The following is a 455,368-nucleotide window of genomic DNA, read 5'->3' as shown; positions in this document are numbered from 1 at the left end:
AGTGCGCGGCGGACGGGCCCGCATTGAGCGCGTCGTAATCGAAATAGTTTTCCGGATCGTAAGGCGCGATATACGGCGCGACGATCGCGATCACGACCAGCAGCAACACGAAGCCCGCTGCGACCATCGCGACATGCTGCCGTTTGAACTTGCGCCAGAACTCGCTCCACGGCGTGCGGATTTCGTGGGCGGCGGCGACCGGCGTTTGCGCTGTTACGCTCATCGCGTCCTCACTTGAAACGAATGGTCGGATTGATGATCGCGTACAGCACGTCCACGACCAGATTGATTACGATGAATTCCAGCGAAAACAGCAGCACTTCCGCCTGAATCACCGGATAGTCGCGCATCTCGACGGCATCGACGAGCAGGCGTCCGAGGCCCGGCCAGTTGAACACCTTCTCCACGACGATCGAGCCGCCGAGCAGAAAGCCGAACTGCAGGCCCATCATCGTGACGACGGGAATCATCGCGTTGCGCAGACAATGCTTCACGATGACCATGGGCTCGTGCACGCCCTTCGCGCGCGCGGTGCGCACGAAATCTTCGCCGAGCACTTCGACGAACGACGCACGCGTGAAGCGCGCCATCACCGCCGCGACCGCCGCGCCCAATGTGAGCGACGGCAGCACATAGCTTTGCCACGAGCCATCGCCGACGATCGGCAGCCAGCCGAGCTTCACCGAGAAGATTTCCATCAGCAGCATGCCGAGCGCGAAGGCGGGAAACGAGATGCCCGACACCGCGAGCGTCATGCCCAGCCGGTCCGGCCAGCGATTGCGCCACACAGCCGACACGATGCCGATCGCCATGCCGAAGATCACCGCCCACACCATGCTCGCGACCGTGAGCCACAACGTAGGCATGAAGCGTTCGGCGATCTCCGTCGATACCGGCCGCTTGCTGCGCGTGGACATGCCGAAGTCGAAATGCACGATCTTGCCGAAGAAGTTCACCAGTTGCTGCGGCAACGGCTTGTCGAGACCCAGATCGGCGCGCACGAGCGCGACCGTGGCTTCGTCGGCTTCCGCGCCCGCGGCGAGACGCGCCGGATCGCCCGGCAACATGTGCACGAAAAAGAACACCAGTACCGCGACGATGAAGAGCGTCGGCAGCAAGCCTAACAATCGTTTGGCGATGAAATTGAGCATCGTTTTTCTTCAGATGAGGCCGGGCAGCGCGTGCCCGGCCCAGGCGCCTTACTTGATCGCGATCTCGTCGAAGCTGAACGAGCCGTCGGGCATCACGTACGCGCCGGACAGACGCTTGCTGCGCGCGTACACGACCTTTTCCGTGACGAGGAAGATCCACGGCGCATCGGCCCAGATGCGTTTTTGCGCATCGGTGTAGAGCTTCGCTTTTTCGCCGCGATCGGTGGTCGCGAGCGCCTTCTGCAAGTCTTCGTCAACCTGATCGTTCTTGTAGTACGCCGTGTTGAAGAGCTTCGGCGGGAAGGAACCGCCGCTCAGGAGCGGCGAGATCGCCCAGTCCGCTTCGCCCGTCGACGACGACCAGCCGATGTAGAGCATGCGCACGGGCGCGGTCTTGGGATCCGGCGCGCTTTCGATGCGCTGCACGCGCTGCCCCGCTTCGAGCGCCTCGACCGACGTCTTCACGCCCACTTGCGAAAGCTGCTGCTGCACGAACTGGATGATCTTCTGCGCGGTCGTGTGGTTATAGCCGGACCACAACACGGTTTCGAAGCCGTTCGGATAGCCCGCTTCCTTCAGCAGTTCGCGCGCTTTCGCCGGATCGTATTTCCAGGGACCGAGCTTCGGCGTCGCGTAATCGACGCCCGGCGGCACGACGCCTTCGGCCGGCACGGCATAACCCGCGAACGCGACCTTGACGAGCGCTTCCTTGTTGATCGCGTAGTTCATCGCCTCGCGCACCTTCGGGTTATCGAAGGGCTTTTGCAGCGTGTTCATGCTGACATAGCGCTGAATGATCGACGGCGCCGCGATCAGATCGACCTTCGGGCTCGACTTGAGCGAATCGGCCTGCTCGAACGGCACCGAGAACGCGAAGTCCGCCTCGCCCGTTTTCATGAGCGCGGCGCGCGTGTTGTTATCGACGACCGGCTTCCAGTCGATCATGTCGATCTTCGGCAGGCCCTTTTTCCAGTAGCCCGCGAACTTCTTCACCTTCAGGTCGTCGGTCTGCTTCCATTCGACGAACTCGAACGGCCCCGTGCCGACGGGATGAAACGCGATCTCCTTGCCGTACTTCTGCAGCGCGGCCGGCGAGATCATGACCGCCGAAGGATGCGCAAGCACGTTGATGAACGCCGAGAACGGAATCTTCAGCGTGATCTTCACCGTGTACGGATCGATCACTTCCGTCTTCTCGATCTTGTTGAAGAGGTTGTAGCGCTTCAACTTGTTGTCCGGATTCGTCACGCGGTCGAATACGGCCTTCACGGCGTCGGCGTTGAAGTCGGTGCCGTCGTGAAACTTCACGCCCTGGCGCAGCTTGATCGTATAGACCTTCGCATCCGGGCTCGCCTCGTAGCTCGTGGCGAGCACGTTCTGGATCTTCATGTCCTTGTCGAAACCGAACAGGCCCTGATAGAACGACTTCGCCACCGCCTGCGAGAGCGTGTCGTTGGCGTCGTACGGGTCCATCGTCGTGAAGGTCGAGGCGACGGCCATCACGGCGGTGCTTTGCGCATGCGCTGCAACGGGTGCGAGGGCGGTCAGTGTGACGAACGCGCTTGCTGCGAGCGTCGCGCGCAATTGGAAACTCGGCATCGTTGGACTCCTTGTTGAAGTGCTTCTAGTAAGCGCCGCCGACGTGATGCTCGGCAACGTAATGATCCGGTCCGACGGCAACCAGTTTTGCGACGACGGGCTCATCGCCGAGCTTGCGGATCGGGCTCGGAATCTCGTCAGCGGCGAGCATGCGTTTGGCGTGCCGCCGCGACGGATCGGCAACCGGCACCGCGCTCATGAGCTTCCTCGTGTACGGGTGGCGCGGCGCTTCGAACACGGCCGCGCGCGGCCCGATCTCGACGATCTGCCCGAGATACATCACCGCCACGCGATGACTCACGCGCTCCACGACCGCCATGTCGTGCGAGATGAAGAGATACGCCACGCCGAGTTCGCGCTGCAGGTCGAGCATCAGATTGACGATCTGCGCGCGCACCGAAACATCGAGCGCGGAGACGGATTCGTCGGCGATCACGACTTTCGGGTTCAGCGCGAGCGCTCTTGCAATCGCGATGCGCTGCCGCTGACCGCCCGAGAATTCATGCGGATAACGCTGCGCGGCCTCGGGCGGCAAGCCGACTTTTTCGAGCAGCCAGTCGACGCGCGCCTGCGCTTCCTTCCCGCTCGCGACGCCATGCACGAGCAGCGGCTCCATCACCGAAAAGCCGACTGTCAGACGCGGATTGAGCGACGCGAACGGGTCCTGAAAGATGAACTGGATATTGCGCCGCAGTGTTTGCAGCGCGTGGCCTTCGAGCTTGCTGATATCGCGTCCGTCGAATTCGATCGAACCGCTCTGGCTCTCGACGAGACGCAACAGCGACCGGCCCGTGGTCGATTTGCCGCAGCCCGATTCGCCGACGAGCGCGAGCGTTTCGCCCGGACGCAGTTCGAAGCTCACGCGCTCGACCGCATGCACAGCCGCGGTCGTGCGTCCGAACAGGCCGCTTTTCACCGGAAAGCGCGTGACGAGATCGCGCACGCGCAAAATGGGCTGCACGGTTTCGTCGACGGCGGGCTGCTGTTCCTTCTCGACCGCCGCAGACGGACGCAGCGCGCTCGCGTCGTCCGGGGCGCTATCCACGGGCTCGACTTCGAGGATAGGGAATTTCGCGGGGCGGTCGGTGCCGCGCATCGCGCCGAGCGTGGGCACCGCGGCGAGCAGCGCCTTCGTGTACGCATGCTTCGGCGCGTGGAACAGCGCGTCCGATGGCGCTTCCTCGACCTTCTCGCCGCGATACATCACGAGCACGCGATCCGCCACTTCGGCGACCACGCCCATGTCGTGCGTGATGAAGATCACGCCCATGTTCATCTCGTCCTGCAGGCCGCGCACGAGTTGCAGAATCTGCGCCTGAATGGTGACATCGAGCGCGGTGGTCGGCTCGTCGGCGATCAGGATCGCGGGCTTGCACGAGAGCGCCATCGCGATCATCACGCGCTGGCGCATGCCGCCCGACAACTGATGCGGATAGCGCGCGAATACACGCTTCGATTCGGGAATGCGCACGAGATCGAGCAGATGCAATGCTTCGGCGCGCGCTTGTGCATGGCTCTTGCCCTGATGCAGCGCAATGGCTTCCGCGATCTGATCGCCGACCGTGAACACCGGATTGAGCGATGTCATCGGTTCCTGAAAGATCATCGCGATATCGGCGCCGCGCACGCCGCGCATCGTCGCGGACGAGGCTTTCGCGAGATCGAGCGTGATGCCGTTGCGTCGGCGAAACGCGATGCTGCCCGAGACGATCTGGCCGCCGCCGTGCTCGACGAGACGCATCAGCGCGAGCGACGTGACCGACTTGCCCGAGCCCGACTCGCCGACGATCGCGAGCGTCTCGCCGCGATCCACGGCAAACGAGATATTGCGCACGGCTTCGATGGTGCGCGAGCGCGAGCGAAACGCGACCGACAGATCGCGCACGTCGATCACGCGGGCATCGGGCAGGGTCGGTATCGTCATCGATAGATCGCCGTAACGGGCGTTTCGCCCACGCGCGCGAAACCGCGATACATGCCTTCCGTGTTGAACGGCAGCACGACGTTGCCCTTCGCGTCGACGGCGACGAGACCGCCGCGTCCTTCGATGCGCAGCAGACGGTTCATCACGACATCGTGCGATGCGTCTTCCAGCGACGCGCCGCGATACTCCATCTGCGCCGAGACGTCGTAGGCCGCGAGCATGCGCATGAACATTTCGCCCGTGCCGGTGGTGGACACGGCGCAGGTGGCGTCGTTCGCATAGCAGCCCGCGCCGATCAGCGGCGCATCGCCGACGCGGCCCGCCTGTTTGTTGGTGATGCCACCCGTCGACGTGGCCGCCGCCAGATGACCCTGCGCATCGAGCGCGACCGCGCCGACGGTGCCGAACTTCTTGTCGGGGTCGATGGGATCGTTCTCGAAAGCAAACTTTGTCGTCGCGTCGTGATCGAGCATCGTGCCCGAGCTACCGCGCGCCTTCATCCATTGTTGATGGCGCGCCTCCGTATAGAAGTACGACGGATCGACGAATTCGAGCCCCTGCGCCTGTGCGAATGCTTCCGCGCCCGCGGCGGTGAACATGACGTGTTCGCTCACGTCGAGCACGCGGCGCGCGGCGAGCACCGGGTTTTTCACGCGCGTCACGCAACTGACGGCGCCGGCTTCGAGCGTCGCGCCGTCCATCACGGAGGCGTCGAGTTCGTGCGTGCCGGCCGCCGTGAACACCGCGCCGTGGCCCGCGTTGAAGAGCGGACAATCTTCGAGCAGGCGCACGGCTTCGGTGACGGCGTCGAGTGCGCTGCCGCCATCGGCGAGCACACGCTGCCCGGCGAGCAGGATGCCTTCAAGCGCCGTGTGATAGCGCGCCTCGGTTTCGGTGTTCATCGCGCTGCGCAGGATCGTGCCCGCGCCGCCGTGAATCGCAATGACTGGTGTGGCCTTCATGATTCGCGCGGTTCCGTGTGAATGGTTCTTTTCGCGTGCGTGCGGCGCTTTGCGTGCTCGGCGTGTTCCGTGTGCTCTCGTGTGAGCGACGGCGCGACGAGCCACGGCAGCACGAATTCGGTCAATCCCGACGCCGCCTCGACCGACCGCTTCGCGCGATGCGCGACCGCATCGCACAGCGCTTCGATGACCGCGAGCACCGCCGTGTCGCAGTTCGCCGCCAGCCTGCGTTCGGCGCGGATCGCGAGCACGAGGTCCGCCACTTGCGCGAGCGGCGACGCCGTGCTGTCGGTCATCGCGATGACGCGCAAGCCGTGATCGCGCGCGAGCCGTGCGAGCGCGATGGTGTCGTCGACATAGCGCGGAAACGCGATCGCGATGAGCACGTCGCCGCGCGTCGCCGTGAAGAGCCGCCGCGCCGCGTGCGACGGCCCGCCCATCAGCGCGAGCGACTGCACGTTCGAGCAATACGGCGTGAGCCCGTGCTCCATCAGACCGGCGAGAAACGCGCTCGCGCCATAGCCGATCACGAAGACGCGCGGCGCGGCGAGAATCATCTCGACGATGACCTCGGCTCTCGCGCCATCGACGGACGTCTGGGCGAGACGCAGATTCGCGGCCGCCTGCGCGAGCGATGCATCGAAAACTTCCGCGCCGCTCGCGGGCGATTCCAGCGCGGTCCGCAAACGTTCGACCGGCGCGATGGTCGCCTCGAAGCCGCGCACTAGCGCCTCGCGAAACGCCGGATAGCCGGAAAAGCCGAGCGCGCGCGCAAAGCGGTTCGCCGTCGCGACCGACGCGCCCACCGCGCCCGCCAGCTCGTCGATACGCATGGTCGCCGAGCGGAACAGGTTGGCCAGCACGAATGCGCCCATGCGCCGATGGATCGGCGTGAGCGTCGGCATGGCCGCGGCGATGCGCGCGGAGATCAGATCGTCTGCGCTCGCCGGCGTGCGAACCGCATGAGGCGCATGGGCCGATAGGGAACGGGACATGAAACGCTCTGCTGACCTTGCCAGAGTGACGATGAAAGTATATTTACTCGAAAACCTCGCGAAAAAAAATTCATTTTCATCGACTTCGGGTTTTCGATAAGGCGTGTTCCGATGAGGCGTTTTCCGATTAGGCACGCACGTCCGCGGTGTTCGATGCGCGTTCATGCACAATACCGGGCGCACTTCCCTGTTCCTACCCATAAGTATGAATTTCGATTTCCTTCCCGATCCTTTGCCGCAGCAACTCGCCGCTCATCCGTGGGCGCAGCTCGTCGCGGGTCTCGTCATGCTCGCGCTGATCGCGCTGTTCGTTCAATGGGTCGTCGCGCGCATCGTGCTCGGTATCGCGCATCGCCTGCTCGTGCTCGCGGGGCACGAGAAGTGGGATCGCGCGTTCATCAGGCATCGCGCCTATCACCGGCTCTGGTACGCGGTGCCGTTCGCGACGGTGGCGCTCGGCATCGACGAAGTGCCGCGCATCGGTCACTGGGCCGTGGTCATCGGCCGCGTCGCGCATGGCTGCGCGTGGATCTGCGTGTTTCTCGCCGCGGGCAGCGCGCTCTCGGCGTGGCAGGACGTCTATGCGGAAAGCAAGGAAGCGCAGACGCGCTCGATCAAGGGCTATATCCAGATCGGCAAGCTCGCGCTTGCGCTCGTGTGCGGCGTGCTGGTGCTGTCGATTCTCATCGACCGCTCACCGCTCTGGATGCTCTCCGGTCTCGGCGCGCTCTCCGCGGTGCTGCTGCTCGTGTTCAAGGACACGTTGCTGTCGCTGGTTGCGAGCACGCAACTGACGTCGAACGACATGCTGCGCATCGGCGACTGGATCGAAATGCCGCAAGCCGCCGCCGATGGCTTCGTGAAGGACATCGCGCTGCATACGGTCAAGGTGCAGAACTGGGACAACACCGTGACGACCGTGCCGACGTATAAGCTCTTTTCGGAGAGCTATCGCAACTATCGGCATATGTTCGAATCGGGCGGACGGCGCATCAAGCGCACCTTGCGTATCGATGCGCAATGCGTGCGATTTCTCACCGACGAAGAGACCGCGCGGCTGAAACGCTTTCGCCTGCTGCACGATTATCTGGAACAGAAGCAGACCGAAGTCGAGCAGGCGAACCGCAATCTCGGCGAGCTCGCCAACGAGCCGGCCAACCGCCGGCGGCTCACGAATATCGGCACGTTTCGCGCGTATGGGCTGGCGTATCTGCAGCGGCACCCGGAAATCCGTCAGGACATGGCCATGATGGTGCGTATGCTGGAGCCCGAATCGCAGGGCATTCCGATCGAGGTCTACTGCTTCACCGCGACGACCGCGTGGACGCAATACGAGCGCATTCAGGGCGACGTGTTCGATCATCTGCTCTCCATCCTTCCGGAGATGGGTCTGCGGCTCTACCAATCGCCTTCGGGCGCGGACATGACCGGTTTCGCGGGCCGGCTGCGCGGCGAGATGCCGATGCTCTGATGCTCGCCGTCGCGAAGGATCAGGCAAGAATCCGCCATTTTTGTGTATTCACGTTGACGCTTCCCGTCCGTACGATCTAACCATCGCCGATGCGCCTTTTTTCCGCAGCCTCACAGCCGCGGTGGAGTCGCTTTTACTCGCGCATCGCCATTCAATCGTCATAAAAGGAAAACTCAACGTGATCGATCGCGTCCATGCCATGCGTGTCTTTACGCGTGTCGTCGATACGAACAGTTTCACGCGCGCCGCCGAATCACTCGGCATGCCGCGCGCGAGTGTTTCGACGACCGTGCAACAACTCGAAGCGCTCGTCGGCGTGCAACTGCTTGCACGCACGACGCGGCGCCTGAATCTCACCGTCGATGGCGCCGCTTATTACGAACGCTGCGCGCAAATCCTCGCCGATATCGACGAGCTCGAATCCGGTTTCGGCGCGGGCGAAGAGCGCCTGCGCGGACGGCTGCGCGTCGAGATGCCCGATACCGTCGCGACCTCGATCGTCGTGCCCGCGCTGCCGGAATTTCACGCGCGCTATCCGCAGATCGAGCTGTCGATCGGCATCGGCAATCGCAATGTGGATCTCGTCGGCGAAGGGGTCGATTGCAGCGTGCAACTCGGCGAATTACCGGATTCGGGTCTGATCGCGCGCCGGCTCGGCATGCTCGAACAGGTGACGTGCGCAAGCCCCGCGTATCTGGAAAAGCACGGCACGCCGCAAACGCTCGACGAACTCGCGCAGCATGTCGCTGTGAACTGTCTGTCGGAAAAAAGCGGCCGCCCCGCCGACTTCGATTTCGATGTCGATGGCAAGCCCGTCACGATGAAGATGCGCGGCTTCGTGCAGGTCGCCGACGAACACGCGTATCTCGCGTGCGGCGTCGAGGGGCTCGGGCTGATCCAGCCGTTGCGCATCGCGGCGCAGTCTTACCTGCGTTCGGGACAATTGCGCGAAGTGCTGCCGCAGTGGAAGTCGCCGCCGATGAAGGTATCGGTCGCGTTCCTGAAGAGCCGTCAGGCGACCCCGCGCGTCTCGGTGTTCGTCGACTGGCTCGCGGCGCTCTTCGAACGCTCGCAGCAGATCGACGATACGCTCACGAGCCTGTATCGCTCGGCGCAGCGCCGGGTTCCCACGCGCCGCGATCGTCCCGAGGAAGAAACGGCCGACGCGTGACTGTCTCGTCGGCGTTATCGCACGGGCGTGGCCGCGCTCGCGCCGACGACCGTGTTCCACTTGCGCACTTCCCAGCGCTCGACCAGGCCGTTTTTCACATACGGATCGTTTTTCGCGAAGTCTTCCGCCGGCGCGGGTGAATCGCTGTGAAATAGCAGCATTGCGCGATCGGTGGGCGTGTCGAGCGCGCCGGCGAGCACGATCTCGCCCCGTTCGACGGCGGCCCACGCGAGGGCGAGATGCGCGTCGCGGAATTGCGCGCGGCGCTCCAGATAATCCGAACAAAGTTCGTAAATCAGCAGGTAGTGCATCGCCTTCTCCTTTTCAGTGCTTCAGCGCAACAGTGTCTGGCTCGCCCGGCTAGTTTGTCCTATTTCCGAGATCGAAACCAAGAGTTCAATCGGAAGCTTCTGATCGTCAGGCGAAAGCTTATCGAAGATCATGTGCAGGTATTCGAAAAGGACTCCGCCATGAATCGCGATCAACCTCCCTGCAATACGTGCGCGAAACACGATTGCCGCACGTGTGCGTGGACGTCGCCGCTCGACGCATCGTACCGCACGCTCATTCGGTCTCACTCCATGCTGTCCCTCCTTGCGCTTCAGGTGAACAGCGACGAACCCGCGCCCGCCGAACCGTCATGGCTCGGCATCACCGGAAAGCGCATTCTCAGGTTCTTCACTGGCATGAGCCCGCGCGCACGCTGAAGCGTCGCACAGTCGCATCGGCGCGCCATTTTCGTAAAGAAGTTTGCCTAAATCTTTTTAGGATAACTGCGCATATAGAATGCGCTGCACCATTGCGCCTGCGTTGCGCGCCCATGTAGAAAGGAAAGACAGTCGATGAGCATCAATCTCGTCCAGGCGGTCAATTCCGCGATCTCGGACCACATCGCGGAACAGCTGTCGCAACAGTTCGGCATACCCGGGCCCATCGTCCGGCAAGTCGCGGCACGCATCGCGCCCGGACTCGTGGCATCGCTGATGGACCGGGCGACGCTCGTACCCGGCGCGCAGTCGGTGTACGCCGTCATCATGCAGCCGGAGACGAACGCTTATATCGTCGATCAGTTTTCCAAGCTCATCGCGACCACCGGCGGGCTCAAGCAACTCGAAGCCAACGGCCATTCGCTGGCCGCGCTCGCAACCGGCCAGCGCGTCGATGCGCTGACCGACGCCGTATCCGCCGAGACCGGCGTTCCCACGCAAGCTACTTCGGCGCTCGCGGGCATCGTCGCCGCGGTGCTGTTCGGCACCCTGAAGCGGCATTTCCTGCTCGCGCAGTGGGGCCTGACGCAAGTGCCGAAACTCCTGCGCGAGCAGATCGGCGAAATCAATACGTCGATGTCGAACGCGGTCGCGGCGGCCATCGGCGTCGGCAACACCGAAGGCTTCACCAGTTGCATCGCGCCCCGTCTCGCTACAGTCGCATCGAGCCTGGACCAGCGCATCGACAACGACGTGCCCTTTGCGGTTGCGCCGGAGCCCGCCGCAGCCGCCGCCGTGCTGAGCGCGCCTGTCGCGAAGTCCGCGCCGCGCCCGGCAGCCGCGCCTTCGTCTCCGTCTCAGCCTACGTTGCGCAAGCCGGTCATCAAGCCCGCGACGAAGCGTTCGAACAAGTGGGTCTGGGTGCTGTTCGCCGTGTTGGCACTGATTCTCGTGCTGGTCTACTATCGCGGCTTCACGACACGCGACAGCATCGATCTGAGCACGGCTCCGGCAGCGCCGCATGTGGCGGACGTGTCGGCGCCGGCCACGCAGCCCGTGGACGAAGCCCCGATCGCCGCATCGGCCATCGCCGACACGCCGATCACCACGGCGGCATCGGCCGTCGCCGCGCCTGCACCGACGACCGCACCCGCCTCGTGGAAAGACGCGCAATTGCTGTTCAACGTCAACGCGGCAGGCACGCCCGCGATCGAGGCCACGGTCGGCACGGAAGCCGAGAAGAAGCATCTGCTCGACACGCTGACGGCTCGTTTCGGCAAAGCCTTCACCGCGAACGTCGCCGTCGTGCCTGAAACGCGCCCCGCGACCTGGCTTTCGCGCCTGAACGATTTCTTCCCGCTGATGGCCCTGCCCGGCGCCGAAGCCAAGGTGAGCGGCTCGAAGGTCGAACTGAGCGGCACGGCCGCGAACGCCAAGCTCGGCTGGGCGGACCGTCTGAAGGGCACGCTCGGCGGCATGTTCCAGGTCGCCGCGTTCGACGTGGATGGCGCGGTCGCCACGGCGACGCAATCCTTTCGCAGCGCGATGAAGAGCCTGCTCGCAACCGACACGCCTTGCTCCGGCAGCAAGCTGACCAAGGTGCTCGACCTTCAGGTCGTCAATTTCGCGCGTTCGAGCGCGCAGTTGCCGGAAAGCGCGTACGCCACGCTCGGCGAGACGGCGCAGTTGCTCAAGAACTGCGCAGCCAAGGGCTCGATGGTGAATCTCGAAATCGCGGGCTATGCGGATACGCTGGGCGCGGCAGCGGCCAAGCTCGAAGTATCGAAGGAACGGGCTCAGGCAGTCCGCGGCTTCCTGGTGAAGAATGGCGTGCCGCCGCAATCGCTCACGGCGGCGGGTTACGGCGACGCCAATCCGGTTGCGGACAACGAAACCGCGAGCGGACGTTTCGCGAATCGAAGGATCGAATTCGTCGTGAAGAATCACTGAGCGCCAGAGCGCCGCTCGTCATCCCTTTGAAACGCCGTCGCGGCATAACGCGACGGCGTTTTCGTCTATGCGCTCAATCGCGTCTAACCACCCGAGCCCGGCTTGGCGAAATCGTTCTCGGCCCAGCGTTCCGCGCTGGCCTTGTTGAGCTTGAATGCCGGCGACACGCGCACATGCGCGAGTTGCGTGCCGTAGGCATCGAAGGCCTTGAGATTGGCGTACGGATCGTCCTCGTCGGGAACGATCTCCAGCGTGACCGTCAATTCCTCGCCGCGGACGTCGATGACGACGTTCTTGTGCAGCATCGCATGGCGCTGCTGTTCATGGCGGCGCAATACTTCCGACGCTGTCTTGACGAGCGTTCGAAACGCATTGGCGTCGAGCGGCTTCGGGTTTTTCTTGTCGCGGCCCATCGTCCACGGGCCGACAAGCGCGGGCTCGGCCTCGCCCGACTGGATCATTTCGACGGCCCAGCCGTCGTCGTCCTCGTTCTTGATCACGCGGGCGGTCCAGCCGTCGTCGCGCCAGAGGCGGTCCTCATGAATCGCGTCGTCAGTGGAAGGAAATTCGGAATCGGTCATATCGTTGCGGTGCGAACAGGCATTCAGATAATGCAACGAATTCTACCTTGGTCACGCACGCGGCACCGTTCATGCTTATGGCATAGGCCGTGTGGCCAGTGTCATACCCAAATGCATGGCGCCGTGCTAATTTGAATGTACCGGGCCCATCCGGAATCCATCTGCAACGCAGTCAAGAAGCCGTCAAACTCAGTCAAGGAGCAACCGCATGCTTGCATTCATCGGTACTTTGATCGTCGGACTCGTCGTCGGTCTCATCGCGCGGGCCATCAAGCCGGGCGACGACAACATGGGCTGGATCATGACCATCGTGCTCGGTATCGCGGGCTCGCTGATCGCGGGCTACGTCGGCCGCGCGCTGGGCTGGTATCAGCCGGGGCAACCGGCCGGGTGGATCGCCTCGGTCATCGGCGCGATCATCCTGCTCGTGGTCTGGGGCATGATCCGCAAGCGCAGTTCGTAACGCCGCGCCCGGACGTTTCTCGTTTCGGGTTCGAGCAAGACGCCTCGCCGATTCGGACGAGGCGTCTTTTTATGCGGCGATGCGCGCAAAGTCGATTTCCGCGCCCGCGCGCACGACGCGATTTTCCAGTGCGCCGCCGAGCCAATAGGAAAGCTCAGCAGGCCTGCCGATCTTCCACGCGACGAAATCCGCGGCCTTACCCGCTTCCAGCGAACCGTGCGTCGCCTGCAGTCCGAGCGCCTTCGCCGCGTGAATCGTCACGCCCGCGAGCGCCTCCTCCGGCGTCAGGCGGAACAGCGTGCAGCCCATGTTGAGCATCATGCGCAAGGAAAGCGCCGGCGACGTGCCGGGATTCAGATCGCTCGCCAGCGCGATCGGCACGCGGTGCCGCCGCAGCGCATCGACCGGGGGCAACTGCGTTTCGCGCAACATATAGAACGCGCCCGGAAGCAGCACGGCGACGGTGCCGGCTTGCGCCATCGCCACGGCATCGTCTTCGGTCATGTATTCGAGATGATCCGCCGACAGCGCCCGATAGCGCGCCGCAAGCGACGCGCCGTGCAATGACGACAACTGCTCCGCGTGCAGCTTCACGGGTACGCCGAGATCGCGCGCGCATTGGAAAACGCGCTCGACTTGCTGCGGCGAAAACGCGATGTGCTCGCAAAACGCATCGACCGCATCGACGAGTCCTTCTGCGACGAGCGCGGGCAGCATGTCGTCGCAGACGTACGCGATGTAGTCATCCGCGCGATTCGCGTATTCGGGCGGCAACGCATGCGCCGCAAGGCAGGTGGCGCGCACGGTCAGCGGCAGCGCGTGCCCGAGCCGCCGCGCGACGGCCAGCATCTTGCGCTCGTTCGCGAGATCGAGCCCGTAGCCGGATTTCACTTCGAGCGTGGTCACACCTTCGCGCACGAGGCCGAGCGCGCGCGCCTTCGCGGCTTCGAACAACGCGTCCTCGCTGGCTTCGCGCGTCGCGCGCACCGTGCTCGCAATGCCGCCGCCGCGCGCCGCGATCTCGGCGTAGCTCACGCCTTCGAGCCGCTCTTCGAACTCGCCGCTGCGATCGCCGCCGAACACGAGGTGCGTATGACAGTCGATCAGGCCCGGCGTCACCCATGCACCGTCGAGATCGACGCGCTCACCGGCGCCGATATCCGGCGCCGACGCGCGCGGCCCGATCCATTCGATGCGCGCGCCGTCGGTGAGAATCGCGGCGTCTTCGACGACCGAATACTTGCCGCCCGCCATCGTCGCGGCGTGGCAGCCGTGCCAGAGCGTTTTCATCGCGCGATCATCGGCAGGTCGAGGCCCTGCTCGCGGGCACACTGAACGGCGATGTCGTAGCCGGCGTCGGCGTGGCGCATGACGCCCGTCGCCGGATCGTTGTGCAGCACGCGCGCGATACGCGCGTCGGCTTCACGGCTGCCGTCGCATACGATCACGACGCCCGCGTGCTGCGAGAAGCCCATGCCGACGCCGCCGCCGTGATGGATCGACACCCACGTCGCGCCGCTCGCCGTGTTCAGGAGCGCGTTGAGCAGGGGCCAATCGGAAACGGCGTCGGAACCGTCCTGCATGGCTTCGGTTTCGCGATTCGGGCTCGCGACCGAGCCGGAATCGAGATGATCGCGGCCGATCACGACCGGCGCCGACAGCTCGCCGTTGCGCACCATCTCGTTGAACGCGAGGCCGAGCTTCGCGCGCTGCCCGAGGCCGACCCAGCAGATGCGCGCGGGCAGGCCCTGAAAGCTGATGCGCTCGCGCGCCATGTCGAGCCAGCGATGCAGATGCGCGTCGTCGGCGATGAGTTCCTTCACTTTCGCGTCGGTCTTGTAGATATCCTCCGGATCGCCCGACAGCGCCGCCCAGCGGAACGGCCCGACGCCGCGGCAAAAGAGCGGCCGGATATACGCCGGCACGAAGCCGGGAAAGTCGAAGGCATTGTCGACGCCCTCTTCCTTCGCCATCTGACGAATATTGTTGCCGTAGTCGAAGGTCGGCACGCCTTGTTCGCGGAACGCGAGCATCGCGCGCACGTGCTCGGCCATCGATTGCTTCGCGGCCTTCACGGTTCCCGCCGGATCGCTCAGCGCGCGGTCGCGATACTGCGCCCACGTCCACCCCTGCGGCAGATAGCCGTTGAGCGGATCGTGCGCGCTCGTCTGATCCGTGACCATGTCCGGGCGCACGCCGCGCCGCACGAGTTCGGGCAGCACGTCGGCGGCGTTGGCGCACAGGGCGATGGACATCGCGCGGCCTTCGGACGTGTAGCGCCGGATGCGCGCGAGGGCGTCGTCGAGATCGGTCGCCTGTTCGTCGACGTAACGCGTCTTCAGACGGAAATCGATGCGGCTCTGCTGGCATTCGATATTCAGCGAACACGCGCCCGCGAGGGTCGCCGCGAGCGGCTGCGCGCCGCCCATGCCACCGAGCCCCGCGGTCAGCACCCAGCGGCCTTTCAGGTCGCCGCCGTAGTGCTGCCGCCCCGCCTCGACGAAGGTCTCGTACGTGCCCTGCACGATGCCCTGGCTGCCGATGTAGATCCAGCTTCCGGCGGTCATCTGCCCGTACATGGCGAGGCCTTTCGCATCGAGTTCGTTGAAATGCTCCCAGTTCGCCCAGTGCGGCACGAGATTCGAATTCGCGATCAGCACGCGCGGCGCGTTCTCGTGCGTCCGGAACACACCGACCGGCTTGCCCGACTGCACCAGCAGCGTCTCGTCCGCTTCGAGGCGCTTCAGCGTCTCGACGATCTTGTCGTAGCACGCCCAGTCGCGCGCCGCCCGGCCGATGCCGCCATAGACGACCAGCTCGTTCGGATTCTCGGCCACGTCGGGATCGAGATTGTTCATCAGCATGCGCAGCGGCGCTTCGGTGAGCCAGCTCTTGGCGTTGAGCTGCGTGCCGCGCGGTGCGCGAATCTCGGTGTCGCGAAAACGGGAGGATGAAGTCACGGAGTGCTCCTGCGCATCAAGAAAGTGAGTCGGCGAGCGCGGGTGGAAACCCGCGGCGAGTGGGTCTCATGTTCTTGTATATACAACTTGCGGTGTATTAGGGGAATCCCGAGGCTTTCGTCCGGTCCTTGTATAGACAAGACTTACGGCAAGGGCAGGCCGCCGTCGCGCTTGACTTCGCGCAGGGAAAGCATCGATTCGACGGCCGTGACGCCCGGCAGCGTCCGCAGCACATCGCGCATGAAGACGCCGTATTCGTCGAGATCGCGCGCGACGATCTGCAACAGATAATCCGCCGTGCCCGAAATGTTGTGGCACGACACGATGCGCGCGATGCCGTGAATCTCGCGCTCGAAGCGATCCGACAGCGCGCGGTCATGCACGCTGAAGCGCACCTGCGCGAACGCGACGACGCCGAGTTCAAGCGCCTTGCGCGACAACATCGCGCGATAGCCGTCGATATAGCCCTCGCTTTCGAGACGCTTCAGCCGGCGCGCGCACGGCGTTTCGCTCAGTCCGACGCGTTCGGCGAGTTTTGCGACCGGCATGCGGCCGTCCTGCTGGAGCGCCGCGAGCATGGCGCGGTCGATTCGGTCGAGTTCGGTCATAGCGCTTTCCTCTCTTGATTTCGTAGATTCTAGCGGATCGCGCCAATCCTATTCCGAATGCCGACGCAAAATACCAGAAACCACCGCGTCCGAAGTGGCACGATGAAGCCTTCGAAACAGGAGAATTCATCATGGTCTCGGCACACTTGCTGTGGGTATTCGTCGGCGCGCTCGCAGTCGTCTACGCGCTGCCGGGGCCGGACATGGCGCTCATGCTTCAGACGAGCGGCACGCGCGGTCTGCGGCATGGCCTCGCGGTCGCCGCCGGGCTCGCCACGGCGCGCGCGACCCACGTGACGCTCTCGGCGCTCGGCGTCGCCGCGCTCTTGCGCAGTGCGCCGTGGCTCTATGACGGCGTGCGCATCGCGGGCGGCCTGTATCTGTCGTACGTCGCGATTCAGATTTTTCGCTCGCCCGCGTTCGGACTCGACGCCGCGCCCGGCCAGGCCGCCGCGTCCACGCTGCGTTCCGCGTATATGAAAGGCATCTTGAGCAGCATCCTCAATCCGAAGGCGCTGCTGTTCTGTTCCGTGCTGCTGCCGCAATTCGTGCGGCCGGAGACGGGTCCGGTCTGGTCGCAAGTGCTGGAACTGGGCGTGGTGCTGGTCGCGGTCGGCGTCATGTTCGACCTCGCGCTCGCGGCGGGCGCGGTGCGCATTTCCGGCTGGCTGCGCCGTCATCCGAAAGCGCAGACCGTGCAGCGCTGGACCTTCTCCGCCGCGCTGCTCGCATTCGCCGCGCGGCTGTCGCTCGACTGAAATCAGCTTTCCAGCGGTTTGAGAAAGAGCTCGTGCTTCGGCGCGAAGTGCGCATAGAGCGGCAGGATCGCGCCGCCCATCGCGCGTGCGTCGGGGCCGATCTGCCCTTCGACCAGACGCGGGCGCGTCATGCCTTGCCAGTCGAAACCGGCGAGTTCGTCGTCGGTGCGGCGGATGACTTCGCGCACCAAGGTGCGATCGATTTCGCCGTCGATGACCACGGCTTCGAGATCGAGCAGCGCCGCCGCCGACGCGATGCCCGTCGCGATCGCGGGACACGTCTCGCCCATCCACGTTTCCGCTAGCGCGCGCAATGGCGGCGACACGGCCCGCTCGTCGTGCGCGGCCGCGGCCGGCGCACCCGCGGCGGCGAACGCCTTTTCGAGCACGTACACCGATGCCGTGTTGAGCAGTTGCCCAGCGCGCCGCGCGCGGCCGTGAAACAGCGGAAACGAGCCGATGGCGCCCGCATTGCCGCTCGGCCCGGCGTGCAGTCTGCCGTCGATGACGAGCCCGCCGCCGATGAACGTCCCGATGAACACGTAGAGGAAATTACGCAGCCCGCGGCCCTGGCCCATCACCAGCTCGGCGGCGCACGCGGCCGTCGTGTCCTTGGCGAATTCGACGGGCAGCGCGGTCATCGACTGAATGCGTTCGCGAATGTCGATGTCATTCCACGCCGCGAGCGCGTCGGGCGGGGTGTCGAAGAAATCGCGCCAGCCGCCGAGCCACAGCGGCGCGGCCACGCCGATGCCCGCGATCTTTTGCGCGCCGTCGCCGAGCGCGGCGACCACGCGCGCGAGCCGGGCCTCAAGCGCAGGGAAAAGCGTCTGCGGATCGGGATAGGCGTATTCCAGTGTTTCGCGCGTGCGCACGCTGCCGGCGAAGTCCATAGAGAGCACGTCGAGACTGCGCCGCCCCACTTTCACGCCGATGGAAAACGCCCCGTCCGCGCGCAGCGATATCGGCACGGAAGGCTGGCCAATGCGCCCTTTCACGCGCGTGCGCGCATCTTTTTGCAGCAATCCGTCGTCGATGAGGTGATCGACGATCAGCGAAACCGTCTGCATGGAAAGGCGCGTGAGGCGCGCGACATCGGCCTTGGGCAGCGCGCCGTGCAGCCGGATCGCCTGCAGGACGATGCGCTCGTTGAACTGGCGCATGCCGAGCTGGTTGGAGCCGACCGAATGCATCGAGGCTTTGCGCGCGGGCCGCTCAGACATCGGCGCGTGCCTCGCGGCGCTCGCATGCGCGCCGGACATGGTTCATGTTATGGGTCCCCGTTCGCTTGAATCCGTTACGCCGATTCTAACAAGCGGGTCCTCATGTGATTCGATGCAGGCGGTTCAGTGCGTGCCGGATGCGCGCGCGTGCCACTCGTAGTCGAACACGGCAGCCTGCGCCGGTTCCGACAGGCACTCGACGAAGCTCACCACTTCCGGGTCCTTCACGAAGCTCGCGGCCGAGCTCGCCGCGAGAATCGCCGCGCTGTCCTGCGGCCGCGCGACGAGGAAGCCCTGCACGTAATCGACGCCGATTTCCTGCAACGCGCGCAAGGTGTCGATGTCCTCGACCCACTCCGCCACGCTGCGCATGCCGAGATTGCGCGCAAGCGCGACGATCGCCTCGACGATCGCGATATCCGCCGGATGCGCGCACATCGAGCGCACGAATTCGCCATCGATCTTGAGGGCGTCGGCGGACAGCGCCTTCAGATATTTGAACGACGTGTAGCCGGCGCCGAAATCGTCGAGCGCAATCTTGCCGCCCATGTCGTGCACGCGCGAAATGAAGCGCTGCGTGTTCTCCAGATCGTGCAGGGCGACGCTCTCCGTGATTTCGAGACACAGGTAATGCACGATCGATTGATAGCGCGCGAAGAGCGCGAAGATGTCCTCCATGAACTGCTCGTCGTTGAGCGAGCCGCCGGAGAGATTCACGCAGACGAACTGCGTGTTGCCGAGCTGATGCTGATGCGTCTCGATCCATTCGAGCAGCGTCGAGATGACCCAGCGGTCGATGGCCGCGATATTGCCCGATTCCTCCGCCGCGACGATCACCTTGCCGGCGGGCAGCGTCGCGCCGTCGGGCGAGCGCATGCGCAGCAGCACTTCGAAATTGAGCGATTCGGTCGGCGCCGAGAGCGACATGATCGGCTGCATCACGAGAAACAGGCCCGGCGGCAGGCGGTTGCGCCCGAGCGTCTCGACGAGCCGCAACTCCTCCGCGCGCTCCTCGAACGCGGCCGCACCCTTGCGATACGTGACGAGATGCGTGTGCGCGACTTTCTTCGCCTCGCGGCACGCGCGGTCCGCATGCGAGAGCGCGTCCTGCACGCGCACGCCCTGCGAGCATTCGACGAGACCGATCGACGCTTTCACCTGAAACGCGCGATTGCCGACCTGATACGGCGCATCCGACAGAATGGCGATGAGCTCGCGGCATTGCGCGATGGCGTCTTCGATCGACGTATCGTGCATCACGCAGACGAACTCGTCGCCGCCGATGCGCCCGACCCGATAGCTGCGCCCGAAGTGCGCGCGCGTGCGCGCCGCGACCTGGCGCAGCACTTCGTCGCCGCTGCGATGGCCGAACAGATCGTTGACGAGCTTGAAGCGGTCGAGATCGACATAGGCCAGCGCCCACGGCAGCGTTTCTTCGCTTTGCGCGGAGATCGCCTTCTCGATGCCGCGGCGGTTCAGCGAGCCGGTGAGCGGATCGTGCTCGGCGAGAAAGCGCAGGCGCTCGACGGCTTTCGAACGCTCCGTCGTGTCCTGCAGCGAGCCTTCGATCCAGCCATTCGAGCGGATGGCCTTCAGCAGATAGCGCCGCTCGCCGGTGCCGCGCTCGGACGAGCCGCCCATTTCGAGCTCGCCATCGCTGCCCTTCGACGCCAGCGCCTGCAACGCGCCCCACGCGCCGGCCTCGAAGTAGTCGTTCCAGTGCCGCACCTTGTAGTCGGCCTTTTGCAGATCGAGCATGGCGCGCAACGCGGGATTCGCGCGCACGAAGTGGCCGTCGGTATCGAGCGTGAAGAGGCCGATCGGCGTGACTTCATAGGTGTTGCGCAATTCCATCTGCGCCTGGCGGCGGAAATCGCGTTCGGCGCGCATCTGCTCGGCGATCGCGAAGGCCGCCATCATGCTCGACGAGAGCGCGGCCATCACCGTGTTCACGCCGCCCACGAGCACCTTCAGCCCGAAGGCCGCGCCGAGCACTTCCGAGAACGTGGAGAACAGCACGACGCCGAGCGACGCGACATACCAGAGCACGGTGCGCGAGCGCGCCATCCACACGAGCCGCGCGAGGAAGAACAGCAGCACGCAGATGCCGAAGCCGGCGATGACCCACAGCACTGGGATGAAGTACTCGTACGGCAGCGCGAGCGCCGCGGCGAGCAGCACGATGCCGACATACTGGATCACGCGCAGCAGCCACCTGTAGCCGACCACGCGCAACTCGCGCCGGAAGAGCTGCTGAAAGAGCGCCGCCGTCAGCAGGTAATAGGCGGCGAAGGTGAACTGCCGCAACGGCTGCATGAAATCCGACGGCAGCACGCGGCCCACCCACTGCATGTCCCAGCCCATCGCGTTCGCGCACAGGCGCAGATTGCCGACGAGCCACACCGCGAAAATCACATAGGTCCACTCGTGATTGATGAGCGCCGTGACGAACACGAATACCGCGAGGGTGAGCAGGCCGCCCGCGATGAGACCCGAGCTTTCCTGAAAATCGAGCGACGAATTGCGCAGGCCCTGCCATTCCCACGCGTAGGCGTTGATTTGTGCCGGGCCCGAAAACGTGCCGCGGCAAATAATGTTTTCGGCGTGTTTCAGCCGGCCGACCTGAATCGAGAAGCCCGCCTTCACCGCGCGCATTTCGCCGCTCACGACATCGCGGTCGGCCTTGCCGAGAAGATCAAGCGTATCTGCGTTCCAGCAGGCAAGCGTTTGCGCATGACGCGACGGCAATTCGACGACCGTCGACGAGTCGGCGCTCATGCTGGGCGTCGTAAAGCCGAACCACACCGGTTTTTCGGAAAGACGCGTGCTGTAACGGGAAACGGGCGCGGCGCCTTGCAGCGCTTCGCGCGCATCGGCCGGACCCATTAGACCGCTCTGATCGGAGAAAACACGTAATTCGAGAGGAACGGCGCCACGCGTTTCATATTGGCGCGGCAGGAAATAGAGCGTCGCGATCGTACCGAGCAAAATCAGAACGGGCACGGCGTAAACGGCGACCGCGTACAGCGCGTCGTCGATCCACGAGCCCGTGCGTCTGAATCTCGATAAGGAAGCTGGAATAACCGACGCCATACCTGGAAAAACCCCCGTTTGCGCCCGGCGCGAAATGCGCGGCGCAGGCAGCGGCCGAGTCCGAAAACCCCGCACGCCGCCGCTTTTGGCCAACCGGACCGCTCCGGGGTCCGGTTATTCGCTATTGCCTTTCTAAATACGATCGTGCTTTTTATCTGCCGTAAGCCATCAGCGGAGCCTCAGGGCATCGTACCGGTTCCCAGTCAAAAGATAAATCTACAGAATGCAAATCGATATCCGGGTGATGCGTATGCACCATGTAATTGAAGAGCGGATGACGGGCTTCTTCCCAGCGCTGGCGCGCCGCGGCGACATCCTTCGCCAATACGCGATGCGGCAATCCGCCGACATGCGTCATCGGCAGGAATTCATTGACGCCGAAAACATCCTTGAAGAGCATCGCCTCATACTCCCGATCAAGCGGCGTACGCGCCGTGATCACCATGTAATCGATCCCGTGCAATTCGCAGAACATCCAGAGCGCCTTGCACAACGCCACCTTCACCACCCGTCCCACCATGCCGCCCGAAACGCCGAGACGCGTCGCTTCCGCGAGGCGGCTCGTCGCCAGATGATCCGGCAGACGCACCGATTGCTCGACCGCGAGCCGCCCGTACGCATTGGTCTGAATGCGCATGGTCCCAAGCGGCGCGCCGTCGAGCTTGGACTCCGCCAGCAGGACGGCCGTGCCGCGATCGCGATCCGAAGGCTCGATCGTCATCGATTCGGCGAATTCGGGCAGATGCCGCCCATACGCCGAACGCCGGATGCTCACGGCTTTCTGCAGCCCGGCATCGTCCCGGACGATACGAATAGTAAACGGCATGCGCTCGGATTTCTGAAGCGCGGGCACGATCGTGAGAGTTGGGCGAACCGCCGGTTCGGTGTGGTTGGCGGCGGCGTTGTTGGCAAGGTTGAGACGTTCCATTTGTAAACCCCATTTTTTCTTGGCGATTGGAAATTGCCGCGTGCCGAGGACATTTATTTAAGTAGGTCCCGTACACGGGCGAAACGAGCCTCTCACGAAGTCAAAAAACGGGGTGCGCGCTTGCCGCTGTTTCTGAGCAAATTTCAGGCTAAAGCGATGGAAGAAAGCTTCTAATCGACGAGCCAATCGCCGGGTAGCCGCTGCAAACCAATATATGCATATGTCGTACAGGAATATGCGAGCCCGAACCGGGTGAAGAAACGAGGGCGAGCAGCCACCTATTGACGCGAGAGGCAATTGGGAGAATAGCGTTCGCCGAACCGTCGCGGAGCATCGCGTAAACGCTCGAAAACACTAAAAAAACGGGGCGCGGTAACGTTTGCTTACAAGTTTGTTTCGCACAATCTGCGAAACACGGAAAGTGCAGAGTTTGGGATTTTCAGACGTGGAGAACGGGCAAAAGAAAAAGCGGGCGTTCCTCGAAAGAAACGCCCGCCTTATCACGACATAATCATGTCGGTCGTGTGAAAACCGCTAAAACGAATCAGAAAAAATCAGTCGTCTTCGTCGAGCCAGGGGATATCGACGTCGGTAATGAAAGCGACCATCGCGAGCGGACGGCCTTCCTGCCGGCCGATGTTCCCGTCCGCGCGCTGCCATTCGCAGCGGAATATCGTGGCGGGCGTGTCGGCGAGCAGCGTGATCGTGCGGATCTCGTCCGGATCGTTCTCCTCGACGGGACCGTCGAGCGAGACCAGCAACTGCTGCGGCCAGACGCCGTCGGCGGGATCGTAGATCTTGTCGCCATCGTGAATGACGACATGCGCTTCGACGCCGATCGTCGCGGAGGCCTCGACGATCATCTTGCCGAGCGCGCGCAGCACCGCGGTGGCGCGGCCCGAGTTCGCCTGACGGATCGCGAGATCGCCGCGCGTCAGCGCCTGTTCGAGTTTGGGATTGGTTTTCTGTTGCGCCATCTATCTCTCTCGGATTGGTTCGTGGCAACTTTCGACGGGGGCGGCCCGGCCTAAGTTGCACACGGATCGTAGCATCGCATCAACAAAGATAGGTCGTACGGGCGCGCGCGGCAAACCGGCGGGCGTTGCGCTCAAGTTTGCGCACGAACGGCCGATATTGCGCTCATCCCCATCGAAACGCGTGACCACCGTGCTGTTCATCGACCTGTGTGCCCGCCCGTGCGTGCGTTTGCCGGTGCGCGCTGTCCCCATGCCGTTCGCGCGCGCCGCGCGGCCCGCGCCCGCCATCGTCGTGTGAACGTGGCAAGCGGACACGACGAGATCGTCGACGGCATCGCGCTGCGCACGCATCTGCAACCGATCTACAGCCTTCCGCATCAGCGCGAGGTGGGCTACGAGGCGTTGCTGCGCGGCGACGCGGGCGGCGGCGCGCTGATCGACCCGTTCGATCTGTTCGGCCGGGCGATCGTCGCGGGCACGCTCACGGAGCTCGACCGCATGAGCCACCGCACGCACCTGCGCAACGCGGCGGCGCTCTTGCCCGCCGCGCACTGGCTCTTCATCAATATCAATCCCGCCACCTTCACCGATCCCGGCTATGCCGTGCGGCTCGCGGCAGCGACACGCGCGGCCGGCCTCGCGCCGGAGCACCTCGTGATCGAAGTGCTCGAATCCGGCGGCACGGACGTCGAGGAACTCTCGCGCGCGACGCAGGCGTTTCGCGGGCAAGGCTTTCTCGTCGCCGTCGACGACTTCGGCGCGGGACATTCGAATATCGACCGGCTGCTGACGCTCAGGCCCGACATCGTGAAGCTCGACCGCAGTCTCGTGCGCACGAAGAGCGCTCACATGCGCGACGCGCTGATGCCGAAGCTCGTCGACCTGCTGCACGAGTCGGGCATGTTCGTGGTCGCGGAAGGCATCGAGACGGGCGACGATCTGATGCTCGCCGCGCGCTCGAACGTCGATTTCGTGCAGGGTTATCTGTTCGGCATGCCGTCGCCGACGCTGGCCGAGCGCGGCGTCGCGACGCCGCTCTTCGAAGACGTGTTCGATGCGCTCGCCCAGATGCGCCGCGCCGAGCGGCTCGCGGGCGACCTGCTCGTGCTGCCCTATCGCTCCGGCATCAAGCAGGCGGCGCGGCGCTTCGCTTCGGGGACGACGACCGAAGCCGCATGCGCCGACGTGCTCGCGCTGCCCGCGACGCTCAGCTGCTTCTTTCTCGACCAGGGCGGCCGCGAGTTCATGCCGGGCCTGGCCGGGGCCGCCGCGAAAGCGCCGAGCGCGCGTTTCGCGCCGATCGCGGACCCGTCCACGGGGCGCTGGGACAATCGCTCGTATTTCGTCGATGCGCTCGCGAAGCCGCAGCAAGTGATCACGACCGCGCCCTATCTTTCCGTGACCGGCACGTCGCTTTGCATGACGCTCACGATCGCGACGCAGCGCGCCGAGAAGCCGGTGGTGATCGGCGTCGATCTCGACTGGGGCAAACTCACCGAAGCGGCGCCGGCGATGTTCTGAGGCGCGTCTACCTCGCCTCGCCGATCACACTAGCAAGCGCCGCCGCGCCCGCGCGCAACGCCGCGAGATTGCCCGGCTCGAAGGTCCAGTGCCCCGCCGCGTTCACGACCGCCAGTTGCGCTCCCGGCCAGCGCGCGGCGAGCGCCAGCGCCTGATCGGCGGGACATACCATGTCGAAGCGGCCATGCACGATCCGGCAAGGCAGATGCGCGATGCGCGCAATGAGCGGCAACAGCGGCATCGGCGGCAGCTCGTTCGCCATGTAATGACGTTCGAGCAGCGCCATCGAGATCGCGGCGGCGTTCGCTTCCGCGCTCGGGCGCTTCTCTTCGTCGGCGGGTTCCTTCTCCGGCTTGTTGACGACCGACAGCGTCGTCTCGTATTGCGTCCACGCGCGCGCGAGCCGCGTGCCGGCTTCGTCGAAGCGTGCGAGCGGCGCCTCCGTCATCCGCAGGATGTCCTGCGCGTTCGATGGACGCTTGCCGCACGCCGCCTCGATCGCATCGAGAAACGCGCGATGCGCCTCCGGAAACACGCGCCGCACGTCCCACAGGAACCAGTCGATGTCCTCGCGCCGCGCGAGAAACACGCCGCGCAGCAGGAAGCCCAGGCACCGTTCCGGATGCGCGACGCCATACGCGAGGCCGAGCGTGGTGCCCCACGAACCGCCGAAAATCGCCCACCGCTCGATCTTCAACGCGGCGCGCAGCGTCTCCATGTCGCCGACGAGCGCATCGATGCCGTTGTGCTCCAGCTTGCCGAACGGCGTGGACTTGCCGCAGCCGCGCTGATCGAAGAACACGACGCGCCACTTCCCTTCTTCCAGCACCTCGGCCCATTTCACGTTCATCGCGCCGCCGGGGCCGCCGTGCACGACGAGCATCACGGGCGCGTCGCGCGGGCCCTGCGCGCGCCAGTAGATCGAATGGCCGTCGCCCACGTCGAGCATGCCTTCGTCGAACTGCACCGGCGTTTCGGTTTCCATTGCGCTTCATCCTCGGGTGTTGAGATCGGGTTGGCATCCATTGTTGCATCCGATCGGTGACATCGCATGACGTGCGCCGTGCGCTATGCTTCCCGCTTCCCTTCATCCAGCGAATTTCGATGCGCCGTACTCTCGTCAAGTGGCTCTTTGCAACGTATCTGCTAGGCAGCGGCATCGTCTGGTCGATCCTGATCCTGCCGCTCTTTCCGTTCGTCGGCCGCAATGGGCGCTACCGGCTCGCGACGCTCTGGTGCCGCGCCGTCGTCGTGATGATGCGCGTCATCACCGGCGTCACGTGTTCCGTCGAAGGGCTGGAGCATTTGCCGGCCGGGCCGTGCATCATCCTGTCGCGGCACGAATCGACGTGGGAAACGCTCACGTTCATGGCGCTTTTTCCGCGCCGCATCAGCTTCGTGTTCAAGCACGAGCTCATGAACATTCCGTTCTTCGGCTGGGTGCTGCGCGGGCTCGACATGGTGAGCCTCGACCGCGGCTCGATCCGTCAGGCGCATACGGCGGTGACGCGCGAGTGCGCGGCGCGGCTCAAGAAAGGCGATTCGGTGGTGATCTTTCCCGAAGGCACGCGCGTCGCGCACGATGCGCCGCTCAAGCTGGCCTCGGGCGGCGTGCGCCTCGCCTGCGCGACGAAGGTGCCGGTCGTGCCCGTGGTGCACGACGCGGGCAAGGTCTGGCCGGCGAAGGGCTGGCCGGATCGGGGCGGACATATTCGCGTGATCGTCACGCCTTGCCTGCCGCTCGATTGCGAGATTCCGCAGGAGCTGAACCGCATGGCGCAGACGCAGATGGACGAGGCGCTGGCCGAACTGCGCTAGCCGCCCCTCAGTACAGCGGCCGCTTCTTCGCGGCGCACAGCCGGTTCACGGCGGCGATCAGCGTGCCCATATCCACGGGCTTGCGCAAATAGCCGTCGTAGCTGACGAACGCGGGCGGATTCGGATGCCCCGAAATCATCAGGAAAGGAATGTGCGCGAGCGCCGCGTCGTTCTTCATCGTCTGGCAGAGCAGCGCGCCGCCGAGCCCCGGCATCATCCAGTCGGAGACGACGATGTCCACCCTTTGCTCGCCGAGTATCGTCAGCGCTCCGTTGCCATCGAACGCGCACAGGACGTTGCAGTCCTCGCCCTGCATGCAGACGGTCCAGGCTTCGATGGTGGCGGGGTCGTCGTCGACGAGCAATACGGTCTTCATCTTGCGGGCAAGTTCGGTGCGTGCGGCGCGTGCTGCGGAAGGTCTGCCGGAATCTGCGAAGACCGCGGCGGACAGCGTTTTATGTGACCACTGCTGAACCGGTTTGTTGCATTTACTTCGTTCTCACTGTCTTTCGTCATAGTATTTCTTTCGCGCCAACTCTGCGCGGTAAATGCTGCTTCAGCAACTTGCGCGCCGCCCGGCGACGCCGGTCATTTGCTCCGTGCGCGCGAGCGGCCCGCTTCACGCAGCGCGTCGACGAGCGCCTCCTCCACCGGCGTGCGCGCCGCGTCGTTGCGGCGGATCAGGCCGATCGGCTCATCGGTGCCCGCGAAAGGCATCGGCAACGAGGCGAGCAGCCCGAGCGCGATGTCCTGCTCGACCGCGCCGGCGGGCACGAACCACACGGCATCGTTGTTCATCGCGAGCGAGCGCCCGAGCGACACCGACAAGGTCTCGACGAGCGCCGTCAGCGCATGCGCGCCGAACGCGGTGAGCACGCTTTCAGCCGACTGACGGATCAGCGTGCCGAACGGCGGCACCACGATCGCAAAGCGCGCGAGCAGCGCGGGCGTGAGCGGCGTCTCCAGCGTCAGCGGATGCTCGCGGCGCACGACCACCGCCAGCGGCTCGCGATAGATCTGCTCGAACGACAAGCCGTGCATCGCCTCCGGCTCCGACAGCCGCCCGACGACAAGATCGACATCGCCCGCCTTCAGTTTTTCCAGCAGAAGCGCGTTCGAATCCGTCCATACCGAGAGCGACACCGCCGGCCATTGCTGCCGGAACGACGTGAGCGCGGGCGAGAGCAGCACGGGCGCGACCGTCGGCAGGATGCCGATTGCGATGGTGCCCGGCACGTCGCCGCGCTCGCGCAGCAGCATGTCGACGCCCTCGCGCAAGGACGCGACGCAGGCGCTCGCGTGCGGCGCGAAGAGCCGCCCTTCGCGCGTCGGCACCGCGCCGCGCCGCCCGCGCTCGAACAAACGCACGCCTAGAATGGATTCGAGCTCGCTGATCGTCTTCGAGACTGCGGGCTGCGTGATCGACAGGCTGTCGGCGGCGCGCTGCACGCTGCCGAGCTGCGTGACGGCCAGAAAACACTGCAAATGCCGGAACTTGACGCGGGTGTTGGTGAAGTCGGTATCCATGACGTTCCGTTATGCAAGAAGGCACAAAACATCATTTTCCATAACTTGCGGCGTTATATAAAGTAGTCGTCAGAAACATCCTATTCAATCCCACAATGACAGGAGACAGTCGACATGACTTCACCGATCCTCACACCGCGCGACTGGGAATCGCATCCGGCGTATCTGTCGCCGGGTTACAAGTCGTCGATTCTGCGCAGCCCGGGCCTGCCGCTCGTTCCGCTGAAGGAAAACCTGCGCAACCGGCGCGTGCCGGTCTATGGCGCGGATGATCTGGGCGTGCTCGACAACGATCTCACCCGCAACGCCGCCAAGAATGGCGATCCGCTCGGCGAGCGCATCATCGTGACGGGCCGCGTGCTCGACGAAGGCGGCCGGCCGGTGCGCAACACGCTCGTGGAAGTGTGGCAGGCGAACGCCGCGGGCCGTTACGTGCACAAGGCGGACCAGCACGACGCCCCGCTCGACCCGAACTTCCTCGGCGCGGGCCGCTGCCTGACCGACGACGAAGGCCGCTATCGCTTCATGACGATCAAGCCGGGCGCGTATCCGTGGGGCAATCACCCGAACGCGTGGCGTCCGCAGCACATCCACTTCTCGCTCTTCGGCGAGTACTTCGGCTCGCGCCTCGTCACGCAGATGTACTTCCCCGGCGATCCGCTGCTCGATCTCGATCCGATCTATCAAGGCATTCCCGAGCACGCCCGCGAGCGTCTCGTGTCGTCCTTCTCGATCGACACGACGCAGGAAAACTACGCGCTCGGCTACGAATTCAACATCGTGCTGCGCGGCCCGGACCAAACGCCGACGGAGTAAAACGAACATGACCACGCTGAAACAGACCCCTTCGCAGACCGTCGGTCCGTACTTCGCTTACGGCCTCGTGCCCGAGCAATACAACTTCGATCTGAAGAGCCTCTTTACCGCGTCGGCTGCGGACCGTGAAGTGCCGGGCGAGCATATCGCCGTCGTCGGCAACGTGTTCGACGCGGAAGGCAAGCCCGTCAACGACGCGCTGATCGAACTCGCCCAGGCCGATGCGAACGGCCGCTACGTGCAGAGCGTGCAGGAAGCGCGCGAATCGGGCTTTCGCGGCTTCGCCCGCTGCGGTACGGGCACGGATCCGAAACTGCGCTTCATCTTCGATACCGTGAAGCCGGGCGCGACCGCCGACGATTCCGCGCCGCATCTCGATGTCATCGTGCTGATGCGCGGCATGCTGCTGCACACCTACACGCGCATCTATTTCGAGGATGAAAGCGACGCCAACGCAAAGGACACGGTGTTGCAGAGCGTGCCGGCCGAGCGCCGTCATACGCTGATCGCGAAGCGCGAGGCGGGTGCGTCGGTCAAGGCGGATTCGTCGGGCAGCATCTATCGCTTCGACATTCATCTGCGCGGCCCGAACGAGACGGTCTTCTTCGACCTGTAACGCTTCTCGCAGCAGTTGTTTGAAACGAAGGCGTCCGGCACTGCGCTATAGTGTCGGACGCCTTTCGTTTTCTTCTGCGCTTTTCTCATGTCCGACGCTTCCACGCCCAGCCTGCTCTACGCCAAGCTCCTCGCTGAAACCGCCCAGATCGGCTGGTCCGAACTGGAACGCTTCTTCGCGCAAGGCAAGCTCATCTGGGTGAAGGGCGACCTCGATCTGGTGAGCGTCGCGGAAGCCGTCGCCAACGACGACACGCAGCAGGTCTCGCAATGGCTTTCCGCCGGACTGATCGAGCGCATGCAGGCCGAAACCGCCACCGATCTCGCCGCGCGCGATCCGGAACTGTGGGCCGTCGTCACGTCGCCGTGGGTGTGCGTGCAGGAACGCGGCTGAGTCAGCCCGTACCGCTCAGCTTGCGCCACAGTGTCGTCTTGCTGATGCCGAGCGCGGCGCACGCTTTCTCTCTGTCCCCGTCGAACGCGTCGAGCACGGCGCGCACTTCATCGGCCTGCGTGCGTTTCACGCGCGCCCTGAGCGTGAGATCCGGCTGATCGCCGTTCATGATTTCAGGCGCGATGTCCGCGAGCAGCGTGGGCGTCACCGGCCGCTCCGGCTCGTCCTCCATCTCCACCGCGACGCGCTCCATCACGTTTTGCAGCTCGCGCACGTTGCCCGGCCAGCGATACGCCATCAGGATCGCGAGGGCGTCGTCGTCGATCGATAGGCGCGTTCTGGCCAGCAAATGCGCGGCGAGCATCGGGATATCGGCGGCGCGCTCGCGCAAAGGCGGCAGCGCCAGATTCAGAATATTCAGCCGATAGAACAGGTCCGCGCGAAACTCGCCTTTTTCGACGTGCTCCGTCAGCGCACGATGCGTCGCCGCGATGATGCGCACATCGACCTGTAGCGGCTCCGTGGAGCCGAGACGCGCCACTTCGCGCTCCTGCAGCACGCGCAACAGGCGGCTTTGCAGCGGCAGCGGCATTTCGCCGATTTCATCGAGAAAGAGCGTGCCGCGATGCGCCGTTTCGATCAGGCCCGGCTTGCCGCCGCGCCGCGCGCCGGTGAACGCGCCTTCCTCGTAGCCGAACAATTCGCTTTCGAGCAGCGTCTCCGGAAACGCGCCGCAATTGAGCGCGACGAACGCGAACTCGCGCCGCGCGCTCGCGTTGTGGATGCCCTGCGCCGCGAGCTCCTTGCCGGTGCCGCTTTCGCCGCGAATCAGCACGGTCGCGTCCGAGCGCGCGTAGCGGCGCATGCGCGCTCGGGCCGCTTCGATGGCCGCGCTTTCGCCGAGCAGATCGCCGATCACGTAGCGCGCCGTCAGTTGCGGCGCGCGTTGACGCGTGCGCACCGAGCGGTCCATCCGTTGCAGCGCGACCGATTCCTGAAACGTGACGATTGCGCCGCCCGTTTCGTTCGATCCCTCGCCCCACGCGCTGCGATGCACGACATAGCTCGCGCCGCGCACCGTTTCCAGCGATTCGCCCGGCGCCGCCGGCACGGCCGCCGCCACATCCGGCGCCAGCTCCGCGAGCCGCCGCCCGACCGACTGCGACGGGTTCAGCCGCAGAAGCTGCGCCATCTTGCCGGAAAGCGCCTCGATGCGGCCTTGCGCGTCGAGCGCGATCACGCCGTCGCGCAGATTTTGCAGCACCTGATCGAGGCGGCGGCGTCGCATCGACTCGGCGAGCGTCGCGTTCGCGACTTCGAGCGCCGTGTCGATGGCCGCCTGCACGGACGGGCGCGAGTACAGAAACACCGACCTGAGCCCGGCCTTTTCCGCGAGTTCCGTGACGAGCCCCGGACCGACGATCGCCTTCACGCCGCGATCGCGCAGATCGAGCACGCAGGCTTCGGCGTCTTCGGCGGCTAGATAGGACGCGCTTTCGACCTCGACGCCAAACGCCGCGAAGAAGCGCTTCAGCTCGGGCGGCGTCTCGCCGTGCGTGACGAGCGCGACGCGATCCGCTTCGCGCTTGGCGCGCGCGAGCGCGTGCATCACGTCGAAGCCCGTCGGCGCGACGAGCACGACCGGCACGCCGGTACGCGCTTTCAGATAGCTGCCGTTCGATCCCGCCGCGACGATCACATCGGGACGATCGACGCCCGCGTGCTCGATGTCGTTGACGGCATCTTCGTAGCCGCGCGCGACGATGCGCAGATCGGCGACGCCGTCGTAAGCCGACGCGACATCGCGATACAGGTCGCGCAGCTTGCTGATGCCGATGGCCCAGATGCGCGGAGTGTGGGAAGGATCCATGTCGAAGCGTCGAAAGATAGGCGGCGACTCATGATACCGCCGCAATTTCGTGCCTGAAACAGCGATTTCAATTTTGAAATAACACGCTCGTTCGGTCGAATCACCATCTCATAAAAATCAATGACTTAACGCATGGCCCGCAACTTGCCTTTTGAGATGCACCTTTTCGGAGACGAAGAAACATGAGCCAGTTGTCCACTAACACGCCCGGCGCGCGCTTTCGCGCAGCCGTCGCCGGGGAAGCGCCGTTGCAGATCGTCGGCGCGATCACCGCTTACGCCGCGAAGATGGCCGAAGCCGTCGGTTTCAAGGCGCTCTATCTGTCGGGCGGCGGCGTCGCCGCGAATTCACTCGGCATGCCCGACCTCGGCATCAGCACGATGGAAGACGTGCTGATCGACGCGCGCCGCATCACCGACGCGTCGTCGCTGCCGCTGATGGTCGATATCGACACCGGCTGGGGCGGCGCTTTCAACATCGCGCGCACGATCCGTTCGTTCATCAAGGCGGGTGTCGCCGCCGTGCATATCGAGGATCAGGTCGGGCAGAAGCGCTGCGGGCACCGGCCGGGCAAGGAAGTCGTGCCGACTGGCGAAATGGTCGATCGCGTGAAGGCCGCCGTCGATGCGCGTACGGACGATTCCTTCGTCATCATGGCGCGCACCGATGCCGCCGCCGCCGAAGGCATCGACGCCGCGATCGAACGCGCTGTTGCGTATGTGGAAGCGGGCGCGGACATGATCTTCCCCGAAGCGATGAAGACGCTCGACGACTATCGCCGCTTCAAGGCCGCCGTGCGCGTGCCGATTCTCGCGAATCTCACCGAATTCGGTTCGACGCCCTTTTTCACCGTCGACGAGTTGAAGAGCGCGAACGTCGATATCGCGTTGTACTGCTGCGGCGCGTATCGTGCGATGAACGCGGCGGCGTTGAACTTCTATGAAACCGTGAAGCGCGACGGCACGCAAAAGGCGGCCGTCGAGACGATGCAGTCGCGTGCCGATCTGTACCAGTATCTTGGCTATCACGCCTACGAAGACAAGCTGGATCAGCTTTTCGCGGCACAGAAATGACCCTTGTTTCAGGAGACAAATCGATGAGCGAAGCAGACAACAGCACCGCAAGCGGCGCATTCAAGCCGAAGAAATCCGTCGCGCTGTCGGGCGTGACGGCGGGCAATACTGCGCTGTGCACGGTGGGCAAGACCGGCAACGACTTGCACTATCGCGGCTATGACATTCTCGATATCGCGACGACTTCCGAGTTCGAAGAGATCGCTTATCTGCTCGTGCACGGCAAGCTGCCGAATGCCGCCGAGCTGAAGGCGTACAAGACCAAGCTGAAGGCATTGCGCGGCCTGCCCGCGAATCTCAAGGCCGCACTGGAATGGATTCCGGCCTCCGCGCATCCGATGGACGTCATGCGCACCGGCGTCTCCGTGCTCGGCACGCTCCTGCCCGAGAAGGACGATCACAACGTGCCGGGCGCGAAGGATATCGCCGATCGCCTGATGGCTTCGCTCGGCTCGATGCTGCTCTACTGGTATCACTATTCGCACAACGGCAAGCGCATCGAAGTGGAAACCGACGACGATTCCATCGGCGGGCACTTCCTGCATTTGCTGCACGGCAAGGAGCCGTCGAAATCGTGGGTCGAGGCGATGCACGTCTCGCTCAATCTCTACGCCGAGCATGAATTCAACGCCTCGACGTTCACCGCCCGCGTGATCGCCGGCACGGGTTCCGACATGTATTCGGCAATCACCGGCGCGATCGGCGCGCTGCGCGGCCCGAAACACGGCGGCGCGAACGAAGTGGCCTACGAAATCCAGTCGCGCTATCAGTCGCCGGATGAAGCGGAAAGCGACATCAAGCGCCGCGTCGAAAACAAGGAAGTGGTGATCGGCTTCGGCCATCCGGTGTACACGATCTCCGATCCGCGCAACAAGGTCATCAAGGAAGTCGCGAAGACGCTCTCGAAGGAAGCGGGCGACACCAAGCTCTTCGACATCGCCGAGCGCCTCGAATCGGTGATGTGGGACGCGAAGAAGATGTTCCCGAATCTCGACTGGTTCAGCGCGGTGTCATATCACATGATGGGCGTGCCGACCGCCATGTTCACGCCGCTGTTCGTGATCTCGCGCACCTCGGGCTGGGCGGCGCACATCATCGAGCAACGCATCGACAACAAGATCATCCGGCCGAGTGCGAATTACACCGGACCCGAAAACCTGACATTCACGCCGCTCGCCAAGCGCGTTTAACTTTCATCGAAATACACATGAGCAGCCATATTTCCAACGTCCGCCCTGATCCGGACAAGGTACTCGTCGACATAGTCGATTACGTTCTCAACTACAAGGTCGACAGCACGCTTGCGCTCGAAACGGCGCGCAACTGCCTCATCGACACGCTCGGTTGCGGACTCGAAGCCCTCTCCTATCCCGCCTGCACCAAGCTGATGGGACCCATCGTGCCCGGCACGATCGTCCCCAACGGGGCGAAGGTGCCCGGCACCCAGTTTCAGCTCGACCCGGTTCAGGCCGCCTTCAATATCGGCGCGATGATCCGCTGGCTCGACTTCAACGACACATGGCTCGCCGCCGAATGGGGCCATCCGTCGGACAATCTGGGCGGCATTCTCGCCACCGCCGACTGGCTTTCGCGCAACGCGATCGCGTCGGGCAAGAAGCCGCTCGCCATGAAAGACGTCCTGATCGCGATGGTCAAGGCGCACGAAATTCAAGGCTGCATCGCGCTGGAGAATTCGTTCAACAAGGTCGGCCTCGATCACGTTCTGCTCGTGAAGCTCGCCTCGACGGCGGTCGTCGGGCAGATGATCGGCCTGACGCGCGATGAACTCATCAACGCGGTATCGCTCGCCTTCGTCGACGGTCATTCGCTGCGCACCTATCGGCATGCGCCGAACACGGGCTCGCGCAAGTCGTGGGCCGCCGGCGACGCGACCTCGCGCGCCGTGCGCCTCGCGCTGATCGCGAAGACCGGCGAGATGGGCTATCCGTCGGTTCTGACCGCTAAAACATGGGGCTTTTACGATGTGCTCTTCAAGGGCAATGCGTTCGAGTTCCAGCGTCCGTACGGCTCGTATGTGATGGAGAACGTGCTCTTCAAGATCTCGTTCCCCGCCGAGTTCCATTCGCAAACCGCGGTCGAAGCGGCGATGACGCTGCACGGCAAGCTCAAGGATGCCGGCAAGCGCGTCGAGGACATCAAGAAGATCACGATCCGCACGCACGAAGCGGCGATTCGCATCATCGACAAGAAGGGGCCGCTGAACAACCCGGCCGACCGCGATCACTGCATTCAGTACATGATCGCCGTGCCGCTGATTCATGGTCGTCTCACCGCGGCGGATTACGAAGATTCGATCGCGCAGGATCCGCGCATCGATACGCTGCGCGCGAAGATGGAATGCGTGGAAGACCCGCAATACACGAAGGATTATCACGACCCGGACAAGCGTTCGATCGCCAACGCGCTCACCGTCGAGTTCAATGACGGCACGAAGCTCGATGAAATCGCGGTCGAGTATCCGATCGGTCACAAGCGCCGGCGCGCTGACGGCATCCCGCTGCTCGTCGAGAAGTTCAAGACGAACCTCGCACGGCGCTTCCCCCAGAAGCAACAGCAGGCGATCCTCTCGGTCTCGCTCGATCAGGCAAAGCTCGAAGCGATGCCGGTCAATGAATATGTCGATCTGTATGTGATCTGACGCGCCGCACCCGGAGCCGGCGCGCCGCCGTCAGCTCCGGTCCACCACGTAATCCGTCCACAGCACGACGAGAATCGTCATCAGCGCCGGGCCGATGAAGAGGCCGATGAGCCCGAAGGTCTCCGCGCCGCCCAGAATGCCGAACAGCACGAGCAGGAACGGCAGGCGCGCCGATCCGCCGATCAGCACTGGCCTGACGAAGTGCTCGGCCACGAACACGACGATCAGCCCGAATGCGGCGACGCACGCCGCCGCGATCATCGAGCCTTGCGCGAAGAGCCACAGCGCCGCGCCGAGGAACACGAGCGGCGCGCAGAACGGCAGCATCGCCGCGACCGCCGTCAGCATGCCGAGCAAGGTCGCGTGCGGCACGCCCGTGATCGCGTAGGCGATGCCGAGCAGCGCGCCTTCGCCCAGTCCCACGACCACGAGACCGACCACCGTGCTGCGCACCGACTCGGACATGCGTCGCACGAGCGCGGCGCCGTCCGCGCCGAATGCGCGGCGCGAGCCCGCGAGCAATTGATCGCCGAGACGCGAGCCCGCCAGAAAGACGAAGAAGAGCGTCATCAACATAAAGCCGAAAATCACGAGCGCATGCGCGACGCGTCCGCCGAAATGCCGCGTCATCGCGACGACCGTGGCGCTATGCAGATTCTTCACCGCGGGCGACGATTCGAGCGGCGTCGCGAGATTTTCCTGCCACCAGCGCGCGACCTGTTGCGAGCCCATCGGCAAATGATCGATGAGCGCGGGCATCGGAATGCCGCTGCGCAGCACTTCGTGGAACCAGTGAAGCATGTCGTGCGCTTCCTGCACCGCCTGCGCCGCGACGATGAAAAACGGCACGACGAAGAGCAGGCCGATCGCCACCGTCAGCAAGACCGCGAGCACGCTGTGATGGCGTTTGAACACGGGCCGCCGTTCGAGCCAGCCGAAAGCCGGCCATAGCGCGATTGCGATCACGCCCGCCCACACGACCGCCGGAATGAACGCGCGCGCCGTGTAGAGCGCGACGAGCACGAGCACCCCGTAAAGCGCGGCGGACGCCGTGCGCTGCATCTTGCGCGTGCGGTCGGATGAGTCGGGGGCGGTGTCGTTGCGCGGCTGGATCTGCATGAAGGCGTGAGTCCGAGTTCGTGACGGTCGATGACCGGAGGACGGAGAGACGTCCGCCAGCATTGTAATCACGCACGAATCATTCCACTCGATGCGCGCAGTCAAGAAACCATTATTACAAAACGACTCGTTTCGCGCTCCCTATAATCGAGAATCGTATCGACGCAGGAATATGCAATGAGGGAAGAAGCTTCACGGGCGGCGGCCGGAACCTGCCTGATGGTCCTGCTGCTCGCGGGATGTTCGGCGGGTCTGAACCGCGCGAAGGAAGATCAGTTGAACGCGCAACACGGCATCACGATGCTGCCGGTCAAGGGCGGCGTGGAAATGCGTCTGCCCGAAGCGCCGCTTTTCGACATCGACGAATCGACGCTGCGCGCTGGCAACTCGCCCATGCTCGATCGCGCCGCCGAAGTATTGAAGCGCAGCATGCGGCCCATTCTGATCGAAGGCCACACCGACGACCAGGGCTCGCTCGCCTATAACCGCGCGCTGTCCGCGGCGCGCGCGGACGCCGTCGCGAAAGCGCTGATCGCGCGCGGCGTGCCGGCCGCGCGCATCACGACGCAGGGCATGGCGTATCAGCGGCCTATCGCCAGCAACAGCACGCGCGCCGGCCGCGCAGCGAACCGGCGCGTAGAAATCCTGGTGCGCGCCGAGAGCGAAACCACGCTGCTCGGCGCGCCTGCCAAGGGCGGGCGCTAGGCCGCCTGCCCGGCCTCCAGCACCAGCAATTGCGAGCCGTCGGCGACCTGATCGCCGACTTCGAACAGAATCTCGCCGATTCTGCCCGCGGACGGAGCCAGGATCGTGTGCTCCATCTTCATCGCTTCCATCACCATCAGCGGCGCGCCCTTTTCGACCGACGCGCCCGTCTCGACGAGCACCGCGATCACCTTGCCGGGCATCGGCGCGGTGAGACGTCCTTCGTGCTCGGCGTCGCCCGCGTGCGCCATCAGGTTCTGCCACTCGAACTGGAACGCCGCGCCTTCGTGGAAGACATGGAACACGTCGCCATCGGTGAAGACGTGGCCTTTGATCAGCGCGTCGTCGAGCTGAACGGCGAACGATGTCGCGCCGCTGTGCGACCAGTCGAAGCGTGCGCTCGCGTCGTTCAGCGTGAGGCGTTTCTCGCCGTTCTTCGTGAACACGACCTTCAGCGTCTCGTCCGTGTCGAGCGCGCGCCAGTTCAGGTCCTGGCTGTAGCCGCCCGACATGCGCCAGTGGCTCAGCGCGTCCCACGGCGAATGCCCATGCGCTTCGCCGCCCTCGCGCGTCAGCAACGCGGCGCACGCGAGCGCGAGCGCGCTCTTGCGCGAAACCGTCGACGGCGCGAAAAGCGCATCGTGATGACGCTCGATCAGGCCCGTGTCGAGATCGCCCGATGAAAACGGCTCGCTCTTCACGATGCGCTGGAGAAACTCCACGTTCGTCGACAAGCCGACGATCTCGCATTCCGCCAGCGCGCGCGCCATGCGCGACAACGCATCGCGACGGTCGCGGCCATGCACGATCAGCTTCGCGATCATCGGATCGTAGAACGGCGTAATGGAATCGCCCTGACGCACACCGCTGTCGACGCGCACGTCGCCGTCGATCGAAAACTCCACCGCCTGCGGCACACGCAGATGCTTGAGCGTGCCCGTCGATGGCAGAAAGCCGCGCGACGGATTCTCGGCGTAGATGCGCGCTTCGATCGCGTGGCCGTGCACCTTCAACTGATCCTGATTCAAAGGCAAAGGCTCGCCCGCCGCCACGCGCAGTTGCCATTCGACGAGATCGAGGCCCGTGACCATCTCCGTGACCGGATGCTCGACCTGCAGGCGCGTGTTCATCTCCATGAAGTAGAACTGGCCGTCCTGCGTCATGATGAACTCGACCGTGCCCGCGCCCACGTAGTTCACCGCGCGCGCCGCCGCGACCGCGGCTTCGCCCATCGCGCGGCGGGTTTCATCGGCGAGACCCGGCGCGGGTGCTTCTTCCAGCACCTTCTGATGGCGGCGCTGCACGGAACAATCGCGGTCGAAGAGATACACCGCGTTGCCGTGCTTGTCGGCGAACACCTGCACTTCGACGTGACGCGGACGCAGCAGATACTTTTCGATCAGCACGCGATCGTTGCCGAAGCTCGACGCCGCCTCGCGCTTGCACGACGCGAGCGCCGCCGCGAAATCCTCGCTCTTCTCGACCACGCGCATACCCTTGCCGCCGCCGCCCGCGCTCGCCTTCAAGAGCACGGGATAGCCGATGCGGTCCGCTTCGCGCTGAAGCAGCGAAGCGTCCTGATCGTCGCCGTGATAGCCCGGCACGAGCGGCACGGACGCCGATTGCATGAGCGCCTTCGCGGCGGCTTTCGAGCCCATCGCGCTGATCGCTTCGACCGGCGGCCCGATGAACGTGATGCCCGCTTTCCCGCACGCGTTGGCGAAATCCTCGTTCTCCGACAAAAAGCCGTAGCCCGGATGGATCGCCTGCGCGCCGGTGCGTTTCGCCGCCTCGACGATGCGCTCGATACGCAGATAACTTTCCGACGCCGCCGAGCCGCCGACATGCACCGCTTCGTCGCAGACATCGACGTGCTTGGCCTTGGCATCCGCATCCGAATAGATGGCGACGCTGCCGACGTTCAGGCGCTTCGCCGTCGCCGCCACGCGGCAGGCGATTTCGCCGCGGTTCGCTATGAGTATTTTGTTGAACATGATGGCGTTACATCCTGAACACGCCGAAGCGCGTTTCTTCAATCGGGGCGTTCATCGTCGCGGCCAAACCAAGGCCCAAAACGTCGCGCGTCTGGGCGGGATCGATCACACCGTCGTCCCACAGGCGCGCGCTCGCGTAATAAGGATGGCCCTGCGCTTCGTACTGGTCGCGAATCGGCGCCTTGAACGCTTCCTCTTCTTCCGCGCTCCACGCGCCGCCCTTTTTCTCGATGCCGTCGCGCCGCACCGTGGCAAGCACGGACGCGGCCTGCTCGCCGCCCATCACCGAGATGCGCGCGTTCGGCCACATCCACAGGAAGCGCGGCGAATACGCGCGGCCGCACATGCCGTAGTTGCCCGCGCCGAACGACCCGCCGATGATCACCGTGAACTTCGGCACCTTCGCCGTGGCCACCGCCGTCACCATCTTCGCGCCGTTGCGCGCGATGCCTTCGTTCTCGTACTTGCGCCCGACCATGAAGCCCGTGATGTTCTGCAGGAACACGAGCGGAATCTTGCGCTGCGCGCACAGCTCGATGAAGTGCGCGCCCTTCAACGCCGACTCGGAAAACAGAATGCCGTTGTTCGCGACGATGCCGACCGGATGCCCCCAGATATGCGCGAAGCCGCAGACGAGCGTCGTGCCGTAGCGCGCCTTGAATTCGTCGAACGCGGAATCGTCGACGATGCGTGCGATCACTTCGCGCACGTCGAAGGGCTTGCGCGTATCGACGGGAATCACGCCGTAGACGCTTTGCGGATCGTGACGCGGCGGCAGCGGCTCTTTGAGCGCGAGCGAAGGCGTTTTCACGCGGTTCAGATTGCCGACGATGCTGCGCGCAATGCCGAGCGCATGGGCATCGTTCTGCGCCAGATGATCCGCGACGCCGGAAAGACGCGTATGCACGTCGCCGCCGCCCAAGTCTTCGGCGCTGACTTCCTCGCCCGTCGCGGCTTTCACCAGCGGCGGGCCGCCGAGGAAAATCGTGCCTTGATTCTTCACGATGATCGATTCATCGCTCATCGCGGGCACATAGGCGCCGCCCGCGGTGCACGAACCCATCACCACGGCGATCTGCGCGATGCCCTGCGCCGACATGTTCGCCTGGTTGTAGAAGATGCGGCCGAAGTGATCGCGGTCGGGAAAGACATCGTCCTGATTCGGCAGGTTCGCGCCACCCGAATCGACGAGATACACACACGGCAGGCGGTTCTGCTCGGCGATTTCCTGCGCGCGCAAGTGCTTCTTCACCGTGACGGGATAGTACGTGCCGCCCTTCACGGTCGCGTCGTTGCACACGACCACGCATTCCTGCCCCGCGATGCGCCCGATGCCGGTGATGATGCCCGCGCCCGGCGCGTCGTCGTTGTACATGCCGTACGCCGCAAGTTGCGACAGCTCGAGAAACGGCGTGCCCGGATCGAGCAGTTGCGCGATGCGGTCGCGCGGCAGCAGCTTGTTACGCGAGACGTGCTTGTCGCGCGCGGCCTGTCCGCCGCCTTCCGCGATCTTCGCGACCTTCTCTTTCAAGTCTGCGACGAGCGCTTCGAGCGCCTGCGCGTTGGTGCAGAATTCTTCGCCGCGCGGATTCAGTTTCGATTCGATGATCGCCATGACGCGCGCCCTCAAGCCGTTTCGGCGAAGAGTTCGCGGCCGATCAGCATGCGGCGGATTTCGCTCGTGCCCGCGCCGATCTCGTAGAGCTTCGCATCGCGCCACAGGCGGCCAACCGGATACTCGTTGATGTAGCCGTTGCCGCCGAGAATCTGAATCGCTTCGCCGGCCATCCACGTGGCTTTTTCGGCCGTGTAGAGAATGACGCCCGCGCAGTCCTTGCGCACTTGCCGCACATGGCCGGCGCCGAGCGTATCGAGCTGACGGCCCACCGCGTAGAGATACGCGCGGCACGCCTGCAGCGTCGAATACATGTCGGCGACCTTGCCCTGAATGAGCTGGAATTCGCCGATCGCCTGACCGAACTGCTTGCGATCGTGGATATACGGCACCACCGAATCCATGCACGCGAGCATGATGCCGGTCGGGCCGCCCGCGAGCACGGCGCGCTCGTAGTCGAGCCCGCTCATCAGCACTTTCGTGCCGCCATTCAACTGGCCGAGAATATTTTCCTTCGGCACTTCGACGTTCTCGAACACGAGCTCGCCGGTATGCGAGCCGCGCATGCCGAGCTTGTCGAGCTTCTGCGCGACGCTAAAGCCCTTCATGCCCTTCTCGACGATGAACGCGGTGATGCCGCGCGGACCGGCTTCGATATCCGTTTTCGCGTACACGACGAGCGTGTCGCAGTCCGGGCCGTTGGTGATCCACATCTTCGTGCCGTTGAGCACGTAGTGATCGCCCTTTTCGTCGGCGCGCAGCTTCATGCTGACGACGTCCGACCCGGCGTTCGGCTCGCTCATCGCGAGCGCGCCGATATGTTCGCCGGACACGAGCTTCGGCAGATACTTCTGCTTCTGCTGCTCCGTGCCGTTGCGATGGATCTGGTTCACGCACAGATTCGAATGCGCGCCATACGACAAACCCACCGAAGCCGATGCGCGCGAAATCTCTTCCATCGCGACCATGTGCGCGGTGTAGCCCATGTTCGCGCCGCCGTATTCCTCGGAGACGGTCATGCCGAGCACGCCCAGGTCGCCGAGCTTCTTCCACAGGTCCATCGGGAACTGGTCGGTGTGATCGATTTCGCCGGCGCGCGGCGCGATTTCCTTCGACGCGAAGTTGGCGAGCGAATCGCGCAGCATGTCGATGTCTTCGCCCAACGCGAAATTCAGGCCGGGTACGGTGCTCATGGGGTCGTCTCCTCCAGATACGATGTTTTTCGGCAAGCCCTGCAAACTGAGCGTTACTCACACAGGGCAGCAAACCACGGAATGGGGCAATTTCACGCTCAAATCGGCTAGCCGTCAATAGGTTTTTGAGCTACGCTCACATTTATTTCCCGCGCCTTCCATCATGTCCACGCAGACCGCCACCAGCCGCCGCACGCCCACCGGGGTCAAATCGCAGCAGCGCGTGAAAGATATCCTGCAGGCCGGCCGCGACGTTTTCGCCGAAAAAGGCTACGACGCCGCGACGAGCGCCGAGATCGCGCAGCGCGCGGGCATTTCGGAAGCCACGGTGTTCAGCTATTTCAGCGGCAAGCGCGAGTTGTGCGCCCGCGTGATCGCCGACTGGTATGACGAAATCATCGATGCCTTCGAGACCGGCCTGCCGCGCGACGGCTCGGCGCGCCAGCAGTTCGCGTTCATCGTCAGAACGCACATGCGGCTCATGCTGATGAACGGCACGGGACTGTGCGCGCTGGTGTTGTCGGAAGGCCGCACGAAGCAGCACGATCTTTCCGACACGCTCACGGAATATCAACGCCGCTATACCGCGCCGCTCATGGACGTGCTCGCGCGCGGCCAGACGCTCGGCCACGTGCGCACCGATATGCCGCTGCGATTGCTGCGCTCGCTCGTCTTCGGTCCGATGGAGCACGTGCTGTGGGACGCGACGCTCGCGAAGCGCCGGCTGAGTCAGGCTCAGATCGAGACGACGGCGAACGAGCTGGTGGAAGTGTTGTGGGCGGCGTTGCAGCCGCCCGATGCGAAACTGGCCGCGCTCGCGCAATTCCGGCAAGACGTCGAAGAAGCGTCGCGCCGCTACGAAGCGCGCGAGAAACCTACTTCTTGATGAAGCGCAGCGCGAGCCGCGCGAGCTTCGGCACGGTGACGGGACGGAGCAGACGCGCGTCGTAGCCGCTCATGCGGCGGTCGTTTTCGGTGAGACAGAGTTGGATCAAGGCGCGCACCGAGACATCGCCCGCGACGGAATCGCCCACGTTCGCGGGGAAATTCGCGTCCTGCGCCGCGCCGCTCTTGTCGAAGCCGCGCGCGAGCGAAATGCGGTCGCGGATCAGCGAGATCCAGACGCTCGCCGTTTTCGCGAGGAACCAGGGCTTGCGATACCACGGCAGACTGTGCCGGTACCACGCGACCCAGTTCGCGAAAAAGAGAATGTGCCGCGCTTCTTCCTGAATGACCGGCTCGAAGGTTTCGACCAGTTCCTCGGGAAAATAGCCGGATTGCCGCGCCGCCTCAAACAGCCCGAAGGCGAAGAAACTGTCGATGCACTCGCTGTAGCCCGTCAGCATCCACGCGCGCAGCGGATCGGCCGGCGCGGGATACGGCGGTTCCGGCGCGAGCTCGATGCCGTACGCCTCGACGAGCTTCGACAGCACCAGCTTGTGGCGCGCCTCTTCGCCGCCATTCATGCGCAGCGCTTCGCGCAAATGCGGATCGGGCACGCTCGCGGCGTAGGTCGCGACGCGAATCGACGCGCGCCCTTCCGTCTGCACGGCGATATCCCAGATCGGCAGCGACGTCACACGCTTCAACGCGCCCGGTTCGAGCCTCGGCCAGTCGATGACGGCGGGCTTGTACGGATTGTGCGTCGTCAGCAGCATCTCGCAGAACATGCGCTTGTGGAGGTCCGAACCGATCGGAATCGTCCCCGTCGACCGGTACGTCCAGTTGCGCATCGCATGATCTGCTTCTACCGTGTTGAGCGTATCGGACATATTCGAATATCGGCCGCCGATTGGGTACGTTCTGCGGATTCTGGCATACAGAACGCCGACTCGCAGCAGCGCGCGCCGTTTTTCGCGTGACGAGCGCCATCACGGATACGCCTGCGGAAAAAAAGCCCCGGTCGAAGCCGGGGCTGCCGCGTCAGACCGCCATCACGGTGACGGACTTCGTCACGAGATACGGTTCGAGTGCTTCCGGTCCGCCTTCCGAACCGTAACCCGAATCCTTCACGCCGTCGAACGGCATTTCGGGCCAGGGCGTGGCCGGCTGGTTGATCCACAGCATGCCCACTTCCATCTGATTCGTGAGCAGATGCACGTTCTTGAACGAACGCGTGAAGGCGTAGCCCGCGAGACCGTACGGCAGACGGTTCGCTTCGGCGATCGCGTCTTCGAGCGAATCGAAGCCGCGCACCGCGGCGACCGGTCCGAACGGCTCCGCGTTGAACACGTCGGCTTCGAGCGAGACATCGGTGATGACCGTCGGCGCGAAGAAGTTGCCCGCCGTGCCGATGCGCTCGCCGCCCGTCGCGATGGTCGCGCCCGTCTTGCGCGCGTTCTCGACGACGCTGTTCATCGCCGTGATGCGGCGCGCGTTGGCGAGCGGCCCGAGCGTGGTGCCGTCCGCGAGGCCGTCGCCGACTTTCAGGCTTTCGGCGTGCTTCACGAGCGCCGCGATGAAGTCCTGCTTCACGCTGTTATGCACCAGAAAGCGCGTCGGCGAGATGCAGACCTGGCCGGCGTTGCGGAACTTGGCCGCACCCGACGCCTTCACCGCCAGTTCCACGTCCGCGTCTTCCGCGACGATCACGGGCGCGTGACCACCGAGTTCCATCGTCGCGCGCTTCATGTGCTGGCCGGCGAGCGCCGCGAGTTGCTTGCCGACCGGCGTCGAGCCGGTGAACGTCACCTTGCGGATATCCGGATGCGCGATCAGGAATTGCGAGATCTGCGGCGGATCGCCATACACGAGCTGAACGACGCCCTTCGGCACGCCCGCGTCGGCGAACGCGCGAATGAGTTCGGCGGGCGAAGCCGGCGTTTCTTCCGGCGCCTTCACGATGAACGAACACCCCGTCGCCAGCGACGCGCACAGCTTGCGCACCACCTGATTCACCGGGAAATTCCACGGCGTGAAGGCGGCGACCGGTCCGACCGGCTCCTTGACGACCGTCTGCTGCGCGTTGATGTTGCGCGGCGGCACGATGCGGCCATACACGCGCCGCGCTTCGTCCGCGAACCATTCGATGATGTCCGCGGCCGAATTGACCTCGATGCGCGCCTCGGCGAGCGGCTTGCCCTGCTCCTGCGTCATGAGCCGCGCGATGGCGTCCGCGCGCTCGCGGATCAGCCCGGCAGCCTTGCGCATCAGATTGGCGCGCTCGAGCGCGGTCATTCTGCGCCACGTCGCGAAGCCGCGCCGCGATGCCGCGACCGCGCGCTCCAGGTCGGTCGTGCCCGCCTTGGCGACCGTGCCGATGACATCGCCCGTCGCGGGGCTCACCACGTTGATCGTTTCGCCGGACGAGGCGTCGCACCATTCGCCATCGATGAAAAGACGTGTGTCCGAGTATCCTGCACTTGCCATGTACGACCTCCGAGAAAAATCGATTGCGTGATCGGGGCGCCGGCGCCGCGTGCTGCCGGCGCCGCCGGAACCCGTCATCTTGCCTGTTATCGCCCCGTCCCGCTTGAAACCGATGAGCGCATCCGCCGCCTTCAATACGGCCGGATGCCGTTCATCAGCAGCGCGACGACGTGGCGGGCGTGCTGCTCCATGCTCGCCGACCGGTCGCCTTCGCCGCGCCAGCGTGGCGTCGCGAGCGGAAACACGGTCAGTCCGAACAGCGACGCGAACACGAGCGACGGCTCCAGCGCCGGATTCAGCTTGCCCGCCTTCTGCCAGCCGGCAATGCGCTCGATCGCGCGGTCCTTGTGCTCGTCGCCGAAACGCTCGGCCATGCGCTGCCGCAAGAGGCCGCCCTCGCTGATCATCTCGCGCACCCACAAGGCCGCGAACCACGGGCATTTCTCGACCGTCGCGACCAGCGTTTCGACGAACGCGCGCAAGGTATCGACAGGCTCGGCGTGCGGATCGTTGAACACGCGCGCAAGCTCGATGCGCAGCGGCACGAGCCGTTCATCGATCAGCATGTCGAGCAGCTGATCGCGCGTCTTGAAGTAGTAGTGAACCATCGCCGGGGTGACGCCCGCCTCGCGCGCGATCGCGCCGAGCGTCGTTTCGCCGATGCCCTGCCGCGCGAACAAGTCGAGCGCGATATCCAGCAAGTGCGCCCGCGCCTGCTCGCCGTGCGCCCCGCTCGGCCTGCCGGGCCGGCGGCCTGCCTTGTTGCCTGGCACGGCAGCCCCGCCGCCGTCCACAGAATGGTTAGTCATAGTTCGATTTGACGAAATTTCCCTCGCCCGCTATATTAACTTTCACGTTAATTAATTACAATCCGCCGCACTCATCGGGCATCCGCCCGTCGTGGATTTGTAAGCCAGCCAACATGACATCTTTGCATCAAACCGCCGTCGCGGGCGCGGAGCCGTCCGACGCCACAGGCATCGAATCGAAACCGCCGGTCAGACTGCTGTTCACGGCGCTCCTGCTCGTGATGCTGCTCGGCGCGCTCGATCAGACCATCGTATCGACCGCGCTGCCGACCATCGTCGGCGATCTGGGCGGGCTCGAAAACCTCTCGTGGGTCGTCACGTCCTACCTGCTCAGCTCGACCATCGTCGTTCCGCTTTATGGCAAGTTCGGCGATCAGTTCGGCCGCAAGGTCGTGCTTCAGGCGTCGATCCTGATCTTTCTCGCCGGGTCGATTCTTTGCGGCGTCGCGCAGAACATGACGCAGTTGATTCTCCTGCGCGCGCTGCAGGGCCTCGGCGGCGGCGGGCTGATGGTCATCACGATGGCCGCCATCGCCGACGTCATCCCGCCCGCCGAACGCGGCCGCTTCCAGGGGCTCTTCGGCGGCGTGTACGGCCTCGCGACCGTGGTCGGGCCGCTCGCCGGCGGCTTTCTCGTCGAGCATCTTTCATGGCGCTGGATCTTCTATATCAATCTGCCGCTCGGCCTGATCGCGCTCGCCGTGATCCAGCTCGTCTTCAAGCCGCATACCGCGCACGTCGATCATCGCGTCGACTATATGGGCGCGGGCTTTCTCGCGGCCGCGCTGACGTGCATCATCCTCTTCACCAGCGAAGGCGGCACGCTGCTGCCGTGGACCTCGCCGCAGCTCTGGTGCACGCTGCTGCTCGGCCTCGTGTGCGTCGGCGGTTTCGTCTACGAGGAACGCCTCGCCGCCGAGCCGATCATGCCGCTGTCGCTCTTCAAGGAACGCACCTTCGTGCTCGCCGGGCTGATTGGCTTTATCGTCGGGTGCGCGCTGTTCGGCGCGGTCACGTTCCTGCCGCTCTATCTCCAGGTCGTGAAAGGGTCGACGCCTTCCGCGGCCGGCCTGCAGATCACGCCGATGATGGGCGGCGTGCTGCTTTCGTCGATCGTGAGCGGGCGCGTCATCAGCAAGGTCGGCAAGTATCGCTTCTTCCCGATCGCGGGCACGGCGCTCGTCGCCGTCGCGATGCTGCTGCTCTCGACCCTGACGCTCGACACCCCGCTTGCCACGATGAACATTTATATGGCGCTGCTCGGCCTCGGGCTCGGCATGGTGATGCAGGTGCTCGTGCTGGCGGTGCAGAACGTCGTCGAATTCCGGATGATGGGCGTGGCGACCTCCAGCGCGACGCTGTTCCGCTCGATCGGCGGCTCGGTCGGCGTGGCGGCCTTCGGCGCGATCTTTTCGAATAGCTTGCATGCGCGCCTCGAAGCGCTCGTGCCGCCGGGCACGGACATGCCGCGCTCGCTCGGGCCGCAGGCGGTCGCGCAACTGCCGCCCGCGCTGCACGACGACTATCTGCACGCATTCGCGGGCTCGATGCACACCGTCTATCTCGTCGCGGCCTGCGTCGCGTTCATCGCGTTCGGGCTGTCGTGGTTTCTGAAGGATCATCCGTTGAAGAAGCGCTGAAACCGGCGGCGGAAGCGAGGAAAACTTCTAATGGCCCTGCTATCGGGGCTTTTACTAGCTCCCGAAACATTTTGGCTTGATAACCTTCTGCCGATTCCGCGCGGACACGATCCGCCGAATATCATGCTCCGGCGCCCAACGACGCGCCGGACGCCCGGCACGAGACCTTCCGGGCTGAACCGACCACCCTTTGGAGTTAAAACAGTGAAGAAACTGCTCGCGGCACTGACGATGTCCCTTCTCGCCGCCACGTCGCTCACGGCCGTCACGGCTGCGCAGGCGAAGGACTATTCGACGATCCGCTTCGGCGTCGATGCAAGCTATCCGCCGTTCGAATCGAAAGGTTCCGACGGCAAGCTGGTCGGCTTCGACATCGATCTCGGCAACGAAATCTGCGCGCGCCTGAAAGCCAAGTGCGTGTGGGTGGAAAACGACTTCGACGGCATGATCCCCGCGCTCAAGGCGAAGAAGTTCGACGGCGTGCTCTCGTCGATGTCCATGACACCGCAACGCGCCGAGCAGATCGCCTTCTCGAGCAAGCTGTTCAACACGCCGACGCGCCTCGTCGCGAAGAAAGGCAGCAACATTCTGCCGACGGCTGACAGCCTGAAGGGCAAGAACGTGGGCGTCGAACAAGGCACGATCCAGGAAACCTACGCGAAGACCTACTGGGCGGCGAAGGGCGTGACGGTCACGCCGTATCAGAACCAGGACCAGGTCTACGCCGACCTGATCTCGGGCCGTCTCGACGCGACGCTGCAAGACGCGGTGCAGGCCGAACTCGGCTTCCTGAAGACGCCGCGCGGCGCGGGCTTCGATTTCGCCGGCCAGAACCTCGACGATCCGAAGACGCTCGGCAACGGCGCGGGCATCGGTCTGCGCAAGGAAGACACCGATCTGAAGGCGAAGATCGACAAGGCGATCGCCGACATCATCAAGGACGGCACCTACAAGAAGATCGAGAAGAAGTACTTCGACTTCGACGTGTACGGCGGTTAAGCCACACGGTTTGTCCCGAAACGGGCTCCGCGCTTTTACGGCGCGGAGCCCGTTTCCTTTTCGGACAGCGGTTTCGACGGCCGATTTCCGCTAAGATCGAACGTCCGAGACGGCGCCGACGGAAGGAGACACCGCGGCGCGGATCATTTTTTCGAGGCAAGACCCGCGCACTCGCCTGCGCGCGACCACTATGCAAACCAGAACTCATCCCCTGATCTCGCCGACGCTCGGCACTTCCCGCAACATCACCAGCTTTCACTACGGCCCCGGCGGCGGCCAGAAAATCTATATCCAGTCCTCGCTGCACGCGGACGAACTGCCCGGCATGCTCGTCGCGTGGCGTCTCAAGCGTCAGCTCGCCGAATTCGAGGCGGCGGGCAAGCTGCGCGGCGAAGTGGTGATCGTGCCGGTGCCCAATCCGATCGGCCTGTCGCAGCATCTGCACGGCACGCTCATGGGCCGCTTCGAGACCAACAGCGGCCACAATTTCAACCGCAATTTCTACGATCTCGCCGCGCTGATCGCGCCGCGCATCGAAGCGCGCCTCGGCAAGGACTCGGAAGCCAACACGCTCGCCGTGCGCGCCGCGATGAAGGAAGCGCTCGACGAGCAGACGCCGCGCACGGAGCTCGAATCGCAACGCCTCGCGCTGCAGAAACTCTCCTTTGACGCCGATGTCGTGCTCGACCTGCACTGCGATCTCGACGCCGCGCTGCATCTCTACACGAATCCGGATATCTGGGACGAAGTGGAGCCGCTCGCGCGCTATCTCGACGCGAAGGCCTCGCTGCTCGCGCTCAATTCGGTGGGCAATCCGTTCGACGAAATTCACAGCTTCTGCTGGTCAGACCTGCGCCAGCGTTACGGCGAACGCTTCCCGATCCGGAACGGCGGCATCTCGGTCACGGTCGAGTTGCGCAGCCAGCACGACGTGTCCTACGAACTCGCGGACAAGGACGCGCAGGCGATCGTCAACTATCTGATCCACCGTGGCGTGATCGACGCGCCCGTGCCCGAGCAGCCGCCGCTCGCGCATCCCGCGACGCCGCTCGCGGGCGCCGAGCCGATCGTCGCTCCGGCCTCCGGCGTGCTGGTGTTTCGCGCGGACGTGGGCGCGTATATCGAAGCGGGCACGCCGATCGCCGATATCGTCGATCCGCTCACCGACGTCGTCACCACGCTCAAATGCACGACCTCGGGCGTGATGTACGCGCGGCACATCACGCGCTTCGCGACCGCCGGTCTCGAAGTGGCGCGCATCGCGGGTGCGACGGCGTACCGCACGGGGTCGTTGCTCTCGGCGTGAGCATGTTCCGCTAGAAAGGCGCGAGGCCGCACTGCGCGGCCACGACGCGCCACTTGCCGCCCGTGTCGCCCCAGGTTCGCGTATAGCGCAGGCTGCCCGCGAACGGGGCGCCCGCGAATGTCCCCGAAAGCGCCACGCGCGTGACCGTCACGGCGAAAGCGCCATACACGCGCACGCTCTGCTCTTCCACGTCCAGCTTCTCGATGCGCTGCATGCCGTAGCGATGGCCGTTCAGATCGTCGGTTTTCGTCCAGACCTTGCCCGTTGCATCCACGAAGCTCAGGTCGTCGGCCAGTAACGCATCGAGCGCGTCGACGTCGGATGTCAGCATCGCCTTCTTCAGGCGTTCCTCCAGTTCGCGGATTCCCTGTTCGTCCATGATCTCGCTCGCGTGTCGTCGAACCGCAAGCATACCGTGCGCGCTGCATGCCGCGCAGCCATGCACAGATACCGTGGTCGAGCCAGCGCTGTTGTTGGCGCGATACAGCGCAAGCCAGTCGAAAGTACTGTCACATTTCTTTCTTCGGCAATCGCTACATTTGCGCCCGTCGCACCACGCGCCGTCAGAGCGCGAAGACGCAGACACCGTCAACACCACACCGCGAACCAACTCACGGAGCTTGTTTTGAAGAAGAATCTCTTGGCGACCGCAGCACTCGCCGCATTCGCCGCTCTCGCAGCCACTTCCGCCCACGCGCAAAGCAGCGTCACGCTGTACGGCATCATCGATGCCGGTATCAGCTACGTGAACAACAGTTCCACGAGCCCGACGCGCGCGGGCGACTCGCTCGTCAAGTACGACGACGGCGTCGCGCAAGGCAGCCGCTGGGGCATCAAAGGCGTCGAAGACCTCGGCGGCGGCCTGAAGGCGATCTTCACGTTGGAAAACGGCTTCAACAGCGGCACGGGCGCGCTCGGCCAGGGCGGCGCTGAATTCGGCCGTCAGGCGTATGTCGGCCTCACGCAGAACAACGTCGGCTCGCTGACGCTCGGCCGCCAGTACAGCTTCAACACCGACTTCCTCGGCTCGTACTACTCGATCGGCGGACAAACGGTCGCGGGCAACTACGCGTATCACATGAACGACTTCGACCAGTTGACGTCGAGCCGTATCAACAACGCGGTGAAGTTCACGAGCGCGAACTTCTACGGCCTCACGTTCGGTGCGATGTACGGCTTCTCGAACACGGCTGGCGGCTTCGCGGGCACGCCGAACACGACGGTCGGCACCACGACGACGCAAGGTTCGTCGCGCGCCTATAGCTTCGGCCTGAACTACAAGGCCGGCCCGCTCGGCATCGGCGCCGCGTACACGGACATCCGCTTCCCGACGGCCGCCACGCCCGCGTTCAGCTCGTCGGTCGCCAACCTCAACCTGACCGGCACGACCAACAACGCGAAGGATCTGCGCAGCTTCGGCATCGGCGCGAACTACACGATCGGCGCGGCGACGATCTTCGGTCTGTGGACGAACACGCGCTTCGAGCCGATCGTCGGCGCGAGCTCGCGCATCAACGCGTTCGATATCGGCGGCAAGTACGCGATCACGAGCGCGATGACGGCAGGCCTCGGCTACACGTACATGGACCTGTACGACAACTTCACGGGCCACTGGCACCAGATCGACGCGAGCTTCGACTACGCGTTGAGCAAGCGCACGGACGTGTACGCGCTGGCGGTGTATCAGAAGGCGTCGGGCTCGAACAACGGCGTGCAGAATCAGGCGTCGATCGGTTCGTCGTCGTCGAGCTACTTCGGCACCTCGGGCCTGGGCGAGAACAACCAGCTCGCGTTCCGCGTGGGCATCCGCCACAAGTTCTAAGTCTCGCGTTTCACCCGGCAGTCGCACATCGGGCCGCATATGCGGCCCGATTGTCTTACTTCGCCGCGTTCATTTCGCCTTTCCGGATTTCTTCCCGGTGGCATGCTCGAAACGCTCGATGTATTCGTCCATCAGATTGCGGATCGCGCGGCCGATCTGCACGTAGTCGCTCTCGTTCAGATTGGCGAGCGACACACGCCCCGACGGATGCTGCGTGCCAAAACCACGCCCCGGCAACAGTACGACGCGCGCGTCCTTCGCGAGCCTGAACAGAAGCTCGGACGGCTCGGTGTTCTGGATGATCCAGTCCACCAGCTCGCGGCCGTACCTGCGCTCGCCAAGATATTCCATGTCGAGGACCGTGTAATAGTCGACCTCGTTTTCATCTGCGTCTTCAGGCTCGATGCCGATCTCGCGATAGAGCGCCTGCTTGCGGCTGCGGATCAGGCGCTTCAACGCGTTCTTGTACACGTCGGGCGTGTCCATCAGCGCGAAAAGCGAAAACAGCACCATTTGCACTTGCTGCGGTGTCGACAGGCCCGCCGTGTGATTCAACGCGACCGTGCGGCTGTCCGCCACGAGGCGATCGATGAATTTGAGTTTGGCCGGCTCCGTCGTGATGGACTCGTAACGGGCGTGAAGCAGTGCCTTCTGGTCCTTCGAAAGCGCGGCGAGTTGCTTGTCGAGCACGTTTTCCCGATGTGTCGCGATCGTGCCGAGACGCCAGCCCGTCGAACCGAAATACTTCGAATACGAATAGACGAGAATCGTGTTCCTTGGGCACAGCGCGAAAAGCGACACGAAGTCGTCAGCGAAGGTGCCGTAGACGTCATCGGTCAGGATGATCAGATCGGGCCGCTCCTTCACGATGTCCGCGATGTACGCGAGGCTTTCCGCATTCATCTTCACCGATGGCGGATTGCTCGGATTCACGAGGAAGAACGCCTTCACCTTCGGATCGCGCAGCTTGTCGAGTTCCTGCTTCGAGTATTGCCAGCCGTTGGCGACATCCGCTTCGACATTGACGACATTCAGCCGGTAGTCGTTCAGGCGGGGAATCTCGATGTACGGCGTGAAGATCGGCGTGCCGAGCGCAATGGTGTCGCCCGGGCCGATCAGGAAGTTCTCGCGCAGCGTGTTGAAGATGTAGGTCATCGCCGCCGTGCCGCCTTCGACCGCGAAGACATCGAAATCACCGACGAACGGATGCTCGCCGATCATCTCGCGCCGCAGATATCGTGCGACGATCTGCTCCGAGAGCTTCAGCATGCGGTCAGGCACGGGATAGTTCGACCCGAGAATGCCTTCGCACATTTCGTAGAGAAAGTCGCCGGCGTTCAGGCCGAGCTGGTCGCGCACAGAGGACACAGCGCCCACGAGGAACGAAATGCCCGGCACGCCCTTGTTCTCGCGGGCGAAGATCTCGAAGCGCTCTTCCAGCCCTTCGCGCTTCGGAAAACCGCCAATGCCTTCCGGCATGTACGCGAACGAGCGCTCCGACTCGCGCATGGCGAACAGGCCGAATTGCCAGAAACCATGCCGCGGGATCGTGGCGAGGAAGTTCGGATTGCCGCGCCCCGCGTTGAGCATCGAAAGGTTCGCCGGACGCTCGATTGCACCGCCGCCCGCCGCCTTGATGAGTTCGTCCTTGAGTTCGAACGGACTGAGCGACGCCATGCCGGCGCGATCGTCAGAACCTGATTGAGTCGACTTTACCATCCACCATCTCCAGAAAAAACCAAACCAGACACGCCAAAGGAACCACGCGTCATGTGAGCAACATGACCATGACCATTCCCCAGATCGTCAACAGCGTGTTCCCGACTGCATAAGTGACCGTGTAGCCGAGGCCCGGCACCTGGCTCTTCGCGGCGTCGCAGATCATGCCGAGTGCGGCGGTCGTCGTGCGCGCGCCCGCGCAGATACCGAGCAGGATCGCCGGATGAAACCTGAACACGTATTTCGCGATATACATGCCGACAATGAGCGGCGCCGCGGACGCGAAAATGCCCCACAGAAAGAGGCTCGCGCCGAGGTGCTGCAATCCGGCGACGAAGCCGGGCCCCGCCGATTTCCCCACCACGGCGATGAATACGTTCAGGCCAACGGAGTTCATGAACCAGAGAGTCGGCGACGGAATGCGACCGAAGGTCGGATGAATCGCGCGGAGCCAGCCGAATACGATGCCTGCGATCAGCGCCCCGCCCGCCGTGGACAACGTAAGCGGAATCGCGCCGACGTGCAGCACGAACGCACCGATCAGCGCGCCTAGCGTGATCGCCAGACCGACGAACGCCATGTCGGCGGCGTCGGCCGGACGATCGAGCACGCCGAGGGCCTTCGCCGCCGCCGCCGTGTCCTGCGTGCGGCCGACGAGCGTGAGCGTGTCGCCGCGATACAGCTTCGTGCTCGGCAAGATGGGAATCTGCGTCTCGGTCGCGCCGCGCTTGATCTTGCGAAGAAACACGCCACGCGCCGCGGGCCCGTGCGCGAGTTCCTGCAGCGTCTTGCCGTGAACGTTCTTGCTGGTCACGTAGACATCCACGCCTTCGACCGGCACCGCGAGCAACTCCGCATCCTCGACTTCGGCCGCGACACCGCCCAGGAGATCGACGAGCAGTTCGCGCCGCCCCGACACTGCGATGATGTCCCCAGGCTGAAGCACGTCGTCGATCTTTGCTTCCTGGATGATGTTTGCGCGCCGGATGCGTTCGATGAACAACCGCGCGCCGGCCGGTTCGAGCGCCTCGACCTGCACCACCGACATGCCAGCCGCTCGCCCGTGCTCCGCCACACGATACGCGCGCCATTCGAACTGATGCCACGCACGGTTTCCGCCAGCGGGTTCATCGCCGCCAAGCGTCGCCTCATACTCTTTGCAGGCCGCAACGAGATCGATCCCGAGCAGCCGCGGACCAAGCATCGCGAGGATCAGCGCGGAACCGATCGTGCCGAAGATGTACGTGACGGCATAGGCGGTCGGCATCGCGTCGAGCAGCGCCTTGCCCTGCCCGGTCGGCAGCCCGAGACGGTTGATGGCGTCGGTCGCGAGCCCCATCGATGCCGAGATGGTCTGCGAGCCCGCGAACAAACCCGCCGCCGAGCCGACGTCGAAGCCCGCGATCTTCGCGACGGCATAGGGCGCCGCGAGACATAAAAGGCACTGGACGACTGCAAAGAGGGCCTGCGGCAACCCGTCCTTTGCGATGCCGCGCACGAACTGCGGGCCGACGCCGTACCCTACGGCGAACAGGAACATCAGAAAGAAGACCGATTTGACGTTCGCCGAAATGGTGATGTCCAACTGGCCGATCGCGATGGCCGCGAGCAAGGTCGCCGTCACCGCGCCAAGGCTGAAACCTCGGAAGGTCTTTGCCCCGACCCAGTAACCGATCCCTAGCGAAAGGAAGATGGCAATTTCAGGATAACTACGTAATGTTGATGCGATCCATGACATAGGCGCTCCGATGACGGCTAAACGGGATTCCCTGCCGCGCAGTTCATGATGCTGAACAAGCGCGATTGCGCTGGGCACGAAGGCGGGACTGATTAGAAGCGGTCGGCGCGTTCCGTGGCGCCGAGGCCGCAGTAATCGAACACGAAGCATCCTTCGTTATTCAATTACTTTCGTCTGAGTATATCGTTGCCTTACGCAGAGTCTTTGCGCCGCAATCAAAAAGCACAAAAAAAACAGCGGCTAAAAAGCCGCTGTTTTCACCTCGGAACGCAAACCGCAGAACTGCGGAACGCCTTACTCCGCCGTTTCGAGCAGCGGATAATCCGTGTAGCCCTTCGCGCCCGGCGCATAGAACGTCGACGTGTCCCAGTCGTTGAGCGATGCATCGCGTTCGAAGCGGCGCACCAGGTCCGCATTCGCGATGAACGGCTTGCCCCATGCGACCGCGTCGGCATCGCCGCGCGCGATGATCGCTTCGGCGCTTTCCTTCGAGAACCCTTCGTTGGCGATATACACGCCGCCGAAAGCCTTCTTCAGTTGCGGCCCGAGGCTGTCAGCGTCTTCACGCTCGCGCGCTGCGATGAACGCGATCTTGCGGCGGCCGAGTTCACGCGCGACATAGCCGAAGGTCGCGGCGCGATCGCTGTCGCCCATCGTGTGGGAATCAGCGCGCGGCGCGAGATGCACGCCGACACGATCCGCGCCCCATACGTCGATGACCTCGTCGACGATGTCGAGCAGCAGGCGCGCACGGTTTTCGATCGGGCCACCGTAAGCGTCCGCGCGCTTGTTGGTGCTGTCCTGCAGGAACTGGTCGAGCAGATAGCCGTTCGCGCCATGCACTTCGACGCCGTCGAAGCCCGCGCGCTTCGCGTTCTCCGCGCCCTTGCGGAATGCGGCGACGACGCCGGCGATTTCATCGAGTTCGAGCGCGCGCGGCGTCACGAAAGGACGCTGCGGACGCACGAGGCTCACGTGCCCGCCCGCCGCGATGGCGCTCGGCGCAACCGGCAGTTCGCCGTTCAGGAACACCGGATCGGACACGCGGCCCACGTGCCACAGTTGCAGAAAAATCTTGCCGCCCGCCTCGTGCACGGCCTTCGTGACGAGCTTCCAGCCTTCCACTTGCTCGTCGGACCAGATGCCCGGCGTATCCGCGTAGCCGACGCCTTGCGGCGTCACCGACGTCGCCTCGCTGAGAATGAGACCCGCCGCAGCGCGATCCGCGTAGTACTGCGCCATGAGCGCGTTGGGCACGCGCTCGACGCCCGCGCGCTGACGCGTGAGCGGCGCCATGATGATGCGATTCTTGAGCGTGAGTGCACCAACCTTGAGCGGATTGAAAAGTGTCGACATGAAAAGGAATCCTAATGAAGTTGTAAGCGGTTCATCACCTTGCGGAAAGCCCTTCGCTCAGAGATTCCCGATGGAATCGCGGAACGCCTGAATAACCGCTTCGTCGCGCTTGAAGAACACCCATTGTCCAACGCGCTTCGTGGTGACGAGCCCCGCCTTGTGCAAGGTCGCGAGATGCGCGGAAACGGTCGACTGCGACATGCCGCAGCGCCCATCGATCTGGCCCGCGCAAACGCCGTGCTGCAACGGCAATTCCTGATTGGGGAAATGCAGTTCCGGCTCCTTCAGCCACTCGAGAATTTCGCGGCGAAGGGGGTTGGCGAGGGCTTTATGAATCGCGTCGATGTCCATTTCGTTGCTCATGCGTCTGACGGGCGGAAAGCGAAACCTTTCCGGATCGTCTTGGAACGAAGTATATATCGTAAATTTACGATATGCAACAGGTGGCGCGCGGGGTGGCTCGGGGTGGTGCTAGCGGAGCGAGCGGCCAATAGACGGTTTCAAAGTCATCACACTCGCACTTTGTCTTGGCTGGTAGTTCTAGCGTGCTCGGCGCTGCCTTTCGGCCTCGCGTATCCACTCGATTGTCCACAGCGTTCTCAACAGAAAATGTGGATAACTCCACATCAGGGTGCTGTCGTCAGCACGATCGAACAGCCCTGTTCGATGTCCTCTAAGCTGACCGTCATGCCGTGCATGCGCGCGACCGCCAGAACGAGGCTCAGCCCCAGCCCACTCCCCGGCGTATGTCGGCTGGACTCACCGCGATAGAAGCGCGTGAACACCGCATCGCGTTCGTCGGCCGGAATGCCAGGGCCGTCATCGCGCACCCTGATGCTTATCGCCTCCTGGTTTCTGAACAACTCGATGCACACATGACCGCCTGGCGGCGCAAACTTGATTGCGTTCTCCGCGAGATTGGCGATCGCCTCGAACAATAAGCTCGAATCGCCGAGCATGCCGTAAGGCGCAGTGTCGTCCCGATGCAGCGCGAGCGTAATCGCGCGGTCTTCGGCGGCGGGTTCGTATAATTCGAAGACATCGGCAGCGACGGCGCCAAGATCGACCTGCGAGAAATGCTCACGGCGCGCGCCGCTCTCGATCTCCGAGATACGCAACAAAGCATTGAACGTGCGCAAAATGCCGACTGCTTCCTCGATAACCTCATCGAGTGTGGCGTGATAGCTCGCCTCGTTCATTGCGCGGCGCTGCGCCCGTTCGAGGCTCGCGATAAGGCGAGTAAGCGGTGTACGCAAGTCGTGAGCGATGTTGTCGCACACGCCCTTCACTTCGTGCATCAGGCGTTCGATTTCGTCGAGCATGTCGTTCACCACTCGCACGAGGCGATCCAGATCGTCCTCTTTCGCATGCAAGGGCAATCGACGGCTCAGATTTCCCGCGACGATTTCCTCGATCGACGCCGTGACCGCATCGAGCCGGCGCATCGAACTCACGCCGACGAGCACCGCGCCGATCAGCGCCACTGACAAGGTGAGCACGCCAGCCGTCAGCAACGCGCGCAACAACTCTTCGTCGAAGTGATCGAGGTCGCGGATGTTCTGGCATTGCAATGCCACGCGCGCGTCCGGCAGTCGCATGGCGATGCATCGCGCGGGCGGATGATGCTCGAGTCCGGTCAGGCGCAGCGCGAACGGCGTATCGAACGCCGGAATCTCCGGGCGATCGCCTGGATAGCCACCCGCGATATGCCGCCCCTGAGCGTCGAATAACCCGAACGGACGTTGATGACGGGTGTCGTAGAGGTTCTGCTGTTCGAAGCGTGCCGCGAGATCAGCGGTCTGTTCGCGCCGAAGTTCGGCGTGCTCGCGCACGAGCCAGTCGTCGACGCGTTCATTCTCGAAACCCGTGATCTCCACATAGAGATACGTGAAGAGAACGAGCGTCGCCACGCCGAACAGCGCGAGGAACGAAGTCGCGAGCCGGAAGCTCGATGTGCGATGGAGTTCAGTCAGGCGCACGCAACAGGTATCCTGATCCGCGCACCGTCTCGATCATCGGCGCATGACCGGTTTCATCGAGCTTCTTGCGCAGGCGGCTGATATGCACATCGATCACGTTGGTGCGCTCTTCGAGCCGATAGTCCCACACGGCTTCGAAGAGCATGGTGCGGCTGACGACTTGCCCTTCGTGTCGCATCAGATATTCGAGCAGGCGATACTCGCGCGGCAGCAAGGCGACCGGCCGACCCGCGCACGTCACCTCGCGCGTGAGCAGATCGAGTCGCAGCGGTCCGATCTGATAGGCCTGCGCATTCGGCGTGCTGTCGCGGCGACGCATGATGGCATCGAGCCGCGCCGTCAGTTCGATGAAGTCGAACGGCTTGGTCAGATAATCGTCGCCGCCTGCGCGCAGGCCGCGCACCCGTTCATCCACCGCGGACAGCGCGCTCAGGATCAGCACCGGCGTCTGCACGCCCGCCTGGCGCAATGCGGCCAACATGCCGAGGCCTTCGAGACCGCCCGGCAGCATACGGTCGAGTACGATCGCGTCGTACTCGTTCGCAATGGCCAGTACGAGGCCGTCGCGTCCCGTCTGCGCGGTCTCGACCGCGCAGCCGTGATCGGTGAGCGCCTCCACGATCTCATCGAGTGTTTGCGCGTCGTCTTCGACGACCAGTACTTTTGCCATTTTGTCCGTGCTATGAACGCGTCACGCGCTTTGCGCTACTCTGAGCCTGCGTTGAATGCAGTATGCCATCGCGCACCATTCACGCATTTCGCCCCAACATGAAAAAAATTTAATCTTCCGCATGCGCATTCTGCTTATCGAAGACGACGCGCGCACGCGCCAGTTTTTGCTGCGCGGCCTGACCGAAAGCGGGCATATCGTCGATGCGCTCGAAAACGGCGCAACTGGGCTCGCCTATGCCCGCGAGCCGATCTACGACGTGATCGTGAGCGACCGGACATTGCCTTCCCTCGACGGCATGGCACTGGTGCGCCAACTGCGTACGGAAGGCATCGACACGCCCTTGCTCATGATATCCGCGGCGGGCGGGTTGCATGAACGCGTGGAAGGCATTCGCGCCGGTTGCGACGACTATCTGGCGAAACCCTACGCTTTCGCGGAACTGCTTGCCCGTGTCGAAGGCCTCGCACGCCGCGCGAATCGCGCGCGCATGAGCGGTGCGCTGGCATGCGCCGATCTCGTGCTCGACACGCCATCGCGCAGCGCGACGCGCACAGGACGCGCGTTGCATTTGCAGCATCGCGAATTCCTCCTGCTCGAATGCCTGATGCGTCACGAAGGCCAGGTCGTCACGCGCGCCATGTTGCTGGAAGCCGCGTGGAACTACGATTTCGAGCCGCGCGGCAATATCGTCGATATGCACATGCATCGATTGCGCAGCAAAGTGGATCGCGACTTCGACGAGCCGCTGATTCACACCGTCGTCGGCGCGGGATACATGCTGAGCGCCCGGGCGCCTTGAGCGCGTACAGGGTTATACGCTATTGCATTAAAGAAATTTCATCTTCGCGCGAAGGCGCCGACAGGGGCCGTTCGATACGCTGTGCAGCATTCCTGTTGCGAGAGAGCGTGTCATGGTTCGTCGGATTGCCGTCTGCGTCGTAGCTGCCTTGCTGGCCGGCTGCTCGATGACGCCGGCTTATCATCGCCCATCGTTACCCATGCCGAACGCCTTCGACGGCGCGATCGATACGGCCTCGCTCGGCACCACCGTTCCGGTGCGAAGCGGCTGGTGGCGCGCGTATCACGATCCCGCGCTCGATGCACTCATCGACGCGAGTCTCGCGCATAACTATTCGCTGGCCTCGGCCATCGCAGCGGTCGAACAGGCGCGCGGAACGGCCGAGAAAGCAGGCGCGGCGCAGTATCCGTCGCTCGGTGTCGGGGCGACGTTCGATCGTGCTCATCAGGGCGGTCACGGCGGTTCGAACACGCGGAGCCAGAGCCTGTTTGCGGAAGCGAGCTACGAAATTGACTTCTGGGGCCTCAATGCCGCGACCGCGAATTCTTCGACGATGCTCGCGCGCGCATCGGCGTTCGATCGCGATACGGTCGCGCTCACGCTGACGGCATCTGTCGTCGATACGTACTTCGAGGTGCAAAGCCTGCAGCGACGACTCGCGATCGCGCGCAGCATCGCGCATGACGCCGAACGCGTTCTTGAGCTTCTGCTCGCGCAGCAGAGCGCAGGCGTTGCGACGGAACTTCAGGTGCAACAGCAGCGCAATGCACTGGCGACATTCCAGGCGGCCGTGCCTTCGCTCCAGCAGCAGCTCGAAATCGCGCAACATGCGCTGGCCGTGCTCGCCGGAAGCGCACCCGAGCAATTCGCCGTGCAGGAAGTCGACCTGAACGGCATCCCGATTCCTCAAGCACGCGCCGATCTGCCTTCCAGCCTGCTCGACGCACGGCCCGACATCCGCGCGAAGGAAGCGCAAATGCAATCCGCCAACTTCGATGTCGGCGCGGCGCACGCGGCGTTCATGCCGAACATCGTCCTCACTGCGGACGGCGGCTGGAAAAGCAAGTCGCTGTCGAATTTCCTCGCAAGCCCGTTCGCGAGTCTTGCCGCGTCGCTCGCGGCACCGGTCTTCGATGGCGGCGCATTGCGCGGTCAGCTTCACGCGGCCCAGGGCGCGGCGGCCAAGAGCGTGGCGGACTATCGGCAGACGGTGATCAGCGCGCTGCAAGACGTCGAGGACTCGCTGACCGTCGCCCGGCAGCAAGCGCTGGCGGAAGCAGCCGACCGCGCCGCCGCCGATGCCGCCGCGAAAGCCGCCATGCTCGCCGAGGCGCAATACCGCTCGGGCACGGTCGACTTCCTCACGGTGCTGGATGCGCAGCGCACGCGCTCCCAGGCGGAGGACACGCTGATTCAGGCTCGCCTCGCGCGGCTGCAGGCGTCCGTGAGCCTCTTTCGCGCATTCGGCGGTGGAATCGAACTCACTGCCTCGCCCAACTCATCAAGCTGAACGACTCGCCCATGAAAATCGACGACATCCCGCGCGAGTACGCGCCGCGTCCGAAGCGCTCCCGCTTCGCGATGATTGCCGCAATCGCCTCGGTGACCGCCGTAGCCGCGCTCGCAGCCTGGTGGCTGTGGCCGAAACATACGACCCAGCCCGCCGCCGCGCCCGTGCCCGTGAACGCGGGGCATCCCTTGCGCCAGGACTTCCCCATCTCGGTGACCGCGACGGGCTCGGTTCAAGCGCTGAACGCGGTCGACGTGAAGGTGCGCGTCGACGGGCAACTACAGCGCGTCGCCTTCACCGAAGGACAGGAAGTCAAGGCCGGACAGGTGCTCGCGCAACTCGATCAGGGTCCGCTGAAGGCGCAATTGCAGCAAGCCGAAGCCGCGCAACGCAAGGACCAGGCGAGTCTCGACAATGCGCGTCTCGATCTCGAGCGCTATTCGAAGCTCGTCGGGATCGGCGCGGCGACGTCACAGAGCGTCGATACCGCGAAAGCGCAGGTCGCCTCCTATTCGGCGATGGTCGCCGCGGACGCCGCATCGGTTCAGAACGATAGGCTGCAGCTCGGCTTCACGACGCTCTATGCGCCCTTCGCCGGCCGCGTCGGCATGCGCGAGGCGGATACCGGCGCGATCGTCCATCCGTCGGATGCGACGGGCATCGTCACCGTCACGCAAATGGAGCCGATTACCGTGGTCTTTTCCGTGCCGCAGGACGTGCTATCCGAATTGCTCGCGAATCAGGCAAAAGCGCCGCTGCCGGTACACGTCACCACCCGCGCAGGCAGCGCGGCGCTCGCCGACGGAAAGCTCGAATTCATCGACAGCACCGTTGATCCGGCTACGGGACAAATCAGGCTCAAAGCATCGTTCGCGAACAAGGACCGCAGCTTGTGGCCGGGCGAGCTCGTCAATGCGCGCCTCCTGCTGCGCACCGACAGCGGCCGCATCGCGGTGCCGAGCCGGGCGATCGTGAACACGCAGAACGGCCCGCAGGTTTTCGTGGTGTCCGCCGACGGGCGCGTGCAACTGCGCCCGGTCGAAACCACCGCCAGCGTCGACGGCATGACCGAAGTGACGAACGGCATCCGGCCGGAAGACCTCGTCGTGTTCGACGGACAAAGCCGCCTCAATCCAGGCGCGCATGTCGCGGCGAACATCGTGCCGCCCACGTCGAAGGCACCGGGAAGCGCGTCATGAGCCTCATTGAACGTTTCATCGAAAGGCGCATCGCGACGACCTTTCTAGCCATCGCCGTGCTGCTCGCGGGCGCGGTCGCGTACTTTCTGTTGCCCGTCGCGCCGCTGCCGCAGGTGGATTTTCCGACCATCCAGATCGTCGCCAAGCTGCCCGGCGCGAGTGCGGAAACGATGGCGACTTCTGTCGCGACGCCATTGGAACGCCAGCTGACGAACATCGCGGGCATCACGCAGATGACCTCGTCGAGCTCACTGGGGACGACGAACATCGCGGTGCAGTTCGACCTGTCGCGCGACATCAACGGCGCGGCACAGGATGTTCAGACGGCCATCAACGCGGCAGGCGGCCAGTTGCCGAAGAATCTGCCGAACCCGCCGACCTACCAGAAGGTGAATCCCGCCGACTTCACGGTTCTGTCGCTGGCACTCACCTCTTCTTCACTTACGCTGACGCAACTCGACGACTACGCCGAGAACTACATCGCGCAGCAGATCTCGCAGATGCCGGGCGTCGGCCTCGTCGATTTCCACGGGCAGCAACGGCCCGCCGTGCGCATTCGTCTCGATCCGGACAAGCTCACGGCACGCGGTCTCACGCTGGAAGACGTGCGCTCGATCGTCGGCGTGCAGACGGTCAACGCGCCCAAAGGCAGCCTGAACGGACCGGATCGCTCGGTCGTTTTCAATGCGACCGATCAAATCACGAACGCGGACGATTACCGCAATCTCGTCGTCGCCTACAAGAACGGCGCGCCGGTGCGCGTGCAGGATCTCGGCGCCGTCGTCGATGCGCCGGAAGACACCCAGCAGGCCGCATGGTTGCAGCACGATCGCGCGATCATTCTCGATATCCACAAGCAGCCCGGTTACAACGTCGTGCAGACCATCGCCAGCATCAAGGCGAAGCTGCCTTCGCTGCAGGCGTCGTTGCCCGCTGCCGCGGTGCTGCATGTGGTCGGCGACCGCACGCAGACCATCGACGCCTCCGTGCGCGACGTCCAGTTCACGTTGATGCTGACCATCGCGCTCGTGGTGATGGTGATCTTCTCGTTCCTGCGCAACGTGTGGGCGACGGTGATCCCGAGCCTCACCATTCCGCTGTCGCTCGTCGCGACGTTCGGCGTGATGTACGTGCTCGGCTACAGCCTGGACAACCTGTCGCTGATGGGCTTGACCATCGCGGTCGGCTTCGTGGTGGACGATGCTATCGTGGTGATCGAGAACGTCATGCGCCACATCGAGGAAGGCGTGCCGAAGATGCGCGCCGCGCTGCTCGGCGCGCGTGAGGTGCGCTTCACCATCATCTCGATGACGATCTCGCTGATCGCCGTGTTTATTCCCATTCTGCTGATGGGCGGCATCGTCGGGCGGCTGTTCCGCGAGTTCGCGGTGACCGTGAGCGCGGCCATCGTGATGTCCGCGCTCGTTTCTCTGACTGTCACGCCGATGCTGTGCGGCTGGCTCATCAAAGCGCCCGGCAGCGACCGCGGACGTCTCGCGGTGTTCGAACGCTGGCTGGAGCGCGGTTTCGTCGCGATGGAGCGCGCCTACGAACGCGGCCTCGACCGCGTGTTGCGGCATCAGAAGGTGATGCTCGGCGTGACGGTCGCGACGATCGTCGCCACAGGCGCGCTGTTCGTCGCCATTCCCAAGGGGTTCTTTCCGCAAGAGGATTCGGGGCTCATCATGGGCATCGCGCAGGCCGCGCCCGATATCTCACCGCTTTCGATGGCCGCGAAAATGCAGCAACTCGGCCACATCATCGAGGCGGATCCCGCCGTCGACAACGTCTATTACTGGATCGGCCCGAATCCGACCGTAAGCCAGGGTCGCGTGATGATCAACCTCAAGCCATTCGGCGCGCGCATCGCGAGCGCGGAACAAGTGCTCGCGCGCCTGAAGCCGCAACTCGCGAAAGTGATGGGCATCTCATTGTCGATGCAGGTTCGCCAGGACATTCAGGTCGGCGGCCGGGTCAGCGCGGCGCAGTATCAGTACACGCTGCAAAGCCCCGACATCGCGCAGTTGAATCACTGGGCGCAGGTGCTGACGAAGCAGCTTGGCACGCTGCCCGAACTGGCCGACGTGACCTCCGACCAGCAGGCTTCGGCGACCAGCGCGACACTCGTGATCGATCGAAGCACCGCATCGCGGTTCGGCATTACGGCTCAGGCCATCGACGACACGCTTTACGACGCCTTCGGTCAGCGCCAGGTCGCGACGATGTTCACGCAACTGAACCAGTATCACGTGATCGAGGAAGTCGATCCGCGCTATCAGCTGACCACCGACGCGCTCACGCACCTCTATGTGCGTTCGCCGCTCACGAATCAACTGGTGCCGCTCAGCACGCTCGCCAGAGTGGACAATGCGGTATCGCCGATTTCCATCAACCATCAAGGGCTCTTCCCTTCGGTGACGATCTCCTTCAACCTCGCCGCTGGCCAATCGCTCGGCAATGCGGTGACGGCGATTCATCGCGCCGAAGCCGCGGCGGGCAAGCCGGATGCGATCTCGACCAGCTTTCAGGGCACGGCACAGGCGTTTCAGGCCTCGCTCAAGACGGAGCCGTTCCTGATCGGCGCCGCGCTCATTGCTGTCTATCTCGTGCTTGGCATTCTTTACGAAAGCGCGATTCACCCGCTCACCATCATCTCGACGCTGCCGTCCGCGGGCGTCGGCGCGCTGCTCGCGCTGATGCTCTGCGGGCAAGACCTGTCGATCATGGGGATGATCGGCGTGATTCTGCTGATCGGCATCGTGAAGAAAAACGCGATCATGATGATCGATTTCGCGCTGGTCGCGGAACGTGAACACGGCCTTTCGACGGTTGAAGCCATCCGTCAGGCGTGCGTGTTGCGTTTCAGGCCGATCATGATGACCACGCTCGCCGCGTTGTTCGGCGCCTTGCCGCTTGCGCTCGGCCACGGTGCGGGCGCGGAGTTGCGCGTCCCGCTCGGCATTGCGATCGTCGGCGGGCTGATCGTCTCGCAGATGCTGACACTGTTCACGACTCCAGTCGTCCACCTGTGGTTCAACCGGCTCTCGCACTGGCTAGGCGCGAGGTCCGGAAATCGACTCGCATCCGCCGACGCGGCTCGTTGATACCTTTCATCCGTCACGAACGAACGTCCGAGCGACATCGCAAAATCTCGATGTCGACTCGGAACGATACAGTGTGGACGCCCTGAGGCCTTACTGATAGAAGTTGAGCGTCAGCATCGCCGACCGGCCTGGTGCCCATGTGGCATAGATCGGATAGGCTTGTGAATAGTACTCTCGGTCGAAGATGTTATTCACGTTCAACTGCAAGTCCACTTTCTTCGCCACGTGATACGTCGCCACTGCATCGATGCGCGCATAGCCCGGGGTCCACTTGCGCACCGTCGGCGACACGGACGCGTACGTCTTGCTCGCGATCGTCGCGCCTGCGCCCACCTTCAGCTTCGGCATGACGTCATAGAACGACCAGAGCGCAACATTGTGCTTGGGCACCATGACCATCGGCAGGCCTGACGATGCAGCGTTAGCCGAACCCGCATCGACGGTGATCGCATCCAGATACGAATAGCCGCCGAAGATGCTCCACTTGCCGGTGATGTTTCCCGCCGTGCCCACTTCGACTCCGCGCACGCGTTGATGTCCCGCGTTGATTGTGCCGCCGAGGCCATCGCTCACGCGTGCGTTGGTCTTGTCGGTCTGAAACAGCGCCAGGTTCAACGAGAGTCGATCGAGCACATCCCACTTCGCGCCCACTTCGATATTGCGGCTTCGTTCCGGCGACAAGTCCTGATTCGTCGCGGTGATCTGGTCCGTGCCGCCGCCGAGGCCCGAGTTCGCGCCCGGCGGATTCGCAGAGGTGCCATACGACGCGTACAGGCTCACTGAAGGCAGAGGCTTGTACACGAGACCGAGCTGATAGCTGAAGAGGTTCGCGTTGTTCGTCAGATCGTTTGCGCCTTGCTGGGTCGCCGTAACGTCGAAGCGGTCGAAGCGCACGCCCGCGTTGAAGAGCCACTGATCGGTGATCTTCACGCTGTCGAACAGATACGCGGAGGCGACATTCGTCTGAGTATGCGTCGCCGCTCCGGGAAAGCCTTTGTCACCGTTGAGCAGGACACTGCCGAGCCACGGATTGTCATAGTTCCACGCGTTGATCGGCGTGCAGTTGTACGCCACCGAGCAAGGCCCCCCGGTTCGGATATTGTTACCCGCGCTGTCGGAGACGAGATAGCCTTCGTACAGGCTGTGTTCGTGACTGAACTCGATGCCGCCCGTCATCGTGTGCTGCATGCCTAGCAGCGTCGCTTTGCCCGTCAGTTCGGTCTGGTTGGTGATGCTGTTGGTCGCGTACTTGCCGCTCTTCGCCTGAAGGCTGAGGATGTTCGACGTCGCGCTCGTCAACTGCGGGTTCGTCGCGATGTAGTCCAGGGTCGAACGACCAAACATCGTCGTGTTCTTCAGCTTCAGGTTGTCGTTGAAGCGATGCTCCACGCGCACTTCGCCCGTGTCTGTCTGACCGTAGCGATAGTCGCGATTGTTGAAGCCGTAGAACTGGCCGCGATCGCTCGCGATCGGGGTGCCGCCCGTCGAGCGGAACGGCACGCTGAAGTCGGGCATGTCATACGAGTTCAGATGGTAGTAGCTGAGCGTGACCGTCGTCGGGCTGTTCAGGCCGAAAGCCACCGAAGGCGCCACGCCCCAGCGCTTGCTGTAGACGTTGTTGCGTCCGGGCTGGTTCGCGTCGAAACCCATCGCGTTGAAGCGCCACGCGTTGCCGTCGCCGAACTTCTGGTTCGCATCGATGGTGAGACGCTTGTACGCATCGGTGCCGATGCCCACGCTGCCATTGATGAAGTCCTCGTACTTCGGCATCTTCGTCTCAATGTCGATGCTGCCGCCCACCGCGCCCCGCCCCGCATAGACAGAGTCCGGACCCTTGATCACGGTGATGCTCTCAATGTCAAACGTCTCGCGGTTCTGCACGCCCGAGTCACGGATGCCGTCGACGAAAATTGAATTGCGCGACTCGAATCCGCGAATGACCGGACGGTCCGCTGACGGATTCGCCGCCGCGTCGCCACCGAGGAATGTGATACCCGGCACGGTTTTCAGCGCTTCGGCGAAGGTCGTCGCGTTGATTTCCTTGATCAGTTCTTCGGGGATGACGGTGATCGAACGCGGCGTGTCCAGCAGCGGCGCGGTGAATTTGTACGACGGCAACGCCTTTGTCTGCAGATCCGATTGAACGCCGGTCGCATTCACTTGAACTGCAGGAAGGGACTGAGCGGACGTGTCGGCGGAGTTCTGGGCGGGCGCCGTCTGGGCAACGACCTGAGACGGAGCAAGGAAACTTGCGCAATAAAGGGCACCGACGGACGCGAGCAAACGCGTCCGCGTCTTCAACAGAGCGGGCATGGTGAAAGTGTTGGAGATGAATGACGCCCCACGTTGCATGGAGCACAAGAACGCGGCATTCGCCGCATAAGATAACGCTAATGAGAATCATGCTCATTAGCGATCGAGGCGAAGTGTAATAGTTATTTACAAATATGTAAACGTTTTGGCCGCGAATTCGTCGTCCTGGCGTCTCAGTGGGCTCAAGCCAACGGCGGAAGCTTTCATCCAGCGCGCCGAAGAATAAATATGCAATAATAGGAATGATTCTTATTATTGATTGGACGTACTGGAGCGCCGCCATGTTGTCCGAGGACACCGCTCTGCCTCGCGAAGTCGAAACGCTCTACTCTGCCCACCACACCTGGCTGCGAACATGGCTCAAACGCAAGCTAGGCTGTGCGCATCGAGCCGCGGATCTCGCGCATGACACGTTTTTGCGCCTGCTCGCACGCGACGAGCCAATCGATGCACGAGAACCGCGCGCATTCCTCACGACCGTCGCGCAGCGCGTGCTCTACAACCATTGGCGGCGTGAGCAGATTGAATCCGCGTGGATCGAAGCGACAGCGCACCTGCCGGAGGCGTTCGTTCCCTCACCCGAAGAACGCGCGCTGATTCTCGAGACGCTGTACGAAATCGACGCGCGGCTCGATGGCTTGCCCGCGCCCGTGAAGCGCGCGTTTCTCCTCGCGCAGCTCGACGGCGCAAGTCATGCGCAAATCGCCCACGAACTGCGCATCTCGTTGGCGACCGTGAAGCGCTACCTCGTGCGCGCGGGTGAGCAATGTTTTTTCGCCATATCGGGTAACGGACTCGCATGAACACGCCCTCCTGCCCGAACGTTACGCCGGAGATCGCACGGCGTGCCGTGCGTTGGTGGGTCGAACTGAGTGCTGGCGATGCAGAAGAGTCCGACCGGCGCGCGTTCGAATGCTGGCTCGCGGCACATCCGGATCACGGACGCGCGTGGCGGCATATTGAGTCCGTGAGCGGACGCATCAACGGCCTCGCGGGACACGCGAACGCCGCGCGCGCCGCACTCGCTCAAGGGCCGAAGCGCCAACGGCGTCGCGTCATTCAGACACTCGTGCTGATGCTGTTCGCCGGCACAGGTGCGCTCGTCGTCGAGAAACGCGTCCCGTGGCGAGCGTGGAACGCCGATCTTCGCACTGCCGTCGGCGAGTGCCGCACGGTGACGCTCGCTGATGCCACGGTCATCACGCTCAACACGGACAGCGCCGTTGACATCGCCTATACCGGCACCGAACGACGCTTACGCCTCGTACGGGGCGAGATCATGGTGACGACCGGACACGCCGATGCATCCGCTCGCCGCTTTTTCGTCGACACGGTTCAAGGCAGTCTCGAAGCGCTCGGGATCAAGTAGTTCGACCAAGATCTCCCTCGACACGAAATCCCGGACTTGATTCATTGGCCAAGTAGACCATGGGAGTTGGCGGGGGTAATCCCCCGCCGAAGCTCGAGCGTGCCTCCGTCTGTCCAACGCTCAGCAACATGCAGCCTCTAGCAGGCAGTGCGCTGAAACATCAGACTTAAAAATTGCTTTCAAAAATTTTTGAAAAACAAATAAAAATCATTACTATGCTTAGTCATGCTTATGTTCATGCAGGTCTGCTTCTTGGACAACCGGGAGAACAACATGCCCTACCAGCGCCGCGATGTCGCAATCCGAGTCACATGCGCTATGTCACTTGCATTCGTGACTTGTCAGTCCCGCGCACAGAGTTCGGTCACCCTATACGGCGAGATCGACGGCGGCGTAGCGTACGTCAACAATGTCGGTGATCATTCTCAGTACAAAGTGACGTCTGGTGTCATCGACGGAAGCTATTGGGGCCTCCAAGGAGTCGAGGACCTTGGTGGCGGTGCAAAGGCAATCTTCAGGCTGGAACGCGGCTTCTCGGTCGCGACAGGAGAAGGATTCAATGATCACCCGTTCTACGTGGGTCTCGGTACCGAGATGCTCGGGACGGTCACATTCGGTCACCAATACGACTCGATCCACGATTATTTCGCGCCCTTCACTCTGACGGGCGGCACGGGCGGAACCGCCTTCGCACATGTACTCGACAACGACAATGCGAACAACTCCTTCCTCGCTGCGAACTCGGTCAAGTACACAAGCGCCAACTATGGGGGGTTCTCCTTCGGAGGCATGTACGCGTTTTCCAACCTCGCTGGGCAGTTTGCGAACAATCGGGCGTACAGCGTAGGGGCGAATTACTCGATGGGCCCATTCAACGTGGGCGCCGCATGGTTGCACAACAACGGCCGGGGAAATACGGACAACGGCGCCTACGAGCCGCTCGCGCTGCCCGGGTCTGACGGCACGGTGTTCGACGCCATCGTCGCTCGTCAAAACACGTTTGGCGTCGGCGCCAGCTATGCATTCGGCGATTTCACGCTAGCTGCCGCATTCTCCCGCTCGATCAACTCGGGGGTGGCCAATGCGGAAACGGGTGAGCCGGCCGCGTCCCTTGCGCTCAACAACTACGAGATCAATGGCGTCTATCAACTGACGCCAGCATTTGCGCTGGCTGGCATGTATGTCTATACGAACGGCGGCGGCGCGCATTGGCACCAGGGTGCGTTGCAGGCTGACTATCTGCTCTCGAAGCGTACCGATGTCTACATCGAATCCATCTACCAGCGTGCCTCGTCGAATGCGCCGGCCGTGATCAACGCCAATGATCCAGCAAGCGGCCGCAATCAGTTGATGGTCGCCGCGGGAATCCGACATCGTTTCTGATGTGCCCTGCTCGGCCTTTCGAGCCACGACACATCCCGTTCGATGGACGCGATGTGCGGCAATAGCTTTCCGGACATCGCGCCGCGTATAGGCGAACGTGAATGCGATCCACCCGCTCCTTCATGTCCTTGCTTGGGCGTTGCTCACTGGGCGAGTTGAACGCCTTCGGCAGGATCGCGACGTTCAGTAGCCGCCCTTCTTGCCGATGCCCGCGAACGGGAAGTCGTATTCGATCGTGAACGGCTTGAACCACGGGCCGACGCCGGTTTCCTTGTCGACGTGACGGCCGAACGCCATATGGCCTTCCTGCGTCGGCGGCGAGATATGCAGCTTCAGGTGATACTTGCCCGGGCCGAACAGCTTCACGTTGTCGCCGTAGTGCGGGCCGTCGCTCGCGACCATCGCCATCAGGTCGCCCTTAACCGTCTGCGTCGTGCCGACCTTCGTGAGTTCATACGTCACGTTCAGATACGGCATCCAGTCGCCTTCCGCGAAACCGGTCGGGTTGTTCTTGACCGCGTGGATGTCCGCTTCCAGGTGAATGTCGGAATCCGACGCCTTGCGCATCATGCCTTCCGGCGCCATCGTGATCGGCTGGAGGTACACGGCGCCGGTTTCCATGCCGCCCTCGATATGCTGCTTGCCGATCGGATACTCCGCAGCAGAGGCTGCCATCACTACTGCCAGGCCACTGGCAGCGACGACGCTTCGTAGCATCACTGATTTCATACGGTTGTCCACTGTAGTGAATTTGCGCTCTGAAAGCGGATCGAGCTCCGCGAGGCTGAACCCGCGAGGAAAGTCCCGGCTTCAGCGAGTGCGTAAACACTAATACGACACATTCTCATTTTCAAGAGCTATTCGAGCCTATGTGCCCATGCAGTTGTGCGCTGGAAACCATTCGCTCGCAACCGCAAGCCAATGCCATAAGGGTTTGGCACGCTTGACATCACATTACAAATGCGAATAATTATCATTTCCTGGTACGATCAGTAGATCGCGCCGCGTTCCCAAGATCCCGATCCCGACCACCGTGCAATCGTCGACGCAAACCCTGATCGCCAACTACACAGAAATTGTCGATTTCCTGTCGAGACGTACCGGATCGAGGGACACCGCCCAGGATTGCGCCCAAGAGACGTATCTGAAGCTTGCGAGCGCGCAGATGCCTGCCGCTTTTAGCTGCATCAAAGCTTACGTTTTCAAGGTGGCCTCGAATGTGGCGATGGACTGGCATCGGCGCGCTTCGCGAGAAACCGCGATGGAGAGCGAATATGCCGTCCTGGCGAACGGCGATGCTCACCCGGATGCCTGTGACACGGTGAGTGCCAGTCAGACCATCAAGCGGCTCGAGGAGGCGATTCTGGCGCTGCCTCTGCGTGCGCAGCAGATATTTCTGCTTCACAAGCTCGAAGGCCATACTCACGTCGAGACCGCAAAATTGCTGTCGATCTCGGTGAAGGCCGTCGAGAAGCATATGGCGCGAGTGCTGCTCGCCTGTCGCGCCGCGCTGAAGGCCTGAGACCTTGAGTATCCGCGAACGCGCCTCTGCGTCTATGGATGGCGACGAGACGGCCGAGGCTATCGACGAAGCCGCCTCGCGCTGGGTCGTCATCAATACCGGTCGCGAGCCGGATGCCGGCGAGCGACGCGCATTCGCCGCATGGTACGCCGCCGACCCGCGCCACGCCCTCGTCTACGAAGAACTCATGCAGGTCTGGCACAAGCTGTCCGCGATCGACTCCACGGTCATTCGCACGGCTCAACATCGGCGTACGACACGCAAGAGGATGATGCTAGCCGTCGGGATTCTCGTGATCGGGGCAGCGCTCTTTCAACACGACGAGATCCGCGTCCGCACGCTCGCGGATGAGTCCACGGCCGTCGGCGAAGTCCGCGCCGTACGTCTCGTCGACGGATCGGAAGTGACGCTCGACGCCGACTCGGCGATTGCTGTCGAGATGTCATCGAATCAGAGGCAGATCCGACTGTTGCGGGGGCGCGCGATGTTCGATGTCGCGCATGATGCGACGCGTCCGTTCGTTGTTGCAACGAACAACGTTCAGGCTACGGCCCTCGGTACACGCTTCGTGGTCGCCACCTACTCGGACCATTCGACCGTCACCGTACTCCAGAGTCGGGTCGCGCTGCGCTGCACGACTTGTTCTGGCGCCGTGCCGGACCGCGTGCTGAAGCCGCGAAACGAGGCGGATGTGTCTGCAACCGAGGTCGCAATCGACGATGTGGATATTTCCGAGGCTGCCGTTCGCAATGAAGGCATGCTGATCCTGGAGGCGATGCCGCTGTCCGACGCCCTAGCCCGCCTCCAGGGCTATACCCGTCGACCGATCTGGCTGCTCGACAACGCGAGCGCAAAGCGCCGAATTTCTGCCGTCATCGATCCACGGCAACCGGACGCGGCTGCGCGAACCGTCGCGGCCGCAGCCGGCCTGCAGGTCAGCTCGGTCGCTGGCGCTCTTTTCGTTGGTTCGCCAAAGAATATTTTCGACGGGAGGTAGGGGGACCGGCTTCGAGGAACGTCTTACGGGAGAGACCAATGAACAGGATTTCCCAATGCAGTTCTTCAGCGCCCCCCGCTTCAAGCATCGTCCCCGCAGCTCAGCCGCGATCGTCCTCGCGTGCGCACTGTCGTGTGCGCCGCTCTCGTCGATAGCACAAACCGGCGGCCCAGTTGCCGTTCCCATTGATTTGCCGGCACAGTCGCTGGACAAGGCACTCATCGCGCTTGGCCGGCAGACAAGCATGCAGATCTCGTTCGCTCCGGAAACAGTCGCAGGCAAGATCGCACCAGAGCTGAAAGGCACCATGACGCCACAGGACGCGGTGCATGCACTCCTCGCGGGCTCCGGACTGACGGTACGAAAAACGGGCGAGAACGCGGTCACCGTCGAGGGAGGCAGCGCCATTGTCACCTCCGCCGCTCCCGCGGGTGGCACGCTCAACACGGTCGTCGTTCAGGGCATTCGCCCGTCGCTCTATTCAGTACCGGATGTCAACGTCGGTGCGCTCGGCTCCAAAGATCCCATGGATCTTCCGATGTCGATCTCCTCGTACACGAGCGAATTGATCACGGCGCAGGCCTCGCGCACGCTCATGGACGTGCTGAAGAACGATCCGTCGGTTCAGAACACAGCGGTAGGCGGAGCGATGGACAACATCAGCATTCGCGGCTTTCCGATCGACTGGACCAACACGATGCGCCGCGACGGCATGCCGGTAGCCCCCTATTACGACATCCCCCTCGAGAACACCGAGCGCATTGATGTGCTGAAGGGGCCGTCCGGCTTTCTCTACGGAGTGAATTCGCCAGGCGGCACCGTCAACTACGTGATGAAGCGACCGACGCAGGATCGCTTCACGAGCGCGACCGCCGAATTGCGCAGCTACGACGGATACTACGGCGCGATCGACACAGGCGGCCCGATCGCCGACGGCCGCTTGGGCTACCGCTTCAATGTCGCGGGCGAGAGGGTTGGTAACTTCAATCACGCAGGCGACCGTACGCGCACGTTCGTCAGCGGCGCGCTCGATTGGGAGATCACACCACGCGCGCTGCTTCGATTCGATTTCGATTATCAGGACAAGAAGCTCGCGGCTCAGCCCGTGATCGGATTGCAGCCGGACGGTTCGCTACCTCCGCAGTTCGATCCACGCACGCTACTGGGTCAGCCATGGCTCCAATACCGGACGAGCACCTTCAACGTCGGCGGGCGCTTCGACTTCAAACTGACGGACAATTGGAATTTCACCACGCAGATCGCGCAGTCGTATAACAATCGGGACGCCGCGTTTCCGGATATCTATTCGGTGGCCGCCAACGGAGATATCCTGAGCGGAGACATTTACCTCTCCCCGGATCAGAGCTTCCGTGTGCTATCGACGAACACGTTCGTCTCCGGGAGGTTCAATACAGGTCCACTTGCGCATCAGTTGGTCACGGGTATATCCACGCGCAACTACGACTCGCACGAAGGCGGCTTCGCGGCGATCCCTCTGACGGTCGGGAACATCTTCAATCCTGTCTACTCGCCCGAACCGGCTACGGTTTTCCCGCAGAAGAACGCAACGAAGAACTTTCAGCCAAGCGTCTTCATCAGCGACCTGATCGATATCGGTTCGCAATGGAGTGTGATGCTCGGCGTGCGTCACGTGAAATATCGCAACGATTCTTATCCGGCCTCCGGCACGGAGTCGCACTATGAAACCAGCGTGAACGTGCCGTCAGCGGGATTGATCTTCAAACCCCGTCCGGATATTTCTACGTATGTCAGCTATTCCGAGGGCTTCGAGCAAGGCGGCGTCGCACCCTACAACACCTTGAACGCCGGGCAATATCTCTCTCCAGTCAAGAGCAAACAGTACGAAGTGGGCGCAAAGAGTGACATCGGTGGCCGCCTTACAATCAACGCAGCGGTCTTTCGAATCGAGAAGACGCTTCAGTACGTGAACAGCGCGAACTACTACGTGCAAGGGGGCACCCAAAGGCATACGGGCGTTGAGCTCACGGCGAACGGGCGCATCACCCGCGATCTCTCCGTCGTGGCTGGCGCAGCCTACCTCGACACCGTGCAGAACGATACCGGCGACCCCCAGACCAACGGCAAGCGGGCCGCCAACGTGCCCCGCTTCCAGGCGAATGCATTTCTCGACTACCGGATTCCTGCAGTCGCCGGGCTGAGCGTGGACACGGGCGTGTACTACGTTGGGAGCCGCCCGCTCGATGCTCAAAACACCGTGTCACTTCCTGGCTACGTGCGCTTCGACGCCGGTGCGCGCTATCTAACGAAGATTGGCGGTCTCGCAACCGTCCTTCGCGCCGGCGTACAGAACCTTACCGACAAGCGCTATTGGGCCGCAGCAAACTATAGCTCGGTGTGGCCAGGAATTCCGCGCACATTCTTCGTCTCCGCTCAGATTGACATGTGAGCGTTAGCGGGCGTCTCCGGCGGGACGCCGCGCGTTCCCAAGCGCCCTCCAACGAACGTTCGCTGATGAGCTGACAGATGAAGAAGAATCCATCTATGAGAAAGATGAACTCCTCGCGCGACCATTCAATCTATCGGACACCGCAACTGGAATTCATCCCACTGCCTCCTCCGACCTTACTTTCATCGTCGTTCACACCGCCTGATCAAGGGGAACTCATTCTTTGGCGCTTCAGAGCCGATCCACACGTACGAAAACGCCGCGAGACACGCGAGACGCTGAATTCCTTGAATCATGCATGTTGCAGACGCTTCCCCAACGCGGCACAGAACAAGCTCTATGTCGCCAGTCGTTTGGCACTGGTCCAAATCCTCGCCAATATGCTCGAATGCTCGCCCGATCAACTCATGTTGCAGGAAGACTCGGAGCATCAACCGAAATTAAATAGCCCCGCCGCAGGCAAGATGCTGAGCATCCGCATTGCTTTTGCGGGGATTTGGATTGTGATAGCAATCAGCCGTTCTGAATTGGGGATTGCAGCTGGATTACCGATTGGCGATAGCGTGAACGGCGCCCGCAGCGCGGAATTGGATGTCGGGACGCCGCCGCCGTCTGCCGTTCCCCACCATGCATTTCGAGACAGCGCTGCGAGTATGAAGGTCCCTGAGAGCGCCGATACCCTTGAAATCTGCTTTCAGAGTGGCGCTCTATCAGTGGCCAAGCGAGAAGATGGAGCCTATGTTTATTTCATCGAGTTGCCCATGCCCGGCGACATTTACGCGCTCCTCGCTGCAGCAGAGCCGATCAGGAGGATCAGAGCTTTCGGATGGTCGAAATATTAGGCCGACCCTAAGCTCCGCGCACGGCACGGCGCGGCTCATCTAAGGATGTGTCGTCGGCTCGGGTCGCTGATCCAGTCGGGACACGAACCACACCGCTACCACCATGAATGCGAGCAGGACCAACGACGCATTCAATCGACTGAACGCGAATCCACCCTGGGCAATCGGCTTGTCGAAGAGGTCCCCGAGCGTCGCGCCAAGCGGTCGGGTCAATACGAATGCAAGCCAGAACAGCAGCGTGCGCGAGATGCTGGTCCACCAGTACAGCGCACAGACGACGACCAGTATGCCGCCAAAGATCAACGCGCCACCTTCGTAACCGAAGCCCAGTCCGCCGAGATCTGCATCGGCTACCCAATCGCCGAGTGCCGTGCCGAGCGTCTGCGAGAACAGGATAGTGATCCAGTAGAACCATTCGACGCGCCGCGTACTGACGGTCAACACGGAAACAGTACCTTCAACGCGATACCAGACGAACAGGCTGAGCATCAGTCCCAACACGATGATCGCAACGCCGCCACCGTAACCCAGTCCGACCGAGCGATCCGCGAAATCGGCGAGCGTGGTGCCGACCGTGGTGGTCGCGATGATCGTCGCCCAATAAAGTAGCGGGTGAAAACGGTCGAACCTGATTTGCGCGGTCACGAAACCGATGAACAGCAATGCAAAGATTGCTGTGCCTATCAGATAGCCCAGGTTGAGGGACATCGTTACCCAATCCCCTCCGGTTTCCCCGAGGGTGGTTGCGGCAATCTTGACAATCCAAAACCCGAGCGTGACCGCCGGAACCTTCAACGCATTGGCGTGCTGTTTCCTCGTCGAGACCTCGATCATTCTTAACCCCTGGCGCATCGCGCGATTATGCGCACCGGAAGACCGCTCCCGGTGCGACTGCGAAGAGGTTCAGGATGACAGTATTTGCTTAAGAAGCACTTAGCGAGATAAACGCACTGTCAATCGTCCTCGCGTTCGTGACGATCCCGCTCGTATTTGTCTTCGGCAACGGAAACCACATTGCCTTGATCTGCATCCACCGTGACATCGAAGACCTTTGTACCGTTGACGACTTCGACTTCGAACGCATTGTGTTGCCTTTTCTGCTCGAACTCCGCGCGGGTTGCTTTTCCGTGCACGTGCTGCTCTGCTGCCGCGATTGCCTGTGAAATTGAGATCTTGGCTTCGCTAATCGCGAGCGCGTCATTTTCACTCGTTGCGGCCGCATAAGTCGAAATTGCGATTGCGCCCGTAGCAACCAGAGCCGCAGACAATACGAGTTTCCAGTGAAGACGTTTCATTGCTCTCTCCGTGGTTTCGCGTGGAATCGAAGGTTCCACGTCGCCAACGGTATGGACGCAAACTTAGCCAATACTGAGCAGCGCCGTTCCGCGCAACGAATAGTCAACTAGCACAACATTGCTTAAGGAAGCCTTATGATCTGCTCAGCAATAAGCCTCTTCACATCAAATAAATCTTCGAAAAGACAGCCAAACGAAAGTCCTCGTTCATGGATTCGCCTCACTGCGATTGCACATTGATGAACGCCACATGCAGCGTTCAACCATCAACTGATCAGGGTGAGACAATGAAGAGAACAAGCAAACGAGTGCTCCTTGGCCGCAGCGCCATCGCCGCTGCCATCACGATTGCCCTTCTTCACACTTCGAGCGCCGCGGCGCGAAATGAAGACGATCATGACTCGCGCGATCGCGAGCACCGCGCCGCAGTTCAGCACGTTCTATTGATCAGTTTCGACGGCCTGCACGAGCAGGACGTCGCGCGATGCATCGCATCCAACTCGTGCCCCAACCTCGCGATACTTGCTAAATCCGGCGTCACCTATTCGAACGCGCATACCCCGGGACTTTCCGACTCGTTTCCCGGTCTCGCCGCGTTGGTGACCGGCGGCTCACCGAAATCCACAGGCTTGTTCTACGACGTGTCTTATGACCGCACACTTTACGCGCCGTCGGACACGGGCTGCAGCGGCACGCAAGGATGGAACGTGGTGTTCGACGAAACCACTGGCATTGACGCGCAAAACGGTGGTCCTCTTATCCATCTCGACGGAGGCGGGGCGTTCAATCCGCAGGCCATTCCGAACGCGAAAGTGGACGGCGTGTGCAAACCTGTGTACCCGCACAATTACGTGAAGACGAATACGGTGTTCGAGGTCATCAAGCAGCGCATACCGAATTCGCGCACCGCATGGTCGGACAAGCACGCCTGGGGCTACGACTGGTTGAATGGTCCTTCAGGCACAGGCGTGGACGATCTCGCCCGCACCGAGATCAACTCGATCGATCCGAATTCGAGCCCGAAAACCGACTACACCGACGTCTACACGCACACCGAGAAGTTCGATGATCTGCACGTGCAGGCGCTCATCAATCAGATCAACGGCAAGAATTCGAGCGGCGATGCCTCGCCCGGCGTGCCGACGATTTTCGGGGCGAACTTCCAGACGCTGAGCGTGGCTCAGAAGGCCGTCTTCAGTTCAGGCGGAGGTTATCTCGACGGAAGCTTCACACCCGGCCCGCAAGTGAGCAATGCCATCGGCTACATCGACGCTTCGCTCGGGCGCATCGTGGCCGAGTTAAAGCAGCGGAATCTTTACCGCTCGACGGCGATCATCGTGACGTCGAAGCATGGACAGTCGCCGGCCAATCATTCAAAGCTCGTCAAGAACGGCAATACACTCGGCAAACTTTTGCAGGCAAACTCGTACCTCGATCCGGACGGCAAGTACGGCCAGAATGCGACGAAGAGCGGCAATTTGAACGACGGCACGGGTCTAGCCGGCACCGGATTCGTTCAAACCGACGATACCGGACTTATCTGGCTGCGCGATCAACGTCAGCTTGCGCAGGTCATCACCACGCTGAAGGATAATCTGAGTTGCAATGCGCCCGGCATCTGCGCGGACAGTCCACGAGCCTACGTGCTTTATGGGCCGCGGCTTGCGGCATCGTTTGGAGATCCTCGCGAAGGTCGCACGCCGGATATCATCGTGCAGCCCAATCCTGGCGTGATCTATACGTCGAGCACGGCGAAAGATGAAGAACACGGCGGAAACGCGCCCGACGATAATCATCTGGGCCTTGTCATGTACGTGCCTGGCGCACAAAACGGTGGTCAGACGGTGAGCGACCGGGTTCTCACCACGCAGGTCGCACCAACCATTCTGAAGCTGCTCGGGGTCGACGCGCGAAACCTGAACTCGGTCAGGCTCGAAGGCACGCAAATGCTGCCTGGATTCGACTCGAAATAAGTTCTGACAGGCAGGGCTCGAGGACTTGCCCGGACCCGGACCCATGGAATGCGGAACGGCCCGGGCACGTTCAGCGAGACATCGTAACGGTCACCACCAGCCCATGAGGTGCGGCCTGCGCGAGTTCCACATGCGCCCCGATGCGCTGGGCGATGGTCGCGACAATCGACAGTCCGAGTCCTGATCCGTCCGCGTCTGTACCGAGCACGCGATAGAACGGATCGAATACCCGCGCACGCTCAGCCGGCTCGATGCCGGGACCCGTGTCCTCGATCCGGATCCATTGCTTTCCTTCCGTTTGCCCTGTGGAGAGATCGACGCGCCCGCCTTTGGGCGCGTAACGGATGGCGTTGTCGACCAAATTCTTGATCATGATGCTCAGGTCCGACTGAGGTGCATCGACGTCGACTTCGTCGGTGCTCGACACGCCGATGTCGAGGCACTTTGCTTCCGCGAGCGGCATCAGATCTTCGAGTACGTTGCGGAAAATCTCCTGCACGCGCACGCTCGTATTCTGCGTCGCCCGGTTGTTCTGCGCGCGCGCGAGCGTCAGCAGTTGCGTCAGCAACGACCGCGAGCGCGCCAGGCCGCTACGCACCGCAGCGAGACGTCCGCGCGCCGCGTCGGACAGCTCGCAATCGCTCAGCCGTTCGACCTGCAATGACAGCGCGGTCAACGGTGAGCGCAACTCATGCGCGGCGTCCGCGACGAATCGTCGTTGCACCGCGATCGAAGCTTCGACCCGCGATAGAAGCCGGTTGATTGCCGTGACGAACGGCGCAATCTCATTCGGCACCTCGGTGCTCGAAACCGGCGAGAGATCGTGCTCAGCGCGCCTGTCGAGATCGGTGGCCAATTTCAAGAGCGGTCTGAACATGTGGCGCAAGATAAGGTGCAGCGCGCCCACCAATATCAGTGCGAGCGCTGCGAACGGCATGACCGTGCTCAGAGCACTGTTCCGTGCGATTTCGTCGCGCCCCGCCGTCTTCTGACCGACTACGACCCGGCTTCCGTTCTCGAGCGTCTTGATGGCAAAACGCCACGACGTGCCGTCTACCATTGCGCTTTGCAGTCCGTCGGGCAGCGACGGCGGAATGAGCAGTGGCGTCGTCTCCTCGACCGTCTGGATGATCAACTTGGAATCGTGATCCGCTCCGGCTACGTGCGCGAGTGCCTCGCGTTCCATGATTTCCAGGGTGCGCGGCGTCACGAGAGCGGAGATTTGTAGAAGCTGACCGTCCTGCAATTCGTTCGCTTCATGGAAGGCAGTCTTGAAAGCGATGACGCCACCGACAGTCGCTATCGCGACTACCAGGATTGACAGACATACCGAGAGCCGAAATTGCAACGAGCCCGTCATGTTGCTTTCGACACCATCCAGCCGACGCCGCGCACATTGCGAATCGCAGAGGCACCCAGCTTTTTACGTAGCGAGTGAATGATGAACTCTACGGCGTTGCTTTCCACTTCCTCGTTCCAGCCGTAAATGCGGTCTTCGAGATCCGCGCGCGAGAGGATCGCGCCCGGCCGTATCATCAAAGCTTGCATGAGTGCGAATTCGCGGCTGGAAAGTCGAACGACGGCACCGTCGGAGCTTGCTTCACGGGTCGCCGGATCGAGACTGAGAACTCCGTTGGTCAGTACCGGTGCCGCCTGACCTCCGCGGCGACGCATGATCGCACGCATGCGCGCAAGCAGTTCCGCGAGATCGAACGGTTTGATGAGGTAGTCGTCGGCGCCTTCGTCGAGGCCTCGAATGCGATCCTCGATTGAATCGCGCGCGGTGATGATGATGATCGGCACCGGATTCTCGATGCGTCGAATGGCGCGCAAGACGTCGATTCCGTCCGTACCGGGCAACCCGAGATCGAGCAGGATGGCGTCGTAGATATGGGTGGCAATGCTCGTAAGCGCGAGCTTGCCTTCGCACACCCAATCGACCGCGTAGCTGCGCTCTCTTAGCGTGTCGCGCACCGATTCACCGATCATGCGGTCGTCTTCGACAAGCAGAACTCTCATGGCTATCCTCCAGCCATCCAATCGAGTCGAAGCTTAGAGGATCGATACTTAGGAAACACTTAGGAAGCGACGACAGCGGGAGCAATTTCCGTTGATTGCGACATTTTCGGCTCTTTCAATCACCTGCGAGCCGGTCCGCCGGTTTGAAGCGTTTTCTGTCGATTGCTCGCAAACCTTGAAAGCCCGACGATGACGCAGCAAGTAAGAAAATACGCGACGATTTGGGAGCCTGCAGGACGAGCGGTATAACCGACAAGCGCGTGCAACATCTTGCCGACGATCGAAGTCTCTTCGAGAAGCCAGGAACTGTCCCACACAACATCGCCCCAGGTCGGCGCGGCGCCCGCCGAAATCAGAAAGCCCACGCACTGACTCGCCATGCCCGCTGCAAGCAACACGATCAGCGCGTTGGTCACGGCAAACAGCTTCTTGATCGGAATTTGCAGCAATCCCGCGTACATGCCGATTCCGAGACTCACGCCGCCGACGAGACCAAGCGCGCCACCGATGACCATTTGCAGTGTCTCGCCGGGCGAACTCACGAGCACGCCATAAAGAAAAAGCACGGCTTCGGCGCCCTCGCGCAGAACCGCCGCGCCGACGACGATCGACAAACCGATCAGGGGCTTGCTCCCGCTCGCCACCGCCTTCCCGACCGCAGAGATTTGCCGGGCCATTTCGCGGCTATGGCTGCTCATCCAGATGCTGTGCCATGCGAGCATGACCACCGCGACGATCATGATCGCCGCATTGAAGAACTCTTGCCCGAGCCCGGACGCCAGATTCGAAAGCGCGTCCGCGAAAACCGCCAGCAGGCCGGCCCCGACGATGCCGCCCAGAAGTCCGCCCGCCACCCACCATCCCCGCCCTGGCACGCCTTTGCTCGCAGCAAGGACGATCGAAACGATGAGGGATGCCTCCAGCACTTCACGAAACACGATAAGGGCTGTGGATAGCATGAGCAGATTCCGTCCGTAACAAAGACCAGAAAGGTAACGGAAATCGGCGAGTAAATGCTTAGCATTTGCTTACGCGCGTACGAGCGTTATTCGCGATTACACTCTGTCATGTTCCATCCGCATGTCGGCCGGCCAGACTGGTTCCTTGCCTCGCAAATTTGAGCAAAAGCAGCGCGATGCCACCCCAGATAAACTCGCGGATGCGCCGAAGCATCGCGAGCGACACCGCGCTTTCCCTGTCGATGCCGAACGCCGTCGCAACCGCGACGATCGCCGCTTCCTGAACGCCGAGTCCTGCCGGCACGACAAACGCAGCATTGCGAACGGTTTGCGCGAGCGCCTCGATCGCTACCGCGCCCATGACCGATACAGAATGCCCGAGCATGTCAAGCGCCGCATAGATTTCGAGCGCACCGACGAGGTATCCGGCGAGTTGCCAGATGAACGCCCTCGCGATCAGCCACGCGCGGGCGAGCAGCGACCGTATATCGCCGTCGAGACGCGCGCCGTCGAGTCTCGCGACCAGCCCGTGAGCGGGATCGAGCCAGCGGCGCGCGAGCACTTCGAGCCGACGGAACGGCGCGCCCTTATGAGCCACGACGAACGCCGCGATACCGATCGGCAGCGATATGACCAGGCCGATGCCGATCGCGTCGACGATGGCGCCGCCGGAAGCGTCGGCATGAAAGTGCAGCAGCGCGAGGCCGAGCATCGCGAGCGCGTACTGCACGGCGATCGTCACCAGCATTTCCACGATGACCGACGCGCTGACGCGGCTCAAATCCGGCAAGTATTTGCTTGCGAGACGAATGCCCGCGACTTCGCCGCCGATGCCGAGCACCGGCAGCAGACGCCCGACCGCTTCCCGCACGGCCGCGATCCACCAGAGGATCGGCAGGGGAATGCGCGCGTCGAGCAAAAGATGCCACGCTCGCGCGTCGAGCAACAAAGGCAACGCGTGGAGCGGCACGAGCCAGAGAAGCACGGGACCTGTGCGCGCGATCGACGCCACCGAGTCGGCCACGCCCTCGTGAATCGCGAGGACGGCGAGCAGCCCAATGGCGGCGGGCCAGCGCAAGTGGCCGAGCCATTTGCGCGATATCATCCGACAGACCTCTGCGCGCGATGTCCGAAGGCGTCGGAAAAGCCTCCATGCATCGAGCCGGACGCCTTGATGGCTCGCGCAACGCGAGCCGAACAAAGGCCGGCGAGTTCCTCCGAGTGGCGATAATCCTGCATCGCGGACGTGATCGCATCATCTCCTTCGACCGCAGGATGGCTGTAAATCTCGAACACGCCCGCCGGCGCATCGGCGAGAAGCGCGAGCAAGGCGGCTTCATCCATGCATCCCGTCGATGAAATGCCCGCGACCCAGTCGTTGTACGCGATGCCGGCGCGATCGAGACGCGTCTTGACGAACGCGACCCAAGGCGCGAGCAGCAGCGATCCGCGCTTTTCGCGTGGCAAGCGCATCGCGCGCATGCCGAATTTCTGCCCGATCTCCAGAATCAGCGAGAGCACCGTCGGATGCAAATGGAAATGCTTGTGCGTATTCACGTGATCGAGTTCGAGGCCCGTCGCGGCGAAGGCCTCGAACTGCGCTTGAATTTCTCGCGCCAGTTGCCGTCGCACATTCCGATTCAAAAAACGCACCGCGTTCGCGAACATCGAACCTTCGAAATGTCCTCCCGTATCGACCAGGCTCGGGATTTGCCACGGTGGCGACGTACTCGGACCGTCGGTCAGGGTGATGTGAAGGCCGACGCGCAAGCGCGGCATGTCGCGCGCGCGTTCGACCGCGTCGTATGCGGCGGGCCCGCCGACCATCAGGCTCGCGCATGTGAGCACGCCTTCGCGATACGCGCGGGCGACTGCTTCATTGATGCGCTCATGCAAGCCGAAGTCATCGGCCGTGACGATCAGCGCGCGCATCGCATTACACCTCATGCGCGCGCAGGAAGCGGAAGAACTCGACGCCTTCGCGTAAGCGCCGCGTCGTCATCTCCCAGCTCGTCAGCATCTCGCGCACGATCTCCCAGATCTTTCCCGGGCGAAAATAGAAGCGCTTGTAAAAGCGTTCGAGGTCGTGATAAATCTCATCGCGCGATAAATGCGGATAGCCGATCGCGGCCAGCTGCACGCCCTCGCTGCTTACGAGATTGATCGTCCTGTTCTCTTCCATCCAGCCGTTTTCCACTGCCTGCTTGTAGAGCGCAGTGCCGGGATAAGGCGCGGCGAGCGACACCTGTATCGTATGCGGGTTCAGTTCCTTCGCGTATCGAATCGTCTTCTCGATGGTTTCTTTTGTCTCGCCGGGAAGCCCGAGGATGAACGTGCCATGCACCTTGATGCCGAGCTTGTGGCAGTCGTCGGCGAATCGGCGCGCAATGTCCGTACGCAGCCCCTTTTTGATGTTGAGCAGGATCTGGTCGTCGCCCGATTCATAACCCACGAGCAACAGCCGCAGCCCGTTCTCCTTCATGATCTTGAGCGTCGCATAAGGCACGTTCGCCTTCGCGTTGCACGACCACATGACGCCGAGCTTGCCCAGACCGCGCGCGATTTCCTCGACACGCGGCTTGAAGTCGGTGAAGGTGTCGTCATCGAACATGATCTCTTTGACTTCGGGCATGTTGTCGCGAATCCACTTCACTTCTTCGAGCACGTTCTCGACCGAGCGCACGCGATAACGATGTCCGCCGACAGTCTGCGGCCACAGGCAAAACGTGCAGCGCGAGCGGCAGCCGCGTCCCGTGTAGATCGAGACGTAGGGATAGTGCAGATAGCCGATAAAGTAATTCCTGATATTCAGGTTCCGTTTGTAGACCGGCGCCACGAACGGCAATTCGTCCATGTTCTCGAGAATCGGCCGCGCTTCGTTGTGTTCGATGGAGCCGTCCGGGCCGCGATAACTCAGTCCCTTGATGCTCGAAAACGGTTGGCCTTCCGCGATTTCCTTGCACGTGAAATCAAACTCTTCGCGACAGACAAAATCGACTGCGTCGCTTGCCACAAGCGAGTTATGCGGATCGACAGCAACCTTCGCGCCGACCATGCCGATGCAGACCGACGGCACGCGCGCTTTCAGATGCTCCGCAAACAGCGCATCGGTCGGAAACGAAGGCGTGCTCGTATGAATGATGACGAGTTCATATTGCGAGGCGAGGTTCAGTGCCGCATCGACAGACAGTCCATCGGCGGGTGCATCGACAACACAGCTTCCGGGAATGAGCGCCGCCGGCTGAGCCAGCCATGTCGGATACCAGAACGAGCGGATCTCGCGCTTGGCCTGATAGCGCGAGCCCGCACCGCCGTCGAAACCGTCGAATGAAGGCGCCTGGAGAAAGAGTGTGCGTTTCATGGTGCAAGTTCCGGGTGGTTGCGTTACTGACTATCCGAAGCGTTGGTGTCGTACGGATTGCGCGCATCGTCGAGCGGCACGCGCACGCCGCGCCAGACAACGCTGGATCCGAACAGCGCGGCAAGCCATTGTAGACAGAGCATCCCGTCGCGCAATGGAATCAACGGCAAGTCGCGCCAGAACGCGCGCCAAGAGTTCGCGCAGCGCCAATGCAACAATAGTCGTGCGCTTATCCCCAGAGAGGTGCTCAGATCCACGACGGTATCCGCGGTCGACTGCGCGAGCGTCGCTCCGCTCTCAAGACAGAGTCCGAGCAGTGCGCCCGTCAGGAGCCAGGGTGTCGTGAAGGTAAGGCACAAGAACACAAAGGCAAGCGGATTGATCGAACGGATCGTCCGCAGCCAGCGGGTCTCGCGCTCCCACAGCGCCGCAACGCGATGCTCGGTAACATCCGTTGCGACGACGACATCGGAAAGCACAGTGCGCAAGCCGATCATGCGCGCGCGTTCGGCAAGCCAGTAGTCGTCGGCGAGGCAGTCGCGTATCGCTTCAAAGCCCCCTATTTTGACGAGCGTTTCACGCGTGAGCGCGATCGTCGCGCCGAATCCGAATCGTCCGTAACCGCCCGCATTCGCCATATGAACCGATGGCGCGAACCATTCGTCGATAAAGAGCGCACCGACTGCCGGCCAGAAACCGTCCACGCGCCGGCCGCGATAGAGACACGTCACCACGCCGACGCCTTCATCCGCGAGCGGCGCGATCACACGCGCGAGATAGTCCGGCCCGACGGCGATGTCGCTGTCCGCGATTACGATGACATCGTGCTTTGCGCAGGACGCCAGGTTGATAAGATTGCTGACCTTCCGATTGCTCCCGTGCACGGTGCTGTCGATCACGAGTTGCATGTCGCACTCGGGATAGGCCCGCGCGAGCTGCCGAACGATGCGCACGGCGGGGTCGGCGGCACTCGCCACGCCGAAGACGAGTTGAAAGGACGGATGTGTCTGCGTGCAGAACGTCTCGAGATTCGCGTAAAGCTGCGGCTCCGCACCGCACAGCGGTTTGAGAACACTCACTGCTTCCAATGCTCCGGTGCGAGTTTCGGAGTCGGGTCTTCGTATCGTGGCGCCGGCTGATCCCGGATGCACGAGCGCCACGATCGCCGCATGACACGTAGCCGCGCAACAGAGCACGATGACCAGCCACAGGAAGACCAAGTCCGAACTCCCCATCGTGAGCGCCGCCAGCACCCACGCACACGCACGCCGTCGCGCGAAATGACTCGCAATCGACAAGGATGCGATGCAGGAGTGGACGCGGCGCAAAGTGGAACTGCGCGAAGATCACAAGTGAATCGAAGCCTGGGGCCTCGATGCTTAAGAGATGCTTAACGATGAAACCCGGCCCGGCATTGCTGACAACCATGAATATCGGCTGACTGAAACGTAAGCATCCGCTACGCCGATCGATGCCTGAGCATGTGTCAGCCGGTATGGCATGGAAGGAGCGCCCGCGTCATCACTTCTCGCGTCGCGGCGGGATGCAGTTCGACGTGTAGCTGCACGAGCCAGTCATCATTTCGGGGCACCGCAAACACCAGTCCCTTCATGGTTCCATCCGTCCAATAGATGCGATGCGAATCGCGCGCCGATTCGAACGCCCGTTTCGCCATGCGCCGCACGCACAATACGATGACCGCCGCGCTCGCTAGCGTCGTCATTCGCACGGCGGTCGATTCGAACGCGGGCAGACGCCCTGAACATACGCACATCGCAAGGCACGCCGCATCCGACACCGCGATGCAAAGCGCGATCAACACCGCATTGGCGCGCACTGATATGACAGTCGACGCTTGCATGGAATTATTTCCTGATACGGCCAAGGAGTGAATCTTTGTCTGCATAGTGCAGCGTCGAACCTTAACTAAGCCTTAGCGCTTTTTGCGTGTGAATGCCGGTTTCACGATGTAAGGATTTCTTAAGCAATAAGAGATGAAAATTTAATGTGACACCAGTACGTAGGAGACTTTAGATGCGGCTGCTTTTGGTGGAAAACGATGAGATGATCGCCGAGACCTTGCTTGCTGCGCTTCGCCGCATGAGCTACACGGCGGACTGGGCGAAGCGCGCCTGCGAGAAGGAGATTGCGCGGTATCGCAGCGTCTATGACCTCATCATATTCGACCTCGATACGCAGCGGTCCAATGGAATCACGGCGCAGGATTGGTGTGACGATCAATCAGACGGTGCGCCAGTGATCTTCCTAACCGCACTCGAGACAGCGGACGATTCCGCCGACGAGGGATGTCCGCACAGCAACAATCAACTAGTCGGGTCGTTTGATTTGGAAAAGCTTGCCACGCGAGTTCGAACGCTCCTCCGGCATCGCGCGGGAACGGATCCATCGATATGGGTGCATGGTGAGTTGAAACTCGATCCGGTCGCTCGGGTAGTGACCCAATCCGGAGTTGCGCTGAGTTTGACTCCGTTTGAATTTGCGATACTCCAGGCACTGATGGAGGATCCAGAACATGTGTTCCGATCTTCTGAGCTCGAAAAAAGGAGCAACTGCATTGAAGGGCGCACGGAGATCCACGCGGTTGAAACCAGCCTCGACGGTCTGCGCCGCAAGATCGGAGCCTCCGAGATTGTGGCTGTCCGCGGGGTCGGTTATCGATTGCGACGCCTGGCATAGCACCTCAGTCTTTCGGCCGAAACGGCGAGCGTGTCATGGCCCCGTCTATGCACTCCACTGGTCCATGGGTCTGAATACCTCGACCAACACGACGCTCAGAATCAACCCGTAGTTCGAAGACGTAAGCGCTTAACGACCGAGCGCCAAGTCCAACTCAGGGTCCAGTCAGCGGACTTGCGACGAGCAGCGCCAGAAGCATCGGATCAGGTGTAATGTCTGTTGAAGTCACCGAGCCGAGTCTGCTGAGATGCTCAATCGAATTCGCAACGCACAGGTTTCCAGCGTCGCAGCCAGATCTTTCAAGAGATCGAAACTGGCGCCGGAAAGCAACAAGCAGTCGTCTACAAGCGCCTGTAAAGAAACCACCTGCTGATCGACCGCATAACGCGTTCCGTCCTCGCGATCGTTCCATAGCTGATGCTGTGGATGCGGATTGGGATTTTCCACGTACAGCGCTATCGACGCAGGCTCGTCTCCCATCGGCACGAGCAACTCGAGTTCCAACGGAGGAAGCCGCCCACCGTTGAGGGTAGCAATGACTGTCATTTCGCTGTCGTCCGGATGAATGTCGGCTGAGTGTCGGGTTCGAAACTTAGGCTAGCCTTAGAAAGATCCAGAACCGCCCTAAGGTCGCGTTAAGGTTCGTTAATGAAGCCCGACATGTACGCCAGGATCTCGTCTCGGCATGTCATTGCGCTGGACGCATACCACAACTTCGTGCAGAGGTCTTAGATGCGCATTTCGCGTCGCCCGCTAAGGGATGGCTAAGTCTGTCTGATCAGAGTCTCACCCAGGAAAGCGCCACATTACTTGAAGCCTCCTTTTCATGTGGCGCCAAACTTCGGAGCCTGTTTATGGCGAATACACGAATTTCCAATGTGATGTGGGCAGACAACAAAGTGCCAGAGGTCACGATCACCTTCTGGTTGATCAAGATTCTTTCCACCACGGTCGGCGAAACAGGTGCCGACTACCTTGCAGTGAATGTGGGGCTCGGAACTTTGATCACCGATGCAATCACCGCCATAGCCCTAGCGGTAGCGCTCGGCTTCCAGTTCTACTTTCGAAAACTCGTTCCGTGGGCGTACTGGCTAAGCGTCGTGTTGGTAAGCGTTGTCGGCACTCAGGTGACGGACGCGCTCACCGACGGAGCCGGCGTGAGCTTGTACGTCAGCACAGCATGCTTCACCGTGCTGCTCGCGATCGTTCTTGCATCATGGTACCGATCCGAAAGAACGCTATCAATTCGACATATCGATACTCGGCGCAGAGAGATTTTCTACTGGGTAACCATTCTCTGCACGTTCGCTTTGGGCACTGCGGCGGGTGATCTTGCGACAGAAGCACTCGGACTCGGCTTCTCGTGGGGCGTGGTCGTCTTTGGCGCCCTGATTGCGGCTACTGCTGCCGGCGCATCCATCGGCATGAACCGTGTGCTGGCGTTCTGGATCGCTTACATCCTCACTCGTCCGTTCGGCGCCTCTTTAGGCGACCTGCTCTCGCAATCGCGGACGTATGGTGGAGTTGGGCTCGGCACGGTCTACACGAGTGCGGGCTTTCTCGCTGTGATCGTCGCGCTGGTGATCTTTGTGAGCGTCAGGAAGCCCGTGCATAAAGAATCCGCGGTTCAGAGTTAAATTCAAGGAGAACAGATCATGCGAGCAAACAAGCTGTTGGTTGTCGGCGCTACAGTGGCCTTGGGCAGCGCGGTGTTTCTCACCTCGCTCTCGCCCTTCGGATTCGAATTGGTCGATTCCGTTCAAGCGGCCTCCAAACTTGGTGACCTGTCGCCGTTCCGCGCCATTGTGGTCGACACGGCGACCAAGGTCGACAAAGGGGACCTTGCCGGTGCGAAGACGCGCATAAAGGATCTTGAAACGTCGTGGGACGACGCGGAAGCCGGTCTGAAGCCACGCGCAGCGGCCGATTGGCATCTGGTCGACAAAGCCATCGACCGCGCGCTCGACGCGTTACGGGCGAAAGCGCCCGATCAGTCCAGCTGCAAAAAGGCCCTCCTCGACCTGCTTGCGACCATGGACAAGGTGAGCGGATAAGGCGGTGCTACGGAGAAGGTTCAGTCCTGGCCGGCGGATGGCCGCTATTTGCTCTAGTCGCGCAGCGGCGGCAAGCCGAGACGCATCTGCTCTTCACGATAGGCAGCCGAAAATTTTGCATTCCCTGAACGGACTTCGCTCAGCCATCGAGCGAGGTCCGCCGCGCATCCCTCGGAATCAATGTCGCTGAAGCATTCGGAGTCTTGCGGCATCTGCTCCGCGGCCCAGTGGAACGCAAAAAACGTCTGCCGGTCCGCAAGCCCGAGTCGCAATGAATCAGTTTTGCCGCTAGCGAACCAAGTTCTGATCGCGTGAGCATGTTTCGCCCTCGACGTAATTGAATACGGGTGTACCCCCATTCCTCCCGCTAAGTAGGTCGGCCGTCACTGCGGAGACTACGAAATCCGTCGCACGTGAAGCTGAATCGCAGCTCGCAATGGCAGCCGCCGAGCTACGCCTCGTGGCCAGTATTGTCAGCGGAGCAGACGTTCGAAGACACGATGTACGGATGCTTCAGACGAGATTCGTCCGCGGCAAACTCGGTTAGCCAGCAGCGCATCGCGTGCGATCACCAAACTTCGGGGGCCGGCCCGCGGCGATTCGCGTCGCACGTGAGCGCTTTTCGGCAAATTTCGGCCCCGCTTGCTCGATCCCCCTAGTCGAATCCACGCGGCTGTGGCAAGCACGAACGAAAGTTTCCTTTAACTGGACGACGCGCATTCAGCTCGGCCAACTCGATTGAAACGTTGCAGAGAACACGCCAAACAACGGCAACGCTTCCCCCAAGTCGAAGTTATTTTCACCAAGACACGCGCGCTGGTTGCGGCCGACAGGGCTTTCGCATAGACAGTAGTAATGTTGTCCGCTGCTAGCATGAGCACAACGCATTCCGCCCGCCGCGTTGGCTTCATTCTCTAAATCGCGCGAGAAAGGCTTGGGGAGATTGCTGGTCTTCGTTAAGCGCGCTTCATTCCATTCTCTCGTTCGAATCGTTGATATGACCTACGTGCGTAGTCCGCTAGGTCATCCCTCGATCAGCAGCCAAGCCAGCGGCAACAAAGGCGCTGGCGTCCCGCCGCTAACCTGCCTACTAGAAACAAACAATTTGACTGCGGTCAATATTTTCGAGTTTCTTCTCCTGTCGAATCGTTTCGCTCAACCGAAATATAGTTCGAGACTGTGCGGATCGGTATCCACAGCGCTCTATGCCCGTCTCCGCGGGCTCACGACTAAATCACCATCGCGAAGCCGTTCTGTAAGCCGGCGATGTGTTTATCTATCGAAGGATTTCCGATGTCGCAGTTCTTCTCTTCCATAAAATCCAGAATCATTCTGGTCCTCACAGCCAGCATGCTCATCACGATTCTCGTGGGTGGAGCAGGGCTGTATGGCATGTCGAGTCTGAGTGGCTCCATGCAGGAAACGTATCGCGGCAATATCGTTCCGATCACGCGCGTGGCAAAGGTACGCGCTGCGATGATGAATATGCGCCTCGCGCTGTGGAGAATGCAGGCTCAGCAGATCAAGGATCTGGTCCCGAAGGTTCGGGAATTCCAGTCGCAGATGGACAGTGACTGGAAGAGCTATTACACGGGCGGTGACATCACCAGTCCGTCCGAGCAGGCGATCGCCGACAAGATCAACGCACTGATTCCGCGATTCGAAGCCGCTGTGGCGCAGGAACTTCCGTTCATCGAGGCCGGAGATTTTGCAGCGGCAGGCAGACTTCAAACGGAAACCGTGTTCCCGATGGGCAACGAACTCTCGGATCTGATCGGCGACGACTTCGAGAATAATGCCGATCAGGCGCGGGACGCATCGGCGGCAGGCGAAGCACAAGCGGCACGCCTTACGTGGATCAACCTGACCTTGATCCTGATCGGCGCGACGTTTCTGACGGCATCGACGGTCTATCTCGTCCGAGTCATTACGGTTCCGCTGAACAACACGGTCAGAATCGCCAGCGATATTTCGGAAGGCCGTCTCGATAGCCGGATCGTAGCGAAGGCACAAGGCGAATTTGGCCGCTTGCTGGACGCCATGAAAACCATGAGCGAGAACCTCGCCGGCACGGTGCGAGGCATTCGCGATTCGAGCGAGTCCGTCAATGTGGCTGCGGCGCAGATCGCGGCGGGCAATCAAGACCTGTCGGCGCGTACCGAAGAGCAGGCTTCATCGCTGGAACAAACCGCCGCGAGCATGACGCAGCTCACCGAAACCGTTCGTCAAAACGCCGACAACGCGCGCCAGGCGAACTCGCTCGCCAACAATGCGCGCGAAATGACGGACGCGGGCAGCGCGGCAGTCGAATCCATGGTTGCCACGATCAAGGACATCAGCGCGGACTCCAGCCAGATTGCGGAAATCACCGGCATGATCGAAGGCATCGCCTTTCAGACCAATATTCTCGCGCTGAACGCGGCCGTGGAAGCGGCGCGCGCCGGAGAGCAGGGCCGCGGGTTCGCGGTCGTGGCGGGTGAAGTGCGCACACTGGCGCAACGCGCGTCGGTGGCGGCCAAGGAGATAAAGGAACTGATCGAAGCTTCGGCCAAGAAAGTGCACCGGGGCGCGGAACAAGCCGGTGTCGTCAGCGCCAACATGGATCAGGTCAGTCATGCGATTGGCCGGGTATCCGACATCGTCGGCGAGATCACGGCTGCATCGGACGAGCAAAGCAAGGGCATCGAACAGGTCCACGCAGCGATCACGCAAATCGACGAGGTCACGCAGCAAAACGCCGCCCTGGTCGAAGAAGCCGCTGCCGCTGCGCAATCGCTGCAGGAACAGGCCGACCGGATGAAATCGGATATGGGCTTCTTCCGACTCGATGGCGACGTATCCGCGATCACGCGAAAAGCGCCTGTCCCCTCGCCCGTCAGGAAACTGCCAACCGCATCATCGATCGTGAAGCCCCGAAAGGCGATGTCGTCCGCCAGCACAAAGGCAATCGATCCTTCCGCATCGGCACCGGCACCGGCCGACGAATCCGAATGGCAAACCTTCTGACGCCAAGGAGCAAGGCATGAATACATCTTTGCAAGTCAACCGTCACCTTCAGGCCGAGCTTCCGCGCGCAACCGAAGACATGGATTCACTGACGACGTGCGAATCGGCTGGCCCCGTTCTTCGCGCTGACATGAAACCCGAAGATCTGGTGGTATCGCTTGGCAACGGCTACATCCAGTCGACAGCCCGGCTTGTCGTCACGCAGGAAATCGCTCAGGTGTTGATCTCGTTGACGCAGCAGGAACAGCGAATCGAAGCGGAGGCGCTGTTCAAGAAACGCATGGACAGGATTCTCGCGCTCGGCGACGACAATCCCATGCCGCAGGCGTTTCAGGACGAACTGCTGATCGAAGTGCGCAAGTGCTTGAACGCACTTCGATGAACCGGTCCATTGCGGTGAAACAGCATGGCAATCTATCAGGAAAGCAAGTACGTAACCGTCTTCAAACACATTGCGTTCGATGCGCTTCACGCGGCAGGATCGCGCGCACCACATTCAGGCGTCTATCGCTGCGAAGGATGCGGCGTCAATGAAGTAGCGATCTCGGGACACCCGCTGCCGGCGCAAAGTCATCATCGACATAGCGGCTTACAGGAAGGTTCGATCAGATGGCGGTTGATCGTGGCGACTAGTTAGCGTCGCGAAGAAACGCAAGCATGCATCATGCAAAAGAAAAGCCGCCCTCGGGCGGCTTTCTATCGACTGCGAAAAAGAGGCTCAAGGCAGCATGAAAGCCGCCTTCTCCGGCGACACGCTTCCCGCCGAAAAGCACACCTGATTCTTGCCGTGTTGCTTTGCTTCGTACATGGCGCGATCCGCTGCGCTCAGCAGCGTGTCGGGCGTTGCGGGCCCGTCCATGAAAAAACTCACGCCGATGCTGCACGATGCAGTCAGTTCGATGCGGTCGAGCAGAATCGGACGCGAACACGCCGAAAGCAGCCGCTCGACGATGCTTCGACAATGTTCCGCAAATCGCACGCCCGGCAAAATCGCGACAAACTCGTCGCCGCCGATTCGCGCAATGAAGTCTCCCTCGCGAAGCGCCTGGCTCAAGCGCTCGCCAATGGCCGCGAGAAAGCGGTCGCCTGTTTTGTGCCCTTGTGAATCGTTGATCAGTTTGAATCCGTCGAGATCGATGAAAGCGAGCGCAAAGGTTTCGTTTACCCGAACGCATCGCTCGATGAATGCATCGAGCTTCGTCACGAGCGAGCGGCGATTCGGCAGCCCCGTCAGCGCATCGCGATAAGCGGCCGCTTCGAGTTGCTTCTGCTTTTCTCTCAGCTCGGTCACGTCCGCAATCAGAAAGATGAAGTTCTCGACCGCGGTCTCGCTCGCCTTGACAGCGGTCACCGTTACTTGTGCGACGAACGAGCCGCCATGCTTCTTTCGCCCCGTACTTTCGATGCGCAAATGTTCGGTCGTGCCGGAGAGCAGCATGGCCGAAAACTCCGCGATGCCATCCTCGCTCTTCAGAAACGATTCGATGGAAAAGCCCATCGCTTCGTTTTGAGCAAAACCCGTCGTCGCGCAGAACGCGTGGTTGACCTCGACGATCCGCCCTTGATGATCGGTAATGGCAATCGCCTCGCTGGAATAGGTGAAGACATTGGACGCTTTGAGCAGGCGCTTGTTCGCCAGCTTCTGAAAGGTGATGTTTCGCGCGATTTTCGAAGCGCCAATGATTGCACCCTTGCCGTTCCGGACGGGCGAGACTGTCACGGAAACATCGACTTTGCCGCCGTCTTTCCGGATACGCGTCGTATCGAAGTGATCGACCCGCTCTCCTCTTATCACGCGCGCCAGAATCATGTGTTCTTCTTCGAGGCGTTCGGGAGGGATGAGCACCAATACGGGCCGGCCGACAATCTCGTTCTGCTCGTAGCCGAAGATGGCGCGCGCACCGTTGTTCCATGTGCGGATGATGCCGTCGAGCGTCTTGGCAACGATGGCATCGTCGGAAGAATCGATGATGGCTTCCGCAAGATGAAGCGAGGTCGTCTGATCGAAGCTGTCGGTGAAATTTCCGGCAGCGAGTGTGGAATGACCTTTAGCCTCGGACTTTCTCATCTGCTTTCCTGTTGCGCGGTTTTCGACGCCTATTCTGAAACTCGCTGTCGCTCGATCAATTCGGGGCGGAACTCAGGCTCGTTGCGATGTCGAAGATATAGTTTTGCAGGCTCGCTCTCTCCTGGTCGGAAAGACCTTGCAGTTCGACGCCGAAGACCTTGTGATGCGCGCCTCTGACCGACGCGTTTCTGACGATGCCTGTCAGCATGAGCGACGATCCAAAGCCGTCGCCGGCCGGCAATCGCAGCGAGATTCGAAAATGCTCGCCAACCATCAGATCCGCTTCCGGTACGGAAATGCCCATTCCGCCGATGCTCAGATTGACGATGGTCGCATCGAATCCGCTTGTCGTCATGTCGTTGCGGATGACGCGCGCATCGAGATCGACATCGACGCGAAGATGGCGCCGGAAAATCTGACGCGTCGCCTGCACTGGAAGATCGATGTGGAGGATATCGAAAGGTTCGAATACGCGAGCCTGCACGCGACTATGAAACATGTAGATATAGCGGCCGACGACGATCTTTCCCTTGACTTCGACACCCGGCTGAAATGCGTCCGCGCACTGTGGCACCGTGACCAGCAGGCTTTGCCCTTTCAGCGTTCCCACGAAGTTCGCGCTGAACGACACGTCTTCTTGCCTGCTCAAGCTCAGAAGAAAGAATTCCGGACCGCGCGTGAAAGCCGGGAACGACGTGACGACCGGACCCTGCGAGCGAATCTCGCGAGACTGCGTACGCGTGTTGGTGTTCAGAATGCCGAATACCCGTCCATTCTGGATTCCGCGATAGTCTCCGCGCATCTCATGCCTGAACGCCTTCATTTCGATCAGGCGATCGATCTGATCCTGTTTCTGGATCACATAACCTCGTCCTAGCAGAAGATCTCCGGCGACGGAATAGACCGGAAACTGCAAAGGAACGCCGACGCTCAGATCGGCATGGGAGACTCTAACTCGGGCCATGTTCTAATCACTGATTTTCGTAAGGCACGACACTAAACCTGAGCGATACCGACTCAGGCTGGAATCGCCTCGAACTCGCTGATGCGATCGGGACGTCCCTTTCCCGCGCGCGCCGGAGGACGGCAAATGCCGCAAATAAAGTTTGGCTTCAGCTCGAACTTATGGCCAATGAACTGCCCCTGGCAACATGTGCAACGGCACGATTCGAGTACGTCGCACTCGATGAACCGCAGCAACGTCCAGGCGCGCGTCAAGCTCAGAAGAGGTTCGCGATCCGTGCTTGACGTGTGTTCCAGGTAAAGTCGATAAGCGCTCAACAACGCCTCGATGCGCTCCACTTTCGCAGTGTCGAGCAGGAAGCGATAGAAGGAATAAAACAGCGATGCATGAATGTTCGGCCGCCACGTCAGGAACCAGTCTTCCGAAAAGGGCAACATGCCCTTGGAAGGCGACACGCCTTTCAGCTCCTTGTAAAGTCGGATCAGACGATCGCGAGACAAGGTCGTCTCCGCTTCGAGCACTTGAACGCGCGCGCCCAAATTGATCAAACCGATGGCGAGCTGGGTTTGATGCGCCTCATTCAGCAAACTCTTCTGTGCGAGCTCCGACGTGTCCTTCGTCTTTTTCAGACACGGATGAATCCGGCTCATTGAATCGACTCGACGGGTTGCTGAACGAGCAAGAGCGTTGCCTGCATGCGGCTCATATCGATGTGTTTGGCGTGATGCGTGAGAGTCGAAAGAATCGCGTGATCGTCGAAGCGGAACCGGCACAGCATGATGTTGGAATCGGCAAGCTTCATCAGTTGTGCAGGCGTGATCATCGCGAGCACTTCCGCTACGTCTTTCCCGATGCCGAGACGCAGCATCGCTTCGGCCAGATCGTCACGAATCATATTTTGCGCGAGCAGGAGGTAAGACAAGTTGACTTCCCGCAGCGCGTCGAGACGTTCGATGCTTTTCAAAATAACCTCGTAATAATTCGCTCAATCAGCCTGATTCCGCGTCACCCAACGGATTGACCACATGATATTGAGATAAGGCAACGGAGATATTGAGCGCAATCAAAAATGAACTATCGTTCACCCTGTTCCGAATAGTCGCCGATCCGCTTTAAAGTCAGATTTCCGAAACAAGGCTGCGTCTCGCCGATTGATAGCTTTCGCTGCCGACACCGTGTTGCGCAAACGCTTCGAGCAACGCGTCTTTCGCGGGCGATCGCGAGACCGAGGGGAGAATGCAATCGAGCGCGACGGCGGAATCCGGGAACAAGCACACCGACATCGCGCTGCGAACTTCAGAATGCAGATGCAGTGTTTCTTCCCAGATCAAAAGACGCGCGAGTTTGCCCAGCCGGCTGACAGGCTGTCCGGTCTGCAACATCGCGGCGTTCGTGTTCATCCACAGGGCAATCTGCGCGGCCGGCATCGGACGCGCGATTCCATAACCCTGAACGAAATCCGCGCCGAGAATGACGAGTGCATCGACGAGGCCTTTATCTTCGACGCCTTCCACGACAACCGTCTTTCCGAGCGAATGCGCGAGCCGCGTCAACTGATAAATGAAACGCAGCATGTCGGAATTGTCGTTGCCATCCAGACGCACGATCTCCTTGTCGATCTTGATGCAATCGAACGGCAGCACTCTCAGCCGGTTCAGGCTGCTGTGTCCCGCGCCCAGATCGTCCTGCGCAAGAATGACGCCGAGCCCCTTGTATTTGAGGATACCTTGAAGAGAGCGCTCGCGCTGCAACTCTTCCGTCTCGAGCACTTCGAGCGTGAGCGCGGATGGATCGCATGCGTGTCTTGACAGCACGTTCCGTGTCGCGTCGAAGTAGCGCGGGTCATTGAGTCCGCTTGGCGGGAGATTGACGGACATATCCAGGTCGATGCCTTCCCGAAGCCAGCTATTCCGTTGCGCCAGTGCTTGCTCCAGCCCCCGCACGAAGAGCTCGTACATATCGTCGCGCGAGAAGGTCGGAAGGAACTGGCCGGGCGCGAGCAGGCGATGCCCGTCGTGCAAGCGTGCCAGCGCCTCCACCTTGGCAACTTCGCGCGTCCTCAGATTCAGGATCGGCTGGTAGTGCATCTGCAAGCCGTCCGCGCGCAACAGTTCGCTCCACTGCTGCCTGACCGAAAAGGGCACGGTGTGCGTGCCGCCCTCGACGTGTTCGATGCGGGTTATCGCGAGGCCGAGCAAGGTCTGCACGAGCGCGATGAAGTCATGTTGATCGCCGCCCGCAAATCCGCCGGGCAACGCACTATAAAGGCACAGCACGGCTCGCGGGGCTTCGCCTATCGGGCTGAGTGGAATCGCGGCGAGAGAGCGAAAGCCATGTTCGCCGAGAAGCTTTCGCCAAGGCGCGACGTGCCGGTCGGTGACGGTGTTGATCACGCGCGCCGTTGCGCCCGTCCGGAAGGCGACGCCTATCGGGCCTTGGCCCAACCGGTCGTTCTCGTGCTTCAGTACGCCCAAGCCTTCGGCCTCGATGGCCTGCAGATAGTCCGGCAGACGCGCGCCGCCGACAGCCTCCCAGCGAAAGCGCCCATCCGCGTCGGGACGCCCGACCGCACAGCCCGCTATTTCCTCAAGCTGGGCGATGGCCTGCACGATGCCATCGACCAGACTTGCATAGCTGTCCACTTCGGAGGTAATACGGATGATGGACAGCAACAGTTCGGAACGCGCGCTTTGCAGCTCCTTGTAGACCTCGGCTTGAATGGCGAGATCGCGTGCAAAACGCAGCGTCAGTATCGTCAGTGCCTCGCCGTGGCTATCCGGATCGATCTCGCTGCAGATCGCACTCTCAAAGATCGCACGGCTGTGAACGAGATTCTCATGATCGAGTCCGAGCGTCGCATGGATGCGGCCGATTCGCAGCGCCATTGTGCGATGCTCGGCCGCCGTGAGGTCGGGATTTGCGAGCCTGAGCACGTTTCGGATTTGCTGCGCTTCGAGGTGCGCGAGCTCGGAATCCGAAAGCCGCTCCAGAATGCGCCTCGACTCGGGCAGGCCGGCGAGCATCGAATAGAAGCGATTGACCACCCGCGAAGCGCTGTCGGACAACGCGGACGTCAGCGATGCCAGCGCGCGTCGATGCGCCTCTCCGTAGATCGAAAATTCTTCATCTGCCGGGTGAGCCCCGTCGGTCTGCGAGGCAAGGCGGTTTAGCATGGCGTGCTTTCCTCTTTATATTTTTGGCGCTACAGATTCAGCTTGCGGTTGAATCGCCTCTCGAGACAAAGGGCGCGGAATCGCTCGGCGTTACGTCGCCGCTTTCTTGCCGAGGGTGCCGAGAAAATAGTTGATCTCACTCAGGAACGCGGTCTGTGCGCCTGCCGGAAATACGTTGTCGTCCGTCATTTCAAGCACGCGCTCGATCCGCGTTCTGAAACTGCGCTCGATGTCCGCGCGCGAACTGACGGGGAAGTGTGTCAGCAGCGCCTGACAGAGTTCGCGTATCACGATCATGCGCACGCCGTAGTCGAGTAACGCGTTGCCCTGAACGGTCGTGAGCTGCGTATGCGCTTCGTTTGTCGCTGCTTCCAAGGCGGAGGTCTGCATGGCTTGACTCATAAGGAAGATGTTTCGAGACGCGCTTTCGCTTCGTCAAACCGTTGTGACGGCAGCGGAAGACGTCGCTGCGGAATGCGGCCTGCTCCGTCGCGCTGGCTGATCCGACGCGCTCGATAGCTCAAACACGGAAACCGCATTCGTCATTTGCACCGCCGACTGCTCCAGCGACTGCGCAGCCGCGGCGGATTGCTCCACGAGCGCCGCATTCTGCTGCGTGACCGAATCGATCTGGCTGATCGCCTGGTGGACCTGCTCGATCCCCTGACTCTGTTCTTCCGACGCTTCCGCAATCTCGCCCACGATATCCGAGACTTGCTGGATGCCGCGGATCACCTGCGTCATCGAGACGCCTACGACTTCCGCCTGTTCCACACCGTTGCGTACAAGCGTGGCCGACGACTCGATCAAATCCTTGATCTCCTTTGCCGCCGTCGACGAGCGTTGCGCGAGCGCGCGCACCTCGCTTGCCACGACGGCAAAGCCTCGTCCCTGTTCGCCCGCGCGCGCGGCCTCGACCGCGGCGTTGAGCGCAAGAATGTTCGTCTGAAACGCGATGCTCTCGATCATCGTCGTGATCTCGGATATGCGCGTGGAACTGTCACGGATATTGCCGATGATCTCGACCATCGTCTGCACCGCCGAGTTGCTGGAATTCGCTGTCTCGCGTGTGCCCATGGCGAGCGTGTTGGCATGGCGGGCGTTGTCGGCGTTCTGCCGCACCGTTTGCGCCAGCTCCGTCATGCTGGCCGCGGTCTCTTCGAGCGACGAGGCCTGCTGTTCGGTACGCGCCGACAGATCGATGTTGCCGCTCGCGATCTCACGCGCCGAGATCGACACCGCCTCGCTCGACGACAGAATGCCGCGCACCGTCGTCGTGAGCTGATCGCTCATTCGCTTCATCGCGTCGAGCAGCGGGCGAAACTCGTTTTTTGAATCGAACGCGATCGGGCTGCGCAGATCGCCCGCCGCGATAACATTCGCAACTTGCACGGACTGTCCCAACGGCGTGGAAATCGCCTTCGACAGATACATCGAGGCACCGATCGCAATGACGACGCCGACGATGACGATCAGCCCGAGGACCCACATCAGTTGGCCGTTTCTCACCGCGCTATCCGCAGCGAAGTTCTTTGCTTGCTCGACATTGAGCTGGACATCCCGACTGATCAGGTCGGTCAGGCGATCGCCGAGCGGCGAGAGCGTATTTTGTTGGAACCCCGCGCTGGACTGAAAATCACCCTTTTCGATCAACGCCAGCTCTTCCTGCACGGCGGCGCGGAACTGCGTCAGTTGCGTTTCGATGTTCTCCGCAATAGCCCGCTCCCCACCGCTCGACACACCGTTCGGGTAATAACTCGACCAGGCCTTTTCGATCGCGGTCACCGCATCCCGGACCTTCGAGGTTTCGTGCGTTTCCTGTGTGGCCTGAATCATCCACAGCACGCGGCGCGTATTGAGCACATTGGCGCGAACGCCGGCGAGCTGACTGATCGGCAATGTATTGCCGGAATAGGACGTCTGCATGTTGTCGCTCAGTTTCGACATGCCGTAAAGGCTGAAGAGACCGAGCGAAAGCATGAGTGCAACGGCAATGCCGAACGCAAGCATGATCCGGAAGCGGATCGTGTGGAGAAAATGGTTCATCGTATTTCGTTCAAGCTTCAGACGACACTCGGCAGCCACTCCGCATGAAGGATCCGGCGAGTGGCGTGAAGACTTCGGATAAAAGGTATGCTCTTCGATAGCGACGAATGCTAACCGTGCCTCGCCGGATGAACGTTGACCGCGATCAATTTTGAGATAACCACGAAGTTCATCGTTTCAGCATGTCATCCAGTTTGGTGTACGCGTCGCATTGCTCAGTGAAACGCGGTCGGATCATTCCTCTTCGTCGAATAGCTTTTGATTCACCGCATAGCGCACGAGTGCCGCTTCATGCGGCATCTGCATCTTCTCGAGAATGCGCGCCTTATAGGTGCTCACGGTTTTCGCGCTCAGACAGAGATCCTTGGCAATCTCCGTGATGGTGCCACCCGACGCTATCCGGCGGAAAACGTCGAACTCGCGGTCGGACAAGCGCTGATGAGGAAGGGCGCTGGCGGGCTCGTACAGGCGCTGCGCGTATTGCTCCGCCATCGAAATGCTGACATAGACGCCGCCCGACGCAACCTTGGAGACGGCCGCCAGCAGTTCGGACGCCGCGCAGGCCTTCGTCAGGTAGCCCGCCGCACCCGCCTTGAATGCGCGTACCGCGTACTGCTGTTCGGCTTGCATCGTCAGGACGAGAATACGCAGATCAGGCTGCTCTTTTCTTATTTGCCTCAGCAGATCGAGGCCGTTGCGGCCCGGCAAAGACAGATCCAACACGAGTACGTGCGCGGGCGTCGAGCGCACCAGTGCCAGCGTGCCCGGCCCGTCGCCCGCTTCGCCCACCACGTCGAAACGTCGGGAATTCAGGAGAATGCGATGGAGACCTTCGCGAACCAGTTCGTGATCGTCGGCGATCAGAACGTTCGTCATGGGTTGCTCGGGCGTTGCGTCCTGATGGACAGCAACGGCTGTCGCGGCACAGTGGTCACGCACACCTCCGTGGGTGGCATATCGGCGTTCAATATGCCACCACTTTGGCATGGCGCGCAACACGGAGGCCAAATCGCAGACGACTCTTTGCTGCGATGCAGCGTAATAGACTGTTTTAGACTTTCTCAAGTCCCTCGCAGTCGACGATTCGAACCTTTTTCGCGCGCGCCTGAATCAGCCCATCGCGCGCGAACTTCGACAGCATCCGGCTGACCGTCTCGAGCTTGAGTCCGAGATAGCTGCCGATTTCTTCACGTGTCATGCGAAGTTCAAGTTCTTCTCTCGGATAGCCGCGACCACCTACGCGATCCGAAAGATTCAGCAGAAAGGCGGCGACACGCTGCTCGGCCGACATCGTGCCGAGCAGCATGACGAGCGCGCTTTCCCTGACGATCTCCCCGCTCATGGCCCGATGCAGATGTCGCTGCATCGCGCGGATGCTAAGGCACATCCTCTCCAGTTCCGCGAACGGAATCACGCAGACGGAGCTGTCTTCGAGCGCGATCGCATCGCATGCATGGCGATCGACACTCAAGCCGTCGAGGCCGAGCGTTTCGCCGGCAACGAAAAAGCTGTTGATCTGTTCCACGCCGTCACGGTGCACGAGCACGGTCTTGAGCGAACCCGTGCGAACCTTATATACGTTCTCGAAGCGGTCGTTCGCGCTGAAAAGCCGCCCTCCACGCCGAATCGCACGCGTCGCGCCGACGATGTCATCGACTTGCGCGAACTCCCGCGCGGAGAGTTCTGTCGGCATGCACAGGAAGCGCCGCGAACAGGTCGAGCAGCGCGGCGCGGTACGCCGCGTCGCAACGGGCGACTGCGGCCGGCGTTCGTTTGATGAGTACATCCCTTTCTCTCCCAGATCGGGCGCGTGTTCGGCAAACGTGCCGCTGGGCGCCGTGAGCAAGGCAAGATATCGATGCCCACCATCGAAGTCTGGGGTATTCGGATTTCGCGCAAAATCAGTCGCCGCCGCGGATCGATGTAAGGCGGCGAGCACCTCTGTAGGGAAACGCCTACACGTGCCTCGCCGAGTAATCGCGGCGCGGGCGAATTCAAACTCGTCGAAGATTGGATTAGATCAAAAACCGGAGCCTTCACTTTCTCCCAAAGTACTCGGTCAGGCGAATAATTCGCATGCACGGTCGGATCCCCGTCCGCGCCGTGTACTGGACAGCTCTCGTCCATTACTGCGCGTCACCGCCCCGGTGACGCGCTTTTTTTTTCGCAGTAACCGATTCAGCTTGCACAATCGCCGGCGGACGGTACGCCCGGTGCGCGGCCGTCCCACTGCTCGCTCAGATGCGTACGCGCCTTGAGTTCCGCCACGTTCAACAGTTTTACGTGACGATGACGGACCTGAATCAGCCCGCGATCCATCATCTTCGACAATAGCCGGCTGACGGTTTCCAGCTTGATACCCAGATGATTGCCGATGTCCTCGCGTGTCATGCGCAAATAGAACTCGCTGCTCGAGTAGCCACGCGCGGCAAATCGCTCCGACAAGTTGACCAGGAACGTAGCGACTCTTTCCTCTGCGCTCATCGAACCGAGCGAAAGCAGCATCGCGTGATCCTTTCTGACTTCACGGCTCGTCATGCGAAGCAACTGCTGTTGAAGGAACGGCGCGCGGATCGCGAGCATGGCGAGGTTCTCAACGTGAATCACACACACATCGGAGTCCTCGAGCGCGATGGCATCCGACGCATATCGGACTTCGTCGAAGCTATCCAGCCCGACCAGATCGCCCTGAATATTAAAGCCCGTGATATGCACCCTGCCATCCTCGGAGCTCGTCAGCGTTTTCAGCATTCCCGAGCGAATCGCATATACCGAAGTCAACGGATCGCCTTGACGATACAGCGTCTGCCCCTTTCGAATGCGGAGACGTTCGTGGATCTCGATATCGAGGATCGAAATTTCTTCCCGACTCATCCCCTCGGGTACGCAGAAGCGGTCCAGCGAACAACGTGAACAACAAGGCATGACTATCTTTCCGGGTTCTTGACGGAGGCAGCGTGCAGCGTCGCGCACGACGAACCATCGACGTCGTTGCGAGTGCGAATAAGCGGCATGTGGATTTTGAATCGGCCTACGGCGATCCTCTCACCGGGCGGTGTTCCGGGGTCTGGGCGAATAGCCGACCGCGCGGCGCAGCCCGGAGCGGCGCACCAGGCAACGCAAACCGAAAGGTCCGAACAGCTTGCAAGGGTAAGGCGCGGACCTCGAAAAATTCTTGATTGCCGTCAATTTTGAGATAGATCAGGGAAGACGTTCGCCGGAGCGCAAATCGTGCGCGCCACAACATGGGACTGCCGCCCAGACGACGAATCGAATGCGTTTTTAAGCAAAGTCAATATCCCGCAGACAGCTAAACATTACGCTCTGAAGATTTCCTGGATCCCCTCAACACAGGCTGGCCGGATCGGCATCGCAATGAAACTACTTACGCGCATTTACCGAGGGAAGATAGTAGGCGTGGTGTCGGCGGGTGGCATTGCGTTGATCGCGCTCATAGCGTTCGGGCTGCTGGAAACGTCGAAACTCGAGTCGAATGTAGCGGTGTTGTATGCGGGCAATATCGCGCCGGTCAGCGAACTCGACGCCATACGCATTGCGGAAATGGACATGCGCAGGCAGTTCTGGAGAGCGCTCGCGTTACGCAATCCTGACGTCACGACGGGAACGATTCAATCGATACGCGGATCAATGGAAAAGCTCGACAGGGCGTGGTCGCGCTATTTCCCGGTAGGCATCAGCAGTGCAGAGGAACGCGCACTGGCGAATGTGCTCATACACGATTTGCCTAGATTCAAAGACATCGTAAGAGAGGGCGTGGCCTTGCTGGCAGACGCACGCTACGACGCAGCGTCGAAATGGTTAGACAGCAACATCGATTTCATGGACCGTCTGGACACCAGGCTCGGCCAGGACATTGCTGTCAATACGCGGCAGGCTGAACGATTCGCTCAGGAATGCGCGTCGATCGTCAATACGACCTTCATGGTCGGATCGGGATTTGTCGGTGCGGTCTTATTGCTGGTTGCGGGCCTGTTCTTCTATCTGTTGCGTGAGCGTAACGACGTCAAGAGAGAGACGCGATATCACCTGTGGATGGCCAACCGCGTCTTCGAGCATGCTTCGAACGGCGTCATGGTCATCAACAAGAACGGACTGATCGAGCGGATCAATCCCGGTTTCACGATCCTGACCGGCTACACGCAGGACGAAGTAATTGGCCGCTCTCCGTGCCTGCTCAATTCCGGACGCCAGAACCGGACCTTTTATGAAGATCTCTGGCGTCGCCTGAACGAAACCGGCCATTGGAAAGGCGAGGTCTGGAACCGCGGAAAGGATGGCCGTATCTATCTCGAATCCATGTCGATGTCGGGCATCCGCGACCGAGACGGACACTATTCGCACTTCGTTGCATTCAGTTCCGATGTGACGCAACGTCAACTCGAAGAAGAGCGCCTGAGTTATCTGGCGACGCACGACGCATTGACCGGATTGCTGAATCGCGCGCAGTTCGGCGAGCATCTGCGTCAGGCGATCTTGCGCGCGAAGCGCAAGCTGACGCGCGTTGCGTTGTTGTTCATCGATCTCGACGGCTTCAAGCAGATTAATGACACGCTCGGTCACGGCGTGGGCGATTTAGTGCTGAAGACCGTCGCATCGAGGATCAGACAATCGCTCCGCGAAAGCGACGTGATCGCGCGCTTTGGCGGCGACGAGTTCACCGTCATTCTCGAAGACATAATCGATCCTCAAGATGTGGCACGCATTGCGCACAATCTGGTGGCATCGATAGGACGTCCGATGGATATCGACTCGACGCAGGCGCGCGTGACCACCAGCGTTGGCATCAGCCTATTTCCCGACCACGGCGCGGGGCCGAATGAACTGCTCAAGCGCGCAGATATGGCGATGTACGAAGCGAAGGATTCCGGCAAGAACGACTTTCAGTTTTGTGCGCTGACGGAAGACGCCACGGCGATGCACAGCGCCGAAGATGCCCAGGCAGACCAGGCGGAGTGACCTGTCAGAGCAGTCCCAGCGAGGCATCGTAGGCGTCGGCGGTCATCACGGGTGTCAGCGTGAAGTTGAAGAGATCGTTCCATTGGATGATCCATGCAGCGAGTTTCGACGCATCGTCCGCTTCGATGACTGCGTATCCGCCCGGCTCCGCGATGGCATGCCAGCGGGCGATAACGGTGATCTCTTTCGACCTCGAACTATCGTTTCGCATGCTCTTGTAGCGTTCGACTGCGGCCTTTCTTGCAGTCGCGGGACCAGACCAGTGGACGACAAATAGCATGGAAGACCTCTTTTCTCACAGGCGGCGTGGACAGATGATGCGCTTGACGCCGTCGGGATGTCGAGCATGCGCGGATTGATATGCACACAACGGGAATCGTCACTGTCGTGCAAAATCCGGCGGTTTCACCCCGATCCGTTATTTCTCAGTCTCTCGTGGCAAGATTGACAATGATCGTCAGTTGAAACGGCGTCCGCGGGAAAATTGTATCGCGTCGCGCCGGGGAGTTAGGGCATGCCGGGCCTGGAACTTCGCTGTGCGGGGAGGATCGCCTGGCCACCCGGTTGACGGACCTTAATATCGAATGCTACTTCGCGCTCGCCGAAAGCGGAGTCGCCGCGATCAATGCGGTTTCGACGCGACCGGCTCCCGCCGCCCATTCATTTGATTTTCCCTACCTGCCCCGATGTTCTTGACACAGAACAGGAACTGCATGGTGATGCGACTAGCGACACGGCCGCGCTATGTCGACCGGCCGATAGGCGGCAGATCGCACGACTGGCCCTCCTGCCCTCTTTAACGACCTTCGCGCTGCAACGCACCTGTGTCGCACGGGGAATCGCCTTCCGTCCCGACGATCAAGCACCCTATGGCATCCTGAACAGCGACAATGCCCGCTTTCCGCCGGGCAGCGGCCATCTCAATGCTTCGCGAAGAACTGCTCGTTGGTGATCGGTCGAAGCATCGCCGTCGCGCCACAATCTCGGGCCTCGCTCGAATAGAACACCTTGTAGTCGTCGCTGGGAATGTACTTTGCCATGCCGCGAAAGCTCTCGTCCTTTTCCAGCGCCATATCGACCGTGGCGATGACGAACTCGTTCGGTTTCGCGGACTCGAAACTCAAACACATTTGAATTTTCGCGGGCGCTGCCCCCTTCAGCGGTAGTTGTCCGCCGAGCCGGCCGGATGGATTGACCGACTGCTCTCGCGTTTCCAGATACGGCGTGCTGCTGGCCCCGGAGGTGCGATCGAAGACGAGAATTTGCGCATGGTCGATCCTGCGCGCGGAGTGGTTATGAGCGGTGACGACCAGCGTCCTCGACTGAAGCACGGTGGGCGGGGATTGACCAAATTGCAATCCGTTCTTCTTGTGAAACTCGCTGTCGAGCACGCCTATCTGATTGTTCGACCCCTGAACGAACGTGCTGTTGTTTCCTTGCGCGGCGAAAGCTCCGCTACCGACCGCGACCGGAGCAGCATTGCCGGTCACCTGAGTGCCAGCGCCATTGTTGACCGCGTTATTCGAGCCACTACCCTGATTGATCTGATCGCGGCCAGCCTGCGCAGGCCGTGAACTGCCGAAGTGAACACCGATGAAGCCGATGAGTGCCGCGATGATCGTCGCGGCAGCGCCCCACTTGGCCACCTTGATCGATGCATTCGCTGTCTCGGAACGCGTGTCGCGATCTGACATGGCAAAGCTCCGAACGAAATCTGGGCAAGCGCGCACGGCGACCGTCGGGCCGCGTGTCCGACCCTATAGCCCGATAGAATAGGTGATTGACCACGAACTTTCAAATGCAACGATGAGTATTCCGCATGAAATCGAACCGATGGCCATTTGCTTTTTCGGGTACCGGCAAAGTCCGCATGAAAGCCAACGAGCGCTCAGAAGCGGGCGGAAAAAACTTCCGCCGGTATCGTCTCCTGGGCAGCCTTCCGATCGCAATCGGCGTGACGGCTCGAGTAAAACGCCTGAAGCGGGTCGTTCTCCACATATTCGCGTGCGGCTTTTCGAGTGTGCGTGCTGGCCACCAGCGTCCGGTTCGAGATAACGGTGATGAACCGTCCCGGCTGGTCTGATTCGTACGTCAGGCAGAGTCGGATGCTGGAGGGCGCGGGGCCTTCGATATGCATCATTCCGCCGAGTCGCACCTGTTGTCCGACGGTCTGTTCATCGGTCTTCGCGAGTTCGCGCAAAGTCGATTGCGGCGTGCGTTCAAGCACCAGAATCTGAGCGCGCGAAATGCGCCGAACCGAATCGTTGAATGCCGAGACGAACAGCACTCCGGATTTCGACAAGTTGATCGCTTGCGATTCGAGCACCAGTCCATTCCTGTCGAGAAACCCGCTGTCCAGAACACCGATCTGATTATTCGATCCTTGCACGAACGTGCTGTCATTTCCCTGCGCCTGGAATGCGGGGGCGGACGCAGATCCGGTGTGTCGACCGCTTGCTGTATCTTTATTCTGGCTACCGGTTGCGAGCACTTTTTCATCGACCGAAGCACGCTGCGAGCCGCGCGTCAACCAAGCGGATGCAGCGGCAACGAAGACCACGACCACGACTACAAGCGGCGCGGCTACGTAGAGGGCTCTCGAAGTCCGCAGGCGCATCGCAACACTCCAAACGGCTTCAACCGTTCACAAAGGGCATGCAGCAGCACACGCCAGCCTGGTCTTATTCTAGGTTCAAAGGCATCGCCCGCCCAACACCATTGGACACGATTGGGTTGACGAGGCCGGCGGCGCACGAAGGCGCAACGAGGGCGCTGTGTTGAACGCCGCCCATCGATTCAACGGCTGCGCATCGACGAGGACGCGAGACGCGAGCCCGCCTTCCGGACATTTTTACATCTGTAGCGGCCTAGCAAGATTTTGTTACGAGAACCACGCGTACGAGATCCCCCTTTGTTCAATTTTCGGGTTTTCTACTTCGAACCGATCGTTGGTGCGTTGCCGGGTCTGCCTTATATCGATTTCCCGTCGTGGTCAGTCAGTTTGCTCCCGGGGTAGCGATCTCGATGGTCTGCTGCCCCAGCTAGAGGTGCTCTGGGAATCGCCGCTGGCTCCTCTCCGACGGATTTGCTTTCCGCCGACGCTACAGGGGTCTGCTGGCGTAATTCGAATGGCCGATTGGTTGGACGGAAGCGGCCGTTAGATTCGCCAATCGAGAGCGCTGACGAATATCGCCTTCTGGCCGAACCCAGAACGTTTTACAGCCGGACATGCTCTTCCAGAGAGCTGACTGCCCTTCGAGAACTTCCCTTGCCGCTGATTGCAGTGTCGTAACAACAGCTCGCTGGCAATGACGCAAGCGTGCTATTACGCAGATGTCTCAAAGCGCGGATCACGTTGAGGCGCACAGGTCGGGCTTGCGGTCGTCAACCGACGCATCGCGACTGCGGCGCCGTTCACGATGGGCGCGCGCTGCATGGATCGGCCGGCAAGCTCTACCTGCCCAATGCCTTGCCGGAGGCCGCCACAACGCTCCCCGATGCCTCATTGATGCAGAATCGGCGCAAAGGCCACAACGGCAGGTCCTGAATACGATGGACGACCCAGAATCGCTTTCCCTGACACTGCCCGACGGCACTAAGGTCTCTGCGCTCCTCCAAGTGCCGGAGGACGCGCAAGCCTTGTATGTCTTCGCGCACGGTGCCGGCGCGGGCATGCAGCACGCTGGCATGTCGTCATTGGCCGACGCGCTTGCGGCGGCCAATGTCGCCACATTGCGCTACCAGTTTCCGTACATGGAGCGGGACTCCAAGCGGGTCGACTCGCCGGCCGTGGCACATGCTGCCGTGCTGGCAGCCGTCGCAGAGGCCCGCCGGCGGCTGCCTAGCCCTGCCGCTGTTCTCGCTCTCAACTTCTTTGTTACGCGACAGGCGGCTACTTATAGGCAAGAAGACGGCCGAGACTGGCGGCCACCGGCCACAGCATCAGCGAGAGGAAGGCCTGAACGCGCCCGGAGAGCGGCGGATGCCGGTCCCAGTCGGCGAGGCGGCGCGCCCAGATGCGGCGAAACGCCAGCGCGTTTGCGAGCCCGAGCAGAATGCAGGCGAGCTTCACCTGCAAGAGCGGATTGCGATGCAGCGGCGACGCGTCCGCGCTGAAGAGCAGCACGCCGCTCGCGATCAGCAGCACGAGGCCGGCGACGGCCCAAGGCGTCAGGGCGTCGGAGACATCGGCGAGCGCGAAACGGCGGCCTAAGCCGAGCAGACGCAAATCGAGCAGGCCGATGGGCCCGATCAGCAGCGTCAGCCCGAGGAGGTGAACCAGATTGACGAGCGGATAGGCCCAGGCCGACGCGCGCACCCACGTCGCGAGCGACGACCCCTCGATCGACGCCGCGAGCGCCGCCGCGAAGCTCGCGAAACCCGCGAGATCCATCGCCGGCTAGCGCAATTCGACGGTCTTGCCGTCGACCGTGATGCGTTCGGCGCGCAGTTCGTGCACGCCGTCCGTGCGCGGATAGCCCTCGATCGTGACGACCTTGCCCGCGGGCAGCGCGCTTGCCGGCAGCCCGCGCGACTCCATCCGGCTGATCGGCGCGAGGATGACGTTCCAGCGCGCGCCCTGATAGTCCACGCCGACTTCCGCGTGCGGATTTCGATAGCGCACGTCCGCGAGCGGCGCCTCGATCTTCACTATCTTGCCGGCATCGTACGAACTCCAGCCGTGATGCGCCCACGCGCCAACGGCGACGAAACTCACGCTGATGCCCAAGAGCCATGATCGGATGCGCATGCCTTCCCCTGTGGTCTGCGGCACGACGCTTCGTCCACATGCGAAAGCCGGCCGCATCGGCTTCACTATAGAAAGCCGCGGCGCGACAACGCAAGCATAATGAAAGAAAATCGGTCAGATACGGCGATCAGCGACAATGCGCCCGCCCCCGAACCTGCCCCTCTTTCGCGCGGTCTGGTACGCTCCCCGGTTTCACCGGCCGTCACGAAGACTCATGGACACACCTTTCAACGAACGCGGCGTCACGTTGTCGCGCGCGGGCCTGTCGGCATCGGGCCAGATGATTCCGCTGCGCGATCTGCGCGCCGCGCGCGTCGTAATGATTCCCCGGCAGAAGCCGCTGCCGGTCATCATTGCGCTGATCGGGCTCGCGGCGCTCGGCGCGGGCATCGTCACGGGTTCGGGCCCGGCGCTGGTCATCGGCGTAATGATCGTCGTCGTCGGTTATCTGACGTGGATCACGCAGGACGTGATCTATCAACTGATGGTCGAAACGCCCGACGGCGAGCGCGAAGTGCTCATCACGAAAGATCAGGAATTCGCCGACAAAGTCGCCGCGCTCGTCGGCGATGCCGTGGCGAAACACGCGGCGAGCGCGGCGCCCAAACCGCAGGCGTGATTTTTACGGCACGTTGATACCGCCGCGCGCGACTTTATCGCGGTGTTTAGGCGGGCGGCGCTAGAGTGGATGCCTCACCACTTCGAGCCGCCGCCGGCGGCTGTCATCGATGGTTCGCACATCCGGTCTGCCCGTTATTCCTCATGCCTTCAGCGGCGGCTCGCCGCGCCGCCGCGAAGCGCGTCGCTGTCTCGCCTTCGATCTAACCGTTCCCGGCCTGAACTCCGCCCCTGCGCGCGAGTTGCTCGCGCACGCGTTCGGCGCGGACGTACGCGCGCATGTCGTCGCGACGAACCGCCGTCACGACTGCACGACGCTCTATGTGGAAACGGACGACGTAGACGCGAACGCCGTGATCGGCAAGGTCACGGCGTGGTTTCCCAACGCAACGCTCGGCCGCGTGATTCGCATCACGCGGCGCTGAGGACGTCAGCTCACTTGCAAGGTCTCGACGTGCCAGATATCGCGCGCATACTCCGCGATCGTGCGATCCGACGAGAAGATGCCCATGCCCGCGACATTCTCGATCGCGCTTCGCGTCCACGCCTCCTTGTCGCGGAACTTGAGATCGACTTCGGTTTGCGTCTTGTCGAAGCTGTCGAAGTCGGCGAGCACCATGTAGTGATCGCCCCAGTCCACGAGCGTGTGGAAGATGTCGTAGAAGCGATGCGGCTCTTCCGGCGAGAAATGTCCGAGGCGAATCTGATCGAGCGCGAGCTTGAGTTCCGCGTTCTCCTCGTAGATCTGCCGCGGCCGATACCCCGCCGCGCGCAGCGACTCGATCTCGTCCGTCGTGTTGCCGAAGATGAAGATGTTCTCGCGCCCCACGGCATCGCAGATTTCGATGTTCGCGCCATCGAGCGTGCCGATGGTCAGCGCGCCGTTCAGCGCGAGCTTCATGTTGCCGGTGCCTGACGCCTCGGTGCCGGCCATCGAAATCTGCTCCGAGAGATCCGCCGCCGGAATGATGAGCTCGGCCACGCTCACGCCGTAGTTCGGAATGAAGCCGACCTTCAGACGGTCGCCCACGAGCGGGTCGGAGTTGATCTTCTTCGATACGTCGTTGATGAGCTTGATGATGTTCTTCGCCATCTTGTACGCCGACGCCGCCTTGCCCGCGAACATCACCACGCGCGGCGTCCAGTCCTGCTCCGGATTCTCGCGGATGCGGTTGTAGCGCACGATCACATACAGGATGTTGAGCAGTTGCCGCTTGTATTCGTGGATGCGCTTCACCTGAAGATCGAACAGCGCTTCGGGATTGATGATCGCATTGGCGTCGCGTTTCGCGCGCTCCACGAGCCGCAGCTTGTTGGCGAACTTGGCGTCGTGAAACGCCTTGCGGAACTCGGGATCGTCGCGCCATTCACGCAGACGGCCGAGTTCGAACAGGTCGGTGCGCCAGCGCGGCCCGAGCCGTTTGTCGATCAGCGATGACAGCGACGGACTCGCCTGCGCGAGCCAGCGGCGCGGCGTGATGCCGTTCGTCACGTTGGTGAAGCGCTCGGGATACATGCGCGCGAAATCGGAGAAGATGTTCTGCACCATCAGTTGCGAGTGCAGCTTCGACACGCCGTTGACCTTGTGGCTCGCGACGATCGCGAGGTGCGCCATGCGCACGCGCCGCTGGCCGTATTCGTCGACGAGCGAGATGCGGCGGATCAGATCGACATCGCGCCCGAACTTCTCCGTCACCTGCTTGAGGAACTGCGCGTTGATCTCGAAGATGATCTCCAGATGACGCGGCAGCAGGCGCGCGAGCATCTCGACGTCCCACGTTTCGAGCGCTTCGGGCATCAGCGTGTGGTTCGTGTAGGAGAACATCTGCTGCACGAGCTTCCACGCCTTGTCCCACGGCAGATGATGCCGGTCGACAAGCAGGCGCATCAGTTCGGGAATCGCGAGCACGGGGTGCGTGTCGTTCAGATGCACCGCGACCTTTTCCGCGAGCCGCCCGAAGTGCGTATGCGTGCGCTGATAGCGGCGGATCAGATCCTGCATCGTCGCGGAGACGAAGAAGTATTCCTGACGCAGACGCAGTTCGCGCCCGGCTTGCGTCGAGTCGTCGGGGTACAGGAGGCGCGACACGTGCTCGGACGTGTTCTTCGCCTCGACCGCGCGGCGATAGTCGCCCTGATTGAACGCGGACAGATCGAACTCGTCGGTCGCGCGCGCGGACCAGAGGCGCAGCGTGTTGGTCGCGGTCGTCGCGAAGCCGGGGATGACCGTGTCGTAGGCCATCGCGTTGACGTGCTCGGTGTCGATCCAGTCCGTGCGGTCTTCATGCTGCACGGTGCGGCCACCGAAATGCACGGTGTACACGACCTCGGGACGCGGAAATTCCCACGGATTGCCCGCGCGCAGCCAGTAATCGGGCATTTCGACCTGATTGCCGTCGACGATCGTCTGCCGGAACATGCCGTATTCGTAGCGAATGCCGTAGCCGAAGCCGGGCACGCCGACCGTCGCCATCGAATCGAGGAAGCAGGCTGCTAGACGCCCGAGGCCGCCATTGCCGAGCGCGGCGTCCGGTTCGAGGTCTTCCAGCGTCGCGAGATCGACACCGAGACCCGCGAGCGCGTCACGCACTTCGTCGTAGATGCCGAGCGCGAGCAGCGCGTTGGTAAACGTCCTGCCGATCAAAAACTCCATCGACAGGTAGTAGACGCGTTTCACGTCCTGTTCGTATTGCAGCCGCGTGGTGCGCATCCAGCGCGCGACGAGACGATCACGCACCGCCAGCTCGACGGCATGCAGCCAGTCGCGCGGCTGCGCGGTGACCGAATCCTTGCCGACGCCGTACATCAGGCGGTTCGAGATGGAGCGCCTGAGCGCATCGACGGTGCTATTGAGCTGGTCGAACTCCAGGTCGACGGATGTCATCGGAACCTCCGGTTTTTGCGACATATGCAACGACCGCGAAAGCATGACGGAAGTTCACGCCGGACGCCCCATATTGGCGCGCCCGCCCCTCCGGTCGCGCGGGTGCGGCCGTGCCTGAAAGTGCAGGTTACGCCAGTTTTATTTTTTTTGGTATGACAAGGCCGAAATGGATGAGGCCCGCGAATTGCTCAATCCGCACAGCCGGATCTTCGTGTTTAGTTCGTTATCCCGATGTTTCGCGTACGATTCAGCGCCGCGGCGCGCGTGCGGCAATCAGTAAAAGCGCCGCGAGCGAAACCCCGAGCAGGATGAGCGACAGCGCCGACGCGGGCAGATAGTAACCGCGATTGACCTGCCCCACGACGACGATCGGCACCGTCGCGAAGCCGGGCGGATACACTGTCAGGGTCGCGCCGAGTTCGCCGAGCGAGAGCGCGAAACCGAGCGCGAGGCTTGCGCGTATCGCCGGCACGAGTTGCGGCAGCACCACGCGCACGAGCACCATGCGCGGCGGCGCGCCGAGACTCGCAGCGGCTTCGCGCAGCGTCGCGACTTCGGGGCGCAGCGCCGCGGCCGCGCAGCGATAGCAAAACGGCAGCACGAGCGCGAGTTGCACGAGCACCACGATCGCGGCGGAACCGGACAAATCGAGCGGACGTTTGTGATACGCGATCAGCACCGCGAGCCCGAGCACGACGCTCGGCACGCCGCTGCCCATCATCGCGACGGCATCGACGAGCGCGCCGAGACCGCGCCGGTCGCGTCCTTCCAGCGCGAGCGCGAGCCACAGTCCGAGCGCGGTGCCGAGAAACGCCACGCCCAGGCCCACTTCGAGACTCGTCGCGACGGCATCGAGGTCGCTGGAGGACAGGCGTGCGAACCAGCGCGTGCTGAAGCCATCGGGGAAGATCGTGCCCGACCAGTGCGAGGCCACGCTCGACAACGCCACGACGGCCACCGGCAACACGAACAGCCAGACGCAGATCAGCGCGACGAAGGCGGCGAGCGCATGGCGCAGCAACGTCTGCGGCCTGAGCGCGGCAGCGATGAGTTGCATGTCAGCGCCCTCCCGAACGTCGATCGACACGCCGGTACAGCGCGTAGAGCGACAGCGACATCAGCAGCATCACGACCGATCCCGCGGCGGCGGTGGGCAGATCGAGATCGACGGTCGCGGCGCTATAGATCGCGATGGGCAACGTGACGAGATGCGCGCTGCCGAGCACGAGCAGAATGCCGAACTCGTTGAGCGTGAGCAGAAAACACAGAAGCGTGCCCGCCGCGATGCCCGGCCAAGCGAGCGGCAACACGAGCTTCGTCGCGACCATCCAGCCGTTCGCGCCGAGGCTTTGCGCGGCTTCGACGAGACGCATGTCGAGCGTCGCATACGAAGCGAGCGTCGGACGCACGACGAACGGCGCATAGAACACGACTTCCGCGAGAATCACGCCGCCGATGCCGAACAGGAAATCGAGCGGCGGCGCGTCGAGCGACAGGAGCCGCTGCAATCCGATGCTCACCGAGCCTTGCGAGCCATACAGAAAGATGAGCGTGAAGGCGACCAGAAACGAAGGAAACGCGACGAACAACTCCAGAAACCGCGTGAGCAGGCGCGCGCCCGCGAACGGCCGGAAGAACAGCATCGACGCGAGCGCGACGCCGACGAGCGAAGCGATGCTCGCGCTCGCGAACAGAATGCCGAGCGTCGTGCCGATCATGCCGCGCGTTTCGGGATTGCCGAAGAACGCGGTGTAGGCGTGCAGCGTGAAGCCTTGCGGCCCCGTCAGGCTGAGCATCACGAGCCGCGCGAGCGGATAGACGACGAGCGGCCCGAGCACGACGACGAGAATGAAGAGCAGATGCCACTGCTGCTTGCGCTCGCGGCGCCGCGCCTCTGCGGCATGCGCGGCGAATTGCGCGGCGAGATCGGCGTCGCCGATGCCGGCTTCGGTGCGTGCGACGCTATCAGGGACGAACAAGGACGACATCGTCAGCCTCGAAGCGAAGTGAAACGCGCGTGCCCTTTTCCGGCATGCGTGCGTGGCCGCGCTGCGCGCTCACGAGCACGGGCTCGTCCGGCATGGCGTCGAGCGCGACGGAAATGGACAGCACCGCGCCGTACCACTCGACGGATGCGATCGTGCCATGCAAGGGGCCATCGCCCAGCGGCCGGATCGTGAAGCGCTCCGGACGAATGCAGGCGAGACGCTCGCGCTCGTCGTGCCGCGCATCGCCGACGGGATACACCACGCGCGGCGGCAGCAGGTTCGCCGCGCCGAGATAGCGCGCGACGAAGGCATCGCTGGGCGCGTCGTAGAGCTCGCGCGGCGCGCCCAGTTGCGCGATACGGCCATCGCGCATCAGGAGTGTGCGATCGGACAGCACGAGCGCGTCGTCCTGATCGTGCGTCACGCACACGATCGTCAGATTCGGCAAGCGCTCATGCAGGGCCTTCAATTCGCTGCGCACCGACGCGCGCAGGTTCGCATCGAGCGCGGAAAGCGGTTCGTCGAGCAGCAGCACGTCCGGCTCGATGACGAGCGCGCGCGCCAGCGCGACGCGCTGCTGCATGCCGCCGGAAAGCTGCGCGGGCATGACGTGACCGGCATCGGAGAGCTGCACGAGCTTGAGGGCATCGGCGACGCGGCGCGCGACTTCGCTCGACTTCAGCTTGCGCGCGCGCAGCCCGAACGCGACGTTGTCGAACACCGACAGATGCGGAAAGAGCGCATAGCTTTGAAACAGCAAGCCGAGATTGCGCTGATGCGGCGGAACGTGCGTGAGATCGCGGCCGGCGATCGTCAGCTTGCCCGCGAGCGCATCGGCTTTCACGAAGCCCGCGATGAAGCGCAGCAGCGTGGTCTTGCCGCAGCCGCTTCGCCCGAGCACGGTCAGGAATTCGCCACGTTCGATATGAAGCGAGAGATCGTCGAGCACGGCGCGCGCGCCGAAGCGCACCGTGAGACGATCGATATGCACGCCCGGCGCCGCATCGACGCCGTGCGCTTCTTTGGGAAGCGCGCTCACGTTACGACTTCGGCTTGACGATGTCAGTCTGCTTGCCGGAGTTGCCGATGACTTCCGTCTTCCAGCGCTCGGTCCAGCCGGCTTTCTTCTGCATGACTTCGTTCCAGTCGACCGGAATCAGCTTCACGCCGGAAATCGCCTGCTTGACGGCTTCGCCGTTTTTCCCCGCGAGCGGCACATCGGTGCGGCCGGGAATGCCGTAGATGTCGGGCACCTTCGCCTGCACCTCCGAGGACATCAGATAATCGATCAGCTTCTTGCCCGCCGCCTGATTCGGGCCGCTCTTGATGAGGCCGATCGCATACGGCAACTGGAACGTCGTCGGCGGCTGGCCGTTCTTGTGCGAGAGAAAGAGCGGCTTGATCGACAGTCCGCCGTTCGCGGCGTCGTCGAGGTCCATTTGCAGATCGCCGTTTGCGAATGCGATTTCGTTACGCGAGAGCAGCACGTCGAGATAGCCGGTGCCTTTCGTGTGGAACTTGGCGTGCTGTTCGAGATTCTTCAGGTAGTCGAAGGCCTGGTCTTCGCCCATCAGCGCGGAAGTGAGGATGATGACGGCCATGCCGTCGCCCGCCGTGGCCGGATTCGAATACGCGATCTTGCCCGAGTAGTTCGGATGCAGGAGATCGGCGAAGGTCTTCGGCGCGTTCTTTGTGACTTCGGGATTGATCGCGAACGAGAAGTAGTTGTTCACGAAGGTGGCCCATGCGCCGTCTTTTTCCTTCGCGATGGCGGGCACGTTCTTGTAGTTCACGCTCTGGTACGGCTGCAGCAGGCCGCCTTGCTGAGCCTGCTGAATGAACGGCGGCAGCGTGACGAGCACATCGGCCTTGGGCGAATCTTTCTCGACGGTCGCGCGGTTCACCACTTCGCCGCTGCCCGCCGTGACGATATTGACCTTCACGCCTTCTTTCTTTTCGAATGCGGGAAGCACGTCCTTGTACAGATTCTCGAGGCCATCGGCGGTGTACAGAACGACGGCGTCGGCGGCGTGCACGGGCATCGCGGCAAGCAGCGTGAATGCGGCGGCGAAGGCCGGCAGCACGGTGCGCGCGAAGCGAAAATCGCGGGTCATGGTGGTTTCTCGTTGAGGGGGTGTTGAAAGGTCGGTTGCGACCTTCGACCCGCAAGGATTGCAGGGATCTGTGACATGGGCGTGAAGGTGGTTTGGTTTCTGTTTTGGTTTGCTCGTGGCTTCGTGGAATCCTGTTTTCGCGTCGGTCTATTGGCTCTGCCCCTCCCCGGGGCGGGGGTAACTTTCTTTGCTGCTGCAAAGAAAGTCACCAAAGAAAGCAGCTTTCTCACCGCCCGCGGTCACACGCACGTTGGCCATTCTTCTCCTCGGGGAACGGCCCTCGCCTAAAGAGTGCCCCCAAAGAAACAACCGGGCTTGGATCGCGCACGATCCGACAAGCCAGTGCGCGAAGCGCGTTGGTTCAGCACGAAATAGCTTCGGCACAGCGCTACGCGCTGCCGCCGGGTATGCAAGGGAAACCAACGGAAGACGAACGCGCACGCAAACCCAATTCACCCATCGGCCGCGAAGCGGGCTGGAACTTGAAATGGCTGTACCAGTTTGTTGTGTGGTGCGATATGACGGACCGTGCGCGATCCAAGCCCGATTGGTCCTGTGAGGGCACTCTTTAGGCGAGGGCCGTTCCCGGAGGAGAAAAATGGCCAAACTGCGTGTGACCGCGGGCGGTGACAAAGCTGCTTTCTTTGGTGACTTTCTTTGCAGCAGCAAAGAAAGTTACCCCCGCCCCGGGGAGGGGCAGTGCTAATAGACCGACAACAATTCAGGATTCCATAGCAGAAGCAAAAAATCAAACAACCGCCATCTGTCGATCACCGTCAAGCCGCAACACGCAATACAATCTTTCCGCTGAATAAGCAATCAAACCACGCGCCTCGGCTAGACTCTGTCCCTTCGCACGAAGCACTGAAACGAGGCAATCCGATGTACAAAAAAGGCGTGATCATGGAAATTCAGTTTCCACCAGGACGTCTGAACGACGCAGCGGGCGATCCCTACTGGATCGATCTCACCCTCGACGAAGCCAAGCGCCTGCACGCGCAACTTTCCCGGCGCCTCGCAGACGGCGCGCGCGCGAATCAGCCGCTCGATACCTTCGCGATCGAATGAAGATCGAATAACGCACTCGCACTGAGTCAGTCGACCGTATCCGCACCCGCGGGAATGTGCTGACGCACCGCCTTCCCCGGCCCCGGCGCCCACACAGGCCGCACCTTCCTGCCGCTATCCACGACGACAAGATAGTGACCCGCCCACGGCGTCGTCTGGCGCGTAGCCTTCAGCACCCACATCGACTGACCTTCGGCCGCGCGCGCTTCGTATTGCGCATCGAGCACGCCGTGGTGATCGAAGAAGGTGTTCAGCGTCGACGGAATGCGCACGCAGCCCTTCGAATGCCGCATGCCGAGCAGCGGCTCCAGCTTCTCGGGATCGGTGGCGTGCATCTGAAACCGCATCGGCGACTTGCCACCCTTGGCCCAGCCGCGCTCGCCGTCCGCCCAGCCGAAATCGTAGATGCGCATGTCGCGCGCACCGTAGCCGCGGATGTCGAACTCGTTCAGCGTGCCCTCGGCGCGGAAGTCCATGTTGCCCGGCACATGCTGGAACACGCCGACCGGCGTGACGAAATGGTCGTAGCTGCCCGGACGGCCCGTCGATACCGGCGACGCGCCGATCATCGACCAGGCGTCGCCCGGCTTCGCGCGGAAGTAGACGAAGATCGCCTGCACGTTCGCGCTGCGATCGACCATCACGACGAATTCGTTGGCAAGATCGCCATGGCCGTCTTCGTCGAGCGCATGTTGCAGCAGACGGCCGTAAGCCTGCTGATCCGCGGCGGGAACGGTAAGCCGCCGGTTGACCTCTTTCGCAAAAACCTGCCGCATCGCGTAAGCCGCCGCGGGCGGCATGTCCGTGCGCTGAGCGAGATTGGGCTCGGGCGCTTCCGGCGGCAAAGGCACTTCGGGCACCAGTGCTTCGGAAGCCGCGCTCGCGGCACTGGCGGCGCTGGCAGCACTCGCCGCGCTTGCCGCGGACGCAGACGCTGCTTCGCTCGCCGCCGACGCACCGGAAGCACCCGACGCAGGCAACGCGGGCATCGGCACGGGCATGCCCGGCAGCGCGCGTCCGGGCGCGCTCGCGCCGTGCGCGATGCCGGGGTCTTGCGGCATCGGCGGAACGGGCATGGCAGGCACCGCGGGCGCAACTGGCGTCGCGGTGACGCGTTCCTGCGCGTGAGCCGCCGCCGCGATCGAAAGGAGCGCGCCCGCTGCCACGCTCAAGAGGAACATTGCGCCCAACGGCGTCTTCTTGGTTTCGTAGTTTCCTGCCTGCTGCATCGATATGAATGATCCGCTTTGCTTTCTGTCAGCGGACGATCCGCCGGATCGCCCAGTTCGATCGACGCGTGCGCGCGCCTCGTCATGAAGCGCGCACCGATAAAAAAGCCGGTGCGCACGAGGCACCGGCTGCGCCGTCACGTAACGTTCGTCAGAAGTGCGATAGCAAGGTTCGTTCCGGGCGTCGTGCCCGCAGCATCAATGCAGGCGGATGGAGGCGTCGCCGGAAGCGGACGCGCGAGCGCGCAAAGGCTCGTCGAGAAAGCGCTGATGACACAGCTTCTGCGCAATCGCCTCGCCGATGTAAGGCACATCGGTCGCGAGCGTGGCGGTGGCATACGCCTGAGCGGTGCCCGCGCCGTGGATTTCGATATTGCGCGCATAGTGCCCGAGCTCGTGCTCGAGAAAGCGCCGCACGTCGCGCGCGGCACAGCGATGAGGAAGATTCCAGACGAGCAGGTTCATCGCCGTCACCTTTTCACGCGCACGCGCACCGGTTGGGGCTGCGGTTTCAAGAGTCTTTGCGCCGCGAGCGCGCCGAGCGTACCGAGAACGAAAAGGGACACATAAGCGAGCATCATGAGGTCTCCACGGCTAATTTCGAGATAGCTCCATACTAATCTGGTAGACCGCGGACGTGCTGCGACATTCCGCCTTTTTCAATAGATGTTCTAAATCGGACGGATGCATTGCGCCAATCTCACAACCCGCTGCATGACATGCTGGACAGATTCGGATAACGATTGGACCAGTCGCCCGCCATCGCCGTCTGCGCAGCCTTGAGCGTGATGTCGCCCGTGCAGACGCAGCGCTTCAGATACACCGCGAGCCGTTCCTTGCGGCGCTGTCCGGCGCGGCCTTCCCAGCGGCGCAGATCGAGATTGGCGGCGGAATTGGGCGAGCCGCCGAGCAGAATCGGCATGCGGTGATCGAGCGCATATTCCGACGCGAACGACGCATCGATGCTGCGCTGCTTGAGCAGCCGCTCCTTCTGGCGCATCTGCACTTCGAAAGAAGGCAGCACGCGATCGACGTAACCCGGCACGCAGATCGTATCGACGATGGTCGTCTGCGTGACGCGGGCATCGAGCCATTCGGCGCGTTGCGCCCGCGACGCGCCTGGCATGAACGCGAGCATCGCAAAGCAACACGCCAGCACCACGCGCGCGGGCTGGCCGGCGCGTTGCGCGCCTGGCTTGGGTTCCTCGGTGAACCGTCTGTTCCGTCGAATCATGCCTCTCTTCGCCATCCATTGCGGTCGTCGATCGCCGCTTGTTTTCAAGATGATCGGAGGTTCAATTAAAACACACGAAACGCGCGATATACGGGAATCGCGAAACGCTTCATGCACAAGGCGGCGGCCGATCGGGAGGAAAACTATGCGACGCGGCTCGCGAGCGCCGCGTCGAGCGCGGCTTCGAGCGCACGCGCCGCCGCGACGAACGACGCGAACGACGCCGCGATGCGCGCGTCGTCCTCGCCGTTGCGATCCTCGTCGACGGCGCGCTCGCAGTCCGCCTGCAACGCGACGCACGCGCGCACGAACGGCGCGGCGCCGATCACCGCCGCCGCGCCTTTCATGCGATGCCCGATGTCGCGCAGCCGCGCGTGGTCGCAGTCGTCGAATGCGGCGTGGGCGTCGGCGAGGTCTTGCGCGTTGGCGGCCCTGAGCGTATCCACGAGCGCGCCGGCCTGGCCGCCGAAAGCGCCGAGCAATGCGCTGTCGAATGCCGGCTCGCCCGCGTCGCATGCGTCCGCGTCCGGCTTACGCGCAGCGCTCGACAGGCGGCCGCCGCGCGTCGCCGCGACGAGCGCGTCGCGCAAGGCGTCGAGGCCGAGCGGCTTCACGAGACACGCCGTCATGCCCGATGCGACCGCGCGCAGCGCCGCGTCGGGCTGCGCGTTCGCCGTCAGGCCGACGATCGGCACGGCGCGCCGCGTCGGGTCTGTCGCCGCAAGGGTCGCCTCGTCGCCGCGGATCGCGTGCGTCAGTTCCTCGCCGCTCATCTCGGGCATGGAGCAATCGGTCAGGATCACGTCGAACGCGCGCGGCTCGGCACGCCAGCGGGCCAGCGCGCTTTCGCCGTCAACGGCCAGTTGCACGTGCCCGCCGAGCAGCCTGATCTGTCCGTCGAGCACGATGCGGTTGGCCGGATGATCGTCGACGACGAGCACGGCGAGACCCGCGAGCGATCCGGCGGGCGCGTCAGCCGGGACCGGGGTCGCATCGATGTCGGCTTCGGCGCCTACCTCGACGCTCGTTTCGGCTTGCGCCTCGGCAAACTCGATGCGCACCGTAAAACGCGTGCCGCGCCCCGGCTCGCTCGACAACTCGATCACGCCGCCCATCATCGTGACGAGGCGCTTGCTGATGGTGAGCCCGAGACCCGTGCCGCCGACGCTGCGCGCGCGCCCGTCGTGCGCCTGCACGAACGGCGTGAACAGCAGCGCCTGTTTGTCGGGCGAAATGCCGATGCCCGTATCCGAGACCGTGAGCGTCACCGCGCGCTTGCCGTCGCGCGGCGGCGCGACGCCGTATTCGAGCGTGACCGCGCCGCGATCGGTGAACTTGATCGCGTTCGAGAGCAGATTGCCGACGATCTGCCGCAGCCGCTGGCCATCGGCGAGAATCCAGGCGTGGTCGCCATCGCCGACGCGCTTCACGACGAGCATGACGCCCTTCGCGCGCGCGGCGGGCTCGTAGATCGCCGCGACGCCCGCGACCCACGGTTCGATGTCGAGCGGCGCGGGCGTGAGCACGAGCCGCTCGGCCTCGATTTTCGCGACATCGAGCAGGTCGTCGATCATGCCGAGCAGATCGCGCGCGGCGCGGTGCGCGGTCGACAGCGCGCGCTCGGTCGCGGCGCGCTCGCCGGGCGCGCGCAACTCCATTTCGATGAGGCCGAGCACGGCGTTCATCGGCGTGCGGATTTCGTGGCTCATCGTCGCGAGAAAGGTCGATTTGGCGCGGTTCGCCGTTTCGGCTTCCTCCTTGGCGGCGCGCATCGCGTTTTCGGCGGCGATCCGGCGCGCGATCTGCGCGCGCAGCGTCAGCCCCCAACCCGCCAGCGCGAGCATAAGTGCGACGCCGAGCAGCGCGCCGATCTCGACCTGCGGACGGCGGCGCTCCCACAGCATTTCGGGATGCTCCGAGAGCTTCCAGCGCGAGCGGATCGTCTCCCGTTCGGCAGGCCCCAGACGCCTGATCGCGCGATTCATGATGCCGAGGAGAACCGGCTCACTCGACGTGACGAGCATGCCGTGCGGAACCGGCTGCGTCGACACCACGCCGCTCACGACGAGCACGTCGCGATAGGGATTGCCCGCGGCGTAATTCGCGAACGCCATATCGACGACGGTCGCATCGGCCTCGCCGTTCGCGACGGCGCTGAACTGGCCGTCGAAGGGACGCGTTCCGACGAAACGCACGGCCGCCGCATTCCCGACGCCCTCGCGCACGACATCGCGCAGCGGCGACCCTTCCGGCAGCGCGACGCGCTTTCCCGCCAGCGCGGCGGTGTCGCGCAGGCGCGGATGGCCCGCGGCCGTCACGATCGCGAGGATGCCTTCGCCCACCGACACGGTCGCCTCGGCGCCGGGCACGGGCGACAGGCCGCCGAAGCTGTACGGCACGATCGACGACGCGCCGCTTTTCAAATCGCCGTACATCCGCGCCTCCGACGTATGCACGCGCGCCTCGAAACGCAGGCCGGTTATACGCGCGATCGCGCCGAGAATATCGACGCCGATGCCCGCCGGCTGCCCGCGCGAATCGCGGAACATCACGGGCGCGGCTTGCGCGAGCATCGAGTAATGCACGACGGGGTGCGCGCGCACCCATGCGGCTTCCTCGGGCGTGAGCGGCAGCGGCGCCGTCCGCGTGGCCGCACTCACGCCGGGATGCCAGCGCGCGTGCTCGACAAGCGGGAAAGACGGCGGCAGCGCGGCAAGAGCCTCGTTCACGCGCTCGCGCAACGCATCGGCGCGCGGGTTGGCCGCGGCGAAGGCGAAGCTGTAGCCGCCTTCATCGACGGGGGCAAGCGCCGTGGCGGTCAGGTTCGGCAGATCGAAATGCGAGAGCGCGTAACCCGCGGTGACCATGTCGCCGACGAACGCGTCGGCATCGCCGAGCGACACGGCGAGCAGCGCCCCGATCACATTCGGATACGCCACCGGCGTCAGCGCGGGATATGCGGCACTTAGCCGCGCCGGCGAGTTCTGCGCGTCGACGTACGCCAGCCGATGCGTGGGCGCCTGCTTCGCGATCGCCTCGACGTAGACCGCTTTCGCCGGCAGGTAGGGACGGCTCAAGGCCAGCGCGGGGTGCGGGTCCGCGCCGGTCGCCCCCGTCGCCATGTCGATCTCGCCGTGCGCGAGGGCATCGATCATCGCGGCGCGGTTCGGAAAGAAGCGCCACTGCGGATCGATGTCGAGCCGCGCGGCGATCGCATCGACGAAATCGACGGAGATGCCACGCGGCAGGCCCTGCCCGGCCGCGCCGCGGTTCACGCTGTCGGTCATGTCGAGCGGCGGCGTCATGCCCGGCACCGCGCCGATCACGACGCGTTGTGCACCAAGCGCGTCCGATGCCGCGAGGCACACGACCAGGACAAGGCCACACGCCCCGCCGATGCGGCGTCGTGCATGATCCAGCAGGAAACTAAGCGAGTGAATGAGCAAAGCCGCACCTTCTCCGAACGGTGCGGCCAGTGTCTCAAAAACATTCCGGCACGGGAATCCGCGGCGCGTGAAACGTTACCGCGCCGCGTTGCATGCCGCGAAACGCGGCGCAGGCGGCGTCAGTCAGGCCGGAACCGACTCCGCCTTTTGCGCGCGCGACCAGACGCGATGCTGGCTCATCGCTTCGATGAAGCTCTTTATCACCTTCGCCGCGTCGCCGCCGACCGCGACGCCCTCTTCGCTGCTCGGCAGATGCGCGGCCGCGAGCACGTCTTCACCGTCGCCGATCGCGCCGATCGCTTTCAGATGCTTGAACGCTTCCAGCACGAAGTGCCGCGCGTCGCCGGATTGCGCGAGCGCCTTCGCGCTCTCCTTCCCGCCCGCGACGATCACGCCGTCGAACATGATCGACGGCATGCCGAGAATCGTCGCATCGGCCTCGACGCCTTGCGCGGGCGAGCCGAGCGTCGGCGAGATGACCTTGGCGTGCGCGCCCTCGGCAGCGAGCGCGTCCTTGACGGCCTTGATGCTCGCGGCATCCGCGCCCTTCGCGGCGAGAATCGCGACCTTGCGCGTCTTTACCGAAGGCTTCGCCTTCGCGACGATCGACAACGCGGGCGAGTCCTTCACGGACGACTTGCCGAGTTCTTCCGCGCCCGCATTCTTCTTCGGCGCGGGCAGCCCGAGATTCTCGGCGACGCGCGCGGCGAGCGTTTCGTCGATATTGGCGAGAATGCCGAGCTGGCGCTCGCGGATGTTCTTGCGCTCGACCTTGGAGAGCTCGAACGAATACGCCCCGACGATGTGCTCCTTTTCCGGCTCGGTCATGCTGTTCCAGAAGAGCGTCGCCTGCGAGTAGTGATCGGCGAAGGACGGGCTGCGCACGCGGATCTTCGAGCCTTCGACGCGCTCCGTGTAGCTCTCGAAGCCGCCGCCTGCCGCGGCCGGATCGGTTTCCTTGGGCCAGCCGCCGTCGATCGAATTCGGCTCGTAGGACGCCTGACCCTTGTCGATCGTCTGCCGATGCATCGCGTCACGCTGGCCGTTATGCAGCGGCGCGATCGGGCGGTTGATCGGAATCTCGTGGAAGTTCGGGCCGCCGAGACGGCTGATCTGCGTATCCGTATAGGAGAAAAGCCGGCCTTGCAGCAGCGGATCGTTCGTGAAGTCGATGCCCGGCACGATATGCCCCGGACAGAACGCGACCTGTTCGGTTTCGGCGAAGAAGTTGTCGGGATTGCGATTCAACGTGAGCTTGCCGATCATCTTGAGCGGCACGAGTTCCTCGGGGATGATCTTGGTCGGATCAAGCAGATCGAAGTCGAACTTGTGTTCATCCTGTTCTTCGACGATCTGCACGCCGAGTTCCCATTCGGGATAGTCGCCGTTGTCGATGGCTTCCCACAGATCGCGCCGATGGTAGTCCGAATCCTTGCCCGCGAGCTTTTGCGCCTCGTCCCACAAGAGCGACGCGGAGCCGATCGTCGGCCGCCAGTGGAACTTCACGAAGCGTCCTTTGCCTTGTGCGTTGATGAAGCGGAAGGTGTGGATGCCGAAGCCTTCCATCGTGCGCAGGCTTTTGGGGATGGCGCGATCGGACATGGTCCAGAGCACCATATGCGCGGATTCGGGCACGAGCGAGACGAAGTCCCAGAAGGTGTCGTGCGCGGACGCCCCTTGCGGCATTTCGTTATGCGGCTCGGGTTTCACGGCGTGGACGAAGTCGGGAAACTTGATCGCGTCCTGGATGAAGAACACCGGCATGTTGTTGCCGACGAGATCGAAGTTGCCTTCGTCCGTGTAGAACTTGACCGCGAAGCCGCGCACGTCGCGCACGGTGTCGGCGGAGCCGCGCGAGCCTTGCACGGTCGAGAAGCGCACATAGACGGGCGTTTCCTTCGACGGGTCTTGCAGGAACCCGGCCTTGGTCAGTTCGGCCTGCGATTCGTACACCTTGAAGACGCCGTGAGCGGCGGAGCCTCGCGCGTGCACGATGCGTTCCGGGATGCGCTCGTGATCGAAGTGCGTGATTTTCTCACGCATGATGAAGTCTTCGAGCAGCGACGGGCCGCGGTCGCCGGCGCGCAGGGTGTTCTGGTTATCGGCGATCTTGACGCCCTGGTTCGTCGTCAGGGCTTGATTGGTCGCGTCGGAGCGGTAGGTTTCGAGGGATTCGGTTTTTTTGTTGTTGTTGCGGGCGACGCCGCTCGGCGGGGGTTGCTTCTTTGTTGCCATTGTGGGGGCTCCGGTTTGTTTCAGTGACTTTGCTCGTCACGTCGCAAGCGGTGTTCCTGGTTCTTTTTTTCGCCGGATCCCGGTTTCATGTCGGTTTATTAGCACTGCCCCTCCCCGGGGCGGGGGTAACTTTCTTTGCTGCTGCAAAGAAAGTCACCAAAGAAAGCAGCTTTCTCACCGCCCGCGGTCACACGCACGTTGGCCATTTTTCTCCTCGGGGAACGGCCCTCGCCTAAAGAGTGCCCTCACAAGCCCAACCGGGCTTGGATCGCGCACGGTCTGACAAGCCAGTGCGCAAAGCGCGCGGGTTCAGCACAAAATAGCTTCGGCACAGCGCTATGCGCTGCCGTTGGGCATGCCGGGGAAACCCACGCATACCCGATTAACCCGTCGGCCGCGAAGCGGGCTGGAACTTGAAATGGCTGTACCAGTTGTTTAAGCGACGCGATGTGACGGACCGTGCGCGATCCAAGCCCGGTGGGTCCTTCGAGGGCGACACTTAGGCGAGTGCCGCCGTGGGCTGGCAAGCATGGCCAAACTGCGTGTGACCGCGGGCGGTGACAAAGCTGCTTTCTTTGGTGACTTTCTTTGCAGCAGCAAAGAAAGTTACCCCCGCCCCGGGGAGGGGCAGTGCTAATAAACCAATAAGAAAACAGGATTCCACGGAGGCACGAGCAACCCAAACCCAAACCCAAAACCACCCGCACCCCCGCAGGCCCTCACTGCGGCGATAAGGCCCCCAACTTATCCGCCGTAACCTTCTGCAGAGCAATAATCCGCCCCATCGCCGCATGATTCGACGTCGCCGCGTCGTACATCCTCGCGAGATCCGCCTTGAGCTGCGTCCTCGATGCGCCATCAAGATAAACCATATGCCCCGACGGATAAAACGTAGCGGAAAGATTCAGCCGCACGGTCTTGTCGATCAACGGCATCTGCTGCAAATCGATGATCGTCTGATAAAACGGCGTCACGAAGTCATACATCCCGTTCGCGGACAACACTTTCAGATCGATATTCAACGCCATCACCGCAGCGAGATCGCCCGCCGTGTACAGGATGATGTTGCCCTTCGAATCGATGCCCTTCTGCTCGCCCGTCGGATCGGTATGCTTGAAGTCCCAGTTCAGGAACGCCTGATCGTTCAGATCCGTGAACGAGGACGTCGAAGTGAACTTCAACTGCTCGTTCAGATAACTGTTCCACATCGTCGTATAGACGCCGCTCACCGCTGTCATCGTCGGATCGTTGCCGCCCGAGTTCGGGTCGATCTTGCCCGCGATGCCCGTCGATATCGCCGTCACGCGGCCATCGTAAGCGCCAAGCGATTCGCCCTTCGATTTCAGAAGCGTCGTCAGAAAGAGCGAATTGCCGCGGCTGTCGTAGGCGGCGATGTCGAGACTCCACGCAAGCAGCGTCGCCTTGTCGATGCCCGTATAGTCCGAGAGCTTCTCGACCACTTCGTCGTCGGTCTGCGGGAACTTGCGCAGCGCGTTCAGATAGTCCGTGCGCGCGAACTCGGCCACCTCCTCCGCGAACGTCACGAGACTCGTCGGCGTCGGATGCACGCCGAGCTTCTTGTGATACCACGCGTCGGCCGCGGCAGTCGGCAACGCGCCGACCGGATTGCCCGCCTGCGCGTAATCGAGAATCGACGATTGCAGCGTGACGCCGTTCAGATCGATGCCGTCCTCATGCAGCTTGTACGCCAGCACGCAACTGCGCGCCGTGCCGTACGACTCGCCGAACAGGAACTTCGGCGAATTCCAGCGATTGTTCTTCGTCAGATAGCGCTTGATGAACTGCGCGATCGAGCCCGCATCCTGATCGACGCCCCAGAAATCGCGGTTCTTGTTCGGTGCGATCGCGGCCGAGTAACCCGTGCCGACCGGATTGATGAAGATCAGATCGCTGCGGTCGAGCAAGCTGTCCGGGTTGTCTTCCATCTCGTACGGCGCGGGCGGCGTGAAGCCCGGCATCGCCGTCTTGATGCGCCGGGGAGCAAAGGAGCCGAGCAGCACGAACACCGACGACGACCCCGGCCCGCCGTTATAGAAGAACGTGAGCGGGCGCGCCTCCTCCTTCGCGCCGTCCTTGGTGAACGCGACATAGAACATCTTCGCGTCCGGCTTCGAACTGCTCGGATCGACGGTCACGAGATGCCCCACCGTCGCGGTATAGGCGATCTTCGCGCCGCCGACCGTCACGCTGTGATGCGTGACCGCCGCGTTTTCATCGGCCTCGGTGGCCGCGACGGAATCGTCGGGGCCATTGCCGTAGGCGACCGGATCGAAGTACGGCTGGTCCTTCTTCGTCGTGGTCTTCTTTGGCGTCTTTTTAGGCGTTTTCTTCGCGGCGGCCGCCATTGCCGGTTCTCCCGCGCCCGAAGGGTTGTCGCTCGCTGCCAGTGGATCGGAGTTCATCGTCGTCGCTCCAGAATCGTCGTCGTGGTTGTTGTTCACTGTTGCCCTGCGCTTTGGCTCTGCTTCGCGGGCTTGAGCGCCGCCGCGATCTTCCCGCCATCGGGGCTGCCCATGCCGGTACACGCGTCCCAGCCGGCCGCCGCCGAAAAGCTGCCGTTGTTGCCTTCCGTAATGTCGCGAAACGCCGTCTTCGCCTTGTAGAGCTTCGGATTGACGAAGCCCGCCGGCGACGCGTCGATCGCGTTGATGCGGGCGATCAGCGCGGCCCACAGCGGCGCCACCGCGCTCGTGCCGCCGACCACGGTGTCCTCGCCGTCGATCAGCACTTCGTAGCCGGTTTGCGGCGAGGCGTCGCCGGCGACATCGGGCACGCCGCGCTTCGCGAGCGCGATGTGCTTGCCGTTTCGCGTCACCGACAGCCCCTTTTGCCAGACCGGCAGCGCGAAGGTACCGGACACGCCGCCGCCCGCGCCGCCCTGGTCGCCGTCGTTCCAGACGACTTCCTTCGCGATGCCCGCACCCGAGGCCGCGAGGCTCGTGCCGCCGCAGCCGAGCACATACGGGCTCGACGCGGGAAAGTCGACGTGATCCGCGCCGTCGCCGACGCCATCGGCCGAGCCGCCGTCGCCGGACGCCGCGCACACCGTCACGCCGAGCGCGGCCGCGCTTTGCAGCACGTCGTTGAAGGCGCTCATCGACTGCGGCGACCAGTTCGACTCCGGCCCGCCCCAGCTGATCGATATCACCGAGGGCTTGTTGGCGGCATCGTGCAGCGCGCGATTCACGGCATCGACGAAACCGGCGTCGCTGTTCGGCGCGAAATACACGGCGATGCGCGCGCCCGGCGCGATCGCGCCCGCGATCTCGATGTCGAGCGTCACTTCGCCGTCCGGCCCGTTCGGGTTGCCGGTGGGCGCGTTCTTGCCGCCATCGACGCCAACCGGGACGACCACCGGCGCCTTCACGCCGAGCTTGGAGAAATACGCGGAGAGATCGCTGTCGCGGTAGCCGCCGCCCAGTTCGATGATCGCGATGCACTGGCCGGCGCCGTCGCCATCGGGAAAGTCATAGAGCTTCGCGAGATCGACCGGCGAGAACGACGCGGGCGCCGCCCCGCGCAGCGGCTTGAACGGCGGACGAAAGCGGAAATGCGGACGCGCCTGCGGCTTGCTGTCGAGGCCGAGCACGGCGGTGACGGCGTCGTGCATCTCGTCGGGCACGTTGACAGGCCCCGTGCGGCCTCGGTATTCGCCGATGTTGTGATGTTGAAAGCGTTCCAGCTTGACGTCGAAAGCCTTCTGGAACTGTTCGATGGTGCCTTTCAAAACGACGCTGCGCGTTTCCGTCTCGGCGCGCTCGACCGACAGGCCGTACTGTTTGGCGAAGGCCTTGACCTTGTCGATGTCTTCGTCGGATGCGGTGAAGCGCCTGTCGAATTCCTCGCGCGAGACCGCCTGGCCGGGCGCCTCGCCGGCGTCGATGCGCGACATCATCTGCCTGAAGCCCGCTTCGTCCTTGCGCCGCAGCATCACGATGACTTCGATCTGCTCGGAAGGATCGCAGTCGCCGATGCATTTCGCGCCGTCGGGATGAATCTTGTCGCTGCTGCCGCTGACCGGTTGCTTCGTCATGGTATCGATGCTCCTCGTTGGCCTTGAAGTTCAAAGGTTCTCGATCCTGCCGCTTTTCGCGCATCCGGCGCGCATGATTCCTTCACGCAGTGCACACGCCGCTTATCGTCTTATTTTCCGGGCGCGAATGCAATTGCTCGGACCGTTGACAAGAGCATGCGGTTCCGGCGGGACAAAAGCTGTCCCGGTCTTCACGAGGATGTCTCTTTTGCTTTCGGGTAGACGAAGGCGGCAGCGCGCGATGCCTAGTGCGCGCGTTCTTCGTCGTACTCCGGGCGCGCGCCGCGCGGCAGCCACGGCTCGCGATGCTTGCACCACAGTTCGTATTCCGGCTCGAAGAGGCCGGTTTCGTCGAATGCGCCGATGGGCAGATCGACTTCGTCGCGCGTGGTGAATTCCATGTACGCCACCGAGCCGCACACCGGACAGAAGTGCCGCCGCCCGTCGTCGGAACTGCGCCAGGTCGAAAGGCTGCCGCTCATCATCACGTCGCCGCGCGTGTAAATCGCATAAGCTCCAAAGGCGGAGCCGTGCACCTTCCGGCACGTCGTGCAATGGCACACGCAGGCGCGTATCGGCTTGCCCGTCGCGCGAAAGCGGAACGCGCCGCACGCGCAGCCACCTTCATGAACCGTAGTCAGTTGCTCATCGCCCTTTTGAACGTTCATCGATCTCTCCCGTAAATACGACGGTTTGTTACGATAACCCTTCACGATCGGAGATGGCACTCATGAGCACATCGAGCACGACCGGCAACGAGAATACTCAAAACACCCCAAGCAACCTGTCGCTCCTGAAGCTGCTGCCCGGCGCCGGATCGGAGTTCGGTCCCGCCGCGTCCGATCTCGTCGCCCACGTGTTGTCGCACGACCGCTTCGACGCGGCGGCGAACGCCAATCTGCCGCGCGAAACCTTTCGCGGCGCGACCGTGGACGACGTCATGTCCGACGAGTTCACCTTTCCGCTCGGGCGCACCGGCCAGTCGATCGTGCTGACGGGCTACCGGATCGCGGCGGGCTTCATCGCCGAACGCGCCGCCGACGAATGGCTCGAACTCGCGCACAGGGAGCGTGTCGCAAAAGGCTTGCCCGCCGCGCCGCAGGGCGGCGAGCCGCACCTCGCGCCCGATCCCGCCGAAGCCGATCAGCTGCTCGAGGGCGCCTACGAATGCGCCCAGCGCATTCTCGATCCGGTCGCGGGCGAGCAAGTGCTGTCGCTCTTCGAGACGCACTATCGCGGCGGGCGCGAGTTTCTGCGCCTCACATGGGAAGGCTTGCCGGAAGACCTCGTGCCCGAATCGCGCCGGCCGCTCGCGGCGCTCGCCGCCGCCGCGACGAATGGCGAACGGCGCGAAAAACGCGACTACGATCCTTACGGTCTCGACGGCGTCGACGATTACGACGTCGACCGGCCGCTTGCCTATCGCGAGAAGATCGGGCCGTTTCTCTTCACGATGACCTACCGCCACGAGTATCCGCAGGTCGACGACGAGCGTCTCGGCACCGCGTTCGCCGTGTTCCACGAAGCGGGCAGCGATATCGTCGCGGCGGCGGTGCGGCTGCAGCTCGTCAAGGTGCCGCCGCTCACGAGCAGCGCCGATCTCATCTATACGCTCGACACCTATTCGGGCGAAATGCTTTCCCTCGCGCTCGCCGCGACCGAGGCGCTCGGGCCTGAAAAGCTGTGCGAGGTGTTCAACGCGCATCGCGTGATCTATATCAGCTTGTGGGAAGTGCGCAAGCCGTGGCGCGGCCAGGGCCTAGGCGTCGCGCTGCTGCATCAGGCGCTGGAGCGCCTTCCCGTCGATGTCGATGGCCGGCCGAATGCGCTGTGCGTCGCGCCCGAGCCGTATCAGACGGACATGCGCCACTTCGACCAGCTTCCCGGCGCGCTGCGCGAAGAGCTGAGAACGCCGGCGCGGCGTCTTTCCGCACATCTCGCGAGCTGGCTCGAACGCTCGAAGCTGCCGATCGCGACGCACTTCTTCGTCCCGATGGCGAGGCACGCGGGCATCGGCTCGGCGGGAGAAAACGCGCGGCTCATCGACCAGATCATGGAAAGCGAGGCCTGAGGCCGTGCTCGTCGTCATCGACATGCAGGGGCGCCTGCTCGCGCATCTCGACGGCGGCGAACGGCTCGCCGATCGCGTCGGCACGCTGCTGCGCGCGGCGAGCCTGCTCGACGTGCCGGTCGTCGTCACGGAGCAGAATCCGGACGGGCTCGGCGGCACCGCCGATGGGCTCGCCGCGCACGCCCGAAGCGCGCGCACGATCCAGAAGCACACCTTCGATGCCACGCTCGAACCGACGTTCGTCGAGGCGCTGCCGCCCGCGCCCGCCACGCTCTGGGTCGCCGGCGCGGAAGCGCACGTGTGCGTGCTCCTGACCGTGCTCGGATTGCTGCGGCTCGGCTATCGCGTGGAATGGGTCGCGGATGCGGTCGCCTCGCGCCGCGCCGCCGATCGCGACGTCGCGCTGGAACGCGCGCGACAGGACGGCGCGAAGCTCACGACCGTGGAGACGGCGATTTTCGGCTGGCTCGGCAGCTACCGGCATCCGCGCTTTCGGGAAGCGCTCGCGCTCGTGAAGTGACCGGTGTCTGACCGGCCGCGCGCCCTGCCGATCACCGGCGGCCACGCCCCCGCCCCGGTCTGAAACATTCGCGTGAAGCGGCATGTCACACATTGCGCCGCCCCGCGCGCGCCGGACGAAACAATCCGGCCGCCGCCGAACTTACCCGTGGATGCAGCATTTACTTGCACGGCGCACCGCATGTGCGGGACAGCGCCCGGGCCGCGAGCGCGCGCGTTCCTGGCATCCGATTTGCTGTACCTCAACTTCGCGATCGGTCGAACGTTCGGTCAGCTTACGGTTTGCCGTCTGCGCCCTTTCGCGTCTCATGCGCCTTTCATGCATCGCGCAAGAGGACCCGAGCATCGGTGCCCGCATCCACCGAAGTCGCAGTCGGTGCGCGAGCGAAACGCCCCACGAAGATTCGAGCCTCTTTGCCGCGCCCTTCCAACGAGCGAGGAGCAACCGATCGTCATGTCCCCAGTCGATACCCACCCTGCCGACGCCGGCACCAGCGACGCGGCGCAAAAGCCGTCGCGCCGGCGTTTCCTTCAGTCGGCCGCGGCGGCCGCCGCCGTTTCGGCCGCGCCGCTTGCGCATGCGCAGCAGCAGGCCGCCGCGACACCCGCGATAGCGCCGCCGCCCGCCGCCGTGCCGATGCTGCCCGTCAGGCTCAACATCAACGGCCATCCGTACGAATTGCAGGTCGAGGCGCGCACGACGCTGCTCGATGCCTTGCGCGAATACGCGGGCCTCACCGGCACGAAGAAAGGCTGCGACCGCGGCCAGTGCGGCGCGTGCACGGTGATCGTGTCGGGACGGCGCATCAACGCGTGCCTCACGCTCGCGGTGATGCACGAAGGCGAGTCCGTCACCACCGTCGAAGGCCTCGCGCCCAACGGCGACGCGCTCGCGCCGATTCAGCAAGCGTTCATCGAAAAGGACGCCTTTCAGTGCGGCTACTGTACGCCGGGGCAGTTGTGCTCGGCCACCGCGCTCATCGCCGAATACCGCGCGGGTGACGCGAGCGCGGTCACGGCCGACGTGCGCTTTCGCCCGGCGCAACTGTCCGACGATGAAATCCGCGAGCGCATGAGCGGCAACATCTGCCGCTGCGGCGCGTATCCGAATATCGTCGCGGCGGTGAAAGCCGTCGCGTCGGGCAACGCCTGAGGACACGCACATGGACGCGATCTCCTATCAGCGCGCGCCGGACGTCGGCGCGGCGCTTGCGGCGGCGAGCCAGCCGGGCGCGATGTTCATCGGCGGCGGCACGAACCTGCTCGACCTGATGAAAGGCGGCGTGATGCGGCCGATGAAACTCGTCGACATCACGCACATCGATGCGCTGAACGGCATCACCGCCCTGCCCGACGGCGGCCTACGCCTGGGCGCGCTCGTGCGCAACAGCGACGCGGCGAATCACGCGTGGGTGCGCGAGCGCTATCCGCTGCTTTCGCAGGCGCTGCTCGCGGGCGCATCGGCGCAATTGCGCAACATGGCGACCGTCGGCGGCAATCTGATGCAGCGCACGCGTTGCCCGTACTTCTACGACACCGGCTTTCCCCAATGCAACAAGCGCGCGCCGGGCAGCGGCTGCGCGGCCATCGGCGGGAATAACCGCATGCACGCGATTCTCGGCGCGAGCCCGCAATGCATCGCGACGAACCCGTCCGACATGAGCGTCGCGCTCGCGGCGCTCGACGCCGTCGTGCGCGTCACCGGTCCGAACGGCGAGCGCGCGATTGCCTTCGCGGAGTTTCATCGGCTGCCGGGAGACCGGCCCGATCTCGATACGACCTTGCAGCCGGGCGAGCTGATCACATCGGTCGATCTGCCGCCGCCGCTCTTTGCCGAGCATTCGAAGTATCTGAAGGTGCGCGACCGCGCGAGCTACGCGTTCGCGCTCGTCTCCGTCGCGGCCGCGCTGCAGATGGACGGCAACACGGTGAAAAGCGCGCGCATCGCGCTTGGCGGCGTCGCGCACAAGCCGTGGCGCGCGAGCGCGACCGAACGCGCACTCGTCGGCGCACCGCTCGACAAGCTCGCGCTGCAAACCGCCGCCGCGCTCGCCGTGCAGGGCGCACAGGCGCAGCGCGACAACGCGTTCAAGGTGGCGCTCGCCCAGCGCGCGATCGTGCGCGCGGTTCAACAGGCCGGAGGTGTCGCATGAGTGTCATCGGAAAACCGCTCGATCGCACCGACGGCGTGCTCAAAGTCACGGGCCAGGCGCGCTATTCGGCCGACAACACCGACGCCAAGCTCGCGCACGCGGTGCTCGTCACGAGCACGGTCGCGAAAGGCCGCATCGCGTCTATCGACACGCGCCGCGCAGAAGCGCTGCCCGGCGTGCTGCTCGTGATGACGCACCAGAACGCGATGCGCCTGCCGAACGGCGGCATCCCCGACGCGCAGCCGCCCGCCGTGCGCAAGCTCACGCTGTTGCAGACCAACGAGGTGCGTTACAGCAACGAGCCGGTCGCGGTGGTCGTCGCCGACTCGCTGGAACATGCGCAGGACGCGGCGCGCCATGTCGACGTGCGCTACGAAGCTGCAATGCCGAATACCGATTTCGCGCGCGCGAAGAGTTCGGCGTATCAGCCGGAAAGGATGATGGGCCGCGCGATCACGACGAAGCGCGGCGACGTCGATGCCGGCTTGCGGCAAGGCCCGACGCGGCTGAACGCGGTGTATACGACGCCCTACGAGCATCACAATCCGATGGAGCCGCACGCGACGCTCGCCCGCTGGGACGGCCCGACGCTCACGCTCTACGACGCGACGCAGGGCGTCTCCGGCGCGAAGAGCGCGGTCGCGAAGTTCTTCGGCATGTCCGAGAGCGACGTGCGCGTGATCTGCCCGTTCGTCGGCGGCGGCTTCGGCTGCAAGGGCTCGGTGTGGTCGCACGTCGTGCTGGCGGCGATGGCGTCGAAGCAGACCGGACGGCCCGTGAAGCTCGTGCTCGAACGTCCGCAGATGTTCGGCATGATCGGCAACCGGCCGTACACGGAGCAGCGCATCCAGGTCAGCGCACGCGACGACGGCATCATGACCGGCATGCGTCACGACGTCATCTCGACAACCTCGACGTTCGAGGACTGGACCGAAAGCTCGGCGATCGTCACGCGCATGATGTACGCGGTGCCGAATCAGTCGACATCGCACAAGCTGGTTGCGCTCGACATCGGCACGCCGACCTTCATGCGCGCGCCCGGCGAAACGAGCGGCTCGTTCGCGCTCGAAACCGCGATGGACGAAATGGCGTATCAGTTGAAGATGGACCCGCTCGCGTTTCGCATCCGGAATCACGCGAACATGGAGCCGCAGGACAAGAAGCCGTGGTCGGAGAAGGCGCTGCTCGAATGCTACAAGCGCGGCGCGGAAACGTTCGGCTGGTCGAAGCGCCCCGCCGCGCCGCGCTCGATGCGCGAAGGCAATACGTTCATCGGCTGGGGCGTGGGCACGGCGACGTATCCGGCGAACCGCAGCGAGGCGTCGGCGCTCGCGCGCATCCTGCCCGACGGCACCGCGATGGTCGCCTCCGGCACGCAGGATCTCGGCACGGGCACCTACACGATCATGACGCAGGTCGCCGCCGACGCGCTCGGCTTTCCGCTCGATTACGTGCGCTTCGCGCTCGGCGATTCGTCGCTGCCCAAGGCGCCAGTGTCGGGCGGCTCGCAATCGGCGGCAAGCGTGTCGCCGGCGGTGCGCGCGTGCTGCATGCAGGCGCGCGACCAGTTGATATCGATGGCGCTCGCGGATCGCGGATCGCCGCTTTTCGGCGTGCCCGGCGACGATGTCATCGTGAGCAACGGCTGGGTCGTGAGCGTGTCGAATCCGGACAAGCGCGATCCGGCCGCGGCGATCATCGCGCGCAACGGCGGCCGCGCCATCGAAACGATCGCGACGGCGAAACCCGGCGACGAGAAAAAGCAGTACGCGTTCCACTCGTTCGGCGCGGTGTTCGCGGAAGTGCATGTCGATGCCGATCTCGGCGTGATTCGCGTGCCGCGCATCGTCGGCGTGTACGACGTCGGCACGCTGCTCAACGCCAAGACCGCGCATAGCCAGTTGATGGGCGGCATCGTCTGGGGCGTCGGCTCGGCGCTCTTCGAGAAGAGCGAGATGGACGCGCGCTACGGCCGCTACACCAACGCGAACCTCGCGGAGTATCACGTGCCGGTCAACGCGGATATCGGCACGCTCGATATCGCTTTCGTCGAAGCGCCCGATCCGCTCATCAATCCGCTCGGGGCGCGCGGGATCGGCGAGATCGGGATTACCGGCGTGGCGGGCGCGCTTGGCAACGCGGTGTATCACGCGACGGGCGTGCGCGTGCGCGACCTGCCGATCACACTCGACAAGGTCTTGCCGCCAACCATGACGTGACGCGCGTCTTATTGTGCTTGCGGCGTGCTTCGATGCGCCGCACAATCGCGATTCGATCACGACAGGAAACGCCGCGATGAGCTATGCGTCGAACGCTACCGGCATCCTGCTGGCGGCGGGTCTGGGCACCCGCTTCGATCCGTCCGGGCACAGCAACAAACTGCTCGCCACGTTGCCCGACGGCACGCCCGTCGTGTTCCAGTCGGCGCGCAGGCTGCTCGCGGTGTCCGCGGAGGTGATCGCGGTCGTGCGTCCCGGCGCCGAAAAGCTCGCGGACGTGCTCAACGAAGCCGGCTGCAAGGTCATCTTCAGCGTCGATGGGGAGCGCGGCATGGGCGCAACGCTCGCCGCCGCCGTGCGCGCCACCGCCGAAGCCGATGGCTGGCTCGTCGCGCTGGGCGACATGCCGTGGATCGGGCACGCGACGTATGAGGCCGTGGCGCGCGCGCTCGATGGCGGCGAATCGCTCGTCGCGCCGTTTTATCGCGGCAAGCGGGGGCATCCGGCGGGCTTCGGCATCGCGCATCGCGAGGCGCTCGCCGCGCTCGACGGCGATGCGGGCGCGCGCGGCATCTTCTCGACGCACGCACCGTTCATCGTCGAAGTGGACGATGCGAACGTGCTGCGCGATATCGATTTGCCGAGCGATCTCGCGCAGGGTTGACAACCGCTTGGCTTGTATTCGGTTGGAAAGTCTGAAAAGCGTGCCTGGCCGTTCGGACGAGTTGCTTCGGACGTGTAAGTGAATGGTAGGATGAATTTCATCTGCCCAACCTTTCAGCCGGAGCATCACATGAAGACAATCCTGAGCGAAATGCGGCGCGTTGCGAACGCGCTGGCATCCGTGTTTTCGATCCGTCCGCCTACGGATTACCGGTCGGCGTATCCGCGCAGGTCGGCCGAAGAAATGATGGACCGCGCGTGGGCGCGAACCATGTCCGACCTGAACGGCGCGATCGAAGGCTATGGACAGCGCAAGCGAAGCCGTTAAGGACAGCACGGTCCGATACCTCGCCGAATCCAGTCGGGCCGAGGTCACGGAGCAGACCAAGGCCGTGGCGTCCGGCAAGGCATCGATTACCGTGGCGGTGCAGGCGCATTCGTTTCGCGGCCCCATGCCGCTGCCCGACCATCTCGCGCAATACGACAGGATCGTACCGGGCGCGGGACGGCTGATCGTCGAGGAGTTTCAGATGAACAGCCAGCACGCGCGGCAGATCGAATCCATGAGCGTGCGCGGGTCCATTCGCAAAGACCTGCGCGCGCAGATCATCGCCGGCTCGCTCGTGCTGATCGGCTTCGGGCTCGTCTTCCGGCTCGCCGAAAACGGTCACGACGGCGTCGCCATTGCGGTTGCCGTTACATTGCTCGTCAGCGTCCTGACCGCATTTCTCACCGGCACCGTCATCCGCGGAAAAGACGACGCAATCAAGGAAACCCTCGCAAGCTGATCAAGCCGCGATCGCCACCGCACCGTCGGAATCGGGGGCGTCCGCGCCAATCGGCAGATAGCGCTTGCTGACTTCCAGCAGCGTCGCGCCGAATCCCTTCTTGGCGCGGAAATCCGTCCGTGCGCTCGTCACCACACGCGGCGACGCACTCCACGCGATGCGCGCGCCGCTCGCGACCAGCGCCTCGACGAGCGCCACATCCTCGCTCGACTCCAGCGGCGGAAATCCGCCCGCCCGCGCATACGCTGCCGCGGACACGCCCAGATTCGCGCCATGAATATGCCGATGCCCGTCCGCATCGGTGTAGGTCTGCCCGAAATGCTCGCGCACCGCGCCGATATGTGGCGACCAGTCGTGCACGCCGATCACGCCGCACACCGCGTCCGCGCAACAGTCGAGCTGGCGCACGAGCCAGTCTTCGGCGACGCTCGTGTCGGCGTCGGTGAACGCGAGCCAGCGTGCGCCCAGCGCCAGTGCTCGCTCCGCCCCATGCGCCCGCGCCATGCCGACATTGCGCGCGTCGACGCACGTCACATCCGCGCCCAGCGATCGCGCGATCGCACCGGTTTCGTCGGTGCAACTGTCGAGCACGACGATCACGCGCGCCGCTTCCCCCAGCAGTTGATGATGATCCGCGGCGCGGCGCGCAGCCGCCACGCACGCGCCGATCTGCGCGGCTTCGTTGTGGGCAGGGATGACGATGGCAAGCATGTCTGCTCCGTTTCGATGGTGTTCGGCCGCCTTGGCAAAGCAATCGCCGGCGGCGATGGATCGATTTCAGCAATGACCGTTCCCATCTCTCGCCACATCGAAACGCCGCATATAGGGGCACGACCGTCTTTAAATAATTGCCACAAAGCAGCGGACGTCGCTAGAATTACTGTATGGATATACAGTACTTTTCTGATTCCCCTTGCCGATGAAAAGCGTCATCCTCGATCCGTCGTTTGCTGCCTGGCGTACCGAAGCGCGCAACCTGCTCATGGAAGGCGTGCGGCCGGAAGACGTGTTTTGGCGAGAAACCGACGCATCGGCAACGGTGTTCGGCTCCATCGATCCGCCCGCGCCCGGCTCGGTGGACCCGAACGCGAAGAAGCCGGTCAAGATCGCGCGCGAATTCCTCGCCATGCTCGAAACGGCGGCGTGCTATCGCGCGCCGGACCGCTGGCCGTTTCTCTACAGGGCGCTGTGGCGCTGGACGCAGGGCGACCGCGCGATCGCGTCGCCGCAAGACGCGGAAGGCCTGCGGCTGCATCGCATGATCGAATCGGTCGAGGCGGAGGAGCGCGAAATGCGCAAGGTGCTGCGCTTTCGTCATCGCGACGCGTCGCTCGGGCCGCCCGAGTTCATCAGCTGGTTCGAGCCGGTGCACGACCTGCTGGAGCATGCCGCGATGCACTTCGCCACGCGCATGGGCAACGCCACCTGGATGATCGCCACGCCGCACGGCGCGGCCTTCTGGGACGGCGCGCTCCTGCGCGTGGACCGCACGAGCGAGCCGGAGGAAAAGCCGATGGACTTCGGCGACACCGCAATGAGCGGCGAGGCGGTGAGCGGCGACGCCATCGAGGCGCTCTGGCTCGCTTACTACGAAAGCACCTTCGCGCCCGCGCAGGAAAACGCCGCCGAAATGGCGTCGCACATGCCGGTGCGCTACTGGAAAAGCCCGGAGAACGCGCGCACCGATCCCGCGCTGATTTCCCGCGCCGATCCGTATTCGCGGCGCGACCGCCATCCGCGCAACGTGCCGTCCGAGATGGAAGTGGCCATCAACACGGATCTGGAGCCGATCAAGGGCACGCTGCTCACGGAGCCGCCGTCGCTCGACGCGTGCAAGCGCTGCGCGCTCTGGCGCAACGCGACGCAGGCCGTGCCGGGCGTCGGCCCCGCCGATGCGCGCGTGATGCTGGTCGGCGAGCAGCCGGGCGATCAGGAAGACCGCGAGGGCAAGCCGTTCGTCGGCGCGGCGGGCAAGCTGCTCGACGAGGCGCTCGCCGAGGCCGCGCTGCCCCGCGCATCGCTTTATCTGACCAACGCGGTGAAGCACTTCAAATGGGAAGCGCACGGCGAGGAGCGCGCGCATCTCGCGCCCGCGCAGCGCGAGCGCGAGGCCTGCCGCTTCTGGCTCGAGGAAGAACTGAAGCGTATCGCGCCGAAGGTCGTCGTCGCGCTCGGCGCAACGGCGTTGAAGGCGCTCACGGGGCATCGCACGGCGCTGTCCGAGTATCTAGGCAAGACCATCGAGCACAAGGGGCACATCATCGTGCCGACCTATCACCCGTCGTATCTGATGCGCCTCACCGACGACAAAGTGCGCACGGAAGTTTTCGGGACGATCGTCGAGGCGCTCGTGTTCGCGCAGCAGATCGCGGACGGCATCGCGACCATCCGCACGCCGGTTGCGGACCGTACGCGCTAAAGCGAGCGCGTCGAAAAGCGCCCAAATGAAACAGGAAGCAACAGGACGAAACAAGTCGAAAGCGCCGTCAACGTTCCTGTAAGCCGCGCGTTATACCGGTGTCGCGCCGCCCTGGCGCTTACCGATGGTCCCGACTACACCCATATGGCCGCTCTCCCGCTCGAAGAACTCCGTCGTCAACAATCGCTTATCGCGCTCGTGCCGAAATCGGCGGGACAATTGAAGACCGAACGCGAGCGCATCGTCGCGCGCCTGCAACTGCTGCTCAAAGCGACGATCGCCCTGGCGCTCGCCGGCGCGGCGCTGATCGCGTGGCTGCCGTTCTCGCCGGTGCCGCACGAATTCCGCTTCGGCGTGCAGGAAGTGCTCGGCGTCGCGGTGTTCGCGTCGTGCCTGTTCATCCTGCACGAGCGCGCCGAACTCGAACTTGGCCTTTACGACTACGAGCCGGTCGAGCAGACCACGCAGGGCGAATTGCGCGCGCTGCTACACCGCGTGCCGGAAGGCGTGTCGTATCAGGAAGCGCTCGCCGCCGACCGGCGCACCTTCGTGACCGGCGAAGTCGACGGCATCCGCCGCCGCGCCGAAGCGTTCACGCCGAAGACGCTGCCCGCCGACGACGGCAACGCGGAAACCTGAAACGCCGCGCTGCCCGCAGGCCGCGCAACGAGCCGCCGCCCCGCATCGCGAGGCGGCGGCTTTTTACATCGGCGCGGAAAATCGCCGCGCCTTGACGAGCGCCGCCGCGGCTCCTTCAATACGTGACAGATGCTGTCATCGACGCTCAAACTGTCACGGTCCGGGATGCATTCTGTCTCCGTGGGCGCGCGCCGCCCCATGCGGACGGGCCGTGAACCATGCGGGCACGGCGGGTGCTTGCCAAGCGCCTGGCCCTTCGCGAATCCGCGGACATCGAAACGAGGCCACGCCACTTGCAGGAGCCAGGATGCGAGCCACTCCCCTTTCCAGCTTGAGCGACGAATTCGCGCCCGCGCTCGTCCCGGACGAGCCGAGCGCCATGCCGTGCGCGAACGCCGGCGCGCCGTCCGATGCCGATTACGACGCGCTCGCCGCGTTCCACGGTATCGAGCGCGAACGCCTGGTGCTGATCCATCCGGGCAGCCATCGCGATGCGCCCGCGTGGCCCGCCGAGCGTTACGCCGATGTCGCCGACCAGCTCGCCGCGGACGGCTGGCAGATCGCGATCGTCGGCGACGCGCCCGATCCCGAGCGCACCGCCGGCGTCCTCGGCGCGATGCAGACGGCCGCGCTCTTTCTCGCGGGCGCGGTCGCGCCGCGCACCTTGCCGCGCCTCATCGCCAACGCGCGCCTGCTGGTCTCCGACGACGCCGCCGCGTCCTCGCCCATCGGCGCGGCCCGCGCGCTCGGCACACCGCATATCGCGCTCGACGAGCTTCCGCGCGACACCGGCAGCGACGCGATCGCCGCCCGCGCGCGCGCCGCGCTCTCGAACACCGGCGACGCGCATCCGGGCGAGCCGTTCACGCTGCACATGCCCGCGGCGCACGAGTCCGCATAGCGCCGAATCACCTTTCGGGGGACATCATGAACTTCGACATGCAGACCACGCCCATTCCGGATCCCATCGCGGACCCGAACCGCGACCCGGAATCCGATCCGTTCAGGCCGCCGTCGCCGGGGCATCGGCCGGACGAGCCGCAGCATCCCGACGCGCCGCCGGACAAGGACCCGATCCGGCGCCTTTGATCTGAAGAAACGCCCGCCCGGTCATCCGGGAATTCCCGCCCTACAACCCGCCGCGCCGCCTGCCGTAAAGCGGACATGCGGCGGCATGCGCCGTCGCACAAGGTATAGACAACGCAAAAGGCGACGGGCGCACTATGAACAGAATGACGTTGAACAAAAAGCTCGGCTCGCTGATCGCCGTGCTGTGGATCGGCTTGATCGCGATCGGGATCATCGGGGCGTGGCAGAACCGGACGTCGATGATCGACGACCGCAAGGAGCAGTTGAAGACCCTCGTCAACGAGGCGCACGCGATCACGGCGCATTACGCGGCGCTCGCGGCGAACAAGACGATCACCGAAGAAGAAGCGAAAAAGCGCGCGCTCGAAGTGGTCGGCGCGATCCGCTACGGCACGGACGGCTATCTCTCCATCAACGATTCGCGTCCGAAGATGGTGATGCATCCGATCAAGCCCGGCATGGTCGGGCAGGATCTGTCGACGTACACGGACCCGGCGGGCAATCGCCTGTTCGTCGATATCGTGAAGGCGGGCGATCAGCCCGGCGGCGGCTTCGTCAGCTATCTGTGGCCCAAGCCGGGCAGCGACAAGCCGGTCGGCAAGCTCTCGTATTCCCAGCGCTTCGCGCAGTGGGACTGGTATCTCGTCACCGGCATGTACATGGACGACGTGCAGAGCGCGTTCTACGCGAGCGCGCTGCGCTGGCTCGCGATCACGGCGCTGCTCGGCGGCATCGCGACGGCGGCGATGCTGATCGTCCTGCGCAGCATCAAGCGCAATCTCGGCGGCGAGCTGGAGCTCGCGGTCGGCGCGGCGCATCGCATCGCGCAGGGCGACCTGACCGCCGCCGTCGACGTGCAGCCGAACGACACGACCAGCCTGTTGCACGCGCTCAGCGTGATGCAGCGCGGGCTCGTGGAAACGGTCGGGCGCGTGCGCAACGGCACGGAAAACATCAACGTGGGCGCGTCGGAAATCGCCGCGGGCAATACCGACCTGTCGCAGCGCACCGAGGAGCAGGCGGCGGCGCTCGTGCAGACCGCGTCGAGCATGGACCAGATGACCGCCAACGTGAAGAACAACGCCGAAAGCGCGGCGCAGGCGGCGCGTCTCGCGGAACAGGCGGCGGACGTGGCGACGCGCGGCAGCGGCGTCGTCGATGACGTGATCGACACGATGACGCGCATCACGGCGAGTTCGCAGCAGATCGGCGACATCATCGGCGTGATCGACGGCATCGCCTTCCAGACGAACATTCTTGCTTTGAACGCAGCGGTCGAGGCGGCGCGCGCGGGCGAACAGGGACGCGGCTTCGCGGTCGTCGCGGCGGAAGTGCGCAGCCTCGCGCAGCGCTCGGCGACGGCGGCGAAGGAAATCAAGGCGCTCATCGAGACTTCGACGCAGACGGTGGAGCAAGGCGCATCGCTCGTGTCGAACGCCGGCGCGACGATGACCGAGATCGTGCAGTCGGTGCGCCGCGTCAACGAGATTCTCGACGAGATCAGCCACGCATCGCGCGAGCAAAGCGCGGGCATCGAACAGGTGAACCGCGCGGTCGTGGAGATGGATCAAGTGACGCAGCAGAACGCCGCGCTCGTCGAGGAGGCCGCCGCCGCCGCGCATTCGCTGAAGGATCAGGTGGACGTGCTGCGCGAGGCGATCGGGAGTTTCAGGTTGCCGGCGTGAGGGCTTCGATCACGCGAGGAACCGCTCCACCAGCCGCGCCCAATAAGCCGCCCCCACCGGCAGATTCTTGTCGTTGAAATCGTAATGCGGGTTGTGGACCATGCAGCCGTCCTCACCCGCGCCGTTGCCGATGCGCAGGAACGAGCCCGGCCGTTCCTGCAGCATGAACGCGAAATCCTCGCTGCCCATCAGCAGATCCGCGTGCGCGACGACATTCTCCTCGCCCACCAGCTCGCGCGCCACCTGAATCGCGAACTCCGTTTCGGCGTCGGAATTCACGACGACCGGATAGCCTTCCAGATACGTGACCGTGGCCTTCGCGCCGTAGCTCGCGGCCTGCGCTTCGACCAGTTCCTTGATGCGGCGCTTGAGCAGTTCACGCGTTTGCGGGCTGAACGAACGCACCGAGAGTTCGAGCGTCGCGCGGTTCGGAATGACGTTGTTGACCGTGCCCGCGTGCATCGAGCCGACGGTGACGACCGCCGGCTGCGCCGGATCGACATTGCGCGCGACGATCGTCTGCAGCGCCATCACGATGCTCGCCGTCACGACCACCGGATCGACGCACAGATGCGGACGCGCCGCGTGCCCGCCGACGCCCTCGATCGCGATCGACACCTGATCTCCCGCCGCCATGAACGGCCCCTTGCGAAACAGGAACGTGCCCGGCTGCGCGCCCGGATGGTTGTGCACGCCGAACACGGCGTCGCAATGAAAACGCTCGAAGAGCCCTTCCTTGATCATCTGCTGCGCGCCGCTCGGCACGCCGTGCTCTTCCGCCGGCTGAAAGTACAGATGCACCGTGCCGTTGAAGCGCCGCGTGCGCGCGAGATGGCGCGCGGCGCCAAGCAGCATCGTCGTGTGGCCGTCGTGGCCGCATGCGTGCATCTTGCCGTGCGTCTCGCTCGCCCAGGGCTTGCCGCTCTGCTCGATGATCGGCAACGCGTCCATGTCCGCGCGTAGGCCGATACTTTTCGCACCGCCGCCCGCTTTCAGCGTGCCGACGACGCCCGTGCCGCCGACGCCGCGCGTCACCGCCCAGCCCCAGTCTTCGAGCCGCTCGGCGACGAGCGCCGCGGTGCGCGTCTCTTCGTACGAGAGTTCCGGATGGCGGTGGATGTCGTGGCGAATCTCGCGCAACGCGGGCGCGTCGTCGGACAGATCGGCAATGACGGTGAAGGGTCGGTCGGATGAAGCGGTCGTCATGAAAAAGCCCTCGATGCGGTACAGGGAAAACGGCGCACATGATCCTCCACATGCGCGCGCGTTTCCAGTGTTCGCGCGAAATTTCGGTCGAATTGGCAAAATCAGCGCAAAAAGCGGTCGATGACGCCGGCGAGTTTCTCGAAAGCCGGCGCGATATCCTCGTCCGGCACGCAGGCATAGCCGATCAGCAAGCCCGATTCCGCGTCCAGCCGATGCGCGTAATACCCCGACAGCGGCCGCACCACAATGTTCTCTTCGAGCGCGGCGGCGGCGAGCGCGCGATCGTCGACGTGTCGCGGCAGCTTCAGCACGAGATGTAGCCCGGCATCCCCGCCCGCGATGGCGAGCGTGTCGCCGTAGCGCTGCGCGATCGTCGCGAGCATCGTGTCACGCCGCTGGCTGTAGAGCGCGCGCATGCGCCGGATATGCGACGTGAAATGCCCTTCTCCGATGAATTCCGCGAGCACCGCCTGCTGCAGCAGCTGCCCTTCGCGATAGAGCTCGGCGCTCGCCGTGGCGAAGCTCTCCGCGAGCGCCTCCGGCACGACCACATAGCCGATGCGCAGCCCTGGAAACAGCGTCTTGCCGAAGCTACCGACATAGATCACCTGGCCGGCCGTGTCCATGCCCTGCAGCGACGCGAGCGGGCGGCTGCCGTAGCGGAACTCGCTGTCGTAGTCGTCCTCGACGATCCAGCAGCGATGCTGGCGCGCATATTCGAGCAGCATGCGGCGGCGCGCGAGGCTCATCACCATGCCCAGCGGATACTGATGCGACGGCGTGACGAGCATCAGCCGGGGCGGCGCGGCCAGATCGGCGGGGGCGGGCGCGATGCCTTCGGCGTCGACGGGAATCGCCTTGAGATCGAGCCCCGACACCTGCAGCACGCTGCGCACGCCCCAGTAGCACGGATCTTCGGTCCAGATCGTGTCGCCGGCATCCGCGAGGAGGCGCGCGGCGAGATCGATCGACTGATGGATGCCGGTCGTCACGACGATCTGTTCCGGCGTGCAGCGCACCGAGCGCGACGTGCGCAGATAGTCCGCGAGCGCGTGGCGCAGGCCCGCGTGGCCGCCGCCGGGCGCGTAGGTCAGAAGCTCCGGGACCGGCTTGCGCCAGTATTTCGCGTGCAGCCGGTTCCACACGCGCGACGGAAACCGCGACACGTCGGGCACGCCCGGCATGAACGCGCCGCCCTGGCGCCTGGACACGCCCGCGCCCGCGATCAGCCGCGACCCGCGCGCGGAGAGCGTCGATTGCGCCGCGGCGCGCGTGCTTTCGGCCGTGGGCGCGTCGTCGAAGAGGATGTCGTCGGGCGCGCTGTCCGCGACGAACGTGCCGCGCCCCGTCGCCGACGACACGTAGCCTTCGAGCGCCAGTTGCTCGTACACCTGCGTGACCGTGTTGCGCCCGACACCGAGTTCCGTCGCAAGGAGCCTCGACGACGGCACTTTTGCGCCCGCCGCCAGCTCCCGCGTGAGGATCGCCTGCTGCAAAAGCCGATGCAGTTGCCGGTAGATCGGCTGGCCGTTCGTGCGGTCGATGCGCTGCGCGAGCCAGTCCGAAAGCACACTTGCGCGCGTGGACATCGATTGGCTCCTATAGATTTATTGAAATGGCTCTGAACTTAAGGGCCAAATCTTACTATAGTCGTCACTGTGTTCGATTCGGCCTCGCCGACCCATCCGCTACCGCTTCAAGGAGAATCCCGCCGTGACCAGCAATCTGAAGAACGCCGCCCTGCAAGCCCGCAAAAATGCCGCGACCCCGCGCGGCGTCGGCGTGATGTGCGATTTCTACGCGGCGCGGGCCGAGAACGCGGAACTGTGGGACGTCGAGGGCCGGCGCTTCATCGATTTCGCGGCGGGCATCGCGGTGTGCAACACGGGGCATCGTCATCCGAAGATCGTCGAGGCGATCCGCGCGCAGCTCGACTGTTTCACGCACACCGCGTATCAGATCGTGCCGTACGAATCGTATGTGTCGCTCGCGGAAAAGATTTCCGCGCGCGCGCCGTCCACGTATCCGAACAAGACCGCGTTTTTCACGACCGGCGCGGAAGCCGTCGAGAACGCGGTGAAGATCGCGCGAGTCGCAACGGGCCGTCCGGGCGTGATTGCCTTCACGGGCGGCTTTCACGGCCGCACGCTGATGGGCATGGCGCTGACCGGCAAGGTCATGCCGTACAAGATCGGCTTCGGGCCATTCCCGTCGGACGTGTTTCACGCGCCGTTTCCCAATGCGCTGCACGGCGTGTCGGTGGACGATTCGCTGCGTGCGCTCGAGCATCTGTTCAAGGCCGATATCGACCCAACGCGCGTCGCGGCGATCATCTTCGAACCCGTGCAGGGCGAAGGCGGCTTTAATCCGGCGCCGGTCGAATTCGTGCGCGGCCTGCGCAGGATTTGCGACGAGCTTGGCATTCTGCTCATCGCCGATGAAGTGCAGACCGGCTTCGCGCGTACCGGCAAGCTTTTCGCGATGGAGCACTACGATGTCGTCCCCGATCTGATGACGATTGCGAAGTCGCTGGCGGGCGGCATGCCGCTGTCGGGCGTCGTCGGGCGCGCGGACATCATGGACGCGGCGGCCCCCGGCGGTCTCGGCGGCACGTATGCGGGCAATCCGCTGGCGGTGGCGGCGGCGCACGCGGTGCTCGACATCATCGACGAGGAAGCACTGTGCGAACGCGCTGTCGTGCTGGGCGACAAGCTCAAGGCGAAACTCGAATCGCTCAGGCGCGATGTGCCGCAGATCGCGGATGTGCGCGGGCCTGGCGCGATGATCGCGGTCGAGTTCTGCACGCCGGGTTCCAATGATGCGGATGCTGCCTTTGCCAAGTACGTGCAGACGCGCGCGCTGGAGCGCGGGTTGTTGCTGCTCGTGTGTGGGGTGTATTCGAACGTCGTTCGGTTCTTGTTTCCGCTCACGATTCAGGATCAGGTTTTCGATGAGGCTTTGGGGATTCTTGAAGAGGTTTTGATGGAGAGTGTTGGCGTGGCGGTTTGATTTTTTTTCGCCGGATCCCGTTTTCGCCGGATCCCGTTTTCGCGTTGGTTTATTAGCACTGCCCCTGTGCGGGGCGGCACCTACTTTCTTTGCTGCTGCAAAGAAAGTAGGCAAAGAAAGCAGCTTCTCACCGCCCGCGGTCACACGCACGTTGGGCATTCTTCTCCTCGGGGAACGGCCCTCGCCTAACGAGTGCCCCCATAGGCCCAATCGGGCTTGGATCGCGCACGGTCTGACAACCCATAACTCTAAGCGCGCTGGTGCAGCACGAAATAGCTTCGGCACAGCGCTGCGCGCTGCCGTGGGGTATGCAGGGGAAAACATCGTTACGCACGCGCGCGCGATTGACCCATCGGCCGCGAAGCGGGCTGGAGCTTGAAATGGCTGTACCAATGAATTAAGTGGCGCGATGTGACGGACCGTGCGCGATCCAAGCCCGATGGGGCCTTCGAGGGCGACACTTAGGCGAGGGCCGTTCCCCGAGGAGAAAAGTGGCCAAACTGCGTGTGACCGCGGGCGGTGAGAGAGCTGCTTTCTTTGGTGACTTTCTTTGCAGCAGCAAAGAAAGTTACCCCCGCCCCGGGGAGGGGCAGTGCTAATAAACCAACACGAATACGGGATCCGGCAACAAAGCAAACGCAAACGCAAACGCAAACCCCACCCCCACCGCCCAAAAGGCAAAAAAATGCACCTCCAAGACCCAACCCTCCTGCGCCACGAAGCCTACATCGCCGGCGAATGGCAACAATCCAGCGACGGAAAAACCTTCGCCATCACGAACCCGGCCACCGGCGAATCGCTAGGCACCGTCCCCCTCATGGGCGCAAGCGAAACAAAACGCGCGATCGAAGCCGCCAACACCGCCTGGCCCGCCTGGCGCAAGAAAACGGCAAAGGAACGCGCCATCATCCTGCGCCGCTGGTTCGACCTGATGACGGAAAACGCCGACGATCTCGCGCTCATCCTCACCACCGAACAAGGCAAGCCGCTCGCCGAAGCAAAGGGCGAAATCGCCTACGCGGCATCGTTCATCGAATGGTTCGCGGAGGAAGGCAAGCGCGTCGCCGGCGATACCCTCGCCTCGCCCGCCGCCGACAAGCGCATCGTCGTGACGAAGGAGCCGATCGGCGTCTGTGCCGCCATCACGCCGTGGAACTTCCCCGCCGCGATGATCACGCGCAAGGTGGGACCCGCGCTCGCGGCGGGTTGCCCGATCGTCGTGAAGCCCGCCGAAGCCACGCCCTTTTCCGCGCTCGCGCTCGCCGTGCTAGCCGAACGCGCCGGCATTCCGAAGGGCGTGCTCAGCATCGTGACCGGCGACCCGAAAGCGATCGGCGGCGAAATGACGAGCAATCCGATCGTGCGCAAGCTGTCGTTCACCGGCTCGACCGCGGTCGGCCGCCTGCTGATGGCGCAAAGCGCGCCGACGGTCAAGAAGGTGACGCTGGAACTCGGCGGCAACGCACCGTTCATCGTGTTCGACGACGCCGATCTCGACGCCGCCGTGGAAGGCGCGGTCGCGTCGAAATATCGCAACAGCGGCCAGACCTGCGTCTGCACGAACCGCTTCTTCGTGCACGAGCGCGTCTACGATGCTTTCGCGCACAAGATGGCGGCGGCGGTCAAAGGGCTCAAGGTCGGGCGCGGCACGGAAAGCGGCGTGCTGCTCGGCCCGCTCATCAACGAAGCGGCCGTGCAGAAGGTCGAGTCGCATATCGAGGACGCGCTCGCAAAAGGCGCGTCGCTCGCGTCGGGCGGCAAGCGTCACGCGCTGGGTCACGGCTTCTTCGAGCCGACCGTGCTGACAGGCGTCACACCCGAAATGAAAGTGGCGAAGGAAGAAACCTTCGGTCCGCTCGCACCGATCTTCAAGTTCTCGTCCGACGATGAAGTCGTGCGCCTCGCCAACGACACCGAGTTCGGCCTCGCCGCGTACTTCTATAGCCGCGACATCGGCCGCATCTGGCGCGTGGCCGAAGCGCTCGAATACGGCATGGTCGGCATCAACACGGGACTGATCTCCAACGAAGTGGCGCCGTTCGGCGGCGTGAAGCAATCGGGCCTCGGCCGTGAAGGCTCGCACTACGGCATCGACGATTACGTCGTCATCAAGTATCTGTGCATGGCTGTTTGATCGCCCAAAGAAAAGGCCTCGGCATTCGACATGCCGAGGCCATTCTGCCTAAGACAGCGCGCGCGTCTTAATTCGAAGCAGTCGCCGCGGGCGGCGTCACCTTGACCGCCATCGCTGCCACGTACACCGCGTGAACCTTGTCGCCGTTCTTCAGCTTGCTCACGTCGACGTCTTTCGCGATATCGAGACTCATGATGTGCAGCGGGCCGCGCAGCGTGATCGTGCGCTTCGCCGCATCGACCTTCACGACCGTCGCGAGCACTTCGACCTGGCGCACCGCATCGAAACCGGCGACGACGTTCGCCCCCGAAGCGGGCGCAACCACGGTCGTGTCGACGCGAGCGCGGTCGCTCTTATCGGCCGCCGTCGATTTGCTGATGTCCATCAGCAGCGCATTCTTGTAATACACGTCCACGATGTCGCCGACCTTCAGCTTGTCGAAATTCGTGGCTTGCTTACCCACCGGCAACATGACGTCGCCGTTCTGGTCCTGCAGCATCAGCACACGGTTGGCCGTGTCGATGCCTTTGATGACCGACTGGAGATGAACCGGATTCTCCGACATCGCGACTTGTTCGGCCGTCTTCGCGAGCGCATCGCTCTGTGCGAACGCGGAACCGGTCGATGCTGCCATCGCGGTTATTGCCAGGATGGACATTGCGCGCAGTTTCATGTTCATGCTTTCCCTCTATTTAGATTTGCATTGCTAATTTTTGAGATTGACAATGCGATTACAGAAACAAAAACGGAGGATTTATACCGCCCTACACATGTAAAAGTCCAAATACCGGTCAATTTGTTGCAATCCAGCCGATGCGCCGCATCGGTGCACCGGCGGCGCGGACTTTTCCTACCGGGTAGAATCGGCTCTGACTCTGGCGCAGCCGTCCTTGATGCGCCTTCTTGCCGCTTCTTCGATCCTCTCTGGGGCGCTATGCGACGCTCGGCTTTCTTTCTCCGCTTCATCGGCATCGGCATTCTTTTTCATCTCTACGTCGGCGTGCGGCTCATTCCGGACGCGCCCGTCGGCGTGCCGCTCAAGGCGCTGGCGGCGGTGCTGCTCGCGGCGTCGGTCATTCTCATTCCGCTCGGCATGGCGGCGCGTCAGATCGAACCGCCGTCGCTCGCCGATCGCCTCGCCTGGTTCGGGCTCACCGCGCTCGGCTTTTTCTCCTCGCTGCTTCTTCTGACCTTCGCGCGCGACGTGATGCTCTTCTTCGTGCATCTTCTCGACTGGCTGCGTGGCGTGCCCGTCGGTTCGCCGCGGCTCGTGGCGTACAGCGCGCTCGCCGTGCCCATGCTCGCCGTGCTGTTCTCCGCGATCGGCTTCTATAATGCGCGCCGGCGCGCGCCGGTCGTCAGCGTGGATGTGCCCATCGACGACCTGCCGGCCGCGCTCGATGGCTTCACCATCGTGCAGATCAGCGATATTCACGTCGGGCCGACGATCAAGCGTCACTACGTGGAGCGCATCGTCGCGGCGGTGAACGGGCTCGAACCGGATCTGATCGCCGTGACGGGCGATGTCGTCGATGGCACCGTGCCCAATCTCGCCGACCACACGCGCCCGCTCGCGGGTCTCTCCGCGCGGCACGGCGCGTTTCTCGTCACCGGGAATCACGAGTACTACTCGGGCGCGGACAAGTGGATTGCCGAATTTCGCCGCCTGGGGCTGAACGTGCTGCTCAATCAGCATGTGGTGCTGAACCACGACGGCGCGCAAGCCGTGGTGGCGGGCGTCACCGATTACAGCGCGGGCAGCTTCGATCCCGCACATCGCAGCGATCCGGCGAAGGCGATCAGCGGCGCGCCGGCCTCCGCTGCCGTGCGCGTGCTGCTCGCGCATCAGCCGCGCAGCGCCGCCGCGGCGGCCGAAGCGGGTTTCACCTTGCAGCTTTCGGGACACACGCACGGCGGCCAGTTTCTGCCGTGGAATTTCTTCGTGCGCCTGCAGCAACCGTTCGTCGCGGGGCTCGAAAAGGTGGGTGGACTGTGGGTCTACACGAGCCGCGGCACCGGCTATTGGGGACCGCCGAAGCGTCTGGGCGCGCCGTCCGAAATCACGCGGGTCCGGCTGGTTCCGTCGACGCCGGCATGACGCGGGCGACGGCATAAAAAAAGGACGCGCGCCGCGATTGCGACGCACGTCCTGTGCGCTCGGGGGAAAGCGCTGCGTCCGGACAAGGGGATGAACGGACGCGCTCGACATGACGGGCGGGGCCCCGCCAGTGAGTGATACAAAATTAATTGAGCCGAAAAAGCGGGACCATCAGAATTGTCCTAAAGAGCCACGCCGATTATGGCTACTTTTGTGATGGCGTCGGGCGGTTGTTCAAGGTATCGACCCGGACCGTCGCGCCGCTTGCAAGCGTGCCCGCCTGACGCGCATCGCGCGCGCGTACCTCGATCGGCACATTGTCGGCGTCCTTCAGCATGACGACGCCCGTGGCGGCGTCGACGCTCGTCACTTGCGCAACGAAACGCTTGTCGCCGGGGATGGCCTGCTGGAGCGGCGCATGCCCGACGGGTGTCAGCGTCACGGGTTGAAGCGCCGAACTCTTGATGCGCGTGCCGAGCGGCAGCTTGTCGAGGTCTTGCATGGCCGGGCTCACATTCAATTGCGTCGAGACGCCTTGTGCGTTCACGACCGTGACACGATGCGCGCTCGCATCGACCGCCTTCACCTCGCCGATGACCTGCACGACCATCTGCCCTTCGATGGACGATGCGGCGCGGTCCGCCATCGCGTGGGTGCCGTATAGCGCGATCAGTGAAGCCGCAAGCATGCGTCCCAGTGTCTTCGTGTTCATGATTTTTCCTTCGTGCCGTTTGTCATGCAAATCGAAGGATAGGATTGTGCCGACGAATCCGCCATTCGTATGACGCAAGCGCGCGAAATTTTGTGGCAGACGCGTTGGTGCTTGCCTACTGACAAGGTGACGCTAGCGCTTCGGCGACACCGCCGCGGGCGTCGTCGCGTAGACGCTCTTGTGCGGAGCGGTGCCTTCTCTCGGCCAGTCCGAGCGCGCGTCGAAAAACCATTCCGCGCGCTCGCGGCCCTTGCGGATCAGCGCATGCAGCAGCGCGGGATTGCGATCGAGCTTCGACGCATAGTCGAGCGGCCCGGGATAATCCTTCGCGTCGAGATGCATCTGCACGACGCGAACCTTGATCGGCTTGTAACGTTGTGCGAGCGATGCATCGGTCTTGAGCCATTCATTGACGCGCGTCGTGAAGTACAACTCCTGACCGAGCGCGAGATTGCCCGCGAGCTCGTTGCGCCGGTCGATGATCTCGTTCATCGACTCGGGCAATTCCCGGCGATGCTGCGGATTGATCTGCACTACCCATATTTCGTCGGGTCGCATGTCCTTCGCGAAATCGGTGAACTCGCGCACGGGCGGGTTGCTGCTGAAGAGGCCGTCCCAGCACATGCGCCCGTCCGCCGCGACCGCGCGATACAGCGGCGGCACCGCGGCCGATGCCACCAGTTGGTCCTGATCGAGCCTGTCGCCGGGAAAGATCACGCGGTCGCCCGTGCGCACGTCGGTCGCGCCGACCAGCAGTGTGGGTTTCGCGCGCTGCTCCGGCGCCGCAGGCAAAGACGCGAACGGCAGATGCCGGTCGAGCAGCTCGCGCAGGCGCTCCTCGGCGACGGGCGGATACAGATAAGGGCTAATTTCGGCATTGACGGGCAGCCGCGCGTACCAGGTGCCGAGCGCGTTGGCGACGATATCCGGCCCTTCGCGCGCCTCCAGATCCTTCCAGAAGGCGGCGAGGCGCCGTCTGGCGTCGGCGGGGCCGCCCAGCAGCAAGCCCGCCCACGCAAGCGCGCTGCACATCGCGCCGCCCGAGGTTCCCGACAGCGCGACGAGCTCGAAGCGGCCGAAGCATTCGCCGCTCAAGAGCCGGTCCAGCACGCCCGCGGCGAACGCCGCATGGCTGCCGCCGCCCTGACACGCGATCGCTACTTTGGGAATCGCCGCCATCGCCGCACCTCCCGCGTCCGTCGATATGAGACGTACGCTACAGCATAGGCGACGCGCGCCGCTATGCCAGCGCCGCCAGCACCTGCTGCGTCGAACGGATCCGGCCGATGCGCGGAAAAATGGCGCGGAGCGTGGATTCGTGCGTGTCGGCGCGCAGGTCGCTCATCGCGTCTTCGACGAAGATCTGCTCGTAGCCGCGCTCATGCGCGCCGCGCGCGGTCGTATCGACGCCGATCGCCGTCGCGATGCCGCCCAGCACGATCGTATCGATGCCGCGCCGGCGCAGATGCGAATCGAGGTCCGTGCCGTAAAACGCGCCCCACTGCCGCTTGGTGACGACGATATCCGACGCCTCTGCGCCGAGTTCCGCGCATAGCTCGCTCCAGCCCGCGGGCTCCGGCGTTTCCTGCGCCTGCCCCGCGTCGGTGATCGGGCGCAGGCCGCCCGGCGCGTTCGGAAACGCCACTTTCACGAGCACGACCGGCGCGCCGAGCTCGCGGAAACGGTCGGCGAGCGCGCGCGCGTTGGCAAGCACGCTCGCGGCGTCGTGAGGCTGCACGGGCAAGGCGGCGATGCCCTTCTGCAAATCGATCAGCACGAGCGCCGTCTTCGCGGCATCGAGCTTGAGTTCGGGTGCGTTCATAGGAAAGCCGGAAGAGGAATGGATTATTGCGGGCTGTCGGGCCGGAATTCGAGCGCCGCGCCGTTCATGCAGTAGCGCAGGCCCGTGGGCTTCGGGCCGTCGTCGAAGACATGGCCGAGATGACCGCCGCACCGCCGGCAATGCACCTCGTTGCGCATGTGGCCGGTCGCCTCCGCGTGCATCGCGACGGCGCCGTCGAGCGGTTTCCAGAAACTCGGCCAGCCGGTGCCGCTCTCGAATTTCGTCGCCGATGAGAACATCGCCAGGCCGCATCCGGCGCACGCGTAGACACCGTCGCGGCCTTCCTTGAGCAGCGGGCTCGCGAACGGCGGCTCGGTACCGCCGCGCCTGAGCACGCGATATTGCTCGGAGGACAGGCGTCGCCGCCAGCCGGCGCTGCCGTGATCGATTTCGTACGGCCGGGCAGGCGCCGCATGGGCCGGACCGCCGGCGAACGCGGCCGCCATCGCATCGAGGAAATTGCGCTTCGTGCGTTTCATGATTTTCATCCGATGAACGCCCTCATGCCCGGCCGCCGCGCGAGGCGCGCCGCCTTATGATTTGAGCCGGTATCCGGTCCGGAAAATCCACGCGACGATCGCGATGAATACGGCCAGAAACACCAGCGTCATGCCGAAACTCACGCCGACTTCGACATCGGCGAGCCCGTAAAAGCTCCAGCGAAAGCCGCTGATCAGATACACGACCGGGTTGAACAGCGCCACGGTCTTCCAGAACGGCGGCAGGATGTTGATCGAATAGAAGCTGCCGCCGAGAAACGTGAGCGGCGTGACGATCAGAAGCGGAATGATCTGCAGCTTCTCGAAACCGTCCGCCCAGATGCCGATGATGAACCCTAGCAGGCTGAACGTCACGGAGGTGAGCAGCAGAAACACGATCATCCAGACGGGATGGTCGATTCTGAGCGGCACGAAGAGTCCTGCCGTCAGAAGAATGATCAGCCCGAGAATGACGGATTTGGTCGCGGCCGCGCCCACGTAGCTCACGACCAGCTCGAAGTACGACACCGGCGCGGACAGCAGCTCGTAGATCGTGCCGGTGAACTTCGGAAAATAGATGCCGAAGGACGCATTCGCGATGCTTTGCGTGAGCAGCGACAGCATGACGAGGCCGGGCACGATGAACGCGCCGTAGCTGATGCCGTCCACTTCCGGAATGCGCGAGCCGATGGCCGCGCCGAACACGACGAAATAAAGCGACGTGGAAATGACCGGCGACACGATGCTCTGCATCAGCGTGCGCCCGGCGCGCGCCATCTCGAAACGGTAGATCGCGCGAACGGCGTATAGATTCATTTGGCTTCCCTGACGAGGCTCACGAAGATGTCTTCGAGCGAGCTTTGCGTCGTTTGCAGATCCTTGAAACGCACGCCGGCTTCGTCCACGTGCCGCAACAGCGCGATGATGCGGCCAGGTTCGTCGTGCGCGTCATACGTATAGGTGAGCTCGTTGCCGTCCGCGGAGCGCGCGAGCCCGTAAGGCGCGAGCGGCGCGGGAATGTCGGCGAGCGGATTCTCGAGCTGCAGAGTGAGCTTTTTCTGCCCGAGCTTGCGCATGAGCTCGCGCTTTTCCTCGACGAGCACGATCTCGCCGCGATTGATCACGCCGATGCGGTCCGCCATCTCCTCCGCTTCCTCGATGTAATGCGTCGTCAGGATGATGGTCACGCCGTTGCTCTGCAGTTCGCGCACGAGGCCCCACATGTCGCGGCGCAATTCGACATCGACGCCCGCGGTGGGCTCGTCGAGAAAGAGAATCTCCGGCTCGTGCGCGAGCGCCTTCGCGATCAGCACGCGCCGCTTCATGCCGCCCGAAAGCGTCATGATCTTGTTATCCTTCTTCGCCCACAGCGACAGCGACTTCAGCACTTTCTCGATGTACGCCGGGTTCTTCGGCCGCCCGAACAGCCCGCGGCTAAACGACACGGTCGCCCAGACGGTCTCGAAGGCGTCGGTAGTCAGTTCCTGCGGCACGAGGCCGATCATCTCGCGCGCGGCGCGATAATCCTTGACGATATCGTGCCCGGCGACGGTGACGGCGCCCTCGCTCGGATTCACGATGCCGCAGACGGTGCTGATGAGCGTGGTCTTGCCCGCCCCGTTCGGGCCGAGCAGCGCGAAAATTTCGCCGCGCCGGATCTCCAGATTCACGTCCCGAAGCGCGCGGAAGCCCGACCCGTAGGTCTTGGACAGGTTGGAAACGGTGATGATGGTTGGCATGGCGTGGACGATAGCAGATACCGCGCGATCCGGCTTGGTCGGCAGGGCTCGTCCCGGGTTGTCCATTCAGCCGATGTTCGACATGCGCCGCGCTGCCTACAATGCACTGCTGAATGCAAGGAGCCGACATCATGCTGTTCGAACAGATCCACACCACCTGCCTCAACGACGCCGACCTGCCGTGGGTGCCGTTCACGCCATACAGCGAGCGCGTGCTCGTCAAGTATTTCAAGCTCGATCCCATCCGCGGCGAAGTCGTCGCGCTGATCAAGGCGCCGGCCAAAGGCCAGATGCCGCGGCATCGGCATACGGGCACGGTGATCGTCTACACGGTCGCGGGAAGCTGGAAGTATCGCGAGCACGATTGGATCGCGAGGCCGGGCAGCGTCGTGTACGAAACGGCGGGATCGAGCCACACGCCGGAGGCCTTACCACCGGATTCGGGTGGCGCGGATATCGTCACGCTCAATATCATTCAGGGCGAACTGCTTTTCGTGGACGACAGCGACCGGGTGCTCGCCGCCGAGAACTGGAAGAGCGGCTGGGACCGTTACGCTGCCTTTTGTCATGCAAACGGCATCGCGCCCAAGGATTTGACGGCTTTCGGGTAACGTCGCGGCCCCCGTCGCTGGGTAGAATCGTTCTTTCGGAATCGCGGCTACGCGCATTCGACCATTTCCGGTTTGCCGGCCGCTCGCGCCGGCGCAGATTGAGGAGGAGCACAGCATGAAGATTCAGACCGTCGGCATCGTCGGTGCGGGAACCATGGGCAACGGCATCGCGCAGGTCGCGGCCGTCGCGGGCTTCAGGGTCGTGCTGATCGACGTCACCGACGCCGCGCTCGCGAAGGGCGTCAAAACGCTGACGGGCAGCCTGGAGCGGCTCGTGTCGAAGGACAAGCTGGAGGCCGCCGCGCGCGACGCCGCATTGAAGCGCATCGAGACCTCGACCGACTACGCGCGCCTCGCGGAGGCCGACATCGTCATCGAAGCCGCGACCGAGAACGCGGAACTCAAGAACCGCATCCTGAAGCAGATCGAAGAAGCCGCGCGGTCCGATGCGATCATCGCGTCGAACACGTCGTCGATCTCGATCACCGCGCTCGCGGCGACGCTCGCCACGCCGGAGCGCTTCATCGGCATGCACTTCTTCAATCCGGTGCCGCTCCTGCCGCTCGTCGAAGTCATCCGCGGCGTGCAGACGAGCGACGAAACCGCCGCCGCCGTGCGCGAGCTCACCGAAAAGGTCGGTAAATCGCCGATCGGCGTGCGCAACTCGCCAGGCTTCGTCGTCAACCGCATTCTCGTGCCGATGATCAACGAGGCGTTCTACGTGCTCTATGAAGGCGTTGCGAGCGCGGAGGAAATCGACGCGGGCATGAAGCTCGGCGCGAATCATCCGATCGGCCCGCTCGCGCTCGCGGACCTGATCGGCCTCGACGTGTGCCTTTCCGTGATGGACGTGTTCCTCAAGGACTTCGGCGATTCCAAGTACCGCGCGTGCCCGCTGTTGCGCGAGCTGGTCGCGGCGGGACGCCTCGGGCGCAAGACGAAGCGCGGCGTGTATCAGTACGACTAGGCGGCAAAATCGAGCACCGGTCCGGCGGGCACGATGCCCGTCGGATTGATCGTGCGGTGGCTCTGGTAGTAATGCCCCTTGATGTGCTCGAAATTCACCGTCGCGGCGATGCCCGGCATGCGGTAGATCTCGAGCAGGTATCTCGACAGATTCGGATAGTCCGCAATGCGCCGCAGATTGCACTTGAAGTGGCCGACATACACGGCGTCGAAGCGCACGAGCGTCGTGAAGAGCCGGATGTCCGCTTCCGTGAAGCGCTCGCCCGTGAGGTAGCGGCGCGTCTCCAGCCGTTCTTCGAGCATGTCGAGCGTGTCGAAAAGCGGCATGACCGCTTCTACGTAGGCAGCTTGCGTCGTCGCGAAGCCCGCCTTGTAGACGCCGTTGTTGACCGTGTCGTAGATGCGCGCGTTGAGCGCGTCGATTTCTTCACGCAGGTCGGGCGGATAGTAATCGCCCGGTTTCGCGCCAATGCCGTCGAACGCCGAATTCAGCATCCGAATGATTTCCGACGACTCGTTGTTGACGATCGTCCCGCGCATCTTGTCCCACAGGATCGGCACGGTGACGCGCCCGCTGTAGCGCGCGTCGGCGGCGGTGTAGACCTCGTGCAGATAGCGCGCGCCGTTGATCGTATCGGGCGCGACACCCGGGCCGTCGTCGAAAGTCCAGCCGTTTTCCAGCATCAGCCAGTTGACGACCGATACGTCGATCATCGCGTCCAGCCCCTTCAGCGCGCGCATGATGAGCGTGCGATGCGCCCACGGGCACGCGAGGCTCACGTACAGGTGATAACGCCCCGCCTCCGCCCTGAAGCCGCTTTCGCCGTCCGCCGTGACCTGGTTGCGAAACGCGGCGTCCTTGCGCACGAAGCGCCCGCCCGTGGACGACGTGTCGTACCACTTGTCCTGCCATGTCCCATCGACGAGAAGTCCCATCTTTCTGCTCCCTTGAGTCGCCTTCGCGCGCGCAATCCGCGCGCCCAAGCGAATGATGGACCATCACATGCCGCTTGCCGTACGATCGTCCCGATGAAATCGTTCGATGGAGCCGAACATGTTGTCGGAGGAAGAACTCTCGCTGCTCGACGCGATCCGCGAAACCGGCAGCCTGTCGCGCGCGGCGGCGCGGCTCGGCAAGGCGCCCTCGACGGTTTCCCATGCCGCGCGGCAGCTCGAAACGCGCTTCGATGCGCTGCTGTTCGACCGGCGGCGCTATCGCCTGCAACTGACGCCCGCCGGCCATCTGCTCGCCGACGAAGCCGCGCGCCTCATGCTCGACGTATCGCGGCTTGCGCAACGCGTGAAGCAGATCGCGAGCGGCTGGGAAGACCGGCTATGGATCGTCTGCGATGAAATCCTCGAATTCGAGACGCTGCTGCCGGTCGTGCAGGCGTTCGATGGGCTCGATTCCGGCGTGGCGCTGCGCCTCACGCACGAAGTGCTCTCCGGCACCTGGGAAGCCTTGCGCGACGGCCGCGCGGACCTGATCGTCGGCGCGACCAACGAGCCGCCGGCGATTCCCGGCCTGCGCTGGTTCGAGCTCGGCGTGATGCAATGGACGTTCGCGGTCTCGCCGCGCCATCCGCTCGCGAAGTTGAACGAGCCGCTCAGGCGCGAGCAGATCGCGGCGCATCGGGCGGTGGTCGTCGCGGATTCGTCGCGTTCGGCGGGACGCGCTTACGGCGTGCTCGGCGGACAGGCCGCGCTCGCGGTGCCGACGATGCGCGCGAAAATCCTCGCGCAGCGGCAAGGGCTCGGCACGGGCTGGGTGCCGCGGCATCGCGTGCAAACCCTGCTCGCGCGTGGCGAACTCGTCGAAAAGGAAACCGCCGATCCGCGCGAGCCGAACGTGCTGTACGTCGCGTGGCGCGGCGACCACGAAGGCCGCGCGCTGCAATGGTGGATCGAGCAGTTGCGCCAGCCGCGTCTCGCGCAGCGTCTCGTCGAGGGCATCGACGCCTTTGCCCAGGCCTAGCCGCTCGACAGCAACGCCGCGACATGCGTCGAGCCGGTCTGCTCGGCGATGTCCTTCGCCGTCATGCCGCGGTCGTCGCGCAGATCGCGTCGCGCGCCGCGGGCGAGCAGCATCGACGCCGTTTCCTCGCGATCGTAGCCCGCCGCCCACATCAGCGCCGTGAGGTGATTGCGATACGCCGCGTTCACGTCGACGCCCGCATCGAGCAGACGCTGCACGACGGCCGTGTGCCCGCGCCCGGCCGCATACTCGATCGCCGTCTTGCCGACGCGGTCGGTCGCCATCACATCGGCGCGATGCGCGATCAGAAGCGCGGCGATTTCGTCGTTGCCGTCGAACGCGGCGGCCATCAGCGGCGTGATGCCTTGCACGTCCGCCTGGCTCACGTTCGCGCCGCGCTCGATCAGCATGCGCGCCATCGGCGTCGAGCCCTTCTTGCACGCGCTGATGAGCGGCGTGTCGCCGATGCGGTTGCGTGAATCGATGGCCGCGCCTTCGTCGAGCAGACGCGTGACGGCCGCCTGATCGCCTTCCCTCGTGGCGGCGAGCAAGCGTTCGTTGAGCGCGTAGGCGTCCTGCTCGGCGTGGGCGAGCGCGCAAACCAGCATCATCGAGAAAACGAGCGCCCTCATTGCAGATTCGCGATGTAGTTCGCGAGATTCTGGATATCCGCGTCGGTCAGGTTCTTCGATACGCTCGTCATGTTGCCCGCGTCGTTCGTGCGCTTCCTGTCGCGGAAGTCCTGCAACTGCTTGACGATATACGGATACTGCTGCCCCGCGACGCGCGGAATCTCGTTCTGCCCGGTGAAGCCGCCGAGATGGCACATCGTGCAGAGAATCTCCTCCGACTTCTTTCGGCCCGCTTCGACCTTGACCGGGTCCGCCTTGAAATCGGTGGCGATGGGTTTCTGCGCGGCGAAGTAATCCGCGAGCGCGTGCATGTCGTCGGGCGTGAGGTTTTCGACCATCGGCGACATGCGCGGATCGCTGCGGCGGCCCGCCTTGAAGTCGCGCAGTTGCAGATAGAGATAGCGCGAAGTCTGCCCCGCGAGCGACGGATAGTCGCCCGTCGTCGAGTTGCCGCCGAGCCCGTGACACGTCGTGCAGATGGCGGCCTTCGCCGCGACGTCGCCCGCCGCGCGCGAGAACGACGGCAGCGACAGCAGCAGGCACGCGGCGAGCCACAGCGCGTACACCAGCCAGACACGCTTACGTTTCGAACGCGTCATCATCAAGGCAGCGCGAACACGAGCACACTGTTGCCGCGCTTGAAGTCGAGCTGCGTGTTGCCGCCCGCGGCGACCGCGATGTACTGCTTGCCGTTCACGGTGTACGACACCGCCGGCGCATTCACCCCCGCGCCGCACTGGAACTCCCAGAGCTTGCGGCCCGTCGCCGCGTCGAAGGCGCGAAAGAGCCCGTTGCCCTCGCCGTTGAACACGAGCCCGCCCGCGGTCGCGAGCACGCCGCCGATGAGCGGCTGCTCCGTCTTGAAGCCCCACGCGATCTTGCCCGTATCGACATTCACCGCGACGAGCCGGCCCCACTGCTGCTCCGAGGGAATCACCTTGAAGGCGCCGCCGAGCCAGATCTTGCCGCCGGGATACGCCGCTTCCTCGACCTGATACGTCATCGGCTGATGCAGGTTCGCCGCGTAAGCGAGGCGCGTCTTCGGGCTGAAGGCCATCGGCGACCATTCGACGCCGCCGTTCGCGCCCGGCAGCATGCGCGCGCCGTTGGGCGTCGGCAAGGTCCATACGCCTTCCTGCGGAATCATCGCTTCGGAGACGCGGATCAGTTTGCCGTCGCGGCGATCGTGCACGTAGACGAAGCCCGTCTTCCCGCCGTGGATGATGCCGGGAATCATCTGCCCGTTCCGGTCTTTCACGTCGATGAGAATCGGCGGGCTGGCCGCGTCGAGATCCCACACGTCGTGCGCGATGTACTGATAGTGCCACTTGTACTTGCCGCTATCGAGATCGACCGCGACGAGCGAATCGGTGTAGAGATTGTCGCCGGGGCGAATCGCGCCATACAGATCGGGCGACGGATTGCCCACCACGAAATACACCGTGCGCGTCTGACGATCGATCGCGGGTGCCATCCACACGCCGCCGCCGAGCGTCTTCGTGAACTCCGTGCCCTTGTCCGCGAGCGTCTTTTTCTCCGCGGCGATGTCGCGCTTCATGTTGCGGCCCACGGCGTCGTTCTCGGCCCACACGCCTTCGCTGCCCGTGTCGGGGATCGTGTAGAAAGTCCACAGCAACTGGCCGGAGTTCGCATCGAACGCCTTCACGAAGCCGCGTATGCCGTACTCGCCGCCGTTCGTGCCGATAAGCACCTTGTCTTCGACGACGACCGGCGCCATCGTCTCCGAATAGCCGAGCTCGGGATCGGCGATCTGCGTCGACCAGAGCTCGCCGCCGGTCTTCGCATCGAGCGCGACGAGCTTCGAATCGAGCGTGCCCATGAAGAGCCGGTTGCCCGCAATCGCGACGCCGCGGTTGTTCGGTCCGCAGCAGAAGGTCGTAACCGGCCCCATCTTGTGCTTGTAATGCCAGAACTCCTTGCCCGTGACCGCGTCGATCGCATAGACGTGGTTGTACGACGTGGTGAGGAACATGACGCCGTTCGAGATAATCGGCGCGGTTTCCATCGACTCCATCACCGCCGTCTGGAAGATGAACGCCGGTTTGAGCTTCGCCACGTTCGACGTGTTGATCTGCGTCGCGGGCGCGAAGCGCGTCTCGGCATACGAGCCGTTCGAATGCAGCCACGAAGCGCTGTCGCCCGCGGCGCCGTCGAGTTGCTGCTGCGAGACCGGCCGCAACGCCGATGGAACCGGCGAGGCTTGAGTCGTGTTGGCGTTCTGGATTTCGTCGGCGGCCAGGACTCCGGGCGATGTCACGATCCCGAAAGCACCGATGGCGACAATGAAAGGAACGAGCGAAGTGCGGGAAAAACCGGCCATGACAGTCTCCCAAATCGTTCTTGTATCGTCCTCGGGACGCGCGGCGGAACATGCCTGCTCTCTTCTGCGCCCAAAAAAGAATAGGCAATTTAATAACGTATTTCCAGCAGACATCGAAGGCTCGGGTTCGATGCACCACGCGATTTTTAGTAGTATGGATTGGATGCCGTTATGATTGCGCCCTTGCCGGATCGCGGCCTTTCGCTTATCCCTTGTCCATCGCCCGATGCGCGCCATCGCTTTGCGTTTTTTCTTCGCGCGGCATCGGCTCTCACTTTCATCCGGACGCATCATGCCAATTCCACCCATCGGGCAGCCGAATCCTAATCCCCCGAGTCCCCGCCAGCCGGTGGATATCGCCCGCATTCTGCTCGTCATCACGATCCTGACCGCGCTCACGGTCGGCAGCCTCTATGTGCTGCGCCCGTTCCTGCCCGGTCTCATCTGGGCGACGACGATCGTCGTGGCGACCTGGCCGCTCATGCTCGCCGTGCAGCGCCGCTGCGGCAACCGCCGCTGGATCGCGACGACCGTGATGCTGCTCGTGCTTCTGGTCGTCATCGTGCTGCCGCTCTATTCGGCGATCTCGACGCTCGCGGAACATGGCGGTGAAATCATGGCCGCCGTGAAAAGCCTGCCGAGCTACGCGCTGCCGCCGCCGCCGGGATGGGTGCATGACGTGCCGCTCGCCGGCGCGCGCGTTTCGAAAGAATGGCAGATGCTGTCCGATGCGGGCCCCGGCGGCCTGCTCGCGAAGCTGGAGCCGTACGTGACGATCGTCGCGCGCTGGATGCTTTCGCATGCGGCCGTCGTCGGCGTGTTCGTGATGCACATGGTGATCACGGTCATCATCTCCGGCATTCTGTATATGAACGGCGAGGCGGCGGGACGCTTCGTCGTGCGCTTCGCGACGCGCATCGCCACGCTGCGCGGCGCGGAAGCCGTGAAGCTCGCCGGCCTCGCGATCCGCGCGGTGGCGCTCGGCATCGTCGTGACGGCGGTGACGCAGTCGGCGCTCGGCGGCATCGGGCTCGCGCTCGCGGGCGTGCCGGCGGCGGGCATCATCACGGCCGTCATGCTGATGCTGTGTCTCGCGCAGATCGGCCCGCTGCTGCCGCTGCTCGGCGGGGTCGCATGGCTCTTCTGGCACGACCACAACATCGCGGGATCGCTGCTGCTCGTGTGGTCCATCATGATCGCGATGCTCGACAATTTCCTGCGGCCGATTCTCATCAAGCGCGGCGTGAATCTGTCGATGCTGCTGATTCTTTCCGGCGTGCTCGGCGGCATGTTCGCGTTCGGAATAGTCGGATTGTTCATCGGTCCTGTCATTCTCGCGGTCACGTCGACGATCCTGAACGCGTGGATCAACGAGCAGCCGCCGCTGGCGCATGTCGAAGCGATGCCGAGCGAGGACGTCGCCAAAGCCGCGTCCGCCGGGGATCTCGCGGATGCATCGCGCAGACGCACGTGATTGATGAATAGATTGTCGTTTTGTCGAAATTGTTTGCAGCAATCAGATTGCGCTTAATTGCCGGATTAGGATTCTTATTAAATTGAGATTTTGTCCCATTAAACACGGTGTTTCACGATAATCCGGCCGTGAACATCCATTACAATGCGTCCATTGATATTTGCCCGACTGAGGGCGCAGGGGATTGACCATGTCTGTGCGCGACGTGGACGCGATCGACTACATCGGAGTGAACATTCTCTTCAGGCGCGTTTATGTCGGGCTCTTCGACGAGCTCGACTGGCGCGATGAACGGGAGCATCAGGATTTGCTCACGAAGAAAATCGACCGCTACATTTCTTATGTTCGTTCGGGCAAGTTATTGCTGAATTATCCGAAGGTTCGCGGCTATGAGATCGTGATCGAATATGTGTCGATGCATGCCATGCCTGCGTCCGCGCGCGAATACTGGAAATCGCGTGAACGCTTATTGGCCGATGCCGGTTATACGGTGCATATTCGCGGCGTGGATGTGCGTCACTCCCTCGGCCTGACAGTGGATGAACCGGAGCATGTCGACGCCGAGCCCGTCGAGCCGCCCGCGCTGGAAGTGCTCGATCCGGACCCGCACTCGCAGTTCACCGACATCGCCGATATCTCCTATCTCCCGCCGTTGTCGCCCAAGGCGCGCAGGCAGCAGGCGCTGCCCGTGCTGAGGCGTCTCGCGATGCGCCAGGCGACCGGCCGCTAAACGCAACACCCGCACGCAAAAAAGCGGCGTGGCTCAGTTTGAGCCACGCCGCTTTCGTTTTGCGCGCGCGTTCGCCGCGCGGCATCACTTCGTGCCGGTCAACGCCGACGTTGCGATCGACGGAACGGAAATGCCGTTGGTCTTCGCGTATTGCACCGCCTGCGTGAGCGTCTGCACGAGCGACTGCAACTGTCCCGGCGCAGACTGCGCGATATAGGTCGCGGCCTGCGCCGTCGCCGGGTTCGATCCCGCCTGCAGCAGCGACGACATGTTCATCGAATTCGACACCGAGCCGAGATCCGATTGCAGGCCGGCGTACTGCTTGACGCCTTGCCCGAGCGACGCGAGGCCATCGGTGAAAGTCTTCTTACTGGTTGCGGTGGCCGGCGCGGTCGAGCCGCCCGCGAACGCCTGCATCAACGATTGCGAGACGCTCTGCTGCGTGCCGCCGAGTTGCGACAGCACGCTCGCGCTCGGCACGCCGCTTCCGCCCGAAGCGCCCTGCAGCAAGCCCGCCGCCGATTGCGCCTGGCTCGCGACGCTCGACATGCCCATCGCGGAAGCAAGGCTCGATTGCCCCGAGAGCACTTGCTGGTTCGCGCCGAGATAGTTCTGCACGAGCGACGATAGCGCCGAAGGCTGCGCCGCGCCGTTCGCGCCGGCGGCGGCTTCGGACTTATCGCTGCCGAAGCCGAATTGCTGAAGATTGATCTGCGCGTAAGACGCGGCCGGTGCGATCAGCGCGATGGCGATGCCCGCCGACAAAAGCGCGCGATGTGAATGACGGATCGGCATAGTGGTTCCCCTCTCGAATTGTCCGATGATCGATAAAGCCAGCTTCGACTCATCGGACATTCACGCAGTTCGCCGCGGAAACATTTGCTTGCGAATTGCGTCTGGAGATTATGCGCACAGATCCCCGAGCGGATGCATCTCTTTACGCCACGGCGATGAGAGAAAGTGCTGCACGCGCTCGGCGCGCACCTGCGCGAGCGTCGTCGGCGCGAAACGAGGCTGCCGATCCTTGTCGATGATGAGCGCGCGCACGCCTTCGACGAAATCGCCGTCGTCGATCGCGCGGTACACGACGCCCAGCTCCATGCGAAAGCAATCCGCAAGGGACATCTGCCGGCCGCGCAGGAGCGCGTGATACGTCACTTCGAGCATGGTCGGCGAGTGGCTTGCGAGCGTGGCGAGCGTCGCGCGCGACCATTCGTCGTCCGCATCGGCCGCGAGCGACGCCGCGATGCGCTCCGCGCCGCCCGTCGCGCACGGCACGAAGTGCCGCCTGATCTGCGTGCGGATGTCGTCGAGCGGCGCGTGGCGCTCGATATTCGCGCCCGGCACGAACACGCGCTTCAACTGCGTCATTGCATCTTGCGCATCGTTCCAGCGCAGCGTTTCGAGACGCTCGATGAAACCGCGCAGCCAGGTGGACGGCACGCATTCGTCCGCGAGCCCGATGCGCTTCGCATCCGCGCCCGACAGCGTCGCGCCGGTCAGGCCGACATACAGCGCGAGATCGCGCGGCAGCACGCGCAGGAAGTGCGTCGCGCCGACATCGGGCAACAGGCCAATACGCGTTTCGGGCATCGCCATGCGCGTTCGCTCGGTCGCGATGCGCAAGGCGGCGCCCTGCGCGAGGCCCATGCCGCCGCCCATCACGATGCCGTCCATCAGCGCGATGACCGGCTTCGAGAAACGATGAATCGTGTAATCGAGCCGGTATTCGTCGATGAAAAACTTCAGCCACGGCGTCGCGTGATGCGGATCGTTGCGCGCGGCGTGATACAGCTTGCGCACGTCGCCGCCCGCGCAAAATGCCTTGTCGCCGCTGCCGCGTAGAACGACCGCAAGAATGGCATCGTCCTCGGCGCAGGTCGCGAAACGCTCGGCGAGCAGCGCGATCATGTCGTGCGACAGCGCGTTCAACGCCTGCGGCCGGTCGAGCGTGATGATCGCCACCCGATTGACGATCTCGAACGCGACCTCGGGCGTGTCGCGCAACAGTGCTTGCGTGCTCATGCGCTCAATCCGCCTTGCTGCTCTGACGCAGCTCCGGAAAATCCTCTTCCCAGAACTCGAACTCGCCTCGCGCGCCCGCTTCCGCGCGCGCCGCTTCCTGCCTGCGCAAATCGACGCGGCGGATCTTGCCGGAGATCGTCTTCGGCAGTTCGGCGAATTCCAGCCGGCGGATGCGCTTGTACGGCGCGAGCCGCTCGCGCGAGAACGCGAACACGCTTTTCGCGAGTTCCGGTCCGATGGCATAGCCGTGACGCAGCGTGACGAACGCCTTCGGCACCGACAGGCGCAGCGGATCGGGACTCGGCACGACCGCAGCCTCCGCAATCGCCTCGTGCTCGATCAGCACGCTTTCAAGCTCGAAAGGACTCAGCCGGTAATCCGACGACTTGAACACGTCGTCCGCCCGGCCCACGTAGATGAAATAGCCGTCCGCGCCGCGCGCCGCCACGTCGGACGTGCGATAGAAGCCGCCGCGCATCGCGTTTTCGGTGGCTTTCGCGTTGCCGGCGTAACCGGTCATCAGGCCGAGCGGCGGCGGATTCAGTTCGAGCGCGATCTCGCCTTCCTCGGCGTGCGCGCCGTCCGGATCGAGCAGCGCCACACGATAACCCGGCAACGGGCGGCCCATCGAGCCTGGCACGAGCCGCTGGCCCGGCGTGTTGGCGATCTGCGCGGTGGTCTCGGTCTGTCCGTAGCCATCGCGGATCGACAAGCCCCACGCGGCCTGCACGCGCTCGATGATCTCCGGATTGAGCGGCTCGCCCGCGCCGACGATCTCGCGCAGCTTCACCGCATACGAAGCAAGCGGCTCCTGCACCAGCATGCGCCACACGGTCGGCGGCGCGCAGAGCGTGGTGACGTCGTGCTCAACGAGCGCATCGAGCGTGCGCGCCGCGTCGAAGCGGCTGAAGTTGTAGATGAACACGCACGCCTGCGCATTCCACGGCGCGAAGAAGCAGCTCCACGCGTGCTTCGCCCAGCCGGGCGAGCTGATGTTCCAGTGCACGTCGCCGGGCTGCAGGCCGATCCAGTACATCGTCGACAAATGACCGACCGGATAGCTTTGATGCGTATGCGCGACGAGCTTCGGCTTCGACGTCGTGCCCGAGGTGAAGTACAGCAGATACGGATCGTTGGCGTTCGTTTCGGCATCCGGACGAAAATCCGGCGCTGCATCGTAAGCGGCTTCGTAGGCGAGCCAGCCGTCCTTCGCGCCGCCCACCGCAATGCGCAAACCGGGCACGTCGATGCCGTCGAACTTCTTCGTTTCCGCCGCATCGACGATCACATGCTGCACGCCGCCCAGCGCGATGCGATCGCGCAAGTCCGCGCTCGCGAGCTGCGTCGTGGCGGGCAGGACGATCGCGCCGAGCTTCATCGCGGCGAGCATCGTTTCCCATAGCTCGACGCGGTTCGGCAGCATCAGCAGAATGCGTTCGCCGCGCCCGACGTTCAGGCCGCGCAAATGATTCGCCACGCGCGCGGAACGCTCGCTCATCTGCGCGAACGAAAGTCGCGTTTCGCCGCCGCTTTCATTGACGATATGCAGCGCGGTGGCATCGTTGCCGCGCGCCATCGGATCGAAGTAATCGAGCGCCCAGTTGAAGCGATCGAGCACGGGCCACTCGAACTCGCGATACGCCGTGTCGTAATCGGTGCGATGCGCAAAGAGAAAATCTCGTGCTTCGATGAATGCCTGTGCTCGATTCATTGCGTCTCCGTTTATAGGTTTTAGACGTTGCGCGCGATCACCATCCGTTGCACTTCGCTCGTGCCCTCGTAAATCTGCGTGATGCGCGCATCCCGATAGTGACGCTCCACCGGATAGTCCTGCAGATAGCCGTAGCCGCCGTGGATCTGGATTGCATCGGAACACACGCGCTCGGCCATTTCGGATGCGTACAGCTTCGCCTGCGACGCCTCCGACAGGCACGGCACGCCTTCCGTGCGCATGCGCGCCGCGTGATGAATCAAGAGGCGCGCGGCGTTGATCTGCGTCTGCATGTCGGCGAGCATGTTCGCGACCGACTGATGTTCCCGGATCGCCTTGCCGAACTGCACGCGGTCTTTGGCATACGCGCGTGCCGCGTCGAAAGCCGCGCGCGCGATGCCGAGCGCCTGCGCCGCGATGCCGATGCGCCCGCCTTCGAGATTCGACAACGCGATCTTCAGCCCTTCGCCGCGCTGGCCGAGCAGATTCGCGGCCGGAATCGCGCAATCGTCGAAGTTGATCGGGCAGGTATCCGATGCGCGGATGCCCAGCTTGTGCTCCGGCGCGCCGACGTTGAAGCCGGGCGTATCCGTCGGCACGATGAACGCCGAGATGCCGCGCTTGCCCAGTTCGGGATCGGTGACGGCGAAGACGATCGCGACGCCCGCGCGCCTGCCGTTGGTGACGAACTGCTTGCTGCCCGAAAGCACCCACTTGCCGTCTTTTTCGACGGCGCGCACGCGCAGGTTGTTCGCCTCGGAGCCCGCCTGCGGCTCCGTCAGGCAAAACGCGCCGATGATCTCGCCGCTCGCGAGCTTCGGCAGCCATTCCGCCTTCTGCGCATCGGTGCCGTACGCGAGAATCGGGCCGCAGCCGACGGAGTTGTGCACGCTCATCAGCGTCGCGCAGGACGCGCAGCCGGCGGCGATTTCTTCCATCGCGAGCGCGTAGGCGGTGTAATCGCTGAAGGTGCCGCCGAGTTCCGCGGGCACGATCATGCCGAGCAGGCCGAGTTCGCCGAGCTGCTTCACGACGGCGTCGGGAATGGCGCCGTCCTTGTCCCACTGGCCCGCGTTGGGCGCGAGCACTTCGGTGGCGAACTGGCGAGCCGCGTCGCGGATCATGCGCTGCTCTTCGGTGAGGAAAGCGTCGATCATGTTTCGATTATCGGGTGATGGAATGGTGGCGGCTGTTGCGAGGCATCGATCGGATACACTGGCTCGCCGCCGTCAGACGGGCGGATGGGCCGTCTGCGCACGAGTCTAGGCAATCGCCGGACATTAGCCGATGCCCAAAACGATCACGCTAACTGAGCGCTTTGGCCACCTAGTGACAACCCCAACTCCCGGACGCAACATCGAGCGCGACTCGATCTCGGTCAGCCTCGTCGAAGCGGCGCTGCGCTGCGCCGAGGCGCGCGGCGTCGCGCGTGAAGGTCTGCTGGCCGCCGCGGGCATCGCGCCGGCAACGCTGGATTCGCCGCGTGCGCGCGTGTCGCCGGTGCAATACGGCAAGCTGTGGAACGCCACCGCCGACGCGCTCGACGACGAATTCTTCGGTCAGGACCCGCATCCGATGCGCCGCGGCAGCTTCGTGCTTCTGTGCCACGCGGCGCTGTCCGCGCGCGACGGCGCGCAGGCGCTCGGGCGCATCGCCGGCTTCATGCGCCTCGTGCTCGATGAACTCACTTTCACGCCCGACATCGACGAAACGCGCGTGCGCATCTGGCTCGACGACAAAGCCGCGCCTAAAACGATGTTCGCCTACGCGACGGGCTTCATCCTCGTGTACAGGCTGTTGTGCTGGCTGGTCGGGCGGCGCATTCCGGTGCTCGCGGCGCACTTGCGCTGCCCTGAACCGCAGGCGAGCGACGAATACCGCCTCATGTTCTGCGACGACCTGCGCTTTGACGCGCCGCGCTCGTTCGTCGATCTGCCGGCCGACTGCGCGGCGCTGCCGGTCGTGCAGTCGGCCGCAACGCTCAGACGCTTCCTGCGCGACGCGCCGGCGAATTTCATCGTGAAATACCGCAATCCGGATTCGCTCGCGGCGCGCATCAAGGCGCGCCTGAAGCAGACCGCGCCGACGGACTGGCCCGAAGCCGACAATCTCGCGGCCGCGCTGCATATGGCGGAAGCCACGCTGCGGCGACGTCTGAAACAAGAAGGGCTGACGTACCAGTCGATCAAGGATGCGCTGCGGCGCGACCTCGCGATCGCGCGTCTCGCGCACACGCAGGACACGATCCCGCAAATTTCCGACGCGCTCGGCTTCGCGGAACCGAGCGCGTTCCGGCGCGCCTTCCGGAAGTGGACGGGCGTGCGCCCCGCCGACTATCGCCGTGAGGGCTGACTGCGCGGGTTTCGCGAGGCTGCTATATTGAATTGTCGATGACTTCGCATCGCGGAGCGCACCATGAAGAAAGCCAGCCAGGATCAACGTTCGAAGGAAGACCGGCCGCGCGCCGCGAACGAAGAGGATTTGCTCGACGAGGCGCTCGAAGAGACCTTTCCGGCGAGCGATCCGATTGCGGTGCATCCGGAACCGGACACCCCGAAAGACGGCAAGAAGAAATAATCACTCGCCCAGTTCGGGCTCGTCCGGGGTCGAGAGCAGCGCCACCAGCTTCTCGACATGCTGATGCAACAGCTTGACGTGTTTGTCGATCTGTTCGAGACGGCCGGTCAGATCGGCCTTTGCCGCTTCGCTCATGCGATCCGAGGCGATCAGTTCATCGACCTTCGGCTGCATTCCGTCGACCTGCAGCAGCCCGAGCTGGCGCTCCAGGCGGCGCAAATCCTGCGACAGCAGTTCGCGATTCTTGCGGAAAAGCAAGTCGCGACGGTTCGCTTCGGCGTTTTGCTGGGCGATATCGGCGACACGGCGCGTCGCCTCGGTCTGCGAAAGCAGCGGCTCCGGGCCGCGCAACACCGGGCGCTTCGGCGCGGGATGCGCCGTGCCGCGGAACACGGCCATCGGCGTCTCTTCGTCGATCGCGCGCTGCACGTCGGGCGGGACTTCGTCGCTCGCGCGGCGTTCGTCCATCCAGTGCGGCGGCAGGCCCGTCACGAGCTCGATGCCGCGCACGAACTCCTCATTGAAATCGCGCTGACCCGCGACGATGAGCTTCATGAACGTCGGCGAGAAGTTCATCATGCGCGCGAGGCGCCCAGCGCCTCCCGGCGACCCGACCAGGACGTTCAGGTTGGCGCGCCAGACAAGGAACAGCGTTTCGTCGAAATCTTCCATGAACAGGCTCCAGGCAGACCGACGCGCCCGAAGGTGCACATCGGCGTTGCGCGCGGCGGCTGCGCGCGCATGCATATCCGGTTCCCGCATTTGCTCGTTATGACCGTGCGCCGTCGCCGGCGCGTCGTCTACATACCGCATAAAACACCATACTACCTTCATCGGCAAGCGATGCGGACGACGGCCGTGCCGCCGCCGTTCCGCTCGCCGCCGGCCCCTCAGGGCTCGTTGCGCAGATAGCCTTCCTTGCTGGGATCGAGCATCCGCCAGGAAACAATGAGCGAAATCGCGCACATCAGGGTCACGTACCAGAAAAACGTGGATTCGCTGCCGAGCGACTTCAGCTTCAGCGCGACGAATTCCGCCGAGCCGCCGAACACCGCGTTGGCGACCGCATACGACAGGCCGACGCCCAGCGCGCGCACTTCCGGCGGGAACATTTCCGCCTTGATGAGACCGCTGATCGACGTATAGAAGCTCACGATGGCGAGCGCCACGACCACCAGCACGAACGCCATGACCGGGCTCGTCACGGTGGACAGCGCATGCAGGAGCGGCACGGTGCAAATCGTCGCCAGGCCGCCGAACCAGAGCATCGACGCACGGCGCCCGATACGGTCCGACAACGCGCCGAAGAGCGGCTGCAGCAGCATGTAGACGAAGAGCGCGGCGGTCATCACGTTGCTGGCGGTCTTCGCATGCATGCCGGCCGTGTTGACCAGGTACTTCTGCATGTAGGTCGTGAACGTGTAGAAAATGAGCGAGCCGCCCGCCGTGAAGCCGACCACGGTCATGAACGCGCCCTTGTGCTGCAGCAGGCCCTTGAGCGTGCCCGCCTCCTTGCGATGACGCGTTTCGGCGGTCGAGGTTTCGTCGAGCGATCGGCGCAGATACAGCGAAACCAGCGCCGCACACGCGCCGATGAAAAACGGCACACGCCAGCCCCACGCCTTCAACTCTTCCGTCGAGAGAAACAGTTGCAGGATCACGAGCACGAGAAGCGCGGCAAGCTGCCCGCCGATCAGCGTCACGTACTGGAACGACGCGAAAAACCCGCGCCGGCCGCGCAGCGCGACTTCACTCATATAGGTCGCGCTCGTGCCGTATTCGCCGCCCACCGACAAACCCTGGAACAGGCGCGCGATCAAGAGCAGAAACGGCGCCCACGCACCGATGCTCGCGTAAGTCGGCAGGAAGGTGATCACGAGCGAGCCGCCGCACATCATCAGGACGGAGATCATCATCGCGTTGCGGCGGCCGTGCTTGTCCGCGATGCGGCCGAAGAGCCAGCCGCCGATCGGGCGCATCAGAAAGCCCGCCGCGAACACGCCCGCGGTGTTCAGAAGCTGCACGGTCGGATCGCCGCCCGGGAAGAACGCCGCGGAGAAATACAGCGCGAGGAACGAGTAGATATAGAAGTCGAACCACTCGACGAGGTTGCCCGACGAGGCGCCGACGATCGCGAAAACGCGACGCCGGGTGTCCTCGGGGGTATAAGCGTGAATGTCGGTCATGTTGTTTCTGGCTCTTGGTCACTGTCTGGGTGGCGTTTGCCGGGGCTCGTGACCCCGGCGCGGGCGCTCTTGGCGGCGTTCGGGCGCAAGTTTATACGACGGTTCGGCGAAGGGCGCGCGACCGTGGCGTGCGCAATTTTCTGTCCTCTGTTTTCCGCCGATGGCGTGCGGCGCGCGCTCAGGCTTGTCATGAAAGCATTTCGCTGCCGTTTTGCAGGCGTGCGGCCGCACCGGTTTCGCGTGCATCTAGTAATTACCCTTAGACTAGATTTCACACTATTTATCGTTAAAGTCTCGGAATCACGAATCGCATCGACGAGGACCGCATGAATCCGCATCAACCGATCACGCTCGACGCCGCGCTCGCGTCGAAGTTCGCGCAGGTCGCGCTCGGCCACCTGACGCGCGAATATCCGAACAAGCTCGATCACGTCATGGCCGGTGAGGCTGATGTGCAAGGCCCGCGGGCGCTGCATCCGATCTTTTACGGCAGCTTCGACTGGCATTCCTGCGTGCATGGCTACTGGCTGATCGCGCGCCTCTTCGACCGCTTTCCCGGCTTGCCGGAGGCGCAACGCATCCGCGCGGTGATCGACGAGCATTTCACCGCCGCGAACGTGGAGGCCGAGGTCGCCTATCTGCGGCGTCCGGCCGCGCGCGGTTTCGAACGGCCGTACGGCTGGGCGTGGCTGCTCGCGCTCGCGGGCCAGCTTCGCTCGATGCAGTCCGACGACGGCGCGCGCTGGGCTCGCACGCTCCAGCCGCTCGCCGATGAATTCGTCGCGCGTTTCGAGGAATTTCTGCCGAAAGCGACGTATCCGCTGCGTGTCGGGACGCACTTCAACATGGCGTTCGCGCTGACGCTGGCGATCGGCTATGCGCGCATCACGCGCCATGCGGAGTTCGAGCGCCTGCTGAGCGACACGGCCCTGCGCTGGTTCGAACAGGACGAGGCGTGCCAGGCGTGGGAGCCGGCGGGCGACGAGTTCCTGTCGCCGTCGCTGATGGAAGCGGTGCTGATGCGCCACGTTCTGCCGGGCGACCGCTTCGTCGGCTGGTTCGACCGCTTTTTGCCGCGCATCGCGGCGCGCGAGCCGGCGACGCTTTTCACGCCCGCAACCGTCACCGACCGCAGCGACGGCAAGCTCGCGCATCTCGACGGCCTGAACCTGAGCCGCGCGTGGTGCCAGCGGACGATCGCACGCGCGCTGCCGCCGGGCGATGCGCGCATCGCCGTGCTCGAAACCAGCGCCGGCGAGCATCTGGCTGCGGGGCTCGCGCACGTCGCGGGCGATTACATGGGCGAGCATTGGCTCGCGACCTTCGCGCTGCTCGCGCTCGAAGCGTGACGCAGGCCGCGCCTCAGACGCGCGGCTGAAACGCAATCACGCCCATGCCGACGAGCGCGATCGCCGCGCCCGCGAGATCCCACGCCGTCGGCCGGATGCGGTCGACGGCCCACAGCCAGGCGATCGCCACGCCGATATACACGCCGCCGTACGCCGCGTAGATGCGCCCCGCGGCGGTGTCGTGCAGCGTCAGGAGCCACGCGAAGAGCGCGAGCGACAGCGCGCCGGGCACGACGAGCCACGGCGAGCCGCCCTCCTTGAGCCATCGATAGGGAAAATAGCAGCCCGCGATTTCGGCGATGGCCGTGACGATATAGAGCGCGAATGTTTTCATGACGCGCATTATCGACGCACACGCGATGTTGCGCGCCGCGCGTCCGGTCTGGACAATGACGCGCTTGTCTTACCCAACCATCCCGCACAATCCGATGAAAGCGGTGCCCCTGCACTGGCACAAGCGCGTGCTGACGCTCGCGTTTCCGATCGTACTCGCCAATCTCACGCAGCCGATTCTCGGCGCGGTCGATACTGCCGTCGCCGGCCATCTCGACGGGCCGCAGTACCTGGGCGGCGTCGCGCTCGGCGGGCTCGTGTTCAGCTTCGTGTTCTGGGGCTTCGGCTTCTTGCGCATGGGCACGACGGGACTCGTCGCGCAGGCGTTCGGCGCGCGCGACGACGACGCGTTGCGCGCGAGCGTGCTGCGCGCCTTGCTGCTCGCGCTGGCGATCGGCGCGGCCGTGCTGGCGCTGCAGGTGCCGATCATCCGCTTTGCGCTGCTGGCGCTCGGCGGCAGCGCGGCCGTGCAGGACACCGCGAGCGCGTATTGCCACGCGCGCATCTGGGCCGCGCCCTTCGCGCTGGGCAATTACGTCGTGCTGGGCTACCTGCTGGGCTGCCAGCGCGTGCGGCTCGCGCTCGTCACGCAGATTTTCATCAATCTGGTGAACATCGTCGCGGTGCTGCTCTTCGTGTATCGCTTCGGCTGGGGTATCGGGGGCATCGGCGCGGCGACGGCCTTCGCGGATTTCTGCGGTTTCGCGCTCGGCCTCGCGATTCTCTGGCGGCTGCGTCCGCGCGGCCTCGCGCCGCTCGCGCCGCGCGCGCTTTTCGACGCCCACGCGATGCGCCGGCTCGTCGCGATCAACCGCGACATCTTCATCCGCACGATCTGCCTGCTCGGTTCGTACGGCTGGTTCGCGCATCTCGGCGCGCGTCAGGGGGATGCGATCCTCGCCGCGAACGCCCTTCTGCTCAACTTCCAGACCTTCATGTCCTATGGGCTCGACGGCTTCGCGCACGCCGCCGAGGCGCTCGTCGGGGCCGCCGCCGGCGCACGCGACCGCGATGCATTCCGTCAGGCCGTGAAAGTGACGATGCTGTGGTCGGCGATCGGCGCGGCGGGCTTTTCGATCGTCTTCGCCTTGAGCGGCGGGTGGATCATCGGCGCGCTGACGGATCAGGCCGTCGTGCAGCATGAGGCGCTGCGCTTTCTGCCGTGGGCCGCGATTCTGCCGCTTGCGTCCGTCGCGGGTTTCCAACTGGACGGCGTGTTCATCGGCGCGACGCGCACGCACGAACTGATGAAGGCGATGGCCGTGTCGCTCACGATCTTTCTGCTTGCCGCGTGGGCGCTCGCCGGATCGCTCGGCAATCACGGGCTGTGGCTCGCGCTCACCGTTTTCATGGTGGCGCGCGGCATCACGCTGGCTGTTCAGTTGCCCGCGATCGAGCGCGCGGTGTGCGCGCGGTCAGTTCGATAGAGGTTTCGACGCGGCGAGTCCCTCCAGCAACGCTTTATGAAACGCCGCCGGGTCCTGCATCTGCGGCGCATGGCCAAGCTCCGGAAACTCGACGAGCTTCGCCCCCTCGATGCGCTCCTTCGCCAGCTTCGCGAGATCGGGATAACGCCCGAGCGTCGGACGGATTTCCGGCGGCGCGAAGTCCTTGCCGATCGCGGTCGTGTCCTTGTCGCCGATGAGGAGCAAGGTCGGGGTTCTGAGATGGTCGAATTCGTAGACGACGGGCTGGGTGTAAATCATGTCGTAGATCAACGCCGAATTCCACGCGACGATATCCTTGCCCGGCCCGCGATACATGCCCGCGAGCATCTGCACCCACGGCTCGTAATCGGCGCGCCACTGGCCCGAGTAATACGTGCTCGTCTCATAGCGGCGGATGCCGTCGGCGCTGGTCTTCAGCTCGCGCGCATACCAGTCGTCGATGGAAATCGGCGGCACGCCCTTCGCCTTCCAGTCTTCGAGCCCGATCGGATTGACGAGCACGAGCTGCTCGGTCTCGCGCGGATACATCAGCGCGTAACGCACCGCGAGCATGCCGCCCGTCGAATGCGCGACGAGCGTCGCGCGCGAAACGCCGAGCGCCGCGAGCAACGCGTGCGTGTTGCGCGCGAGCTGCTGAAAGCTGTACTGATAGCGCTCGGGCTTGGTCGATTTGCAAAAACCGATCTGATCCGGCGCGATTACGCGATAGCCCGCGTCGCTCAAGGTTTCGATGGTCTGCTTCCATGTCGCCGAACAGAAGTTCTTGCCATGCAGGAGCACGGCAGTGCGGCCGTTCGGATGCGGCGGATGCACGTCCATATAGGCCATGCGCACCACCTGACGCTGCGACGTGAGCGAAAAGCGCGCGACCGGATACGGATAATCGAAGCCCTGCAACTCGGGGCCATAGGCGGGGCCGTCATTGCCCGGCGGCGGCGCGGGTTCGTCGGCGTGCGCGTGCAAGGCGAAAAGCATCGCGAGACACGACATCGAAAATCGAAAGACGGACTTGCTGCGCGTTGAGTTCATTCGCGTTGTCGAATTGATTTCGGGCCGGGGCATTCTAGCGCGCCTGTATTTCACGCGCGTTCGCGTGCCTCACGCGCCAGGCGCGCCGATGAGCGCTTATACTTTGCGGCCTCCGGCGCCACGCAAGGATCCCATGCGGCGCACGGTTTTCATGTATCACATTCAGCCCGGATTCCAACGCATGCAATTTCGCATCAGGGCATTCGCCGCCGCGCTCATCGGTCTTGTGTGTACCGGTGCATTCGCGAGCGATTGTCCGCAGTTCAGCCCGAACGGCCGCGCGCCGGTCGTCGTCAATTCGAAGATGCGCGCGTCGACGCAGGAAATCTGCTACTCCGACTTCGCGCTGCTTCACTCCGGCATCACGAAAGGGCCGCTCTGGTCGGCGGAGCATCTGACCTCGCAAAGCGTCGATGACGCGAAGAACAACACGCGCACCAATCGCTTTTTCGTCGACAAGCGCCTGCCGCCCGACGAAAGCGCGCAGCTTTCCGATTACAAGCGAAGCGGCTACGACCGCGGTCACATGAGTCCCGCGGGCGATCGCGCGAGCAGACAAGGCATGGCCGAATCGTTCTCGCTCGCGAACATCGTGCCGCAAGACCCGTCCAACAACCGGCGCATCTGGTCGCGCATCGAGGAAGCGGTGCGCAGGCTGACGGAAGAATCGGGCGAAGCCTATGTCGTCACCGGGCCGCTTTTTTCGGGACGCGAGTTGCAGACGATCGGCGAATCGCGCGTGTTCGTGCCGACGCAACTTTACAAGGTCGTCTACTTGCCGCAGCGCGGCATCGCGTTCGCGGTTGTCGTCGAAAACACGCCGACGAACACGTACACGATGAAAACCGTGCGCGAGCTCGAGACCATGAGCGGGCTCTCGTTTCCGGGCATACCGGACGGACTGAAGGACAAACGAATTGGAGGACTGCGAGGTGTTTAAACCATTTGCCAACGACACGGACGTGATGAACATCGCGGGCGACGCGATCAATATCGAGAATGGCGTGAAGCGCCTGTCGATCAGCGGCGATCTGACGATCACGCGCGACAAGGCCGGTCTCGCGAACGCGCTCGCGCTGCACAAGGCGCTCGGCGCCATCGTCGAAGCCTTGCAAGGCGATGCCTCGCTGCCCGCGAAGCTGCCCAACGAGCCGAGCGCGCCGTCCGGCACCGCCGACAATCCGTTCATCTGACGCGCCGTACAATGATTGCGACGTATTGGCCGCGCGGAGAAATGAAGTGATCGAATCCCATGTCGGCCCGAGCCCGCTCGGGCACATTCTCTATCGCGCGGAAGATGGCTGTCTGACGGGGCTGTTTTTCGTCGGCCAGAAGCATTTTCCCGATGGTCTGCCCGAGCCGACGCTGTCCGATGCGCCGCCGCGCTCGCGCGTGATCCTCGAAGCGCGCGAGCAGATCGACGAATATTTCGCGGGCGCGCGCACGGAATTTTCGATCGCGCTGCGGCTCGGCGGCACGGCGTTTCAGCAGCAGGTGTGGAACGCGCTGCGGCAAATCCCTTTCGGCGACGCCTGGACCTACGGCGATCTCGCGCGCCGGCTCGGCTTGCCCGCGGGCGCATCGCGGGCCGTCGGCGGCGCGAACGGGCGAAATCCCGTGGCGATCATCGTGCCGTGTCATCGCGTGATCGGCGTCGATGGAGAACTGACCGGCTATGCCGGCGGCGTGGAGCGCAAGCGGCATTTGCTCACGCTGGAGGGCGGGCCGGGGCGCGAGCAACTCGCGCTTTTCTGAGCGCCGGTCGCACTCGGCCCGGAAACGCAAAAGCCCGCAAACCGTCTGGTTTGCGGGCTTTTGCGTCGATGCGGCGCTGCGAGGGTTACGGCGCGAGCGTCACTTCAACACGGCGATTTTCCGCGCGGCCTTCAGTCGTTGCGTTCGATGCGACCGGATTCGACTTCCCATAGCCTTTCAGCGCAAATCGGTCGGCTTTCAGCCCGCGGTTCTTCAGATAGTCGAGCACAGCCTGCGCGCGACGCTCGGACAGCGCAACGTTATACGATGCCGAGCCGATCGCATCCGTGAAGCCCTGAACGGACACCGAAGCGAGCGTCGCGCCCTGCGTTTCCGCGACGAGCGTGTCGAGAATCGCCTTGGCCTTGGGTGTCAACTCCGCGCTGTCGAACGCGAAGTTCGTCTTGTCGTCGAGTACGACCTTGCGCGGTGCCGGCGCGGGCGCCGGCGCGGGTGCGGGGGCAGGTGCGGGGGGCGGCACTTGCGCCGGAGCGGCCTGCGGCGGCATTCCGCACGTGAAGGTCACGTTACGCGGATCGGTCGGCGTATTCGTTCCTGCAATGGTCTGGAGGACTGCAACGTTCTTGTCGCCGCACATTTTCTGAGCGGCGGTCATGCACGCGCTTCCCTTCTCGAAAACACCGTAGCACTCGGCGCGATACGCCTTTTGACCATTCGACGTTTGAATTTCCTGGATATTGAAAGCCGGTCCCGTGGTCGTGGAACAGCCCGCAAGGACGGCGGCCGCCATAATACTGACGGCGAAAGTTTTCGTGAGCATCTTGATGTTCATACGGGTCAACTCCAAAGCGCGAAGCCGCTTAATGCGTGCCTCATTTCCAAGCCCGATTGCTCTCTGAAAAGAAGCAGGCAAAGTAGGTGAATCGATCTCGGATAGGTGCATCGATCGATGAAGCTATCCAAAAAGCCGCGCGATTGTAGCGCGGGCACTTTCGCGGCTTAAGCGGACAACTCCCAAATTAATGCGCCCGCCGAATGCATGACGAAGCGCCTATTTGGCCGGAACGGGAAAATCGCCGTCGGCCTGTTTTTGCAGTTCCTGCACGCGCAACTGCAAAGCGCGAAGCTGCGCCTGCGCGGCCGCCTGCTCCGTGCGCAGTTCACGGACCGCGTTCTGTTGCTCCTGCTGATAATTCGTTACCTGGCCTTGCTGCGCACGGGCGATATCCAGGTCCGCCTGAAGCCGGTTGGCGCGCTCCTGCTGAACCGCGATCTGCCGGTCGGCATAGGCTTTTTCGGCTTCGAGTTTGATGCGCCTGATTTCCGCGTCAGCAAGCGTCACGGACATTTTGGCGAAGTCGGAATAAATCGCCTCAGCGCGTACGTCATTTTGCGTTTTGACCACGCGCCAGATCGCGTTCTGCTGAAAGAGCGCGGCGTAGTAAATCATCTGCTCGGGAAAATACGAAAGATTCGCGCCGAAACTGCCATTCAACGTTTTGCGCAATTCAGTGACTTTCCGGCCCGCTATCAGACGTTCGAGTTCCGCGACATCGCCGTTCTTCGCCGCCGCCCCGTCCGGCATATTCGGCGCGGCATTCGTGGATATTTCGCCAGCCGCGAATACGGATGCGAAAGGTCCGGCAAGACCGGCCGAGATCAACACGATATTCGCAATCAACAGGCGTTTCATTGCGATTTTCCGTAACGATAAAACACGTCGTCCGGAAAGGATTATGGTGTCGCGAAGCCGCCAGTGCCAGCCGATTTATGCGTTATTCGAAAACGCGAAATCGTGCGGAAATCAGATTGTCGACTGGCGCTTCGGCGCCGGCTCGTCCGCGCTGCGCAACGGTAGCGGCGGTCTGAGGATGCCCGCATCGGACGGCGCGGGATTCATGCGCGAGAAAATCTCACGGTCGGCGCGAAAGTCGAACGGCGTGCTCGACAAGATGCGCGCGTCCGGCAGCGGCTCGACGGCGTGGACCGGTCGAGCGCTGACAGCGAAAAAAGACAAAAGACAAGCGGCGAGCGCGAAAGCGCCCGGAATCGAGTGCGAACGGAACATGGCGAAGAAGAGAATCTGATGGCGCGAGCGCCTGGACGGAGCAGCCGGAAGAAGACGCACACGGCTACGGCACAGCTTGTCATTTCACCAGCGTTAGCGCGCCCTGCCCATGAGAAGGTTCTCAAAGATTCCTGCTTTCCGACAAACGTGGCTGATCGGCGGTCAAGCGGTGGTTGAGCGCCGGCGCGATCGGGCGTGAAAAATGCGACTCTGAACTATTCGCTCGTCCGTGCGAACGCCGTCCGGCCGCGCCCTGCGCGTGTCGAGACGATGGCGCCCCAAGCAGGACGAAAGCGATGAGTATGAATCGCCGCTACTACTACGCTAGAACCGTCATAAGCCGCCAAACAGCGAAATAGGCCGCCGCTACATGCTGTTCGGCGCTACTTTCCGCATGAAAAGATGAACAAAAAGGACGAGAACCCGACAGATCGTTGCCCCCCGCAAGCCGAAATTCATCATTTTGGGCAGACCGTCGTGGCTAGGTTGATCGGCTCTCAAAGGACCGTCAAGGCCCGGAGCCCTACACTCGGCCACAACCTGACTCACAACCGGAACTTAACGTCGTGTTGACGTTGACCATGGTTGAGTATAGTTGAAGGCAGTCGGGAGGGCGGCATGAGCGAAACTGGCGATCTACACATTGCCGAGACGGCGGCGGCGGCCGGCATCTCGAAACCGACCCTTCTTCGGTGGATTAAAGACGGCAAAGTTAAGGATGCGCAGCGGCGCGACCGGAATGGTTGGCGGATATTCTCACCCGCCGAGGTAACCGCAATTCGGACACTTGCCGCGTCCACGAAGCCGACGAAAAACTCATGACCGCACCGTCCATGAGCGCCGCGCGTCGGCAGCGGCCCGCGTTCTTGGCGGTCGATTTTTTCTGCGGTGCGGGCGGGACCACGCGCGGTCTGATCGATGCTGGGGGCTACGTCATCGCCGGTGTCGATAAGGACAATCGCTGCCGGCAGACCTATGTCGAGAACAATCCCAATACGACCATTGATTTCTCGACCCCGCGGTTCATCAGGCGGGATATCTTCCCCGCAACCGATGCCTATCCGGATGGCGAGCAGGCAGAACTGTTCGACGATCTTGAGAAGCTGATCGAGAAATATAGGGCGGAAGCACCCGGTGCGCCTCTCATGTTCGCGATCTGCGCGCCATGCCAGCCCTTCACAAAGCTTTCCCGCAAGGAACTCAGCAACGCCCGGAAGGAAGGTCGCGAACGCGATAGCAATCTGCTGCGTGAAGCGGCAAAATTTGTTGCGCGGTTTCGCCCGGAGATGATCCTGTCGGAAAACGTCCAAGGCATCGGCGATCCGAAATATGGTGGCGTCTGGAACGATTTTCGTAGTCAGCTCAGGAAGCTTGGTTATGCGACCGGCTCGAATGTCGTCTGCACGTCCGATTTCGGCGTTCCGCAGTTTCGCCGTCGTTCGATCCTCATTGCTGCTCCACGGGAGCTGGCGCGGCCGGAGTTTCTGGAGCCGGGCCACGACGGTGATCTGGTGGTCCCTCTCGAGGACACGGCGGCTGCGGTCCGATCGGTCCGTTCGGCAATCGGTCATCTGCCGTCGCTTCCCGCCGGGGCGCAGCACGCAACAATCCCGAACCACAAGACCCGGACTCTGAGCGACCTCAACTTGAAGCGTCTGGCTTCGGCTAAACCCGGCGAGTCAAATGTCTATCTCGACAACACCCCTCACGGCGACCTCTCGCTGGCGTGCCACCGGAAGGTGAACGCGAAGCTCAAGGTGCGTTGCTTTACCGATGTCTATACGCGAATGGACCCGGATCGACCGTCTCCCACGATTACGACGAAATGCCATAGCATCTCGAATGGACGCTTCGGCCATTTTGACACGAGTCAGGTGCGCGGAATTTCGCTGAGGGAAGCCGCAATCCTCCAGTCTTTCCCGCAGGACTATGTCTTCTATCCAACCGACATGATCGAACCGGTCGCGCGCATGATCGGCAACGCAGTGCCGCCCAGGCTGGCCGAATATTTTTCGCGTTATCTCTCTGACGCCCTTGTGTCGGCCGATGGCTGAAGTCGGCGCACTATCCGCTCCACTCCAAGGTCGAGCGCACATTCCCATACTGTTTCGACGTGCCAACCGAGCGCTTCCAGGCGTATTCGCGTGCTGTGATCGCGGTCGATGTTGCGATCGAGCTTCGCCGCCCAAAACTCCTGGTTTGATTGAGGCCGAGCACCTCGCGGGCAGTCATGGCCATGCCAAAAGCATCCATGGACCAAGACGACGGTGCGATGCCGCGGGAGGACCATATCGGGCTTTCCGGGAAGGTCGCGACGATGAAGGCGAAAGCGGAGCCCGACGGCATGCAACGCGCGTCGAACATATAATTCGGGCGCCGTATCCTTGCCGCCGACGCGTGACATTGCGCGCGAACGCTGTTCCGGTGTCATATGGTCCGCCATGCTGCGGTTATAGCAACGGGTGGCCCCACAAACCATGACCGATACGGATCAAACCGGCCGGTCGCTGGAACGGGCTGCGGAGAACGTTTCCTTCCGAACGCGTGCGCGAACGATCGATCATCTCGGGCGCGGTCAGATCGCCGACGCTCCGACGGCGGTCAGCGAGCTTTGGAAGAATGCGTGGGATGCCTACGCGACACAGGTATCGCTCAATATCTTCGACGGTGACCCGGCCGTTGCCGCAGTCTTCGACGACGGTATCGGCATGTCGGCGCAGGATTTCGTCGAGAAGTGGCTCGTCATCGGTACCGAATCAAAGATTGATGGCCCACCGCCGGCGCCACCGGCCGATTTCACCGGCTCCGCACGCGAGCGGCAGGGCGAAAAAGGAATCGGACGTCTGTCGGCCGCTTTTCTCGCGCCGGCGACTCTTGTTTTGTCACAACAGGCAGATGGTCCGATTTCGGCGGTTCTGGTCGATTGGCGCCTTTTCGAAAACCCGTTCCTGTCACTTGATCAGATCACATTGCCTGTACGTACATTCGGCAAGCGCGGCGAAGTGGCCGTTGGGCTGCGGGCGATGGCAACGGCGATACTCGACAATCTCGGGAGAGATCTGCCACAGGCGACTTGATCCTGTCACCCGATTGGCAGCGTTACACCGCCGCCGAACAGGCGGCGGGTGCACGATCGACCGCAGAGGCCATGATCGACTTCTGGTCGGAGATGCCGATTTCCGCCCGACACCTCGAAGAGTGGCCCGTCTTCGCGGATTTGGCCTCACATGGTACCGCACTGTATCTACTTGGTGCCCACCATGAACTGTCGGTCTGGCTTGGCTCCGCGCCGGACGACGATGAAGCGAAGGAGGTCAAGCAAAGGCTCAAGGATATTTTGACCGGCTTCACCGACACGCTGTCGGCTGCGCCGGTCGTGTTCGATTATGAGGTTCTCGCCTATCATGGAGATGTTCCGCGTCGTATCCTTGCTTCCTCGGATGTGTTCGATCTCTCCGATTTCCGAGAACTTGAACATAGCGTCGAGGGCGCCTTCGACGAGGCCGGAGTTTTCCGCGGCAAAATCCGGGCGTTCGGTGAGGATTTAGGCGAACGCATCATTCCGCCCCCGCGGTCGTTGCCCCCGGCAAGATCGGATCGGCCGGGTCCCTTTGCATTTGCGATCGGTACGTTCGAGCAGGTCGCGATGGCCTCAACGCACAATGCCAAGCGGCATCAGGATCTAATGGAACTCGTCGACCGGTACGGTGGGGTTCGGGTGTATCGCGACGGCTTGCGCGTGATGCCATACGGCTCAGCCGACGCCGACTTCTTTTCACTGGAAGAAACTCGCCAGAAGCACGCTGGACGCTACTTTTGGGCCCACCGACGGAGTTTCGGACGACTTGCCTTCACGCGCGCCGGAAATCCCGCGCTAAAGGACAAGGCTGGCCGCGAAGGCCTGGTCGAGAACCGAGCGAGCCGCGAGCTTCGTCTCCTCGTCCAGGCCCTGCTCATCAAACTGGCCAGAGATTATTTCGGAACAGACTCTCCGGAACGCGAAGAGCGCATCGCGGAGACCAAGAAGCGAAACATCAAGGGTCGCAAGGCGGCCGAGCAGGCGCGTAAACGTCGGCGGGGCGAATTCAGGACTTACCTCGCCGACGCGATCAAACGCATGCCGCAATTGGCTGAGCGAGCGAAGAGCATCTCTTCACGATTGGAAGATGTGAAACAGCCGGCTTCGAAGGACACGGTCGCGATGATGCGCGCCGAGGTCGAGTTGGCTCGCGCGGAATTAGCCGCGCTGACGCCTCTCGACGTCCCGAACACGTTGGGCGACGCTGAATCGCGCTACCGAACGTTCAGGGACGAACTGGATGAAGCCAGCGATCTTATCCTGCTGTCCGACCAAGCGCTCCGCGAGATGGAGGCCACGGTCGGTGCGTCTTCGCCTCGTGAGGTCGCTGCAGCCGCCAGGGATCGGCACGAGAAAGCACTGAACGAACTTCTCTCGGGGTTCCAAGGTGACATCCGTGAGGGTATCAAGGCGATCACATCCAATTGGACATCCAATCTTGAGGACGACCGGACGCGATACGAGCGAGCGACGACTCCCCTGTTGCGCAAGCTGTCGCAAGACACCGATCTGAACGATCTTCTCGGCCTGTTGGAAACGGTGCGGCGCGAGCTGGAAGACGAATTCAACGACCGGTACCGGCCGATTGTCCGTAATATCCGGACCATAATCGAAGGCGTGGACGCGGAGATGGCGCTCGCCACGATTGACGAGGATCGGGAAGAACTCGATCGCCGGGTTCGTGACCTGAACGCGGTCGCACAGCTCGGAATCACGGTCGAGATCATCGGACATGAGCTTGAAGCGCTCGACAGTGAGGTGAGCCGTAACTTGGAGAAGCTGCCGGACACGGCCAAGAAGACGCTGGCCTTCACCCGGGCGATGGACGCGCATCGGTCACTCACCGAAAAGCTACGCTTCCTCTCACCTCTCCAACTGGCCGGCGCCCGGTTGCGAGAGACGATCACCGGCAAGGCTATCGTTGATTATGTCCGCGATTTCTTCGGGCCGGTCTTCACGGACGGGGGCATCCGGCTTGAGAGTACGCCAGCTTTCGACTCGATCCGCTTCACCGAACTCAAATCACGCATCTACCCGGTGTTCATCAACCTCGTGAACAACGCCGTTTATTGGGTCGGACGGTCGGAAGAGCGAGTGATCCGCTTCGATTTTGTCGATGGCAAGATCGTTGTCGGTGACACCGGCCCCGGTATCGACCGGGATGACGTCTGGCGTCTTTTTCAGCTGTTCTACACGCGCCGCTCTTCCGGTCGCGGCGTCGGACTGTATCTGTCCCGGGTGAACCTTGAGGCTGGCCGCCATGCGATCCGTTACGCGACCGAGGAAGATCCGCACATTCTGCCCGGCGCAAACTTCATAATTGAGATGAGGGGGCTGGAAGGTGGAGCTTGAAGCGTTCGAGGCGCGCTTTGCCGATGCGGTCGAAAGGAGCTTTCGCGACGACGCAATCCGCACCGCCGTCCTGATCGATGATCAGTTTCCGGACTATCTCCGGATGAGCGATGCCACTGACGAAGAGTTCAGCGAGATCGCGCGCGCAAAGCACATATATGGCTTCATGCACGCCAAGGGTCTCATCTGCGATATCCAGAACTGGCGCGTCCCGGACGACATGGACGTGCATCTTCTCGATAAGGCGCGAAAGAGCGACCTAATTCTCCTTGATTACCAGCTCGGTGCAGCCGGATCGAAGACGGCGCTCAAGATTCTGCGCCATCTCGCGGTGTCGTCGCACTTCAATCTGGTGGTGCTGTATACCGCCGAGGCTAACGCCAACACGGCGCTGACTGTGGCGACCGCAATGCGCGGGCTTGCCCCGGTTCAGGACGACACGGCGCCGTCTCCGGAAATTCTCGAAGCGGCCGAGGATATCCTTGCAGAGGAGCGCTTTTATGAAATCGACGCACCGGGGCTGCGTGACTATTTGACCGACGGCAAGATCGGCTGGAACAACGACCTGCGCCAGTCCATGCAGACCGCCGGAATCCATCTCTCCAACCTCAAGAGTTTGGCTGATTATGTTGCCCGGCAATGGATCGCGACCCTCGTTGACGACTATGAGCCTGATGCAAGTGAGCTTCCTCTCGGTCTGAACATCGGGCCCGACCAGCCTATGTGGGTGCATTGCGGAAGCTGCTTCGTAGCGATCGTCCAGAAGCTGCCATCGAGTTCCGAGGAGGACGAGGGAGAATACGTTTGGGGGCGGCTGGGTTCGGCGCTGCGTGCGTGGAAGCCGAACATTTACCGCCTGATTCTGTCCGAAATCCAGAATGCGCTGGAGTTGGAGGCCGTCGCGCATCACGAGAACTGGCTGGACGATGACCTGTCACTCGGGCTCGGACTTTATCTCTTGGAGAGCGACGAGGCCGCAAGCGGAGTATTGTCGCCGTCGGATATCGAGGGCTCGGCACAAAGTCTGATCGACCGCTTCGTAGACATCATCAGGCGGCGGCTTGCGACCCACGACGGTATATCCAGGACCGCCAACGATCTTCTCAGCGCCCGGCTTTCCACGACGCTTGGCACGGCGCCGGCCGGCGAGAGCGCCCGACGTATCCGTGCCGCGCGAGCTGGCACATATCGCGGCGGATCGAAGCATCGATTGGCAGCAGAAGGTCGTGCCGGCCGTAAATGCCTTCATGGTATCGGATGCCTTCAGGGGCGGTCACGTTACGACGGGAACCGTCCTGCGGGACGCGGATGACGCCTTTGGCTGTGCGCGTCACCGGCATGTGACCTCGTCCCGCGCGAGGACGGGCCGATCGTCGTCCAGCTAATCAAGCTGGAGAAGACCGGGGCACCGCCCGAAAGGTTCACGCCTGGGGAATTTGTCGTGGTCGGAAGCACGCGTGAGATCACGATCTTGCGTGCGCTCGACAAGAAGGGACGGCAGCCGGCATTGACGATGCTCGTCCTTCCCGGCGGCACGAGGGTAAGCCGCGACGGCGGGCGTGCAACCACCAGCGGTTGGTTCGCTACTGAGGCTGGCCTTCGCGCTGCCTCCGCGGCGCAGGGATTCCCAGCCGCAGCCGCCCCCGAGGCTGCAGCACCAGCGCAGGAGATCCCCGCCCGGTCGGGGAAAATGCAAATGCGTTGGACATCGAAGCTCTGCCCGAACTTCCGGGCGAGGCGGCGCAAGCAGACGCGCCTTTTGTCCTCGAAATTGTTGCACAGTTAAGGAGTGCGTTCGCGACACGCTTCCTGATGGCGGCGGGGCAGCATCAATCCCGCATCGGCGTCGACTACGTCGATCCCTGACGCTGGCGCGCGGCAGCTTTTTGGGGCCGAGGAGTCGCGCTCCAAACAACCAAGACGAGGCGCGATCCAGCCATCTCACGAAACGGACTCGAACTTCCTGCCGTCATACACTGCCGTGGCTACGCTATTGAGTACCGAGGGTAGCGCAAACGAGTCAGCGCACGACGTAGTGCGCGCCATGCGTCGATTGCCCTTAAGGGAGTGCAGATCCATTCAGACTTGGCATTTACTGACCCGGGCTGGAGGAATACACCGAAGCGCATGTCGGAAAGTCGGGCGCCTTCAGCAATCACCTCGAATTTGACGATGCTGTCATTGAGGAGCCGGTCACGTCATCGCGCAAATCGGCGAGGATACGGCGCGGTAGGTGCTGCGGAACGCAGGGATCGACGGCGGAAACACTGAGGTGCCTGCGGCACGCATTATGCGGGGGAACCTCCCGCCTGCTGCTGCTTGTATCGAGCACGGTATGAATGAAGCAGTGGCTCGGTGTAGCCGTTGGGCTGCACCCGTCCCTCGAATATCAACGAACGCGCAGCTTCGAATGCCAAGCTTACTTTTTCACCGCTGATCAACGGCAGATATATCCGATCACCGGCATTCTGCCTGTCCACCTTTACGGCCATCCGGCGAAGCGAGTTTTCAACGTCGTCGGCGCTGACGACGCCGTGCAGCAGCCAGTTTGCGATATGCTGCGAGGATATCCGGAGCGTCGCCCTATCCTCCATCAGGCCAACGTCGTGAATATCAGGGACCTTCGAACAGCCAACACCTTGGTCAATCCATCGGACGACGTAACCGAGAATGCCTTGGGTATTGTTATCAAGCTCCTCTCGCAACTCGTCCTCTTGCCAGTTTCGCCCCCCCGCCAAGGGCAGGGCTAGCAACCGCTCTAGGGGCGCCACCGGTTCACCGCGTCGCTCCGCCTGGCGGACTGAGACATTGACTGCATGATAATGGGTGGCGTGCAGCGTTGCGGCGGTAGGCGACGGAACCCACGCCGTGCTGGCGCCGGCCTGGGGGTGCGCGATCTTCTGCGCAATCATATCCGCCATCATGTCAGGGGCGGCCCCACATGCCCTTGCCGATCTGTGCTCGGCCCCCGAGCCCGCACGCTAGTCCGATCTGGACGTTGCGATCTTCATAAGCGCCGATCCAATCGGCCGCCTTCATCTCGCTTTTCCGAACCATCGGCCCAGCGAGCATCGAAGTATGAATCTCGTCGCCCGTACGATCGAGAAATCCCGTATTTATGAAAACGATCCGGTTCCTCACAGCGTAGATGCAGGCAGCAAGATTGGCGGACGTACGGCGCTCCTCGTCCATGATCCCGACTTTGATCGTATAGCGAGGGAGGCTGAGCATATCCTCTATCGCATCGAAGAGCCGATCGGTAAAAGCGGCCTCATCGGGTCCGTGCATTTTCGGCTTCACGATATAGAGCGAGCCTCGCCGGCTATTGCCCTTTCGACCCTTCAGATCATGCAGGGCGATGACCGCAGTCAGGACGCCGTCCAATATGCCCTCGGGAGCCTCCGAGCCATCGGGCAGGCGCACCGCTGGAGTTGTCATCAAGTGACCCACATTGCGGACAAGAAGAAGGCTGCGGCCGGAAAGAGCGAATGTGCTTCCATCTGACGCTGTATATGCGCGATCGGGATTCAGGCGGCGGGTGACCATTCGGCCATTCTTCTGAAAGCTGTCCTCGAGGGTGCCCTTCATCAGACCGAGCCAGTTGCGATAGGCCGCGATCTTGTCTGCCGCATCGATTGCGGCAACCGAATCCTCAAGATCGCATATGGTCGACACTGCAGATTCGAGAATAATGTCGGCGATGCCTGCCGGGTCATCCCGGCCGATGGGGTGATCGTGATCAATGACGACCTCGATATGGAGGCCATTATGCCGAAAGAGCAGATTGTCGCCATTTCGTCCCGCCAACAACGCCGGGTCGGACAACGACAATTCCCCGCCTTTCCAGCGCCGCCAACTCCCATTTGCAAGCGGTATCGCCCTGTCGAGGAAGCGCTTGGCCCAATCGACGACTTTTTCGCCGCGCTTGGCGTCATAACCGCCGGCCTCGACCTTCGTACCGACGACGTCGCTCCCGTAGAGTGCGTCGTACAAGCTGCCCCAGCGCGCGTTCGCAGCGTTGAGAAGAAAGCGCGCATTCAAGATCGGCACAACCAGCTGCGGACCCGATATCGCGGACAGTTCTTCGTCGACATTGTCAGCGCCAACAAGGAAAGGCGCCGGCTCGTCGACCAGGTATCCGATCGATCGAAGGAAGCTTAGATAGGCTTTCTGGTCTATAGGCTCGCTTGCACGAGCGTCGTACCAGCCATCGAGTTGCTCCTGGATACGGTCGCGCACTCGAAGCAACTGAGCGTTCTCTTGCGCAAAAGCGGAATAGATCGCTTCCAGTCCTCGCCAGAATACCGAAGCGCTGATGTCGGTGCCGGGAAGAACCTCTTGTTCGACGAAATCCACAAGCGCGCCGGAGACCGACAGCCTACCTATTTCAGTCATAGCCTTTGTCATCGATACCGTCTCCGCACTATTTCTCGGACAGGCGCACTCGGGAAAATGCAACGAAGCGGCCCGCGCACCGGCCTTCGCCATTGGCCCACATCTTCCAAGCCTGCGAATCTGTCGATTACCGAAAATTCGCGCTTTCTGATGTGAATATCATTCAATACGGAAATTGAGATGGATCATATTATGTGATCGAGCATTAGTTTTGACAAAATCGATCTTTGATTTGCACCTGTGCAATTCCCTGTCGATATCATACTATTACAGTTGCTACCCGATACGTCGCGGTGATAGGATGTTCGACAACGGCGCCTCGATACCACTTAGATGTTATTATCGAGTCATCCGTGAATTTCCACTTCAACATAGTCGAGATAGGGCGAGCGATCATGAAGCCGGCATATCTGTTCGATGCATATGGTACTGTCCTCGATGTCCATGCAGCCGTGCGTCGCCACTCCGAATCCATCGGCCCGGATTTCCAGGCCTTCTCAGATCTATGGCGCGCGAAGCAGCTGGAATATTCGTGGGTGCGTACCTTGATGGGCAACTACGAAAATTTCTGGCAGCTGACGCAGGATGCCTTGGACCATGTCCTGCGTTTATTCGGATCCGTCGATCCGGCAATTCGCAAGGAGCTTCTGGATGCATATCTGCGACTTGAACCCCACGACGGGGCGCTGGAGGCCCTGACAGACCTCAAAGCCAAGGGCGCTCGGCTGGCGTTTCTGTCAAATGGCACGTCGACAATGCTTCGGACGGCGACGGTGGCCGCCGGCCTTGACGAGATACTCGAGGCACCGTTCTCAATTGATGCGGTTGGAAATTTCAAGACGCATCCGCTGGCTTATTCCGTCTACTCGTCGCGGTGGGCACTGGATCGTGCGGAGATCGCCTTTGTTTCGTCGAACCGCTGGGATATCGCAGGAGCTACCAAGGCCGGATTTTACACAATTTGGGTTAACCGCAGCGGCATGCCAGACGAATATCTCGACGCGGCTCCCAAGCGCGTCATCGGCTCGCTTGTCGAGCTTCTAAGCGACTAAGTCGCGAGCGTTGACGAAATTATTGCCCTCTTGGCTATTTCGATGGGCCAGAACCCAGACCGCTCCGTTGCAGTGCAGTCTCGGCGCAGGTCCACCGGGCTCGCGATCCTGAAGCCCACCCCATCCGCAAGCGGGCCGATCCATAGGAGTTCGCGGGGCAGGCTCGTTTCCAATGTTCCTACCCTCACCGGTCTTGCGCATGGCGACGGTGAGATTGAAGCGCCGTGAGGCCGAGCAGCAACGACACTATCACGGCCGACGCACTCAGGATGCCAAGCGATTCAAATGATCCGCCGCCTACGATATTGCCGCCGACGGCAGGGCCGATTGCGGCGCCAAGAGACTGCACGGCGCCGGCGCCGGTAATCGCCCTTCCCGATCGATCGACCACGGCGATCAGGGACATCCCGATTACGACAGAAAATCCATAGAAGAACGACCACCCAAAGATCGCGATCGCGAAATATGGGAGGCCTGCGTGCCCATATGCCAGAAGCAAGCAAAAAGCGCTCAGGCAGAATTGAACGACGATCAGGAGCGGCCCTCGACCTAGACGGCGACTGATCCACGACGCCGCGATGCATCCAGCGGCGTTGGCAATGAGGGCAAAAGAAAGAACATACCCCGTCGCCGAAAGGGAGTTGCCGTGCGAAACTCCGATCTGCTGCGCAAAGATCCAGATGCTCGTTCCACCGCCGAACAGGAAGAGCATGGCAAGCAGGCTTAGAATACTGGCCAAGCTGCCGTCATGCCTGTGCGCGGCGGGTTCGTCGAAGGACTGCGTGATGCGGCCGGGCAGGAAAGGCACGCACGACAAGAAGAGAAGCATGGCGATCGCGGTCAGGAAAGTCAGGCCTGGCATGCCCGCCGAAGGAATGGCCCAAGCTGTCGCCGTGGCCATGACGATAGCCACCGTTGCGACCTGGCCTCCAGTCCCAAATCCGAAGTTTCGGTCCGGATCACCAGAGCTTCCGATTATGCGGCACGCGATAGCATAGATCACGCCGGAGCCGAGGCCGGCTGCAAAAAGCGAGGGGTAAAGAACGGCAACATCGGTGATAAGCCCGCTCGTGCCTATCAGGGCGAGCGATATCATACCGGCGATAGCGGACAGTTTGCGGATTCCGAACCGTGGAATCCACCAGACGGCTGAAGCGGTGCTCGCCACAAACCCACAGAGGTAAGCCGTCCCGATATATCCTGCCATATTGGTGGACAAGGCCAATCGTGGCGCCTGCGTGCCGATGTAGAGTGGCAGGATCCCATAAACCATTGTTCCAAACCAGAAGAGGATTACGCCAGCGGCCACCTCCCTTCCGGAGTTCAATGCGTCCTTCCGATCGTTTCTCTGCATGTTTCCCAGCGCGCTGATTTTTCCGAGCGGGTTAGCCCGTGGGCTTCGGTCAGTCCTCTTCCAAACGAGATAGATGTTATTCGATCGTCTTCGTTCATGAGAACAGATCGTTCTCGATACGTCTGGCTAAACGATCTCGGAAATGATCTTGGTAGCTTCACCAAATGCGGTATTGGCGACGGGGACCCTGCGTAGATTGCGTTTTGCATCAGCACTTCTTTGAGTTCGTCCTGCGTGAACCCTCCTTGAGCCAGCCCCGCGCGCACGTGAAGGGCATATTCTTCCCATCTTCCGAGACTCGCAGTTGTGGCTACAACGATCAATCGCCGCGTCCGCTCGTCAAGGCCGGGACGACTCCATATTTCGTTCCAAGCGATACGGGTGATCATAGCCTGAAAGTCTTCGTTGAAAGAAGTGCGTCCGGCGAGCGATCTGTCTACCCATTCGTCGCCAAGAATTGCGCGCCGTGTCACCAGACCGGCCTCGAAAAGGATGTCTCTGGCGGATGTCACAGTCGATTTGGTGCCGAAGAATCGAACGATTGCCGATGCCAATGCTGCTGGATCCTCGATAGCGGGAAGATGCCCGGTCTTGAGGCGCACCGCTTTTGCATCGGGAATGCTTGCTGCCAGGAATTCCCATGTCCAAGAAACGGTGTGGAGATATCATCGTCTCCGGTGATGACGAGCGTTGGCACGGCGATGGCGCCGAGACGGTCCGCGATATCCATGTCGCGAATTGCTGCGGCACAGCCGGCATATCCGGTGTCGGAGCTGTTCACGAGCGCCCGCCACGCCGAGCTCACCTCTGCGGCACGGTTCTCGATGAACTTCGGCGAGAAGAAGCGATTTATCGCGGCATCTGCGATGGCTTCCGTGCCGTTGGACCGGACGGCTGCGACCCTGTCTGTCCAAATCGCCTTGTCCATCGTGGCGGAGGTACAGATCAATGCAAGGCCTGCCACTCTCCGAGGATGGTTGATCGCCATATCCATGGCGATCATCCCGCCGAGAGAAATCCCAGCAATGATCGCCTTTTCTACATTCGCTGCGTCCATCACCGCGACGGTGTCTGAACCGAGCACATCAAGGCTGTAGTCGCCCCCCGGCGCGTCCGAAGCGCCATGACCACGGTTGTCAAGGCGTATAAGCCGATAATGCGGCAGGAGATGAGGAAGCGCCTTGTCCCACAAGCTCATGTCGGTACCGATTGAGTTTATCAGGACGATGGCTGGCAACTCTGCGGAGCCTTGCTCCTTCCAGTATAACCGGACCCCGTTATGCTTTGTGAACGGCATCGATATCCCTCGTCAGAGGTTTAGAAGTTCGCGGACGATGCCTTCGCTTTCGCCTATGTCATTCCCCAAGGCGGAAGCCGCGAGATTGCAAGCTATGGCATCTCCATCGATTTGGAGGCCTTCGATCGTAACGACCATCGAGCCTATTGCTCCGGCGGCGATGGAAAAGAGATCCGCCAGAATTGAAGCCTCTGTCTGCCATCCACCGAGCCCCCGCTCCTGTTCCTGGGGAAGGCCCCCCAGCAATGTGGCAACCAGTCCGGGCGCGCGATGCGCAGCGGATAGAGCGACTTGGCAGCCTGTCGGGTTCCGTTTGTGCGGCATCGCAGAGGACCCGCCACGGCCCGGGACGACCGGCTCAAGAGCTTCCCGAATATGGTCCTGCGACAGCAAGGCGATATCCTTTGCCATTTTGCCAACGGTGCCAACCAGGATGCCGACGCTCGTGCCGATCGCGGCCACGGCGATTCTGCGGCTATGCCAAGGAGGCGCAGGTTTCAGCTGCAACGCGCTGGATAGCCGGCGCGCGACCGCAGAGCCTCTGCCCGACATGCCTGCCCGCGTCCCCGAGGCCCCGCCAAGCTGAACGCATATGTACGCGCCGGCGTCGGCTCGCATGCGCGCCGCTGCCTCGGCGATCCCCGCACGCCATTGGGCGATCCGCAGTCCAAAAGATATTGGCATCGCATTCTGCATCAACGTCCTGCCTACGGCAGGCACGCGGCGATAGTTTTCCGCCAAGGCTGTCAGGGCAAGGTCGAGACGATCGGCATCGTCGATCAGCAATGCGGAGGCTTCTCTCGCCTGCATCATCATCACCGTGTCAGCCAGGTCCTGACTGGTCGCGCCCTTGTGGACCGCCATCGCCGTCTCTGGCGCCATCGCCGAACGGATCCTGCCGATCAGCGGTATCGCGAGCGTACCTGCGAACGCAGCCTCGTCGGCGAGGATTTGAGGGTCGATGGCGAGCGACGCGCAGACGGCGCCGATCTCATCGGCGACGCGTTCCTCGATGATCGCTTCTGCGGCTTGAGCCTGCGCCAATGCAGCCTCAAATTCCAGGGCGTGTTTGACGGTCGAGCGTCGGTCGTCATAGACCGCCAGCATCGCCGGCGTTGTCGCTGAACGATCGTGAAGGAGCCTGCTCACAGCGAAAAGAAGACCGTCTCTGCATCACCTTGGATGTGAATATCGAGCCACCAGACTCCATCATCGCGCTGGCGCGCAACAAGCGTCGATCGACGGTCCGATGGCACAAGGGAGAGGATGGCATCTGTGTCGTTGCCTTCTGCGCCGTCGAAATACAGGCGTGTGCAAAGTCTTCGCAGCACCCCTCTCGCGAAGATCGATAACGCGATGTGGGGAGCTTGGAGCGAATTGCCTGGTCCGGGCACGCGGCCCGGGAAAACAGTGCGGAAGCGATACACGCCGGATTCGTCGGTAGCGCATCGGCCGAACCCTATGAACTCCGGATCGAGTGGAATTTCGGCTCGCTTATCCGCCCTCCGGAATATCTTCCCGACGCGTTGGCTTGCCAACTTTCTACCAATGCGTCTGAAATCGGGTCGCCATTTCCGTCGAGAATCTGGCCAGCAATGTCTATCACATCCCCTCTGGGAGCGCCCGTTCGCGTCGGGCGATTCAGAACATAGTGATCATCCGCGAAGAGCTCCGGTCGGGCTCCCAGATCTGACAGTCCCACCAAGTCAGCGCCGCCTTTCCAAGGCAGACCGTAGTGGAAGAAGGGGCCTACAGTCTGCCAAGGAGTTTGACCGAATAATCGAGGATCCTGGTTATCGAACCGCGCAGACGCTTTACGCTTTTCCAAGTCGTTATCCATTGGCAGTACCCTCGAAGGGCGTCTGCATTGCCCCCTTCAGCACGATGTCAAAACGGTATCCGAGCGCCCAGTTGGCGATGGTCGTGTCGATATCAAACCGGCAGATGAGGCGATTGCGATACGGCATCGGAACCGCATTCGCGATCGGATCGATCTCGATCAATGGATCGTCAGGAAAGTAGATTTGGGTGACGAGACGAGTGGCGAAGGCGGGGCCAAGCAACGACAGGTGAATATGAGCCGGGCGCCATGCATTGTGATGGTTACCCCAAGGGTAAGCTCCGGGCCGGATGGTCGTGAAGGAATACCAGCCCTGATCATCGGTAATCACCCGACCAGCTCCGGTGAAGTTCGGATCGAGCGGCGCGTCCCAATTATCGTTGCGATGGATATACCGCCCGGCCGCGTTCGCCTGCCAGATTTCGACGATGGTGTTTGGTACCGGACGACCACTGTCATCCAGCACCCTGCCAGAGATGCGGATGCGCTGGCCATGGGGAGCAGATCCATGTTGCGACGTTAGGTCTACCTCGGCTTGACCCATAAGAGCGCTCCAGCAACCGCTGGGGCCGCTCACCTCAGTCAAAGTCTGCGGAGCGTTGACCAAGGGGTGACGCGGACTACGCAATCCGGTCGAGCGATACTCTGGGTAGAGGAGTGGTGGCAAGCCCGCGTCGTCAGGCGCATATGCGATGTCCGTTGTCACAGGCAATTCTCCCGGAGCTTGCCCAGAAAGAGAGGGGCATTCGTCTTGGAAGCGATTTCCTCGACGCAGACGGATGGTGCCATGTCGAGCAGCGCAAGCACTCCGGCTTGCGGGTCTAACTCCATCACCCCGAGGTCCGTAATGATCAGATCAACCACCGACCTGCCGGTCAGGGCAGAGTACATTTCTGGACGATCTTGGGCGCGCCATCCTTGGACGTATGATCCATGACGACCACCACCCGCTTGACGCCTGCAACCAGATCCATCGCTCCTCCGATCCCCTTCACCATCTTGCCCGGAATGGTCCAGTTGGCGAGGTCGCCATTCGACGCGACTTGCATGCCTCCCAGGATGGCCATGTCGATGTGCCCGCCCCTGATCATGGCGAAGCTGTCGGCAGACGAGAAAAAACTCGAAGTCGGCAGCGTGGTGACTGTCTCCTTGCCGGCATTGATCAAGTCTGCATCAGCTTCATCAGCGAACGGGTAAGGGCCCACTCCGAGCATGCCATTTTCGCTTTGCAGCGTGACGGTCACGTTTTCGGGGACATGGTTGGCAACCAGCGTAGGGATGCCGATTCCGAGATTTACGTAAAATCCGTCCTTGAGTTCTCGAGCAGCGCGCGCTGCCATCTGATCGCGCGACCAAGCCATCATGCAGGCTCCCGAGCGCGAATCGTCAGCTTTTCGATCTTCTTCTCGAGGCCCGTCGCTCGAACAATCCGATCGACGTAAATGCCGGGCGTATGCACTTCATCCGGGTCGATGGCGCCAGCTGGCACGATCTCCTCGACCTCGGCGACCGTCACCCGTCCGGCTGTCGCCATGATCGGGTTGAAATTCCGCGCTGTCTTTCGAAAAACCAGATTGCCTTCGGGATCAGACCGCCAAGCCTTGACTATCGAAAGATCAGCTTTCAGCCAGCGCTCTCGAATATATTCATCGCCGTCGAAAGTTTCGACAGGCTTGTCTTGCGCGACGACGGTTCCTACCCCGGTCCGGGTATAGAATGCCGCAATGCCGGCGCCGCCGGCGCGAATGCGCTCGGCTAACGTACCTTGCGGATTCAGCTCAAGTTCGATGTCACCATCCAGGAACTGCCGCTCAAAAAGACGATTGTCGCCAATATACGATGCGATCATGCGACTGATCTGCCTGCTTTGCAGCAGCTGCCACAGACCAAAGCCTTCTGCGCCCGCGTTGTTCGAAATCACTGTAAGCCCTCGGGTACCGCTTCGATAAAGCTCCGCGATAAGGTTCTCCGGGTTTCCGCAAAGGCCAAAGCCACCCGACATGATCGACATTCCGTCGAACAGCAAACCCTCAAGCGCTTCGGACGCGCTGCCTCGAATTTTTGAAAGCATTATAAGCCTCGGAACTGTTCGGAATTTTCCTTCGAACCTTATCCTTCGCATCGGCATGGAGCTGCTGCTTTTGACGATATGTGAAGGACGTTTGCGGTTTCGTCATTCTCGGTCGTCCGAATTGACTTGAGCGCACATTTCCAGGCAGGCCAGACTTGCCATTGCGGGAGAGACCGTTCGCCGGCGCCGAAGGAGCAACCGCCCCGGAAACTCTCAGGCAAAAGGACCGCAGGGCATCAAGATATCTGGAGAGTGGCGCCCGCCTGGGTGCCCGCCGACGGGATAGCGATCTCAGGCACAGCGGACAGATGGGGCGCATCCACCACCGTTTTGGGAGCGGCTCCCAGTGGCACGTATTAGCATCATCGGCGCCGGCATTACCGGCGTAACAACCGCCTACAGCTTGGCTGTCCGCGGTCATGAAGTCACCGTCTACGATCGTCGCCGCTATCCGGCGATGGTCACCTCATTTGCCAACGGTGGCCAGCTCTCCGCAAGCAATGCCGAAGTCTGGAACAGCTGGGCCACCATCGCAAAGGGTATGAGATGGCTCTTGAAAATGGTCGCGCCTTTGTTGCTGAACCTCAAGCCCGGCCTTCACAAATACGGGTGGCTCGCCGAGTTTTGCGGCAATATCTTTCGGCACGAAAGAAACACGATCGCGACCGTTCGTCTCGCACTCGACGCGCGAAGGCATATGTTCACCATTGCGGAAGCAGAGGGCATCGATTTCGATCTGAAGCGATGCGGAATCCTTCATCTCTACCACAATGAACAGGAGTTTCGTGCTGCCGAAGTGGGCAACGCCCTCCTCCTCAAGGGCGGGCTCGAAAGGCACGCAGTGTCAGCTGGAGAAATGCGCGCGATCGAGCCGAGCCTGCAAGGCGCTCTTCACGCCGGATTCTTCACCACGGGGACGCCACGGGCGACATCCACAAGTTCACACGCGGGCTCGCAGATGCGTGTGCACGCCGAGGCGTGATTTTCAAGTTTGGAGCTGCTGTCCGGCGAGTGGAGATACAGAACCGGATTTGTACCATCAGCTTGACCGATGACGAGAGTGGTCGGCCGATCGCCTCTCAGACAGCTGATGCCATCGTTGTCTGCGCAGGGGTTGAAAGCCGAGAAATCGCCAGAAAGCTCGGCGAGAAAGTAAACATTTATCCGGTGAAGGGCTATTCCATCACTGTAAACTTGAGAGACGAGCAGAGCCGAACAGCTGCACCGAGTGTCAGCCTGCTCGACGACGCTGCGAAGATCGTCACAAGCCGCCTCGGTCCAGATCGATTCCGGGTGGCCGGCACCGCAGAGTTCAATGGGTTCAACCTAGATATTCGCGCTGACCGGATCCGCCCGTTGCTGCGCTGGTCGGAACGCCTGTTCCCCAAAATGGATACTGACAGCGTCACCCCATGGGCAGGCCTGCGCCCCATGACGCCCGATATGCTGCCTGTTGTCAGGCCGGGAGAGTGCGTGGCGTCTACTACAACACCGGCCACGGCCATCTTGGCTGGACGCTTTCCGCTGCAACTGCCGAGATGATCGCCATGCGCCTGGACAGCGACTTCGCCGCGTAGCTTCGATCCACATTATTCATCAGAAGGATTTCGAGAATGATCCTAAGCTTGAAGCAAGCCCAGAATATTGCACTTCGCACTCTCAAGGCCGGTGCCGAAAAAGGACTGAAGCCGCTATGCGTAGCCGTGCTCGATCCGGGAGGTCATACAATAGTCCTGCACCGAGCGGACGGCGCGTCGCATCTTCGACCAGCAATTGCTATCGCGAAGGCGGCCGGCGCCTTGAATCTCGGCGTCTCTTCCCGCTCGATCGCGGCGATCGCGGCCGAACGACCGACATTTTTCAACTCGCTCGTAGGCATAGCGCCTCTCGGTATGGTGCCGGCCGCCGGAGGAGTGATCGTGGTTGACAGCGACGGCCAGACACTGGGTGCCGTCGGCGTTACCGGCGACACCTCGGACAATGACGAAGCTTGTGCACTTGCGGGCATCGAAGAGGCAAATCTGTTCGCGAAGGACTGATCATTGCCCGCGCAACGCGGCAAAGGTATTTCACATAAGTGCAATGATTGAAGAGAGATTGGCAAAAGCAGCGAGGAGGACGTTCGCCTTATGAAGTTGGACAGGCAGCTGGCGCGGCATGCGTACGGCTCCTTCCAGCAAATAATAAGGGGGGTTTATGTCTCGGTCGAATAGAACGAACGGGTCGGTAGCGGCCCTGCTTGCCGCTACTGTTCTGGCCGGATCGGCGACGCCAGCCTTCGGGCAGGCGACACCCGAGGCGCCTCAAGATTCTTCCGCGTCCTCATCGGGCGGATCGCTCGACATTGTCGTTACCGCCCGCAAGCGCGAAGAACGCCTCCAGGATATCCCGGTGGCGGTCTCGGCGATCGGCGGAGCTGCCCTCGAACAGAAGGGCATCGACAATGTGACAAACCTGATCGGGACGGTTCCGAGCCTCTTCACCAGCCAGAACCAGGCGTTCGGGCCGCTTCCCAACCAGACCTATCTCGTACTTCGCGGCGTCGGAGCGGCGGCATCCAACGATCCCGCTGTCGGAACCTTCGTCGATGGCGTCTATCAACCGAGCCTGGCATTCGACACTGGCTTCCTCGACTTGGAGCGCATCGAGGTTTTGCGTGGGCCGCAAGGTACCCTTTTGGCAGAAACACCGAAGGCGGTGCACTGAACATTGTGACCGCGAAGCCCGACGGCACCTTTCGTGGAAGCTGCGCGCAGAATATGCGGACTTCAATAGCGTTCGCCTCGGCGCGAGTTTCAGCGGCCCATTGGTGGAGGACAAGCTCTTCGCTAGCCTTTCTGGTCAATATTACAGCACCGATGGCTACATCCACAACCTGACCATCGACAAGGATCAGGATACGCTTCGCAGCCTGGCCGGGCGCTTCGTGCTTCGCGCATTGCCCACCGAAGACTTCGAGATCATTCTCCGACTGGATGGTTCTCGCAACAGAAACGGTTATCTCGGTTACGGCGTCGTGGACGACGGCGCGAAGCGTTATGCCACACTCGATGATCGCAAGGTTGTCTCGCCCGACACGAGCTTTGGCGGCTCTCTAACCATGTCGTACGATCTTCCGGCGTTTACGATCAAGTCGATCACCGGATATCAGCACGTAAAGACCGAATTCTGGTACGACTTTGATGGATATTCGGACCCCGACAACTTTCAGGACCAGCGCACGACCCAGTCAGCACTCTCCGAAGAACTTCGTTTCGAGTCGAGGAGCGGCGGGTCTTTCACATGGCTTGGCGGATTGTACGCCTTTCAGGATATCCACGAACAGAACCGCAATTTCGCCTTGTCTGGCTGTACGATCTGCGCCTTTCCGCCGATTTTCAATCCCGCCAACGACGTGCGGGAAGCGACGAGGTTGCGGCGTCGCGGCTGGGCCGCTTTCGGTCAAGTCGGCTACAAGTTCAACGATCGCTTCGAGCTGACTGTCGGCGGGCGATATGGCTGGGAGCGGACGCGGGCATTCCAGCAGGGCGTCGTGATCGTGCCGGCTGTGGGCGCGAACGACGCGTTCAGCGGAGTCACGTCAAAAGCTTCAGCAATTTCTCGCCGTCCGCTTCATTCTCCGTTCACTGGACGCCTGATGTCATGACTTACGCGACTGTGTCGCGAGGTTATCGCTCAGGCGGCTTTGACAAATATCCGGGTAGCAGTGCAGCCGTTGGGATCGCTTTCGACAACGAAAAGTCGACCAATTATGAGGTGGGGCTGAAAGCGTCGCTCTTTGACCGACACCTGATCGCCAGCGTTGCTGGTTTCATCGTTCAGGTGGACGACATGCAGCTGGCTTCTGTTGCCATCAGCCCGGTCACCGGTCTCCCTGTCGGTGTCACTGCCAATGTCGGTGCCTCCCGTAACCGCGGGTTCGAGTTCGAAGCAACCGCCATGCCGTTCCGCGGATTCAAGATTCGCGGGAACGCTGCATATACCGACGCGCGCTTCACCTCTATTACGAGCCCGGTAGGATCCCATCTGACCGGCGATGCGTTGCCTTATGTCCCCAAGTGGACTGCTTCAGGCGGCGCAGATTACACTGTCTCGATCGGTGACACTGAACTCAATCTCGCAGCCGACTATCGTTATGTGGGGCCGTATTATTCCGGTAACGGGGCTCCTCCGTTTGATCCGATCCTGCAGGTTCAATCCTATGACCAGCTCGACCTCCGCGCCAGTCTGAAGAGAGACCGATGGGAGCTGACCGTTTACGTCGACAATGTGACGGACAACTTCAACATTACACGCCGGTTCGCACCGCCGTTCCAACCGTTCACCCGCGCCTCGGTGCTTCCACCTCGCAAGTTTGGCGTGAAGCTGAACTACAGCTGGTGAACATCCGCCGCCGGCCTCACTGGCCGGCGGCTTTGACCACTCAGGAATCGTGTCCTTGTTAAGGAGCGTCGGCCCGCAGCGAAACGCTGCTTCGCTGTCAAAGGATTTGCCGTGACCGAGATCGACATGACGAGCTTTGATGGAATTATCGGGAGCCTGACCCCGATGAGCGGCGAAGTCATCGACTGGACGAGCCCGACCGCTCCGGACAGAGCCCTTCAGTTTCGCGCCGGCGGACACGCTGATGTCGAGCGGGCCGTCGGTTCAGCGGGTCGAGCTGCTGGTTTGTGGCACCGGCTCGCGCCGAGTGAACGGCGAATGGCGATGCTGCGGTGGGGCGACGCAATAGAGGCCGCCGCCGAGCGCATCGGCATGCTCGACTGTGTCGACATGGGCAAACCGATAGCCGTTGCGACGATGGAAGCCTGCGTTGCCGCTCACATTGTGCGCTGGTACGCTCAGGCAATCGACAAGGCTTGCGGAGAAGTCATTGCGTCGTCGCGCGAGGCGATCTCTCTGTCGCTGAGAGTGCCCTACGGTGTCGTTGGCGCGATGGTCTCGTGGAATTACCCAAGTATAAACGCCGCCATGAAAGTTGGGCCAGCACTCGCGGCCGGCAATGGCATGGTGCTGAAACCGTCCGAGATTTCGCCCGCTCCGCGATACTGATTGGCACCCTCGCCGAAGAGGCGGGCATCCCCGTCGGTCTGCTGTCTGTCCTCCCTGGCGGAGCGGCGACGGGCGCAGCGCTCTGCAGCCATCCCGGGTTGCAATGCTTGCCTTCACGGGCTCGACCCAGACGGGCCGCTCTGTCGCCAAGCTCGCGGCCGAGCGGCTCGTGCCTGCTATCATCGAGGCCGGAGGAAAGAACGCGATCGTGGTTCTTGACGACATGACCGACTATCAGGGCATAGCCATCGACGCTGTAGCGGAAGCATATGCAAATAGCGGTCAGCTTTGCGTCGCCCGCTCAAAAATCCTCGTCCCAAGCGATCGTATTGACCAATTCTCGGACGCTCTCGTAGCCGCTGCAGCAGATTTCTTGCCGGGTGATCCTCTCGAGCCGAACACAAAATTCGGGCCCTTGGCGTCCAAGGCTCATTCGGACAGGATCCGATCGGCAGTCGACATGGCCCTCGGTCGCGGCGAACAAGTCATCCGCGATGGTCGTCCGTGCAGCACGACATGCTGAATCATTCGCTGACAGTGGTCAGAGCGGATGACCCAACATCGCCGATATTGCGAGATGAATATTTCGGTCCGATCCTTGCAGTCGTTCCATATGATAGCATCTCCGATGCCGTGAGACTGGCCGGCCTCGGCGGCTACGGGTTGGCGATGACGCTCTGGACCGGCGAGTTGGCTCGAGCCAACATGTTACGGCAGGAACTCTGCGTCGGTCATTTGAAGATCAAGTCCGTCGCTGGTCAGGACTCGGCGACTGGTCTGGCGCTTCCACTGGAGCCTGCCGGTCAGTCCGGCTACGGAATCGAGTTCGGCGTTGACGCTCTCTCCAGCTACAGCCGTCGGATGGCCGTGGAGCAAATTGGCTGCCTCGCGCCGCTGGATCGCTAGCCACCGCCGACATCGCAGATCGGCCCAAGCGCCAAATCTGTTTGCGACTACCGCAAAAGTCCAACTTTCCGAGGTGCGCTAGAGCGGCCTTCACATGGAGGGCATTGTGCAAGATATTAGAACTACGGACTTTATCGTCGTTGGGGGCGGTTCGAGTGGCGCGGTGGTCGCATCTCGGCTAAGCGAAGAGAAGCGTTTTGAGGTCGCGTTGCTCGAAGCCGGCGGGTGGGACAGCTCGCCTTTCATTCGGATTCCGGCGGGCTCGATCAAAGCGATCATGAATCCTGAGTACAACTGGTTCTATCAAGCGGAACCGGATGCCTCACGAAACGATCGAGCAGACATGTGGCCGGCCGGCAAAGTCCTCGGCGGCGGCTCGTCGATCAACGGGATGATGTATGTTCGCGGCAATCGCGGCGATTATGATCAATGGGCTCAGCTCGGCTGCAAGGGCTGGTCCTATGACGACGTGCTTCCGTTCTTTAACAAGGCCGAGACGAACGAAAACGGCGGCTCGCGCTTTCGCGGCGACAAGGGCCCTCTGCGCGTATCGAATGCCCGCCTATCGACCACGTTGGCCGACGCATTCATCGCTTCTGGCGTACGTGCGGGGATTCCGCACAATCCGGATACCAACGGTGCCGAGCAAGAGGGTATCGGCCCCTGCCAAGCCACCCAGAACAAGGGTTGGCGACATTCAACGGCACGCGCCTATCTGGCCAAGGCGAAGCGCCGATCCAATCTGAAGGTCGAGACGCATTTCATGGTCAGTCGGGTACTGATCGAGAAAGGCCGCGCGATCGGCGTCGAAGGCGTTCAGAACGGGCGCACGGTTCGCTACTTGGCAAACAAGGAGGTCATTCTTTGCGGCGGCGCGTTGTCGTCGCCGAAAATATTGATGCTCTCGGGCATTGGCCCGGCAAAGCATCTTGGCGAGCATGGCATCCCTGTTGTCGTCGATTCCCCGGGAGTGGGGCAAAATCTGCAGGAACATCCCGGAGTGTTGATGTCGACCCATGTCGGCATCGATAGCCTCAATGTCGAAGTGCAAAGCGTCGCCAGGATAGTCAAGCATGGCTTGAACTTCGCTTTGTTTGGGCGAGGGCCAGCCACGGCATGCGTTGCCTCCGCTCTCGCGTTCATTCGCACGCGAGACCATCTCGAGTGGCCCAACATCCAACTGTCGTTCTCGCCGATCGCGTACGACTTCACGCCGGACGGCGTACACCTGTACAAGCGTGCGGCAATTGGCGTTGCCATCAACATCTGCCGGCCCGAGACGCGCGGTCAGTTGCTGCTCCGCTCCACCGATCCAAGTGAGCGGCCGATTATCCAACATGAGCTGCTCGGCGGAGATGATGAGATCAAGCAGCTCATCGAAGGATGCCGGATCGTGCGCAAGATTTTCCGTTCCAAGCCATTCAGTGAATATGACAAAGGTGAACGCTTACCCGGAAAGCAGGTCGAAACCGACGCTGATTGGATCGAGTATATCCGTCAGAGCGCCTTCCTGATGTACCACCCGACTGGCACTTGCGCGATGGGAATTGGGCCGACAGCGGTTCTCGATCCGGAGTTGCGCGTCAAGGGCGTCACCGGTCTTCGCGTTGCGGATGCCTCGATCATGCCGACGCTGGTTAGCGCGAATACAAATGCACCGTGCATCATGATTGGCGAACGGGCGGCCGATCTGATCCGAAGAAGCCACTGAGGAGATATCGTACCGCAGGAGCCGATGGCCCTCGTACGCACGATCGATCGCTTGGCCAGGGAGATATGACCGATGCATTTCGCTTCCGATAACTGGGGGGGCGCCCTTCCTGAAGTGGCTCAGGCTCTCGTCGACCATTGCGACGGCTTCGCCGCCGCATATGGCAATTCCGAACTCGATCGATCGCTCGTCCATCGCTTCCAGGAGATATTCGAGCACGATCTCGAGATGTTTCTCGTGGGAACCGGCACCGCTGCCAACAGTCTTGCGATGTCGGCAGCTGGTCGCCCCGGCGGCGTGGTGTTCAGCCATGCAAATGCGCATATGTTCGAAGAAGAATGTGGAGCCATCGAGAAGATCGGCGGAGGCCTGCGGATCACCCCTGTCGAAGGCGCGCTGGGCAAAATTGCCCCTGAGAAGTTTGCTGCTGCGCTCGGCCGACTGCCGGAGGGCTTTGTCCACGTCGGTCAGCCGTCAGCAGTTACGCTTACACAGGCGACCGAGTGGGGCACCCTCTATCAGCTCGATCAGATTGCTGAAATCGCGTCCATAGCCCGAAAGAGGAATATCGCGGTCCACATGGATGGGGCTCGGTTTGCAAACGCTCTCGTCGCTCTCGATGTCACACCCGCCGACATGACATGGAGGCAGGGCGTCGACATGCTCTCCTTCGGTGCGAGCAAGAATGGCTGCTGGTGCGCCGAAGCGCTCCTCGTATTCAATCCTCGGTATGCGGAACATATGATTTATGCACAAAAGCAGGCCGGGCATCTGTTCTCAAAGTCCCGCTTCATCTCTGCCCAGCTCGAAACCTATCTTTCAGAAGACAATTGGCGGAAGTGGGCGAGGCAGGCTAACAGGCTTGCGGCGGAACTAACTGCAATACTGATGCGATCTGGTGCAGCTCGGATCGCTTGGACGCCCGAAGCCAACATTGTCTTCGCGATCATGAAAATCAAAGAAGCCGAGAGACTTCAAGCGGCTGGAGCCTTCTTCTACAGGCGCGCATCTTTAGAGACCGAAATAGCCATCGCTGGAGACGAGGGCCTATATCGCTTTGTAACAAGTCCAATGAACGATGCGACCGATCTGCAGGACTTCGCGGAAATCCTGAGCTGACCGAAATTAGACCATGTCTCCTTTTTCGAGGTCGCCTTCGGGGCAAGGCGCCAGCTTTTTGGTTATAATCTTTTCATCGACCTTCCTAATGGGTTCAAGCTTTGTTGCGACACAGTTGCTCTTGAAGAGTGGCTTGCCTCCGCTGCTGCTATCGGGGTGCCGCTTTCTCGTTGCGACGCTCTCACTTCTCCCGTTTCTTCTGATGGAATCTCCACGCGATGGATTTCGCTGGCGTTCGCCCCGCCGGCGCGATGCAGTCCTGACGCTGCTGCTCGGTCTCCTTCAGATTGCGGCGGTCATGGCGTTGGTGTCTGCAGCTATGCGCTTCATCGATGCTGCGACCGTTGCGATCCTCCTCTTCACGAACCCGTTGATCGTGATGCTCGTCGCAGGAAGGGCGCTGGGTGAGCAGCTCAACCGGATAAATCGCCTTGGCATGGTCGTCGGATGCGCAGGTATCCCCGTCATCGTCGGGGGCAAGATCACGGTGTCCGCAAACGGCTTGATTGGCCACGGGCTGGCTATCGCGGCCGCCTTCTGTTGGGCGGGGCACCAATTGCACATAGAAAGTTTCAGCCAAACCTGCGGCCTGCCACGCTCAACTTCTGGCAGATGCTCGTTGGTGCCCTAACTCTCATGTCGATCGCGCAGCTTAAGTGTGAGCGCTGGCCGACACATCTCGATTTTGCCCAGGTAATATGGTTTCTCTGGCTTTCCATACCTGCTTCGGCCGGGTCATTTGGGCTTTGGTTCGTCGCTCTGTCCAAGGGTGGGGCAACACGGGCAAGCAGCTTCCTCTTCCTTGCTCCCCTCTTCACATCCCTCCTCGCTGTGCCCTTTCTTGGTTCGGTGCTGGGGCTCCATCAGATTATCGGCGGAGCGCTCGTCGGTCTCGGACTTTATCTGGTCAACCATCGATCGGGCAGCCGAGCCGAAAACCCGAAGATCAACACGTGTCTGCTCGATGAGCGCTCAATCATTTTCGCCAAAGAGGCAAAAGCGTCCCAACCACACCTCCCCTAGATTTTCCTAAAGGAGATCGATGATGTCTAAAAACCTGCAGGTATTCAATCAAACGTACTTGGCAGCACGTGATAACTTTCTGCAGGCTACGACGGGCAAAGCTGCAAGGATCTATTCGATCGAACATCCACTAAGCGGACCATCCGGTGAGCCTCTACACGTGGATGTAGCTGTCTTCGGATCCCCACAAGCGGCCAACACCGTTTTCCTCACCTCCGGCGTTCATGGCCCTGAACTGATCGCAGGTTCCGCCTGTCAGATCGACCTGGTCAATGGCGGAAAGCTCGCTGCCTTGCCTGCGGACGTCAAGGTCGTGCTGATCCATGCTATCAACCCCTGGGGCTCGGCTCATGGCCGGCGCTATACGGAAGACAATGTAGACCTGTGCCGAAACTTCACCGTATTTCCGACGCAGACAGAGGTTTCGGAAAGGCTCATCGATCTTCAGGAGGCGATCGACTCTGCTTCTCTGGAACCTGCGGATGTCGCAGGTTCCGACGCAATCATTGAAAGGTTCATCGAGGAAAATGGCTTGGGAGCCTTCATCAACGTGGCCCTCTCCGGACAGTATCATTTCCCGAGCGGCATTGGCTTTGGGGGGAAGGAACCGGCCTGGTCCCGCAGCACGATCGAGCAAATCATCACTGAGGAAGGGAGATCAGCGCGGCACGTCTACATGGTAGATTATCACACCGGCTACGGGCCTTACGCTCATGGTTGCGTTGTCGCGATGCAGACGGGCTCGAAGCTCGAACGAGCTCACGAGGTATTCGGCGATTGGATTCTCGCTCCTCGGGCTCGCCCTACCGCCACCACGTATGAAACGACCGGTCACACGACTGATGGTTACGAAGCGATGCTTCCAGACGCGGAAGTAATCGCCGGCGTGCTCGAGATCGGCACGCTACCGCAGCCGCAGCTCGTCGCTGCAATGATCAACGAGCATCGCCATACCCGGCATCTCGCCAGCACGCCTGACGATCCGAGGCTCAAAGCGGCACGCGATGCTTTCAAAGCTTTCTTCGCGCCCGACGATCCGCACTGGCAGAACTATGTTCTGCATCGAGGCGAGCAGATTTTCGACCAGGTGCTCGCAGACATTTCTCGCCGCTTGCCAGACCGATGTTAAGCTCGGCAGGTGAAGCGTCCAGCCTCGCCTTGGGTCAGACTTGGGACAGTGCTTCACGAGGCGATGTGCCGAAAAACCGTCGGAAAGCCGTCGAAAAATTGGCCGGGTACTCGTATCCGACTTCGTAAGAAATCTGCGTTATCGACAGATCGCCCTCACGCATCAGGTCCAAAGCCCGCCGCATCCTTACCATGAGGAGATATTCCATCATCGTCTTACCCTCGACTGCCTTGAACAGCTTGCTAAGCTTCGACAAGCTCATGCCGGCTTGGCGAGCAATTTCGTTTGCAGGCGGCGGCTGTTGATACCTGTCCTCAAGGATTTTCATGACGCGAGCGACAGCGAGTCTGTCTCTTGACCGCGGCTGCGAACCGCGAGCATCTCGCCGAACAATCTGCTCGAAGAAGATGCGAATGATGTCATTGGCTCTGGATTGCAGAAGGAGACAGCGAGCGAACGGTGCACCAGCAGCCTCGAAGAAAGCGGCGGCCGCTTCTCGAAGCTCGAACGACAAATCGGTAGATATGATCCCGCATATCCCGTTCACGTCGTTCAGGTAGTCACTGAGCGCCCCGGAGTATAGGCTCGGGTCCAAGCCGAGATACTCTATCAAGTAGTTTTTGTCGCACGAAACCGTTACAGATCGCTCTTCGTCCCCCGAAAAAAAGCTTTGAGTACGCACCACTCCCGCAGGGCTGATTGGTACGGTGCAGCTTCTTGGTTCGATTTCGAATGATCGAGCTGATATAGAAGTGATGATGGAACGCCCTGCCATGCGTATGTGGATCCGGAGGGCGCCATCGCTCTCCTCACTTTCTTGCACATCTCGGAGACGATGGAGCGAAGCCCAGCTTACCGTTACACCACCTGGGAATATCAGGACGTTCCGGAACCCTCCGCGTCCATCCTTTGCGGCCGTGTCGCGATCAGAGCGGTCAAACCGACATCTTCGCGCTCGACGATCTCGTAGTCGCGTGGGACCAGATTCAGCATTCGTTCTGCGAGCATGGCTGTCATAGGGATTCCTCTCCCGATGTGCCACGAACCGACGAACGACATGCGTCGAACATGAAGATATTGATCATATGAGCGCAGCAATGGCTCATACGCCGCATTTACTGCGTCAAATAGATAGGAAGACAGGTGACGGCGATAGCGCCGAGTCAACGCCAGCATGACAGAACTCCGCAGAAATATAGCGGCATCCTGCACGCAGCACGCTAGGCGTTGACTGCATCCAGCTCATCGCCGCAACAACGATATCGATCGTTATTGCGGCTCATTCATCTGAGTTGACGTCACTCACTTTGATTCACTCTTTCGATCAAACTGACACTATAGCCTTTTCGGCGCTATCGCACAACCGATTCGCCTCCGGCCATCAACCAAGAAGCCGACTCTACTGAGTGGCCATGTTAATGATCTTGGGCTGGCTGTATTCGGCCATGCCCTCGCGGCCGAGCTCTGCGCCGAGGCCCGACTGCTTTGCCCCCCTGAAAGGCACATCCGGCGGGAGGTCGAAATGCTTGTTTACCCAAACCGTTCCAGCATCGAGCTTTTGAGCGATGCCATAGGCGGCATCGAGATCCTTGCCCCAGACGCTAGCGGCCAATCCGAACGTACCAAAATTGGCGCGCGCAATGACATCGTCAAGGTCGACATACTTCAATATCGGAAGAATGGGAGCAAATTGCTCCTCGGTCACCAGCCGCGCGCTGTCGTCAATATCACGAACGATCGTCGGGGGAATGAAATAGCCCGGTCGGTCGATAGGATCGCCGCCGGCAATGATCGTGCCATCTCTCGCAGCCTCCCGGAGAAACTCTTTTGCGCGCGCAAATTGCGCTTCGTTCTGCAACGGCCCGAATTGCACACCTTGAGAAAAACCATCACCGACGACCGCAGCTTCAGCAAGGGCCGCTAGCCGCTCGCATACCGCATCGTACACATTCTCGTGAACATATACCCGCTTTATGGCGACACAGACTTGGCCCGAGTTCACCATTGCGCCAGCGAAAATGCGCTCGGCGACTTCCTCAGGATCGATATCGTTCATCACGATGGCAGCGTCATTGCCACCTAGTTCCAAGGTCAGGCGCTTGATCGTCGATGCGGCGCTCGCCATTACGTGGCGCCCCGTGCTCGTCGAACCTGTAAACGCGATCTTCGCGATGAGTGGGTGTTCCGTCAGCAGCGCTCCGATCTGGCTTGGTCCGTTGATGATGTTCACGACACCGGCAGGGAAAATGTCAGCGCAAAGCTCGCCCAGAAGCAGAGTTGTCAAGGGCGTCGACGGGGCTGGCTTGACAACGACACAATTGCCGGCAGTCAGACCCGGAGCCAATTTGGTGGCCAGCAGAAGCAATGGGAAGTTCCAGGGGTAATCATGGCGACGACCCCGAGCGGCGTGCGATGTTCGACTATGCGTTCTCCCTCATTATCGCGAAGGACTTCCTCGGTCGTTTCCATGCTCGCAAACGCGCGCAAAATGTAAACCGTTTGCCCGACTTCCATTTCGGCAAGTCCGAGAGGCTTGCCCTGCTCCTCGACGAGGAGTCGAGCAAACTTTGCGCTTTGTGCTTCGATGCCACTCGCAAGTTGCGCGACAAGTTGGCCGCGCTCGGCCTGAGGCACGATGGACCAGCTCGCGAACGCTGCATGCGCTGCTGAGACGGCGGCTTCGACAATAGCAGCGTCTGCCACAGGCGCTTTCGCAACGACCGTTGCCGTTGCCGGATTGATGACATCGGCCATCTCGTCTCCGTCGATGAGGCTACCGCCTACCAACATCCTATAGTTTTCCATGCCGTTGCCTCCGAGCCTCGTCCGCCTCACGGACAATCGATGATCGGGAAGTTTATGCGGGGAACGGCTAGCTGCCACATTTGCCCGGCGGTCATTTGCTTATGCGGACTTGCACATTACGCATCCCTTCCGATGCGGCTCGTTTGTGCAGCCATATGGAAGCCTTCAAATGTCTGAGCGGCCAGAACAAAAGTGCTTGTCCGTCTTTTCCGGCAATATGGTTCAATGGCCCCATCGTTCAAACAGCTGGACCTCAACCTCCTTCGCGTTTTCGCGGCGGTCATGGAGGAGCGGAGCGCCCTCCGGGCCAGTCGCCTGCTGTGCACGAGCCAATCGGCGGTCAGCCACGCCCTCGCCCGCCTCCGCGACCAGCTCGGCGACGACCTATTTCTGAGAACACGCAGGGTCTCAAGCCAACGGCACGCGCGCTGGAACTCGCTCCGGAGATCGTGGCGGCGCTGGCGATAGTTCGGACAGCTGTTGAACGGCAAGAATTTGATCCTGCCACATCGGATCGTACGTTTACGCTGGCCGCGAGCGACGCACTCTCGATACTCACGGTTCAAAACCTGCTGCGCGAGTTCGGGCGCAGCGCGCCCGGTGTATCTCTAGTCGTCAAACCGGGCACGCGCGTGGATCTGGGAGAGATGATTGATCTCGGTCGGATCGATGTGGCCTTGGGAAGCTTCTCAGAATGGCCCGAGCACATGCGGTTCGATCCGATGGCTGCCTATCGCGACGTGCTGATCTCTCCCATTGGCAGCACGCCTATCGAGAGATCCGACCAACTGCATAGCCGGCGACTGGCCGTGGTGTCCGTCGGCGGCGAAGAAGAGGGCGCAATCGGCGGCTTCATCTATGAAAGGGGATTGGGCCGAAGAACCGAGATGTACGACAAGGCAGCACTTGAGCGCGCATTTCGGAATTGCGGCTTGATACCCCGTCCATTGTTGGCCATCCCCCATGCGCTGCTATTGCCCGAGCTTGTCGTGGAGGCAAATCTCACCGCCATCATTCCACACCCGCTAGGCGCACATTTCTGCAGGACCCATCCAGTAAGGCTCGACAAACTTCCCTATCCCTGTGCCTCACAGCAGATCGGCATGATCTGGCACCAGCGATCCGACAAGGATGAAGGATTGATATGGTTCAGAAGCATTTTGCGGAGCTTGGTATCTCGTCTGGTTTCCGACGGCGATCAGTTAGGCGGAGCAAAGTCATAGCTGATGCGGCCTGCCGGAAGATAGAACAATGCAATCACCGCACCGCCACGCACCTCGGGATAGTGCCGACTTCCTGGGTCCGGAGCCGTCCAGCCCGGACCTTGCCAGCCGTGCAAGCCGCGGAGTTGGGCACCCTCGTCTATCGGAACCACCATGTTCAACTCACCGTAGGGATGACCATGGTAGTCGCCACGCAAGATGATCTCTCCGTCCGCGTCGCGAATGGCACGCGCATCGTTGCTGTCCATGAAGACGGCGGTAATGCTGAAATGAAAGGTTTCTGGCCCTGGCTCGATGATTCGGCTGCGACGATAGCTCTTGCCAGCGATCTCCTGGTTTGCCGCCCAACCTTCGTCGATGCCGTATCGAATGAGTGTAGCGAGTTCACGATATGTGTCGGTAGCGGGGCCGTACTTCTCGTTCAGCCAGACTTCCAAGTCGCGGCTTGCGGTCATGTCCTTCACTTCAGAGAGAAAGGAAATGCTGCGTTCGATCAGCTGATCGCGATGTCCCATGGATAAATCCAATCCTCAATTGAAGCCGAGAAAACATGCAAATTCATCGACTGGCGCTCTGGGCATCAAACGAGGTTCAATGGCGTTGCCGTCCTCCTCAAAGCCCATGGAAATTCCACAAACGACCATTTCCGCATCTGCAATGGGGAGAAGTGTCCGCAATAGCTTGTGGTACTTCGCGAACGTTTCCTGAGGGCAGCTGCTCAGGCCACGCCCTTTTGCACTCAGCATGATATTCTGCAGGAACATTCCCAGATCCAGCCAGCTGCCCTGTTCCAGACGTCGATCAATCGTCACGATGAGACCGACCGGAGCGCCGAAGAATCCATAGTTCTTGCCGGTCTGTCGTGCACGTCCCGTCATGTCGGCCTGCTCGATTCCCAGTGATCCGTAGAATATTCTGCCGAAGTCCTTCTTCCGGGAAAGATAGGGTTCCGGCAGCTCTTCCGCATAATAGGCATACTCGGAAGCGTAGCTGTCTTTCTCAGTTTCATGCGCCAGGAGGAGAGTCGAGCCGATCTTGTGCTGAATTTCGCCGGAAACCACATAAACCCGCCAAGGCTGGATGTTCGCTCCACTCGGCGCGTGCCGCGCGGCATCGAGGATTTCGCGTACCAGCTCCTCCCCAACCGGCTCGGTCCTGAATTTTCGCGTCGAGGTCCTCGACCGGATGACGTCGTCGATCGAAGCATGATCACGATCCCGAACCCGAAGGGTCGCTCGTTTTTCACTGAGAGGTCTCAACCTGTACGGCTCCAAAAATGCCTGCACTAACGGGGCAATGCTCCTTCGGATTTGCCACCCGGATCGATCACTCAGAAGTGAATAGTACGCATTACCCAAATGCGGCACTCTCATCACGAGCATGAAGCGACTACAACTTCCTGTTTATTAAAGATAAAATTCCAGGGAACGATCAAAGCCCCAAGTTTGACGCTAATCATCACAAGACGATAGGTCGCTGCAGATCTTTTCTGCATGGGGATACGGAATGTCGGTACGCGTACTTATGATCAGCGGGAGCCTCCGGGCAGGGTCTTACAACTCGGCACTCCTCCGCCTGCTCCCGTCGCTCGCACCTGCATCGTTTGCGATGGATACCGCGCCGTCCTTTGCTGAATTTCCATTCTATGACGCCGATGAACATCAGCGCGCCGGGACACCGAAGCAGTCCTCGCGCTGGCGGAAGCCATTCGCCGCTCCGACGGAGTGGTAATTGTGAGTCCAGAATATAACTGGACCATCCCGGGAGCGCTGAAGAATGCTTTCGACTGGCTTTCGCGAGTCGAGAATCAGCCGCTGAAAGGAAAGGCTGTTGCTCTTCAGTCCGCGAGCGCCGGCCCGCTCGGTGGAGCGCGAATGCAATATCACATGCGGATGATGCTGACCTTTCTTGAGGCCAATCTGGTAGCGACGCCCGAGATTTTCGTGGGTCTGGCGCCAAGCAAGTTCAGCGAGGATCGTTCGCAGCTTCTCGATGGCACCTTGCGTACCATGATCGAAGCTCAGTTGCGAAAGCTGGAGGATGTCATCCGCATGACGAACTGGGCGAATGCGCCTGACAATCACGCGATATCCGGCTGACGAAATTGACCGGCCGCTCGGTCTGACGCGACAGAGGGAAACTGACTTGAGCGAAGCTTATATCTGCGGGGCCGTGCGCACCGCCATCGGACGCTATGGCGGAAGTCTGTCCAGTATTCGGATCGACGATCTCGCTGCGGTGCCGCTCTCCGCTCTCAAGTCCGAGTGGCCGCTTATCGATGGAAATGTCGATGAGGTAATTCTTGGCTGTGCCAATCAGGCAGGCGAGGACAACCGTAACATCGCACGTATGTCGGCTCTGCTTTCTGGTCTTGGCGAGCAATGCCCGGGTACGACGGTCAACCGGCTTTGCGGTTCGGGGATGGACGCTGTCATCCTTGCTGCTCGCGCGATCAAGACAGGAGAAGCAAATCTGATAGTGGCCGGCGGTGTGGAAGGCATGTCTAGGGCGCCATTCGTCTTGCCAAAAGCGGAAAGCGCGTTTTCGCGCGCCAACGTGATCCATGACACCACCATAGGCTGGAGGTTCGCAAATGCCCTGATGAAGGAGCGATACGGAACCGATTCCATGCCGGAGACCGCCGAAAACGTCGCGCACGAGTTCGGTATAAGCCGAGACGACCAAGACACCTTCGCCTTGGAAAGCCAGCGTCGTGCGGCTACCGCCCAAATAAGTGGGCGGCTTTCACTGGAAATCGTACCGGTGAGGGTCGCTGGGCCAAAGGGCACAGAACTAAAATTCGAGCATGATGAACATCTTCGTGCGACTACAATCGAGCGGCTAGCGGCATTGAAGCCCATCGCCGGTGATGGCGGGACAGTAACCGCCGGCAATTCGAGCGGCATCAACGACGGGGCTGCCGCAATCGTTGTGGCCAGCAAGGCAGCAGTTGACTCCTACGGGCTTGCGCCGCGGGCGAAAATCCTCGGGGCAGCTGTCGCGGGAGTGGCACCCCGCATCATGGGGATCGGGCCCGCGCCAGCGAGCCAGAAACTCCTTGAGCGGTTCGGCATCCCATTGAGCTCGATCGATGTGATCGAGCTCAATGAGGCATTCGCGAGCCAGAGTTTGGCGGTCCTGAGGCTACTCGGCCTTCCCGACTGTGCCGACCACGTCAATCCGAACGGTGGAGCAATCGCGCTGGGCCACCCCCTTGGGATGTCCGGCACGCGGCTCGTACTCACAGCGACTGAGGAACTCATTCGCAGCGGTGCACGCAAGGCTCTCTGCACAATGTGCGTCGGAGTCGGTCAAGGCGTCGCAATACTGCTCGAAAAAATCTGAGGCGGCCGGGCGTCGAAATTAGAAAGTAGGCATGATCGCGTGGCCTCGCTGTATCCGCACCTTAGTCGATCGACTTGTATGGCGTTCGCCGACTACCCCGTCACGGCTTCGAGTAGCCTACAGTCGAGAGGCGTCCTTGTCGCTTTGGTGCAGGCCGCCTCCTGCGGCATGAGCTTCGGTTCTCATTCCCTGAGACACCGTAGGGGGACTTCGACCGCACCAGTGATCACCTGGGCAAGCAGATCGACTGCAAGGACGGCGTCTTCTCTAGCCTCCGCAGCGCTTGCTCGCCAGGTGCTTCATCCGCTGTTGACGGTTCGGGTGGCCGTCCATCCTGGCGACGTAACTAAGGATTCGGTCCTCTCCAGTATTGAAACAACGCTGAGATGCTTTGCCAAAAGCCGCCAAGCCAGAAGTTATCAGTCACTTCTGACCGCGCCTCGCGTGGAATGAATGTCGAAGGAGTTCCGATGCCTTTCGACATTCGCCAACTCCGATTTGCCATTGCAGCAGCCGATCACGGCAGCTTATATCGCGCGTCGCGGGCGCTAGACGTCGAGCAATCCACCCTGAGCCGCGCCATCCTGAAGCTGGAGCGGGTGATCGGCGGCAGAATTTTCAATCGCTCGCAAGCGGGCGTCACCATGACCCTTGCCGGCGCGCAGTTCATCCGCGCGGCGCGACCGATGGTGGCGAACGCGGAAAAGATGGCGACAATGATGCGGGCGGCTGGTCAGGGCCGCGCCGGCGGGCTGATGATCGGGCACAACAGCGCGATTTCGGCCGGCCATCTGCGCGCGACGATACTGGGCTGGCGCGCGGCCCACCCCGACGTCGAGGTCGATGGCGTGGAGGCCGACCGGGGCGCATTGCTTGCCGGCCTCGATACGGGCGAGATCGACATCGCGATCCTGGTGGGCGAAGCGAACCACGCCGATTTCCGGCACGCGTCGTTCTGGAACGAGCGCGTGATGATCGCCCTGCCCGACAGTCATGTCCTGGCCGGGCGCGAGACCGTTCACTGGACCGATCTGCGTGGCGAGCGTTTCCTGCTGCCCGGCGCCGATCCCGGCCCGGAGATTCGCGACATACTGCTCGGCCGTCTGATGATGGCGGGCGAGCCTCCCGATATCAGGATGCACCAGGCGAGCCGGGAAGCGATACTGAGCGTGCTCGGCGGCGGGCTCGGTGTCTCGATCATCTGCGAGGGTGGGACCGGCGCGCGCTATCCCGACGTCGTCTATCGGCCCATCCTCGGCGAGCAGGGACCGGCGTTCGTCAGCTATTCCGGCTATTGGCGAGAGGACAACGGCAATCCCGCACTGCGGCGGTTCCTCGCCTTCGTGCGCGACCGCCATGCACTGTCGTTCGACATTCCGTGAACGCGCGAGACAGTGACATGCGACGTTAACAAGCCGGATCGCAACCAATGGCCGGCCTGATTTGCAACCGGAGAAAGGAGCGCGTCATGGCGCAAGGCAAGACACTCATCATCGTGCTGGTCACGCTGATCGTCGGGTTCGGAGCGGGTTTCGTGCTCCGGCCGGTAATCGCGCCGGTCGAGCAGGCGCAAGTCGTCGCGAGCCCGGCTCCCGCTGCTTCGCCGGCTGAGCCGCGCGGCAAGCAGTATTTTGCGGCGCATCTCGGCGAGGCCCGGCAGGTTCTGACGCAATGCGCGGAAGGCTCGGTGCGCGGCGACGAATGCTTCAATGCCGAGATGGCCGTCACGGAGGCGGACGGCAGGGCGCGGCACAAGCGGTTCTTCGGCAACTGAGGCGGGATTTACACCGCCTTCAACTCCCCTGCGCGCGATGCCGGCGAAAGGCGCGGTCGGTCGCCATGAACCGCTCCAGCATCGGCGCGACGAGTTTCTCCGGTGCGAACGGCTGTTGCCCGGTCTCCTTCGCGAGCGCGTCTGAATAGGCGACGAGATCGCGATGCACGGTGGCGGGCAACTCCACGGCGAGCTTGACGGGCTTGTCCTCCGGGATCGGCCCCAGCTTCAGTTTCGTCATCGTGTGCCTCCAACGGGCTCCAATACAAGGTCGCGGGTCAGGACGATCCTGAGCGGATGCCCCGGCCGGATGGTGAGTGTCGGTTGCACATTCAATTGCCGCCGCACGATCTGCTGGCCGGTCTGATTGATGGTGTCCTGCGAGCCGCGACGGAGCGCGCGAGTCAGGTCGTCCTCGCTGTCGGCCCCAGCTCGGTCCCGACGCCGAGCAAGGTCGAGACCGCTGCGGCTTTCAGCAGATTGCCCCAATGCTGATTCACGCGGTCCTGCAAGCCGGCATAACCCGCCGCATCGGCGCCGGGCTGGCGCTCGAGAACGATAGAGTGGCCGTCCGGCATGATGAGCCGGTCCCAGGCGAGCAGCACGCGGGTCTGCCCCGCAGCAACCTCGCTGTCATATTCGCCGATCAGTCGCGCGCCCTGCGGAATGAGCAGGATGCGCCCTGTGGGGCTGTCATAGACGTTAGCCGTCACCTGGGCGGTGATCTGGCCGGGCAGGTCGGAGCGGATGCCGGTGATGAGTGCGGCGGGGATGATGCTGCCCGCCTGCACGATGTTGGGCGAAACCGGCGCGGTCAGCCGCTCGGCGCTGACTGTGCGCCGGTTGGCGGCCTGCGCCATGAACGCCCGCTTTCCGGCCTGATCGCCCTGCGCCGCTGAGCCGTCTTGCTGTTCCGGGAATTGCGGAGCGGAGGTGTCCGGCGCTGCTATCGCCAATCCGGGCAAGGATGGCATCGCGACGGCCCCGGCACCGCTTTGCCCAAGGAACACCGTGCTGGTGCGGGCGGCGTCGCGTTCCTGGGCGATGCGCTGGCGCGCAGCTTCGGCGGCCTGGGCGCGCGGATCGGGCTGCGCGCCGATCGGCGGCGCGGGCACGTCTTGCCCGCGCTGCTGCGCCGAGACGATCGGCCCGCCGAGATCGCCGGGGAGCGGCTTTCCGAGTTTCGGAACCTGGCCGTAATCCTTCGGCCCCGACGTGATGGTCTCCGCCGCGGCGCGGCTGTCGGTATTGTAGAGTTCCCTGGCCGCCTTCTCCCCTTTGGGCGCGAGCGCATAATAAAGCGAGCCGCCGATGCTCAAGCCGGCGACGACGCCGAGCGTGGCCAGCGCCTTCCTCGACAGGCGCATGACGCGCGGCGCCGGCCCGCGAAGCTGGAAGGCGGCGGGATTCGCGGATGCGGGTTGCGGGGATGCCTGCGGCGCGGCCGGCACAGATTGCTCACGTGCAGGCTGGACGGGCGTGGCGGCGGGATCGGCCATCACCGCCCCCTGCGGCGCGGTTCCGCGCCGTCGCGCACGATCCGCACGCGCCGCTCGCTGCGCCGGTCGCCCAGGCGCAGCTCGGCGGCGGTGAACAGCCGGTCCACCACCATGTAGCGGCCCTGCACGCGGTAATTGACCAGCTCGGCGTCGTCGGCCAGGCCGGTCACGAACAGCGGCGGCATCTCGCCCTGCGAGATCCCGGCCGGAAACTCGACGAACACCTGCCGGCCGTCGTCGAACGCACGGGCCGGACGCCAGGCCACGCGGTCGCCCTCGATCCGGTAGCGGAAATTGAGCGCGGCGAGGTCGAGTCCGCTCGCCACAGGGGCGGCGGATGCCGCGGCGGCGTTGGCCCCGCGCAAGGCGATCAGCGCGTCCTGCGGATAGGTCCACGATACCGACGCCATGTAGGTCGAAGCCGTCGCGCGCAGCTCCAGATGATAGGTGCGCCGGGAAGTGTTGATGATGAGGTTCGTGAAAAGGTCGGGCCGCGTCGGCTTCACGAGGATATGCACGCGCGCCGTCGCGCCGCTGCCGCTCACCGTGTCGCCGATGATCCACCTGACCGTATCGCCGGCCGCGACCGGCCCCGGCCCCACGAGCTGCTCGCCTTCCTGCAAGGCGATGTCCGTCACCTGTCCGGGCGCGGCATAGACCTGATAGAGCGCACCTTCGGTCCATGGATATTGCTGGATCGCGTTCACATAGCCGTCGCGGGTGGGCTGGATGCGCGCGGCGGCGTTGGCTGCCCCGACGCGGCGGCGCGGATCGGCGGGCTCGGAAGTCGCCGCTCCGGCCGCGACCGGCTTCAATTGGCCGGGGAGCGGCAGAGGTTCGGGGATCGTCACCACCTCGACGGGGCGCGGCGGTTCCGCGGCCGGCGTCGCCGCGATCTCGCGCGGCGGATCGTCGTAGGCTATGGAGGGCGGCTTCGCCGATGTGGTGGCGCAGCCGGCGAGCGCGGTGGCGGAGACAAGCAGGACCGCCGAGGCGGAACGGCGAAATGGCGTGTGCGTCATTGCGACAGCTCCCTTGACCAATTCAAAGCGTTGACGAAGACGCCGAGCGGGTTCTTGCGCAGGGCGTCGGGCGTGCGCGGCGGCTGCACGACGACGGTGAGGATCGCGGACCAGCGTTCGGTGGCGGCGAGGCTACCGTCCTGATAGCGCCGCTCGATCCAGGCCACGCGGAAGCTGTCGGGCGATGCCCGGATCACGCTCGACACGTCCACCGCGACCTGCACCCGGCCGACATTGGCGAAGGGGTCGTTGGCGCGGGCGTAGTCGTTGAGCGCCACCGCTCCCCGATCGGTCGTGAAGTCGTAGGCGCGCAGCCAGTTCTGGCGGACGATAACCGGATCGGCCGGGATCGCTCTGACCTGCTCGATGAAGCGGGCGAGATGGAACGCGATCTGCGGGTCGGTCGGGCGGTAGCCGGCTTCGGCCGGGGCGACCGCCTGCGCTTCCACCCAGCCGATCGACCTCGACCACCCAGGGAACGATGTGGCCGCGGGCGGATTGCCAGACGAGGCCGGCGGTGAGCCCGCCCGACAAGGCAAGCGCGCCGAAGAAGGCGAGGCGCCAGTTCCTGGCCTGCACGCGGGCGGAGCCGATGCGGTCGTCCCAGACCTGCGCTGCGCGCTGATAGGGCGTGGCGGGCTCGGGGGTCTCGCCGTAGCGGATGGTGGGTCGTCGGAACATTTCGGATCATTCCCTTTCCTTGACGTCGGGACCGGCGCCGCCGCCGTGGCTGTCGCCGGCCTTCATCGTGTGGGCGAGCACGGTCGCGCCGTGACTGGCGGACTGGCGGTTCTTCATGGCCAAGGCCCATGCGGGCTGAGCGGAAGCCGGGGCTGCGGGCGCGGAGCTTCCCGATGCGGGCGCAGCACCGAGGCCGGCGCGGGCGCCCGTGCGGAAGTTATCCTTCATGGATGCGCCGGCTTTTCCGGCCATCCGGCGCAGCGGCGAGAACGCGGCACTGGCAGCGCCACTCGCCGCCTTCTGTCCGACAGCGGCCATGCCGCCCGCCACCGCGCCCGCGCCGCTCCTGCCGAACGAGCCGACGCTGTAAGCGCCCGCTGCGCCGCCAGCCATGCGCGCGCCGCCTCGTGCGGCGGCGCCGGTCATCCGGCCGGTCGCGCCTATGGTCGAGGCGGCAGCGCCCAGGCCCAGCTTCGCGGCGGCTGCGCCACCGACCAGCGCGCCGCCTGCCGCCAGCACGGTTCCGGCCGCTGCGCCCGCGCCGAGCTGCGGGCCGCCCGAGACGATGCCGTTGGCGATGCCGGGGCCGAAGATCGACAGGCCGAGCAGCGACAGCGCGCCGAGCGCGATTCCCAGAACCTGCCGCGCGTTGGGCTCGGGTCCGATCGTGACCGTGAACGTGCTGAACAAGGTCGTGCCGATCCCGATGATGACGGCGAGCACGAGCACCTTGATCCCGCTGGAGACGATATGCCCCAGCACCTTTTCGGCCATGAACGAGGTGCGGTTCCAGAAGGCGAACGGGAGCAGGACGAACCCGGCCAGCGTCACCAGCTTGAACTCGATCAGCGTCACGAAGACCTGCCCGGCCATGAAGAAGAAGGCGAGGATGACGATCAGGTAGGACAGCAGCAGCACGACGATGATCGCGAGATTCGCGAATACCGCCCACAGGCTGCTGAACGCCTCGGCCGCGTCGATCAGCGGCTGCGCCGCATCCAGCCCTTTGGCGGCAATGGTGCTCGGCTTCATGAACTCGCCGATTGTCAGCGTGCCGCCGCTCGCTTTGAGGCCCAGCCCGGCGAAGCTCTCGAACACGATCGTCGCAAGCGACTGGAAATTGCCGATGATGAAGGCGAAGGCGCCGATATAGAGGGTTTTCCTGACCAGCCGCTGGATCACGTCCTCGTCGGCGCCCCAGGCCCAGAATAGCCCGGCGATGGTCACGTCGATCGCGATCAGCGTCGACGATAGGAAGCCGACCTCGCCGCCAAGCAGGCCGAAGCCGGAATCGATGTAGGTGGAGAAGGTGTCGAGGAAGGTATCGACGATGCCGGTATCGCTCATGGCGCGGTGCTCCCGGCCTGATCGGCGACAAAGTTGCCGGGCAGCTCCGGCCGGATAGCCTCGTTCGCCCGGCTGCCATCGCTGCCCGCGCTATTGTAGGCGGCGGGGAGCGATGCATTCCCGGCCGTCGCGGGCGCGTCGCTATCCTTTCCGAAGAAGCGGCGGCGGTTCGCCGCCCATGCCTGCTCGCACCCGGAATCCGGCATGGTGAGCGAAGCGCAACGCTCCAGTTCGCGCGTCAGCCGCTTCTGTTGCTCTCCCTGCTCAATGGTAGGAAGGACCGCGCCGAGGGGCGGGTCGTTCGGTTCACGCAAGCCAGCAAGCGCGACGGCCAGCATGATGCCGCCGAGCGCTGCGACACCGGCGATCTTGGCGTTGCGGGACATTGGCAGGGCTCCCCGTCAGTTGCGGCCGAAGAAGCGGCGGAAGCGTTCGCGCCCTTCCGCCTCGATCGCGGCCTGTCGCGCGGCGTCGAGCGACTGCGCCCGGCCTTGCGCGGCGACGGCGGCGGTGAGGTCGGCGAGCTGCTGCGATTGCAGGGCGAGAAGCTGGTTGCCCGCCTGCGCCGCCTGGAGCGCGCCGGTCGCGGACTGGCTGGCCGTGACCAGGCTGTTCATCGTGGTGCGGGCGTCGTCGATATTGCCGACCACGCCCGCCTGCACCTGCAAGGCGTCCTGGAACGCGCCGACGCTGTCCTCCCAGCGCGCATTGGCGTTGGCGATCATCTGCGCGTTGGTGCCGGTGAGCGCGGTTCCCTTGTAGCGGCCCTCGAACGCCTGCTGGATGTTCCGAACATCGTAGGCGATGCGCTGGGCCTGTCCGAGCAGCTGCTGCGTCTGCCGGACCTGCTGCTGGAGCGTGTCGACCGTCGAGAGCGGCAGCGAAGCGAGATTGCGCGCCTCGTTGATGAGGCTGGTCGCCTGCTGCTGGATTTGCTGAATCTGGTTGTTGATCTGTTGCAGCGACCGGGCGGCGGTCAGCACGTTCTGCGCGTAGTTGGTGGGATCATAGACAATCCCGCCGAACTGCGCGTGCGCTGGTGCGGACGCGGTGATGCCGATGATGCTCGACGTGGCGAGAACGCCGGCCGTAAGGGCGCGGCGCAGGATGGTGGACTTCATAGGGGCAACTCCTGGTGGGGGTGGCGATGGGCTTCAGGAAGAAGCTCGACGGCCCAGGCGCAGCCGCGATGCCGCAGCCATTCGGCGGCAAAGGCGTCTACGCCGTGGGTTTCGATGATCCCGGCGATGGCGAGCTGGTCTGTCTTGGAGGAGGAGGCGGCGAAGGCCAGCGCGACCTCACCCAGCCCCAGCTCGAACAGGCGGTTGCCGCGCCGCGACTGGCAGTAATAATCGCGCTTGGGCGTCGCCCGGCTGAGGATTTCGATCTGCCGCGCGTTGAGCCCGAACCGCTCGTAGATCACCGCGATCTGCGGCTCGGCCGCGCGCTCGTTGGGCAGGAGGATGCGCGTCGGGCAGCTCTCGACGATGGCGGGCGCGATCGGGCTGCCCTCGATCTGGGCGAGCGACTGGGTGGCGAAGATGACGCTCGCATTCTTCTTGCGCAGCGTCACCAGCCATTCCGATAGCTGTTTGGCGAAGGCCGGCGATCCCAGCGCCAGCCAGCCTTCGTCGATGATGACGAGCGTGGGGCTGCCGTCGAGCCGGCCGGCGACGCGGTGGAACAGATAAGAGAGCACGGCCGGCGCCGCGCCGCTTTCCATCAATCCTTCGGTCTCGAACGCCTGGATCGCCGCGTCGCCGAGCCGTTCGCTCTCGGCGTCGAGCAGTCGGCCCCAGGCGCCACCCACGCACCACGGCGCCAATGCCTGCTTGAGCTGCTGGCTCTGGAGGAGAACGGCGAGCCCGGTCAGGGTGCGTTCCGCGACCGGCGCGGTGGCGAGCGAGGTCAGCGCCGACCAGAGATGGTCCTTCGCCTGCGGATCGACGGTGACGTTCTCGCTGGCGAGGATCGCGGCCAGCCATTCGGCGGCCCAGGCGCGCTCGGCCGGATCGTCGATCCGGGCGAGCGGCTGAAGCTGGACACCATCGCCGGCCTCGTCGGCGAGCATTCCGCCCAAATCCTGCCAGTCGCCGCCCATGCCGAGCGCGGCGGCGCGGATGCTGCCGCCAAAGTCGAACGCGAAGACCTGCGCCCCGCATAGCGGCGGAACTGCATCGCCATCAGCGCGAGCAGCACCGACTTGCCCGAGCCGGTCGGCCCGACGATCAGGGTGTGGCCGACATCGCCGACGTGGAGGGAAAACCGGAACGGGTCGAGCCTTCGGTCCTCGCGTAGAGCAAAGGGGGCTGTCCGAAATGCTCGTCCGTTCCGGCCCCGCCCATACCGCTGACAGGGGGATCAGGTGGGCGAGATTGAGGGTGGAGACCGGGGGCTGGCGGACGTTGGCGTAGGTGTGGCCCGGAAGTGAGCCGAGCCACGCTTCTATGGCGTTCATCCCCTCGGGGATCACCGTGAAGTCGCGGCCCTGGATGATCTTCTCGGCCAGCCGCAGCTTCTCGGCGGCAATCGCGGGATCGCGATCCCACACCGTCACCGTGGCGGTGACGCAGGCCATGCCGGCATAGTCGGCGCCCAGCTCCTGCAGGGCGGTGTCGGCGTCCAGGGCTTTGTTGGAGGCGTCGCTGTCGAGCAGCGTCGATGCCTCGTTGGTCATGACTTCCTTGAGGATCGCCGCGACGCTCTTGCGCTTGGCGAACCACTGGCGGCGGATGCGGGTCAGCAGCTTCGTCGCATCGGTCTTGTCCAGCATGATCGCCCGCGTCGACCAGCGATACTCGAAAGCGAGCCGGTTCAGCTCGTCGAGCAGGCCGGGAAAGGTGACGCTGGGGAATCCGGTGATGGTGAGCGTGCGGAGATGATGGTCGCCCAGACGGGGTTCGAGCCCGCCGGTCAGCGGCTCGTCGGCGAGCAGCGCATCGAGGTGCATCGGCGTCTCGGGCACGCGCACGCGCTGGCGACGGGTCGAGATCGTGCTGTGCAGCCAGGTCAGCGTCTCGGCGTCATCGAGCCAGCGGACCTCGGGCACGAAGCCCTCGACCAGATTGAGAACGCGATCGCCGCGGTCGGTGAAGCCCTTGAGCAACTCCCACGGATCGACGCCCGTGCCGGAACGGCCTTCATAGAGCCAGGTTTCGGCGCGGGCGGCGTCCTCGGCCGGGGGCATCCAGAGCAGCGTCAGATAATAGCCGCTCTCGAAATGCGCGCCTTCCTCGCGGAACTGCTCCCGGCGTTCCATGTCGACCAGCGCCGAGACGGGATCGGGGAAATCGGATTCCGGGTAGTCGAGCGCGGGCGTGCGCTGCGCCTCGACGAAGATCGCCCAGCCCGAGCCCAGCCGGCGCAGCGCATTGTTGAGCCGCGCGGTGGTGGCGACCAGCTCGGCCGGCGTCGCGCTGTCAAGATCGGGGCCGCGAAACTTCGCCGTCCTCTGGAAACTCCCGTCCTTATTCAGAACGACGCCCTCGCCGACCAACGCGGCCCAGGGCAGGAAGTCGGCCAGATGCGCGGCGTGGTTCCTGTATTCGCGCAGGCTCATCATGGCCGCATCCACGTCGGATAGCGGAGGTGGCGGCGGGCCACGTCCACGAATTGCGGGTCGCGCCGCGCCGCCCAGACCGAGAGCGCGTGACCGATGGCCCAGAGGGCGAGGCCCGCGATCCAGAGGCGCAGGCCCAGGCCGATCGCGCCCGCCAACGTCCCATTGACGATGGCGAGCGAACGCGGGGCGCCACCGAGCAATATCGGCTCGGTCAGCGCCCGATGGACCGGCGCGAAATAGCCCGCGATGGGCTCGCCGTGATCGGCCGCGCCCGTCATGCGATCAGCGCCCCGCCGCCGAACGAGAAGAAGCTCAAAAAGAAGGAGCTGGCCGCGAACGCGATACTGAGGCCGAACACGATCTGGATCATTCGCCGCGCCCCGCCCGACGTATCGCCGAAGGCCAGGGTCAGGCCGGTCACGATGATGATCATCACCGCGATGATCTTGGCAACCGGCCCCTCGATCGATTCGAGGATGCTTTGCAGCGGCGCTTCCCACGGCATCGACGATCCGCCCGCATGGGCGGGCATCGCGTAGAGCAGGCCAGCGGCGGTGATGCCGATATGGCCGAGGCGGTCGAGCATGGTGCCGCCGAGCAGGCGGCCTTCATGGTCCTGATGGGCTTGGCGTCGTTGGTCATGGCAGGTCTCCGGTCTGGGGGGTGATGAGCGGCGTGAGGCGGTAGTCGCCGGTCGCGGCGTCGAGCCCTTCGACGCGGGCCAGTTCGGCGAGACGGCGGCCGTGCCCGTCGCGGACCAGCACGGCGATAAGGTCGATGGTCTCGGCCAGCAGCGCGCGGGGACCGTGACGACGGCCTCCTGGATGAGTTGCTCCATGCGGCGCAGCGCGCCGATCGCGGTCCCGGCGTGGATGGTGCCGATGCCGCCGGGGTGCCCGGTGCCCCAGGCCTTGAGGAGGTCGAGGGCCTCCGCGCCGCGCACCTCGCCGATGGGGATACGGTCGGGACGCAGGCGCAGGCTGGACCGCACGAGATCGGACAGCGAGACGACGCCATCCTTGGTCCGCATGGCGACAAGGTTCGGCGCGGCGCACTGAAGCTCGCGCGTGTCCTCGATCAGGACGATGCGATCAGTCGTCTTTGCGACCTCGGCCAGGAGCGCGTTGACCAGCGTGGTCTTGCCGCTGCCGGTGCCGCCCGCCACGAGGATGTTGGCGCGGGCCGAAACAGCCTGCCGGAGCGTGTCCGCCTGGGCGGACGACATGATGCCGGCCGCGGCATAGTCGCCCAGCGTGAACACCGCGACGGCCGGCTTGCGGATCGCGAAGGCCGGGGCGGCGACGACAGGCGGCAGCAGCCCCTCGAACCGCTCCCCTCCTTCGGGTAGTTCGGCCGAGACGCGCGGGGACCGGGCATGGACCTCGACGCCGACATGGTGCGCGACCAGGCGCACGATGCGCTCGCCATCCGCCGCGCCGAGCATCATGCCGGTGTCGCCGATGCCTTCGCCCAGCCGGTCGACCCACAGCCGGCCGTCCGGGTTCAGCATCACCTCGATCACGGCGGCATCGTCGAGCCAGGCCGCGATCGACGGCCCCAGCGCCGTGCGCAGCATCCGCGCGCCGCGCATGTTCGCTTCGGATCGGATCGACTGGACGGACAAGGAACGGCCCCTGAATTGGGCCGGGCGAACCGCCGCCCGGCGTCAGGGGCACATCAAGAGAGACAGGAAATCGCGCGGGGCAACAACTATGTCAGGGCGTAGTAGTGACGGCGGTAGATAAGTGCGCGTTGCGGTCGGACACTTTCGGCGCCGCTCTCCGCCCGCGCTATTTTCGCGAACATAGCTGGCCGAGTCGCGCATGGCCGGCCCCGATTGGTTCGCACACTGTCATGTGTCGGCTGAGCCGCCGTCACGACCTGCAATATCCTCCGGTATCTCATCGAGCAGGCTCTTGCCGCTGGCGTAGCGCCGGCCGAGCGTCTCGACAAAACCCTCATAGCGCTTGCGCCCCTTGACCTGGGCCGCCGCCTGATCCTCGTCGGGCAGCGGTGGCGTGACCGCCAGCCAGAAACGCACGAACAGCGCCAGCGCCTCGGTGGTGAGGCCGGTGTTGCGTTCGAGCCGCTGAACCTGGCGCGAGAGACGGTCGAGCCGCCGCGCGAACGCGGCCTCCATCCGGTCGGCGCCGTCCGGCGACATCCAGGACGTAACGGCCGCTTCCACGATAGCCGAGCGCGAGATGCGGCGGCGGATCGCCAGCTCGCTCACCTGGCGGGCCAGTTCGGGCGGAAAATAGACGTTGAGACGGACGCGCATGGGAGCCTCCTACATTTCGATGCCGTCGTCGGGATCGAGCGACGCCTGCCGTGCGATGCCTTGCATCCGGCGCCGCGCCGCGGCCTGGCGCGCGGCGTCCTCGGGCTCGTCCTCGACGATGGAAAATTCCTGCGCGGGCGGTGCGGGCGCCGTCTCCTTCACGATGGCGACATGATCGGGAAGCTCGGGCTCGCGGCGCAGCCTGCTGTTGGCGGCATCCTCCTGGCGCCGGATGATCGCCGCGATCTCGGCGGGATCGGCCGTGGCGGCGAGCCCCGTCCAGTCGTGGGACGGACCTCCCGCGGTGGCGATGCGGCCGGATCGGGCGGCGGCATGATCCGCGCGGCGAGACGGGGATCGGCATAATAGGCCGCCTTTTTCGCGCGGATCGGCTGGACGCCCGACACCATGACGATTTCCTCGTCGGGCGGCAGCTGCATGACTTCGCCCTGCGTCAGAAGCTGCCGGGCGGTTTCGGAGCGCGAGACCATCAGATGCCCGAGCCAGGGCGAGAGCCTGTGCCCGGCATAATTCTTCATCGCCCGCATCTCGGTCTTGGTGCCGAGCGCCTTCGACACGCGCTCCCCCGTTTTCTCGTTGTTGGTCGCGAAGCTCACCCGGACGTGGCAGTTGTCGAGAATCGCATTGTCCTGTCCGTAGGCTTTCTCGATCTGGTTGAGCGACTGCGCGATCAGAAAGGATTTCAGGCCATAGCCGGCCATGAACGCCAGCGCGCTCTCGAAAAAATCCAATCTCCCGAGTGCGGGAAACTCGTCGAGCATCAGCAGCAGGCGATGCCGGTTGCCCTGGTTCAGTTCCTCCGTCAGCCGCCGCCCGATCTGGTTGAGCATCAGGCGGATGAGCGGTTTGGTCCGCGAGATGTCGCTGGGCGGAATGACGAGGTAGAGCGTTGTTGGCAGTTCGCCCGCGACCAGATCCATGACGCGCCAGTGGCAGGCGCGCGTGACCTGGGCGACGACGGGATCGCGGTAAAGCCCTAGAAACGACATGGCGGTGCTGAGCACGCCCGAGCGTTCGTTGTCGCTCTTGTTGAGCAGCTCGCGCGCGGCCGAAGCAACCACCGGATGCACCCGGCTTCGCCGAGATGCGGTGTCGCCATCATCGCGGCCAGCGTCTGTTCGATCGTGCGCGCCGGATCGGACAGGAAGGCCGCGACGCCGGCAAGCGTCTTGTCGGGCTCGGCGTAGAGCACATGCAGGATCGCGCCGACCAGCAGCGCATGGCTGGTCTTTTCCCAGTGGTTGCGTTTCTCCAACGAGCCTTCCGGGTCGACCAGCACATCGGCCACGTTCTGCACGTCGCGGACTTCCCACTGGCCGCGCCGCACCTCCAGCAGCGGGTTGTAGGCGTCCGACGCCGCGTTGGTCGGGTCGAACAGCAGGACGCGGCCATGCTGCGCGCGGAAGCCAGCGGTCAGCGTCCAGTTCTCGCCTTTGATGTCATGGACGATCGCCGACGCCGGCCAGGTCAGGAGCGAGGGCACCACCAGCCCCACGCCCTTGCCGCTGCGGGTCGGCGCGTAGCACAGCACATGCTCGGGACCGTCATGGCGCAGATAGGCGCGGCCCAGCTTGCCGATCACCACGCCGTCGTCGCCGAGCAGTCCGGCCGCGCGCACCTCGTCCTCGGTCGCCCAGCGCGCCGAGCCATAGGTTTCCGCGTTCTTCGCCTCGCGCGCACGCCACACCGACATGGCGATGGCGACCGCGACCGCCACGAACCCGCCCGACGCGGCGATATAGGCGCCGGTCTGGAAAATGCCGGGCGCATAGGCATCGAAGCTGAACCACCACCAGAAAAAGGCGTAAGGCGGATAGACCGGCCAGCCGAGCGCCATGAACCAGGGTTCGCCAAGCTCGGGCTGATATGCCAGCGCCGCCGCCGTCCATTGCGTGGCGCTCCAGATCGCGGCGAGCACGATCAGGAAGACGGCGATGATCTGGCCCCAGAGGATTTTGGTAGCGGGCATGGTTTATCTCCTTGTTCAGATGCCGAGGCCGCGCTTGCGGCCCAGCGACCAGCCGATGCCGCCGCCGTCGCGGGCGACGCCTGCGATCTGCCGGCCCAGCTGGCGTTCGAGGTCGTTCGACCAAGGCACGAGCCGGAAGCCCAACCCGTCGTCGATCATCGCGAAGCGGCCCGAGGCGAGCGCGAGGCGCTGGCGGCATGTCCCGGCGACCTTGTCGCCGGGACTGGTGGGGGCGGTAGGCGAGTCCCGTCCGGCCCGCGATTTCGGCACCTGTCGCGTCCAGCTCGCGGCGGCGAAGCGTGTCGATCAGGTTGCCTTGCAGAACCACGCGGTTGCCGAAGCGGCGGGCCAGTCCTTCGCGCACGAGATGATCGGTGCGCTGGTCGAGCGCCTGCTGCACCTCCGATCCGAACCCGGCGGCCGTCACCGCACGGCGGCGCTCGATGAGACGATGATCAAGCCAGGTCGCGCCTGTCGCGTTCACCTGGGCGGCGAGGTCGAGATCGGATCGCGTCGCCAGGAACATCGTCGGCTTCGGATCGCCCGGCCGGCCGATAGCGCGCAGCTCGACGATGCCGCCGATATCCGGGCTGCGCTCCAGCGCCTCGATGCCCGGAAGCCGGACATGGTGGGTGCGCCCGTCGATGCCGTCGATCACGGCATAGGCCGAGCCATGCAGCTCGTCGTGCAGCCCCTTGTCGATCAACCGGCCGACGATGGGCTTTTGCGGCGCGGCGCTGACGATCTCGTAGCTGTCGAGCGGGCGCTGCAGGCCGCGATCGTTCAGCGCCTTGCCGATCGTGCGGATGATGTCGCCGCGCGTGCCCAGCTCGCGCAACCTGGCTTGCGCATCCGCCGCCAGTGCCCACTGACCGGGCGTGGCCTCGGCTGCGAGCCCCATCGTCTCCAGATGCTGCAAGCGGCCGATCATCAGGCGGCGGACCTGGGGATCGTCGGGTCCGGGCTGCTGGGGGCGCAAGTCGATGACGCCGAGTGCGTCCGCCGTGCGATCGATCTCAGCGTCGAGCCTGGTCCAGCGTTCGGCCGTCACCTCGCGTTCGAGCGCGCGCTGGATTTCATGCTCGGGCTTGGGGCCGAGTTCGGCATAGGCCAGTTCCTCGGCGCGCGAGCGCAGATTGTGGCTGATATACTCCCGGTTGATAACGAGGTCGGCCCCCTGGTCATCGACGCCGCGCACGAGCAGATGGACGTGGGGATTGTCGGTGTTCCAGTGATCGACCGCGATCCATTCGAGACGCGTCCGAGATCGGCTTCCATCTGGCGAACGAGATCGCGGGTATATTCGCGCAGGTCGGTGAGGTCCGCCGCATCCTCGGGCGAGACGATGATCCTGAAATGATGCCGGTCGTCCTTGCAGCGATCGGCGAAGGCGCGGTCGTCGGCGCCGTCGCCATTGGCGTCGAACATCCGCGCGGGCGATCCGTCACGGGTGACGCCCTCGCGCTTGAGATAGGCGATGTGCGCGGAGAGCGGCGCCCTCGGCCGCCCGTTCCGGTGGAAGCGGGTGAGGGGCACGATCTTGACCAGCACGCGCCGGCCCGATCCGAACAGCCGGCTGCGCGCGAAGGACGTGCGGCCCCGGCCGAAGTTCGATTGCCCGACGCGCCGCGATCCGCCCCAGCCGCCCGTTCGCCGGCCTCCGCCGCTGCGCGCGGCGACGCGGAGCACCTGGACGACAAATCCTTGCGCCTTGCGGCCCTGGCCGGCTCCTGTTCCTGACCTTGCCCGGCCGGACGCGGAAATCCTCGTCCTCGCTCACGGCCGGGCTGCTTTCCGCCGAAAATGGCCTGTGGTGCCATTCGGCGCTTTGAAATGACTTGCTTTTTTCTTCCGAGCGGCACGCTCGCCGACCGACGCACCCGCGCCAAATCGTTGAAAGACAAAGGCTTTCAGCGAATTTGGGGTGCGCTTTCTATCTTGCCGTCCCTTCCTTCGGCTTTTTCCTGCCCTTCCAGGCACTTCCACCTTCCAACCGGGCAATCTGAAAACGGGGGCGGTCATGGTGCGCCGGCCTGCCGCCGGCTTGCGGACGGCGCGCTGCCGGGCCGCGGCGATGCTGCAACGGGATCGCCCGGCAGCGCGAACTTGAGGCGCCAGGTCCGCCAAGCTTCGGCGACGGCTCCGGTGCCGGGAAACAGGTCGTCGAGCGCATCTTCGGGACGCGCGGCGACCGTCTCGAACGCCCAATGACAGACCGCTTCGGGCTTCGCGCCGGTGAGGCCGCGGCGCAGCGTGATCGGGCATTCGATCCAGTCGCGCATGACCAGGCGCTTGCTGACCACGGGTTTGCGCGCGGGCTTCACGATGACGGGTTCCCACGCCCAGGCGACCGGCACGTTGCGCTTGAAGGCGGCAAAGCCCTTGACCCACGCCATCCACCGCGCGCCGGTTTCGCGGATCAGCGGCGCGAGAACGGCGACCGATTCCGGCGTCGCTGCGGCGTGCAATATCCAGCCGTCATAGTCGCGCTGGAGCCGCTCGATCAGCGCCGCATGATCGACCTCGCCCGCATAGTCGGGATGATTGCGATAGAGATGCGCGCAGCCGATATAAGGCGGATCGGCGTAGGCGATCTTCACGGCTGCCTCCGCCCTGACAGCGCGACGAACAGACTGTTCGCGGCCGGTTCTACCGCCGCGCGCATGTCGTCCGCGTGTTTTCCGGGTGACGTTTCCAGTGCGGCCGGATCGTCGTTCGGCCGCGCAGCGAACAATGCGGCCCGGCGCCAGGCGAAGCGATCGGACGGCGGCGCGGCGGCAAGCTGGCTGTCGCCCGCGCTGCCGGTGATGGCCGCCAGCTTTGCAAGATAGGCGCGTGTCTCGGCGGGCAGCGGGCGGCCGCGCGAGAGGTATTCGTCGTAGCGGCCCGGCCCGGCATTGTAGGCCGCCAGCATCGCCGTCGCGTTGCCGTAGCGGTCGTGCATCGCGCGCAGATAGGCCGCGCCCGCCATAATATTGTCGCGCACATTGTAGGGATCGCGCCCCAGCCCGTGACGAATGCGCAGGTTCGCCCATGTGCCGGGCATGATCTGCATCAGGCCCATCGCGCCAGCCGAGGATACCGCACGGGAATCGCCGTTGCTCTCGACGCGCATCACCGCCCAAATCCATGCCTCGGGGATGCCGAAGCGCCGCGCGGCGTCTGCGACTTGAACGGCCCAGGGATGGCTGGTTGCCGTGCGTTCGGCCGGCGCGTCCTGTGCCCGCGCCGCGTCCGGCCCGATACCGGACGACAGCAGCAGAACCGCGAGCAGGACGACCGATCCGCCCCGCTCCGCCGCCAGCCTGCCAGCGTGCTCGCTCCGGTAAAGGGTGCGCGCGATGCGCCGGCCGGGGGCCGCCCTTGACCTTCGCTGCGCGCGCCGGCCGGCCTGCGACCGAGCGGGACGGAGGGATGATGCGATCTTTCCGCGAACAGAGGGATGACCGGGAAAGGCACGGATCAGTTCCGGTCGTCGCGAGGCCGGGGCGATTCCACGACAGCCGGAACGTCCGACCCTCGTCATCGGCGCGGAACAGCACCGGCCGGAACGGCGAGCCGAAAAGCGGGCTGTCGATCTCCAGCGCGATGTAATCGCCCGCGCGTTCACCGACCCGTTTCCACGCGCCGCCGACCTCGGGGCCGTCCTCGTCGTCGAGGTGGACACGGTAGTCGGGCGCGTTTTCGGCATCGCCCGGATCGATCGCGACCAGCACGATCTGCTCGTTGATGCCGAAATAACGGGCACGTCCAGCATAGCCGCTAGCGGTGGGTTCAAAGATATTCGTCGGCATGGCCGATCTCCTTTTCACTGGGGGTTGAAAGCGACGGGGACGGCGCGCGCAGATGCAGCGGCGTCGCGCGTCCGATGACGGTGGAAGCCGGAAGCGGGCCGAAATAGCGGCCGTCGAGACTGTCCGGGACGGATGGGTTGAGCAGGAATATCTCGCCGGGGCCGAGCGTCCGGCACCCCTGCCAGACCGGCAGCGGGCGGCCCCGACCGTCACGCGCGCGGGCCATAGCGACGCGCCGGCCATCGACGCGCACCACGGCGCCGATGCGGCACACGCGCTGCCCCGTTTTCGCCGAGACATGTTTCAGGAGCGGCACGCCCTCGGGCAGGTAACCTCGCGCCGAAAGCCAGCGGGAGAGCCGCTCTGGCGGCGTGATGGCGACCAGCGCCCCGGTGGGCGGATCGCGGTCGGGATGGACGCGGTAAAGGCCGATCGGCGCGCTGGCGCTGGCGTTCCAGATCACGCGCGGAAGCGGATCGACGGCTGCGGTGATGACGAACGCCGCGGCGAAGGCGAATGCGGCGATGGCCGTCGCCATGACATAACGGCGGCGCGTCATCCTTCGATCTCCCGGCGCTTGAGCCAGGCGCGATGGCGCTCCATCGTGTAGGGACGCGGCTCATGGCCCGCGGCGATGCGGTTGTGAACGTGGCGCCAGTGGTCGGACGCGGCATCGCAGGGATCGACACCCGCCGCTTCCACCGCGTCGATCGCGGCGAGCACCTGGCTCACCTTCGGCCAGCTCTCGATATGCAGGAGGATGTCGCCGCCCGGCCGCACGAAGGGCAGCGTGGTGTATGGTTCGCCGGCATCCACCGCCCGCAAGACGTCGATGCGCGAGGTGATCGTGCCATAGTCGTTGGCGGACCAGCGGACGAAGGTGAATATCGCGCCGGGCCGAAAGCTCACCACGCGCGTTCGGCGCGTGAGGATGCGGTCGTGGGCGATACGGCCGAAGCGTATCCAGTGCTCCAGCTTCTTCTCGATCCAGGTGAGTTCGACTTCGGTCAGCCGGGAGGCGGCTGCGATTGCGGACGGTATGGGCGGGCTGCGGTGAGGTGCTTCCCGTTCCGCCGCCTGCCGGCGCAGCGCGGCTTCAAACCCGCTGAAATCGATATGCTGTGGACGCGCGGGGTCGCTCATCGTTCGTCTCCGGCGCTGTCGAGGATGCGCGGCCGAGCACGAGATCGAGCGCGGCTTCGGTGCGCAGGATCGCGCGGCCGATGGCTTCGGGATTTGCGGGAGAACGGCGTCGCCGAACGCCTCGACGATCAGGCTGGCAGCAGCCGTCCCGCGTGGACCGCCGACCGCAACGCGCGTGCCAGCCACCCAGGCGGAAAGCCCATCATCCAGCCGTAAGTGACGGGCAAGGCCGCCGTTCCAGTCAGCCCACGGCTCCGCAGCATCGCCGCCAGCGCGCGAGCGCCCGCCCATTTGTCCGGCGCGCGATCGGTCATAGCCCCGTCCATCACCGCGTCCATCGTCGGGGATTTCCTGCGGTCGTAGGCCGGACTCCAGCTGTCCATCCGGCTGTCCCGCTTCGTGGGAGTCGGCAGGAGTTCCGCGGCATGGCGCAGCAGGTTCGGCGTGTCGATCTGCGCCTTCGCGCCATTCGCCCGGCGTCCCGTCTCGATCTCCTGCGCGCTCAATCTCCGGCCGCCGTTCGGTTTGACGGGCGTCGGCATCATGCCCGCATGGCGGCTGGCATGGCCCTGCAACTGGCTGAGCACATCCCCGGCCGCCGCGTTCCGCATCCGACTTGCGCGGCGTCGCCAGAATCATCCGCAGCGGATATGTTGATCCCGCTCCGCCGCCCGCGCCGTCCGTCATCCCGTCCGTCGCCAGCGGGGTCGGCAGCCTGTTCAATGCAGCGGGGTGCATCATCGTCGGCAGGTTCATGCCAGTCCGCTTCTCTCCGCGCACCTTGCACATCTCCGGGCCGTGTGCCGCGTCGCTGGTGCGCGGCGTCGGCAAGCTGGCCGGGGTCGTAGCCGATGAGCCATGATCGCTTGCGGACATGGTTGGCGCCGACATTTTCAGCAGCCACCACGCACGGTTCGCAGGCGTAGCCGAGCGTTTCCAGGAGAAGGAGCAGCCGGTCAGCGCCGCGAGTTCTGAGATTAGCGCTGTTCTCAAAAGCGAACCAGCGAGGCCGGCAATCTCCGACCAGGCGGACGGCTTCGAGGTAGAGGCCCGACCGTTCGCCTTCGATTCCCCTGCCTTTGGTGTTGGCGCTGGAGATGTCCTGGCACGGCGGCGATCCGACGATGATGTCGGGTAGGAATCCGAGGTCGGAAACAAGTCGAGCTGCCGTGAGGGCGCGCACGTCATCGTAGAGTCTGACATGGGGATTGTTCTCCGCGTAGAGGATGCGGCGCCACTCGACGATCTCGCAGGCGGCGACGGTAATGAAGCCGGCGCGATGCAGGCCAAGCGACCAGCCGCCCGCCGCTGCGCTGAACAGGTCGAGCGCGCGCATCATTCGCACAGCCCGTATTCGCTGTCGCAGCGCAGGCCGTGCTCATCGGCCTCGCGCTGCTCCTGGTCGATGAACAGGTCGTAGTTGCGCCCGCCCCGGCTTGTGCGCGACCACGCGATCGCCCTGTCGATGGTCGCCCGGCCATGATCGGCGGGATCGCCCGGGACGGTCGGCGCGGGCAGCAGCGATGCCGGCGTGCCGGCGACGGCGCTGCGGCGGGACACGAGGCTGACCAGCTGCTCCCACTCGCGCACGCGGTCTACCTCGGCCGGGAAGCGCATGGACCAGGCGCGCAATTCGCGCTTTTTGACCATGATGCAGGTCGAGCAGCCGACCCGGCTCATGCCCATCGTGTAAAGCGGGTTGTGGCGCAGGCCGTGGCGCTCGGAGATGGCGAAGGTGTCAGCGGCCGACCAGCGGAAGATGGGCCGGTAGAGCACTTGGCGCGCCCCGACCGGATACCGCTTCGACTGGATGGGCGGTTTCTTCGCCCGCGCCGGGCTCTCGTCGGCCCGTTCGCCGATCCAGTCGATCACCGGCACGCCCGCGTCGAGCAGCGGGCGCTTGCGGTGCATCATCGGGATCAGCTTGGTCTCGTCGGTGCAGAAGCGCGTCTTCGTGCCGGGAAACCGGCCGTGCAGCATCGCCATGTCGAGGAACGGGATGCCGGTGGGATGCAGCAGCCCGAGCGCCCGCTCGATCAGGTGATCGGGGACAGGTGGCGAGACCAGGACGGGACAATCGCACCCGGCCATCCACTCGGCCCTGGTGATCGTGCCTGCCTGCCATGCGTCCCGGCGCTGGTTGCACGCGCCTCTATGGCGCGTCCGCCGCTTTCGTTCGACCATTCCTCACGAAGAATCCCGCGCTTACGGGCGAAGGCCGCCGCGTCGGTGAGGCCGGGCACATCGTTGGCCGACACGATCTCGATGTGCAGGCCGGTGCGCTGCCGCAGCCTCGTCGAGATAGGCGATATGATCGAGCGTGATCGGGTTCTCATGGCCGTTGTCGGCACAGAGGAAGCGCGGGGCGTTGTTGCCGAACGCGGCCAGCCCCTTGCGCTCGATCCGCTCGACCATCTTGCAGAGAACGGCTTGGCTGTCCTTGCCGCCCGAGATGCTGCCGAAGTGCTGGACGGCGATCATGGCCGCTGCCCCGCAAGCCAGGCTTCGATGTCCGGCTGCCGCCGGGCGAGATCGAGCGGCGGCAAAGCGGAGGCGAAGCGCGAGACGCCCGAGCCATCGAAGCTGTCGGCCCCTGCTGCCGCGCAAAGGCGGATGCGCCGCGCGGTGTTGACGCGGCCGACATGGCAGATGGCGCCACGCTCATGCGCGAGCCGCGCCCATGTCGCCATCGTCGCCAGTTTCCACGGCGTATCGCCGCCGACGAAGATACCGATCTCCGGGCCGACCACCGCCGCGACGTGCGGCGGCTCCATGCCGTTCTGGACGGCGAGCAGATATTGCGCGTCGCGCAGCTCGGGCCGGTTGCGCAGCGCGTCCAGCCAGTCGAGCGAGAAGCGCAGCGAAGCGAGGCCGCCCGCCACGATGTCGGGCAGCACGATCCAGTCGGCCCCCGACCCGAGCAGAGCAACCGCCTTCTCGAACGCGGGCACGTCGAACGGCTCGCCCCGCTGAAAAGCCGTCCATGCGCCATTGTCGAGCGCGTAGCGGAAGCGTTCCGGGCGCAACGGTCCCTTTGCGGAGACCATCAGCCGCCAGCCCGCGCGCCGCAGAGCATCGAGATTGCGGCGTGTGCCAGTGCGGGAAGCATAGCCGATCATCGGCCGCCTCCCGGCGCCATCACCGGATGGCGGATCGCTTTCGCATCACGCCCTCTGGACGATTGATCGCCTCGCGGAAAAGGCGTAGTAGTATAGCGTAGTGGAAACGGCGGATTTACTGCCTGATACTTCGCACCGTCTCGCGAATTATCCACAGCTCGAAATCGCGTTAGAAAAGAATACGAAGTATTCTTTACTGTTAGCATAGTTAGAAGGGGGCGATTACGCGAGCGATTCCAGAGGCTTGCGTGGGGGGCGGGTTTTTTATAGGCCGAGTCAGCGGTTTTTAATCGGCCGAGTCCGGCGGTTTTCAATAGGCCGAGTCTCATGGCCGGTTATCCACAGCCAGCCCCATGCGCCGCGCCGCCGTCTCGAACGGATCGGCAGGCACGGGCGCGAAGGTCAGCCGCTCACGGCCGAACGCGCGCTCGATCGCCAGCGCGTAACCCGGAAGGGACTGGCGGCGGACGATGCCGCGCAGCTCGAACGCGAATTGCTTCAAGGGCGAGAGCGCGCCGGATTTCAGGTGGAGGTGCGAAACGTCGAAGCTCCAGCCGCCTTCCTGCTGGCCGCCATGCTTGCGCACGATCCGGTAGAGCCAGCGTTCCAGCCCTCCGGTCAGGTCGAAATAGGCCCGGTCGATGGTGAGGACGAACGTGCGATCGACCACGCCGGCATAGAACCAGTCGGGCAGGATCAGTTCGATACCGAGCGGCCGCCCCTCGCCGTCGAGCCGCTCCTGCCACTCGTTGATCCACGAGAAGCGATGGCGGCGGCGCTGGTGCTGCTGGCGGATCGACGTGGCGACCGTAGTGGATTGCAGCCGGTCGAGCGCGGCCTTCAGCCGGTCATAATGATCCTTGCCGGTGCCGCGTCCGGTGAAGGTGAGGATTTCGTGCGGCGTCGTCGCCATCAGGCGCGAGGTCGGCAGCCCCGCGTCGCGTGCCGCGACGATCTGGCTCGCCGCCCATATCAGCACGTCGGCGTCCCATATGGTCGCCATGCCGTGCTCGGGCACCGCCTCGACCGATATCCAGGTCGCGCCCATGCGGAAGTCGATCGGCGTCACCCGCCTGCGCTTGGCGAGGCTGAAGAACGGCCAGGCCATGAGGTCCTGGGCGTCGCGCGGCGCGATGTCGTGCCCGAGCGACGGGAACAGCGCGAGTTGGGCGCGCTCGCCGGAACGGGAGGCGGCGCGCGGCTTCATCGGCGGCTCTGCGTGATCGCCGCATCCCGCTGCGGCATGAGATCGTTCTGGCCGGGGTCGGACGTGGAATATTTGGTGCCGAGGTCGGCCCAGGCGCGCAGGTCGTCGACCGAATAGACCACCCGTCCGCCGATCCGGCGATAGGCCGGGCCGCTCCCGAAATAGCGGTGCTTCTCAAGCGTGCGGCCGGAGAGACCGAGGAAGCGCGCCGCTTCGGGGGTCCGCAGGTAGCGGGGCGGAAGGGTGACGGGCGGCCTGGACAACGAGCGTCTCCTGCGAAGCGGGATGGCAGGAGGCGATCATGGCGAAGTGCTCACGGCAGGGTGGGGAACGAAGATTCGCAGCTGCGCCGATGTGACCACCCCGGCCGCGGTCACGCGGTGGGCGCTATCAGCGGAAGCGCAGCAGCTTGCGGTAGTCGCCCTTCATCATGGCGGTGGCGTCGCGCACCAGGCGATAGGCGAAGGACCGGGCGTCCGAGTTCTTGAAGTCGGACGCCGAGAGATGCCCGGCTTCGTCCTTGCCGAGCGCGATCGCGATTTCGCGATATGTCGCCCCGGCGAGGCGCAGATCGAGCGCGCGAAGCATCAACTCGAGCCGGGCCGTGCGAATTGCGGTGAGTGGCCATCCGCGCGGCAACGGGCCGGGTCGCTTGCCCGACATGAGCCGATGGAAACGCAGCAGGCTGAAGATGCGCTTGATGAAATCCTTGTCGAGCGGGACGATCGCGGCGAGCGGCTGGCCGGGCGTCGGATCGCGTAGCCACAGCCGATGCTCGCCGGCCGCGTCAGCGACGACGACATGACGGCCGTCGATCCCGGCCCGGTCGGCGAGCAGCGCGCCGAGCGCCAGCGGGTCGATTGCCGCTGCGCCGGCATATTCCTCCGGCGCGGCGTCGAGGATCACGGTGACGGCGGTGAGTTCCGGCCGCCAGATCACCGTGCCCGACAGCTCATCAGGCAGGTAGGCGAAAGGACAACCCCCAGCGGCGGGCGAGCGCTATTCGCTCGCTCGCCGGGGCGTTGCGCCTGAGACGCGCCCGTTCTGCGCGATACTGGCGGTTGCGTTGAAGGAACGCGGCGGCGAATTCGGCGCGGCCGGGCGTGGCCGGCGCATTGCCGGCACGTCGCGAGCGCCGTCGTGGCGGTGTCGGCATGAGCATCCTCCCCAGCCGCTCTTTGTGCGGAGTCTGGACCGCCGAGGATCGGGAGAAGCGCTGCATCCCGACAGCGCGAAGGCTGCGCGGTGCGATGCCGCCCGCGCATCGGAATCCGCGACCGGAAAAATCCATTCCGGTCTGAATGTTAACCTATTCCGTGGCGCGCGGGCCGAGGAGATATGCGTAGCCCACTTCGGTCATCCAGCGCGCGCGGGCGAGATGGCTTTCGTGCATCACGCGGGCGCGCTCGGGTTCGGCACGGGATCGATCCCGAAGATATGCGCCGCCGCATCTCGCCAGTCGGCGCCCTCGTCGTCGGTATCGAGCAGGCGGATATAGTCGGCGAGGTGATCCTCGTCATAGGCGGTAAGCCGCGGCGCGTCGGGCGCGCGATCCTCGAAATGCTTGCCGGTCATAACGCCCCCGTTCCTCCAGTCCCCGTTAACCTTTTAGACCGAAACGGAGACAATTCCATGCGCGCGGCGGGCATGGCTTCGCGCGCGCTCCGCAACGGTCGATCCGGGCGAGAAGCGGTTTGTCTGCGGTGCGCCCCCGCAAACTTGCTCCTGACCCTGATCGGGGGAGTGGTAAACCGCGTTCAATCGGCCCTGTGACCTTTAGCCCGGAAGCCTGTTGTATACGTCACAGGCTCCCCGACCATGTGGTCAAGGATGGCGGCGCCGTCACGGCCGGCGCCAAACCGTTGAACGTGGGGCTACCAACCCCAGGCCGCCGCGTAGCGGCCCACGTCCTTCTTAGGACGGGGATGCCGTTCTGGCTACTGTCTCTTGCGAGCCGGGCAGCGCCCGGCGAGCGCGCGCCATGACGGCCGCGCGGACCTTTGGGACGCGCGGCCGCCGCCGGCCTGGGTGGGTCGGCGGCGGCATGGGATGTCAGCGAAGGCTTGCAAAATGGGTCCAGCAGGCTTCGATCGCCTGTTCAAGCGTGGTGCAATCGCCGAGGTCGAGGAACGCGGCGCCGCGCGCGGTGATGATATGGGCTCGCGGTATCCAGACCGGGGCGGCTTCCTCGGGCGGCCAGTCGTGAAAACCATACGGATAGGCGGTGATGCCGTAGGGCGCCCAGAGCTTGGGGTGCAGCCGCGTGAAGCGGGCGACATAGGGAGCGGCCATGATCGTGCCTTTCAAAATGGGAGAGCCGGAAAGGGAGGCGGCCTAAGCCGCCACCCTCCGCGCCGGGCGTTCCAGCCGCTTGCTCGCGGTGTGGTAATGGCCGTTGTCGAGTTCGATGCCGGTCCAGTCGCGGCCGAGTTGCTGGGCTGCCGCCAGTGACGAACCGCTGCCGCTGAACGGGTCCAGCACAAGCTCGCCCGGCTGCGTGAAAGCCTCGATCAACGGAGTCAGCGCCTCAACCGGCTTTTGCGTGGGATGCAAACGGTTCCCGCTGTAAGGAAAATCGAGCACGTCGGCGATAGGACGCGCGGGCCGGGCCGGATTGCCCTTCGCCAGCAAATAAGCCTGTTCGTGCTCATAGCGGAGGAAGCGGGCCGATGACGCATAACGCTTGCGAAACACAAGATGGCCGACGACGCGGAAGCCCGCCGCCTTCCATGCGTCCATGAACAAATCCACCTTGTTCCAGCCATAGAAGGAAACCGCGAAACCGCCATCCTTCAGGACGCGGTGCATTTCCCGAAACGCCGGACGCAGCCACCGGCCGTTATCGTCATTGGCAACCTTGCGGCCCTGACGGTCCCGGTAGCGGGTCACATAGGGCGGATCGGTCAGGATGAAATCCACCGTGCCGCTATCGAAAGCCTGCATCACTTCAATGCAATCACCGTTGAAAATCACATTGCGGGGAGCCTGTGCCTTGCTGGTCATGTCTCAAATCCTTTGGGTCTGAAGTTCAGCGAAGCGGAATGCCGCGCCTGAACTTCTGCCCGGCGGCGAGCCAAGGGTAGCAACGGGGCAAGGGCGGCCGGGGCGGAGGGGAATCACCCGCCTGCACAAGGCGAAGCCGCGGAAGGTGGGGATACCGCCCCGGACGGTTCCACTTACCTTGACCGGCGCGAGGACAACGTCCTTAGCAACGATCGCGCCGCCCAGGCGGCGCGCACGGGAAGACCTGCCCGCGTGGGCGGGCTCGCTTTGCGGGCTTGTCCCGCCCTCTTTTCCACTCACGCAGAGGACAGCCGGGATACCGGCTCGGCCATAGGCCGATCCCTGCTCGGTCAGCCCCAGCCTGAGATTGCGATCATTGTGCGGCAGGTCGCCAGGGTGAGCGGCGCTGGCGGATACAGTGAAGATCCATCCGGGACCGGAAAGGGAGCGCCCCGCCATTGCTGGCGGGACGCTCTCGCGATCAGTCGACCTTCAGCTCGAACTTGCCGGTTGTCTCGGTCGAGACAAGCCGAAGATGAACGTCCGGCGCCAGGACCGGATTGAGCTTGAGTGAAGCGTAAGGCTTCTGGTCTTTGGTGGCCTTGAGCCAGCCAACGCCGAATTCGATGCGCTCGTCGTCGGCGGCAACGATGCGATAGTCGGGCGACTTGTCGCTTGCCTTGTCGTCGATCCGAAGGATTTCCACCTTTCGCTGAGGCCGAAAAACCGGATTTCGCCGTGGAAGCCGCGATCGGTTGCCGTGAAGTTTCCGCAGATCATGTCGTCAGTCCTTTCTTGACTCGGGACCGCGCCCTTCGCGGCCTCGTGGCATGTCGAGGATCGGGGACAGTCGGCTGCGCACCGCTGCTCGGGGTTCCCGTCGCGCTTGCGCGGCGGGGTGGGCTTGCGGCCAAGAGACGGCCGAAGGGCGGCTTTATTGCTTCGCGCTGCAAAGCCGAAGGCGGCGGAAAAAAGCTGCCCGGCGCCGTTGCGCCGCCAGGTGGACACGAACAGATCAAGCCACGAGGGAGGCCGCGAGGGTCGGTCAGGCAGGCAGGACGGGAGACACTGATGCACCCGGCATTTCAGCGGAGCCACCAGCGATGGCCGGGTTATGGCTTTCGCATCGGCGTGGCAGGATTCAGGGGCGAGCGAACAGCGCGTTGAACAGGCGCTCAGCCTCGGCCATGCCTTCGTCCGTCAGATGCACCGACTTCGCCTTGCGCGCCGGATCGGAAATCAGTCCGCGTTCGTGCAGTCGATCCATCGCGCTCCAGTCGAAGCCTTTCCAGGCCGTGCCGGTGGTGCTGCGGTTGAGCCACAGCAGGGCAAGCACCGCCTCGTCGATTCTGTCAGTGTCGATGTGCGTCCGCGAGTCCATGTGCGGAAGGATAGCAAACCGGGCTGCACACGGCATCCGCGATCCCGCCGTGAGCACGTATCTCTGCTACGCTACGCTTCGCTATTTCCGCCTTGCGCCGCCGTGCGCCGAATCCCGCCGCCGCCGCTACGGGACCGGCACGTATGCGGCCAAGGGCGATTTTGCTGGATTCCCGAGAGATGCGCGGCAGCTTGAGCATATGGCACTCTCTCGCAAACGTCGCCGCCGCGCACCCCGCGGCTGGTCGGAAGGGCTGGAAGACCTGCACGATTACATGCAGCCGCATCCGACGCGCGCATCGTCTCGCAGGAGCGCTACCAGCGCGCCGATAATCGTTACCGACGACTGGCCCGAGCAGGTTCCCATCGGCGATGCCGAGCTGCGCGTCATCGAAGGCGCTTTTCGTGAGGAACTGGACGCCCTGTTCGGGTCGCTGCCATGATGAAAATCGGCTCTGCTGTCCCGTGCTTCTACGATCGGATGATGCGGCCCACGCGCTTCGGCGAAGTTGACTGGCACGGTATTATGCCGTACATTAACGGTCAAAGGAGATCGGGCATGTCAGCCGTTCAGAAACGCCGGAAACCGGAGCGCGAGATCAAGCGCGAGCGGATCGAGCTGCGCGTGAGCGCGTCGGCCAAGGATTTGATTCAACAGGCGACGGCGGTCACTGGCCTGACGGCCGGTGATCTGGCCTATGAAGGCGCGCGGCGCGTGCTGGACGAGCATCAACGCCTGGTGCTGACCGGCGCAGATCGGGATGCCTTCTTCGAGGCGCTGATGAACCCGCCGGAGCCGTCCGAGCGGCTGATCGCGGCCATGCGCCGTCACCGCGATCTCGTGGGCTGACGATTGGCGATCGTCTTTGAAGCCCTCGGCAAGCATCACGATCGGTCGCGCTTCTCTTGCGGGCAGGCCGATCTGGATGGCTGGTTCCGGCGACGCGCCGGTCAGGATGACCGCCGCGATGTCGCGCGTGTCTTCGTCGCAGCGGATTCGGAGTTGGGCGTCGTCGGCTTTTACAGCCTGAGCGCCTTCAAGCTGGAGCTGGGCGAATTGCCGGAGGAAATCGCGCGCAAGCTGCCGCGCTACGAGAGCGGTTATCCAGCGGCGCTGATCGGACGCCTTGCACGGGACGTTCGGATGCGTGGCAAGGGCTTCGGTGAAGTGCTGGCGGTGGATGCGATACGCCGCATTCTCGGCGCCGCGGAAACGCTGGCGGTGCTGGCCATCATCGTCGACGCCAAGGATGAACGCGCGGCAGCTTTCTACGAAGGGCTTGGCTTTGCGCCCTTCCCGCGGCGGCCGAACCGGCTGTTCCTGCTGGCGTCCTCGGCGGGGCGGGGGCTGGAGAAAATGTAGTCGCGGTCGCCGCTGTGGGCCGCAGGTTGATGAAAGGATGTTGTCATGGCGACTGTCGCCCCCGCCAAACCCGAGACGCCGCCGGTCGTGGCGACGGCTCGCGCCGCGCTCTACCTGCGCGTTTCCACTCCGCGCCAGGCGGATCACGACTTGTCGATCCCCGATCAACGCCGCCAGCTTGAGGGTTACTGCCTCTCGAACGGCTGGGAGGTCGCGGCCGAGTTCGTCGAGCCGGGCGTCTCGGGCACCGACGATCGCCGTCCCGCCTTCCAGGATATGATCGATGCGGCGATGGAGAGGCCTCCCGCGTTCGACGTGGTGGTCGTGCATAGCTTCTCGCGCTTCTTCCGCGATCAGTTCCAGTTCGAGTTCTACGTCCGCAAGCTGGCGAAGAACGGCGTGCAGCTTGTCTCGATCACGCAGGTTCTCGGCGATGATCCCGCGGGCGAGATGATGCGCAGGATCATGACGCTGTTCGACGAATATCAGTCGAAAGAGACTGCCAAGCATACGCTACGCGCGATGAACGAGAACGCGCGGCAAGGCTTCTGGAACGGCGCCCGTCCGCCGATCGGCTACCGCGTGGTCGAGGCCGAGCAGCGGGGCACGAAGATCAAGAAGAAGCTGGAGATCGATCCGATCCATGCCGAGACGGTGCGCCGGATTTTCCGCCTGGCGCTGGAGGGCGCCGATGGACGCGGGCCGATCGGAGTCATGGCTATCGCGTGCTGGCTCAACGAGAACAATATCCGCACACGCTATGGTGGGCGCTGGGGCAAGGGCATGGTGCATCAGGTGCTGACGCGCACGACCTATATCGGCCAGCACCGTTTCAACACCTATGACGTCAAGAAGGGGCGTCGGAAGCCCGAGGCCGAGCACGCCATCATGGAAGTGCCGCCGATTGTCACGGTGGCCGAGTTCGAGGCCGTGCAGCGGTCATTGAAGGCGCGCAGCCCCAAGATGATGCCGCCGCGCGCGGTGGGCGGTTCGACGCTTCTGACGGGCATCTGCTTCTGCGCCTGCTGCGGTGCGGCGATGACGCTGCGCACGGGCACCAGCCGGAGCGGTCAGGAGTATCGCTACTACACCTGCGCGACCAAAGCCACGAAGGGGAAAACGGGTTGCCCGGCGTCTCTCTGCCGATGGACCGGCTGAACGAGGCCGTGATCGAGCATCTGGAGAAGCGGCTGCTCGATCCCGCTCGGCTTGAAGTGCTGATGGACCAGCTTATCGCCCGGCGTGAGGAATGGGTGACGGAGCGCCGCCAGCACGTCGCCGAGATGGAGCGTCGGGCGACGGAGGCCGATACCAAGCTCTCCCGACTCTATGAGGCGATCGAGAATGGAGTGGTCGATATGGGCGATCCGTCGCTCAAGGCGCGCATCGCCGAGCTGACCACCCTCCGCGACCAGGCCCGAGGGGATGCCGAGCGGGCTGTCGCGCATATCGAGCGCATCAGCCCGGAGATCACCGTCGAGAGCCTTCATGCGTTCGCGCTGGCCGCGAAACATAAGCTGCGCCATGACGACGGCTCCTATGCGCGGAACCATGTGCGTGCCGTCGCTCAGCGGGTCGAGGTCCATAGCAAGACGGATGTGCGAATCTGCGGCACGCGCACCGAGTTGCTACGCACCCTCACCGCCGTCTCTGGCGTAGAGGCGGCGGTGCTAGGGACTCGCGGTTTTGGACCGAAATGGTGCCCGGCAGCGGATTCGAACCGATGCGGCTCATCGCCGTTTCCCAGCCACGCGGCACGTCGCTGCGCGCCTGGCCAGGCGGCGCGGCCTGCACCGGCGTATTGGCGGCGACGAGCGAGCGTTGCAGGAACTGCGCCGCGAGATCGAGCTTGCCCTGCGCGCGATACATCCGGCCGATCGCGGCGAGCACGGCCGGATCGTTCGGCGCGGCCTGATACGCCTGATTCGCGTAGGTTTCCGCGAGTTTGAAATCGCGCACGCCGCTCGCCGCGGACATCGCCGCCGTCTGCAAGCCGATGTCGTCGGGACGGCGCGCGAGCGCTTTCTGGTAGCTCGCGAGCGCGCTGCGGTCATCGCCCGCCGAGGTGTACATGCGGCCGAGCGCCGCCTGCAGATCGGCGTTGTCGGGCATCGCGGCGAGCCACGGCGAGATCACGTCGTAGGCCGCGGCGAGATCGCCCTGCCTGCGCACGGTATCCGCGCGCGCGACGACGATGCCCACGTTCAGACTCTCGAAGTCGGCGCGCTGCTGCGTCGTGAGCGGCATCGACTGGAGGCGGCGCATGACGGAGCCGAGTTCGGCGTCCTGCTGCGTCGCCGACAGAATGCCCGCGTATTGCAGCAACAGGCCGGTGTCGTTCGGCGCATTGGCGATCGCGCCGCGCACGAGCGACAAGGCCCGCGCCGGATCGCCCGCCTTCAGATACGCCGATGCAACCGCGCCCACCAGTTCCGCGTTGCCGGCGGCGACCGGCTCGGCGCGGCGCAGGATCGCGAAGGCCTGCTGGCGCTGGCCCGCGGCGGCGGCGCGCGTCGCGAGTTCGGCCTGCTGTTGCACCCACAGGCGGTGCTGCAGCGCGCTCATCGCGCTCGTGCGCTGGGCGGCGGGAATCCGTTCGAGCTGCGCGAGGCCCGCGGCCCAGTCCTTCGTTTCGGCGGACAGCAGCGCGCTGGCATAGAGCGCGTCGGTCATGTCGGGATGCGCGGCCACGAGGCCGTCCATCATGCTGCGCGCGTTGCCGACCGCGCCCTGACGCACGTAGATGCGCGCGAGATCGAGCCGCAGCCACGGATCGTCGGGATTGTTGAGCAGCGCGTCTTCGAAGAGACTGCGCGCCGCGCCCAGATCGCCGCGCGCTTCGGCTGCGCGCGCCTGCGCGGCCTGCGCCTCGCCGCGCAGCTTGTTGATGCCGCCCGCTTTGGCCTGCTGTTCGGTGTTCAGACGATTGGCGAATTCGAGCGCCTCGTCGCCGCGCCCCTGTGCGGCGAGCGCGCCGACGAGCCCGCGGATCGCATCGGGATTGTCGGCCTGACGGCGCAGCGCCATGCGATACGCGGCTTCCGCGCCGCGCGGATCGCCGTTCGCGAGCAGCATTTCGCCGAGCAGCACTTGCGCGGTGACATCGGACGGATTGGTCGCGATCGCGCGTTCGAAAAGCGCCTTCGCCTGCGCGATCTGGCCGTTGCTGCGCGCGCCGATGGCATCGCTCGTATAGGTCCAGTAGGTCGCGCTCGTGAGCGCGTCTTTCCAGCGCGCCGGGTTGCCGGCCCGCGAGGCGCGTTCGAGATACGTGCGCGCTTCCGAAAAGCGCTCCTGCTTCAGCGCGGCGATGCCCATGCCGCCGAGCGCGTCGGCGTCGTTCGGGTCGCCCGCGAGCACGGTCGAAAACTTCGCCCGGGCCGTCACGAGATCGCCGCGATCCAGCGCGGTGAAGCCTTCCGCGACCACTCGCCCGCGCGCATCGACGGCCGCATCGGCCTGCGAGCGCTCGCGCGCGGTCTTGTCCTGCTGCACCATCGAATCGAAGCGCGCTTTCACGGCGGCGTCGTCGGGCGATAGTTGCAGATACGCCTGAAAAAGCGGTGCGTCCGATGCGCGCGCGCCGAGCCACAGAAGCGCCTGCCGCCAGCTTTTCTTCGCATCCGCGCCGACGGCACTGTCGTTGGCCAGCTTCGCGAGCCGCGCGATGCCGTCGCGCCGCGTCGCATCGCGATAGGTCAGATGTTGCGCGTAGGCAAGCTGATAACGCGGCTCGTCGGGAAACTGGCGCGCGAGCTGTTCAAGCCCGCGGCGCGCTTCGTCCCAGCCCTGCGGCGTCGCGGCGAGCGCCTGGTAATACTCCAGTTGAAGCTGCGGCGTCGTGGGCTTGCCTTCGATCGCGCGCTTGTATTCCTGCACCGCCGACGCGCTTTGTCCGCTTTGCGCGAGACGCCGCGCGTCGTTGACCGTCTGATCGCGCGAGCTGGTTTCGCCCAGACGCCGGCCGAGTTCGTCGATATTCGGATAGTTCGGCGCAACCTGACGCAACTGCGCGAGATACTGCTGCGCGCCGCTGCCGTCCTTGCGGTCGGCGAGCACCATGCCCATGCCGAACAGCGCATCGGGCTGCTTCGGATTGATGCGCAGCACTTTCTGCCACGCCTGCTCCGCGAGGTCGCCGCGCTTGTGCGACTGCCAGTATTTGCCCTGATCGATGAGCACGGTCAGCGGATCGGCCGTGGCTTGCGCGAAGGCGAGAACGGGCGCGGCGCTCAGCATGGCCGCGATGACGCGTTTCCTGGTCCGGATCAGCATGCGCTTCTCCAGTTCGGCACGAGACGCCCGTTTTCATCGAAGCGATATTTCCCGTCGACGAAACCGCCGCCGAAAAGTCCAAGCACGCGGTCGTAGTAGACCGGCTCGCGTCCCGCGCCCGGCGGCGCGCTGAGCGCTTCGAGATGCGCGCGCGCGAGGCCCAGGCCGCGCTCGTCGTTCAGCGCCCTGAAGTACGGCGCGAGCGCGCCCCAATAGGAAAGCGGACCTTCGCCGCTTGCCGCGCCCGTCGTCACGTTGACTTTCTCCGGCGGAAAACCCGTCTGCGCGACGCTCTGGCGCATGCCGGACAGCGCATCGAGCCACGGCCGCGCGAGCGGATCGCTCGCCGGCGCCATGCCGGCCCACAGATAAACGCGGATCGCGTCGTAGCTGCCGATATCGCCGTTCTTCGGATCGACGACGAACTGGCCGTTCGGGCTGGCCTGGTACGCCGCCCAGTCCGGCGCGTAGCCGTGCGGCGACGTCACCTTGATCATCTTCGCGGTGCTTTGCGCGAGTTTCGCCCACGGGCCGTCGGGCATCTCGTGCGCAAGGCCGCGCAACAGCGGCAGCGGCAGATAGCTCGGGTTCAGGCGCGTCACGTCGCCGGTGCGAAAACCGTGCGGGCCGGGCAGCAGCATCGGCCCGAGGCCCGGCAGATCGACGACTTCCTGCTTCACGATCTGCGTCGCGAGCGCGAAGGCGAGCTTCGTGTACATCGGCTCCTTCCAGAGGCGGCCGGCCTGAAAGAGGTCGTAGGCGATCCACAAATCCGAATCCGACGCCGAGTTCGGGTCCATCACGCCGAACGCGCCGTCCGGCTTTTTGCCCCATTGCCACGCGGGCAGGCGCACGTTGTTCGCATCGAACTGATTCGCCGAGAGATTGCTGCGCGTCCAGTTGAAGAGCCGGTCGAACGTGGCGCGGTCGTTCGCGACGAGCGCGAAGAACATGCCGTAGGACTGGCCTTCGGACGTGGTCTGCTGCGCGTCGGTGGAGCGGTCGATCACGCGGCCATCGGCCTGCACGACGCGCTCGACGAAGATCCGGTACGCGGGCCAGTCGCACTGCTGCGCGGCCTGCGTGGCCTGCGCCCCCGTGGCCGTGGCCGCGATGAGCGCTCCGGCGAAAACTTTGGCGGTCGAAACCCGCATATCAATCCCTCAGGCGGCGTGCGGCGACCGCGCGCAGCATACGGTAGAACAGGGCGGCGATGATGAGCGCGGCGAGCACGCCGGCGATCACCAGCAGAATCGGGTGCGACGACAGCGCCCAGCGCATGTAGTGCATCGGCGACAGATGACCGACGAAATACGCTTCGCCGTTCGACGTGACCGTGACGGTGCGACCGTGAATCACCGCCATCGCGCCTTGAATCGACGGCAGCAGGTCGTTGTCGAGCAGCGCGGCGGAGAGATCGGCGTCGGACTGGCCCGCGGCGCTGATGAGCGCGACCGCGCTGCGGCCGCTCTTCAGCGGCGATTCGAAGCCGGTCAGGAGGGCATCGCCGTTCGAACTCACGAGCGACAGATCCGCGCGCGCCGGCGAGCGTTCCGGACCTTGCTCGCCATGCCACCAGTCGACGACCTTGAACGCGACATCGGAGAGCTGGAAGGTGCGCGCGTCGCCGTCGCCGGAGAAGGGCATGTGTTTCGCCCAGCGTTGCAGGAGCGGCTGACGGCCGGGCGAGCCGAGAATCAGCAGATCCTTGTCGGCGAAGCGGTCGACATCGTTCGCGCTTGTCACGGTGACGCCTGTCACGGGATAACCCGTCGATGCGCCCATGCGGCCCATTTCGAGCAGATACAGGCTGTAGTCGGCCGAATTCGGCTCGTTCGGCAGCACGACGGCCGTCTGCGAGAGATCGGCCATGCGCGTGAACGGGAAGCCGCCGTTCGCGAACGCGGCCAGATCGGGCAGCGCCATGTAATGCGGGAAGCCGGAGAGATCGATGGTCGAATTCGGATCGATCGCGCCGACGACGTTATCCAGCACGCGCCCCGTGCATTCGCCGGTCTTCGGGATGTCGTAGTAGAAGTGCAGGCGCAACTGCGCGCGCGGCGTGATGAGCAGCGGCGGCAGATACACCTCGCGGCGCGCGGCGACGGTCTTGTCCGGCAGCACGCGGCTGAAGTACGTGCCGAGATCGAAGGTCGATGTCGATACCGCCGGAATGCGCAGCGACTGCACGAAGCCGTTGTTGACGCTGATATTGAGCGACGAGCGGTCCGGCGCGGGCCGCACGGTGTAGCGATAGCCGAGATCGACCGGCACGCCTTTGGTCTGCCACATGAAGAGGTCGGGCGGCACGCGCAGGTTCACGCGCACGGCGTCGGAATCGTAGCCGTGGGCGGTCAGATCGCGCGCTTCCGCCAGTTCGCCGAAGCGCACGGGGCGGTCGGTCGGCAGCCAGTTCGGCGCGTCGTAGGGGCGGCGCGGCTGAAGGTCGTTGAACTGCGTGATCGTCGCGCTCGTGCCCGACAGCGTGTTCTGGCCGACGCCGAGCGCCTTGGCGGCGGTCTTCAGTTCGTTCTCGTCGCGGCCGAGCACGAGCAGGAGACGTCCGCGCGCGTTGGCGTCGCGCTCGACGACGGCGATGGTCGGCCCGGACACCGGCGGAATCTCGACGCCCGCGACCTTCGCATCGCCGACGGCGAATACGACGGCGTTGCCCGAGAGCGGCACGTTGTCGGTTTGCGCGGGGAACACCGCGCCACGGTAGCCGGCGAGCGAGCCGAAGTACGACGCGACCATGCCGGCCGCTTCCAGCGCGGGCAGGCTCGGCTTGCCCGCGAACACGAAGGGCAGTTCGAGGCGGCGCACGTCGCGGCGGTCGAAGAACGGCTGCGGCAGCGCGGCGAGATCGGGCTTGTTCGCGATCGACGCGTACGTCAGGTCGAGCGAGCTTGCATTGCTGACGGTCGCCCATAACGTGGAGTTCGACGGGTCTTCGCACTGCTGCGTGTAATGACCGATCAACTGCACGTTGAGGTGATTGAACTCGGTGATGAAGCGCGGATCGATGGCCACGTCGCGCGCGACCAGCACGCCGGCCTGATCGCGCGGCACGGGCAGCGTCGCGGCCACTTCGCCGTTGATCAGCACTTTCAGTTGCGAGATCGACGGCAACAGCGACGGCGAATAGCTGTAGATCAGATGCAGGATCGCGCCGGTCACGACTTCGTCGCCGCGCACCGAGAACGCGATGCCGTTCTGGCCGTCCGTGCCGCGCAATTGCAGCGGATCGAGCGCGCCGTAATCGGCGAAAGTGAGCGTCTGACGGCGGCCTCCGGGCACCAGCGTGCCGGGATCGGCGGTGGTCGGAATGCGCGACGTGAGCGGCTTGTCGGGCTTGCCCGAGAACGCGGGCACGGGCACGGCGAGCGCGGGCTGCGCGAGCGCCGCCGGGTTATAGACCACGGCCGGACTCGGCGCGGGCACGGCGCCGACGCCGGTCGCCTGCTGCGCGCCGCCCGCTGCCGCATTGGCTTCCGCCGTGGCCGCGGCCGCAACGGAAGCGAACGGCGCCGCGAAGGCGGTCTGCAAGGCCATGAAGACGGCCAGCGCGCGCGCAAAAGGTCTTTCGCAAAAACGCGGCGCGCGCTCGCCCGTTTCGTTTTCAACGCGCAACTTCGACATACCCATGCCCATTATTGGTCTTTGGTTTTCAGCTTCTTCACATCGACTGGGCGCTTGTTCATCCAGGTTCGAAGGTCGCTGTACAAATGCTCGAACAAACCGGCGATGCCGCGCGTGCCCACCAGCAGCACATGCGACAGGCCGCGCAACGGCGTATCGGGACGGCGTCCCTCGGACCAGCCGGTCCAGGCGTCCGCGCGCGCGAACGTGGTCTTCACGAAGTCGTATTCCTGCTCGCGCGTGAGCGTCGAGAAACGCAGCCCGACGCGGCCCGGTTCCGTATAGCCGACGGTCGCCGGGAACGCGTATTCCTCGTCGCCGCGGAACAGCGAGACGGTGACGCGCTCGTGCATCGGCACTTCGATCTTGCTCGGCAGCGCGACGCCCACGCCGCCTTCCGAGTAGTCGATGGTTTCGCAGGCGAGCGTGCGGCCGGTCGAAAACTTGAGCATCACGGGCATCTTCATCGTGACGCGATGCGTGGCGCGCACCTGCCGCCGCTCGCTCGCCGCCGCCACCGACGCGCCCAGGATCAGCATGTTGTAGACCGTCCAGCAGAGGTTGAGGATGGTCGTGTTCACTTCGCTGCGCACATGCCAGTAGATGACGATATGCACGATGCCCGCGACGAAGCCGAGCAAGTTCAGGAGCAGCAGGAACAGGTAAGGGCGCGAGATGTACCAGTCGAAGTAATCCTTCGCGATCTGGCCGCCCTTGGCCGTCACGTTGAACTTGCCGAGCTTCGGATTGATGACGGCGAGCAGCGTTGGCGCGGTGATGTACGACGCGAGTACCGATTCATACACTTCGGCCCAGAACGAATGACGGAAGCTGCGCTGCATGCGCGAATTGGTGATGCTCGCGTGCATCATGTGCGGCAGCGCGAAAATCGCGATGGTGCTCGCCGCCGCTTCGATCACGTGCGCGCCGAAGAACAGATACGAGAGCGGCGCGGTCAGGAACACGAGACGCGGCACGCCGTAGAAGAAGTGCAGCATGCCGTTCAGATAGCACAGCCGCTGGCCGATCTTGAGGCCCTTGCCGGTGAGTGGATTGTCGATGCGGAAAATCTGCGTCATGCCGCGCGCCCAGCGGATGCGCTGCCCGATATGGCCCGAGAGACTTTCCGTCGCCAGACCAGCCGCTTGCGGAATCGCGAGATAGGCGGTCGTGTAGCCGAGCCGGTGCAGCTTGAGAGCCGTATGCGCATCTTCTGTCACGGTTTCGACCGCGATGCCGCCGATCTCTTCCACCATCGAGCGGCGCAGCACCGCGCACGAGCCGCAGAAAAAGGTTGCGTTCCAGAGATCGTTGCCGTCCTGCACGAGGCCGTAGAACAGCTCGCCTTCGTTCGGCACCTTGCGGAACGTGCCGAGATTGCGCTCGAACGGATCGGGCGAAAAGAAATGGTGCGGCGTCTGCAGCATCGACAGCAGCTTGTCGCGCAGGAACCAGCCGAGGCAGATCTGCAGGAAGGAGCGCGTCGGAATGTGGTCGCAGTCGAAGATCGCGAGGAATTCGCCCTGGGTGATCTTCAGCGCCTCGTTGATGTTGCCCGCCTTCGCGTGACGGTTATGCGTGCGGATCGTCCAGTTGACGCCCACTTCCTCGCAGAACGCCTTGAACTCGGGTCGGCGGCCGTCGTCGAGCACGTGGATGGCGAGCTTGTCCTGCGGATAGTCGAGCGCGAGCGCCGCGTAGATCGTCGGCTTCACGACCGAAAGCGGCTCGTTGTACGTCGGGATGAAGACGTCGACGGTCGGCCACTGGCTGCGGTCGGCGGGCAGCGGCAGCGGCTTGCGCTTGAGCGGCCACGCGGTCTGAAAATAGCCGAGCAGCAGCACGAGCGCCGCATAGACTTCGGCCGCGACGAGCAACAGGCCCCAGGCGGCGTCGAGCGGCCGTTCCCAGTACGTGGTTTCGGTCAGACGCCAGAACATATAGCGGCCCGACGCGACCACCGACAGCACGATCATCACGAGCGTCGCGTACTGGCCTTGCAGACGGCGAAAGCCGAGCGCGCAAGCGAAGCAGATCGTCGCGAACGCGAGTTGCTGGCCGAAGGCGAGCGGCACTGTGACGACGAAATACAGCGCGAACGCGGCGAACACGGTGAGCAGGACCACGACGATCCGGCTGCCCCAGATGCCCGCATCGACGAAACGTTCGAGCCGCGAGGTCGCGACGCTCACCTCGGTTTCGGGCGACGGAATCTTGGGCGAACTCATGCGAGCTTCCTCGAGACGGCCATCGCGTCGACGGCGGAAAGGAGCCAGTCGCCGCATGCGCGCAGATCGGCGGCGGCTTGCGAAAGCGGATCGTAATGAATGAGCGTCGTGTCGCAGGCGAGCGATTCGGAGACGCCCTCGTCCTGATGGATCACGCCCGGGAACAGTTTCGTGCCGAGCATGTTGCGCAGTACCTTGAGCACGTCCTTGGTCAACTGGCGCGACTGATCGACCTGATTGACGACATAGCCCTGTCCCGCGAAATTCTGACGCGGCGCGGCGTACGCATCGACCATGCGCTCCATGCCGGGGATCGCGGCGTAGGAGGCGGCGTCCGCGAGCACCACGTTGAGCGCGAAGTTGGCCGCGGTGAGGGCGGTGCGCGTGTAGACGGAGGAGCCCGGCGGCGTATCGACGATCACGATGTCGTTGGCGTCGAGCGCGAGCGATTCGAGCGCATGCGCGAGCCACGCGGGATCGCTGTCGACGAGCGCCTCGAAGCGGCGGCGGTCGTCCTCGGTCACGGCGCCGTAGGGCAGCACCGTGACGCCGTCGACGCCGTCGAACATCACCGTTTGCCACGGGTCGCGGCTGAGCGTCGCGCGCGAAATGCCGTCGATGCTGTCGAGCGGAATGCCGAAGTGCAGGCGCAGCGCGTTCTGCGGATCGAGGTCGAGCACGATCACGCGGCGGTTGCGCGCGGCGAGCACCGAGGCCAGATTGGCGGCGAGCGTCGTCTTGCCGACCCCGCCTTTCGCGGAAACTACCGTGATGACTTTCATGAGCGTGGGAGGCGGCCCGCGCGCGGGGCGTGGCCTGCGCTGGCCTGCGTGTTCGAGGGTTCGGTGGCGGGGCGCTCGGCGCGGCGCAGGCGCTCGAACATGGCGTCGAGCGAACCGGCGGGCGCGTGCGTCGCGTGCTGTGCTTGCGGCTTGAAGAGCTTGCCGAGGATCGATTGCGGCGCGGCGGATTCCGCTGCGCGCGGCGCAGGCGCGGCCGGCGGCACCTGAACGGGCGCGCGGCGCGCGAGGAAATTCGCGCCGAGCGTGGCTGACGGGCGCGTCGTATCCGGCTTGCTGACGGCCGCTTCGTTCGCCACCGGCGTTTGAACGGCCGGCACGCTGGCCGCGGGCGCGACTGCGGAATCCGGAATCGTTCCGGTTTCGTTCGACGCCGACTCGCCCATCACCGAGAAGCGCAATGCGCTCAACGATTCCGCGGCGGGCGGATTGACGGGCGGAATCGTGCGCCGATGCGGCCGCGTGAAAAGCTGCTGCTTGCCGCGATGAATCGGCGTCGGCGTCGGGGTCGAATGCGCGTCGGGTGCCTCGCCCGATGCTTCGTTCGCACGCGGGCGCGCGGCATTCGGCTGCGCCTCGCGGGGCGACGCGATCTCGGGAATCGCGGGCTGCGCGAAGTCGAGCGTCGCAAGCAGCGGCCAGCGGGTGCGGGCCGACCTGGCCTCGTTCTCCCGGCCGATTTCCTGATAATCGCCTGCATTGCCGCCGAAATGATCGAACAGCTTCTCGATATCGCGCGAAGTATTCATGATGCCGCTTCCTCGTCGTGCTTTTTTTGATGCCTGGCCGGTGCCGCTCGTTTTCGATCCGCCCGTCCGGCGGTCGATGCCGCCGCATCGAGGCGGCGGTCGGGGGTGCTGAAAAGCGTTAAGCCGCGACGCGCGCGAGCCTGAATTCGATGGCCGCGTCGTCGCCGAACTCGCTCGCCTGCCGGATCGCGAGACCTTGCGCGCCGAGCGCGGCGAGCCACGCCTGGTACGCGCCTTCGAGAAACGCAGGGGTCCACGCGAGCGCGCTTTCGCCGAATGCGGGCAGCGGCGCGCAGTAATGCACGATGCTCAAATAGTCGCGCTCGTCCGAGAGTTCGACGAAGCCCCAGTCGGTGTCGCGCCAGAGCGTGTTGAGCGCGTCGGCGAGCGCCGCGGTCGAATCGCACGGTGGCAAGGGACGGGCCTCGGCGAAGCGGCTGCCCACGCGATGCATCAACTGGCGCAGTTCGTTGCGCCCGATCTGCGCTTCGAACTCGTCCGCGAGCGCGGCCAGCACGCCGCGCCATTGCTTGGAGATCTGACTGTCCAACAGGTAATCGAAAATAGCGGCCATGTTTTTCGTTCGGCAGGGCGTGAGCCACAGCGCGTGGTTGATCGGTCTTGTTTACGTCCTCGCCGGGAATCCCTTTAATCCGCGAGCATCGATCCGGACATTTGTCCAGGCGCTATTACACGTCTGAACTTACTTCAATGCAGTTCTTTTCGCCAGTGGAAAGACTAGCAGTGAATTTTTTGTCGGATCGGGCAAACAGGAGATCGCAGACGGCTCTTTTCGAGCGTTCGGCGCACGCGGGCATGGACGAAATATCGACACGCTTATGGTCAGCCCGAATGGCCGGGCGGACCGGCACTCCTCGTCGGCGGCGGCAGTGTACCATCTCGTTAATCTGCTCGGCCGGCGGGCATCCGCTCTGATTCGTACGAATTGACTTTTGGCGGAATTGCTTACTTGCTTCGAATCGCGCGTATTTGTCGTACCTGAAAACGTGCGGCGCGAAAAAAAAGCGCTCCGAATGGAGCGCTTTGCATGGGATCTTGAACGCTTACGGATTCGCGCGAACGGCGTCGCGAACGGCGTCCATCACGATGCCGTAATCGAGCGGGATGTCCAACGAATCGGAATAGCCGGGTTCATCGGCCGATTCCTTGGGGACAGCGCGAACCGGGATCGGTTCGTAGGCGGTTTCGCCTGCCGGATTTTCGCGTCCTTCGATGGCACCCTGCAATTGCGGATTCTTCACGGTTAACTCCTTCCGGTAATGGAGCGGCGAGAAACTGCAATATAAACCAATGTCATGACATTTTGGCGACTTCGATTTGGAAACTCGCTTCGACACTGCTGCGGGCGGCGCGCCGGTAATCGCCGCTGCCGCGCGTTTCGAAAGAGTGCGGGGCCTCCAGTTTAATGGCGCCGCGCGTTTTAGAAAGCCGATTTCGGTTATGACAATGGTGTGCCGATATACCGCAGCGCACGCGCAACCGGCCCGGAAATTGCATGACCATAGACTTGCTACGTATGCTTTTAATCGTGACCGCGCGCCGGTCGATTCTCCGATTCCGTATTCATCGGAAATAAACTCGATCCGAATGGGCGATTGTGCGCGGTTTATTTCCCTTTATCATGGACCGGCCGGTCGGGCTATGCCGGCGAGAATGCCGTTAAGAAAAAGGAGCAACAAACAATGAGCAGAATCGCGATCATCGGCGCGACGGGCAATGTCGGCAGCCGTCTGTTGGCAGAAGCGTTGCGGCGCGGACACACGGTGACGGCCATCGCGCGCGATGCGTCCGCACTGGCGGAGCACGAGGGCGTCACCACGCGGAACGTCGATGTGCTCGACGCGGACGCGCTCGCCGCCGCCGTCGCCGGACACGACGCGGTATTCAGCGCGACGCGCTTCGCCACGGTGTCCGAGCCTGCGATCGTCGAGCCGGTGAAGCGCGCGGGCCTGCGGCGGCTGATCGTCGTCGGCGGCGCGGGCAGCCTTTATGTCGCGCCGGGGCTGCGCGTGCTCGATGTGCCCGATTTTCCCGAGGCGTACCGGCCCGAAGCCACGGCGGGCGCCGCGTTTCTGGATGCGCTGCGCCGCGAACGCGAACTCGACTGGACTTTCATTTCGCCTTCGGCCGAATTCGTGCCGGGCGCGCGCACGCAGAAATTCCGCCTCGGCGTGGACGAATTGCTCGTCGATAGCAGCGGCCGAAGCTGGATCTCGTTCGAAGACTACGCGATCGCCTTCCTCGACGAGTTCGCGCGCGAAGCGCACATCCGGCAGCGGATCACGGTCGGATACTGAGCGGGGGGCTCAGTATCCGCGATGTGACGTCAGCTGTGCACGTCGGCTTCCACTTCCTCGCTGTTTTGCGGCATCGCGGCGGCGAGGATCATTGCGGCGGCATTCTGCGGCTTCGGATCGCGCTGCGACGGGCGGTAGACCTGATCGCCCCGGTGAATCGGCATCCCCGAGAGCGAACACACGCCCTCGGCGGTCGCCGTGGTCGCGCGCCAGCCTTGATAGCCGTAATGGCACGTACCGGGATCGGACCAGTACACGAGCGCCGTCGCGCTGCTCGGGCGCTCGATCACGCGCACGACGGCCTGAGGAAACGGCACGCGATCATCGGCATGATGCGGATGCGTGCGATTCCAGTCGCGCGTCAGGCGTTCGACGAACGCGCTTTCGGCGCGCGCGGTTTTCTGAGAAGGGGCTACGCGGGCGATATCCTTGGGCATCGCTTCGAGCAGGTGAACCGTCTGTGACCACGGGTCCGCTCTTTTCGAAAAAGCTGTCATGGCATTGTTCCAGGCTTTGACTCGACCTAGAACGTACGTCATTAAGCATATTCCGATAAATACTGCATCAGTGAATACACTATCCCGTTGTTACGAATAATCGGTCGGCGCGTGCCGGTGTTTCGCTGCGTGGGCCCATGCGCTGCCTTTGCCGGCGGGCATTTGCGGGGGGCCGGGAGGTCAACCCCGGACCGGACAGTAGGCCCCTTTTCGCGCAGATCATGACATGCACGCGCGAAATCGGCCTGAATGCACCCGGTTTAACGCACGCGTTGCGGCTGCCATTGAGCCTCAGGCCCCACGCGGAAGCCCGCCACATAAGCGTTCCGTCCGGTCCGAACGCCGCCTCTCAGCCGGCCACCGCGCGCGCCGCCGCGCGGCCCCGCAGCCATTCGAGCGCCAGCAGCAGGCTCGTCGAAAACACGATGAGGATCGTCGCGAGCGCGGCGATCGTCGGACTAATGTTTTCGCGGATGCCGGTAAACATCTGCCGCGGCAAGGTCGTCTGATCCGCGCCCGCGAGAAAGAGCGTGACCACGACTTCGTCGAACGAGGTCGCGAAGGCGAACAGCGCGCCCGAAATCACGCCCGGCGCGATGACCGGCAGCGTCACCCGAAAGAAAGTCGTAAGCGGGCTTGCGCCGAGCGACTGACTTGCGCGCACGAGATTCGTATTGAAGTTCTGCAGCGTCGCGCCCACGGTCGTCACGACGAACGGCACGCCGAGCGCCGCATGCGCGAGAATCAGCCCGAAATACGTATTGGCGATGCCGAGCGGCGCAAAAAACAGATACATGCCGACGCCGACGACGATCACCGGCACGATCATCGGCGAAATGAGCACGGCCATGAGCGCGCTTTTGCCGATGAAATTCGCCTTCGTGAGCCCGACCGCCGCGAGCGTGCCGAGGATCGTCGCGACGAGCGTGGCGGAAGGCGCGACGATAAAACTGTTCTTCGCGGCCATGCGCCATTCCTGCGACATGACGAGGTTGTGATACCAGCGCATCGACCAGCCCGGAATCGGATAGACGAGGAAGGTGCTCGACGAGAACGAGAGCGGCACGATGGCGAGCACCGGCAGGATCAGATACAGCAGCGTCAGCACGCAGATGATGCGCAACGCGAAGTACCAGATGCGCTCGATGCCCGACGTGTGCGGCGCGAACAGCGGTTTGGCGAGTTTCATGTTCCTTTACCCCAGGCTCACGTTCGAGCGCGTGAAGCGCCCGTAGACCACATACAGCAGCAGCGTGGCAACCAGCAGCAGTGCGCCGAGCGCGCAAGCCATGCCCCAGTTGATCGTCACGTTCGTGAAGTAGGCGATGTAATAACTGACCATCTGGTCGTTGGGCCCGCCGAGCAGCGCCGGCGTGATGTAATAGCCGATCGCGAGGATGAACACGAGCAGCACGCCCGCGCCGATGCCCGGATACGTCTGCGGCACGTACACGCGCCAGAACGCGGCGAACGGATGACTGCCGAGCGACACCGCCGCGCGCTGGTACGTGGGCGGGACGGATTTCATCACGCTGTAGAGCGGCAGGATCATGAACGGCAGCAGGATATGCGTCATCGAGATATAGACGCCCACGCGATTGAACAGCAGCGCGAGCGGCGAACCGATCAGTCCGGCTCCGAGCAGCGCCGTGTTCACCAGCCCTTCGCTCTGCAGCAGCACGATCCAGGCGGCGACGCGCACCAGCACGGACGTCCAGAACGGAATCAGCACGAGCACCATCACGAGATTGGCGCGGCGCGAGGGGAGCGTCGAGATCCAGTAGGCGAGCGGATAGCCGAGCAGCAGCGCGAACAGCGTCACGCCCCCGCCGATCACGAAAGTGCGGGCGAAGACGTTCAGATAGATGGATTGATCCGGCCCGGCATGGACGATATCGCCGAAGCCGTCCTGCTTGTGATCGAGCGACGCGAGAATGTAGAAGGGCGAGTAGCGGCCCGCGTTTTTCGCGATCGCCTGCCAGTAGGCGGGATCGTTCCAGCGGTCGTCGATCTCCAGAATCTTCGCCTTGATCTGGGCGGCGGGCAGCGGCTTGCCGTCGTCGCCGGTCATGGGCATGGCGCGGGCGGTTTTCGCGACGAGCGAGCGGTAGCCCGGAATTTCCGTGTTCAGGCGGCGGGCGAGCGCGCCCATCGATTCGCCTTCCGAGATCGTGGTGAGGTCCTGCGCGAGCGCGGCATACGCTTCATCGGATGGCGGCGTCTTGCGGTCCCATTTCGCGAGCGCGGCGCCGGTGTGCGGCAGCGCAGTCGCCACTTCGGGATTTTCGATGGCGCGCGTAAGCAGCGCGCCGATCGGCACCACGAAAATCAGAAACAGAAAAATGGCGAGCGGCGCGATGAGCGCGAGCGCCATGGCGCGTTTTTTCGCGTCGGCGAGCTTCAGTTCGCGCTTGAGCCGCGCGCTCGATTCGCCCGAATCGTCCGCCGGGATCGTCATGGTGTTCACGCTTGTGTCTCCGTCTTTGCGGTCGCGCTTGCGGCGAAGCGCGACCGTCGTCCCAGCCAGGTCCTTACTTCGACGCCCACGCGGTGAAGCGCTGCTCGAGTTCGTCGCCGTGATCGGTCCAGAACGCCATGTCCTGCAGCACCGCGTTCTTCGCGTTTTCCGGCGAGTTCGGCATGTCGGCCTTGATCTTCGCATCGAGCGCGGAAATCGCGGCCTTGTTCACCGGGCCGTAAGCGATGTGCTGCGCATAGACTTCCTGCGGCTTCTGCGACACCGAATACGCGATGAACTGCGTCGCCACGTCCTTGTTCGGCGATCCCTTCGGAATGGCCCAGTAGTCGAGGTCGTAGATGCTGCCGTTCCACACGACCTTGAGGTTCTTGCCTTCCTTGCGCGCGGCGTCGATGCGACCGTTGTAGGCGGTGGACATCACGACATCGCCCGCGACGAGGAATTGCGGCGGCTGAGCGCCGGCCTCCCACCACTGGATAGACGGCTTCAGTTCGTCGAGCTTCTTGAACGCGCGGTCCGCGCCGGCCTTCGTGCCGAGCACCTTGTAGACGTCTTTCGGCGCGACGCCGTCGGCCATCAGCGCGAATTCGAGGTTGTAGCGCGCGCCCTTGCGCATGCCGCGCTTGCCGGGGAATTTCTTCGTATCCCAGAAATCGACCCAGCCTGCCGGCGCGCCCTTGAGCTTGTCGGCGTTATAGGCGAGGGCGGTCGACCATACGAAGAAGCCGACGCCGCACGTCGCCGGCGATTCGGGCACGAGATCCGACTTCTTCGCGATCTTCGACCAGTCGAGCTTCTCGTAGAGACCTTCGTCGCAGCCGCGGCCGAGATCGCCCGATTCGACTTCGACCACGTCCCAGTTGACGTGCTTCGCTTCGACCATCGCCTTGACCTTGGCCTGTTCGCCGTTGTATTCGACGGCCGTGACCTTGTTCTTGGTCGATTGCTCGAAGGGCTGATTGAACGCGACTTTCTGCGCGTCGCCATTCGCGCCGCCGAAGTTGACGACGGTGATCTCCGCCGCCATCGACGCCGCCGATGCGCATGCGAGCGCGGCCGCCACGGAACACAGTGCGAGCTTCTTCATGATGGTTTCCTCTCTTCTTTGACTTGGTTTTGTCAGTGGACCTGCTGCCGATAAAGACGAACGCGCGCTTTCAGGCGAACACGCGCAGATGCTCGGGTGCGAATTCGAGCGCGACGGGCGCGCCGGGCGTGAAGCCGTCGAGCGCCGCCGTGCCGAGCGGCACCTTCACGAAACACTCGTCCTGCTCACGCACGCCGCAACGCATGCGCACGTGATCGCCGAAATAGATGAGGCTCTTCGCTTCGCCGGTGAGCGCGTTGGCGCCGTTGCCGTTGGCGTGGCCGTTGCCTTGCGTGAGCTTCATGCGTTCCGGGCGGATACACGCGATGGCCGACGCGCCCGGTTTCGCATTCGCGACATTGAGACCGGACAGGCGCGTGCCATCCGCGAGGCGGATCGCGCAGTAATCGCCCTGTGCATCTTCGATGGTGCCGCGCAGCCGGTTGCTGTCCCCGATGAAGTTCGCGACGAACTCGTTGCAAGGCGCTTCGTAGAGGTGATCGACGGTGTCGAGCTGCTGCACGATGCCCTTGTCGAACACCGCGACGCGGTCGGACATGGTCAGCGCCTCGCCTTGATCGTGCGTGACGTAAACGAAGGTGACGCCGAGCTTCTCGTGCAGCGCCTTGAGCTCGATCTGCATGTGCTCGCGCAATTGTTTATCGAGCGCGCCGAGCGGCTCGTCCATCAGCACGAGCTTGGGCTGGAACACGAGCGCGCGGGCGAGCGCGATGCGCTGCTGCTGGCCGCCGGAAAGCTGCGCCGGATAACGCTTCGCGAAGCTTTCCATGCGCACCATCTTGAGCGCGTCGTTCACGCGGTGCGCGCGTTCTTCGGCGGACATCCTGCGCACCGTCAACGGATATTCGACGTTTTGCTGTACCGACAAATGCGGAAAGAGCGCGTAGTTCTGAAACACCATGCCGATGTCGCGCTTGTGCGGCGGCACTTTGTTGAGCAGCTTGCCGTCGAGCCAGATCTCGCCGCCGGTCGGAAACTCGAAGCCCGCGAGCATCATGAGACAGGTCGTCTTGCCGGACCCGGACGGCCCGAGCAGCGTGAGGAACTCGCCCTGATAGATATCGAGATCGAGCGACTTGACGACGAGCGTTTCACCGTCGTACGTCTTTCGCACGCCGCGAAAGCTGACGATCACCTGTTCGGATTTCATCTTCCGTGTCTCCTTCGGAAATTCTTGATACCACCGGGAGTTTCATAGGACTCTCGGCAATTTTTTCCACCGCGTGAGCTAACTATATCCCTAGAAGGTTCTAGAATGGGGAACCATTTCATAAATCAGAATGGAGCCATTTCATGAGAGTGGCTCCGTGGCCGGGAGCGCCTCGTGGACACGATCATCCTTGCGGACTGGCTGAGCGCGCGGCTCGACCGTACGGCCGCCGAGCCGGTGTACCGGCAGATGCTGGAACTGATGCAGCAAGCCATTCTGACGAGCCAGCTCGCACCGGGCACGAAGCTGCCGAGTTCGCGCACGCTCGCGATCGATCTGGGGATTGCGCGCAACACCGTGCTGCATGTCTACGACCAGCTCACGGCCGAAGGCTACGTGGTTTCGACGACCGGCAGCGGCACCTACGTTGCCGACACCGCGCCCCGCGATCGCGCCGCCGAGCGCGCGAAGGCCGGCGAAACCAAGACGCCGTGCACGATCTCGAGCCGCGGCGAGCGTCTGATCGCGCAGGCGGGCGTGTCGCCGAAGCAGTGGGGCGCGTTCATGCCCGGCGTGCCGGACGTCGCCGAGTTTCCGGCGCGGACCTGGAGCCGCTTGCAGGCCCGGCTCTGGAAGCGCGCGAGCCCCGACCTGCTCACCTATGCGCCCGGCAGCGGTTACCGGCCGCTGCGCCGCGCGCTGTCGGACTACCTGCGCGTCGCGCGCTCGGTGAAGTGCCAGCCGGACCAGATCATCATCACGACGGGCATTCATCAGTCGATCGACCTGACGGTGCGGCTGCTCACCGATTTCGGCGATCGCGCGTGGGTCGAGGAGCCGTGCTACTGGGGCGTGCGCAGCGTGTTGCAATCGTCGGGGTTGACGCTCGTGCCGGTGCCGGTCGACGAGGAAGGGCTCAACCCGGCCGCGCGCGACATGGCCGAGCCGCCGCGCATCGCGCTGGTCACACCTTCGCATCAATATCCGCTCGGCATGGTGATGAGTCTGGCGCGACGCCGCGCGTTGCTGGAATTCGCGCGCCAGCACAAGGTCTGGATCATCGAAGACGATTACGACAGCGAATTCCGCTATGGCAGCCGGCCGCTGTCATCGCTACAAGGGCTCGACGACGCCGGGCAGGTGATCTACGTGGGCAGTCTCGGCAAGATGCTGTATCCCGGCTTGCGCATGGGCTACATGGTGGTGCCGGAGCATCTCGTCGAGACGTTTCGCATCGGCGTGGCGGAGCTCTATCGCGAAGGGCAACTGATGCAGCAGGCGGTGTTGACCGAGTTCATTCTCGACGGGCATCTCACGTCGCACGTGCGCCGCATGCGCGGGCTGTACGGCGAACGCCGGGAGCTGCTGATCAATGCGATCCGCGCGCACTTCGGCGATGCGCTCGCCGTGCGCGGCGACGAAGCCGGCTTGCACTTCGTTCTGGAGTTGCCGCAGGGCACCGACGACCGCACCATTTCGGCCGATGCGTTGAGTGCCGGTGTGGTTACGCGGCCGCTCGTCAACTATTACATGAACCAGAACGAGGCGGTGCGCGGCCTCATGCTCGGCTATGCGTGTGTGCCCAATGAGCAGATCGCGCCGAACTTCGGAAAACTTGCCGCGGTGATCGAGCGAGGTGTGATGGCGAGTGAAGCGGTTGGAATGGGGAGTGGTGAATCGCGGGTTTTATTCTAGTGACTTAAGGCAATTAGTATTTAAATCAAATTGCTTACGGGCTTTAATATCTGGAGCCATTGTCAAATCTTAGGTTTATCGATGCCGTAATTCATTAAAAATTTAAGATAAATCGAGTATGGAAAATATAAGTAATACGTAAGATATGGCCACGCATCATTCTCTGCAATGAGGATCATAGAGCGCTAGCCGAATTCAATAGCCCGGCTGGCCTCATGGAGGCAACACGGCTCAGATGCGGTTCTCTCGTGTTGGCGTATGAATGCTGTTCCGTTGAGGTGCTTGCCTAGTCGCAAATGTCATCCGTGAACTCGCTTATACAATGCATGGGACTACTAATTTTTAATTGGAGTTGATCGAATGAATAAGTTGGTTTATGCGGCGCTGGCATCCGGTGCAATGATCCTGGCTAGCGGCAGTGCATTTGCTTCGGACGGTACCGTCACGTTCAATGGGGCGCTGACGGCGCAGACTTGTACGATCAACGGTAACGGCTCGTCGAGCAAAGACTTCACGGTGACACTTCCGACGGTGTCTACGGGGGCCTTTTCCGCTGGTCAGCCGAGGGCGGGTGCTACTTCATACAACATTGCGCTGACGAATTGCGCGCCCGTAAGCGCCACCAGCAAGGCAGCAGTCTTCTATGAGGCCGGTGCCACCGTCGACCCGACTGACGGTCGCCTGATGGTTGCAAGCGGTGGTGCCCAGAATGTCAAGCTGGAGCTTAGCAACGCTAATGACGCCACAGGCGAATACATCAAGGCCGGCTACTCCCGCGATCTGCAAAATTCGAAGCCGGCCGATATTTCGAGCGGTTCGGCTACCCTGTTCTATCGAGTTCAATACTTCGCCACGAGTGCGCCTACCGCTGGCGCTGCCAATTCGTCGGTCACTTATGTCATCGACTATCAATAAGGCGAAACTTCGATCGATCAGCTGATTGTTCGATCGAGGCACTGATATGGGTGGGCGCAGGCCCACCCGTTCCTCTCTCTCCAAACTGGTCGATTAGGTCGTCATTTGCCGTATGAAGCTGGCCAAAAAAATTCTCTCCGTCGTGACGCTGACCTGTGCAATCTCGCTGATCTCCTCGGGGGCAAATGCGTCCGTAGTGATTGCCGGTACGCGTATCGTTTATAACCAATCGGAGCCGGAAGTGACGGTGAAACTCACCAACAACGGTAAGCTTCCCGGCCTGACGAAGGTGTGGCTCGACAAGGGCGACCCGGACGCGAAGCCCGACACAATCGAGGTTCCGTTCACTATCACACCGCCGCTGATGCGCATCGACCCGACCAAATCGCAGACACTGCGAATCATGTTCACGGGCGATCCCTTGCCGGCTGACAAAGAGTCGATCTTCTACCTGAACGTTCTCGAAGTTCCACCGAAAGCCACGGGAGACGCTGCTTCAGCCAATCAATTGCAACTGGCATTTCGCACCCGTATCAAGTTCTTTTATCGTCCTGCTAGCCTGAAGGAACGTCCGGAAGAGGCGCCGGGGAAGATCGCCTGGCATTTGAAGCGGGATGGTGGGAAAAATACGATCGAGGCCTCAAATCCATCCCAGTACTACGTGTCGTTCGACAGCGTTGAGTACACAGACGGAGTCCGAACGGCTTCGTTCATCGACGGCGGCATGGTGGGTCCAGGTGAAACCAAGGGTTTTCCGCTGAAGGGCGAATTGCCGGGAGGCGAGGCTAAGGTGAAGTGGACGGCCATCAACGATTATGGCGGTCCTAGCCACGGCCAATCTGGCTTGGCACCCTGACCGAACACGCTGTACGTTCTGTCATTTTTTTCGGGCGAATTGTGTAGCGTTCGCATAGTCGGCAAGAGCCGCCCACCGGGGATGCATTAGCGTGCGTGACGAAAAGTACGTGCTGAATACGCTTTGCACTTAGTTAGAAGTACGAAAATATGTATTTTTGCAGAGGTCATCGATCCGGCCTTGCCCTTAGGCCGATCAGTATCGTCACGTTGCAGGCAGTTGCTGCGATGGGCGCCAGTTCTCACGCATGGGCTGACGCTTCCCAACAGTACGCGCAGGTCGAGTTCAACGATAAGTTTCTCGATTCAGGCGGCGCCGGAAAGGTCGACATATCTCGCTTCAACAAAGGTCAGCAGGTTCTGCCTGGCACTTACCGGGCAGAGACTTTTGTCAACGACCTTTGGCGCGGTAAGTTCAACATTGAGATTCGCGCCGTCGCACCCGGTTCGGACGAGGTGCGGCCGTGCATCACCAGCGATTTACTCGAGCGGCTCGGCGTCGATCTGAGAAAGCTTTCGCCTGAATCGACTGCCAAGCTCGCGTCGGCGGAAAACGCATGTCTGGCATTATCGGATCTAATTCCGAGTGCATCCGCGACGTTCGACGGCGGCGAGCAGCGTCTCGATGTCAGCCTGCCTCAGATCGTGATGCTTAACAAGGCGCGAGGGTACGTCGATCCGAAATACTGGGACGATGGCGTTCCGGCTGCCACGCTGCAATACAACGCAAACGCTTATCACAGTACTGGCGGCGGCTACTCGAACGATTCGCAATATCTCGGCGTGATTGGCGGTATTAATGCCGGGCCGTGGCGCTTTCGTTATCAAGGCAATCTGACGAACTCCACCTTGGGCCGTCAGCACTACCAAACGGTGCAGACCTACGTTCAGCGTGGATTCAAGGATATCAAGAGTCAGTTGACACTGGGCGACACCTTCACGGACGGAGCGCTCTTCGATAGCTTCGGCGTGCGCGGCGTCAAAATGGGCACGGATGACCGGATGTATCCGGAGTCGCAGCGCGGATATGCGCCTATCGTGCGTGGCATCGCCAACAGCAACGCCCGGGTCCAGGTTCGTCAGAACGGCAACATCATCTATGAAACAACGGTAGCGCCGGGTGCGTTTGAAATCAATGACCTGTATCCCACAGGTTATGGCGGCAATCTGGACGTCATCGTCACGGAAGCAGATGGCACCCAGCATATTTCCACGGTGCCCTACGCGGCAGCCGTGAACGCGTTGCGTCCCGGCGTCACGCGATACAGCGCGATGGTCGGCCAATATCGCGACCCGACCCTCAACATCCATCCGTTCGTCACTCAATTCACGATTCAACGTGGTATCAGCAATCTGTTGACGCTATACGGCGGATTCACCGGGGCAGACCTGTATTTTGCAGGAATGGTAGGTGCCGCGATCAACACGAAGCTGGGCGCATTCGGCTTCGACGCGACGCATGCGACGACGAGCTTCAAGGGAATCGGCACGCATAACGGCATGAGCTTCCGGGTGAGCTATAGCCAGTTGCTCGAACCCACCAACACGAACATCGCTATCGCGGCTTACCGCTACTCGACCGGTGGTTTTTACAGCCTGCCTGACGCCATGGCGATGCGTCAGTTGTATCAGCATAACGAGCTACAGCCGCTTTCGTCGATGCAGAAGTCGCGCATGCAGTTCACGGTCAACCAGGCGTTCGGATCGGACGGCAGGTTCGGCTCCGCGTACGCCATCGGATCGATCGTGAACTACTGGAACCGTCCGGGCCGCGATACGCAACTCCAGATCGGCTATTCCAATAGCTGGAAGCGCATGACATATGGCGCATCGTTCGTGCGCCAATACATGGTGAACACGAACAAGTGGGACAACCGCGTCATGTTGAACGTGATGATCCCGCTGGGCATCGGCGCGCGCGCGCCGCTCTCGTCGACCAACGTCCAGTACGACTCCGTTGACGACAGCTACAGCGTGCAGCAGTCGGTCACCGGCACGCTGGGACCCGATAACGCGTTGTCGTACGGACTTAACGCCAATTTCAACAGTGGCGGGAACAACGGTTCGAGCGCGACGAGCGTCGGTGCGAACGTGGGCTATATGTCGCCGTTTGCGCAGCTTTCCGCCAATGGCAGCACCGGCCGCAACTATTCGCAAGTGGGCGCGGGCATCTCGGGCGGCATCGTCGCGTGGAGGGGAGGCGTCGCATTCACGCCGAATATGAGCGACACGATCGGCATCGTCGAGGCGAAGGATGCAGCGGGGGCGCGCGTCGCGAACGGCGTGGGTCTTCGAGTCGACCCGTGGGGACACGCCATCGTCTCGGGCATGCAGCCTTTCTCGAACAACGACGTCGAAATCGACCCGAAGGGCCTGCCTATGAACGTGTCGCTGAAGTCTACGGTGCAGCGTTCCGCTCCAACGGCAGGCGCCGTAGTTGCGCTGAAGTTCGACACGGAAGACACGGGCAGGGCGGCCGTCATGCATGTTACTCAGGCCGACGGCAAGCCGCTGCCTTTCGGCGCGGAAGTGTTCGATGAAAAGAATGAGAACGTGGGTATCGTGGCCCAAGGCAGTCGCATTATCGCCACTGGCCTGAAGATCGATGCCGGCAAGGTGAACGTCAGGTGGGGCGATGCACCGAATCAAACCTGCGCCGTTCGCTATCAGCTTCCCCAACTGGCGAAGCCCGGTGAGCAACGGTCTTTGACGATCGCTGACGGAGTCTGTGAATGAACGAAGTGAACGCGCTTCAAATTGAAGGACTAGACATGAAGAAATTCGAACGGTATGTGTTCGCGCGCATTCGACTCCTGCTCTGCGGCGTTGCCGCGCTTCTGGCGCTTCCGGGCAGTGCGTGGGCTACGGCAACCTGTCATTCGGCCTCTTCGCTCAACTTCACGCTTGGTTTCCCGGCCACGGTAGCGGTTGCGCGAGATCTTCCTGACGGGTCGCCGCTGACGGGCTGGGTCTCGACGCCCATGACCAACAACTACTGGACGTGCGATATCACTGGGAGTTGGTACTCGGGGACCGACTTTGAAGTCGCAGGCATCATTCCTTCGTCGCCGACTTCATTCTCACGTACTTACAATGGGAAGGCCTTCCCCGTGTACAAAACGAACGTGCCGGGCGTGGGCATGGCGCTGGGAGGCTACATCTATACCAACGGCCGAACCAACGGGCCGCTTGACTTTCCTCATCTGGGTTTTCAATGGAATCAGAACGGAAGCGCCGTCAACAACGGTGGGCAGTTGATCGCCTCGCTGGTCAAGATCGGCGACATCACGCCCGGGACCGTGTCGGGGCAACTCGCTCAGGCGTTTTCATGGGAATCGGCGACTAAAACTGCGCCCCCGGGCAACCTCGATCTGAGCGCGGGCATCATCAATTTCGACATGACGCCGGTCGTCATTACCGTGCTGACCTGCCAGACTCCAGATGTCAACATTGACATGGGCACGCAGACACCGGCGGACTTTCCGAGCATTGGCGCGCCTTCCGGGAAGTCCACCGCGTTCAAGCTGAGCTTTAACAATTGCCCTGCAGGCACCGCGGACACTGTTGACACTACGAATCGATCCGGCCTGATTCACAGCGTCACTTACCGGATCACGCCGACCTCTTCAGATCGCATGGTCGCTGGTTATAGCAACGTGGTCGCGTTGGATGACGGTGCGTCACAAGCTGGTGGTATCGGAATTCAGTTGTATGACAGTAACGGTACTGTCGTTCCGCTTTCAACAGACATGCCTCTCACCGGCTTCGATGGAACCAGGTCCGGCAGCTATAACGTGGCTATGACGGCTCGTTACTTCCGGACCGGTGCGATAACCGCGGGCACGGCGAATGCCACGATGCTAATGACGGTCCAGTACCAATAAGGGAGGCTTGCAAAGTCTACTGATCGTACAGATGTCGTTTTCGGCACGGCTCGCGCCGTGCCTCAGCTAGAAGAAGAGAGAAATACTATGAAGCATACCAAGTTCATACTGGCGGGAGTTGCGCTCCTGGCCTCTTCCGTATCGGTCTTCGCTGCGGATGCTACGCTCAATTTCACCGGGAAGATCATTCTTCCAACGTGCACAGTCACCTCCGGCACGTCCAACCAGAATATCGATCTCGATTCGATCAAGATAACGGATTTCACGGGTACGACCGCTAACCCCAAATCATTCGGAGTCGATCTGGAAAGCTGCGCGCCGGGAACGAAGGTGTCGATGACCGTCAATGGAACAAACGATACTGTGGCCAGTGTATTGAAGAATTCAGCGAGTGGGACTGGAGCGGCGACCTACGTCGGCATTCAGTTATTGAAGGCGACAAACGCGGGCGACACGACCGGCTCGGCGATAACGCTTGGGACCGCTCAGTCGATCGGCACCGTCGATTCTACGAACAAAATGAGCATTCCCATGGTGGCGCAATACTACAAGTTGGGAACGCTGACGGCGGGTTCCGTTGCGGCATCTGCAACGGTGAACTTCACCTATAACTAAGGAATCGATAGCGTATCGATGTGATCGAGCCTCTTGATCGTTCGGGCTTTCTAGCGGCTAACGGAATGGATCGGTCATGTGGTGAGGTCTCTAATGTTGTTATTTAAAGAGGTGGAAGATGCAAAAAATCGATCGTCAAGTTTTGGCTTTGTCTCAAGTGTCGGGCGGCGGTTCGAAAGGTTCTAGCACGAACTCGACGTACGTAGAAATTACGGGCACCATTTCGGGCCCTAATCCTAAATTTACAGTTGTTGTCAGATAACCAGCGATGGTTTGAAAAAGGCGGCCCACGTTGACGTGGGCCGCCTTTTTATTGTCGCGAACAGGAGAATACGTTGCTGTTTAGTTGGGGCTAACTAATCTGCGGCCGAAAGAGCCTTTTCAATGTTTGAAAAATTGTCATCATCTGCGGCGATGGACTAAACTATTACTATGGAATCCGTATAATTTGATTGGCTAAGGATGATCCTTGGAGACGAAGGAGTGCGATAACTCCTAACACTCGGATTCAATATCTTTAGTTTTTTTTAATTTAAATAGGGGTTAGTTATGCAGAAGATCGATCGAAACACTCTGGTTCAATCGCAAGTTGCTGGTGGTTGCAACAAGTCAAGTCAGTCCAACACCACGAGGGTCATCATCACCCTGTCGCAGTGATCTGGCGTCGCCCCATGCGGCTTAGCATGGGGCGTGGCAAGGCTGTATGCCGAACTCATTCAATCGAGGATACGAACGTGCAAAAAATCACACGCAATGAATTAGTCAAGTCGGAAATTTCTGGCGGCTGCGGCAAGGCTAGCCGGATGAGCAACACAACGACCGTTGTCATCAACCTCACCAAGTGACCTGCCGAGGTAGTTGACGAGAGGGCGGATCACTGATCCGCTCTTCTTCATTGAGCCACTCGCAATACTTTATGCCCTCGGTTCATTCATTGTTTCGACTGTGGCTGGCACGTGCGCAGCTCGCGGCGCGGCGTGCTGTCATCGGGCGAATTCCGCGAAATTGGCTGGAACCGGCTGCTCGCATCGTCTGGAACGTCCGCAGCTTGTTCGATGCCGATTACCGGGCGAACGGGACGATTCGCGCGGAGATTGGAAAGGAAGTGCTTGGTCTGTCCAACTTGCAAACCCGTCACTCACGATTTGGCGCAACACTGGAGCACCTGATCGATCAACGCATCTATTTTGGCCGCGACATTCGCAAGTGGGAAGAATGGCCCGACATGGAAGCCATCGCAAGCGACCTGGCAGAGAGGGTGCGAGCCTTGAAGCGGGCTGCGCCGGAGCAGCCTATTTTCCTTTCGCCGTTTCACTACGTTTCCCAGTACGCGAATATCTACGTCGTCGAGAGAGTGGGGCAGTTTCTTGGGGTGAAGTCGCTTTCGGTGGTGTCCGGTGTATTACAGAATCAGTACGGCGACGATCATGCGCAGATTCCGGGTATCAAGGTGCTCTATACCTACGGCGACGAGAACCGCGGCGGCTTGGGCGTGCGCGTCGCGCGCTCGTTGAAGCGCGACGGCGTTGCGGTCCTGTTTGCGGATGTTCCGCCATTCACGATGCATCGTTATCCAATGGAAACGGTGCAGGTAACGATGTTCGGAAAAGACGCACGGGTTCATAACGGCATATTCCGCATGGGTCAAACGTTCGACGCGCAGATGCTGCCGTTTTATTTGCGTTTCGATCAGGGGCGCTTTCGCGCTCGTGTTTTCGAACCCGTTCGCCTGTCGACACCCGAGGCGCCCCAAAGGCTGGCCGATTGCATTCAGACCGCGCTGGCGGATAACTATCAGCGGTGGTTGCCGGCAGGGCATCCTGCCATGTACGCGTTCGCGCCCGCGCGCTGAAGCACTTACCCGAAAGACTTACGCGCTCAGGCCTGCGGCGATGATTCGACGTCGTTTGGCTGTGGTTCAGCGTAGTTTCAATATGTTATGCAATCAACCGATCTTCCTCAGTTCAGAGATGTGCCTTGGCGCTGGATTGCCTATGCGACTTCGGCCTTTACCGTTGTCGCAGTCGTCTTTTCTTTCGTACGTCAGATCGAGCTCAAGCAGGATGTCTCGGGTGAGATCGTCTCGCCGGCGGAGGTGAAGATTCAGGGTTTGACGGGCCTTGTCTCGTCCATCTATGTCCATCCATCCGAGCATGTCGCACCGGGCACGCCGTTGTTTCGACTGCAGCGGGATTTCTCACTGACGACCGACGGTCTGCGCCGGCAAGTCTTTGATGAGCAGATGCGCAATGCGCAAATCGGCGCCATAGACGCGCAATACAACGAGCGCCGTGCGCAACTGAAGGCCCAGCGCGAATCGTCACGCTTGACGGAAGCGAGCCGGCGAGCGGAAGTTGCCGCGCTGGACGGTCAGATTGCGCAAAACAACCGACTCGTCGGCGAATTCGAGCAGCGCCTGACGCGAGTGCGTTCCGTGTCGGAGTACGTGACCGCCGACAAGGTCGAGCAGGCTCAGGCCGACGTATATCAAGGCAAGGCGACTGTGGCGCAGGCCATCGCGCGCCGCCAGCAACTGATCGGCGACGTAGGTACGGCGAAGAGCGCGCAAACCGATCTCGACGCTCAGCTACGCGAGGTCGAGGCGCGCCACGCACGAGATGTTCAGGACGTGCAAGCCCGCTTCGAACAGGCACGTCAGGACACGACCGTGTCGGCGCCGAAGGGCGGCGTCGTCACGTTTTCCGGACTCGTCGTGGACCGCATGCTGACGACGAACGACGTCGCGATGGTCATCGCGACGAAAGAAGGCGGCCCGCTACGTGCGGCCCTCAGCATTCCATCACGACGCCGGGGCTTCGTGCGCGAAGGGCAGGTCGTCAGGCTCAAATTCGATGCGTTCCCCTACGCGAAGTTCGGAACCTACGAGGCGCGCATCGATTCGATCTCCGGCACCACGGTGCTTCCCGCGAGTCCACCGAGTCCGCCTGGCACGCCAGGCGCGCCGGATCCGACGGAACAGACCGCAGGCCCGAAAGACAGCGACGGTGACTACCTCGCCTGGGCGACGCTGCGCGGCAATACGTTCGATTTCGAGGGACAGCACTTCGCCATTCTTCCCGGCATGCGCGCGACCGCGAGCATCGTGGTCGAACGTAGAACGATCGCCGAATGGGTGCTGGCGCCGCTGTTCCGAATGCTGAGAGGTTGATGTGCGAGTCATATATCAGAATGAAGTCGCCGAGTGCGGATACGCCTGTCTGGCGATGGTGTTGTCACATTTCGGCCGCGCGACAGAGGTCCGCGAACTGTCCGCCTACAAGCCGATCTCTGCGAACGGCCTGACCTTGATGGATCTGTACGATGTCGCCGTCGATTTCGGTCTGGCGGTGCAGGCGTATCGTTTCGATCCGTCACATCTTGCGGAAGTCAGGAAAGGGTCGATCCTCCACTTCGGCGGCGCGCATTTCGTTGTTTTCGAGAAGGTGAGCCGCGGCTATATCAGCATCATCGATCCCGCGACGGGACGCCGGCGCGTGTCGATGGACACGTTCCGCTCGGCCGTGTCGGGTTTTCTGCTCGACTTCTCCCCGACGCCCGAGATGCCGCGCATCCGCGCGAAGTCGCGCGTGCCGACCGCGCTCAAGCGGGTCCGTGCGCTCAATCCGCGGCTCAGGGCTCATATCGGCAAGGTGCTGTTCGTCGCGCTGGGCAGCCAGTTCGCGATCCTGGCGATGCCGTATTTCGGCAACCTTACGCTCGACTACGTGGTGGCCGCGGACAATCGCAACCTGCTGAACGTGCTCATCGTCACGTTCGCCAGCATCTTTCTGCTAGGCGCGCTGAGTGAGTATGTTCAGAAGTACCTGACGGAATTGCTGTACAACCTCACTCAGATTCACTCGACCGAAGGCGTGGTCGGCCATCTTTTGCGCAATCCGATGTCGTGGTTCGAGAAGCGCCACGTTGGCGATGTATTCGCACGAGTGAAAGCACAGGACGAGATCAGTGTGTATTCCACGCGCACATCGGTTGCGCTGTATGTCGATCTGACCGTCGGCTTGCTCGCGCTTGCGCTGATGCTGATCCAGAGCCGGCAGCTCACCGCCATCGCGCTGGCCGTGTTCGCGCTCTACGTGATCGTGGCGCTGAGCATGTTTCCGGCGATGCGCGACACCCATGCGCTCGTACTGGAAACCTCCGCACGCTGCGACGATTCGATGATCGAGACGATACGCGCGGCGTCGCTGCTGAAGCTCGCGCAGGGCGAGACGCGGCGCACGGCGATCCACATGACGCTGTTCAAGGCCTATGCGGCGGCCTTGCTGCAAAGCAGCCGGCTGGCCTGTACGCGCGACGCGATCCTCAAGCTCGTCCATTACGCCGACACCCTCATCATCACATGGATGGCCGCGCGCCTGATGCTGGGCGGCAAGGTTTCAGTCGGCGTGTTCTATTCGTTCCTGATCTACAAGTCGCTCATGTCCGAACGGCTCGCGAGCGCCATCAATGCGATGTTTCAGTACTTCATGCTGAGCGTGCCCGCCGCGCGCGTCGACGATATCGTCGAAAGCGAGAACGAGCGCTATACGCCGTTTGGCGACACGCAGCGCGCCACCGAGGTGCGTCAGTTTGAACGCATCGACGTTCGCGACGTAACGTTCAGCTACGGCATCTCCGATCAGCCCGTGCTGCGCAACGCGAGCTTCGAGATCCGCAAGGGCGACAAGATCGTCATCACCGGGCCGTCGGGAAGCGGCAAATCGACACTGTTCAAGCTCCTGTCGGCCGCGGAGCCGCTTCAGGAAGGGCACATCGCGCTGAACGGCATCGCGTGGCCGAATCTCGCCGTCGATGAAATCCGTCGGCATCAGGCGCACATGCGGCAGGGCGACATCATCCTGCACGGTTCGATCGCGGACAACGTCACCTTGTTCACCGGTCAGGCGGACGAAGCACGTATCCACGCGATTCTCGACGACGTGGGTCTGCTTGCGGACGTCATGCGTCTGCCGATGCGCACGCGCACGGTAATCAGCGACACCATCGCTAATATCTCGGCCGGACAGCGCCAGCGCCTTCTGCTCGCACGCGCCCTATATCAAAGTCGGGAAGTCCTGTTGCTCGACGAGCCGACCTCGAATCTCGATCCGGCGTCCGTGCAACATATCGCGAAGCTCTTGCGCTCGCTGGATCGCACGGTGGTGGTCATTACGCACGACATGTCGCTGGCTTCGTGGTTCGACATTCGCTACCGCTTCGAGGAAGGCGCGCTCGTGCGCGAAGACACGCATCAGATGGAACACGAGCGGAATGCACTCCATGCTTAAGCGGAATCTCGCAGCATGCGCGCTGGCCGCGATCCTCGGATACTCGCATGTCGCGCGCGCCGATGATCTGGTCGGAATCGTCCAGAAAGCGCTTGATTACGATGCCGAACTCGCGCAGGCGCGCGCCAGCTACGAGGCCGCGAAGCTGTCCGTGCCCATCGCGCGGGCTGCCCTGTTGCCGCAGATCAGCGGCGGTTGGGGGCGGGCCTACAATCGCATCGATATGGACGGTTTTCCGAGGCAGAACTACTGGCAGAGTGGCTGGATGGTCAACGTCTCGCAGCCACTCTTCGACTGGAGCAAGTGGACGGCCTATCGACAGGCGGACTATGTGGTGGCGCAGGGCGCCGTCGATTTCGCGGGGGCGCAACAGACCTCGATGCTTCGCGCCGTGCGCGCATACTTCGACGAACTCGCCGCCGAAGACGAAGTGAAACGTTCCGCGGAATATCTGAAGGCTATCGGCACGCAGCGCGATCAGGTGCGCCGCAAGCGAACGGCCGGCGAGGCCACGCTGATCGACGAGCGCGAGGCCGACGCCGCATTCGAGCAGGCGCAATTGCAGGCGACGGACGCGGAGCAGGAACTCGACGTCAAACGCCGTGCCATCCGGACAGTGACGGGGCAACCGTTTTCCGCGCTGAGCGCTCTGCCGCCCGGCATGGCGTTGCCGGCCCTGACCGACGGAGGCGAGGTCTGGGCGGCGCAGGCGGAGACGCACGGCTATGAGGTGCAGTCGAAGCAGCTCGGCTGGGAAATCGCCCGGTTCGATACGTCCAAGGCGCGCGCGGCGCGATATCCGGTGGTGAACGTGACCGGCAGCTATACGCCGGCCGGCGCGGCGGGCGGCTATTCACGTCCCACGACAACGACCGTTGGCATGCTACAGGTGCAGATCCCGCTACTCACCGGCGGCGAGATCCAGGCGCGGGTCGGACAGTCGCTCGCGCTGGAAGATAAAGCGGAGCAGGCGTTCGTGGCGGCGTCGGTGCGGGCGGAGGCCGCGGCGCGCGAAGACCATGCGCGATATGTGCGCGAACGCATCAGAACCGACTCGCTCACGCATCTCGTTACGACGGCGACCGACGCGCTTCAAGCGACGGAGGTCGGCTACAAGGTCGGAAGCCGCGCGAGCACGGACGTCCTGCGGGCGATCGACACGCTCTACACCGCGAGGCGGGATCTCCTGCGCTCGCGCTACGAGGCGATCGTTGCCTTCCTGCGACTCAAGGCCGACGTCGCTGCCCTTGGCATGGACGATATCGAATCGATGAACGCGAGGCTATGCTGCGCATCCGCGACGAGCGTTCGATAAGCGGCGCCTAATCCGCGCTGGCGCCACGCTTGATGGCCCGCACCACCCGCGCGAGCGCCTTCAGCGCCTCCGCGGGCGACTCCGCGAATTGCGCCGCGACGATCGCGCCGTCCACCGCCAGCGCGAGCGCCTGCGCGTCCGGCTTCGCAGTGCGCGACGCCGGCATGAGCGCGCGGATCGCCGCCGTCATGTCGCGTTTGTGACGCCGCGAGATATCGACCGCCTGCGGCAGCGTCGCGCCGACTTCCACGACCGAATTGATGAACGCGCAACCGCGATAGTTCTCGTCGCCGAACCATTCCGCGAGCGCCGGCACGAGCGCATTGAGCGTGCCGCCGTGGCGCTTCAGCGCCGCGCGGAACCACGTCATCCAGTTGTCGTGGCGGAAGTCGAGAAATGCGACGATCAGATCGTCCTTGCTCGGAAAATATCGATAGAACGTTTTCTTCGCGACGCCCGATTCGGCGATGACGCGATCGACGCCCGTGGCGCGAATGCCATCGCGATAAAAAAGATCGTGGGCCGTAAGGAGGATACGCGCGTCCGGCGCGAGACCGGTGGCATCGGTAAGTGCAGTGGGTTGGATCATGCAGCCGATTGTAGACAGGTTCGTCTACCTGCGCTAGAGTGCACCGGGTAGACGGACCTGTCTACCACTCTCCTTGCTCAAAAAGAGGACACTCATGGAATCCAAGCCGCCGTTCCCGCCATTCGATGAAGAATCCGCCAAGCTGAAAGTCCGTCTCGCCGAAGACGCGTGGAATACGCGCGAGCCCGAACGCGTCTCGCTCGCCTACAGCGTGGACACGCGCTGGCGCAATCGCGCGGAATTCGCGAACGGGCGTGAGGAAGTCGTTGCGTTCCTGCGGCGCAAGTGGGCGCGCGAACTCGACTATCGGCTCATCAAGGAGTTGTGGGCGTACGAGGGCAACCGCATCGCGGTGCGCTTCGCCTACGAATGGCACGACGATGCGAACAACTGGTATCGCAGCTTCGGCAACGAGAACTGGGAATTCAACGAAGCAGGGCTGATGACGCATCGCCACGCGTCGATCAACGATCTGCCGATCAAGGAAGCGGACCGCAAGTATCACTGGCCGCTCGGCCGCCGGCCCGACGATCATGCGAGCCTGAGCGATCTGGGGTTCTGACGCAAGGGCATTCGAAACGCGGCGGGCGGCCAGGCGTGGCCGCCGCGCCTGTGCCTATATGTCGCGACGGCGGCGGAACGCCCACCATCCGGCGAGCGCGGTGAACGTGGCGACGATCACGACGAGCAGCCAGAAACCGTGATGATTCTCCGCGAACGGAATACCGCCCACGTTCATGCCGAAAAAGCCCGCGACAATGTTGATCGGCAGGGCGAGCACGGTCACGAGCGTCAGCGTGAACAGCGTGCGGTTGCTTTGCTCGCCGAGCCGCGTCGACACCTCTTCCTGCAGCAGCTTGATGCGTTCGACGAGCCCCGCGAGATCGTTGAGCACGAGCGAAAACTCTTCGGTCGCGTCGCGCAGGTCCTGAATGTCCTGCGAATGCAGCCAGCGCGGCGGCCGCGCGAGCAGCCGGAACACCGAGCCCGGTTCGGGCGCGAGCAGACGCTGAAGCCGCACGAGCACGCGCCGCAGGCCGCCGAGATCGGTGCGCATCGTCGCACCGCGCATCGACAGGAAGCGGTCCTCGATGCCATCGACCTCGACGCTCGTGCGCCGCACGATATGCACGAGCAGGTCCGCCTGGTCGCGCAGCAGGTGCGCGAGCAATTCGGCGGGGGAGCGGAACACTTCGCCGCGCTTGACCGACTCGCGCAGCGAATCGACGGAACGCAGCGGCTTGAGCCGCGCCGTCACGATCAGCTTCTGATGCGTGTACACCCAGAGCGTCGCGATCTCCGAAGGCGTCAGCTCGAAGTTGAACATCACGTCGTTGATGACAGCGAAAAGCGCGCCTTCCTGATGCTCGATACGCGTTGAGTGCGAGCCTTCGTTGAGGGTGTCGAAGAACGCGTCGGGCAGACCGAGACGCCCGCGCATCCAGCGCTCGCACGAACTGTTCGCGAGATCGAAATGCAGCCACACGAATTCCTTGCTCGTGTCGTCGCGCGCGAGCCATTGACTCGCGTCTTCGGCGTCGATCGGCTCGCCGGGATGATCGACATGAAAGCGATAGCCGCAGACGAGGCCGGAAAAATCAGAGCCGTAAGGCGGTCTTTGCAGGGTAGCGGGATTCATGCGGGCGTTCTGTTGGCATTCTGGTAGATCGGCATTTCTGCGCGCGGCGCAAAGGCCGATACTTCGGACATTCGCGCTGCCACGCGCTAGTGTGCCACCGGTCGCGCCCCGAATCGCGATCGTAACGCGTGTACGGGATCGAAACGATGAACCCGAACGCGCCGGCGCACGCAAATATGACTGTCATATTGTCGGCGTATCATCGCGCCACGCAAACCGGGCGCACTCGCTGCGCTCGCAGTGCGCGGGTGCCAACATGGGGAGAAGGCAGTGGAAGACCGAGACGATCTGGACGGGGCGACGCAAACCACGGCGGGAGGCCTCATCCGGCTCGCGTCGGTGATCGCCGGGCTTGCGCGCGAGGGCGCCATCGATACGCGCTTCGGCGCCAAGCTTTTCAAGCGGCTCGACAAGGAAGCGCGGCGCGTGTCCGGCGGCGCGGTCCCGCTCGACGAGACGGAGCAGGCAGCGCTCGTGGGCGCGCTCGGCGAACTCGATCTCGCGTTGCGCCAGCGCGACGCGGCCTCGCTCGTCGAAGCGAACGCGCGTCTGCGAGAAAGTGAAAGCGAAAGCGAAGCGGCGGCGCCCAAGCGTCGCAAGAGCAAGAAAGACAGCGACGCCTGAACGGGCCGGGAAGGCAGGCGCGAAACGTGCTGCGGCGCGAGCGTGTGCTTTCGTCCCCTGCCCATGCCCGTCACTCTGCATTCCCCTCACTGCGCGCTGTGGACGAACCGTAGCGTCGACGTCAACCACGAACAGTGGCGCATTCTCGTCGTCGATGACAACGCCTCCAGCGCCGAAGCGCTTTCGGCTGCGCTCGCCTCCGACGGCTGCGACACGCGCTTCGCCCTGTCCGGCGTCGATGCGCTGCGCGCGATCGACGTCTGGGTGCCGCACGTCGTCATTCTCGACATTACGATGCCCGAGCACGATGGCTACGCGACCGCGCGCGTGCTGCGCCGGATCGGCCGCACGCGCGAAGCGGTGATCATCGCGTTTACCGCGCTCGGCGAGGAAATCGTGCGCGTGGAGGGGCTGCATTCGGGATTCGACGGCTACTGCCAGAAAGGCAATCCGCCGACCGCGCTCGTCGATCTGATTCGTCGGCTGATTCACTGATCTCGTTGGCAGTTCAACGCCTGGCACGCTCGTGCGCGAAATAATTGTTCCGCCCCCGACAAACGGCGCGCTCGCGCCGTCTCACCCGCGATTCGCTCAAACGCCCGTGCAGCAAGCCGCACGCGAAATTCAGCACGATCGTGCCGCCAGCGATTGTTGGCCCACAACGAAAACTGAATTGAAATTAATGGAGATAAAAAAGCGATAGTAGGGGTATACACTGCGCTTCATCGACGTAGCAGACAGTTTCTCGCAAGACCGCTGCGGCGCTTTCTGATTGAACGTCAAACCGTCTTTGGAGCACACCATGAAACGCAATCTCATCGCTACCCTTCTGATCGCCGCTTCCGCCACGCTCGCCGCACCCGCTTTCGCGAGCGGCTACGGCCCGGCGCCGTTCTACCGTCCGGCTGTCGGCGCGCCGTCGTCGCAGCAAGGCCCGAGCGCGCAGACGATCGCCGCGGAACAAAACGCAAACTCCGTGAACTCGACGGCTTTCGGCGGCTCGCGTGACAATGTCGCGCAATCGGGCAACCGCACGCAATCGGCCAACAAGGCGCAATCGGTCTTCTTCGGTCAATAACCGGTTCGGCTTTGCCCGGCTCATCCGCCGGGTGCATCGGCTGAAAGACTGCTTCGGCGTCCGGAACGCAGACTCACAAGGTCTTCGTTCCGGGCGGCGATGCCGTTTCAGGCGGCAAGCGCGCCGCGCATCACGTTCGCGAGTTCCGACGCCTCGAACTTCGACACATACGCATTCGCGCCGACCTTGCGCACATGTTGCTCGTTGGCCGATCCCGACAGCGACGAGTGAATCACCACCGGAATGTGCATCAGCCCCGTCTCCGCCTTGATGCGGCGCGTGAGCGTGAAGCCGTCCATTTCCGGCATTTCCAGATCCGTGAGCACGAGCGCGATGTGATCCGCGACTTCGGTGCCTTCCTTCTGCGCCTTGCGCAGCGCCGCTTCCAGCACGTCCCACGCTTCCTGACCGGTTTTCGTCATCACGAAGGGCACGCCCATCGCGGTGAGGCTCTGCTCGATGAGCGCCCGCGCGACGCCCGAATCGTCCGCCGCGAGCACGCGCGCGCCCGGCTTCAGTTGCAGGCGGCCGGTGTTCGCCTCGGTGATGTCGCTTTCCCGCGACGGCAGCACGTCGCGCACGATGCGCTCGACATCGAGCACCTGCGCGAGCCGCGAACCATCGACATTGCCGTCCAGACGCGCGAAGCTCGTCACGGTCTTGCCGCCCGAGTGCGATTCCGCCGAGAGCACCTGATTCCATTCGAGCCGCACGATATCGTCGACTTCCTCGACCGCGAAGCCTTGCGTCGTGCGCGCGAATTCGGTGACGAGCAGAATCTTCGGACCGTTCTTCGGCCGGCAGCCGGTGATGCGCGCGAGATCGATCACGGGAATGATCTGCCCGCGGATATCCGCGACGCCCAGAATTTCTTCGTTCGATCCGGCGACCGCCGTGATCGTCGGCATGGCGAGAATCTCGCGCACCTTGAACACGTTGATGCCGTAAAGCTCCCGCTGCTCGGAGCCCGGCGCCTCGCCGAGCCTGAACAGGAGCAATTCGAACATGTTGCTGCCCGCGAGCCGCACGCGCTGCTCGATATCCTGTTGTGAACTGCTCACCTCGTTCTCCCTCTAAGCGGTGCGTCGCTCCGCGTTGCCGTCGTATGTCTGTCTTCTGGCGGATACTTTCCGCCGGATGCCTGATTAGCGGCATTAATCGACGAAACTGAAGGCGCGCGGGAAACGGCGAGCGCGAAGAAACGCGGCGCGCGCCGCACTTGCACGTCACCGCGTTGATCTATACTTTTTCGAATGGTCGGGTTAATGCCGATGAAGGCATGGGGCGCGAGGCTTTACGCTCGACGCTGCAGCACAATCCGTCGAAGAGGCGCAACAACGTTTCCCGCATACAACGGAGGCGCTCGATGGCAACAGTCGCACAGGTTCTGAATTCGAAACCCGACCAGACGGTCTATACGGTTGCCGCAACGGCGTCGGTCTTCGATGCAATCAAGCTGATGGCCGACAAACACATTGGCGCGGTGATCGTCACGGAAGGCGACGAGATCGTGGGCATCATGACCGAGCGCGACTATGCGCGCAAAGTCGTCCTGATGGACCGCGCGTCGAAACAGACGCCCGTGCGCGACATCATGACCTCGCAGGTGCGCTACGTGCGCCCCGATCAAACCACCGACGACTGCATGGCGCTCATGACCGACAAGCGCATGCGCCATCTGCCGGTGATCGACGACGGCAAGCTCGTCGGCATGATCTCCATCGGCGATCTGGTGAAGAACATCATCTCCGAGCAGCAGTTCACCATCCAGCAACTGGAGTACTACATCCGCGGCGAGCACACGTAAGCATCGGTGCGTGTGGCGCGTCCGGCGGGCGCTGTGGTTGTAAGCCTTTCGTTATAATCGGCAAGCGCGTGCACGCGCGGGCCTGGCCTGCGCATGCGCGGGTCCGGCCCGGCGTGTGACCGCACGCGGGCAATCGAAGGAGCGCCGCCGATGACTCCAGCCGCTACATCCGCTACATCCGCCACATTCGCCGAACCCGCACGCACGCTCGCCGCCGACGCGCCGTTCTTCATCGTGATGAACGCGGGCTCGGGCCGCGGCCAGTCCGACGCGACGCGCGCCGTGCTCGAACGCGAACTCGGCGCGGCGGGCCGGCGTTTCGCGCTGCGTATCGTGGACGATCCACGCCGCCTCGCGAGTGTCGCGCGCGAAGCGGCTGCGGAGGCGTGCGCGCAAAACGGCGTGCTCGTCGGCGCGGGCGGCGACGGCACGCTGTGCGCCGTCGCCCATGCCGCACACGAGGCGGGCTGCCCGTTCGCGGTGCTGCCGCGCGGCACGTTCAATTATTTCAGCCGCGATCACGGCATTCCCGCCGACCCCGAAGAATCGACGAAGCTCCTGCTCAACGCGCGCGCCTGGGCCGCGCAGGTGGGCTTCGTCAACGAGCGCATGTTTCTCGTCAACGCGAGCCTCGGCCTTTATCCGCGGCTGCTCGAAGACCGCGAAATCTACAAACGGCAATTCGGCCGCAGCCGGCTCGTCGCGCTGTGGTCGGCGCTCTCGACGCTGCTCAAGCCTCACCGGCACCTGCGCCTGCATATCGATCACGACGGCCGCACGACCGAGATCCGCTCGTCCACGCTCTTCGTCGGCAACAACCGGCTGCAGATGGAGCAGATCGGCATGCCGGACGAGGCGCACGCGCTGGAACAGGGTTTGCTCGTGGCCATTGCGCCGCGCCCGGTGGGACGCCTCATGCATCTGTGGCTTTCGCTGCATGGCGCGGCGGGACGGCTGTCCGATTCGGATCACGTCGTGAGCTTCACGTTCGGGCGCATCACGGTGATGCATCCGTCGAAGAAGCGGAAAAGGATCAAGATCGCGACGGATGGCGAGATTGCGAGGCTGCCGATGCCGCTAGAATTCCGCGTTTCCGACAAGCCGCTATGGCTGCTCAAGCCCGAGCCGGAGGCGGCGCAAGCAAATCGCTCATGACCGTGCTGCTGCAGATTTCCGATACCCATTTCGGCACCGAACGGCCGCTCGTCGTCGCGGCGCTGCTGCGTCTCGCCGATGCGCTCGCGCCCGATCTCGTCGTGCTGTCGGGCGATATCACGCAGCGCGCGCGCAGATCCCAGTTCGCGGCGGCGCGCGCGTTCGTCGATGCGCTCGGCGCGACGCCGACGCTCGTCGTTCCGGGCAATCACGACATTCCGCTCTTCAACCCGCTCGCGCGGCTGTGCTATCCGTACGCGAATCATCAGCGCGTGTTCGGCGCGGAACTGGAACCCGCGTTCGAGTCGCCGGACCTGCTCGTGCTCGGCGTGAACACGACGCGGGCGTACCGCCACAAGAACGGCGAAGTGTCGATGCAGCAGATCAGGCGTGTCGCCGCGCGTCTCGATGCGGCGAGCGCGGCGCAATTGCGCGTGGTCGTCACGCATCAGCCGGTGGCCGTCACGCGCGCGCAGGACGAGAAAAATCTGCTGCACGGCCGCGAGCGCGCGGTGCAGCGCTGGGCGCGCGCGGGCGCGGACCTGATTCTCGGCGGACACATTCATCTTCCTTACGTACTGCCGCTGCACGATACCTTCGCGGGCCTCGCGCGCCGCATGTGGGCGGTGCAGGCGGGCACGGCGCTGTCGTCGCGCACGCGCGGCACCATCGACAATTCGGTGAACGTGATCCGCCATGACGCGTCCGCGGGCGGCGCGCGTCAAACCCTGGTCGAGCGCTGGGATTACTCGGAGACGAGCGGGGCGTTCGAACAGATCGCGCGGCACGAACTGGCGCTGGACGGCGCCATGCCGCCGCTCGCCGTCACGTTGCCCGGATGACGAGCTCGGCGAAACCCGTGGCGGCGTCGTGCTCCCGGGTGTAGCGCTCGCCGGGCAGATTCGCGACGACGATCTCCGCCGTCGTGCGCACGATGCAGCCCGGCGCGACATGGCCGCCGCGCACGCGGCCGTCGGCATCGGCAATGCTCATGTGCAGATGCGGCCCCTGCGCGGAGAGCGTGCCCGCGAGCGTCAGGATTTCGAGGTCGGCGCGCCATTCGGATGCGTCGTCGCGGCCCGCGTAGCGAATCCGCGCGACGCTCAGGCTGCCGATGCCTTGCAGCACATACGCGGCGGTGAGCGCGCGTTCGCGGAAAGCGAGATCGAGCGCGGCGCGCAGATCGTCGCCGGGCGAGAGACGGAGCGTGATCGCGAGCATGGAATAAGGGGAAGAGACGGATTGTTTTCAAGACTACACGCTCACGGCCCGTGATGGCATCATGGGCGCGACCCGACGCGTGCACTGGCCGATGGAGGCGCCATGAGTTTCGAACTGAAGATGCTGGCGTGGACGCTCGTGCTCGCGCTGGTGCAAGTGTTGCTCCCTGCCGTGGTGCGCAACCGCGAAGTCGGCCTCAAATATCAGGCCGGCCCGCGCGACGCCGCGACGCCGCCGCCCGGCAGGCTTTCCGGCCGGCTGATGCGCGCGCAGGCCAACCTGTTCGAGACGCTGCCGATTTTCGCCGTCGCGGTGCTGATCGTGCATGTGACCGGGCGCGAGAATCCGATGACGCATTACGGCGCGCTCACGTATTTCGTCGCGCGCCTCGTGTACGTGCCGCTCTACGCGGCGGGCGTGCCGTTCGTGCGCTCGCTCGTGTGGCTGTTGTCGATCGTCGGCATCGTGCAGATTCTCGTTCCCATCATCTGAAAAGGAGTGACGGGCAATGACCGATCAACCTTCGACCATCGAGATCGAAACCGCGCCGGACCCCGAGTTCGCCGTGATCCTGATGCACGGCCTCGGCGCCGACGCCAACGACTTCGTGCCGCTCGTGCCCGAACTGCGTCTCGCCGATGCGCCCGCCATCCGCTTCGTGTTTCCGAACGCGCCGGAAATCGCCGTCACGGCGAACAACGGCTACGTGATGCGCGCGTGGTACGACATCCTCTCCTTCGAGGGCATCAATCGCCGCGTGGACGAGGCGGGCATCGTCGCTTCGGTGGCCCGCGTGCGCGCGCTCATCCAGGAGCAGAATGCACGCGGCATTCCGAGCGAGCGCATTTTCGTCGCGGGCTTCTCGCAGGGCGGCGCGATGACCTATCACGCGGGTCTGACGCATCCCGAGAAGCTCGCGGGGCTGATCGTGCTGTCGGGCTACATTCCGTCCGAAGGCCTCGTCGATGAATCGCTCAGCGAAGCCAACCGCTCGATCCCGATCTTCGCCGCCCACGGCACCTTCGACGACGTGCTGAACGTGAGCCTCGGCGAGCAGGCGGTGGAATTCGCGCGCCAGCAGGGCTGCGATGTCGAATGGCACGCGTATCCGATGCCGCATTCGGTTTGCATGGAGGAAGTCGAGGCGCTGCGCGCGTGGCTCGGCGCGCGCCTAGCTCGATAGCGTTTTCGCGAAGAGTTCGAGCACCGCGTCCGCATCCACGCCGATGCACGCGTCGCACGCCGGGCGCGTGTCCCAGCCGGGCGCGGGCGAATCCGTGCGCATCGAGGCGGGCTTTTGTATCGTGAGGCCCGCGGCGAAGCCATCGGTCAGCACGCGCACCGGGCCGCGCCGCGTCGTGTAAAGCGCGCGCGCGACGATGAACGCCGCCGCCGAATAATCGTGCGCGTAGATGCCCCGGCTCATGCCGTCGGCGGCGTGAAAGCGTTCGTAGAAGCGCGACACGTCCCACACGAAACGGCCCGCGTCGCCCGCGCGGTCGCGCAGCGCGGCCAGAAACGCGGTCGTCATCACGGTTTCGTGCGTGACGTCCAGACCCACGATCGACACCTTCCACGGCGCGCCGAACACGATATCGGCGGCGTCCGGGTCGGCGTGCATGTTCGCTTCGGCGGCGGGCGTCGCGTTGCCGAGCGTGCCGTGGATGCCGAACGCGCCGCCCATCACGACGACTTCGCGCACGCGCTGTGCGATCTCCGGCGCGTCCTGCAAGGCGAGCGCGAGATTGGTCATCGGCCCGACCGCGAGCAGCGTGATCTCGCCGGGATGCGCCCGCACCGCGTCGATGATGAAGCGATGCGCCGCGCGGCCGTCTTCGGGCTTGTCCACGTGCCCGATGCGCTCGATGTCGCCGAGCGCGTCGTTGCCGTGGATGTGCGAGATCGGCTCCGGCGGCGGGCCTTTCAGCGGCGCCGCCGCGCCGCGCGCGACCGGCACGCGCGGCGCGAAACGCGAGGCCAGATAGCGCGCGTTGCGGGTCGTGGTGTCGATATCGGCGTTGCCGAACACGCTCGTGATGCCTACGAGCTCGATGTCCGGATGCCGCGCCAGAAACACGAGCGCGATGGCGTCGTCGATGCCGGGATCGGTGTCGTAGATGATCCGGTGCTTCGTCATGCCGCAGTCACCGCGCACTCTCCGGCGATGAGCGTCACCATTTCGCGGCGCAGTTCGGCGGGGCTCACGGGCTTCGACAGCACGTCGTGGTCGCACGCGAGCGGCACGATCGTCGCGGCCGGCTCGCCCGTCACGACGAGGCAGGGGCAGGGCCGCCCGAGCTTGCGCGCGCTCAGCATCGCGACTTCGCGCGCGGTCTTGAAGTCGCGCAGCCGGTAGTCGGTGATGATGAGATCGGGGAAGCGCTCGATCGTCGCGAGAATCTCCTCGTATTCCTCGAAGGTCGCGGCGGAGTCGTAGAGCACGCCCCATTGCGACAGCAGCGCTTCGGTGGACGCGCGCACGAGGCCGTCGTCTTCCACGAGCAGCACGTAGCGGCCGCTGAGCTGCGCGGCCTCGGCGGCTTCGGAGCGCGCGGGCGCGCGCGCCGACGGCGTGTCGAGCGACGGCCCGCACAGCGGCATTTCCAGCGAGAAGCGCGAGCCGCGCCCTTCGGTGGACTTGAGCTCGATGCGGTGCTGATCCAGCATCGACACGACCGCATTGACGATCGACAGCCCGAGGCCGAGCCCCTTGTCGCGGTCCTGCTCGGGATTGTCGACCTGAAAGAACGGCTGGAAGATCGCGTCGAAATAATCGGCGGGAATGCCGATGCCGTTGTCCAGCACGTCGATGCGCGCGCGCGTGGCCGAACGCACCACGCCGATGATGACCGTCGGCTTCGACGTCTTGCTCGTATCCGCGTACTTGATGCCGTTCGACACGAGATTGGCGACCGCGCGGCCGAGCCAGTGCGCGTCGCTCCTCACGCAGACGACGTCCTCCTTCGGCAGCCGCAGCCGCAATTCCACGCCCCGGCTCGTCGCGAACGGGCGCAACTGCTCGGCGGCTTCCTCGACGATGCTGCGCACGTCGAATACGTGATAGCGCGGCACGACGCGCCCCGATTCGAGCCGCGACAGATCGAGCACGGCGTTCAAGAGGCGCGCGAGGATCACGGACGAGCGTCCGCATTCGTTGATGAGCCGCTCGGCCTGATCGAACTCGCCGTTGCGGATGGCTTCGGCGGCGGCCTGCAGGAACAGGTTCAGCGCGTGCATCGGCTGGCGCAAGTCGTGGGTCGCGGCGGCGAGGAAGTTGGACTTCTCGCGGCTCGCGGTCTGCGCGGCGATCATCTGCTGCTCGCGCAGCGCGAGCAGCGCGTTGGTCTTGTTCTCCTGATCCTTCTTCGACACTTCCAGCTCGCGGTTCTTGCGGCCGAGCGAGACGTTCGCCGCGCGCAATTCGTCGTTGAGCGAAGCGAGCGCGCGCTCCGAGCTATAGCGTTCGCGCGACACGCGCTCGGCATGCGTGCAGACGCCGTGCCCCACGACCACGACGTTGAACATATAGAAGACGCCGGCGAGGAAGTCTTCCGTGTTGAGCAGATGGATGGCGACCTGCAGCAGCACGATCGACGCCAGCGTGATCACCCCCGCGGTCAGCGCGACGCGCGAGCGCAGGTAGAAGAAGCTGAACTGGAAGAACAGCGCGAGGCACAGGCCGATGAAATGCTGCGTGTAGTTATAAGGCGCGGGCGTGATCGCGACCATCGCGAGGATCAGGCACAAGAGCCCGTAGATGCCCGTGAGAATGATGCGCTGCGAGCTCGCGTGCGAGCGGAACGACGGCCGCAGCACCAGCACGCCGACGAAAAACAGCAGCGCGATGCCCGCGAAGCGCAGCGCGAGGATGGCCGGCAGGCGCGAGTCGAGCGCCTGATTGCCGCGCGCGAAGCTCAGGTCCCACCAGAGAAAGCATGTCCAGATGGCGAGCGCGAGCAGCGTCGATGCGCGCCGGAACGCGCAAAAGCGCTGACTGTGGTCTTCGAGGAACTGCGCCTCCAGCGCGGCGTCGGAGAACGGCGCCGGAATGGACAGATTGCGCACCAGGCTCGCGCCGGCCTCACGGGCGGCCGCGAACAGAATCCCTGGGGTGCGCACGTCGGCGGCGCGTTGCGGTACGGCCATCTTCATGCTCGCTCACGGAATCGGGATATCTACTTTAGGCCAATGCGGTCATACCAATACGCCTTTTTTTAGCCATCCGCGGTTATAACCGGAAATTATTGCGTCTATATGGCGGGTTTTGGCGGCAGGCGGCGAGGCGGGAGGGGGAAGGGAGGAAAAAAGCGGCCCGGTCGATGCCGGGAGCCGAACGGCGAGCGTCTCGTTTCCGCTCGCCGATTCGAAGGACAGCCAACTCGAATGCCCCCCGCACGAGGACGAGGGCGCGTCTTGCGGATACCGCTCAGGCTTTCGGCTTGGCCTTGGTGGTGCGTTTCGTGACCTGCATTTCCTTCGTGCCTGCGGCCTTCGCGGGCGATGCCTTGCTGCCGGCCGTTTTCTTGCGGCTCGACATTTCCGTTTCGGCGGGTTGGCTCGCTTGAGCCTTGCGTGGGGATGGCATGCTGACCTCCTTCAGTGCGTGTCCATATCGACACACTGATAACCATAGGATGCGGCCCGCCCGTATTCAAGACACACGGGGCCTGGCCGCCACGCATCGGCGAAAAAACTTCTGAGAGCGAAGCATTTCGATGCGTTCAGCGGATGAGCTTGAGCCCCGCCGGCAGCGTTTCGCCGAACACGCGCCCCTCGTCGGCGCGATCGAGCTCGACGGTCTCGCGCACCATCGCGATCCACGCCGCCGGTGCGCCCATCGTGTCGAGGCGCTGGACGACGGCCAGGCGCGCATCGTCGGGGAGATCGCGCGAGCGGTCGCCGGTCATGCGCGCGATCTGCACGGCGGCGAACGCGGCGGGATCGACCTTCTTCCAGTCGAGCGCGAGGAGCGCATCGAGCCATGCGACGGCGATATCCGGCGGCACGACGCCGTGCGCGCTGCCGTAAAAGGGCGCGCGCGCGCCGATGCGCCCGAGCGCCCACCAGCTCTGCACGTTCTCCGAAGGTTTCCTGAGGCGCGTGAGCAGCCATTCGCCGGCTTCGATCTTGCGTTCGACCGGCACGCGTTCCAGCGACGCCGCGAGCCGCACCATGTCCTCGTAACCCGCGCGCGCCGCGCCCGCCGCCTTGCGATAGCGGCTCGTGCCGGGCGGCTGGAGCACGAACGCCATGTCGTCCAGAAGCCGCAACTGCGCAGCTTCAGGCAGCCCGCCCGCCGCGCGGCGCCAGAGCGTCCACCATTCGGACCAGATCTGGCTCTCGTTGCTGTACTGGATGCCCTGATCGAAGAGCGTCCATAACTGCTCGACGCGCCATTCGTCGAGCGGATGGCCGAAACCCGGCCGCATGCAGTAGCCCGCGAGATTGAGCCACAGGCGCTCGTGATCGGCGCTGCGGCGGCGTTTCTTCGCGCGCTCGAACAGCGCGCCGAAGAGTTCACGCAAGAGCGCGATGTCCCAGCCGTCGCGCGCGCCGAGCGCCTGTTCGAGTTGCGCCCGCAGGCGCTTGACCTCCTTCGGGCCGACGTCCTGCGACTTCGCGCCGAACGTGCGGTCGATCAGCTCGATGGCTTTCGGCAACGCCGGATGCGCTTCGCTCGCGGTCTCGTCGCTGTCCTGCCCGTCGCGGCGCAACTGAAACTCCAGCAGCCAGCGCCGGGCGGGATCGTCGACGGCGATGCAGTGCATCTCCAGCGTGCCGACTTCGGTGAGCGACGTGGTCAGTTGCACCGCCGTTTCGCTCGCCTTGCCGTGGCCCGCGGCGCGCGGATCGACGACCGTCGCGATCGGCGGCAGGCGCACGAAATCGCCCGATGCGGCCGCGAGGTCCGCCAGTTCGCCCGCCTTGAACCCGGCCTCCGCCACCGATGACGCCAGGTGAAAGCGCACCGGCGCGCCGAGCGTGAGCGCGAACGTGCGGTCGGCGAGATGGATCGGCTGGCCTTCCTCGGTGCCGCGCGGCAGCACGCAGACGCCGCGCGCCGCGCTGGCGTCGTCTTCGAGCAGAAGGAAGAAGCTGCGCGCCGAGCCGCCGCCGATCCTGGGCGCATGGCCCGCGCGCGCGAGCGCATAGGCGACCGCGCCGCGCGCGACGGCGACATCGGGATGGCCGTTCGCGAGCACGTTGACGGCTTCGCCGCGCCATGCCGAGAGCGTATCGGCGATGCGGCGCGCGAGCGGATCGGCGCGAAACACGCCGCCGTTCAGGAGCAAGGTGTCCGGAATGGCGGGCGTTTCGGCTGGCGCGTCGAGCGCCTTGCGCGCCTCGCCCGCGTGCTGGCCGAGAAACGCCGCGACATGCCGCGTGATGGCCGCGTCGCTCGCATAGGGCAGCCCGAACTCGACGATGCCGCTACGCGCGCGCGTCGGCCGGTCGCTCGCGGACACCATCGGAAAGAAGCCGTCGACGATGATCCGTTCGAGTTCGTCGCGCGTCACATCGGCCGAACGCGCGCCGCCGATGAGCTTCGAACCCGCGCCGAGCAGCGTGATCGACGCGGATGCGGGCGCACCGTCTCCCAGCAGTTGCTCCTTCGCGGCGCGGCAGCGCTCGACCAGTTCCGACAGGCGCGCCGCCGAAAGCCGCGTCTCGCCGCCCGTGAGCCGCTTCTCGACGAGATGCGCGAGCGCGAGATCCATGTTGTCGCCGCCGAGCATCAGATGGTTGCCCACGCCGATGCGTGTCAGTTCGGGCTCGCCATCCTTCATGGCGACCTGGATCAGCGTGAGGTCGGTCGTGCCGCCGCCGACATCGACGATCAGCACGAGACGCGTCGCGGCGAGTTCGTCCGTCAGCGTCGCGCGATGATGAAACAGCCAGTCGTAGAACGCGGCCTGCGGTTCTTCGAGCAGCCGCAGCGTGTCGAGGCCCGCCATGCGCGCCGCTTCGAGCGTCAGCGCCCGCGCGCCTTCATCGAAGGAAGCGGGCACGGTCAGCACCACGTCCTGCTGGTCGAGCGGCGCATCGGCAAAGCGCTCGTTCCACGCCGCGTGCACGTGCGCCAGATAGCTCGCGCTCGCGATCACGGGCGAGATTTTCTCGACGTCGTCGCCCGCGCCCCACGGCAAGATCGGCGCGAGGCGATCGACCGCCGCATGCGACAGCCAGCTTTTCGCGCTCGACACGAGGCGGCCGGGCACCTGCGCGCCGAGCGCGCGGGCAAACCGGCCGATGACCGCGGGGGCTTCCATCTCGCCCCACGGCAATTGCAGATCCTCGGATTTGAGCTCGCCCGGCGCGTAGTGATAGCGCAGCGAAGGCAGAAGCGGCTGGGCCGCGACTTCGCCCGCGCCCACGAGCTGCTCGATCTCGAACACGCGGATATCGTGCGAGCCCGTTTCTGCATAAGCGACGACGGTATTGCTCGTTCCCAGGTCGATGCCGACGCTGTAGCGCGCACGCGCCGCCGCTTTTTTCTTGCGCGTGGACACTTACAGGCCCATGCCCTGATCCACGCCCGAGTTCGCCCCGCCGCGCACGTCGAACTCAACTTTCCAGCGCTCGGACGAGCCGCGCGGAACCGCTTCGAGTTCGAGCGTGCCCGCTTCGGTCACGCGCGCGTGCAGCTTGACGGGCACGACTTCGCCCGGCGTGCGGCCTTCGGGCGGCAGCGATGCCTCGATCTCTTCGAGCTCCTGCAATTCGTCCGGCTGCCAGTAGTCGAGCAGCGTGCCGACCGTGTCCTGACGCCGCACCGACGAGCCGAAGAAGCGGAAATGCACCGGCTCGCCGACCACCAGCCCGAATTCCTGTGCGGGCAAGGCGGCGTCGGTGCCTTCCTCCATGCCGAACGGCGCGACGCACAGCGCCTGCACGGGCGGCTCCAGCCCGGGCACGGCGGGCATCGCCGATTCGACCGCGACGTAGTACGCGCGCGCCGTGCCGCCGCGAATGCGCACGCCCTTGCCGCGCCGCACGTAGCCGTAATAAGCCGCGCCGCGCGCCACCGCCAGATCGAGATCCGCGCCTTCGAGCAGACGCGCGGGCGGCGCGTTCTCGGCGGCGAGCCATGCGTTGAGCGTCGTCATCACGCGTTCGACGAGCAGCGGCGACTTGAACACGCCGCCGTTAAAGAGCACGGCGGTCGGGTGCAGCAGCGTCGCGCCCTGCGGTGCTTTATGCTGCAAGCCTTCGACTTCCGCCAGCGCATTCACCTGACGGCCGAGGAACGCGGCGAGATGGCGCGTGACGGCGGCGTCCTGCGCATACGGCAGACCGAGTTGCGTCAGACCGACGCGCGCGCGCGAAACCGGCCGCGCGGCGGCATCGACTTGCGGGAAAAAGCCTTCGAGCAGGATTTGCGTGAGCTCGGCGCGCGTCAGTTCGGTGCGCAGCGACCCGCCGATCAGCTTCGAGCCGCGGCTCGGCACGACGAGCGGCACGGCGTCGGTCGATGGATCGGACAGCAGCGTTTCCTTTGCCGAGCGGCACGCGTAGGTGAGCGCGCGCAATTGCCACGGATCGGCTTGCGTGCCCGCCGCCGCCAGCTTGCGCGCGACGGTGTGCGCGAGCGCCAGGTCCATGTTGTCGCCGCCGAGCAGGATATGTTCGCCCACCGCCACGCGATGCAGCTCCAGATTTCCTTCGCGCTCGACGACCGCGATCAGCGAAAGATCGGTCGTGCCACCGCCGACATCGACGACGAGAATGACATCGCCTACCTTGACCTGCTTGCGCCAGCCGCCCGCCGACTTCTGAATCCAGCTATACAGCGCGGCCTGCGGCTCTTCGAGCAGCGTCATGCGCGTGTAGCCGGCAGCCGCCGCGGCTTCGGCCGTGAGTTCGCGCGCGGCGGGATCGAACGACGCGGGAATCGTCACGGTCACATCTTGCTGATCGAACGGCGCATCCGGATGCGCGTGATTCCACGCCTCGCGCAGATGGGTGAGATAGCGCACCGAGCTTTCCATCGGCGAGACGCGCTCGACTTCCTCGGGCGCATCCGACGGCAGAATCGCCGCGCGGCGATCGACGCCCGGATGACACAGCCAGCTTTTCGCGCTGGAGACGAGGCGGATCGGCGTGCCCGCGCCGCGCGTGCGCGCCAGCTCCCCGACGATGAACGTGCGCTCTTGCGTCCACGGCAGCGTCAGATCGCCGGGCGCGAGCTCGTTTTCATGCGGCAGATAGAGAAACGAAGGCAGCAGGTCGCGCTCTTCGGCGGCGCCGGGCGCGGTCAGTTGCGAAACAGGAAGCACGCCTTGCGCGGTTTTTTCGCCGTCGCTCGCGCTCATGTCGACATAGGAGAGCGCGCAGTGCGTCGTGCCGAGATCGACGCCGATCGAATAGCGCGCCGGGTTTTCGTTCGAGTTGATGTCGCTCACAGTTCCACCTCCGCCGGCGCGACGATGCTCGCATCATGGGACGGCGCGAGCTTCGGCAGGCGCGTGTCCTCGACCTTCCATCCACGATGGCTGATGCTGCCCGAAAAGGGCGGTTTGCCGACGACATTGCCCGTGAGGCGCACGGCGGCGGCGTCGAAGCCTTCCTGCAGCGTGATGCGGCTGCCTTCGGCTTCGCCGCGCACCGGCTTGATCGAGAAATGCTCGCGCAGCACCGCGCGGCAGCCGTCGTGCACGAGGCGGGCGGCCGCGCCGATATCGGCGTCGCTGTATTGGGCGATGTCTTCCTCGACGAAATCGATGAAACGCGCGTCGCGCTGCAAGAGGCCGAGCAGTTGCAGCGCGGCGACGGGGCTGGCTTCCTTCAGCGCGGAAGGCGCGGGCTGCACGGGCGCGGCGGCCGGCTTCGGCGGCTGCGGCGCTTGCGGCTTCTCGGGCGCGGCAGGCGCGACGGGCGCGGCTTCGGGCGCGAGCGGCGCTTCGCGCAGGCGCTGTACGCGGCCCGCGAACGCCGCATTGCCCAGAATGCCGAAGAAGGCGCCGAAGGCAATGCCAATCCTGCCGAAAAAGCCTGGGTTCATATCGGTCATGTGATGCTCCTGTTGGCCGCGCGAGGACGACCTTATCCTCGGGCGGCGCGGGTGGCCGGTGTTCGATGCCGTATCGGCGGGGTTGATGCCGGGAATCTTAAGACGTGTGGGCGCGGCGGTTCAGCGGGCCGCGGCACACGAACGAAAACGCCAACGGCGTTTATACCGTATCCCGATATTGTCCATGATGCCGCGCCCCGGATCGAAAAAAGCGCCGTAACGGGTGCGCGCGGGCGTCATTCTCGTGATTTGCCCGCTCAAGTCAAGGTTCAGGCCTCAGGGTTCAGGCGTCAGGGCTCAGGCCTTGTAGCCGATCTTGCGCAGCAGATCCTTGCGCCACTGCACGTCCTCGGCCGTTTCGACGCCGAGCGGCGGCAGCCCGTCGATCACGCCGACGATCCCGCGTCCCTGATCCGTCTGCGCGACGAGCACCTGCGTCGGATTGGCGGTCGCGCAGAAGATGCGGCACACCTCCGGCACGTTCTTGACGGTATTGAGCACGTTGACGGGAAAAAAGCCGTCGCCGAGCACGATGATGAAGCTATGCCCCGCGCCGATGCGCTGCGCGTTGCCCGCGGCCATCTCGACGAGCGCGTCGTCCGTGCCCGACGTGCGCACGAGCCGCTTGCCCGACGCCTCGCAGAACGCGAGCCCGAAGCGGATGCCGGGCACCGCGCCGACGAGCGCCTCGTGCAGATCCTCGACCGTCTTGATGAAATGCGACTGGCCGAGGATGAAGTTGGTGTCCTCGGGCTTGTCGATGGCGATGGCGAGCAGTTCCATGGCGAATCTCCGGTACGCGCTGGAGATTCCATGGTAGGCGCTTTTCTACGCGCGCACGCCGAAGCCCGCGACGTAAGCCGCCGCATCGTTGCCGTCCCAGACGCGGCCGTCGCAGAACGTCGCCGCGCGCCGCTCGCCGGGCACCGCGATGCCCGCGGCCTGCGCCGCCTCGCGGTAAAGCGCGGTCTGATTGACGGCCCGCGCGATGGCGGCATCGTCGAGACCGGCGTCGAGCATGCCCCAGCGCCGGTATTGCGTGATGAACCACAGGCCGTCCGATATGCGCGGATAGTTGACCGCGCCGTCATCGAAGAAACGCAGCGGCAGCGCGCGCGCATCGCCGCCGTCGGGCGCGGCGAGGCGCGGCTCGATCAGCGCGCGCGGCACGCCGAGCAGCGCGGGCGACGCCAGCGCCTGCGCGATGTCCGCGCGATGCCCGGCCGTATCGAGCCAGGCGCACGCATCGAGCAGGGTGCGCACGAGCGCGCGCGCCGTGTTCGGATTGAGCGCGACGAAATCGCGCCGGCACGCGAGCACCTTTTCCGGATGATCCGGCCAGATCTCGCTCGTGTACGCGACCGTCCTGCCCGCGCCGCGCGCCTCGGCCACCGCGTGCCACGGCTCGCCCGCGCAGAAGCCGTCGAGCGCGCCTTCGACGAGCGCATCGGCCATGCGTGGCGGCGGAATCACGACGCTTTGCACGTCGCGCAACGGATGCACGCCGTTGGCCGCGAGCCAGTAGTACAGCCACATCGCGTGCGTGCCGGTCGGAAAGGTCTGCGCGATGACAGGCTTGCGGCCGAGCGACGACAGCGCGTCTTTGACGCTCGCGCCGTCGCGGATCGCGTCGGCGAGCGGGCCCGACAACGTGATCGCCTGACCGTTGCGATTGAGGACCATCAGCACGGCCATGTCCGCCTGCGGTCCGCCGATGCCGAGCTGCACGCCGTACACGAGCCCGTAAAGCGCATGCGCCGCGTCGAGTTCGCCGGAGAGCAGCTTGTCGCGCACGGCGGCCCACGAAGGCTGACGGCATAGCTCGATGGTGATGCCGTGGCGTGCGCCGAGTTCGCGCAGCGCGGCGACGGCGAGCGGCGCGGCATCGGACAGCGCGACGAAGCCAAGCCGCAGATGCGTGCGCTCGGGCTGGGAAGAAGTGATGTTCATAAGATGTCGGTGAACCTAGAGCAGATCGGCCAGCGCGAGCAACTGGCGCGCGATTTCCGCGACCTTCACGCCCTGATCCATCGCGCGCTTGCGCAGCGCCGCGTACGCCTCCTGCTCGGACATGCCGCGCTTGTCCATCAGAAGACGCTTCGCGCGGTCGATGACCTTGCGCTGTTCCAGTTCGTTCTCCACTTGCGCGAGGCGTTGCCGCAACTGTTCTTCGTGTGCGAAGCGCGCGAGCGCCACCTCGATGATCGGCGCGAGCCGCGCGCTCGCGAGTCCTTCGACGGAATACGCAGTCACGCCCGCGCCGACGGCCGCGCGAATGAACTGCTGATCGGCGTCGTTGCTGAACATCAGCACGGGACGCGGCGCGGCCTTGTTCATCACCGCGAGCTGTTCGAGCGTGTCGCGCGAAGGCGATTCGGTGTCGATGATGACGACATCCGGTTTCTGACTCTCGACGGCCTCGTGCAGCGCCGACGGCGCGGCGACTTCGGCGAGCATCTCATAGCCCATGCGCGCGAGCTGCTCGCGCAAATCGCCGATGGGTTTGTCGGTGTCGGTGACGAGAAGAACGCGCAGCATGCGCGCCGCTTCACGCGGCATGGGCGAGTCCTTTGGTGTCGGCGGCACGCGCGGCGGATGGGAATGCGAATTCCGCCGCTTCACCGATCGCCCCGCCAATGAGAATCACCGCCGGACTGCCGAGGCCAGCCGCGGCGGCTTCCTGCGCGAGCCGGTCGAGCGTCGTGACGAGGCGCTTTTCCATCGACGATCCCGCGTTCTGCACGATCGCCGCCGGCGTGCTTGCGGGCAGTGCATCGGAGAGCGCCGCCGTGAGGCTCGCGATGCGGCTCATGCCCATGTAGATCGCGAGCGTGGTGCCGGTTGCGGCGAGCGCGGCCCAGTCCGGCTGACCGTGATCCTGCATGTGCGCGGTGACGAAGGTCACGCCCTGGCAATGATCGCGATGCGTGAGCGAGATGCCGAGTCCCGCCGCCGCCGCGAAGCCCGACGACACGCCGTTGACGATCTCGACCGCGATATGCGCGTCGCGCAACGCCGCGATCTCTTCGCCCGCGCGTCCGAAAAGCAGCGCGTCGCCGCCTTTCACGCGCACCACATGCAGCCCTTTCTTCGCGTAACGCTGCATGAGGCGCTGAATGAAGGCCTGCGGCGTCGATCTGCAACCGCCGCGCTTGCCGACGCGAATCACGCGCGCATGCGGCGCGAGCGTAACGATGTCGGCGTTGGCGAGATCGTCGAGCAGCAGGATATCGGCGGCGGCGAGCGACTTCGCGGCGCGCAAGGTGAGCAGATCCAGATCGCCCGGGCCCGCGCTCAACAAGGTGACTTTGCCTGTGGTGGTGCTCATCGTTGCTTCCTGATTCTTTGCGTAGTGGGGCTGCATCGGCGCGGCAAACGCCGAAAGCGTCCGCTCGTGCCGCTGCACGAAGGGACGCCATTGTCCTTGCTTTTCACGTCGTCGTGCCGCGCGCGCCGTTGCTCGCGGCGCTTTCATCAATGCAATAAGCGGGCCATTGGACACTATGCGCCTCTTTCGCACTGCCGTTGTGCGTGGATCTCATGCGCGGCACCGGTTGGACGCGAACGTGCCTCGCGCAGGCGAACCGTCTCGCATGAATCGAACGCACGGCATCAGTGCTGCGTCGCACCATCGCTGTGCCCGGCTGCATCGAAACATGACGCGCATCGCGGGTGCATTCGCGGTGCACGCATCGCTCAGACCCATACGCAGCAATGCTTTCCAGCCGATAGCGAGCGCATGGCATAGGCCTTGCCTTATGCCGTGTCATCGGATCAACGGCGATCCGTCCTGAATACAGCGCCCGGCAGGTTGCAGCCATGCGGGCATCGGACAACGGCGTCCCCCGCATTCGGCCAACCGGTCGCATGCGCGGGACGCCTTTCTTTTTTTGGGAAGGACGATGGACAAAGCCACCCGGATCGATCTCTTCAGCATGCGCAGCGCGCCGATGCGCGCGTTCCATCTCACGTGGATGGCGTTCTTCGTGTGCTTCTTCGCGTGGTTCGCGTGCGCGCCGCTGATGCCGCTCATCAAGCGCGAGTACGGTCTCACGGCGGATCAGATCGCCAACATCAATATCGCGGCGGTCGCCGTGACGATTCTCGTGCGGCTCGTCGTCGGTCCGATGTGCGACCGCTTCGGCCCGCGCCGCGTGTATAGCGCGCTGCTGCTCGCCGGTTCGCTGCCGGTGCTCGGCGCGGCGCTTTCGACGGGCTACGACAGCTTCCTGTGGTGCCGCCTCGCGATCGGCGCGATCGGCGCGAGCTTCGTCATCACGCAGTACCACACGTCGGTGATGTTCGCGCCGAACGTCGTCGGCACCGCGAACGCGACGACCGCCGGCTGGGGCAACGCAGGCGCGGGCGCGGCGCAGGCGATCATTCCGCTCCTCGTCGCGGCCGCGATCGCGCTCGGCGCGGGCGAAGCATCGGCATGGCGCGTCGCGCTGATCGTGCCGGGCATCGCCATGCCGGTCATGGCGTACTTCTACTGGCGCTACACGCAGGACTGCCCGCAAGGCGATTTCGCGACGCTGCGCCGCGCGGGCATCGCGATCGACGGCGGCAAGAAGGGCGGCTGGCAGAGCTTTCTCACGGCGTGCGCGAACTATCGCGTGTGGATGCTCTTCGTGACGTATGGCGCGTGCTTCGGCGTGGAAGTGTTCATCCACAACATCGCGGCCATCTATTACGTCGATCACTTCAATCTCACGCTCGGCCAGGCCGGCATGGCCGCGGGCAGCTTCGGCCTGCTCGCGCTGTTCGCCCGCGCGCTCGGCGGCTGGCTGTCCGACAAGGCCGCCGCGAAGCGCGGTCTCGACATCCGCGCGACGCTGCTCTTCGCGTTGATCGCGGGCGAAGGCATCGGCCTCTATGCGTTCGCACATGCATCGAGCGTCGTGAGCGCCGTCGTCGCGATGCTCGCGTTCGGTCTCTTCACGCACATGGCTTGTGGCGCGACCTACGCGCTGGTGCCGTTCATCGATCGAAAGGCGCTCGGCGGCGTGGCCGGTGTGATCGGCGCGGGCGGCAATGTCGGCGCGGTCGCGGCGGGCTTCCTGATGAAAGGCCTCGGCAACGCGCAGGCGACGCTCTCGATGCTCGGCGTGATCGTCGCGGGCACGGCGCTGTGCGCGCTCGCCGTGCGCTTCTCGCCGGAACACAAGGCACGCGAAGCCGCGCTGCGCGAAAGCGCGCTCGCAGCGAACAATGTCGTTGCAAACTAAAAAGGTATCCTGATGAAAATCGTCGTCATCGGCCACGGCATGGTCGGCCACAAGTTCCTCGAATGTCTCGCCGAGAGCGGCCCGCAGGCGCTCGACGTGACGGTGCTGTGCGAAGAACCGCGCGCCGCCTACGATCGCGTGCATCTCACCGAGTTCTTCACGGGCAAGTCGGCGGACGATCTTTCGCTCGTGCAGGAAGGCTTTTTCGAGCAGTCGGGCTATGTGCTGAAGCTCAACGCGCGCGCGGTCGCGATCGATCGCACCACGCGCATCGTGACCGCATCGAACGGCGATGTGCTGGCGTACGACAAGCTCGTGCTCGCGACCGGCTCGTATCCGTTCGTGCCGCCGGTCGAAGGCCGGGACCGCGAAGGCTGCTTCGTGTATCGCACGATCGAGGATCTCGAAGCGATGCAGGCCTTCGGCGCGCGCGCGAAGACCGGCACGGTGATCGGCGGCGGCCTGCTCGGGCTGGAAGCGGCGAAGGCCTTGCGCGACATGGGGCTCGCCACGCATGTCGTCGAATTCGCGCCGCGCCTGATGGCCGTGCAGGTCGACGACGGCGGCGGACGCGTGCTGCGCGGCAAGATCGAAGAGCTCGGCGTGACGGTGCACACGGGCAAGAACACGCTCGCGATCGTGGAGGGCGAAGGCGCGGTCAATCGCATGAATTTCGCCGATGAAACGCATCTCGACACCGACATGATCGTGTTCTCGGCAGGCATTCGTCCGCGCGACGATATCGCGCGCGAGGCGGGTCTCGAGATCGGCACGCGCGGCGGCATCGTGATCGACGACGCATGCCGCACGAGCGATGCCGATATCTTCGCGATCGGCGAATGCGCGCTGTGGAAAGGGCAATTGTTCGGCCTCGTTGCGCCCGGTTACGACATGGCGCGCATCGTCGCCAAGCAGATCGCAGGCGCGGATGCCGCGTTCGCGGGCGCGGACATGAGCACGAAGCTCAAGCTGATGGGCGTCGATGTGGCGAGCATCGGCGATGCGCACGGCAAGACGCCGGGCAGCCGCACGTATCAGTACAGCGACGAGCGCAAGCAGGTCTACAAGAAGCTCGTCGTGTCCGATTGCGGCAAGTTCCTGCACGGTGCCGTGATGGTCGGCGACGCGACGGAATACGGCACGCTGCTGCAAATGATGTTGAACAAGATCGAATTGCCCGAAGCGCCCGAGTTCCTGATCCTTCCTTCGAGCGATGGCAAGGCAAAGCCCGCGCTCGGCGTCGAAGCCTTGCCCGAAGCGGCGCAAATCTGCTCGTGCAACAACGTGAGCAAGGCGGAAATCTGCGCGGCGGTATGCGCGGGCGCGACGAGCATTGGCGCGATCAAGTCGTCGTGCAAGGCGGGCGCGTCGTGCGGCGGCTGCGTGCCGCTCGTCACGCAGGTGATGAAGTCGGAGATGAAGCGGCAAGGCCTTGCCGTGAACAACCATATCTGCGAGCACTTTCCGTATTCGCGTCAGGAGCTGTATCACATCGCACGCGTGGAAGGGCATCGCACATTTGGCGCGCTGCTCGCGAAGCATGGCAAGGGGCGCGGCTGCGATATCTGCAAGCCGGCGGTCGCGAACATTCTCGCATCGTGCTGGAACGAATTCGTGCTTAAGAAGGAGCACGCGAGCCTGCAGGATTCGAACGATTACTACCTCGCCAACATTCAACGCGACGGCACGTATAGCGTCGTGCCGCGCATGCCGGGCGGCGAAGTGACGCCCGACGGTCTCATCGCGGTCGGTCAGGTCGCGAAGAAGTACGGCCTCTATACGAAGATCACCGGCGGCCAGCGCGTGGATATGTTCGGCGCGCGCGTCGAGCAGTTGCCCTTCATCTGGGAAGAGCTGATCGACGCGGGCTTCGAATCGGGCCATGCCTATGGCAAGGCGCTGCGCACGGTGAAATCGTGTGTCGGCTCGACGTGGTGCCGCTATGGCGTCGGCGATTCGGTCGGTCTCGCGATCGAACTCGAAAACCGGTACAAGGGCCTGCGCACGCCGCACAAGATCAAGTTCGGCGTGTCGGGCTGCACGCGCGAATGCGCCGAAGCGCAAGGCAAGGACGTCGGCGTGATCGCGACGGAAAAGGGCTGGAATCTCTACGTGTGCGGCAACGGCGGCATGAAGCCGCGTCACGCCGAACTCATCGCCTCCGATCTCGACCACGACACGCTCGTGCGTTACATCGACCGCTTTCTGATGTTCTACGTGCGCACGGCGGACCGCCTGCAACGCACGAGCGTATGGCGCGACAACCTCGAAGGCGGCCTCGACTATCTGATCGACGTGGTCATCAACGACAAGCTCGAGATCGCCGCCGAACTCGAAGCGGAAATGCAGCTCGTGGTCGATACCTACGAAGACGAATGGAAGAAGGCCGTCACCGATCCGCATACGCGTAAGCGCTTCCGTCACTTCGTCAACAGCGACGCCGGCGATGCGAACGTGACGTTCGTCGAAGAGCGCGGCCAGATTCGTCCCGCGACGCTGGAAGAACGCAAGTCGAAGATCGTCGAAACCGTCTAACGCCCAGGAGAAAAACATCATGAACGACCGCATCGAACAGGACTGGACCGCCGTGTGCGAACTCGACGACATCGTGCCCGATACGGGCGTGTGCGCGCTCGTGAAGGGCACGCAGGTCGCGGTGTTTCATCTCGCGGGCGAAGACGCGGCCCTCTATGCGATCGACAACTACGATCCGCATTCGCAGGCGGCGGTGCTCTCGCGCGGCATTGTGGGCAGCGTGGGCGAGCGCATCGTGGTGGCCTCGCCGATCTACAAGCAGCACTTCGATCTGCGCACCGGCGAATGCCTCGAAGCGCCGGAGCTTTCGGTGAGCGCGTATCGCGTGAAGGTCGCGGGCGGCAAGGTCTGGGTCGCCGCATGAAGACGGAATATGCGGTTGCGGCCATCGCGTCTCTGAACGCGCCGCCGGTGGCGCGGCAGCGCCTGGTCGTCGTCGGCAACGGCATGGCGGGCATGCGCACGGTCGAAGAGTTGCTGAAGATCGCGCCCGATCTGTACGACATCACCGTGTTCGGCGCGGAGCCGTACGGCAACTACAACCGCATTCTGCTGTCGCCGGTGCTTGCGGGCGAGAAGCGCGTCGACGATATCATTCTCAACACGCGCGAGTGGTACGACGCGAACGGCATCACGCTGCATGCGGGCGACGCCGTGACCGAAATCGATCGCGTGCGGCGCATCGTGCGCTCGGAGAAGGGCGTCGAGGCGCGTTACGACCGCCTGCTGATCGCGACCGGTTCGAAGCCGTTCATCATTCCGGTGCCCGGTTGCGATCTCCCCGGCGTGATCGCATTCAGGGATATTCAGGATGTCGAAACGATGCTCGACGCGGCGCGCGATCATCGTCATGCGGTGATCATCGGCGGCGGCCTGCTCGGGCTCGAAGCGGCGAACGGCTTGCAGCGGCAGGGCATGTCGGTGACGGTCGTGCATGCGACCGATAGCCTGATGGATCGTCAACTCGACGCGAGCGCGGCCGCCTTGCTCAAACGCTCGCTCGAAGCAAAGGGGCTGCGCTTCGCCATGGCCGCGCAGACCACCGCGATCATCGGCGACGACCGCGTGCGCGCGGTGCGCTTCGCCGACGGCACGCAGATCGACGCCGACCTCGTCGTGATGACCGCGGGCGTGCGCCCGAATATCGCGCTGGCTCAGGCGTCGGGCCTGCATTGCGAACGCGCGATCGTCGTCGACGACACGCTGCAGACCTTCGATCCGCGCGTCTATGCGGTGGGCGAGTGTGTGCAGCATCGTTCGGCGACCTTCGGTCTCGTCGCACCGATCTGGGATCAGGCGCGCGTGGCGGGCGCGCATCTCGCGGGCGCGGGGCATCGCCGCTATGTGCAGCGCGCGACGGCGACCAAGCTCAAGGTCACCGGCGTCGATCTCTATTCCGCGGGCGATTTCATCGGCGGCGACGGCAGCGAGGATCTCGTGCTGCGCGATCCGCGACGCGGCGTCTACAAGCGGCTCGTGCTGCAGGCGGGACGTCTGATCGGCGCGGTGCTGTATGGCGACGTGAAAGACGGCGGCTGGTACTTCGATCTCATTCAGGACCGCGCGGATGTCTCGCATCTGCGTGGCAGACTGTTGTTCGGCAAGGCGCTTTGCGAAAGTGAGATTTGCAATTGAGCATCCCAATCGTTCCAGTCAAAACCACGTGCCCTTATTGCGGCGTCGGCTGCGGTGTTCAGGCGTCGCCGAAGAGCGCGACGGAAGTCGTTATCGCCGGCGATGAAGTCCATCCGTCCAACTTCGGCCGCCTGTGCGTGAAAGGCTCGGCGCTCGGCGATACGGTCGGGCTCGAGGGCCGTCTGCTCAATCCGAAACGGCGCGACAAGATCACCGGCGTACTCGCCGACGTTTCATGGGACGACGCTATCGGCACAGTGGCGGACGGCTTCGCGCGTATCGTCGAAGCGCACGGTCCGGACGCGGTCGCGCTGTATGTATCGGGCCAGTTGCTCACCGAGGATTACTACGTCGCCAACAAGCTGATGAAGGGCTATATCGGCAGCGCGAACATCGATACGAACTCGCGGCTGTGCATGTCGTCGTCGGTGGCGGGGCACAAGCGCGCGTTCGGCGAAGACCTCGTGCCGATGAGCTACGAAGATCTCGAAGGCGCGGATCTCATCGTGCTCGTCGGCTCGAATACGGCATGGTGTCATCCGATTCTTTTCCAGCGCATCGTGAAGATGAAGGAGACGCGGCCCGATACGAAGATCGTCGTGATCGATCCGCGTCACACCGCGACGTGCGAGATGGCGGACCTGCATCTGCCGCTCAAGCCGGGCAGCGACGTGCGGCTCTTCAACGGCCTGCTGGCCTTTCTCGCGGAACACGGCGCGACGGATGCGTCTTTCGTCGATGCGCACACCCAGGGCTTCGACGCGGCGCTTGCGGCGGCCGGGCCTTGCGATCTCGCGCAAACCGCGAAGGACTGCAAGCTCGATCAGCACGACCTGATGACGTTCTATCGCCTGTTCGCACGCACCGAGCGCGTGGTGACGGTGTATTCGCAAGGCGTGAACCAGTCGAGCGCGGGCACGGACAAGGTCAACGGCATCATCAACTGCCATTTGCTGACGGGGCGTATCGGTAAGCCGGGCATGGGGCCGTTCTCGTTCACCGGGCAGCCGAACGCGATGGGCGGACGCGAAGTCGGCGGTCTCGCCAATACGCTCGCGGCGCATCTGGAGTTCGGCGATTCGGTGCACGGCGACATCGTGCAGACGTTCTGGTCCTCGCCGAAGATCGCGCAACGTGCGGGCCTGAAGGCCGTCGACTTGTTCGATGCGATCGAAGCGGGCCGCGTGAAAGCCGTGTGGATCATGGGCACGAATCCGGTCGTGAGCCTGCCGGACGGCGACCGCGTGAAGCGCGCGCTCGAACAGTGCGAGCTCGTCGTGGCCTCGGACATCGTCGAGAAGACGGATACGAACGCCGTCGCCGATGTGCTGCTGCCCGCGCTCGGCTGGGGCGAAAAAGACGGCACGGTGACGAATTCGGAGCGGCGCATCTCGCGCCAGCGCGCCTTCCTTCCGGCGCCGGGCAATGCGCGCGCCGACTGGCGCATCGTTTGCGACGTGGCGCGGCGCATGGGTTTTGCAGGTTTCGATTTCGCGGGACCGGACGAGATTTTCGATGAGCACGCGCGTCTGTCTTCGTATCGCAACGATGCGTCCACGGGCGTCTATCGCGCGTTCAACGTGGGCGGCCTGGCCGGCATGAGCCGCGCGCAATACGACGCGCTGAAGCCGGTTCAGTGGCCTTTGCTCGCAGCGGGCGAAGAGGGCGCTGCGCGTCTTTTCGAAGATGGCCGCTTCAGCCATGCGGACGGCCGCGCGCGCTTCATCGCGACGGTGCCGCGCGCTCCGGTCAACGCGCCCGACGAAGACCATCCGCTCGTGCTCAACACGGGCCGCGTGCGCGACCAATGGCACACGATGACGCGCACGGGCCGCTCCGCGAAGCTCGCGGGGCATATCGGCGAATCGTTCATCGACATGCATCCGCAGGACGCGCTTGCCTGCGGCGTGCGCGAGGGCGAGCTCGCGCGCGTGGCGAGCCGCTGGGGTTCGATGGTCGCGCGCGTGCAGCACGGCGGCGGCATGCCGCGCGGCAGCGTCTTCGTGCCGATTCACTGGAACGATCAGGTCGCCTCCGATGCGCGCGTCGGCGCGGTGGTCAATCCCGTGGTCGATCCGGTATCGGGCGAACCGGAGTTCAAGCACACGCCGGTGTCGGTCGAAAAATTCCACGTCGCATGGCATGGGTTTTCGCTCTCACGCAGCACGCCCGATCTCGACCGCGTCACGCACTGGACGCGCGTGCATGGCACGCGTTTCGTGCGCTTCGAAATGGCGGGCCGCAATCGCTTCGATGTGGCGCATGGCGATCATCACGACTGGGCGCGCGGGCTCTTTCATATCGACGATCATCACGCGGACTGGATCGAATACGAGGACAAGAGCGCGGGCGTGTATCGCGCGGCGCATCTCGTGGACGACCGCATCGAGAGTTGCGTGTTCATCTCCGAGCGGCCCGATCTTCCCGCGCGCGCGTGGCTTGCGAGTCTCTTCGAAAAAGACCGTCTCGACGACGACGACCGCGCGAGCCTCCTGCTCGGCCAGCCGGCGGCCAAGGGCGAAGACACCGGGCCGACGGTGTGTTCGTGCTTCGGCGTCGGACGCAATACGATCTGCAGCGCGATCCGCGAGAAGGGGCTGAAGAGCGCCGCGGAGATCACGGCGTGCCTCAAGGCGGGCGGCAATTGCGGGTCGTGCGTGCCGGAGTTGAAGAAGCTCATCGTCGAAACGGAAATGGCGCGGCTCAGCACGGTCTGATTGCCGGAGTGCTGCTTGGGTCCGATGCACGAACGCGGGCGAGATATCGTCCGCGTTTTTGTTTTTTGAGCGCCGCATCTTGATACGGATCCGTGGAAACCCGCGAAAACAGGGCGTTTGCGGGCCTCTGGTCTGTTCATATGAGCGCTGGCCAACCAAATTTCTCACGATTTGGTGTGACGTGAAGTTTAGTGTTGCCTGCCCCACGCTTGACGCTTTTCATCTTCCGTACAGTCACCTCAAAACACAGGCACATAAAAAAGACCAGGTGCCTGAAACAACATAAAAGCGTGTTACGGGGATTGCGATGAAGAAGAACGCAAAGCAAATCGACAGAGCGGAAGGCCTGCGCGCCGTGATCCGCTCGACGGGCACCATCAGCCCGTCTCAAGCCAGCCTCGACCTGACCGACTCGATGCACGAACGACGACTTCGTCCGATCGAAGTGCGCGCCGCTTCGGCTTTCGCATCGATTCCGATCTGATTCATCCGCGCCCGAAGCGCGAGCCTCTTTCAAACACCCGCTGAATTTTGCACACCGTTTCACCCAGGCGAAATTCAGGCAGGCGAATGAAATAGGAATACTAACGAAGTAGTTTTCACTGCCGTGCCAGCTACATACCGGCGTCGATGTAGCAGGGAATTACCGTGCGCCTTCACTTGGAGACATCACCATGCAACGCAAACTGATCGCAGCAGCCGCCGCTCTTTCGCTCGTTTCCGCCGCTGCTTTCGCAACGGGCACGAACTCCAGCTCGAGCTCGACGTCGGGCGGCACCTCCGCCGCCGCCGTGTACGGCTTCGGCTCGTTCACCGCGACCAACGCCGGCATCGCCAACGGCCACGCATCGGCCACGGCAGGACAAGGCCACGGCGTAACGGGCAACACGACCAATGCAACGACCGGCCACATCAACACGACGTCGGCGAGCGGCAAGGGCTTCGGCGGTTCGACGGCAACGGGCGTCTCGGGCGCCGACGCCGCGGCGAACGCCTGGAGCAAGCTCGGTGGCGGCTGGCGTTAAGCACCCCGTGAAGGACCGCGGACTTCGCCGCAACGGGGTTCGCTTGGTCCTACCGGTGTGAACGTGGTTCGAACAACAAAAAACGAAATCCAATCTTACCGATTCGATAAGGAATGCAAATCATGAAACGCACTCTCATCGCTGCCGCACTGCTCTCGCTGGTCTCCGTCTCCGCGATGGCCACGGGCACGAACTCCAGCTCGAGCTCGACCTCGGGCGGCTCGACCTCCGCTTCGGTCTCGGGCTTCGGCCACTTCACCGCCAGCAACTACGGCACGGCCAACGGCAACGCGCAGTCGGTCGCCGGCAACATGTTCGGCGTGACGGGCAACAAGACCAACGCCACGACCAGCCACACCAACACGTCGAACGTCGGCGGATTCGGACACGGCACGTCGTCGGCAGGCGGCACCTCGGGCGCGGACGCAGCGGCCAATGCATGGAGCAAGCTCGGCGGCGGCTGGCGCTAAGCCGACCGTGAGCCACGGCAGGGGCGGCGTCATCACGAGACGCGTGCTTGCGCGACACCGCCTTTGCCGAATCTATAAAAAAACTCTAAGCCGTCCGGGGTCGTCATGTGCCGTGACGTTCCCCTTTCCTTCCGGAGAACCAAAATGAACAAGACCACTTTGCAACTGGCATGTGCGGTGCTGTTCTGCGCAGCGCAACTTGCCCACGCTGACACCACGGCCAATTCCTCGTCGGGCTCCGTCTCGGGGTCGACCTCGACCGGCATCGGTCAGGGCGGCGGATCGAGCCTGAATAACATCGGCACGTCGGCGAATTCGACGGCCAACACCAGTTCCAATTCATCGTCGGTCGGCGGCCTGGGCGTGGCGAACGCCAACGGCGGCCGTTCGTCGGCGCAAGGCGGTTCGTCGAACGTCAACATCTCGCTTTCCATGCCGGCGCTCGCAAATTCCAGCACGGGCGCGAACGGCTCGGGCTCCGCCGGCACGGGCTCCACCAGCGGCACGGACGCGACCGGCAAGGCCTCCACCGGCCCCGGCACGAGCGCGTTCGACACGCGCACGACCGTCGATTACAACCAGAGCTCGTACTCGGTGCGCACGACGCCGTCGATCGCCGCGCCCGCGCTCACGACGACGCTTTCCGATACCTGCATGGGCTCGGCGAGCTTCGGCCTGTCGATCACGGGCTTCGGCGCGACCGGCGGCACGACGCTCGTCGATCAGGCTTGCGTGCGCCGTCTCGATGCGCGTGAATTCCGCGCGATGGGCCTGACCGATGTCGCGCTCGCGCTCCTGTGCCAGAGCGATGCGAATCGCCGCGCGGTGGAAGCGACCGGCCATCTGTGCCCGGGCACGACCACGCCGCTCGCGAAGTCGGGCGCGGACGCCGTTCTTTCGGATGACGAAAAGTTTCGCGATCCGCTGATTCGCGCGCGCCTCGGCCTGCCCGTGACCGCCGCGAACAATCCGGACGTCAACCTGAAGACGCAGGACGCCGCCAAGCAGGCGCAGCCCGCGCCCGCGAAGCAGGTTGCGCAGCCGACGCCGGTCGCGGCCCGGGCGTACGATAAGGCTGACGTGTCGGATGGCGTCGAAGTGGCGAGCACGCCCATCGGCGAAAAGATCGAAGTCTCGCTGGTGCAGTGAGGAAGCGGTACATCCAGGGCTCAATTGCGCTCTGGAGCAGAAGAGGCGCGCCCGAGCGATCGGGCCGTCTCTCCCTTTGAAGGGTTGGCTCTGAAAGACTGGTCCCGGAGAGTCAACCCTCGTTTTCCCGCTTAGGTTTGCATGAGGCAGGCGATGAAAAGTCAGAAGAAAACAGCGGCCATCGCGCTCGCGGCGGCGGCGATGATCTCGATGATGCCGATGCACGCACACGCCGACGCCAGCGGCGGCCTGATCTGGGCCGCGAACCCGGCGGGGGTGCAGGCGATGCCCGACGCGCAGGCGCTCGCGCTCTTGCCTTCGAGCGGTTACGTGCCCTTGGAGACCGCAGGCGGCAAGTGCCTGCTCGTCGCGCGGCGCGGCACGAAGATCGTCGCGGTCGAATTGTCGCCGCTTGCGATCGGCACGAAGATCATCGGATGGAAGCCGCAGGAAATCGACATGAGCACGCTCACGTCGAAGTGGGGCTACGTGCCGCCGAAATCGTCGATCGATACGAAGAGCTTCGGCAATCCCGTTACGAACACCCTCTCCGCGCAGAGCAAGACCGATACGTCGAAGGGCGGAACGTTCGCGCGCGCGAGCAGCTGGAGCAACGGCAACGTGGAAGCGCATAGCAGCGCGATCGCCTCGGCCAACGGCGAGACGGAAGCCGCCGAATCCGTGACGGTGAACGGCAAGACGTATCGCAAATACAGCCATTTCAAGCCGGCCACGGCAGACGCGCCGGTCGCGGCATCGGACGAATATTTCTGTCAGTGAAGCGCGCGGCCGCGCCTCATGTCGCGGCGGATTTCGTTTCGACGACCGGCGGAACTGGCAGCGCCACATCGTGCGTCGGCCGCGTCTCGTTGCCGAAACGCGCGACCGAGAACGAGAACGTGTTGATGCCGTTCGCGCTCGTCGCGGACACCGTGCCGCGATGCATTTCCGCCACCGCCTTGACGATGGCGAGCCCGAGGCCGTGATTCTCGCGGCTGTTCGTGCGCGAACTTTCCGCGCGATAGAAACGGTCGAAGAGATGCGCCATCACATGCGGCTGAATCGGCTCGCCCGGATTGGCCACCGCAATGCGCACGCGTCCATGTTCGCGCGTGACCGAGACGGCGATCGTCGCACCGGGCGCGCAATGCTGAATCGCGTTCATCACGAGATTGGTCAGCGCGCGTCCGAATAGCGACGTGTTGACGAAAGCGCGGGCGTCGCCGCTTGCGGTCGCACCGACCTGCGCTTCTTCCAGCGGAATCTCGAGAAACTCCAGCGTGCGATTGACTTCCGCCGCGAGCGACACTTCGACGAGCCCCGTCGCGCGTTCGCCCTGATCGGCGCGCGCCAGAAACAGCATGTCGTTGATGATCGCGCGCACGCGTTCGAACTCTTCGAGATTCGATTGCAGCGTATGACGCAGTTCGTCGATGGAGCGATCGCGCGTCAACGCCACTTCCGTCTGACCGATGAGGATCGTGACGGGCGTGCGCAATTCGTGCGCGACATCGGCGTTGAAGGATTCGAGCCGCCCGTAGGCGTGATCGAGCCGTTCGAGCGCGCCATTGAAAGACTTCGCGAGATCTTCGAGCTCCATGGGCAGCGCGCGCGTGTTGAGGCGTTGCGAGCGGTTGGTCGGACTCAGCTTCGATGCATCGCGCGTGAGCCGCGTGAGCGGCGCGAGACCGAGACGCGCGACGGAATAGCTGAGCAGCAGCACCGCGACGGTCGAGAGCGCCATGAACGCGGCGAGCGCGAGACCGAACGCGCGCATCGTGTGAACGTTGGGCGAACAGTCGATCGCGACGAAGAGCTGCAAGGGCGGACGGTCCGCGTTCGGCGGAATCGTCAGCGTGGTCATCAGCATGTCGTAGGCGCGGTCTTTGGGGCGAAAGCGTTCATAGCCGCCCAGCACGCGTTTGATGACGCGGCCCTCGGGCGGCGCGCCGTACTCGAAGCGCGGGTCATTGCTCGACACGGCGAACAGCGTGGAGCCGTCGCGCGGCGTGATGTCCGCGAGCTTCTCTTTGGCGATCTTCCACTTGTCCGGGTTCGATACGTGCGTGACGATGAGCCGGGCAATTTCCGCGCGATTGTCGAGCGAGTCGCGCAAGTGCTGCTCCAGTTGCACGCGCAGCACGAGAAAGAGCCCTGAGCCGACGAGCGAAAACACGAACAGCGCAACGAGCGCGAACATCACGGCGAGACGCCGCGAGATGGAGCGCTGCGTGCGCGGTTCGTTCGCGTCGCTGCGCTCGTGCGGCGACGACGTCCACTGCGTGTTCATGATGGTCTCGCATCTTCCCTGGCGTCGCGCGTGTCGCGGACTTCGCGCACTTCGAGCACGTAGCCCATGCCGCGCACGGTATGCAGCAGTTTCGTGCGGAACGGTCCGTCGAGTTTCGCGCGCAAACGCTTGATCGCCGTTTCGACGACGTTCGTGTGGCTTTCGAAATCGACTTCCCAGACGAGTTCGGTGATCGCGGTCTTCGACAGAAAATCGCCGTGACGGCGCGCGAGCACGGAGAGCAGTTGAAACTCTTTCGCGGTGAGATCGAGCCGCACGCCATCGCGCGTCGCGCGCCGGCCGATCAGATCGACATACAGATCGCCCACGGAGATGAGCGTGGATTCCTGCGCGCGCGTGCGGCGTGCGAGCGCGTGCAGCCGCTCGACCAGTTCGAGGAACGAGAAGGGCTTGGTCAGATAATCGTCCGCGCCTTCGCGCAAGCCGCGCACGCGATCGTTGATGTGATCGCGCGCGGTGAGCATGATGACGGGCGTGGACTTCTGCATGCGCAGCGCCTTCAGCACCGCGAAGCCGTCGCGTCTTGGCAGCATGACGTCCAGCACGATCACGTCGTAGTCGTATTCGATGGCGAGATGCGTGCCTTCCTCGCCGTCCATCGCGACATCGACGACCCAGCCTTGCTCGGTCAACCCCGAGCGCAGGTAATCCACCACTTTATGTTCGTCTTCGACTATCAGGACTTTCATGCCTGGCACCTGTGCGCGTTCAGTGTGTGCTTACCGTGTTGTTCAACTGCTCACTATACGAGCCTCGCGGGCTTCGTGCTTGTTTTGCTTACGTTTCTACTGGCTCTGACGCGTCGAGTCCGCGACTTTTTCCGCGTCGTTCGCGTCCCAGCCGCCGCCCAGTGCCTTCACCAGCGCCACCGACGTGGTGCGCTGCTGGCCGCGAATCTGCACATCCTGACGCTGGCTCGTGAGCAATTGCTGCTGTGCCGTGATGACGTCGAGATACGCGACGAGGCCGCCGGAATAACGGTCGTTCGCAAGCGACAGCAAGCGTTGCGCGTCGACCACCGCCGCATGCGATTGCTTCGCCGCGCCATCCAGCACCGACAATCCGACGATGCCGTCCTGCACTTGCTGAAACGCGCCGAGCACCGTCTGCCGATAATTCGCGACCGCCGCGGCGTATCCTTCGTTGGCGAAATCGACGCCCGCCGCGCGCCGTCCGCCATCGAACACGACCTGGCTCGCCATCGTGCCGATGGTCCACAAGAGACTCGGCGCGGAAATCAGGCTTGAAAACGCAGTGCTTTCCCAGCCGATCGTGCCGTTCAGCGTGACGCTCGGAAAGAACGCAGCCTTGGCGACGCCGATCTGCGCATTGGCCGCGGCCATCGCGCGCTCGGCCGAGGCAACGTCGGGCCTGCGTTGCAGCACGTCGCTGGGCACGCCGAGCGGAATCGGCGGCAGCGCGGCGTCGTCCAGCGCGGGGGCGATATCGAATTGCGGCGCGGGCGTGCCGACGAGCGCGGCGATCGCATGCTCGAACTGCGCGCGCTGATTCACGAGCAGTTGCGCCTGCACGCGCGTCTGGTCGAGCAGCGCCTGCTGCTGCAAGACGTCGAGGCCCGACACGGCGCCCAGATCGTGCTGCGCTTTCACATAGTCGAGCGCTTTCTTCTGCAGATCGACGGAGCGGTTCAGCACGTCGATTTCCGCGTCGAGCTCGCGCATCGAAAAGTAATCGCTCGCGAGATCGGTCGTGAGCACGAGGCGCGCATTGGCGAGATCGTCGCGCGACTGATCGGCGCTCGCATGCGCGGCTTCCACTTCGCGCCGGATGCGGCCGAAGAGATCGACGTCGTAATTGACGCTCGGCGCGAGCTTCAAATCGTTCTGCACTGTAGAACTGCTCGGCGTCGCGTAGTTGGTGACGGGCCGGTTGCGCGATACGCGCGTGCGCGAGGCGTTCGCGCCGAGATCGACTTCGGGCAGCGCGAGCGCCGATGTTTGTGCCAGCGTCGCGCGGGCCTGCGCGTAATGCGCGCTCGCGGCGGCGAGCGTCTGATTCTGCGCGAGCGCCTGCGTTTCGAGGCCGCTCAGCGTGGCGTCGCTGAAAGACTGCCACCAGTCGAGCGCGAGCGGCGCATGCGAAGGCTCGCCCACGCGCCAGTACGAATCCGTTTTCCAGTCGGGCGGGGTCTCGGCGACGGGTCGGCGATAATCCGGCCCGACCGTGCAGGCCGCGAGCATCGTTACCAGCGTCAGGCAAAGCGCGGCTTTCATGATGCGGCCTTGCTGCCCGTCGCGGGCTGAGCGACGACGACATGATCGCCGTCCGCGATCGAATCGCTCGGATTGATGATGACCTTGTCGCTTGCATCGACGCCGCTTTCGATTTCGAGCGATTGCCCGAGATCCTGCGCGATCACGACCTTGTGAAGATGCACGACACCGTTCGCATCCACGACCGCGAGACGCGGGCCTTCCGCGCGAAACAGCAGCGCGTTGCCCGGCACGAGCAGGCGCGCATGGGCGGCGGCGGGCAGCGACACCTGCACATACGCGCCGGGACGCAGGCGGCCATCGGGATTGGGCAGCGTCACTTCGATCTGCAAGGAGCGCGTGGGCACGTCGATCGCGCCGGAGACATGCGTGATCTTGCCGTGGAACTGCTCGCCCGGCAGCTCGGCCTGCGTCACGGTCACGTCCTGACCGACGCGCGCGCTCTGCGCATACGCCTGCGGCATCTGCACGAACACGCGCAACGGATCGGACTGCGCGAGCGCGAAGAGCGCGCGGCTCGTGCCGCTGCCCGCATCGATGAGGTCGCCGACATCCACGTTGCGCTGCGTGACGACGCCCGCGAACGGCGCGACGATGCGCTTGAACGATTCGAGCTGACGCAGACGCTTCACGTTGGCATCGGCGGCGGCGAGATTCGCGACGTCCTGGTTGTAGGTGCTCTGACGTTCGTCGAGCTCCTGCTGCGAGACCGCGTCGCGCTCACGCAATTGCTGCCAGCGTTGCAGCGAGCTTTTCGCAAGCCCCAGGCTCGATGCGGTCTGATCGCGCTGCGCGACCGCCTGCGCGAGCTCCTGATCGATCTCGGGCGTATCGAGATCGGCGAGCAACTGGCCTTGCTTCACGCGCGCGCCGATATCGACATACCAGTGCAGCAGATAGCCCGTCGCGCGTGCGTAGATCGGCGATTCGACGAAGCCGCGCAAGGTGCCCGGCAAGGTCGTTTCGCCGCCGCCGTCGGTCTGCGTGGGCGCGACGACATTCACGTATTGCTGCGCGTTTTGCTGCGTGCGCGCGGTCATCGAGCGGTTGTGCATCATGTCGCTGACGACGGTGCGCGCGGCGCCGATCGCGAGCAGCGCGAGCACGATGACGAGCGCGATCTTCGCGCGTTTCCATTCGACATTGCGCGGCGGCAGCGCGGGCCCTTCGTTCGGGTCGCGTGCGGGAATCGCAAGCGATGCGTGGTTCTTTTCGGTCATGTTCGTCTTGATGCTGTGATGTCAGTGGTGTCCGCTGCCGTCTTCGAGTTGCGAGGGATGCTTGCGATCCGCGCGGCGGGCGAGGCGCGCATGAATGCCCGCGAAGACGAGCGGCACGAAAAAGAGCGTGGAAACCGTGGCGAACAACAGGCCGCCGATCACCGCGCGGCCGAGCGGCGCGTTCTGCTCCGCGCCTTCGCCGAGACCGAGCGCCATCGGCACCATGCCGATGATCATCGCGAACGCGGTCATCAGCACGGGACGGATGCGGCTCGCGCCCGCTTCGAGCGCGGCGGTGAGCGGCGGCATGCCGGCATTCAAACGCTGGCGCGCGAACGAAACCATCAGAATGCTGTTTGCGGTGGCGACGCCCATCGTCATGATCGCTCCGGTGAGCGCGGGCACGGAGAGATGCGTGCCGGTGAGAAAGAGCATCCAGATGATGCCCGCGAGCGCGGCGGGCAACGCGCTCACGATGATGAGCGGATCGACCCACGACTGGAAGTTCACGACGATCAGGAGATACACGAGCACGATCGCCATCGCAACGCCGAGACCGAGGCCGACGAACGACGTGCGCATGGTCTCGACCTGTCCGCGCACGACGATCTGGCTGCCGCGCGGAAGCGTCTTGCGCGCTTCATCGACGAGATGGTTCACCTGCCGCGCGACGCCGCCGAGATCGCGTCCTTCCACGCTGACGAAAAGATCGATCACGGGCCGGATGTTGTAGTGCGTGACCACGGCGAACTGCGTCTGCGGCGAGAGGCGCACGAGATTGCCGAGCAGTTGCGTGGGACCGTTGAGCGATGCGGAGACGGGCGTGCGCAGCAATTCGTCGATCGATGAAACCTGATACTGCGGCGTCTGCACCGCGAGGTTGTATTCGACGCCATTGCGCGGATTGAACCAGAAACCCGGCGCGGTCTGCGAACTGCCCGACAGCGAGACGAGCACGTTCTGCGCGACGTTGCTTGCGGAAAGATTCAGTTGCTGCAGGCGCGTGCGGTCCATTTGCAGATCGATCGCGGGCTCGTCGAGCTTCTGCTGAATGTGCGTATCGACATTGCCGGGAATCATGCGGATCTGCTTCATCAGCTTGCTCGCGGCTTCGAAGTTCGCCTTGCCGTTCTGCCCTTGAATCTGCACGTCGATGGCGGCGGGCAAACCGAAGTTCAGAATCTGCGTGACGATATCCGCGGGTTGAAAGAAGAACTCGACGCCGGGAAAGCGGCGCGGCAAGAGCGCACGCAATTCGTCGATGTACTTCTGCGTCGGCGCGTGATTTTCCTTGAGTGCGACCTGAATCTCGCCATCGAGCGTGCCGATCGTGCCCGCGTTGCTGTACGAGAGATTGATGCCGCTATACGGCAGGCCGAGGTTATCGAGGATCGTTGCGAGCTCGTCTTGCGGCACGATTTGGCGCACGACCTTTTCGACTTCGTCGGCGAGCCGCGCGGTTTCCTCGATGCGTGTGCCGGTGGGCGCGCGCATGTGCATGCGGATATCGCCCGCATCGACGCTCGGGAAGAAGTCTTCGCCGAGCACGAACACGAGGCCCGCCGAGAGCAGGCAGAAGCCGAGAAAGAGCGTGGCGAAGCGGCGCCGGCGCACGAGCAGCGTCGAGAGAATCACGATATACGCGCCGCGCATGCGCTCGAAGCCGCGATCGAAGCGGCGATGCAGGCGCATGAAGAGATTCGGCTTCGCCTTTGAATCGGGGGCGTGCGCGTGGCCCATCAGGAGCATGGCGAGCGTCGGCACGAGCGTGCGCGAGAGGATGTACGACGCCAGCATCGCGAACACGACGGCTTCGGCGAGCGGCACGAACAGGAATTTGGCGACGCCGGTGAGGAAGAACATCGGCACGAATACGATGCAGATGCACAACGTCGACACCAGCGCGGGCACGGCGATTTCGCCCGCGCCTTCGAGAATCGCGTCGTGCAGATTCGTGCCCATGTGCAGATGCCGCTCGATGTTTTCGATCGTCACCGTGGCATCGTCGACGAGAATGCCGACCGCGAGCGCGAGGCCGCCCAGCGTCATGATGTTGATGGTTTGCCCGAGCGCATGCAGCACGATCAGCGACGAGAGGATCGAAAGCGGAATCGAGATCGCGATGATGCAGGTGCTGCGCCAGTTGCCGAGAAAGAGCAGGATCATCGCGGCGGTGAGCGCGGCGGCGATCAGCGCTTCACGCACGACGCCTTGCACGGCGGCCTTCACGAACACGGACTGATCGAAGAGCGCGCTGATCTTGAGATCCGGCGGCAGCGATGCGCGCGCTTGCGGCAACAGGTCCTGCAACGTGTTGACGATGGAAAGCGTCGACGCGGTGCCGTTCTTCAGCACGGAGATCAGCACGCCGCGCCGGCCGTCCTGCCGCACGATATTGGTCTGCGGCGAGAAGCCGTCGCGCACGTGCGCGACTTCGCGCAGGTAGGTGGTCGCGCCATTGATCGTGCGCACCGGGATATCGTTCAGGCCCGCGACGGTCGCGGGCGAGCCGTTCATGTTGATCGTGTATTCCTTCGGGCCGATCTTCGCGGTGCCCGTCGGCAAGATCAGGTTTTGCGCATTGACGGCCTGCACGACGTCGGTCGGCGTGAGGCCCTTGGCGAGCAGGGCGCGCGTATCGAGATCGACGGAAACAAGGCGCGTCTTGCCGCCATACGGATAAGGCACCGCCGCGCCGGGAATCGTGACGAGCTGCGGGCGCAGGAAGTTGAGCGCGGTGTCGTTGAGATCCTGCTCCGACTGCTTCGGGCTCGACAGACCGAGCTGGATCACCGGAATGCTCGACGCCGAATAGCTGATGACGAGCGGCGGCGTCGCGCCCGGCGGCATCTGCTTCAGCTGCGCCTGCTCGACCGCGACAGTCTGCGCAATCGCCGTCTGAATGTTCGCGGTGGGCTGCAAGAAGAGCTTGATGATCGCGATGCCTTGCAGCGATTGCGACTCGATGTGCTCGATGTTGTTCACCGTGGTCGTGAGGCTGCGCTCGTTGACCGACGTGATGCGATTGGCCATGTCCTGCGCGGAAAGGCCCGTGTAGTTCCAGATGATGCTGACGACGGGAATATCGATTTCGGGCAGCACGTCCACCGGAGTCGTCATCAGGACGAAGGGCGTGGCGAGCAGAATCATGATGGCCATCACGATGAACGTGTAGGGCCGTTTAAGCGCAACGTTGACTATCCACATTGAGTCGTTCGGAAGATGCTGGGGAAGGGCGCTGCGAAAGAGGCGAGCAAGGCGTGCGGTTCGCCATCGGTGTCGCTATGTTAGTGGCCGAGTGCCAACGACAATATGACGTGAATATGGCGCGTCCGTCAGATTAGGCGTTTTGAAAGAAAGCTTGCGAAAGCGCGCGGTCAGGGCCGCGCGCGTTGTTCAACTGCATTGGGAATAGCACGGCTTCAATGCAGGTAACGTTCTGCATTGGGCAGCGCCGTTACTGCGCGTTCTGCTGCGCCGGGGCCTGGCCGGATGCGGACGTGCCCTCCGGCGATGCGCCGTAGGCGGTCGATGACTGCAGCTTTTCTTCTGCTGCCTGGATGTTGTCCGGATAGAAAGCGTCGCGCTCGGACGGGTTATAGCCCGCCTGCTCGACGCGTTGCAGGTCCTGCTTGACCTGTGCGCGCGTGAGGCCTTCGCTTTGTGCGAGCGCGGCGAGCGGCGCGGCGGCAAGCGCGACGACGGCGATGCGTGTGATCAGTTTCATGGCGTACTCCTCATGCGATTGAAGGATGGACGCGGCGTGCGGCTGCGCGATGTGCAGCATCGGCACGGCCGCCACGGCCACCCTCGAATTCTATTTGTCGTACCGTGACGACATGCTGGCGATCACATGGCGCTTTGGTCAGATTGGAACGCGTGCTGAACGCGCTGCACAGCGAAGATAAGGGGCGTCTGTGATTGTGCGCAGCCGATGTTAGACTCGCCCGCGTGAGGCCTTCTGTAAGCCTTGTCTTGCGCGTCCCGGACACCGCATCAGGAACCATAAATTGCCGTTCAATCTGCCGACCACGGCCACCGCGCCGTTCTGCCCATCCGAAGTCAAAGGCTCCGTCGCGGTTTCGCCGCACGCGCCGCTATGGAAAAAGCTATTGCAGTTCGCGGGGCCGGGCTTGCTCATTTCCATCGGCTATATGGATCCGGGCAACTGGGCCACGGATATCGAAGCCGGCTCGCGTTACGGCTATAACCTGCTGTTCGTCGTCGTGCTGTCGAGTCTCGCGGCGATGGTGCTGCAATGTCTTTCGATGCGGCTTGGCATCGTCACCGGCAAGGACCTCGCGCAATTGTCGCGCGAGCGCTATGCCAAGCCGGTCGCGAATGCGCAATGGATGTTCGCGGAGATATCGATCATTGCGTGCGATCTCGCCGAAGTGCTCGGCGGCGCGCTCGCCTTTCATTTGCTGTTCGGCGTCTCGCTGATATGGGGCGTGGTGCTGACGGCTTTCGATACGCTCATCGTGCTCGGACTCAAGGGCAAAAACTTTCGCGATCTCGAAGCGATCATGCTCGGTCTCATCGCGACGATCGGCGTGGGGTATGTCATCGAGCTCTTTCTCGTGAAACCGCATTGGCCCTCGGTGGCGGCGGGGCTCGTGCCGTCGCTTCATGCGTTGAGCGATCGCGAACCGCTCTATCTCGCGATCGGCATTCTCGGCGCGACCGTGATGCCGCATAACCTGTATCTGCATTCGTCGATCGTGCAGACGCGCGTGGTCGATCGCGATGCGAAAAGCCTTGCATCGGCGATCACGCTCTCACGGCTCGACACGATCGTGTCGCTCATTCTTGCCTTGCTCATCAACGCGGCCATCTTGATTCTCGCGGCATCGGCGTTTCATGCAACCGGGCATACGCAAGTCACCGAGATCGAAGATGCGTACAAGCTGCTTGCGCCGATCGTCGGCACCGGTCTCGCCGCGGTTCTGTTCGCGGTCACGCTGTTCGCTTCCGGACAAAGCTCGACCTTCACCGGAACGATCGCCGGGCAGGTCATCATGGAAGGCTTTCTGCGGCTGAAGATTCCGTGTTATCAGCGCAGATTCATCACGCGGGCGCTCGCGCTCGTGCCGGCGTTGATCGGCGTGTATCTGATGGGCAATGGCGCGGTCGGCAAGCTGCTCGTCGCGAGTCAGGTGGTGTTGAGCCTGCAACTGCCGTTCGCGCTTTATCCGCTGATTCGCATGACGAGCGATCGCACCTTGATGGGCGAGTTCGCGAACAGGACATATATGAAACTCGTCGCGTGGCTGCTGTTTGCGGTGATCAGCGCGGCGAATGCGTGGCTCGTGGTGCAGACGGTGGCGGACTGGCTCGCCTGAATGAAAAAGCGCCATGCATCTTTCGAATGCATGGCGCTTCGTCGAAGCTATCCGTTTCGCCTTACTTCATCGCGACCGATACATTCGGCTTCGCCGCGACCGCCGCCGGAATGGCGCCATCCACAGGCTTCGTCTCGTCCACCGTCGTGCGCCCGCCATCGCGGAAGAATGCCTGTTCGGCCGCCTTGTTCAGCACGAGAATGCTGATCCGCCGATTGGTCGGCTCATCGACGACATCTTTATTCAGCGGCAATACATCGGCAAGACCGCGCACCTGCAGCACCTTGCTTTCCTTCATGCCGCCCGCAACCAGCGCGCGCCGTGCGGCATTCGCGCGCTCGCCCGACAGCTCCCAGTTCGAATAGCCCGCCTGACCGCCGGAATAGGGCACGGCGTCGGTATGGCCCGCGATCGACACGCGGTTATCGACATCGTTCAGCGATGCGCCGATGTTCGTCAGAATCGTCGTCACATAACTTTCGAGCCTGAAGCTGCCCGAAGCGAACATCGGCCGCTTGAGCGAATCGACGATCTCGATGCGCAAGCCTTCGCTCGTGATCGCAATGCGAATCTGGTCCTTATACGCGCGCAGCGCGGGCATTTGCTCGATGAGCGCCATGAGCTTCTGCTTGAGTTGCTGCAACTTCTGCAGATCGTCCATTGCCACGGCCGCACGCGCGATGCTCTGCGGTACCGGCTGCGTCTGGCTCTTCTTGCCTTCGCCGGGACGCGTGCTCGACAAATCCTTGCCGCCGCCCGTGATGACGCTCGTGTGCGCCGACGCGCCGCCGTCGTTGCCGAACAGCGCGGAGAGCGGCGTGTTGAAGTATTGCTCGATGCCTTCCTTGTCGTACTTCGACGTCGAGCCGAGCAGCCACATCAGCAGAAAGAACGCCATCATCGCCGTGACGAAGTCGGCATAGGCGATCTTCCATGCGCCGCCATGATGACCGTGGCCGTGCGCCTTCTTCTTGCGCTTCACCACGACGGTGGGCGCAAGCACGGATTGCAGCGGATCGCGTGAGGGTTTCTCAGCCATGTGCGTGTTCCTCGTGGCTCATCTCGTCTTAGCTCGCCGCCTTCGGCATCTTGGTCGCGCGTACCGCGTCGTCGAGTTCCTTGAAGCTCGGGCGATCGGCGGTGAAGAGCACCTTGCGGCCGAACTCGACGGCGATCGTCGGGGCGTAGCCGTTCATCGATGCGAGCAGCACGGACTTCACGCACTGGAACGGCTTGGCTTCGGCCGCGCCCTTCGCATTGAGCAGGTCCGCGAGCGGGCCGATAAAGCCATACGCCAGCAGAATGCCGAGGAACGTGCCGACCAGCGCGCCCGCGATCATCTCGCCGAGCACGGCGGGCGCGGCGCCCACCGAGCCCATCGTGTGCACGACGCCCATCACCGCGGCGACGATGCCGAACGCGGGCAGGCCGTCGGCCATCTTCTGGATCGCGTTCGCGGCCACCGAGCTTTCGGTGTGATGCGTTTCGAGCTCTTCGTCCATCAGGTCCTGCATTTCGAGCGCGTTGACATTGCCCGCCGACATCATGCGCAAATAGTCGACGATGAAATCGAGCAGATGATGATCCGCCATCACATGCTCGTACTTCTGGAAGACCGGGCTCGATTCGGGTGCATCGACGTCGGCTTCGAGCGCCATCATTCCTTCCTTGCGCGCCTTTTGCAGCAGTTCGTAGAGCAGCGCGATCAGCGCGACGTATTTCTCTTTCGTGTAGCCGCCGCCCTTGAACGCCTTCGGGATCGACTGCAAGGTTTTCTTGAGCGTGGCCGTGGGATTCGATACGACGAACGCGCCGATCGCCGCGCCGAAAATACACAGCAGCTCGAACGGTTGCACGAGCGCGGCGAGGTGGCCGCCGACGCCGATGAAGCTTCCGATCACCGAGCCGATGACCACCACCCATCCGATGATGACAAACATGTTTTCTCCGCCAATGTCCGGGCGCCGCGGGCAGTGCGCGCTCGGGCTTGAGACGCGCACGACTCGCGACGCATTGTTCGCTTGTTGTGGGGCTTATCGGCTCGAAATGGCCGAAGATTAAGGGTGTCGCGCGCAAGTTTTTCTGCGCAAATGTTTGCGCGGCAAATCTTACGTCCGTTCGCCATGACGTCGCAGGTAATGGATCGTGCGCGAGGCATCGACTAACATCGGTCGCATGAACTCGACCCTCGTTGCTCCCATCGTTCAATCGACTGTCGGCACGCTGTTGCGCGAATGGCGTCAGCGCCGGCGCATGAGCCAGCTCGATCTCGCCGGCGTGGCGGACGTTTCCACGCGCCATCTGAGTTTCGTCGAATCGGGCCGCTCGCTGCCGAGCCGCGACATGCTGATGCGCCTCGCCGAGCAGCTCGAGGTGCCGCTGCGCGAGCGCAACACGCTGATGGTCGCGGCCGGTTATGCGCCGCTTTATCGCGAGCGCGCGCTTGCCGATCCGCAACTCGCGGCGGCGCGGCGCGCGGTCGATCTCGTGCTGAAAGGGCACGAGCCGTATCCCGCGCTCGCCGTCGATCGCCACTGGACGATGATCGCGGCCAACACGGCGCTCGCGCCGCTCGTCGCCTCGGCGCATGCGGAACTGCTCGCGCCGCCGGTGAACGTGCTGCGCCTGTCGATGCATCCGCGAGGCCTCGCGAATGTCATCGAGAACTGGCACGAATGGCGCGCGCATCTGCTCGCGCGGCTTTCCCGGCAGGTGGAAGTATCCGGCGATGCGACGCTCGCCGCGCTGCTCGCGGAACTCGACGCGTATCCCGCGCCCGCGCATGCGCGGCATGCATCGCGCGGCGACGCCGATCCGGTCGTCGTGCCCTTGCGCATGCGCACGCCGCACGGCGTCCTGTCGTTCTTCAGCACGACGACCGTTTTCGGCACGCCCGTCGATATCACGTTGTCGGAACTCGCGATCGAAGCCTTCTTTCCCGCCGACGACGCCACCGCCGATATCCTGCGCGCCCTGGCCGATGCGCGACGCTGAGCTTGCGCCGCGTCGCGCATGCTTACAGAATTGAACCTGGCGGCAAGGTGCGAATCTATGAGAAGACGGGCCGCGCGGAGCATGCGCGGCCTTTGTCAGCTTTTGTCCAACCAACGCGGAAGACAGCGATGATTCAAACATTCGAGCAAGTAATCGGCGGGCAAAAGATGCAGTTCTGCGCGAGTCTCGCGGAAGGCGGCGGGCCGGCGCGTGTGATCATCAGCCGGGCGGATTCGGCGGAGTCGCTCGTGATCGTCGAAGCGGACGGCATCATCGGCGCGATCAAGGCGGAAGTGGAAGCGCCTGCGTCCCTCGTCGCCGATGCCGTGCGCAAGGCGCAACAGGAAGCGCTGATCGAGCGCGCGCTGGAAACCGGCGCCGTGCAGACCACGAGCCTGTAGGCGTTTTCCGGCGCAGGAAGAAAAGATGCCCGCGCGGCTCGTCGAGCCGCGCGGGCATTGCCTTATGCGCGCTTAGTGCGCTGGCGGCTCACATGCGCGGCTCGCCGTTTTTCGGATCGGCGGGCACCATCGGCGTCGCCGAATCCGGGCCGTCGGGCATGTCCGGATCGTCCGGGTTCGGCGGGGCGTCCGGGTCGAGCAGCTTGTCCGGGTCCGGTTCGAGCGGCTCCTCGGGGGAGCGGGGCATCGTCGACATGGTGTTCTCCTCAGGAAGATGGCGCGCTCCGGCCCGTTCGGCTCGTTTCCGCAGCGCTTCGCCCGAGCGATGCAACGGGCGTTCCCGCCACCGCTCGCGCTCAATCGGCTTGGTCCGCTCAATCCGCTTGGTCCGCGACCGGGCCGCGCGCATGCTTCGCGTCGTCTGTGCGCGCCGCCGGATTGCTCACGTGGCGCGCCGTCAGCGCGGCGCAAAGCAGCACGACGGAAATCCCCGCTGACCAGCGCACCGCCTCGACGATCTGCGCCGCGCCCGCCGCATTGTCGCCGTGACCCGCGAGCGCGCCGAACGCTGCGACGCCGATCGCGCCCGCCGCCTGCCGCGCGGTGTTGAGCACCGCCGAGGCCGTGCCCGCGCGCTGCTGGCCGACGGTGCCGAGCAGCGCGGTCGTCATCGCGGGGACGGCGAGGCCCATGCCGGATGGAATCAGCAGGAAAGGCACGAGCAGCGCAGCGGTGGGCGTCGTCGCATCGACGAAAGCGAGCGCGGCAAAACCGGCGGCATCGAGCAACGCGCCGAAGATCATCGGGCCGCGCGAGCCGAAGCGCGCCACCACGGGACCGCTCGCGAGGTTCGAGATCAGGAAGCCGCCCGTCAGCGGCAGGAACGCGAGGCCGGTCTGCAAGGGCGTATGGCCGAGCACCCGTTGCAGATACAGGCTCAGCACGAACACCATCCCATAATAGGTGAGATTCACGCCGATGCCGAAGACCACCGCCGCGCTGAACGTGCGCTCGGCGAAGAGCGCGAGCGGCAGCATCGGCGCGCGGCTCCCGCGCTCGACGGCGATGAACGCGCCGCCCGCCGCCAGCGCCAGCACGAACCCGTCGACCACGAGCGGATGCGCAGCCCCGAGCGGACGCATCTCGATCACCGCGCCGACCAGCGCCGCGAGCGCGACGATCGCGAGCGCCTGGCCGGGCAGGTCGATGCCGCGCGCATGTTCGCGATCGTTTTTCGGCGCGTCCACCCAGAGCAAGGTCGCGACGATGCCCGCCGCGCAGAGCGGCAGATTCACCCAGAAGATGCTGCGCCAGCCGAAGGCCGCGATCAGCACGCCGCCGACGATCGGGCCCGCCGCGATCGACACCGCGCCCGCCGCCGTCCACAAGCCGACCGCGCGTGCCCGGATGCGCCGGTCATGACCGCATGCGGCGTTCAGCAGCGCGAGCGAGTTCGGCAGCATCGCCGCCGCGCCGACGCCCTGCAGTGCGCGCGCGGCGATCAGTTGCGGCGCATCGCGAGAAAAGGCGCACGCGAGCGACGCCAGCGCGAAGAGCGCGAGTCCGCCCGTGAACATGCGCCGCGCGCCGAAGCGGTCGCCGAGCGCGCCCGCGGAGAGCATCAGCGCGGCGAACGCGAGCGCGTAGCTGTCGATGGTCCATTGCAGGCTCGCGACGTTCGCGCGCAGATCGTGGCCGAGGCTCGCGAGCGCGACATTGACGATCGAGACATCGAGTTGAGAGACGACGAAGCCGACGCTGGTCGCCGTGACGACGAGGATCTGCCGTACGGACAGATGCGTCGCGGAGGAGGAAAGGTTCGAGTTCATGCCGTTCATCGTACGCACGGCGCGCGTTCGATGTTTCGGCCTGCGATGAAACGTGAAAGGCAAATGAAAAATGGCGCGCCGCGTGAACGGCGCGCCATGATCTGCGATGAGACTTAACGCGTTTGCTTGATGAAAAGCGTCGTCAGCGCGCCGACCACGCACAGCGCGCCGACATAGAGCGCGGGCGCCATCGGGCTCGATTTCATCATCAGCGAAACGACGATCGGCGTGAGCCCGCCGAATACCGCATACGCGACGTTGTAAGAGAACGAGATGCCGGAGAAGCGCACGGCCGGCGGGAACGACTTCACCATCACGAACGGAATCGCGCCGATCACGCCGACGAAAAAGCCCGCGAGCGCATACCACGGCAGCAGCACGGAGGCATCGAGCGCGACTTGCTGGAACATCAGCCAGTAGGACACGGCGAGCGCCATGCCGCCGATGAAAATCGTCTTGCCCGCGCCGATGCGGCCCGCGATCGCGCCCGCCAGCACGCAGCCGATCGTGAGACAGAGCGTCGCCGCGCAATTGGCGACGAGCACCGTCGCCGGGGCGATGTGGAACTGCTTCTGCAGGAGCGTCGGCGTCATCAGGATCACGACGACGATCGCCGCCGAGAGCATCCACGTGAGCAGCATCGAGACGACGACCGCGCGGCCGTGATCGCGCAGCACGGCCTTGAGCGGAATCTCCGCCGCGATCGCCTTGCGCTGTTGCAGTTCGGCGAAGACCGGCGTTTCATGCAGCCAGCGGCGCAGATAGACCGAGCACAGACCGAAGAGGCCGCCGAGCAGGAACGGCAGACGCCACGCGAAATCCGCGACTTCGGCGGGCGCGAAGCTCTTGTTGATCGCCGTGGCGATCAGCGAGCCGAGCAGGATGCCCGCCGTGAGACCGGCCGTGAGCGTGCCGCACGCATAGCCGACATGCCGTCCGGGCACGTGCTCGGAGACGAAGACCCATGCGCCCGGCACTTCGCCGCCGACGGCCGCGCCCTGCATCACGCGAAACAGAAGCAGCAGCACGGGCGCCATCAGCCCGATCGACGCGTAAGTGGGCAGCAGGCCCATCAGGAGCGTCGGCACGGACATCAGCAGGACGGAGAGCGTGAACATGCGCTTGCGGCCGAGCAGGTCGCCGAAGTGCGCCATGACGATGCCGCCGAGCGGCCGCGCGAGATAGCCCGCCGCGAAGATGCCGAAGGTCTGCAACTGGCGCAGCCAGTCGGGAATGGCGGGCGGAAAGAACAGTTGGCCGATGACCGGCGCGAAGAACACGAAGATGATGAAGTCGTAGAACTCGAGCGCGCCGCCGAGCGCGGCCAGCGTGAGCGTCTTGTAATCGCCGCGCGTGAGCGCACGGCCGGCCGCGCGGGGCGCGTCGGACAGAGGTGTTGCCTGCATCGAAGAGAAAACCCGTGAGTGGAAAAGCCACGCGAGACGCGCGGTAGGACGAGGCTTTGCCCTGCGGGATCGATGAAACGCGCCGGGTGGACGCGGAGCGTGGGTCGGGCGCGGATTCGAAAGCCGCCGCCCGCCGTCCGCGCTGCGGGCTGCGACGGACAGTCGCGGCGCAGCTTGCCGCGCGACGTTTCGGTAAAACGGCGGCAGCGGGAACTTTAGAGCCGAAGGCGGCATGTTACAGGATGAAAGCCGCCGCAAAAGCGCAAAACCGTTCTTTTTTGAGATGAGTGGCGCGCATCGGACGCCACGGGCGTCGGTGAGCGCGCCGTCACATGCGTTGACAATTCGGACGAGTCCGATGGGAAAGGGGGGCACCGGTGCCCAGAATTCGCTGCATGAATCCCCCGTCTCATCCCGCGACGGGACGCCCGGCGAGCGCACGAAAGTGCGGCATCTGCCCCATGTCCCCCTCGGACTCATCAGGTTAGACACCATGCGCGTCGCCGTTTTGCAAACCGACCCAAGTTATAGAAATCTCATCAGCGACGTCGTGAAACGACTCGGCCACAGCTGCGTGACGTTCGGCGATGGCCTCGTGCTGTCGAAAGCGCTTTCCCGCTCCACCGTCGATCTGCTGATTCTCGACTGGAATTCCACGGGCCTGTGCGGTCTCGACCTGCTGAAATCGGTGCGGTCGAGCTTCGGCGAGCGCGTGCCCGTTCTGTTCGCGACGCCGGACGGCGCCGAGCACAACATCGTGTGCGCATTGACCGCCGGCGCGGACGACTACGTCGTCTATCCGATCCGTCCGGGCGAATTCGGCGCGCGCATCGAAGCGCTCCTGCGCCGCGCGTATCCCGCCACGACGAGCGCGTGCCTGGAAGTTGGTCCGTACCGCTTCGACGCACGCCAGCAAACCGTCACCGTGCGCGGCAAGCCGGTTCAACTGAGCGGCACTCAGTTAAATCGGCGGCAAACCCAATACCATCAAGGCTCTTCTAATATTCCGCGAAACGTTTCTAATATCAGGCGGTTTTCGGAAGCTTCAGATGAATATTGCTGAGCGGCGTTTTCCGGTCTTTCATATAGACCTTCGTCGTCGCAATATCGCTGTGCGCGGCCGCAACCATCAGAGCATCCATCTCGTAACCCTGCGCTTTCGCGTCGGTCATCGCCTTGGCCCGGATGTCTTTGATCGTGTATTTGTGCTTCTCCAGACCGGCCGCCCGGCAGGCTCGCTGCCAGACGCGCAAGGCATGCGTGTTGATCCACTGGCCGCCTGATCGGTTGTGCACCACATAGGGCGACTTGATCTTGCCCGTCGTGCGCGCACGTTCCAACACGGCCTCGATCTCGTCGGTGATCGGCCAGTCGATGGCGATGCCGCTCGACTCCCGAGTCTTCGACGGGACGAAGTGAATCACGCCGTTCTCTCGATCGACCCAGTTCGCCGTCTTGTCGTCGGTCTTGCGCCAGCGCAGGTCGCGGATCTCGGTCGAGCGCTGCAACGTCAGATAGCACAGATCGACGAGACAGAGGATCATCGGCGTGTCGATCTTCTCGCGGATCGCCTCGAAGTGATCGTTCGGGATATACACCTGGCGCGGGCGCGGCGTCACGATGCGCATGCCGGTAACGGGATTCGGCTGATCGTAATATCCTTCCTCGCGGCACCACTGAAAGAAGCCGCTCATGAAGGCGCGCATGGCGCGCTGCATCGAGAGTTTGTCGGCCCAATTGTTCCGAAGGAATCGAGCGACGGCCGCTGTATCTGCATCCTCGATGTCGGCGTTCGCGAAATCTTTCTTCACCGGGTTGCCGTAGTTCGACCAGCCTTTCTCGCGGTGCTCGCTCTTCTTCGCCTCGATGTAGAGATCGACGAGGGCAGGGATATTGCCGGTTCCCTTGACGCCCTCGCGCTTTTTCATCTCGGCGGCAAGGCGCTCGTGCATCTTGCGCGCGCCGTCTTCGATGCGGCACAGCTTGATCCATCGACCGCCTTTCGGGAACCAATACCAGCTTCCGCTTTTCGGGTACACGCGGTTCGGAAGTCCGTCCGGGATGGTGCGGCGACGTGCGTTCATTTTTGATTTCTGTTATCAGAGACGAGGACGAGCCGCTTTTTGGGGCCTTGTCCGTTGGATGATATACCGTAGGTCTTGTGGTTCAGCGCCTCCCACGTCTCCCAGGTGATGACTGGCGCGCCGTCGCTCCGGCGAATCACGCGCACCCCGTAGCTCTCGTTGAACCATTCCGCTTGTTTGGTCGATGTCTTCATGCCGGTAACTGCAACGAGATCATCGGCTGTCATGAGTCCAGTCGGCATTCTCTTTTCCCAAAAAATAGCGCGCCGAAGCGCGCATGAACGATTCGATGTGTTGCTGCATACTTCTGCTTCTACTTTCTCCGGGTGATGACATGGAACGGGTAACGGAAGCGTGGTTCGTCGACGAGCCGACGACCGGGGATTTCGTCAAGATTGGTTACAAGCAGGGTGGCGTTGAAAAGGCCGGGAGCATTACCGGAACCGCGTTGCATTTGCTGGAGAGCAAAGCCGGTGATGATGCGAGCGAGCGTAATGTCCTACTGCTGCGCGCAATTCAGACGTTCGTTAATCGGAGCCCAAGCTCCGCGATCGTTATTATCGGATCGCCATTGGAGCTGGATTAATCCTCGCTGCCCTGTTGTCGCTGCGAGGGCGTCAGGCGGGCTTCCATTCGATCAGCGGCGTATCGCCCTTCACATACAGCGGATGGCGCGGCGAGCCGTCTTTCGTTTTCCCCAGGCATACGATGCGACGCAGCGGGCCGCCCTTGAAAATCTCGTAGACGTGGCGCACGCGGTCGGGTCTGGCATTGGCACCCCACGCAAACACGACAGTTTCGTGCTCGCGCGCAGCGATACGAAGCCACATATCGTTGTCGGGCCCGACCGGATCGACGTGCTTCCAAAGATCGGAAGGGCTCGGCGCGCGCAGGCCGTAGAGGTTGACGACCGCGATGCCATTGCAGCCCCATCGATATGCGAAAGAGTTGCATCGACGGATCGTCGGGTCATCGATTGATGCGTCCGCGGTGCTTGGGTTGAGCATCACGAACAATGCCGTTCCGACGCACGGCTGTGAGATCTCGGGGCCGACCGGCGCGGACCGGCGCAAAAGGTATCGATACGCTCCGCACTCGCTGATAACTGCGCTCATTTCTCTCTCGCAATAGGTGTTTCGCCGATCAGGCGAAGAGGTCGCTCTGTCGGTTTCCCTTGCTGGATTCCGACAGATGCGCGGGGCAGAAGTGGGCATCGGCGCCGACCTCGTGCGCGTGCACGGCACACAGGTGGCGATCGCAGGTCTTTCCGGGCTTTGTCCGGTGGTCGCACTGGAACTCGCTCGGCGCGTTGCATCCGTCAACCGAGCAGCGCGGCGCGCGGTTGCGGCCGCGCGTGCAGACGATTCCAGATATGCCGCCGGGCAGGCGAAAAGTCGTGCAGGGCATGGTTGTGTCTCAGCATGGCGAGAGGGTTAGGCGGGGAATCCATCGTGCGTCGCGCCGTCGAGCTTTCGGCCGGCGGCTTTCTTGCCGACGCGAATCGGATCGTCGCTGGCGTTCAGTTCGAGCGGCTCGTGCTCGGGCGACCCATCCTGATGTGCACCGAGCCACTCGCCCCATTGTTTGAAGAGGAAGGGCACGCCGGCTCGCTTGCACTGGTCGCGCAGCGATCGCGCCCAGTCGGGATGCATCGGCCGCGCGCCGCGGCCGCTCTCGCCACCGACAATCACCCAATGGACGCCTTGCGGCATGCCGTGCGCGTTGCCGTGCCGATCGATGTGATTGGGAAACCCGAACGACCGCGCGCGGAAGCGCAGATCGACGGTTCCGAGCAGCGGCTCCATCGAGAGGAATCGCACCCGGGCCGGCACTGCGAGCAGTTTCGGAATATCGCGGTCAGCCTCTTCCTGATTGACGATCGTCGCGCCGAGCCATACGTTGTCGCGCGCGGCCGGCGCATGCAGCCGCTCAAGATCAAACTGCCGTGCGGCGACGTCTTCGAGCATGGCCGCTACGTTGCCGATCCGCTTCGTGAGCAGCAGCCAGTTGAGATTCGGCGTCGCGTCTATCAAGTCGAACAGTTCGGCGCGCCACCGCGGATCGACGGCGTTATCGAACACGTCCGCAAGCGACGCGCAGAAGACGCGCTGACGGCGGCCGTGCTGCGCGAAGAACTCGCCGTGCGCGGCGTTCCACGCCAACGGCTTGCGCCAGTTCGCGGGCGACGTGCGGCGCCGCGGCGCGCCCGGTCCCCAGTTGATCGCGGCACCGCCCGCGAAGCGCGCGTTGCGCGTCTCGGCATAGCAGTGGTCGCAGCCCGGGCCGACCTTCTGGCAGCCTTCCCACGGATTGAACGTGTGATCCGTCCACTCGATCTTGCTGTTCTCGCTCATGCTAGGATTCCGTTTCCGATGGAGGTCAAGCGTGTCTAATACTCGGGTTCTCGAAGTTCGCGGCCAGTCTTTCAATTGCAGTGTTCTGAGCATTGTTCATTTGAAGCATGGAGCCTGTTTCATTGCGCAAGTCGAAGTGGCCCCGGGTTACTGGAAACAGGTCGACGGCGAGGATGGCCTGTTTGCGACTCCCGAAGCAGCTGTCGAGCGGGCTACTCAATTTGTCGCCGAACTCTTGTCCTGAATCGCGTCTTGACTGATCGGTAAATCGCCTCACGCGTCTGGTGGAAATTCGTTCAAGTTTTGGTGCCGCCTGCCGAAAACACAGGCATGGAAAATTCAGACTTCGATCCGGCGAACCATCCGGAACTCTTCCAGGCGATCGAAACGTACCTTGCACCAGCGAAAGCGATCTTCGGCACCCATAACGCGATCCGCAAAGCTCGCGGCGAGCCACCCTTCACTGACGACATCAACGCATACGCGGAGTGGATCGACGCGGGCGAGCCCGAGGATCCGGCGATGGAGCCCATCATCAAGCGCCTGATCCGCGACGGCCATACAAGCTGACCGGCTCGCGCACCAGCGCATAGCCGTCGACGACATACGAAATCTTCCGGTCCGTGTCGGCGGCCACCATCGCGGCCACCGCGCCGAGCAGCTCGTGCACGAGCGCCGCGGGCGGATTTGCTGCCGCCTGATATCGATCGAGCGCGGCGCGTGCCGTGCAGCGCTTCTTCTTGTTTTCGCTCATGCTACGATTCCTCTAAACAAATCTAGGGGACTGACATGCCGCAGCGAAGCTACGTCCGAAATGGGCACAACATCAATATCGACGTCAGCGAAACAAAAGCCGGGAAGTGGCGTTGGAGTTACACCATCGATGCGATTGACTACACAGAAATGCGGGACCGCCCTGTTGCTTCGGACGGTATGGCGATGCTCGAAGCCGAACACGATGCGAATCAAAAGGTAGACCGAATGCCGGCTGGAAAGTACGAGGGATAGTGGCAAGCAGTTCAAGACTCGACTCTTCTAAATTCGACGACCCAGACCCACGGGTCCGCGAGCCATGCCCCCTTTCCGTTGATTTCCTCCCACAGCTTTGCGAACGCATACGTGTGGGGGTAGATCGGATCGCCATCCCCTTCAACAGAGACGCCTTCCACCTTTGCGTCTTGCTCGCTTATGTCCTGCAGGCGCTCGACGCGAACGCCGGTGATTTCGAGCGTGATCCGCGACGCCGCGCGCGGCATGTGAATCGAAGGACGCCAGCGGAAGGGCACATGCTCACGGTGCTCAGGGCTATAGATACCCTTCACGCCGTCCCGGACCTCGATCTCGTTCCTTCGGTCATCGTCGGCCGCATACCAGACGTCGTCGAACGGATAGTGATTTCGGAAGTCGGTGCTAAACGTCTCGCGCACCCACAGACGATCGCCGATCACGCCGTAGGGGCTCGCTGTCTGATCGCTAAGCTCAGGCACTTCCCAAACGCCCGTCCCGCAACAGGGCTCGCCGAGCCATTCGAGATGAACGCGGCCATCAGGCAGCGTGTGCGAATAGTTCTCGCCGATCGTCTGGTCTTTGATGACACGCCGCGTCTGCGTTTTGCGTCCGTCGAGCAGCGCGCGCACCATCGAAGCGCTGAAGAGGATGGGACGTTCTTTCATGCTTCCCTCGAAATGAAGCCGGCGCTCGTGGCGCCGGGGTGGGTGGTTAGGACTGTTCGGTATATCGCCTGTCGCGCACGATGCTCGCGATCACTTTGGCCGCGGTGCCTGCGATCAAGACAATCACGGGCGAGAGGGCGACGCAGAGAACGACTGCTTGCGACGTGGTCATGGCGTCGCTTCCTTGGCTTCTTCCTGCGCCGTGCTCGACTCGATGCGCGTGTCGTCCTGGGCGAGATCCGAGTTCGCGAACGGGTCGTCCGAGCCGCCGACCTTTTCGGCAGCCGTTTTCTTGCGCGGCTTCGATGCCTTCTCGACGAGGTCTTCCTGCTTCGCCGTCGGTGCGCGCAGCGACACTTCGATTTCTGTCTGCGCCATGTGATCGATGCGGCCTTGCACATCAGCGGAAGGCTTCGAGTACGCATTGAACACAACGAGCACCGAGCCGCCTTGCTGCAGGTCGAAACTGAAATCGGAAAGGCCGACCTCGCCGAGCTTGATGAACGATTCCTCGCTCGCGCCGCAGTGATAGATGAGCTCATAGCCGGCGAATTCTTTCTTCACCTTCAGCGGCATCTGAATGCCGAGCAGCTTGCGCGCGGTGAGATCGAGATCCTGACGCGGCAGTGATAGCTCCTGCTGGCCGTCATCGCCGGTCTTCGCCTTGCCGTTGTCCTTTTCATAGAACGCCTTGCGCAAGCCCGGCTCGAACTCGTCGAGCACTGTGTTATCGGTGGTGAATTCGAACTTCACGCTGCACGCGTGCTCGCGTTTTTCGCCCTTGAACTCGGGCACGTTGGTGACGGCGCGGACCTTCACCAGCTTCTGGTCGATCTCGAACATGGAAACTCCGGAGGAATAATTTCAGGAATAAAAAAGCGCGCCTACTGCGCGCGCTTCGGGAGACGTGCATCCAGATCGCGGATGCGCGAGACGACTCGGTCGGGTAGGTGGATGACCTGCCCGCCGTCGAGTGCTGCGAACGCAGGTCGCAGCATCTCGCGATCGGCCGGCGGGATCTCGGCCTCGCGGATGCGGTTCAGCGCGCGCCATAGAGGGGAATCGACGGTCACGCAGCACCTCGCGCTTTCTGGAGAACGTCAATCGCACGGCTGGCGATTTCGAGCTGCTCGCTCTCCGGGATATCGTTTCGGGTGGCGAGGCGAACCATCTGCTCGAGAGATTCGAGCAACTCAGGGGCGGCGGCGATCAGATTGGCGTTGGCCGTTTCCTGCTCGCTATCACCGAACGCTTCCGAGTAGACGCGCGCGAGCAACGTCTTAGCGGCAACTGACGAATGCGGTAGACCGGGCTGCGGAATGCGCCCGTGGTTGGTCCACGGACCAGGCGTGTGTTTCGTGGTCATGCTGCTTTTGCCTCCAGTTGCTTAATCATGTGCTGCACTTCCTTCTCGAACTGCAGAAGACCGGGAAGCAGCACGCCGTTGATGTAGGCGTCGTCGCGCGGGACGCGCTGGTGATAGAGCTGGAAGCGCGGCGCCATGCGCGGATCGAAGCTCACGAACTCCCACCACTTGCGTCCGGTCACGAACATGCAGCCCTGCACCTGGGCGATGTGCTCTTCAGGCATGCCGCTCAGCCACGTCTCGATGTGCACGCCTTCGTCCATCGGGCATTTCGATTCGTAGCCACCGTCAGCGCCGATCAGCGCGTCAGGCGAGCAGCCGATGAAGGGATACTGCGGATGCGTGACGAAGGGCGCGTCTTCCAGAATGAGGCCGGTTTCGAGTTCGAATGCATCCTTGCCGAACCGTTCGACCTCCGTTCCGTAACGCAGCGCATGGCCGCTGATCTCATGCGTAGCGGACAGCGCGACGCGTTCGAACACGAGTTCGCGCATGTACTTCGTGCGGCTTGAGGCAGGCACGCGCGGCTTCGGTTGGCCCTTTTTCGCGCCAGACTTGTACAGGTCGCCCGGCTCACCGCCGGTGAACGCGATCGCGTCGCCGAAGCGACTCGCCGTGATCTTGCCGGCGCGCGCCGCGCGCCAATCTTCGGTGCGTTGCGCGATCGTTTCACTCATCATCGCTTCCCGGCTCGCGGCCCACGATCTCGCCGTCCTTGTCGACGATTTCCTGACGAGCGGCGGCAGTCGGTGCCGAGCCGGCCATAGCGCCGATGCGATCGCGCTCGTTCTTCCCGATAGCAGCGCGGTCATCGCGGGCAAGCTTTTCCCATTCGGTCTTGAATGCGTCGAAGCCGATGTTGATCGCGGTGCCTTCGAGGCGCTTGATGATCGCCTCGTGCTTTTCGGTGCGCTCCGGGCGCGCGTTATCGGCAGCGCTCTGCGCGATCTGTGCGGGCGTTTGCCGCGGCGTGATGTCTTTCTCGGGCGGATAGTCGCCGACTTCCTCGGCGATCGGAATGCCCTTCAGCACGTCGGCGAAGTTGTCACGGATCGCGAACGCGCGCGCGCGCATCTTCTTCATGCGCTGCGGATACTGCGACCACGGGCCTTGCTTGCCGATCAGGCCTGCTTGCTTGGCTTCCTCCTGCCCGAAGCGCTGGATGTCTTCCGGCTTGCCTTTGCGCTTCACCTTGCAGTAGGCCGTGCCGTTCTCCTCCCACTCCTGAATGTATTCACACACAGGCGAGGCGAGCACCAGCGCGAGTACCGCATCGCCCCACAGAGACGGGCGGCCGTTGATGACCGCGATGTTCTGCATGGCCTGCAGCGGCTTGAGGCCGATTTCCATGCCCCACTGGATGGCAACGAGGATGTTGCCTGGCTTGCCCTGAAAATCCTTCGGCACGATGCTCGACTCGGCGAGGTAGTCGGCGAGCTTCAGCGCCTCGTCAAGCGAGCGCGGCGAAAGATCGAAAGAAGAGGTTGCTGCGACGATTTCATTCATTGTGAAAAGCTCCAAGCCCGAGACTCAGCCGGGCGTACAGGGTGGTTAAAACGGGATCTCGCGCGAGAAGGTGACGCGCTTCATGTTGTCGACGACGCGCATGGCTTCGGCGCCCATGACGTAAAACTCTTTCCCGGGTGCCAGCGTGGCGAGACGTTCGGCCTCGCGCACGGCTTGTTCATAGTGCTCATGCCGATGCGATGGCGGAGCAGTGCCGGTCGGGCACCAAACGATCCAGAAGGTGTCGCGGTCCTCGGTCATGCCGGCACCTCTTCTAGGGTTGCTGCTGCGATCGCGGCCGTCGCGGCCTGATACGCGTTTTCAAGCTCTTCGTCGTCGCATGCGTCAGTCGCTTTCACGAACTGGCGGCACGCGTCGAGAAGTGCGGGCGCGGCCTTCTGAAGTGCGGCGAATTCGGCCTGACGCCACTCGATCTCACGCGCCTCAGCTTCGAGCTTTTCTTGCAGCGCCTTCGCGGCGGCCGCGTCTGCTTCGCGCTGCTTACGCGCTTCCTCGTCGGCAACGCGACGACGCTCTGCTGCGATTTCATCCTGCTGGCGCTGCAGTTCGGCAGCCGCGCGGCGCTGTTCCGCGGCGAGTTCGTCTTGCCTGCGCTGGAACTCAGCGCGCTCTGCAGCCATGCGGCGCTCGTGCTCGGCACGCTCGGCGCGCAGCTTTGCCTCTTCTTCAGCCCGCTCGGCACGCAGACGCGCCTCTTCAGCCTCAAGCGCTTCGCGCGCCTTACGCTCCTGCTCGGCGCGCTCTGCGGCGGCGATGCGATCACGCTCTTCCTGCTCGGCGCGCAGTCGCGCGAGTTCGAGCAGTTCAGCTTTCACCCGCGCCTCTTCGGCCTCGCGCTGGCGCGCCTTGTTCGCCATATCGCGCAGCGCCGCGACAGCGACATCGCGCGCGGCTTCGGCCTCGCCGGTCAACTCCATGTAGAAGTCGAGTTCGATCGGCGCGCGGGCCAGATCGTCGGCATGCTCGTCGAACTCGGCTGCGGTCTTGCCCGGGCAAGAGCCAGGCGCGCGCCGGAAGTCTTCGATCGCTTCGCGGATCTTCGAGACGCGGCGCGCTTCTGCTTCGGCCTTCTCGCGCTTCTCGCGTTCGCGCGCTTCGTCCCACGCATCGCGGATCTCCTGCAGGCGGGCCTCTTCGGCCTGCGTGATCGCTATCAGGCGTTTCTCTTCGGCGATGATCGCCTTCGAGAACTGCGTCGCGTCTTCGCGCGCAGCCTTGCCGACCTTCTCGATAGCGACGCGCGCGCTCTTCAGCGTCATCAGCGCGCCGTGGCATTGATCTCGACCGGCCGCGTTCTTGATGAACGTGATCGACTCGGACTTCTTCACGAGTTCGAGCAATTCTTGCTCGTGCTTCGCGGTGCCGAGCGCGACAGCCGCGCGTTCGATGACGGTCAGTTCTTTACTTTCCATGTGACTTTCCTTTCTGGTTGCTGGTTATGCGGCTCGACCTGCGGTCATGAACAGCATCGGGTCGCGCCATGGGCGAATCTGCTGCGCGAGCCGATCACGCAGCGCCTTGTCGCGCGCGTCCATGATCTTTTCCCAGCGCTCGGCCTCGCTCATCTTTTCCCTGAAGACGATCGGCGCGCCTTCGATCGGCATCGGCACGTCAGGCCCTTCGCCGATGCTCCAGATCCGCACCGGGCTGCCGAGGCGGCCGAAGCCGCGCCACGCGCTCACGTAGATGCGTTTCTCCTCGTGCAGCGTCTTGACGTAGTAGTTCATCGACGTGCGGCCGATCTCCATGAGGTCGGCGAGGTCCGGCGCGGTGATGCTTCCGTGTTCCGCGATCAGCGCGAGAGCAGCCTCGAAGCGCTCGGGTTTCATTCGCTTCATGCCGCCCTCGCCAGAACAAGCGCGTACCAGAAGGCAGCGATGGCGACGCCGTAGAAGAGCGCCCAGAGAAGCGGTGCGAAGCGCGATTTGCGGCGCGGAATGTGAAGCTTCGCGTACGGGCCGAACGCGTCATTCAACGAGCGCGGCGCCATGCGGTAATGGTGGGAGTCACGATCGAACATGTCATCCCCTGATGATGGTGACGATCAAACCAGTGAGAAGAACCGCGCACGCGCACGTCGCGGTGTAGAAGACAGTCGCGCGAGTCATTCGGAATCCCGGACGCCCAATGCAACGAGATAGCCCCAAGCGTTCGGATTCACGAGGACCTCGAACATGTCTTCTGCATTCGTGCGGCAGTGCTCGCCCGGAATCGTGCAGAGTTCATCGCCGAAGTCGTCGGTCAGGAAGGTCGTGAGCGGTTGCGGCGTCGGGCCGCTGAAGTACATGATCTGCATGGTCAATCCTCGTATCGCTGGAACCACTCGTCCGAATGGTCGTCGTCTTCGTCTGCTTCTTCTTCGTCGTCCGGAAGATCACGCAGAAGCAGGTCATCGTGATCAGCCCATGTGTCTACGAGGCGCGGCATCTCAGCACCACGTCACGCATTTGATGATGTCCACCGTCCGGCGATACACCGAGCGGTTCAACCAAGGAACGAACGTGTACTCGTCGTATGCGTTCGAGCCGATGTACAGCCAGTGGCAAAGCTTGTTCATTTGGTCGCCTCACGTCTCAATGGAGCGTCCTAACGTGGGGCGCTCTAGTGAGACTGCTTCGCCGAATCCACTCAACAGAGCCCGGAAGTCAATGAATCGACCTTGCGCGGGTTGCTGTATCGGCTCACGACCTTGTCAAAGGCCGGGCCGCGAGTCCTCGAAAGGAGGCGGCCGGGATCGGTTGTTAAAGAGCGGGAGCCGCACTCGGCGGTTGCAACTGACTACAACTGCAGATTACAACCTACAACCGCACTTTGCAAGTTAAAGTTGTAATGCCGGACGAAAAAAAGCCCGGCGAGTGCCGGGCGGTTGTTGTTCAATATTCGTCTGCCTATCGCGTGATTCTTCTTCTACCGATGGCCAGCGACGATATAGCAAGGGTTGCGGACGCCGCGAAAGCGTGAAGACCGTAGGGGACCCAGCCGTCAGTCGCGGCCCATGCTATGAACCATACGAAGGCGATGAGGGAAAGCCCGGCCGCGAGCGTTGTGGGGATCTGATGCTTGGGAATTCCGCGGCGATTTTTGGCTTGGTGCCGCAGGAGATAGAAGACAGCCGAGGCGACGACCGCGAGTAGGGCGCCGCCTGCGACGATGTCCGAGAAATCGCTCAATCCTCCGGCACCCACTTTCCAGTCACCGTCCCGATGATTGAAACGTCATCGGTGATCTCGACTAGCCGATTGGGCCAGTCCGGATTGATCGTGCGGAACATTATGCGGTCGCCGTCTGTAAGGATTTGGCGAAGCACGGGTCTGGTCCCCGGTTTCAGTACGACGACAACCGTATTACGGTTCTTCGGCTGCTTGCTGGGGTCCACGGCGATGATCTCGCCAGGCGCATAAGACTTCTGCCCAGCGGGCGCTACGGCGCTCTCGTCCTCGACCCTCAGACAGAAGGTCCCTTCTTGTGCGTGTGGAATATCAATCCACTCGATTACTGCAGATTCGTCAATATTATTCATTGATGTGCCCCAGGTTCCAGCCGACTCCCACGAGATTAAGGGCACATTACTCCAAAACTTGTCTCGATCCTTCTGAGGAATTCGCGGTTTTACGGTAGTTACTGTATACGAATCGTCATGATTTTTTGTAATTAAGTCAGGCTCTTCGATAGAGTATTCATAAACCGTACCTTTCACGAGCTCCGCGGTCGTGATCGAAAGGGCGGTCGCAATATCGCCGAGACGGGTCATCCTGGGACCCCCACCTTTCACCCACTTCTGGACGGCCTGAGGTTTCAACCCAAGCGCGCGAGCCAGCTCTGACTGGCTGAGTCCTTTTTCCTTTAATAGGGCGGCGATCCGTTCGCCTATATCGATGGCATTCATGCCTTCGATGGTACAAAAATCGGTTGTAGCCCGCATTGCAAATAGTGGTTGAAAGATTTGGTTGTAAGTTGTAGTCTTCCGGTTGTAGACCTCACAACCGGGATCATCTCTCATGACTACGCACGCAATCGAGCGAGCAGCTCAACTCCTCGGCGGTCAATCTGCGCTTGCCCGAAAACTGGGCTGCACCCCTCAGGCCGTTTCAAAAATGTGTTCCACCGGTCGCGTGCCTGCTGAGCGCGTGCTTGCGATCGAGAACGCCACGGAAGGCGCTATCACGCGTCACGAACTGCGGCCCGATCTCTATCCGGCTGAACAACAAGCCGTCGCCTGATTCCCCGCAGGTGACGGTTTAGGGAATTAAACCGTCGTTTGTGGCAACGCACAACATTCGACCTATTCAATCGTGAATACCGCTGACGCAGCCTACGCAGTTGCGCACGACTATCCGGGGGGCACCGAATCACTCGGGCCGCGCCTTGGCATGTCTGCCGCGCTCCTACGCAACAAGGTCAATCTCAATCAGTCGATCAATCACCTCACGCTCGCTGAAGCCGTGCGAATGACCGCGGTGAGCGGTGACTCACGCATCGTTGAAGCGTGGGCACGCGAGCTCGGCATGACGCTCATCCGCTTGCCAGAAGCCGAAAACTGCGCCGACGCCGACGTCATCGAATTGATGGCCAAGACGTGGGAGACGAACGGCGACATCGGACGCGAAGTGAATAAAACCTTCGAGGATGGCCGCGTCGAACAGCACGAGGTGAAGGCCGTGAAGCTGCGCGTGTGGGATCACATTCGCACGCTGTTCGGTCTCGTCGGCCGCATCGAAGGCATGGCCGAGAAATAAGGCGAACGCCATGGACACACTCCTGAATCCTCTCACTCCCGCCGATTGCGATCTGCGTGACTTCCCATTTATGCAGCTCGACGTGCAGCGTTTGCGCGACAGTGATCTCGCCGCGCTTGAAACTCCAGAGTGCTGTTGGTCGGCCGTGTTGCTCTGGTGCGCGTCGTGGCATCAGATTCCGGCCGCGTCCCTTCCCGACGACGACCGCGTGCTTGCCCAACTTGCCGGATTTGGCCGCGTGGTGAAGGAATGGCAGCGCGTGCGAGATGGCGCATTGCGCGGTTGGATCAAGTGCTCGGATGGTCGTCTATATCACCCCGTTGTCGCTGCAAAGGCTTGCGACGCCTGGGAATCCAAGTTCCAGCAGCGATGGAAGTCCGAGTGCGCTCGCATCAAAAAGCATAACCAGCGTCATGGGACAGCCTATCCGTTGCCGACACTCGAACAGTTTTTGTCCCCTGACTATCGAGATCCTGTCCCTAGGGACAAATCTAGCTTGTCCCCGGAGACAACCAACAAAAGTCCCCAAGACGTCCCTCGGGACATGCCCTCCAACAGAGACGGAGACGGAGACGGAGACGGAGACGGAGAGGGACACAGAGACAAAACCCTAGAAGCGCTGGCGGTAGTTCAAGCGACGCCGCCTGAATCGACGCCAGCGCCGCTTGTTCCGAATTCGAGAGCAGCTTCGATCTCGATTCTCATGCGCAGCAATGGCATCGAAGGCTGCAATGCTTCGAATCCCATCGTGCAGGGCTGGGCCGATAACCCGCGAGTGACGGACGACTTGCTGCTCACGGCGGCGTCAATGGCCAAAGCACGCGAGGTTCTGCGTCCCGGTCCGAAATACCTCGCACCGATCGTCGAGCAGTTGCTCGCTCCAAAGCCTGCCAAGCCGAAGGCTGATGCATGGTGGGCGACGAACGAAACGATGCGCGCGAAGGCTCGTGAGATCGGCATTGCTGATGCACGGCCCGGTGAAGAACCCAGCGCGTTCAGATCGCGCATTCAGCAAGCCTTGAACGCCAAGGAGCCGGCATGAACGACGGAATCGAAAAACTGCGTGACGCGGCGCAATCTCTCATCGACCTCGCGTCGGATTATCCGAACGGCACTACGAAGGCAATTCTGCTTCGTTCGGCGGCTGAAATTTTCGCGCACGTCGAAGATGCCCGGCTTTCCGTGAATAGCAGCGCAGCGCTGGACATCGAACATTGGATGAAGAGCGGCATATGAGCGACTACGACCAATCTCGCGCCGGCATGTGTGCCGCCTACGGCTGTCCGCTCCTCGGCACGGTGGGATCTGACGGCCGTTGGTACTGCTTCTGCCACATCAACAAGCCGAGCGCGCTGAACGATTCGATCACGCGCGCCTTGAACGGCGAACTTCTGCCAATCGTCGAATCGACGCTCGATATTCGCCGCTGCTTCAGCTCGTTCTACGGCAATGAGGCCGGCTATCGAGCGATCCAGAAACGGCTGATCGGCATGGACCGCAAGGACTTGCTCTTCAACGCCGACGGCAAAGACACGCCTCCCGTGCCGCCTTCAGGTCGAACCATGAAGCCCGTCGTGAAGATGTGGCTGATGCGCCTAGAGCGCGAGTTGATCGACCAGACCGGCAAATTCGGCGAGCAAGAGCGCATTCCCCTGACCGTGCCTACTGCACCGCTAGTCGGCCCGACGCACGCAACCCAACACATGCCGGAGCTCACGCGATGACTCTGCCCGCCGATTTCGATCCTCTTTTCGCCGCGCTCGGCATCAAACGCCGCTCGTGGACCGCCCCGATTCAACCGTCGAAGGTGAGCGCATGAACCTCGCACACATCCCCGCATTGCCGTCTTCCGACTTCCAAGGAATCGTCGCTGTGCTCGTCTGGACGGCGCTCTGCATCCTCGGCATGGCCGTCATCAAGCGCATTCAGGAGCAAGGCTGAATCATGATGAAAGGAAACTTTGACCGATTCGAATCGTTCGATGAGTACGCGCTGCGCATCGCGCGCCGCATCGTCGCAGTCGATCAGCATCGTCTGAAGGGCGGCAAGGTGCAGTACCAGGCGATCATCCAAGACGCGATCGTCGATGCGATGCGCGAGGCCGTGAGCGAGCGAAAGCCCGCGATGCCGGTTCAGGATCGCGATTCGCTCGCGCTGGCTGCGATGAGCGACGAGCAGGCTGCGGCGAGTCTCGATCGCTTTAACGTCATGCGCAAGCAATACGTCGCCGCCGTGCTGGAGTTGCCGCGATGATCACGATCACGCTCCCTTACCCGATATCGGCCAATCGATATTGGCGCACGCGCGTCATCAAGCCGAAGGCAGGCGCGCCGATCGTGAGCACGTACATCAGCCCCGAGGCGAAAGAGTTCAAGGCAGACGTCGAGCGCATCGTGCGCGCCGCTGGTGTGCGCGAGCCGATCACTGGCCGCGTCGCGATCGCCTACACGCTCTTCCCGAATCGCCCGCAGGACTTCCGCACTCGCATGCGCAAGCTTGGCGATGCGTGGCATGACACGGTGCAATGCATCGACCTGGACAACGCGCAGAAGGTGCTGCTCGACGCGCTGAAGGGCATCGCGTTCCTCGATGACGTCTGGGTCCGACGCATCACGGCAGAGCGCGCGGAGCCGGACGAGCATGGCGCGCGGCTCGTCGTGACCATCACGCAAATCGGCACGCCGCAGCCGCAAGTAGCGCTCGATCTCGACAGGCCGACCGAAAGTCGGTCAGTCGCGCCGTCGCTGTTCGATCCTTTGGAGGTCTAGCCATGGCATTCGGCCCCGTCCAACTCGCCGGCATGCTCGCGCGCGATCCGCAGTTCCAGCAGTGGGTCGCGCAGTGGATGGTCCCGCCGCGCGCGGTCGATGCCGATGTCGCGGCGCAGTTCATCCGCACGGTGTGCGAGGTCACGTCTCGGCGCGAGCTGGCGACGAACCGCGACGCCGAGCAGCGCTTTCACAACTTCCTGCGCAAGCCGTTCGTCGAGTGGCGCGAGCGGCAGGCCGAGCACGCGTAACACCCTCAACCCAATCGGAGAAAACGGACATGACCTCGCATTACATCGGCACGAAGCAAATCGTCGCGTGGGAACAGGAGAAGGACGGCAAACCCGGCTATGCCGTGAAGTATCCCGACGGCTACATCTCGTGGTCGCCGAAGGATGTGTTCGAGGCCGCGTATCTCGCGCAGGGCCACGACGGCTCGCGCATCAACGCGCAGATGGTCGACGACTTCATCGTCGGCACGGAGGGCACGCGCATGGGCAATCACACGGTTCTGCTCGTGAAGCTGCGCAACGGCTTCACGCTCATCGAGGAATCGGCGTGCGTCGATCCTGCGAACTACGACCAGGCGATCGGCGAGCAATACGCGTTGCAGAAGGCAAAGAGCCGCGTGTGGAACTACCTCGGCTTCCTGCTCGCGACCGCACGCAACGGCATCAACGTCGAATAAGTCAAGGCCGAAATAGGCCCGTTTTTGCGGGGTATTTCGGCCGCTTTCTGCGAGTAGCTTTTGGCGACTCACAAACCGCAGCACCACACCCAAGGAGCATGACCATGAAACGAACGAACATCCTCTCCCTGCTGCTCGGCGCGCTGCTCGTGCGCTTCGGCATCACCGATGACGAGGCAGCCGCGGGAAACGCTGCTGGTGGTGCCTCGTCGGACGAGCAATCGACGGAAGGCTCTGCGCCCGCTGCCACGGATGGGGCAAGCGCTGAGGGAAACGTGATCAGCGCTGCCCCGAGTGCGACGGATGGCAGCGCGATTGCGACGAGTTCGGATGCGGAGTCATCGACCCTGAGCAACCAAGCGAACCCTTCGGCGGATACGCTTGGAGTTGACGCGGGAAACGATGCAGCCGCTGCCGTCGATGGCGCGCAAGCGGCTGGCGATGCTCCTGTCGGTGGTGGTGAGCCGCTCCCTTTGGGCGCTGGTGGCGTGATCGTGGCGGGCGCTGACGCGGGAGACACCGCATCGGGGGAAGGCGCTGCGTCGGATGCGGCAGGCACGTCCGAAAGCGCCACGTCATCGTCTGCGAGCAATGCCTCGTCCGACGCCGACACCGCGGGCCAAGCCCAAGGCGAAGCGGCTTCGTCTGACACCGGCTCGGCGGATCAATCCGCGAGTGCCCTGGGGGAGTCGGGTGCGGTAGTTGGGACGTTGGTCCCGTCTTCACCGTCATCGAAGAGCCTGACGGAAAGCACTTCGTCGTCATCGGCAAACTCGGATGGCGACGCATCCGATACTGCTAAGAACGAGCACGATGCGTGGATGGATGCGCATCGCGACGAGCACGAGAACGGCCTGCTGTGCTCGCTGCATGGCTTCTCCGTCGTCGAGATGAGCCGCGAGCAGTTGATCGCGTTCATCGGCTTCCTCGACACGGTGTCGGTCGGCCTCGGCAAGCGGTTCGCCGATCTGTAATCGAGGCCGCCTATGACGCAACGCGTGATCGACTGGTCCGAGGTGTTTGAAGATTTTCGCCGCGCGAATCTGCGCGACGCGGCCGTCGTTCGCGCGCTCGATTTCAACGTCAGCCCGTCAGCCGTTCGCAACTATCGCAACGGCGTCGACGAGCCGACGTTCCGCCGCGGCGAACTCATCCTCGCGCTGTGGTGCCGCGTCACCGGCAAATCGTTCGCCGACGTGCCGCGCACTGAATACATCGCAAGCGCCGCCTCTGTGTCCAGCCGGAAGTCTGCACCGCGCTCCGCAATTGATGGATTCTGCGCGCTCGATGCAGTCTTCCGACCGGGCATCGCCCAAGTTATCGACAAGATGTCGCGCACAAGCGACCGCCGCGAGCCGGAAGGTCCGGTCTCGCTCACTCTGCCGGGGTTCGAAGTATGAAAGACAAGGTGCTTTGCGCATGAGCCGACCACTCAATCCACGGGAATCCCGTTTCGTCGATGAATATCTCGTCGACCTGAAGCAGACGGCTGCCGCGATTCGCGCAGGCTACAGCAAGGCCACGGCGCGCACGACAGCGTGTCATCTGCTCTCGCGCCCGATCGTCGTCGAGGCAATCAACGAGCGCATGAAAGAGCGCGCCGCGCGCGTGCGCATCGACCAGGACGAAGTGCTGCGCGATCTCGTCGCGGTGTTCCGCGCCGACGCGGCGTCGCTCAGCGAGTATCGCCGCACGTGCTGCCGCTATTGCTACGGCGAAGACAATCGCTATCAGCGCACGAAAGGTGAGATGGAACGGGACCGCGAAGCCTACGCGAAGCTCGTGCGTGAGGCGCAGAAAAAGGATCTTGAGCCGCTCGCGCCGTTCGATGAAAAGGGCGGCACCGGATGGGATCCGCGCCGCGATCCAAGCCCGAAGTGCCAGGAGTGTTTCGGCGAAGGCCTCGGCAACGTGTTCCTGAAAGACACGCGCACGCTCGTTGGTGGCGACACGCGGCTCTTCGACGGCGTCGAGGAAACGAAGGAAGGCGTGAAGGTGCGCGTGCGCGATCGCAACAAGGTCGCGGAAATGCTCGGCCGTCACCTCGGCATGTTCAACGACAAGCTGCAGATCACGAAGCCGAAGGCGCGCATCAAGGATTTCACCGGCCGCAAGAAGCAGAACGACGGCGGGGACGACGAGTGAGCGACGACATCGAGTTTCGTTACGAGCCGCAAGGCGAAACGCTTGAGCGGTACATCCTCTCGACCGTCCGCCGCACGGTGATTCGCGGGCCGCTCGGCAGCGGCAAGACGAACGCGTCGTGCTGGAAGGGCTTCCGCATCATGTGCGCGCAGGAGCCTGATGCAGAGGGCGTGCGCCGCACGCGCGGCATCGCAGTCCGGAACACGTACTCCGACCTGCTGTCGACCACGATCAAGGATTGGCTGGACATGTTCGGCGACCTCGGGCGCTACGTGGGCGGTGGCCGCGAGCCGCCGACGCACTACCTGTCGTTCGATCTCGAAGACGGCACGAGCGTCGAAGCCGAAGTCGTATTCATCGCGTTCGACCGGCCCGAAGACGTGAAGAAGGCGCGCGGCTTGCAGGCCACGTGGGTCTGGCTGAACGAGGTGAAGGAACTCGCCAAGCCCGTCGTCGACATGCTGGACTTGCGCGTCGGCCGCTATCCGAAAGACGTGCGCCCGACGTGGTACGGCATGTTCGGCGACACCAACTCGCCCGACACCGATCACTGGCTGTACCTGCTGGCCGAAGAGACGAAGCCGGACGGCTGGCTGTTCCTCACGCAGCCGGGCGGCGTCATCCGCGACGGCGAGAAGTACGCCCCGAATCCGCACGCCGAGAACCTCATCAACCTGCCGCCGGGCTATTACGAGAACGGCATGCAGGGCAAGAAGGCCGATTGGGTCAAGGTCAACTTGGCCAACGAATACGGCTTCGTCATCGACGGGCGTCCGATCCATCCGGATTACGTGGACTCGTTGCATTGCCGCCCGTTCGAGATCCTGCGCGTCTCGCCGATCTTCATCGGCATGGACTTCGGCCTCACGCCGGCCGTGACGTTCGGGCAGCGCAAACCGATGGGCGGATGGCGGATCCACAGTGAGCTGGTCGCGACGAGCATGGGCGCGAAGAAGTTCGGGCAGGAGATCAAGCGGCACGTCGCGGTGCATTACCCGGACATGGAGCTGATGGCGATCTCGGGCGACCCGGCGGGCGACCAGCGCTCGCAGGCCGACGACGAGGACACGCCGTTCAAGATCCTCCGCGCTGCTGGCCTCGCGGCGAAGCCCGCGCCCACGAACGACACGGCGCTGCGCTATGGCGCGGTCGACGAGGCGCTCTCGCGAATCATCGACGGCGAACCGGGCTTGATCGTTCACCCGCAGTGCACGACGCTGCGCAAGGCGCTCGCGGGCGGCTATTGCTTCCGCCGCCTCGCGGTGTCCGGCGAGCGCTTCGCGGACAAGGCCGACAAGAACATGTATTCGCACGTGGCCGAAGCGCTGCAATACATGCTCGTCGGTGCTGGTGAGCACAAGCATCTCGTCGCGCCTGTGCGCGTGAAGCCGCGTGCGGCACGCGCGATCATGGATTGAGTTGCTCTCCTGAGCCGTAGTTGGGCGTCGTTGGGCGTACTGCGCAGGATGCTGCGCGTCTGATGCCGGAGGATGCGTTCTCATACGCTCACTCCGGACCCGGCAATGACCACCCTGTTTAGCTCGCCCAAGATCCCTAAGACGACCGCGACGAATGTCCCGGCCATCACCGACACGACGCAAGCGGAGCAGGACGCGCAGGATCGCCTGCAACGCCGCAAGGGCGTGACCGCGACCGTCTCGGCTGGCGACAGTGCAACGGTGTCGCCGGGCAGTGTCGCGACCAAAGCACTGCTGGGGTCCTAATGGCCGCCGACGAAAAGGATCTGGTCTCCTCGGTCCACAACGACCTGTCGGAAATGAAGACGTACCGTGCCACGTTCGAAGCGACGTGGAATGAGATCGTCGATTTCATGATGCCGCGCATGAACGGCTTCAATCGCAAGCCTGAGCCCGGCAAGCAGCGCAACACGCGTATCTTCGATTCGACCGCGCCGCTTGCGCTGCGCAATTTTCAGGCGGCGATCGATTCCATGATCACGCCGCACACGCAGGTATGGCACCGCCTCTCGGTCGATGCCGGCCAACTCGACGATAACGAGAACGTGCGCGCTTATCTCGATGCGGTCGTGAAGAAGCTGTTCGCCGTCCGCTATTCGTGGCGCAGCGGCTTCACCACGCAGATCGGCCAGTCCTATCAGAGCCTCGGCCTGTTCGGCAACGGTCCACTGATGATCGAGGAAGTTAAGGGCGAAGGCATCCGGTACCGCGCGCGCCCGCTCAATCGCTTCTATTTCGTCGAGAACGCCGCTGGCTTCGTCGATAAGTCGTGCGACTGCTGGACGCTCACCGCGCGCCAGGCCGTGCAGAAGTGGGGCCGCTCGAAGCTGCCGGTGCACATGGTCAACGCCTACGATCGCACCCCGGAAGCGAAATTCGAGTTCGTGCACCGCGTGCAGCCGCGCGCCGATCGCGTCGCGGGCAGGCTCGATGCGCTCAACATGGCGTTCGAATCGGTGTGGGTTTGGAACGGCGAACTCATCGACCGGTCGGGATTCCGCACCTATCCGTACGCGGTGGGCCGGTTCTATGTCGATTCCGAGACGCAGTACGGCGGCTCGCCGGCGGAAGATGCGCTGCCCGATATCAAGATGGTCAACGAGATGGAAAAGACCATCATCCGCGGCGCGCAGAAGGCGGTCGATCCGCCGCTGCTGCTGACCGAAGACGGCGTGCTCGAAGGCTTCGATCTGCGTTCCGGTGCGCTCAATCACGGCGGCCTCGATAACAGCGGGAACCAGCTCGTCAAGCCGCTGCAGTTGGGTGAGAACATTCAGGCGGGCACCGCATACGCGGACAGCAAGCGCGCGACGATCAACACCGGCTTCTACGTCACGCTGTTTCAGATCCTGACCGAGGCGCCGCAGATGACCGCGACCGAGGTGTTGGAGCGTGCGCAGGAGAAAGGCATTCTGCTCGCCCCGACGATGGGCCGCGTGCAGACGGAAATGCTCGGGCAGATGATCGAGCGCGAACTCGACATCTGCGGCCATGCGCCGGGCGTGCTGCCGCCGATGCCGCCGGAACTCGTCGAGGCCGGCGCGAGCGTGAACATCGTCTACGACAGCCCGCTCAACAAGGCCATGCGCGCGAGCGAAGGCACGGCGGTGCTCCAGTGGGTGCAGCAGGTCGCGACCGTCGCGCAACTCGATCAGAGCGCGCTGAAGGTCATCAACGGGCAGGAGGTCGCACGCGGCCTCGCCGATATCGGTGGTGTGCCGGTCAAGTATCTCGTGTCCGAGGATCAGATCGCCGCGCAGCAGGCGCAGGAAGCGCAGACCGCGCAGCTGACGAACATCCTGAACGCCGCGCCGCAGGCTGCATCGGCCGCTAAGGATCTCGCCGCCGCCGCGCAAATGTCGGGGACGCCGGGCGTATGAGAAACCTCAGCAAAGCTGCGCTCAACTGGCTCTATCGTATGCGCGGCCGGTCTCGCGCATACAAGGCCTGCTTTCTCGATGAGAACGGCGAACTGACCGAAAGCGGCCGGGTGGTCTTGGCCGACCTCGCGAAGTTTTGCCGCGCGCACAAATCTTCGGTCCACATCTCCCCCATCAATAGGACGGTCGATCCCTACGCGACCGTCCACACGGAAGGCCGGCGCGAGGTCTATCTCCAAATCCTGACGCTTCTTCGGGTCTCTGAGGACCAGATATTCGAGATGGCGAGAGTTCGGGATGGAAACGCCAGCGATGAGTAACCCAACCACAACGAGGTAACGAATGTTTAAGCGACTCTTGATGCGCCACATGCTGATGAACGAGGGCGAAGGTGGCGGCGGCGGTGGTGCAGCGGGCGCTGCTGGCGCGGGTGCAGAAGGCGCTGGCGGCGCTGCTGCTGGTGCTGGCGGGGCTGCGGCGGGCGCGCAGGATACTGCGCCGTCGTTCCTCGACACTCTCGGTGACGCTGATCTCAAAGCGTATGCGGAAAGCAAGGGCTACAAGAGCGCGGCCGAAGCGGTCAAGGCGCATCGCGACGCGGAGGCGGCAAGTGCTGCGAACGCGGCTCCCGCGAAGGCCGAAGACTACAAGCTGCCGGTGCCCGAAGGTCAGGACGGTGCGCTCGCGAAGCAGGCGGCCGGATGGTTCCACGAAGCGGGCATCTCGCAGAAGGCTGCCGAATCGCTCGTCACGAAGTGGAACGCGCACATCGCTGGCCTGAACGAAGCGGCGGTCGCAGCGCAGAAGCAGGAAGGCGAGAAGCAGATGGGCGAGCTTCGCAAGGAATGGGGTGGCGAGTTCGACGCGAAGCTCGCACTCGGGCAGCAGGCGCTGCACCAGTTCGGCATCCCGGCCGATGTGGTGAGCAAGCTTGAATCGCAAGTCGGCGCGGCGCAGATCATGAAGACGTTTGCTCAGATCGGCGCGGCGCTCGGTGAAGGTGTTCTGAATGCCGCCGGTGGCGGGTCGGAAAGCGGCGGGGCTGCACCGCTTGATCCGTATGAAGCTAGAGCGCGACGCATGTTCAAAAGCTCGATGCCGAAGTAACGCAGCTAATCAAAAACTCGGAGTGCATAAATGGCCACCGTCGTCGGTACCAAGAGTCTCAACATCATCGATATCGCCAAGCGGCTCGACCCGGATGGTTCGACTGCGGATGTCGCCGAACTGCTCGCTCAGACGAACGAAATCGTGCAGGACATTCCCTGGATCGAAGGCAACCTGCCGACGGGCAACCAGTCGACAATCCGCACCGGTCTGCCGTCGACCGTCTGGCGCAAGCTGTATGGCGGCGTCCCGGTCTCTAAGAGCACGACCGCGCAAGTCACCGACACCTGCGGCATGCTGACCGCGCGCAGCGAAGTGGACGTCAAGGCCGTGAACATGGCGAACGATCCGTCGGTGTTCCGCCTGGATGAAGCCTCGACCTTCATCGAAAAGATGGGGCAGGACTTCTGCACGGCGCTGCTCTATGGCGACACCAGCATCAACCCGGAACAGTTCTATGGTCTGGCTCCGCGCTACTCGGCCATCTCGGGCAGCGGCGTCGCGCAGAACATCATCAACGCCGGCGGATCGGGATCTGACAACACGTCGATCTATCTGGTTGGCTGGGGTCGCAGCACGGTCTTCGGAATCTACCCGAAGAACTCGAAAGCAGGCCTGACTCATCAGGACCTCGGTGAGCTCGACGCATTCGATGCGAGCCAGAATCGCTATCGCGCGTTTGCGGACCTGTACGGCTGGGATTGCGGCTTGGTCGTGAAGGACTGGCGCTATGTCGTGCGCATCGCCAATATCGACGTCTCTGACGCCAACGGTCAGACGGGTACGCAGGCGACGCAAAACCTGATCAACTCGATGATCGATGCGAAGAACCGCCTGCCGATGCTGCAAGGCAGCGTGTCGCCGCGCTTCTACGCGAACCGCACGATGCGCGGCGTGTTCGAAAAGATGGCGCTCTCCAAGTCGTCGTCGGCTTTGTCGATCAAGGAAGCGGCGAGCCAGTTCGAAACGAGCTTCCTCGGCATCCCGATCCGCACGGTGGACCAGCTTCTCAACACCGAATCGGTCATCAGCTAATTCACGACGCGCTCAGGCGCACAGGAGAGTTTCATGATTCTCGATAAGACCAACGAGTTCTCGGACAGCCAGGCGGTCACGACGACGGCTGTCTCGACGAACGTCATCGACCTCAACCCGTCGGGCACCAACCCGACCGTCGATATCGGCGCCGGCGAGGACACGACGCTCGTGCTGCAAACGGACGCAGCGGCAACCGCATCCGGCGCGGCGACTGTCACGGTCACGCTCGAATCGGACACGACGACCGACCTGTCGTCTGGCTCCACGAACGTGCACATGACGCTCGGGCCGTTCTCGCTCGCGCAGATGGCTGCCAGGCAGACGCTCGCGAAGGTGCGCCTGCCCGCCGGTACGTACAAGCGCTATCTTGGCGTTCGCTATACGGTCGCGACGGGTCCGCTGACGGGCGGCCAGTTCTCGGCGTTCATCGTCAAGGATGCCCAAGCGAACGCGACGTACAAGTCTGGCTTTTTGATGAGCTGATCGAATGCCGACTTATATCGCAAAGGAGCGCGGTCAGATTCCGGTCAACGATGTGCAGCCGGTGCGCCGCCCTGAAGCTGAGGGCAGACGCGTTGTCTTCCGCATCGTTGAGCCGGGCGAGAAGTTCGAGTTCAACGGTAAGCCGGGCAGTTGGATGGAGCCGGTGGACAAGGACGAAAAGGGCACGCCGCGCCCAAAAGCCTCTGGCGCCCGCGCGACGAATTCGACATCGAACGATACATCCGGCGGGCAGGACGATCCAGGCGCGCCGTAACGGAGTGACCTGTGGCGTCCAAACTTGACATCGGCAACCGCGCGCTCACCAAACTCGGTGAAGCGCGCATCACCACCTTCGACGAATCCTCGAAGGCAGCAGAAACCCTCAAGTCGATGTTCGACATCGTGGCCGATGCGGAACTCCGGGCGAACGTCTGGAATTTCGCAAAGGCGCGAGCACTTCTCCCCGCACTGTCCACCGCTCCCGAGTTCGGCTACGCGCGCGCCTTCCAGTTGCCGACCGACTGGCTGCGCACGCTGCAGGTCGGCCAGTACCCGGTCTATCCGCGTCCCGACACGCGCGGCCTGTTCTCGATCGAAGGCCGCCAGATCCTGACCGATCTTGGCGCGCCGCTCGCGCTGCGCTACATCGCGCGGCCGGAAAGCACGTTGCAATACGACGCGCTGTTCATCGAGGTTCTCGCGTGCCGCCTCGCGGCAGAATGCGCCGAACCGATCTGTCAAAGCACGACGAAAGCTACGGCCAAGTGGCAGGAATACGCATCGGCCGTCACGGTCGCGAAGCGCGCCAACGCCATCGAGCGGCCGTCGCAGGCAATCGCGGATGACACGTGGATGGAGGCGCGTGGCGGAAGCGGGAACCATCGGCATTACCACGGAGATTAATGATGGACGTGTCCGGCATCATGACGACGTTCGACGCGGGCGAACTGTCGCCATTCATGGGCGGTCGCGTCGACTTCGAGAAATACCCGAACGGCTGCTCGCTCGTCGAGAACTTCGTCCCGGTCGTGCAAGGCCCGATGGTGCGTCGCGGGGGCACGTACTTCGTCAGCGAAGTCGCGAACAGCGTGAACCGTGGATGGCTGAAAAGCTTCTCCGTCTCCAACGGCACGAACTACATGCTGGAGTTCGGCGACAAGGTCATTCGCGTCTATGCCAATCGCGGCCAGCTTATCAGCGGCATGGCGCAGGTCACGATCGCAACGCCCTATGCAGTCGCCGATCTGATGAGCGCGGAAGGCACCTTTGCCTTGCGCTTCGCGCAGAGCGCCGACACGCTGTACATCTTCCACCAGTCCTATCAGACGCAGAAGCTCGTGCGCACCGCGTCGACGACCTTCACGCTGAGTTCCGTGGATTGGGTTGCAGGCCCCTTTCAGGATCAGAACACCAACGAGGCGATCATCGTCTATTCGAGCGCTCAGACGGGCTCCACGACGCTGACCGCCAATTCTGCGGTGTTCACTCCGGCGGACGTCGGCACGATCTTCTATCTCGAACAGCAGGACTTCTCCGACATCAAACCGTGGTCCACATATCAGAAGGTGGACGTTGGCGACTTCCGGCGCGTGGGCAGCCGCGTGTACAAGTGCACCGAACTCGGTGAGGTCGTCACCGGTTCAGCGCCACGTGTCACCGGTGTTGAGACGCCCGTGCACACTGCCGGCAGAGCATGGGACGGCGACGGGACAGACTTCATCGATTCGGACGTCTACGGGGCGATCGGCGTCGAGTGGGAATATCAGCACAGCGGCTACGGCTACGTGCTCATCATGGGCTACACCAGTTCGACGCAGGTCACGGGATACGTTACCAGCGGAGATCCGAACGACGCGGTCATGATCCCGTCTCAGGTCGTGGGTTCCGGCACGTGGAAATGGCGTCGCGCGCTGTTCAACTCGGCCGACGGCTATCCCTCGAATGGCACCTTCTGGCGCAATCGGCTCGTGCTCGCGCGCGGGCGCTGGCTCGCGTTCTCCGTTTCCGCCGACTATGAAAACTTCGAGTTCAAGGAAGCGGACACGACCGCCGACGATGACGGCATGACCGAGCAGCTCAACGCGCGCAAGCTCAATCAGATCGTGTGGCTTGTCGAGCAGGACAATCTGATCGTCGGCCTGAACGGCGAGGAGTGGGAAGTCGGGCCCACGTCCACCGTGACCGCCGTCGGCCCGACGAACATCCAGGCGACGCGCAATTCCAGCTACGGCTCGCGCGCGATCGTGCCGCTCGATATCGGAGGCCTGATCATCTTCGTGCAGAAGGCAGGCCGCAAGGTCCGCGACTTCGACTACGACTATTCGACGAACAAGTATGTCTCGACCGACACCACGAAGCTCGCCGACCACATCACGAACGGCACAGATGGCACCTTCGCGGGCGTCGTCTCGATCGCCTATCAGCAGGAGCCGTATTCGATCGTGTGGGCCGCGCGCGCCGATGGCACGCTGATCGGCATGACCTATGACCGCGAGCCCGGACGTTCCGATGTCTACGGCTGGCACCGTCAACCGATGGCGAATGGTTTCGTGGAATGCGTCGAAACGATGGCTTCGCCCGACGGCTTCTACGACGACCTCTGGATGATCGTGCGGCGAACGATCAACGGCGAGACGAAACGCTACATCGAATACATGGCGCGGCCGCTTCAGGATGACCAGGGCGTCGAGGAAGCGCATTACGTGGACTGCGGGCTCGCATACGACGGCATCGAGACGACGACGTTCTCAGGGCTTGACCACCTCGAAGGGCAAACCGTGCAGGTTCTCGCCGACGGCGCGTGCGTGCCGAATCAGACGGTGAGCAACGGCACGATCACGATCCCGCTCGCGGCGGCAAAGGTGCACGTCGGGCTTCCCGCGATCGCGCGCTTCAGAACGATGCAACTCAGCGTCCAGTCGGCCGGCGGCACGGTGCAGGGAAAGACCAAGCGCATCACGGACGTGACGGTACGTTTCTATCGATCCGTCGGCGGCTTCATCGGGCCGGACTTCTCGAACATGGAAGAGATCCTTTTTCGCAAGCCCGGGGACCTGCAAGACAACGCGGTGCCGCTTTTCACCGGCGACAAGAAAGCGAAGTGGCGCGGTGGTTATGAAGAGTCGCCGTCCATCTGCTTCGAGAACGAGCAGCCGCTGCCGTGCGTCGTGCTCGCACTGATGCCGGTCATGGGGATATTCAATTGATCACGCTGGAAAAGCTGCAAGTGCATCACGTGGTCGCAGTGGGCGCGAAGCTCCAGACCGCGCAACAGACGACGATTCACACCATCGACGAAGCGTACGCGCACACGCTCGTCGCGAATCGCGGGGTGGCCTGGGGCGTTCTGCTCGATGGTGAGCCGATCGCATGCGGCGGCATCGCCGAGGCATGGCGCGATCGCGGCATCGGCTGGTCGATGATCACGCCGCAAGCGCTCGCGCACTTCAGGCCGCTGCATCGGCTCGTGCTGAGCGTGCTCGCTGATGCGCCGTGGGCACGCATCGAGATCGACGTGAGCGCGACGCATGAGGCCGGTAAGCGGTGGGCTGAGCGCCTCGGCTTCGAGTTGGAATGTGTGCGCCGCAAATTCACGCCCGATGGGCAAGACATGATTCTCTACGCAAGGGTGAAGTGATATGGCCGACTTTGGAATTGGTGAAGGTGCGGCCGCAGCGGGCGCGGCATCGGCATCGGGCGCAGCGGCGGCAGCCGCGGCGAGCAGTGCAGCAGCGGCGGCGGCAGGCAGCGCGCTTTCCGGCATCGGTGCGGGTGCGGTGGCGGATGCAACAGCCGCAGCGGCAGGAACGGCAGCCGCGTCCGCTGGCATTTCGAGCGCCCTGGCATCGGTCGTTGCTCCGGCCGCTACCGGCGCCGCCAGCACGATCGGCACGCTCCAGGCAGTTTCCACTGGCTTGAGCGCTGCCGGACAACTCGTGTCCGGAATCGAAGGGGCGAAGGCATCGAGCGCGCAGTCCACCATCGCAAAACAGAATGCTGCTATCGCCGACCAGAATTCGAAGTCGGCTTTCGACGTCGGCATCCAGAGGGAAGAGGCGGTGCGGCGCAACGCGACGCAGCAGCTCGGCGCGCAGGCCGCGGGCGCGAGCGAATCCGGCTTCGTCTCGAATAGCGGATCGATGCTCACCTCGCAGGTGCAGAGCGCTGGCGAGGCGGAACTCGATGCGCTCCAGACGCGCTATCAGGGGATTCTGCAAGGGCAGGCCTATAAAGATCAGGCCGCGAACGATGAATTTCAGTCCAAGGTGGCGAAGAGCAACGTGACAAACTCGCTTGTCGGCGGCGTCCTCGGCGCTGGCACCGCGGCGCTGACCAGCTATTCACGCTTCGCGCGGCTCGGCGCTGGCGTGAGCGATTACACGCGAGGTGCACTGTAATGCCGGTCCGCATCCCTACCTATCAGCAGCAGGCCTCGATTCAGGGCGGCACGCCAGCGCCCGATGTACCGATGGCGGTGCCGACGAGCAATGTCGGCCAAAGCATCACGCAGGCCGGGCAGGCAGTCGGCACTTTCGCCGACGCGCAGATGCTCGTGCAGAAAGACGCCGCCGCGACCGAGGCCGCGCGCGTCACGTCGCAGGTCGGACTGCAGCTGAACGCCGCCAAGAACGCGGCGCTCGCGAACGCGCCGACGGGCGGCTACGGTCTCTCGCAAGGATTTCAGGAGACCTTCGACAAGCTGCGCACCGACACGCTCGAAGGCGTCACGAATCCGTATGCGCAGAAGGCGCTGAATCTCTACTTCGACCATCAGCAGACGATCTATGGCACGGCGATGCAGGATGCCGAGAACACGATGCGCACGAAGTACATCGCATCGAATGTCACGGATTCTGCGGACAACGTCGCGCGCACGGTCGCGCAAGATCCGTCGCAATACAACGCCTCGCTCGCGCCGCTGATCGGCACCATCAATGGACTCGACGGCATAGACGGAAACTTGAAAGCCGCGCTCGCGAAGAAGGTCACGCAGCAGGCCGCCGTCGCCGCCGGCACGCGCGTCGCGACAGACAATCCCGCCGGCTTCATGACAGCCTTTCAGACGCCCGCCGACAAGCCGTTGCCCGCTGGCTTCGAGTGGATGCGCAACATCGAGGCGGACAAGCTCAACATCCTGACGAACCACGCGCAGACGCTGCTGACGCAGCAGCAGAACGCGGCGGATCGCGAGGCGCAGGCGCGCGAAACGCAGGCCACGTCCGCATTCAACGCGGCGTTCGACGTGATCTCGAAGGGGCAGAATCTATCGCCCCAGGCACTCTCCGATCTGCAGACGGCGGCGAAGGGAACGTCAGCCGAGGCCGATGCGAAGTCTCTCGTTCAGGTGCAGGCGCAAGGCGCACAGTTCGGCAGCCAATCGCTGACGCAGCAGGCCTCGACGCTCGAACGCATGCGCGCCGCTGCGGCTGATCCGAAGATCGGCGTCGATCCGATCGAGAGCAAGGTGCTCACGCAGTACGAGCAGATCCACTCGGCGGCCGTCGATGCGTACAAGAAGAATCCGTGGCAGGCCGCGCAGGCGTATGGCGTGACGCAAAATGCGCCGGTCGTGCCGATCCAATCCGTCGATGACGCGATCGCGGTGGCGAACTCGCGCGCGGGCGCGCAGGGCGTCGTCGAGCAGGCGGCCGGGCGCAAGGTCTCGCCATTCCAGCCCGCAGAGGCGCAGCAGCTTGCGAACGTTCTTCAGGCGCTCCCCGTCGATCAGCGCGCATCCGCGATTTCGCAACTCGGCCGCACGATGCTTGACCCGTCGCGCGCGGCGGACTTCGCCAAACAGATCGGCGATTCGCACCGCCCGCTCTATCTGCAGTTGATGCAGGGCACGATCAACGCGACGACGGTCGGCGGCTATCCGGTGGCGCAACTCATCGGCCAGGGCGAGCAGGCCATCAGAGACAAGACGGCCGGCGTCGACGACAAGGTGCAAGAAGGCGCGCGCGCTCAGATCGCACAGGCGGTGCGCGGCACGTTCGCCAGCGGCGTGCAGGATCAGGATGCGGTCGATTCCGCGTATTACATCTACGCCGCGCTGTCCGCGCGCGACAAGATCGCACCGCAGTCGGTCGATGCGGCAAAGGTCAAGCTGGCAGTCGATGCCGCAACCGGCGGCTTGACGACCTTCAACGGTAAGCCGACGGCGAAGCCCTACGGATGGGATGACGACCGATTCAATGCATCGGTCAAGGCCGTGACGCCCGCGAGCGTGCAGACGCCGATTTCCGACGGCAACGTGCACTTCGGCAAGACGAACATCCCGGTTGCCGACTTCATCTCGAAGGTGCCCGGTGCGCAGCTCGTGCGCGTGACGCCGAATGGCGGCTATGCCGTCGTCGCTGGCACCGGCTTCGCTACGAACAGCGCCGGTCAGCCCATCATCCTCAGACTGAAATAAGCGATGGACATCAACGATCCCTACGCGAGCGACACCCTTTCGGCCATCAACGACGCGAACGCACGGTCGCGCCCGGCACCCCCCGCGCCCACGCCGAACTGGTTCATGCGCGATGACAATCCTGTCGGCACCGCGGGCGCGGCGATCGGCAAAGGCGTCGCTTCTGGCCTGACTGCCACGGCGGGATTCTGGTCGGATGTCGTCGGCGCGTTCGGCGACGTGCAGGCGGGCTACGGCGCGCAGGCCGATCCTGCGCTGCTCGTCGATCCCGAGGCGCGGCGCAAGTTCGCCGACCAGGGCGCGGACGCCGCAGCGCGCGTGCAGAGCGGCGATGCGTTTTCATCGCAGATCGGCTCGCGTCTCTACGGCATCGCGGCCGGTTTCAATCCAGATCCGATGACCTCGAACGTCGTCGATCGCACGCTGTTCGGCTTCACGAGCGTAGGCGCGCGGGCACTTGGCTACTCGCTCGCGGGCGGCCCGCTCGTCGGCGCAGCGCTCACCGCCGCAGACGTGGGCTCGGAGGCATCGCAGCGCCTGAAAGAGCAGGGCGTCGATATCGGCACGCGCACGGCGGTGGGCGCTGTGGAAGGCGCAGGCGCAGGCCTCGGTGTTGTCGCGCCGATCGCGGGCAACACGCTGCTGAAAACTGCGGCGCTCGTCGCTGGCGCGGGCCCGGGCGCATACGTCGCGCAGACCGCTGCGACGAAGGCGATTCTGGAGAACGCGGGCTACGATAAGATCGCGAACCAGTACGATCCCTTCGACCCGGTCGGGCTGGCTGTCTCGACTGCCGTCCCTGCCTTCTTCGGCGCGGTGCACATGCGCGGCGCGGCGCGCGCGCCAGCGGCAGCACCAGGCACGCCAGCGGCGCGGCCGCTCGCGGACATGAGTGCGTCGGAACTGAAGGCTGTGCCGCACAACGATCCGCGCCTCGACGACTACGCCACGCAGGTCGAGCAGCATAACGGTCTGCCGCCCGGCGTCATCGTCGCGCTGAAAAATGCGGGCGAGCGTTCGAACAGCAATCAGGTGAGCAGCGCGGGCGCGCGCGGCGTGATGCAGTTCACCGATTCCACCTGGAATGCGTACGGGCGCGGCGATCGCACGAACCCGCTCGACTCCATCGACGCCGCTGGCCGCTATCTGCCCGACCTGATCAAACAATACGACGGCGACGTGCGCGCGGCGGTCGCGGCATACAACGGCGGCACGAAGGCGGGCGACGCGGTGCACGCGGGCCGCGCGGCACCGACGAAGGAAACGCGCGACTACCTTTCCCGCGTGCAGCAGTATCTGAGCGACGGCGGTGCGCAAGAGATGGCCGGGCGCCGCGTGCCGACGCCGGATGAAGTCGATGCCGCGCGCGTCGCGCTGAACCGGGATCTGATCGACCGCACGAACCTCGCGAATCCCGATGACGTGCAGGGCCTCGCGGAGAACCTCACCGCGTTCCAGCGCGCGCAGGATCAGATGGGCCTAGGCGCGCGCGTCGAGGTCTCCGACACGCTGCGTCCCGAGACGCTGAATCAGGCCTCGGCGATGGACGACATGATCTCGCGCATGGAAGCGCAGCACGCGGATCTGACGGCGACGGCAGGCAACGCGGCCGAGCGCGGCGACGTGTCGGCGATGCGCGCGCAACTGAACGCGCTCGAACAGAACCCGCCGAGCCTCGACACGATCACGCAGAATCTGCAGCCGCGCCGCACGTACGAGGTGACGAAGACGCGCGCCGCGCGCGAGCAAGCGCAGACCGCGCGCGATGCGCAGGCTGAATTCGAATCGCAGACCGCCGCGCAGCAAGAGCAGATCACGCGGCTTCGCTCGCGCATCGACGAGAATGCGCAGGCCGACACTGCGCGGCAGCAGTTGCAAATCCTCGAACCCGCGCTTCAGAACCTGCGCACCGCGCGCGCCGCGATCGATGCGCCGGCCACGCGCCGCAATGCGATCGCGGACGCCGTCGGCACGCTCGCGCGCGAAGCGCCGCCCGAGGCACGCATCCCGAACGCCGACACCGCCGCACCGCGCGTCGAGCCGACAGCAGAGACGTCTGCCGCGCCGCGCGAGACGGCAGCGCCCGCCAGTGATACGGCCGCCGCTGGAAGCGAGGCCGGAACGCCTGTCTCCGAGACGGCCTCGTCTGAGAGCGCAACCCCGGAAACTGCTGCCGCCGCGCCGTCGCCCGAGAGCGCGCCGCACCTCGATGCCGCGATCGCTGATCTTGCCGCTGCCAATCCCGACGCTATCGTCTCTGTCGAGATCAACGGCGAGGTGAAAGACGTCCCGCTCTCCGAGGCGCTCGCCGCAATTCAAGCCGAGGCCGCGCGCGAGAAGGCCGATGCGCCGCTGCTCGACGTTGCTGCCAACTGCTTCATCCGCACACAGGAATTCGAATGACACCGCAATGCGCGCAAGCTGTCGCCCAGGCCGCCGGCCGGGCGCTGAAGAAATCCGAGCTCGACGCCATCGATGCGCGCCTGCGCCGCACCGCCTCGCAACTCGCCCGCACCGATCCGAACTGGCGCGGCCTGTCTCCCGACCAGCGCACGCTGGCCGCGGCGCAAGAGGCGATGAAGCAGTTGCAGGCTGAAGCCGATAAGAAGGTCGCGCGCGGCAAGCTCCAGATCCTGAAGACGATCCAGACCGAAGACCGCATGGTCGCGGCGACTGCCGACGGCGAGAAGCGCGCGCACGCGCTCGTCGAGGACATGAACCATACCGACGGCTACATTCAGGCGATCAAGCACGACGCGCTCGGCGGGCTGCTCGATCTGGTGAACGCCGCGCGCAGCACTGAAGGCGCGAGCATCGGCCGGCGCGTCTCGATGTTCCTCTTCGATTCCGAAAACCCACGCATGTCGCGCGACTTGCTCAGCGAGATCTACAGCAACGCGGACGGCTCGACCGGCAACAAGACGGCGAAGAAGGGCGCGGAGGCGTGGCTGAAGACGATCGAGTCGCTGCGTCAGCGCTTCAATGCATCGGGCGGCGACGTCGGCCAGCTCGATTATGGATACATCCCGCAGCCGCACGACACCGTGCGCGTGCGCGGCGCTGGCGATGCGAAGGCGCAGCAGCAATGGGTCGACGACACGCTGCCGCTGCTCGACCGCTCGCGCTATCTGCGTGAGGACGGATCGCGCATGGACGATGCCGAAGTCGGCGCGCTGCTCTCGAAGGCGTGGGAGACGATCTCCAGCGACGGCCTGAACAAGATGACGCCCGGCGAGTTCAAGGGCACCGGCATGCGCGCGAACAAAGGCAGCGAGTCGCGCGACATCCACTTCCGCGACGGCAGCGCGTACTTCGATTACATGAATAAGTACGGCGGCGGCAGCGCATACGACGCGATGACAGCGCACATCGGCGGGATGGCGCGCAGCATTGGTCTTGTCGAGCGCTACGGCCCGAATCCGAACGAGCAGATGCGCCTGCAATTCGAGATGGCGGCGAAGGCCGACGGCCGCAAGGTGGACGATCTGCCGCGCACGTTCGGCTCGCGGCCGCAAAGCTACTGGAACATGGTCAACGGCACGGCCTCGACGCCATCGAATGCGCAGCTCGCGCGCATCGGTATGATGGCTCGCTCGCTCGAGTCTGCCGGGAAGCTGCAATCCACGCTGCTGTCATCTATCACCGATCTGCCGTTCCTCTTCATCACGACCGGTTACAACAAGCTCAGCTACTTCGGCCTGATCAAGAACATCGCCCAGGTGGCAAGCTCCGGCGAGACGCGCGACTTTCTGACGATGCACGGCATCATCGCTGAGTCGATGTCGGCGGATCTGCAGCGGTGGGCGGGCGACAACCTGCGCGCGGACCTGCCGAGCAAGCTGGCGAACTCGACGCAGAAACTTTCGCTGCTTCGCGCGTGGACCGACACGCTGCGCCGCGGCTTCAGCCTCACGATGATGTCGGGCATGGCGCGGCTCGCGAAGACGGATTACGCGGCGCTCTCGGAATACGATCGCTTCCGTCTCACGCAGCACGGCATCGATGAGGCCGACTGGAACGTCGTGCGCGCGACGCAGCCGACGCAGTACAAGGGGCAGGAGTTCATCACGCCCGATGCGATCCGCGCCGGCGGCGATCCGCGCGCGAACGAGGTGCTGACGAAAGTCATGGCGATGATCGTCGACGAGTCCGAATCCGCGATCATCAATCCCGATCTGAAGTCGAAGACGGCCGCGTCATGGGGCGGACTGCAACGCGGCACGCCGACGGGCGAGTTCGCGCGCGCGGTGATGCAGTTCAAGTCGTTCCCGATGGCGATCATCACGCGGCACTGGCAGCGCGTTCTGGACACGCCGAGCGGGTTGCAAGGTGCGCCGGTCGCGGCGAACAAGCTTGCGTATGCGGCTGCGCTCTCGGTGGCAACGACGGCGCTCGGTGCGATCGCGGTGCAGGCCTCACAGATCAAGGACGGCAAAGACCCGATCGACATGACCAAGCCGAAGTTCTGGTTTCAGGCGGCGATGAAGGGCGGCGGCTTGAGCTTCGTCGGAGACATGCTGCTGATCGATCCGACGGATGGATACGGCAACGCGGGCGCCAATGCGCTCAAGACACTGTCCGGGCCGACGCTCGGTTCGCTCTTCGACCTGATGTATTCGGTCGGCATCAAGAACGCCTATCTCGCTGCGAACGGAAAGCAGACGCACGTCGGCGCGGAGACGCTCAATCTCGTGCGCGGGCATTTGCCGTTCGTGAACCTATGGTATGCCCGCGCTGCGATCGATCACGCGGTGATGCATTCGATTCAGGAGAATCTTTCGCCCGGTTATCTCGGGCGCATTCAGCAGCGGGCGCAACAGGAGTTCGCTCAGCAATACTACTGGCAACCGACGAATGGAAACATCTTCAACGGCGGCATCACTGCTCCGCAGCGCGCGCCCGACATCGGGAAAGCCTTCGGCAATTGAACAGACCACTGGCAGGATAGTGCGTTAGCGAACGCAGATCATTGGCGCATCTTTAGACAGGTGCGCCAATGACCGTTGAATCCTCCACGCAAGACGTGACCTACGATACCGATGGTGTCACGCTTCAATACCCGATCCCGTTTTACTTCCTCGACGGTGCGCATGTTTATGCGGACTTCATCGATGCGAGCGAAAGCGTCGTCTCCCTGACGAACGGAACGGACTTCACTGTCAGCGGTGCTGGCGATGAGGAAGGCGGCACGTTGGCGCTCGCGACGACGAAGGCGAGCGGATACAAGCTGCACATCTACCGGCTGGTTCCGGTCACGCAGGAAACCTCATATCAGCAGAACAGCTCGTTCCCTGCGAAGACCACGGAGACCGCGCTCGACAAGCTGACGATGATCGATCAGCAACTGGCCAGCGCCGTAGAGAACTCGATCCGCTATCCGCTGAGCGAATACGGAACCGATGGCACGCTGCCGGTTGCATCGGAGCGTGCAAACAACATGCTCGCGTTCGACTCGACCGGGAAGCAGACACTGGTGCCGATCCCGGCGAGCGTCGGCGCGGGCGATCTGAAAATTGAGAAATGGGTCGACGGTGTCGACTACATCTCGGGGACTTCGACGAGCGTACAGACCAGCCGCAGCTATGGCTCCAAAGCGAATCTCGGTCTGATCGCGATGTCGACGGTCGTGCAGGACCCAGCATCCTACGATCTCATCTCGGGCAACGTTATTCAGTTCAATGCCGTGATTCCGCTCGGCGTCGATCGCATCTGGTGCATCGGCGGCACGACGTTGTCGCTGCTCGTGCCATCGGATGGCACTGTGGATGACGACACCCTGTCGCCCGGATCGGCGGTGTATAACCGCGCGCATGACCTGCACTCGATCAAGGACGGTGGCGGCGTAACCGGCAACGGCGTCACGAACGAGACCGTCAATATCAATGCGAAGCTCGCGCAGTGGAGCGGCAGCGAGATCTATTTCCCGGCCGGCGTCTACATCATGGATACGATGTCGCTGCCGTCGAACGTCCGCATCCGCGGGGCAGGCAAGGGCAACACGATCATCCGCCGCTCGGCAACAGCACTGCTCACCTCGACATTCATCGATTCGACCTCGCACGACATCGACATCGAGGGCATCACGTTCGACGGCAACAAGGCGAACAACTCATCGACGTGCTACGGCATCGTCTTCGACACGGGCCACTATGCGGTCAATCTGCGCAAGTGCCGCGTGACCGGTTTTCATGATGGCGGCCTGTCGATGATCGGCGCAGCCAATCTGTCGAACAACGTGACAAGCAGCGTCACGGAATGCGATATCGACAATAACGGCGGGACCGGGCTGAACATCAGCAAGGCATACGGCGTCGATGCGCAGCGCAATAACATCCACGACAACGCCGCGGACGGCATCGGCGTCGCGAACTATGTCTTCCCGCCGGTCAACTTCTCGCAGACGTCGATCGTGCTCAAGGGCAACCGCGTCCAGAACAACGGAAGCTCGGGTATCTCTGTGCTTGGCTTCGTGACGGGTGGCACGTCCGGCGCGCCGGTCTTGGGCGTGAGCCTGACGAACTCGTATCTCACGGTCGATGACAACTTCGTGCGCAGCAACAAGCAGCACGGCATCCTGCTCCAGTGCGAGGGCTTCACCTGCAACGGCAATAAGTCGATCAACAATGGCGACCCGGCTTCGCCGATCGCCTCGGCGTTCGCCGGTATCGAAGTGTGCGGGCACGCGGGATCGGTGGCGAACAATTACGTCACGGCGAATAGCGGGTACGGCGTGGATCTCGGCGGCGCTTCGAACGTCAATTGCCACGATAACCAGATCTTCAGCAACGCGAAGGGCGGTGGCTTCATTGGCCTGAACGTCGGCGGCGTCACGCAAAGCAACATCCACGACAACATCCTGTACGACAACGGTCCGAGCGCGGGCGGTGTGCAGATCATGCTCACCGGCATCGATGGCGATGGCAGCACGCCGTTCGAGACCCTCGGTGCATACAACCACGTTCACCACAATCGCATCGTGCTCACCGGCACGCAGATCGGCATTCTCGCGCAGCGGCAGGAAGGCACGTTCACGATCCTCGACAACCAAATCGAGGGCGGCGATCCGATGCTGTGGATCGTCAATCGCACGCAGTTGCCGAGCAAGGTGCGCGGGAATATTGGCGGCGCCGCGTACAACGGCTACACGATCGCGTCGGCCTCTCCGAATCTCGTGATTCCTGACGGCGTCGACGAATTCATCGTGACCGGCAACACGAGCTTCAGCAACGTGCTGACGAAAAGCCAGAACGACTACGTCGGCAAGGTGCTCGACGTCGCGATGAGCAACAACGGCTCGGGCTACACATCGAAGCCGACCGTGTCGTTTAGCGGTGGCGGTGGCAGCGGCGCGGCGGCGACGGCCGAGCTTTCGAACTCCGGCCGAATCATCGGCGTGAACATGACGAACAACGGCTCGGGCTATACCTCCGCGCCTTCGGTCAGTTTCACGGGCGGCGGCGGTTCGAGCGCGGCGGGCGCGGCGATTGTCGGCTGCGCGAACTCCGACGGGCGCGAGATCACGCTGCATTTCACCGGCACGCTGACCGTGTCGTCTGGCTCGAATCTATCAATTCGCGGTGGTTCGTACAGCGCCACAGCGGGAAGCATTCTGAAGCTGCGCTGCAACTTTGGCGGTACGTGGTACGAGGTCAGCCGGAACTGATCGCGACATAAAGATTCAAGGCCAAGTCGGGGGAAGGATGGTAGAGCGGATGCGATACGAAGATCCGCCGCATACCGAAGGTGATGGATATGCCGCAGTCGCGAGGGCGTTGGATAGCCTTCGCGACGAAATCGGAACGCGGCACGTGGAGAACACCAGCTCGCTTGAGGTGGTGCAAAAGGAAGTGCGCATCTTGATTGATCGCGTCGATGATCTCGCGAGCGGATTTCCGGACAACGACCCGGACGGGCACCGCCGCGCGCACGAGGCGTTGATCAGAAAAGCCGAGGAGCGTGCGCAGTTCTATGCGGATCTGCGCAGCGAGTTGGCGAAGAAAGGGGTGTGGGCGGTGCTAGTGCTGCTCGGCATCGCGCTTTGGCAGTACATCAAGGTGAGGGTGACACAGTGAACGCGACCGACTATATCGACAAGGTCATTGGCCGCGAAGGCGGCTATTCGAACAACCCGGCCGACAAAGGCGGTGAAACGATGTGGGGGATCACGGCGGCCACCGCGCGCGCGTTCGGCTATTCCGGGCCGATGGCGCAGATGACGCGCGACACCGCGATCGCGATCTATCGCGCGCGGTATTGGACGCAGCCGCGGTTTGATCAGGTACAGACGCTCGACGGCGACATCGCCGAAAAGCTGCTCGACATCGGCGTGAACATGGGACCGTCAACGGGCGTGAAGTTCTTGCAGCGCGCGCTCAACGTGCTCAATCAGCAAGGCCGCGCGTTCCCGGATATCTCGGTGGATGGCGGGATCGGCGCGATGACGCTCGCGGCGCTCAAGTCGTTTCTCGATCAGCGCGGAAACGACGGCCGGCGTGTGCTGCTCGGGATGATCGCGTCGCAGCAGTCGGTGCGCTATGTCGAGATCGCCGAGGCGAATCCATCGCAGGAAGCGTTCGAATACGGGTGGCAGTTGAATCGAGCCTTGGGGGTGGCAGCATGAGTACGTGGGGAGATGTCGCAGCCACGGTCGCGAAGGTGGCGCCGATCGTCGGCAGCATTCTGCCGGGCGTCGGCACAGCCGCGGGCGTCGGTGTAAGCGCAGTCGCATCGATCGTCGCATCGGCGCTGGGCACGTCTGCCGATCCTGATTCCGTGATGGCTGCGCTGAAGAACGATCCTGAAGCGCTGGCGAAGGTGCGACAGGCCGAGCTCGACAATCAGACGCAGCTCGCGCAGATCGCCATGCAGCGCGAGCAAAACCGGCTCGCCGCAGAGACAGCGCAGATCCAATCCGACACAGCGGACCGGCAGAGCGCGCGTGCATTCGCGCAGGCGACGAACGATCACACCGCGCGCAATCTCGCCTACCTCTACACGGTGGCGCTCTTCTGCACGATCGCCGCGCACCTGACGATATGGGTCATGAAGGTGCCGATTGAGCCGCTCGCGATGAGCCTGATAAGCACGCTCGAAGGCGTATTAATCACGATGGCGGTCAAGACAAGCGAGTTCTTTACGGGCGGCTCACGCAGCGCCGACCAGCTCGCAAGCCAGTTCGCGCAGTTCGCCACCGCGCCGGGCGCCGTCACCGCGCCGACTTTGCCCGCGCCGCAAACCGTCACCACTATCGCAGCACCGACCGGGCAGCCGCAGACCGTCACCGTTGCGCCTGCCGACAACACCTACCGGGGTTCTTGACATGAAACGACTCTTTGCCTCTGCGCTTATCGCGCTCACGTCGCTCGCTTTCGGCGCGACCACGACGCCCGTCTCCCTGCTCAATCCTTCCGGCTCGACAGCGGGGCAGGCAATCATCTCGACCGGCGCGAGCAGCGCGCCCGTGTGGGGCGCGGTCCCGCTCACCGGCATCACCGGCACGCTCGCGATCGCCAACGGCGGCACGGGCGCGACGAGCGCGGCGAACGCGCGCACGAATCTCGGACTCGGCACATCGGCGACGGTGAACACGGGAACGAGCGGCGCGACGGTGCCGCTTCTGAATGGCGCGAACACCTGGGCGGCGGCACAGACGTTTTCCGTCCGTCCGACGTTCAACGGCGCGACGCCATACGACACAGCCAATCTGACGATCGCGAACTATCAGACGAAGGCGGGGGTTACGGATGGGAGCAGCGCATCGGCCGGACAGATCGGCGAGTATCTGTCGAACTCGACGACCGGCACATCGCTGACGACGGCGACGGCCGCGAACCTGACGAGCGTCAGTCTGACGGCGGGGGATTGGGATGTTCAGTGCACCGGCCAGTTCAATCCGGCCGCGAGCACGGTTCTGGCGTCGGCCGCTATCGGCGTGAACACGACTTCGGCGACGTTCGGCACGCTCGGCGCGACGACGATCTTTCGAACCACGGTCCTCGGATCGAGCGCCGTGGCATCGCTCGGCGAGACGGTTTCATCGCCGGTCGTGCGGGTCAACGTATCGTCCACGACGACGGCTTACTGTGTCGGACAATCCAGCTTCACGACGAGCACGATGACCGGTGACGGTTTCATTCGTGCCCGCCGTGCGCCGCATTAACTTTTTGAGAGGATTTCAACTGAAGGCTGAGGCTGCGGCTTGCGCGGTTTCCCCGCAATAGCCGCATCGCGGGCAGCTCGATCACACGCAGAGAAATGCTTGCGACGATGCATGCGCAAACGACGAGCGCTATAACCGCTCCGTCAGGACCGAGATACTCCACCGCACCCGTCCACTGCAAGAAATACCAGTTGAACGCGATGAACATCAGCCCGTGCGTCAGGTAGAGCGAATATGACGCTGCGCCGATCTCCTGCATCGGCTTGAACGACCACACCCGCGTCAGCATCCCCATCGATTCCAGAGAAACGGCCCCGAGCACGAGCAGTGCGCTCGGCAGCCCCCAATGAATCGTCGAGCGGATTCCCCAATTGTGCGAGGGATTGAACGCGACCATCGCCCAGATCAGGCCGGCCACTCCCAAGGTCAAAATCAGCGGAGAGCAATCGCGGATGTAGCGATTGCGATAGACGCGGTGGATCACGAGCCCGGCAACGAATTCCCACGCGATCGGATCTGCATAGAACTTCACTACATAGTTGCTCGTGAACGGCGCGATGGCGGCAAGAGCGGCGAAGACGGCAGCAATCCACCAGATCGACCGGCGCATTTTCACGACGATCAGACCGAACAGCAGGTAAAAGAAGATCTCGAAATTCAGCGTCCAGCCGACTCCGACCAGCGGAAACACGCCGTGGACCGGGATGAACAGCAGCGACTCGATGACGAACTCAGGGTCTAGCGAGGGCGCGTTCCACGCGCAAACTGCCGCGACGATCCAGTAAAGAGGCACGATTCGCGTGAACCGATTTGCCACGAACGCGCCGAAGCTTTGCGTCGGTGTCCGCTCGTGAAGGTGGCCCATGATGAAGCCGCTGATCACGAAGAAGATGTGCACGCCGACCCCGCCGAACGGCAGGAAGCGATACCACCCCGACATCGTGGGAATGGGATCGCCGGTGAGATGCGCGTAGTCCCGAAAGAAAATCTGGTTGTGCATCAGGACAACCAGCAATGCGGCGGTAGCTCTCAGGAACTGGACTGAGGCTATTTGTTGATTTTGTGTTTTCATTTTTTATTGTCTTACGCACCGTCTACGCGGCGATCGTTACGACGCAGCCTATCAAATCACTTTCCGTACAGGGCGGCCCCGGCAGCCCGAAACGCCCGGATGCCGCCAGTCACATCGCCCTTGTGCGCTTCGTCGATCGTGAAGTCGCGCAGATATTTCCCCGCGAGCGCATCGACGTCACTCGTCGATTTCAGCGCGCTCATGATTTCCTGCTGATGCGGATAGGCACCGTCGATCATGTTGCTGCGCCACTCTGACGCGCTGAGGAAGGCGTAGAGGAACACGGCGAGCAGGCCAATGCCGAGCACATTGCCCGCGCGCGGGAAACGCTTCGAGACGATCAGCCACGCGAACGCCGGCAGGAAGATCGACATCGAGCCGTAATGCATCGCCGTGACCGGATTCCAGTCGCCCTGAGTCTTCGAGCGCCCGACTGCAACACTTGCCATTACGAGGAACGAGCAGATTGCGCCCACGGCCAGCAGATAATCGTGCAGCGTGAGCTGGCGTTTCACCGCTTTCGCGACAATAACGACCGCACCGGCCAGCGCGAGCAGGGCGACGACGGCGAACTTCCATTCCACATCGCCGAACGCGAACACGCCCATCGACGCGGGCAGCAGGCCGTACAGGTAGACGGCCACAGCATGCACGTTCAGGCCGTCCGTGCTCGATGCGGCGGTCGGTTTCCACGTCAGCCAGACGATCAGGCTTGCGACCAGCGGCAGCACGAACGGGACGAAGCCACGCCGACGCACCGCGGCGAACCAGACTAGCATCGCGGCCGCGCCGATCGTCGCGAAAAGCAACCCGTTCATACCCGACAGCGCACACGCTACGAGCGCAAGCGCCGCAATCCACATCGAGCCGCGCACCGCGCAGAAGATGAACGATGCGAAGAAGAAGATCGACGAGATGAACTGGAACTGGAACGCCCACAGGCTGTAACCGGCGCTGAACTGGAGAAGCCCGAGCGGGACGAGCATGTCGCCTGCGCTCAGGTGGCCGCGATAGGCTTTCGCCACGTAGAGCAGCATCGCGCTCGTCGCGATCGCCAGCGCGTAGTTGACGCCGACCATATAGCGGAAGTCGAAGCCGGACGCGCGCAGGGTCAGGAAGCTGACGATCTTGTGAATCGGGATCCGGTGATCGACGTGCTGCACGAACAGCCAATTCCACCACTCCGAGAGTGACGTGAACTTCAGCGGCAGCGCGAAGATCCAGTCATCCGCGAACGGATAGGCCCGGAAGTAGGGCAGCACGAGCATGAAGAAATTGAGCGCGATGAAGCCGATCGCTGCCGCGTAGAGAATCGGCATAGCCCGCACTTCGTATGCGAACGGCCGGTCGGGATGAAGCGCCCGCGCGCCGGACTCGACGCACATTGCGAACGCGAAGCCGAAGACCATAATCATCGGCACGTCAAATTTCAGGAAATCCATTTTTGCAACCTCGATATTTGGCGCGGATTTTAACGTAAACGGTTTCTAATAAGCCGACTGGAGCCGGTCGCGAAACCGCGTCGTATCTTGATTAAAAACCGAGCAAAATATTAGAAGAGGTATGCAGAAGCGCCTTACTGCATAAGGCTGAGACGTGATTTTCCACGTTTGAGCGGCACGCAATTCCGTCTCGCCCAACTGTTCTTCTCGAACATCGGCCGCGTGCTGTCGCGCGATCATATTTTCGCGATGGTCTGGGGCCGCGAGTTCCGCGAAACCACACGCACCATCGACAGTCACGTGTCGCGCCTGCGGCTCGCGCTCGAAATCGAGCCGGTCAACAACTTCCGCTTGCAGCCGGTCTACAAGAGCGGCTATCGCCTGCTGCATCTTTACGATGAAGGCGAGGACAGCGGCGGCGAGCACGCCGACCCCGAGCGTGCGCAGATCGCCGCTTAAGGCCTGAGGCCGATATCAACGAAAAATGCCGTCGCGATGACGGCATTTTTCATTTGCGCCGAGGGTTCTCAGAAGCTCGGCAACGCCGGGCGTGTTTCGATGCCGCGCCGGATCAGCGCTTCGACTTCCTTGCGCTCCTCGCCCGCGAGCGGCAGGCGCGGCGGGCGCACCGGCTCGGTGCCGAGACCGACGATCGCCTCGGCCAGCTTGATGTTCTGCACGAGCTTGTGCGACACATCGAGCGCGAGCAGCGGCGCAAACCAACGGTAGATCGCGCGGGCTTCCTCGACGCGCCCCGCGCGGATCAGCTTGTAGATCGCCACCGTCTCACGCGGGAACGCGCAGACGAGACCGGCCACCCAGCCTTGCGCGCCCATCAGGATCGCTTCCATGGCCAGATTGTCCACGCCGCAGAAGAGCGCGTACCGGTCGCCCGTTTCGTTGATGAGATCGGTGATGCGCCGCACGTCGCCGCTCGATTCCTTGATGGCGGCGAATTTACGGTCTTCGGCCAGCTCGGCGAACATCTTCGGCGTGACATCGACGCCATAGGCAAGCGGATTGTTGTAGACCATCAGCGGCAGCGGGCTCGCATCCGCGACCATGCGGAAGTGATTGAGTGTCTCGCGCCGGTCCGAGAGATAGCGCAGGCCAGGCAACACCATGTAGCCCGCGGCGCCGTGGCGCGCGGCGCGTTCGGCCTGACGGCAGCCGTCGAGCGTGCTGTTCTCCGCGATCGTCAGCAGCACCGGCACGCGGCCGCGCGCGGCGTCCACGGCGATATCGAGCACGTCGAGCTTCTCGTCGAGCGAGAGCGTCGAGGCTTCGCCGAGCGATCCGCACACGATGATGCCATCGACGCCGGCCTCGATCTGCGCGTCGATATTCTTCGCGGTCCATGCACGATCTATGCTGAAATCGGCGTTGAACTTGGTGGTCACGGCGGGCATCACGCCTTCCCAGATATGCGTCACGGCGAGTCTCCGAAATGAATGGAACGGTACGCAGTGTAAGTACCGTAAATTCGGGCGTCTTGCGCGTTTCGCGCGCACCGCGTGCCGATTTCGGCATAGCCTCCGCACGCCGATTCCCGGCCGCACGAACGCGCGCCGCGACTATGCCGATTTCGTCATCGAAACGGCGAAGCCGCTTCAAGACGCTCGCTGCGCGCGTTTCTACGATAGGCGGCATGAAAACCATCGACATCATCGACTCGCACACGGGCGGCGAACCCACGCGCCTCGTGACCGCGGGCGGCCCGGATCTGGGCGCAGGCACGCTCGCGCAGCGTCTCGACACGTTTCGTACGCGTTTCGACGACTGGCGGCGCGCCATCGTGACCGAGCCGCGCGGCTCCGACGTGATGGTCGGCGCGCTGCTGTGCGAGCCCGACGATCCCGGCGCGGCGGCGGGCGTCATCTTCTTCAACAACGTCGGCTATCTCGGCATGTGCGGGCACGGCACGATCGGGCTCGTGGCGTCGCTGGCGCATGCGGGGCGGATCGCGCCGGGGCGGCATCGGATCGACACGCCCGTCGGCCCGGTCGACGCCACGCTCAATGCGAACGGCAGCGTCAGCGTGCGCAACGTGCCCGCGTACCGGCACGCGCGCGCCGTGACGGTCGACGTGCCGGGTCACGGCCCGCTCACCGGCGACGTCGCGTGGGGCGGCAACTGGTTCTTTCTCGTCGCGGATCACGGGCGCCAACTCGTGCCCGCGCGCATCGCGGAATTGACCGCGTTCACCGAAGCGATCCGCGATGCGCTGCACGCGCAAGGCATCGCCGGCGCGGATGGCGCTTACATCGACCATATCGAGCTGTTCGCGGATTCGCCGGTGGCGGGCGTGGACAGCCGCAACTTCGTGCTGTGTCCCGGCAGCGCCTACGACCGCTCGCCGTGCGGCACCGGCACGAGCGCGAAGCTCGCGTGCCTCGCCGCGGACGATCTGCTCGCGCCGGGCGCGGTGTGGCGGCAGGAAAGCATCATCGGCAGCGTGTTCGAAGGCAGTTACGTGATGGACGGCGAACTGCTCGTACCGACCATCACGGGCCACGCGCACATCATGGGCGAAGGCCGGCTCGTGTTCGACGAGCGCGATCCGTTCATGAAAGGCCTATGACGGCGGACGTGATCGTCGTCGGCGGCGGCATTGTCGGGGCGGCGTGCGCGGCGGAACTCGCGGCGCGCGGCCTGACGGTCGAGGTGCTGGAAGCGCGCGGCATCGGCGGCGGCGCGACGGCGGCGGGCATGGGCCACATCGTCGTGATGAACGACTCGCCCGCCGAATTCGCGCTGGCGCGTGCTTCGCGTGAACTGTGGCACGCCCTCGGCCCGCAGTTGCGCGAGCGCGATGCGTTCACGCGCTGCGGCACGGTTTGGGTCGCCGAGGACGAGGAAGAGCTCGACGCCGCCCGCGCGATGCGCGACGCCTTCGCCGCGGCGGGCGTGCGCGCGCACCTGCTCGACCGCGCCGCGCTGCGCGAAGCCGAACCGGCGGTGAGCCACGCGATGCACGGCGGCCTCCTGATCGACGACGACGCCATCGTGTACGCGCCCTGCGCAGCGCAGTTTCTGCTCACGAGTTCGCCGCGCATCCGCGTCTCGACCGGCTGCGCCGTGCGCGCCGTCGATGCCAGCGGCACGCACGCCAGCGTCACGCTTGCGAACGGCGAGCAGCGCATGGCCGCGCACGTGGTTGTCGCCAACGGGCTCGCGGCGCCGGAGTTGATCGCGGGCGTGCCGATCGAAGCGAAGAAAGGGCATTTGCTCATCACCGATCGCTATCCGGGCATGCTTCGTCATCAGGTGCTGGAGCTTGGCTACATCAAGAGCGCGCATCACGCACGCGGCACATCGGTGGCGTTCAACGCGCAGGCGCGCCCGACGGGACAACTGCTGATCGGCTCGTCGCGGCAGTTCGGCACGCTCGATCCCGCCGTCGAAATCGACGTGCTCGGCGCGATGCTCGCGCGCGCGTCGCGCTATCTGCCGGGCATCGGCGCGCTCGAAGCGATCCGCGCGTGGACGGGCTTTCGTGCCGCGACGCCCGATGGTCTGCCGCTGATCGGCCCGGCGCGCTTTCCTGGAGACCGGCTGTGGCTCGCCGCGGGCCACGAAGGGCTCGGCGTGACGACATCGCTCGGCACGGCGCAACTCATCGCCGCTCAGATGCTCGGCGAGCCTGTGCCTTTCGAGATGCCCGACATCCACGCTTTCTCTGCGCAACGGTTCGCGAAGGAGCACGCCGATGGCTGAACTCGTTCGCGTGACCATCGACGGCGAGGCGCTCGCCGTGCCCGCTTTCACGACGGTTGCCGCCGCAATCGCGCTGCGCGGCATCGGCGCGACGCGGCGTTCCGTCACCGGCGAGCCGCGCGCCGCGCTGTGCGGCATGGGCGTGTGTCACGAATGCCGCGTGAGCGTCGACGGTCGCGCGCACGTGCTCGGCTGTCAGACGGTATGCCGCGACGGCCTGTCCATCGAGACGATGCGATGAAGGTCGAAACCTGCGATATCGCGATCGTCGGTGCGGGACCGGCGGGTCTGAACGCGGCGCGGGTGGCGGCGCGAGCGGGCGTGCGCGTCGTGCTCGTCGATGATAATCCGCGCCCAGGCGGACAGATCTGGCGGCAAGGCCCGACGCTCGCGCCCGCCGCGCCGTTGCGCGAATGGCTCGATGACGCGCGCACGCACGCGAACCTCGTCGCGATGAACGCGACGAAAGTCGCCGCCGCACCGGGCGGCAAGCGCCTCATGCTGGAACGCGATGGCGCGCCGGTCGCGCTCGCGTATTCGAAGCTGATCCTCGCCACCGGCGCGCGCGAGCGGCTTTTGCCGTTCGACGGCTGGACGCTGCCGGGCGTCACGGGCGCGGGCGGCTTGCAGGCGCTCGTCAAGGGCGGGATGCCGGTGCGCGGCGAGCGCATCGTCGTCGCGGGAAGCGGGCCGCTGTTGCTCGCGGCCGCCGATACCGCCCGCCGTCACGGTGCGCACGTCGTCGCGGTGGTCGAGCAGGCGCCGCTTGCGCGCGTCGCACGCTTCGTCGCCTCGCTGGCGCTGACGCCGGGCAAGCTGGCGCAGGCCGTCGCGCTCGGCACGGCGCGGTATCGGACAGGCGGTGTCGTCGTGAAAGCGCATGGCGATGCGCGCGTCGAAGCGGTCACGATCCGCGCGAAGGGACGTGAAACGACGCTCGCCGCGGATCGCGTCGCGTGCGGTTACGGACTCGTGCCGAATGCGACGCTCGCGCTCGCGCTCGGCTGCGCCATCGACGAAACCGAAGGCGCGATCACGGTCGACGACACCCAGCGCACGTCGCAAGCCGATATCTTCGCGGCGGGCGAATGCACGGGCATCGGCGGCATGGAACTGGCGAGCGTCGAAGGGGCGCTGGCGGCGCACGCGGCGCTCGGCACCGCCGCCGATGTGCAGATCGCGCGTCTCGTGCGCGAGCGCGATCGCTGGCGTGGGTTCGCGCGGCGCGTGGCGCGGGCGTTCGAACTGGGCGGCGAGGCGCGCGCGATGCCGTCGCCGGACACCTTGCTGTGCCGCTGCGAAGACGTGCCGGTCGGCGCGGTCGCCGCGCATGCCGACTGGCGCGACGCCAAGCTGCACACGCGCTGCGGCATGGGGCGATGCCAGGGGCGCGTGTGCGGCGAGGCGGCGTCGGTGTATTTCGGCTGGCCGCGCGCGGCGGCGCGCCCGCCGTTCGCGCCCGTGCGCATCGACACGCTGATCGCCGCGCGCGATCACGCCGAACCGATCGTTCGATAGTGGGGCGAGCGCCAATTTCGACCGCGCGTGCGCGCTCCTATAATCGCTTGCTTCCCATTCCATCGAGCGCAATCCGACTCTTCACGCATGACGGCTCTCATGACCAGCACGGCGTCGGTCGCGCAAACCGCATCGACGTTCTCCGAGATGCTCGCGCATTTCGCGCTGCTCGCGCCGGTATTCGACGCGATGCCCGATATCGTGTTCTTCGTGAAGGACCGCGACGCGCGCTACGCGATGGTCAATCGCACGCTCGCGCGACGCTGCGGCCACAAGGACGACAAATCGGCGCTCCTCGGCAAAACCGCGGAGGATGTGTTTCCGCGGCGCTTCGGACGTATCTACACGGCGCAGGATCAGGCGATCATCGCGCAGGGGCATCAACTCATCGATCAGCTCGAACTGCATCTCTATCCGGGGCGCGAGCCCGGCTGGTGCATGACCTGCAAGCAGCCGCTTCATGACAGGCATGGGGATATCGTCGGGCTCGCGGGCATTTCGCGCGACTTGCAGGCGGCCGAGGGCACCCATCCGGCCTACAGCCGGCTCGCGGCGGTGGTGCAGCACATTCAGGAAAATTACGTGCAGCCGCTCAACATGCGGCAGCTCGCGCACATGGCGAACATGTCGATCGCGCAACTGGAGCGTTATTTTCACAAGGTCTTTCATCTGACACCGCGTCAGGTTCTGCTGAAGACGCGGCTCGACGCCGCCACCGCGCTGCTCGTTTCGCAAGAGAAAGTCACCGACGTCGCCGCGCTGTGCGGCTACACCGACCACAGCGCGTTCACGCGCCAGTTCAAGGCTACGGTGGGCATCACGCCGAGCGAATATCGCGCGCTGTTGCAGGCGGGGACGGCCGCCGCGTCGCGCCCCGATTCCGCGCGGGAAGCAAACGTCTGACGGGAAATCAGGGCGCGGCTGGTGCCGGAATTACACGGTCGTGCGTACGTTTCGTCCATTCGACGGGCGCGCGCAGGCGGGAACGCCCGCCGGACATGGCGCTCCCGGGAAACGGAGGCAAGCCGGTCCGGATTTTGCTCTTTGAGGCACGCAGCGAACGGACGACCTTAGCGCCGCCGCTGCCGATACCGCGAGGCGTTCCGCACCGGCGCACACGCGGCGTAAATAGCGGTGCGTTCGGAATTCCCGCCGCGTTTTCGTGTCAATCAAATGCGCGCGATGTGCGCGCGGCGGCGACAAGCTGGAGACCTCCGCGAGAATTCCGTTTTTGGCAGTTGAAAAGAACATCATGAGCGAAGTAGCAAGACTGGGGCATATGCGAATCGTGCTGATCGAAGACGATCCGGAGAGCAGGGCGTCCCTGCAGATGTTGCTGCAGGAAGAAGGCGCCGAAGTCATCGCCGTAGCCGACGCCGAAGACGGCGCGCAAGCGGCGATCGAGCATCTTCCCGATGCGGTGATCTGCGATCTCGATTTACCCGAGATGGACGGCTTTTATCTCATCCAACGTTTGCGCGATCACGAGATACGCGGAAATCTGCCGCCGTCCGTGGCGATCGCGCTGACCGGGCACGACGGCGACGAATACCGTCTGCGCAGCATCGGCGAGGGTTTCCAGCATTTCATGACCAAGCCCGTGCATCCCGACGAACTCGTCACGCTGATACAGGACGCGGCCGGCGCGCGCGTCGTGATGTGATGCGTCGGGCGCCGCCCGTCGAGGCGGCGCGTTCGAACGCGTCAGGACCGGTCGCGGTTGCGCGCTCGCGTCGCGCCCGTGATCACGGCGATGCCGAGCATGATGACGGCGACGATCATGATCGTGTGCTGCGACACGTGCATCGCGACCAGCGCACACGATACGCCCCCGATGAAAATCAGCCAGCCTACGAGATAAATGATTAGCGTCATCGACTTCTCCTTTTTTCGTTGTGTGCGGAAATCGTAGTGCGGCCAGCATGAAAGGGTCCTATCCTTGGACGCCGGGCGCGCATCGGTTCGTTACATGCAAGTGGCGTACCGCGGTGTAGGCGTCGCGATGAACGAGAACTGAAAAATGCTGACCGTGCGTCAGAAGAATCAAATCGGCTCTCGCGCTTGAATCGACTGGCGGGCGTGGAGTCGATTCCTAACAGACTGCTCAACAGACGTGCAACGAAATGATCTGCTGTCGAAATCCTGGACAGAAATGTGTGTCAGTGTTTCGGAGCGATTTTCCCAATGACGCGGGAGGTTGGTGATGAAACGCAAACAGTACTCGGTGGAGCAGATCGTGGCGGCGCTCAAGCAGGCAGAGCTGGGCATGCCGGTGGCCGATCTGATCCGGCAACTGGGCATCTCCGAGCAGACGTACTATCGCTGGAAGAAGCTGTAAGCGGGCATGGAATCGAACCAGGTCCGTAAACTGAAGCAGCTCCAGGACGAGAATGCTCGGCTCAAGAAGCTGGTTGCGGAGCTCAGTCTGGACAAGGCGATCCTGCAGGATATCGCCACAAAAAAGTGGCCCCGCCAGCGCTGAAGAGACAAGTCGTGACCTATATCGTGGATCACTACGGTCTTCCGACGCAGCGGGCGTGCCGTCTGGCCAAGCAGGCGCGCAGCACCCACTACTATCGCAGCGTCAAGGATCCTCAGGCCGCGTTGCGCCAGCGCATGCGTGAGATTGCTCAAACCCGTGTGCGATACGGCTACCGACGCGTTCATGTGTTGCTCAAACGCGAGGGTTGGCGTGTGAGCCGCAACCGGGTCTATCAGTTGTACGCCGAAGAACAGCTGCAGCTACGCTCGAAGCAGCCCAAGCGACGCAAGATGGTGGTCTCACGCCGTGAACGATGCGTACCGATTCGTCCCAACGAGGTCTGGAGCCTGGACTTTGTGGCGGACCAATTGGTCGACGGAAGCCGTCTGCGGGCGCTGACCATCGTGGACGTCTTCAGCCGTGAAGCGCTTGCCATCGAAGTCGGCAAACGGCTGCGCGCGGAGGGCGTGGTATCGGTGCTCAACCGTCTGGTGGCACAGCGCCGTGCGCCACGGTTCCTGTTCGCCGATAACGGTAGCGAATTTTCGGGTCGTCTGATGGATATGTGGGCGTACCACTACAAGGTACAGATCGACTTCAGCCGTCCGGGCAAGCCCACGGATAGCAGCTTCATCGAGACGTTCAACGGCTCATTGCGGAACGAATGCCTGAATCTGCACTGGTTCGAAACTCTGGCGGAGGCAAAACGCGAGATCGAGGCCTGGCGCCAAGACTAGAATGAGACTCCACCTCACATAGCGCTTAAAGATCTAACGCCGGGCGAATTCGCCCGGCAATACAGCCTGCGGCCGTCGGACGAAGGCTCATGAAACGCCGGCCACTAACGCTCGGCACTATCTAGGAAATCCAAGCGGTTCACGCTCCGAAACACTAACACTCATTTCTGTCCAGGATTTCGACAGCAGATCATCGCGCCGCGCGGGGCGATGTCCCGAAGACAGTTGAAGGTTGGGACGGCGGGTGCGGCATAGGTTAGGCAACCTTCCGATCATGGTCAATTGATTTCGAGCGTGACCGTTTCAAGGCCGCAGCGAGAATCCAGAGTTCATTCACGCCGAGGATTTTTCGGAAGTGCTTCTCAGCTTCCAGGAAGCCCGCGGCTGTCCAGCGCAACGCCATGTCGGCGTCGCGATAGCGCTTCACGCGCCCCGCGACACGGCGCACCGCGCCGTTGGGATTCTCGATGATGTTGGTCGTCGACAGCCCGCGCATGAGCGCCGGCGTCAGGCCCAGCTTGTTCACCGTGAAAGTTTCCTCCAGCCCCTCGAGCAGTGCGGCCGAGGCGTCCGGATAGTCGGCCTTGAGCCACGCCGCGTGCGTCTTGAGCTTGGCGATGCCATCGTCGGTCGACAACTTGTAGGCGGCCTTCATGATCGCGGCGGTTTGCGAAACGCTCTCCTTGGGCAGGCGCTCGAGGACGTTGCGCTGCTTGTGCACACGGCAGCGCTGCACGTGGGCGCGTTCGCCGAAGAACTCCTCGATGGCCGAGCGCAGCGCTTTGGAACCATCGATCACGAACAGGTATTCGCGATCCGCAGGCACGCCGCGCTCGATCAGTCCGCGCAACAGATCCTTGACGACCTGGGCGTTCTCACTCGACCCGCTCGCGAGACCCAGGAGGTGTTTCTCGCCGGGGCTGTCCACGCCGATAGCGGCGATGATGTGACGTGAGTCGACGATGATGCCGTCAAGGTAGATCGCCAGAAAGTCCTTGTCATCGAAGCGCCGCCCCATCAGCTCGGTGAGCGCCGTCTGGCTGGCCTTGATGAACTCGCGCGAGACGCTGCTCTTGGAGATGCCAACGGTGCCGGCCATCTCGGGCAGGACCTTGGCATATTTGCGCGTCGACACGCCCGTGACCATGATCTCGTGCACGCGCTCGGCGAGCCGCGGATTCTCGTTCAATTGCTCGTAGGCGGGGACCGGCACTTCGCCGCCGCCACGACGCCGAAGGCGCGGCCGCTTCACGTTCAACTTGCGTTCGTCCATCACAATCTGGCCTTGCTGCGAGCCGTGCCAGCGGATCTCGCCGCCTCTGCGGCCCGGATGCTTCTCGCCGGCGACTTCCGTCGCCGAGATCACCAGCAGTTGCTCGACAAGGCTACGGCCGGCTTCGTGCATCAACTCGTCGATGCTCGCGCGGGTGTTCTGAATCAGATCGAGCATGGGCAACAGGAGCTGACTGTTCTCGGCAAAACAGGCACGCAGTCCTTCCGGGTCCTGCTTGGGCACCACGTGCAACGGCGCGCTGGCGCTTTGGGGCTTCTTCTTGGTACGCTTCATTTGGCGGTTCTCCTTGGTTCCCTGTCCGGGAAGTTGGTCGTCGAAACCCGATTCTCTCGGATTTCCAACGGGGAACCGCCGCCTTCAACCTTCAACTACGCCCGGGACATTGCCCCGCGCGGGCTTTTTGGATCAGACGTACTGATTAAACCGGTGGCGGGCAGACCGCACCTTGATAAACCAGTTGATACGTGTAGTGCTTATCCCACGCCAGCGGGAGAGTACCCGGAATGAGCCATTCGGCGTAGTTGCCGGTCATTACACTGGGAGCAAATTGTGACATGCCTACGACTGCGATATTGACGGGCTGGCCATTCAATACGATTGGCGCATTCCCATACCATTCGAATTCGCTTCCGTTCTGGAACCAATCTCCGTTCCAGTGCTGAGTGGTGCCGTACCAAGTGTTATTAGATTGGAAGCAAACGCCCTGATTGGCATGCTGGCTACCGCCAGGAATGTAGTACGAGACAAAGGCCCAGTAGCCTACTGGCGATGTCTGTGCCTTGGCGCCGCTGATGCTTGCAATGGCAATACTCAGAGCAGTGAGCGAACGCGAAACTAGTTTCTTCATTTGCAATCCTCGTAAACTGATTGTTGGCGGATTGGATGTAATAAATCGTAACCGCGCCGGAAATGTACGACGAATCAGCTTATATGTAAACGACCTTTCCATTGGATCACCAGCGCCCATCACGCGTGATAATTCAAAGCCTCTAAATGCCTAAGCTACAACACTTAAGCCCCGCCTCAGTGAGGTGGCAGCGAAAGTGGCAACCATGCAGGTCGAGATCACGGCGCACGGACAAAAACAGTAGTTCGCAGCGCGGAAAGGGATACAAGTGGCCAAGGTACGCTCGACGTTTCTTACCGCTCATCCGTTATGTGTTTTCTGTCTGCGCGACGCTGGCATCACGGCGACGATCATCCTCGCGTACATCGAGCGACGCGTCGCGCTAGGTCGGAGGAATTCGTGCAATAGATGGGAACGGTGATGCGACGATAGACCCGTGGGCGACGAAGATGTTGACGGCGTTTGCGTTCCGTTACAGAACGATTGTTTGTTAAACTCAAATGCTCGCTCGCCTGTGTTTCCCCACACTCCGGAAAGCGATGCTGGGATCAGTCGGCTCCTGGCAGCGGCTGATCCAACACGCGTTTGAAGGTTGCCAGGCGATGTCACGGATAGGTAAGCACGACCTGGACGCAATGCGCCGACAAGGGGAAGCAAATCTCAGGTTACACACCACGCTCTACGAAGACGTGGTGTGATGCCGAGCGGCTCTCCAAGAGAAGGTCGTAACGTCAATGCAAGATATTCTTGGGCTCCCGGAGGACGGTCCGCAAAGCTAAGAATCTAGATGAAAAGAGAGGTTGTAAACCGAGACATGCTGCCAGATAACGGCCGCCGGAAAGATGCGTCCTGAGCCCGCCAGTCAGAAAAAGACAGCGGGCTTTTTGCGTTCTGATCCGTGCTTACTGCTCAGGGCTGGCGCCCGGAAACACATACGGGGCAGCGAGCGCGAATGAGAGCGCCACCCCTTCCGCTCGCCTGTGCGAATCCCCATTCCTCGGACGATGAGCCCGCGCAAAGACAATCTCTTCGCCGATGTCTTGCTCGCATGTGCAATGGCTCCCGCTGACCAGATGGGTTACTTCGCCGCACAAGACATCAGGGCGCATATACAGTTGATCACGGGGAAGGACTATCAAATTCCCAGTTTCTCAAAACACTTGAAGGAATTCTGCGAAGAAAAGCGTGGGCCGATTCTCAAGAAGATCGGAACGGCGCGTCGCTTCCGGTTTCGTTTCATTAATCCTCTTGCAGCCGTATGTCGTGATGCAGGGCTGTCTTACGGGCAAAGTGTCGCTCAGCTAAAGGACGCCCGGCGCGCGGCCGGGCAAGGGCTCCAACCGAACCGAGCGCCACGCGAGCGCTCGGTGCAGTATGGAAGATGTCTCGAGCAGATCAAGCTCGATAGCGAAGCGCTGTGTTTTGCTTGTGCCCATTCCCATCGCCGGCGCCAAGCGCGCGCGTCCAAAAACGCACATCCATTTTCCGGCATTGCCGTCACTTGCTGATGGCCGCCGCGCACGCAAACCGCGTGATTCCCGTTCGCCACATCTCCGCCCGAGTGCTCGCACTTGTTGCGAGAGGTGCGGTCCCGACTCGATTTGGAAAAGTCCCATCGCCCATGCGCGATACTGTACACATGTAATTGGATATACAGATCGACGCAAGCGGGACGTCAGAATATTAGGAGCCGGCCGCTTTTGATATTAGGAGCGGCGATTCCTGGACGTGCGACACTACCACGCGACAAGGCTCGCCGCCGATAATACATAAGTGACCATGCTGACCGTCCACCACCTCAACAACTCCCGCTCCCAGCGAGTGCTCTGGATGCTCGAAGAGCTCGGCGTCGAATACGAGCTGAAGCGCTATCAGCGCGATCCGCGCACCATGCTCGCGCCGCCCGAACTGCGCGCGGTGCATCCGCTTGGCAAATCGCCGGTCGTCACCGACGGCGATCTCACGCTCGCGGAGTCGGGCGCGATCATCGACTATCTGGTCGAGCGTTATGGCGATGGGCGCTTTTCGCCGCCGCCGGGCACGTCGGCCGAACGCGTGCGCTACAACTACTGGATGCATTACGCGGAAGGCTCGGCCATGCCGCCGCTTTTGCTCAAGCTCGTCGCGCGCCGGCTGGAAAGCGCGAAGATGCCGTTCTTCGCCAGGCCGATCGCGCGGCGCATCGCGCAGACGATGCAGAGCAGTTTTATCGATCCGCAATTGCGCCTGCACTTCGGCTATATCGAAGCGGAGCTTGCGAAATCGACGTGGTTCGCGGGCGAAACCTTCAGCGCCGCCGACGTCCAGATGAGCTTTCCGCTCGAAACCGGCGGCCAGCGCGCCGGCGCGAAATCGATGCCGCATATCCGCGCGTTTCTCGAACGCATTCACGCGCGGCCCGCGTACCAGCGTGCGCTCGAGCGCGGCGGGCGCTACGACTTCGCCACCTGACCGATACCTCGGGCGCGTTGCGTACAATGACTCGCACGCAACCACTCAGCCCAAAGGCGACGCATGGCCCGAATCGTTCCCGACGACTGGAAGAATCTCGACGCGACCGGCGCGGCGGCGCGCGAACTCGAAACGCTCGCGCTTCTCGAAAAGCTGCCCGAGGACTACACGGTCTATCACGGCGTGCACTGGACGCGCATCAACGAAGGGTTTTCCGTCTTCGGCGAGGCGGATTTCGTCGTGGTTGCGCCGTCGGGCCGCGTGCTGATGATCGAGATGAAGGCGGGTTTCCTGCGCGAAACCGGCGCCGGTCTCGTGAAGGTGTATCTGCAGAAGGAACGCAACGTCGCGATCCAGCTTGCGCGCACGCTGGAAAATCTGCATCGGCGCTTCACGGCGGCGTTCGGCGCGGGCACGTACCGGATCGAGGAATTGCTGTATTGCCCCGATTACACCGTGAAGAACGCCGCGATCGCGGGCGTCGCGCCGGCGCGCATCGTCGATGCGAGCCGCAAGTCGCAGCTTCCGCGCGTGGTGCTGGAGATTCTTCCGCCGGACGAGCCGCGCTTCGAAGCGGCGGCGCGCATCCATCATTTTCTCGCCGATGAACTCTCGCTCACGCCCGACACCAACGCGCTCGTCGGGGCCGCGAACACGCTTGTCACGCGCCTGTCGGGCGGGCTTGCGACCTGGGCGCGCCGGCTCGAATTCGAACCGTTTCGCCTGCGCGTGATCGCCACCGCCGGCGCGGGCAAGACGCAACTCGCCGTGCGCGTGATGCGCGAGTCGCTCGCACAAGGCAAGAGCGTGCTCTACGTGTGCTTCAACCGGCCGCTCGCCGACCATATCCGCGCCATCGCGCCGAAGGAAGCGAAAGTCGCGAACTACCATCAACTGAGCGCGGCGGTCGCGCGCGATGCGGGCAGCCCGCCCGATTTCAACCAGCCCAATGTCTTCGCGACCCTCGAAGAGCGTTTCGCCGCCGTGCCGGTGCCCGAGCACTGGAAGACCGACGTATTGATCGTTGACGAAGGTCAGGATTTTCAGGCGGCGTGGGTCGAGGCGCTCGAACGCCTGCTGAACCCGGACGGCGCGTGGTGGTGGCTCGAAGATCCGATGCAGAACCTCTATCTGCGCGAGCCGGTGCCGCTGCCGGGCTGGACCATCCTGCGCGAGACCACGAATTACCGCAGCCCGCGCGATCTGCTCGGCTTCATCCGCAAAATCGTCGGGCCCGAAGTGCGGCTCGATGCGGGCAGCCCGTTCGACGGCTCGGACGTCACGATATCGACCTACGAGGACGGTCATCCCGAAGAGATCGTCGAGGCGACCAAGCGCGCGATCACGCAGGCGCTGTCGCTCGGTTTTCGCAAGCAGGACATCGCCGTGCTGTCGTTCCGGGGCCGCGAGGGCTCGGCGCTCACGGCGGTCGATCACCTTGGCCCGCACCGGCTGCGGGCGTTCACCGGCACGTACGATCTGTTCGGCAATCCGGAATATCGCGAAGGCGACGTGCTGCTCGAATCGATCTATCGCTTCAAGGGGCAATCGGCGCCGTGCGTGATCCTCACGGAAGTCGATTTCGATGCGCTCGACGAGCAGGCCGCGCGCAAGATTTTCGTCGGCGCGACGCGGGCGACGATGAAGCTGATCGTGGTCGCATCCGGGCGCGCGGCCCGGGCCATCGAAGCGTTGCAGTAGCGCATGGCCGTCGCGAGCACCGATCCTTCACTCCGCGCCCACGAGGCGCGCCCCTGGTTCCGCCGTCTCTGGTACGCGACGCTGATCGCGCTCGCGGTCGCCCCGCCCATCGGCGCGGTCGGCTACATGCTGTATTCGGGCCTCGTCGCGCGCGAGACGCACCGGCTCGTCGTGCCCTACGACGTCTACTGGGACGCGGCGCAGTTGCAGGTCGCCTTCGAGCGTTTCGAGAATCACGTGCTGCTTTATCGCAACGGCATCGACGAGGACGCCAATGCCGTGCGCGTGAGCTATCGCCTGCTGCGTGCGCGGCTTTCGCAGGTGGCGGCGTCGGCGGTGTCGTCGGACGGTCAGGAAGCGCTGCTGAACCGGCAGCGCGAAATTCTGCGGCAGTTGCAGACGGCGCTCGATTCGATCGAAACCGACGTCGCCGGGCTTCATAACGACGAGCGCCAGCACACCTTGCGCGTGATCGGCGTGCTGCGCCAGAACGCGCCCGTCGTCGCGGAACTGGCGGGCGGGCGGCGTCTCATCGATATCGCCGAGCGCGAGGCGATCGTGCGCGACTTCGAGGCAAAGCGCCGCTATCTGATCTACGGCGGCATCGTGCTCGGGCTGCTCTCGGCGGCGGCGACCGTGCTGTTGCTGCTGAACGGCTATCGGCGCACGCGGCTCATCGAGCAGCAGCGGGCGGCGCTCGCGGCAGAGCATCAGGCGACGCGCGCGGCGCGTGAGGCCGGCGTCGCGAAGGACACGTTCCTCGGCATGATCAGCCACGAATTGCGCACGCCGCTGCACGCGATCGTCTCGTCGGTGGAACTGCTCGGCCTGAACGCGCGCGGCGAGCCGGATCGCAAGATCATGCAGCGCCTCGAAGCGGGCGCGCGGCATCTCGAAGCGCAGATGCGCGATCTCACCGATTACGCGCGTCTCGGCGCGGGCAAGCTGGAACTGCGCATGGCCGTGTTCGATCCGGTGGACCTGCTCGAATCCATCGTCGATGCGAACTCGCCCGCCGCGGGCGCGAAGGGGCTGGCGCTGCGCGGCGACTACGCGGGCGAGCGCGGGCCGATCGAATCAGACCCGCATCGCGTGCGACAGATCGTGACCAATCTCGTCACCAACGCGATCAAGTACACCGAGGCCGGTTCCATCGACGTGCACTTCGCGCGCACCGAAAAGCAGCTCCATATTTCCGTGATCGACACGGGACCGGGTATCGCGCGCGAGCAGTTGCCGCTGATCTTCCAGGAATTCACGCAGCTCGATTCGTCCAGCACGCGGCGCTTCGACGGCGCGGGCATGGGGCTCGCGGTCGTGCGCGGGCTCGTCGATCTGCTGGGCGGCAAGATCGAGGTGTCGAGCGAAGTGGGACAGGGCGCCGCGTTTCGCGTGAGCCTGCCGGCGGCATCGGCTGCGCATCTGCCCGAGCGCGGCAAGCAGGACGCGCATGCGCCCGAACTGCGCAGATCGCGCGTGCTCGTGATCGACGACCACGAGTCGATCCGCGATTCGCTGAGCGAGATGCTCACGCATCTGGGTTATTCGGCCGTCGCGATGCCGGATGTCGACAGCGCGCTCGCGTGGCTGCGCGCCAACGACGCCGACGTCATCCTCGCCGACCTGCACATGCCCGGCAAGGACGGCTACTCGTTCGCGAACGAATACCGCGCGCGCAGTGCGCCGGGCGCGAGCGTGCCGATCATCGCGGTGAGCGCGTACGCACCCGAACTCGTGGACCCGAGCGCGGTGGTGCTGTTCTTCGATTATTTGCTGAAGCCGGTGCGCTACGAAGTGCTGAAGGACGCCGTGCACCGCGCGGTCACGGTGCGCCGGCGCGCCGCGTGAAGTGTTGCGCAGACTCTAACTGCGCATCAGCCGCTTGGAAAGATCCGCGACCAGAATGCCGAGCCGCGCGGGCTTCTCGAAACAGGCCACGTTGTAATCGCGGATGACCTGGCTGATCTCCGATTCGCTCGCCTTGCCGGTGGTGAGCTCGCCCGTCAGCACGAAAACCGGCGCATCCGGGTTGTCCGACTCGCGCACCGCGCGGATCGCGTCCGCCGACGTATGCACGCCGAACAGCCAGTCGATCACGACGGCGTCGAACACCTGCGTCTGCAGCGCCTCGCGGAAGGCGTCGAGGCCGTAGAAGGCCATCGCCGCGAAGCCGGTGGCTTCGAGATAATCGTGCAGATTGTCGGCGGAGGCGTGATCGTCGTCGACCACGGCGATCACGGGTTTGTCGGTGTCGGGGCGGCGCGGCTGGATTTCGATCTTGTGGACGTCGCTGGCCGCGTGCAGCAGCACGCCTTCGTGCTTCGTGACGATCCAGCGGCCGTTCAGTTTCTGCGCGATGAAGTCCGGGCGGCTGCCCGCTTCGAGCGCATTGCCGACCCACGCCATGCACGGAATTTCGAGCGAACCGAGCTTGAGCACGGCGTCGTGCGCGGTGCCTTCGGTTTCGTCGGGGCGCGTGTTGATCGAATCGAACAGCTTGAGCGCGGGCTCGTCGAAGGCGTCGGCAACGCGGCGAATCTGCGCGAGCGTCCACGGACTGTTGCCGCGCAATTTGCGATGGCCTTGCGAAAAACTCAGGTCGAGGATGCGGCACAACTCGGCGGTCTGCTGCCGCTTTCCGATGCCGTGACGGGCCATGAGTTCGCGCACGCGTTCGGCGACGGCGAGCGATTCCGAGGAAGACGTTTCAGTGACCATACTGCCAGTCGGATGCGTGAAAGTGAGACCGCTAGGGCGAGGTTCGGCGCGTGGCGCGCGACGTTGAGCGCGGTCGATCCGACATTGTAAACGGCGCGGGCGGCCGCGCTCAAAAAGGCCTTGGCGGACCGCGCGCAACGCCTTGATCTTACTGACGAAACGGGCCGTCGCGCCGTTCGCTGGCGCGCAGTTCGCAAGCTGCGGCGCGCGCTTTCACATCGCGTCGATGACCGCGTCGACGAGTTCGCGCGGCGTGCTGAAGGCGCCCGGCGCTGCGGCGAGCGCGGCAAGCCGGTTGTCGATCAGCAGCGATGCGAGCCCATGCACGTGCGCCCACGCCGACGCCATCGCGACCGCCTGATCCGGACTCATCGCGCCGAATGCGCTCTGGCTGCCCGGCGCGATATCGGGCGCGGAATCGAATACATCGGCGAGACCGGCCGCCGACATGCGCCGCGCTTCGACGAGCGAGGGCCGGTCCGTATCGAGCAATTCGTTGCGCGACATCAGCCGGAACAGGTCGGGATTCGCGACGGCGAAATCGATATAGCCATGCGCGGTCGCGTGGCCGCGTTCGGCGCCGGCTTCGACGCCCGCCGCGCGCGCGCGCATCGATTGCGCGAGCCGCCGATGCCCGCTCGCCGCAAGCTCGGCGAGCACGCCGGACGTATCGCCGAAGTGATGCTGAGGCGCGGTGTGGGACACACCCGCCTCGCGCGCGATGGCGCGCAGCGTGAGCCCGCGCAAGCCGTCGCGGCGCAGGACGGTTTCCGCCGCGTTCAGGAGCGCATCCGGCAGCGAGCCGTGATGGTAGGGATGCGGCGCGTTCTCCGCCGCCTTCGCGGGGCGGCCGCGTTTTCTTGCGGGCGTGGGGTTCTGCATAGGAATGAAAACTCGCTGGTCGATCAATCTTTACAATGGAAATTTATATTGACGGATGTGAGCGCGAAAGTCAAAATCTTTCCAACGTAAAGATTAGCGGCGACAAGCGCTTCGATGCGAAAGCCAGGCGCGAATGCCGCAAAACTTCCGATCAATCGCATTACGGTTCACAGGAGAACGATCATGTCCTTTCAAGATATTTTGCTGGGTACGCCTACCTGGGTTTGGGTGCTGCTGGCGGTGCTGGTTTCGCGCGGCATGAAGGCGATGAAAGGTGGCACAGCGCCGCTGTCGAAGCTGGGCATCGTGCCGGCGATCTTCGCCGGCTGGGGGTTGCTGCACCTTCTGTCCGACCACGCGACCGGCTGGGACACGGCGCTGATGTGGGTGGCGGGCGGCGCGCTGGGCGTGGGCATCGGCGCGGCGATCGCAAAGCGAAGCGGCCTGACCGTGGACCGGACGCTGCGCACGGTCACGCTGCCCGGCTCGGCGGTGCCGCTCGTGCTGATCCTGCTGACTTTCGCGATGAAATTCTGGATCGGCTTCGAACTCGCGACGTCGGCGCACCTTGGCGTGGATTCGACCTTCGTCGTGCTCAACGGCCTCGTGTCCGGCGTGGTGGCGGGAATCTTCGCGGGGCGCTTCCTGATCTACTGGCTGGCGCTGCGCCCCGAAGCGACGCCCATGCTGGAACGGCTCTAAGCGGGCCGCACCGCGGTGGTTCGCATCACGCCATCGCGGGCACGGCGGGAATGTCGTCGAGGAGCGTCGAGAGTTCGCTCCTCGCATCGCGTCCACTGAATTCACGCAGTGTCGCGAGCAGCGTGCGCCACGGCGCGGGCCAGCGGGTTTCGCGCACGCAGCGCCCGTTGGCGTCGGTGATGCGCAGCACGGTGGTGTCGGGAAAGTAGGTGAGTGTGACGGGCATGCCGTCGAGTACACAGGTGGCGGTGCAGGCTTTCGGTGTGAACATGCTTTATTGGATGAGTTTTTGTCGTATGAGGCGCAAGCCTTGAGCAATGCGCGTGCCAGCGGCCGCGCGCGCTAGCCCCGACGCCGTTCCATCGGCGCGATCCGAAGCAAAGTTCGTCAATGTTGAAAGGAGTATTGTCCAAAATCACGACAATTGACGGGTTTTAGCCAGCTACACTGCCAGCATCACTGACAGGAGGCTGCCGTGCTCGTCGCTGTTCTTTTTGTTTGTCCGATAGGCGTCGCCGCACTTTTTGGCTTCGCGATCGTCGCCGACAGACATTTCAAAGATTCGAATCCCGCCAAGCGGACGATGTAGCGTCTCAAGCGATCCGCTTTTGCTATCGAACGATCGCCCTTTCGAATTGTTGCGCTATTGCTGCCGGTCTATAGTGCCTCTCACGGCATAGAACCCGAAGCAGACGAACAACGAAAGGAGACGAATCCATGAACCTTATCGACCTGAGCGGGCGCGTCGCGATCATCACGGGCGGCGCGCGCGGCATCGGCCTCGCGACCGCGGAACGCGCGCTCGAATCCGGCGCCGAGGTTGCGCTCTGGGACGTCGACAGCGAGCGCCTTGCGCGCACGCGCGCCGAACTCTCGGCGAAGCACGGCGAGCGCACGATCAGCGAGGCCGTCGTCGAGCTGACCGACGAATCGTCCGTGGACGCCGCCGTGAAAAAGACGCTCGCCGCGCACGGCAAGATCGACGTGCTCGTCAACAATGCGGGCATCACCGGCGGCAACGGCACGACCTGGGAGCTTGCGCCCGACGTATGGCGGCGCGTCATCGACGTCAATCTGATCGGGCCTTATCTGACCTGCCGCGCGGTCGTGCCGCACATGCTGAAGGCGGGCTACGGGCGCATCGTGAATATCGCGTCGATCGCGGGCAAGGAAGGCAATCCGAACGCGTCGCATTACAGCGCCTCGAAGGCCGGGCTGATCGGCCTCACGAAATCGCTCGGGAAGGAGCTTGCGGGCAAGAACATCCTCGTGAACGCCGTCACGCCCGCCGCCGCGAAGACCGAAATCTTCGATTCGATGTCGCAGCAGCACATCGACTACATGCTTTCCAAAATCCCGATGAACCGCTTCCTGATGCCGCAGGAGGCCGCTTCCCTCATTCTCTGGCTCTCGTCCGAAGACTGCGCGTTCAGCACCGGCGCCGTGTTCGATCTGTCCGGCGGACGCGCGACGTACTGACGCCCTCATCGGGAGAAAGCACATGAACCATTCCGCACCGCCGGAAGGGGCGGTCACGTCGCGTGTCATGCGCCGTCTGCTGCCTTTTCTGCTGCTCATGTACGTGCTGGCGTTTCTGGACCGCGCGAATATCGGTTTCGCGCAGAAAGCCTTGCAACAGGACACCGGCCTGAGCAATACCGCGTTCGCTTTCGGCGCGGGCGTGTTCTTCGTCGGCTACGCACTCTTCGAAGTGCCGAGCAATCTGCTGCTGCACCGCGTCGGCGCGAAGCTGTGGATGTGCCGCATCATGGTGACGTGGGGCCTCGTCTCGGCGGCGATGGCCTTCGCGCATTCGGCCACGACGTTCTATGCACTGCGCTTTTTGCTCGGCGTCGCCGAAGCGGGATTCTTTCCGGGCATCGTCTATTACCTGACGCGCTGGTTTCCGCAATCGTCGCGGGCTCGGGCGCTGGGCGTCTTTTACTTCGGCGCGCCGCTCGCGTTCATCTTCGGCGCGCCGTTGTCCGGTCTGCTGCTCGATCTGCATGGCGCATTCGGCGTGAAAGGGTGGCAATGGCTCTTTCTCGTCGAAGGCCTGCTGGCGTCGATCGTCGGCGTGTGGGCGTTCTGGTATCTCGACGACGATCCCGCGAAGGCGCGCTGGCTTTCGCATGACCAGCGCGCGTTGCTCGTCGCCCGCCTGGCCGACGATGCGCGCGCCGCGTCGTCGCACGGGCCGCGCAGTGTGCTCGCGGCGCTCGTCGATGCGCGCGTGCTCGTGCTGTGCTGTGTGTACTTCCTGATCCAGGCGGCGGTGTACGGCGTCGTGTTTTATCTGCCGCAGCAGGTGTCCGCGCTGCTCGGCACGAAAGTGGGCTTTCGCGTCGGGCTCGTGACCGCGTTGCCGTGGATCGCGGCGGTGATCGTCACGTGGATCGTGCCGCGCCACGCCGATCGCACGGGCCGGCATCGCCTGTACGCGGCGGCGCTGCTCACGATCTCGGGCGCCGCGATCGCGGTCTCCGGCCTGTCCGGCGTCCCGGCGGTGTCGCTCATCGCGCTGTGCTGCGCGGCGAGCGGCTTCATCGCGGCACAGCCGCTTTTCTGGACCTTCCCGACGCGCTATCTGACGGGCGCGGCGGCTGCGGCCGGCATCGCGCTCATCAATTCGCTCGGCGGGCTCGGCGGCTTTTTTGCGCCGATGGCCCGCACCGCCGCCGAAGCCGCGTTCCATTCGACGAGCGCGGGCCTCATGGTGCTCGCCGGCGCGAGCGTGCTTGCGGCGATCGTCATCGTCTTCGTGGTGCGCACGCCGCAACGTCATTCGATTCCGGGCCGCGAGGCCGCCAACGCATCCTGATCCGAAGGAGAACCAACATGTCCATGCCGACCATCAAGCAGGTGCGCGCCTTCACGGTCCGAGGCGGCGGCGCCGATTACCACGACCAGGGCGCCGATCACTGGATCGACGATCACATCGCCACGCCGATGGCGCGCTATCCCGAATACCGCAAGAGCCGCCAGTCGTTCGGACTGAACGTGCTCGGCTCGCTCGTCGTCGAGATCGAGGCGAGCGACGGCACGGTCGGCTTCGCGGTGACGACAGGCGGCGAGATCGGCGCGTTCATCGTCGAGAAGCATCTCGCGCGCTTTCTCGAAGGGCAGCGCGTGACCGACATCGAAAAGATGTGGGATCAGATGTACAACGCGACGCTCTATTACGGGCGCAAGGGCATCGTGCTCAACGCGATTTCAGGCGTCGATCTCGCGCTGTGGGACCTGCTCGCGAAGGTGCGCAAGGAGCCGGTGTTTCATCTGCTCGGCGGACCCGTGCGCGACGAACTGCAGTTCTACGCCACCGGCGCGCGCCCGGACCTTGCGAAGGAAATGGGCTTCATCGGCGGCAAGATGCCCTTGCAGCACGGCCCGGCGGAAGGCGAGGAAGGGCTCGCGAAAAACATCGCGAAACTCGCCGATATGCGCGCGAAGGTCGGCGGCGATTTCTGGCTCATGTTCGATTGCTGGATGAGCCTCGATCTCAACTACGCGAAGCGCCTCGCGAACGCGGCGCGCGAGCATGGGCTGAAGTGGATCGAGGAAGCGCTGCCGCCCGACGACTACTGGGGCTACGCGGAACTGCGCCGCTCCGTGCCGGCCGGCATGATGGTGACGACCGGCGAGCACGAAGCGACGCGCTGGGGCTTTCGCATGCTGTTCGAGATGGGTTGCGCGGATCTCGTGCAGCCGGATGTCGGCTGGTGCGGCGGCATCACGGAACTCATCAAGATTTCGGCGCTCGCGGACGCGCACAACGTGCTCGTCGTGCCGCACGGATCGTCGGTGTACAGCTATCACTTCGTCGTGACGCGCCACAACTCGCCCTTCGCCGAATTTCTGATGATGGCGCCCAAGGCCGATCAGGTCGTGCCGATGTTCACGCCGCTCCTGCTCGACGAACCCGTGCCTGTGAACGGCCGCATGAAAGTGCCGGAGACGCCCGGCTTCGGCGTGCGGCTGAATCCGGAATGCGCGCTGACGCGGCCCTACACGCACTGACGCCCATCGGGTGAGGTCCTGAAACTGTGACAGTTTGAGACAGATACGGCGGTCCGAAGGCAATCGTAAGACTTATGATTTCCGGGCAGTCGATTGGATGTTCGAAGTAAATCTGTCTCAAAAGGAAATCACTCGAATGGCAGCGTTATCCCACAAATGGTCGGCGCTCGTAACCGCGACCTGCCTCGCTTTCGGTCTGTCGTCGGCGTATGCGGCCAATCCGCCCGCGGCGGCTGCGGCGCAGCTTCAATGGCCGCGCGAACTCGACACGTCCACGCAGCGCATCGAAATGTATCAGCCTCAGATCGAGCAATGGAACGGCAATCGCATCGCGGGACGCGCGGCGGTGGCCGTGGGCGCGGCGAGCGGCACGGCCTCGCCGACCTACGGCGTCGCGCAATTCACCGCCGACGCCGATATCGACAAGTCATCGGGTCTCGTTCACTTGAGCAACATCACGATCGGCGATGTCAGCGTGCCGACCGATCCGGGCGTCGCGAACAGCGTGAAGAGCGCGATCGTCGCGCATTTGCCGGCGCACGGCATGACCGTGTCGCTCGACGAGTTGCAGACGAGCTACGCGGTATCGAAGCAGGCCGGCGGCACGGAGAAGATCGCGGTGCAGAACCCGGTGCCGAGCATCGTGTTCGCGTCCGCGCCGACGATGCTCGTGATGATCGACGGCAATCCGGCCTGGCGCGATGTCGGCGGGACGATTTATCAGCGCGCCATCAATAGCCGCGCGATGCTGCTGAAAGACGGCGGCGGCCATGTCTATGTGAGCGCGGGCGGCTACTGGTACGCGGCGCAATCGGCGAACGGTCCGTGGGCCGTGCTCGGCGAGACGCCGCAGGCGCTCACCGACGCGGCGAAAAAGGCCGACGCCGCGCAGAAAGCCGACGCGATGCTGCCGCCAAGCGGCAAGCGCGCGACGCAGCCGCCCGCCGTGCTGATCGCCACGCAGCCAACGGAACTCGTCGTCACCGATGGCCCGGCCAAGCTCGAACCGGTCGCGGGCACCGGCTTGCTGACCGTGACGAACACGGACCATGCGGTGTTCGTCGAGCCGCAGACCAATCACTACTATGTGCTGGTGTCGGGACGCTGGTTCGCCGGGTCGTCCGACAAGGGGCCGTGGCAGTACGTCGCGGGCCAGGACTTGCCGAAGGATTTCGCGAAGATTTCGCCGCGGGACCCGAAGGGCAACGTGCTCGTATCGGTGCCGGGCACGCCGCAGGCGAAGGAAGCGGCCATCGCCGCGACCATTCCGCAGACCGCGACCGTCTCGCGCGCGAAGGCGCACCTGAGCGTCGCGTATGACGGCTCGCCGCACTTCCAGTCGATCGAAGGCACGCCGCTGCAATACGCGGTGAATACGGCGACGCCGGTCATCGAAGTGAATCGCTCGCAGTACTACGCGGTGCAGAACGGCGTGTGGTTCGCGGCCGCCGCGCCGGGCGGCCCGTGGGCGGTCGCCGCCGAAGTCCCCAGCGTCATCTACACGATTCCGGTTCAGTCGCCGTTGCATTACGTGACCTACGTGCGCGTCTATTCGGCGACGCCGGAGGCGGTGGTCGTCGGCTACACGCCGGGGTACATGGGCGTCGTCGTGGACAATAGCGGCACCGTGGTCTACGGAACGGGCTATGCGTATCAGCCATATGTCGGCGAGACGGTCTACTACGGTGCGCCGCCGACCTACGGCTACAACGCGGGCTTCGCGATGGACGCCGCCGTGGGCTTCGCGTTCGGTTTCGCCGCCGGTGCGATCTGGGGCTCGTCGGCGCCATACTGGGGCCCGTATTGGGGCGGATACTATGGCGGCGGCGGCTGGGGCAACGTCAATATCAACCAGGCGAACTTCTATAGCCGCTGGGGCAATGGCACCGTCACGCACGCGACGGGCTACAACCCGTGGACCGGCACCGAATGGCGCGGCACGGCGGGCGCGGGCTGGAATCCGGCGACGGGCGCGCACTGGCAAGGCAGCCGGGGCGCGGCGTTCAATCCGTATTCGGGCAACTTCGCGGCGGGGCGTCAGGGCTCGTTCGCGAATCCGCTGACGGGCCGCGAAGGCGCGGGCCGCGCGGGTGTCGTCGGCAATGTGCACACCGGCAACTATGCGGCCGGGCGCGAAGGCGTGGTGGCCAACCCGGTCACGGGTCGCGCGGCGGCGGGACGCGCGGGCATTGCGGGTAACGCCTACAACGGCAACTACGCGGCGGGCCGGCAGGTCGCTGGTTACAACGCGCAGACGGGCCGCGCGGGCGTCGCGGAGCGGGGCGTGACCGGCAACGTGCAGAATGGGACCGCGCAGGCCGTGAACCGGGGCATCGTCACGAACAAGTCGCGCGGCAATGCGGTTGCCTGGAATAACGGCGATGTCTACGCCGCGCACGACGGCAACGTCTATCAGCACTCGCAGGACAACGGCTGGCAGCAGCATACGTCCAATGGCTGGCAGCCGGTCGATCACAACAACGCGGCGCTGAACAGCAATCTCGACCAGATGCGCCAGTCGCGCGACGGCGGCGAGCAGCGCTTCAACAATCGCTTCGGCGGCGGTGGCGGCGGTGGCTTCCACGGCGGCGGAGGCGGCGGTTTTCACGGAGGCTTCCGACGCTAGGCGCGCATAGACCAACGCGGATGCCGGCGCGCGCCGTCATCCGCCCGACAAGGAGGAGACACATGCTTCTGGAAAACAAAGTGGTCGTGGTGACGGGCGGTTCGCGCGGTATCGGCCGGGCGATTGCGCTCGCGAGCGCGCGCGAAGGCGCGGATGTCGCGATCAACTACTGGCGCGATAACGATAGCGCGTACGGGAAGGCCTCGGCGGTGGAATCGATCGTCGGCGAGATCGAGGCGCTCGGACGCCGCGCGATCGCGGTCGAAGGCAACGTCGCCGAGCGAGAGACGGGCATCGAATTGATCGCGCGCACCGTCGAGGCGTTCGGCCGCGTCGATGTGCTGTCGAGCAACGCGGGCATCTGTCCGTTTCACGCGTTTCTCGACATGCCGGCTTCGGTGTACGAAACCACCGTCGCGGTGAACCTGAACGGCGCGTTCTACGTCGCGCAGGCCGCCGCCAACCAGATGAAGGCGCAGGGCACGGGCGGCGCGATCGTCGCCACGAGTTCGATCAGCGCGCTGGTCGGCGGCGGCATGCAGACGCACTACACGCCGACGAAAGCGGGCGTCCATTCGCTGATGCAATCCTGCGCGATCGCGCTGGGGCCGTACGGCATCCGCTGCAATTCGGTGATGCCCGGCACCATCGCGACCGACCTCAACGCGGACGATCTCGCCGATCCCGGCAAGCGCGCCTACATGGAAAAGCGCATTCCGCTGGGCCGCCTAGGCGCGCCGGACGACGTCGCGCAATGCGTCGTGTTTCTCGCCTCGGACCGCGCGCGCTATGTGACGGGCGCGTCGCTGCTCGTCGATGGCGGGCTGTTCGTCAATCTGCAATAGCGGGAAGCGAGGCCGCCGAGTATTTCCGCAGCAGCGCGATGAAGTACTCCGCCGGCTCGCTCAACGTCTCGAACTTGCGCCGCAGCAGCCCGAAACCCGACAGACGCTTGCCGATTTCGATCGGCAGTTCGACTAGCAACTGCGCGCGCAGATAGTCGCGCACGACGGATTCGGGCAGCATCGCGACGGCCTCGCTGTTCTGCAGCAGTTGCAGCGTCGCGAAGATCGAAGCGCACTCGACGATATCGGCGGGCGTCGTCAGCCCGGCGCGCGCGAGTTCGTCTTCGAAGAGTCCGCGCGCGGGGCTCGTGATCGGCTGCAGAATCCATGGCCAGCTCACGAGCGTGTCGAGCGCGAGCGCCGCCTTGTCCGCGAGCGGATGCCCCGCGCGCACGACGAGCCGCATCGCCTCGCGCGCGAGCGGTTCGAAGTCGAAATCGTTGTGCTGCAAGGGCGTGGTCAGCCGGCCCAGCGCGAGATCGACTTCGCGGCGATGCAGCAATTGCACGACCTGATCGCTCGTCTCGCCCAGAATGCGCACGTTCAGGAGCGGCCGCTCCGACTTCAGTTCGGCGACCGCCATCGCCAGCACGTCGGGCGCGGCGCCCATGATCGCGCCAACGGTCAGTTGCCCGTGGCCGCCGCGCCGCTTGGCATCGAGATCGTCGGCGAAGCGCGTGAGATCGGCGAGCGAACGGCGCGCGTAGGCGAGCGCGGCGGTGCCGAGCGGCGTCGGCTGCATGCCGCGCGCATTGCGCTCGAAGAGCAGAAAGCCGAACGCCTCCTCGATATCCGCGAGCATGCGGCTCGCGCTCGGCTGCGCGACGTTGATCGTCTCGGCGGCCTGATGCAGATTGCGCGCGTCGTCCAGCGCGACCAGCAGCGCCAGATGCTTGAACTTCAGGCGGTTGACCAGCGCATTCGGCGACACACTTTGGGACACGTTTTGATTCATTCGACAGTCCGTGCGAAACCGCGCGAAGATACGGCGCAGCGATACGTTTTTGCGATCGGCCAATCCTGCATTCGGATTGTCGTGTTATCGGTCGGCGAATTATAGTCGCAGCACAACGAGTCCCGGACAGAGGATTCACCCAACAAAACGAGGCGGGCCGCCATGGAGACAGTGGCATTTCGCATGACCCTGAAGCCGGGCATGCGCGAGGAATACGAGCAGCGTCACCGCGAAATCTGGCCGGAACTGGCCGATGCGCTGCGCGCCGCGGGCATCCGCGATTACTGGATCTTTCTCGACGAATCGACCGGACATCTCTTCGCCAGCTACAAGCGCACCGAAACGCATACGACGGATTCGCTTGCCGCGCTGCCCGTCATGCGCAAGTGGTGGGACCACATGGCCGAACTGATGGAAACGCATGCGGACAACGCGCCCATTGCGACGCCGCTCGCGCCGGTCTTTCATCTTCCCTGAAACGTTCGCCTCTTTCGCGAGGAACGCCACATGCAGGTCGTCGATCCGCATATCCACTTGTGGGATCTGTCCACGCACCATTACCCCTGGCTCGCGAATCCGCAGACGTCGTTCGTCGGCGATGCGCGCGACTTGCGGCACGATTATCTGCTCGCCGATCTGCTGCGCGACGCAGAGGATGTCGAAATTCTGAAGCTCGTGCATGTGGATGCGAATCACGATCCCACCGATCCGGTCGAGGAAACGCGCTGGCTGCAAGGCATCGCCGATCAGGAGGGCATGCCGAACGGCATCGTCGCGGGCGCGGATCTGTCGGCGGACAACGCCCAGCACGTGCTCGAAGCGCACGCGGCGTTCGCCAATACGCGCGGCATCCGCCAGATTCTCAACGTGCATGACGACAAGCTTTACGACTACGTCGGACGCCACTACATGCGCGAGCCGCAATGGCGCAAGAACTTCGGGCTTCTGAAGCGCTACGGCCTGTCGTTCGACCTGCAGCTTTATCCCGCGCAGATGGAAGAGGCCGCGCTTCTCGCCCGCGAACATGCCGACACGCAGTTCATCGTCAATCATGCGGGCATGTTCGTCGATCGTGATTCCACATCTGGATTCAGGGCGTGGCGCGACGGCATGCGCCTGCTTGCCGCCTGCCCGAACGTCGCGGTGAAGCTGAGCGGCTTCGCGATGTTCGATCACGACTGGACCATCGAGAGCCTGCGCCCGTACGTGCACGAAACCATCGACACGTTCGGCAGCGAGCGCGCGATGTTCGCATCGAATTTTCCGGTGGATCGCTTGTTCGGCACGTACCCGGCGTTGTGGAACGCGTATGCGCGGATCGTCGGCGGCGCGAGCGACAGCGAGAAAGAGGCGCTCTTCGTGCGCAATGCGGAGCGGATTTACCGCATCTAGGGAGACAAGGAATGACGCCAAGACTCGAACTCAGGCGCGCCAGCAAATCGTTCGGCCGTGTGCGCGCGCTCGGCGACGCCAGCCTGCAACTCTTTCCGGGTGAAGTGCACGCGCTGCTCGGCGAGAACGGCGCGGGCAAATCGACGCTCGTCAAACTGCTCGCGGGCGTGTATCAGCCCGATGCGGGCGAACTGCTCGTCGAAGGCGTGGCGCGGCGTTTCGCGAGTCCCGCCGAGGCGCGCGATGCGGGCATCGCCGTGATTTATCAGGAGCCGACGCTGTTCGCGGATCTCTCCATCGCGGAAAACATTTACATGGGCCGGCAGCCGCGCGACCGCTTCGGGCGCATTCGCTACGACGCGATGCATCGCGAAGTGGATGCGCTCCTGTCTTCGCTCGGCGTGAATTTGCGCGCTCAGCGGCTCGTGCGCGGGCTGTCGATCGCGGATCAGCAAGTGGTCGAGATCGCCAAGGCGCTGTCGCTCGATGCCAACGTGCTCATCATGGACGAGCCGACTGCCGCGTTGTCCTTGCCGGAGGTCGAGCGCCTGTTCGCGATCGTGCGCGCCCTGAAGGAGCGCGACGTGGCGATTCTCTTCATCACGCATCGGCTCGACGAAGTGTTCGCCCTCACGCAGCGCATGACGATCATGCGCGACGGCATGAAGGTCGATGACGCGCTCACGCAGGACATGACGATCGACGCGATCGTGAGCAAGATGGTCGGCCGCGATCTCGATACCTTCTATCCGAAAGCCGACGTGACGCCCGGCGACGTGCGCCTTTCGGTGCGCAATCTCACGCGCGAAGGCGTGTTCAAGAACGTGTCCTTCGATGTGCGCGCGGGCGAGATCGTCGCGCTGGCGGGACTCGTCGGCGCGGGGCGCAGCGAAGTCGCGCGCGCGATCTTCGGCATCGATCCCGTCGATGGCGGCGACGTGAAGATCGCGGGCAAGACGCTCGCGCTCGGACGTCCCGCCGCCGCCGTGCGCGCCGGCCTCGCGCTCGTGCCGGAAGACCGCCGCGCGCAAGGGCTCGCGCTCGAACTGAGCATCGCGCGCAATGCGTCGCTGACCGTGCTCGGACGCCTGATGCGCCACGGCTTCATCACCGCCAAAAGCGAATCGGCGCTCGCGGCGGACTGGGGCGCGCGCCTGCGCCTGAAAGCGAGCGATCTCGATGCGCCCGTCGGCACGCTCTCGGGCGGCAATCAGCAGAAAGTCGTGCTCGGCAAGTGGCTCGCGACGAAGCCGAAGGTGCTCATCATCGACGAGCCGACACGCGGCATCGATGTCGGCGCGAAAGCGGAGGTGTATCGCACGCTCGCGGAACTCGTGAAGGAGGGCATGGCCGTGCTGATGATTTCGAGCGAACTGCCCGAAGTGCTCGGCATGGCGGACCGCGTGCTCGTGATGCACGAAGGCCGTATCAGCGCGGATATCGCCCGCGCGGAGGCGAACGAGGAACGCGTGATGAGCGCCGCACTGGGCGCCTCAACTAACGCACTGGGGCGCGCGGCATGATGACACGACATTCCCCGACACTGCCCGCGATGCCCGCCGCCGACACGAAACGCGAAAGCCTCGCGGTTTCGATCGCGAAGAGCCGCGAACTGACGCTCTTCATCGTGCTGCTCGTGCTGATCGGCGCGACGGCGGCCGTGAAGCCCGACTTCCTCAATCTGCAGAATCTGCGCGACGTGCTGCTCAACGTATCGATCATCGGCCTGCTGACGGCGGGCATGACGATCGTGATGCTGATGCGGCATATCGATCTCTCGGTGGCGTCGGTGGTCGGCGTGAGCGCGTACGCGGTCGGCAGCCTCTTCGTGATGTTCCCGCACATGCCGGTGTTCGTCGCGATGCTCGCGGGCATGGGCGTCGGGCTTGCGATCGGCGCGCTGAACGGCGTGCTCGTCACGTTCGGGCGGGTTCCTTCGCTCGTCGCGACGCTCTCGACGCTCTATACCGTGCGCGGCGCAGATTACGCCTGGGTCCACGGCGGCCAGATCAACGCGACGAGCCTGCCCGATGCGTTCGCCGCCATCGCGACGGGCTCGCTCCTGGGCGTGCCGAATCTCGTGCTGATTGCGTTCGTGGTGCTGGTCGCGCTGTCGGTGTATCTGAAGCAGTATCGCGGCGGGCGCGAGCATTACGCGATCGGCTCGAACCCGGAAGCCGCGCGGCTCGCGGGCATCCGCGTCGACCGGCGCGTGATGATCGGCTTTCTGCTGTCCGGCGCGATCGCGGGCCTGGCCGGCGTGCTGTGGCTCGCGCGCTTCGGCACCGTCGATGCCAGCACGGCGAAGGGCATCGAATTGCAGGTGGTCGCGGCGGCGGTGGTTGGCAGCGTGGCGATCACGGGCGGCGTCGGCACCATCGCGGGCGCGACGCTCGGCGCGCTCGTGCTCGGCGTCATCAACATCGCACTGGTGGTGCTGCGCGTGTCGCCGTTCTGGCAGCAGGCGATTCAAGGCGCGCTGATCGTCGCGGCGATTGCGCTCGATACCTTGCTCGCGCGGTCCGTCGCGCGCCGCATGATGAGGAAACGCGATCATGGCTAAACCCGACTCCGCTTTGTCTGTGGCGAAGCGCCGCCATCTGCAATGGGAAGCGATGCTCGCCATCGTGCTCGCCGTGTCGCTGATCGGCGGGCGCGTGTTGTCGCCGATGTTCCTTTCGTCGGCGAATATCTCCAACATGCTCGCCGACTTCACCGAAATCGCACTGATCGCGCTGCCGATGACGCTCATCATCGTCGCGGCGGAGATCGATCTGTCGGTGGCGTCGGTGCTCGGCGCATCGAGCGCGCTGATGGGCGTGCTGTGGCACATGGGCCTGCCCATGCCGCTCGTGATCGTCCTCGTGCTCCTGTTCGGCGCGCTCGCGGGCTTCCTGAACGGGCTCGTGATCGTGCGCTTCAACCTGCCGTCGCTCGCGGTGACGATCGGCACGCTCGCGCTGTTTCGCGGTCTCGCGTACGTGCTGCTCGGCGATCAGGCGATCGCGGATTTTCCCGCTGCGTACACGGCATTCGGCATCGATACGATCGCTGGTTCGTTCCTGCCGATGCCCTTCGTGCTCGTCATCGCGGGCGCGATCGTTTTCACGGTCCTTTTGCAGGCGACGCCGTTCGGCCGCAGCCTTTACGCGATCGGCGCGAATCCGACGGCCGCGCAGTTTTCGGGCATCGATGTGGCGAAGACCAAGCTGAAGCTCTTCATGATGTCCGGCGCGATGGCCGCGCTCGCCGGCATCGTCTACACGCTGCGCTTCACGAGCGCGCGCGGCGACAACGGCGAGGGCTTCGAGCTTTCTGTGATCGCGGCGGTGCTGTTCGGCGGCGTGAGCATCTTCGGCGGACGCGGCTCGATGATCGGCGTGCTGCTGTCGCTCGTCATCATCGGCGTGTTGCGCAATGCGCTGACGCTCGCGGACGTATCGAGCGAAACGCTCACGATCGTCACGGGCGCGCTGCTGCTGTCGTCGGTGCTGATTCCGAACCTCGTCGCGCGCTGGCGGGCGGCGCGCGAGAAGCGTCTGATGCTGGCGCAGACGCCGTAGTTCAGATGTTGTCCGTGGATAACCAGCGCACTCATGCGCAATGACAGGAGACTTTTCGACATGAAAAACCCCATTCGATGCGTGCGCGGCCCGGCGCTGGCGGCGGCCTTTCTCGCCGCGACCGTCGCGCTGACGGCGAGCGCCGCGGATATCAAGAGCGGCCTGAAGATCGCCTTCTTGCCGAAGCAGATCAACAACCCGTACGAAGTCATCGCCGACGACGGCGGCATGGCCGCGATCAAGGAATTCAAGGGCGACGGCAAGGTCGTGGGGCCGTCGGACGCGGGCGCGTCGTCGCAGGTGAGCTATATCAACACGCTCATCACGCAGCGGCAGAACGCGATCGTGATCGCGGCGAACGATGCGAACGCGGTCGTGCCGTATCTGAAGAAGGCGATGTCGCAGGGCATCAAGGTCGTGACCTTCGATTCCGACACCGCGCCCGATGGCCGGCAGATCTTCGTGAACCAGGCCGATTCGGAGGCGATCGGACGCGGGCAGATTCAGTTGCTGTCGAAGCTGATCGGCGGCGAGGGCGAATTCGCGATTCTCTCCGCGACGCCGAACGCGACGAATCAGAATACGTGGATCAAATGGATGCAGGAGGAGTTGAAGAAGCCCGAATATTCGAAGATGAAGCTTGTGAAGATCGCCTATGGCAACGACGACGATCAGAAGTCGTTCGTCGAGACGCAGGGCCTGCTGCAGGCGTACCCGAACCTGAAGGGGATCGTCGCGCCGACATCGGTCGGGATCGCGGCGGCGGCGCGGTATATCTCGAGCTCGCCGTCGAAGGGCAAGGTCGTGGTGACGGGACTCGGCACGCCGAACCAGATGCGCGCGTTCGTGAAGAACGGCACCGTGAAGGCGTTCCAGTTGTGGGACCCGGGCCAGTTGGGTTATCTGGCGGCGTTCGCAGCGGCGAATCTCGCATCGGGAACGATCACCGGCAAGGAAGGCGATTCGTTCGATGCGGGCAAGCTCGGCAAGCGCACCGTGGGCAAGAGCGGGGAAGTGATCCTCGGACCGCCGACGACGTTCGATGCGGCGAATATCGATCAGTTTAATTTCTGAGCAAGCGCGCCCGATCGCCCCGCCTTGAGCGGGGCTTTTTTGCGCTCGATCACTTCACCGTCTGCCCGCTCCTCAACACCTGCACGGCCGTCGCCGACTCGAACTTCGCGTGCACGGCATCGCCCGCCTTCAGCCCGGCGAGCGAGACATCCGGCGCGACGTCGAGCGTCACCGTGCGGCTCGGTCCGCGCAAGGTCACGCTCCGCTTTTTCGTGTCGATGCGCTCGATCGTCCCGATCACCTCGACGACGCGCGCCTGCGCCATCACACCGCCGGATGCCGGAATCGCCGCTTCGGTGTCGATGCGCTGGCGGATGCCGTCCGATTTCACCTTCGAGACGCGCACGAGCAGCGCGGCGCGATAGTCGATGTTGACGATATCGCCGAGCTTCAGCTTCTTGACATCGCCGATCTCCGGATTGACCGCCACCTCGGCGACACGTCCCTGAGGGCCTTGCAGCGACACGCTGTTGGTCACGGGATCGATGCCGACCACGCGCGCCTGCACCTGCACGACGGCCGCCGCGCCGCGCGCATCAGGGCCCGATGCCGCGTCCTGAGCCAGGGCGCTGCCCGCCGCGGTGAAAGCAAGCGCCGCGCACGCCGCCAGAATCCTGATTGCGCGACGCGGCCGTTGAGTTGACGAGCGAATCATGCGTTGCCTCCTTGTCTTGAGATGGCGCTTCGATGAACGTGAGCGCCGCGGCTTTTAGCGGCGCGATTTCGACAGCAAATGTCCGAGCCCGAGATTGGTCGCGATCTGCCAGATATAAACGCGCGAGTAACGCACGCCGTAGCGCCGCTCGATCAACTCGCGCAGGCGCGCGTTGGTCCAGGTGGCGCTTTCGAAGCCGTGCTCGCGGGCCGATCCCTGCAAGGCGGCGGCGATCCAGTCGAGCGCTTCCCGGTCGAGCACCGACGCGCGCCCGCCGACGCCCATCTGCGCGAGCGCGTCGAGGCCGCCCTCGGCGACGATCGCCTTGTAGCGCCGCACCGTCTGCACCGACAGATGCAGCGCGTCGGCCACCGTATCGACCGATGCGCCATCGAGCAGCATTCGCCCAGCCGTCATGCGTCGCATCACGCTCGGCAGTGTTTTCGGATGGGTGTGCATCGCGCGCGCCGCTCGAATGGTTCGGATTACATGCGAACCGCCCAATACGTCAGGCGCGGCACGGCGAGCCGCAAGCCGTATCCGGCGCTCGTCCCTGCGCCGGCCCGTACGCCGGCCCATATGCAGGCCAGCACGCCGGCTGATGCGCGCGGAGAGCGGGTGCAACGTTGCGGCGTCCGTATGCGTTCATGCGTGCCCCCTTGTCGAATGGAGACGGCGGGACTTGATCGGGCGTGCTTGACGTCAGGTCGATGCGCGGCTTCGCGTGCGAGCCGGCTTACAGGGAAGTACCAATAAACGTTTTCGGGCGCGATGGGCAACCATCGGCGAAAATTTTTTGAGCTTGATAATTCGAAATGAATTGCCTATGAACGCTGCCAATAGGCAATAGATACCCATGCGGCAGCGCGCCGGCGATGCGCGGCGCGCAATGCCGCACGCGTGCGTTTCGACGCGTGTCCATGTCGACGCGCAGCGCGCGCCCTCACTCCGCCCGGCTGGGTCCGCAACGGCGCTCAGACGCGATAGAACTCGATGTCCTGGCCCGCGTGCACCGCGCGCTTGAGCCACTCGGGCATATCGCCGAGGCCGTCCCACGTGTCGCCATTCGCGTTGCGGAATATCGGCACGGCGCTGCCTGCCGATTGCGGCATCAAAGGCAGCTGCGGCATCGGCCGCTTCGTCTTGGGCACGCCATGAGCCCCGTTGGTCTTGGTGAAGGAGGGCGGTGGCGTCGCCGCCGCCGGCGCTTCGGCCAATGCTTCGGCCAACGCTCCTTCCGTAATGCCGAACTCAGCCATTCGGCTACGCAAATACGCAATGATGCTGTCTCGCTTTCTTTCGTCCACGGCTTTCCTGATTCAACTTTTTGATTTTCAGAGGACGAACCGAAACCCCGCGCGGACCGGGGCGGTTCGATGACTTGAATATATGTGTTTTATGAAGCGTGACGCAGGGCCTGCCTCACGTCAATTAGTGTATTTACCGCACGCCTATTAATTCGCCCGGCGACTTTGCCTTTAATGCGGGCATTGCCCCGAATGCGAACGTTCGCCCGCTCAAACGCCGCCGGACGGACGCGCGCAACGCGAACGCGCGGAAAGTCTCGACGGGGAGCCACGAACCGGAGGCGAAGCCAGTGCCGCCGATGCAGCATGGCGGCCGAAAACCTCGCTTAACTCTATTGTATGCTGCTTGCGCCAACTGTTAAATCGTTTTAACGGCTATGTTGTTCCCCAGGTAATTCCGCACCGTGGGCGCGAATGGCGGCAATCAGTTCCGCCGGCGTAATTTCATAACGCACTTCGCGGTGAATGCCGGGTTTGCGCTCGTCGATTTCAATGAGCAGGACGGCTTTGCCGTCCGCCGCCGGTTCGAGGCGCAGCGAACGCACTTCCTGTCCGCTGGCGTCGTCGTATTCCGTCAGGAGCGTCATGGCGCCGGTGGCGGCGCTTCTCGGTATCGACATTCTTCCTCCCGTCTTGCGACGTCGTTGTTGTTGTTTCGCCGCGCCATCCACCAGCGTGCACGAAATTCGGGCGCGCTGCGCAAGGTATCGGCTAGGCGAATAGAGCAGACGCGAAAGGCGGCGCGGCCCGCGCCGCCCTCCGGTATCTCATTATTGCCTGTCAAAAGCGCGCCCGTCCAGCGTCTGACTTTTGGCAGGCTTGCGACCCCGAATTTTACTCAGGCGGCGCCGGCGATCGCGTCGCGCGCCTGGCTCGCGATCTCGAACGAGCGCAGGCGCGCCCGGTGGTCGAAGATCTGCGCGGTAATGATGAGCTCGTCGGCCTGAGTCTGGGCGATCACCGAGCGCAGGCCGGCCTCCACGTCGGCCGCGTCTCCCACGACGGAACACGCGAGCGAATGCTCGACGCCCGCGCGCTCGGCGTCCGTCCACGCGATGGCGTTCGTCGGCGGCGGCAACTGGCCCGGCGTGCCACGGCGCAGATTGATGAATTGCTGTTGCAGCGACGTGAACAGAAAGTGCGCTTCGTCGGCGGTATCGGCGGCGAAGACGTTCACGCCGACCATCGCATAAGGCTTTTTCAGGGTCGCGGAGGGCCGGAACTGCGCGCGATAGACCTCCAGCGCGGTCAGCAGATAATCCGGCGCGAAATGCGATGCGAACGCGAACGGCAGGCCGAGCGCGGCGGCGAGCTGCGCGGAAAAGAGCGACGAGCCGAGCAGCCAGATCGGCACATGCAGGCCCGCGCCGGGCACCGCGCGCACGCGCTGGCCTTCGACCGGATCGGCGAAATAGCGTTGCAGTTCGACGACATCGTCCGGAAACGAGTCAGCGCTGCCTTGCAGATCGCGGCGCAGCGCCCGCGCGGTGGTCTGGTCGGTGCCGGGCGCGCGGCCGAGGCCGAGATCGATGCGCCCTGGAAACAGCGAGGCGAGCGTGCCGAACTGCTCCGCGATCACGAGCGGCGCGTGATTCGGCAGCATGATGCCGCCCGAACCGACGCGAATCGTCGACGTGCCCGCCGCGATATGGCCGATCACGACGGAGGTCGCCGCGCTGGCGATGCCCGTCATGTTGTGATGTTCGGCGAGCCAGTAGCGCAGATAGCCCCAGCGCTCGGCGTGGCGGGCGAGATCGAGCGAATGAGCGAAGGCGTCGGCCGGTGTCGCGCCGAGCGGAACCGGAGAAAGGTCGAGTAGCGAAAAGGGGATCATTGCGGCTTTCCGAAAGCGTGGCGATGCGCGATGCGGATCGCGCCGCGGGCCACGCGCTGAAAAAACCGATTGTGCCGAAACTCGGCGAAGTCTGCCGGATCGGTCAGGCGAGCCGTGGATAGCCCCGCGAAATCGCGTCGCGTTCGAGCGCGAGGATCGGTTCGTAGTCGGCGAGCGTGCGCTTTGCCACGCCCTTGAGCCGCAGCCGCCGGGCGAGCGGGGCGTCGCGGTCGAGCGCATCGGCGAGGGCGCGAAAAAGTATGTCGAGGGCGTCTTGCGGCACGCGCGCCGACGCGATGAAGGGCAGCGCGCCCGCGCTGGCCGTCATGCCGATCACGCGCGCGCGCCCGGCGAGTTCCGGCAGATGCGCCTGCGCGAACGCATACGTGACGCAATCGATCGCAGCGACATCCGCGCGGGCGTCCGCGAGCGCGCGCAGCGACGCGAGATGCGCGCCGGTTTTCGTCACCGAGGCGAAAAACCGTCCGTCGTGCGCGAACGGGGCGACCGCGTGGCGCAGGAAGTTCATGCCGCTGTTGGAATCGTCGTCGTTATAGACGGCGCGCAGGCCGCGGCAGGCTTCAAGCGACTGCGCTTCCCCATGCGCGCCCGCGACGATCACGCTGCGATACGTGCCGTCCTCGCAGCCGGGCGCGTCGAAGTCGGGCGTCGCGACGAGCCGCACGCGATTCGCGAGCGCATGCACCAGCGGATAGCCGCAGGTCTGCGACAGCAGCACGTCGTCGCGCAGCCAGAATGCGGTGAGATCCGGACCCGGATCGACGATCTCGAGCGTATCGCCGCGCTCACGCAGCCAGTCAGCGAGACCGTCGCGGACATGCGCGAGCAGCGCGCGCCAGTCGTCGGCGAGCGCGGGCGTGACGTTGTACATCGGCAGGGCGGCGATCCAGTGCATGCGCGCAATCGTACAGGGCGGCGCGTCAGCTCGCGAGGCGGGCCGTGTCGCGGCCACGTGCGGCTTCGTTGCGGCCGGCGTCCGCGCCTGGCGCGGCGAATGGATGCACCGGCTCGGCACCTTGCGCGAACGCGTGGCGGCGCGCCCATTCGCCGTATCCCCGCACGATGAAACCGCCGTTGCTCGCGCGATAAGCGTCGCGCCGGCGCGCATAGATCTCGCCGAGCGCGAACCACGGCACGCCGGGCAGGTCGTGATGTACGGCGTGATAGTTGTTGTTGAGAAAGAGCAGCCGCCACGGCCACGCGGCTTCGTTGACGACCGTGCGTTCGCTTTCGCGCTCCGCCGCGCGATGCTCCTGAAACGAGCGCACCGAAGCCAGCGCGAGCGATGCATAGCCGACGCCGAACACGAACGCGCGCCACGGAATGCCGCAGCGGGATTCGAGCCAGCCCGCGAGCAGCGCGAGCAAGGCCAGATGCACGGCCCAGCTCGCGACGATCCGCCAGCGTCCTTCCGCTACCGCCTGCGCCGCTTCCCGCCACGACGCCGCGATCGAGAACCACGGTCCGATCAGCATGCGTCCCGCGAAGGTATTGCGCGCGGCGAGCGCGGCGCGCAGGACGGGGCCGGCGCTCGCCCATTGCGCGGGCGTCACGTAGTAGCTCTCGGGATCGCGGGCGGGGTCGGTGAGATGCGCGTCGTCGTGATGGCGCAGATGCGATTCGCGATAGACCTCGTATGGAAACCACACCGCGAGCGGCGCGAGACCGAAAAGCATGTTGACGAGCGGCCAGCGCGTCGGATGCGCGTGAATCAGCTCGTGCTGCAGCGACATGTACCAGCACGAAAGCACCGCGAGCAGCGCGACGGAAGGCACGAGCCCGAGCGTGCGCGCATTGAGCGCGACGCCGAACCAGCCGCCGTAGATCGCCGCAATCACCATCCACGTCGGCCATTCGCTGCGCCAGCCGAAAGTGTCGCGCCGGCGCTGGAGTTCCTGGCGTTGGTCGTCGTCGAGATAGCGGGGCATGGCGGACTTGAACAATGGCGAAGGGCCATCCTAGCGGGGCGCTTCATCCGTCCAAACCAACGATTCCGCCTAAGGTTTTCGCGATCGGCGAATAAGCTTCGATGACGAAACCGAATATTGGCCACGCTTTTGCGCACGGTATTCTTTGTCCCTTTAATACCCATCGCGCCCCCATGCACGAGCCGATCGAGCCGCACCGCACCCTGCCGCGCAAATCCGCGCGCCTCATCGCCGGACTGATCGCGTTCAATGTGCTCGCGTGGGTCTGGGCGCTCATCGCGTTCCGTCACCATCCGCTGCTGCTCGGCACGTCGCTGCTCGCGTATTCGCTCGGCCTGCGCCACGCGGTCGACGCCGACCACATCGCCGCCATCGACAACGTCACGCGCAAGCTGATGCAGGAAGGCAAGCGCCCGCTGTTCGCCGGCTTGTTCTTCTCGCTCGGCCATTCGACGATCGTCATCGCGGCCACCGCGCTGATCGCCGCGACCGCCCTCGCCGTGCAGGGAAGCTTCGCTGAATTTCGCGAGATCGGCGGGATCATCGGCACGTCGGTGTCGTCGCTCTTTCTGTTCGCCATCGCCGCGATGAACCTCTTCGTGCTGCGCGGCGTGTGGCGCGCATTCCGGCGCGTGCGGCGCGGCGAAGCGTGCCGCGACGAAGACATCGACCTGCTCGCCGCCGGCGGCGGCCCGCTCGCGCGTCTCGCGCGGCCGCTTTTCCGGCTGATCGGCAAGAGCTGGCATATGTATCCGCTCGGCTTTCTGTTCGGGCTCGGTTTCGACACGGCAACCGAAATCGGCCTGATGGGCATCGCGGCGGCCGAAGCGGCGCGCGGCATGTCCGTCTGGCCGATTCTCGTGTTTCCGGCGCTCTTCACGGCGGGCATGTCGCTCATCGACACCGCCGACAGCCTGCTGATGACGCGCGCCTACGGCTGGGCGTTCGTGAAGCCGGTCCGCAAGCTGTACTACAACCTCACCGTCACGTTCGCCTCGGTGCTGATCGCGGTGCTGGTCGGCGGCATCGAGGCGCTCGGGCTGATCGCGGACCGGCTGCAGCTGAAGGGCGGGCTGTGGGATCTGGCCGCGTCGCTGTCGGAGCACTTCGGCGTGCTGGGCTATGGCATCGTCGGCGTGTTCGCTGCCTGCTGGCTCGTGTCCGTGCTGATCTACAAATGGCGCGGCTATGAAACGCTGGATGGCGGCATCGCCCGGTAAGCCGCTAGGCATTCTTCGTGCTTCGTGGATGCGCCAGCCGCTCATCCACTTCCCGTATCGAGCGGCGTTCAGGGAGAACGATCATGAACGAGCCGCAAGCCGGGGCGAACTCGCCGAATCTCGATAGCGCCGAACAGGAACAGGCCGCCGAGCATTCCGCGCCACATCCGCTCGTGATCCACGAGATCGTGCGCGAAGAGGGCGAAGTGGCGATGGAGCGGACCTTCGGCGCGCTCATGTGGTCGGCGCTCGCGGCAGGCCTCTCGATGGGCTTCTCGTTTCTCGTCCAGGCGATACTCGAAAGCGCGCTGCCGGAAACCGGCTGGCGCGGATTGGTGTCGAGCTTCGGCTACACCATCGGTTTCGTGTTCGTGATTCTCGGACGCCAGCAGCTTTTCACCGAAAGCACGCTGACGGCGGTGCTGCCCGTGCTCACGCGGCGCGATATCAGGACGCTGATCAAGGCGCTGCGGCTCTGGGCGATCGTGCTGTTCTTCAATCTCGTGGGCACGACGATTTTCGCCGCCATCCTGCAGATTCGCGGCGTGTTCTCGCCGGAAGTCGGCGACGCGCTCGCCCACCTTTCGATGATGCCGCTTTCCGCCGATTTCGGCGTGACGCTGGTGCGCGGCGTGTTTTCCGGCTGGCTCATCGCGCTGATGGTGTGGCTCCTGCCGAGCGCACGCGCTGGGCGGCTGCTCACGATTCTGCTCGTGACCTACACCGTTGCCGTGAGCAAGCTCACGCACGTGATCGCCGGATCGGTCGAATCGGCCTATGCGGTGATGATCGGCGCGGCCAGCCTCTCCGATTACTTCCTCGTGTTTCTCGTGCCGACCTTCATCGGCAACGTGATCGGCGGCGTGTCGCTGGTCGCGATCGTCAACCATGCGGCGATCGCGCCGGAGATCACGAGCCTGCCGCGGGCACGCCGCGACTGAAAGGCTTGCGGCTTACTTGTTGCTCCCCGCGCCCGTGCCGTACAGACCATTGCCGAAACCGGTGGTGCCGTCCGGCTTCTGGTCCTTGCCGGCGGTCGCGGCGCGTCCCTTCGCGGCGTCCTTCGACTGCGGCTTGTGCGATTCGTGCATCGGCGTGCCCGAGGGCTCGCTGCGCGCGCTCGAATCCGACTGACGCTGCTCCTGCGCGCCGGCCCCGCCGCCGCTCGTGATCTGCGCGACGCCGTACGTGCTGAACGCCGCGACGACGCTGGCGACGATCGCGTTCGCGAGCATCGGCCAGAACCGGCGCGCTCCGTGCGCACGCTCGTGACGATGGATGGACATGACGACTCCCGGCAAGATCGAAAGACTTGCTTTCGAGCAGGAACGATGCCAGGCCGGCTAGGCGCGTTCGAGCCGCGCGTGTCATGACACATCGTGAGTTCGCAGGCCGTTGCCCGCCCGGCTCGTCACGAGACACGGGCGTCAACGATGGGATCGCGCCGCGGCGCGAGTGGCGAAAGCGGTGGTTCAGGCCGCTTTCGCCCAGAGCCTGTTGGTCGATTTCCTGCGGCTGCCCGAACCGTCGCGCGGACCGCTGTCGACGGTATCGAGCGCAATGCGCAGCGCTTCGATACGCTGCTTCTGCGCCGGAACGAGCGCATAGCCTTTCGTCACGGCCGCAAGACGCTCGCGCCAGTATTCGACGTTGAGCGTGCCTGAAGCCTGCTTGTGCATCGTGCGGAGCTGCGCGAGCGCGCGCTCGATATGCTGAAGCTCAATATCGGCCAATGCCGAGGGCAAAAGGCTGCCCGCGGCCTCGCTTTTCTTCTTTTTCATGTGGTCTTCCTCTCGGCCATGCGGCGCGCCATCCCAACTTCGGATTTGCGCACCGTTCAGGCACCCCGTTCACCCGCGCTATTTTTTGAACCCGTCGCGGGTGGCCCTTGCTCTTTTCTTCGGATGACCGACCGTGGCCCTGATCAATGGGTCCGATCGTTAGCAAAAATGTACGCAAGGCGAGCCCGGAGGCTCCGTCTGTCATCGCACACTCGTGCGAGCGGACCGGGGAATTTCGATGTTGCGCCGCGAGAGGGGCGGCGCCACGAGCGCGAGGCGGCGCTTATTCGTCGTGCCCGGCCGTGCGCTTGCCGCTGCGGCCGATCTGCTCTTCCATCGCGAGATCGAGCTTGCTGACCTTGCGCGGCTTGGCCGGCTCGCGCGCGTTGACGAACGCGACGAACTCGTCCATCGGCATCGGCTCGGAGAGCTTCTTCGAGCCTTCGGCCGAGCGCTCGGCGAGATAGAAGTAGCCGCCGGGCATGGAGATGGCGGCGTAGCTGGCGTTGCCGGTGCGCGTTTTGAGCCGTTCGACGGCGCTGATGGCTTTGGTCGAGCGCATGGTTTACTTGTCCGTCGAGTCCTGGCTCGGCGTGTCCGACGGCGCGCACTTCTTGCCCGCGCCCTCGATCCACAGATTCGACGGATGACGCTTGCCCGGATAGAAGCGATACGTGGTCTCGCCGTTGTCGTAACGCACCTTGATGACGTTCGAGTCGCCGAATTCCAGCATCACGCCTTGCGGAATGGCGGTCTGCTGATATTTCGCGTCGTGCTTCCTGGCTTCGTCGGCGATACATTGCACGATGCCGTTCACCTTGTTCTGAGTCGACGATTTTTCGACTTCGGGTTGTCCGGCGTCTTCGTTGTGAAACTGGGCGCAGGCGGCGAAAAGCACAGGCAGCGCGAGCGCCGCGGCGAGTTTTTTCATGGTGTTTCCCGTTTTGTCTCGGTGTGCCGAACACGACATTAGAGCACAAGCCCTTTACAGTCCGGTCAGGTTCGCGGGGATGCTGGCGAGCGTTGCTGAAGGCGGCGCAGCAAGGGCCGCGCCCGCGTTGCGCATCACGCGTCCGGCGGCACGCCGAGCAGCGGCAGCGCCCCGCCGACGATGCCCGAGAACACCGGCCCGGCGACCGTGCCGCCGTAGTAGGTGCCGCCCGTGGGCTCGTCGATCATCACGGCGACGATCACGCGCGGATCGCTCATCGGCGCAATGCCGACGAACGACGCGCGGTACTTGTTCGCCGCGTACGAGCGCCCGACCTGCTTGCGCGCGGTGCCCGTCTTGCCGCCGACGCGATAGCCGTCGACCGCCGCCGCGCGCCCGGTGCCATGATCGCCGATCGCCATTTCGAGCATGTTGCGCACGGCTTTCGCCGTTGCGGGCTTCGTCACTTCGAGCGGCGCCCGGCGCGTTTCGCCCTGAATCAGCGTCGCGGGATGAAAGCGGCCATCGCCCGCGTAGGCGGTGTAGATCTGCGCGATCTGCACGAGCGAGAGCGACAGGCCGTAGCCGTAGGCCATCGTCGCCTGCTCGATCGGCTTCCAGCGCTCGGGCGTGCGCAGCCGGCCGGTCGCCGCGCCCGGAAAGGTCAGCTCGGGCGCGCGGCCGATGCCGTAATCGCGATACTTGTCCCAGATCGTCTGCGCGGGAATCTGCAGCGCGAGCTTCGTCAGCGCGACGTTGCTCGACATCTGCACCGCCTCGGCCACGGTGATGACGCCGTGGTTCGACGTGTCGTGAATCACGTTCGGGCCGATCTTCATGCTGCCCGGCGCCGTGTCGATGCGCGTTTCGGGCCGCACCTTGCCCAGATCGATCGACAGCGCGGCGACGAGCGGCTTGATTGTCGAGCCGGGCTCGAAGGTGTCGGTGAGCGCGCGGTTGCGCAACTGCTCGCCGGTCAGGCGCGCGCGGTCGTTCGGATCGAAGCTCGGATAGTTGGCGAGCGCGAGCACTTCGCCGTTTTTCGCATCGAGCACGACGACGCTGCCCGCGCGCGCCTTGTGCTTCGCGATTGCCGCCTTCAGTTGCGAATGCGCAAGCTGCTGGATGCGCCGGTCGATGGTCAACTGAATGGTCTCGCCGTTCTGCGGCAGCGCCGGCTCGCCGATCTGCGACACGACGCGCCCGAGGCGGTCGCGGATCACTTCGCGCTGGCCGGCTTCGCCCGTGAGACGCGCGTCGGCGGCAAGCTCGACGCCTTCCTGACCGTGATCTTCGTTGTTGGTGAAGCCGACCACGTGCGCCGCCGATTCGCCTTCGGGATAGAAGCGCTTCGTGTCCGGCACGAGCGTGATGCCCGCGCGCCCGATCGTCGCGATGCGCTCGGCGGTTTCGGCTTCCACCTGCCGTTTGAGCAGCACGAACGCGCGGTTGCCGTCGATGCGCCGCTGCAGTTCTTTCGGCGGCATGTCGAGCAGACGCGCGATTTCATTGCCGTGATCACCGTCGAAGAGTTTCGGCGACAGCCACACTTCGTAGGTGGCGAGGCTCACGGCCAGCATCGCGCCGTTGCGATCGACGATGCGCCCGCGCGTCGCCGACAGCGCCAGCGTGCGCTGATAACGCTTCTGTCCTTCGCCGAGATAGAACTTGTGGTCGATCACCTGCACCCACAGCGCGCGCCCGGCGAGCGCCATGAAGGCCGCCGTCACGCCGATGAGCACGAGCCGCGAGCGCCACGCGGGCAGGGTATGCACGAGCACCGTGCTGCGATGATGCGTCTGGAAATCACTGCCGCCGCGCGTCTTCTTCTTGAACATCGTGATCTTGTGATTTAGCTTGGTTGTGCCGGGCGCAATGCGCGCTCAAGGCAGGCGCGCGAGCGCGGCGTCGAGATCGGCGTTATCCGGCAGACGAATGCCGAGCTCGGTTTCGAGGACGCGGCGCAGCGCGGGCACATCGCCGAGTTCGCGATGCGTGCTGCCTTCGTGTTCGTCGTGCACCGAAAAACGCCGGTTGAGCAGGCCGAAGCGCTTGCCCGGCGCGAGGCGCGCGGCAAGCAGGTTGTGCAGGAAAATCGACTGCGGATACGTGGACACGAAATGGTTGGCCATGTCGTAGTCGGCGTCATACTGCGGGTCGAGGTCGAAGCGGTATACATTCGTCCACGCGCCGTTCACGAGCGCCTTCAGGATAAAGGCGGCCGGTTCGCCGCCCGCGTCGTCGAGACGAAATGCGCCGTGAGGCGTGATCTGTTCGAGGCCGGTCTGAAGGGCGAGCGGCGCGGAGAGCGTCATGCCGCCGAAGCCGACATCGGCGAGAAAGGTGCCTTCGTCGGCATCGACGAGCAGCAGCATGTGCGTGCGCGCGGGCATGTCGGGCGCGTCGCGGCCCCACAGGACACGGCCCGCGAAGCCGCGCACGCGAAAACCCAGCGTCGTCAGGACGCTGCGAAACAGCAGATTGTGTTCGTAGCAGTAGCCGCCGCGACGGCTCGCGACGAGCTTGTGCTGGATCGATTCGAGATCGAGCCTGACGGGACGGCCGAGCAGCACGTCGAGATTTTCGAAGGGAATCGCCTGGGGATGCAGCAGATGCAGCGCGCGCAGGGTATCGAGCGTCGGCGCGGGCCGGGCGGGGCCGCCAAAGCCGATGCGCTCGAAGTATGCGGTAAGGTCGATGGAAGTGTCGTGTGCGTTCATGGGTGTGCCGGCCTTTGGGGTCATCGATGTCGCAATGTCCGCGCGCTCGGTCGCAGGCGCGCATATTTTACGACACGAAAGGTTAAAAATTACAAAATGCATACATTTTTCGACGCGTTCGCTTGCGGCGCGTCGTCCGAATGAACTGTGCCGCATCGATGCAGGTCTTTCCAGGTTCAAAGCGCAACTGACAAGGGGCGACACGCCATGCAGAACGAAGCGAACGAATCGAAACAGTCGAACCAAGCGGAGCCCGCGTGCGAGACATGCGCCGGCAAGCATCCCGCGCCGCCTTGCACGCTCGTGATCTTCGGGGCGGGCGGCGATCTCACCAAGCGCCTTCTGATGCCGTCGCTCTACAACCTGTCCGCCGACAAGCTGCTCGACGACAGCATGGAAATCATCGGCGTGAATCACGGCGAGCGCGAGACGTCCGAATGGCGCGACGAGCTCACGCAGTCGCTGCGCACGTTCGCGTCGGACAAGGCGGCGACCTTTCACACGTCGCAACTGAACGAGGACGCGTGGAACTGGGTCGCCGGACGGCTCGAATATTTTGGCGGGGAATTCGAGGAAGACGAGACCTTCGCGCGGCTGAAGGCGCGGCTCGCCAAGGCGAAGTCGGGCAACGTCGTGTTCTATCTCGCGGTCGGCGCGCGCTTCTTCGAGCCGATCATCAAGCATCTCGGCGCGGCGGGGCTGCTCGAAGAGAAGGACGGGCGCTTCAGGCGCATCGTGATCGAAAAGCCTTTCGGCAGCGATCTCGCGTCCGCGCAGGAACTGAACCGCTGCCTGCTCGAATTCGCGGATGAATCGCAGGTGTATCGCATCGACCATTTTCTCGGCAAGGACACGGTGCAGAGCATTCTCGCCGTGCGCTTCGCCAACGCGATGTTCGAGCCCGTCTGGCGGCGCGAGTACATCGACAACGTGCAGATCACCGCGGCGGAGACGATCGGCGTGGAAGGGCGCGGCCGGTTCTACGAGCAGACGGGCGCGTTTCGCGACATGCTGCCGAACCATCTGTTCCAGTTGCTCGGCATGGTGGCGATGGAGCCGCCCAATTCGTTCGACGCCGAATCCGTGCGCGACCGCAAAGCCGAAGTCTTCGATGCGATCCGCCCGCTCACGGCGAACGATGTCGTGCTCGGCCAGTACGAAGCGGGCCCGGCCGGTCCGGGCTACCGGGAAGAGGCGGGCGTCGCGAAGGACAGCCGCACCGAGACCTATGCGGCGGCGCGCGTGTATGTCGAAAACTGGCGCTGGGCGGGCGTGCCGTTTTATCTGCGCACCGGCAAGCGCCTGACCGAGCGGCGCACGGAAATCGCCGTGCAACTGAAGGCCGTGCCGTTTCTGCTCTTTCGCGACACGCCCGTCGATGCCCTCACGCCGAACGTTTTCACGCTGCGCATCGATCCCGAGCACGGCACGAGCTTCGACTTCAACGTGAAGGTGCCGGGCCCGCTCATGCAGATCGGCAAGGTGCGCTCGAGATTCAGCTACGCCGATTTCTTCGCGGAGCGCGCGAACGTCGGCTACGAGACGCTGCTCTACGACTGCATGCTCGGCGACGCGACGCTCTTTCAGCGCGCCGACAGCATCGAGACGGCGTGGGCGGCGGTCGATCGCGTGCTGCATCCGGACAGTCCGCTCGCCGTGCACGGCTATGCGGCGGGCAGCGCCGGACCGGAGGCGGCCGATCAACTGCTGGCGCAGGACGGCCGCGTGTGGCGGTCGCTCACCGATCCGCACAAGAAAGACTGATCTCATCCATCCAAGAACGACAAGCAAAAGGACAACGAGCGTGAGCACAGCATCCAAAGCCAGACACAAGACGCACGTCACCGCCGACAAACTCGCGATCAAGGCCGAGCGCATCCTCGCGATCGATATCGGCGGGACCGGGCTGAAGGCCGCGATCATCTCGGAAGACGGCGAGATGAAGAGCGATCGCGTGCGCGTGGCGACGCCGCATCCGGCGAAACCCGACGTGGTCGTCGAGACGCTGATCGAGCTGGTGAAGCCGATCGTCGCCGAGCCGCCGACGCATATTTCCATCGGTTTTCCGGGCGTCGTGCGCGACAACGTGGTCGTGACCGCGCCGAATCTCGGCACCACGCAATGGCGCGGCGTGCCGCTCGCGCAGTTGCTCGCCGAACGGCTCGGCAACGTGCCCGCGCGCATGATCAACGACGCCGACATGCAGGGGCTTGCGGCAATCGAAGGGCACGGCATCGAGATGGTGCTGACGCTCGGGACCGGCGCGGGCACCGCGCTTTTCCGCGATGGCGAGCTGATGCCGCATCTGGAGCTCGCGCATCATCCGGTCGCGAAGGACAAGACCTACGACGAATATATCGGCAACGCGGCGCGCGAGAAGGCGGGCAAGAAGCGCTGGAGCCGGCGCGTGGAAAAGATCATCGGTATTCTCGCGACGCTCGTGAACTACGACCGTCTGTGGATCGGCGGCGGTAATGCGGCGCACATCAAGTTCAAGCTGCCCGACAACGTGGCGATCGTGTCGAACGCGGCGGGCATCGAAGGCGGCGCGCGGCTGTGGCATCCGCGCTCGGTGCGCGAGACGCGCCAGTTGCCGCACTTCAACCAGCGTGAAGGGGCGAACTGATGAACGCAAAGGGCAAATACGGCCTCTTCAGCGCGACCGGCGACGGCGCCGCGGCGTTCGACGCGCTCGCGCATGCGGAGCTCGTCGTGACGGACTGCGACGGCACGCTGCTGTACACCGACAAGGCGCTCGGTCAGCCCGCCATCGACGCGGTGCGCCGCCTGCTTGACGCCCGCGTGCGCTTCACCGTGGCGAGCAGCCGGCCGGGCAAGGGCATGCGGCATATCGTCGAGGCGCTCGGCGTCGACATGCCGTACGCGTCGTATAACGGCGGCAGCCTGGTGCGGCCGCAGACGTGGGAACTGCTGTCGTCGCACAAGCTGCCGCGCGATGTCGTGCAGACGTCGCTGGAAATGTTCGCCGCCGCGAATGTCGATGTGTGGGTCTTCATCGACGATAACTGGTATCTCACGAATCCCGACGCGACCTACGTGCCGCTCGAAACCCGCACGGTCGGCTACGCGGGCGTGCGCGTCACGCGTTTCGACGACGTCGATCTCGGCGCGGTCGACAAGATCGTCGGCTCGACGGCGGATACGGCGCACCTCGCACAGGTCGAAGCCGACTTGCAGAAGGCGCTGGAAGGGCGCGGCCACGCGGCGCGCTCGCAAACCTACTACCTCGACGTGACGAGCCTCGAAGCGAACAAGGGCACGGCGGTGCGCGAACTCGCGCGGATCGCGAACGTGCCGCTCGAACGCGTGGCCGTGCTCGGCGACATGGGCAACGACATGGCGATGTTCGAGATCGCGGGGGTATCGATTGCGATGGGACAGGCGTCGGAAACCGTGCAGCGTCGCGCGAGCCTGGTCTCGAAAAGCAACGACGAAGACGGCTTCGCGATCGGCATCGACGCGCTGCTGGCGGCGCGGCACGAGGCGCGAAACGGGTAAAGCGGGCAGAGTGGGCATCGACGCGAGGCGCCGCCAGCGTGGCGAAGCGCGAGGCGTCGAAGTACAGGGCGATCCGCGAAAGGGTTCAGAAGCGTGCGCTGCGGATCAGGCTCACGCCGGTTGCATGACTACGAGGTGAATCAGCGACGGCGCATCGGTGCGCGCGGTCCGCCGCCGCTTGCGCGTTCGTCCTTGTGACGGAAGTTGATGCGGCCCTTGGTCAGGTCGTACACCGAGAGTTCCAGCGTCACGCGGTCGCCGGCGAGAATGCGGATGTGGTTCTTGCGCATGCGGCCCGAGGCGTACGCGCCCACGACGACGCCGTTGTCCAGCGTCACGCGGTAGCGGCTGTCGGGAAGCACTTCGTCAACGATGCCGTCGAGTTCGATGAGTTCTTCTTTCGCCATATGGGGCTCCTGTGGTCAGTTGTAATGGGTGCTGCTGTACACGATGGACATTGCGCGTTTCACGCCAATGAATGCCCGCGCCGGACTGCCCGGCGCAATCGTCGCGGCGATTGGTGAGAGGCGATGCAAAGCGCGGCCTGGCACGCCCGGCACGATCAAACGTGCCCTTCGGAGCGCGCCGCGTCTCGCTTTCAGGCTCGTCGTGAGCTTGACGGCATAGGCCGGACGACCGTGCATGCCGCGTTGGCGGCGCGCCGTGGCCGGCATGACCGGGGCGGCGACATCGGCGTACAGCGAGCCGACGTGCGGTGTGAAACGAAAAACGATGAATCCGGGAAGTGAGCGCGCTTGCGGTACGCTTACGTCATATGCGGTCGAGGGGCCAATTTGCAAGGCCTGCCGACATTTTCGCGCAAATCGGTTGATTAGACAACGAATTTCGTTGAAAGGTTCCGGTTTGGCCGCCAGCCGTTGAGCCGGAGACGCGGTGGGCGCGGTGGGCGCTATAGCCATCCGGCCTTCCTGAAGCGCCAGTAGAGCACGACATCGACGACGAGCATCACTCCGAGCACCGCCGGATAGCCGTATGCCCAGTCGAGTTCCGGTATTCGATGGAAGTTCATGCCGTAGATGCCGGCGATCATCGTCGGCACGGCGAAGAGCGCGGCGAACGAGCCGAGGCGCTTGGTCACTTCGCTCTCCGCGAGCGCGATCAGCCCGAGATTCACCTGGATCGCCGTGACGATCATTTCGCGCCGCCCCTCGATGGTCTTCACGATGCGCAGCAAGTGATCGTACACGTCGCGGAAATATTCCTGCATGCCGGAACAGACGCCGGGCGAGCGGCCGCCATACAGTTTGCTGACAGCTTCGAGCAGCGGCGCGGTGTGATGCTGAAGAATCGTCATGCGGCGTTTCAGCGAATACAGATCCTCGATGATCTCGCGCGATTCCACCGAGCCCTTCTGCTCGAAGATGCGCTCTTCCACTTCGTCCACTTCCGCGCCGAGCGTTTCGAGCACGGGGAAGTAGCGATCGACGACCGCATCGAGCAACGCATACATCACGAACGCGGGCCCGTGCTTGAGCAGATGCGGCTCGCGCTCGCAGCGCTTGCGCACTTCCTGAAAGCCTTGCGTCGTGCGATTGCGCACCGAGAGCACGTAGTTCCTGCCGACGAACACGTTCATTTCGCCGACGAGCACGTCGCCTTCTTCATCGAACTCGACCGTATGGAAGACGGCGAACAGCGAGTCGCCATATTCCTCGATCTTAGGCCGCTGATGGCCATGTTGCGCGTCTTCGACCGCCAGTTCGTGCAGTCCGAACTGATGCGTCATGTGCGCGAGCTCGCCGGGACCGGGCTCTTTCAGTGCAACCCAAATGAAAGAGTCGGGCAGGTCCCGATACGCGTTGATATCGTCGATCTCGACGTCGGCGAGCTTGCGGCCGTTCTGATAAGCCGCGCAATTGACCAGCATGAGGCGCCCTTTATAGTTATGTCGATGTGACGGGCCACGCGTCGACGGGCGCTCGAAGTCGCATGATTCGCTTGGGGCGCGAGCGCGTGGCCTCCGTCTTCGAATCTTAGCCGGACATGCGAGGTGTTGCCAGCGAGCGAGCATCTCCTGCCGCTCGTTGCGTGCAGTCAGTTCGAAGCGTAGTCGAGACTGTGCTCCGACGGCGCCGGCAGCGACGCCACGTGCGTGGCTTGCGAATCGAATTTGGTGAGCTTGCCCTCGACCGTCGCACCGATATCCATGCGCAGCTTCTGGTAGAAGATGTTGCCCGTCACGCGCGCGTTCGACTGAAGTTCGACGAAATGCGCGACGGTGACATCGCCGGTGACGCAGCCGTTGATGATGACATCGTAGGCGCTGACATTGCCGCGAATCGCGCCCTGGTCGCTGATGACGAGCAGCGTTTCTTCGCCGGGGCGGCCCGTCACGTTGCCCGTGACCTGGCCGTCCATGCGCAGGCCTTCGCTGAACTCGAGATCGCCCGAGATATGGACGTTATGCGCGACGAGCGTCGCGAGCTTGGCGAGCTTGACGTTGTTGGGATCTTTCTTCGACGAGAACATGTCGGGTCCTTGTGATGCGGTAAAAGGGTTGCGTGAAGCGCGCTGCTCAGCGGGATCAGTTGGGTCCGCGCTGTTTCTTGAGGAACGCGAGGTCTGTTTGCAGGCGCTGAATGTCGGCGGCGCTGTCCTTCACCCGTTGTTCGAGCGAGGCGCGGCTCGCCGCTTCCTGCTCGAAGGCGAACTGTGCGTGCGCGAGCTGGTCGCGCAGCTTTTGTTCAGAGACGGGCGGCGCGCAGAGCGTATCGAGCTTGCGCACTTCTTCGTGCGAGCGCTTGAGCGCGAAGCCCGCGGCGGCGAGCGCCGCGATCGCGCACACCGCCGCGATCGCGCCCAGCCAGATGCCGCCGCCGCGCTTGGGCGTAAGCGAATAGGACTGGCGCGTGAGCTGCGAGCGCCGCTTCGAATCAACTTTGCGCATTCGGCTTGCGCTTGAAGAGCGCGAGGTAAGGATTGGGATTGATCTGCGCGCCGTCGACGATCACTTCGAAATGCAGGTGCGGGCCCGTGGAGCGCCCGGTCGAACCGACCTCCGCGATTTCCTGCTGCGGCATCACGTAGTCGCCGGTCTTCACGAGCAGGCGCGACGCATGCCCGTAGCGCGTCACCATGCCGTTGCTGTGGCGAATATCGACCGCATTGCCGTAGCCGTTGCGCTCGCCCGCCTGCACGACGCGTCCGCCCGCGCTCGCGAGAATCGGCGTGCCGGTCGGCGCGACGAGATCGACGCCCGGATGAAAGCTCAGACGCCCGGTGAACGGATCGTAACGATTGCCGTAAGGCGAGCCGCTGCGCGAGCCGGGCGCCGGATCGCGGCCGGGAAACGCCATGTACGAGGCGTAGTGAGCGAGCGTCTGCGTCTGCAGTTGCGAGACTTCGTCGTTCAGACAATCGATGACGCGCTGCGAGCCCTTGAGGCGCTGACGCGGCGTGCCGCTGCTTGCGCGCGCGGTGTCGCACAGGCGTGGCGGCAGCGCCGGCCCGCCCGCGCCGTCGAGCGCCGCGTTGCCTTCCTCGCTGTCCGGCAGCGGTGGCACATCGTGTACGCCGGGGGCGCTCGCGCCGCCGTGCGCGGCCTTCAGGCGGTCGTCGAAATCGTGCAGTTCGTGAACCTGCGCGGACAACCCCTCGACGCGCGGCGTGAGCTGGATCAGCGCGGCGTTCAGACGGCCGAGTTCCTCGATCTCGTACGAGCGGCGCGACATCAGCGCCTGCTCTTCGCCGAGATGGCTGCGGGCGAACATCGTGCCGATCGCGATGCCGAGCGCGAGCGCGGCGATCAGAAGCGCAAAGGCGCCGATGATCGCGATGGCGCGCGCGGTGCGCGCTTCCACGAAACGGATGCGCTGGCGGGACATGGTCCGCCGTGACCAGATGACGAAAGCCATCAGCGCGGGCGGCGGCTCAAGAGGCCGGCAGAGGAAAAACTAGGAAAATTCACGGAGGGAGTGCGCCGCGCTCTCCACGGCAAAACAATGAAACTGGGCGGCGATTATGCCGCATGCTTCATCGGCTGGTCATGTTTAAACAGGATATCGAAGCAAAATTCCACGATTTTGTGCGGTTAAATTTTGTCGCGTGCAAGCGGTGAGGTTCGCTAGCACGTTTATTTCGTCTGCGCTGTCATAAAACTTCGATTGATCAGGATGACTTGACGTCGACCCATGCCATCTGCTGGCCATCGCCCATCAGGAAAGCGCGATTCGCTTCCGCCGCCGCGCGCAGATAGTCCCACACGGCGGTGATGCGCTTCAGCTTGCGCAAGTCCTCGCGGCACGACAGATAAAAGGCGCGCGTGACGACGATCTCGTCGGGCAGAACGGGCACGAAGCGCGGATCGGGCGAGGTCATGAAACACGGCAGGATCGCGAGCGCGCGCCCTTGCAGCGCGGCGAAGTACTGCGCGATCGCGCTCGTGCTGCGCCAGCGCGACACCGCGCCCGGCACGGCGCGTTCGAGATACAGCAACTCGTAGCTGAAGGCGAGATCGTCGATATAGCTTGCGAAGCGATGCCGGCGCAGGTCCTCGGCGCCGCGGATCGGCTCGTGCGCGTCGAGATACTCGGCCGTTGCGTAGAGCTTGAGCCGGTACTCGCAGAGCTTCGTGTAGACGTACTGGCCCTGCTCGGGGCGCTCCAGCGTCACCGCGATGTCCGCCTCGCGCTTCGAGAGGCTCACGAAATGCGGCACCGGCAGCAGGTCGATGGAAATGTTCGGATGCGCGTCCTGAAAGCGCGCGAGCTGCGGCGCGAGAAAGAAGCAGCCGAAGCCCTCCGTCGAGCCGACGCGCACATGACCCGACAACGCATGCCCTGTATTGGCGATCTGCTCGGTGGCCGACTGCACCGTCGTCTCGATCGAATCGACGAAGCCGAGCAGGCGCTGGCCTTCGGCGGTCAGAATGAATCCGCCGCTGCGCGACTTGTCGAACAGGAGGGTGCCGAGCGCGTCTTCGAGCGCCCGGACGCGCCGCGCGACCGTCGTGTAATCGACGCCGAGGCGCTTGGCCGCGCCGCTCGCGCGCTGCGTGCGGGCGACTTCGAGAAAGAAGCGCAGGTCGTCCCAGTTGAGGCGGGCCAGGTCGAGTTTGCCGGGACTTTGCATGGCGTTTTTTTGCATATCGATCGGGTGTTTTTATAGTGCCATGATGGACTTTTGCATAACTATACTCAAGCAAACGAGCCTGCCCAAGCGCGGGCCGAATTTCTATAAAACGGAGACGACATGCTTTTTCCCCTGCGCCGCTCGGCGTGTCTTCGTTTTTCGCCTGTCCGCAACTCATCCAAAGGAGTGACTCGTGAATATCGCTGCTGAACATCCGGCGCAGAGTGCGTCCGTCCGTACGGCCAAACTGCTCATCGACGGCCAGTTGGTGGATTCGAAAACGGCCGAGTGGCGCGACATCGTCAATCCGGCGACGCAGGAGGTGGTCGGCCGCGTGCCCTTCGCGACGACGGACGAAGTGAACGCCGCCGTTGCCGCAGCGCACAAGGCGTTTCAGAACTGGCGCACGACGCCGCTCGGCGTGCGCATGCGCCTCATGCTCAAGTTTCAGGATCTGGTGCGCCAGAACCAGAAGCGCATCGCTCAGACGCTCACGGCCGAGCAGGGCAAGACGCTTGCCGACGCCGAGGGCGACATCTTCCGCGGGCTCGAAGTCGTCGAGCATGCGTGCTCGATCAGCACGCTGCAGCAAGGCGAGTTTTCCGAAAACGTCGCGGGCGGCGTCGATACGTACACGCTGCGTCAGCCGATCGGCGTGTGCGCGGGCATCACGCCGTTCAATTTCCCGGCGATGATCCCGCTGTGGATGTTCCCGATGGCGATCGTCTGCGGCAACACTTTCGTGCTGAAGCCGTCGGAGCAGGACCCGCTTTCGACGATGGAGCTGGTCGAACTGGCGCTCGAAGCGGGGGTGCCGGCGGGCGTGCTCAACGTCGTGCACGGCGGCAAGGAAGTCGTCGACGCGATCTGCACGCATCCCGATATCAAGGCGATTTCCTTCGTCGGCTCGACGGCCGTCGGCACGCACGTCTACAACCTCGCGAGCCAGCACGGCAAGCGCGTGCAATCGATGATGGGCGCGAAGAATCACGCCATCGTGCTGCCCGACGCGAACAAGGAGCAGACGCTCAACGCGCTCGCGGGCGCGGGCTTCGGCGCGGCGGGTCAGCGCTGCATGGCGACGTCGGCGGCGGTGTTCGTCGGGGCGTCGAAGGACTGGATTCCCGAACTGGTCGAGAAGGCGAAGACGCTCAAGGTCAACGCGGGCACGGAGCCCAACACGGACGTCGGCCCGGTCGTGTCGAAGACGGCGAAGGAACGCATTCTCGGGCTCATCGGCAAGGGCGTGGAAGAGGGCGCGACGCTCGCGCTCGATGGCCGCGGGATCGGGGTGACGGGCTACGAGCAGGGCAACTTCATCGGCCCGACGGTCTTCACGAACGTCAACACCGACATGTCGATCTATAAGACCGAGATCTTCGGCCCGGTGCTGTGCGTGCTCGAAACCGACACGCTCGACGACGCCATCGCGCTCGTCAACCGCAATCCGATGGGCAACGGCGTGGGTCTTTTCACGCAAAGCGGCGCGGCGGCGCGCAAGTTCCAGAGCGAGATCGACATCGGACAGGTAGGCATCAACATCCCGATTCCGGTGCCGGTGCCGGCGTTCAGCTTCACGGGTTCGCGCGGCTCGAAGCTCGGCGATCTCGGGCCATACGGCAAACAGGTCGTGCAGTTCTATACGCAAACGAAAACCGTCACCGCGCGCTGGTTCGACGACGCCACCGTGAACGACGGCGTGAACACGACCATTTCGCTTCGCTGAGGAGGCGTCTCATGCAAATCGGCTTCGTGGGTCTGGGTCACATGGGCGGCCCGATGGCCGCCAATCTGCTGAAGGCGGGCCACGCCGTGACGGCGTTCGACCTCGTGCAGGACGCGCTCGACGCGGCGAAAACGGCCGGCGCGACCCTCGCCGCGTCGCCGCGCGCGGCGGCTGAAGGCGCGGAGGTCGTCATCACCATGCTTCCGGCCGCCCAGCACGTCAAAGCGGTCTATCTCAACGATGACGGCGTGCTGGCGGGCGTCGCGAAAGGCGTGCCGCTGGTGGACAGCAGCACGATCGATCCGGCCACCGCGAAGCTCATCGGCGCGGCGGCGGGCAAGCAGGGCAATCCGTTCGCGGATGCGCCCGTGTCGGGCGGCGTCGTCGGCGCGCAGGCGGGCACGCTGACCTTCATGGTTGGCGCGGACGAAGCGCTCTTCGAAACGCTGCGTCCCGTGCTGTCCGGCATGGGCAAGAATATGGTGCGCTGCGGCGAGACCGGCACGGGTCAGATCGCGAAGATCTGCAACAACCTGCTGCTCGGGATTTCCATGATCGGCGTCGCCGAAGCGATGAAGCTCGGCGAAACGCTCGGCATCGATCCGACGAAACTGGCAAGCATCGTCAATACATCGACGGGGCGTTGCTGGAGTTCGGATACGTGTAATCCCTATCCGGGCATCGTCGAAACGGCGCCCGCGTCGCGCGGTTATTCGGGCGGCTTCGGCGCGGATCTCATGTTGAAGGACCTGGGCCTCGCCGTCGATGCGGCGCGCGGCGCGAAGCAGCCGGTCTTCATGGGCGCCCTGGCACAACAGTTGTATCAGTCGATGAGCCAGCAGGGACTCGGCGGACTGGATTTTTCGGGCATCATCAAGCTATACGCAAAGCAACAAATCGAGTAAAAGTGAATCAAAGAAGTAAATGATCTGGCACGCACGTGCGTGCCAGATCGGCTTCAATAAATAACGGCTTTATTCAGTTGCACTGCACAACGCATCGCGCAAAAGCATACTGGGCGCGATCATCGGGAATACGATGATTCGCTTTCCAAAAAAATGTCCTATTCTGAAAGCACGACGCCCGTCTGCCGTTCGAATCGAACGCTCCGGTTGCGCCACGGTGCTGGTAGAACGCCCGTCGTTTTCGGGCAATCAGATGAGGAGTACGCGATGCAAGTAACACGACACTTCAATATGGAATTGCGGCACGCCACGGTGCCGACTTATGTAGCCAGCTATTTCTTTCCGTTGCTGCTATTGGCATACGAAGTCTGGCGTGTAGGGTCCTGGGTGGCGGTAAACGGCTTCAACTTCATGAACTTCAACTCGATGGGTTACGAGTTCGCGTTGATGATTGCCGTGTTCTGCATGCAGATCATCGTGGAAATCGCGTTCCTCGCGGGCGCCGTGCTGACGAAGCATAAAGACGTCGGGCATCGGGTGGCCAATTTGTTGCTCGGTTTGTTCTGCTCCATGGTCGTGCTCGGTTTCGACCTTGCACTGCAATATGGCCTGAGCGGAACTTAATAGGGCAATAACTGATTCGTCTTAGTAAAAAATGAACGCCGGCTGATTATCAGCCGGCGTTTTTATTTGTGCATTGCAACTTGAAGCCGATTTAGCAACCCGCAGCGCTTGGCAACGCCGGCGGCGTTTCCGAACGTTCCTCATAGCATTTTCTGTCCGCATCCTTCAACGCGCTGCGCAGGCCTTCTTCAACCACCGGATGATAAAAAGGCAGCTTGAGCGCTTCATCCAGCGTCAGTTCGAGTTGCAGCGCCCACGCGAGCAGATGACCCAGATGTTCCATCGCCGGGCCGCAGCCTTGCGCGCCGCGCAGCGTGCCGGTTTTCGCGTCGGCATACACGTGCAGCAGCCCGCGATTCTGCCGCATCACGCGGCTTCGGCCCTGGTTTTCGAACGATGCCTCTCCGGTCACGGTCATCGGCTTGTCGAGCTCGTCGTAAGACGCGCCGACGATCGCCACCTGCGGCTCGCTGAACACGAGCGAAAACGGCACCTTGCGTTTGACCGCCCGCACCTCGGGAAAGCGCGCGGCGTTGTCGCCGGCTAGTTTGCCCTCGTCGGCGGCGTCGTGAAGCCACGGACGCGTGCCGTCGCAATCGCCCGCGACGAAGATCGCGCTCTTGCCGCATTGCATCGTGGTTTCGTCGAAGCGCGGCACGCCTTTTTCGTTCAGGTCGATGCCCGCGTTTTCCAGCGCGAGCGGCTTGAGATTCGGCGCGCGGCCCGTGGCGGCGAGAACCAGATCGAACGACTCGGCGCGCGTTTCGCCCTCGGCGGAGGCAAAGCGCAGGAACGGCTTGCCGTCGCGCAGGGACATCTCAATGAACTTCGCGTCGGCATCGAGGTGGAATTCGTCGGCGAGCGCGGCGATGAGCGCATCGCGCACGGGCTTGTCGCTGAGCGCCGCCACGTGGCCGCCCTTGCCGAACATGAAAATCTCGACGCCCAGACGCGCGAGCGCCTGCCCGAGTTCCAGCGCGATCGGCCCCGCGCCGAACACGGCGATGCGCTTGGGCAGCGTGCGCAACTCGAAGAGATCGTCGCTTGTGATGAGCGTGTCGCCGAACACTTTCAACTCGTCGGGCACGGTGGGCGCCGCGCCCGTCGCGATCACCGTGCGCTTCGCCGTCACGCGCGTATGGTCGCCGACGGATAAGCGCGTCGGCGATTCGAAGCGCGCCTGGCCGCGCAACAGCGAACCGTCCGGCAGCGCATCGATTTCGTCGAGCACACTCTTGACGAAGCTGTCCCGCTCGCGGCGCACATAGTCGAGCACGCGCGCATGGTCGGCGTCGAGTTCGTGCGTGCCTTCGATGCCGCGCGGCGCGAGCGCTTGCGCATCGTGCAGGCCATTGGCCGCCGCGAGCAGCAGCTTGGACGGCATGCAGCCGACGCGCGCGCAGGTCGTGCCGAACTCGCCGCTCTCGATCAGCACCGCGCTCACGCCCGCGAGCCGCGCCGCGCGAAACGCGGCCATGCCGGCCGTGCCCGCGCCGATCACGGCGACGTCCACTTCGATTTCGTTCATCGCGTTTCCCGTCGTTTCATCGTCGATGCGTGCTTCAGCCGTTGTCCGCGAATCCCGGATAGAGCGTCATGCCGCCATCGACGAAAAGCGTCGTGCCCACGACGTAATCGCTCTCGTCGGACGCGAGCCAGACAGCCGCACGGCCGATATCCTCGACCTCGCCGACGCGCCCGTACGGAATCAGCGTCAGCAGCTTGTCGAGCTTCTCCTGCGTGTTCCAGACGTCCGCGTTGATCGGCGTGCGGATCGCGCCAGGCGCGATGCCGTTCACGCGGATGCGCTGGGGCGCGACTTCCTGCGCGAGCGTCTTCATCATCATCTGGATGCCGCCCTTGGACGCCGCGTAGTTCGCATGCCCCGCCCACGGAATGACTTCGTGGACCGAACTCATGCAGATGATCTTGCCGAGCGCCTTCGACACGTCGCGCATGCCGCGCCGCTCGAACTCGCGCACCGCGCGCTGCGCCGTGAGAAATTGCCCGGTGAGATTGGTTTCGATGACCGTCTTCCAGTCGGCGAGCGTCAGCGCGGTGAATTTCGCGTCCTTCTGCAAACCCGAATTCGCGATGACGATATCCACCGTGCCCCAGCGTTTCACGACGGCATCGAACATGGCATCGACTTGCGCTTCGTCGGCGACGTCGGCGCCTACGGCGAACGCCTCGCCGCCTTTCGCGGTAATCGCGGCGGCGAGTTTTTCGGCGGGTTCCGCGTGCGCGTGATAGTTGATGGCGACGTGCGCGCCCGCATCGGCGAGCGCGATCGCGACGCCCGTGCCGATGCCCGAACTCGCGCCCGTCACGAGCGCGATCTGGCCTGCCAGGGGTTTATGCATGTGCGTGTCCGTCTGAAGGTCCAACGGGCGCGACGCAAGATGCGCGCCCGGCGGCGCTCACGCGTCCAGCAAGCCCTGATACACCTCCGCGTACTGAAGCGCCGCCGCTTCCCAGCCGAAGTTCTGCCCCATCGCGCGTTTGACGACCGACTTCCAGTCCGTGCGCCGCGCCTTCAGCGCGAACGCGCGCCGGATCGCGCCGACGATGCCCGCACGGTCGAAGCTGTCGAAGACGAAGCCGGTCGCGAGATCGTCGGCGAGATTTTCGAGGGAGGAATCGACGACGGTATCCGCGAGCCCGCCCACGCGATGCACGAGCGGCAGCGAGCCGTAGGCAAGCGCGTAGAGCTGCGTGAGACCGCACGGCTCGAAGCGCGACGGCACCATCACGACGTCGCTGCCCGCGATGATCGAATGCGACAGCGTCTCGTCGAAGCCGAGCTCGACCGCGACCGCGCCCGGATGCGCCGCCGCCGCGTTCTTCATGCCGGTTTCGAGCGCCGGGTCGCCGGTGCCGAGCACGGCGAGCTGGCCGCCGCGCTGCACGATGTCCGGCACGGCCGAGAGCAGCAGATCGAGACCCTTCTGCTCGGTCAGCCGGCTGACGACGCCGAAGAGCAGGGCATCGTCGTCTTTGGCGAGGCCCATGCGCTCCTGCAGCGCCGCCTTGCACTTCGACTTGCCCGAAGCCGGTTTCGCCGCCGTGTATTTCGACGCGATGGAGTCATCGACGGCCGGGCTCCAGATCGAATAATCGACGCCGTTCAGGATGCCGGCGATATCGTGCGTGCGCGTCTGCAAGAGGCCGTGCAAGCCCGCGCCGTGCGCCTGCGTCTGGATTTCGCGCGCGTAGGTCGGGCTCACGGTCGTGATGCGGTCGGCGTAATAGAGGCCCGCCTTCAGGAAGGAGACGTGACCGTAAAACTCCAGGCCTTCCACCGCGTAGAAGTCGGCGGGAAGCTGAAGCAGGCCGAAGTCCGCCGCCGGGAAGGTGCCCTGATACGCGAGGTTGTGCACGGTCATCACGCTCGCCACGCGCGGCGCGCCGCCGCGTTCGAACGCGCGCAGGTAGGCGGGCGCGAGTCCCGCGTGCCAGTCGTGCGCGTGCACGATATGCGGCGTCCACGCCGGATCGGCGCCCGTTGCGATGCGCGCCGCCGCCCAACCGAGCAGCGCAAAGCGGCGGTCGTTGTCGGCATACGGATGATTCGCCGCATCCATGTACGGATTGCCCGGACGGTCGTAGAACCGGTCCGCGCGCACCACGTAGACGATCACGCCGTGCGGCTTCAGCACGCCGCGCTCCAGCCGCACGTTGCCCGCGCCGAACGCGCCGCCCAGATCGGCGACGGGTTCGAGGTCCGCGAGCCCCGCGAGCACCGCCGGGAAGCCCGGCAACACGACGCGCGCATGCGTGCCCAGTTGCGATTGCGCGGGCGGCAGCGCGCCGACCACATCGGCGAGGCCGCCGGTTTTCAGCAGCGGATACATTTCTGCTGCGGCATGCAGCACGCAAACGGTCATCGGCGCTCCTGTCGATTCGGTTCGTTTCGTCGCGTCCGGCTAGCGCTGCGAGAGCCGCGCCAGCGCATCGCGCGTGATGAGCGTGACGCCGGATTCGGTGCGGAAGAAGCGCGCGGCGTCGTCGTCCGGGTCCTCGCCGACCACGAGACCTTCCGGCACCGTGCAACCGCGGTCGATCACGACCTTCTGCAAGCGGCAACTCGGCCCCACGGTCACTTGCGGCAACAAGACTGCCTCATTGATGTTACAGAACGAGTGCACCCGCACCGCCGACGAAAACACCGACTTCGACACCTGCGATCCCGAGATCACGCAGCCGCCGCACACGAGCAGATTCGTGATCGCGCCTTGCTGGCCGTTCAGGTCGCGCACGAACTTGCCGGGCGGCAGTTGCTCCTGATTCGTCCAGATCGGCCATTTGCGGTCATACAAATCGAGTTCGGGGATGGTCGAGGCGAGGTCGAGGTTGGCCTCCCAGTACGCGTCGACCGTACCGACGTCGCGCCAGTACGCGGGCGCGTCCGGATCGCTGCTGGACGTCACGCACGACATGCCGAACGGATGCGCGATCGCCTTGCCCGTCGTCACGACGCGCGGAATGATGTCCTTGCCGAAATCGTGATCCGTGTTCGACGTCTCGATGTTCTCCTGCAGCATGTCGTAGAGATACTTCGCGCTGAACACGTAGATGCCCATGCTCGCGAGCGCGACGTCGGGCTTGCCGGGCATGGCGGGCGGATCGGCGGGCTTTTCGAGGAAATCGGTGACGCGGCGGTTTTCATCGACATGCATCACGCCGAACGCGACCGCGTCCATGCGCGGCACCTCGATGCAGCCGACCGTGCAGTCCGCGCCGCTCTCCACATGGTCGAGCACCATGCGCGTGTAATCCATCTTGTAGATGTGATCGCCCGCCAGCACGATCACGAACTCCGGCCCGATGGAGCGCACGATATCGAGGTTCTGATACACGGCGTCGGCGGTGCCGCGATACCAGCTCGAATCGACCCGCTGCTGGGCCGGCCAGATATCGATGAACTCGTTGAACTCGCCGCGCAGGAAACCCCAGCCGCGCTGCAAATGGCGGATGAGCGAATGCGCCTTGTATTGCGTGACGACGGCGATGCGGCGGATGCCGGAATTGAGGCAGTTGGACAGCGCGAAATCGATGATGCGGTACTTGCCGCCGAAATGCACGGCGGGCTTCACGCGCTTGTCGGTGAGCGGCCCGAGACGCGTGCCGCGCCCGCCGGCAAGGACGATTGCGAGGGTCGACTTCTGCAAATCGGTGCGATTCTTAGACAGCGTCTCCATGTCAGCCTCCTGATTTGACCTGCGACTATTGATGTCTTGCCGTGTGTTCGTCCTCGTATGCTTTTCGATGTGGCCGCCGCGCAGCCGTTGCAGCATTATCCGGCGCGCGTTCGGATTCGTGTGCCGGAGTTCGCGATTTTTTCGCTGAGCGCAGCGCGCCGGTTTTATCCGGTGCGGTTCGAGCAAGGCGCGTGCCGAACGCGCACGGGCGTGCTGTGCGCCGCGTCCGGCCCGCCGATGTGTTGCAGCCGCGCGACCGTTTGGGCTTCTGATCGATCGCGCCGCTCGACAAAGCGCGTTCGCTCAATTTATAACGAGCCGCCATGCCGCAGTGCGTCGAGGCGCGGCACAATACGATGCATGCGATGCCCGACGCCGCTTCACGCGCGGCGCCTGCGGGCGTGGTATCCGAGGCCGCCGTCGCGCTGCGCTGCACGACGCCGGCGCGACAAACGTTTCACCTGACCGGACACGATCAATCGGGAAAGCAGAACATGAACAACGTCCTGAGCATTCAATCGCATGTGGTGTTCGGCCATGCGGGCAACAGCGCGGCGGTCTTTCCGATGCGGCGTCTCGGCGTCAACGTCTGGCCGCTCAACACCGTGCAGTTCTCCAATCACACGCAATACGGCCGCTGGACCGGCAGCGCGTTCGATGCCGACGAACTCCAGAACGTGATCGAGGGCATCGGCGCGATCGGCGTGCTGGCGCGCTGCAACGCGGTGCTGTCGGGCTACATGGGCACGCCGGAGCAGGGGCGCGCGGTCGTCGAGATTGTGAAGATGGTGAAGGCGGTGAATCCGCGCGCGCTCTATTTCTGCGACCCGGTCATGGGCCAGACGGGCGGCTGCACGGTCGCGCCGGGCATCGAGGATTTCCTCGTTACGACGATGCCCGAAATCGCCGACGCGATCATGCCCAATCACGTCGAGCTCGAAAAGCTCGTCGGGCGTCCGATCGAAACCGTGGAAGAAGCCGTCGATGCGTGCCGGGAAATCATCGCGCGCGGCCCGCGCACCGTGCTGGTGAAACACCTGCTCGACCGCAACAGCCGCGCCGACACCTTCAACATGCTCGCCGTCACGCCGACCGAAGCCTGGTTCGCGCAGCGTCCGCTTTATCCGTTCGCGCGGCAGCCGGTGGGCGTCGGCGATCTGACGAGCGCGGTGTTCGTCGCGCGCACGCTGCAGGGCGATTCGTTGCGCAACGCGCTGGAGCACACGCTCGCGGCGGTCAACGCGGTCGTCAGGGCGACTTACGAGGCGGGGCGCTACGAGCTGGAAATCGTCGCGTCGCAGGATGAAATCGCGAAGCCGATCGACCGTTTCCCCGCGATTCGCGTGACCGGCACGGAGATGGTCAAAGGCGGCTAGTCCGCTTTGCCGTTCGCCTCCATCAGGCCGAAGCGCCAGGACAGGCGCCGCGTCGCGGCGAGCAGCGCGCGGGCGAGCGGACCGTCCGCGGCGCTGTCGAAGCCGCCCGCCGAGCCGATCAACGCGATCACGAGGCACACGCTGCCCGTGTGATCGAACACCGGCGCGGCGAGCGTGTGGATGCCGGGCACCGGCGCGCCGAGCGCGGTGTCGAGGCCGTCTTTCCGGATGCCGTCGAGGCGCGCCGCGTCCGGGTGCGCGTCCGCCGCGCCCGCGAGACGGATACCGTCCTGCTGCATCAGGCTCGCGAGCATGTCGGCGGGAAGATGCGCGGCAAAGACGCGTCCGATCGCCGTATTGACGAGCGACATCGCCGTGCCGATGCGCAGGCTCACGTGCTGCGGCCGCGCCGATTCCTCCAGCCGGATCACCGTGGGACCGAGCGGCCCGAGCGCCGCGGCCGCTACAGTCATCGCGGTGCTCGCGGCGAGCGCGACGATCTCGCTTTCCGCGTCGCGGATCGGCGAAAGACGCTGCAGCGCGATGAGCCCGAGCTCCCGGCTCAACGCGCCCGCATGAAACAGCCCGGCGTCGTCGCGCGCGAGCAGGCCCACCTTCACGAGACTCACCAGATGCGCGAACGCTTTCGCCGGCGGCATGCCGGCCGCGGCGGCGAGATCGCGTAACGTAAGCGGCTCGCCTGCGGCGACCAGCGCGCGCAGGAGATCGCCCGTCGCGTCGAGCGCGTTGATGCCGCGCTGCGGCCTCGCGTCTTCGTCGAATGTCGTCATGGAAGCAGGTCCGTGATGGTGCGCGCGGCGTCTTTCAGCGCGCGGGCGAGCGCGCCGTCCCAGGCGACGTCGGCGAGGCCGGTCGGTCCGATCGCCGTGAGCGCGAGCTGCATGCGCCCGCCGCGGTCGAACACCGGCACGCTCATGCTGCTGACGCCCGGGCTCGGCGCATCGACGCTGCGTTCGATGCCGCGCGTCCGTATCTCATCGATGCGCGCGTCCATGCCGGGCGCATCCGTCTCCTGCTGATGCGCAAGCATCGCGGCGACGCGGGTTGCGTCGTCGAAGGCGCGGAACACGCGTCCCGTCGACGTCGACGACAGCGACATCACCGTGCCGACGTGCAGATTCACATGCAGCGGATGGCCGCCGCGTTCGTAGCGCACGATCGTCGGTCCCTGCGGCCCGGCGACGCTGACCGCGACGCTCATGCCCGTGGCGAGCGCCAGCGCCGCGACGCGCGGCGCGGCCGCCCGGTACGCCGGCTGATGCTCCAGATTCAGCAGGCCGAGCCGCAGCGAAAGCGGGCCCGGCTCATAATTCCCGGTGAGCGCGTCGCGCTTCACCAGCCCGAGCCGCGTGAGACTCACGAGATAGGTATGCGCCTGCGCGCTCGACAGTTCCGCGGCGTCGGCGAGCGCGCCGAGCGCAAGCGGCTCGCGGCGCGCGGCAAGCGCCGCGAGCAGACGCGCGCCGACTTCGACGCTCTGAATCCCGCGCTGCTTCTTTTCCTCGCTGGTTTCGGAACTGGCCAAGTGCACTCCGCGTTCGATGAAAAAGGCAGATGTTATCCGAGCAGCAAGCGTCCGATGAGGCGATTCAGTATTTACCCGGAATTTGCAAATAACAAGTACGCTTGTTGTTGACAAATATCGGCATCGCGCCGATCATCCACTCATCCTCACGAGAATGGAAGCGAGACACGATCATGGCAAAAGCATTCGCATCGCAGGCCGACCTGGAAGAGAAGAAGATCACCTTCACGCAACTGTCCGAGAACGCCTACGCCTACACGGCGGAGGGCGATCCGAACTCGGGCGTCATCATTGGCGACGACGGCGTGCTGATCGTCGATACGACCGCGACGCCCGCGATGGCGCAGGATCTCATCGAGAAGATCCGCAGCGTCACCGACAAGCCGATCAAATACGTCGTGCTGTCGCACTATCACGCGGTGCGCGTGCTCGGCGCGTCGGCGTATTTCGCGGAAGGCGCGCAGCAGGTCATCGCGAGCCGCGGCACGTATGAAATGATCGTCGAGCGCGGCGAGCAGGACATGAAATCGGAGATCGAGCGCTTTCCGCGTCTTTTCGCGGGCGTCGAGACCGTGCCGGGCCTGACGTGGCCGACGCTCGTCTTCGAGCGCGAAATCACGCTGTTCCTCGGCAAGCTGGAAGTGAAAATCGCGCATCTCGGCTCGGGCCACACGAAGGGCGACACGGTCGTCTGGCTGCCGTCGCAGAAAGTGCTGTTCTCGGGCGATTTGGTCGAATACGACGCGGCCTGCTATTGCGGCGACGCGCAGCTCGAAGAATGGCCCGCGACGCTCGAAGCGCTACGCGCGTTGAAGGCCGACAAGCTCGTGCCGGGGCGCGGCCCCGCGCTGCTGTCGCCGGCCGAAGTCGACAAAGGCCTCGACTACACGAAGGATTTCGTGACGACGCTGCTGCAGGCGGGCCGCGAAGCCGTCGCCGACAAACTCGATCTGAAAGGCTCGATGGCGCACACGCGCAAGGCGATGGACCCGAAGTTCGGCCACGTCTTCATCTACGAGCACTGCCTGCCGTTCGACGTCTCGCGCGCCTACGACGAAGCGAGCGGCATCAAGCATCCGCGCATCTGGACGGCCCAACGCGACAAGGACATGTGGGCCGCGCTGCAGGACTGACGTTCTTCTCTGGCGGCGCGCTTTAGCGAAAGCGCGCCGCATTCCCCTCTAAAGGCTCAACAGGCGCGCAAGACGCCGGCCTAAACACGCCCATCTGGAGCGAGACATGTCGAAGTCGATCGTTACGGCGGCGCTCAACCCGAGCGCCGCCGGGGAAGCGCACGCCCTCACCGACGAGGCGCTGTTGCGCAAAGTCGCGTGGCGCATCATTCCGTTTCTGTTCCTCTGCTACGTGGTGTCGTTTCTGGACCGTATCAATATCGGCTTCGCGCAATTGCAGATGAAGCACGATCTCGGCTTCTCCGATGCGATGTACGGTCTCGGCGCAGCCGTCTTCTACGTCGGCTATGTGCTCTTCGAGGTGCCGAGCAATCTGCTGCTCGCGAAATTCGGCGCGCGCCGCACGTTCACGCGCATCATGCTGCTGTGGGGCGCGGCGTCGGTCGGCATGATGTTCGTCTCGACGCCCGGCCACTTTTATCTGCTGCGTTTTCTGCTCGGCGTGTTCGAGGCGGGCTTCTTTCCGGGCATCGTGCTGTATCTGACGTACTGGTTTCCGGCGAAACGGCGCGCGGGCGTGATGTCGGTGTTCTTCGCGGGCGTCGCGGTCGCGGGCGTGTTCGGCGGGCTGGTGTCCGGCTGGATCATGCGCGACATGGCGGGCGTCATGGGGCTGCAAGGCTGGCAGTGGATGTTCGCGATCGAAGGCGCGCCGGCGGTGCTGCTCGGCCTGATCGCGTTGCGCCTGCTCGTCGATACGCCGCGCGATGCGCGCTGGCTCACGCAGCCGGAGCAGGAGCGGCTCGCGGCGCTGTGCTCGGAACCGTCCGGCGACGCGGGCGCGCACGACGGCCGCGGTCTGCTCGATGCGCTGCGCAATCCGCGCATCTATCTCTTCGCGTTCATCTATTTTTCGCTGACGTGCGCGTCGCTCACGCTGAGCTTCTGGATGCCGCTGATGATCCGCGATTTCGGCATCACCGACGTGATGTCCGTGAGCCTTTACACGGTGGTGCCGAACGCGATCGGCGCGGTGGGACTGATTCTGATCGCGCGTCATTCCGACCGCGTCGGCGAGCGGCGCAAGCATTTCGCGTGCTGCACGATCGGCGGCGGCCTCGCGCTCGCGGCGCTCACGCTGCATCCGCCGAGCTTTGCGCTGATGCTCGCGATTCTGTCGCTCGCCGCGACGCTGATCTTCGCCGCGCTGCCGATCTTCTGGGCCGTGCCCGCGAGCCATCTGCCGGGCAAGAGCGCGGCGGCGGGCATCGCGTTCATCAGCAGTATCGGCATTACGAGCGGGATCGTGAGTCCGTGGGTGATCGGGCAGATCCGCACCTCGACGGGCAGCATGGACCTTGCCGTGCATCTGCTCGCCGTGCTGCTCTTCGCGAGCGGCGCCGCGCTGTTCTTTGGGTTGCGGCGTCGCGCGTGAATTCAGGAGGCTGCGGCTGCGGCCAATGCCTTGAAGTTCTCCGACGTCGCGAAGGCGAGGTATTCGGCCTGCATCTCGGGCGTGAGGAATTCGAGCATCGTCGAGTTTTCGATCCAGAGTTCGATCACATGGAAGAAGTCGTTGCCGCGCGTGCAGTGCACCGCGCGCCAGCCCTCGCGCTCGCCGATCGCGACGACTTCCGCCGCGCCGAGTTTCGTCGCCATCGCCATATGGAAGGCGCTGTACTGCGGGCGCTTGAACGTGCCCGCGCCGTAGCTCACGCTGTCCTCGCGATCGCCGCCCGGCGTGATCACCTGATCGCTCGGATACACCTCGATGATGCTGCCGCGATCGTCGCCCGCGACGGCCATCCACGCGCCGGGAAACGGGGAAAAGGGCGCGGCGAATCCGCCCCATAATTCGGCGAGCACCTGCGCGACGTGTTTCGGATCGTTGGCGGGCATGGAGGCGTGGAAGATCATCGCGATGGACTCCGGTGGACGCGGGGAGAAAGTCGATTCGCAGTGCTACGGTGCCGGGATTCTTGCAGAGTCTATTGATATGAGTGTTTTCATACGCGTCAGGACTCAGCGCTTATCCGACAAACGCAGGGCGAATTAAGCGGCCGCCGCGGATTGCCGCTCCGTCATGCCGATGCGAAAGCGGCCAGATCTGCCGTCAGCCGCGCGGCATCGCTCAGAAAGATACCGTGCGGCGCGCCTTCGTACACGACGAGCCGCGCATTCGGAATCAGGCGCGCCGTGCGCTGCGAGGTCAGTTCCAGCGGATTCGATACGTCGGCATCGCCCTGCACGATGAGCGTCGGCACATCGACATCGCGCAATTCGTCGCGGAAATCGCCGCCATTTACCGTTTCGTTGCAGGCAAGGAGCGCGTGATGCGAGGTGCGCAGCGCCATTTCGCGAATCCAGTCGATCATGGCCTGCGACGCGCGCGGTCCCGCGAACGGACGCGCATTGTCGGCGAGCCATTGCGGATAGTCGGTCATGAGATCGTGCTGAAAGGCATCGGCATAAGCGCGATCGATGCCGTCGGGATTGTCCGGCGTCTTCGCGAGCATCGGCAAGGTCGAGGCGATCAGCACGAGCCGCGCGACGCGCGCACTGCCGTGACGCGTCAGATAGCGCACGGCTTCCGCGCCGCCCATCGAATAGCCGGCGAGCGTGAGATCGGACAGATTGAGCGCTTCGATGATGCCGGCGAGGTCGTCCGCGAGCGTGTCGTAGTCGTAGCCGCCGCCCGGATCGCTGGAACGTCCGTGGCCGCGCCGGTCATAAGCGATGCAGCGAAAACCCTGGCGCACGAGCGGCAGCATCTGATACGCCCACATGTCGCCCGGCAGCGAATAACTCGGAACGAAAACGATCGTCTTGCCGTTTGCAACGGCGTGCTCGGGCCGCCAGTCGCGGTAGAACAACTCGACGCCGTCGGCGGTTGCAATAAACCCCGGCTGGGTGATGGTTGCATGAATTCGCATGGCCGTCTCCTTGTCGATGAACAGTGTGATGGCATCGTCGCAGGAGAAAGGCGGCCGGACAATTACGTCGGAGGTAATAGGCCGCATGCACAAAAAAAGAGCCGCCCGAGAGAAGGCGGCGAGAGCGCGTCCGGTGTGGGCCTCGTCGTCGAGGGTGGACGCGTGAGGAGACAGGAGCAACCATGTGCAGTATGGCAAAGCCTCGCGCGGCGCTCAATCGCCATGTCGAATTACTGCGTTTCAGCATTCATTTGATGAATGGTACGGAATGCGAATGAATCGGGGCATTGGTGCGAAGTTTAAGATTTTTCTCGCCTTTATCCGGGCTTTTCGCTCGCGAGATTGAGATAGACTCGGCGGACGTTTCAAACATCCGCGGCGCCGCCATTCATGCCATTCGATTCAACTTCGCCGCCGCTTTTCGACCATGCGGAACACGCGCTTTCCATCGCACTCGACCTTCGTAGTTCGGGCGACTGGCCCGCGCTCGAACAGTTCTGCCTAAACGCGCTGCAGCGTTTTCCGCAGGATATCGAATTGCGCTGGCAACTGAGTCATTGCCTCTGGCTGCGTCACGACAACGTCGCGGCGGAAGCCGTCATGCGCGAGGCCGCGCTGCATCATCCCGGCAATGGCCTCGTGAGCGGCGCGATCGCGATGTATCTCAACGAGCAGTCGCGCTTCGCCGAAGCCGAAGCGATGTACCGCGTGGCGCTGACCGAATCGCCGGATGAGCACGGTTTCGCCATCGATCTCGCGGATCTCGAATTGCGGCGCGGCGCGTGGCGCGACGGCTGGCTGCGCTTCGATCGCCGCCTGAATCGCTCGCAACATGGCGAGCACGGCGTCGTCGCGCGGATGGAGCGTGTCGGGCCGAGCAGGCGCGGGCAAACGCTCGATGGCAAGCGCGTCGTGGTGTACAGCGAACTCGGGCTCGGCGACGATATCCAGTTCGTGCGTTACTTTCCTCAGTTCGCGGAAGGCGTGCGGCGCAACGGCGGCGAGGCGCTGCTCGCGGTGCGCGCGGCCTTGCATCCGCTCATCCGGCGGTTCGTGCCGGATTGCGTCGCGCTCGAAGCGCACGACTTCGGCACGGTCGATTACACCGTCGCAATGATGAGCATGCCGCTGTGGATCGGGCTGCTGCCGCATCAGGTCGATGGCCGCGCGTATCTGCATGCCGCGCCGGAACGCATCGACATATGGCGGAGCATGCTGGCGTCGGACGGCAGCGATGCGCTGCGCGTCGGTCTCGTGTGGGCAGGCAGTCCGACGCACCGCCGCGACGCCCAACGCAGCGTGCCAATCGCCGCGCTCGCGCCGCTCTGGCGCTTGCCGGGCGTCACGTTCTACCCGGTCGCGCCGGGCCGCGAAGGGGATATCGCGGCAATGCGCTCGGCTGGCGCGCGCATCGCGGAACTGCCGGAATATACCGAGCATTTTCATGATTCGGCCGCGCTCGTTAGCGCGCTCGACGTGCTCGTGAGCGTCGACAGTTCGCCGCTCCATCTCGGCGGCGCGCTAGGCAAACCAGTTCTCGCGATGATCGATCGCGCGTCGCACTGGTGTTGGGGGGAGGCCGAGACGCAGCCTTGGTACGACTCGGTGCGGCTCGTGCGGCAGCGCACGCCGGGCGACTGGACGCCCGTGGTCGAGCGCGTCTCCGCGGCGTTGTGCGGGCGGCTCGCCCAGCGCGCCGCAACGCGAAGTCAGCAGGCGTCGGCGCTCGCCAGTCTCGGGTAGCCGGGCTGGTTCGAATCGATCGTCGTCACGCACGCGCCGTCGCTGAGATCGAGGGTGCTGTCGACATCGCGCTTCGAGCCGTCTTTCATCTGCACGCTGTAGCGGTAGACCTTCGCCGTGGGTTCCGGGCTCTTCTGGAACAGGCTCGTCAGATCGAAGCTCAGACCCGCGCCGGCGCCCGCGCCGCTCCAGCCATTGCCGCCGAGTCCGCCGCCGCCCACCCCGAGCGTGGGACCGGACGACGACGCCGCGCCCGTCGCAACCGTCGTCAGATATTGCTTGCCGATGATGCGGCCCACCGCGAGTGTGCTATCCGCCGGCAACGGCGCCGAGGCGCCCGGTCCGCTCGCGCATGCGGCGAGCATGGCAAAAGCGATGACCGCGAAGCCTGCGCTTGCCGCGCGTCGAATAATGGTGTGATCCGATTTCATTCCAGCCTCTTGCGTGCGTCTGCACGCGTGTCATTGGCCCTCGAAGCGAGCGTGCGATTCTCGCGTGGAATCGCATGCTCGCGCCGGCGCGGCTGGAAGCGTCGTCAGAAAAACGCCGCCCGAAGGAGGGCGGCGCGTGCCGGCGATCGGCTCCAAGACCGGCGGGCCGGCGCGCTTCGCGAGGGACGCGAATGCGCGGCCGGAATGTTGAACGAATGCGGGTGGCGATTGAACCAGATTGCTCCGATTCAACGTGCAATGTCGCGTTTAGTCACTACTTCAGCAAATAAGCGACGATCGCATCGCAGACGCGGCCGAACATCTGCGTGCCGGTGACGGTCGTGCAGCCGCGCGCGCGGGCCGCTTCGATGAAGGGCGTAAGCGGCGGCTTGGTCACGACGTCGCCGACGAACGTCGTCGAAGGCAGGTTGGAGACGTCGATCGGCAGCGGATCGCCCGGGCGCATGCCCGCCGGCGACGCGTTCACGATGAGGTCGTAAGTCTCAGCAGGCGAATCGTCGGCGACGCTCACCGCGCCGCGGCCCAGCGCGGCGAGTCGCGAGGCGAGGGCGCCGGTGCGCGCGGCATCGAAATCGCGAATCGCGAGCGACGCGACGCCCGCATCCACGAGTGCATGGCCGATCGCCGAACCTGCGCCACCCGCGCCGATCAGCAGCGCCCGCTTCGCGTTCGGCTCGCAGCCGGCGTCGCGCAGGGCCGTGACCATGCCGATGCCGTCCGATGCGCCGCCGTGCCAGGTGCCGTCGGCGTTGCGCTTGAGCATGTTGACCGCGCCGAGGAACGCGCCTTCATCGGTCAGTGACTTGCAATATTTCGTCGCGCTGAACTTGTGCGGCACCGTGATGATGACGCCGTCGCAATTCTGCAGACGGTCGATGCCGGCGAAGAACGCGTCGAGATCGTCCGGCGCGACGTGGGCCGGAATCACGATGGCGTCGCGGCCGGCCGCGCGCAATGCAGCCGTGACGCCGGACGGCGAACGCACCTGCGCGATCGGATCGCCGACGATGAAATAGACGCGCGTCGCGCCGCTCAAGCCCGCATCGAGCGATGCGGAAAAGTTAGTGTCCTGCGCCATTGCCTCGATTGTCTCCGTGAATTCGCCTATCTGAATGCTAGTTGATAATGGAATAGCATTCAACAAAAATAGAATCTGTCTCGAAGGCAACTAACGGTCAGATATTCTCCACAACCGCAAACGCGTGCCGGCGCGGCACGCGAACCGAAGCGTCTACAGCGTCTCGGGCGCGGGCTCCGTCGGACTGGCGCCCGCCGCCGCGAGCGCTTCGTGCAGCGTCTCGAAAACATTCGACGCGCCGAGCACGGGCGTCAGCCCATGCCGGTCCATGTCATTGCGCAAGAATGGGTTCACGCGCCCGAACAGCACCGCGACGCCGCGTCCGCGCAGCGTTTCGATCAGATCGCCGATCGTGCGGGCGGCGGAATAATCGAGATCGGTGATCGCGCCCGCATCGACGATCACGTGGCGCACATCTTCGGATGCCGTATCGACGAGTTGCGTCAGTTCCGCCGCGAAAAAGTGATCGTTCGCATAGAAGAGATCCGCGCCGAAGCGGTAGACGATCAGGTTCGGCGCGGTCATCGCGCCGGGCTTGGTCGGCATGAACTGCCACGGTTTGCCGGGCGCGACGGGCGTGAGCACCATGGTGTGCGGATGGTAGCTGTGGCGCACGTGCCGCATCAGCGAGAGCGCGACCGCGAGCAGAATCCCATGCTCGACGCCCACCAGCACGACCGCGCCCGCCGTGATGAGCGCGAGCGCGAACTCGCCGGGGCTTTCGGCGCGGATGTCCTTCAGGCTTTGCACGTTGACGAGGCCGATCGCGATGGTGAAGACGATGCCCGCCAGCACGCAATGCGGCAGATACCGCAGATAGTCGCTCAGAAAAAGCAGCGCGATCGCCACGACCGCCGCGAACACCAGTTGTCCGAACTGGCTGCGCGTGCCGGCGCGTTCGGCCATCGCGGTCTGCGTCGGGCTGCCGTTGACGACGAACGTCCCGCTCATCGCCGCCGCCGCGTTGGCCGCCGCGAGGCCGAGAATATCGCTGTTGGTATCGACTTCCTCACGATACTGCTGCGCGAACACGCGTGCCGCTGCGGCGCTCTGCGCGATGATCATCACGAAGCACGACGCCGCCACGGGCATCAGTTCGAGACATTGCTGCCAGGTGACAGCGGGAAAGCGCAGCGGCGGCAATCCGCCTTCGACCGCGCCGAGCACCGAGATGCCGTGCGCGGCGAAGTCGAACGCCTTGCTCGCGGCGATGCTGCCGATCACCGCGATGAGCGCGACCGGCACGCGCGGCGCGATGCGTTTGCAGCCGAGAATCGCGACGATCACGGCCAGCGCGAGCGCGAGCGTCGGCCCGTGCGCGTGCATCGCATGACTGACGACATAGGCGAGCTGCGCCAGGCTGCGCGACGACGGATACGGCACGGTCATGCCGAACAGGTCGCCGAGCATGGCGATCGACACCTGAACGCCGACGCCCGCCAGAAACCCGACGAGCACCGTGCGCGAGAGGAAATCGGCAAGAAAGCCGAGTTTGAAGAGCCGCGCCAGCAGGAGGAGCGCGGCCGTCTGCAACGCGACCATGCCCGCGAGCGCGACGTATTCGGGGCTGCTCATCGCGGCCATCGACGAGAGTTTGCTCGCGAAAATCGTCGCCGTGGCGGAGTCGGCCGCCACCACGAGATGCCGCGACGCCCCGAACAGCGCGAACGCGATGAGCGGAATGAACGCGGTGTAGAGACCCGTCACCGCGGGCATGCCGGCGATGCGCGCGTAGCCGAGCACCTGCGGAATGTCCATCGACGCGAGCGAGACGCCGGCGAGCGCGTCGCGCAACGCCGCGGCGCGGTCGAGCGGAAGAATGCCTTTGAGAAATCGCCTGCCCGCCGCCGGGCTTCGAGTCTGATCGTGCATGTGGACACCGTGTTCCTGGAGAAACGAATCGTGCCCCATTGAGCGGGCGGTGCCAAGCCTCGGTTTTGTCTACTGACAAACACGCGTTTCAATCACCCAGGCGCGTCACACATCGAACGGCGTCTCAAAAAAGAGCTTGGCTTGCTCCGCTTTTCTGGAATACTATTCCACTATCAAAGCGAGTTCTAAAGAGAGCGGAACGGAGCCAAAGAGGAATGGTGGAGACACTGGATAACCTGGGACCCAACGAGACCTTCGACGTGGTCGTCGTCGGGGCGGGCGGCGCGGGCATGTCGGCGGCGCTGGTCGCGGCCATCGACGGC

General features: G+C 63.7%; 443 protein-coding genes, 16 pseudogenes and 1 riboswitch (2 of these 460 running past the window's edge). Of the genes and pseudogenes, 210 read left to right on the top strand and 249 right to left on the bottom strand.

Annotation, left to right across the window (positions count from 1 at the left end; genetic code table 11):
* The 6 genes in view from gsiD to LY284_RS21450 are tightly spaced (at most 48 nt apart) and all read right to left on the bottom strand, a layout consistent with a single transcriptional unit that may run on beyond the window.
* A protein-coding gene (gsiD, locus tag LY284_RS21475; RefSeq protein ID WP_045454810.1) for a glutathione ABC transporter permease GsiD crosses the window boundary here: on the bottom strand, positions 1-223 show its 5' end (the start). 668 nt of this gene lie to the left of the window's left edge; 223 of the gene's 891 nt are visible here — the first part of the coding sequence; the start codon lies at positions 221-223; its stop codon lies beyond the left edge, outside the window.
* 7 nt (positions 224-230) lie between these two features.
* Positions 231-1,151 carry a glutathione ABC transporter permease GsiC gene (gene gsiC, locus LY284_RS21470; RefSeq protein WP_014251158.1) on the bottom strand — a complete coding sequence of 307 codons (921 nt, stop codon included), beginning with the start codon at positions 1,149-1,151 and terminating at the stop codon, positions 231-233.
* 48 nt (positions 1,152-1,199) lie between these two features.
* Entirely contained in the window at positions 1,200-2,750 is a 1,551-nt protein-coding gene (gsiB, locus tag LY284_RS21465) for a glutathione ABC transporter substrate-binding protein GsiB (RefSeq protein ID WP_233387914.1), read from the bottom strand.
* Between the two features lie 25 nt (positions 2,751-2,775).
* The gene (locus LY284_RS21460) at positions 2,776-4,674 is read right to left on the bottom strand and encodes a dipeptide ABC transporter ATP-binding protein (RefSeq protein ID WP_233387913.1); all 1,899 of its coding nucleotides are present in this window, start codon (positions 4,672-4,674) and stop codon (positions 2,776-2,778) included.
* Positions 4,671-5,636 (bottom strand): isoaspartyl peptidase/L-asparaginase family protein, encoded by a 966-nt coding sequence (locus LY284_RS21455; protein ID WP_233387912.1) that lies wholly within the window; start codon positions 5,634-5,636, stop codon positions 4,671-4,673. The genes LY284_RS21460 and LY284_RS21455 overlap by 4 nt, the downstream gene beginning before the upstream one ends.
* On the bottom strand, positions 5,633-6,631 hold the full coding sequence (locus LY284_RS21450; protein WP_233387911.1) for a MurR/RpiR family transcriptional regulator: 999 nt from the start codon (positions 6,629-6,631) through the stop codon (positions 5,633-5,635). The genes LY284_RS21455 and LY284_RS21450 overlap by 4 nt, the downstream gene beginning before the upstream one ends.
* A 205-nt stretch (positions 6,632-6,836) precedes the next feature.
* On the opposite strand from LY284_RS21450, the gene LY284_RS21445 reads away from it, so the two are divergent.
* Together LY284_RS21445 and LY284_RS21440 are read left to right on the top strand one after the other, a co-directional pair.
* Complete coding sequence (locus tag LY284_RS21445; protein ID WP_053569625.1) at positions 6,837-8,102, top strand: mechanosensitive ion channel family protein; 1,266 nt, start codon at positions 6,837-6,839, stop codon at positions 8,100-8,102.
* Between the two features lie 178 nt (positions 8,103-8,280).
* Positions 8,281-9,273: a LysR family transcriptional regulator gene (locus LY284_RS21440; protein ID WP_233387910.1), complete on the top strand. Its 993-nt coding sequence runs from the start codon at positions 8,281-8,283 to the stop codon at positions 9,271-9,273.
* Positions 9,274-9,287: 14 nt separating this feature from the next.
* On the opposite strand, the gene LY284_RS21435 is transcribed toward LY284_RS21440, so the two are convergent.
* Entirely contained in the window at positions 9,288-9,584 is a 297-nt protein-coding gene (locus LY284_RS21435) for a YciI-like protein (protein ID WP_014251165.1), read from the bottom strand.
* A gap of 159 nt (positions 9,585-9,743) precedes the next feature.
* Between LY284_RS21435 and LY284_RS21430 the strand changes: the two genes are divergently transcribed.
* Positions 9,744-9,980: a hypothetical protein gene (locus LY284_RS21430; protein ID WP_143281656.1), complete on the top strand. Its 237-nt coding sequence runs from the start codon at positions 9,744-9,746 to the stop codon at positions 9,978-9,980.
* Between the two features lie 135 nt (positions 9,981-10,115).
* Complete coding sequence (locus tag LY284_RS21425; RefSeq protein ID WP_233387909.1) at positions 10,116-11,930, top strand: OmpA family protein; 1,815 nt, start codon at positions 10,116-10,118, stop codon at positions 11,928-11,930.
* Between the two features lie 83 nt (positions 11,931-12,013).
* Here LY284_RS21425 and LY284_RS21420 read toward each other — a convergent pair whose 3' ends face one another.
* Complete coding sequence (locus LY284_RS21420; protein ID WP_233387908.1) at positions 12,014-12,511, bottom strand: hypothetical protein; 498 nt, start codon at positions 12,509-12,511, stop codon at positions 12,014-12,016.
* 208 nt (positions 12,512-12,719) lie between these two features.
* On the opposite strand from LY284_RS21420, the gene LY284_RS21415 reads away from it, so the two are divergent.
* Positions 12,720-12,974, top strand: a complete 255-nt coding sequence (locus LY284_RS21415; RefSeq protein ID WP_014251169.1) for a GlsB/YeaQ/YmgE family stress response membrane protein — start codon at positions 12,720-12,722, stop codon at positions 12,972-12,974.
* Positions 12,975-13,043: 69 nt separating this feature from the next.
* Here LY284_RS21415 and hutI read toward each other — a convergent pair whose 3' ends face one another.
* The 3 genes from hutI to LY284_RS21400 form a co-directional block, all read right to left on the bottom strand.
* Complete coding sequence (gene hutI / locus LY284_RS21410; RefSeq protein WP_233387907.1) at positions 13,044-14,264, bottom strand: imidazolonepropionase; 1,221 nt, start codon at positions 14,262-14,264, stop codon at positions 13,044-13,046.
* Entirely contained in the window at positions 14,261-15,934 is a 1,674-nt protein-coding gene (hutU, locus tag LY284_RS21405) for a urocanate hydratase (protein ID WP_233387906.1), read from the bottom strand. The genes hutI and hutU overlap by 4 nt, the downstream gene beginning before the upstream one ends.
* A gap of 143 nt (positions 15,935-16,077) precedes the next feature.
* Positions 16,078-16,542, bottom strand: a complete 465-nt coding sequence (locus LY284_RS21400) for an Lrp/AsnC family transcriptional regulator (protein WP_014251172.1) — start codon at positions 16,540-16,542, stop codon at positions 16,078-16,080.
* Positions 16,543-16,673: 131 nt separating this feature from the next.
* Here LY284_RS21400 and LY284_RS21395 point away from each other — a divergent pair, with 131 nt between their 5' ends.
* On the top strand, positions 16,674-17,300 hold the full coding sequence (locus tag LY284_RS21395; protein WP_045454846.1) for a LysE family translocator: 627 nt from the start codon (positions 16,674-16,676) through the stop codon (positions 17,298-17,300).
* A 2-nt stretch (positions 17,301-17,302) separates the two neighbouring features.
* On the opposite strand, the gene LY284_RS21390 is transcribed toward LY284_RS21395, so the two are convergent.
* The 4 genes from LY284_RS21390 to LY284_RS21375 all read right to left on the bottom strand — a co-directional run bounded on the left by LY284_RS21390 (position 17,303) and on the right by LY284_RS21375 (position 23,521).
* Positions 17,303-18,523, bottom strand: coding sequence for an ROK family transcriptional regulator (locus LY284_RS21390; RefSeq protein ID WP_233387905.1), 1,221 nt, complete (start codon positions 18,521-18,523; stop codon positions 17,303-17,305).
* Positions 18,524-18,646: 123 nt separating this feature from the next.
* Positions 18,647-21,616: a bifunctional diguanylate cyclase/phosphodiesterase gene (locus LY284_RS21385; protein WP_233387904.1), complete on the bottom strand. Its 2,970-nt coding sequence runs from the start codon at positions 21,614-21,616 to the stop codon at positions 18,647-18,649.
* Between the two features lie 151 nt (positions 21,617-21,767).
* Positions 21,768-22,544, bottom strand: a complete 777-nt coding sequence (locus LY284_RS21380; protein ID WP_014251176.1) for a hypothetical protein — start codon at positions 22,542-22,544, stop codon at positions 21,768-21,770.
* A 554-nt stretch (positions 22,545-23,098) separates the two neighbouring features.
* Positions 23,099-23,521, bottom strand: coding sequence for a hypothetical protein (locus tag LY284_RS21375; RefSeq protein ID WP_014251177.1), 423 nt, complete (start codon positions 23,519-23,521; stop codon positions 23,099-23,101).
* 300 nt (positions 23,522-23,821) lie between these two features.
* Between LY284_RS21375 and LY284_RS21370 the strand changes: the two genes are divergently transcribed.
* Positions 23,822-25,042: an EAL domain-containing protein gene (locus LY284_RS21370; protein WP_233387903.1), complete on the top strand. Its 1,221-nt coding sequence runs from the start codon at positions 23,822-23,824 to the stop codon at positions 25,040-25,042.
* A gap of 7 nt (positions 25,043-25,049) precedes the next feature.
* Here LY284_RS21370 and pip read toward each other — a convergent pair whose 3' ends face one another.
* Positions 25,050-26,027 carry a prolyl aminopeptidase gene (pip, locus tag LY284_RS21365; RefSeq protein ID WP_233387902.1) on the bottom strand — a complete coding sequence of 326 codons (978 nt, stop codon included), beginning with the start codon at positions 26,025-26,027 and terminating at the stop codon, positions 25,050-25,052.
* Between the two features lie 119 nt (positions 26,028-26,146).
* Between pip and LY284_RS21360 the strand changes: the two genes are divergently transcribed.
* Complete coding sequence (locus LY284_RS21360; RefSeq protein ID WP_041732239.1) at positions 26,147-26,860, top strand: 1-acyl-sn-glycerol-3-phosphate acyltransferase; 714 nt, start codon at positions 26,147-26,149, stop codon at positions 26,858-26,860.
* Positions 26,861-26,867: 7 nt separating this feature from the next.
* Here LY284_RS21360 and LY284_RS21355 read toward each other — a convergent pair whose 3' ends face one another.
* The gene (locus LY284_RS21355; protein ID WP_041731807.1) at positions 26,868-27,236 is read right to left on the bottom strand and encodes a response regulator transcription factor; all 369 of its coding nucleotides are present in this window, start codon (positions 27,234-27,236) and stop codon (positions 26,868-26,870) included.
* A gap of 212 nt (positions 27,237-27,448) precedes the next feature.
* Positions 27,449-28,387: a pca operon transcription factor PcaQ gene (gene pcaQ / locus LY284_RS21350; RefSeq protein WP_014251182.1), complete on the bottom strand. Its 939-nt coding sequence runs from the start codon at positions 28,385-28,387 to the stop codon at positions 27,449-27,451.
* Between the two features lie 114 nt (positions 28,388-28,501).
* On the opposite strand from pcaQ, the gene pcaH (LY284_RS21345) reads away from it, so the two are divergent.
* The 3 genes from pcaH (LY284_RS21345) to LY284_RS21335 all read left to right on the top strand — a co-directional run bounded on the left by pcaH (LY284_RS21345) (position 28,502) and on the right by LY284_RS21335 (position 30,212).
* The gene (pcaH, locus tag LY284_RS21345) at positions 28,502-29,203 is read left to right on the top strand and encodes a protocatechuate 3,4-dioxygenase subunit beta (protein WP_014251183.1); all 702 of its coding nucleotides are present in this window, start codon (positions 28,502-28,504) and stop codon (positions 29,201-29,203) included.
* Between the two features lie 7 nt (positions 29,204-29,210).
* A complete protein-coding gene (gene pcaG, locus LY284_RS21340) occupies positions 29,211-29,819 on the top strand; it encodes a protocatechuate 3,4-dioxygenase subunit alpha (RefSeq protein WP_045454858.1) in 609 nt (202 codons plus the stop codon).
* 87 nt (positions 29,820-29,906) lie between these two features.
* The gene (locus tag LY284_RS21335; RefSeq protein WP_233387901.1) at positions 29,907-30,212 is read left to right on the top strand and encodes a DUF2288 domain-containing protein; all 306 of its coding nucleotides are present in this window, start codon (positions 29,907-29,909) and stop codon (positions 30,210-30,212) included.
* Position 30,213: 1 nt separating this feature from the next.
* Here the strand turns inward: LY284_RS21335 and prpR are convergent, their stop codons facing one another.
* Positions 30,214-32,082: a propionate catabolism operon regulatory protein PrpR gene (gene prpR / locus LY284_RS21330; RefSeq protein WP_233387900.1), complete on the bottom strand. Its 1,869-nt coding sequence runs from the start codon at positions 32,080-32,082 to the stop codon at positions 30,214-30,216.
* Between the two features lie 182 nt (positions 32,083-32,264).
* On the opposite strand from prpR, the gene prpB reads away from it, so the two are divergent.
* From prpB to LY284_RS21315, 3 genes are read left to right on the top strand one after another with little or no spacing between them, the layout of a single operon-like run.
* The gene (gene prpB / locus LY284_RS21325; protein ID WP_233387899.1) at positions 32,265-33,155 is read left to right on the top strand and encodes a methylisocitrate lyase; all 891 of its coding nucleotides are present in this window, start codon (positions 32,265-32,267) and stop codon (positions 33,153-33,155) included.
* Positions 33,156-33,178: 23 nt separating this feature from the next.
* Positions 33,179-34,345, top strand: coding sequence for a 2-methylcitrate synthase (gene prpC, locus LY284_RS21320; protein WP_233387898.1), 1,167 nt, complete (start codon positions 33,179-33,181; stop codon positions 34,343-34,345).
* A 17-nt stretch (positions 34,346-34,362) separates the two neighbouring features.
* The gene (locus LY284_RS21315; RefSeq protein WP_233387897.1) at positions 34,363-35,814 is read left to right on the top strand and encodes a bifunctional 2-methylcitrate dehydratase/aconitate hydratase; all 1,452 of its coding nucleotides are present in this window, start codon (positions 34,363-34,365) and stop codon (positions 35,812-35,814) included.
* 30 nt (positions 35,815-35,844) lie between these two features.
* Here the strand turns inward: LY284_RS21315 and LY284_RS21310 are convergent, their stop codons facing one another.
* Positions 35,845-36,933, bottom strand: coding sequence for an AI-2E family transporter (locus LY284_RS21310; RefSeq protein ID WP_045454868.1), 1,089 nt, complete (start codon positions 36,931-36,933; stop codon positions 35,845-35,847).
* Between the two features lie 177 nt (positions 36,934-37,110).
* Between LY284_RS21310 and LY284_RS21305 the strand changes: the two genes are divergently transcribed.
* The gene (locus LY284_RS21305) at positions 37,111-37,638 is read left to right on the top strand and encodes an OmpA family protein (RefSeq protein WP_014251191.1); all 528 of its coding nucleotides are present in this window, start codon (positions 37,111-37,113) and stop codon (positions 37,636-37,638) included.
* Here the strand turns inward: LY284_RS21305 and LY284_RS21300 are convergent.
* From LY284_RS21300 to LY284_RS21290, 3 genes are read right to left on the bottom strand one after another with little or no spacing between them, the layout of a single operon-like run.
* Positions 37,635-39,632, bottom strand: a complete 1,998-nt coding sequence (locus LY284_RS21300) for an acetyl/propionyl/methylcrotonyl-CoA carboxylase subunit alpha (RefSeq protein ID WP_014251192.1) — start codon at positions 39,630-39,632, stop codon at positions 37,635-37,637. The two genes, LY284_RS21305 and LY284_RS21300, sit on opposite strands and share 4 nt — an antisense overlap.
* Before the next feature lie 7 nt (positions 39,633-39,639).
* Entirely contained in the window at positions 39,640-41,247 is a 1,608-nt protein-coding gene (locus LY284_RS21295; RefSeq protein ID WP_233387896.1) for a carboxyl transferase domain-containing protein, read from the bottom strand.
* An 11-nt stretch (positions 41,248-41,258) separates the two neighbouring features.
* Positions 41,259-42,440 carry an isovaleryl-CoA dehydrogenase gene (locus tag LY284_RS21290; RefSeq protein ID WP_045454871.1) on the bottom strand — a complete coding sequence of 394 codons (1,182 nt, stop codon included), beginning with the start codon at positions 42,438-42,440 and terminating at the stop codon, positions 41,259-41,261.
* 163 nt (positions 42,441-42,603) lie between these two features.
* Here LY284_RS21290 and LY284_RS21285 point away from each other — a divergent pair, with 163 nt between their 5' ends.
* Positions 42,604-43,326 (top strand): TetR/AcrR family transcriptional regulator, encoded by a 723-nt coding sequence (locus LY284_RS21285; RefSeq protein WP_053569296.1) that lies wholly within the window; start codon positions 42,604-42,606, stop codon positions 43,324-43,326.
* Here the strand turns inward: LY284_RS21285 and LY284_RS21280 are convergent.
* The 3 genes from LY284_RS21280 to LY284_RS21270 form a co-directional block, all read right to left on the bottom strand.
* Positions 43,316-44,212: a ferritin-like domain-containing protein gene (locus LY284_RS21280; RefSeq protein ID WP_233387895.1), complete on the bottom strand. Its 897-nt coding sequence runs from the start codon at positions 44,210-44,212 to the stop codon at positions 43,316-43,318. The genes LY284_RS21285 and LY284_RS21280 overlap by 11 nt on opposite strands.
* A 151-nt stretch (positions 44,213-44,363) precedes the next feature.
* Complete coding sequence (locus LY284_RS21275) at positions 44,364-45,809, bottom strand: NAD-dependent succinate-semialdehyde dehydrogenase (protein ID WP_233387894.1); 1,446 nt, start codon at positions 45,807-45,809, stop codon at positions 44,364-44,366.
* A gap of 131 nt (positions 45,810-45,940) precedes the next feature.
* Complete coding sequence (locus tag LY284_RS21270; protein ID WP_233387893.1) at positions 45,941-46,618, bottom strand: TetR/AcrR family transcriptional regulator; 678 nt, start codon at positions 46,616-46,618, stop codon at positions 45,941-45,943.
* Between the two features lie 113 nt (positions 46,619-46,731).
* Between LY284_RS21270 and LY284_RS21265 the strand changes: the two genes are divergently transcribed.
* The 3 genes from LY284_RS21265 (at position 46,732) to LY284_RS21255 (ending at position 50,563) form a co-directional block, all read left to right on the top strand.
* A complete protein-coding gene (locus tag LY284_RS21265; protein ID WP_233387892.1) occupies positions 46,732-48,258 on the top strand; it encodes an MDR family MFS transporter in 1,527 nt (508 codons plus the stop codon).
* A gap of 204 nt (positions 48,259-48,462) precedes the next feature.
* Positions 48,463-49,257: an ABC transporter substrate-binding protein gene (locus LY284_RS21260; protein ID WP_041731817.1), complete on the top strand. Its 795-nt coding sequence runs from the start codon at positions 48,463-48,465 to the stop codon at positions 49,255-49,257.
* A gap of 190 nt (positions 49,258-49,447) precedes the next feature.
* Entirely contained in the window at positions 49,448-50,563 is a 1,116-nt protein-coding gene (locus tag LY284_RS21255) for a succinylglutamate desuccinylase/aspartoacylase family protein (RefSeq protein ID WP_045454880.1), read from the top strand.
* A gap of 10 nt (positions 50,564-50,573) precedes the next feature.
* Here the strand turns inward: LY284_RS21255 and LY284_RS21250 are convergent, their stop codons facing one another.
* Positions 50,574-50,942, bottom strand: a complete 369-nt coding sequence (locus LY284_RS21250) for a nuclear transport factor 2 family protein (protein ID WP_233387891.1) — start codon at positions 50,940-50,942, stop codon at positions 50,574-50,576.
* A gap of 246 nt (positions 50,943-51,188) precedes the next feature.
* Between LY284_RS21250 and LY284_RS21245 the strand changes: the two genes are divergently transcribed.
* Complete coding sequence (locus LY284_RS21245; protein WP_233387890.1) at positions 51,189-52,385, top strand: porin; 1,197 nt, start codon at positions 51,189-51,191, stop codon at positions 52,383-52,385.
* 69 nt (positions 52,386-52,454) lie between these two features.
* Here LY284_RS21245 and LY284_RS21240 read toward each other — a convergent pair whose 3' ends face one another.
* From LY284_RS21240 to LY284_RS21215, 6 genes are all read right to left on the bottom strand, one after another.
* Positions 52,455-54,104, bottom strand: coding sequence for a bifunctional aspartate transaminase/aspartate 4-decarboxylase (locus LY284_RS21240; protein WP_233387889.1), 1,650 nt, complete (start codon positions 54,102-54,104; stop codon positions 52,455-52,457).
* Between the two features lie 49 nt (positions 54,105-54,153).
* Positions 54,154-55,842 carry an aspartate-alanine antiporter gene (aspT, locus tag LY284_RS21235; RefSeq protein ID WP_233387888.1) on the bottom strand — a complete coding sequence of 563 codons (1,689 nt, stop codon included), beginning with the start codon at positions 55,840-55,842 and terminating at the stop codon, positions 54,154-54,156.
* A gap of 294 nt (positions 55,843-56,136) precedes the next feature.
* Positions 56,137-57,198, bottom strand: coding sequence for an alkene reductase (locus LY284_RS21230; RefSeq protein WP_045454894.1), 1,062 nt, complete (start codon positions 57,196-57,198; stop codon positions 56,137-56,139).
* Between the two features lie 57 nt (positions 57,199-57,255).
* On the bottom strand, positions 57,256-57,561 hold the full coding sequence (locus LY284_RS21225; protein ID WP_014251207.1) for a helix-turn-helix transcriptional regulator: 306 nt from the start codon (positions 57,559-57,561) through the stop codon (positions 57,256-57,258).
* Positions 57,562-57,824: 263 nt separating this feature from the next.
* Positions 57,825-59,177: a HAMP domain-containing sensor histidine kinase gene (locus LY284_RS21220; RefSeq protein WP_233387887.1), complete on the bottom strand. Its 1,353-nt coding sequence runs from the start codon at positions 59,175-59,177 to the stop codon at positions 57,825-57,827.
* On the bottom strand, positions 59,164-59,847 hold the full coding sequence (locus tag LY284_RS21215; RefSeq protein WP_233387886.1) for a response regulator transcription factor: 684 nt from the start codon (positions 59,845-59,847) through the stop codon (positions 59,164-59,166). The genes LY284_RS21220 and LY284_RS21215 overlap by 14 nt, the downstream gene beginning before the upstream one ends.
* A 121-nt stretch (positions 59,848-59,968) precedes the next feature.
* On the opposite strand from LY284_RS21215, the gene LY284_RS21210 reads away from it, so the two are divergent.
* The 4 genes from LY284_RS21210 (at position 59,969) to LY284_RS21195 (ending at position 66,462) form a co-directional block, all read left to right on the top strand.
* Positions 59,969-60,649, top strand: a complete 681-nt coding sequence (locus LY284_RS21210) for a response regulator transcription factor (RefSeq protein WP_233387885.1) — start codon at positions 59,969-59,971, stop codon at positions 60,647-60,649.
* A 112-nt stretch (positions 60,650-60,761) separates the two neighbouring features.
* A complete protein-coding gene (locus tag LY284_RS21205; RefSeq protein ID WP_233387884.1) occupies positions 60,762-62,159 on the top strand; it encodes an efflux transporter outer membrane subunit in 1,398 nt (465 codons plus the stop codon).
* Between the two features lie 11 nt (positions 62,160-62,170).
* Positions 62,171-63,358, top strand: coding sequence for an efflux RND transporter periplasmic adaptor subunit (locus tag LY284_RS21200; RefSeq protein ID WP_233387883.1), 1,188 nt, complete (start codon positions 62,171-62,173; stop codon positions 63,356-63,358).
* Positions 63,355-66,462 carry an efflux RND transporter permease subunit gene (locus tag LY284_RS21195; RefSeq protein ID WP_233387882.1) on the top strand — a complete coding sequence of 1,036 codons (3,108 nt, stop codon included), beginning with the start codon at positions 63,355-63,357 and terminating at the stop codon, positions 66,460-66,462. The genes LY284_RS21200 and LY284_RS21195 overlap by 4 nt, the downstream gene beginning before the upstream one ends.
* Positions 66,463-66,552: 90 nt before the next feature.
* Here the strand turns inward: LY284_RS21195 and LY284_RS21190 are convergent, their stop codons facing one another.
* On the bottom strand, positions 66,553-68,775 hold the full coding sequence (locus LY284_RS21190; protein WP_233387881.1) for a TonB-dependent siderophore receptor: 2,223 nt from the start codon (positions 68,773-68,775) through the stop codon (positions 66,553-66,555).
* A gap of 281 nt (positions 68,776-69,056) precedes the next feature.
* On the opposite strand from LY284_RS21190, the gene LY284_RS21185 reads away from it, so the two are divergent.
* The 3 genes from LY284_RS21185 to LY284_RS21175 all read left to right on the top strand — a co-directional run bounded on the left by LY284_RS21185 (position 69,057) and on the right by LY284_RS21175 (position 71,527).
* Entirely contained in the window at positions 69,057-69,578 is a 522-nt protein-coding gene (locus LY284_RS21185; protein WP_233387880.1) for a sigma-70 family RNA polymerase sigma factor, read from the top strand.
* Positions 69,575-70,144: a DUF4880 domain-containing protein gene (locus LY284_RS21180; RefSeq protein ID WP_233387879.1), complete on the top strand. Its 570-nt coding sequence runs from the start codon at positions 69,575-69,577 to the stop codon at positions 70,142-70,144. Before LY284_RS21185 ends, LY284_RS21180 begins: the two co-directional genes overlap by 4 nt.
* 318 nt (positions 70,145-70,462) lie before the next feature.
* Entirely contained in the window at positions 70,463-71,527 is a 1,065-nt protein-coding gene (locus tag LY284_RS21175) for a porin (protein ID WP_233388410.1), read from the top strand.
* A 183-nt stretch (positions 71,528-71,710) separates the two neighbouring features.
* Here the strand turns inward: LY284_RS21175 and LY284_RS21170 are convergent, their stop codons facing one another.
* A complete protein-coding gene (locus LY284_RS21170; RefSeq protein ID WP_233387878.1) occupies positions 71,711-72,256 on the bottom strand; it encodes an iron transporter in 546 nt (181 codons plus the stop codon).
* Between the two features lie 304 nt (positions 72,257-72,560).
* Here LY284_RS21170 and LY284_RS21165 point away from each other — a divergent pair, with 304 nt between their 5' ends.
* The 4 genes from LY284_RS21165 to LY284_RS21150 all read left to right on the top strand — a co-directional run bounded on the left by LY284_RS21165 (position 72,561) and on the right by LY284_RS21150 (position 77,316).
* On the top strand, positions 72,561-73,049 hold the full coding sequence (locus LY284_RS21165; protein WP_233387877.1) for an RNA polymerase sigma factor: 489 nt from the start codon (positions 72,561-72,563) through the stop codon (positions 73,047-73,049).
* Between the two features lie 34 nt (positions 73,050-73,083).
* Positions 73,084-74,046: a FecR domain-containing protein gene (locus tag LY284_RS21160; RefSeq protein ID WP_233387876.1), complete on the top strand. Its 963-nt coding sequence runs from the start codon at positions 73,084-73,086 to the stop codon at positions 74,044-74,046.
* 55 nt (positions 74,047-74,101) lie between these two features.
* Positions 74,102-76,474 carry a TonB-dependent receptor gene (locus LY284_RS21155; protein ID WP_233387875.1) on the top strand — a complete coding sequence of 791 codons (2,373 nt, stop codon included), beginning with the start codon at positions 74,102-74,104 and terminating at the stop codon, positions 76,472-76,474.
* 77 nt (positions 76,475-76,551) lie between these two features.
* Positions 76,552-77,316, top strand: coding sequence for a hypothetical protein (locus LY284_RS21150; protein ID WP_233387874.1), 765 nt, complete (start codon positions 76,552-76,554; stop codon positions 77,314-77,316).
* Positions 77,317-77,355: 39 nt separating this feature from the next.
* On the opposite strand, the gene LY284_RS21145 is transcribed toward LY284_RS21150, so the two are convergent.
* The 3 genes from LY284_RS21145 to LY284_RS21135 form a co-directional block, all read right to left on the bottom strand.
* Positions 77,356-78,150, bottom strand: a complete 795-nt coding sequence (locus tag LY284_RS21145) for a hypothetical protein (RefSeq protein WP_233387873.1) — start codon at positions 78,148-78,150, stop codon at positions 77,356-77,358.
* Positions 78,151-78,269: 119 nt separating this feature from the next.
* On the bottom strand, positions 78,270-78,611 hold the full coding sequence (locus LY284_RS21140; RefSeq protein WP_233387872.1) for a PepSY domain-containing protein: 342 nt from the start codon (positions 78,609-78,611) through the stop codon (positions 78,270-78,272).
* A gap of 266 nt (positions 78,612-78,877) precedes the next feature.
* Positions 78,878-79,048, bottom strand: coding sequence for a hypothetical protein (locus LY284_RS21135; RefSeq protein WP_233387871.1), 171 nt, complete (start codon positions 79,046-79,048; stop codon positions 78,878-78,880).
* Between the two features lie 6 nt (positions 79,049-79,054).
* On the opposite strand from LY284_RS21135, the gene LY284_RS21130 reads away from it, so the two are divergent.
* Positions 79,055-80,584, top strand: coding sequence for an alkaline phosphatase family protein (locus tag LY284_RS21130; RefSeq protein ID WP_233387870.1), 1,530 nt, complete (start codon positions 79,055-79,057; stop codon positions 80,582-80,584).
* A 70-nt stretch (positions 80,585-80,654) separates the two neighbouring features.
* Here the strand turns inward: LY284_RS21130 and LY284_RS21125 are convergent, their stop codons facing one another.
* The 8 genes from LY284_RS21125 to LY284_RS21090 form a co-directional block, all read right to left on the bottom strand.
* Positions 80,655-81,770, bottom strand: a complete 1,116-nt coding sequence (locus LY284_RS21125) for an ATP-binding protein (RefSeq protein WP_233387869.1) — start codon at positions 81,768-81,770, stop codon at positions 80,655-80,657.
* 170 nt (positions 81,771-81,940) lie between these two features.
* On the bottom strand, positions 81,941-82,603 hold the full coding sequence (locus tag LY284_RS21120) for a response regulator transcription factor (protein WP_233387868.1): 663 nt from the start codon (positions 82,601-82,603) through the stop codon (positions 81,941-81,943).
* Positions 82,604-82,722: 119 nt separating this feature from the next.
* Positions 82,723-83,562 (bottom strand): FTR1 family protein, encoded by an 840-nt coding sequence (locus LY284_RS21115; protein WP_233387867.1) that lies wholly within the window; start codon positions 83,560-83,562, stop codon positions 82,723-82,725.
* A gap of 106 nt (positions 83,563-83,668) precedes the next feature.
* Positions 83,669-84,667: a lysylphosphatidylglycerol synthase domain-containing protein gene (locus tag LY284_RS21110; RefSeq protein WP_233387866.1), complete on the bottom strand. Its 999-nt coding sequence runs from the start codon at positions 84,665-84,667 to the stop codon at positions 83,669-83,671.
* The gene (gene hpnK / locus LY284_RS21105; protein WP_233387865.1) at positions 84,664-85,494 is read right to left on the bottom strand and encodes a hopanoid biosynthesis-associated protein HpnK; all 831 of its coding nucleotides are present in this window, start codon (positions 85,492-85,494) and stop codon (positions 84,664-84,666) included. The genes LY284_RS21110 and hpnK overlap by 4 nt, the downstream gene beginning before the upstream one ends.
* 4 nt (positions 85,495-85,498) lie before the next feature.
* Positions 85,499-86,923, bottom strand: coding sequence for a hopanoid biosynthesis associated radical SAM protein HpnJ (hpnJ, locus tag LY284_RS21100; protein ID WP_233387864.1), 1,425 nt, complete (start codon positions 86,921-86,923; stop codon positions 85,499-85,501).
* A gap of 23 nt (positions 86,924-86,946) precedes the next feature.
* Positions 86,947-88,158 carry a bacteriohopanetetrol glucosamine biosynthesis glycosyltransferase HpnI gene (hpnI, locus tag LY284_RS21095; protein ID WP_233387863.1) on the bottom strand — a complete coding sequence of 404 codons (1,212 nt, stop codon included), beginning with the start codon at positions 88,156-88,158 and terminating at the stop codon, positions 86,947-86,949.
* 251 nt (positions 88,159-88,409) lie between these two features.
* Positions 88,410-88,784 carry a hypothetical protein gene (locus LY284_RS21090; RefSeq protein WP_233387862.1) on the bottom strand — a complete coding sequence of 125 codons (375 nt, stop codon included), beginning with the start codon at positions 88,782-88,784 and terminating at the stop codon, positions 88,410-88,412.
* Between the two features lie 173 nt (positions 88,785-88,957).
* On the opposite strand from LY284_RS21090, the gene LY284_RS21085 reads away from it, so the two are divergent.
* Entirely contained in the window at positions 88,958-89,620 is a 663-nt protein-coding gene (locus LY284_RS21085) for a response regulator transcription factor (RefSeq protein WP_233387861.1), read from the top strand.
* Between the two features lie 225 nt (positions 89,621-89,845).
* Here LY284_RS21085 and LY284_RS21080 read toward each other — a convergent pair whose 3' ends face one another.
* Positions 89,846-90,166 (bottom strand): hypothetical protein, encoded by a 321-nt coding sequence (locus LY284_RS21080; protein WP_233387860.1) that lies wholly within the window; start codon positions 90,164-90,166, stop codon positions 89,846-89,848.
* A 308-nt stretch (positions 90,167-90,474) separates the two neighbouring features.
* Here LY284_RS21080 and LY284_RS21075 point away from each other — a divergent pair, with 308 nt between their 5' ends.
* From LY284_RS21075 to LY284_RS21060, 4 genes are all read left to right on the top strand, one after another.
* Positions 90,475-91,257 (top strand): hypothetical protein, encoded by a 783-nt coding sequence (locus LY284_RS21075; RefSeq protein WP_233387859.1) that lies wholly within the window; start codon positions 90,475-90,477, stop codon positions 91,255-91,257.
* An 18-nt stretch (positions 91,258-91,275) separates the two neighbouring features.
* On the top strand, positions 91,276-91,674 hold the full coding sequence (locus tag LY284_RS21070; protein ID WP_233387858.1) for a histidine kinase: 399 nt from the start codon (positions 91,276-91,278) through the stop codon (positions 91,672-91,674).
* A gap of 1,293 nt (positions 91,675-92,967) precedes the next feature.
* Positions 92,968-94,680 carry a methyl-accepting chemotaxis protein gene (locus tag LY284_RS21065; RefSeq protein ID WP_233387857.1) on the top strand — a complete coding sequence of 571 codons (1,713 nt, stop codon included), beginning with the start codon at positions 92,968-92,970 and terminating at the stop codon, positions 94,678-94,680.
* Between the two features lie 16 nt (positions 94,681-94,696).
* The gene (locus tag LY284_RS21060; protein WP_233387856.1) at positions 94,697-95,062 is read left to right on the top strand and encodes a hypothetical protein; all 366 of its coding nucleotides are present in this window, start codon (positions 94,697-94,699) and stop codon (positions 95,060-95,062) included.
* Between the two features lie 336 nt (positions 95,063-95,398).
* Here the strand turns inward: LY284_RS21060 and LY284_RS21055 are convergent, their stop codons facing one another.
* The 10 genes from LY284_RS21055 to fnr all read right to left on the bottom strand — a co-directional run bounded on the left by LY284_RS21055 (position 95,399) and on the right by fnr (position 105,856).
* Complete coding sequence (locus LY284_RS21055; RefSeq protein WP_233387855.1) at positions 95,399-96,748, bottom strand: GGDEF domain-containing protein; 1,350 nt, start codon at positions 96,746-96,748, stop codon at positions 95,399-95,401.
* 55 nt (positions 96,749-96,803) lie between these two features.
* Positions 96,804-97,712, bottom strand: a complete 909-nt coding sequence (locus LY284_RS21050; RefSeq protein ID WP_233387854.1) for a flagellar brake protein — start codon at positions 97,710-97,712, stop codon at positions 96,804-96,806.
* 53 nt (positions 97,713-97,765) lie between these two features.
* A complete protein-coding gene (gene flhC / locus LY284_RS21045; RefSeq protein ID WP_233387853.1) occupies positions 97,766-98,362 on the bottom strand; it encodes a flagellar transcriptional regulator FlhC in 597 nt (198 codons plus the stop codon).
* The gene (flhD, locus tag LY284_RS21040; protein ID WP_233387852.1) at positions 98,359-98,676 is read right to left on the bottom strand and encodes a flagellar transcriptional regulator FlhD; all 318 of its coding nucleotides are present in this window, start codon (positions 98,674-98,676) and stop codon (positions 98,359-98,361) included. The genes flhC and flhD overlap by 4 nt, the downstream gene beginning before the upstream one ends.
* Before the next feature lie 154 nt (positions 98,677-98,830).
* Positions 98,831-100,885, bottom strand: coding sequence for an EAL domain-containing protein (locus LY284_RS21035; RefSeq protein WP_233387851.1), 2,055 nt, complete (start codon positions 100,883-100,885; stop codon positions 98,831-98,833).
* A 90-nt stretch (positions 100,886-100,975) separates the two neighbouring features.
* On the bottom strand, positions 100,976-101,260 hold the full coding sequence (locus tag LY284_RS21030; RefSeq protein ID WP_233387850.1) for a hypothetical protein: 285 nt from the start codon (positions 101,258-101,260) through the stop codon (positions 100,976-100,978).
* Between the two features lie 60 nt (positions 101,261-101,320).
* A complete protein-coding gene (locus tag LY284_RS21025; RefSeq protein ID WP_233387849.1) occupies positions 101,321-102,931 on the bottom strand; it encodes a methyl-accepting chemotaxis protein in 1,611 nt (536 codons plus the stop codon).
* Between the two features lie 234 nt (positions 102,932-103,165).
* Positions 103,166-103,807, bottom strand: coding sequence for a response regulator transcription factor (locus LY284_RS21020; protein WP_053568934.1), 642 nt, complete (start codon positions 103,805-103,807; stop codon positions 103,166-103,168).
* Between the two features lie 175 nt (positions 103,808-103,982).
* Complete coding sequence (locus tag LY284_RS21015) at positions 103,983-104,717, bottom strand: helix-turn-helix domain-containing protein (RefSeq protein ID WP_233387848.1); 735 nt, start codon at positions 104,715-104,717, stop codon at positions 103,983-103,985.
* 392 nt (positions 104,718-105,109) lie between these two features.
* On the bottom strand, positions 105,110-105,856 hold the full coding sequence (gene fnr / locus LY284_RS21010) for a fumarate/nitrate reduction transcriptional regulator Fnr (protein ID WP_075644247.1): 747 nt from the start codon (positions 105,854-105,856) through the stop codon (positions 105,110-105,112).
* A gap of 306 nt (positions 105,857-106,162) precedes the next feature.
* Between fnr and LY284_RS21005 the strand changes: the two genes are divergently transcribed.
* On the top strand, positions 106,163-107,908 hold the full coding sequence (locus LY284_RS21005) for a diguanylate cyclase domain-containing protein (RefSeq protein ID WP_233387847.1): 1,746 nt from the start codon (positions 106,163-106,165) through the stop codon (positions 107,906-107,908).
* A gap of 4 nt (positions 107,909-107,912) precedes the next feature.
* Here LY284_RS21005 and LY284_RS21000 read toward each other — a convergent pair whose 3' ends face one another.
* The 3 genes from LY284_RS21000 to LY284_RS20990 form a co-directional block, all read right to left on the bottom strand.
* A complete protein-coding gene (locus tag LY284_RS21000; protein WP_233387846.1) occupies positions 107,913-108,188 on the bottom strand; it encodes a DUF3303 domain-containing protein in 276 nt (91 codons plus the stop codon).
* Positions 108,189-108,828: 640 nt separating this feature from the next.
* Positions 108,829-109,602, bottom strand: coding sequence for a hypothetical protein (locus tag LY284_RS20995; protein ID WP_233387845.1), 774 nt, complete (start codon positions 109,600-109,602; stop codon positions 108,829-108,831).
* Positions 109,603-109,796: 194 nt separating this feature from the next.
* Positions 109,797-110,525, bottom strand: a complete 729-nt coding sequence (locus LY284_RS20990) for a hypothetical protein (RefSeq protein ID WP_233387844.1) — start codon at positions 110,523-110,525, stop codon at positions 109,797-109,799.
* A 935-nt stretch (positions 110,526-111,460) separates the two neighbouring features.
* Between LY284_RS20990 and LY284_RS39065 the strand changes: the two are divergent.
* A pseudogene (locus LY284_RS39065) lies at positions 111,461-111,770 on the top strand (alpha/beta family hydrolase); the annotation flags it as partial.
* Positions 111,771-111,800: 30 nt separating this feature from the next.
* On the opposite strand, the gene LY284_RS20985 reads toward LY284_RS39065, so the two are convergent.
* Positions 111,801-112,301: a DUF6644 family protein gene (locus LY284_RS20985; RefSeq protein WP_233387843.1), complete on the bottom strand. Its 501-nt coding sequence runs from the start codon at positions 112,299-112,301 to the stop codon at positions 111,801-111,803.
* A 6-nt stretch (positions 112,302-112,307) separates the two neighbouring features.
* The gene (locus LY284_RS20980) at positions 112,308-112,658 is read right to left on the bottom strand and encodes a DUF6152 family protein (RefSeq protein ID WP_233387842.1); all 351 of its coding nucleotides are present in this window, start codon (positions 112,656-112,658) and stop codon (positions 112,308-112,310) included.
* A 214-nt stretch (positions 112,659-112,872) separates the two neighbouring features.
* Here LY284_RS20980 and LY284_RS20975 point away from each other — a divergent pair, with 214 nt between their 5' ends.
* Both LY284_RS20975 and LY284_RS20970 read left to right on the top strand, forming a co-directional pair.
* The gene (locus tag LY284_RS20975; protein ID WP_233387841.1) at positions 112,873-113,277 is read left to right on the top strand and encodes a DUF6232 family protein; all 405 of its coding nucleotides are present in this window, start codon (positions 112,873-112,875) and stop codon (positions 113,275-113,277) included.
* A 109-nt stretch (positions 113,278-113,386) separates the two neighbouring features.
* Positions 113,387-113,701, top strand: coding sequence for a hypothetical protein (locus tag LY284_RS20970; protein WP_041731821.1), 315 nt, complete (start codon positions 113,387-113,389; stop codon positions 113,699-113,701).
* Between the two features lie 5 nt (positions 113,702-113,706).
* Here the strand turns inward: LY284_RS20970 and LY284_RS20965 are convergent, their stop codons facing one another.
* The 5 genes from LY284_RS20965 to phnS form a co-directional block, all read right to left on the bottom strand.
* A complete protein-coding gene (locus LY284_RS20965) occupies positions 113,707-116,160 on the bottom strand; it encodes a glycogen/starch/alpha-glucan phosphorylase (RefSeq protein ID WP_077159149.1) in 2,454 nt (817 codons plus the stop codon).
* 247 nt (positions 116,161-116,407) lie between these two features.
* The gene (gene phnV / locus LY284_RS20960) at positions 116,408-117,217 is read right to left on the bottom strand and encodes a 2-aminoethylphosphonate ABC transport system, membrane component PhnV (RefSeq protein WP_233387840.1); all 810 of its coding nucleotides are present in this window, start codon (positions 117,215-117,217) and stop codon (positions 116,408-116,410) included.
* Between the two features lies 1 nt (position 117,218).
* Positions 117,219-118,148, bottom strand: coding sequence for a 2-aminoethylphosphonate ABC transporter permease subunit (phnU, locus tag LY284_RS20955; RefSeq protein WP_233387839.1), 930 nt, complete (start codon positions 118,146-118,148; stop codon positions 117,219-117,221).
* Positions 118,126-119,187, bottom strand: coding sequence for a 2-aminoethylphosphonate ABC transport system ATP-binding subunit PhnT (gene phnT / locus LY284_RS20950; RefSeq protein ID WP_233387838.1), 1,062 nt, complete (start codon positions 119,185-119,187; stop codon positions 118,126-118,128). The genes phnU and phnT overlap by 23 nt, the downstream gene beginning before the upstream one ends.
* A 1-nt stretch (position 119,188) precedes the next feature.
* Positions 119,189-120,262: a 2-aminoethylphosphonate ABC transporter substrate-binding protein gene (phnS, locus tag LY284_RS20945; protein ID WP_233387837.1), complete on the bottom strand. Its 1,074-nt coding sequence runs from the start codon at positions 120,260-120,262 to the stop codon at positions 119,189-119,191.
* 882 nt (positions 120,263-121,144) lie between these two features.
* Between phnS and LY284_RS20940 the strand changes: the two genes are divergently transcribed.
* Complete coding sequence (locus tag LY284_RS20940; protein ID WP_014251217.1) at positions 121,145-121,330, top strand: hypothetical protein; 186 nt, start codon at positions 121,145-121,147, stop codon at positions 121,328-121,330.
* 26 nt (positions 121,331-121,356) lie between these two features.
* On the opposite strand, the gene LY284_RS20935 is transcribed toward LY284_RS20940, so the two are convergent.
* The 8 genes from LY284_RS20935 to LY284_RS20900 form a co-directional block, all read right to left on the bottom strand.
* Positions 121,357-122,559, bottom strand: a complete 1,203-nt coding sequence (locus LY284_RS20935; RefSeq protein ID WP_233387836.1) for a L,D-transpeptidase — start codon at positions 122,557-122,559, stop codon at positions 121,357-121,359.
* A 198-nt stretch (positions 122,560-122,757) separates the two neighbouring features.
* Positions 122,758-123,024, bottom strand: coding sequence for an RNA-binding protein (locus LY284_RS20930; RefSeq protein WP_233387835.1), 267 nt, complete (start codon positions 123,022-123,024; stop codon positions 122,758-122,760).
* A gap of 235 nt (positions 123,025-123,259) precedes the next feature.
* Positions 123,260-123,793 carry a hypothetical protein gene (locus tag LY284_RS20925; RefSeq protein ID WP_143281687.1) on the bottom strand — a complete coding sequence of 178 codons (534 nt, stop codon included), beginning with the start codon at positions 123,791-123,793 and terminating at the stop codon, positions 123,260-123,262.
* Positions 123,794-123,936: 143 nt separating this feature from the next.
* Complete coding sequence (locus tag LY284_RS20920) at positions 123,937-127,239, bottom strand: ATP-binding protein (RefSeq protein ID WP_233387834.1); 3,303 nt, start codon at positions 127,237-127,239, stop codon at positions 123,937-123,939.
* A 123-nt stretch (positions 127,240-127,362) separates the two neighbouring features.
* Positions 127,363-129,474 (bottom strand): catalase HPII, encoded by a 2,112-nt coding sequence (gene katE / locus LY284_RS20915; protein WP_233387833.1) that lies wholly within the window; start codon positions 129,472-129,474, stop codon positions 127,363-127,365.
* Positions 129,475-130,193: 719 nt separating this feature from the next.
* Complete coding sequence (locus LY284_RS20910) at positions 130,194-131,840, bottom strand: S10 family peptidase (protein WP_045454923.1); 1,647 nt, start codon at positions 131,838-131,840, stop codon at positions 130,194-130,196.
* 92 nt (positions 131,841-131,932) lie between these two features.
* The gene (locus LY284_RS20905; protein ID WP_233387832.1) at positions 131,933-133,528 is read right to left on the bottom strand and encodes a protease pro-enzyme activation domain-containing protein; all 1,596 of its coding nucleotides are present in this window, start codon (positions 133,526-133,528) and stop codon (positions 131,933-131,935) included.
* Between the two features lie 245 nt (positions 133,529-133,773).
* Positions 133,774-134,196, bottom strand: a complete 423-nt coding sequence (locus tag LY284_RS20900; RefSeq protein ID WP_233387831.1) for a GFA family protein — start codon at positions 134,194-134,196, stop codon at positions 133,774-133,776.
* Between the two features lie 62 nt (positions 134,197-134,258).
* Between LY284_RS20900 and LY284_RS20895 the strand changes: the two genes are divergently transcribed.
* From LY284_RS20895 to LY284_RS20860, 8 genes are all read left to right on the top strand, one after another.
* The gene (locus LY284_RS20895) at positions 134,259-135,599 is read left to right on the top strand and encodes an inositol monophosphatase (protein WP_233387830.1); all 1,341 of its coding nucleotides are present in this window, start codon (positions 134,259-134,261) and stop codon (positions 135,597-135,599) included.
* A gap of 4 nt (positions 135,600-135,603) precedes the next feature.
* Positions 135,604-136,119, top strand: coding sequence for an isochorismatase family protein (locus tag LY284_RS20890; protein WP_053569316.1), 516 nt, complete (start codon positions 135,604-135,606; stop codon positions 136,117-136,119).
* Between the two features lie 453 nt (positions 136,120-136,572).
* Positions 136,573-137,271, top strand: a complete 699-nt coding sequence (locus LY284_RS20885) for a (2Fe-2S)-binding protein (RefSeq protein ID WP_233387829.1) — start codon at positions 136,573-136,575, stop codon at positions 137,269-137,271.
* A gap of 10 nt (positions 137,272-137,281) precedes the next feature.
* Positions 137,282-138,271, top strand: coding sequence for a xanthine dehydrogenase family protein subunit M (locus tag LY284_RS20880; protein WP_077158846.1), 990 nt, complete (start codon positions 137,282-137,284; stop codon positions 138,269-138,271).
* Positions 138,268-140,490, top strand: a complete 2,223-nt coding sequence (locus tag LY284_RS20875; protein WP_233387828.1) for a xanthine dehydrogenase family protein molybdopterin-binding subunit — start codon at positions 138,268-138,270, stop codon at positions 140,488-140,490. Before LY284_RS20880 ends, LY284_RS20875 begins: the two co-directional genes overlap by 4 nt.
* Positions 140,491-140,566: 76 nt before the next feature.
* Positions 140,567-141,154, top strand: coding sequence for an NTP transferase domain-containing protein (locus tag LY284_RS20870; RefSeq protein WP_053569417.1), 588 nt, complete (start codon positions 140,567-140,569; stop codon positions 141,152-141,154).
* 129 nt (positions 141,155-141,283) lie between these two features.
* The gene (locus LY284_RS20865) at positions 141,284-141,481 is read left to right on the top strand and encodes a hypothetical protein (protein WP_053569320.1); all 198 of its coding nucleotides are present in this window, start codon (positions 141,284-141,286) and stop codon (positions 141,479-141,481) included.
* Positions 141,456-141,941 (top strand): DUF2335 domain-containing protein, encoded by a 486-nt coding sequence (locus tag LY284_RS20860; RefSeq protein ID WP_233387827.1) that lies wholly within the window; start codon positions 141,456-141,458, stop codon positions 141,939-141,941. The genes LY284_RS20865 and LY284_RS20860 overlap by 26 nt, the downstream gene beginning before the upstream one ends.
* Here LY284_RS20860 and LY284_RS20855 read toward each other — a convergent pair whose 3' ends face one another.
* Positions 141,942-142,652: a glycosyltransferase family 2 protein gene (locus tag LY284_RS20855; RefSeq protein ID WP_233387826.1), complete on the bottom strand. Its 711-nt coding sequence runs from the start codon at positions 142,650-142,652 to the stop codon at positions 141,942-141,944.
* Between the two features lie 208 nt (positions 142,653-142,860).
* Between LY284_RS20855 and LY284_RS20850 the strand changes: the two genes are divergently transcribed.
* The 5 genes from LY284_RS20850 (at position 142,861) to LY284_RS20830 (ending at position 147,773) form a co-directional block, all read left to right on the top strand.
* Positions 142,861-144,360, top strand: a complete 1,500-nt coding sequence (locus LY284_RS20850) for a UdgX family uracil-DNA binding protein (RefSeq protein WP_233387825.1) — start codon at positions 142,861-142,863, stop codon at positions 144,358-144,360.
* A 144-nt stretch (positions 144,361-144,504) separates the two neighbouring features.
* Positions 144,505-144,999: a hypothetical protein gene (locus tag LY284_RS20845; protein ID WP_053569323.1), complete on the top strand. Its 495-nt coding sequence runs from the start codon at positions 144,505-144,507 to the stop codon at positions 144,997-144,999.
* Positions 145,000-145,306: 307 nt separating this feature from the next.
* Positions 145,307-145,900, top strand: coding sequence for a glycosyltransferase family 9 protein (locus tag LY284_RS20840; protein ID WP_233387824.1), 594 nt, complete (start codon positions 145,307-145,309; stop codon positions 145,898-145,900).
* A 26-nt stretch (positions 145,901-145,926) separates the two neighbouring features.
* On the top strand, positions 145,927-146,088 hold the full coding sequence (locus LY284_RS20835) for a hypothetical protein (protein WP_167350998.1): 162 nt from the start codon (positions 145,927-145,929) through the stop codon (positions 146,086-146,088).
* Between the two features lie 143 nt (positions 146,089-146,231).
* The gene (locus LY284_RS20830) at positions 146,232-147,773 is read left to right on the top strand and encodes a methyl-accepting chemotaxis protein (RefSeq protein ID WP_233387823.1); all 1,542 of its coding nucleotides are present in this window, start codon (positions 146,232-146,234) and stop codon (positions 147,771-147,773) included.
* 9 nt (positions 147,774-147,782) lie between these two features.
* On the opposite strand, the gene LY284_RS20825 is transcribed toward LY284_RS20830, so the two are convergent.
* Together LY284_RS20825 and LY284_RS20820 are read right to left on the bottom strand one after the other, a co-directional pair.
* Entirely contained in the window at positions 147,783-148,979 is a 1,197-nt protein-coding gene (locus tag LY284_RS20825; protein WP_233387822.1) for a M20 aminoacylase family protein, read from the bottom strand.
* Positions 148,980-149,080: 101 nt separating this feature from the next.
* Complete coding sequence (locus LY284_RS20820) at positions 149,081-150,568, bottom strand: PLP-dependent aminotransferase family protein (RefSeq protein WP_233387821.1); 1,488 nt, start codon at positions 150,566-150,568, stop codon at positions 149,081-149,083.
* Between the two features lie 136 nt (positions 150,569-150,704).
* Here LY284_RS20820 and gabT point away from each other — a divergent pair, with 136 nt between their 5' ends.
* Together gabT and LY284_RS20810 are read left to right on the top strand one after the other, a co-directional pair.
* Positions 150,705-151,988: a 4-aminobutyrate--2-oxoglutarate transaminase gene (gabT, locus tag LY284_RS20815; protein ID WP_233388408.1), complete on the top strand. Its 1,284-nt coding sequence runs from the start codon at positions 150,705-150,707 to the stop codon at positions 151,986-151,988.
* Between the two features lie 685 nt (positions 151,989-152,673).
* The gene (locus LY284_RS20810) at positions 152,674-154,122 is read left to right on the top strand and encodes an NAD-dependent succinate-semialdehyde dehydrogenase (protein WP_233387820.1); all 1,449 of its coding nucleotides are present in this window, start codon (positions 152,674-152,676) and stop codon (positions 154,120-154,122) included.
* 67 nt (positions 154,123-154,189) lie between these two features.
* Here the strand turns inward: LY284_RS20810 and LY284_RS20805 are convergent, their stop codons facing one another.
* Positions 154,190-154,801 carry a hypothetical protein gene (locus LY284_RS20805; protein WP_233387819.1) on the bottom strand — a complete coding sequence of 204 codons (612 nt, stop codon included), beginning with the start codon at positions 154,799-154,801 and terminating at the stop codon, positions 154,190-154,192.
* Positions 154,802-155,056: 255 nt separating this feature from the next.
* Between LY284_RS20805 and LY284_RS20800 the strand changes: the two genes are divergently transcribed.
* Positions 155,057-156,220 (top strand): metallophosphoesterase, encoded by a 1,164-nt coding sequence (locus LY284_RS20800; RefSeq protein ID WP_233387818.1) that lies wholly within the window; start codon positions 155,057-155,059, stop codon positions 156,218-156,220.
* Between the two features lie 205 nt (positions 156,221-156,425).
* On the opposite strand, the gene LY284_RS20795 is transcribed toward LY284_RS20800, so the two are convergent.
* From LY284_RS20795 to LY284_RS20770, 6 genes are all read right to left on the bottom strand, one after another.
* Positions 156,426-156,932, bottom strand: coding sequence for a hypothetical protein (locus tag LY284_RS20795; RefSeq protein WP_233387817.1), 507 nt, complete (start codon positions 156,930-156,932; stop codon positions 156,426-156,428).
* Positions 156,933-157,064: 132 nt separating this feature from the next.
* Entirely contained in the window at positions 157,065-158,111 is a 1,047-nt protein-coding gene (locus LY284_RS20790) for a patatin-like phospholipase family protein (protein ID WP_233387816.1), read from the bottom strand.
* Positions 158,112-158,172: 61 nt separating this feature from the next.
* Positions 158,173-158,754 (bottom strand): hydrolase, encoded by a 582-nt coding sequence (locus LY284_RS20785; RefSeq protein WP_233387815.1) that lies wholly within the window; start codon positions 158,752-158,754, stop codon positions 158,173-158,175.
* A gap of 23 nt (positions 158,755-158,777) precedes the next feature.
* Complete coding sequence (msrB, locus tag LY284_RS20780; protein ID WP_233387814.1) at positions 158,778-159,263, bottom strand: peptide-methionine (R)-S-oxide reductase MsrB; 486 nt, start codon at positions 159,261-159,263, stop codon at positions 158,778-158,780.
* Between the two features lie 45 nt (positions 159,264-159,308).
* Positions 159,309-160,070: an ABC transporter permease gene (locus LY284_RS20775; RefSeq protein ID WP_014251249.1), complete on the bottom strand. Its 762-nt coding sequence runs from the start codon at positions 160,068-160,070 to the stop codon at positions 159,309-159,311.
* Positions 160,067-160,993 (bottom strand): ABC transporter ATP-binding protein, encoded by a 927-nt coding sequence (locus LY284_RS20770; protein WP_014251250.1) that lies wholly within the window; start codon positions 160,991-160,993, stop codon positions 160,067-160,069. The genes LY284_RS20775 and LY284_RS20770 overlap by 4 nt, the downstream gene beginning before the upstream one ends.
* A gap of 131 nt (positions 160,994-161,124) precedes the next feature.
* Here LY284_RS20770 and LY284_RS20765 point away from each other — a divergent pair, with 131 nt between their 5' ends.
* Both LY284_RS20765 and LY284_RS20760 read left to right on the top strand, forming a co-directional pair.
* Entirely contained in the window at positions 161,125-161,604 is a 480-nt protein-coding gene (locus LY284_RS20765) for a 2,4'-dihydroxyacetophenone dioxygenase family protein (RefSeq protein WP_233387813.1), read from the top strand.
* A 115-nt stretch (positions 161,605-161,719) separates the two neighbouring features.
* Positions 161,720-162,571 (top strand): 3-hydroxybutyryl-CoA dehydrogenase, encoded by an 852-nt coding sequence (locus LY284_RS20760; protein ID WP_233387812.1) that lies wholly within the window; start codon positions 161,720-161,722, stop codon positions 162,569-162,571.
* Here the strand turns inward: LY284_RS20760 and LY284_RS20755 are convergent.
* Positions 162,568-163,506: a glutathione S-transferase family protein gene (locus LY284_RS20755; RefSeq protein WP_233387811.1), complete on the bottom strand. Its 939-nt coding sequence runs from the start codon at positions 163,504-163,506 to the stop codon at positions 162,568-162,570. The two genes, LY284_RS20760 and LY284_RS20755, sit on opposite strands and share 4 nt — an antisense overlap.
* A gap of 118 nt (positions 163,507-163,624) precedes the next feature.
* On the opposite strand from LY284_RS20755, the gene LY284_RS20750 reads away from it, so the two are divergent.
* On the top strand, positions 163,625-164,545 hold the full coding sequence (locus LY284_RS20750) for a LysR family transcriptional regulator (RefSeq protein WP_045455862.1): 921 nt from the start codon (positions 163,625-163,627) through the stop codon (positions 164,543-164,545).
* Here LY284_RS20750 and LY284_RS20745 read toward each other — a convergent pair.
* Genes LY284_RS20745 through LY284_RS20735 form a run of 3 tightly spaced genes read right to left on the bottom strand, consistent with a single transcriptional unit; the run spans position 164,542 to position 167,518 of the window.
* Positions 164,542-165,177: an ankyrin repeat domain-containing protein gene (locus LY284_RS20745; protein WP_233387810.1), complete on the bottom strand. Its 636-nt coding sequence runs from the start codon at positions 165,175-165,177 to the stop codon at positions 164,542-164,544. The genes LY284_RS20750 and LY284_RS20745 overlap by 4 nt on opposite strands.
* Positions 165,174-165,779, bottom strand: coding sequence for a cytochrome c (locus LY284_RS20740; RefSeq protein WP_041731848.1), 606 nt, complete (start codon positions 165,777-165,779; stop codon positions 165,174-165,176). The genes LY284_RS20745 and LY284_RS20740 overlap by 4 nt, the downstream gene beginning before the upstream one ends.
* On the bottom strand, positions 165,779-167,518 hold the full coding sequence (locus LY284_RS20735) for a PQQ-binding-like beta-propeller repeat protein (protein WP_077158863.1): 1,740 nt from the start codon (positions 167,516-167,518) through the stop codon (positions 165,779-165,781). The genes LY284_RS20740 and LY284_RS20735 overlap by 1 nt, the downstream gene beginning before the upstream one ends.
* Positions 167,519-167,810: 292 nt before the next feature.
* Here LY284_RS20735 and ydiK point away from each other — a divergent pair, with 292 nt between their 5' ends.
* Positions 167,811-168,992 carry an AI-2E family transporter YdiK gene (ydiK, locus tag LY284_RS20730; protein WP_233387809.1) on the top strand — a complete coding sequence of 394 codons (1,182 nt, stop codon included), beginning with the start codon at positions 167,811-167,813 and terminating at the stop codon, positions 168,990-168,992.
* Between the two features lie 190 nt (positions 168,993-169,182).
* Positions 169,183-169,722: a DUF6572 domain-containing protein gene (locus LY284_RS20725; protein WP_233387808.1), complete on the top strand. Its 540-nt coding sequence runs from the start codon at positions 169,183-169,185 to the stop codon at positions 169,720-169,722.
* Positions 169,723-169,806: 84 nt separating this feature from the next.
* On the opposite strand, the gene LY284_RS20720 is transcribed toward LY284_RS20725, so the two are convergent.
* The 4 genes from LY284_RS20720 to LY284_RS20705 form a co-directional block, all read right to left on the bottom strand.
* Positions 169,807-170,517 carry a hypothetical protein gene (locus LY284_RS20720; RefSeq protein ID WP_053569338.1) on the bottom strand — a complete coding sequence of 237 codons (711 nt, stop codon included), beginning with the start codon at positions 170,515-170,517 and terminating at the stop codon, positions 169,807-169,809.
* 108 nt (positions 170,518-170,625) lie between these two features.
* Positions 170,626-171,747 carry an enoyl-CoA hydratase/isomerase family protein gene (locus tag LY284_RS20715; protein WP_233387807.1) on the bottom strand — a complete coding sequence of 374 codons (1,122 nt, stop codon included), beginning with the start codon at positions 171,745-171,747 and terminating at the stop codon, positions 170,626-170,628.
* Positions 171,748-171,751: 4 nt separating this feature from the next.
* The gene (locus LY284_RS20710) at positions 171,752-173,458 is read right to left on the bottom strand and encodes an AMP-binding protein (protein WP_233387806.1); all 1,707 of its coding nucleotides are present in this window, start codon (positions 173,456-173,458) and stop codon (positions 171,752-171,754) included.
* A 20-nt stretch (positions 173,459-173,478) separates the two neighbouring features.
* Positions 173,479-174,612 carry an acyl-CoA dehydrogenase family protein gene (locus LY284_RS20705; protein ID WP_233388407.1) on the bottom strand — a complete coding sequence of 378 codons (1,134 nt, stop codon included), beginning with the start codon at positions 174,610-174,612 and terminating at the stop codon, positions 173,479-173,481.
* A gap of 175 nt (positions 174,613-174,787) precedes the next feature.
* On the opposite strand from LY284_RS20705, the gene LY284_RS20700 reads away from it, so the two are divergent.
* Together LY284_RS20700 and LY284_RS20695 are read left to right on the top strand one after the other, a co-directional pair.
* A complete protein-coding gene (locus LY284_RS20700) occupies positions 174,788-175,810 on the top strand; it encodes an AraC family transcriptional regulator (protein ID WP_233387805.1) in 1,023 nt (340 codons plus the stop codon).
* A gap of 63 nt (positions 175,811-175,873) precedes the next feature.
* Positions 175,874-176,035 (top strand): hypothetical protein, encoded by a 162-nt coding sequence (locus LY284_RS20695; protein ID WP_175582514.1) that lies wholly within the window; start codon positions 175,874-175,876, stop codon positions 176,033-176,035.
* On the opposite strand, the gene LY284_RS20690 is transcribed toward LY284_RS20695, so the two are convergent.
* On the bottom strand, positions 176,036-176,707 hold the full coding sequence (locus tag LY284_RS20690; RefSeq protein WP_041732249.1) for a hypothetical protein: 672 nt from the start codon (positions 176,705-176,707) through the stop codon (positions 176,036-176,038). It lies immediately after the preceding gene.
* Positions 176,708-176,925: 218 nt separating this feature from the next.
* A complete protein-coding gene (locus LY284_RS20685; protein WP_045454988.1) occupies positions 176,926-178,221 on the bottom strand; it encodes an MFS family transporter in 1,296 nt (431 codons plus the stop codon).
* A 326-nt stretch (positions 178,222-178,547) separates the two neighbouring features.
* Here LY284_RS20685 and LY284_RS20680 point away from each other — a divergent pair, with 326 nt between their 5' ends.
* On the top strand, positions 178,548-179,570 hold the full coding sequence (locus LY284_RS20680; protein ID WP_233387804.1) for a DUF2891 domain-containing protein: 1,023 nt from the start codon (positions 178,548-178,550) through the stop codon (positions 179,568-179,570).
* 13 nt (positions 179,571-179,583) lie between these two features.
* Here the strand turns inward: LY284_RS20680 and LY284_RS20675 are convergent, their stop codons facing one another.
* Entirely contained in the window at positions 179,584-179,904 is a 321-nt protein-coding gene (locus LY284_RS20675) for a YnfA family protein (RefSeq protein WP_041732251.1), read from the bottom strand.
* Between the two features lie 94 nt (positions 179,905-179,998).
* On the opposite strand from LY284_RS20675, the gene LY284_RS20670 reads away from it, so the two are divergent.
* Positions 179,999-181,330: an MATE family efflux transporter gene (locus LY284_RS20670; protein ID WP_233388405.1), complete on the top strand. Its 1,332-nt coding sequence runs from the start codon at positions 179,999-180,001 to the stop codon at positions 181,328-181,330.
* Here LY284_RS20670 and LY284_RS20665 read toward each other — a convergent pair.
* Positions 181,319-182,326 carry an alpha/beta fold hydrolase gene (locus LY284_RS20665; RefSeq protein ID WP_233388403.1) on the bottom strand — a complete coding sequence of 336 codons (1,008 nt, stop codon included), beginning with the start codon at positions 182,324-182,326 and terminating at the stop codon, positions 181,319-181,321. The genes LY284_RS20670 and LY284_RS20665 overlap by 12 nt on opposite strands.
* Positions 182,327-182,561: 235 nt before the next feature.
* On the opposite strand from LY284_RS20665, the gene LY284_RS20660 reads away from it, so the two are divergent.
* From LY284_RS20660 to LY284_RS20650, 3 genes are read left to right on the top strand one after another with little or no spacing between them, the layout of a single operon-like run.
* Positions 182,562-183,320 (top strand): DNA/RNA non-specific endonuclease, encoded by a 759-nt coding sequence (locus LY284_RS20660; RefSeq protein ID WP_085952664.1) that lies wholly within the window; start codon positions 182,562-182,564, stop codon positions 183,318-183,320.
* Positions 183,313-183,573: a hypothetical protein gene (locus LY284_RS20655; RefSeq protein WP_233387803.1), complete on the top strand. Its 261-nt coding sequence runs from the start codon at positions 183,313-183,315 to the stop codon at positions 183,571-183,573. Before LY284_RS20660 ends, LY284_RS20655 begins: the two co-directional genes overlap by 8 nt.
* A gap of 46 nt (positions 183,574-183,619) precedes the next feature.
* Complete coding sequence (locus tag LY284_RS20650) at positions 183,620-184,135, top strand: methylated-DNA--[protein]-cysteine S-methyltransferase (RefSeq protein ID WP_053569344.1); 516 nt, start codon at positions 183,620-183,622, stop codon at positions 184,133-184,135.
* 85 nt (positions 184,136-184,220) lie between these two features.
* Here LY284_RS20650 and LY284_RS20645 read toward each other — a convergent pair whose 3' ends face one another.
* Together LY284_RS20645 and LY284_RS20640 are read right to left on the bottom strand one after the other, a co-directional pair.
* On the bottom strand, positions 184,221-184,928 hold the full coding sequence (locus LY284_RS20645; protein WP_233387802.1) for an OmpA family protein: 708 nt from the start codon (positions 184,926-184,928) through the stop codon (positions 184,221-184,223).
* Between the two features lie 219 nt (positions 184,929-185,147).
* Complete coding sequence (locus LY284_RS20640; protein WP_233387801.1) at positions 185,148-185,681, bottom strand: DUF2968 domain-containing protein; 534 nt, start codon at positions 185,679-185,681, stop codon at positions 185,148-185,150.
* Positions 185,682-185,697: 16 nt separating this feature from the next.
* Between LY284_RS20640 and LY284_RS20635 the strand changes: the two genes are divergently transcribed.
* The 3 genes from LY284_RS20635 (at position 185,698) to LY284_RS20625 (ending at position 188,218) form a co-directional block, all read left to right on the top strand.
* Positions 185,698-186,183 (top strand): hypothetical protein, encoded by a 486-nt coding sequence (locus LY284_RS20635; RefSeq protein WP_233387800.1) that lies wholly within the window; start codon positions 185,698-185,700, stop codon positions 186,181-186,183.
* A gap of 599 nt (positions 186,184-186,782) precedes the next feature.
* Positions 186,783-186,986 carry a MerR family transcriptional regulator gene (locus tag LY284_RS20630; RefSeq protein ID WP_155178486.1) on the top strand — a complete coding sequence of 68 codons (204 nt, stop codon included), beginning with the start codon at positions 186,783-186,785 and terminating at the stop codon, positions 186,984-186,986.
* Positions 186,983-188,218: a DNA cytosine methyltransferase gene (locus LY284_RS20625; protein ID WP_155178483.1), complete on the top strand. Its 1,236-nt coding sequence runs from the start codon at positions 186,983-186,985 to the stop codon at positions 188,216-188,218. The genes LY284_RS20630 and LY284_RS20625 overlap by 4 nt, the downstream gene beginning before the upstream one ends.
* On the opposite strand, the gene LY284_RS20620 is transcribed toward LY284_RS20625, so the two are convergent.
* Entirely contained in the window at positions 188,182-188,568 is a 387-nt protein-coding gene (locus tag LY284_RS20620; RefSeq protein ID WP_230461331.1) for a very short patch repair endonuclease, read from the bottom strand. The two genes, LY284_RS20625 and LY284_RS20620, sit on opposite strands and share 37 nt — an antisense overlap.
* Positions 188,569-188,641: 73 nt before the next feature.
* Between LY284_RS20620 and LY284_RS20615 the strand changes: the two genes are divergently transcribed.
* The 4 genes from LY284_RS20615 to LY284_RS20600 all read left to right on the top strand — a co-directional run bounded on the left by LY284_RS20615 (position 188,642) and on the right by LY284_RS20600 (position 193,461).
* Positions 188,642-189,241, top strand: a complete 600-nt coding sequence (locus LY284_RS20615; RefSeq protein WP_233387799.1) for an ATP-binding protein — start codon at positions 188,642-188,644, stop codon at positions 189,239-189,241.
* Positions 189,238-191,595: an ATP-binding protein gene (locus tag LY284_RS20610; RefSeq protein WP_233387798.1), complete on the top strand. Its 2,358-nt coding sequence runs from the start codon at positions 189,238-189,240 to the stop codon at positions 191,593-191,595. Before LY284_RS20615 ends, LY284_RS20610 begins: the two co-directional genes overlap by 4 nt.
* On the top strand, positions 191,585-192,907 hold the full coding sequence (locus tag LY284_RS20605) for a response regulator receiver domain (RefSeq protein WP_233387797.1): 1,323 nt from the start codon (positions 191,585-191,587) through the stop codon (positions 192,905-192,907). Before LY284_RS20610 ends, LY284_RS20605 begins: the two co-directional genes overlap by 11 nt.
* A 389-nt stretch (positions 192,908-193,296) precedes the next feature.
* Positions 193,297-193,461, top strand: a complete 165-nt coding sequence (locus LY284_RS20600) for a hypothetical protein (protein WP_233387796.1) — start codon at positions 193,297-193,299, stop codon at positions 193,459-193,461.
* Between the two features lie 422 nt (positions 193,462-193,883).
* On the opposite strand, the pseudogene LY284_RS20595 reads toward LY284_RS20600, so the two are convergent.
* Positions 193,884-195,990 (bottom strand): annotated as a pseudogene (locus LY284_RS20595) (malate synthase G).
* 353 nt (positions 195,991-196,343) lie between these two features.
* Between LY284_RS20595 and LY284_RS20590 the strand changes: the two are divergent.
* Positions 196,344-197,042 carry a haloacid dehalogenase type II gene (locus LY284_RS20590; RefSeq protein ID WP_217482576.1) on the top strand — a complete coding sequence of 233 codons (699 nt, stop codon included), beginning with the start codon at positions 196,344-196,346 and terminating at the stop codon, positions 197,040-197,042.
* A gap of 184 nt (positions 197,043-197,226) precedes the next feature.
* Here the strand turns inward: LY284_RS20590 and LY284_RS20585 are convergent, their stop codons facing one another.
* From LY284_RS20585 to LY284_RS20550, 9 genes and pseudogenes are all read right to left on the bottom strand, one after another.
* On the bottom strand, positions 197,227-198,396 hold the full coding sequence (locus tag LY284_RS20585; protein ID WP_233387795.1) for an MFS transporter: 1,170 nt from the start codon (positions 198,394-198,396) through the stop codon (positions 197,227-197,229).
* Positions 198,366-198,785: a carboxymuconolactone decarboxylase family protein gene (locus tag LY284_RS39060; RefSeq protein WP_309243209.1), complete on the bottom strand. Its 420-nt coding sequence runs from the start codon at positions 198,783-198,785 to the stop codon at positions 198,366-198,368. Before LY284_RS39060 ends, LY284_RS20585 begins: the two co-directional genes overlap by 31 nt.
* Positions 198,786-198,904: 119 nt before the next feature.
* Complete coding sequence (locus LY284_RS20575; protein WP_233387794.1) at positions 198,905-199,693, bottom strand: alpha/beta fold hydrolase; 789 nt, start codon at positions 199,691-199,693, stop codon at positions 198,905-198,907.
* A 12-nt stretch (positions 199,694-199,705) separates the two neighbouring features.
* The gene (locus LY284_RS20570; protein WP_233387793.1) at positions 199,706-200,800 is read right to left on the bottom strand and encodes a lyase family protein; all 1,095 of its coding nucleotides are present in this window, start codon (positions 200,798-200,800) and stop codon (positions 199,706-199,708) included.
* 38 nt (positions 200,801-200,838) lie between these two features.
* Complete coding sequence (pcaG, locus tag LY284_RS38720; RefSeq protein WP_255724347.1) at positions 200,839-201,231, bottom strand: protocatechuate 3,4-dioxygenase subunit alpha; 393 nt, start codon at positions 201,229-201,231, stop codon at positions 200,839-200,841.
* Entirely contained in the window at positions 201,153-201,533 is a 381-nt protein-coding gene (locus LY284_RS39280; RefSeq protein WP_375294276.1) for a hypothetical protein, read from the bottom strand. The genes pcaG (LY284_RS38720) and LY284_RS39280 overlap by 79 nt, the downstream gene beginning before the upstream one ends.
* Entirely contained in the window at positions 201,526-202,239 is a 714-nt protein-coding gene (gene pcaH / locus LY284_RS20560; RefSeq protein WP_155178467.1) for a protocatechuate 3,4-dioxygenase subunit beta, read from the bottom strand. The genes LY284_RS39280 and pcaH (LY284_RS20560) overlap by 8 nt, the downstream gene beginning before the upstream one ends.
* Positions 202,236-202,894 (bottom strand): annotated as a pseudogene (locus LY284_RS20555) (3-oxoacid CoA-transferase subunit B). Before LY284_RS20555 ends, pcaH (LY284_RS20560) begins: the two are co-directional and overlap by 4 nt.
* Positions 202,894-203,604 (bottom strand): CoA transferase subunit A, encoded by a 711-nt coding sequence (locus tag LY284_RS20550; protein ID WP_155178465.1) that lies wholly within the window; start codon positions 203,602-203,604, stop codon positions 202,894-202,896. The pseudogene LY284_RS20555 and the gene LY284_RS20550 overlap by 1 nt, the downstream one beginning before the upstream one ends.
* 154 nt (positions 203,605-203,758) lie before the next feature.
* A riboswitch (glycine riboswitch) is annotated at positions 203,759-203,843 on the top strand.
* A gap of 107 nt (positions 203,844-203,950) precedes the next feature.
* Here LY284_RS20550 and LY284_RS39275 point away from each other — a divergent pair.
* The 13 genes and pseudogenes from LY284_RS39275 to LY284_RS20490 all read left to right on the top strand — a co-directional run bounded on the left by LY284_RS39275 (position 203,951) and on the right by LY284_RS20490 (position 214,544).
* A pseudogene (locus tag LY284_RS39275) lies at positions 203,951-205,181 on the top strand (D-amino acid dehydrogenase).
* A 48-nt stretch (positions 205,182-205,229) separates the two neighbouring features.
* Positions 205,230-205,643: a heme-binding protein gene (locus tag LY284_RS20535; RefSeq protein ID WP_233387791.1), complete on the top strand. Its 414-nt coding sequence runs from the start codon at positions 205,230-205,232 to the stop codon at positions 205,641-205,643.
* 157 nt (positions 205,644-205,800) lie between these two features.
* Positions 205,801-206,310 carry a TonB-dependent receptor plug domain-containing protein gene (locus LY284_RS20530; RefSeq protein ID WP_233385616.1) on the top strand — a complete coding sequence of 170 codons (510 nt, stop codon included), beginning with the start codon at positions 205,801-205,803 and terminating at the stop codon, positions 206,308-206,310.
* A 103-nt stretch (positions 206,311-206,413) separates the two neighbouring features.
* Positions 206,414-207,250 (top strand): TonB-dependent receptor domain-containing protein, encoded by an 837-nt coding sequence (locus tag LY284_RS20525; RefSeq protein ID WP_375294275.1) that lies wholly within the window; start codon positions 206,414-206,416, stop codon positions 207,248-207,250.
* Positions 207,247-207,987 (top strand): TonB-dependent receptor domain-containing protein, encoded by a 741-nt coding sequence (locus tag LY284_RS20520; protein WP_375294274.1) that lies wholly within the window; start codon positions 207,247-207,249, stop codon positions 207,985-207,987. The genes LY284_RS20525 and LY284_RS20520 overlap by 4 nt, the downstream gene beginning before the upstream one ends.
* 111 nt (positions 207,988-208,098) lie before the next feature.
* Entirely contained in the window at positions 208,099-208,656 is a 558-nt protein-coding gene (locus tag LY284_RS38715; protein ID WP_309243204.1) for an aldehyde dehydrogenase family protein, read from the top strand.
* 82 nt (positions 208,657-208,738) lie between these two features.
* Positions 208,739-209,179 carry an aldehyde dehydrogenase family protein gene (locus tag LY284_RS38710; RefSeq protein WP_255727862.1) on the top strand — a complete coding sequence of 147 codons (441 nt, stop codon included), beginning with the start codon at positions 208,739-208,741 and terminating at the stop codon, positions 209,177-209,179.
* The gene (locus LY284_RS38705; protein WP_255727857.1) at positions 209,173-209,562 is read left to right on the top strand and encodes an aldehyde dehydrogenase family protein; all 390 of its coding nucleotides are present in this window, start codon (positions 209,173-209,175) and stop codon (positions 209,560-209,562) included. Before LY284_RS38710 ends, LY284_RS38705 begins: the two co-directional genes overlap by 7 nt.
* A gap of 94 nt (positions 209,563-209,656) precedes the next feature.
* Positions 209,657-211,273 (top strand): GMC family oxidoreductase, encoded by a 1,617-nt coding sequence (locus LY284_RS20510; protein WP_174834965.1) that lies wholly within the window; start codon positions 209,657-209,659, stop codon positions 211,271-211,273.
* 72 nt (positions 211,274-211,345) lie between these two features.
* A complete protein-coding gene (locus LY284_RS20505) occupies positions 211,346-212,392 on the top strand; it encodes a low specificity L-threonine aldolase (RefSeq protein ID WP_155178453.1) in 1,047 nt (348 codons plus the stop codon).
* A 13-nt stretch (positions 212,393-212,405) separates the two neighbouring features.
* On the top strand, positions 212,406-213,023 hold the full coding sequence (locus tag LY284_RS39270; protein WP_375294273.1) for a DMT family transporter: 618 nt from the start codon (positions 212,406-212,408) through the stop codon (positions 213,021-213,023).
* Entirely contained in the window at positions 212,933-213,415 is a 483-nt protein-coding gene (locus LY284_RS20495) for a DMT family transporter (RefSeq protein WP_233387790.1), read from the top strand. The genes LY284_RS39270 and LY284_RS20495 overlap by 91 nt, the downstream gene beginning before the upstream one ends.
* A 19-nt stretch (positions 213,416-213,434) precedes the next feature.
* A complete protein-coding gene (locus LY284_RS20490; protein WP_155178449.1) occupies positions 213,435-214,544 on the top strand; it encodes a DUF2817 domain-containing protein in 1,110 nt (369 codons plus the stop codon).
* A gap of 34 nt (positions 214,545-214,578) precedes the next feature.
* Here the strand turns inward: LY284_RS20490 and LY284_RS20485 are convergent, their stop codons facing one another.
* From LY284_RS20485 to LY284_RS20475, 3 genes and pseudogenes are all read right to left on the bottom strand, one after another.
* Positions 214,579-215,319 carry an AraC family transcriptional regulator gene (locus LY284_RS20485; RefSeq protein WP_233387789.1) on the bottom strand — a complete coding sequence of 247 codons (741 nt, stop codon included), beginning with the start codon at positions 215,317-215,319 and terminating at the stop codon, positions 214,579-214,581.
* A gap of 101 nt (positions 215,320-215,420) precedes the next feature.
* Positions 215,421-215,720, bottom strand: a complete 300-nt coding sequence (locus LY284_RS20480) for a hypothetical protein (protein WP_233387788.1) — start codon at positions 215,718-215,720, stop codon at positions 215,421-215,423.
* 223 nt (positions 215,721-215,943) lie between these two features.
* Positions 215,944-217,298, bottom strand: a pseudogene (locus LY284_RS20475) (aldehyde dehydrogenase family protein).
* A 276-nt stretch (positions 217,299-217,574) separates the two neighbouring features.
* On the opposite strand from LY284_RS20475, the gene LY284_RS39265 reads away from it, so the two are divergent.
* A complete protein-coding gene (locus LY284_RS39265; RefSeq protein ID WP_375294272.1) occupies positions 217,575-217,817 on the top strand; it encodes a LysR family transcriptional regulator in 243 nt (80 codons plus the stop codon).
* On the top strand, positions 217,799-218,572 hold the full coding sequence (locus tag LY284_RS20470; RefSeq protein WP_233387787.1) for a LysR substrate-binding domain-containing protein: 774 nt from the start codon (positions 217,799-217,801) through the stop codon (positions 218,570-218,572). Before LY284_RS39265 ends, LY284_RS20470 begins: the two co-directional genes overlap by 19 nt.
* On the opposite strand, the gene LY284_RS20465 is transcribed toward LY284_RS20470, so the two are convergent.
* Positions 218,548-219,087: a DUF4863 family protein gene (locus LY284_RS20465; RefSeq protein ID WP_155178442.1), complete on the bottom strand. Its 540-nt coding sequence runs from the start codon at positions 219,085-219,087 to the stop codon at positions 218,548-218,550. The two genes, LY284_RS20470 and LY284_RS20465, sit on opposite strands and share 25 nt — an antisense overlap.
* A gap of 15 nt (positions 219,088-219,102) precedes the next feature.
* The gene (locus tag LY284_RS20460) at positions 219,103-219,831 is read right to left on the bottom strand and encodes a nitroreductase (RefSeq protein WP_233385652.1); all 729 of its coding nucleotides are present in this window, start codon (positions 219,829-219,831) and stop codon (positions 219,103-219,105) included.
* 247 nt (positions 219,832-220,078) lie between these two features.
* Here LY284_RS20460 and LY284_RS20455 point away from each other — a divergent pair.
* From LY284_RS20455 to LY284_RS20440, 4 genes and pseudogenes are all read left to right on the top strand, one after another.
* Positions 220,079-220,671 (top strand): annotated as a pseudogene (locus tag LY284_RS20455) (NADPH-dependent FMN reductase).
* Positions 220,672-220,717: 46 nt separating this feature from the next.
* Positions 220,718-221,917 (top strand): 3-oxoadipyl-CoA thiolase, encoded by a 1,200-nt coding sequence (gene pcaF / locus LY284_RS20450; protein ID WP_155178438.1) that lies wholly within the window; start codon positions 220,718-220,720, stop codon positions 221,915-221,917.
* Positions 221,918-222,387: 470 nt separating this feature from the next.
* Positions 222,388-223,299 (top strand): LysR family transcriptional regulator, encoded by a 912-nt coding sequence (locus LY284_RS20445; protein WP_174834971.1) that lies wholly within the window; start codon positions 222,388-222,390, stop codon positions 223,297-223,299.
* Between the two features lie 86 nt (positions 223,300-223,385).
* Complete coding sequence (locus LY284_RS20440; protein ID WP_155178434.1) at positions 223,386-223,691, top strand: hypothetical protein; 306 nt, start codon at positions 223,386-223,388, stop codon at positions 223,689-223,691.
* 19 nt (positions 223,692-223,710) lie between these two features.
* Here the strand turns inward: LY284_RS20440 and LY284_RS20435 are convergent, their stop codons facing one another.
* The 15 genes and pseudogenes from LY284_RS20435 to LY284_RS20370 all read right to left on the bottom strand — a co-directional run.
* Positions 223,711-223,932 carry a DUF2274 domain-containing protein gene (locus tag LY284_RS20435; protein ID WP_155178432.1) on the bottom strand — a complete coding sequence of 74 codons (222 nt, stop codon included), beginning with the start codon at positions 223,930-223,932 and terminating at the stop codon, positions 223,711-223,713.
* Positions 223,929-224,551: pseudogene (locus LY284_RS38960) on the bottom strand (TrbI/VirB10 family protein). Before LY284_RS38960 ends, LY284_RS20435 begins: the two are co-directional and overlap by 4 nt.
* Before the next feature lie 638 nt (positions 224,552-225,189).
* A complete protein-coding gene (gene trbG / locus LY284_RS20425; protein WP_155178428.1) occupies positions 225,190-226,212 on the bottom strand; it encodes a P-type conjugative transfer protein TrbG in 1,023 nt (340 codons plus the stop codon).
* Positions 226,209-226,893 (bottom strand): annotated as a pseudogene (gene trbF / locus LY284_RS20420) (conjugal transfer protein TrbF). The gene trbG and the pseudogene trbF overlap by 4 nt, the downstream one beginning before the upstream one ends.
* Positions 226,894-226,899: 6 nt before the next feature.
* Positions 226,900-228,240: a P-type conjugative transfer protein TrbL gene (gene trbL, locus LY284_RS20415; RefSeq protein ID WP_155178424.1), complete on the bottom strand. Its 1,341-nt coding sequence runs from the start codon at positions 228,238-228,240 to the stop codon at positions 226,900-226,902.
* The gene (gene trbK-alt, locus LY284_RS20410; RefSeq protein WP_155178422.1) at positions 228,237-228,626 is read right to left on the bottom strand and encodes a putative entry exclusion protein TrbK-alt; all 390 of its coding nucleotides are present in this window, start codon (positions 228,624-228,626) and stop codon (positions 228,237-228,239) included. Before trbK-alt ends, trbL begins: the two co-directional genes overlap by 4 nt.
* A 15-nt stretch (positions 228,627-228,641) precedes the next feature.
* Positions 228,642-229,361: a P-type conjugative transfer protein TrbJ gene (gene trbJ / locus LY284_RS20405; protein WP_155178420.1), complete on the bottom strand. Its 720-nt coding sequence runs from the start codon at positions 229,359-229,361 to the stop codon at positions 228,642-228,644.
* Positions 229,358-231,802 (bottom strand): annotated as a pseudogene (gene trbE / locus LY284_RS20400) (conjugal transfer protein TrbE). Before trbE ends, trbJ begins: the two are co-directional and overlap by 4 nt.
* Complete coding sequence (locus LY284_RS20395; RefSeq protein ID WP_155178416.1) at positions 231,799-232,080, bottom strand: VirB3 family type IV secretion system protein; 282 nt, start codon at positions 232,078-232,080, stop codon at positions 231,799-231,801. Before LY284_RS20395 ends, trbE begins: the two are co-directional and overlap by 4 nt.
* Positions 232,077-232,388 (bottom strand): TrbC/VirB2 family protein, encoded by a 312-nt coding sequence (locus LY284_RS20390; RefSeq protein ID WP_031290822.1) that lies wholly within the window; start codon positions 232,386-232,388, stop codon positions 232,077-232,079. Before LY284_RS20390 ends, LY284_RS20395 begins: the two co-directional genes overlap by 4 nt.
* Before the next feature lie 52 nt (positions 232,389-232,440).
* Positions 232,441-233,378, bottom strand: a pseudogene (gene trbB, locus LY284_RS20385) (P-type conjugative transfer ATPase TrbB).
* Positions 233,379-233,654: 276 nt separating this feature from the next.
* Positions 233,655-234,083, bottom strand: a complete 429-nt coding sequence (locus tag LY284_RS20380) for a CopG family transcriptional regulator (RefSeq protein ID WP_155178410.1) — start codon at positions 234,081-234,083, stop codon at positions 233,655-233,657.
* Positions 234,084-234,092: 9 nt separating this feature from the next.
* Positions 234,093-236,073, bottom strand: a pseudogene (locus tag LY284_RS20375) (conjugal transfer protein TraG).
* Between the two features lie 15 nt (positions 236,074-236,088).
* Entirely contained in the window at positions 236,089-236,343 is a 255-nt protein-coding gene (locus LY284_RS38700) for a DUF3363 domain-containing protein (RefSeq protein WP_309243203.1), read from the bottom strand.
* Positions 236,344-236,371: 28 nt separating this feature from the next.
* Positions 236,372-236,974 (bottom strand): annotated as a pseudogene (locus LY284_RS20370) (DUF3363 domain-containing protein); the annotation flags it as partial.
* Between the two features lie 455 nt (positions 236,975-237,429).
* Here LY284_RS20370 and LY284_RS38695 point away from each other — a divergent pair.
* Positions 237,430-237,813 (top strand): hypothetical protein, encoded by a 384-nt coding sequence (locus LY284_RS38695; RefSeq protein ID WP_255727855.1) that lies wholly within the window; start codon positions 237,430-237,432, stop codon positions 237,811-237,813.
* Between the two features lie 278 nt (positions 237,814-238,091).
* Here LY284_RS38695 and LY284_RS20360 read toward each other — a convergent pair whose 3' ends face one another.
* From LY284_RS20360 to LY284_RS20275, 19 genes and pseudogenes are all read right to left on the bottom strand, one after another.
* A complete protein-coding gene (locus LY284_RS20360) occupies positions 238,092-238,673 on the bottom strand; it encodes a hypothetical protein (protein WP_155178403.1) in 582 nt (193 codons plus the stop codon).
* Complete coding sequence (locus LY284_RS38690) at positions 238,670-239,599, bottom strand: lytic transglycosylase domain-containing protein (RefSeq protein WP_255727860.1); 930 nt, start codon at positions 239,597-239,599, stop codon at positions 238,670-238,672. Before LY284_RS38690 ends, LY284_RS20360 begins: the two co-directional genes overlap by 4 nt.
* A 19-nt stretch (positions 239,600-239,618) precedes the next feature.
* Positions 239,619-239,867: pseudogene (locus LY284_RS20350) on the bottom strand (DUF736 domain-containing protein); the annotation flags it as partial.
* The gene (locus tag LY284_RS20345) at positions 239,848-240,426 is read right to left on the bottom strand and encodes a S26 family signal peptidase (protein ID WP_155178397.1); all 579 of its coding nucleotides are present in this window, start codon (positions 240,424-240,426) and stop codon (positions 239,848-239,850) included. The gene LY284_RS20345 and the pseudogene LY284_RS20350, both read right to left, overlap by 20 nt.
* Positions 240,423-241,010: a DUF2840 domain-containing protein gene (locus LY284_RS20340; protein WP_155178395.1), complete on the bottom strand. Its 588-nt coding sequence runs from the start codon at positions 241,008-241,010 to the stop codon at positions 240,423-240,425. The genes LY284_RS20345 and LY284_RS20340 overlap by 4 nt, the downstream gene beginning before the upstream one ends.
* A gap of 128 nt (positions 241,011-241,138) precedes the next feature.
* Positions 241,139-241,555: a hypothetical protein gene (locus LY284_RS20335; protein ID WP_233387783.1), complete on the bottom strand. Its 417-nt coding sequence runs from the start codon at positions 241,553-241,555 to the stop codon at positions 241,139-241,141.
* The gene (locus tag LY284_RS20330) at positions 241,552-242,349 is read right to left on the bottom strand and encodes a DNA cytosine methyltransferase (RefSeq protein WP_233387782.1); all 798 of its coding nucleotides are present in this window, start codon (positions 242,347-242,349) and stop codon (positions 241,552-241,554) included. Before LY284_RS20330 ends, LY284_RS20335 begins: the two co-directional genes overlap by 4 nt.
* Positions 242,346-243,194, bottom strand: coding sequence for a phosphoadenosine phosphosulfate reductase family protein (locus LY284_RS20325; RefSeq protein ID WP_233387781.1), 849 nt, complete (start codon positions 243,192-243,194; stop codon positions 242,346-242,348). The genes LY284_RS20330 and LY284_RS20325 overlap by 4 nt, the downstream gene beginning before the upstream one ends.
* 21 nt (positions 243,195-243,215) lie before the next feature.
* Entirely contained in the window at positions 243,216-243,491 is a 276-nt protein-coding gene (locus LY284_RS20320) for a hypothetical protein (protein ID WP_233387780.1), read from the bottom strand.
* Complete coding sequence (locus LY284_RS20315) at positions 243,488-244,129, bottom strand: hypothetical protein (protein ID WP_155178388.1); 642 nt, start codon at positions 244,127-244,129, stop codon at positions 243,488-243,490. The genes LY284_RS20320 and LY284_RS20315 overlap by 4 nt, the downstream gene beginning before the upstream one ends.
* Positions 244,130-244,454: 325 nt before the next feature.
* A complete protein-coding gene (locus LY284_RS20310; protein ID WP_155178386.1) occupies positions 244,455-245,336 on the bottom strand; it encodes a replication initiator protein A in 882 nt (293 codons plus the stop codon).
* Positions 245,333-245,599 (bottom strand): AlpA family transcriptional regulator, encoded by a 267-nt coding sequence (locus LY284_RS20305; RefSeq protein WP_060977333.1) that lies wholly within the window; start codon positions 245,597-245,599, stop codon positions 245,333-245,335. The genes LY284_RS20310 and LY284_RS20305 overlap by 4 nt, the downstream gene beginning before the upstream one ends.
* A 127-nt stretch (positions 245,600-245,726) precedes the next feature.
* Entirely contained in the window at positions 245,727-246,275 is a 549-nt protein-coding gene (locus tag LY284_RS20300) for a DUF2285 domain-containing protein (protein WP_230461243.1), read from the bottom strand.
* 16 nt (positions 246,276-246,291) lie between these two features.
* Positions 246,292-246,492: a transcriptional regulator domain-containing protein gene (locus tag LY284_RS39260; RefSeq protein WP_375294271.1), complete on the bottom strand. Its 201-nt coding sequence runs from the start codon at positions 246,490-246,492 to the stop codon at positions 246,292-246,294.
* A 236-nt stretch (positions 246,493-246,728) separates the two neighbouring features.
* Positions 246,729-246,911 (bottom strand): hypothetical protein, encoded by a 183-nt coding sequence (locus LY284_RS20295; protein WP_233387779.1) that lies wholly within the window; start codon positions 246,909-246,911, stop codon positions 246,729-246,731.
* Between the two features lie 477 nt (positions 246,912-247,388).
* On the bottom strand, positions 247,389-247,628 hold the full coding sequence (locus LY284_RS20290; RefSeq protein ID WP_155178382.1) for a hypothetical protein: 240 nt from the start codon (positions 247,626-247,628) through the stop codon (positions 247,389-247,391).
* Positions 247,629-247,670: 42 nt separating this feature from the next.
* Positions 247,671-248,339 carry a DNA methyltransferase gene (locus LY284_RS20285; protein ID WP_155178380.1) on the bottom strand — a complete coding sequence of 223 codons (669 nt, stop codon included), beginning with the start codon at positions 248,337-248,339 and terminating at the stop codon, positions 247,671-247,673.
* A 481-nt stretch (positions 248,340-248,820) separates the two neighbouring features.
* Positions 248,821-249,045, bottom strand: a complete 225-nt coding sequence (locus LY284_RS20280; protein WP_233385695.1) for a DUF736 family protein — start codon at positions 249,043-249,045, stop codon at positions 248,821-248,823.
* Positions 249,046-249,480: 435 nt separating this feature from the next.
* On the bottom strand, positions 249,481-249,720 hold the full coding sequence (locus LY284_RS20275; RefSeq protein WP_155178378.1) for a DUF6429 family protein: 240 nt from the start codon (positions 249,718-249,720) through the stop codon (positions 249,481-249,483).
* Between the two features lie 49 nt (positions 249,721-249,769).
* On the opposite strand from LY284_RS20275, the gene LY284_RS20270 reads away from it, so the two are divergent.
* The 4 genes from LY284_RS20270 to LY284_RS20255 all read left to right on the top strand — a co-directional run bounded on the left by LY284_RS20270 (position 249,770) and on the right by LY284_RS20255 (position 252,240).
* Positions 249,770-250,162: a hypothetical protein gene (locus LY284_RS20270; protein WP_155178376.1), complete on the top strand. Its 393-nt coding sequence runs from the start codon at positions 249,770-249,772 to the stop codon at positions 250,160-250,162.
* A gap of 116 nt (positions 250,163-250,278) precedes the next feature.
* Positions 250,279-250,569 (top strand): DUF1778 domain-containing protein, encoded by a 291-nt coding sequence (locus LY284_RS20265; RefSeq protein ID WP_155184405.1) that lies wholly within the window; start codon positions 250,279-250,281, stop codon positions 250,567-250,569.
* Positions 250,570-250,572: 3 nt separating this feature from the next.
* Complete coding sequence (locus tag LY284_RS20260; protein WP_155178374.1) at positions 250,573-251,082, top strand: N-acetyltransferase; 510 nt, start codon at positions 250,573-250,575, stop codon at positions 251,080-251,082.
* Positions 251,083-251,169: 87 nt separating this feature from the next.
* The gene (locus tag LY284_RS20255) at positions 251,170-252,240 is read left to right on the top strand and encodes a recombinase family protein (protein ID WP_233387778.1); all 1,071 of its coding nucleotides are present in this window, start codon (positions 251,170-251,172) and stop codon (positions 252,238-252,240) included.
* Here the strand turns inward: LY284_RS20255 and LY284_RS20250 are convergent.
* The 9 genes and pseudogenes from LY284_RS20250 to LY284_RS20210 form a co-directional block, all read right to left on the bottom strand.
* Positions 252,168-252,608 (bottom strand): hypothetical protein, encoded by a 441-nt coding sequence (locus LY284_RS20250; RefSeq protein WP_233387777.1) that lies wholly within the window; start codon positions 252,606-252,608, stop codon positions 252,168-252,170. The two genes, LY284_RS20255 and LY284_RS20250, sit on opposite strands and share 73 nt — an antisense overlap.
* A gap of 136 nt (positions 252,609-252,744) precedes the next feature.
* Positions 252,745-255,357 (bottom strand): annotated as a pseudogene (locus LY284_RS20245) (tetratricopeptide repeat protein); the annotation flags it as partial.
* The gene (gene bcsZ / locus LY284_RS20240; RefSeq protein WP_233387776.1) at positions 255,351-256,511 is read right to left on the bottom strand and encodes a cellulose synthase complex periplasmic endoglucanase BcsZ; all 1,161 of its coding nucleotides are present in this window, start codon (positions 256,509-256,511) and stop codon (positions 255,351-255,353) included. The gene bcsZ and the pseudogene LY284_RS20245, both read right to left, overlap by 7 nt.
* 1 nt (position 256,512) lies before the next feature.
* Positions 256,513-259,008 (bottom strand): cellulose biosynthesis cyclic di-GMP-binding regulatory protein BcsB, encoded by a 2,496-nt coding sequence (gene bcsB / locus LY284_RS20235; RefSeq protein ID WP_041731776.1) that lies wholly within the window; start codon positions 259,006-259,008, stop codon positions 256,513-256,515.
* On the bottom strand, positions 259,008-261,224 hold the full coding sequence (bcsA, locus tag LY284_RS20230) for a UDP-forming cellulose synthase catalytic subunit (protein ID WP_014251079.1): 2,217 nt from the start codon (positions 261,222-261,224) through the stop codon (positions 259,008-259,010). Before bcsA ends, bcsB begins: the two co-directional genes overlap by 1 nt.
* The gene (gene bcsQ / locus LY284_RS20225; RefSeq protein ID WP_077158591.1) at positions 261,221-262,006 is read right to left on the bottom strand and encodes a cellulose biosynthesis protein BcsQ; all 786 of its coding nucleotides are present in this window, start codon (positions 262,004-262,006) and stop codon (positions 261,221-261,223) included. Before bcsQ ends, bcsA begins: the two co-directional genes overlap by 4 nt.
* Positions 262,003-262,773 (bottom strand): cellulose biosynthesis protein BcsP, encoded by a 771-nt coding sequence (gene bcsP, locus LY284_RS20220; RefSeq protein WP_233387775.1) that lies wholly within the window; start codon positions 262,771-262,773, stop codon positions 262,003-262,005. The genes bcsQ and bcsP overlap by 4 nt, the downstream gene beginning before the upstream one ends.
* A gap of 118 nt (positions 262,774-262,891) precedes the next feature.
* Positions 262,892-263,347: a cellulose biosynthesis protein BcsD gene (gene bcsD, locus LY284_RS20215; protein WP_233387774.1), complete on the bottom strand. Its 456-nt coding sequence runs from the start codon at positions 263,345-263,347 to the stop codon at positions 262,892-262,894.
* Between the two features lie 490 nt (positions 263,348-263,837).
* The gene (locus LY284_RS20210) at positions 263,838-264,035 is read right to left on the bottom strand and encodes a hypothetical protein (RefSeq protein WP_041731774.1); all 198 of its coding nucleotides are present in this window, start codon (positions 264,033-264,035) and stop codon (positions 263,838-263,840) included.
* Between the two features lie 441 nt (positions 264,036-264,476).
* Between LY284_RS20210 and LY284_RS20205 the strand changes: the two genes are divergently transcribed.
* On the top strand, positions 264,477-265,091 hold the full coding sequence (locus LY284_RS20205) for an NAD(P)-dependent oxidoreductase (protein ID WP_233387773.1): 615 nt from the start codon (positions 264,477-264,479) through the stop codon (positions 265,089-265,091).
* Between the two features lie 29 nt (positions 265,092-265,120).
* Here the strand turns inward: LY284_RS20205 and LY284_RS20200 are convergent, their stop codons facing one another.
* The 5 genes from LY284_RS20200 to LY284_RS20180 form a co-directional block, all read right to left on the bottom strand.
* Positions 265,121-265,588, bottom strand: coding sequence for a DUF3331 domain-containing protein (locus tag LY284_RS20200; RefSeq protein WP_233387772.1), 468 nt, complete (start codon positions 265,586-265,588; stop codon positions 265,121-265,123).
* A gap of 349 nt (positions 265,589-265,937) precedes the next feature.
* Positions 265,938-266,777: an ABC transporter permease gene (locus LY284_RS20195; RefSeq protein ID WP_014251073.1), complete on the bottom strand. Its 840-nt coding sequence runs from the start codon at positions 266,775-266,777 to the stop codon at positions 265,938-265,940.
* Positions 266,778-266,783: 6 nt separating this feature from the next.
* On the bottom strand, positions 266,784-268,055 hold the full coding sequence (locus tag LY284_RS20190) for an ABC transporter permease (RefSeq protein WP_041731769.1): 1,272 nt from the start codon (positions 268,053-268,055) through the stop codon (positions 266,784-266,786).
* Between the two features lie 64 nt (positions 268,056-268,119).
* Entirely contained in the window at positions 268,120-269,154 is a 1,035-nt protein-coding gene (locus LY284_RS20185) for an ABC transporter substrate-binding protein (protein WP_233387771.1), read from the bottom strand.
* A 70-nt stretch (positions 269,155-269,224) separates the two neighbouring features.
* Positions 269,225-270,325, bottom strand: coding sequence for an ABC transporter ATP-binding protein (locus LY284_RS20180; RefSeq protein ID WP_014251070.1), 1,101 nt, complete (start codon positions 270,323-270,325; stop codon positions 269,225-269,227).
* 174 nt (positions 270,326-270,499) lie between these two features.
* Here LY284_RS20180 and LY284_RS20175 point away from each other — a divergent pair, with 174 nt between their 5' ends.
* From LY284_RS20175 to LY284_RS20130, 10 genes are all read left to right on the top strand, one after another.
* Positions 270,500-272,020 carry a PLP-dependent aminotransferase family protein gene (locus tag LY284_RS20175; protein WP_233387770.1) on the top strand — a complete coding sequence of 507 codons (1,521 nt, stop codon included), beginning with the start codon at positions 270,500-270,502 and terminating at the stop codon, positions 272,018-272,020.
* Between the two features lie 360 nt (positions 272,021-272,380).
* Positions 272,381-272,935: a fimbrial protein gene (locus tag LY284_RS20170; RefSeq protein ID WP_233387769.1), complete on the top strand. Its 555-nt coding sequence runs from the start codon at positions 272,381-272,383 to the stop codon at positions 272,933-272,935.
* A 112-nt stretch (positions 272,936-273,047) separates the two neighbouring features.
* The gene (locus LY284_RS20165; RefSeq protein ID WP_233387768.1) at positions 273,048-273,791 is read left to right on the top strand and encodes a fimbria/pilus periplasmic chaperone; all 744 of its coding nucleotides are present in this window, start codon (positions 273,048-273,050) and stop codon (positions 273,789-273,791) included.
* 149 nt (positions 273,792-273,940) lie between these two features.
* On the top strand, positions 273,941-276,526 hold the full coding sequence (locus tag LY284_RS20160; protein WP_233387767.1) for a fimbria/pilus outer membrane usher protein: 2,586 nt from the start codon (positions 273,941-273,943) through the stop codon (positions 276,524-276,526).
* Entirely contained in the window at positions 276,523-277,674 is a 1,152-nt protein-coding gene (locus tag LY284_RS20155) for a fimbrial protein (RefSeq protein ID WP_233387766.1), read from the top strand. Before LY284_RS20160 ends, LY284_RS20155 begins: the two co-directional genes overlap by 4 nt.
* An 87-nt stretch (positions 277,675-277,761) precedes the next feature.
* Positions 277,762-278,289: a fimbrial protein gene (locus tag LY284_RS20150; RefSeq protein WP_233387765.1), complete on the top strand. Its 528-nt coding sequence runs from the start codon at positions 277,762-277,764 to the stop codon at positions 278,287-278,289.
* 916 nt (positions 278,290-279,205) lie between these two features.
* Positions 279,206-280,141 (top strand): hypothetical protein, encoded by a 936-nt coding sequence (locus LY284_RS20145; protein WP_233387764.1) that lies wholly within the window; start codon positions 279,206-279,208, stop codon positions 280,139-280,141.
* An 87-nt stretch (positions 280,142-280,228) separates the two neighbouring features.
* Positions 280,229-281,458, top strand: coding sequence for an HlyD family secretion protein (locus tag LY284_RS20140; RefSeq protein WP_233387763.1), 1,230 nt, complete (start codon positions 280,229-280,231; stop codon positions 281,456-281,458).
* Between the two features lies 1 nt (position 281,459).
* Positions 281,460-283,577: a peptidase domain-containing ABC transporter gene (locus LY284_RS20135; RefSeq protein ID WP_233387762.1), complete on the top strand. Its 2,118-nt coding sequence runs from the start codon at positions 281,460-281,462 to the stop codon at positions 283,575-283,577.
* Positions 283,570-284,892, top strand: a complete 1,323-nt coding sequence (locus LY284_RS20130; RefSeq protein WP_233387761.1) for a TolC family protein — start codon at positions 283,570-283,572, stop codon at positions 284,890-284,892. Before LY284_RS20135 ends, LY284_RS20130 begins: the two co-directional genes overlap by 8 nt.
* A gap of 7 nt (positions 284,893-284,899) precedes the next feature.
* Here LY284_RS20130 and LY284_RS20125 read toward each other — a convergent pair whose 3' ends face one another.
* Positions 284,900-285,481 (bottom strand): TetR/AcrR family transcriptional regulator, encoded by a 582-nt coding sequence (locus LY284_RS20125; RefSeq protein WP_233387760.1) that lies wholly within the window; start codon positions 285,479-285,481, stop codon positions 284,900-284,902.
* A 94-nt stretch (positions 285,482-285,575) separates the two neighbouring features.
* Between LY284_RS20125 and LY284_RS20120 the strand changes: the two genes are divergently transcribed.
* Complete coding sequence (locus LY284_RS20120; protein WP_014251060.1) at positions 285,576-286,043, top strand: nuclear transport factor 2 family protein; 468 nt, start codon at positions 285,576-285,578, stop codon at positions 286,041-286,043.
* Positions 286,044-286,097: 54 nt separating this feature from the next.
* On the opposite strand, the gene LY284_RS20115 is transcribed toward LY284_RS20120, so the two are convergent.
* The gene (locus LY284_RS20115) at positions 286,098-287,120 is read right to left on the bottom strand and encodes a transporter (protein ID WP_233387759.1); all 1,023 of its coding nucleotides are present in this window, start codon (positions 287,118-287,120) and stop codon (positions 286,098-286,100) included.
* 270 nt (positions 287,121-287,390) lie between these two features.
* Between LY284_RS20115 and LY284_RS20110 the strand changes: the two genes are divergently transcribed.
* The 3 genes from LY284_RS20110 (at position 287,391) to LY284_RS20100 (ending at position 288,822) form a co-directional block, all read left to right on the top strand.
* A complete protein-coding gene (locus tag LY284_RS20110; RefSeq protein ID WP_014251058.1) occupies positions 287,391-287,744 on the top strand; it encodes a hypothetical protein in 354 nt (117 codons plus the stop codon).
* Positions 287,745-287,807: 63 nt separating this feature from the next.
* On the top strand, positions 287,808-288,239 hold the full coding sequence (locus tag LY284_RS20105) for a response regulator (RefSeq protein WP_233387758.1): 432 nt from the start codon (positions 287,808-287,810) through the stop codon (positions 288,237-288,239).
* Positions 288,240-288,546: 307 nt separating this feature from the next.
* On the top strand, positions 288,547-288,822 hold the full coding sequence (locus tag LY284_RS20100; RefSeq protein WP_233387757.1) for a hypothetical protein: 276 nt from the start codon (positions 288,547-288,549) through the stop codon (positions 288,820-288,822).
* Between the two features lie 107 nt (positions 288,823-288,929).
* On the opposite strand, the gene LY284_RS20095 is transcribed toward LY284_RS20100, so the two are convergent.
* Positions 288,930-289,883 carry a chemotaxis protein gene (locus tag LY284_RS20095; protein ID WP_014251055.1) on the bottom strand — a complete coding sequence of 318 codons (954 nt, stop codon included), beginning with the start codon at positions 289,881-289,883 and terminating at the stop codon, positions 288,930-288,932.
* Between the two features lie 305 nt (positions 289,884-290,188).
* Between LY284_RS20095 and LY284_RS20090 the strand changes: the two genes are divergently transcribed.
* The 3 genes from LY284_RS20090 (at position 290,189) to LY284_RS20080 (ending at position 292,626) form a co-directional block, all read left to right on the top strand.
* Entirely contained in the window at positions 290,189-290,629 is a 441-nt protein-coding gene (locus LY284_RS20090; protein WP_014251054.1) for a CBS domain-containing protein, read from the top strand.
* A 150-nt stretch (positions 290,630-290,779) separates the two neighbouring features.
* Positions 290,780-291,784 carry a diacylglycerol kinase family protein gene (locus tag LY284_RS20085; protein WP_233387756.1) on the top strand — a complete coding sequence of 335 codons (1,005 nt, stop codon included), beginning with the start codon at positions 290,780-290,782 and terminating at the stop codon, positions 291,782-291,784.
* Positions 291,781-292,626 carry a metallophosphoesterase gene (locus LY284_RS20080; protein WP_233387755.1) on the top strand — a complete coding sequence of 282 codons (846 nt, stop codon included), beginning with the start codon at positions 291,781-291,783 and terminating at the stop codon, positions 292,624-292,626. Before LY284_RS20085 ends, LY284_RS20080 begins: the two co-directional genes overlap by 4 nt.
* Here the strand turns inward: LY284_RS20080 and LY284_RS20075 are convergent.
* A complete protein-coding gene (locus LY284_RS20075; RefSeq protein ID WP_233387754.1) occupies positions 292,610-293,005 on the bottom strand; it encodes a PPC domain-containing DNA-binding protein in 396 nt (131 codons plus the stop codon). The two genes, LY284_RS20080 and LY284_RS20075, sit on opposite strands and share 17 nt — an antisense overlap.
* A gap of 102 nt (positions 293,006-293,107) precedes the next feature.
* On the opposite strand from LY284_RS20075, the gene LY284_RS20070 reads away from it, so the two are divergent.
* Together LY284_RS20070 and LY284_RS20065 are read left to right on the top strand one after the other, a co-directional pair.
* Positions 293,108-293,497 (top strand): MAPEG family protein, encoded by a 390-nt coding sequence (locus LY284_RS20070; RefSeq protein ID WP_014251050.1) that lies wholly within the window; start codon positions 293,108-293,110, stop codon positions 293,495-293,497.
* A 16-nt stretch (positions 293,498-293,513) separates the two neighbouring features.
* Positions 293,514-294,188, top strand: a complete 675-nt coding sequence (locus LY284_RS20065; RefSeq protein WP_014251049.1) for an alpha/beta hydrolase — start codon at positions 293,514-293,516, stop codon at positions 294,186-294,188.
* Here the strand turns inward: LY284_RS20065 and LY284_RS20060 are convergent.
* The 10 genes from LY284_RS20060 to cobA all read right to left on the bottom strand — a co-directional run bounded on the left by LY284_RS20060 (position 294,177) and on the right by cobA (position 306,345).
* Positions 294,177-295,142 carry a nucleoside hydrolase gene (locus tag LY284_RS20060; RefSeq protein ID WP_233387753.1) on the bottom strand — a complete coding sequence of 322 codons (966 nt, stop codon included), beginning with the start codon at positions 295,140-295,142 and terminating at the stop codon, positions 294,177-294,179. The genes LY284_RS20065 and LY284_RS20060 overlap by 12 nt on opposite strands.
* On the bottom strand, positions 295,139-297,151 hold the full coding sequence (locus LY284_RS20055; RefSeq protein WP_053569859.1) for a hybrid sensor histidine kinase/response regulator: 2,013 nt from the start codon (positions 297,149-297,151) through the stop codon (positions 295,139-295,141). Before LY284_RS20055 ends, LY284_RS20060 begins: the two co-directional genes overlap by 4 nt.
* A 280-nt stretch (positions 297,152-297,431) precedes the next feature.
* Positions 297,432-297,590 (bottom strand): hypothetical protein, encoded by a 159-nt coding sequence (locus tag LY284_RS20050; protein ID WP_156903134.1) that lies wholly within the window; start codon positions 297,588-297,590, stop codon positions 297,432-297,434.
* A 136-nt stretch (positions 297,591-297,726) separates the two neighbouring features.
* Positions 297,727-300,516, bottom strand: a complete 2,790-nt coding sequence (locus LY284_RS20045) for an Hsp70 family protein (protein WP_233387752.1) — start codon at positions 300,514-300,516, stop codon at positions 297,727-297,729.
* A complete protein-coding gene (locus tag LY284_RS20040) occupies positions 300,517-302,409 on the bottom strand; it encodes an Hsp70 family protein (protein WP_233387751.1) in 1,893 nt (630 codons plus the stop codon).
* Positions 302,406-303,017: a DUF2760 domain-containing protein gene (locus LY284_RS20035; protein ID WP_045454607.1), complete on the bottom strand. Its 612-nt coding sequence runs from the start codon at positions 303,015-303,017 to the stop codon at positions 302,406-302,408. The genes LY284_RS20040 and LY284_RS20035 overlap by 4 nt, the downstream gene beginning before the upstream one ends.
* A gap of 297 nt (positions 303,018-303,314) precedes the next feature.
* Entirely contained in the window at positions 303,315-303,800 is a 486-nt protein-coding gene (locus LY284_RS20030) for an adenosine-specific kinase (RefSeq protein ID WP_014251043.1), read from the bottom strand.
* 45 nt (positions 303,801-303,845) lie between these two features.
* On the bottom strand, positions 303,846-304,967 hold the full coding sequence (locus tag LY284_RS20025) for a CmpA/NrtA family ABC transporter substrate-binding protein (protein ID WP_233387750.1): 1,122 nt from the start codon (positions 304,965-304,967) through the stop codon (positions 303,846-303,848).
* Positions 304,968-304,982: 15 nt separating this feature from the next.
* Positions 304,983-305,555, bottom strand: a complete 573-nt coding sequence (locus LY284_RS20020; RefSeq protein ID WP_014251040.1) for an ANTAR domain-containing response regulator — start codon at positions 305,553-305,555, stop codon at positions 304,983-304,985.
* Positions 305,556-305,565: 10 nt separating this feature from the next.
* The gene (gene cobA, locus LY284_RS20015; RefSeq protein WP_233387749.1) at positions 305,566-306,345 is read right to left on the bottom strand and encodes a uroporphyrinogen-III C-methyltransferase; all 780 of its coding nucleotides are present in this window, start codon (positions 306,343-306,345) and stop codon (positions 305,566-305,568) included.
* Between the two features lie 574 nt (positions 306,346-306,919).
* Between cobA and LY284_RS20010 the strand changes: the two genes are divergently transcribed.
* The 10 genes from LY284_RS20010 (at position 306,920) to LY284_RS19965 (ending at position 318,556) form a co-directional block, all read left to right on the top strand.
* Positions 306,920-308,245, top strand: coding sequence for an MFS transporter (locus tag LY284_RS20010; protein ID WP_053569551.1), 1,326 nt, complete (start codon positions 306,920-306,922; stop codon positions 308,243-308,245).
* A 12-nt stretch (positions 308,246-308,257) separates the two neighbouring features.
* Complete coding sequence (gene nirB, locus LY284_RS20005; protein WP_233387748.1) at positions 308,258-310,780, top strand: nitrite reductase large subunit NirB; 2,523 nt, start codon at positions 308,258-308,260, stop codon at positions 310,778-310,780.
* Between the two features lie 19 nt (positions 310,781-310,799).
* Positions 310,800-311,144, top strand: a complete 345-nt coding sequence (gene nirD / locus LY284_RS20000; protein ID WP_014251036.1) for a nitrite reductase small subunit NirD — start codon at positions 310,800-310,802, stop codon at positions 311,142-311,144.
* Complete coding sequence (locus LY284_RS19995; RefSeq protein WP_233387747.1) at positions 311,141-312,415, top strand: NAD(P)/FAD-dependent oxidoreductase; 1,275 nt, start codon at positions 311,141-311,143, stop codon at positions 312,413-312,415. Before nirD ends, LY284_RS19995 begins: the two co-directional genes overlap by 4 nt.
* Complete coding sequence (locus tag LY284_RS19990) at positions 312,406-315,132, top strand: nitrate reductase (protein ID WP_233387746.1); 2,727 nt, start codon at positions 312,406-312,408, stop codon at positions 315,130-315,132. Before LY284_RS19995 ends, LY284_RS19990 begins: the two co-directional genes overlap by 10 nt.
* Before the next feature lie 307 nt (positions 315,133-315,439).
* Positions 315,440-315,616, top strand: coding sequence for a hypothetical protein (locus LY284_RS19985; RefSeq protein WP_233387745.1), 177 nt, complete (start codon positions 315,440-315,442; stop codon positions 315,614-315,616).
* 190 nt (positions 315,617-315,806) lie between these two features.
* A complete protein-coding gene (locus tag LY284_RS19980) occupies positions 315,807-316,157 on the top strand; it encodes a hypothetical protein (protein WP_014251033.1) in 351 nt (116 codons plus the stop codon).
* 122 nt (positions 316,158-316,279) lie between these two features.
* The gene (locus LY284_RS19975; RefSeq protein WP_041732215.1) at positions 316,280-316,627 is read left to right on the top strand and encodes a hypothetical protein; all 348 of its coding nucleotides are present in this window, start codon (positions 316,280-316,282) and stop codon (positions 316,625-316,627) included.
* 144 nt (positions 316,628-316,771) lie between these two features.
* A complete protein-coding gene (locus tag LY284_RS19970) occupies positions 316,772-317,776 on the top strand; it encodes a hypothetical protein (protein ID WP_041731751.1) in 1,005 nt (334 codons plus the stop codon).
* Between the two features lie 153 nt (positions 317,777-317,929).
* Positions 317,930-318,556, top strand: coding sequence for a hypothetical protein (locus LY284_RS19965; protein ID WP_053569856.1), 627 nt, complete (start codon positions 317,930-317,932; stop codon positions 318,554-318,556).
* A 16-nt stretch (positions 318,557-318,572) separates the two neighbouring features.
* On the opposite strand, the gene LY284_RS19960 is transcribed toward LY284_RS19965, so the two are convergent.
* The 6 genes from LY284_RS19960 to LY284_RS19935 form a co-directional block, all read right to left on the bottom strand.
* Entirely contained in the window at positions 318,573-320,066 is a 1,494-nt protein-coding gene (locus LY284_RS19960) for a heavy metal sensor histidine kinase (protein WP_014251029.1), read from the bottom strand.
* On the bottom strand, positions 320,063-320,776 hold the full coding sequence (locus LY284_RS19955; RefSeq protein ID WP_233387744.1) for a heavy metal response regulator transcription factor: 714 nt from the start codon (positions 320,774-320,776) through the stop codon (positions 320,063-320,065). The genes LY284_RS19960 and LY284_RS19955 overlap by 4 nt, the downstream gene beginning before the upstream one ends.
* 96 nt (positions 320,777-320,872) lie before the next feature.
* A complete protein-coding gene (locus LY284_RS19950) occupies positions 320,873-322,321 on the bottom strand; it encodes an efflux transporter outer membrane subunit (protein WP_233387743.1) in 1,449 nt (482 codons plus the stop codon).
* Positions 322,318-323,541, bottom strand: coding sequence for an efflux RND transporter periplasmic adaptor subunit (locus tag LY284_RS19945; RefSeq protein ID WP_233387742.1), 1,224 nt, complete (start codon positions 323,539-323,541; stop codon positions 322,318-322,320). Before LY284_RS19945 ends, LY284_RS19950 begins: the two co-directional genes overlap by 4 nt.
* Before the next feature lie 21 nt (positions 323,542-323,562).
* Positions 323,563-326,748, bottom strand: a complete 3,186-nt coding sequence (locus tag LY284_RS19940) for an efflux RND transporter permease subunit (RefSeq protein ID WP_233387741.1) — start codon at positions 326,746-326,748, stop codon at positions 323,563-323,565.
* 250 nt (positions 326,749-326,998) lie between these two features.
* Positions 326,999-327,268 carry a DUF4148 domain-containing protein gene (locus LY284_RS19935; RefSeq protein WP_014251024.1) on the bottom strand — a complete coding sequence of 90 codons (270 nt, stop codon included), beginning with the start codon at positions 327,266-327,268 and terminating at the stop codon, positions 326,999-327,001.
* Positions 327,269-327,551: 283 nt separating this feature from the next.
* Here LY284_RS19935 and LY284_RS19930 point away from each other — a divergent pair, with 283 nt between their 5' ends.
* Positions 327,552-328,883, top strand: coding sequence for an Nramp family divalent metal transporter (locus LY284_RS19930; RefSeq protein WP_233387740.1), 1,332 nt, complete (start codon positions 327,552-327,554; stop codon positions 328,881-328,883).
* Between the two features lie 61 nt (positions 328,884-328,944).
* Here LY284_RS19930 and motB read toward each other — a convergent pair whose 3' ends face one another.
* Both motB and motA read right to left on the bottom strand, forming a co-directional pair.
* The gene (gene motB / locus LY284_RS19925; RefSeq protein WP_053569543.1) at positions 328,945-329,922 is read right to left on the bottom strand and encodes a flagellar motor protein MotB; all 978 of its coding nucleotides are present in this window, start codon (positions 329,920-329,922) and stop codon (positions 328,945-328,947) included.
* A gap of 28 nt (positions 329,923-329,950) precedes the next feature.
* Positions 329,951-330,823 carry a flagellar motor stator protein MotA gene (motA, locus tag LY284_RS19920; protein WP_014251021.1) on the bottom strand — a complete coding sequence of 291 codons (873 nt, stop codon included), beginning with the start codon at positions 330,821-330,823 and terminating at the stop codon, positions 329,951-329,953.
* A 235-nt stretch (positions 330,824-331,058) separates the two neighbouring features.
* Here motA and LY284_RS19915 point away from each other — a divergent pair, with 235 nt between their 5' ends.
* The gene (locus LY284_RS19915) at positions 331,059-331,877 is read left to right on the top strand and encodes a helix-turn-helix domain-containing protein (RefSeq protein WP_041731749.1); all 819 of its coding nucleotides are present in this window, start codon (positions 331,059-331,061) and stop codon (positions 331,875-331,877) included.
* Positions 331,878-332,005: 128 nt separating this feature from the next.
* A complete protein-coding gene (locus LY284_RS19910; protein WP_041731748.1) occupies positions 332,006-332,278 on the top strand; it encodes a hypothetical protein in 273 nt (90 codons plus the stop codon).
* Between the two features lie 88 nt (positions 332,279-332,366).
* On the opposite strand, the gene LY284_RS19905 is transcribed toward LY284_RS19910, so the two are convergent.
* The 3 genes from LY284_RS19905 to LY284_RS19895 form a co-directional block, all read right to left on the bottom strand.
* Positions 332,367-332,534: a hypothetical protein gene (locus tag LY284_RS19905; RefSeq protein WP_156903131.1), complete on the bottom strand. Its 168-nt coding sequence runs from the start codon at positions 332,532-332,534 to the stop codon at positions 332,367-332,369.
* 118 nt (positions 332,535-332,652) lie between these two features.
* The gene (locus tag LY284_RS19900; protein ID WP_233388393.1) at positions 332,653-334,116 is read right to left on the bottom strand and encodes an MFS transporter; all 1,464 of its coding nucleotides are present in this window, start codon (positions 334,114-334,116) and stop codon (positions 332,653-332,655) included.
* 104 nt (positions 334,117-334,220) lie between these two features.
* Positions 334,221-335,513 carry an MFS transporter gene (locus LY284_RS19895; protein ID WP_045454577.1) on the bottom strand — a complete coding sequence of 431 codons (1,293 nt, stop codon included), beginning with the start codon at positions 335,511-335,513 and terminating at the stop codon, positions 334,221-334,223.
* A gap of 232 nt (positions 335,514-335,745) precedes the next feature.
* On the opposite strand from LY284_RS19895, the gene LY284_RS19890 reads away from it, so the two are divergent.
* Positions 335,746-336,576 carry a response regulator transcription factor gene (locus LY284_RS19890; protein WP_233387739.1) on the top strand — a complete coding sequence of 277 codons (831 nt, stop codon included), beginning with the start codon at positions 335,746-335,748 and terminating at the stop codon, positions 336,574-336,576.
* Here the strand turns inward: LY284_RS19890 and LY284_RS19885 are convergent.
* Both LY284_RS19885 and LY284_RS19880 read right to left on the bottom strand, forming a co-directional pair.
* Positions 336,539-337,597 (bottom strand): tyrosine-type recombinase/integrase, encoded by a 1,059-nt coding sequence (locus tag LY284_RS19885; RefSeq protein ID WP_233387738.1) that lies wholly within the window; start codon positions 337,595-337,597, stop codon positions 336,539-336,541. The two genes, LY284_RS19890 and LY284_RS19885, sit on opposite strands and share 38 nt — an antisense overlap.
* Positions 337,594-337,824 carry a DUF4224 domain-containing protein gene (locus tag LY284_RS19880; RefSeq protein ID WP_233387737.1) on the bottom strand — a complete coding sequence of 77 codons (231 nt, stop codon included), beginning with the start codon at positions 337,822-337,824 and terminating at the stop codon, positions 337,594-337,596. Before LY284_RS19880 ends, LY284_RS19885 begins: the two co-directional genes overlap by 4 nt.
* Positions 337,825-337,874: 50 nt before the next feature.
* Between LY284_RS19880 and LY284_RS19875 the strand changes: the two genes are divergently transcribed.
* The gene (locus tag LY284_RS19875) at positions 337,875-338,183 is read left to right on the top strand and encodes a hypothetical protein (protein WP_233387736.1); all 309 of its coding nucleotides are present in this window, start codon (positions 337,875-337,877) and stop codon (positions 338,181-338,183) included.
* Positions 338,184-338,214: 31 nt separating this feature from the next.
* On the opposite strand, the gene LY284_RS19870 is transcribed toward LY284_RS19875, so the two are convergent.
* From LY284_RS19870 to LY284_RS19860, 3 genes are read right to left on the bottom strand one after another with little or no spacing between them, the layout of a single operon-like run.
* Positions 338,215-338,712 carry a DUF1643 domain-containing protein gene (locus LY284_RS19870; protein WP_233387735.1) on the bottom strand — a complete coding sequence of 166 codons (498 nt, stop codon included), beginning with the start codon at positions 338,710-338,712 and terminating at the stop codon, positions 338,215-338,217.
* A gap of 28 nt (positions 338,713-338,740) precedes the next feature.
* Positions 338,741-339,004, bottom strand: coding sequence for a hypothetical protein (locus LY284_RS19865; protein WP_233387734.1), 264 nt, complete (start codon positions 339,002-339,004; stop codon positions 338,741-338,743).
* A gap of 26 nt (positions 339,005-339,030) precedes the next feature.
* A complete protein-coding gene (locus tag LY284_RS19860; protein WP_233387733.1) occupies positions 339,031-339,951 on the bottom strand; it encodes a phage Gp37/Gp68 family protein in 921 nt (306 codons plus the stop codon).
* Positions 339,952-339,982: 31 nt separating this feature from the next.
* Between LY284_RS19860 and LY284_RS19855 the strand changes: the two genes are divergently transcribed.
* Positions 339,983-340,195, top strand: a complete 213-nt coding sequence (locus LY284_RS19855; protein WP_233387732.1) for a hypothetical protein — start codon at positions 339,983-339,985, stop codon at positions 340,193-340,195.
* A gap of 62 nt (positions 340,196-340,257) precedes the next feature.
* The gene (locus tag LY284_RS19850) at positions 340,258-340,521 is read left to right on the top strand and encodes a hypothetical protein (RefSeq protein ID WP_233387731.1); all 264 of its coding nucleotides are present in this window, start codon (positions 340,258-340,260) and stop codon (positions 340,519-340,521) included.
* Here LY284_RS19850 and LY284_RS19845 read toward each other — a convergent pair.
* Positions 340,487-340,705, bottom strand: coding sequence for a hypothetical protein (locus LY284_RS19845; protein ID WP_233387730.1), 219 nt, complete (start codon positions 340,703-340,705; stop codon positions 340,487-340,489). The genes LY284_RS19850 and LY284_RS19845 overlap by 35 nt on opposite strands.
* A gap of 35 nt (positions 340,706-340,740) precedes the next feature.
* On the opposite strand from LY284_RS19845, the gene LY284_RS19840 reads away from it, so the two are divergent.
* Positions 340,741-340,959 carry a hypothetical protein gene (locus LY284_RS19840; protein WP_233387729.1) on the top strand — a complete coding sequence of 73 codons (219 nt, stop codon included), beginning with the start codon at positions 340,741-340,743 and terminating at the stop codon, positions 340,957-340,959.
* Between the two features lie 11 nt (positions 340,960-340,970).
* Here LY284_RS19840 and LY284_RS19835 read toward each other — a convergent pair whose 3' ends face one another.
* The 14 genes from LY284_RS19835 to LY284_RS19780 form a co-directional block, all read right to left on the bottom strand.
* Entirely contained in the window at positions 340,971-341,624 is a 654-nt protein-coding gene (locus LY284_RS19835; protein ID WP_233387728.1) for a hypothetical protein, read from the bottom strand.
* Positions 341,625-341,670: 46 nt separating this feature from the next.
* The gene (locus LY284_RS38685) at positions 341,671-341,796 is read right to left on the bottom strand and encodes a hypothetical protein (RefSeq protein WP_255724431.1); all 126 of its coding nucleotides are present in this window, start codon (positions 341,794-341,796) and stop codon (positions 341,671-341,673) included.
* Positions 341,793-342,467 (bottom strand): hypothetical protein, encoded by a 675-nt coding sequence (locus LY284_RS19830; protein ID WP_233387727.1) that lies wholly within the window; start codon positions 342,465-342,467, stop codon positions 341,793-341,795. The genes LY284_RS38685 and LY284_RS19830 overlap by 4 nt, the downstream gene beginning before the upstream one ends.
* A gap of 41 nt (positions 342,468-342,508) precedes the next feature.
* Positions 342,509-342,697 carry a hypothetical protein gene (locus LY284_RS19825; RefSeq protein WP_233387726.1) on the bottom strand — a complete coding sequence of 63 codons (189 nt, stop codon included), beginning with the start codon at positions 342,695-342,697 and terminating at the stop codon, positions 342,509-342,511.
* Positions 342,694-342,990, bottom strand: coding sequence for a hypothetical protein (locus tag LY284_RS19820; RefSeq protein WP_233387725.1), 297 nt, complete (start codon positions 342,988-342,990; stop codon positions 342,694-342,696). The genes LY284_RS19825 and LY284_RS19820 overlap by 4 nt, the downstream gene beginning before the upstream one ends.
* Positions 342,987-343,670, bottom strand: coding sequence for a lambda exonuclease family protein (locus tag LY284_RS19815; protein ID WP_233387724.1), 684 nt, complete (start codon positions 343,668-343,670; stop codon positions 342,987-342,989). The genes LY284_RS19820 and LY284_RS19815 overlap by 4 nt, the downstream gene beginning before the upstream one ends.
* Positions 343,660-344,496 (bottom strand): hypothetical protein, encoded by an 837-nt coding sequence (locus LY284_RS19810; RefSeq protein WP_233387723.1) that lies wholly within the window; start codon positions 344,494-344,496, stop codon positions 343,660-343,662. Before LY284_RS19810 ends, LY284_RS19815 begins: the two co-directional genes overlap by 11 nt.
* Before the next feature lie 45 nt (positions 344,497-344,541).
* Positions 344,542-344,757: a hypothetical protein gene (locus LY284_RS19805; protein WP_233387722.1), complete on the bottom strand. Its 216-nt coding sequence runs from the start codon at positions 344,755-344,757 to the stop codon at positions 344,542-344,544.
* Positions 344,754-345,929, bottom strand: a complete 1,176-nt coding sequence (locus tag LY284_RS19800; RefSeq protein ID WP_233387721.1) for a hypothetical protein — start codon at positions 345,927-345,929, stop codon at positions 344,754-344,756. The genes LY284_RS19805 and LY284_RS19800 overlap by 4 nt, the downstream gene beginning before the upstream one ends.
* Positions 345,930-345,953: 24 nt before the next feature.
* Positions 345,954-346,355 carry a hypothetical protein gene (locus tag LY284_RS19795; protein ID WP_233387720.1) on the bottom strand — a complete coding sequence of 134 codons (402 nt, stop codon included), beginning with the start codon at positions 346,353-346,355 and terminating at the stop codon, positions 345,954-345,956.
* Positions 346,352-346,537 (bottom strand): hypothetical protein, encoded by a 186-nt coding sequence (locus LY284_RS19790; RefSeq protein ID WP_233387719.1) that lies wholly within the window; start codon positions 346,535-346,537, stop codon positions 346,352-346,354. The genes LY284_RS19795 and LY284_RS19790 overlap by 4 nt, the downstream gene beginning before the upstream one ends.
* Positions 346,538-346,621: 84 nt before the next feature.
* Positions 346,622-346,813, bottom strand: a complete 192-nt coding sequence (locus LY284_RS19785; protein WP_233387718.1) for a hypothetical protein — start codon at positions 346,811-346,813, stop codon at positions 346,622-346,624.
* 132 nt (positions 346,814-346,945) lie between these two features.
* A complete protein-coding gene (locus LY284_RS38680; RefSeq protein ID WP_255724430.1) occupies positions 346,946-347,074 on the bottom strand; it encodes a hypothetical protein in 129 nt (42 codons plus the stop codon).
* A 609-nt stretch (positions 347,075-347,683) separates the two neighbouring features.
* The gene (locus LY284_RS19780; RefSeq protein ID WP_233387717.1) at positions 347,684-348,517 is read right to left on the bottom strand and encodes a LexA family transcriptional regulator; all 834 of its coding nucleotides are present in this window, start codon (positions 348,515-348,517) and stop codon (positions 347,684-347,686) included.
* Here LY284_RS19780 and LY284_RS19775 point away from each other — a divergent pair.
* From LY284_RS19775 to LY284_RS19620, 33 genes are all read left to right on the top strand, one after another.
* Entirely contained in the window at positions 348,516-348,737 is a 222-nt protein-coding gene (locus tag LY284_RS19775) for a helix-turn-helix domain-containing protein (protein WP_233387716.1), read from the top strand. The genes LY284_RS19780 and LY284_RS19775 overlap by 2 nt on opposite strands.
* 72 nt (positions 348,738-348,809) lie before the next feature.
* Entirely contained in the window at positions 348,810-349,253 is a 444-nt protein-coding gene (locus LY284_RS19770) for a phage regulatory CII family protein (RefSeq protein WP_233387715.1), read from the top strand.
* Between the two features lie 10 nt (positions 349,254-349,263).
* A complete protein-coding gene (locus tag LY284_RS19765) occupies positions 349,264-350,295 on the top strand; it encodes a DUF1376 domain-containing protein (protein WP_233387714.1) in 1,032 nt (343 codons plus the stop codon).
* Positions 350,292-350,489 carry a hypothetical protein gene (locus LY284_RS19760; protein WP_233387713.1) on the top strand — a complete coding sequence of 66 codons (198 nt, stop codon included), beginning with the start codon at positions 350,292-350,294 and terminating at the stop codon, positions 350,487-350,489. The genes LY284_RS19765 and LY284_RS19760 overlap by 4 nt, the downstream gene beginning before the upstream one ends.
* On the top strand, positions 350,468-350,977 hold the full coding sequence (locus tag LY284_RS19755; protein ID WP_233387712.1) for a hypothetical protein: 510 nt from the start codon (positions 350,468-350,470) through the stop codon (positions 350,975-350,977). The genes LY284_RS19760 and LY284_RS19755 overlap by 22 nt, the downstream gene beginning before the upstream one ends.
* A 91-nt stretch (positions 350,978-351,068) precedes the next feature.
* Complete coding sequence (locus LY284_RS38675) at positions 351,069-351,194, top strand: hypothetical protein (RefSeq protein ID WP_255724429.1); 126 nt, start codon at positions 351,069-351,071, stop codon at positions 351,192-351,194.
* 3 nt (positions 351,195-351,197) lie between these two features.
* Positions 351,198-351,506: a hypothetical protein gene (locus LY284_RS19750; protein WP_233387711.1), complete on the top strand. Its 309-nt coding sequence runs from the start codon at positions 351,198-351,200 to the stop codon at positions 351,504-351,506.
* On the top strand, positions 351,503-352,021 hold the full coding sequence (locus tag LY284_RS19745; RefSeq protein WP_233387710.1) for a RusA family crossover junction endodeoxyribonuclease: 519 nt from the start codon (positions 351,503-351,505) through the stop codon (positions 352,019-352,021). Before LY284_RS19750 ends, LY284_RS19745 begins: the two co-directional genes overlap by 4 nt.
* 2 nt (positions 352,022-352,023) lie before the next feature.
* On the top strand, positions 352,024-352,272 hold the full coding sequence (locus tag LY284_RS19740) for a hypothetical protein (RefSeq protein ID WP_233387709.1): 249 nt from the start codon (positions 352,024-352,026) through the stop codon (positions 352,270-352,272).
* Positions 352,273-352,301: 29 nt separating this feature from the next.
* Positions 352,302-352,709, top strand: coding sequence for a Gp49 family protein (locus tag LY284_RS19735; RefSeq protein WP_233387708.1), 408 nt, complete (start codon positions 352,302-352,304; stop codon positions 352,707-352,709).
* A 104-nt stretch (positions 352,710-352,813) separates the two neighbouring features.
* Positions 352,814-353,683, top strand: a complete 870-nt coding sequence (locus tag LY284_RS19730) for a hypothetical protein (RefSeq protein ID WP_233387707.1) — start codon at positions 352,814-352,816, stop codon at positions 353,681-353,683.
* A gap of 12 nt (positions 353,684-353,695) precedes the next feature.
* The gene (locus LY284_RS19725; RefSeq protein WP_233387706.1) at positions 353,696-354,109 is read left to right on the top strand and encodes a hypothetical protein; all 414 of its coding nucleotides are present in this window, start codon (positions 353,696-353,698) and stop codon (positions 354,107-354,109) included.
* 19 nt (positions 354,110-354,128) lie between these two features.
* Positions 354,129-354,854 (top strand): terminase small subunit, encoded by a 726-nt coding sequence (locus LY284_RS19720; protein WP_233387705.1) that lies wholly within the window; start codon positions 354,129-354,131, stop codon positions 354,852-354,854.
* Entirely contained in the window at positions 354,851-356,272 is a 1,422-nt protein-coding gene (locus LY284_RS19715; RefSeq protein ID WP_233387704.1) for a TerL, read from the top strand. Before LY284_RS19720 ends, LY284_RS19715 begins: the two co-directional genes overlap by 4 nt.
* Positions 356,273-356,377: 105 nt before the next feature.
* Positions 356,378-356,578, top strand: a complete 201-nt coding sequence (locus LY284_RS19710) for a hypothetical protein (protein WP_233387703.1) — start codon at positions 356,378-356,380, stop codon at positions 356,576-356,578.
* The gene (locus LY284_RS19705) at positions 356,578-358,212 is read left to right on the top strand and encodes a portal protein (RefSeq protein ID WP_233387702.1); all 1,635 of its coding nucleotides are present in this window, start codon (positions 356,578-356,580) and stop codon (positions 358,210-358,212) included. The genes LY284_RS19710 and LY284_RS19705 overlap by 1 nt, the downstream gene beginning before the upstream one ends.
* Positions 358,209-358,532 carry a hypothetical protein gene (locus LY284_RS19700; protein WP_233387701.1) on the top strand — a complete coding sequence of 108 codons (324 nt, stop codon included), beginning with the start codon at positions 358,209-358,211 and terminating at the stop codon, positions 358,530-358,532. The genes LY284_RS19705 and LY284_RS19700 overlap by 4 nt, the downstream gene beginning before the upstream one ends.
* A gap of 22 nt (positions 358,533-358,554) precedes the next feature.
* The gene (locus LY284_RS19695) at positions 358,555-359,319 is read left to right on the top strand and encodes a hypothetical protein (protein WP_233387700.1); all 765 of its coding nucleotides are present in this window, start codon (positions 358,555-358,557) and stop codon (positions 359,317-359,319) included.
* Positions 359,320-359,349: 30 nt separating this feature from the next.
* Positions 359,350-360,354: a major capsid protein gene (locus LY284_RS19690; RefSeq protein WP_233387699.1), complete on the top strand. Its 1,005-nt coding sequence runs from the start codon at positions 359,350-359,352 to the stop codon at positions 360,352-360,354.
* Positions 360,355-360,387: 33 nt separating this feature from the next.
* The gene (locus tag LY284_RS19685) at positions 360,388-360,840 is read left to right on the top strand and encodes a Bbp16 family capsid cement protein (protein ID WP_233387698.1); all 453 of its coding nucleotides are present in this window, start codon (positions 360,388-360,390) and stop codon (positions 360,838-360,840) included.
* 4 nt (positions 360,841-360,844) lie between these two features.
* The gene (locus LY284_RS19680) at positions 360,845-361,114 is read left to right on the top strand and encodes a hypothetical protein (protein ID WP_233387697.1); all 270 of its coding nucleotides are present in this window, start codon (positions 360,845-360,847) and stop codon (positions 361,112-361,114) included.
* An 11-nt stretch (positions 361,115-361,125) separates the two neighbouring features.
* The gene (locus LY284_RS19675) at positions 361,126-361,743 is read left to right on the top strand and encodes a hypothetical protein (protein ID WP_233387696.1); all 618 of its coding nucleotides are present in this window, start codon (positions 361,126-361,128) and stop codon (positions 361,741-361,743) included.
* Positions 361,743-364,046 carry a hypothetical protein gene (locus LY284_RS19670; protein ID WP_233387695.1) on the top strand — a complete coding sequence of 768 codons (2,304 nt, stop codon included), beginning with the start codon at positions 361,743-361,745 and terminating at the stop codon, positions 364,044-364,046. Before LY284_RS19675 ends, LY284_RS19670 begins: the two co-directional genes overlap by 1 nt.
* Positions 364,043-364,477, top strand: a complete 435-nt coding sequence (locus LY284_RS19665) for a GNAT family acetyltransferase (RefSeq protein WP_233387694.1) — start codon at positions 364,043-364,045, stop codon at positions 364,475-364,477. Before LY284_RS19670 ends, LY284_RS19665 begins: the two co-directional genes overlap by 4 nt.
* Position 364,478: 1 nt before the next feature.
* Positions 364,479-365,237 carry a hypothetical protein gene (locus LY284_RS19660; RefSeq protein ID WP_233387693.1) on the top strand — a complete coding sequence of 253 codons (759 nt, stop codon included), beginning with the start codon at positions 364,479-364,481 and terminating at the stop codon, positions 365,235-365,237.
* Positions 365,237-367,255 carry a hypothetical protein gene (locus LY284_RS19655; protein ID WP_233387692.1) on the top strand — a complete coding sequence of 673 codons (2,019 nt, stop codon included), beginning with the start codon at positions 365,237-365,239 and terminating at the stop codon, positions 367,253-367,255. The genes LY284_RS19660 and LY284_RS19655 overlap by 1 nt, the downstream gene beginning before the upstream one ends.
* A gap of 3 nt (positions 367,256-367,258) precedes the next feature.
* On the top strand, positions 367,259-369,658 hold the full coding sequence (locus tag LY284_RS19650; protein WP_233387691.1) for a transglycosylase SLT domain-containing protein: 2,400 nt from the start codon (positions 367,259-367,261) through the stop codon (positions 369,656-369,658).
* On the top strand, positions 369,655-372,183 hold the full coding sequence (locus LY284_RS19645; protein ID WP_233387690.1) for a hypothetical protein: 2,529 nt from the start codon (positions 369,655-369,657) through the stop codon (positions 372,181-372,183). The genes LY284_RS19650 and LY284_RS19645 overlap by 4 nt, the downstream gene beginning before the upstream one ends.
* Before the next feature lie 68 nt (positions 372,184-372,251).
* A complete protein-coding gene (locus LY284_RS19640; RefSeq protein WP_233387689.1) occupies positions 372,252-374,918 on the top strand; it encodes a right-handed parallel beta-helix repeat-containing protein in 2,667 nt (888 codons plus the stop codon).
* A gap of 49 nt (positions 374,919-374,967) precedes the next feature.
* Complete coding sequence (locus LY284_RS19635; protein WP_233387688.1) at positions 374,968-375,327, top strand: hypothetical protein; 360 nt, start codon at positions 374,968-374,970, stop codon at positions 375,325-375,327.
* The gene (locus LY284_RS19630) at positions 375,324-375,875 is read left to right on the top strand and encodes a glycoside hydrolase family 108 protein (RefSeq protein WP_233387687.1); all 552 of its coding nucleotides are present in this window, start codon (positions 375,324-375,326) and stop codon (positions 375,873-375,875) included. Before LY284_RS19635 ends, LY284_RS19630 begins: the two co-directional genes overlap by 4 nt.
* Positions 375,872-376,573, top strand: a complete 702-nt coding sequence (locus LY284_RS19625) for a hypothetical protein (protein ID WP_233387686.1) — start codon at positions 375,872-375,874, stop codon at positions 376,571-376,573. The genes LY284_RS19630 and LY284_RS19625 overlap by 4 nt, the downstream gene beginning before the upstream one ends.
* Position 376,574: 1 nt before the next feature.
* Positions 376,575-377,414: a hypothetical protein gene (locus LY284_RS19620; protein ID WP_233387685.1), complete on the top strand. Its 840-nt coding sequence runs from the start codon at positions 376,575-376,577 to the stop codon at positions 377,412-377,414.
* On the opposite strand, the gene LY284_RS19615 is transcribed toward LY284_RS19620, so the two are convergent.
* Together LY284_RS19615 and LY284_RS19610 are read right to left on the bottom strand one after the other, a co-directional pair.
* Complete coding sequence (locus LY284_RS19615; protein ID WP_233387684.1) at positions 377,386-378,486, bottom strand: acyltransferase; 1,101 nt, start codon at positions 378,484-378,486, stop codon at positions 377,386-377,388. The genes LY284_RS19620 and LY284_RS19615 overlap by 29 nt on opposite strands.
* A 56-nt stretch (positions 378,487-378,542) precedes the next feature.
* Positions 378,543-379,928 (bottom strand): hypothetical protein, encoded by a 1,386-nt coding sequence (locus LY284_RS19610; RefSeq protein ID WP_233387683.1) that lies wholly within the window; start codon positions 379,926-379,928, stop codon positions 378,543-378,545.
* A 165-nt stretch (positions 379,929-380,093) separates the two neighbouring features.
* Here LY284_RS19610 and LY284_RS19605 point away from each other — a divergent pair.
* A pseudogene (locus LY284_RS19605) lies at positions 380,094-380,387 on the top strand (helix-turn-helix domain-containing protein); the annotation flags it as partial.
* A gap of 68 nt (positions 380,388-380,455) precedes the next feature.
* On the opposite strand, the gene LY284_RS19600 reads toward LY284_RS19605, so the two are convergent.
* Positions 380,456-381,361: a dihydrodipicolinate synthase family protein gene (locus LY284_RS19600; RefSeq protein WP_014251015.1), complete on the bottom strand. Its 906-nt coding sequence runs from the start codon at positions 381,359-381,361 to the stop codon at positions 380,456-380,458.
* A 206-nt stretch (positions 381,362-381,567) separates the two neighbouring features.
* Between LY284_RS19600 and LY284_RS19595 the strand changes: the two genes are divergently transcribed.
* The 6 genes from LY284_RS19595 (at position 381,568) to LY284_RS19570 (ending at position 386,826) form a co-directional block, all read left to right on the top strand.
* Positions 381,568-382,509, top strand: coding sequence for a 4-hydroxyproline epimerase (locus LY284_RS19595; protein ID WP_233388391.1), 942 nt, complete (start codon positions 381,568-381,570; stop codon positions 382,507-382,509).
* Positions 382,506-383,645 carry an FAD-binding oxidoreductase gene (locus LY284_RS19590; RefSeq protein WP_233387682.1) on the top strand — a complete coding sequence of 380 codons (1,140 nt, stop codon included), beginning with the start codon at positions 382,506-382,508 and terminating at the stop codon, positions 383,643-383,645. The genes LY284_RS19595 and LY284_RS19590 overlap by 4 nt, the downstream gene beginning before the upstream one ends.
* Positions 383,638-383,886: a (2Fe-2S)-binding protein gene (locus LY284_RS19585; RefSeq protein ID WP_233387681.1), complete on the top strand. Its 249-nt coding sequence runs from the start codon at positions 383,638-383,640 to the stop codon at positions 383,884-383,886. Before LY284_RS19590 ends, LY284_RS19585 begins: the two co-directional genes overlap by 8 nt.
* Positions 383,883-385,163, top strand: a complete 1,281-nt coding sequence (locus LY284_RS19580; RefSeq protein ID WP_233387680.1) for an FAD/NAD(P)-binding oxidoreductase — start codon at positions 383,883-383,885, stop codon at positions 385,161-385,163. The genes LY284_RS19585 and LY284_RS19580 overlap by 4 nt, the downstream gene beginning before the upstream one ends.
* A gap of 87 nt (positions 385,164-385,250) precedes the next feature.
* A complete protein-coding gene (locus tag LY284_RS19575) occupies positions 385,251-386,066 on the top strand; it encodes an AraC family transcriptional regulator (protein WP_233387679.1) in 816 nt (271 codons plus the stop codon).
* A gap of 349 nt (positions 386,067-386,415) precedes the next feature.
* Positions 386,416-386,826: a response regulator gene (locus LY284_RS19570; RefSeq protein WP_045454560.1), complete on the top strand. Its 411-nt coding sequence runs from the start codon at positions 386,416-386,418 to the stop codon at positions 386,824-386,826.
* A 41-nt stretch (positions 386,827-386,867) separates the two neighbouring features.
* Here LY284_RS19570 and LY284_RS19565 read toward each other — a convergent pair whose 3' ends face one another.
* A complete protein-coding gene (locus LY284_RS19565; protein ID WP_233387678.1) occupies positions 386,868-387,038 on the bottom strand; it encodes a hypothetical protein in 171 nt (56 codons plus the stop codon).
* Positions 387,039-387,366: 328 nt separating this feature from the next.
* Here LY284_RS19565 and LY284_RS19560 point away from each other — a divergent pair.
* Positions 387,367-388,475 (top strand): annotated as a pseudogene (locus LY284_RS19560) (IS3 family transposase).
* A gap of 163 nt (positions 388,476-388,638) precedes the next feature.
* On the opposite strand, the gene LY284_RS19555 reads toward LY284_RS19560, so the two are convergent.
* Together LY284_RS19555 and LY284_RS19550 are read right to left on the bottom strand one after the other, a co-directional pair.
* Positions 388,639-389,949: an IS256 family transposase gene (locus LY284_RS19555; RefSeq protein WP_008345072.1), complete on the bottom strand. Its 1,311-nt coding sequence runs from the start codon at positions 389,947-389,949 to the stop codon at positions 388,639-388,641.
* A gap of 145 nt (positions 389,950-390,094) precedes the next feature.
* A complete protein-coding gene (locus tag LY284_RS19550) occupies positions 390,095-390,523 on the bottom strand; it encodes a hypothetical protein (protein WP_233387677.1) in 429 nt (142 codons plus the stop codon).
* Positions 390,524-391,527: 1,004 nt separating this feature from the next.
* Here LY284_RS19550 and LY284_RS19545 point away from each other — a divergent pair.
* The 4 genes from LY284_RS19545 (at position 391,528) to LY284_RS19530 (ending at position 396,523) form a co-directional block, all read left to right on the top strand.
* On the top strand, positions 391,528-392,031 hold the full coding sequence (locus LY284_RS19545) for a hypothetical protein (RefSeq protein ID WP_233387676.1): 504 nt from the start codon (positions 391,528-391,530) through the stop codon (positions 392,029-392,031).
* A gap of 271 nt (positions 392,032-392,302) precedes the next feature.
* Positions 392,303-392,974: a glutathione S-transferase family protein gene (locus LY284_RS19540; protein WP_045454557.1), complete on the top strand. Its 672-nt coding sequence runs from the start codon at positions 392,303-392,305 to the stop codon at positions 392,972-392,974.
* A 63-nt stretch (positions 392,975-393,037) separates the two neighbouring features.
* On the top strand, positions 393,038-394,675 hold the full coding sequence (locus LY284_RS19535) for an ATP-binding domain-containing protein (RefSeq protein WP_233387675.1): 1,638 nt from the start codon (positions 393,038-393,040) through the stop codon (positions 394,673-394,675).
* Positions 394,676-394,678: 3 nt separating this feature from the next.
* Positions 394,679-396,523 (top strand): ATP-binding protein, encoded by a 1,845-nt coding sequence (locus LY284_RS19530; RefSeq protein WP_233387674.1) that lies wholly within the window; start codon positions 394,679-394,681, stop codon positions 396,521-396,523.
* A gap of 15 nt (positions 396,524-396,538) precedes the next feature.
* Here LY284_RS19530 and LY284_RS19525 read toward each other — a convergent pair whose 3' ends face one another.
* Together LY284_RS19525 and LY284_RS19520 are read right to left on the bottom strand one after the other, a co-directional pair.
* Positions 396,539-397,393, bottom strand: a complete 855-nt coding sequence (locus LY284_RS19525; RefSeq protein WP_014251005.1) for a helix-turn-helix domain-containing protein — start codon at positions 397,391-397,393, stop codon at positions 396,539-396,541.
* Positions 397,394-397,606: 213 nt separating this feature from the next.
* Entirely contained in the window at positions 397,607-398,275 is a 669-nt protein-coding gene (locus tag LY284_RS19520) for a TetR/AcrR family transcriptional regulator (RefSeq protein WP_233387673.1), read from the bottom strand.
* A gap of 183 nt (positions 398,276-398,458) precedes the next feature.
* Here LY284_RS19520 and LY284_RS19515 point away from each other — a divergent pair, with 183 nt between their 5' ends.
* Positions 398,459-398,977: a DUF6622 family protein gene (locus tag LY284_RS19515; RefSeq protein ID WP_077158546.1), complete on the top strand. Its 519-nt coding sequence runs from the start codon at positions 398,459-398,461 to the stop codon at positions 398,975-398,977.
* Between the two features lie 25 nt (positions 398,978-399,002).
* On the opposite strand, the gene LY284_RS19510 is transcribed toward LY284_RS19515, so the two are convergent.
* Positions 399,003-399,248 carry a hypothetical protein gene (locus tag LY284_RS19510; protein WP_014251002.1) on the bottom strand — a complete coding sequence of 82 codons (246 nt, stop codon included), beginning with the start codon at positions 399,246-399,248 and terminating at the stop codon, positions 399,003-399,005.
* A 446-nt stretch (positions 399,249-399,694) separates the two neighbouring features.
* Between LY284_RS19510 and LY284_RS19505 the strand changes: the two genes are divergently transcribed.
* The 5 genes from LY284_RS19505 (at position 399,695) to LY284_RS19485 (ending at position 406,465) form a co-directional block, all read left to right on the top strand.
* Positions 399,695-400,456 carry an SDR family NAD(P)-dependent oxidoreductase gene (locus tag LY284_RS19505; protein ID WP_233387672.1) on the top strand — a complete coding sequence of 254 codons (762 nt, stop codon included), beginning with the start codon at positions 399,695-399,697 and terminating at the stop codon, positions 400,454-400,456.
* Between the two features lie 22 nt (positions 400,457-400,478).
* Complete coding sequence (locus tag LY284_RS19500; RefSeq protein ID WP_233387671.1) at positions 400,479-401,798, top strand: MFS transporter; 1,320 nt, start codon at positions 400,479-400,481, stop codon at positions 401,796-401,798.
* A 17-nt stretch (positions 401,799-401,815) separates the two neighbouring features.
* Complete coding sequence (gene rhmD, locus LY284_RS19495) at positions 401,816-402,994, top strand: L-rhamnonate dehydratase (protein ID WP_233387670.1); 1,179 nt, start codon at positions 401,816-401,818, stop codon at positions 402,992-402,994.
* Positions 402,995-403,130: 136 nt separating this feature from the next.
* Positions 403,131-405,620, top strand: coding sequence for a carbohydrate-binding family V/XII (locus LY284_RS19490; protein ID WP_233387669.1), 2,490 nt, complete (start codon positions 403,131-403,133; stop codon positions 405,618-405,620).
* A 62-nt stretch (positions 405,621-405,682) separates the two neighbouring features.
* Positions 405,683-406,465, top strand: a complete 783-nt coding sequence (locus LY284_RS19485) for an SDR family NAD(P)-dependent oxidoreductase (protein ID WP_233387668.1) — start codon at positions 405,683-405,685, stop codon at positions 406,463-406,465.
* Here the strand turns inward: LY284_RS19485 and LY284_RS19480 are convergent.
* Complete coding sequence (locus tag LY284_RS19480; RefSeq protein ID WP_255724427.1) at positions 406,452-407,420, bottom strand: LysR family transcriptional regulator; 969 nt, start codon at positions 407,418-407,420, stop codon at positions 406,452-406,454. The two genes, LY284_RS19485 and LY284_RS19480, sit on opposite strands and share 14 nt — an antisense overlap.
* Positions 407,421-407,582: 162 nt before the next feature.
* On the opposite strand from LY284_RS19480, the gene rhaM reads away from it, so the two are divergent.
* Genes rhaM through rhaS form a run of 6 tightly spaced genes read left to right on the top strand, consistent with a single transcriptional unit; the run spans position 407,583 to position 413,449 of the window.
* Positions 407,583-407,897 carry an L-rhamnose mutarotase gene (gene rhaM, locus LY284_RS19475; RefSeq protein ID WP_053569524.1) on the top strand — a complete coding sequence of 105 codons (315 nt, stop codon included), beginning with the start codon at positions 407,583-407,585 and terminating at the stop codon, positions 407,895-407,897.
* A gap of 30 nt (positions 407,898-407,927) precedes the next feature.
* Positions 407,928-408,812 carry an amidohydrolase gene (locus LY284_RS19470; RefSeq protein ID WP_233387667.1) on the top strand — a complete coding sequence of 295 codons (885 nt, stop codon included), beginning with the start codon at positions 407,928-407,930 and terminating at the stop codon, positions 408,810-408,812.
* Between the two features lie 11 nt (positions 408,813-408,823).
* Positions 408,824-410,335: a sugar ABC transporter ATP-binding protein gene (locus LY284_RS19465; RefSeq protein ID WP_233387666.1), complete on the top strand. Its 1,512-nt coding sequence runs from the start codon at positions 408,824-408,826 to the stop codon at positions 410,333-410,335.
* Positions 410,335-411,375, top strand: a complete 1,041-nt coding sequence (locus LY284_RS19460) for an ABC transporter permease (protein WP_375294291.1) — start codon at positions 410,335-410,337, stop codon at positions 411,373-411,375. Before LY284_RS19465 ends, LY284_RS19460 begins: the two co-directional genes overlap by 1 nt.
* Positions 411,368-412,375 carry an ABC transporter permease gene (locus LY284_RS19455; protein WP_014250991.1) on the top strand — a complete coding sequence of 336 codons (1,008 nt, stop codon included), beginning with the start codon at positions 411,368-411,370 and terminating at the stop codon, positions 412,373-412,375. Before LY284_RS19460 ends, LY284_RS19455 begins: the two co-directional genes overlap by 8 nt.
* A gap of 60 nt (positions 412,376-412,435) precedes the next feature.
* Entirely contained in the window at positions 412,436-413,449 is a 1,014-nt protein-coding gene (gene rhaS, locus LY284_RS19450) for a rhamnose ABC transporter substrate-binding protein (RefSeq protein ID WP_014250990.1), read from the top strand.
* Positions 413,450-413,498: 49 nt separating this feature from the next.
* Here rhaS and LY284_RS19445 read toward each other — a convergent pair whose 3' ends face one another.
* From LY284_RS19445 to LY284_RS19415, 7 genes are all read right to left on the bottom strand, one after another.
* Positions 413,499-414,104: a copper-binding protein gene (locus LY284_RS19445; protein ID WP_233387665.1), complete on the bottom strand. Its 606-nt coding sequence runs from the start codon at positions 414,102-414,104 to the stop codon at positions 413,499-413,501.
* A 54-nt stretch (positions 414,105-414,158) separates the two neighbouring features.
* On the bottom strand, positions 414,159-414,563 hold the full coding sequence (locus LY284_RS19440) for a helix-turn-helix domain-containing protein (RefSeq protein ID WP_014250988.1): 405 nt from the start codon (positions 414,561-414,563) through the stop codon (positions 414,159-414,161).
* A gap of 515 nt (positions 414,564-415,078) precedes the next feature.
* Positions 415,079-415,333 (bottom strand): hypothetical protein, encoded by a 255-nt coding sequence (locus LY284_RS19435; RefSeq protein WP_375294270.1) that lies wholly within the window; start codon positions 415,331-415,333, stop codon positions 415,079-415,081.
* Between the two features lie 446 nt (positions 415,334-415,779).
* Entirely contained in the window at positions 415,780-415,998 is a 219-nt protein-coding gene (locus LY284_RS19430; RefSeq protein WP_041731739.1) for a hypothetical protein, read from the bottom strand.
* Positions 415,999-416,249: 251 nt separating this feature from the next.
* Positions 416,250-417,245 (bottom strand): LLM class flavin-dependent oxidoreductase, encoded by a 996-nt coding sequence (locus LY284_RS19425; RefSeq protein ID WP_053569517.1) that lies wholly within the window; start codon positions 417,243-417,245, stop codon positions 416,250-416,252.
* Positions 417,246-417,348: 103 nt separating this feature from the next.
* A complete protein-coding gene (locus LY284_RS19420; protein ID WP_233387663.1) occupies positions 417,349-418,161 on the bottom strand; it encodes a phosphate/phosphite/phosphonate ABC transporter substrate-binding protein in 813 nt (270 codons plus the stop codon).
* A gap of 25 nt (positions 418,162-418,186) precedes the next feature.
* Entirely contained in the window at positions 418,187-419,194 is a 1,008-nt protein-coding gene (locus LY284_RS19415) for a fatty acid desaturase (RefSeq protein ID WP_233387662.1), read from the bottom strand.
* Positions 419,195-419,367: 173 nt separating this feature from the next.
* Here LY284_RS19415 and LY284_RS19410 point away from each other — a divergent pair, with 173 nt between their 5' ends.
* Both LY284_RS19410 and LY284_RS19405 read left to right on the top strand, forming a co-directional pair.
* Complete coding sequence (locus LY284_RS19410) at positions 419,368-420,414, top strand: HoxN/HupN/NixA family nickel/cobalt transporter (protein ID WP_233387661.1); 1,047 nt, start codon at positions 419,368-419,370, stop codon at positions 420,412-420,414.
* An 83-nt stretch (positions 420,415-420,497) separates the two neighbouring features.
* The gene (locus LY284_RS19405; protein WP_233387660.1) at positions 420,498-421,355 is read left to right on the top strand and encodes a formate/nitrite transporter family protein; all 858 of its coding nucleotides are present in this window, start codon (positions 420,498-420,500) and stop codon (positions 421,353-421,355) included.
* Between the two features lie 12 nt (positions 421,356-421,367).
* Here LY284_RS19405 and LY284_RS19400 read toward each other — a convergent pair whose 3' ends face one another.
* From LY284_RS19400 to LY284_RS19375, 6 genes are all read right to left on the bottom strand, one after another.
* Positions 421,368-421,700: a beta-xylosidase gene (locus tag LY284_RS19400; RefSeq protein ID WP_233387659.1), complete on the bottom strand. Its 333-nt coding sequence runs from the start codon at positions 421,698-421,700 to the stop codon at positions 421,368-421,370.
* 186 nt (positions 421,701-421,886) lie between these two features.
* Positions 421,887-422,195 (bottom strand): hypothetical protein, encoded by a 309-nt coding sequence (locus LY284_RS19395; RefSeq protein ID WP_014250979.1) that lies wholly within the window; start codon positions 422,193-422,195, stop codon positions 421,887-421,889.
* 283 nt (positions 422,196-422,478) lie between these two features.
* Positions 422,479-422,757, bottom strand: a complete 279-nt coding sequence (locus LY284_RS19390) for a hypothetical protein (RefSeq protein WP_233387658.1) — start codon at positions 422,755-422,757, stop codon at positions 422,479-422,481.
* 3 nt (positions 422,758-422,760) lie between these two features.
* On the bottom strand, positions 422,761-423,126 hold the full coding sequence (locus LY284_RS19385) for a hypothetical protein (RefSeq protein ID WP_014250977.1): 366 nt from the start codon (positions 423,124-423,126) through the stop codon (positions 422,761-422,763).
* Between the two features lie 134 nt (positions 423,127-423,260).
* Positions 423,261-424,964 (bottom strand): penicillin-binding protein 2, encoded by a 1,704-nt coding sequence (locus tag LY284_RS19380; RefSeq protein ID WP_233387657.1) that lies wholly within the window; start codon positions 424,962-424,964, stop codon positions 423,261-423,263.
* A gap of 45 nt (positions 424,965-425,009) precedes the next feature.
* Positions 425,010-425,846, bottom strand: coding sequence for an arylamine N-acetyltransferase (locus LY284_RS19375; protein ID WP_233387656.1), 837 nt, complete (start codon positions 425,844-425,846; stop codon positions 425,010-425,012).
* Between the two features lie 207 nt (positions 425,847-426,053).
* On the opposite strand from LY284_RS19375, the gene zwf reads away from it, so the two are divergent.
* Genes zwf through LY284_RS19360 form a run of 3 tightly spaced genes read left to right on the top strand, consistent with a single transcriptional unit; the run spans position 426,054 to position 429,365 of the window.
* A complete protein-coding gene (gene zwf, locus LY284_RS19370; RefSeq protein ID WP_233387655.1) occupies positions 426,054-427,610 on the top strand; it encodes a glucose-6-phosphate dehydrogenase in 1,557 nt (518 codons plus the stop codon).
* A 40-nt stretch (positions 427,611-427,650) separates the two neighbouring features.
* Complete coding sequence (locus LY284_RS19365) at positions 427,651-428,472, top strand: ROK family protein (RefSeq protein WP_375294269.1); 822 nt, start codon at positions 427,651-427,653, stop codon at positions 428,470-428,472.
* Positions 428,472-429,365, top strand: a complete 894-nt coding sequence (locus tag LY284_RS19360; protein WP_233387654.1) for an HAD family hydrolase — start codon at positions 428,472-428,474, stop codon at positions 429,363-429,365. Before LY284_RS19365 ends, LY284_RS19360 begins: the two co-directional genes overlap by 1 nt.
* A 140-nt stretch (positions 429,366-429,505) precedes the next feature.
* Here the strand turns inward: LY284_RS19360 and infA are convergent, their stop codons facing one another.
* From infA to LY284_RS19325, 7 genes are all read right to left on the bottom strand, one after another.
* Positions 429,506-429,772, bottom strand: a complete 267-nt coding sequence (infA, locus tag LY284_RS19355) for a translation initiation factor IF-1 (protein ID WP_035507474.1) — start codon at positions 429,770-429,772, stop codon at positions 429,506-429,508.
* Positions 429,773-429,787: 15 nt separating this feature from the next.
* On the bottom strand, positions 429,788-430,285 hold the full coding sequence (locus tag LY284_RS19350; RefSeq protein WP_156903127.1) for a hypothetical protein: 498 nt from the start codon (positions 430,283-430,285) through the stop codon (positions 429,788-429,790).
* Positions 430,276-431,253, bottom strand: coding sequence for a magnesium/cobalt transporter CorA (corA, locus tag LY284_RS19345; RefSeq protein ID WP_014250970.1), 978 nt, complete (start codon positions 431,251-431,253; stop codon positions 430,276-430,278). Before corA ends, LY284_RS19350 begins: the two co-directional genes overlap by 10 nt.
* Before the next feature lie 167 nt (positions 431,254-431,420).
* A complete protein-coding gene (locus tag LY284_RS19340; protein ID WP_014250969.1) occupies positions 431,421-431,855 on the bottom strand; it encodes a polymer-forming cytoskeletal protein in 435 nt (144 codons plus the stop codon).
* Positions 431,856-431,910: 55 nt separating this feature from the next.
* Positions 431,911-432,273, bottom strand: a complete 363-nt coding sequence (locus LY284_RS19335; RefSeq protein WP_014250968.1) for a hypothetical protein — start codon at positions 432,271-432,273, stop codon at positions 431,911-431,913.
* The gene (locus tag LY284_RS19330; protein ID WP_085952654.1) at positions 432,260-433,210 is read right to left on the bottom strand and encodes a M23 family metallopeptidase; all 951 of its coding nucleotides are present in this window, start codon (positions 433,208-433,210) and stop codon (positions 432,260-432,262) included. The genes LY284_RS19335 and LY284_RS19330 overlap by 14 nt, the downstream gene beginning before the upstream one ends.
* A gap of 283 nt (positions 433,211-433,493) precedes the next feature.
* Positions 433,494-434,456, bottom strand: coding sequence for a LysR family transcriptional regulator (locus tag LY284_RS19325; RefSeq protein ID WP_233387653.1), 963 nt, complete (start codon positions 434,454-434,456; stop codon positions 433,494-433,496).
* Positions 434,457-434,649: 193 nt separating this feature from the next.
* Here LY284_RS19325 and LY284_RS19320 point away from each other — a divergent pair, with 193 nt between their 5' ends.
* The 3 genes from LY284_RS19320 (at position 434,650) to LY284_RS19310 (ending at position 437,711) form a co-directional block, all read left to right on the top strand.
* Positions 434,650-436,182, top strand: coding sequence for a CoA-acylating methylmalonate-semialdehyde dehydrogenase (locus LY284_RS19320; protein ID WP_233387652.1), 1,533 nt, complete (start codon positions 434,650-434,652; stop codon positions 436,180-436,182).
* 11 nt (positions 436,183-436,193) lie between these two features.
* The gene (gene mmsB, locus LY284_RS19315) at positions 436,194-437,087 is read left to right on the top strand and encodes a 3-hydroxyisobutyrate dehydrogenase (protein ID WP_233387651.1); all 894 of its coding nucleotides are present in this window, start codon (positions 436,194-436,196) and stop codon (positions 437,085-437,087) included.
* A 267-nt stretch (positions 437,088-437,354) separates the two neighbouring features.
* Positions 437,355-437,711, top strand: a complete 357-nt coding sequence (locus LY284_RS19310; RefSeq protein WP_041731727.1) for a hypothetical protein — start codon at positions 437,355-437,357, stop codon at positions 437,709-437,711.
* Between the two features lie 91 nt (positions 437,712-437,802).
* Here LY284_RS19310 and LY284_RS19305 read toward each other — a convergent pair whose 3' ends face one another.
* From LY284_RS19305 to glgC, 4 genes are read right to left on the bottom strand one after another with little or no spacing between them, the layout of a single operon-like run.
* A complete protein-coding gene (locus LY284_RS19305) occupies positions 437,803-439,239 on the bottom strand; it encodes a dihydrolipoyl dehydrogenase (protein WP_233387650.1) in 1,437 nt (478 codons plus the stop codon).
* A gap of 34 nt (positions 439,240-439,273) precedes the next feature.
* Positions 439,274-440,074 (bottom strand): SDR family oxidoreductase, encoded by an 801-nt coding sequence (locus LY284_RS19300; RefSeq protein WP_233387649.1) that lies wholly within the window; start codon positions 440,072-440,074, stop codon positions 439,274-439,276.
* Positions 440,075-440,131: 57 nt separating this feature from the next.
* Positions 440,132-441,598: a glycogen synthase GlgA gene (glgA, locus tag LY284_RS19295; RefSeq protein WP_233387648.1), complete on the bottom strand. Its 1,467-nt coding sequence runs from the start codon at positions 441,596-441,598 to the stop codon at positions 440,132-440,134.
* 39 nt (positions 441,599-441,637) lie between these two features.
* Complete coding sequence (glgC, locus tag LY284_RS19290; RefSeq protein ID WP_014250959.1) at positions 441,638-442,912, bottom strand: glucose-1-phosphate adenylyltransferase; 1,275 nt, start codon at positions 442,910-442,912, stop codon at positions 441,638-441,640.
* Between the two features lie 494 nt (positions 442,913-443,406).
* Between glgC and pdxY the strand changes: the two genes are divergently transcribed.
* Positions 443,407-444,288, top strand: coding sequence for a pyridoxal kinase PdxY (gene pdxY, locus LY284_RS19285; protein WP_014250958.1), 882 nt, complete (start codon positions 443,407-443,409; stop codon positions 444,286-444,288).
* Here pdxY and LY284_RS19280 read toward each other — a convergent pair.
* Both LY284_RS19280 and LY284_RS19275 read right to left on the bottom strand, forming a co-directional pair.
* Complete coding sequence (locus LY284_RS19280) at positions 444,285-445,079, bottom strand: IclR family transcriptional regulator (protein WP_233387647.1); 795 nt, start codon at positions 445,077-445,079, stop codon at positions 444,285-444,287. The genes pdxY and LY284_RS19280 overlap by 4 nt on opposite strands.
* Positions 445,076-445,834 (bottom strand): IclR family transcriptional regulator, encoded by a 759-nt coding sequence (locus LY284_RS19275; RefSeq protein ID WP_233387646.1) that lies wholly within the window; start codon positions 445,832-445,834, stop codon positions 445,076-445,078. The genes LY284_RS19280 and LY284_RS19275 overlap by 4 nt, the downstream gene beginning before the upstream one ends.
* Before the next feature lie 173 nt (positions 445,835-446,007).
* Between LY284_RS19275 and LY284_RS19270 the strand changes: the two genes are divergently transcribed.
* Together LY284_RS19270 and LY284_RS19265 are read left to right on the top strand one after the other, a co-directional pair.
* On the top strand, positions 446,008-446,967 hold the full coding sequence (locus LY284_RS19270; RefSeq protein WP_014250956.1) for an MBL fold metallo-hydrolase: 960 nt from the start codon (positions 446,008-446,010) through the stop codon (positions 446,965-446,967).
* 106 nt (positions 446,968-447,073) lie between these two features.
* On the top strand, positions 447,074-448,402 hold the full coding sequence (locus tag LY284_RS19265) for an MFS transporter (RefSeq protein WP_233387645.1): 1,329 nt from the start codon (positions 447,074-447,076) through the stop codon (positions 448,400-448,402).
* Between the two features lie 2 nt (positions 448,403-448,404).
* On the opposite strand, the gene LY284_RS19260 is transcribed toward LY284_RS19265, so the two are convergent.
* The gene (locus LY284_RS19260) at positions 448,405-448,884 is read right to left on the bottom strand and encodes a hypothetical protein (protein WP_233387644.1); all 480 of its coding nucleotides are present in this window, start codon (positions 448,882-448,884) and stop codon (positions 448,405-448,407) included.
* Positions 448,885-449,048: 164 nt separating this feature from the next.
* Positions 449,049-449,900: an alpha/beta fold hydrolase gene (locus LY284_RS19255; RefSeq protein ID WP_233387643.1), complete on the bottom strand. Its 852-nt coding sequence runs from the start codon at positions 449,898-449,900 to the stop codon at positions 449,049-449,051.
* A 390-nt stretch (positions 449,901-450,290) separates the two neighbouring features.
* Between LY284_RS19255 and LY284_RS19250 the strand changes: the two genes are divergently transcribed.
* Positions 450,291-451,643: a hypothetical protein gene (locus tag LY284_RS19250; protein ID WP_233387642.1), complete on the top strand. Its 1,353-nt coding sequence runs from the start codon at positions 450,291-450,293 to the stop codon at positions 451,641-451,643.
* Here the strand turns inward: LY284_RS19250 and LY284_RS19245 are convergent.
* From LY284_RS19245 to LY284_RS19235, 3 genes are all read right to left on the bottom strand, one after another.
* Entirely contained in the window at positions 451,610-452,074 is a 465-nt protein-coding gene (locus LY284_RS19245) for a hypothetical protein (RefSeq protein WP_233387641.1), read from the bottom strand. The genes LY284_RS19250 and LY284_RS19245 overlap by 34 nt on opposite strands.
* A 274-nt stretch (positions 452,075-452,348) precedes the next feature.
* Positions 452,349-453,173, bottom strand: a complete 825-nt coding sequence (locus tag LY284_RS19240) for a shikimate dehydrogenase (RefSeq protein ID WP_233387640.1) — start codon at positions 453,171-453,173, stop codon at positions 452,349-452,351.
* A 153-nt stretch (positions 453,174-453,326) separates the two neighbouring features.
* Positions 453,327-455,045 carry a SulP family inorganic anion transporter gene (locus LY284_RS19235; RefSeq protein WP_233387639.1) on the bottom strand — a complete coding sequence of 573 codons (1,719 nt, stop codon included), beginning with the start codon at positions 455,043-455,045 and terminating at the stop codon, positions 453,327-453,329.
* A gap of 215 nt (positions 455,046-455,260) precedes the next feature.
* On the opposite strand from LY284_RS19235, the gene LY284_RS19230 reads away from it, so the two are divergent.
* Positions 455,261-455,368, top strand: the start of a protein-coding gene (locus LY284_RS19230; protein WP_233387638.1) for an FAD-dependent oxidoreductase. 1,668 nt of this gene lie beyond the right edge of the window; the window shows 108 of its 1,776 coding nt (coding positions 1-108); it begins with the start codon at positions 455,261-455,263; the stop codon falls past the right edge of the window.

The sequence above is a fragment of the Caballeronia sp. PC1 genome (assembly GCF_021353155.1).
Taxonomy (GTDB): Bacteria; Pseudomonadota; Gammaproteobacteria; order Burkholderiales; family Burkholderiaceae; genus Caballeronia; species Caballeronia cordobensis.
The sequence above is the reverse complement of the archived record's forward strand: the minus strand, read 5'-3'. Positions and strand labels throughout refer to the sequence as shown.

Bases quoted from the DNA above. Each gene is read 5' to 3' on its own strand.
- gsiC (WP_014251158.1), bottom strand. From the start codon at position 1,151: ATGCTCAATTTCATCGCCAAACGATTGTTAGGCTTGCTGCCGACGCTC.
- gsiB (WP_233387914.1), bottom strand. From the start codon at position 2,750: ATGCCGAGTTTCCAATTGCGCGCGACGCTCGCAGCAAGCGCGTTCGTC.
- LY284_RS21460 (WP_233387913.1), bottom strand. From the start codon at position 4,674: ATGACGATACCGACCCTGCCCGATGCCCGCGTGATCGACGTGCGCGAT.
- LY284_RS21455 (WP_233387912.1), bottom strand. From the start codon at position 5,636: ATGAAGGCCACACCAGTCATTGCGATTCACGGCGGCGCGGGCACGATC.
- LY284_RS21450 (WP_233387911.1), bottom strand. From the start codon at position 6,631: ATGTCCCGTTCCCTATCGGCCCATGCGCCTCATGCGGTTCGCACGCCG.
- LY284_RS21445 (WP_053569625.1), top strand. From the start codon at position 6,837: ATGAATTTCGATTTCCTTCCCGATCCTTTGCCGCAGCAACTCGCCGCT.
- LY284_RS21435 (WP_014251165.1), bottom strand. From the start codon at position 9,584: ATGCACTACCTGCTGATTTACGAACTTTGTTCGGATTATCTGGAGCGC.
- LY284_RS21430 (WP_143281656.1), top strand. From the start codon at position 9,744: ATGAATCGCGATCAACCTCCCTGCAATACGTGCGCGAAACACGATTGC.
- LY284_RS21425 (WP_233387909.1), top strand. From the start codon at position 10,116: ATGAGCATCAATCTCGTCCAGGCGGTCAATTCCGCGATCTCGGACCAC.
- LY284_RS21420 (WP_233387908.1), bottom strand. From the start codon at position 12,511: ATGACCGATTCCGAATTTCCTTCCACTGACGACGCGATTCATGAGGAC.
- LY284_RS21415 (WP_014251169.1), top strand. From the start codon at position 12,720: ATGCTTGCATTCATCGGTACTTTGATCGTCGGACTCGTCGTCGGTCTC.
- hutI (WP_233387907.1), bottom strand. From the start codon at position 14,264: ATGAAAACGCTCTGGCACGGCTGCCACGCCGCGACGATGGCGGGCGGC.
- LY284_RS21400 (WP_014251172.1), bottom strand. From the start codon at position 16,542: ATGACCGAACTCGACCGAATCGACCGCGCCATGCTCGCGGCGCTCCAG.
- LY284_RS21395 (WP_045454846.1), top strand. From the start codon at position 16,674: ATGGTCTCGGCACACTTGCTGTGGGTATTCGTCGGCGCGCTCGCAGTC.
- LY284_RS21390 (WP_233387905.1), bottom strand. From the start codon at position 18,523: ATGTCTGAGCGGCCCGCGCGCAAAGCCTCGATGCATTCGGTCGGCTCC.
- LY284_RS21385 (WP_233387904.1), bottom strand. From the start codon at position 21,616: ATGGCGTCGGTTATTCCAGCTTCCTTATCGAGATTCAGACGCACGGGC.
- LY284_RS21380 (WP_014251176.1), bottom strand. From the start codon at position 22,544: ATGGAACGTCTCAACCTTGCCAACAACGCCGCCGCCAACCACACCGAA.
- LY284_RS21375 (WP_014251177.1), bottom strand. From the start codon at position 23,521: ATGGCGCAACAGAAAACCAATCCCAAACTCGAACAGGCGCTGACGCGC.
- pip (WP_233387902.1), bottom strand. From the start codon at position 26,027: ATGGAAACCGAAACGCCGGTGCAGTTCGACGAAGGCATGCTCGACGTG.
- LY284_RS21360 (WP_041732239.1), top strand. From the start codon at position 26,147: ATGCGCCGTACTCTCGTCAAGTGGCTCTTTGCAACGTATCTGCTAGGC.
- LY284_RS21355 (WP_041731807.1), bottom strand. From the start codon at position 27,236: ATGAAGACCGTATTGCTCGTCGACGACGACCCCGCCACCATCGAAGCC.
- pcaQ (WP_014251182.1), bottom strand. From the start codon at position 28,387: ATGGATACCGACTTCACCAACACCCGCGTCAAGTTCCGGCATTTGCAG.
- pcaH (WP_014251183.1), top strand. From the start codon at position 28,502: ATGACTTCACCGATCCTCACACCGCGCGACTGGGAATCGCATCCGGCG.
- pcaG (WP_045454858.1), top strand. From the start codon at position 29,211: ATGACCACGCTGAAACAGACCCCTTCGCAGACCGTCGGTCCGTACTTC.
- LY284_RS21335 (WP_233387901.1), top strand. From the start codon at position 29,907: ATGTCCGACGCTTCCACGCCCAGCCTGCTCTACGCCAAGCTCCTCGCT.
- prpR (WP_233387900.1), bottom strand. From the start codon at position 32,082: ATGGATCCTTCCCACACTCCGCGCATCTGGGCCATCGGCATCAGCAAG.
- prpB (WP_233387899.1), top strand. From the start codon at position 32,265: ATGAGCCAGTTGTCCACTAACACGCCCGGCGCGCGCTTTCGCGCAGCC.
- prpC (WP_233387898.1), top strand. From the start codon at position 33,179: ATGAGCGAAGCAGACAACAGCACCGCAAGCGGCGCATTCAAGCCGAAG.
- LY284_RS21315 (WP_233387897.1), top strand. From the start codon at position 34,363: ATGAGCAGCCATATTTCCAACGTCCGCCCTGATCCGGACAAGGTACTC.
- LY284_RS21310 (WP_045454868.1), bottom strand. From the start codon at position 36,933: ATGCAGATCCAGCCGCGCAACGACACCGCCCCCGACTCATCCGACCGC.
- LY284_RS21305 (WP_014251191.1), top strand. From the start codon at position 37,111: ATGAGGGAAGAAGCTTCACGGGCGGCGGCCGGAACCTGCCTGATGGTC.
- LY284_RS21300 (WP_014251192.1), bottom strand. From the start codon at position 39,632: ATGTTCAACAAAATACTCATAGCGAACCGCGGCGAAATCGCCTGCCGC.
- LY284_RS21295 (WP_233387896.1), bottom strand. From the start codon at position 41,247: ATGGCGATCATCGAATCGAAACTGAATCCGCGCGGCGAAGAATTCTGC.
- LY284_RS21290 (WP_045454871.1), bottom strand. From the start codon at position 42,440: ATGAGCACCGTACCCGGCCTGAATTTCGCGTTGGGCGAAGACATCGAC.
- LY284_RS21285 (WP_053569296.1), top strand. From the start codon at position 42,604: ATGTCCACGCAGACCGCCACCAGCCGCCGCACGCCCACCGGGGTCAAA.
- LY284_RS21280 (WP_233387895.1), bottom strand. From the start codon at position 44,212: ATGTCCGATACGCTCAACACGGTAGAAGCAGATCATGCGATGCGCAAC.
- LY284_RS21275 (WP_233387894.1), bottom strand. From the start codon at position 45,809: ATGGCAAGTGCAGGATACTCGGACACACGTCTTTTCATCGATGGCGAA.
- LY284_RS21270 (WP_233387893.1), bottom strand. From the start codon at position 46,618: ATGACTAACCATTCTGTGGACGGCGGCGGGGCTGCCGTGCCAGGCAAC.
- LY284_RS21265 (WP_233387892.1), top strand. From the start codon at position 46,732: ATGACATCTTTGCATCAAACCGCCGTCGCGGGCGCGGAGCCGTCCGAC.
- LY284_RS21255 (WP_045454880.1), top strand. From the start codon at position 49,448: ATGCAAACCAGAACTCATCCCCTGATCTCGCCGACGCTCGGCACTTCC.
- LY284_RS21250 (WP_233387891.1), bottom strand. From the start codon at position 50,942: ATGGACGAACAGGGAATCCGCGAACTGGAGGAACGCCTGAAGAAGGCG.
- LY284_RS21240 (WP_233387889.1), bottom strand. From the start codon at position 54,104: ATGGTAAAGTCGACTCAATCAGGTTCTGACGATCGCGCCGGCATGGCG.
- aspT (WP_233387888.1), bottom strand. From the start codon at position 55,842: ATGTCATGGATCGCATCAACATTACGTAGTTATCCTGAAATTGCCATC.
- LY284_RS21230 (WP_045454894.1), bottom strand. From the start codon at position 57,198: ATGTCGACACTTTTCAATCCGCTCAAGGTTGGTGCACTCACGCTCAAG.
- LY284_RS21225 (WP_014251207.1), bottom strand. From the start codon at position 57,561: ATGAGCAACGAAATGGACATCGACGCGATTCATAAAGCCCTCGCCAAC.
- LY284_RS21215 (WP_233387886.1), bottom strand. From the start codon at position 59,847: ATGGCAAAAGTACTGGTCGTCGAAGACGACGCGCAAACACTCGATGAG.
- LY284_RS21210 (WP_233387885.1), top strand. From the start codon at position 59,969: ATGCGCATTCTGCTTATCGAAGACGACGCGCGCACGCGCCAGTTTTTG.
- LY284_RS21205 (WP_233387884.1), top strand. From the start codon at position 60,762: ATGGTTCGTCGGATTGCCGTCTGCGTCGTAGCTGCCTTGCTGGCCGGC.
- LY284_RS21200 (WP_233387883.1), top strand. From the start codon at position 62,171: ATGAAAATCGACGACATCCCGCGCGAGTACGCGCCGCGTCCGAAGCGC.
- LY284_RS21195 (WP_233387882.1), top strand. From the start codon at position 63,355: ATGAGCCTCATTGAACGTTTCATCGAAAGGCGCATCGCGACGACCTTT.
- LY284_RS21190 (WP_233387881.1), bottom strand. From the start codon at position 68,775: ATGCCCGCTCTGTTGAAGACGCGGACGCGTTTGCTCGCGTCCGTCGGT.
- LY284_RS21185 (WP_233387880.1), top strand. From the start codon at position 69,057: ATGTTGTCCGAGGACACCGCTCTGCCTCGCGAAGTCGAAACGCTCTAC.
- LY284_RS21180 (WP_233387879.1), top strand. From the start codon at position 69,575: ATGAACACGCCCTCCTGCCCGAACGTTACGCCGGAGATCGCACGGCGT.
- LY284_RS21175 (WP_233388410.1), top strand. From the start codon at position 70,463: ATGTCACTTGCATTCGTGACTTGTCAGTCCCGCGCACAGAGTTCGGTC.
- LY284_RS21170 (WP_233387878.1), bottom strand. From the start codon at position 72,256: ATGAAATCAGTGATGCTACGAAGCGTCGTCGCTGCCAGTGGCCTGGCA.
- LY284_RS21160 (WP_233387876.1), top strand. From the start codon at position 73,084: ATGGATGGCGACGAGACGGCCGAGGCTATCGACGAAGCCGCCTCGCGC.
- LY284_RS21155 (WP_233387875.1), top strand. From the start codon at position 74,102: ATGCAGTTCTTCAGCGCCCCCCGCTTCAAGCATCGTCCCCGCAGCTCA.
- LY284_RS21150 (WP_233387874.1), top strand. From the start codon at position 76,552: ATGAAGAAGAATCCATCTATGAGAAAGATGAACTCCTCGCGCGACCAT.
- LY284_RS21145 (WP_233387873.1), bottom strand. From the start codon at position 78,150: ATGATCGAGGTCTCGACGAGGAAACAGCACGCCAATGCGTTGAAGGTT.
- LY284_RS21140 (WP_233387872.1), bottom strand. From the start codon at position 78,611: ATGAAACGTCTTCACTGGAAACTCGTATTGTCTGCGGCTCTGGTTGCT.
- LY284_RS21125 (WP_233387869.1), bottom strand. From the start codon at position 81,770: ATGGAACGCGAGGCACTCGCGCACGTAGCCGGAGCGGATCACGATTCC.
- LY284_RS21120 (WP_233387868.1), bottom strand. From the start codon at position 82,603: ATGAGAGTTCTGCTTGTCGAAGACGACCGCATGATCGGTGAATCGGTG.
- LY284_RS21115 (WP_233387867.1), bottom strand. From the start codon at position 83,562: ATGCTATCCACAGCCCTTATCGTGTTTCGTGAAGTGCTGGAGGCATCC.
- LY284_RS21110 (WP_233387866.1), bottom strand. From the start codon at position 84,667: ATGATATCGCGCAAATGGCTCGGCCACTTGCGCTGGCCCGCCGCCATT.
- hpnK (WP_233387865.1), bottom strand. From the start codon at position 85,494: ATGCGCGCGCTGATCGTCACGGCCGATGACTTCGGCTTGCATGAGCGC.
- hpnJ (WP_233387864.1), bottom strand. From the start codon at position 86,923: ATGAAACGCACACTCTTTCTCCAGGCGCCTTCATTCGACGGTTTCGAC.
- hpnI (WP_233387863.1), bottom strand. From the start codon at position 88,158: ATGGGGAGTTCGGACTTGGTCTTCCTGTGGCTGGTCATCGTGCTCTGT.
- LY284_RS21090 (WP_233387862.1), bottom strand. From the start codon at position 88,784: ATGCAAGCGTCGACTGTCATATCAGTGCGCGCCAATGCGGTGTTGATC.
- LY284_RS21085 (WP_233387861.1), top strand. From the start codon at position 88,958: ATGCGGCTGCTTTTGGTGGAAAACGATGAGATGATCGCCGAGACCTTG.
- LY284_RS21080 (WP_233387860.1), bottom strand. From the start codon at position 90,166: ATGACAGTCATTGCTACCCTCAACGGTGGGCGGCTTCCTCCGTTGGAA.
- LY284_RS21075 (WP_233387859.1), top strand. From the start codon at position 90,475: ATGGCGAATACACGAATTTCCAATGTGATGTGGGCAGACAACAAAGTG.
- LY284_RS21070 (WP_233387858.1), top strand. From the start codon at position 91,276: ATGCGAGCAAACAAGCTGTTGGTTGTCGGCGCTACAGTGGCCTTGGGC.
- LY284_RS21065 (WP_233387857.1), top strand. From the start codon at position 92,968: ATGTCGCAGTTCTTCTCTTCCATAAAATCCAGAATCATTCTGGTCCTC.
- LY284_RS21060 (WP_233387856.1), top strand. From the start codon at position 94,697: ATGAATACATCTTTGCAAGTCAACCGTCACCTTCAGGCCGAGCTTCCG.
- LY284_RS21055 (WP_233387855.1), bottom strand. From the start codon at position 96,748: ATGAGAAAGTCCGAGGCTAAAGGTCATTCCACACTCGCTGCCGGAAAT.
- LY284_RS21050 (WP_233387854.1), bottom strand. From the start codon at position 97,712: ATGGCCCGAGTTAGAGTCTCCCATGCCGATCTGAGCGTCGGCGTTCCT.
- flhC (WP_233387853.1), bottom strand. From the start codon at position 98,362: ATGAGCCGGATTCATCCGTGTCTGAAAAAGACGAAGGACACGTCGGAG.
- LY284_RS21035 (WP_233387851.1), bottom strand. From the start codon at position 100,885: ATGCTAAACCGCCTTGCCTCGCAGACCGACGGGGCTCACCCGGCAGAT.
- LY284_RS21025 (WP_233387849.1), bottom strand. From the start codon at position 102,931: ATGAACCATTTTCTCCACACGATCCGCTTCCGGATCATGCTTGCGTTC.
- LY284_RS21020 (WP_053568934.1), bottom strand. From the start codon at position 103,807: ATGACGAACGTTCTGATCGCCGACGATCACGAACTGGTTCGCGAAGGT.
- LY284_RS21015 (WP_233387848.1), bottom strand. From the start codon at position 104,717: ATGTACTCATCAAACGAACGCCGGCCGCAGTCGCCCGTTGCGACGCGG.
- fnr (WP_075644247.1), bottom strand. From the start codon at position 105,856: ATGCCTTGTTGTTCACGTTGTTCGCTGGACCGCTTCTGCGTACCCGAG.
- LY284_RS21000 (WP_233387846.1), bottom strand. From the start codon at position 108,188: ATGCTATTTGTCGTCCACTGGTCTGGTCCCGCGACTGCAAGAAAGGCC.
- LY284_RS20995 (WP_233387845.1), bottom strand. From the start codon at position 109,602: ATGTCAGATCGCGACACGCGTTCCGAGACAGCGAATGCATCGATCAAG.
- LY284_RS20990 (WP_233387844.1), bottom strand. From the start codon at position 110,525: ATGCGCCTGCGGACTTCGAGAGCCCTCTACGTAGCCGCGCCGCTTGTA.
- LY284_RS20985 (WP_233387843.1), bottom strand. From the start codon at position 112,301: ATGGATCTCGCGGGTTTCGCGAGCTTCGCGGCGGCGCTCGCGGCGTCG.
- LY284_RS20980 (WP_233387842.1), bottom strand. From the start codon at position 112,658: ATGCGCATCCGATCATGGCTCTTGGGCATCAGCGTGAGTTTCGTCGCC.
- LY284_RS20975 (WP_233387841.1), top strand. From the start codon at position 112,873: ATGGACACACCTTTCAACGAACGCGGCGTCACGTTGTCGCGCGCGGGC.
- LY284_RS20970 (WP_041731821.1), top strand. From the start codon at position 113,387: ATGGTTCGCACATCCGGTCTGCCCGTTATTCCTCATGCCTTCAGCGGC.
- LY284_RS20965 (WP_077159149.1), bottom strand. From the start codon at position 116,160: ATGACATCCGTCGACCTGGAGTTCGACCAGCTCAATAGCACCGTCGAT.
- phnV (WP_233387840.1), bottom strand. From the start codon at position 117,217: ATGCAACTCATCGCTGCCGCGCTCAGGCCGCAGACGTTGCTGCGCCAT.
- phnU (WP_233387839.1), bottom strand. From the start codon at position 118,148: ATGTCGTCCTTGTTCGTCCCTGATAGCGTCGCACGCACCGAAGCCGGC.
- phnS (WP_233387837.1), bottom strand. From the start codon at position 120,262: ATGACCCGCGATTTTCGCTTCGCGCGCACCGTGCTGCCGGCCTTCGCC.
- LY284_RS20940 (WP_014251217.1), top strand. From the start codon at position 121,145: ATGTACAAAAAAGGCGTGATCATGGAAATTCAGTTTCCACCAGGACGT.
- LY284_RS20935 (WP_233387836.1), bottom strand. From the start codon at position 122,559: ATGCAGCAGGCAGGAAACTACGAAACCAAGAAGACGCCGTTGGGCGCA.
- LY284_RS20930 (WP_233387835.1), bottom strand. From the start codon at position 123,024: ATGAACCTGCTCGTCTGGAATCTTCCTCATCGCTGTGCCGCGCGCGAC.
- LY284_RS20925 (WP_143281687.1), bottom strand. From the start codon at position 123,793: ATGATTCGACGGAACAGACGGTTCACCGAGGAACCCAAGCCAGGCGCG.
- katE (WP_233387833.1), bottom strand. From the start codon at position 129,474: ATGGCAACAAAGAAGCAACCCCCGCCGAGCGGCGTCGCCCGCAACAAC.
- LY284_RS20910 (WP_045454923.1), bottom strand. From the start codon at position 131,840: ATGGCGGCCGCCGCGAAGAAAACGCCTAAAAAGACGCCAAAGAAGACC.
- LY284_RS20905 (WP_233387832.1), bottom strand. From the start codon at position 133,528: ATGACGAAGCAACCGGTCAGCGGCAGCAGCGACAAGATTCATCCCGAC.
- LY284_RS20900 (WP_233387831.1), bottom strand. From the start codon at position 134,196: ATGAACGTTCAAAAGGGCGATGAGCAACTGACTACGGTTCATGAAGGT.
- LY284_RS20895 (WP_233387830.1), top strand. From the start codon at position 134,259: ATGAGCACATCGAGCACGACCGGCAACGAGAATACTCAAAACACCCCA.
- LY284_RS20885 (WP_233387829.1), top strand. From the start codon at position 136,573: ATGTCCCCAGTCGATACCCACCCTGCCGACGCCGGCACCAGCGACGCG.
- LY284_RS20880 (WP_077158846.1), top strand. From the start codon at position 137,282: ATGGACGCGATCTCCTATCAGCGCGCGCCGGACGTCGGCGCGGCGCTT.
- LY284_RS20875 (WP_233387828.1), top strand. From the start codon at position 138,268: ATGAGTGTCATCGGAAAACCGCTCGATCGCACCGACGGCGTGCTCAAA.
- LY284_RS20870 (WP_053569417.1), top strand. From the start codon at position 140,567: ATGAGCTATGCGTCGAACGCTACCGGCATCCTGCTGGCGGCGGGTCTG.
- LY284_RS20865 (WP_053569320.1), top strand. From the start codon at position 141,284: ATGAAGACAATCCTGAGCGAAATGCGGCGCGTTGCGAACGCGCTGGCA.
- LY284_RS20860 (WP_233387827.1), top strand. From the start codon at position 141,456: ATGGACAGCGCAAGCGAAGCCGTTAAGGACAGCACGGTCCGATACCTC.
- LY284_RS20855 (WP_233387826.1), bottom strand. From the start codon at position 142,652: ATGCTTGCCATCGTCATCCCTGCCCACAACGAAGCCGCGCAGATCGGC.
- LY284_RS20850 (WP_233387825.1), top strand. From the start codon at position 142,861: ATGAAAAGCGTCATCCTCGATCCGTCGTTTGCTGCCTGGCGTACCGAA.
- LY284_RS20845 (WP_053569323.1), top strand. From the start codon at position 144,505: ATGGCCGCTCTCCCGCTCGAAGAACTCCGTCGTCAACAATCGCTTATC.
- LY284_RS20840 (WP_233387824.1), top strand. From the start codon at position 145,307: ATGCGAGCCACTCCCCTTTCCAGCTTGAGCGACGAATTCGCGCCCGCG.
- LY284_RS20835 (WP_167350998.1), top strand. From the start codon at position 145,927: ATGAACTTCGACATGCAGACCACGCCCATTCCGGATCCCATCGCGGAC.
- LY284_RS20830 (WP_233387823.1), top strand. From the start codon at position 146,232: ATGACGTTGAACAAAAAGCTCGGCTCGCTGATCGCCGTGCTGTGGATC.
- LY284_RS20825 (WP_233387822.1), bottom strand. From the start codon at position 148,979: ATGACGACCGCTTCATCCGACCGACCCTTCACCGTCATTGCCGATCTG.
- LY284_RS20820 (WP_233387821.1), bottom strand. From the start codon at position 150,568: ATGTCCACGCGCGCAAGTGTGCTTTCGGACTGGCTCGCGCAGCGCATC.
- LY284_RS20810 (WP_233387820.1), top strand. From the start codon at position 152,674: ATGCACCTCCAAGACCCAACCCTCCTGCGCCACGAAGCCTACATCGCC.
- LY284_RS20805 (WP_233387819.1), bottom strand. From the start codon at position 154,801: ATGAACATGAAACTGCGCGCAATGTCCATCCTGGCAATAACCGCGATG.
- LY284_RS20800 (WP_233387818.1), top strand. From the start codon at position 155,057: ATGCGACGCTCGGCTTTCTTTCTCCGCTTCATCGGCATCGGCATTCTT.
- LY284_RS20795 (WP_233387817.1), bottom strand. From the start codon at position 156,932: ATGAACACGAAGACACTGGGACGCATGCTTGCGGCTTCACTGATCGCG.
- LY284_RS20790 (WP_233387816.1), bottom strand. From the start codon at position 158,111: ATGGCGGCGATTCCCAAAGTAGCGATCGCGTGTCAGGGCGGCGGCAGC.
- LY284_RS20785 (WP_233387815.1), bottom strand. From the start codon at position 158,754: ATGAACGCACCCGAACTCAAGCTCGATGCCGCGAAGACGGCGCTCGTG.
- msrB (WP_233387814.1), bottom strand. From the start codon at position 159,263: ATGAAAATCATGAAACGCACGAAGCGCAATTTCCTCGATGCGATGGCG.
- LY284_RS20775 (WP_014251249.1), bottom strand. From the start codon at position 160,070: ATGAATCTATACGCCGTTCGCGCGATCTACCGTTTCGAGATGGCGCGC.
- LY284_RS20770 (WP_014251250.1), bottom strand. From the start codon at position 160,993: ATGCCAACCATCATCACCGTTTCCAACCTGTCCAAGACCTACGGGTCG.
- LY284_RS20765 (WP_233387813.1), top strand. From the start codon at position 161,125: ATGCTGTTCGAACAGATCCACACCACCTGCCTCAACGACGCCGACCTG.
- LY284_RS20760 (WP_233387812.1), top strand. From the start codon at position 161,720: ATGAAGATTCAGACCGTCGGCATCGTCGGTGCGGGAACCATGGGCAAC.
- LY284_RS20755 (WP_233387811.1), bottom strand. From the start codon at position 163,506: ATGGGACTTCTCGTCGATGGGACATGGCAGGACAAGTGGTACGACACG.
- LY284_RS20750 (WP_045455862.1), top strand. From the start codon at position 163,625: ATGTTGTCGGAGGAAGAACTCTCGCTGCTCGACGCGATCCGCGAAACC.
- LY284_RS20745 (WP_233387810.1), bottom strand. From the start codon at position 165,177: ATGAGGGCGCTCGTTTTCTCGATGATGCTGGTTTGCGCGCTCGCCCAC.
- LY284_RS20740 (WP_041731848.1), bottom strand. From the start codon at position 165,779: ATGATGACGCGTTCGAAACGTAAGCGTGTCTGGCTGGTGTACGCGCTG.
- LY284_RS20735 (WP_077158863.1), bottom strand. From the start codon at position 167,518: ATGGCCGGTTTTTCCCGCACTTCGCTCGTTCCTTTCATTGTCGCCATC.
- ydiK (WP_233387809.1), top strand. From the start codon at position 167,811: ATGCCAATTCCACCCATCGGGCAGCCGAATCCTAATCCCCCGAGTCCC.
- LY284_RS20725 (WP_233387808.1), top strand. From the start codon at position 169,183: ATGTCTGTGCGCGACGTGGACGCGATCGACTACATCGGAGTGAACATT.
- LY284_RS20720 (WP_053569338.1), bottom strand. From the start codon at position 170,517: ATGCCGATCCGTCATTCACATCGCGCGCTTTTGTCGGCGGGCATCGCC.
- LY284_RS20715 (WP_233387807.1), bottom strand. From the start codon at position 171,747: ATGAGCACGCAAGCACTGTTGCGCGACACGCCCGAGGTCGCGTTCGAG.
- LY284_RS20710 (WP_233387806.1), bottom strand. From the start codon at position 173,458: ATGAATCGAGCACAGGCATTCATCGAAGCACGAGATTTTCTCTTTGCG.
- LY284_RS20695 (WP_175582514.1), top strand. From the start codon at position 175,874: ATGAAGAAAGCCAGCCAGGATCAACGTTCGAAGGAAGACCGGCCGCGC.
- LY284_RS20690 (WP_041732249.1), bottom strand. From the start codon at position 176,707: ATGGAAGATTTCGACGAAACGCTGTTCCTTGTCTGGCGCGCCAACCTG.
- LY284_RS20685 (WP_045454988.1), bottom strand. From the start codon at position 178,221: ATGACCGACATTCACGCTTATACCCCCGAGGACACCCGGCGTCGCGTT.
- LY284_RS20680 (WP_233387804.1), top strand. From the start codon at position 178,548: ATGAATCCGCATCAACCGATCACGCTCGACGCCGCGCTCGCGTCGAAG.
- LY284_RS20675 (WP_041732251.1), bottom strand. From the start codon at position 179,904: ATGAAAACATTCGCGCTCTATATCGTCACGGCCATCGCCGAAATCGCG.
- LY284_RS20670 (WP_233388405.1), top strand. From the start codon at position 179,999: ATGAAAGCGGTGCCCCTGCACTGGCACAAGCGCGTGCTGACGCTCGCG.
- LY284_RS20665 (WP_233388403.1), bottom strand. From the start codon at position 182,326: ATGCTTTTCGCCTTGCACGCGCACGCCGACGAACCCGCGCCGCCGCCG.
- LY284_RS20660 (WP_085952664.1), top strand. From the start codon at position 182,562: ATGCAATTTCGCATCAGGGCATTCGCCGCCGCGCTCATCGGTCTTGTG.
- LY284_RS20645 (WP_233387802.1), bottom strand. From the start codon at position 184,928: ATGAACATCAAGATGCTCACGAAAACTTTCGCCGTCAGTATTATGGCG.
- LY284_RS20640 (WP_233387801.1), bottom strand. From the start codon at position 185,681: ATGCCGGACGGGGCGGCGGCGAAGAACGGCGATGTCGCGGAACTCGAA.
- LY284_RS20630 (WP_155178486.1), top strand. From the start codon at position 186,783: ATGAGCGAAACTGGCGATCTACACATTGCCGAGACGGCGGCGGCGGCC.
- LY284_RS20625 (WP_155178483.1), top strand. From the start codon at position 186,983: ATGACCGCACCGTCCATGAGCGCCGCGCGTCGGCAGCGGCCCGCGTTC.
- LY284_RS20620 (WP_230461331.1), bottom strand. From the start codon at position 188,568: ATGTCACGCGTCGGCGGCAAGGATACGGCGCCCGAATTATATGTTCGA.
- LY284_RS20615 (WP_233387799.1), top strand. From the start codon at position 188,642: ATGACCGATACGGATCAAACCGGCCGGTCGCTGGAACGGGCTGCGGAG.
- LY284_RS20585 (WP_233387795.1), bottom strand. From the start codon at position 198,396: ATGCAGAGAAACGATCGGAAGGACGCATTGAACTCCGGAAGGGAGGTG.
- LY284_RS39060 (WP_309243209.1), bottom strand. From the start codon at position 198,785: ATGATCACCCGTATCGCTTGGAACGAAATATGGAGTCGTCCCGGCCTT.
- LY284_RS20575 (WP_233387794.1), bottom strand. From the start codon at position 199,693: ATGCCGTTCACAAAGCATAACGGGGTCCGGTTATACTGGAAGGAGCAA.
- LY284_RS20570 (WP_233387793.1), bottom strand. From the start codon at position 200,800: ATGCTGGCGGTCTATGACGACCGACGCTCGACCGTCAAACACGCCCTG.
- LY284_RS39280 (WP_375294276.1), bottom strand. From the start codon at position 201,533: ATGGATAACGACTTGGAAAAGCGTAAAGCGTCTGCGCGGTTCGATAAC.
- LY284_RS20550 (WP_155178465.1), bottom strand. From the start codon at position 203,604: ATGCTTTCAAAAATTCGAGGCAGCGCGTCCGAAGCGCTTGAGGGTTTG.
- LY284_RS20530 (WP_233385616.1), top strand. From the start codon at position 205,801: ATGTCTCGGTCGAATAGAACGAACGGGTCGGTAGCGGCCCTGCTTGCC.
- LY284_RS20520 (WP_375294274.1), top strand. From the start codon at position 207,247: ATGACTTACGCGACTGTGTCGCGAGGTTATCGCTCAGGCGGCTTTGAC.
- LY284_RS38705 (WP_255727857.1), top strand. From the start codon at position 209,173: ATGCTGAATCATTCGCTGACAGTGGTCAGAGCGGATGACCCAACATCG.
- LY284_RS20510 (WP_174834965.1), top strand. From the start codon at position 209,657: ATGGAGGGCATTGTGCAAGATATTAGAACTACGGACTTTATCGTCGTT.
- LY284_RS20505 (WP_155178453.1), top strand. From the start codon at position 211,346: ATGCATTTCGCTTCCGATAACTGGGGGGGCGCCCTTCCTGAAGTGGCT.
- LY284_RS39270 (WP_375294273.1), top strand. From the start codon at position 212,406: ATGTCTCCTTTTTCGAGGTCGCCTTCGGGGCAAGGCGCCAGCTTTTTG.
- LY284_RS20490 (WP_155178449.1), top strand. From the start codon at position 213,435: ATGATGTCTAAAAACCTGCAGGTATTCAATCAAACGTACTTGGCAGCA.
- LY284_RS20485 (WP_233387789.1), bottom strand. From the start codon at position 215,319: ATGGCAGGGCGTTCCATCATCACTTCTATATCAGCTCGATCATTCGAA.
- LY284_RS20480 (WP_233387788.1), bottom strand. From the start codon at position 215,720: ATGCTGGCGTTGACTCGGCGCTATCGCCGTCACCTGTCTTCCTATCTA.
- LY284_RS39265 (WP_375294272.1), top strand. From the start codon at position 217,575: ATGGCCCCATCGTTCAAACAGCTGGACCTCAACCTCCTTCGCGTTTTC.
- LY284_RS20465 (WP_155178442.1), bottom strand. From the start codon at position 219,087: ATGGGACATCGCGATCAGCTGATCGAACGCAGCATTTCCTTTCTCTCT.
- LY284_RS20445 (WP_174834971.1), top strand. From the start codon at position 222,388: ATGCCTTTCGACATTCGCCAACTCCGATTTGCCATTGCAGCAGCCGAT.
- LY284_RS20440 (WP_155178434.1), top strand. From the start codon at position 223,386: ATGGCGCAAGGCAAGACACTCATCATCGTGCTGGTCACGCTGATCGTC.
- LY284_RS20435 (WP_155178432.1), bottom strand. From the start codon at position 223,932: ATGACGAAACTGAAGCTGGGGCCGATCCCGGAGGACAAGCCCGTCAAG.
- trbG (WP_155178428.1), bottom strand. From the start codon at position 226,212: ATGACGCACACGCCATTTCGCCGTTCCGCCTCGGCGGTCCTGCTTGTC.
- trbL (WP_155178424.1), bottom strand. From the start codon at position 228,240: ATGAGCGATACCGGCATCGTCGATACCTTCCTCGACACCTTCTCCACC.
- trbK-alt (WP_155178422.1), bottom strand. From the start codon at position 228,626: ATGTCCCGCAACGCCAAGATCGCCGGTGTCGCAGCGCTCGGCGGCATC.
- trbJ (WP_155178420.1), bottom strand. From the start codon at position 229,361: ATGAAGTCCACCATCCTGCGCCGCGCCCTTACGGCCGGCGTTCTCGCC.
- LY284_RS20395 (WP_155178416.1), bottom strand. From the start codon at position 232,080: ATGACGGGCGCGGCCGATCACGGCGAGCCCATCGCGGGCTATTTCGCG.
- LY284_RS20390 (WP_031290822.1), bottom strand. From the start codon at position 232,388: ATGCTCGACCGCCTCGGCCATATCGGCATCACCGCCGCTGGCCTGCTC.
- LY284_RS20380 (WP_155178410.1), bottom strand. From the start codon at position 234,083: ATGCGCGTCCGTCTCAACGTCTATTTTCCGCCCGAACTGGCCCGCCAG.
- LY284_RS38695 (WP_255727855.1), top strand. From the start codon at position 237,430: ATGATGCCGGTCGTCCTTGCAGCGATCGGCGAAGGCGCGGTCGTCGGC.
- LY284_RS38690 (WP_255727860.1), bottom strand. From the start codon at position 239,599: ATGACGAGGGTCGGACGTTCCGGCTGTCGTGGAATCGCCCCGGCCTCG.
- LY284_RS20345 (WP_155178397.1), bottom strand. From the start codon at position 240,426: ATGACGCGCCGCCGTTATGTCATGGCGACGGCCATCGCCGCATTCGCC.
- LY284_RS20340 (WP_155178395.1), bottom strand. From the start codon at position 241,010: ATGAGCGACCCCGCGCGTCCACAGCATATCGATTTCAGCGGGTTTGAA.
- LY284_RS20335 (WP_233387783.1), bottom strand. From the start codon at position 241,555: ATGATGCCGACGCCCGTCAAACCGAACGGCGGCCGGAGATTGAGCGCG.
- LY284_RS20330 (WP_233387782.1), bottom strand. From the start codon at position 242,349: ATGATGCGCGCGCTCGACCTGTTCAGCGCAGCGGCGGGCGGCTGGTCG.
- LY284_RS20325 (WP_233387781.1), bottom strand. From the start codon at position 243,194: ATGGTCGAACGAAAGCGGCGGACGCGCCATAGAGGCGCGTGCAACCAG.
- LY284_RS20320 (WP_233387780.1), bottom strand. From the start codon at position 243,491: ATGATCGCCGTCCAGCACTTCGGCAGCATCTCGGGCGGCAAGGACAGC.
- LY284_RS20315 (WP_155178388.1), bottom strand. From the start codon at position 244,129: ATGATCGGCTATGCTTCCCGCACTGGCACACGCCGCAATCTCGATGCT.
- LY284_RS20310 (WP_155178386.1), bottom strand. From the start codon at position 245,336: ATGAAGCCGCGCGCCGCCTCCCGTTCCGGCGAGCGCGCCCAACTCGCG.
- LY284_RS39260 (WP_375294271.1), bottom strand. From the start codon at position 246,492: ATGCCGACACCGCCACGACGGCGCTCGCGACGTGCCGGCAATGCGCCG.
- LY284_RS20295 (WP_233387779.1), bottom strand. From the start codon at position 246,911: ATGACCGGCAAGCATTTCGAGGATCGCGCGCCCGACGCGCCGCGGCTT.
- LY284_RS20290 (WP_155178382.1), bottom strand. From the start codon at position 247,628: ATGGCCGCTCCCTATGTCGCCCGCTTCACGCGGCTGCACCCCAAGCTC.
- LY284_RS20285 (WP_155178380.1), bottom strand. From the start codon at position 248,339: ATGACCAGCAAGGCACAGGCTCCCCGCAATGTGATTTTCAACGGTGAT.
- LY284_RS20275 (WP_155178378.1), bottom strand. From the start codon at position 249,720: ATGGACTCGCGGACGCACATCGACACTGACAGAATCGACGAGGCGGTG.
- LY284_RS20265 (WP_155184405.1), top strand. From the start codon at position 250,279: ATGTCAGCCGTTCAGAAACGCCGGAAACCGGAGCGCGAGATCAAGCGC.
- LY284_RS20250 (WP_233387777.1), bottom strand. From the start codon at position 252,608: ATGGCGCAGCTTATGTTTCGCGGCCAGCGCGAACGCATGAAGGCTCTC.
- bcsZ (WP_233387776.1), bottom strand. From the start codon at position 256,511: ATGCGGGTTTCGACCGCCAAAGTTTTCGCCGGAGCGCTCATCGCGGCC.
- bcsB (WP_041731776.1), bottom strand. From the start codon at position 259,008: ATGGGCATGGGTATGTCGAAGTTGCGCGTTGAAAACGAAACGGGCGAG.
- bcsA (WP_014251079.1), bottom strand. From the start codon at position 261,224: ATGAGTTCGCCCAAGATTCCGTCGCCCGAAACCGAGGTGAGCGTCGCG.
- bcsQ (WP_077158591.1), bottom strand. From the start codon at position 262,006: ATGAAAGTCATCACGGTAGTTTCCGCGAAAGGCGGGGTCGGCAAGACG.
- bcsP (WP_233387775.1), bottom strand. From the start codon at position 262,773: ATGAATACTTCGCGCGATATCGAGAAGCTGTTCGATCATTTCGGCGGC.
- bcsD (WP_233387774.1), bottom strand. From the start codon at position 263,347: ATGGCCGCTATTTTCGATTACCTGTTGGACAGTCAGATCTCCAAGCAA.
- LY284_RS20205 (WP_233387773.1), top strand. From the start codon at position 264,477: ATGAGCAGAATCGCGATCATCGGCGCGACGGGCAATGTCGGCAGCCGT.
- LY284_RS20200 (WP_233387772.1), bottom strand. From the start codon at position 265,588: ATGACAGCTTTTTCGAAAAGAGCGGACCCGTGGTCACAGACGGTTCAC.
- LY284_RS20195 (WP_014251073.1), bottom strand. From the start codon at position 266,777: ATGAAACTCGCCAAACCGCTGTTCGCGCCGCACACGTCGGGCATCGAG.
- LY284_RS20185 (WP_233387771.1), bottom strand. From the start codon at position 269,154: ATGAAGAAGCTCGCACTGTGTTCCGTGGCGGCCGCGCTCGCATGCGCA.
- LY284_RS20180 (WP_014251070.1), bottom strand. From the start codon at position 270,325: ATGAAATCCGAACAGGTGATCGTCAGCTTTCGCGGCGTGCGAAAGACG.
- LY284_RS20170 (WP_233387769.1), top strand. From the start codon at position 272,381: ATGAATAAGTTGGTTTATGCGGCGCTGGCATCCGGTGCAATGATCCTG.
- LY284_RS20165 (WP_233387768.1), top strand. From the start codon at position 273,048: ATGAAGCTGGCCAAAAAAATTCTCTCCGTCGTGACGCTGACCTGTGCA.
- LY284_RS20160 (WP_233387767.1), top strand. From the start codon at position 273,941: ATGTATTTTTGCAGAGGTCATCGATCCGGCCTTGCCCTTAGGCCGATC.
- LY284_RS20155 (WP_233387766.1), top strand. From the start codon at position 276,523: ATGAACGAAGTGAACGCGCTTCAAATTGAAGGACTAGACATGAAGAAA.
- LY284_RS20150 (WP_233387765.1), top strand. From the start codon at position 277,762: ATGAAGCATACCAAGTTCATACTGGCGGGAGTTGCGCTCCTGGCCTCT.
- LY284_RS20145 (WP_233387764.1), top strand. From the start codon at position 279,206: ATGCCCTCGGTTCATTCATTGTTTCGACTGTGGCTGGCACGTGCGCAG.
- LY284_RS20140 (WP_233387763.1), top strand. From the start codon at position 280,229: ATGCAATCAACCGATCTTCCTCAGTTCAGAGATGTGCCTTGGCGCTGG.
- LY284_RS20130 (WP_233387761.1), top strand. From the start codon at position 283,570: ATGCTTAAGCGGAATCTCGCAGCATGCGCGCTGGCCGCGATCCTCGGA.
- LY284_RS20125 (WP_233387760.1), bottom strand. From the start codon at position 285,481: ATGATCCAACCCACTGCACTTACCGATGCCACCGGTCTCGCGCCGGAC.
- LY284_RS20120 (WP_014251060.1), top strand. From the start codon at position 285,576: ATGGAATCCAAGCCGCCGTTCCCGCCATTCGATGAAGAATCCGCCAAG.
- LY284_RS20115 (WP_233387759.1), bottom strand. From the start codon at position 287,120: ATGAATCCCGCTACCCTGCAAAGACCGCCTTACGGCTCTGATTTTTCC.
- LY284_RS20105 (WP_233387758.1), top strand. From the start codon at position 287,808: ATGCCCGTCACTCTGCATTCCCCTCACTGCGCGCTGTGGACGAACCGT.
- LY284_RS20100 (WP_233387757.1), top strand. From the start codon at position 288,547: ATGAAACGCAATCTCATCGCTACCCTTCTGATCGCCGCTTCCGCCACG.
- LY284_RS20090 (WP_014251054.1), top strand. From the start codon at position 290,189: ATGGCAACAGTCGCACAGGTTCTGAATTCGAAACCCGACCAGACGGTC.
- LY284_RS20085 (WP_233387756.1), top strand. From the start codon at position 290,780: ATGACTCCAGCCGCTACATCCGCTACATCCGCCACATTCGCCGAACCC.
- LY284_RS20080 (WP_233387755.1), top strand. From the start codon at position 291,781: ATGACCGTGCTGCTGCAGATTTCCGATACCCATTTCGGCACCGAACGG.
- LY284_RS20075 (WP_233387754.1), bottom strand. From the start codon at position 293,005: ATGCTCGCGATCACGCTCCGTCTCTCGCCCGGCGACGATCTGCGCGCC.
- LY284_RS20070 (WP_014251050.1), top strand. From the start codon at position 293,108: ATGAGTTTCGAACTGAAGATGCTGGCGTGGACGCTCGTGCTCGCGCTG.
- LY284_RS20065 (WP_014251049.1), top strand. From the start codon at position 293,514: ATGACCGATCAACCTTCGACCATCGAGATCGAAACCGCGCCGGACCCC.
- LY284_RS20060 (WP_233387753.1), bottom strand. From the start codon at position 295,142: ATGACGAAGCACCGGATCATCTACGACACCGATCCCGGCATCGACGAC.
- LY284_RS20055 (WP_053569859.1), bottom strand. From the start codon at position 297,151: ATGGCCGTACCGCAACGCGCCGCCGACGTGCGCACCCCAGGGATTCTG.
- LY284_RS20050 (WP_156903134.1), bottom strand. From the start codon at position 297,590: ATGCCATCCCCACGCAAGGCTCAAGCGAGCCAACCCGCCGAAACGGAA.
- LY284_RS20035 (WP_045454607.1), bottom strand. From the start codon at position 303,017: ATGACCGATATGAACCCAGGCTTTTTCGGCAGGATTGGCATTGCCTTC.
- LY284_RS20030 (WP_014251043.1), bottom strand. From the start codon at position 303,800: ATGGAACTGCTCGCCATCGCCATCGACAAGCCCGAGGACACCAACTTC.
- LY284_RS20025 (WP_233387750.1), bottom strand. From the start codon at position 304,967: ATGAACATCACTTCTTCCCAGCCCGAGCGCACGCATCTGCGGCTTGGC.
- LY284_RS20020 (WP_014251040.1), bottom strand. From the start codon at position 305,555: ATGCTGCGCGTTCTTCTCGTCACCGACACCGACAAACCCATCGGCGAT.
- cobA (WP_233387749.1), bottom strand. From the start codon at position 306,345: ATGAGCACCACCACAGGCAAAGTCACCTTGTTGAGCGCGGGCCCGGGC.
- LY284_RS20010 (WP_053569551.1), top strand. From the start codon at position 306,920: ATGGACAAAGCCACCCGGATCGATCTCTTCAGCATGCGCAGCGCGCCG.
- nirB (WP_233387748.1), top strand. From the start codon at position 308,258: ATGAAAATCGTCGTCATCGGCCACGGCATGGTCGGCCACAAGTTCCTC.
- nirD (WP_014251036.1), top strand. From the start codon at position 310,800: ATGAACGACCGCATCGAACAGGACTGGACCGCCGTGTGCGAACTCGAC.
- LY284_RS19995 (WP_233387747.1), top strand. From the start codon at position 311,141: ATGAAGACGGAATATGCGGTTGCGGCCATCGCGTCTCTGAACGCGCCG.
- LY284_RS19985 (WP_233387745.1), top strand. From the start codon at position 315,440: ATGAAGAAGAACGCAAAGCAAATCGACAGAGCGGAAGGCCTGCGCGCC.
- LY284_RS19980 (WP_014251033.1), top strand. From the start codon at position 315,807: ATGCAACGCAAACTGATCGCAGCAGCCGCCGCTCTTTCGCTCGTTTCC.
- LY284_RS19975 (WP_041732215.1), top strand. From the start codon at position 316,280: ATGAAACGCACTCTCATCGCTGCCGCACTGCTCTCGCTGGTCTCCGTC.
- LY284_RS19970 (WP_041731751.1), top strand. From the start codon at position 316,772: ATGAACAAGACCACTTTGCAACTGGCATGTGCGGTGCTGTTCTGCGCA.
- LY284_RS19965 (WP_053569856.1), top strand. From the start codon at position 317,930: ATGAAAAGTCAGAAGAAAACAGCGGCCATCGCGCTCGCGGCGGCGGCG.
- LY284_RS19960 (WP_014251029.1), bottom strand. From the start codon at position 320,066: ATGAACACGCAGTGGACGTCGTCGCCGCACGAGCGCAGCGACGCGAAC.
- LY284_RS19955 (WP_233387744.1), bottom strand. From the start codon at position 320,776: ATGAAAGTCCTGATAGTCGAAGACGAACATAAAGTGGTGGATTACCTG.
- LY284_RS19950 (WP_233387743.1), bottom strand. From the start codon at position 322,321: ATGAAAGCCGCGCTTTGCCTGACGCTGGTAACGATGCTCGCGGCCTGC.
- LY284_RS19945 (WP_233387742.1), bottom strand. From the start codon at position 323,541: ATGACCGAAAAGAACCACGCATCGCTTGCGATTCCCGCACGCGACCCG.
- LY284_RS19940 (WP_233387741.1), bottom strand. From the start codon at position 326,748: ATGTGGATAGTCAACGTTGCGCTTAAACGGCCCTACACGTTCATCGTG.
- LY284_RS19935 (WP_014251024.1), bottom strand. From the start codon at position 327,268: ATGAAACTGATCACACGCATCGCCGTCGTCGCGCTTGCCGCCGCGCCG.
- motB (WP_053569543.1), bottom strand. From the start codon at position 329,922: ATGGCTGAGAAACCCTCACGCGATCCGCTGCAATCCGTGCTTGCGCCC.
- motA (WP_014251021.1), bottom strand. From the start codon at position 330,823: ATGTTTGTCATCATCGGATGGGTGGTGGTCATCGGCTCGGTGATCGGA.
- LY284_RS19915 (WP_041731749.1), top strand. From the start codon at position 331,059: ATGAACTCGACCCTCGTTGCTCCCATCGTTCAATCGACTGTCGGCACG.
- LY284_RS19910 (WP_041731748.1), top strand. From the start codon at position 332,006: ATGATTCAAACATTCGAGCAAGTAATCGGCGGGCAAAAGATGCAGTTC.
- LY284_RS19905 (WP_156903131.1), bottom strand. From the start codon at position 332,534: ATGTCGACGATGCCCCGCTCCCCCGAGGAGCCGCTCGAACCGGACCCG.
- LY284_RS19900 (WP_233388393.1), bottom strand. From the start codon at position 334,116: ATGAACGGCATGAACTCGAACCTTTCCTCCTCCGCGACGCATCTGTCC.
- LY284_RS19895 (WP_045454577.1), bottom strand. From the start codon at position 335,513: ATGCAGGCAACACCTCTGTCCGACGCGCCCCGCGCGGCCGGCCGTGCG.
- LY284_RS19890 (WP_233387739.1), top strand. From the start codon at position 335,746: ATGTTACAGGATGAAAGCCGCCGCAAAAGCGCAAAACCGTTCTTTTTT.
- LY284_RS19885 (WP_233387738.1), bottom strand. From the start codon at position 337,597: ATGAACGCACGTCGCCGCACCATCCCGGACGGACTTCCGAACCGCGTG.
- LY284_RS19880 (WP_233387737.1), bottom strand. From the start codon at position 337,824: ATGACAGCCGATGATCTCGTTGCAGTTACCGGCATGAAGACATCGACC.
- LY284_RS19875 (WP_233387736.1), top strand. From the start codon at position 337,875: ATGAACGATTCGATGTGTTGCTGCATACTTCTGCTTCTACTTTCTCCG.
- LY284_RS19870 (WP_233387735.1), bottom strand. From the start codon at position 338,712: ATGAGCGCAGTTATCAGCGAGTGCGGAGCGTATCGATACCTTTTGCGC.
- LY284_RS19865 (WP_233387734.1), bottom strand. From the start codon at position 339,004: ATGCCCTGCACGACTTTTCGCCTGCCCGGCGGCATATCTGGAATCGTC.
- LY284_RS19860 (WP_233387733.1), bottom strand. From the start codon at position 339,951: ATGAGCGAGAACAGCAAGATCGAGTGGACGGATCACACGTTCAATCCG.
- LY284_RS19845 (WP_233387730.1), bottom strand. From the start codon at position 340,705: ATGAGCGAAAACAAGAAGAAGCGCTGCACGGCACGCGCCGCGCTCGAT.
- LY284_RS19840 (WP_233387729.1), top strand. From the start codon at position 340,741: ATGCCGCAGCGAAGCTACGTCCGAAATGGGCACAACATCAATATCGAC.
- LY284_RS19835 (WP_233387728.1), bottom strand. From the start codon at position 341,624: ATGAAAGAACGTCCCATCCTCTTCAGCGCTTCGATGGTGCGCGCGCTG.
- LY284_RS38685 (WP_255724431.1), bottom strand. From the start codon at position 341,796: ATGACCACGTCGCAAGCAGTCGTTCTCTGCGTCGCCCTCTCGCCCGTG.
- LY284_RS19830 (WP_233387727.1), bottom strand. From the start codon at position 342,467: ATGTTCGAGATCGACCAGAAGCTGGTGAAGGTCCGCGCCGTCACCAAC.
- LY284_RS19820 (WP_233387725.1), bottom strand. From the start codon at position 342,990: ATGACCACGAAACACACGCCTGGTCCGTGGACCAACCACGGGCGCATT.
- LY284_RS19815 (WP_233387724.1), bottom strand. From the start codon at position 343,670: ATGATGAGTGAAACGATCGCGCAACGCACCGAAGATTGGCGCGCGGCG.
- LY284_RS19810 (WP_233387723.1), bottom strand. From the start codon at position 344,496: ATGAATGAAATCGTCGCAGCAACCTCTTCTTTCGATCTTTCGCCGCGC.
- LY284_RS19805 (WP_233387722.1), bottom strand. From the start codon at position 344,757: ATGACCGAGGACCGCGACACCTTCTGGATCGTTTGGTGCCCGACCGGC.
- LY284_RS19800 (WP_233387721.1), bottom strand. From the start codon at position 345,929: ATGGAAAGTAAAGAACTGACCGTCATCGAACGCGCGGCTGTCGCGCTC.
- LY284_RS19795 (WP_233387720.1), bottom strand. From the start codon at position 346,355: ATGAAGCGAATGAAACCCGAGCGCTTCGAGGCTGCTCTCGCGCTGATC.
- LY284_RS19790 (WP_233387719.1), bottom strand. From the start codon at position 346,537: ATGTTCGATCGTGACTCCCACCATTACCGCATGGCGCCGCGCTCGTTG.
- LY284_RS19785 (WP_233387718.1), bottom strand. From the start codon at position 346,813: ATGCAGATCATGTACTTCAGCGGCCCGACGCCGCAACCGCTCACGACC.
- LY284_RS38680 (WP_255724430.1), bottom strand. From the start codon at position 347,074: ATGAACAAGCTTTGCCACTGGCTGTACATCGGCTCGAACGCATACGAC.
- LY284_RS19775 (WP_233387716.1), top strand. From the start codon at position 348,516: ATGACTACGCACGCAATCGAGCGAGCAGCTCAACTCCTCGGCGGTCAA.
- LY284_RS19780 (WP_233387717.1), bottom strand. From the start codon at position 348,517: ATGAGAGATGATCCCGGTTGTGAGGTCTACAACCGGAAGACTACAACT.
- LY284_RS19765 (WP_233387714.1), top strand. From the start codon at position 349,264: ATGGACACACTCCTGAATCCTCTCACTCCCGCCGATTGCGATCTGCGT.
- LY284_RS19760 (WP_233387713.1), top strand. From the start codon at position 350,292: ATGAACGACGGAATCGAAAAACTGCGTGACGCGGCGCAATCTCTCATC.
- LY284_RS38675 (WP_255724429.1), top strand. From the start codon at position 351,069: ATGAACCTCGCACACATCCCCGCATTGCCGTCTTCCGACTTCCAAGGA.
- LY284_RS19750 (WP_233387711.1), top strand. From the start codon at position 351,198: ATGATGAAAGGAAACTTTGACCGATTCGAATCGTTCGATGAGTACGCG.
- LY284_RS19745 (WP_233387710.1), top strand. From the start codon at position 351,503: ATGATCACGATCACGCTCCCTTACCCGATATCGGCCAATCGATATTGG.
- LY284_RS19740 (WP_233387709.1), top strand. From the start codon at position 352,024: ATGGCATTCGGCCCCGTCCAACTCGCCGGCATGCTCGCGCGCGATCCG.
- LY284_RS19735 (WP_233387708.1), top strand. From the start codon at position 352,302: ATGACCTCGCATTACATCGGCACGAAGCAAATCGTCGCGTGGGAACAG.
- LY284_RS19730 (WP_233387707.1), top strand. From the start codon at position 352,814: ATGAAACGAACGAACATCCTCTCCCTGCTGCTCGGCGCGCTGCTCGTG.
- LY284_RS19725 (WP_233387706.1), top strand. From the start codon at position 353,696: ATGACGCAACGCGTGATCGACTGGTCCGAGGTGTTTGAAGATTTTCGC.
- LY284_RS19720 (WP_233387705.1), top strand. From the start codon at position 354,129: ATGAGCCGACCACTCAATCCACGGGAATCCCGTTTCGTCGATGAATAT.
- LY284_RS19710 (WP_233387703.1), top strand. From the start codon at position 356,378: ATGACCACCCTGTTTAGCTCGCCCAAGATCCCTAAGACGACCGCGACG.
- LY284_RS19705 (WP_233387702.1), top strand. From the start codon at position 356,578: ATGGCCGCCGACGAAAAGGATCTGGTCTCCTCGGTCCACAACGACCTG.
- LY284_RS19700 (WP_233387701.1), top strand. From the start codon at position 358,209: ATGAGAAACCTCAGCAAAGCTGCGCTCAACTGGCTCTATCGTATGCGC.
- LY284_RS19695 (WP_233387700.1), top strand. From the start codon at position 358,555: ATGTTTAAGCGACTCTTGATGCGCCACATGCTGATGAACGAGGGCGAA.
- LY284_RS19690 (WP_233387699.1), top strand. From the start codon at position 359,350: ATGGCCACCGTCGTCGGTACCAAGAGTCTCAACATCATCGATATCGCC.
- LY284_RS19685 (WP_233387698.1), top strand. From the start codon at position 360,388: ATGATTCTCGATAAGACCAACGAGTTCTCGGACAGCCAGGCGGTCACG.
- LY284_RS19680 (WP_233387697.1), top strand. From the start codon at position 360,845: ATGCCGACTTATATCGCAAAGGAGCGCGGTCAGATTCCGGTCAACGAT.
- LY284_RS19670 (WP_233387695.1), top strand. From the start codon at position 361,743: ATGATGGACGTGTCCGGCATCATGACGACGTTCGACGCGGGCGAACTG.
- LY284_RS19660 (WP_233387693.1), top strand. From the start codon at position 364,479: ATGGCCGACTTTGGAATTGGTGAAGGTGCGGCCGCAGCGGGCGCGGCA.
- LY284_RS19655 (WP_233387692.1), top strand. From the start codon at position 365,237: ATGCCGGTCCGCATCCCTACCTATCAGCAGCAGGCCTCGATTCAGGGC.
- LY284_RS19650 (WP_233387691.1), top strand. From the start codon at position 367,259: ATGGACATCAACGATCCCTACGCGAGCGACACCCTTTCGGCCATCAAC.
- LY284_RS19645 (WP_233387690.1), top strand. From the start codon at position 369,655: ATGACACCGCAATGCGCGCAAGCTGTCGCCCAGGCCGCCGGCCGGGCG.
- LY284_RS19640 (WP_233387689.1), top strand. From the start codon at position 372,252: ATGACCGTTGAATCCTCCACGCAAGACGTGACCTACGATACCGATGGT.
- LY284_RS19635 (WP_233387688.1), top strand. From the start codon at position 374,968: ATGCGATACGAAGATCCGCCGCATACCGAAGGTGATGGATATGCCGCA.
- LY284_RS19625 (WP_233387686.1), top strand. From the start codon at position 375,872: ATGAGTACGTGGGGAGATGTCGCAGCCACGGTCGCGAAGGTGGCGCCG.
- LY284_RS19620 (WP_233387685.1), top strand. From the start codon at position 376,575: ATGAAACGACTCTTTGCCTCTGCGCTTATCGCGCTCACGTCGCTCGCT.
- LY284_RS19615 (WP_233387684.1), bottom strand. From the start codon at position 378,486: ATGAAAACACAAAATCAACAAATAGCCTCAGTCCAGTTCCTGAGAGCT.
- LY284_RS19610 (WP_233387683.1), bottom strand. From the start codon at position 379,928: ATGGATTTCCTGAAATTTGACGTGCCGATGATTATGGTCTTCGGCTTC.
- LY284_RS19590 (WP_233387682.1), top strand. From the start codon at position 382,506: ATGACGGCGGACGTGATCGTCGTCGGCGGCGGCATTGTCGGGGCGGCG.
- LY284_RS19585 (WP_233387681.1), top strand. From the start codon at position 383,638: ATGGCTGAACTCGTTCGCGTGACCATCGACGGCGAGGCGCTCGCCGTG.
- LY284_RS19580 (WP_233387680.1), top strand. From the start codon at position 383,883: ATGAAGGTCGAAACCTGCGATATCGCGATCGTCGGTGCGGGACCGGCG.
- LY284_RS19575 (WP_233387679.1), top strand. From the start codon at position 385,251: ATGACGGCTCTCATGACCAGCACGGCGTCGGTCGCGCAAACCGCATCG.
- LY284_RS19570 (WP_045454560.1), top strand. From the start codon at position 386,416: ATGAGCGAAGTAGCAAGACTGGGGCATATGCGAATCGTGCTGATCGAA.
- LY284_RS19565 (WP_233387678.1), bottom strand. From the start codon at position 387,038: ATGACGCTAATCATTTATCTCGTAGGCTGGCTGATTTTCATCGGGGGC.
- LY284_RS19555 (WP_008345072.1), bottom strand. From the start codon at position 389,949: ATGAAGCGTACCAAGAAGAAGCCCCAAAGCGCCAGCGCGCCGTTGCAC.
- LY284_RS19550 (WP_233387677.1), bottom strand. From the start codon at position 390,523: ATGAAGAAACTAGTTTCGCGTTCGCTCACTGCTCTGAGTATTGCCATT.
- LY284_RS19545 (WP_233387676.1), top strand. From the start codon at position 391,528: ATGAGCCCGCGCAAAGACAATCTCTTCGCCGATGTCTTGCTCGCATGT.
- LY284_RS19540 (WP_045454557.1), top strand. From the start codon at position 392,303: ATGCTGACCGTCCACCACCTCAACAACTCCCGCTCCCAGCGAGTGCTC.
- LY284_RS19535 (WP_233387675.1), top strand. From the start codon at position 393,038: ATGGCCCGAATCGTTCCCGACGACTGGAAGAATCTCGACGCGACCGGC.
- LY284_RS19530 (WP_233387674.1), top strand. From the start codon at position 394,679: ATGGCCGTCGCGAGCACCGATCCTTCACTCCGCGCCCACGAGGCGCGC.
- LY284_RS19525 (WP_014251005.1), bottom strand. From the start codon at position 397,393: ATGGTCACTGAAACGTCTTCCTCGGAATCGCTCGCCGTCGCCGAACGC.
- LY284_RS19520 (WP_233387673.1), bottom strand. From the start codon at position 398,275: ATGCAGAACCCCACGCCCGCAAGAAAACGCGGCCGCCCCGCGAAGGCG.
- LY284_RS19515 (WP_077158546.1), top strand. From the start codon at position 398,459: ATGTCCTTTCAAGATATTTTGCTGGGTACGCCTACCTGGGTTTGGGTG.
- LY284_RS19510 (WP_014251002.1), bottom strand. From the start codon at position 399,248: ATGTTCACACCGAAAGCCTGCACCGCCACCTGTGTACTCGACGGCATG.
- LY284_RS19505 (WP_233387672.1), top strand. From the start codon at position 399,695: ATGAACCTTATCGACCTGAGCGGGCGCGTCGCGATCATCACGGGCGGC.
- LY284_RS19500 (WP_233387671.1), top strand. From the start codon at position 400,479: ATGAACCATTCCGCACCGCCGGAAGGGGCGGTCACGTCGCGTGTCATG.
- rhmD (WP_233387670.1), top strand. From the start codon at position 401,816: ATGTCCATGCCGACCATCAAGCAGGTGCGCGCCTTCACGGTCCGAGGC.
- LY284_RS19490 (WP_233387669.1), top strand. From the start codon at position 403,131: ATGGCAGCGTTATCCCACAAATGGTCGGCGCTCGTAACCGCGACCTGC.
- LY284_RS19485 (WP_233387668.1), top strand. From the start codon at position 405,683: ATGCTTCTGGAAAACAAAGTGGTCGTGGTGACGGGCGGTTCGCGCGGT.
- LY284_RS19480 (WP_255724427.1), bottom strand. From the start codon at position 407,420: ATGAATCAAAACGTGTCCCAAAGTGTGTCGCCGAATGCGCTGGTCAAC.
- rhaM (WP_053569524.1), top strand. From the start codon at position 407,583: ATGGAGACAGTGGCATTTCGCATGACCCTGAAGCCGGGCATGCGCGAG.
- LY284_RS19470 (WP_233387667.1), top strand. From the start codon at position 407,928: ATGCAGGTCGTCGATCCGCATATCCACTTGTGGGATCTGTCCACGCAC.
- LY284_RS19465 (WP_233387666.1), top strand. From the start codon at position 408,824: ATGACGCCAAGACTCGAACTCAGGCGCGCCAGCAAATCGTTCGGCCGT.
- LY284_RS19460 (WP_375294291.1), top strand. From the start codon at position 410,335: ATGACACGACATTCCCCGACACTGCCCGCGATGCCCGCCGCCGACACG.
- LY284_RS19455 (WP_014250991.1), top strand. From the start codon at position 411,368: ATGGCTAAACCCGACTCCGCTTTGTCTGTGGCGAAGCGCCGCCATCTG.
- rhaS (WP_014250990.1), top strand. From the start codon at position 412,436: ATGAAAAACCCCATTCGATGCGTGCGCGGCCCGGCGCTGGCGGCGGCC.
- LY284_RS19445 (WP_233387665.1), bottom strand. From the start codon at position 414,104: ATGATTCGCTCGTCAACTCAACGGCCGCGTCGCGCAATCAGGATTCTG.
- LY284_RS19440 (WP_014250988.1), bottom strand. From the start codon at position 414,563: ATGCACACCCATCCGAAAACACTGCCGAGCGTGATGCGACGCATGACG.
- LY284_RS19430 (WP_041731739.1), bottom strand. From the start codon at position 415,998: ATGACGCTCCTGACGGAATACGACGACGCCAGCGGACAGGAAGTGCGT.
- LY284_RS19425 (WP_053569517.1), bottom strand. From the start codon at position 417,245: ATGATCCCCTTTTCGCTACTCGACCTTTCTCCGGTTCCGCTCGGCGCG.
- LY284_RS19420 (WP_233387663.1), bottom strand. From the start codon at position 418,161: ATGCACTGGATCGCCGCCCTGCCGATGTACAACGTCACGCCCGCGCTC.
- LY284_RS19415 (WP_233387662.1), bottom strand. From the start codon at position 419,194: ATGCCCCGCTATCTCGACGACGACCAACGCCAGGAACTCCAGCGCCGG.
- LY284_RS19410 (WP_233387661.1), top strand. From the start codon at position 419,368: ATGCACGAGCCGATCGAGCCGCACCGCACCCTGCCGCGCAAATCCGCG.
- LY284_RS19405 (WP_233387660.1), top strand. From the start codon at position 420,498: ATGAACGAGCCGCAAGCCGGGGCGAACTCGCCGAATCTCGATAGCGCC.
- LY284_RS19400 (WP_233387659.1), bottom strand. From the start codon at position 421,700: ATGTCCATCCATCGTCACGAGCGTGCGCACGGAGCGCGCCGGTTCTGG.
- LY284_RS19395 (WP_014250979.1), bottom strand. From the start codon at position 422,195: ATGAAAAAGAAGAAAAGCGAGGCCGCGGGCAGCCTTTTGCCCTCGGCA.
- LY284_RS19390 (WP_233387658.1), bottom strand. From the start codon at position 422,757: ATGCGCTCGACCAAAGCCATCAGCGCCGTCGAACGGCTCAAAACGCGC.
- LY284_RS19385 (WP_014250977.1), bottom strand. From the start codon at position 423,126: ATGAAAAAACTCGCCGCGGCGCTCGCGCTGCCTGTGCTTTTCGCCGCC.
- LY284_RS19380 (WP_233387657.1), bottom strand. From the start codon at position 424,964: ATGTTCAAGAAGAAGACGCGCGGCGGCAGTGATTTCCAGACGCATCAT.
- LY284_RS19375 (WP_233387656.1), bottom strand. From the start codon at position 425,846: ATGAACGCACACGACACTTCCATCGACCTTACCGCATACTTCGAGCGC.
- zwf (WP_233387655.1), top strand. From the start codon at position 426,054: ATGCAGAACGAAGCGAACGAATCGAAACAGTCGAACCAAGCGGAGCCC.
- LY284_RS19360 (WP_233387654.1), top strand. From the start codon at position 428,472: ATGAACGCAAAGGGCAAATACGGCCTCTTCAGCGCGACCGGCGACGGC.
- infA (WP_035507474.1), bottom strand. From the start codon at position 429,772: ATGGCGAAAGAAGAACTCATCGAACTCGACGGCATCGTTGACGAAGTG.
- LY284_RS19350 (WP_156903127.1), bottom strand. From the start codon at position 430,285: ATGGCTATAGCGCCCACCGCGCCCACCGCGTCTCCGGCTCAACGGCTG.
- corA (WP_014250970.1), bottom strand. From the start codon at position 431,253: ATGCTGGTCAATTGCGCGGCTTATCAGAACGGCCGCAAGCTCGCCGAC.
- LY284_RS19340 (WP_014250969.1), bottom strand. From the start codon at position 431,855: ATGTTCTCGTCGAAGAAAGATCCCAACAACGTCAAGCTCGCCAAGCTC.
- LY284_RS19335 (WP_014250968.1), bottom strand. From the start codon at position 432,273: ATGCGCAAAGTTGATTCGAAGCGGCGCTCGCAGCTCACGCGCCAGTCC.
- LY284_RS19330 (WP_085952654.1), bottom strand. From the start codon at position 433,210: ATGTCCCGCCAGCGCATCCGTTTCGTGGAAGCGCGCACCGCGCGCGCC.
- LY284_RS19325 (WP_233387653.1), bottom strand. From the start codon at position 434,456: ATGCAAAGTCCCGGCAAACTCGACCTGGCCCGCCTCAACTGGGACGAC.
- mmsB (WP_233387651.1), top strand. From the start codon at position 436,194: ATGCAAATCGGCTTCGTGGGTCTGGGTCACATGGGCGGCCCGATGGCC.
- LY284_RS19310 (WP_041731727.1), top strand. From the start codon at position 437,355: ATGCAAGTAACACGACACTTCAATATGGAATTGCGGCACGCCACGGTG.
- LY284_RS19305 (WP_233387650.1), bottom strand. From the start codon at position 439,239: ATGAACGAAATCGAAGTGGACGTCGCCGTGATCGGCGCGGGCACGGCC.
- LY284_RS19300 (WP_233387649.1), bottom strand. From the start codon at position 440,074: ATGCATAAACCCCTGGCAGGCCAGATCGCGCTCGTGACGGGCGCGAGT.
- glgA (WP_233387648.1), bottom strand. From the start codon at position 441,598: ATGACCGTTTGCGTGCTGCATGCCGCAGCAGAAATGTATCCGCTGCTG.
- glgC (WP_014250959.1), bottom strand. From the start codon at position 442,912: ATGGAGACGCTGTCTAAGAATCGCACCGATTTGCAGAAGTCGACCCTC.
- pdxY (WP_014250958.1), top strand. From the start codon at position 443,407: ATGAACAACGTCCTGAGCATTCAATCGCATGTGGTGTTCGGCCATGCG.
- LY284_RS19280 (WP_233387647.1), bottom strand. From the start codon at position 445,079: ATGACGACATTCGACGAAGACGCGAGGCCGCAGCGCGGCATCAACGCG.
- LY284_RS19270 (WP_014250956.1), top strand. From the start codon at position 446,008: ATGGCAAAAGCATTCGCATCGCAGGCCGACCTGGAAGAGAAGAAGATC.
- LY284_RS19265 (WP_233387645.1), top strand. From the start codon at position 447,074: ATGTCGAAGTCGATCGTTACGGCGGCGCTCAACCCGAGCGCCGCCGGG.
- LY284_RS19260 (WP_233387644.1), bottom strand. From the start codon at position 448,884: ATGATCTTCCACGCCTCCATGCCCGCCAACGATCCGAAACACGTCGCG.
- LY284_RS19255 (WP_233387643.1), bottom strand. From the start codon at position 449,900: ATGCGAATTCATGCAACCATCACCCAGCCGGGGTTTATTGCAACCGCC.
- LY284_RS19250 (WP_233387642.1), top strand. From the start codon at position 450,291: ATGCCATTCGATTCAACTTCGCCGCCGCTTTTCGACCATGCGGAACAC.
- LY284_RS19245 (WP_233387641.1), bottom strand. From the start codon at position 452,074: ATGAAATCGGATCACACCATTATTCGACGCGCGGCAAGCGCAGGCTTC.
- LY284_RS19240 (WP_233387640.1), bottom strand. From the start codon at position 453,173: ATGGCGCAGGACACTAACTTTTCCGCATCGCTCGATGCGGGCTTGAGC.
- LY284_RS19235 (WP_233387639.1), bottom strand. From the start codon at position 455,045: ATGCACGATCAGACTCGAAGCCCGGCGGCGGGCAGGCGATTTCTCAAA.